Below are 461,373 nucleotides of genomic sequence, written 5' to 3'. Positions count from 1 at the left end.
CACGCGCAACACGCTGGTGACGGTGCTGGAAGCGTTGCTGCGCCTGGCACATCCGATCATCCCATTCATTACCGAGACCATCTGGCAGCGCGTGAAAGTGCTGAAGAACATCGACCACGATACCATCATGCTGCAGCCGTTCCCGCAGTACGACGCGGCGAAGGAAGATGCGGAAGCGAAGGCCGATATCGAGTGGATGAAGCAGGCGATTGTGGCGGTGCGTAATATCCGTGCCGAAATGAACATCGCGCCGAGCAAGCCGCTCGACGTGCTGCTGCGCGACTGCTCGCCGGCGGCGCAGCGTCGTGTCGAAGAGAACCGCAACTTCCTGTCGCGCCTGGCGCGTCTGGAGAGCCTGACCATTCTGCCAGCCGGCGAGAAAGGTCCGGTCTCGGTGACTAAGATTGTTGACGGCGCAGAGCTGCTGATCCCGATGGCGGATCTGGTTAACAAGGAAGCCGAGCTGGAGCGTCTGGCGAAAGAGCTGGTGAAGCTGGATGTCGAGATCGAGAAGATTCAGACCAAACTGGCTAACGAAGGCTTTGTATCGCGCGCACCGGAAGCGGTGGTAGCGAAAGAGCGCGAGCGCGTAGCCGAGCTGGAGCAATCAAAAGCAAAACTGATTGAACAGCAGGGCGTGATTGCGGCATTGTAAGCGCTTCAGTCCTGACGCTTAATCGAAGCCGGGCACTGCCCGGCTTTTTTCTATCGGAAGATTATGATGACCACCGCCACGCCACTTAACCTGCAGGTGCGCCCGATTATCGCCGCCGATAATCCGCGGATTGCCCAGGTGATCCGCGATGTCTCCGCCGAGTTCGGCCTGACGGCGGATAAAGGTTATACCGTGTCCGACCCGCAGCTCGATCGGTTGTTTGAGCTGTACAGTGCGGCGGACAGCGCTTACTGGATCGTGGAGCATGAAGGTCAGGTGGTCGGCGGCGGCGGCGTGGCACCGCTCGCCTGCAGCGCACCGGATATCTGTGAGTTGCAGAAGATGTATTTCCTGCCGTCGGTGCGCGGGCTGGGTTTAGCGCGCGAACTGGCGCTGCGCGCAATGGATTTTGCCCGCCAGCGCGGGTTCCGGCGCTGCTACCTGGAGACCACCGGCAGCCTGACGCGCGCCATTAAACTCTATCAGTCGCTGGGCTTTGAACAGATTGAGGGCGCGATGGGCTGTACCGGCCACGTGGATTGCGAAGTGAGAATGCTGCGGGTGTTGTGAGGGAAAAACCACTCACTTCTCTACCGCAACGCCCTGCGCCAGCTGACCAATTAACGCCCCCAGCGTCTCTACCGCCGCCTCGGCGCGTGCATCCCATGGCCAGGCGGTGTTGAAACGGAAGCAGTGGCTGAAACTCTCGCTGCTGGAAAACAGCTGGCCCGGCGCAATACTGATGCCCTGCTGTAGCGCCAGATGATACAGCTGCGTGGCGTTAATCTGCTCCGGCAAGGTAATCCACAAAAAGTAGCCTCCAGGCGTATCGCTGATGTGCGCTTCGGCGGGCAGCACGCGGCGCAGCGCCTGCTGTGCCAGCTGTTTGCGCTTCGCCAGCGTCTGTCTTAGCTTTTTCAAATGCGTGTCATAACTGCGGGTGCTGAGAAAATCCGCCAGCGCCAGCTGCATCGGCGCGCTGGTCGAGAGCGTACTCATCATCTGAATGCGCTGCACGCGCTGCGCATAGCGCCCCGCCGCGACCCAGCCCACGCGAAATCCCGCCACCAGATTTTTCGAAAAGCTGCCGCAGTGCAGCACGTAACCCTCGCGGTCGAACGCTCTGGCCGGCAACGGCTTATCGTGGCCGTGATACAGGTCGCTGTAGACGTCGTCCTCTATCATCGCCACCTGATAACGCGTCAGCAGTGCCACCAGCTGCTGTTTACGCTCGGCGCTGAGCGTAAAGCCGAGCGGATTCTGCCGGTTGGTCATCAGCCAGCAGGCTTTCACCGGCCAGCGCTGCAGCGCCTGCTCCAGCTCATCCAGATCGATGCCCTGCTCCACATCGCTGGCGATAGCAATCGCGTTCAGCTTAAGTCGTTCGATCGCCTGCAACGCGCCATAGAAGGAGGGGTTCTCAATCACCACCCAGTCGCCCGGTTCGGTCACCGCCTGCAGGCTGAGGTTCAGCGCTTCCATCGCACCGTTGGTAATAACGATGTCATCCGGCGACAGCGTAATACCCTGCTGCGCATAACGCTGGGCGAGGATTTTTCGCAGCGCTTCATTACCGGGCGGCAGATTATTCAGGGCATCGGTGGGTTTAAGATTGTGCGAGACCTTCACCAGCGAGCGCATCAGCTGGCGCTGGGGAAACAGTTCCGGATCGGGGAAAGCAGAACCAAACGGCATGATGGCCGGATCGCGCGTCGCCTGCAGCACATCAAACACGAAGCTGTTGGTATCGGCCTGGTCGGTTTTGGCAATTGCCTGGGTTGGCAAACGCGGACGGCTCTCCGCCGCGCGCGGTGCCACGTAATAGCCCGACTGCGGCTTCGACACAATCCAGCCCTGGCTCTCCAGCACTTCGTAAGCGTGCATCACCGTCATCAGGCTTAACCCGCTCTGCTCCGCCTGCTGGCGCAGCGACGGCAGCTTTTCACCCGGCGGCCAGATGCGTGCTTCGATTTGCGTACGTAGCTGATCTACCAGCTGCTGGTATTTGGCCATGGCTCCATTCCCTGCGACCTGCGTGCGCGCCAGTATAGCCTGCCAGCCATTGCTGCGGCTAAAAATCCGTGTCCTTTTCCCCGCGCGCCGCCATTTTTCCTTCAAGACCGTTCTCGTTGGGAGAATTATCCGATCAACTAATAATCGCCGCCTGTCGTTTGATTTGGACAGTTTCACCAGGACGTTAATTTTTAAGCAGGAATAATCATGAGCACAGCACTCACCAACGCAAAACAACTCTGGACCACCGATCCGCAACGCACCTTTAGCGGCTCCGCCCCATCAGAAGCCGGCGGCATCATGGAAATTGTGATGGACAGTACCGTCTATACCGTCACCATCGCCGCTAACGGCAGCTGGAGCTGGCAGCCGCCGTTTCCGCTGGCTGAAGGCCCGCACAACCTTTCCGTACGTACCATTGACCGCGCAGGCAATATTGGTGCGCCATCGCTGTTTATCGTCAACGTCGACCTTTCCGCACCGGACCAGCCGCTGATTATTGGTGCAGGGGATGATTTCGGCGATAAAACCGGTCTGGTCAGCTCCGGCCAGCAGACCGATGATCGTACGCCAACCCTGAAAGGCGTGGCCGAGCCGGACAGCATCGTTCGCCTGTACAACAAGCAGGACCAGCTGATTGGCAGTGTTAAAGCCAGCAGCAATGGCTACTGGGAAATTACCCCAACGCTGGCTGACGGTGAGCATTCGTTGTATGTGACGGCTACCGATGGGCGTGGCTACGAGAGCGAGGCGTCAAATAAATTTATTCTTAACATTGCCGATGAGTACCGAGCTCCAGATAAAGTTGAAATTATTCAGGCTGTGGATGATGCAGGTAATTCAAAAGGGGAGCTTAAATCTGGCGATGTGACCGACGATACAACTCCAATATTACGCGGTACCGGAATACCCGGCGCGATTATTGAGATTCAGTACCGCACATCTGGTGGGAATTGGAAAGCAGCGGGTAACGCCACAGTTGACGCCAACGGTCAATGGCAGATTGAATCTCCTCAGTTAGAAAGCAATATAACCATATCCTATCAAGCGCGCGAGATTAATAGTATCGAACACGGTGAATGGTCTGAAGTTTTTACGTTAAACATTCAACCTGAAGTACCGGTAATTGTGGGTGCACTTGATGATTTATCCCCCTCTGGCGGTCTGATACAACACGGTGGTTTTACAGATGATTTAACGCCGATATTGAAAGGTACGGGTTCACCGGGACAAATTATTGCTATTGAGTATGGCCAGTTTGGTGATCCATGGATAGCAGGCGGCACAGCGGTTATAGATAAAGATGGTAACTGGTCATGGCAATCGCCAAAACTGAAAGAACAGACTGGCTGGGAGTTTCGCGCCTGTAACGCAAATCAACCTGGCACAACAAAATGGAGTAATACTCTTTCAATTAACGTAACAGCGTCCGGAAAAGAATCACCAGGCTATTTATGGGATTTTAATGATGGAACATTGCAAGGATGGAAGGCTGCGGGGAAATATGGCCAATCAGGAGAGCTGACAGTAAAAAAATGGAGTGGCAACGCAACAAATCAGTTGGGTAGTATGACGAATGGTATCCACAACGAATACAATGGAGAAGTCGCTTACCGTACTATCATTGTGGAAAAAGGGAAAACTTATGAGGTTTCTTTTGATGCCCTTCAACATACATCAGGAGGTAATTACAAATCAAAACTGGGAATGAGCATTGATGGAAAATCGGTCATTCCGGAAACACTTCAAAAAACAAGCTGGACACATTACACAGGCTATTACACGGCAACCGAAACAACAAAAGTCAAGGTGGCTATTACCAATGGTACCGCGAGTACAAATGGTAACGATTTCGCGATAGACAACATCGGCATTAAACCTGTCGAAGAAAAAACAGACAATCACCTTGCCGATATGAAAACCAGTAACGAGGTAATTAGCTTGGGTGATGAACAAAGTAGTTTCGATTTAGCTAACCTGCTGACTGAAAAAGGGTCAGTTAATACCAGTAACATGTCTGACAAAATCGATAACGATTTGCTGGTCGATGTAAAAACTATTCTTCAGCATGGCGAGATGAATTTATTTATAGAAAACGGTAATACCCAGATGAAAGTCAATGGTGATATCGGGGATGTCGTTAAGCTAAAAGATCTAATGCCCGATTCACAAGATAGCGTTAGCTGGATACAACAAAATGGTAACGTCACCCTTGCTGGCATTCATTACAGCGTCTATAACCACGGCGATGCTGAGCTACTGGTGCAGGAAGGGGTGAAAGTCGAGCTCGTGTAAGTTTTTTCTCCTTCTTTTTAGGTGAGTTTGAGGTAAAAGCCGTGGCAGGGATGCTGCGGCTTTTTTTGTTGGGTTGGGTGCGGTCTGGGGTACAAACCGGCCACATGGGTAACACTTTAGACCGGGCACATGGGTAACAGTTATAAACGGCATAGCAGAGGAGACTCACTATGCCCTGGACTGAGACTGTTACCATGCAACGCCTTGAATTCATCCTCGCCTGCCAGGCAGGCGGGGAATCCATGACGCAGCTGTGTCACCGCCACGGCATCAGCCGCAAAACCGGCTACAAGTGGCTCAGCCGCTTTAACCCCGGCGAGCTCTCCTCGCTTGAAAATCTCTCCCGCGCCCGCCATCTCCAGCCCGATAAAATCGCCCCCGACATCGCCGCGCGCCTTGTTCAGTTCCGCCAGCAGCACCCCGACTGGGGGCCAAAAAAAATCCGCCACTGGTTCCTCAGCAACGGCGCTGACTTCATCGTGCCCGCCGCCAGCACCATCGGCGACCTGCTGAAGGCGGCGGGAATGGTGCAGCCGCGGACGCCGCGTAAGCGAACGCCGGGCAACCTGCGCAGTCTCACGACACCCGTGAGGAATAACCACGTCTGGAGCGCTGATTTTAAAGGGCGCTTCCGCCTGAAAGACGGCAGCTGGTGCCGCCCCTTCACGCTCACCGATAACCACAGCCGCTACCTGCTGTCCTGCGAGCCGGGCACGTCGGAGACCACGGTGTTCGTGCGCGGCTGCATGGAAAAGGCCTTCCTGGAAGGCGGGCTGCCCGACGTTATCCGCACCGACAACGGCTCGCCCTTCGTTGCGCCGGGCATCCTCGCGCTGACGCAGCTGAGCGTGTGGCTGATAAAACTGGGGATACAGCCGGAAAGAACCGCACCGGGCTGTCCGGGGCAGAACGCCCGCCACGAGCGGATGCACCGGTCGCTGAAGGTCGCCATGAGCCATCACGACGTCTTTGGCTCGCTGCCAGAGCAGCAGGCGTGGTGCAGCGGATGGCGGAACGAGTTCAATCAGGAAAAGCCGCATGAGGCACACGGGCAGCAGCCGCCCGCAAAAATATGGACGCCTTCAGCGCGGAAATGGAACGGAAAAGTGCCGGAGGTGGGTTATCCGGAGGGGGCGAAGCTGTACAAAGTCGGTGAAAAAGGCGACCTGAGGCTGAACGGGCGGACCTTCCTGAGCGCAGCGTTACGGGGCGAGTACGTGCGGTTCCTGGAAGTGGACGACGGCATTGACGTCATCCTCTTCGACAGGCTCATCCTTGCGTATTATGACCGGGCAGAAAAGCGTATTATCCGGATCGACTGACCACAAAAAGTGTTACCTGTGTGCCCGGTCTGATCTGTTACCCATGTGCCCGGTCGTACCCTGGCCCTCACCCCGGCCCTCTCCCGCTCGCGGGAGAGGGAGAAAAGACACACAGCGCGCACGCGGGAGAGGGAGAAAAGACACACAGCGCGCACGCGGGAGAGGGAGAAAAGACACACAGTGCGCACGCGGGTGAGGGAGAAAAGACACACAGTGCGCACGCGGGAGAGGGAGAAAAGACACACAGTGCGCACGCGGGAGAGGGAGTAAAGACACACAGCGTGCACGCGGGAGAGGATGAAAAGACACATAGCGCGCACGCGGTAAAGGGAGAAAAGACACACAGCGCGCGCGGGAGAGAGGAATAACAGGCGGCAGAAAACAGCCCCTACTCCGCTGTCAGCGCCGCGGGTTTGTCCTTCACAAAATCCGGTAGCTCGCTGATGCGCTCTGGCGGTAGCGGTTTGCCCAGCAGGAAGCCCTGCAGGGTGTCGCAGCCGAGCCCGGTGAGGAAAGCCTGCTGGTCCTGGGTTTCCACGCCTTCGGCCACCACTTTGAGATCCAGCGACTGCGCCAGTGCGACGATGGCGGAAACGATGGTGGCATCTTCCGACTTGGCCTGCAGCTCGTTAACAAAAGCGCGGTCGATTTTCAGCTCGCTGGCCGGTAAGCGCTTGAGATACAGCAGGCTGGAGTAGCCGGTGCCGAAGTCATCAATCGAAGCTTTTACCCCCATGCTGGTCAGTTCGGTGAGGATGCGCACGCTCTCTTCCGGATCGCGCATCGCCGTGGTTTCGGTGACTTCCAGCGTCAGCAGCTCCGCCGGGATCTGGTGCTGTTCCAGCGCCTGCGTCACGGTGTCGACCAGGTTGCACTGCTCAAACTGCAAGGCAGAGAGGTTCACCGCCACCGACCAGTGCGGATGGCCCTGCTGATGCCAGATGTGCAGCTGGCGGCAGGCTTCGTTGATCACCCAGTTGCCGATATTAATGATCATGCCGGTCTTCTCGGCGATAGGTAAAAACTTGTCCGGCGTCAGCAGGCCGCGCGTCGGGTGCTGCCAGCGCAGCAACGCTTCGAAGCCAATGATCGGCCCGCTCGGCGCGCAGTACTTAGGCTGATAGAACAGACGCAGCTCGTTGCTATCCAGCGCCTGCCACAGGTCGTTATTAAGCTGCAGCTGCGACTGCGCCAGCGTGTTCATGGAAGGCTGGAAAAAGTTGTAGCCGTTACGGCCGTTGTTCTTGGTGTGATACATCGCGGCGTCGGCGTTAAACATCAGCTCGCGCTCATCCTTGCCATCACCGGGATAAACGGCGATGCCGATACTCAGCGACACCATCAGCTCGTAGCGTGACACGCTAAAGGGGCGATCCACGGCTTTTACCAGCGCATCCGCCACCGCGGCGGCATCATTAGGATCGCCGATCTCAATCAGCAGCACAAACTCGTCACCGCCCAGCCGCGCCAGCGTGTAGTGCCCTTTCATCTGGTCGGTCATACGTTCGGTTACTGCAATTAGCAGGTTATCGCCGACGTGGTGACCAAAAGCATCGTTGACCGCTTTGAAACCGTCGAGATCCATAAACATCAGCGCAAACTGCGAGCGCTCGCGGTTGGCCTTGTTGATCGCCTGCTCGAGACGATCCTCCAGCAGGATGCGGTTCGGCAGTCGCGTCAGGTTATCGTGCAGCGCCAGCTGTGCCAGCTCGCGGTTGGCCTCTGCCAGCGAGCGCGCGAGGATCGAGGTGCGCGCCTGCATACGCGCGTCGAGCATCGAAACCAGCAGCGTAATGCCGAGAATCGCCAGCGTCACTACTGTGACCAGCATCGCCAGCCAGTCGCTGTTCACGCCGTGATGCGTGGCGTGACTGTGCATCGGGAAGTTCGCCGCCGCCATGCCGGTATAGTGCATGCCGGCAATGGCGCAGCCCATCACCACGGCCGCCCCGACGCGCAGTAGCGTGACGCGGCCATGTCCTTCGCGCAGGTTGAACGCCAGCCACAGCGCGGCACCAGAAGCCACCAGCGCAATCAGCACCGAAACCGCAATCCAGCCCCAGTTCCAGCTGATGCCCGGCTCAAACATCAGCGCCGCCATGCCGGTGTAGTGCATCGCCACCACGCCGGAACCCAGCACCAGCGCGCCGCCCAGCAGCCGTCGCCACGGCAAGTCGCCGGACGAGCACACCAGCCACAGGGCAAAGATGGAGGCGAGAATCGCCACCACCATTGAGGCGGCGGTGAGCAGCGGATCGTAGCTCATCACCATATCCAGGCTCATCGACAGCATGCCGATAAAGTGCATGGCCCAGATGCCCACGCCCATGGCGAAGCCGCCGCCCAGCAGCCAGACCAGCGCCACCCGGCCGGTGGAGGAAGCGACGCGTCCCGCCATATCCAGCGCGGTAAACGAGGCCAGCATCGCTACCAGTATCGAAACGAGAACGGTAAACGCATCGTACGAAGTCACTAACATAGTGATTTCCCATATAAAAAAGCTGTGTTAAGTCAGCTGTGGTGTTGTTGAAATGAAAAAGAAAATGTTGGTTTTATAATTGAAATTATCGGCAGACCGGCTGCCGATATGAGTCACTGAACGATGAAAGCTTCCGATGTGAAGGAGAACAAAAATTGCTGGTCAGGCACCGGTGAGCGGCAGCACGTTATCAGGATACAGCGCCGTCACTGGCGGTGATGCGGTGAATTCGCCGATGCGCTCCGCCGGCGTCGGTTTGCCCAGCAGGTACCCCTGCAGCGTGTCAAAGCCGAGACCGGTCAGCAGGCGCTGCTGCTCTTCGGTCTCCACGCCCTCCGCTACCATGCGCAGGTTAAGGCTTTGCGCCAGCGTCAGCATGGCGGTTACCACGGTTGCATCCTCGCTGTCGGCACGCAGGCTGTTAATAAAGGCACGATCAATTTTCAGCTCGCTGGCCTCAAGATGCTTGAGGTGCAGCAGATTGGCGTAGCCAATGCCGAAGTTGTCGATGGCCACTTTGACGCCAAGCCGCTGCAGTTCGGCGATGCGCTGCTGGCTGAACTGCGGATCGCGCATGGCGATGTTTTCCGTGATTTCCAGCATCAGCGCGCCTTCCGGCAGCTGGTAGCGCTGCAGCGTCTGGCGCAGCGTGTCGATCAGATCGCGCTGATGAAACTGCAGTGCGGACAGGTTAACCGAGACGCTCCAGTCGCGGTTGCCCTCGTCCTGCCACTGCCGCAGCTGGCGGCAGGCTTCGTTGATCACCCAGTTGCCGAGCGCCACAATCTGGCCGGTTTTCTCGGCGCGCGCCAGAAACATATCCGGCATCAGCAAGCCGCGGCGCGGATGCTGCCAGCGCAGTAACGCCTCAAAACCCATCAGAATGGTCCCGCCCGCGCGAAACTTCGGCTGGTAGAACAGGCGCATCTCCTGGCACTCCAGCGCGTTCCATAAATCGTTGGCCAGCGCCAGCTGATGCTGCGCCACCGCGCTCATCACTGGCTCAAACAGGCTCCAGCCGTTACGCCCGCTGTGCTTGGTGTGGTACATGGCCGAGTCAGCGTTAAACATCATCTCCTGCGGGCTGCGGCCATGCTGCGGGAAGATCACGATGCCGATGCTGAGCGAGACGCGCAGCGAGTAACGATCCAGCTCAAACGGTGCATCAATGCTGTGCACCAGCCGCTGTGCCAGCGCTTCAGCCTGGGTCGCCGCGTACTGCGGACACAACATGACAAACTCATCGCCGCCGAGGCGTGCCAGCAAAATGTCCGCATCCAGCTGGGTGCGCAGCCGTTCCGCCACGGCGACCAGCAAACGATCGCCGACGTGATGCCCCCAGGTATCGTTCACCGCTTTGAAGCCGTCGAGATCCATAAACATCAGGGCAAAAGGCTGGTCATACAGCGTCGCCTGTTTGATTTGCGTGCTGAGCTGCTGGTCGAGCATCACGCGATTGGGCAGTGCGGTGAGAGTATCGTGCAGCGCCAGCTGGCGCAGCTCGCTGTTGGCGCGCCGCAGCCGGGCGGCAAGACGCGCCGCGCGCAGCTGGGCATCCAGCATTGAGATCAGCAATGTCAGACCGAGAATGGTGAGCGTGATGATGGTTACCCACACCGCCAGCCCCTCCTGTCCCATGCCGTGGTGCTGCATGCTGCCCGGTGCGCTGAACTGCGCGGCCGCCATGCCGGTGTAGTGCATGCCGGCAATCGCCACCCCCATCGCCAGCGCCGCGCAGGCGCGCATCAGCAGCAGGCTCTCGCCGTGGCGCAGGTGAAACGCCAGCCACAGCGCGGCACCGGATGCGCCGTAGGCAATCAGTACCGACAACGCAACCAGGCGAAGATCCCAGTGAATGGCGGGTTCAATCAGCAGCGCCAGCATGCCGAGATAGTGCATGGCAACCACGCCGCTGCCGAGGATCACCGTGCCGCGCAGCAGCCGGCGGCGCGTCAGATGGCTGCCCTGCAGGCCCTGCGCAAAGGCGAAGATGCTGGTGAGAATTGCCAGCAGCAGCGAGAAGGCGGTGAGCGGAATGTCATAGCGCATGGTCATCGGCATCATCATCGCCAGCATACCAATGAAGTGCATCGCCCAGATGCCAATGCCCATCGCCGTACCGCCGGCCACCAGCCACAGCTTCGCCAGCAGGCCGCGCGACACGGCGACGCGCCCGGCGGTATCCAGCGCCGTAAACGCCGCGATAAACGCCACAATCAGCGAAACGGCAACCAGAACGCTATCCCAGGTAACCAGCAACATGTGCGCTCCTCAACTCAACCCGCGGCGGCGCAGGTGCGGTATCGTCAATTAACAACAGAAAAAGTGAAAACATCAATGTGAGGCAGGTAATGACCACCAGCGATGCGGCAACACAAAAACAGATCCATAAATAACTGGAGGTATTGCACGGCTATTTTTTATTCTCATCGTCTGTCGCGGCCGGGAAAAGTAATGATATCTGATTAATGCATGAACATAGCATTGAACCTGAAGTCGCGGTAGAGGGGGGAATCACTTGCCGTTTGGTTTTTTTAACGGGCCGCCAGCCCTTGTTATGACTGCATTAACGGGGAAAAGGAGAAATTGATTAGCGAAAATTCTCCGGTGCGTTGTACAAGCGGCAAAAGGGTGTTCTATAGTAAATAAAACTGATATAAATCACTAACTCAGCCTTTAAGAATTTTCTTAGGTGGCAGGGCATTAAGTTCGTTTGCCGATCGCGGCGTCTTGTTACTTACGGGTTCGTTTCATTAATGAATCACCAGGCGAAAAAGCACTGACCTTGGATAATCAGTAAGGATTGATTATGAAACTCAAGCTTTTTCTTTTGGCTACCAGCCTGAGCGCCGCACTCGCCCCTGCAACGGTTTTTGCTGCCACCACAACGGGAACCATCAATGCCACATTGACGCTCACCACCGGCTGTCTGGTGAACGGTCAGTCCGCCACCAGCGGGGTTAACTTCGGTACCCTGAACTTCGGTAGCAGCGCTGCAACCTTTGATACCTTAAACGCCACCCTGGTGGGGGCATCCGGGAACGGCATTTTTGTCCGCTGCACCACAGGCCAAACCTTTAATGTGCAGGTCACCAGCAGTAATCCGGCACCGGCCACCATTTACGGTACGGTGAGCGGCCAGCCGCGTTACCTGATCCTCGGCTCCAACAATACGCAGGGCATTGCTTACACGCTGTACAGCGACGCCGCGTTTACCACCGCCATCGCCAACAACACCAATATTGCCGCCAGCGGCACCACCGATCCGACGCTCGGCACCAACTATGCCATTTATGGTCGGGTGGTCGGCGGCGGCTTTAACCCACTGATTCCGGCCGGTACCTACACCGATACTATTAACGTGGCGGTGAACTACTGACGCCAGCGGTGGGGTAAGAAGGATGGTCTGGCTGCTGCGTGCTGGCAGCCTGGCCCTGCTGATAGGGAGCGTCCCGGCCTGGAGTTTGCCGACGGCCACCTTCCAGGTCTCTGCGTCAGTGGTGGCAGGCTGCGTGATCTCCGGTACCAATACCGGCGTGTTTGGCACGCTGAATTTTGGCACCCAGTCGGGCGTGGCGAGCAGCGGCGTCAGCGCCAGCTACGTGCAAAGCACCACCCTCACCCTCGCCTGCACGCCGGGTACCGCCCTCAGCATGAGTATCAATGGCGGCAGCAATTACACCAGCAGCCGCAATCTCAAACACACCAGTAACACCGATACCGTGGCCTACAGCCTGTATACCAACGCAGCGCACACCACGGCGATTCCGGTTAACTCGCCGGTGGCGCTGAGTTACAGCAACGCCAATAACATCGTGCTGCCGATTTATGGCCTGTTAACCCTGCCCGGCCCGACGCGCGCCGGGACCTATACCGATACGTTAACCGTCACCCTGAGCTGGTGACGGCAGCATAAAAAGGATGAAAGATGATGAGCCTGCGCGCCCTGCTTCTGTGGTTTCTTCTGGCCCTGTCGCCCGCCAGCTTCGCTGCCAACTCGCTGATGATCTGGCCGATCGATCCCGCCATCAACCCACAGGAAAAAGCCAGCGAACTGTGGCTGGAGAATCGCGGTAACGCCACCACCATCATGCAGGTGCGCATCTTCAACTGGCAGCAGATTGACGGCCAGGAGCAGTATCAAACGCAGCAGCAGGTGGTCGCCAGCCCGCCGATGGTGCGGCTGGAGCCGGGGCAGAAGCAGCTGGTGCGTCTGATTCGCCAGAGCGCGCCGCCCGCCGGCGTGGAGCAAGCCTATCGCGTGGTGCTGGATGAGATCCCGACGCCGCGCTCGCCGGGCGAGAATCAGGCCGGGCTAACCTTTCAGATGCGCTACTCGGTGCCGCTGTTTGTCTATGGCGATGGCCTGACGCGCGACAGCGCTAAAGCCGATCTCAGCTGGCGTCAGGTCAGCCGCGACGGCAAACGCTGGCTGGAGCTGACCAATCGCGGCAACGGCCACGCGCGCCTGAGCAACGTCACCGTCGGCGGTCGCGCGCTCGGCAACGGCCTGTTTGGCTATGTGCTGGCTAACAGCAGCCACCGCTGGCCGCTGAACAGCCCGGTGAGCGGTGAACTCGCGGCCGAGGTGAATAAAAATCACTGGCGCAGCGCTGCCGCGCGCTGATGAAACTGACGCCGCCTCCCTGCGCGCTGGCGGTGACCAGCGTGCTGTGCTTTTCCCCGCTGAGCAGCGCAGAGACTTTCTCTGAGCTGCCACCGCCGCCTGCCGTCAACCACAGCGCCAGCGGCCAGCAATACATGCTGGAACTGGTGGTGAACCAGCGCGAACGGGGCGAGATTGTGCCGGTAGAGCGGCGTGACGGTGAGTTCTGGCTGCGCAGCGGCGATCTGCAGCGTGCCGGCATTCCGGCGGCGAAGCTGGCTGGCGAACAGGTCGCTCCCGGTCAGTTGGGGGAGGTCAAAGTGGAATACGATGAACGCCGCCAGCGCCTGCTGCTGACGGTACCGCCCGCCTGGCTGCCAGAGCAGACGCTCGGTCAGCCGCAAAATGGCCCACGCTACCCCGGTCAGGCCAGCAACGGTGCGCTGCTCAACTACGACCTCTACGCCACGCGCACCGACAACGCCGGTTCGCGCCTCTCCAGCTGGAACGAGCTACGCCTGTTCGGTCCGGCCGGCCAGTTCTCCAGTAACGGTGTCTATATTCAGCAGATTGCGGGCGATACCAGCGGCCAGCAGCAGGGTTATATTCGCTACGACACCTGGTACAGCAACGAGAACGAGAACGCCGCGCTGAGCTGGCGCGCCGGCGATTTGATTACGGATGCGCTGGGCTGGAGCAACAGCGTGCGCCTTGGCGGCGTGCAGATCGCGCGTGACTTCAGCGTGCGGCCAGATCTGGTCACCTACCCGCTGCCGGCCTTTAGCGGCCAGGCGGCGGTGCCGTCGTCAGTCGATCTGTTTATCAATGGCTATCGCAGCGCGCAGGCCAACGTGCAGCCGGGGCCGTGGTCGCTGACCAATGTGCCGTTCGTGAACGGGGCGGGCGATGCGGTGATCACCACCACCGACGCGGTCGGTCGTCAGGTGACGACGACGCTGCCGTTCTACGTCTCCAGCAGCCTGCTGAAAACCGGCCTGTCTGATTACGCCTTCTCCGCCGGGGCGATTCGCGAGAACTACGGCATCAAAAACTTTGATTACGGCGTGGCGGCGGCCAGCGGTTCCTATCGCTACGGCCTGCGCGACTGGCTGACGCTGGAATCGCACGCCGAAGGCAGCAGTGACGTGGCGATGGGCGGTGCCGGCGCGCTGGTGAAGCTGGGCAGCCTTGGCGTCATCAATGCCGCGCTGGCGCAGAGCCAGCTGGACGGCAGGCCCGGCACCCAGTACAGCTGGGGTTACCAGTACAACAACAGCTGGTTCAGCCTCGGCACCCAGCACACGCTGCGCAGCGCGGATTTCGGCAACCTGGCGCTGGTCGGCAGCCGCGGCGATAGCGCCAACACCAGCTATTCGCTCGCCAGACGCAGCGCGCAGTACACCGCCAGCCTGTCGCTCAGCCAGTACGGCAGCCTCGGTCTGGCGTATCTGGACATCGCCGGCGGCAGCGGCGATCGCACCCGCCTGTGGAATTTATCGTGGAGTAAAAACCTGTGGGGCAACAGCAGCCTGTACATCTCCGCCAGCCGCGACCAGCAACAGGGCGACTGGAGCGGCGCGATTTCGCTGGTGATTCCGTTTGGCGAACAGAGCAGCGCATCGATCAGCGTCGAGCGCGATCAGCAGGGACAAAGCAATCAGCGCCTGTACGTGTCACGCGCCATGCCGAGCGACGGCGGTTTTGCTTACGATGCGTCATGGGCGCATCAGGGCGGCGACAGCGGCGATTATCGTCAGGGCAGCCTGCGCTATCGCAATAACAAGATCGATACTTCCGCTGGCTTTTACGGCGACGATGACAACACCACGCAGTGGGCCGATTTTACCGGCTCGCTGGTGCTGATGGACAACCATGTGTTCGCCGCCAACAACATCAACGATGCCTTTGTGGTGGTGAAAACCCGCTATCCGGACGTGACGGTGCGCTACGAAAACCAGACGATGGGCCGCACCGATGACGCTGGCTATTTGCTGGTGCCGTCCATCAGCAGCTATTACGGCGCGAAGTACGATATCGATACCCTCGATCTGCCGGCTGACATGACCGCGCCCAAAGTGGAGCAGCGTTTCGCGGTGAAGCGCAAAAGTGGCTATCTGCTGAATTTCCCGGTGGAGCGTCTGCGCGCCGCCAGCGTGATCCTGCACGACAGCGACGGCCAGCCGCTGCCGGTCTCCAGCCAGGTGTTGCGCCGCGATCGCGCCACCGAATATGTCGGCTGGGACGGCCTCGTGTGGATGGAAGATCTCAGCGCCAGCAACCCGATGCGCGTGGTGACGCCGGACGGCCGCCAGTGCGAGACCACGCTGGCTATCGCTGAGGGGCAGCCTAAAGCGCTGCAGACTTACGGTCCACTCACCTGCCCGCTGCCGCCTGCCGCGCCCGGTACGGCCGTGAATGCCGCCAACAACTCACAGTCAGGGATCTCGCCATGAGGAAATTTCTGTTCTTGCTGCTGTGGCTGCTGCCGGCCAGCAGCTACGCGCTCTGTTCGCTTTCGGCCCCCAACGCCAGCTTTGGCACGCAAACCACGTTTTACGTTCAGTCGACGGCGGTCAATACTTCCAGTAACACCAACGTTAACTGCGGCACCGGCACGCTCAACCTGCTGGGCAGCGATTACGTCGCCTATGCGTTTACCACTGCCAGCTACCTGAGCGGCACGCGCGCCACCATGAAGGCATCGGCCAGCGGCACCGATAACGTGCCGATTCAGCTGTGCATCGACAGCGCTTGTGCCACCGAACTGCGCCAGGGCGGCAGCTATCGCTGGAACTCTTCCGCGCTGCTGGCGCTCGGCAACAGCCTCAATTTTGTCATTCCACTCTATTTCCGCACCGTGCCTGGCCAGGTGATTGCCGCCGGCAGTTACACCACCACCATCACGCTGACGGTGAGTTATAACGTGTGCGCCGGGCTAAATGTGGCCGGCGTGTGCGTCGGCACCGTGCAGAGCAGCAGCGGGACGGCGATGCCGATCACCGTGAATATGGTGATCACCAACGACTGCACCACGATTACGGCGCCGAACGTCAGCTTCGGCAGTGCGCCGCTGGTCGGCAGTTTTTCTACCGTGCAGCAGACGATTAACGTGGTGTGTTCAAAGGGCAGCACGTATACGGTGGGACTGAGTAATGGCAGCTATTACAGCGGCACCACGCGCCAGATGGCGAGCGGCACCAACCGGCTGGCTTACGATATTTATAAAGGTACTACCACCACTAATCGCTGGGGCCCGAGCGGCAGCGACCGCTGGAGCAGCGCGACCTCGACATCGCTCAACGCGGATACCGTGACGCGCAACTTTACCTATACGGCGCAGATTCTGACTACGCAGAATACGCCCGCAGCGGGCAATTACAGCGATAGCGTGGTGGTGGATGTGGCGTTTTAGCGGGGTGGGACGGGAGCTGGCTGGCACCCTCATCCCCCGCCTTCTCCCGCCAGCGGGAGAAGGGGCCGATCGCGCGGGGGTTGAGGTGAAGTGCAGGTTTGCGAAACCGCACTGAACGGTTCCCTCTCCCGCGTGCGGGAGAGGGTTAGGGTGAGGGCCAGCGCGCAGAGCAGGAGCTGGCTTGCCCCCTCATCCCCCGCCTTCTCCCGCCAGCGGGAGAAGGAGCCGATCGCGCGGATGTTGAGGTGAAGCGCAGGTCTGCAAACCGCACCGAACGGTTCCCTCTCCCGCGTGCGGGAGAGGGTCAGGGTGAGGGCCAGCACGCAGACGGGAACTCGCTGGCCCCCTCATCCCCCGCCTTCTCCCGCTGACGGGAGAAGGAGCCCACCGCGCGGGCGTTGAGGTGAAGTGCAGGTCTGCGAAACCGCACTGAACGGTTCCCTCTCCCGCGTGCGGGAGAGGGTCAGGGTGAGGGCCAGCACGCAGAGCAGGAGCTGGCTGGCACCCTCATCCCCCGCCTTCTCCCGCCAGCGGGAGAAGGGGTTGTTCGAGCGGGGGGTTGGGTGAAGTGCAGGTTTGCGAAACCGCACTGAGCGGTTCCCTCTCCCGCGTGCGGGAGAGGGTTAGGGTGAGGGCCAGCGGGAGAAGGAGCCAACCAAGCGAGTGTTGAGGTGAAGTGCAGGTCTGCAAACCCACACCGAGCGGTTCCCTCTCCCGCATGCGGGAGAGGGTCAGGGTGAGGGCAAGTGGGAAAATGTTAAAGTGAGGGCCAGCGCATACCAACTCTAACTACAGCGACGCGCCCACTACTGTTGCGCTGTGCCGTGCCTGATACTGTTTCACCATGCGGCCGATCAGCAGCGTGCCCACCAGACCGCACACTGCGGCGAACGACAGCCAGACACCCGGCATCGCTTTATCGCCTGTAGCATGAATCAGATAGCTCGAAATCGCCGGCGTAAAACCACCAAACAGCGCGGTCGCCAGGCTGTAGGCCAGCGAAAAGCCCGAAGCACGCACTTCAGCCGGCATGATCTCCGCCAGATACACCACCATCGCGCCGTTATAGCTGGCGTACAGGAACGATAACCACAGCTCCGCTTCCACCAGGTGCGCGAAGGTCGGCGATCCCACCAGCCCGTGCAGCACCGGCCAGGTTGTCAGGATCATCAACACGGTAAAAGTAATCAGCAGCGGTCGCCTTCCGACGCGGTCCGACAGCGCGCCCATCACCGGCAGCCAGAACAGGTTGGAGATGCCGACAAACAGCGTCACGAGGAAGCTCTGTTTGTCACTCATCATCAGCACGGTTTTACCAAAGGTCGGGGTAAACGCGGTGATCATGTAGAACATCACCGTGGTGGTGACCACCATCAGCATGCCAGCCAGCACCAGCGCCCAGTTTTGCCCCACTGAACGCACAATCTGGCCCATCGACGGGTGCGATTTGCGCTGGCTGAACGCTTCGGTCTCTTCCAGCATGCGGCGAATCCAGAACAGGAACGGCACAATCAGACAGCCGACCACAAACGGAATACGCCAGCCCCATTCGGTCACCGCGTCCTTCGCCAGCAGATGATTAAGCCCCAGCCCCAGCAGCGCGGCAAAGATTACCGCTACCTGCTGGCTGCCCGACTGCCAGCTGACGTAAAAGCCTTTACGGCCTTTGGGAGCCACTTCAGACAGATAAACTGAGACGCCGCCCAGCTCCACACCCGCCGAGAAACCCTGCAGCAGGCGACCCAGCAGAATCAGAATCGGTGCCGCCGCGCCCAGCGTGGCGTAGCCTGGTACCAGTGCGATAGTCAGCGTACCGAGCGCCATCAGGCCGAGCGTCAGCAGCAGCCCTTTGCGCCGGCCGTGATGGTCAATGTAGGCCCCCAGTATAATCGCGCCGAGCGGGCGCATCAGGAAGCCGGCACCAAAGGTCATCAGCGTCAGCATCAGCGAGGCAAACGGATCGTCGCCCGGGAAAAAGGTTTTTGCAATGGCGGTGGCGTAGTAGCCAAACACCATAAAATCGTACATCTCAAGAAAGTTACCGCTGGTAACGCTAAAGATGGTTTTGGCACCGCCCTGCGATGACTTTTGTAAAGCGTGACTTGAGCTCATATCGTCCTTCCTGGTTTTTCTCCTGTTTTAGCCTGCCGGCGCGTGAATAGATGTGATCCTGTTCACCATTGCACTTTACAAAAGTACAAACAAAGGTAACAAATAGTTAACACGGCCGGTCCGATCAGCTTATGAGGAAAGTTAATAATTCTGGGCTTTCCAGGTGACAGGTGCAGCACAGACTATCGACTTTACCAGTGACATAAATTCAGCGATATCAAACCTCAACAAGCAATATCATGAGCCATATCCCACTCTTTTTAATGCGCTTTTCATTAGCAGAACTTATTAAGATCAGTCTTAGAAACGAGACGATTCTGGTACATGGCGCTATCCCCTCCCCCGTTATGCTGGGCAGGCAACGGTAATCACGCCGTTGTTGATTTTGGTGGAGAATACTTATGCTAACACCTCTCAGCTTTGACCCCTTTTCCTCCATTAATACCTTGCGAGTGGGCACACCTTATCCGCTGCTGAGCGGCAGCCTGCCGGCGCAGGCCGGTGAAATCATTGAATTCATTATCAACGATCACCGCTACAGCACGCCGATTGCCGCCGACGGCAGCTGGTCATTTCAGCCGCCGTTCTCGCTGAGCGAAGGCAGCCATGACATGGTGGCGTGCATCAGCGACAGCGGTGAGCCGCATCCGTTCTCTGTTGACGTCGCGCTCTCGGTGCCGGACAAACCGGCGATCACCGCGCTGTTTGATGACGTTGGCAGCGAAACCGGCCCGGTCGGGCGCGGTCACACCATTGATGACACCACACCCAAAGTGCAGGGCTATGCGCTGCCGGGCAGCACGGTGCGGCTGTACGATCACGACAGGCTGATTGGCAGCACCGTGGCCAGTAAAAGCGGCGAATGGTCGCTGGAGCCGCTGCTGGGCGCGGGCGGGCATCAGCTAACCGTCACCGCGACCGACGAGTTTGGCCGTGTCAGCGAACCTTCTGACCACTTTGACATCACTGTGGTTGACAGCGGACCGGTGCCACCGACCATCAGCTACGCCATTGACGATGTCGGCACCGTACAGGGCCAGCTCGCCAGCGGTTCCACCACCGACGACTTCTCGCCGCTGATCGTGGGCCGCGCGGAGCCGAACAGCATCGTTTATCTGTTCGCGCAGAACGATCACGGCGGCATCGGCTATAAAGGCAGCGTCAAGACCGATGCCAACGGCGACTGGGTGATTCAGTCGCGCGCGATGATCAGCGGTGACGGCATCTACACCTTCTATGCCTCCTACGAGAACAGCAAAGACGACTACCGCCCGGATTTCAGCCTTAATATGTCGGCGCTGGAAAATCTGCGTCCGGCTATCGACTGCGCGCGTGACGATACCGGCGCCCATACCGGCCAGGTGTACCATCGCGGCACCACCGACGATAAAACGCCGGTGCTGGAAGGTCGTGGTGCGCCGGGCAGCATCGTTGAGATTGAGTACAACCTGAGTAACAGCGGCTGGCACAGCGCGGGCAGCGTGACGGTCGATGCGCAGGGCAACTGGCAGTTCGCCGGCTTCGAACTCACCTATTTTGGCGAATGGGGTTTCCGCTCGCGCGGCGTGGCCGATGGCAAAGCCAGCGCGTGGAGCGATAAGTTCGAGTTGCTGGTGATCCCCGGCGCGCCGCTGGAACCGACCATCGACTACGCCTGGGACAACGCGGGCCCGCTGCAGGGGCCGGTTTATCAGCACGACTCAACCGATGACACCACGCCAACGCTGCACGGCAGCGGCACGCCGGGCCAGGTGATTGAGATCGAATATGGCGTGCAGGGTGAAGGCTTGCGCCACGCCGGCAGCGTGCTGGTCGATGCCGACGGCAAGTGGAGCTTCACCTCGCCGTATCTGCATCAGCCTGGCGTGTGGGAATATCAGGCGCGCGCCTCGACCGGCGAGATGAAGAGCAACTGGAGCAGCAAATTCGTGCTCGACGTCAGCCCGGACGCCGCGTTCGATCAGCAGGCGCAGGATGAAGCCCAGCCGGACGCGCTGACGCTGCACCAACTGCTGAGTGAAGGTGGCACAGGGCTGTTCATTGAGGATGACAGCACCCAGCTGCTGGTGAACGGCAAGCCGGGCGACAGCGTGCAGCTGCAGGATATTCTGCCGGAAGGCGAAGCGGTCGATGGCTGGACGCAGCAGACTGGCACCCTGACCATCGCCGGTACGCAATATCACGTCTGGAGCCACGGCGACGCCGAACTGCTGGTGCAGGACGGCGTACAACTGCAACTGGTGTAACCCCCGATGCCGTGCGCGCAGCACGGCATCACCCTGCCCTCTTTCCCCCGGCTTTTCACCCGTTCGGACTTTTCTCCCTTCGGGACAGGTCTCATACAGCGTTTTACGTCATCTATTACAAAATGCGCACTTTATAACAAGGCGCAGCGGGCTTTGCTGCAATAGACCCAACGTAAAACACAGGAAAAACTCCATGTATCTGTTTGATTTTAAAGAGGTGAAGTACCTCGAGCGCGACACCAACACCCCAACCTTCTCCGGCATCATCAATTCAGAAGTGGGCAAAGGCGGCCAGGTAATGATTACGCTTGGCGACAGGAATTTCTTTGTCGACATCAACCCGCAGGACGGCAGCTGGAAGTGGACGCCACCGGAAGCGCTGGCCAACGGTGAATACAGCCTCTCCTTTATGACCATCGATACCGCCGGTAACCTCAGCACGCCGACGCAGCGCACGCTGATAGTCGACACCACGCCGCCGGCCGCACCGACGCTGCTCAACCTGTACGACGATCAGGGCGCCATCACCGGCAGCTTTGACGCCGGTAAAATGACTGATGACCGCCGCCCGACCCTGACCGGCATCGCCGAAAAGGGCACCGTGGTGTATCTGAAAGAGGGCAACACCGTGATCGGCAGCGCCAAAGCCGATGAGAAAACTGGCCTGTGGACGCTGGAGCCGACGGTGGATCTGGCGGATGGTCGTCACAACCTGACGCTGGTGGCTGCGGAAACCTTCGCCGGTAAGGTGCGTGAGGGCAAAGTATCCGATGAGTTTAACATTACTATCGGAAAAGACGGCGACGTGCCGAGCGATCCGGGCGGCGTGGCCAAAATCATTGAGGCGATCGACAATGCCGGCAGCCTGACCGGCTCACTGAAAAGCGGCGGCATCACCGACGACACTACGCCAGAGCTGCGCGGCAGTGCGCCGGAAGGCAGCGTGGTGCGTATTCAGTACCGTAACGATAAAGGTGAATGGATCGACGGCGGCAATGCGGTGATGAACGGCACCAGCTGGAGCTGGACGCTAAACCCGGCGCTGGGTGCCGGTAACTGGGAGTTCCGCGCCAACGCCGGCAGCGGCTGGACCGACGAATTCAAGCTGGATATCGATCTCGCACCGGCAGCAAAAACGGAAATCACCCACGCTTACGATGACTTTGGCCCGTTCACCGGCACGCTGGGCAACGGCGCGATTACCGATGACCGCACGCCAAACCTGCACGGCCGCGCCGAATCTAACAGCCTGGTATATATCCACTATCGCAACGTGCTGGGCGCATGGGAACTGCTGGACAGTGTGACTGCTGGCGCCGATGGCCGCTGGGAGTATGAGACTGACCGTCTTTCTCCGGGGACATATGAGTTCCAGGCGGGAACGTCTGGCACGCGTGATACGAACGGTAAACCATTTGGGCTGCAGATTGCGGCGCCGGGCAGCGTCGCACCAGAAATCTCTATGGCCTGGGATGATGTGGGCAAAATTACCGGTGAGGTGAAATCGGGCGGACTGACCAATGATACTCAGCCGGAGCTGCGCGGCAGTGCCGAGGCGAATGCGGTTGTGCAGGTTGAGTACTCACGCGACGGCAAAACCTGGCATAGCGGGTCAACGGTTGCGGATGCGAATGGCCGCTGGTCGTTTACGCCAAAAGACGAGCTGGAATATGGTAACTGGGATTTCAGAGCGAAAACCACCAATGGCAACAGCTATAGTGCAGATTATGCGCTGCGAGTTGTTGAACATGAAGTAATAGTTAAATCTTATGATTTTGAATCAATAATTCCAGGAGACATGACTAAAGATTTCATTTATGGCGATCTCAACTTCAAATTCAATAATCAGGAAAAGGTGAAAACCCGCATTGAAGATAATGCTATTTATGGGAAAAGCCTTATCATTGACAATATGAATCTCAATATAGAAACCGTCCAGAAAATAATGTTAGCTGAAAAAATTAACTATTTTGAACTAACTGCCATAGACTGGGAGGGAGCTGATTCATACGTTAGCTTTTATGATGCTAATGGTAGAGAGATTGGCCGCGTATACGCCACTGATACACGTAATGAAGCCCGTGAAGTGCTACGCTTCTTCTCCGGTGAGATTGAAATAAGTTATGTTGAGCTTCATTTAAAAAGCGCAAGAAATGTTTTTGGGATTGACAACATCATAACAAAACGTTACGCGAATGATGATATCACACATGGTAGCCATGGCTTTGAAGCTTTCGATAGCTATGAAGCAGCATATAAATTCCCTCTGGGCAAAGCAGATAAACTCGGCAGTGGTTTGATTTTCAAAACCGTGAAAGGCACTGAAGCAGAGGTTTATGACAATGCCAAGTCAAAATCCTACAAATCATTATATTTTAAAAACAACTCCACCTATGAAATAACTTTTGAACCAACCGATAAAATATCATTTGATTATCACAACGTTTTTTACTCTAACCGTCATAAAATCAAGATTTTTTCTACTTCTGGTGAGTTACTCTTTGAAGAATCACTAAAATCTGTCGGTGTTGACTACAGTAAGTTTGAGTATGTTGCACAAACAGGGAAATCAATTTCACATATTGAATTTATTGTTGGAGATGATTCCGGTGTTGAAAACACTGTAGATGGTGGGTTTACCATCGATCACATCGCATGGGGGGTAAACATCGACTCCGGCCTGGAATCATTCGATCAATATGCCGTTGACTACAAGTTCGACATGACCCGGGTTAACACACTATCTGGTGGCGTTAAATTTTCCGGAAAAGCACATCCAGATTCAGTCTCAAAATTAGATCAAGCCAGAGTTTCTAATGGCAAAGGTGAATATCGTGCATTTTTATTAGGCGATAACTCTACTTACACGTATGACTTTGGCAGCACGGATAAGGTCGAATTTGCGCTGAGCTCGGTACAATCAGCTAACCAGCATGAAATTATTGTTTACTCAACAACCGGTGAAATTCTTTACCGTGAAATGATTACAACCGTAGGTTACCGTACTGACACATCCCCTGACACCTATCAGTTTATCGCACCGCCGGGTAAAAAAATCGGTCATATCGATTTAGTGCTGGGTCAGGAAACCACACCAGACGACAATGATGCTGGTTTTTATATTGATGACATCAAATGGGGCGAATACGTCCATCCGGAAATCAACACCAACGGCGGCAAACTGTACCTGTTTGACGAAAACGATCTCTATGATCCGATCCAGGTTTTCGACGCCGATAATCAGCTCTATCAGCTGCTGGTCGACAGCGAAGATCAAACGGTGATTTTTGCCGACCAGGTGGAGGACGGCAGCAAAACCAGCGTGATCCAGATGGACAACGCCGGCAATAACGCTCTGACGCTCAGCCTGCAGGATGTGCTCAGGCACGGCAGTGAGAACCTGGCGATTGATGATGCCACTAAGCAAATTATCGTCAACGGCAACCAGGGCGACACCGTGCGCCTCGAAGACATCCTGCCAGAGGGCAGTGAGCAGAACGGCTGGGCCGAGCAGGCTGGAACCGTCACCATTGCCGGCACCCAGTACCACGTCTGGAGCAACGGCGACGCTGAGCTGCTGGTGCAGGACGGCGTGAAAACCGAGCTGGTGTAAGGGAGAGCTATCATGAACCAGATTCTTAATGCATCTTACCGCTACACCGACGACCCGCGCCGCGGCTACAGCGGCACCAGTCCGCAGGCGCGCAACGGCTTTGCGGAAATCGTCATCGACGGCAACAAGCCGTACACAGTCAGTGTCGGCCCGGACGGCCGCTGGAGCTGGACGCCGCCCGCCGACTGGACGCCGGGCGAACACATCGTGTCGGTGCGCATGATTGATGCCGCCGGCAACATCGGTGACCCCGCCCAGTTCATCCAGGTGGTCGACTACACGGCGCCGGACGCGCCGCGCCTACTCAATATGTACGATGACCAGGGCGATATCACCGGCAGCTTCGACGCCGGACGCATGACCGACGATCGCCGCCCTACCCTGACCGGCGTCGCCGAAAAGGGCACGGTGGTGTACCTCAAAGAGGGCGATACGGTGATTGGCAGCGCGCAGGCCGACGCCATCACCGGTATCTGGACGCTGGAGCCGGACGCCGACCTGAGCGACGGCACCCATCAGCTGACGCTGGTGGCGGTCGAAACCTTTAACGGCAAGCTGCGCGAGGGCGAACCTTCTGCGCCGTTTGAGCTGCTGATTGGCCGCGACGGGTCTGCCGCCACGGTGATTTCCCACGCGGTGGATGATGCCGGCCCGGTCACCGGTTCGCTGCTGAGCGGCGCGCTCACCGACGACGCCACGCCGCAGCTGCACGGCAGCGCCCCGGCGGGCAGCACGGTTTTCGTGCAGTACCGCAACGCCAGCGGCGAGTGGGTTGACGGCGGCGCGGCGCAGATGGACGGCACCCGCTGGAGCTGGACGCCACCGGCTGAGCTGGACGCCGGCAACTGGGAGTTCCGCGCCGGTCAGGAAGGCAGCTGGAGCGACAGCTTTACGCTCGACATCGCCTTCGCCGGCAGCGACGCGCTGCACGCCACGCTGACCCACGCCACTGACGACTTTGGCCCGGTCACTGGCACGCTGCTGAGCGGCGCGCTTACCGATGACACCACGCCAACCCTGAGCGGGCGCGGCGAAGCCAACAGCACCGTGGTGGTGCGCTACGGTGCCTTCGGCGAGTTCACCCATTCAGCGGTGGTAACGGTGGGCGCGGACAGCAACTGGAGCTTCACGCCGCCGGCGCTGGAGTACGGCGTCTGGTCGTTTGCCGCGCAGGCGCAGGGCGACAGCCAGTGGAGCGATACCTTCGAGCTGGTCCTGATGCCGGGCGGCCAGCACTCGCCAGAAATCCTCAGAGTGTACGATGACGTGGCGCTGTATATCGGCGAAGTCAGCAACGGCGGCATCACTAATGACCGCCAGCCGGAGCTGAGCGGCGTCGCCGAAGCTAACAGCGTGCTCAACGTCTACGACGGCAGCACGCTGATCGGCAGCGTGCAGGTCGGCGCAGACGGCAACTGGCGCTTTATCACGCCAGAGCTCAGCGATGACTCGCACAGCCTCAGCGTCAGCTACGGCGCTTACGGCGCTGGCCTGCCGGCGTACAGCATCGTCGTGGACGCCACGCCACCGGGCGAGGTGGAAATCAACGCGCTCGCCCCGCTCGGCCTGACGCTCAGCGACGTGGTGGAAGCCGGTCAGCAGGGCCTGTTCATTGACGACGGCAAAACCCAGCTGCGCGTCAGCGGCCAGGCCGGCGACAGCGTGCAGCTTAGCGACATCCTGCCGGAAGGCGAAGCGGTCAGCGGCTGGACGCAGCAAACCGGCACCGTGACCATCGCTGGCAACCAGTACCATGTGTTCAGCCACGGCGACGCGGAACTGCTGGTGCAGGACGGCGTAACGGTGAATCTGGTTTAACCGCGGTTCGCCACCGCATAATGACATGGCGGCCTGCTCTGGCCGCCATAATAAAAAAGGTCGTCATGAATGACGACCCTACAGATATGGTGCTGGTATTACGCCGGTGAAACTATTTCTTCACCGTCTCCATGCCCATCAAACCAATCTTCAGATAACCCGCTTCACGCAGCTGATCCATCACCGACATCAGCGTTTCATAATCGACTGATTTGTCCGCCTGGAAGAAGATGGTTGTCTCTTTGTTACCTTCGGTTTGCGCGGTGAGTGCGTTTACCAGCGTATCTTTGGTCACCGCATCGTTACCGATGTAGATCTGTTTATCCGCTTTGATCGACAGATAAACCGGCTTCTCCGGACGCGGCTGCGGCGCGCTGGTGGAAGCAGGCAGATTGACGCGCACATCCACCGTGGCGAGTGGCGCAGCGACCATGAAGATGATCAGCAGCACCAGCATGACGTCGATAAACGGCGTCACGTTGATTTCGTGCATTTCGCCATCGCCGACCGCATCATCGTTTAAACGCATCGCCATAATACTTATCCTACGCGCAGTTTCTGGGCCGCCGCCGGACGGTTAACTTCTTTTGCGGTATCGACGTTGCCGAGGTCCAGATCGCGGCTCTGCAGCAGCAGTACCTGCGCCGCCACGTCGCCCAGTGAGGCTTTGTAGCTGGCAATCATGCGGGCAAAGACGTTATAGATCACCACCGCCGGGATTGCCGCTACCAGGCCAATCGCCGTCGCCAGCAGCGCTTCCGCGATGCCCGGTGCCACCACCGCGAGGTTGGTGGTCTGGGTTTTCGCGATACCAATAAAGCTGTTCATGATGCCCCACACGGTGCCGAACAGACCGATAAACGGGGCGACGGAACCGATGGTGGCGAGGAAACCATTACCGCGACCAGCGTGGCGGCTGAAGCCTGCAACGCGACGCTCAAGGCGGAAGCTGGTGCGCTCTTTAATGCCGTCGAGGTCTTCACTGCCGGCAGAGAGTTCCAGTTCGTTACGCGTGTCGGCGAGCAGCACAGCACTGTGGCTATTGGCTTTGAAGTTTTCGGCCGCGCGATACGCGTCATTCAGTGAGCGCGCTTCGCCCAGCGCCAGCTGTTCACGCTTCAGGCGACGTTTCGCCCCGCTCAGCTCCGCGTATTTGCCAAAGAAAATCGCCCAGGTAACGACCGAGGCCAGCAACAGGCCGATCATCACAATTTTTACCACGATATCGGCATGCTGATACATGCCCCAAACGGAGAGGTCCGTTTGCATCAAGTCACTGGCTACCACGCTGCGTCTCCGACTTCTGTTGCACCGTTCACGATTGAAGCGCGGATCATAGCAAAAAAACCGACCGAAGTGATAGTGGTTCTCATTACTATTTACAAAGCTGTAACCCGCTGAATTGATACGGCGCAATGTTTAGCGCGATAAATCGCGCCGCTACGGTTGGGTGCGGTTTGTGGGATGCAGCAGCAGGCACGGTTGCGCGATGAATTGTGCGGCTACGGTTCGGTGCGATTTGCGGAATTGAGCAACAGGCACGGTTGCGCGATGAATCGCGCCGCTACGGTTCGGTGCGATTTGCGGAATGGAGCAACAGACACAGTTGCGCGATGAATCGCGCCGCTACGATTTGGTGCGATTTGCGGGATGGAGCAACAGGCACGGTTGCGCGATAAATCGCGCCGCTACGGTTAGATGCGGTTTGCGGAATGGTGCAACTGGCATGGACGAACATCCCGCACGGGTTGTAGCGGCGCAATTTATTGCGCTTTGCTTTTCCGCCGCGTAATAAAAGCCACAACCAGCCTCTTTCCATGATTGTGCTGGCGTCACTCTGATATTCGGCAAACGGGCTCAACCCCGCGCCGCGATTCGTGGTAAGTTGGATGCTTTGTGAGACGTGTCAGGAAAGGCAGTGATGGCAACGAAAAAAATTGATACCCGGCTTGTCACCGCGGGACGCAGCAAACGTTACACTCAGGGCTCGGTTAACAGCGTCATTCAGCGCGCATCCTCACTGGTTTTTGACTCCGTCGCGGACAAACAACGCGCCACCGCCGGACGCGCCAGCGGTGAACTGTTTTATGGCCGGCGCGGCACCCTCACCCATTTTTCCTTCCAGGATGCGATGACCGAACTGGAAGGCGGCGCCGGCTGCGTGCTCTATCCGTGCGGTGCGGCCGCGGTCGCCAATGCCATCCTCGCGTTTGTCACCAGCGGCGATCACATTCTGGTCAGCGGCGCGGTGTACGAACCCACCCAGGATTTTTGCACCAAAATTCTCGCGAAGCTTAACGTCACTACCACCTGGTTTGATCACTGCATCGGCAGTGAAATCGGCGAGCTGGTGCAGCCGAACACCCGCGTGGTGTTCCTTGAATCACCGGCTTCCATCACCATGGAAGTGCAGGACATTCCGGCAATTGTCGCGGCGGTGCGCGCCAAAGCACCAGACGCGGTGATCATGATTGATAATACCTGGGCGGCGGGCGTGCTGTTTAACGCGCTGGAGCATGGCATCGACATTTCGATCCAGGCCGGCACCAAATACATCATCGGCCACAGCGATGCGATGATCGGCACTGCGGTGGCCAACGAACGCTGCTGGGCGCAGCTGCGCGAAAACTCCTATCTAATGGGCCAGATGGTGGATGCAGACACCGCGTACATGGCCAGCCGCGGCCTGCGCACGCTGGCTACGCGTCTGCGTCAGCACGAAGAGAGCGGCCTGCGCGTGGCCGAATGGCTGGCGGCACAGCCGGAAGTGGCGCGCGTCAACCATCCGGCGCTGGCGCAGTGCAAAGGCCACGAATTCTGGCGGCGCGACTTCAGCGGCAGCAGCGGGCTGTTCTCATTCATCCTGCATGAAAAACTCACCCCGGCGCAGCTGGCAAATTATCTCGATCGCTTCCACCATTTCAGTATGGCCTACTCGTGGGGCGGCTTTGAATCGCTGATTCTGGCGAACCAGCCGGAAGAGCTGGCGGCAATTCGTCCGGCGGGCGGCGTGGATTTTGACGGCACGCTGGTGCGTCTGCATATCGGGCTCGAGCACGTTGACGATCTGCTGGATGACCTGAAAGCCGGTTTTGCCCGCCTGAAAGCGTAAAAAGATAAACCAAACTTAAACCATCCGGTGCGGCGTAGCGGAGATCAACGATTACGCCGTCCCGGACGGTTAAAATACAAGCCTTGTGACTCGATGGGATAGCTGATGGGTGTTTTACATGAGATTGTCCAGGCGCTGTGGCATCAGGATTTTGCCGCGCTGGCCAATCCGGATGTAGTGTGGATTGTCTACGGCGTGATGTTTCTGACGCTGTTCCTGGAAAACGGTTTGCTGCCTGCCTCGTTCCTGCCCGGCGACAGCCTGCTGCTGCTGGCAGGCGCGATGATCGCCAAAGGCGTGATGGATTTTGTGCCGACCATGGTGATTCTGACCACCGCTGCCAGCCTCGGCTGCTGGCTGAGCTATCTGCAGGGGCGCTGGCTTGGTAATACTAAAATCGTCAAAAGCTGGCTGATGCATTTGCCAGCGCAGTACCATCAGCGCGCCTGGCACCTGTTCAACCGCCACGGCCTGATGGCACTGCTGGTTGGCCGCTTTCTGGCCTTTGTGCGTACGCTGCTGCCCACCATGGCGGGCATTTCGGGTTTGCAGAACGGGCGTTTTCAGTTCTTCAACTGGCTGAGCGGCGCGCTGTGGGTCGGGATTGTGGTGGCGATGGGCTATGGCATCAGCCAGGTGCCGTTTATCAAGCGCCACGAAGATCAGGTGATGGCGATCCTGATGGTGCTGCCTATTGTGCTGCTGTTTCTCGGCCTCGGCGGCAGCATTGTGGTGATCTGGAAAAAGCGTCGCCAGAAAGCCTGAGCCTCTGTAAAGCGCCGCCGCTTCAGGCGGCGTCAAACGGCAGCAGCGCCCCGGTCTGGCGCGCGCGGCTCGCCTCTTCTCCCGGCGTCACGCCAAAGTACCGTTTAAACTCCCGCGAAAACTGTGACGGGCTTTCATAGCCGACGCGCACGGCGGCGGCGCTGGCCTTCAGCCCATCCTGCAGCATCATTAACCGCGCCTGATGCAGCCGGTAACGCTTGAGATATTGCAGCGGCGACGTCTGGGTCACCGCCTTAAAGTTATGGTGAAACGCCGAGACGCTCATGTTGACCTCCGCCGCCAGCATTTCCACGCTCAGGCTTTCGGCAAAGTGATTCTCGATGCGGCGCAGCGCCCGGGCCACCTGGCTGAACTGCGTCTGGCGATTGACCAGCGACAGCAGCGCGCCGCCAATCGGCCCGGTCAGTACGTAATAGATGATTTCACGCACCAGCTGCGGGCCGAGCACGCGGGCGTCACGCGGTTTATCCATCACATCCAGCAGCCGTTCCGCGGCGCACAGCATCTCCTCGCTAAGAAACGCAGAGTGAATGCCGGAGGTTTGCGGCTGAGGCTGAAACTGCTCGTCATCGCCAATGCTTAACAGCAGATCCTGCAAACTGGCCGGATCCACGGTGAGACTCATGCCGGCCAGCGGCTGCTGCGGCGTGGCGTCAGTTTCGCACTCCACCGGCAGCGTGACGGTGAGCATCAGATATTTGGTGGCGTCGTAGCGAAACACCGTGCTGCCGAGGTAGCCGGTTTTGTGTCCCTGAAACAGGATCACGATGCCCGCCGGATACAACATCGGCGTACGAGGCAGCGGTTCCTCTGCGTAGATTAACCGCACGTTTTCCACCGCACACAGCGGCTTTTGTGGCTCGCGCATCAGCGTGATCACGCGCTGCGCCAGCTGGCGGCAAAGGGCATCGTTCGGCATGGCACTCTCTCGGGCAGCAAAAAACGCAGTGTGCCGCATTGCTGCATAAAGCTCCAGATGGCTGGAGAATCAGGCAAGATTTTTGCAGGATTGCACCGGGCGAAAGTGCCGTTCGGTTGCCACAATGATCCTCAGGTCAGGTTTGTTGACTAGACTTAAGCACATCGTTTCTACGGTAAGTCACTGCAACCGATAAGGAGTCACTATGGCAGAGCAACCCCGGATTAAACTGCACGACGGCAACATGATGCCGCAACTCGGCCTTGGCGTCTGGCAGGCCAGCATTGATGAAGCGCGCAACGCGGTGCTGGAAGCACTGAAGGTCGGCTATCGCTCCATCGATACCGCCGCCGCGTATAAAAATGAAGAGGCGATTGGCCAGGCGCTGCAGGAAACCGACGTGGCGCGCGATGAGATCTTTATCACCACCAAACTGTGGAATGATGACCAGCAGAACGTTGAACAGGCGATGGAGACCAGCCTGAAGAAGCTGCAGCTGGAGCAGGTGGACCTGTATCTGATGCACTGGCCGTGTCCGCAGAAAGATCACTACGTCGATGCGTGGAAGAAAATGGTGGAACTGCAGCAGCAGGGCCTGGCGAAAAGCATCGGCGTGTGTAACTTCCATGAAGCGCACCTCAAGCGGCTGATTGATGAAACCGGCGTGTCGCCGGTGGTGAATCAGATTGAACTACATCCGATGCTGCAGCAGCGCACGCTGCATGCGTGGAATGCGCTGCATCAGATTCAGACCGAGTCGTGGAGCCCACTGGCGCAGGGCGGTGAAGGCGTGTTTGATCAGGAGATCATTCGCGAGCTGGCGAAGAAGTACAGTAAGACGCCGGCACAGATTGTAATTCGCTGGCATCTGGACAGCGGCCTGGTGGTGATTCCGAAGTCGGTGACGCCGGCACGCATTCAGGAGAACTTCCAGGTGTTTGATTTCCGGCTGGATAAGTCAGAAGTGAGCGAGATCGCGAAGCTGGATAAAGGCAAGCGACTGGGACCGGATCCGGAAGAGTTTAATGGGTGACGTGGGTTAAGGATGCGATGGGTGAAGGGTGCGGTTTGCCCCCTCACCCCGGCCCTCTCCCGCACGCGGGAGAGGGAGATGTCCGCGCGAATCTGAAGCGGTGTGCCTGTGGGTAATACGGCACAAAACGGTTCCCTCTCCCGCTGGCGGGAGAGGGTTAGGGTGAGGGGAACCACGCACCTCACCCGACCGGATTCACCACCATCTGCCCTGCCGTGCCGCGGTCGGCGAGCTCCAGCGTCTGGCTGTAATAGACAAACGGGAAATGCTCTGACGAACTCTGCGGGAAACTCACCAGCAGTTCGACATCACCGTCCACCCAGACCGTATCTTTCCAGCCGCGATCTTCTCCCATCGACTGCGCGCCGTTGACGCTCTTAATCAGGAACATCACGCCCTGAATATGCAGCGACTGCGGACGGTCGGCGTGAATGATCCAGCGCTCAAAGGTGCCCTGCTGCACCGTAGTATCGATGCGATTCATGTCCCACAGCACACCGTTAATCCCTGGCGTGCCGTCGCCGAGGCGGAATTCACGCGTGCGCACCGCCACGCCATCGAGAATCTGATCCGCCAGCAGGCGCATCGGCAGGTTGTCGGTCACCAGCGGCAGCAGGCCGGTCGGGCGCAGCGTCAGCACCAGCGTATTGGTCAGAATCGATGACGGCTCAAACAGCCCGCGCAGACGATCCATGATGCCTGCCGCCGTGCCTGCGGTGATCGACACTTCATCGCCCTGCGACATATCCACCAGCACTTCGCGGCGTTCGCCCGGTGCGAGCGACAGCGTTTGCACCGCTACCGGCGCGGGCAGGAAGCCCTGATCGCTGGCGATCACCGTAAACGGCCGGTTGTCGCTAAAGCTGAGATCGAAACGGCGCGCATTGGCCGCATTCAGCAGGCGCAAACGCACCCAGCCGCGCGACACTTCGACATACGGGTTTTGCACGCCGTTAACCAGCAGCGTATCGCCAAGGAAACCACCGTCCGACGGTGGGTTATAAACCGGCGTGGCAAAGTTATCGAGGCGCTTGTCCTGAATAATCAGCGGGAAATCATCGACGCCATAATGCTTCGGCAGCGGCAGCGCTTTGCTGATGTCATCTTCGATCAGCCACATGCCTGCCAGGCCGTTATAGACGTGCGGCGCCATGCGACTCGGCGTGTTGGCGTGATACCACAGCGTGGCTGCGCCCTGACGAATCGGCAGCACCGGTGCCCAGTCTACGCCGGCGGACATCATGCGCGGCGCACCGCCCATCAGCGCGCCCGGCACCTGCAAACCGCTGACGGTCATCGCTACCGGTTCATTGAGGCGGTTGCTGTAGATCAGTTTGACATCATCGCCGCTGTAAACGCGCACTGTCGGGCCAAGGTACAGGCCGTTAATGCCCCACACCGGCACTTTGTTGCTGTTGCCGTTGAAGGACCAGTGGCTGCGCTGCAGCGTGAGGAACAGCGGCTGACCGCGGCGTGATTCGATCAGCGGCGGCACCGGCAAAGGCACATCGCCCAATGGCGCGGCGGCGCGGGCGGCGTAAGGCATAACGCTGGAAGCCAGCGCCATACCGGCAGAAAGCTGAATAAACTGACGTCTGCTGCAAGACATAAAACTTCAGACCTTTTGAGCGTGGCGTGAAGACGCCGTGTCCATGTTGTTATTTTTAATCGTGTTGTGAAGCGCCCGACAGGCGCGGCTGTGTGTCCGGGTCAGGTCAGTGCGCATCCGGGACGCGGTGCGCATGAATGCGCACCCTACAAACGGCGAGACCTGCTGCATATCAATGCGCACCCTACAAATGGCGGGATCCGCAACAAATCAATGCACCCGACAGATCGAGCCATGGCGCGCTGCGGGTGAGCCATTTTTTGCCGGCTAGATTTTACCGTTTTTTTCGCGTTCGGCGACTTCAGCGTTCAACTCTTCCAGCTTAGCAGACATTAATTCACGGCAGTGGGTCGCCAGTTTACGTACCGACGTGGTTTCAAACTGCGTGGTATCCACTGGCGGCAGCATTTCTACGATCACTAAGCCATTGTTCCAGCGATTCAGTTTGATTTTGCCGTGGGTGTTAGAGACCACCACCGGGATGATCGGCACGCCCGCCGCCACCGCCGCATGGAACGCGCCGGTCTTGAACGGCAGCAGACCGCGTCCGCGGCTGCGCGTCCCTTCCGGGAACATCCAGAAGGAAATTTTCTTCTTTTTAAACTGCGCCACCAGCTCGCCGATGGTGCCGTGCGCTTTGGCGCGGTTATCGCGGTCAATCAGCAGGTTACCGGTCAGCCAGTAAAGCTGGCCGAAGAACGGGATCCACAGCAGGCTTTTCTTGCCCACCGTGACCGTGGTCGGCTGCACGATATTGGCGGCGGTAATCATGTCGTAGTTGTTCTGATGGTTAGCGATGTAAATCGCGTTGCCGTAGCTTTCGGCATCAGCCGGTTTACGCAGTTCGACTTTGACGCCAAACACCGTCGACAGACGACCAAACATGTGACCAAAGGTCGCCACGTGGCGCGGATTACGCGGTGAAAACAGACACCAGATGCTGCCAAATATACAAACCAGAATCGAATAAATCACAACGATCAACGTGCGTAAAATTAGTAACATAGCTTCCTCAAATGTGGCAGTCCTTCGCCTTTTCAGTCTTACTCTTCGCTATTCGCGTCACTTTTTGGCCGCGCTGGCGCATTCACTTCCACGCTATCGATCCGCTGCAGTCCGCGCGATACGCTACCGCGACGGCCGCGCTCAGCACGCACTTTCTGCAGATCTTCATCACGCATGATCAGCTTACGCTTGCCGACATAGATAGTGATGGAACTGCCCGGCGGCAGAATCAGCAGCCACTGCAGCTTGTCCACGCCCGCGGCTGCGTCCGCGGACGGAATCGAGATAATCTTGTTGCCCTTGCCTTTCGACATCTGCGGCAGATCGGCCACCGGGAACATCAGCATCCGCCCCGCCTGGGTGATGGCCAGCAGCATGTCGTCGCCAGAGTGCACCGCCAGCGGCGTCATCACTTTGGCGTTTTCAGGCAGCGTCAGCAGCGCTTTACCGGCGCGGTTGCGCGACACCAGATCGGCAAAGGTACAGATGAAGCCGTAGCCGGCATCGGAGGCCATCAGCAGCTTCTGATCGTCCGCTTCCATCAGCACCTGCTCAATCACTGCGCCCGGCGGTGGCGTCAGCTTGCCGGTGAGCGGCTCGCCCTGCCCGCGCGCCGACGGCAGCGAGGTCGGATCCAGCGTATAGCTGCGGCCGGTGGAGTCAATAAACGCCACCGGCTGGTTGCTCTTGCCGCGCGCGGCGGCACGGTAGCTGTCGCCGGCTTTGTAGCTTAATCCTGCCGGATCGATATCGTGACCTTTGGCGCTGCGTACCCAGCCCATCTGCGACAGCACAATGGTCACCGGCTCAGCGCTCACCAGTTCGTTCTCGCTCAGCGCTTTCGCTTCTTCACGTTCGTGCAGCGGTGAACGGCGATCGTCGCCGTAGGTCTGGCTATCGGCCAGCAGTTCTTTCTTCAGCAGGTTACTCATTTTGCGATCTGAGGCGAGGATCGCCTGCAGCTGATCGCGCTCTTTTTCCAGCTCGGCCTGTTCACCGCGAATCTTCATCTCTTCCAGTTTGGCGAGATGGCGCAGTTTCAGTTCCAGAATCGCTTCGGCCTGGGTTTCGCTGATGTCAAAGCGCGACATCAGTACCGGCTTCGGCTCATCCTCGCTGCGGATGATGTGAATCACCTCATCAATATTGAGGAACGCCACCAGCAAACCTTCGAGGATATGCAAACGACGCAGCACGCGTTCCAGACGATGATTGAGACGGCGTGTCACGGTATCGCGGCGGTACACCAGCCATTCCGAGAGGATCTCCAGCAGGTTTTTCACCGCCGGACGGTTATCCAGCCCGATCATGTTGAGGTTAACGCGGTAGCTCTTCTCCAGATCGGTGGTGGCAAACAGGTGGTTCATTACCTGATCGAGATCCACCCGGTTGGAGCGCGGCACAATCACCAGCCGCGTCGGGTTTTCGTGATCCGATTCATCGCGCAGATCCTCTACCATCGGCAGCTTTTTATTGCGCATCTGGCTGGCGATCTGCTCCAGCACGCGCGCGCCCGACACCTGGTGCGGCAGCGCGGTGATCACCACTTCGCCGTCCTCTTTTTTCCACACCGCACGCTGGCGGATCGAACCACGGCCGTTCTGGTAGATCTTGCGGATCTCGTCGCGTGGCGTGATGATCTCGGCTTCGGTCGGGAAGTCCGGCCCCTGCACGATCTCCAGCAGCTCATCCAGCGTGGTGTTGGGCTTGTCGATCAGGCGCACCGCGGCTTCGGCCACTTCGCGCAGGTTGTGCGGCGGAATATCGGTCGCCATACCCACGGCGATGCCAGTGGTGCCGTTGAGCAGGATGTTCGGCAGGCGCGCCGGCAGCATTTTCGGCTCCTGCAGCGTGCCGTCGAAGTTCGGGATGTAATCCACCGTGCCCTGCCCCAGTTCGCTGAGCAGCACTTCGGCATATTTCGACAGGCGCGATTCGGTGTAACGCATCGCGGCAAAGGATTTCGGATCGTCCGGCGCACCCCAGTTGCCCTGACCATCCACCAGCGGATAACGGTAGGAGAACGGCTGCGCCATCAGCACCATGGCTTCATAGCAGGCGCTGTCGCCGTGCGGATGGTATTTACCCAGCACGTCACCCACGGTACGCGCCGATTTCTTGAATTTTGCGCTGGCGTTAAGCCCCAGCTCGGACATGGCATAAACAATGCGGCGCTGCACCGGCTTGAGACCGTCACCGATGTACGGCAGCGCACGGTCCATGATCACGTACATGGAGTAGTTCAGGTACGCGTTTTCAGTAAACTTGTGCAGGGCAAGACGCTCTGCGCCATCCTGTGTCATTTCACTCATTAAGCTGGCATCCTCACTTCGTGGCCCGCAACGGCGGGTCATCCGGCGGTCATTTGGCGAGGATAGTACCTTATTCGCGGGATTTAGTCACAGGGAAGCCGTTGAGGACAGAAAGAATCTCCCGGCCTTAAATAACGTGACGCCGGTTGGAAAAATAAAAAGGATTGGGAGCATCATCACACTTATTTAGCGCGTTATTGTGTGAGCAAACTCGCATTTAATTTCCCGTCACCGCGGTGTATTAATGCTGTCCGCCTGACGGGACAACATTTAGTATTGTTGCTGCCGCCATCCTTTCCTAAATTCATACTCCATACGACACACCTTTTTCGCGACGGCTTGCTGGCAATGAAATAAATGCCACAAGGAAAAATCCCATTAGGTTTTACCAAAATAAAGGGTGACCGAATGCAAATACTGACTTCGCGACAACACCGGTTAGTGAAATTGCTGTTGCAACAGGCGGCGCCGCAGCCGATTGGTCAGCTGGCGTTACAGCTCGGTGTCTCCGGAAAGACCATTCAGCGCGACCTGCAGTGGCTGGAGAGCTGGCTCAGCAACTGGGCGCTGACGCTGGAGAAAACCCCTGGCCGCGGTGTGCGGCTGCGGGTTGAGGATATGCAGCAGCGTTTGCAGCTGGAGCAGCAGCTGAACGGCGACGAGGCCGGCGACGCGCTCAGTCATAACAGCCGACGGATAAAAATCGCCTCCCAGCTACTGAGCGATGCGCCGCGTTCCACGTCAATCAGCAAGCTGTCCGAGCGCTACTTTATCAGCCACGCCTCGATTGTGAACGACCTGAAAGTAATCGAAGAGTGGCTGCAGCCGCTGGGATTAACGCTGCAGCGCGGCCCAGGCGGCACGCACATAGAGGGCCATGAGCAGGCGCTGCGCCAGGCGATGGTGTCGCTGATCAACGATGTGATGCAGCAACAGGTCGCCGGTACGCCGCTGCTGCCGCGGCTCGATCCCGGCAGCCAGCAGGCGCTGGTGCACTATTTTGGCGAAGAGGATGTGGCCTTTGTGCAGACGCTGCTGCAACAGATGGAGCAGCAGCTGAGTTATCCGCTGGGCGATGCCTGGTATCTCAATCTGTGCACGCACATCCTGATCATGATGCACCGCATGGCGCAGGGCAACGCGCTGGCGCTGGACATTCTCACCACCGCGCACGATCTGGATCAGTCGATTCTCACCATTGCCCGGCAGATGGTGGTGCGCATTGAGCAGCGCATCGGCTGTGCATTGCCAGCCGATGAAGTCGGTTTTATTTATCAATATATCGTCTCCTCCGGCATTGTGGTGGAAGAGCGTGGCGATCAGGTGACGCTGCATAATCAATTTTCCACTGCCGAGTCGGTTAAAATAACCTGCGAATTAATTGATCGTTTCTCGGCATTTATTCAGCAGGACTTATCTCAGGACCGTTTATTATTTGACGGTTTACTGGTGCATATAAAGCCATTATTAAACCGGCTTAAATATCACATTCATATTCGCAATCCGCTGCTGGATGATATTAAACAGGAAATGAAAGAGATATTTTTTCTGACTCAGCAGGCAATGCAGCTGACCGCGCGCACCTTCGCCCTGTCGCCGGTGGCTGAGGATGAAATTGGTTATCTGTGCGTTCATTTCCAGGCGGCACTGGAGCGGCAGATCGCCCACAAACGCATCCTGGTGGTGTGCTCCAGCGGCGTGGGCACCTCACACCTGCTCAAGAGCCGCATTTTACGCGCCTTTCCGGACTGGGAAATTGCCGGCGTGGTGTCAGCCAGCAATCAGGCGGCGTTTTGTCAGCACCACGCGGTGGATTTGGTGATCACCACCATCCACCTCGATGCCGGTGCCATTCCGGCCGTGTATGTCAGCGCCTTTTTTAATGATGACGATATCCGGCGGGTCACTGACGCCATGATTGGCAGCCAGCTGCCCAACGGCACGCCCTGCGCGTTGGCCGCACACTGATTGAATGAGGAGCAACCATGGACATTTCCCGCATTCTGACGCCGCGCCGCGTTAACCTGGCGCTCAGCGCCACCAGTAAAGAAGAGGCGATCAACGAACTCACCGATCTGCTGGTGAGCGACGGCGCCATCAGCGATCGCGCCGCGTTTATTGCCGATGTCTGGCTGCGTGAAGCGGAAGGCTCGACCGGCTTCGAGAACCATATCGCTATTCCGCACGGCAAATCGTCGGCGGTCAGACAAACCACGCTCGCCATCGGCCGCACCCAGCAGGACATTCCGTGGGAAACGCTGGATGGCAGCCAGGTGCGCTGCATCATCCTGTTCGCCGTGCGGCTGGAAGATCAGAACACCACCCATATTCGCCTGTTGTCGCAGGTGGCCAGCGCGCTGGCCGATGATGAGGTGATAGCCCGACTGCTGGCGGAGAATGACCCCGGCAATATCATCCGGCTGTTTAGTCAGTACGCCGAAACCGACCTCTGTTAACACCCAACACCTTGAGGTGCCACATGAATATCGTCTGTGTAGCGGCCTGCACCGCAGGCATCGCGCATACCTACATTGCGCGCGAAAAACTGATTAAGGGGGCTCACGCGCTGGGCCACACCATCCACGTTGAAACCCAGGGCACCATCGGCACTGAAACGCCGCTGACGCGCGAGCAGATCGACGCCGCTGACGTGGTGATCCTTGCGGTTGACGTCAAGATCAACGGCGAAGAGCGCTTTCAGGGCAAACCCATCGTGCGAGTGAAAACCGAAGTGGTGATCAAGTCACCGGTGAAATTCCTCGAAAAAGTGGCGGATTCACTGGCGCGCGCCTGAGGAGATCGATCATGAGCGATCACAAACGTCAGTACGGCCAGGAGATCAAAGGCCACCTGCTCACCGGCATCTCATGGATGATCCCGCTGATCGTCGCCGCAGGCATCTGCATTGCGCTCGGCCAGGTGATTGGCGGGCCAGACGTCGGCAAGCAGACCGGCAGCATTGCGTGGATGCTGAACCAGATCGGCGGCTGGGGCATGGGGCTGATTGTGCCGCTGATCAGCGCCGCCATCGCCTACTCGATTGCCGATCGTCCCGGCTTTGCGCCCGGCCTGATCGTCGGCTTCATCTGCGGCCAGATCGGCACCGGCTTTATCGGCGGCATTCTGGGCGGTTTCCTCGTCGGCTACACCGTGCTGCTGCTGCGCCGGGTGATCAGGCTGCCGCAGTCGATGCAGGGGCTGATGCCAATCATGGTGCTGCCGCTGCTCAGCACCATCATCGCCGGACTGCTGATGATGACCTTTATCGGCCAGCCGATCGTCTGGCTGCAAAAGACGCTGATTCATCTGCTGGAGTCCATGCAGGGCGGCTCAAAGTTCGTGATGGGCGCCATCCTCGGCGCGATGGCCACCTTCGACTTTGGCGGGCCGATCAATAAGACCATGTCGCTGTTCGCCGACGGCATGCTGGTCGACGGCATTTACGGTCCGGAAGCGGTGAAGTTTGTCGGCTCCATCATTCCGCCGTTCGGCATCACCCTCTCTTATCTGCTGACGCGCCACAAATACACCAAAGCAGAGAAAGAGGCGCTGAAAGCCGCGTTCCCGATGGGCATCTGCATGATTACCGAAGGCGTGATTCCGATTGCGGCACGCGACCTGCTGCGCGTAGTGGCCAGCTGCGTGGTGGCCTCAGCGCTGGCCGGCGGACTGATTATGGTATGGGGCGTGGAAGCGCCAGTGCCGCACGGTGGCATGTTCGTAGTGCCGCTGTTCACCAAACCGTGGCTGTTCTGCCTGGCGCTCGGCATAGGCACCGTGGTGTGCGGCGTGATGCTGTCGGTGATGAAAAAACCGGTCACGCAGCAGGATGAAGAGTTCGATGACGTGGAAGCGCCTGGCGTCCGCGATGAAGAGATCAAATTCACTCTGGAATAAGGAGCCCGCATGTTTGCCATGATGAATGACCTGATTCAGGCCGCCTTCCAGCACAAGTACGCGGTGCTGGCGATCAACTGCTTCAACCTCGAAACCGCCCGCGCGGCGATCCAGGCGGCTGAACAGCAGCGCGCGCCGTTGATCCTCAACGTGTATCAGGGACACAGCGCGCATTTTCCGCCAGCGGTGGCGGCGCCGCTGGTACAGGCGCTGGCGGCTCAGGCCGCGGTGCCGGTGGCGCTGGCGCTTGACCACGGCAAAGCTTTTCCGCTGATTGGTCAGGCGTTTCGTGCCGGCTTTACCGGGCTGATGATTGACGCATCGGCCGAGCCGCTGGCGGACAATATTCGTCAGACCGCAGCGGTAGTGAAGATGGCGCATACCGCTGGCGTGTGCGTTGAAGGCGAGCTGGGGCATATCGCCGATGCGCCCACATATGAACTGGCCGATGCCGCCGTGAAGATGACCCGGGTAGAAGACGTGTTGCCGTTTATTGAGCAGACCGGCATCGATCTGCTGGCGATTTCGGTCGGTACCGCGCACGGGCTTTATCCGCCGGGCGTAAAGCCGAAGATCGACTTCGAGCGACTGCAGCAGCTGCACGCGGTGACGACGCGGCCGCTGGCACTGCACGGCGGCTCGGGCACCCCGGCGGAGGATATACGCCGCGTCAGCGCCTGTGGCGTCGCCAAGATCAACGTCGGCGCTGCGGTGTTCGATGCCGGTAAGCACGCGGTGCAGCAGGCGCTGCGCCAGCACCCGCAGGCTGAGCTGGCTGATGTGCTGGCGCTGATGGAATCCGCCTGTCGCGAAGTGGTTATTGAATATCTGAGCTGGTCAGGGTCGGCAAACCGCTACTGACGGCGCGCCGCCCCGATCGCGGCGCAATTTCCAACTGTTTCTTCTTATCCCTCATCGGGCCGGCGCGTGCGCCGGCTCTGGTAAAACTCACGCTAAGGAAACATAAACATGTTGATTTCAATGAAAGAGATGCTGGCCCCGACCCGTGAACATCGCTTCGCCATCGGCGCATTTAACGTCGCTGACAGCTGCTTTATCCGGGCCGTGGTGGAAGAAGCCGAAGCCACCAACACGCCCGCCATTATTTCTATCCATCCGAGCGAACTGGAATTTGTCACTGATGAATTTTTTGGCTACGTGCGCGAACGCACTCTGAAAAGCCGCGTGCCGTTTACCATTCACCTCGATCACGGCGCTTCAATTGCGCAGGTGCTGCGCGCTATTCAGTGCGGGTTTACCTCGGTAATGATTGACGGCTCGCTGCTGCCGTACGAAGAGAACGTGGCGCTGACCAAAGAGGTGGTGAAGCTGGCGCACGCGGTGGGCGTGTCGGTGGAAGGCGAGCTCGGCACCATCGGCGATACCGGCACCACGGTGGAAGGCGGCGTGAGCAAGGTGATCCACACCGAACCGGCGCAGGCGGAAGATTTTGTGCAGCGCACCGGCGTCGATACGCTGGCGGTGGCGATTGGCACCGCGCACGGTATTTATCCCAAAGATATGAAACCCGAGCTGCAGATGCACATTCTGAAGGATATCTCCCAGCGCGTAGACATTCCGCTGGTGCTGCACGGCGGTTCGGCCAATCCGGACGCGGAGATCGCCGAGGCGGTGACGCTGGGCGTAGGCAAGATCAATATCTCCAGCGACATGAAGTTTGCCTATTTCGCCCGACTGCGCGAGATCCTCGCGCGGGAGAGCTGGTGGGATCCAAATGTGATTTATCCGGACGCCATCGCCGCCGCGAAAGCGGTGATTCGCTACAAGATGAATCTGTTTGGCGGGCTGGGTAAAGCCGGATTGTATCGTTGATTTCAAAACAATAAATAGGGCCGCTACGCAAGTGCAGGATGTCAGTTGCACATGCCGTAGCGGCTTTATTTATCGCGCGTATTCACCCGCCTCACTGCTGCTGATTGCGCAATAAATTGCGCCGCTACGGGACGGTAACGCCTGTCGTAATACCCTTTATCGCTAACGATTACTTCACTATGCCCAGCCACTGTCTGGCGATCTGCGCATATTCACCGGTGGCGGTGCTGAGGTGCAGCCACTGATCGACATACAGCTTCCAGCTCATATCATCACGCGGAATCATGTAAGCCTTCTCGCCATATTGCATCGGCTGTTGCGGATTGATGGCACACAGCGACGGATAGTGCTGCTGCTGGAACAGCGCTTCGGAAGCATCGGTAATCATTACGTCGGCTTTGTTATCCACCAGCTGCTGGAAAATGCCGGTGTTCTCCGCCAGCTGCAGGCTGGCCTGCGGCAGATGACTGTGCACAAACGCTTCGTTGGTGCCACCGGCCGGCTCGATTACCCGCACCTGCGGCTGGTTGATCTGCTCAACCGTCTGGTACTTCGCTTTATCCGCGCAGCGCACCAGCGGAATCTTACCATCGACGCCCAGCGGTTGCGCGAACCAGGCGATCTGCTGCCGTTTAAGCGTCACGGAGACACCGCCCAGCGCGATATCACACTGTTTCGCCACGAAATCCTCGCTCAGGGTTTTCCTCGTGGTTGGTACCCACTCTACTTTTGCGCCGAGGCTGGCGGCCAGCGACTGCGCCATGCTGATGTCCAGCCCTTTATACTGGCCGTCGCTGCGCAAAAAGGTGTAAGGCTTGTAATCGCCGGTGGTGCAGACCTTCAGGGTTTTGCTCTGACGAACGTCATCAAGGTGGGATTGCGCCTGAGCCGCGCCGGCCACCAGCAGTAAGGCACTCAGTATCACTGTTTTCATGGTGTGTTCTTTTTAAGTGGATGTTGGTTTGCGTGCGGATTGTTGCATAAGTGACGGCATTATTGCTTTGAGAGCAAAAGTCTTGTGATCAATCACGCATTTTTTTGCCCCGCGCGCGCGCGTAGAGTGGGCGGCATCTATGAGAAACGGAGCGAATTATCCATGAGCAAGATTTTGATTATCGACGGCGGCAAGACCTTTGCCCATTCCAAAGGCGAGCTGAACCATACCCTGACCGAGGTGGCGGCCAGCCAACTGCGCGATCTGGGCCATGAGGTTCAGGTGACCGTTGCCGATAGCGACTACAACGTGGCAGACGAAGTACAGAAATACCTCGACAGCGACGTGGTGATTTATCAGATGCCGGGCTGGTGGATGGGCGAGCCGTGGACGGTGAAAAAGTACATCGATGAGGTGTTTACTCAGGGCCACGGCGCACTGTACGCCAGCGATGGCCGTTCGCGCAGCGATGCCAGCAAAAAATACGGTTCCGGCGGCCTGATTCAGGGCAAAAAATACATGCTGTCGCTGACCTGGAACGCCCCGCTGGAAGCCTTTACCGATGCCGACCAGTTCTTCGAAGGCGTCGGCGTGGACGGCCTGTACCTGCACTTCCATAAAGCCAATCAGTTCCTCGGCATGGAAAGTCTGCCGACCTTTATCTGTAACGACGTGATTAAACAGCCGGACGTGCCGCGCGATATTGCACGTTATCGGACTCATCTCAGCCAGATCTTTGCTTAACTGTAAGCACAACGGGAAAAAACAGAAGGAAGCGTTATGTTAACTGTGGTTGCAGAAATTTGCGTTAAGCCGGGCCGCCGTCAGCAGGTACTGGAGGCGATTAATAAACTGATCCCTGTCGTGCTGGAAGAAGAGGGTTGCCATCAGTACGATGCGCTGGTCGATCACCAGGCGCAGGTGCCGTGGAAGCAGAACTCACCAGACTCGATCTTTATGCTCGAGCAGTGGGAATCGCTGCGCCATCTGGAGCAGCATCAGCAGATGCCACACATGGATGCGCACCGCGCCACCATCAAAGATGACGTGGTGGACGTGAAAATTCTGGTGCTGGAACCGACCGCCTGATTTTTCCGCTGCAGGTATAAAAAAAGCCCCGGTTTTGCGACCGGGGCTTTTGTTTAGCAGCTAATCAATGATCAGTGCTGTTCGTTATGCAGGTTCTGCACCAGCAGTTCCGCATCACCGTTGCTGTAGACGTTATACTCGGTGCCGCCGACGGTGACGGTACCGGTCGCCTGCTGCCAGGAGCTGGCATCTTCACCGGCTGGCAGGATGTCTTCCAGCGTCAGCGCCTCGCCCTGTTTAGCGTTCACTACCAGCTGCGACTTGCCGTTGTCGATGAACAGGGAGTCCTGACCCTGCGCCATGATGTCGTTAAGCGACATGCTCATCAGCCCTTCTACATCCGTGGCACCCGCAGCGAAGATGGAGTTGATCTCTGGCGGCGGCGGCGGGGTGACGTCGACGTTGGTCTTAACGGTATGGTCGATGACCAGTTCGTTGCCGGCTGCATCGCGAACCGTGACGTTAAAGGCATAATCGCCTTCTGCCAGTTTGTCTGACTCATAGCGCCACACGCCGTTTTCTACCACGGTAGAACCGATCAGCTGGGTACGCGCTTCGTCGCCCCAAATCATCACGATAGTACCGTCTTCTGAGCCCTTACCTCTGAAGATCAGCGTGTCATCGTTGGTGTCCGGCCGCACTGGGATTTCAGTGCCGGTTTTATCCGCGAAGACGCCTTCGAAGTTAGCCTTGTCGCCGCCTTCTACTGGCTCCGGCTTAGTGGTATCAACGTCAAAGTTAATCGCCGCCTCTTTATCGCCTTTCACACCGGACTGGCTCACTGGCTGTACTTCAACTTTATGGTTGCCCTCGCCCAGTTCTGGCAGCTCATAGCTCCACTTGCCATCCTTAACATCAACCACGACAGGTTCCCGATCGTCGATGTAGATGATGACCTGCGACAGATCCGGTGACGTGCCCTTCAGCGTTGGCTGTTTGTCATCGGTGACCGTGCCATTTTCGATCTCACCCTGGATAGGACCGACGTTATCCTCCAGTATGTACGAACCTTCCATTGAGCCTGGTTTTTTGGTGTCGATGATCAGATCGATAGGATCGGATGGCTGCGATTCGTTACCGGCCGGATCGGTGATCTCGATGATAACCTGATAGTTACCGTCATCGATTGGGTTCTCAGGTTTCACTTCCCACTTGCCGTCTTCGCCCACGATACCGGTACCAATCACCACCGGATTACCTTTACCGTCATCAATGATGACTTCCACTTTGTCGCCAGGGGTACCGCCTTCGCCGCCGAAACCTGGACGGTTGTCATCAATTGGCTTACCTGGTTCAACCGGACCGGTGTTGTCACCTTCGTTATCGACAATCGTTGGTGGTTGCGGCTGATCCGGAGGCGTAATATCGATAATCACGTTAATTGGATCTGAGGTCGGTGACTCTTTGCCGGTGGATGGATCTTTAGCGATCAGTTCAATATCGTGTGAACCTTCCGCCAGCTCTGGCAATTCAATTTCCCATTTACCATCTTTAACGACAGTTGAAGCCACCGGCTCTTTTTCGCCGTCAACAATTACATAGATGATGTCGCCGTCGTTGCCTTCACCGCGCAGCACTGGCGTGGTGTCGTTAGTGGAATCGCCTGGCTGCAGAACACGCTCTTCATCACCGTTGTTGGCGACCATCTCATCCACCACCGGTGCCGGCAGGATGTTGCTGTCGATAACCAGTTTGAACGGATCGGTTTTCTCAGAAACGGTGCCGCCTTTGCTGATGGAATCCACAACCAGCGAGTGCTCACCTTCACCCAGCTCAACGTCCAGTTTCCACTCACCGCGATTGTCCGCCTTGGTAGAACCGATCAGTTTGTCGCCGTCCCATACGCGCACAATCACGCCAGCATCTGCTTTACCCGACAGGGTTGGGGTTTTGTCATCGGTGATGTCACCTGACTTCAGCGGACCGGTAACGCGTCCTTCGTCATCCAACACCTCACTCAGTGATGGCGTGCCCGGCACAGAGGTATCCAGCGTCAGCGCGAAGTTGTCAGAACGCGGGCTCTCGGCGCCGAAGCGGTCAGTGTAGCTGGCGCTAAACACGTGGGTGCCGTCGGTGGTCAGTTCCGGCGTGAAGCTCCAGCGGCCATCGGAACCGGCTTTTACGCTGCCAATCACGTTGGAGCGAATATCGTAGATTTTTACCAGACTGTCCGGCTGAGCAACACCGTACAGAGTTGGGGTTTTGTCATTGGTGTAGTTGCCCGGCGTCAGATAGGTATCCGCGCTGCCTTCATTATCAATCACGCGCATAATCTGCGGCGCTTCTGGTGCAGAGGTGTCGATATTGCGGATAAGCTGAGTTGATGGTCCCCAGTTACCCGCACGGTCCAGATAACGAATGCCGGCAACGTGCAAACCCTCTTTCATTTCCGGCGAGTCAAACTGCCATTTGCCGCTGCCATCAGCACGGGTGGTGTAAACGGTTTCATCAATAACGATCTGTACTAATGCATTGGGTTCAGCATTATCAGCACTCAACGAAATAATGTTTTTATTGATGGTTTTAATGGGTTTACCCGGAAACGGAACCGCGTCCATAGTGGTTGATTCTGCTGGCGTTACAGATACCGCTTCGTTAACCGCCTGAGTGACCACACCGTCAGCAATCGTCAGGTTGAAAGCATCAGAGATCGGGCTTTCATGACCAACCGTATCCTTCGCCATCACGGTCAGTTGGTGCTCGCCGTCTGCCAGCTCCGGCGTGATGCTCCATGCGCCCATTTTGTCTGCTACCACTGAGCCGATCTCTTTACCGTTATCGTACAGGGTAACAATGGTGCCAGGCTCTGCCACACCAGCCAGCGCCGGCGTTTTATCGCTGGTGGCTTCACCCGGCGTCAGGTAGTGATCTTCCGCCGCAGCGTCATCAATCACGCGCCAGATTTCCGGTTTTGCCGGAGGCGTCGTATCCATATCAAGAATGAAGATACGCGGTGGGCTCGGGTTAGTCGCTTTATCAATCGATACCAGCTGAATGACATGGGTGCCGTCTAACCAGCTGGTTTTCGGGTCGAATGACCATTTACCGTCCTCGCTGATATCAACCATGTGCACTTCACCATCGATTGTAATCTCCAGCTTGCCGCCGTTGGCACCTGCTACGCTCTTATCAATCCATTTATAAAACTGATCTTTGGTCGAGATAACGGTCGCGTTATCTGCTGCTGTAATATTAGCCATGATGTGTATTCCTTTTACGTTAAATAATGTTTCGGGATTTCCAGCCGAATACAGGTTTAATTTCGCTCTTTATGCCTGAAGACAATACGAGAAACGTCTTAATCGATTAAGTTATATGAACCCTTAATAACTTTATCGAGGCACAGCGCCTCACACCTCATCAATATGAGATGTGAGAATGCGCTGCTAAAATAATTAAATCAGATTACTTGTTTTCAACGCTGATAATAACCCGGCGCTCGCTGGCATAGCATGCTTTCTTCTCCTGCAGGCTGCCTGAACAGTTAGTATCAACCTGAGACTCACCCATGCTCTGCGCGGTGATATTGGCCGCATTCATTCCCTGAGCAATCAGCAGTGCTTTCACCGCCTCAGCGCGACGCTGGCCCAGCGCCATATTGCTGCTGTCGCTGCCAATCGGATCGGTAAAGCCGGTGACGATGATGTGGCGTTGAGCAGCATTTTCCTTTTTCAGCATGCTGGCAAAACTGCTGAGTGCTTCGCGCCCCTGTGCGGAGATGTCGTTGCTGTTGGCGCTGCCGAAACGGAACAGCAGGTCAGATGAAAACGCATAGTTATCATAAGCTTCAGTTGTTCCTTCCTGACAGCGCTGTACCGACGATGCGCGTGACAGCAGATGAGCCTGACGTTTGGTGCTCAGCAATTCCTGCTGCGCCTGCTGCTGGCTGACCACCAGCGGACGACCGCTGTCATCGAGGTTAGCGCGAATGTAGTAGGTTTTACCGGCAGCCAGTTTATCAGTCCACGATTGCGCGCGTTTACCCTGATAATCTGGCGCGTCGTTGACATAACTGCCCAGCGAATGCGTTCCCGGCGCAACACAAAACACCGTATAGCCACCGGCCAGTAACGACGTATGGAATTCACCGTCGACATAAATATTCGCCGGTTTTTCCCCGGTTGATGAAGCCGGACGATAATAAACCACCCGCGCCTGCTCTGCCGATACCGGCGATAAACTACGCCATGCGCCATCAAATGAATTTTGCGCCTGGGTTGAAAAAGTCGTGAATACTGGCGCACACACCAGTGAAGCTAAAAGTAATTTTTTTGCAATTTTCATTTAAGTTTCACAGGTGCAATAAATTGCACCTGTATGCTCCAGATAAATTAGAATTGTTCGATTTCGTTCTGTAAGAACAGCGCATCTGATTGGGAATTATTTTCAGCTATCACACCACTCTGGCTTTCCTGATTATTCCAGTCATTAAACGCATCGTTATTAAGCTGCAGTAATTCCGCATTAATCGGCTGCGGCTGATCGTCGGCCTCATTGAACAGTTCATGATTGTCCAGGGAAAGCAGAGCGGAAATATCAAGACCGGCCAGCTCCAGCGCATTAATCTCCGGCGGCGGCGGTGGAATGGTGTCGACTTCCACTTCATAAATGTCCGTTTTGCCGGTCACTTCGCCATCGCTGGAGAACACGCCGCGCAGTTGATAAACATCATCCGCCAGATCCGGCGTCGTCAGCTCCCATTTGCCGTCAGCCCCAATCGTGGTAGTGAAGCTGTAGCTGTTCTCGAGACCGACAATATAGATGGTTACCAGTTCACCCGGCACGCCTTTACCGGCGACAATGATGCTCGGATCGTTCATCGCGCCGCCGTTTTCGATTGGCGTACGCACGCCGGCGTCGTTATTGTCTTTAAAGATATGCTCAATCATGCCGGAAACCGGAACGTCCGGATCGGGCAGGCCGTCAACAGGCTCAGGATCGACCGGCACTTGCGTGTCGCCTTCAAACCCAATCGTGACCTTTTCAGAGGCCGGCGATTCGTTGCCTGCCGGATCGCGCACCACGATTTCCAGCTCGTGCTCGCCCGGTTGCAGATTGTTTTCTGGCGTGAAGGTCCACTTGCCGTCTTCCACAATCACCGAACCAATTGGCTTGCCGTTGTCGATAATGACCACGATATCGCCATCTTCACCGGTACCTTCCAGCGTCGGACGCAGATCTTTTGTGGTGGAACCGTCTTCCAGCGGATTACCTTCGCTGTCTTTAATCACACCGATGCCCGGATTTTCCGGCGCCACGGTGTCCACATCAACGATGAACGGATCGGATGGCAGTGATTTGTTACCCACCTGATCGACCACCACGATGCTCAGCTCGTGTCGCCCATCCTGCAGCGCCGGAGCCGTAAAGGTCCAGTTACCCTCGGCGTCCACCTTTGCGGTGCCCAGCTTCACGCCATCGTTCCAGATTTCTACCGTCGAGCCCGCTTCAGCTTTACCGGTCAGCGTTGGCGTATTGTCTTTCGTCACGCCGCCTTTTTCGATCAGCACCGGCGGATCCTGCATATCGTCCATCACGCTGCCGATGGTGCCTTTGGCTGGTGCAGTCAGATCGATGATGAATTCCCACGGATCGCTCTCTTCACCCACCACGCCTTCGGCGTTACGCTCGGCGGTAACGATGCTGTGATTGCCAGCCGCCAGCGGTTTTTCCGGCGTAAAGGTCCAGTTACCCTCGTCATCCACCAGCACTTCACCCAGCAGCGTCTCACCATCCCATATTTCAATGGTATTGCCCGGCGTACCGGTGCCGTTGAAGGTGGGCATGGTGTCGTCGGTGCGGCCGCCATTTGCTACCGAACCGGTTACGTCGCCGATATCATCAATCACATCGCTGATCGTGGGCTTGCTGATATCGCCGCCGCCGCTGCCACCGCCGCCTTCACCTTTGCCGCTGTGGCTGCCGTCGTTATTGTCGTAGTGGTGTTTCGCCGCGACATAGCCAAGACCCGCCGCTGCCGCGATAGCCGCCAGGCCACCCAGCGCAATCAGCGCCGGCGACCATTCAAAGCCGCTGGCCAGTGCGTAGCCGGAATTATCATCAACGCTGCCTTCACCCAGCGCCAGCGCGGTGGTTTCGCCGTCGGCCAGCGCGGCCGCTTCGTGGTCGGCATTGCCGTCCGTCGCGACGTAAGCGTGCATTTCGCCGTCTTCCGCTTTACCCACTAAGGTGCCGGATTTAGCGAAGAAATCTTCGATAATCAGATCCGGCTTGCTGGCGTCTGAGCCTTCCAGCATCACCAGCAGGTTTTTCCCTGCGCGTTTAACGGTGATGTTTTCAGGCGCGGTGCCGTCCTGGTTCTGCGTCAGCAGATATTTACCGTTGGTAATTGCCTGAATCTTCACTGCTTTGCCGTCTTTACCGGCGCGCAGCACTTCCGCTTTGGTTATGGTTTTCTTATCGATAACCGCCACACTTACGGGTGAAACGTTCATGATTCTTCCTTCCGTCGATTAATTTTGACTGCGCGTTTGCAGGCAAGCGCCGCAATCTCCCTGGCTCTGCCCACGGGTGGGCTCAAAGTTGCGACATAATCCGGAAAGAGATAAATCCGAGACATAAGAAATGTCCCGTTAGGAAAAAATTCTTAAATGGGCGGCCGAAAGATAGCTAAATCATTAACCGATTGAATTAAAGCGTTTTTATCGATGAGGGCAGAACATAACAGGAAAGGTTATTCAAACAGAACAGGACTATAACAGATGATTTTCCTGAATTTTTTCCCGTAAAAAATCCAGAAAACAGGTGATGCGGGAACTGAGCGACTGGTTGCGATAGTACACCGCGTGAATCGGCAGGCGCAGTTCGCGCGTGTCATTTTCCAGCACCTGCACCAGCCGGCCGCTGGCGCGATCCTCGCGGCTGACAAAATCCGATAGCCGCACAATGCCCTGGCCGGCCAGCGCCAGCTGGCGCAGGGTTTCGCCGCTCGACGCGCACAGCGTGGGTTTGATGCGCAAAAACTCGCCTTCACGCTGCCATACCGGCCAGACATTGTGTGCGTCCAGCTGGCTGAATCCCAGCAGCTGGTGCGTCAGCAGATCTTTCACGCTCTGTGGCGCGCCGGCTTTTTCCAGATAGGCCGGACTGGCCAGCAGGCGAATCGCGCTGCTGCCCAGCACGCGGGCGCGCAGCGTGGAGTCGCGCAGTTCACCAATGCGAATAGCGATATCGGTTTGCTGCTCAAGCAGGTCGATGACAATGTCATCGGTGTTCAGCTCCAGCTGAATTTGTGGATAGCGCGCGCAAAATTCGGCAACCAGCGGCACGATAACATGCAGGGTAAACGGCGTATTGGCGTTGACGCGCAGCCGTCCGGAGGGAATGTCGCGCCGCTGCGCGATATGCTCTTCGGCCTGCTCCACCGACGCGAGGATTTGCCGCGCGTGATCGAGAAAAATCAGCCCCTCTTCGGTCAGCGCCAGGCGACGCGTGGTGCGGTGCAGCAGCGTGGTTTGCAGTTTGCTTTCGAGGCGGCTCAGCGCCCGGCTGATGCCGGAGCTGGTTTGATCCAGCTGTTCCGCTGCGGCGGTAATCGAACCGGTATCCACCACCGCGACCCAGGCGCGTAACTCTTCCAGTGTGATTTTCACTCTTCCTACCTCAGCGCATTGCTACTTCGAGACCGGTCTTAGCCTCGTTCTCACGGCTGCTGAGGTAGATTGCTCCACGTTCAGCAGCGGCAGGATACCACAATGCAGCAAAACGCAGGGATTATCGCTGACCCGGGGCAGCAGGCGGCATATGGGTGCCGCGCACAGCGCGGTTTTCATTAACGGGCATGCGGCGATGGGACAGATCGGGACGGGCAGCGATGGCACGGTTACAGGCATAAAAAAGGGACGCCGCAGCGTCCCGTTTGCATCACACTTCGAGGTCGGCGAGGTCGCCTTTTTCCTGTAGCCAGTTGCGGCGGTCTTCCGAGCGTTTCTTCGCCAGCAGCATGTCCATCATCCGTAACGTCTGCTCGACGTCTTCTTCGTCGACCGTCAGTTGCACCAGACGACGGGTGTTAGGATCGAGCGTGGTTTCGCGCAGCTGCAGCGGGTTCATCTCACCCAGACCTTTAAAGCGCTGCACGTTCGGCTTGCCTTTTTTCCGCTTCAGCTGCTCCAGCACACCCTCTTTTTCGTCTTCATCAAGCGCGTAATACACCTCTTTACCGAGGTCGATGCGGTACAGCGGCGGCATCGCCACATAGACGTGGCCCTGCTGCACCAGCGAGCGGAAGTGCCTCACAAACAGCGCGCACAGCAGCGTGGCAATGTGCAGGCCGTCGGAGTCGGCATCCGCGAGGATACAGATTTTGCCGTAGCGCAGCTGGCTGAGATCTTCACTGTCCGGATCGATACCAATCGCCACCGAAATATCGTGTACTTCCTGCGACGCCAGCACTTCATCCGACGACACTTCCCAGGTGTTGAGGATCTTGCCTTTCAGCGGCATGATCGCCTGATATTCGCGGTCGCGCGCCTGCTTGGCGGAGCCGCCCGCAGAATCCCCTTCCACCAGGAACAGTTCGGTTTTATTCAGATCCTGCGCGGTACAGTCGGCCAGCTTGCCCGGCAGCGCCGGTCCGCTGGTCAGCTTTTTACGCACCACCTTTTTCGCCGCGCGCATACGACGCTGTGCGCTGGAGATCGCCAGCTCGGCCAGCATTTCGGCGGCCTGCACGTTCTGGTTGAGCCACAGGCTGAAGGCATCTTTCACTACCGCCGAGACAAACGCCGCGCACTGGCGTGAGGAGAGACGCTCTTTGGTCTGTCCGGCAAACTGCGGATCCTGCATTTTAACCGACAGCACGTAGGCGCAGCGATCCCAGATATCCTCCGCCGACAGCTTCACGCCGCGCGGCAGAATATTGCGGTATTCACAGAATTCGCGCATCGCGTCGAGCAAGCCCTGACGCAGGCCGTTAACGTGCGTTCCGCCCTGCATGGTTGGGATCAGGTTGACGTAGCTTTCGGTCAGCAGCTCGCCGCCCTCCGGCAGCCACAGCAGCGCCCAGTCGACCGCCTCCACATCGCCGGCAAAGCTGCCGACAAACGGTTTTTCCGGCAGCGTTGGCAGGCCGTTCACCGCTTCGCTCAGGTAATCCGTCAGGCCATCCTGATACAGCCAGGTTTGCTCGGTATCGTTCACCTTGTCTTTAAAGACAATTTCGACACCCGGGCACAGCACCGCTTTGGCTTTCAGCAGATGCTTGAGGCGGGAGACCGAGAAGCGCGGGCTGTCGAAGAAGCTTTCGTCTGGCCAGAAGTGAACGCTGGTGCCGGTGTTACGTTTGCCTACCGTACCAATCACCGCCAGATCCTGCACTTTATCGCCGTTTTCGAAGGCGATCTGGTAAATCTCACCGTTGCGGCGCACCGTGACTTCCACACGCTTCGACAGGGCGTTGACCACCGAAATCCCCACGCCGTGCAGGCCGCCGGAGAACTGGTAGTTTTTGTTGGAGAATTTACCGCCGGCGTGCAGGCGACAGAGAATCAGTTCGACCGCTGGCACGCCCTCTTCCGGGTGGATATCGACGGGCATACCACGGCCATCATCGATCACTTCCAGCGACTGATCGGCGTGCAGGATGACTTCCACGCGTTTGGCGTGACCGGCCAGCGCCTCATCGACGCTGTTATCGATCACTTCCTGGCCCAGATGGTTAGGGCGTGTGGTATCGGTGTACATGCCCGGACGGCGACGTACCGGTTCGAGGCCGGTTAAAACCTCAATGGCGTCAGCATTATAGCTAGATTGGCTCATCGTAACAGTCTGATTAGCAATAGGAAAATGGGCCCATCCCGCAGCATCAGGGAGTATTCAGTCCCAGAAAATCAATCATCTGCGCAAAATGGCGTTCGAATCCGATATAGGCATGATTGCCGCCCTCTTCTACCGTCTGACGGCACGCGCTGTAGTAATCCAGCGCCTGGCGATAGTCGAGCACTTCATCGCCGGTTTGTTGCAGCAGCCAGAGTAGATCGGGCGCTTCCAGAGGGTCAATCTGCATCACTTTCAGATCGTAAATGTGGCGAGACTCTAACACATATTGCTGGCCGGTGTAGGGATTCCGGTTTTCACCCAGATAATCCACCAGCAGTTCAAACGGCCGCACCGCCGGATTCACCACCACCGCCGGCAGCATGAAACACTGCGACAGCCAGGTGGCAAAATAACCACCGAGCGATGACCCCACCAGCCCGAGCGGTTCCCCGGCATACTGCATCACCAACTCTTCCAGCAGCGCAGCAGCCTCAGCGGGAAAAGTCGGCAGCTGCGGCACCAGCACCTCAATGTGCGGATGCTGCGCCTGACACCACTGCTGTAACTGCGTCGCTTTAGCCGACTGCGGTGAGCTGTTGAATCCGTGCAGATAAATCAGCGCCGCCATGGTTTAGTAGCCCTCGGAATCCAGATCCGGACGGAATAGATCGCTCTGCAGACGATTCACTTCGGTGTGCAGCGTGCCATCCGCCTGCAGCGTCAGCCAGCGCCAGCCGGGCGCCACGGTATCAATGGTGAAGTTGGTGCAGTGCGGTTTAAACTGGACGCAGGTCGAAGGCGATGCCAGTACGCGGCGGCCGTGCCAGTCGAGATCCAGCTCCTGATGAATGTGGCCGCACACCAGGTGGCGCGCCAGCGGGAAGTTTTGCAGCACCGCATCCAGCTGATGCGGATTGCGCAGGCTGTGCTGGTCAAGCCAGGTACAGCCGCAGGCCAGCGGATGATGGTGCAGCAGCACCAGCGTGTAGCGATCGGGGAACTGACGCAGCGTGCGGTCCAGCCACTCCAGCTGATAGTCGCTCAGCATGCCGTGCGGCACGCCAAAAACCTGGCTGTCCAGCAGCACCAGCTGCCAGTGCTCGCCGAGCAGCACATGCTTGTCCGCGGCGATGCCGGCCTGTGCCAGCGTATCCACCATCGCTGGCTGAAAATCGTGATTGCCCGGCAGCCAGACGCACGGCTTCGGCAGACGCGCAATGCCCGCAACAAAATGCTGATAAGCTTCGACGGTGTGATCCTGGGCGAGATCGCCAGTGGCGATAATCAGATCGTAATCGCGCTGTTGCGCCGCGATGGCGTCCAGCACCGCATCAAAACTCGACCAGGTATTCACTCCAAGCAGCGATTGATGTTTTCCCGCGAAAAGATGGGTATCCGTAATTTGTAAAATCCTGATATCGGACCCATTTGCCGCAGGAAGAGTTAGCAGGCTATCCAAAGCGTTTCCTTTCTCTCCACGCTATCGTTGCGTTATATACCCGTGCGGATTCAGGGTATCGCTATCAGCACACCGGCACGGCCATCGCGCCGTGCGCCAGGCAGTACCGCAACCAGTCGGCAAGGAACTGGTTAATCTGATGTTTTTCATCGCGCTGATGCAATTTTTTATTAGGATAATCATAGCGCGCTTTGAAGCGATAGATCTGCTGAGTGGAACACACTTCAGCCACCATCGCATCATGGTAGAGCCGCACCGACATGGACGGCAGGCTCCAGTAGCTCACTGCGGGTGCCACCTGGCGGATCTCCACCAGCGTGGTATAGCGCGTCGACTCTTCAATAGTCAGCTGATAACTGGCGCCGTTCACCTGATACATCACCGACGCACCTGCCTCGTCACTGCGCGGCAGCAGGCGGCGCAGCTGAGCGAAATTGGTTTCGCACAGACGCATCATTTCGGGGAAATCAGGGGTATAGCGCTGTTTCATGTTGGCTTCCACTCTTCTCTTAGTTTCTCATGGTGCAACGCCAGCCATTGCAGAGCGATGACAGATGCCGCGTTATCAATAATCCCCTCTTCCACCCAGCGATAAGCCTGTTCGCGGCTTACCACATGCACAAGAATATCCTCATTCTCTTCCTCCAGCCCGTGATTTCCCTCTGCCTGGCTGGCATCCACTTCGCCCACCAGCACCGACAAACGCTCAGAGGTTCCGCCGGGGCTGGCTAAGTAATTCACTATCGGTTTGACGCGGCCAACCTTGAGGCCAGCCTCTTCGACCGCTTCACGACGCACCACATCTTCCGGCGTTTCGCCCGGTTCAATAATGCCGGCCACCATCTCCAGCAGCCAGGGCGTGGCGCTGGAATCATAGGCCGGGATGCGGATCTGTTCGATCAGCACTACTTCGTCGCGCAGGGGATCATAGGGTAGCAGCACGGCAGCGTGTCCGCGCTCAAAAACTTCGCGCACCACTTCACCGCTCATCTCGCCGTTAAAGCGGCGATGGCGGAAGCGGTAGCTGACGATGGAAAAAAAACCATCGTAGCGAGTATCGCGTGCAATAATTTCTACATCGTTTTTTGTGAAAGTCACAGGGGATTTTTTTTCACCCGCCATCATCTGGTTCCTTATGCAGATTGGGATGGAGCGAAGAAAAGCCAACCCTTGTGCTCCGTCCGAGTGGTTCTTTCTGAATTATTTACGTAAATTAGGGGGAGAAGGCACGTTCAGCCAACTTATCTCTGACGCCGCCTCTGTAGAATCGGCGATTATTTTTTGGCTTACCTGCAGCACACTCTCTGTGCATTTGCTGCAACACAAGGAATGCAAATGAAAAAACTGCTCCCACTTTTTATTGGACTGAGCCTGGGCGGTTTCAGCCTTGCCAGCCAGGCAGAAAACCTGTTGCAGGTCTACCAGCAGGCGCGCCTCAGCAACCCGGATCTGCGTGCTTCAGCCGCCGATCGCGACGCTGCTTTTGAGAAAATTAACGAAGCGCGTAGCCCGTTGCTGCCGCAGCTGGGTCTGGGTGCAGATTATACCTATAACAGCGGCTATCGCGACAACAGCGGTCTCCATTCCAACACGACCAGCGCCTCGCTGCAATTAACGCAGACGATTTTCGACATGTCGAAATGGCGTGCGCTGACGCTGCAGGAAAAAACGGCCGGCATTCAGGACGTTACTTATCAGGTAGCGCAGCAGGATCTGATCCTGAACACCGCAACCGCCTATTTCAACGTGCTGAAGGCCATTGATACGCTTTCTTACACTGAAGCGCAGAAACAGTCGATCTACCGCGAGCTGGATCAGACCACCCAGCGTTTTAACGTCGGTCTGGTGGCCATCACCGATGTGCAGAACGCCCGTGCTCAATACGATAGCGTGCTGGCCAACGAAGTAACCGCGCGTAACGACCTGGATAACGCGGTGGAATCGCTGCGTCAGATCACCGGCATGGATTATCTGTCGCTGGCGTCACTGAATATCGATCGTTTCAAAACGGCGCGTCCGGAAGCGGTATCCAATTTGCTGAAACAGGCTGAGAGCCGTAACCTCAACCTGCTGTCTGCTCGTCTGAGCCAGGATCTGGCGCGTGAGCAGATTCGCTCCGCCGAGTCCGGCCACATGCCGACGCTGGATCTGACCGCCTCTACCGGTCTGTCAAACAGCAAATACGGCGGCAGCCGCGCTAATCAGAGCGCCGGTACCACCGACTCGATCACCGGCTCCAACCAGGTTGGCCTGAGCTTCTCACTGCCTCTGTACAGCGGCGGTTCAGTGACCTCGCAGGTGAAACAGGCGCAGTATAACTTCGTCGCCGCCAGCGAGCAGCTTGAAGGCGCGCACCGTAGCGCGATTCAGACCGTCCGTTCTTCGTTCAACAACGTGAACGCTTCGATCAGCAGCATCGACGCTTACAAACAGTCGGTAATCTCGGCGCAGAGCTCATTAGATGCTTCGGAAGCCGGTTATCAGGTGGGTACGCGTACCATCGTTGATGTGTTAGACGCGACCACCACGCTGTTTAACGCTAAACAGCAGCTGTCGAATGCGCGTTACAGCTACCTGATTAACCAGCTGAACATCAAATATGCGCTGGGCACGCTGAACGAGCAGGATCTGCAGCAGCTGAACAGCACGCTGGGCAAAGAAGTGACGACCTCACCAGAAGTGGTCGCGCCGGAAAACAGCCAGCAGGCCGCGCGCGTGGATAACGGCCCGAAAGCGACCTCCGCGTCCGCCGCCGCTCAGGCCCGTCCGGCCGCGGCACGTAACAGCGCCAATCCTTTCGCTAATTAAGCCTTCAAGGGGCCGCTTGCGGCCCCTTTCGCATTCAAACGTATAACAACGTAAAGATCCCCTTGCCACCCGGCTTCCCGCTTCATTTTCCACCACTCATCACCTATCCTAAGCCCCACCTTTGGGCACAGGATGAAGATAATGAAACGGACAAAAAATATTCGTCATGCCGCTTTCCGTAAAAGCTGGCAGGCACGCCATTTAACGCCGGTCGCACTGGCGGTCACCGCCGTGTTTATGCTGGCAGGCTGCGAACAGAGCGATGAAACGGTTTCGATGTACCAGAACGCCGATGATTGTGCGAAAGCCAATCCGGGCCAGAGCGCTCAGTGCACCACCGCTTACAACAACGCGCTGAAAGAGGCTGAGCGCACCGCGCCAAAATACGCCACGCGTGAAGATTGCGTCGCGGAATTCGGCGAAAACCAGTGTCAGCAAACCCCGGCACAGGCGGGCGTCGGTACCACGGCGAACAACGCTGAAGCGCAGCAGAGCGGCAGCTTCTGGATGCCTCTGATGGCCGGCTACATGATGGGTCGTCTGATGGGCGGCGGTGCCGGCTTTGCGCAGCAACCGCTGTTCTCGCCAAAAACCCCTAATAGCCCGGCTAACGGCCAGTTTGTTGATGCTTCCGGTAAGAACTACGGTGCGGCCACCTCCGGCCGGACGGTAAACGTGCCGAAAACCGCGCTGGCGCCAAAACCGGCCACTACGTCCACCATCACCCGTGGCGGCTTTGGTGAGACGGTAGCCAAACAGAACACCATGCAGCGCAGCAGTGCCACCAGCACCGGCAGCCGCTCGCTGGGAGGCTAAGCCCGCGCATGCAACGTATTGCTATCAGCGAACGTCCGAACTGGCGCGAAAAGGCGACCGAGTACGGCTTTCAGTTTCACACCATGTATGGCGAACCCTACTGGTGCGAAGACGCTTATTACCAGTTTACGCTGGCGCAAATTGAACAGCTGGAAGCGGCCACCGCGGAACTGCACCAGATGTGCCTGCAGGCGGTAGAAAAAGTGGTGAACAGCGAAGCGCTGCTCACCCGTTTCTGCATTCCGAAACACACCTGGGATTTTGTGCGCGAATCCTGGCAGCAGCGTCAGCCCTCGCTCTATTCACGCCTCGATCTGGCGTGGGATGGCACAGGCGAGATCAAGCTGCTGGAGAACAACGCCGATACGCCAACCTCGCTGTACGAAGCGGCGTTTTTCCAGTGGATCTGGCTGGAGGATCAGCTCAACGCCGGCAACCTGCCGCAGGGCAGCGATCAATTCAACAGCCTGCAGGAGCAGTTGATTGAGCGCTTCGCCACGCTGCACCAGCAGCACGGTTTTAACTGGCTGCACTTTGCCTGCTGTCGCGATACGGAAGAGGATCGCGCCACGGTACAGTATCTGCAGGATTGCGCCACTGAAGCCGGTCTGCCGAGTGAATTTCTCTACATTGATGAGATCGGGCTGGGCGAAAAAGGTCAGTTTACCGATCAGCACGATCAGGTGATCAGTAACCTGTTCAAGCTCTATCCGTGGGAATTCATGCTGCGCGAGATGTTCTCGACCAAGCTGGCCGATGCCGGCGTGCGCTGGCTGGAGCCGGCGTGGAAAAGCATTCTCTCCAACAAAGCGCTGCTGCCGCTGCTGTGGGAGATGTTCTCCAACCATCCTAACCTGCTGCCCGCCTGGTTTGCCGATGATGCCAGCGCGCCGCAGATGGAAAAATATGTGGTGAAACCGCTGTTTTCCCGCGAAGGTGCCAACATCACCATCGTGGAAAACGGTCAGGAAATCGCGCGCGCCGACGGCCCCTATGGCGAAGAGGGCATGATCGTCCAGCAGTTCTGGCCGCTGCCGAAGTTTGGCGACAGCTACACGCTGATTGGCAGCTGGCTGATTGACGATCAGCCTGCCGGTATCGGTCTGCGTGAAGATCGCGCGCTGATCACCCAGGATCTGTCGCGTTTCTATCCGCACACCTTTATTGAGTAACGCACGTGCCGCCCGGTCTGCGGGCGGCACAGGTGTCAGCCAACCTGCACGGACAGCATACTGATCGAACCCATCTCCATGCCTTCCACCGGGATGCTCACCGCCTCACCTTCAGCTCGCGCTCCGAGAATATACAGCAGCGGCAGATAGTGCTCCGGCGTCGGGTTAGCCAGCTGCGCGCCTTCATGCTGCTGATAATTCACCAGCGGATGCTGCGCCGCTTCGCCTTCGTAGTCCAGATTATCGCGCACAAACTGGTTGAAGCTCTCCGCCCACGGATAAGCGCTTTCCGCACCCTGCCAGCGAATCATGCGCAGGTTATGTACCACGTTGCCGCTGGCCACCAGCATCACGCCTTCGTCACGCAGCGCCGCCAGTTTACGTCCCAGCGCAAAATGCCACGCCGCCGGCTGGGTGCCATCGATGCTGAGCTGAATCAGCGGAATGTCCGCCTGTGGATACATCTTCGCCAGCACGCCCCACGAGCCGTGATCAAAGCCCCACTGCTGATCGGCCTGCACCGCCACCGGCGCCAGCAGATCGATAACGCGCTGTGCCAGCGATGGCGAACCCGGCGCCGGATAGCGCACGTCGAACAGCGCCTGCGGGAAGCCACCAAAATCATGGATGGTGCGCGGATTGCTCATCGCCGTCACCGCCGTGCCGCGCGTGTACCAGTGCGCCGAGATGGCGAGAATAGCGCGCGGACGCGGCAGGGTTTCGCCCAGCTTCTGCCATACGCGGGTATAACGGTTGTCTTCTAATACGTTCATCGGGCTGCCGTGGCCGAGAAACAGAGCGGGCATGCGGGTCATTATTCATCCTCTGGCGTCGGGATCGCGTTAATGACTGTCACGATACGCGCTTTCGCCAAGGGAAAAACGCTGATAAGCGTGATGATGTTTATCAGCAAATTTGAACAAGATTTTGCCGACATAACTTTACGCTAAATAACTCGATATTTTATGGGGTTAACTATATTGTAACTGGTAATCATTATCATTAAGGAGCCCATTATGTCAGTACCTTTGCTGCTAACCATCCTGGCTGGCGGTGCCACTTTCGTCGGCGCGATTTTTGGCGTGCTCGGTCAGAAGCCGTCGAACCGCGTACTGGCCTTTGCGCTCGGCTTTGCCGCCGGCATCATGTTGCTGATTTCCCTGATGGAGATGCTGCCTGCTGCGCTGCATGCGGAAGGCATGTCGCCGGTGCTTGGCTACGGCATGTTCATGCTCGGCTTACTGGGTTATTTCGCCATGGATCGCCTGCTGCCGCACCAGCATCCGCAGGACCTGATGGCGGTCAATCGCCGCCCCACTAACCTGAAACGCACCGCGATCCTGCTGACGCTCGGTATCAGCCTGCATAACTTTCCCGAAGGCATTGCCACCTTTGTCACCGCCAGCAGCGATATGGAACTGGGGCTGGGCATCGCGCTGGCCGTCGCGATCCACAATATTCCGGAAGGGCTGGCGGTGGCCGGACCGATGTACGCCGCCACCGGCTCGAAAGCCAAAGCGCTGTTCTGGGCCTGCCTGTCCGGCATGGCGGAGATTCTTGGCGGCATTATCGCCTTTCTGCTGCTGGGGCCGGCGGTCTCACCGGTGATGATTGCGGCCATCATGGCGGCGGTGGCGGGCATTATGGTGGCGCTGTCCGTGGATGAACTGATGCCGCTGGCGCGCGAAATCGACCCGCATAACAACCCCAGCTACGGCGTACTGTGCGGCATGACGGTGATGGGCCTGAGCCTGACGTTGCTGCAAACCAGCGGGGTAGGCTGACGCGAGATTCGTCTCATTCACCACCACTTCGGCCTTAACTCTCAACGACTTAGGCTTGTTAAGGCGTAGTCGAGACGGGTCTTGTTAACACCCGACTGCGGGCTCATTACACTCCACGCGACTCTTAGAAAGCAGTGGAGTGTTATGTTAATTCAGGGAGCCATTTTATGCCTGGCGATGAATATCTATCATGAAGCGCGCGGCGAACCGGTAAAGGGGCAGATTGCCGTCGGCACTGTCACCATGAACCGGGCTAACTGGGACGTCAAAGAGATCTGTCCGGTGGTGTACGCACCCAAACAGTTCTCCTGGACGTCTCTGCACAAACATCCCCATCGCCATCCGCCGCAGCATGACAAAAGCTGGCAGCGCGCGCAGCGCCTGGCCCAGCGGATTGTCGAGGGTAAGCTGGCGGATGTGACAAAGGGCGCGACCTTCTTTCATGCGCACAGCGCCAGACCCGCGTGGCGCCACGCCTTCCAGCGTACCGTGGTGATAGGCAATCACGTTTTTTACGCCAGCCGTTAATCATAAAAAAAGGCCGGATGCATCACATCCGGCCTTATTTATTTCACGTCGGCTTAGCTGGCCTGACGGGTTTCATGCTGGCGGCGCCAGGCCACCAGGTCTTCAATGGTCACCACCGGCATGGCGTGCTGCTTCGCAAACGCAATCACTTCCGGCGCGTGCGCCATGCTGCCGTCATCATTGGTCAGTTCGCACAGCACACCCGCAGGTTTGAAGCCCGCCAGCGTCACCAGATCGAGCGTCGCTTCGGTGTGGCCGCCGCGCGCCAGCACGCCGCCGTCGCGCGCGCGCAGCGGGAATACGTGGCCGGGACGATTCAGATCGGACGGTTTAGCGTCATCGGCAATCGCCGCGCGGATGGTGGTAATACGGTCGGAGGCCGATACGCCGGTCGTCACGCCGCTGGCCGCTTCAATGGTCACGGTAAAACCGGTGCCGTAAGAGCTGGTGTTGTTCTCTACCATCATCGGCAGCTCCAGCTGCTGGCGGCGCGCTTCGTTAATGCACAGGCAGACAATGCCGCTGCCGTGACGAATGCTCAGCGCCATCTGTTCCACGGTCATGGTTTCGGCGGCGAAGATCATATCGCCTTCATTTTCGCGATTTTCATCGTCCAGCACCATCACGCCGCGCCCGTTGCGCAGCGCATCGATGGCGCGTTCTACACGCTGTTCCGGCGTGCCAAATTCAGAAAGAAGCGTCTGATTCATGGTAAAAAAACCTTATTAATAAAATATGAGTTACCAGAACCAGGGCGAGCTTAGGAGTGCGTAGAAAACACATGGCAATAACGTGACGCGGGCGCAGCCCGGCTGATGCCGTTACCCTCTCCCATCCGGACTTTAACCGTCGGCCCCGGAATTACACCGGATCTGCTGACCTTTCACTGTACAGCGAAAGCGCTCGCGGGCTTTCAGCCGAAGCTGATTTACCGCCGGTGGGGAATTTCGCCCCGCCCTGAGAATAAGCGAAATTACTATAGCGCCAATCACCTGGTCGGGCAATCAACAAAAGTGCAAATGCTTTTGCACTTCATGCGTTGCGGATTTCGGGTTTAACCTTTTCGTTTCTGGCATTACACTTAATGCTTGATGAGTCGGAACACGCGCTGTTATCAGCCACCGTAACCAGGAAACAACCATGATCGACACGAAAAAAATTGAACAACTGGCGCGCCAGGTGCACGAAGCGATGCCAAAAGGTATTCGCGACTTTGGCGACGATGTGGAAAAGAAAATTCGTCAGGTATTGCAGGCGCAGTTAACCCGCATGGATCTGGTTAATCGTGAAGAGTTTGACGTACAGACACAGGTTTTGCTGCGCACGCGTGAAAAACTGGCGGCGCTGGAGCAGCGTCTGGCGAAGCTGGAAAGTGAAAGTCCGGCGGCCCCGGCTCCGGCGGTGATCACGCCAGATCCGGCAGGCAAAATCGATACGCCTCAGTAAGGTTTACGCGGCGGGAGTTCGCTCCCGCCGGCTACGTGTTTACTGATTGCGAATGGTTTTGATGATGTTGGTGGTGGAGATACCGTCTTCAAAGTTGAGCACGCGCACGTCACCGCCGTTGGCCCACACCTCTTTACTGCCCGCGATATCTTCCGGCTTATAATCACCGCCTTTCACCAGCAGATCCGGCAGCACTTCGGCAATCAGCCGCTGTGGCGTATCCTCTTCAAACAGCACCACCCAGTCTACGGCTTCCAGCGCACCCAGCACGATCATGCGGTTTTCCTGCGGGTTCACCGGGCGGGTTTCGCCCTTAAGACGTTTGGTGGAAGCATCGCTGTTGACCGCCACGATCAGGCGATCGCCCAGTTTGCGCGCGTTGGCCAGATAAGAGACATGGCCGGCGTGCAGAATGTCGAACACGCCGTTGGTCATCACCACTTTCTCACCGCGCTGGCGCGCCTGCGCCACCGCCACTTTCAGCTCTGCTTCGGTCATCACGCCAAAGCCGCTGTCCGGCCGCGCGTGAATCGCATTCTCCAGCTCCACGGTACTGACGGTAGAAGTCCCGAGCTTGCCGACCACCACGCCAGCCGCAGCGTTGGCGAGGAAGCAGGCATCTTCCAGACTTTCACCGGCAGCCAGCACTGCGGCCAGCACGCCGATCACCGTATCGCCGGCACCGGTCACGTCATACACTTCCTGCGCCTGAGTGGGCAGATGCAGCGGCGCTTTGCCCGGCTGCAGTAGCGTCATCCCGTTTTCCGAACGCGTCACCAGCAGCGCGGAGAGATCGTAATCGGCAATCAGCTGCATACCGCGGCTGACAATCTCCTCTTCGCTTTTGCACTTGCCCACCACCGCTTCGAACTCGGACAGGTTGGGCGTCAGCAGCGTCGCGCCGCGATAGCGTTCAAAATCGGTACCTTTCGGGTCGATCAGTACCGGCACCTGCGCCGCACGCGCCAGCTGAATCATGGTCTGCACGCTGCTCAGCGCGCCTTTGGCATAATCAGACAGCACCAGCGCGCCCGCCTGTGCCAGCGACTGACGCAGGCGATCGTGAATCGGCTGCGGATCGACCTGCTCAAAGCCCTCTTCAAAGTCGAGGCGAATCAGCTGCTGGTTGCGCGACAGCACGCGCAGTTTGGTGATGGTCGGATGACTATCAAGGGCGACGAAATCGCACTCAACCTTCACCTGCGCCAGCGTTTCGCGCAGCACGCGCGCAGCGTCATCTGCACCGGTCAGGCCGATAAGGCGCGAGTCCGCACCGAGTGCAGCGATATTCATCGCCACGTTGGCCGCGCCGCCCGGACGCTCTTCAATGGTATCCACTTTAACCACCGGCACCGGGGCTTCCGGTGAGATCCGGCTGGTCGGGCCGTACCAGTAGCGGTCTAACATCACATCGCCGACAACCAGCACAGCGGCCTTGCCAAACGCGGGCAGTGTTACTTTCATGCAGAGACTCCAGACTTCAACGTTCAGTCAAAATAATGCGCGGATAATAGCATAGAAGCCGCCAGGCTCACTGCTCCGTGTCATCCGCGTCGCTCGCGGCCAGCCAGCGCTGCCAGCTGGCGTGCACCACGGCGCGTTCGTCAGCGAACGATGCCGGATCGACATGACCCGGCAGTTCCTGCAGCGCCAGATGGTGCAGCGCATCGCGCAGCGTGACGTAAGCGTGCGTCAGCGCCTGCGCTTCTTCATCAGCCATGATGCCGTGGCGCGCCATCAGTTCGAAAATGCGCACGTTATCCGACCAGCGCGTCAGCGCCGGCTGGCTGGCGGCGTAACCTAAGACCAGATACTGCGCAATGAATTCAATATCAGTGATACCGCCCTCATCGGTTTTAATCTCCCAGCGGCCTTTGTGCTTGTTACTGAGGTGCGCACGCATTTTCTCACGCATCTCACGCACTTCGGTTTGCAGCTTCGCGCCTTCACGCGGCAGGCACAGAATACCGCACCGGATCGCATCGAAGCGCTCACACAGCGCCGGTTCGCCATACACGATGCGTGCACGCACCAGCGCCTGATGTTCCCACGTCCAGGCTTCATGGCGCTGATAGTCGTCAAAGGCGGCAAAGGTGCTGACCAGCATGCCGGCCGCGCCAGAGGGGCGCAGGCGCGCATCCACCTCATACAAAATGCCGGACGAGGTGCGGGTACTGAACAGATGCATGACGCGCTGGGCGAGACGCAGGTAAAACTGGCGCCCGTCAATGACGCGTTCACCGTCGGTTTCGGCATCGTCCGGACAGTCGTGCAGAAAAACCAGATCGAGATCCGAACTGTAACCCAGTTCCCAGCCGCCCAGTTTGCCGTAGCCGACCACGGCAAAGCCGCGCTCGCTGTCGCTGGCGAGGTGCGAAGGGCGACCATAGCGTTGCACCATCATCTGCCACGCCTGCTGCACCACCGATTCAATGATCGCTTCCGCCAGCCACGTTAAGTGATCGCTCACTTTCATCACCGGCAGGGTTCCGGCGATGTCGGCGGCGGCGATACGCAGATGCTGTGCCTGCTTGAACTGGCGCAGCGCTTCCAGCTGCTGCTCTTCATCATCGGTGGGAATGCGCAGCAGATACTGGCGCAGTTCGTCACGATAGGCGTCGGTGGCGGTGGGCTGATACAGCGTGGCCGGATCGAGCAGTTCATCCAGCAGCAGCGGATAGCGCGCCAGCTGGCTGGCAATCATCGGCGAAGCGCCACACAGGCGAATCAGATGGCGCAGCGCGCCGTGGTACTCAGTCAGCAACTCCAGATAGGTGCTGCGCGTTAATACGCCAAGCAGCAGCGGCGTCAGGCGTGCCAGCACCACATCGGCGTCGTCACGCGCGCACACTTCGCTTAGCAGGCGCGGCATTAATTGATCAAGCGCCAGCCGGCCGCGCGGGCCGATGGTGCGGCGACTGACATCCTGACGAAAATCATTCAGCGCCCGATACAGCGCATGGCGCTGTTCTGCCTGCAGCTGCGGTACCACCGGCAGCAAATCGCTCTCTTCCAGCGCGTCCTGCCACAGGCTGGCGAACTCCGCCAGCTGCGGCTGATCGTCGACATCCGGTGCATCATCGCCTATCAGCTCGTCGAAAATGTGGCGCACGCCGGCCATGTGCTGTTCCAGCTGTGCCAGCAGCGTCGCCCAGTCCGCCATGCCCATCGCCCAGGCCAGGCGCTGGCGGTCGAGCGGATTTTCCGGCAGCGTCTGCGTCTGTTCATCGTTGATGCTCTGCAGCAGATTCTCCAGCCGGCGTAAAAACAGGTAGGCGGCGCGCAGATGGTCAACCTGCTCCGGCGTTAACAGTGCCAGCTCACCGATGGCCTGCAGCGTGGGCAGCAGCGAACGCAGCTGAAGTGAGCGCTCACGTCCACCACGAATCAGCTGAAACACCTGGACGATGAATTCTGTTTCGCGAATGCCGCCTGCGCCGAGTTTGATGTTGTCCTTCAGGCCGCGCCGCCGTACTTCACGGGCAATCATGCCTTTCATGTTACGCAGCGACTGGATCACGCTGAAATCGATGTAGCGGCGATAGACGAACGGGCGCAGCATCTGCTGCAATTCCTGGCTCCAGTGGCCGCCGTCATCGCCCATCAGCCGCGCTTTCACCATCGCGTAGCGCTCCCAGTCGCGCCCCTGCTCCTGGTAGTAATCCTCCAGCGCGGCGAAGCTCAGCACCAGCGGACCGCTGTCGCCGAACGGGCGCAGGCGCATATCCACGCGATAAACAAAGCCATCGACGGTAGGTTGATCCAGCACCTTGATCAGGCGCTGCCCCATGCGGGTGAAGAACTGGGCGTTGTCGAGCTCGCGCCGGCCGCCGCAGGTGACGCCGTTTTCCGGCCAGGCAAAGATCAGGTCAATATCGGAAGAGAAGTTGAGTTCACCACCGCCCAGCTTGCCCATACCCAGAATCAGCATCGGCTGCGCTTCGCCGGCGGCGTTGCACGGCGTGCCGAAATCGCGACAGCAATCCTGCCACACCCAGTCGCGCGCGGCGGTAATCAGCACTTCCGCCAGCGTGCTGAGCTGCGTCAGGCTCTGCCCGGTGCTGGCCTGCTCCAGCGCCTGCATCCACGCGATGCGCACCAGCATATGGCGGCGGAACAGGCGCAGTTCGCGCATCAGGGAGGCTTCGTTATCTACCGGCTGCAGCGCCGCTGCCAGCCAGGCCGCATAGTGCTGCCACTCTTCGGGCTGCGGCGGTTGCTGCTGCAGCTGTTGCCACCACGCCGGATGCTGCTGCAGGTTGTCCACAATAAAGTCACTAAAGGTCAGCGCGCCAGCCTGCTGCGGCGTGATCGCCGTCAGCGGCAGGCCCAGACGTTCTGCCACGCTGGCGAGCTGCGCCTGCATCAGCGTCGGTAACGGTAACGACATCTTCCCTCCCTGATGATTGATGGTGCCGTAGCCTTAGCGTTTCGCACCGTTATTCAGCCAGAACGGCGGTTGACGGATCGCCAGATTAACCAGCTGAATCAGACCGCGCTCCTGTTTTTCACGAATGGCGTGCTGCAACTCCTGCCAGCCCGCCAGCCACTGGCTGACCTCTTCAGCCGGATACGCCCCTGCCAGCAGGTGCACCGCCAGCAACTGGCGGTTCAGGCGCGTGGCTTTGTCCTGAAATTCATTAAACAGCTGCACGTCGACGAAGGTTTCACGCAGATCCGCGCCGATGCGCCCCAGCATGATGTCGCTGAAGCGTTTAAACGATCCCTGCAGCTTACTTTTGCTCTTCTCGTCCAGCCACGGCTGCCACTGCGACTCCACCAGCCAGTGAGTAAGTGCTAACTGGGCTTCGACCGAGGTCGGTGAGAAGCAGACGGTTTCCGCGCTGGTCTCGCTGTCCGCCAGCAGCTCTTCCAGTCGGGTCAGCTTCTGACGCAGTTCGCTATTGGCCTTGCGTGGCACCAGCGTGCCAAACAGGGAAAACGCCTGACGCAGCGTTTCCAGCGCTTCAATTACCCGTGCCCGGGCGTCTTCATTACCGCGCAGCCAGACCTCTTCGTGGTACTGCCAGTGGCCGAGCGCCGCGCTCATGGCGTGAACCATGCCCTGCTCCACTGTGGCTTTGGCGGCAATTTTCTGCAGCGGCAGCGCGCGCAGCGGTCGCGGCGCGTTGCCCTGCGCCAGCTGATAACCGCGTGCCGCTTTGCTCAGGCTGCCGAGGCGCAGGCCGCCCGTGGCGATCAGCGCACTGGCGAAGGTCAGCATATCGCTGCGGGTTCCACGCTTAAGCTCCAGCTCCACTTCATACAACGGCTCGCTCAGCTCCCCTGCGGCAACGCTGCCGGAATCGAAAGCCACTTCAATTTCGCTGTCGCCAACGCTCACCAGCCAGGTTTCACGCTGGAAATGGGTGCTGAACAGCGGCTGCAAACGCGACTGAAGCGCGACAATATCGGTCCCCTGCGGCCAGATCTCTGCCGGCAGGCGGGCAATGTCCAGCTGCGGCTCGCTGAGGTCGACGTTGTATTCCGGACGCTGATGCAGACCGCCCAGCGTTTTGCCGGCGGTTTTCAGCGTCATTTCATAGCGCTGATCCACGCCGCGAATCCGCAGGCCCATATCCCAGCGGCGCAGCTGGTTGTCATCGGTTTCGTAATAGATGTTGGTCAGCTCACGCGCGGCGTGATGCTGATGTGGCCAGGCGGCAAGCGTCTGCGTCAGTTTTTCGGCGGCTTGCGGGGTGGCAATGAACTTTAATTCGATTTCGATGGTCATAATTTTTTATTCAATACGCTGCTGGCACTTACGAGTTTAATCTGGCGAAGAGTAATGCACCGCAAGCCTGCTGTCTCTGCTTTCTTGTGCTTTTACGACCCTTTTCGCACCGCATTGAGACCAGGATAGTTCTCATTCAGATTTATGCGAAGCGACTCCAGACTGTGCCGGTAAATTTACGCCCATCATGAAAAAACGATATCGAATGAAAAAAATCACACTTGCCGCTCTCTCTTTGCTGGCTTTCAGCGCCATCGCACCGGCCCACGCGGCCGATGAAAAACGTTACATCTCCGACGAATTATCCACCTGGGTACGCAGCGGCCCTGGCGATCAGTATCGCCTGGTTGGCAAGCTGAATGCCGGGGAGGAAGTCACGCTGCTGCAAACCAATAATGACTCGCAGTACGCGCAAATCCGCGATGCAGAAGGCAAAACTAACTGGATTCCGCTGTCGCAGCTCAGCGCCTCTCCCAGCCTGCGCACCCGCGTGCCGCAGCTGGAGCAACAGGTCAAAGAGCTGACCGACAAACTGGCGAACATTGATAACAGCTGGAATCAGCGTACGTCAGAGATGCAGAACAAGGTGGCCAACAGCGACGGCACCATCAACGGCCTGAAAGAAGAGAATCAGAAGCTGCGCAACGAGCTGATTGTGGCGCAGAAGAAGGTCAGCGCCGCTAACGTTCAGCTGGATGACAAACAGCGCACCATCATCATGCAGTGGTTTATGTATGGCGGCGGCGTGCTCGGCGTCGGTCTGCTGCTCGGTCTGCTGCTGCCGCACATGGTGCCGCGCCGCAAGAAAAACGATCGCTGGATGAATTAAAGCCGCCACGCCATTTGTGGTTTGCCTGGAGGGGATCGTAAGATGCCCCTTTTGGCATGCCCGCTTTTTCGCCAAAGTATGCAACAATAACGTAACAAGCGTGCGCAGCACGCAAAAGTGGATTGCCTCTGGAGTGGTTGAGTGAAGACGTTTCTGGTCGGTGGCGCAGTGCGTGATGCCTTACTGCGTTTGCCGGTAAAAGATAGAGATTGGGTGGTGGTGGGCGCAACGCCCGACAGCATGCTGGCGCAGGGCTATCAGCAGGTGGGCCGGGATTTTCCGGTTTTTTTACATCCTGAAAGCCGCGAAGAGTATGCGCTGGCGCGCACCGAACGCAAAAGCGGCAACGGTTATACCGGCTTCGTGACCCAGTTCGCGCCGGACGTGACGCTGGAGCAGGATTTACAGCGTCGCGATCTGACCATCAATGCCATCGCGCAGGCTGCTGACGGCACGCTGATCGACCCTTATCACGGCCAGCAGGATTTGCAGCAGCGCACCCTGCGTCACGTGTCGGCAGCTTTTAATGAAGATCCGCTGCGCGTGCTGCGCGTGGCGCGTTTTGCTGCCCGTTTCGCCCACCTCAATTTCCGCGTGGCACCTGAAACCCAGGCGCTGATGCGCGAGATGGCGCACAGCGGTGAACTGGCGCACCTCACCGCAGAGCGGGTGTGGAAAGAGACGGAAAAAGCGCTGCTGACGCGCAATCCTCAGGTCTATTTCCAGCTGCTGCGCGACTGCGATGCATTGCAGGTGCTGTTCCCGGAAATCGACAACCTGTACGGCATTCCGGCCCCCGTTAAGTGGCATCCGGAGATCGATACCGGCGTCCACGCGCTGATGACGCTGACCATGGCCGCAGCGCTCTCCGACCAGCTTGACGTGCGCTTCGCCACGCTGTTCCACGATGTGGGTAAAGCGCTGACGCCGCCAGAGAAGTGGCCGAGCCATCATGGTCACGGCCCGGCCGGTGTACCGATTGTTGAAGCGCTGTGCCAGCGACTGCGCGTGCCGAATCAGGTGCGCGATCTGGCCCTGGTGGTGACGGAGTTTCACGATGTGGTGCACACCATTGAACGCCAGCCGGCTGACGCGCTGGTAGCGTTGTTTGACCGCATCGACGCCTGGCGCAAGCCCGATCGCGTGGAAAAGATGGCACTGACCAGCGAAGCCGACGCTCGCGGGCGCACGACGCTGGAGAGCATGGCTTATCCGCAGGGCGATTATCTGCGGCGCGCGTTTGCGCTGGCGCAGGCGGTGCCCACTAAAGCGGTGGTGGAGGCCGGTTTCACAGGCGCGGCGGTGCGGGAAGAGCTGACGCGTCGGCGCGTGCTGGCGTTGCAGGAAGGGTTAATCGACGCGCGGCCAGCGTAACCGGCCGCGCCTCACGCATTACATAAAGATGGCGTAAACCGCTGCCGCGACGATAAAGCGGTAGATGGCAAACGACACAAACGAGATACGTTTGATCAGCTCAAGGAACACTTTGATCGCCAGCAGCGCGACAATAAAGGCGGTCACGAAGCCCACGGCAAACATCGGGAAATCCTGCATCGTCAGGAAGCCCATGCTCTTGTAGAGATCGAGTCCGGTAGCACCGATCATCATCGGTACCGCGAGGATGAAGGAAAACTCGGACGCCGCATAGCGGCTGACGCCCATCAGCATACCGCCGGAGATGGTGGCGCCGGAACGCGAGAAGCCCGGCCACAGCGCCAGACACTGGAAGCAGCCAATCATAAATGCCTGGCGATAGGTGATGTCATCAATGCCCACCGCTTTCGGCTGCTTTGGCTTGAGATATTCCGCCGCCAGCAGCAGCACACCGCCCACCACCAGCGCGTACATCACGTTGATCGGGTTAAACAGGGTTTTAATCTGGTCATGCAGCACCAGGCCAATCACCACTGCCGGCACCATACCCAGCAGGATGTGAATCAGCGTCAGTTTTCCGCTGCCGACGCCTTCGTGGCGCTCCTGGCCGAAGTGAATGCCGATCAGGCCAAACAGCCGGCGCCAGAACATCACGACTACGGCGAGGATTGAGCCCAGCTGGATCACCACTTCAAAGGTTTCCGCCTTCTCACCCTCGAACCCCAGCAAATGGCCAACAATAATCATGTGGCCTGTGGATGAGACCGGCAGGAACTCCGTAAGGCCTTCCACAACCCCCAGGATTGCAGCTACCCATAGCTGATGAATGTCTGCCATCAAATTTTACCCTCTATCCGTTTTAAACAGTAAAAAGGCGGTCGCGCACCGCTACCGCCTGAAATTATGCCTGCACCTTGCTGAAGGAAACCTTAAGGATTTCGGTCACTTCCCCTTCATCAGCGCAGCGGCCTCCACTGAGACACACCATAATTTGGTTTGGTTTCATTGTGATGGCAATCACGCAGGATTTATTTAGGAATAGTCCCGCGCTCAATTCTCACGCCCACGCTCGCCGCCTGGGCGACAGCCCCCGGTTTACCTACCTTCACGCGTACTCCGGGCGTTTTGAAACGATTCATCAACAGATCGGCGATTTCTTCCGCCACCCGTTCGACCAACGCAAAACGCTGCCCCTGCAGATGACTGAGGATTGCTTCGGTGACATCGGCGTAGCTCAGACAGTGGTTCACATCGTCGCTCACCGCCGCCTGACGGTTGTCCCACGCCATTTCGACATCGAGCACCAGCTTCTGCTGCATGCCCTGTTCCCAGTCGTAAACGCCAATGGTGGTGAACACGGTGAGTTGTTCTATAAATACGATATCCATGATGTCACTCTCTGTTTTTGGCTTAGCCGGATACCACTTCCGGCGGATTATGCGTATTATCCACGCTTATCGAGAACAAAACGACCCAAAAGGAACGGTACGAAGCTATGAGTGCTATCGCGCTTGGTATGATTATTTTCGCGTATCTTTGCGGCTCGATTTCCAGTGCGATCCTGGTTTGTAAACTCGCTGGTTTACCCGATCCCCGCAGCGCAGGCTCTGGCAATCCAGGCGCCACCAACGTGTTACGTATTGGCGGTAAAGCCGCCGCTGCCGCGGTACTGATTTTCGACGTGGCGAAGGGAATGGTGCCGGTATGGATCGCCTGGTGGCTGCACGTCACGCCGATGTATCTTGGTCTCACGGCCATCGCCGCCTGCCTCGGCCATATCTATCCGGTGTTTTTCCGCTTTCGCGGCGGTAAAGGTGTGGCCACCGCGTTTGGAGCCATCGCGCCGATTGGCTGGGACCTGACCGGCCTGATGACCGGCACCTGGCTGCTGACGGTGCTGCTCAGCGGCTACTCATCGCTGGGCGCGATCGTCAGCGCGTTGATTGCCCCGTTTTACGTATGGTGGTTTAAGCCGCAGTTCACCTTTCCGGTGTCGATGCTGTCATGCCTGATTTTGCTGCGCCATCACGACAATATTCAGCGCCTGTGGCGCGGTCAGGAAAACCGCGTGTGGAAGCGTAAAAAGAAGAAATAAAAAAACCGGCGCGCAGCCGGTTTTTTATTATCAGATGGCCGGTAATTCCGCCAGTGGCCAGCGTGGCCGCACGCTGACACCCAGCTCACCGCGCGTGCCGCCTTTCAGCCGCACCATGCCGGCATAGGCAATCATCGCGCCGTTGTCAGTGCAGAACTCCGGACGGGCATAAAACACCTCGCCGCCGCGCGCGCTCATCATGGTTGCCATGCGTTCGCGCAGCGTGCGGTTGGCGCTCACGCCGCCGGCAATCACCAGGCGTTTGAAGCCGGTCTGCTCCAGCGCACGCTTGCATTTGATCATCAGCGTGTCCACTACCGCATCTTCAAAGGCGCGGGCAATATCGGCACGCGCCTGTTCGTCACCGTCATGTTCGCGAATGGTATTCGCTGCGAAGGTTTTCAGGCCGGAGAAGCTAAAGTCCAGTCCCGGACGATCGGTCATCGGACGCGGGAACTTAAAGCGATCCGGTGTGCCCTGCTGCGCCATGCGCGACAGCATCGGGCCGCCCGGATAATCCAGCCCCAGCAGCTTGGCGGTTTTATCGAACGCTTCCCCGGCGGCATCGTCAATCGATTCACCCAGCAGCGTATATTCACCAATGCCGGTGACGCTGATCAGCTGCGTGTGGCCGCCGGAGACCAGCAGTGCCACGAACGGGAATGCCGGTGGGTTGTCTTCCAGCATCGGCGCCAGCAGATGGCCTTCCATGTGATGCACCGGCACCGCCGGCACGTTCCAGGCGAACGCCAGCGCGCGACCAATGGTGGCGCCAACCAGCAGCGCACCGACCAGGCCGGGACCGGCGGTGTACGCCACGGCGTCAATCTCTCCGGCCTGCAAGCCCGCCTGTTTCAGCGCGGCCTGGATCAGCGGCACGGTTTTCCGCACGTGATCGCGCGAGGCCAGTTCCGGCACCACGCCACCGTAATCGGCATGTAATTTCACCTGGCTATATAATTGATTCGCCAGCAGACCGGACGCATCGTCATAAATCGCGATGCCGGTTTCATCGCAGGACGTTTCAATACCCAGAACTCGCATAGCTTTATCACCCTCTTCTTGCGGCGCGCAGTGTAGCACAGGCCGGCTGACGCCTGCGCCCTTCCGCACGCGAAAAAGTGTTTTTCTGTCGCGCAAAGAGTGCGCTATACTCCACGGCCTGAAAAAACCGGCAGCCGCACAGGCAAACGCTCCTGTTGGTTCTAAATTGTCCATGGTGCTTTACAAGCCAGCCGCGCCTGGAGTAAAATGCTGCACCATTTTGAAAAGTGCTGGCGCCGCAGTCAGCAGCAAAAACCGAATTTTATCGAGGTGAGAGTTACATGCCGGTAATTAAAGTACGTGAAAACGAGCCATTCGACGTAGCACTGCGTCGCTTCAAGCGTTCCTGCGAGAAAGCAGGCGTTCTGGCTGAAGTTCGTCGTCGTGAGTTCTATGAAAAACCAACGACTGAACGTAAGCGCGCTAAAGCGTCTGCTGTTAAGCGTCACGCCAAGAAACTGGCTCGCGAAAACGCACGCCGCACTCGTCTGTACTAATTTCTTTTCGGAAGTTCGCTTCCGCCGCGTGTTAAACGCAGACAGAGTCAAGTAAGAGGCCGTGCTTTCCGAAAGGAAGCGCGGCTTGTTGCCGTTTATGAGCTGAAAAACCGGGGCTTATGGCTGGACGAATTCCACGCGTATTTATCAATGATTTACTTGCCCGCACGGACATCGTGGATCTTATCGATGCCCGCGTTAAGCTGAAAAAGCAGGGTAAGAACTATCACGCGTGCTGTCCTTTCCATAACGAAAAAACCCCCTCTTTCACCGTAAGCGGCGAAAAGCAGTTCTACTACTGCTTTGGTTGTGGTGCCAAAGGCAACGCTATCGACTTCCTGATGAATCACGATCGTCTGGATTTCGTCGAGAGCGTAGAGGAACTTGCCACGCAGCACGGCTTAGAAGTGCCGTACGAAGCGGGCAACGGTCCGAGCCCGATGGAGCGCCACCAGCGCCAGAGCCTGTATCAGCTGCTGGAAGGTTTAGACAGCTTTTATCAGCAGAGCCTGCGTAATCCGCAGGCGAAATCAGCACAACAGTATCTCGCCACACGCGGTCTGAGCCAGCAGGTGATCGATCACTTTGCCATTGGCTATGCGCCAGCCGGCTGGGACAACGTGCTGAAGCGTTTCGGTCAGCAGAAAGAAGATCGTGAATCGCTGATGGAAGCGGGCATGCTGGTCAGCAATGACAGCGGCCGCACCTACGATCGTTTCCGCGATCGCGTGATGTTTCCGATTCGCGACAAGCGCGGACGCGTGATTGGTTTTGGGGGCCGCGTGCTGGGCAACGATACGCCCAAGTACCTGAACTCACCGGAAACACCGATTTTCCATAAAGGCCGCCAGCTGTACGGCCTGTATGAAGCGCAAAAAAATCATCCGCAACCGGCGCGTCTGCTGGTGGTGGAAGGCTATATGGACGTGGTTGCGCTGGCGCAGTTCGGCATTGATTATGCTGTCGCCTCGCTGGGCACCTCGACCACGGCGGAACATATCCAGCTTTTGTTCCGCTCGACCGATAACGTGATCTGCTGCTACGACGGCGACCGCGCCGGTCGTGAAGCTGCATGGCGTGCGCTGGAAACCGCATTGCCTTACATGAATGACGGTCGTCAGCTACGCTTTATGTTTTTGCCCGACGGCGAAGACCCGGATACCCTGGTGCGTAAAGAGGGCAAAACAGCGTTCGAAGCACGGATGGAGCAGGCCATGCCGCTCTCCACGTTTCTGTTCGACAGCCTGATGCCGCAGGTGGATCTGAGTACGCGCGACGGCCGTACCAAGCTGGCGACGCTGGCGCTGCCGCTGATTAGCCAGATTCCGGGCGAAACGCTGCGGATTTATATGCGTCAGACGCTGGGTAATAAACTCGGCATTCTGGACGATAACCAGTTAGACAAGCTGATGCCGAAGCAGGCGGAAAGCGGTACCGCGCCGGTGGCGCCGCCGATGAAACGCACCACCATGCGCGTGCTGATTGCGTTGCTGGTGCAGAATCCGCAATTTGCCGCCATCGTGCCTGCGCTGGACGGGCTGGAGCAGTCTAAATTAGCGGGATTGCCACTGTTTGTGGAGTTAGTCCGCCGTTGTACTGAGAATCCTGGCCTGACCACCGGACAGCTACTAGAGTTATATCGCGGGACAGAATTTAGCCAGCCCCTTGAAACACTGGCCACCTGGAACCACATGATCGTAGATGACGAAGCGGAAGAAGTGTTCCAGGACTCGCTGGCAAGCATCTATGATGCTGCGCTGGAGCAGCGCCTCGAAGCACTCATTGCGCGCGACCGGACGGAAGGCCTGAGCGCCGCCGAACGCCGTGAATTCTGGGCATTAAGCCAGGCATTAGCCAAAAAATAAGATTTTACCGGGTCAGAATGATGAAGGCTGATAACGCCGCCGTTCTTGCCTGATGTTTCTGGTTTATGGACGCTGTAAGCGAAGCCGGAAGCAATGCATACATACCATAGGCGTTAACGTCGCTGTCAGTTTCAAGCTGCCAGCGCGCAGCAACCGGAGCGTACTGGCGTACGTGAGGGATTGCGAGCACTGCCAGCATTGAAAATGGCAAGTAAGTTAGCGCCGGACAGAATATTAAGCGGCTTAAGTGCCGATTTACGATGGGCCAAAGCCCTGGCCGCGTTGAAGGCAGCGGCAAAAATACAACGCCTTCACTGTTATAGTTGGCTCGCTGCCGACCGACACCAATCTAATTAACAGAAGTGTGGATACCGTCTTATGGAGCAAAACCCGCAGTCACAGCTTAAGCTGCTTGTCACCCGTGGTAAGGAGCAGGGCTATCTGACCTATGCTGAGGTCAATGACCATCTGCCGGAAGATATCGTCGACTCCGATCAGATCGAAGACATCATCCAAATGATCAACGATATGGGTATTCAGGTGGTGGAAGAAGCCCCGGATGCCGATGATCTGATGCTGAATGAAAACAGCACCGATACTGACGAAGATGCCGCGGAAGCTGCCGCTCAGGTATTATCCAGCGTTGAATCTGAAATTGGCCGTACCACCGACCCGGTACGCATGTACATGCGTGAAATGGGTACCGTTGAGCTGCTGACGCGCGAAGGCGAAATCGACATCGCCAAGCGTATCGAAGACGGTATCAACCAGGTGCAATGCTCTGTCGCCGAATACCCGGAAGCAATCACCTACCTGCTCGATCAGTACGATCGCGTTGAAGCGGGCGAGTCACGCCTGTCTGACCTGATCACCGGTTTCGTCGATCCGAACGCCGAAGAAGATCTGGCGCCAACCGCGACCCACGTCGGTTCTGAGCTGTCAGAAGAAGACCGCGACGACGACGAAGAGGAAGACGAAGAGAGCGACGACGACAGCTCCGACGACGATAACTCTATCGATCCGGAACTGGCGCGCGAGAAGTTTAACGACCTGCGTACGCAGTACGAAACCACGCGCAACGTGATCAAAGCCAAAGGCCGCAGCCATGCGGACGCCGTGGCCGAGATCAACAATCTCTCTGAAGTGTTTAAACAGTTCCGCCTGGTACCGAAGCAGTTCGACTACCTGGTGAACAACATGCGTGAAATGATGGAGCGCGTGCGCACGCAAGAGCGCCTGATCATGAAGCTGTGTGTTGAACTGTGCAAAATGCCGAAGAAAAACTTCATCACCCTGTTTACCGGTAATGAAACCAGTGAGAGCTGGTTCAAAGCGGCACTGGCCATGAACAAGCCGTGGTCAGAAAAACTGCAGGAAGTGGAAGAAGACGTCATGCGTTCGCTGCAGAAACTGCTGCAGATTGAAGAAGAGACCGGCCTGACCATTGAGCAGGTGAAAGACATCAACCGTCGTATGTCGATCGGCGAAGCCAAAGCGCGTCGTGCGAAGAAAGAGATGGTTGAGGCTAACCTGCGTCTGGTGATCTCCATCGCCAAGAAGTATACCAACCGTGGCCTGCAGTTCCTCGACCTGATTCAGGAAGGCAACATCGGTCTGATGAAAGCGGTGGATAAGTTTGAATATCGCCGTGGCTATAAGTTCTCAACTTACGCCACCTGGTGGATCCGTCAGGCTATCACCCGTTCCATCGCCGACCAGGCGCGTACCATCCGTATTCCGGTGCATATGATTGAGACCATTAACAAACTCAACCGTATTTCGCGCCAGATGCTGCAGGAGATGGGCCGCGAGCCAACGCCGGAAGAGCTGGCTGAGCGCATGCTGATGCCGGAAGATAAAATCCGTAAGGTGCTGAAAATCGCTAAAGAGCCGATCTCCATGGAGACGCCGATTGGTGATGATGAAGATTCGCATCTGGGCGACTTTATCGAAGACACCACGCTGGAGCTGCCGCTGGATTCCGCGACCTCGGAAAGCCTGCGTTCTGCTACCCACGATGTGCTGGCTGGCCTGACCGCGCGTGAAGCCAAAGTCCTGCGTATGCGTTTCGGTATCGATATGAATACCGACCACACGCTGGAAGAGGTGGGCAAACAGTTTGACGTAACGCGTGAGCGTATCCGTCAGATTGAAGCCAAAGCGCTGCGTAAACTGCGCCATCCGAGCCGCTCGGAAGTGCTGCGTAGCTTCCTCGACGATTAATCGTTTTGGTCAGTAAAAACCCCGGCTAGCCGGGGTTTTTTATTGTCTTCAGTATGGCGTCAGCCCTTTCTCCTGCATCACGCTGCGCGCCTTGTCGCTCTGCAGGTATTTCACGAACTTCGCCGCAGCCTGCTGCTGCTGGCTGCTGCGCGTGATCACCGCACCGTACAGCGTATCCTGCTGTGCCGCCGGCGGAATCAGTCCCACGATAGTAATACCTTTCACCGCCTTCAGCTCGCTGTTCTGCTGGAAGCCCAGCTCGGCTTTGCCCTGCGCGACCGCCTCACCCACCGGCGTGGCCGGAATCACGGTGATCTTCGCCGCCGTTTTCGGGCCCAGCTGCAGCTTATCCAGCATCTTGCTCTGAATATATTTGCCGCTGGCGCTGTCAGACACGGCGATGCTTGAGGCGGAGGTCAGTACCTGTTTGAACTTCGCGACGGTACTGATATCCGGCGGCGTGGTGCCCTGCTTCACCGCCATGGCGATGTACGAGTGCGCCAGCACCTGATGGCTGGCGCTATCCACCCATTTGGCCTGCTCCAGCGGCTTGATGGCGTAATCCACCATTACCAGCACATCGGCGCTTTCATGGCGTTTAAGGCGATTAGGAATCGCCTGCGGCGTATCACCCATCGACGGCGCCGCTTCCAGCTCAATGCTGTCACCGCTCTGCTGCTGATAATCCTGCTTCAGGCTTTCAATCACCGGGTACATACCGCCGGAACTGAATACCTTCAGCGTTGCGGCCTGGACGCCCGGTTGCGCCGTCAGCAGCAGTGCCGCCAGAACCATGGTGCGTTGCTTCATCTCCCTGCTCCTTTTTTTGCGTGGAGCATCCGGTGTAGCCAGAAACAAAACGATGAACAACGTTATTACCTGATGAAACAGAGCCAGCTCACGCCTTATTCTGTAACCAATCATGAAGCTGGCGATAAGCGGCGACCATCTCTTCCAGCGAAGCGCGGTTTAATCCGCTGGGATTGGGCAGCACCCATAAATGGGTTTCGCCCAGCAACTGCGGCTGCTCGCCCCATGCCACGTTGCGCTGACGAAACGCCTTCTGAAACGCATCCTTACCCAGCACCGCCAGCGCGCGCGGCTGAAAGCGCAGCACCTTTTCCTGCAGACGCGCGCCGCCGTCACGCAGCTCCGCGCCCGCCAGCTCGCTGGCCTGAATGGTGGGGCGCTCTACCAGCATGGTGATGCCGCAGCCGGTCTCCAGCAGCCGCTGTTCCTGCTCAGGCAGCAGCTGTTCGCGGGTGAATCCGGCCTGATGGATCACCTTCCAGAAGCGGTTGCCGGGATGCGCAAAGTGAAAACCGGTATGCGCCGAAGATTTGCCCGGATTGATGCCGCAAAACAGCACCTGCAAATCGGGTGCGATGATGTCGCGGATGTCGTGATCGCTCATGCTGTCACCAGCCCGGCGCGCAGTTTGACTGCCTGACGCGTCACCTCCAGCATCCGGCGCGCTTCCGCCTCGTCAGTGCAGGCGCGCGCCAGCGCCAGCGAACCGACCATTTCGGCCTGCATGCTGCTGGCGATGCTCTCCGCCTGCGCATGCCCCAGCTGCTGCAGCGCCTGCACCAGCTGGCGCCGCACCGCTTCGCGCTTCGTTGAAAACAGCGCCCGCGCATCCGGCGGTAAATGCGCCACTTCGCTGACCAGCGCCGGTATCGGACAGCCCTCGCCCGGCGCGCTACAGTGCTGGTCCGACAGATAGCGATCGATCCACTGGTTCAGCCGTTCAGCCGGATCCTCAATCGCCAGCACGGCGGCAAAACGCTGCGCCGAGTCGGCAAACATCTCGCTAATCACCGCTTCGACCAGCGCTTCACGCGAGGCAAAGTGCGCATAAAACCCACCGTGCGTCAGGCCAACGCGCTTCATCAGCGCTGCCACGCCAATGCCTTCGGTGCCGCATTCGCGCATCACCACCGCCGCTTCTTCCAGAATGCGCTGCCGCGTACGCGCCTTATGGCTTAGCTTTTCCATCGGTTGTTACCCTGCTCATCGTTAATGGCAATCAGTGTAATTATTACGATCGTCATATTCCAGCTTGACGATGGATATGATGGTCGTCATATTATCAGCACACCAATATGACGACCATCATACAGAGGGCTTTTCCATGTCACACCAACTGGCTTTAATCACCGGCGCTTCCAGCGGTATCGGCGCAACTTACGCTAAACAGCTGGCCGCACGCGGCAACGACCTGATTCTGGTGGCGCGCGATGCTGCACGTCTGAGCGCACTGGCGCAGTCGCTGCACGAAGCGCACGGCGTTGAAGTCAGCGTGCTGGCCGCGGACCTGACGCGCCATGAGGATCTGGCGCGTATTGATAGCGAGCTGCAGAACAATACGCGTATTACCACGCTAATCAACAATGCGGGCATGACGGTGGAAGGCGAGTTTATCGACGCCAGCATCGACCAGACGCAAACCATGCTGGCACTGAACGTGGTGGCGCTGACGCAGCTCTCTCACACGGCTGCGCAGGTTTTCCGCAGCCGCAACGCGGGCACCATCGTGAATGTGGCGTCGGTACTGGCGCTGGTCAACGAACAGGCAAACGGGGCCTACAATGCGACGAAAGCTTTTGTGCTCTCGCTGACGCGGAATATGCAGCGTGAGCTGGCGGGCCACAACGTACGCGTACAGGTGCTGCTGCCGGGCCTGACGCGCACCGAGATCTTTCAGCGCACCGGGCGCTCGGTGGATGACCTGCCGGCAGAGATGGTGATGGAGGTCGACGACTTAGTCGCCGCCGCGCTGCGCGGTCTGGATGACGGCGAAGCGATCACCATCCCTTCGGTAGAAGATATGGGCCTGTGGCACAGCTTTGAGCAGGCGCGCGGCGCCATCCTGCCATTTATCTCGCTGAATAAGCCCGCCACGCGCTATCGCTGAACCTGCGCATCCTGAGACAAGGCAGCAGCAAGCCTTGTCTCAAAAACGCGACAGCAGTGGGCGCTTATTGCCCGCTTCTGCTTGGGCTCGGGGATTTTTTGCTGTGAGATCAAGGACTCAGTGATTGCGGGAATTTTCACCAACCGATTGAGCAACGCTGGATCGCCCCACCGAGATACTTTATAATCCCCGCTCCGCTGGCCCCTTAGCTCAGTGGTTAGAGCAGGCGACTCATAATCGCTTGGTCGCTGGTTCAAGCCCAGCAGGGGCCACCAAATAAAACAAGGAGTTAGATGAGAAATCGTCTGACTCCTTTTTCTTTGGATGCGATTCAGGTGATGTAGTGGGTGACGTAAGTGAATGGCTGGGTGACGCAAGCAGCTTGGGTTTAAATGTCTGTCTGGATGTTTGCCAGAATCCTGATTTCCTGTTTTCGAAAAGCCTTACAGCCGTTCGATTCAATCATCAACACAGCCTTATCTGAACCATCCCAGGATTACAGGTCAAAAACAAGTTATGAGTTTCGACGATTCCATTCAGCAACTGCGCAAAGAACAGCTCGCGCACCAGTCAGATGCAGAACTCTTTATCAGTGTTAAGTCTCTTTTTGAACAGCTTAAACAACTTTACGCAGATCAAAGTCACAATGCCTTGTGTCTTCTGGCATTGAAAAAGTATCGAAGTGCAAAAGTGCAGCCATCACTTCACTGGTTTAGTGATGGACGTTGGAGCGATATTCCGCCAGTTGCCTTTTTTCAGCTTTTAGATAAACACGGCGCACCAAACATAGGTGCCCCTGATTACTATCCGAATGCTGAGGCAGCACTGCGAGCAGTGAGAGATGATGTCATGAATACTAATAAGCTGGCTGATTGTGGTTTTCTTCGTACAGAAATTACTGCTGCGCTTGGGATTACACTTGATACGGCAAGACCAGAAGAGCTGGCAAGTGAACAAGATAGCTCGGACATAAAAGCCGAAAACCTGGTACTTAAAGAAAAAATTGAGGCGCTGGAAAAACGTCTGGCTGCTCCTATAGAGAAAGCCGAAACTTATGCAGCTAAACGGGAAGAGTTTCTCATTGCTGTCATAGCCAGTTTGTACGATAAAAACAGGCTCACCTCTTCAAAAGATCTACTGCCAAAAGCACCAGAGCTTTTGAGGTTGGTCGAAAGTAAGATCCCGCTATTCTGGCCAGCGGAAGGGTGTTTTCCAATGAGTGAAGAGCAATGCCTGAAAAATCTTCGGGAATCGATTAGCCTGCTTGAACGCGACGTGACTGATCTTCATCAGTTGCGGATTGAAAAGAGACAGATGCAAAAAACAAGAAAAATTAAGTCATCTTAATCAGCAGGATAACAAAGGTCACCAAGGTATCTTTCTAAGGTATCCACGACATAAACCCTCTCGGTTTTTAAGATACGTTTCATATTGATTCGCTACCGAGAAATTTAACATGAAACATATCAATTCTTTATCAACGACTGTCAGTCACCTTCCGGGCCCTCAACGTCTGATCCGTATATGTGAGATGCTTGATCTCCTGAATTGCAGCCGAACCACCCTTTACCGCTGGGTAATCAGCGGTGAGTTTCCTGCGCCAAAAAAACGTGCAGGCAGAACTATGGGCTGGACAGTCACACAGTATCAACAGTGGCTCGATAACTGCTGCTAAACCTCTAAGCAAGGCTGGAATTTCCAGCCTTTCTTTTTATCTGCTGATGCAACCATTTGAAACAACAAGCGCATCAAATCGTTATCAATCCGTGATTCTGATACATCCGTAACCCTATGATAAACAGTAAAATTGGCAGTCTGGATTCAGCCCATCAGGAGCCGGTAATTAATAATATTACGCGCAGTACGGTTTATCCGGATATCCGGGCTAAAGGCGAGTTTCTGTATGACGATGTTCTCTGGCCAGTCATGCCTGAAGAGAGTCAGCAGGATGTGAAGATCATGAATTCTCTGTTCAAGGCAGTTGATAGAACTTATGCCAGTTGCTCTCGCTTTCTGGCAATCCGTTATGATTTTCATCTGCCTCAATACACGGCTGACAACCGCGTTATTACCCGCTTTCATCAGCTATTGATTCCTGCTTTAAGGAAGGAGTATCCCAAAAGCTTTGCTCGGGTATTTTGGGTAAGAGAACAGAATCAGGCACCAGCACAGCATTATCATTACCTGTTGATGGTTGATAGCAACTACGTGCGTCATCCTCTTAAAATTAACAAGCTGGTGGAGAGCCGCTGGAAAATAGCAACGGGCGGAACGGTCTGGTTTCCAAAGCATGGTTACTACTTAATTCGAAAGAACAATGCTGAGGCTATGACCGCATTGTTACTGCGGGTGAGTTACTTTGCTAAGCGGCACTCTAAGGAAGGAATTGCTAAAGACATCGCGCGTTCCGGAACCCGGCATTACCCGTATTTGAAAAAAGAAAAACATACTAAAACTGCACGATTACGTACTCAGATTGCCCATTTTGATCGGGCACAAGCGCATTGCCCTCTTCCCGGAAAGCTGGATTCGCTTTTCACTCCCGCAGAGCACTCTGCTGGTAAGCCTACGGCACTAACTTTGTCAGATAGCCAACAATTGGATAAGGCTGCCTCACTGCCAATGAAGGCGCTCAGACGAGCGCTGCAGCGTTTTAGTACACTCAGGGGCCGCCTGCCTGACGGTAATAGCGTCGTGGCTGGTACTAAACTGAGCCCTCACTGGCACCGTCATTTTGAGCGTTATTACCGCTATTACTGGCCATGCAATATCAGCGTTTCACAGTATTGCCGCTGGTATTACCTAAATACGTCCACCGCAAGCCGCTATTTGTGTAACTACCCGGCTAATCTGGTTAATCCATGGTTGTTAGCGTGCTGGCTGTAAATATTTTGAAAGTTGATAAAGATGGAAAACAAAACAAGCAGAAACGCTAAAATTTCGCTGCCTCACTCACTTAATCGTAAGATGAAGACTTATGTAGGCGGCATTGATTGGCTAACCGGTTATGAAATTGTGCCGCTGACTGATGAACAGCGTATGCAAAGAAAGCAGCACCTGCATGCTCTGCCTGCAACGCTGGATGAGTTGTTTGAGCGTTTCCTGCTGCCTGCCATAGAGTGCGACGTGCATTACAAGGATTACAACTTCTGGAGCGAGACATGGCGTACCCAGTGGGCATATCACAAACAAAATTATCGTCGTGAAGCGATTTTGAATGGCGTAACGCAGCAACAATATGCACAAGCGCATAAGCTTCCTAAACGCTTGATGTACAACAATCTGCATAAATGTGGAGGTGCAGCAATCCGTGTGCTGTTTTGGGTTTATCATCGTCGGCAGTTCCACCAGCAGCAGCGGCTTACGGTTCAGGAATACATTTTTGAGCATCAGCTTCCTCAACGCACAGCGTATCGCCAGTTGTCGCGACAGCCAATGAGTAATATCTGGGCTCAGCATTTTGATAACTACTACGGTGATGCATGGTTGAGGCATTGTAACGTCAGAGAGTATGCGGATTTTTACGGTTTGAACGTCACCACTGCCCGCCAGTATCTTTTTAACTTTCCCATTGGGCTTTTTGACCCAATGTTAATTAAGCCTTGGATATGATTTTTCAACACATCGCTGAAGAATATGATCATGAATTCTGATCACTGGATAATGATCAAAACCGTCAAACGGTAAACAACGCAATGATCAAAATTTGAAAACCTATAATCAGTTTTTGTATATAAAACAAGCATGTCTTGACTGGAGTGAGAAAGAGACACACCTTGTGTTTTAACTTAGTGAACCGCTCTGGAAATCAGCGGCAGTTAGCACTACAGGCGCTTGATGATGAAATGCCCGGCTTTGCATGCGACTGTGCGTCTGCATAAGGCAGTAAGCTGCTGGTAGTGGAAAACTCTGAGGCGAAGCTCACAGACCTACTGCCCGTTGATTAAAATTTTATGATGTCAGTGATTTCTTGCAAATTTCCACTATGCGCTCTCAGAAGGTGTACCCTGTTGCAAGTCCGCTTTGTGCCAAAGTCGGACGTTCGGCTTATTGTTTTTAAGATTTTCTCAGTGTGACTTAATTTATGTTTTCTGAATCGCCACGAGTAATCCAGACGACTGCCGAGTCGTAGCGCAGGTTATCGCCAACTCTACGGCTGGCTTATGGGCGCTTTTTATGCCTAATCGGCTAAAGTCGAGGGCAAGAAGCGTGCACTGCTATCGGCTTAGCACGTTAGTTTTGAAAGCAGGACATGCACACCTCAACCAGCAAGACGGTTAAATAAGCTGGTATTTCTGATGCAAGATCTTGCTCTTTGCCCTCATTAGCCTCATTCAGGACGTTGTGCGGTTATTTTATAACCAAGATTTTCAAACGTTGTAATCAGCCGCTGAATAGAGCCGATACTCCATTGGTTGGTAATCAGCACCGTCTCACCAGAGATGAGCTCAATGGGCGCCTCATGAAAACGCTTTCGTCGTGACAGAGTGACGTCTGATTCCAACTTTATAAGACTGCGATGAACATCCTTTCCAAAGATCGATATAACAGAGTTTATATTCTCCGGTTCATTCTCCGCTATCCAGTCGCTTATAAGCTCAAAAGCCAAGTTACGCTTGTTATATGTCGCGCCTCTAAAAACAAATTTAGAATAATCTTTCTCAGATTTTTCATTTGCCTTCATGGCTTCTATTTCTTTGCGCTTTTGTCGGACAAGAAAATCTTTTGCCTCTGGCAACGGGATTATTTGTTCGAAATTCACCAGCAGTTTGTCGAGATGAAGATATGGACTTAGCCTGAAACAGCTGATATTAAGACCATTATTGTTAAGCCACAGGACTGTGTTTGTGACCTCTTTAGAGAAATCAGCTGATATTAAAACAATCCGCACCTGCGTATTAAAATCAGCAATTTCGCTTTCTTCTCTCTCACAGAAATTGAGGATTTCATTCTCTGCATTTTTTTCGACACCTTCTTTATCGAGATATTTTTGATAGCACTCAGCAGCTTCATGAAACGTCATTTGCGAAACCATAGCAGCATACCTTACTGCCTGAAGCTCCATATGGGCGCCCTGCTCATCACGTTTGAGCTCAATGACGACCAGATTGAAATTTTTATCGATGCAGAGCAAATCGATCCTGCGCTGACTGTCCTCCCAGTTATTAAACTCTTCCTGAATGACCATGCAGTCAGGAACGAAATGGCTTATCTTTCTGGCTAAGGCCGACTGGATATCTCTGCGTTCAAGAATGGATTCGCGCGCAAACGTCGTTTTTGAGACTGCCTGAAACTCCTGCTCTTCTAAAGTGAACAACCCCATACATTCTCCATGTAAGACATTTAAAAATTAATGTAATAAGCTCTTTGCCATCTTCAAGGCATCATTTGAAAACGTATCCGGGCAAGGCACGTCACAATCGCTCGTGCCCAATTCAGTTTTGCAACGTCAGTAACATCGCAAAGCAACGTAATCCACGCTGAGCCGGTGCCGCGCTGTTATTCATGCGCCGCCTCTTAAACCCAGCGTAAAATGGGCCGGGTTGCCGTCCCACAGAGCTCAGCGGAGCTCACGCTCAAAGTTATCCAGTAACGTCATCCGCTTTGCCAGATCCGAAAGCAATTCAGATTTAGGGGTTTCCTGCGGGACATGGCAGGAAAAGAAACCCAAAATTCTTCCGTTGGCTTCTTCCTCATACTCTTCCTCACTTCCCTCGGTGTTGAGCATCGCGATCGCTCTTTCACGCATCTGCTCATTTTCAAGATCGCAGGCGTAAGTGATCACTTCAAACCACTCATCCACCGTTCCGTTCAGATACAGAACCACATCTGAAGGTGAGAACCAGTGGGAACATTTAAAGCGCAGTACCGGAAAGCCAGACCAGTTAGTCAGACGGGCTTTGATCTCATAGCCCTTGTCGCTGAAATGTTCAGTAAGGTAACGCTGGCATTCTCCGGACAACGTTTTAATGACGGTTTTCTTGAGCTCTTCTATTTCTGCAATGCGATGGAGATTAGTCAGAACAAACGCTTCGGTTTCAGTTGTAACAGCAGGGTGGCTCACAAGTAACTCCAGATGCAGGACATACTCACGCAGTATGACCAGCCATTTGTTTAATGATGAAGCCATATAGGCTTCCCCGATCCGCGAAGACAATGCACCGGTAAGCTGCCGGTAACTGACCCCAACCCAGCCCTCAGGCGCACAACCGTTGGGTGATAACACCACGCAAAGGGGCGTTTTGCCCTGATACGCTTCCTGTTGAAGGCACGTGAGGTAATCATCAAAGGGATTATTCTGCAGATGCCAGACCTTGTTCTCGATGATCATTACCCAGTCTTCACCCTCAAGCAGGATGTCGATCCGGTTCCCTCTTCCAGTGCTGACTTCACGCTGAGGCGGTGCGGACAGTTGGGCGTTGAACGTGTTTGCTAGCCCCATGCAGCTGAACAGCGCCTCTGCCGCCAGTGGCCCCAGCCCGTGACCACCGTCAGGATCGAGAAAGAAGGCCAGCACATCGCTGACAGGATTTTCATAGTGCCCGCGGGCACCTGAGGAAAAAATATTCGCTTCCGTTTTACGTGGCTGGGGAAGGCTTTTCATCTGATTCAGCAACGCTTCCAGCGCTAAAATGTCCATTTTTTCTCCCGAAGCTTAGTCGTTCACGCGCGTGTATTCCGCATCAATCGCTTCCGCATCCGCACGCCAGCGGGCAAAGAGTGACTGTTGCTCCTGAATCGCCTGCATTGCGCGTTCAAGGCTCGCCATTTCATCCTGCATCAGTGCGAAACCGGTAAAATAATCGCGTGCGAATTCACTTCCTCCCAGCACACTGATTAATCCATCGCGTTGCTGGTTAAAGTTCGAAATCATGGAGTCGATCATTTTTTTGAACTCCGCCTCACGCTTTGCCTGGCTGTAGGTATCCCACAATTCCAGCGCCACGCCGGCGAACACCAGCGCCCCGTTCAGGCCTTTAGCAAATTTAATGGCTCCCCAAGGTTTAAACTTCAGCAATTTTCCCAGCTCTAACCCGGCCATTTTACCAACGGACACCACCCCATCACGAGCGGCAATCACGGTTGCACTGTTAATTAAGTTGCTCTTAACGACATAATTCAGACCCTGCTTGCCCATCGCCGCCATATTGCCGTTGTAGTGATTGATTTCAGCGCTGTAGCCCAGATGCATCTTCTGGATGGCATTGTTTACGGACTGCACGCGGCGGGCGAACTCGTTGTCCAGGCGGGTATCAATGATGATGCCTTGCTCACCGATTTCGCTCTCGAAAAACTCCATATAGGTTTCGAGACTTAGGCCCCGGGCGCGAAGTATCAAATCTTTAAAGTAGTCGAGTACAAAGTTATTGAGACTGATGCGCGCTTCCGCGATATCGCGCTGCATGGTCAGCAGCTCTTTGCTGAGCCGGACATGAATGGATGAGAGATCTTCTACTTCCTGTCGGATACGCACATCATTCGCGATGGCTTCCGGCAGCTTCCGGGTCAGGATATCCCTGATAACACTCTTTTTCGTTTCTTCACTCAGCGCCAGTGCTCCCCCGCTTTTTTCTATCTTGTCGCTCGTCGCGTCCTGCAGTTCACTGATATGAGACAGCGCACGGAATTTTGCCGGGTTATCCAGCCAGTATTCGGTCCCCATATCAAAAGGGTTAGCCGCGACGGCGACAATATTTAGCGCATCATGTTCCAGGGAAGTGAGCGCGATCAGGTCGTCCAAACGCGCACGCACGTTCTGGCGCTTCACCTCTACGTTGGCGGCGTAATCGTCCTCATCCTCCACGTCCGCTACTTCATCGAAGCGGCTGAGAACGAACACCGTACGTTCAAGCAGGTTCAGGGTACGGAAGAGCCATTCAAGGTCGGCCTTATGGCTCTCTTTTATCGGATTGGTGGAGTTCATGACATAGAGGATCAAATGCGCCTCACTGATGTACTTTTTGGTCATGTCCTTGTATTTTTCGACAGCCCGGGTGTCTTCGTTGAACTGTTCTTTGAAGCCAAACAACCCGGGCGTGTCAATCAGGACAAAGTCCGATCCCACGTCGTACACTTTGACTTCGTTGGAAGATTCCTGATGGCTGATATTCATGCTCGCTTTATCGAGACGCCCCATCCAGGCGGCAGCTATTGAGGTTTTCCCTTCGGAGAACCCTCCAATCAGCGCGATTTTTAATTTCCCGTTCGCGGCATTCTCTTTGGCCGCTTCAATTTTATTGATGAGCTGCACATCGACCGGGACGCCGACCTTCTCACCCTGCTCAAGAAAGGCGGTGAGTTCATCCAGAATGTGAACATTGCGGGACTGCTGCGCTTTAAAAACATCCAGCGTTTTTTCCATTACTTCGCTCCAGAAAAATCAATTCCAGTGGATAAAAGGCGTAATCCGGCCGCGGCCTGGATCAGGATCTCATTGATGCCCGAAACCTGTTTCACAGGCTCCTCCAGCATGTCTTTAATCTCAGCGATTTTCTCTTGCAGCTCCGGGAAGGCTTTTTGAATGCCGTCGACAATGGCGTCGTTCATGTGGGCAGCCACGTTGCTGAGATTTTTGTCAGCGGACTGCTTCTGCTGAGACATTTTGTAACTGGAGCTGATCATGCTGCGCAGGGCTTTGTAGGCCGCAAATGCCAGATTCGCCAGCGCCGGGCCGAGGACAAGCCACCCGGCGGGGTTCCAGAAAAGTAGCGCGCCGCCCGCGAGTGTCGCCAGAAGTCCCGTGACGTTGATGCCGTTATCGATATCAATCGTGAGGGGAATATTACTACTGAATCTGTGCGTCTGGAGGCGTGAAAAGGTATTGAGGATCCCGCGAGCGTGCTGCTGAAACTGCGCAACAATGTCACTGATCTCTGACTGAAAGCGCTCAAGTTCGGCTTTAAGTATCCCTGGAAGAGACTTTTCAAGCGAAGCGTGCTCTAGGCTAATCATGGCCTCCAGCTCACTTTTAAAGCGATCGTTACTGATATCACCGTCAATCACTTTATAGATACGCTCGCGCGTATGATTGCGGAAACGACTAACGCTCTCCTCCGCGCGGTCAATCAGACGCTGGCGCAGTGATTTCAGTGCGTGATCAAGCTGCTTGTGTGCGCTGTTTTTGTCCTCATTAAGCTGCCAGACAAGTTTTGCGTAGGTGTCTGACTGCAGCACGCTCACCTGTGCGGCAATGTCATCCAGCACAACGCGGGTTTTCTGTATGTTCGATCGGGCAATTTTTGACTTGCTGTCGGCGACAAGCTGTTGTGTCAGTACGCGCGCAAGCGCTGAAACGCCCGTTTTTTCGAGCAATTCTTCCGGGGTAAAGGCTTTCAGGAACTTATCGCGACTCTTCGCGTTGGGCCCACCGGGGACCAGGTGTTCGGCCAGACTGAGAAAAGCAGGCATGGCGCTGACAACCAGCGTTTGACGATAGTTTTTACCCAACTGCTCGCGCATTTTGTCGTCCAGATCCTGAATACTGTGCGCTTCATCCTCATTAACGAGGGGTCTTCCAAGCGCCATAGCATTCGTTACACGCTTATTGAACAACGTCCAGACTTCAGTCTGCGCATTGAGATGTGACCTGATTTTCTCCAGTGTGCCGGGATTATCCTCATCACCTTTCTGCGGCGCCGTGGCTTTACTGGTGACATAAAAAACGGCGTGCGCTTTCTCGACCGCGCGCTGTATCTGCTCGCGCACCTTGCTCTCCTTACCTTCAATACCGGGTACGTCCAGCAGGGCAAAGCGCTGACCGCACGACTCAAAAGGATAGAGAGTGGCGTCCAAGGTGAAATCGGACATACCCGTGCCGATGATTTCACCGTCCGCCAGTGCGTTCAGTTCGGCAAACTTTTCATCCATCCGCGCGCGCTGCTTCAGCATCGTCTGCCGTTGTGCATCACAGTCCGCTTTCTGCACGGCAAACGATTGTGTTTCCTGATGAATTTCTGCCTCTAATGCCTGCTGCTTCTGTTTCACCTGACGCCACTGCTTTTGCTCTTGAGATAAGATCCAAAGAGCCAGTAGCCGACGTATTGCTGACCAGCGCGTCTTCTGATCCTCAATCAACGTACTCAGCCGCGACAATTCTTTATCGAGTTCAGCTTCGCGATCTGAGTAGCGGCCTCGCACCTCCGCCAGGGCCTGACTTAGAGAGGCTGCTAATGCTTCGTTTTCTTTTAAAGCCCGATCAGCGTTTTCAAGCGCCTCTGGTGAGAGATCGTGTTGCTGCTGAAACTGGCGAAACGCTGCCTGCCGGGTGAGCTTTGTATTCTCTTGGAGCAGGATGCGCAGTGCCTCAATGACCGTTGATTTTCCCGCATTAGTCTCCCCGTAAAAGGCGATGGTAAACGTCTCCCATTCAGCATTAGAACGCAGGCTGTCAATTGCCTCGTTCAGGCGCGTCTGGAAACTCTCAAGTTGAAGGCGGGCATTGCTGTTGGCTTTCTGTAAGGCAGGGTCTTTTACAGGCAGGGTCAGGTTGTCGAGAATTCGTTCTACTTCCTGCGAGATTTTTTTATAGACCTGCGTAGAGGTCTCACTGGCAACAGACATGCAGCATCCTTTTGAATTGATCCATTTGGCGCGGCTGTAATACGCAGCGTGGGCAGTAACCGCTCAGGTAAAACTTCTGACCGCAGCCCTCCGCGTCACCCAGAGCCTAAAGTTGTTGACTGGTTCAGGCGCGCCGATCATATACACAGCACTCATCGTTGAATCGGCAGAATGAGAAATTCCTTTAATGGAAACGAGGCAAAAAAGTCATTTAATCGGGCAAGAGAAATGATCCAATGCGCCCATAAACGTCACGACGGCCAGACAGTATCTCTTTAACTTTCCTACAAGGCTTTTTGATCCAATGTTGGTTAAGCCCTGGATGTGATTTTTTGGTAGGGATTAATGTGAAAATGTGATCACAAAACTGATCACCGAAACAGTGATAAAAACCACCAAATGGTAAACAACGTAATGATCAAGCATTCTTAAAAAATGTATAACCTTTATAAAAACCGGATGCAGATAAGTTACAAGAGGCTTCCTTGCCTCACTGTAAAATTTTACTCTAATCCTTCTCCGTCAATGATAGACAAAACTCTATCTAAATAAGTCTTACCCATCTTGCTTTCGGTCGCTTCACGCAGATATTTAGGTATACGCTCTACAAACTCAGAGCGTGACAGCGGCTGATGCTCAACTAAAGCTTCAATCATAGCAGGGCGTAGCAATTTATTTTCATCTGCAATATAGGGACACTCTATGTCTATCACCTCTCTGGCAAAACGTTCAAGCCGCAATCTAAGCGGCTCGGCACTATCGCTAAAAGCTGATACATCCGTACTGACTTCATGTTCTTCAACAACTAACTGTTCGATAGCCTGCTCTTCAGAATATTCATGTTCAGGAACTGTGGTTTTTAATTGATGTAATTCACGAATAATAGGTTCCAAAACCTCTTCAGGATTACTAAACCAATCTGTGGACCATATACGACGAATCCGCCATCCCAGTCCCTCTAACACATCCTGCCGTAAGCGATCCCTGTCACGAGCGGACTTAGCAGAATGGTAAGTTGCACCATCGCACTCAATCCCCATTAAATAACGTCCCTGCTTACCGGGATCACGAACCGCAATATCAATAAAGAATCCGGCTACCCCGACCTGAGGTTCACAACGGAAGCCAGCACTTTCCAGCGCTGTAATAACGGCTACTTCAAAATCACTATCCGGCGCTTTTCCGGTAATCTGAGAAAGCCCATCCATGTTGCCCTTTTCAGCAAAGTGCAAAAAGCCGCGTAAGGCCTGAACGCCACGCTTAGATGTTTCTGTTACCTGAACATCTTCCGCTCGCATTGAGCTGAAAACATGCATCCTTTTTTTGGAACGAGTGAAAAGAACGTTCAAGCGACGCCAGCCGACATCTGAGTTGATAGGGCCAAAGCGTTGATATACTTTGCCATCGGCCTCACCCGGCCCATAAGTAAACGAAATAAAGATGACATCACGCTCATCGCCCTGAACGTTTTCGAGGTTCTTAACAAAGAGTGCATCGCTTTTCGTTCTTAATCGATCGATAGCCGCCTCAGCTTGAGAGTCTTCACGACACATTTCGTCAATGGCTCGTTCAATTTGTTCACGCTGCTTTGAGTTCATGGCTACGATCCCCAAAGACTCCTCAGGTGAATGAATTACATGTAAAGCCACAGCTTTGGCAATAACTCGAGCTTCTTCAATATTATGCTGATTAATAAAACGGCCGTTTTTAACGAAGCTGAATTTAACGCCATACTCTGGAGCATGAGCGTTAGGTGATGGGAAAACCACTAAATCACTGTTATAAAAATGACGGTTAGAGTAGGCGATCAGGCTCTCGTGCTGAGAACGATAATGCCATCTTAAACGGCGCATTTTGAAAAGCGGCAAAGAGGCATCAAGAATACTGTCAGTCTGACTTACTGCAGCGGTGTCTTCGTCATCATCATCAATGCCTGCACGATCAAAGAAGCTGGTTGGCGGAAGCTGTTTAGGGTCACCAACTACGACAATTTGCTTACCGCGCGCGATAACTCCCAACGCATCCTCAGGCTTAACCTGTGAAGCTTCATCCATCACAACAAGATCAAATTCAATGTCACCCGGTTGAAGGTAATTAGCCGCAGACATTGGCCCCATCATAAAACAGGGCTTCAACTGGAGCAGTGCGCGACCGGCTCGATTAATAAGTTGACGAATCGGAACATGCCTCGTCTTCTTGCCAGTCTCGTTTCTGATAAGAGCCATTTCCGTATAGTCTGCTTTTCTTCCCCCTGATGCACCCTGGGGAACCGGATTGCTCGCAATAACGGCTGCGATACGTTCACGCTGCAGTTTCTGAAGCGCCTTGTCATAGTCACGAAATGTTTTCTGCATGGCGCTCCGGCTATTACCCGATACCCGCAGAAGATGCGGACGTTCAGATGCAACTTCGCGCGCCAGCTGATCGAAAATAGCCATCTGCAAGCCGGTATCAATGTGTTCAATTGCAAGTGTATGGCTCATGATCGCATCACGGATACGCTGTAGCCCGTTACTTTCAATAGCTTTAGATACTCGGGTAAAATTAAGCCAACCATTTAACCATCGAGGTTTAGATATAGCTTCTTTATTACGCTCTATTAATGCGGAGAGACGATCCTGGCATCGTTGCTGCCATTGCATAATATCAAGATGAGTCTCCTGTGCAAAATTAATTTGCCGGTCTGTTTGAATTCCCCACTTGTGCTCAAGGGTGTTTAAATGCTGTTGTAGGCTTCGGTACTCATCGCCGCCGGATAACTTTTTGATTGCATCAGCCAAATCAGAATTGTGGATTTCTTCACGCATTTGTTCTGTAAAAGTAATAGTTTCACTCATCACATTTAGAAGACGCGTGTTATCTTCACTTGCTCCAAAAGCTATTTCATTGGCTATCGAAAAAATATCGCCAGGCAAGGTATCTTCACTTATAGCACTCTGCTTTTCTTGTATTTGATGCAAGATGACGACCTTTTCATTTACTGTCTCCAAAGTAAGTTGCTCAGCTGTAAACCATTGCTGTATTGGAAACAGTGCATCCTTAAGGTTCGCTATAAGAGGTGAAAAAATATTTGTGTCACCGGTCAGTGTTTGAACGTTTTCAGGAAATAAAACGTTTGACGGGATAGTTTTCTCATACTCTTTCAGTTTGGTGAGATGCTGCGAGATTTGAGTATCTACACCTTGATGTTTTAACTGCTGGATACCTTTGAAAATCTGGCTATCCAAAGTGAGTAAAGCGCTGCCTATGGCAACGTTAGCGCCGAAGCCGATCCCCCAGACACTACGCACTTTGCTATACCAGTCTCGAAGCTGCCGCATCTGGCTCGGCTCGGTTTCTAATCCTTGATAAAGCTCACCGAAAATTTGGCTAAAATTACGTGCCTCAAACTCAGCTAGTTCTTGAGCATACTGACGAAGCCTGGGCAGTTCATCATAAAGCGTTTTCCATTTTGTATTAGGTTCGCTGGATAAGCCGATTAGCGTATTTTTGGCTTGTCGCCATGAGCCGCTTAACCAGCTGAACAAGCCAGAGTCGTGCAAGCTGCTTTCAATAGTCTTCAGCTGTTCATCATCAGTTACTTTATTCAGTACAAAGCGTGACTTTAACTGGTCGCGCAAGGTCTGTAACGATGTCAACCGCTGGCTTAACTCTTCGATCAGCGGCTCGATACCATCATCATCGAACCTTTCATGTCTGTATTTAACTAAATCGCCAGGTAGCTCAAATGCAACATAAATAAATGTCGCTATTTGACTAAAACCTTGCGGAGTAACAGGAAATCTTTCGGAAACAGAAGATGGTAAAGATTCAAGTAGTGCGGAAAGATGCTCACGATCTGATTCAAAAGAAGTATGCATTTGCTCTAAACTACGAATCAGACGTACGACATCAGCAAGCGTGGTCACGCTATCCAGACCAAACGTTTTAGCGATATTCGGGAAGTCAGGCGCAGAAGTCCCTTCCTCAAGGAGACGCAATTTTTCAGGCATCAGGTAGTCAGCCATATGACGATAATCAGCCTGAACGACATTGAAATCCATCAGCCAATTTTTTAAATGTTCAACCTTATTGTCATCAAGCCTGGCGTAAGCCTGAAAATCAGCTTCAGCGGGCAGATCCGGAAGTCGACCGGACAACTCAACTAACTGAGTCTGCCAGCTCATTTCGTCATGGTTGGCAGTAACAATCGAATACTGATTTAGAAAATCTGAGAGTGCCTGCTGCCATGAGATTAGCGCTACATTCCATTCATTCAGAACTGAAACAATTCTATCACTGTCGAAAAGCTGGATATCGACGTTATTGATGCCATACCAAGGATGCTCCAATAGTTCAGCCTGCTCACCGACCTGTTGACGAAATTCCACAACGACATCTTTAAACTCTTTGATTTGGTCACGTAGTCTTAACTGCGCCACGCGATTCAATTTCTGCCCGGAAAGGTTTTCTATATGCAGTTGAGTTGGATCGATACCCAGTTCGCGTCGATAGCGTGTCGCCCCGGTCAAAATCTGGTGAACAGTAAGCTCGGTATGCCTCCAGATCTCATTAATTTCCTGAGCGTAACTGTTTAACTGACTCTTTAAATCTTCATAGCGTGAAATCTCTGCGTCAATTTGCGCAGGCGTTTTTTGCAATGACGGATTATGCAGCCTTTTCTGAATATCCTCTAAAACCTTACGCTTATGCGATTTATGACTGTGAAGTTCCAGACAAAAATCACCTAATCCCGCCTTATCGAGCCTGTGTTTTACCACCTCTAGCGCAGCGAGCTTTTCCGCAACAAAGAGAACCTTTTTACCATTTAGCATCGCAGCGGCAATAAGGTTCGTTATTGTTTGTGATTTCCCCGTCCCTGGTGGTCCTTCGATTACCAAATTTTCGCCGTTTACAGCATCAATCAGAGCGCTATGCTGCGAACTATCGGCATCATAAATAAGCGGAAATTTTTCATGAATGTTATCGAGAGTATCTATCGAATACTCCCTGGACAAGCTTCCTGTATTCGAATTATTTCCTGCCTGAGATGTAAAAAGGCGTTTGATCACTTCATGATTCAGTAAGTTTTGACTGCCTTGAGGCCAACGCTCTGGATCAAGATCCAGATACATCAGCATCTTGCTGAAGTTTAATAAGCTCAATGCTCCGTAGCGACGCACTTTCCAGCGCGGCTTATTCTTTTCGATGATTGCCTGTATTTGTTTGAAGTAAGTTTCAGGTAACATCTCGTCATCAAGGCTGGGCAAAGCAATACCAAAATCGCCCTGTAATTTTTCATGCAGCGACAAATTAGGGATAATGTCTTCCCCGGTATAACGTAAGTGGTAACGATAGAGGCCGGCCTGTGGATCGAGCTTACCTTTCTCAAGCGTCACCGGAACAGTAAAGAGTGGAGCAAGTCGAGCCTTATCTGAATCTTCGCTTTCATACCATTCCAGAAAGCCAAGGGACAAATAGAGAATACCGGCCCCCGTCTCTTCAATTGCGACCTGCGCCTTACCATGGATAGAGCGCAACACGGCTTCCAGCTCGGCTGGATAGTAAAGTGTCTGAATTTGGTCATCGGTCAGGGATGCCTGAACTGATGGTTTACGCAACGGCTTGCCCGCTTTCGTATCGCGCTCAAACTCACCGATATCTTTGTAGCCAAGCCGGGTAAGAAGAGCATCCAGATGTTCGCCTGGAAGGCCGGAGTTAGCCTCAGTACTTCTGATGCCTGCTAAAGAGCCCCCGTTTTCTTGCAGATGCTCAAGGATGACATCTCTTGCTTTGATTACCAGCTCATAATCTTCTGATGAGATATTGTTTTGAGCGCTACTCAGCAACTCATAGCTGGTATTGATACCCAATTTTCCAGCCCAGGTTTTCGCATCGGGTAAGGATTTCGTTGCTTTCTCTTCTGCTGAAGAGGCATTTTTCTCCAGATAACCAAAATGCTGTAACTGTGCTTTGGTCGGATCCGGAACAGGAGCGAACTGCATGACCTGTTCTGACCTGAGGGTTTGAAATAGCTGATCTGGCAGCTCATTGATGATACGTAATGAAGAGTGCTTTTGGTTAACCGGAAAATTTAATAGCCGGTTTCGTGAAGTCAAATCCAGCAATTTACGCCGCATATCCTCAAGTGATTTAAGGATATAACCTTGAGATTTGTCATCGATTGAAGAAGAGTGTTCCGCCATATCAAACCCTGTAGATCATAGCAAAAGATTAAAAGAACTCACCAACCTGTCTGTTTTCAATGTCTGTCAGGAATAAAAGCCGTGCCACTTAAAGTCATTATGTCTATCGTGACGAGTTCTGTTTTTTATTACTAAAGATAGTGAATTCAGAGACAGACCTTACCGGGAGACAGGCTTCCTTTTTATCTGGGAAACCCAACCGGTAAGCATCGGGATAGCAAAATCATACTCTGAGCAGTGATGAACACAAGAGGATAATCAATAAGGAAGGTTTAACAAAAAGCACCAAGCTGCATATTTGACTTAGTAAGGTTAAAGATCTCACCGCTCTGATTTTCTTGGCTAAAGGCATTAACGAAGCACGTTATTTGTGCAAAAATCGGTCCATCTTCCTTCACATTTATCTGACTGGAAATGCTATGGCTGGCGTGAACAAAGCTCAACTGACTGAAACCGATATCGTAACTAAATTTATTCTGCCTGCGGTCAAGAAGGCCGGATGGGATGACATGACGCAGATTCGCCAAGAGGTGAAGCTACGTGATGGCAAGGTAGTTGTGCGAGGTAAGCTGGCATCCCGTCAGAAAGTCAAATCAGCAGATATCGTAATCTATCATAAGCCCGGCTTACCGCTGGCAGTCATTGAAGCGAAAGCAAACAAGCATGAAATTGGAAAAGGAATGCAGCAGGGACTGGGTTATGAATCGCCACGGATAATCTAGACACTTTCGAGCCGTTGATAATATTTGTTTTCGTATTCAGTTGGTGGCATCTGATCGCTCGAGCCATGCCGACGCTTACTGTTATAAAACATTTCGATGTAATCAAAAATATCACTGCGGGCTTCTTCCCGTGTTCCGTAGATCTTTTTCTTAATCCGTTCGCGTTTCAGTAGCTGGAAAAAGCTTTCCGCAACCGCGTTGTCGTGACAGTTACCGCGACGACTCATGCTGCCTTCCAGACCGTGTGATTTCAGGAACGATTGCCACTCATGGCTCGTGTATTGACTGCCCTGATCAGAATGAACCAGTACCTGTTTTTGAGGATTACGCCTCCACACCGCCATTAATAATGCGTTCAGGACAATCTCTTTTGTCATGCGGGGTTGCATTGACCAGCCGACAACTTTCCGGGAGAACAGGTCAACCACCACGGCCAGATACAGCCAGCCTTCGTGAGTTCGGATGTAGGTTATGTCCGTCACCCAACGCTCATCTGGTGAGTCCGGATTGAACTGCCGCTGGAGCCTGTTCGGTACCACGATGCTGGCTTCGCCTTTACGTGCCCGTGGGCTACGGTACCCAACCTGAGCTTTTATACCGGCACGCTTCATCAGCCGCCAGACCCGGTTCACTCCGCACTGCTGCCCGCTATCCCGCAGGTCCAGATGGATCTTGCGATAACCATAGACGCAGCCAGACGCAAGCCAGAACTGTTTGATCTGCCCGGTCAGCATCTGGTCTGCCTGGTGACGCTGTGAATGTGGCTGCTGAAGCCAGACATAAAATCCACTCGGATGGACGTCCAGAACCCGACAGAGCAAACGAACAGGCCAGCAACGGCGGTTGTCGCGGATAAAGGCGTACCTCAGTCGGACAGTTTTGCGAAGTACGCCGCGGCTTTTTTTAGTATGTCTCTCTCGTCGGTAACCCGCTTCAGCTCTTTCTGGAGTCGGCGGATCTCGGCCTGAGCATCTGACTGTTCTTTATTAGTGGATGAGTCCGGGCCGTACTTCTTTATCCAGGCGTAAAGACTGTGGGTGGTGATATCGAGACGTGTTGCAACGCTGGAAACAGAATGACCGCGATCAACAACCTGTTTGACTGCTTCGATTTTAAACTCTTCGGGATAACGCTTACCGCTCATGGGCACCTCTCTTTAAGCCATCTTAAATGACTCCGAGGTGTCTGTTAAAGCCGTGGCGATTCATTATGCCGCCTTGTTAGAGGCCCCTTTCGTATTTGCCTCTAATGGTGATGGCTTTGTATTTCACGACAAAACGAACCCCTATCAGCTGGAACGAGAGATTACACTTGAAGAGTTCCCAACGCCTGCTGAGTTATGGGAGAAGTTCTGTCTCTGGAAAGGCTATACCGCCGCACAGCTGCCTGTTATTACGCAGGACTACTATGACGACGGCTCCGGTAAATCGCCGCGTTATTATCAGCTTCAGGCAATCAATAAAACGCTTGAGGCTATCTCAGCAGGCCAGAACCGCATTTTATTAGTGATGGCAACCGGGACCGGCAAAACCTACACCGCCTTCCAGATTATCTGGCGGTTATGGAAAGGCAGGCACAAGAAACGCATCCTGTTCCTTGCCGATCGCAACATTCTTGTTGATCAAACCCGCACCAATGATTTCCAGCCTTTTGGGCAGGCAATGACTAAAATCACTGGCCGCACTGTCGATCCCGCTTACGAAATCCATCTGGCACTGTATCAGGCGATGACAGGAACCGACGAGCATGAAAAAGCGTATAAGCAGGTTGCGCGTGACTTCTTCGACCTGATCATCATTGACGAGTGCCATCGCGGCAGCGCCGCTGAAGACAGTGCCTGGCGCGAGATTTTAGAATATTTTAGTAGTGCGACTCAGGTCGGTTTAACGGCGACGCCGAAAGAAACCCATGAGGTCTCAAATACAGACTATTTCGGTGAGCCGGTTTATACCTATTCCCTTAAACAAGGCATTGAGGATGGCTTCCTGGCGCCTTATAAAGTGGTACGCGTTGATATCAATGTTGACCTGCAAGGATGGCGTCCAGCGAAAGGGGAAGTCGATAAAAATGGTGAGCTGATCAAAGATCGCATCTACAACCAAAAAGATTTTGATCGCAACTTAGTCATTGATGAACGCACTCAGCTGGTGGCGGAAACCATTACGGATTACCTTAAACGCACCAACCCCATGGATAAAACCATCGTCTTCTGCAATGACATCCCTCATGCAGAGCGGATGCGGCGCGCCCTGGTCAATCTCAACGCAGCGCAAATGAAAGAAAATGATAAATACATTATGCGTATTACAGGCGATGAGACCGAGGGAAAAAACCAGCTCGATAACTTCATCAATCCGAAGAAGCCCTACCCGGTTATCACCGTAACATCAGAACTGATGACAACGGGTGTAGATGCCAAAACCTGTAAGCTGGTTGTGCTTGAACAAAATATCCAGTCGATGACCAAATTTAAGCAGATCATCGGACGTGGTACACGTATCGATGAACGGTACAACAAGCTGTGGTTTACCATTCTGGATTTCAGAAAGGCCACCGAGCTGTTTGCAGATGAACGCTTTGATGGCTTGCCGGTGAAAGTCATAACGACGACAAAAGATGAGGTCGCCGATCCAGAGTCAGATTTTGATGAACAGCTGGAAGATGAAGTATCAGATGGAGCGGGTCAAACAGGCCATGCAGAAGAACCATCGTCGGATTATCTCTCTGGCACCTCAACAGAAACCGAACCTGATGGCGAACTGCCCGAAACTGACAAAGAACAACGCAGAAAGTTTTACGTTAAAGGCGTTGCTGTTAACGTGTTATCTAAACGCGTTCAGTATTATGACGCTGACGGTAAGCTGGTTACCGAATCATTTCAGGATTACACCCGTCGTACGCTGATGAAAGAGTATGCATCCTTAAACGATTTTGTTCAGCGCTGGCAAAGTGCTGAACGTAAACAGGCCATTATCGAAGAGCTGGAACAGCAGGGCATTATCTGGGATGTGCTGACGGAAGAGGTGGGCAAAGAGCTGGATCCCTTCGATATGCTTTGCCATGTCGTGTACGGCCAGCCGCCGCTCACCCGCCGTGAACGCGCCGATAACGTGCGTAAGCGTAACTACTTCACCAAATACTCTGAGTCGGCTCAGACCGTCTTGAGCAACCTGCTCGATAAATACGCCGATGCGGGCGTAAAGGAAATCGAAGATATTCAGGTACTGAAGCTGCGACCTTTTGATACCATGGGCCGCCCTTTGGAGATCATCAAAAAGAACTTTGGTGACAAGGAAAGCTACATGAGTGCCGTGAGTGAACTGGAAAACGAAATCTACGAACTACCTCCTCGCTCGGCCTGATTCCCTTTTAATGTCTGTCACCGTAGCGACCGCTCGGTGGCAGACTTTTTTATTACGGAAATTGCAACAAACATGTCTATCAGTTCAGTTATCAAATCCTTACAGGACATTATGCGTAAAGACGCCGGTGTGGACGGCGATGCGCAACGTCTGGGTCAGCTTTCATGGCTGTTGTTTTTAAAAATTTTCGACACTCAGGAAGAAGAGCTGGAAGCCATAATGGATGCAGAAGAATATCGTCTGCCGGTTCCCGCACGTTATCTGTGGCGCAACTGGGCGGCTGATGCAGAAGGCATAACGGGCGACGCGCTGCTTGAGTTCGTCAATGACGATCTCTTCCCTACCCTGAAAAACCTGCCTGCACCTCGCGATAAAAATCCTCGTGGATTTGTGGTGCGGGAAGCTTTCAGCGATGCCTATAACTATATGAAAAACGGCACGCTGCTGCGTCAGGTGATCAACAAACTGAATGAGATCAATTTCGGCGACAGCAACGAACGCCATCTGTTTGGCGATATCTACGAACAGATTCTGCGCGATCTGCAAAGCGCCGGTAACGCTGGTGAGTTTTATACACCACGCGCCGTTACCCGCTTTATGGTTAACCGTATCGACCCCAGACTGGGCGAGCGCGTGATTGACCCTGCCTGCGGCACTGGCGGATTTCTGGCTTGCACGGTTGATCATATCAAAGCCAACTACGTTCACAGCACCGATGATCATCAAACGCTACAGAAGCAGATTCACGGTGTAGAGAAAAAGCAGCTCCCGCACCTGCTTTGTACTACCAATATGCTGCTGCACGGTATTGAAGTTCCGGTACAGATTCGCCATGACAATACGTTAAGCAAACCACTCTCTTCATGGGATGAGCAGTTCGATGTGATTGTTACCAACCCGCCATTTGGCGGCACCGAAGAAGATGGCATCGAGAAAAACTTTCCCTCTGAAACGCAAACGCGTGAAACTGCAGACCTCTTCCTGCAGTTGATTGTTGAAGTGCTGGCGGATAAAGGACGCGCCGCTGTCGTCCTTCCGGATGGCACGCTATTTGGTGAAGGTGTTAAAACCAAAATCAAAAAGCTGCTGACAGAAGAGTGCAACCTGCACACCATCGTACGTCTGCCGAATGGCGTGTTTAATCCCTATACCGGCATCAAAACTAACCTGCTGTTTTTCACCAAAGGCCAGCCGACGCAGGATATCTGGTTCTATGAACATCCCTACCCTGAAGGCGTGAAAAACTACAGCAAAACTCGTCCGATGAAGTTTGAAGAGTTTCAGGCAGAAATTGACTGGTGGGGCAATGAAGCGGACGGCTTTGCCAGCCGTGTTGAAAACGAACACGCCTGGAAAGTCAGCATTGATGAAGTCATTGCACGTAACTTCAACCTTGATATTAAGAATCCGCATCAGGCAGAAGCGATCAGCCATGATCCTGATGAGCTGCTGACGCAGTATCAACAGCAGCAAACCGAAATCAACCAGCTGCGCCACCAGCTACGCAATATCCTCGGTGCCGCGCTTGCGGGCAAGGAGGTCAACTGATGTCTGCTGAGCAACTGATCATCCAACATATCAATACCTGGACTTCTGCCTTACAGACGCGCTCAACGGCTGGACGCGGTAACAACGGCAAGATTGATCTTTATGGCATTAAAAAGCTGCGTGAGTTGATTCTGGAACTGGCTGTGCGCGGGAAACTGGTGACTCAAGACCCAAATGATGAACCTGCGTCTGAGCTGCTAAAACGCATTGCCGCTGAAAAAGCCGACCTGGTAAAGCAGGGGGAAATTAAAAAGCAAAAGCCTTTGCCGGAAATCAGTGAAGATGAGAAGCCGTTTGAATTACCGACAGGTTGGGAATGGGCACAATTTGGTCAAGTTTTAATTAGTCGTGATGCAGATAGAGTTCCTCTATCCGCAGATGAGCGCCTGAAACGCCCTGGAATATTCGATTATTATGGTGCGTCTGGAGTTATTGATAAAATCGATGGGTATATTTTCGACAAGCCTTTGCTATTAGTTGGCGAGGATGGAGCAAATCTAATTAATCGATCCACACCAATTGCCTTCATGGCATATGGTAAATATTGGGTTAACAATCACGCTCATGTTCTTGACGGCCATACAGTAAACCTCCTCAATTATATTTGCCTTTATATCAATGCCATCAATCTTGAGAAATATGTTACTGGTACAGCCCAACCTAAAATGAATCAAGCCAAGATGAACACTATTTTAATTGGGCTACCACCTGAACAAGAGCAAAATAGAATAGTTCAAAAAGTTAACGAGCTAATGTCTCTCTGCGACCATCTTGAACAGCAATCTCTGACCAGTCTGGAAGCACATTCCCAGCTGGTTAAAACGTTGCTGGCAACACTCACCGACAGCAAAAATGCTGAAGAATTAGCCGAAAACTGGGCACGCATCAGCCAGCATTTCGACACTCTGTTTACCACCGAAGCCAGTATCGACGCACTTAAGCAAACCATTCTGCAACTGGCGGTTATGGGCAAACTGGTGCCTCAGGACCCGAATGATGAGCCCGCATCCGAACTGCTTAAACGTATTGAGCAGGAAAAAGCGCAACTGGTGAAAGAAGGTAAAATTAAAAAACAGAAGCCTTTGCCGCCAGTGAGTGACGAAGAAAAGCCTTTTGAGTTGCCTGAAGGGTGGGAGTGGTGTAAGTTACAAAGAATTACATCTAAAATAACGGATGGTGATCATAAAACTCCACCACGAATCAATGAAGGCTATAAACTATTATCAGCTAAAAATGTTCGTGATGGATATATTGATTATGATAATTGCGACTATATTGCCGAAGTGGATTACCTAAAATCAAGAGAGAGATGTCTCCCTGAAATTGGCGATCTTTTAATTGTATCCGTTGGAGGGACAATCGGGCGCAGTGCTTTGATAAAAAACAACGCCGACTTTGCATTAGTTAGAAGCGTAGCAATTATAAAGCCCCTACTCTTTGACTCTAGCTATCTTAAATTCTCAATGGATTCATTTTTATTGCAAAAAGCAATTCACGAAAACAAAAGAGGTGGAGCTCAACCTTGTTTATATCTCTCGGAAATATCAAATTTTATTTTCCCTATGCCACCTAAGAATGAGCAACACAGAATCGTTTCAAAAGTCGAACATCTTTTTTCAATCTGCGATCACCTCAAATCTTGCCTGCAATCCACCCAGCAAACCCAGCTCCACCTGGCGGATGCACTCACTGACGCAGCATTAAGCTAAGGAACAGACGATGCCGGTTCATCACGCTATCTGGCGGGTGGGGGATAAACCTCAGCCGCTGACCATCAGCAAGCTGGCCAGTGAGAGTTTGCTGGAAAGAATGATTTTAAACGATCCAACCATTCTTTCAGACCAGTGGATGATTATCGGGCATCAGGAAAATACGCTCGATAAGGGGCGTATTGATCTGCTGGCGATAGCGCCTGATGCCTCGCTAATCCTGATAGAGCTTAAACGCGACCGCACGCCGCGCGAGGTAGTCGCTCAGGCGCTGGATTACGCTTCATGGGTAGATGATTTAACCGCAGACCGCCTGTCACAAATTTATGAAAAATTTTCTGGCGGCGGTAATCTGGGTGACGCCTTTAAGCAACGTTTCAATACTGAGTTAGAAGAAGAGTCTATTAACCAGTCGCATCAAATCATTATCGTAGCGGCGGAACTGGATCCGTCCACCGAACGCATTGTCGACTACCTGAGCAAAAATGGTATCTCAATTAACGTGCTGTTCTTCAAAGTCTTTCAACACGGGGATGAACAGTTTTTAAGTCGCGCCTGGCTTCTCGATCCCAGCGAGACGCAAACCAACGCTGCTCAAGCCACCGCAGGTACGAGTGCTCAATCAAAAGAACCCTGGAACGGAGAGTTCTATGTCTCGTTCGGTGACTCAACTAGTCGTAACTGGGAAGAGGCGCGCCGTTACGGCTTTATCAGTGCCGGTGGCGGAAGCTGGTACAGCCAGACCTTAAAACAGCTTCAGCCCGGTCAACGCGTCTGGGTTAACATCCCAAAAACAGGTTATGTTGGCGTCGGTATTGTGCAAAGTGCCGTTGAGCCAGCCAGCAGCTTTACAATCAATACTGAGGCTGGCGAAAAACTCGCGATGGACGTGCTTAAGCATGGAAACCTTTATCGTGATAACTCAGGTGATCCCGATAAATCTGAGTATTTTGTTTCAGTGAAATGGCTTGAAACCCGTAGTGAACAAGATGCAGTAAATGAACTTGGATTCTTCGGTAATCAAAATACCGTTTGTAAACCGACAACGCCGAAGTGGCGACACACTGTTGAAAGATTGAAAAATCACTTCAGAAACTGGAATACTAACGAGTAGAATTTTCCGGCATTCAGGCGATTGGATTTTAAAAATGATCATAACAATGCGTAAAATCCTCCACTCCGAATACCCGTTCCGGCGGTCACACGAAGGTGTGGCTGCCCCGACGGTATATTCGGGGATTACCCATGCATACAAGAAATCGAGCGTTTCGTCGCCATCATATGAAAAGGCTCAAAACTAAACGCGGTCGTTATAATAATGCGGCTTACAGCTGGTCTGAAGGCGCGACTATCGTCAATATCGGTAAGGCTTACCATACGCCCTGCCTCTGTTCATGCTGGATGTGTGGACATCAGCGTTTTCATCACGGCATGAACATGCAGGAAGTGAGAGCAAGAGCCAGGTATCAGGATTAAGCAACTAAGCCCACCTTAATGGTGGGCTACCTCCTGACAAACACCATCTGATAAACCAACTTGTAAGCTCATCTCCCACCTACAACAAACCCGATAAACACAATGCGGATCTTACAATTCAAAGTCGAGCCACCAGCGCCAAAATCACCAAACAACAAATTTGCCGCTCCGTTGCTAGCTCAACAGCTATTGAAACGGGTGAAGCTGTGCGGAAAATTGAGCAAAATCATAAGCAGTATCAAGCTAAAGCAAAAGCTATCGGCTTAGCTCGCTAATTCGGCAAAATATCGTCAACAAGCTGTATCATCTGCATATAGCTGTCAGTGATTTCGGCCAGAATAGTCTATAAAACGCTTTATGCTCGCCAAAAAGACTGTAACCCAGCATCTGCCTGAACTGACAACACATCAAAATCTGCTTCATCGATAATGCCCGGTCTATTCCACAATACACTATCCTATGAACCAGGCTGGTAAATGCTCTTCAAAGAATTGAGACTATCTTTGGCCAATTCTCATCCTCTCTGGAATAAGTTCACTACGTTGCTGGTGGCCTGCTCAACATGATTAACCCTGTTTTCCCACTGCTCTAATGCCCTTCTTTTCTCTAAAAGATAATCATAACGGTCATAGTGCTTCGAGCTGACATCCTGTAATGCATGGTTTTGAATACGGTCACGTAACTCTTTCGAGACACCGATTTCGCCCATCAGCGTTTTGCAGGTCCGCCGCAAATCCCTCGCAACAAACATCGGATTGTCAGGAAAATGCTCGCGATAATAGATGATGGCTTGAGCAAAGCTGTCAGTTCGTAGATGCTTACTCGCATCCAACCGCTGCGGGAAGATATACGGGCTATCATTAACGTTCTCGCTCTTTAGCCTTTCCAGAATTTCCATAGCTGAATCCGTTAATGGCACCAAATGGTCGCGCTTGTTCTTTGAGACGTCAGCAACTATCAACAGTGTTTTCTCTTCCCAGTTCACGGCATCCCACCGACTGGAAGCCAGTTCATGCGGGCGCTGCCCACCAGCGTAAACACATAAATTAAGCAGCAAGCTCACCGTGCTGCCAACGCTTGGCGTTTTGGGAAAGTCACCCATCAGCTGGTGCAGCTCATTCAACTTGAGCCAGTTGGTTCCCGCTTTCTCTGCAGCAGACTGCTTAGGGATGACGCTCACCGGGTTCATCTCAAGCCCAAACATCACATTCTGCTGGTGGTTGGCCGGATCGTTGTCCGCTTTGAGCCCATAGTTGAAAGCTGCCATCAGATAAGAACGCACACGGTTTGCTTCAACGCTCGCACCGCGCTGAATGATAGCGGACAGAATCTGTTTGATATGTAGCGGTGTGACTTCGTTAGCTTTGGTATCTTTAGTGATTAAGGAATAAGTTTCCTTTTCCAGACGGTAGAGCACCTGCTGCCATGTCCGCTTTCCATCTTCCCGCATTTTGTTGGTGTAACCCTGAATAAGCTGCTCGATGCTGCCCTTTAACTGTTCGGCACGTTTTTGCTTTTCCAGCGCGATTTCCTGTTCAGCCTTTTCGACCTTAGGGTTCTTCCCTTCCTTCAGCGTACCGGCATAACCTTTCGCAAGCTGACGAGCCTGAGCTAACGACATTTCAGGGTAACGACCCAACTGAATAAAGTGGCGCTTAGCATCCCAGTAGTAGCGATAGTAGAAAACCCGCTGCCCGGATGGCTCAACTTTAACGCCCAGACGCCCTGCTCCGCGCTCACCACTCTTGTCCCAAACCTGATAAGCCGAGTCGCGAGCTTTAAGACCGCGCACCATTGAGTCCGTTAGATTGTCTGCCAAGAGAGAGTCCTTACGAGAATTATATTGCTGTTTTCTGGGTGATGTAGCAGGTGACGTAAGGATGATACTGAAAGCAAATACACGGAACAACATGAAACGAAGATATAACCATAACCAAATGTTTTATATTAATAAAAAAGACAAAAATGGTTAAAGTTGGAAAATGATGAAACAAGCTATTCATATGACTCATAATCGCTTGGTCGCTGGTTCAAACCCAGCAGGGGCCACCAAATTTAGTAATGTAAATCATGCAATTAAGCCACTTCTCTCTTGGTGGCTTTTTTGTTTCAAATTAATGTCCCCTTTTTGTCCCCCCACATTTTTCCTTTAACTTCACAATTGCATTTAAGAACGCCAAACTCAGTGAAACTTAAACACAGCTCTAAAAATCCGCATCCTGTAACCGCATCATTCCCCTGATCGTTGTCGAGCTTTACTGAATTGTTCAATTTTTTGCTTAACTACATCCGAGGAATGTGCATCAAGACGTTCGCCAAATGCCTCATCCGACCTTTTTAGAAGGATGATTTCTTTAGGAATAAATTCACTTCCCCCTTCTGTTTTGTCAGTTAATACTAGATTTTCGCCTTCTAACTTTACGTCAACAACTGCAAATAGATATTTTTTACCCATAATAATTTCATAGACATATCCAACACCCGACTTTCTAAAGGCATGTTTGTACCCTTCCAATAAGAAGTAATCAGTAATTTGTGGCGTTGCTCGAATAAAATTCCTGATAGCTGGAGTTGAAATTATCCCATCGAACTTACCATCATAAACATTCAAATCCATCGTTGTTTGATTATCGTTTTCTAACCATTCATTTGCTGAAATTGAACCTTCATTGTCACTTTCAGTTCGTGATGACCATGAGCCACTCATTGATGGTGTAGATAAATACCACTCCTCAACCAGATTATAGTTTTTCTTAACTAAATCCGAGTCTACTGTCGAAATTGTAAAAATAGCTCCAACAATAGCAGCTGCGATGAAATACCATTTTTTAATTAATTCCATTCCCAAATCCATTTAATATTAGAATTACTGCATCATTTTAAATGAACAAGCCAGGTTTTTAAAACTTTGCCTATGGTAACATGTCAGAATATAACAATATCCTTTAGGTGTTACTACTTTTTTATTTGAACAGAACATCTCACGCTCCTTTATTTATAAAAAAAATTTTAAATATTAATCAAAATGGAACCATGGTGAATAGTTTCTGAATCATTGCATTTCAAATAAACCTTGTGTAATATTTCCAACTCACACTCGTAATCAACGACGCCCTTAACAAAATCCTCCAGGCTTCCAGCTCCGCTTTTGAAAAAATCGGACTTAATCTTATTGCTTACACTTTCATCAATTGAATAACTATTATCATGTGACGCGTATTTAATTGCTAAAAAAATTCCATAATGAGCTATTGAAGTTTTAGGCTGAGATAATAACTCAATAAATCTCGCACTTTCGTTAAACTTATCTAATGAACGTGTATTGATGTTGGCATTGCGAATAAATGGGCAACGAAAGTTTGTTAGAGAAGTAATTACCTGCTTAACAGTAAAGCCCATTTCTAAATAACAGAAACACATTAGCAGCACTAGCAAACGATCACTTACCTGGGTTTCATGCGTTATATTATTATCATCACTAACTTTAATGTATTTATTACCATGTGCAATGTCATCACGAAAGCGCTTAATTAATTTAAAGTCTTCATCTGTGAAACCAATAACATCTTTCAGATCTTCATTCATTTTGGCCATCAAAAACCTATATTTCCCTTGGAATGTCCTCTCGAAAGACCTTCTCAATCCCATAATTCTTTCTTTGATTAAACCAAATACCTCACTATCAATATCACTTAGATTAACTGTAGATTCAAAGCTATCTAAAGTTTCCTTCATTTTAGTTTTTAGCTGATTGAATGTGTTTTCATCCATATATCCTGTTTTGGATGGCGTTGTGTGACTAGCAAACATTTCAAGAACAATTATTCTAGATAAGATCTGATATTCCCAAACGCCCCTATATTCATAAGAAGTTGGAAGTCTATTCCAAATTTCTCTAAATGAATCTTTTTTAAAATAATTTTTAAAAATGCACCCCCAAGAATCATCTCTAACAATATCAATATAACTCTTGAATGCATGGGACTTATCACTCAGAGGTTCTTGGGAATCTAATGCAGTAGGGAAATATAAACTTTTAAACGTTGCACTACTGGAACTCAGATAAGTATTAACGCTTTGTATTGAAATAAACACTCCAACTAATAAAGAAAAGAAGTTTCTAATCTCATGACAAAGTTCATTGGCCTCATTTAGCCCTAACAAACCATCATTTTTCTTCAGAATAATGCTATATTCTGTAATGACGCTGGTTTTCAAAAAACCTTCACTTTCAAAATCAATCCTTCGACTATTTTCAATACTATAGCTGACGCCCTTGAAAATGAATTCTTCACTGAATGAATCTATGCTAATATCGCAAGAGATAATATCCCCATCGTTCTTAAACGGTTGAACTTGCTCAAACCACGTTGATAGCCCTGTAAAAACGATTTCTAAAGTATCAAAATTAAGTTCACCATTTCCAAGAGAGACATAATTACAAAAAATCGTAAGGTCTCTAACGTCTATAGCGTGCAGTGTAAAACTAGCATTTGAATCCCTGTCTCGGCAAATTACATTATCTTGACCTGAGTTAATGTTTTTTAAATTTAAAGATAATTCTTTTGAAAATTCATCGAAACTTAGACGCGGAATACTCCCTTTACCAAAACTTAAAGTTCCAGTAAAATTTTCATCATTAATTGGGACGATGACTTTATATGTATGAAGTTTGAAGAAATTAACTGATTTATATGCCACTTTAATATCTCCTTAATTATAAACTAATTTTATCCCAGGGCGCATACGCAGCCTGCCACGCTTCATTCTTATTCGAAAATGGTTCATCTGCAATGCGCAACCATTCCAGCCTTCCATTCTCAACTTTTTTGAATCTTACATCCCAGAACTCACCGAGTGGCCAAAGCACGTATCTGTTATGTGGCCCCCACGCTTCATTCCAGATCACATCATCTGTAAGTTTTTCACAACGCGCCATAAACAAAAAAAGTGCGCCGTTGATAGAAATTTTCCTCATTTAGTTGGCCTCATACAAACCCATTTACTGTATATAATAACAGTAAAATTGTTTTCATGTTTTTCCAGTTTCCCTTAGTGCTCTGAAATTCCCCAACTCCCTGCCACTGTTGGGTTTTATTGGATAATAGCTTTTACCATCCGAGATCCATAAAAGATCCAACGAGCGACATAACTTTGAAAAAATCCTTTAATTTTATAGCCATGCGCTTTTATTGAGGTCCATCTAAGATCCACAAAAATGAAAAAAATGAAATCCCTTTCAAAGTTTTCAGTTGCGGAACTCCGACAGAAAGCCAGAAGCAGCGCGCTCAGCCGTATCGGTTTGTAGAAAAATAAAACTGAAAAATTTTTATGATGCAAAACCCGCAGGCGGGTGCGATGTAGCGCCGTTTTAGTCGGTGAGACGTTTATTTTGTCGGGCTGTGGCTGCACCAGCGCCACGCTGTGCGGGTGATCCATTTGAGGGTAATACGTCGAATGGTTGCGTCTGTGCGGCGCTCTGAAGGCGTTCTGTGCGGTCTGGTGACAGGCACAAAAAAACCCGCTGAGTTAGCGGGCTAAAAGTGATGGTGATTAACCTATGGCGGGCGAGTATTTCGCGGCCAGCGCCGTGGCCTGCGTGGCACACTGTCCGATTGCGGCACTGTTGGTTGGCTGCTCGGTAGACGGGTGCGTGAGGCCGCTAATAGCACGGCCCGGCTTTGGGCATTCGGCATGCTGATCGGCAATACCGACATGCACGCCGGTAACCTGTCATTCATCAGTCGCCATGGCCGTCCTTATCACCTCGCGCCAGCTTACGACATTCTGCCGATGGGCTTTGCGCCCAGAGCGGGCGGCGCCATCGTGAATACGCTGCGGCCTGCGTCCCTGCCGGAAGTGGTCAGCAGCGATATATGGCGGGAAGCGCTGGCTTTGGCGGAGGAATTTTTGTCGCTGACGAATAGTTGCGATGGCTTCTCCGATCGTTTTGCGCCCTGCCTCGCCGCGTTACAACAGCATCTGGATGAGGCCCGAGCACGCATCGCCCGACTCGGCTAAGCGCGTTTCCTGATTGATAATTCCTTCAAAGCTGCATCCTCGAAACTGGCGGTGATTAACCGCCTCGCACCCGATTTTTGCCCCCGCAACTTTGCAAAAGTAAAACGATCGGTTTACTTTTTAAGGTATGCGTAAAAAACAACATATCCTGAACGCTGCCGAGCGGCTGTTCTACAACAACGGTTTTCATGCCACCAGCACCGATTACATTTGCCGTGAGGCGAAGGTCTCCACGCGTACGCTCTATCAGCACTTTCCGTCGCGCGAGCGGTTAACTGCCGCGGTGATGACCGCGCGCCGGCAGCGCTTTGCCAATTTATTGTCACAGCCAGACGATCCGGCAGCCATCAGCCAGCTGTTTTCAGTGCTGGAACAGTGGATGCGGGCGGAAGGATCGCTCGGCTGCTTTTTTGCCAAAGCGTACGGTGAGTATGCGGAGCAGGATGCTGAGCTGGCGGCGCAGGCGCTGGATTATCGCTACTGGCAGCGCGGCTACATCCGTGCCTGCCTGGCGCACTCGCACAGAAATTCGCCGTCAGCGCTGGCCGATGCCATCTGGATATTGTTTGAAGGAGCGATTATGGCCGGGTTGATTGACGGTCCGCAGGCCGCGGTCACTGCGCGTCTGGCGGCTGAGCAACTGATGGCGAATACGTCATGAAAGCCTCACTCCGCCTGACGCTGAGCGGCTTCATGCTGATCGCCGTGACCTACGGACTGGCGCGTTTTGCCTGGGGAATGATGATGCCGCAGGTGGCACAACAGATCAGCTTCAGCCCGCGCGCATCGGGCATGCTGGCCGCCTGCAGCTATCTGGCTTACTGCCTGGCCACGCCCGGCGCCACGCTGCTGCTGGCGCGCTGGGGCGTGCGCAGCACCGCCATGCTGGCAGCGCTGACGGCCATGCTCGGCTTACTGCTGCTGGCCGCTGCCAGCAGTGCATGGCTGATTGCCGGTGGGCTGTTTATCGCTGGTCTCGGTGCCGGACTGGCTTCCCCGGCGCTCGCCAGTGCCGTGAGCCGGCAAATTGACGCGTCGCGGCAAACCGCCGCTAATACGCTCATCAACGCCGGCACCGGCGCGGGCATTATTGTGTCAGTGCCCATTTTTATGCTGATGCCCGGCGGCTGGCGCGCGGCCTGCTGCTGTTTTGCCGCGCTGGCGCTAATCAGCCTGTTGCTGGCACGCTATTGCCTGCCCGCCGGGCGTGCCGATCCACAGAGATCGCCGGTTGGCTGGCGCGATCGGCTGCACAACCGCGCGCTGCAGCGGGTAATCATCATCGCTTTTCTTAGCGGTGTCGCCAGCGCGGCGTGGTGGTGTTTTGGACCGGATGTGTTACGCCAGCACAGCCACCTGAACGAGGGCCAGGCCAGTATGCTGTGGCTGGTTAGCGGCGCGGCCGGCATTCTCGGCGCGCTGACCGGTCCGCTGGCACGCTGCATCGGTATGCGTCAGGTGTACTGGCTGGCGCAGCTGGCGATGGCCGCACCACTGCTGTTGCTGGCGGCGCTCACCCACTTTAGCTACTGGCTGGTACCGGCGGCGGCGCTGTGCGGCGCGGGATACGTCACGCTGTCGGGTATTCTGCTGGTTGCGGGTGCCGCCGCCACGCCACAGAATGCGGCCTCTGGCGTGGCGGCGGCGTTTCTGACGCTGGCGATTGGGCAAATTGTCGGGGCGATACTCTTTGCGCAGCTCTACAGCAGCAGCGCCGCCACAGCCCTGCTGCTGTTCGCTGCCATCCCGGTTGCGCTGCTATTTCTGGTACCGGCTAACCCGCCACAGCGCGCTGACGCTTAACGTCCGGTGGTGAGCCAGCGGCTGAGGATGCCGGCACTGGAGTAGCCGCGAATGATCGCCGCGTAGCTGTCAAAGCGATTGCTCACTTCGCTTACCTGATTGTTATACAGATCGCTCTCGGCGCTCAGAACATCCAGCAGCGAGCGGCGTCCGAGGTGATACCACTGATCGAAAAAGTCTTTGCGGATGCGGTCAGACTCGACAATCAGACTCTTATACAGCGCGGCGCGATCGGCCATCGAATGTGCATCCTGGCTGGCGGCGCGCACGCGATTCTCCAGATCGCGCCGCTGCTCCTGCACCTGCTGACGACTGGCTTCGGCGCGTTTAATCGCCGCAATCTCCTGCGCGTTGGTTGAACCACCGCGGAACAGGCCCCAGCTAACGTTGATGCCGGTTTGCCACGCCTGCTGACGACCGAGCTGATCCTCACGCGTGCTTTTGGTTACCGTCCAGTTGAGTTTTGGAAGGCCGGAAGCTTTAATCGCCTCCGCTTCTTTAAACCCCGCTCGCGTTTCCGCGCTGGCGCGCAGGATCAGCGGATGATAATCCAGGCTGGCCAGCTGGCGGTTGAGATCGCCAAAATTCATCGCCCAGCGATCGCTGGCTGGCAGCGTCACGCGACTGTTGCCCATCAGGCGGTTCAGCGTGATTTCGACATCACGCGCGCGTGACTCGGCATTCTCCAGATAACTCTGCGCCTGCAGCAGCCGGCCCTTGGCCTGCGTCAGTTCGCTGCGGCGGCCGGTATCTGACTGCACAATGCCGCTCAGCATGGTGGTCAGTTCGGTCATGCGCGCCACGTACTGCTGGCTGATGGCAATGATCCGCTGCTGCTTGTTCCACTCAATCAGCGCGTTGCTGACCTGCATCGCCAGCTCTTCACGCTGCGCCTGCGCTGCCTGCTGCGCCGAGGTCACGCGCTCTTCGCGGCTCTCGATGGTGCGGCTGGTCTGACCGAAATCAATCAGGTTGGTCGCCATCGACACGCCGAGCGCCGGCACGTTGCTCTGACTACCGTCGCTTTTTACCCCGCCACCAAACTCTTTGGTCGCCGAACTGGCGCTGACATCCAGCTGCGGCCAGCGTTGCCCTTTCGCCTCATCCACGCTGGCAGCGGCGGCATCGGTCTGCGCCACGGATGATTTTAGTGCCGGGCTGATGCGCCAGGTGATGCGCGCGGCCGAGAGGAATTTCTGCCGCAGCTCGGATTCAGCCACGGTTTCATCCACCGCGCCGCTCAGGCTGACCGGTGAACGCGCCACGGCGGCATCGGCGGCGGTGATTCTGGTTTCCGCTACCGGCGGGCTGACATAGCTGAACTCGCTCTGTGCTTTTACTTCTGCTTCATTCACCGGCACCGGCGCAGGCTGCTGCGGGTTGAAAGTGCGTACCGATTTCAGCAGCGGATTAGTCTGCTTTGGTTCCGGCTGGCGCTGCTCCTCCGTCAGAAAACCGCCGCCCTGTACCGGCTGTACCGGCGGCGGTGCAATCGGCGCTGCTGGCGCTGGCGCTGGTGCCGGTGAAGGTGCCGGTGCTGGTGCTGGTGCTGGTGCTGGTGCCGGCTGAGCGCGTGGCGCGGCGACCGGTGGCGCAACCGGCGCGGCCTGAGGTTGCGTAAACATCGGTTGCGGTGCCGGCGCGGTTGCAAAGCGCTGGGCCGGCGCAACGGGCACGCGCTGTACCGGCACGCTGCGTACCGGTGCCGCAGCGGGGGCGGCCGGGCGATGTCCGCTCATCTCGGCAAACATCATCAGTTCACTGGTCGAATCGGCCATTACGCTGATGGCCGGGGCCATCATGACCGTAATGCAACCGGCAAGCAAAGAGAGGCGCCGCGCCGCTGCGCGACGGTGCATATTATTATTTTTCATGGTTATTAACGCTCGCGGAAGGCTTCTTTCGCCTTAAGTACCGGCTTCAGCAGGTAATCAAGGATGGTTTTCTCGCCGGTGCGGATTTCCACCGTGGCCACCATGCCGGGAATGATCGGCAGATCTTTATTGCCTGCGTGCAGCGTGCTTTTATCGGTGAGGATCAAAACGCGGTAATAGGTGTCATCCGGGCGGCCGGAAGCGGCTTTCTGATCGTCTTTCAGCGTATCCGGACTGATGTATTCCACATGGCCATCCAGTCCACCGTAGATGGCGAAGTCGTAGGCGGTGATTTTCACTTTGGCCGGCAGCCCCGGACGCAGGAAGGCGACATCAGAAGGACGGATTTTGCCCTCCACCAGCAGTTGCTCTTCCAGCGGCACGATTTCCAGGATGTGCTCACCGGGCTGAATGACGCCGCCGATGGTGTTGACGCGCACGTTTTTCACCGTGCCGCGCACCGGTGCGGTAATGGTGGTGCGCTCGACCACGTCCGCGCGGCCAATCAGGTTTTCGCTTACCTGGCTGAGCTCCAGCTCCAGCCGTGCCAGTTCAGTGTTGGCATCAGACTGGTAACGGTTACGCCGCTCGACAATCTGCGCCTGGATGTCGTTCGCCTGGCGCTGCATGCGCAGCAGTTCAACCTCAGACAGCAATCCTTTCGCCGCCAGCGGCTCCGCCAGGCGAATTTCACGCATCGACAGGGCATAGCTGCGCTGCAGTGAGTTAATGCTGTCGTTCAGCGCGCGCTTGCGTGATTCATAGGCTTTGGTCTCCTGCGCCACCACGGCAGGATCGCTCTGCACCTGCTCGTCAAACGTCAGCGGCTGTGCGTAGGCTTCGGCACGCAGACGCGCAATGCTGCCCTTCAGGCCAATCACCTTGCTCAGCGCCTCGCGATAGCTTGATTGCGCACGCGTCGGATCGATTTTCAGCAGGACATCGCCCCGGTTGACCACCGTGCCTTCACGCACGTTCATTTCGGCGAGAATGCCGCCTTCCAGACTCTGAATCACCTGCTCGCGGCTGCGGGAAATCACTTTTCCGTCGCCTTTGGTGATCTCCTCCACCCGCGCATAGTTTGCCCAGGTGAGACCGATGCCAATCACCGCGATGATGATCCACATCACCAGTTTCGATCCCGGCGTGGTTTGCGACAGCAGGGACGCCTGCACGTCATTCATGAATTCGGCATCCGCAGCGGAGAGATTTTTGCTGCGGCTGCGCCATGGCATTAACTTGATCATACTGCGGCCTCCTCTGCCGCGGCGACGGCGGGCTCTGACGTTGCCGAAGCATCGTTAGCCGGCGCGGGTGCACGCGCCGCCTGCTCTACCGCCTGACGTGGCGGCTGGCGGGTTTTACCTTTACCTTCCAGCGCGGCCAGCACCTGATCTTTCGGGCCATCCGCGACAATTTTTCCTTCCTCAACCACGATGATGCGGTCGACCAGCGCCAGAATTGACGGACGATGCGTCACGACGATCAGCGTGTGGCCTTCGCTGGCACGACGCAGATGGGCGAGGAACTGGCTTTCGGTCATGCTGTCCATGGCGCTGGTCGGTTCATCCATCAGCAGCACTTTGGGCCGCGTCAGCAGGGTTCGCGCCAGCGACACTAACTGACGCTGACCGCCCGACAGCCCTTCACCGCCCTCGCCGACCGACAGGTTGATACCGCTCGGATGGCGCGCCGCCACGTGATCGAGACCGGTCAGATTCAGCACGCGCAGCAGTTCATTCGCGGTGGCATCCGGCCGGCCAATCATCACGTTCTCGCGCAGCGTGCCGTAGAACAGGCGCGCATCCTGGCTGACGAAGCCCACCGCTTTGCGCCAGTCGGCCGGATCGATCTGGTTAACATCGAGTCCGTCAGCGGAGATCTGCCCTTTTACCGGCTGATACAGACGCGCCATCACGCGTAACAGCGTCGATTTACCACTGCCGATGCGGCCAAGAATCGCCACGCGCTCACCGGCCTTGATAGTCAGCGAGATGTCTTTGAGGATTTCCGGATTGGGCTTCATCGGCGGTGCCGGATAAGAGAAGCTGACATTGCTCAGCGAGATCTCGCCGGTCAGCGGCGGATCGGTCAGATAAGTTTTGCTGCTGTCGCGATCGACCGGCATCTCCATCAGCTTATTCAGCGAGGTCAGCGCCGCTTTGGCCTGCTGATAACGCACCGCCAGACCAATCACCTGACCCAGCGGGCCGGTGGCGCGGCTGGCCAGCATCACGGTGGCGATCATCGCACCCATGGTGAAGGTGCCGGCGTTGATCAGATAAACCCCGGCCACCACCAGCATCACGGTCTGAAACTGCTGCAGAAAGGTCACCACGCCGGTTGCCAGCGTCGAATAGCGTTTTGACTTCATTGAGTTAGCCGACTGCAGCGCGCTGAAGTTCTCCCAGCGGCGCTGCATATGCGCCTCACCACCCACGGCTTTCAGCGTTTCCATGCCTTCAACCGACTCAATCAGCACGCCCTGTTTCAGCGACGCATCGCGCAGGTTCTCCTTCATGATACGCGCCAGCGGCCACTGGATCGCGGCGCTGACGATGATGATCAGCGGGATCATCATCAACGGGATAATCGCCAGCGGACCGCTGATAAAGAAGATCACGCCGACAAACATCAGGATAAACGGCAGATCCGAAATCGCCGCCAGCGTCGCCGAGGCAACAAAATCGCGCACCGATTCGTATTCACGGATCTGGTTGGCGAAAGTGCCTGATGAGGCCGGTTTGTGCTCCATCTGGATCGACAACGCCTGACGGAACAGCATGCTGCCCAGCACCAGATCGGCTTTTTTACCCGCCATGTCCAGCAGATGTGCCCGCACAAAGCGGGTAATGGCTTCGAAGATCATGGCGATGGTGACGCCAATCGCCAGCGACCACAGCGTAACAAACGCCTGGTTCGGCACCACGCGATCGTAGACGTTCATGGTGAAGAAGATGCTGGAGAGTGCCAGTACGTTGATCAGCACGGCGGCAATAGCGGCGCTGCGGTAGTAACGACGGTAGCGCCACAGGGTACTGAACAGCCAGTGACCTTTGACCTCCGGCAGCATTTCGCTGGCGCGCTCATCCAGTACCGCCGCCGGTTTCGCCATCACCGCAAAGCCGGCGTAAATCTCGTTGAGCTCCGCCAGGCTCATCTCCACCGCTTTATCACTCACCTCCGGCATAATCAGCTGGAAGCGCAGCTCGCGCTGATTCTCCTCATTGGTGTGAATGCGCCGCGACAGCACAATGCAGCCGCCGCCGTTCTGCCGCAGCAGAATCATCGGCATCAATTGCTCCGGCAGATCCTGCAGGCGGCGTTCGACCATGCCGCCGGTAATGCCAGCGTTCTTCAGGGCGGTCATCGCCTGTGACGGCGACAGCAGCGTCGCTTTTGGCAGGCCGGCGACCAGCGCCTCTTCACTCTTCTCGCGTTTGTAGTGTTTGCAAATCCACGCCACGCTTTTTAACAGCGTGTCATCCACGGTGGTTTCGATACGAGCAACAGAACGCGCATCCTGCTCCACGGCATTCTGCTTCTGGTCCATCATTTCCCGACTCCTGTAAACCTGACAAAAAACGGTGGACGCATCGTCCACCGCAGACTTTTCTTTGAATTGGGAAAATTCTGACAGAAGGCAGCTTTCAGGCCGTCCAAGACTTGTCTCAAACGGTGGAGAATATTTATGAATAAAGTGGGCAAAGCCCGATTGAATGCGGTCTGGCGACCGATCAACTGCAGAATAATCGCGGCGCTGTTGAGCGCTGTCCTGGGCGTGTTATCTTAGCTGCTCGCTTTACTGCAACCGGACAAAGAGCAATGGCAAAACAGCGGGTAGGTATCGTATTTGGCGGCAAGTCGGCCGAACATGAAGTGTCGTTACAGTCGGCCAAAAATATTCTTGAGGCGATCGATAAAAACAAATACGACGTGGTGCTGCTGGGGATCGACAAACAGGGCGAGTGGCATCTCAATGACGCTTCAGGCTTTCTGCTCAACGCCGACAATCCGGCGCTGATTGCCCTGAACCGCTCCGGTGAAAATGTAGCGCTGGTGCCCGGCAGCCGCGCGGAACAGCTGATTACGCGTCAGCAGGCGCAGCCGCTGTCGCAGCTGGATGTCATCTTCCCGATTGTGCACGGCACGCTGGGCGAAGATGGCTCGCTGCAGGGGCTGCTGCGCATGGCCAATCTGCCGTTTGTCGGGTCGGATGTGCTGGGCTCCGCGGTCAGCATGGACAAAGATTTCACCAAACGCCTGCTGCGCGATGCCGGCCTGAAAGTGGCACCGTGGCTGAGCGTCACCCAGACGCAGCGCGCGGCGCTGGATGTGCAGGCGGTGATTGCGCGCTTTGGCCTGCCGCTGTTTATCAAGCCAGCCAATCAGGGATCATCCGTTGGGGTGAGCAAAGTGACGCAGCCGGACGAATTCGACGCGGCGCTGGATCTGGCGTTCCGCTTTGACCGCAAAGTGCTGATTGAACAGGGCATCAGCGGCCGTGAAATTGAATGCGCGGTGCTGGGTAACGAGGCGCCAGAAGCCAGCCCGTGCGGTGAAATTGTGGTGCACGACGCCTTTTACTCGTACGACACCAAATATATCAGCGAGAGCGGCGCGCAGGTGGTGGTACCGGCTGACATCAGTGCGGAAGCCAGCGAGGCCATTCGGGCTGTAGCGATTACCGCGTTTCAGGCGCTGGAGTGCTTTGGCATGGCGCGCGTCGATGTGTTCCTCACCGAAACGGGCGACATTATTGTCAACGAAGTGAATACTTTACCCGGCTTCACCAACATCAGCATGTATCCCAAACTGTGGCAGGCGGCCGGCCTGAGCTATAGCGATCTGATCACCCGCCTGATTGAGCTGGCGCAGCAGCGTCATCAGCAATCCAGCCAGCTGAAAAGCAGCGTGTAACCTGCGATGGCGTGGCTCAGGCCACGTCATGCGCCATGCTGCGCGGCGCGATTGCCGGTGAGGTCTGATTGCGGCCGTTGCGCTTGGCAACGTAAAGGTGTTTATCAGCCGCTGACACCAGCCGGTTGATTACCCCCGGCCATTCACGTTCGTTAACCGCACCGCCGCGCGCCAGGCCGAGGCTGACCGTCACGGTCACGGTGTTGCCCTGAATCCAGAACTTCTCTTTCACCATTGCCTGACGAATCACTTCGGCCAGCTGAAACAGCTGGCTGTGGGTGTAATCAAATACCACCACCACGAACTCTTCGCCGCCAAAGCGGCACACCAGGCCGCGACTGCCGACCACGTGCTGAATACGGCGCGCAATTTCCTCCAGCACGCCATCGCCGGCATCATGGCCGAAATTGTCATTAATGGCTTTGAAGTAGTCGACATCCAGCATAATCACGCCGGCTTCACGCTGCAGGGAAAACGGCTGCTGGCGCAGGTTTTCATACAGGCCGGAGCGCGACAGTAGCTGGGTGAGGAAATCGTAATTGGCGCGCAATGCCAGCCGATGGTTAAGCTGGCGAATGGCGTCCATGCTCACCGCCACCAGCAGCGGGCTGAGCGCCACGGTGGCCACGCCGAGCCGTGCGGAAGTGAGATGGCTGATGGGCAGCAGCGAATCATCGCCCTGAATATTCATCACGCCGTGCGAGACCAGCACGATCTCGGTGATGCCGGTGAACAGAATCACCAGGCTGGTGATCGGAATCGGCAGAACAATGGCACACCAGATCAGCGCCGGCACCGGGAAAGTCAGACTGCCCGCGCCACCAATCAGCGCCCCCACCGTGAGCGACAGCGCCACGGCGAGCAGCGGCAGCAGCCTGGCCGGGTGTACCAGCGTCCGCAGCGGCACGCTGCGCAACGGACGCGTCAGCATCACCGGCAGCAGCATCAGCGAGGTGGAGAACTGCTCGCTGAACCAGTCGGCCCACGCCACCACAAAGCGCGCGTTGAAGTCGATATCCTGCGCCCACGCACCCCAGGTGGCACACGCTGCCGCGCCGAGCAGGCACGCCGGAAAGATGCGCATGGCGTTGAACACCTGGCTGTTTGCGGTTGGCGATTGCAGATGCTTAATCAGCATGCTGACTGACACCAGGATAAACAGGATATTGGCAAAATTAATCGTCACCGCTGGCAGTGCCCAGCCGGAAAAAACCGTATCGTTGAAAATCATGGCGGCAAAACACACCAGATAACTGGAGGTGGTGTGTAAAAACGGGTTGCGCACCATTAAACCGGCGATGAGGGCATTCACCGGCCAGAACAGGGAAAACTCTTCGGGAATACGCAGGTGGCTGCCAATAAAGCAGAAGAACAGCGTAATAAGACACAGCGAAAGAGCATTCTTTTTAACATTATTCTCTTCAAACAGCTTAACGCGCATACGTCTGAACCCTGTAACCTGAAATCGCTGCCATCCCTCGCTGGCATCAGCAATCATTTAACCTGAAAAATCCGTGCGATAATTCGCTAATTAACCCGGTATTCGTCGCCCTGCTCTGCGACTGAGCGGCGCTCACTCTGCCATGAAAGCCAGAGACGAGCTACCTGCCCCGCCGGCAGTAAGTGAAACAGGCAGGCGCTGTGAGCGGCAATTATGCCGTATAAATAAAAAAATCGGATATCCGGGATATCCGATTCTGGCGAAAAAAACTGCATGACTGCGCGCGGGAACGTTATTTCACCGCCACCGGCCACTGGCTCAGCCGGATACCGCGCTCACCGGCGCTATCCCCGAAATCCTGCAGCACCGCTTTCACGTCCGGATCCATATACTCGGCGTTATCGTGATCGACAATCACCACGCTATTTTCCGGGATCTCTGCCAGCAGCCCCTGCAATTTCGGGTTGTGCATAAAGGTCAGGTTTTGCTGAAAGCGCAGCACGTAATGGTCGTCATAGCGGGTAAGCTGCAGCGCGTTGCGATGGCTTTGGTAGATGCTGCACAGAATCTGCGTCGCGATACCGATACCAATCCCGGCCAGCATGCCAAACACAATGATACCGCCGATGGTGGCAAGAAACGGCACGTACTGCTGCGCGCCCATGCGAATCTGTTCGACGAACAGGCGCGGCGTTGCCAGCTTATAGCCGGTATACAGCAGCACCGCCGCCAGGCTGGCGAGCGGAATCGCGTTAAGCAGAGCGCTGAACCACAAGCCACAAATCAGCAGCAGCACGCCGTGCAGCAGAATCGACAGTTTGGTTTGGGCACCCACGCTGACGTTGACCGAACTGCGCACAATCACCGCGGTAATGGGCATCGCACCGAGCAAGCCGGCGGTCAGGTTACCGATGCCCTGCGCGAACATCTCTTTATTCGGTGACGGCGCCGGGTGCTGCGGACGCAGTTTTTTCAGCGCCTCCTGGCTGAGCAGGGTTTCAAGGCTGGCCACCAGCGCCAGCGTAATCGCTACCACCCACACCGACGGATTCTGCCACGCCAGCCAGTCAGGGGTTTCCAGCTCCGCCACCAGCGCCGACATACTGTCAAACGCCGGCAGTACGATACGCGGCAGGCCTTCGCCGAGGCTGGGAAACAGGCGATCGCCCAACACCGTGGCGAGGCAGCCAAACAGCACCGCCACCAGCGGGCCGGGGATCCAGCTCAGCGCTTTAACCGCTTTGATCGCGGGCGTGGTCCACAGCCACAGAATCAGCAGCCCGCTACCGGCCACCAGCATTGCGCTGAGCGAAAACGAAAACTCCCCGCTGACCAGCGACTGCAGACCGGCATCGCTTGCTGCGCCCAGCGCCACCGGAATCTGCTGCATAATCAACAGCAGGCCAATGGCCGCCAGCATCCCTTTGATGACGCTACCTGGCACCAGTGAGATAAAACGACCGGCGCGCAGCAGGCCGAGCATACACTGCAGCACGCCAGCCAGAATCAGCGCGGTGAGAAACGCGGAAAAGCTGCCGAGCGTCTGGATTGACGCCACAACAATAGTCACCAGCCCCGCCGCCGGGCCGCTCACGGCAAAGCGCGAGGGACTGAGCGCGGTAACCAGCAGACCGCCGATCACCCCGGTGAGCAGACCGGCAAAGGGCGGCAGACCGCTGGCCTGCGCGATGCCCAGACACAGTGGCAGCGCCACCAGAAACACCACCAGACCAGCAGGAATATCCTGACGAAGCGTTTGCAGATTCATGATGAGGGTTCCTCTGACGATTGCTGGATTAACTCTTTCAGATGGCCGGACTTCAGGTCATAAACGCAGCCAAATACATCCAGCTGCTGTCCGGCCTGCCAGGCCTGTTGCACCGGCTCGCAGCGCACCAGCTGGCTAAACTGGGCGATGACATTGGCTTCAACCAGCTGGTTAAGCTTACTGCTCTCCTCTTCCTGCGCGGGACTGGCGTGGTAGGCCACCAGCCCGTGCTGCAACGCGCGGCGCAGCGCGGCAATGCGCCGGGCAAGCGCCGAATCCTCCTGCGCTAACGGGCTGGCAGGCAGACCCAGCGCCGCCTGCACGCCGCCGCAACCGTAGTGACCGCACAGCACAATGCGCTCGACGCCGAGATAAAAAATCGCGTACTGCAGTACGCTGAGAAAGTTGTCATCGTCCGGTAGCACCATATTGGCGATGTTGCGGTGCACGAATAGCTCGCCCGGATGCGAGCCGGTCAGCACTTCTGCCGGTACGCGACTGTCGGAACAGCCAATCCACAGGGAGTGGGGTTTCTGCTGATGCAGATATTGTTCAAAGTAATCTGGATTACGCTCGCGGCGCTGGAGTGCCCAACTGCGATTTTTCGCTAATAAGGGTTTAAGGGTCGTCACAATTATCTTCTCTCTGTATCCGCAAATAGCGCTTCCGGGCAAATAAATGCATGGCGCAGCACGGTTTTGGCGTTCTGTGGCAGGTGAATACGGCGCTTTCTCACAGAAATTGGTTATAGACGCTTATGAATTGATTTGCACCATGAATATTTCAGCCCGGCAGAAGAAGCGACCTTATGTAAAATAAGTGTCAGCAAATGTCACGACAAAGTAAGTTAATGCAAGTGACGCAATCAGCAGGAATTTCATTAAAAATAAATATAATCAGTCTATTAATATGATTTTTTAAAACGCATTTCGGATGCACTGACAAATATATACACGTAAAACTTTTGCGCCTTTATGCTGTTATGGTGGATTACGCTTTGCTCGCTGAGAAAAATCCTAATTACTAAATTTATGAATAGTGTTATCAGCTGGTTTTAACGTTATTTGCGATGATATTTCACTGAAGGCGGCGGAGGGATTAAGTAAGAGATCGGGAAAATGATAAGCAGAATAATAATTACAAAGAAACGTAAATATCACTGGCGCTGACCGCCTGTAATAAGCGCCCGCCAGGGCAGGCGCTATTTCGCTTGACGAATTATTTACCGTTCCAGGCTTTCATGCGGGATTCACGCACCTGCAGCTGCTGTTCCGGGGTTAACTTATTGTAGTTTTCAGCCATGCCGCTCTCCCAGTCGCCGTACAGTGGATTGGGCAGCACAATGAACTGGGTGCCAAAACGCTGATGGTTGAGCGTGACAAACTGCTGGCGCTGCGCGTTGCCCTGATGCCAGGTGGCACCGCCGAAGTCATTCAGGTTATCGCCGATATACAGCACCACGTTGTAGCCGGCATTTTTAATTGCGTCGAAACGCGCCTGTTTATTGGAGTTGCCGGTACTGAGACGCACCGTTTTGTCGCTTACACCGCTGAAGCCCAGCTTGTTGAGGTTATCGACTGTGGCCGCGTAGTCTTTCTGATCGCGGTTCGAGACGTAGAACATGGTGCCGCCGTGGCTATTCACGTAGTTGGCAAATTCGACGGCACCGGGCACCGCGGTCGCCTGACGCGCCTGCGTCCACGCTGACCAGGTTTTACCGGAGAACGGCTGGCCGTTTTTTGCCTGCCACGCGCTGTAGGCGCTGTTATCGATCATGGTTTCATCCAGATCAACAATCACCGCTTTGGGTTTGCCGGTGAGCGAAGGAGCGTTATCAAACGCCATGCGTGCCGTGTTGAACGCCTGCCAGCTCAGCGCCTGATACTCGCCAGACTGCTGGAACCAGTTGACTGCCAGCACCGACTGCTGACCAAGTTGCTGCTGAGCCTGCTGTTTTTGCGGTTGGGCACAGCCGGTGAGCGTCAGGGCAATCAGGCCCGCCGCGGCCAGCCAGGAGGTGTTTTTCATCATGTCGTCCTTAAGTGATTATGGTCAGTTTTTGTAAAGCTTTAAAAATGTAGCAGTTAACGTAAGCTGTGGGCAGAGGAAAACCGGGGTCAGGTCACAGGAGACACTTATGGATAATCGCGGGCCGCGCTCGGCGCTGCTGGAGAGTCAACGCTGGCTGGAGTATGCCTTCCAGCCTGCCGGTCAGCCGGCACCGGCCGCTGCGGCGTACGGACAGCAGCGGCACAGCGCAAAAGTGGTGTTGGCCGGACAAAACCGGCCGCCGAAAAGTTGTGAATCCGATGGGGTGATCGGTGACGATCATCGGCCGGTTGCGGTTTACACCGCTGACTGTCTGCCGGTGCTGTTTGCCGATGTGAAAACGCATCAGGTGGCGGCGGTGCATGCCGGCTTGCAGGGTACGCTCGGCGGCGTGCTGAGCAGTGCCCTCGATCAGCTGCTGGCGGGTGGCGCGACGCTGGCATCCCTGCTGGTGGCGATCGGTCCGGCGATCGGCCCGTGCTGCTATGAGCTGGGCGTTGATCGCATCGCACAGATGCAGCAGCGCCCGGATCTGCCGGCGTTAAGCTGGTCACAGCAACAGCCGCATAATCCGCAGGCAATCCGACCTCAGGCACAGGCGCATCATCAGGGAGTATGGTTTGATTTGCCTCAACTGGCGCAGGACCTGCTGTTACAGCGCGGCATCCCGGCGGCGCAGATTGATCGCGTGACGGAGTGTACTTATTGCATGGCGGAGGCGGGATCGAGCTATCGTTATAACACCCATTTTGACAGCGGCTATCAGTCACGTTTCTCGTGGATTCGCCGCCGCGCGTAAGCACGCTTCACCTCCCTATGAAGCGCGGGCCTTAGTGAATGATGGCGTTGAGCGCCAGCACACCGGCGAGGCCGAGGATGGAGATCAGCGTTTCCATTACCGTCCAGGTTTTCAGCGTTTCAACCACGCTCAGGTTGAAATAGCCTTTGAACAGCCAGAAACCCGGATCGTTCACGTGCGAGGCGATCACGCTACCCGAACCAACGGCCAGCACCATCAGCGCCGGATCGGTATGGGTGGCGGCAATGATCGGCGTCACGATGCCGGCGGTGGTGATCGCCGCGACGGTGGCCGATCCCAGCGCGATGCGCAGCATTGCCGCCACCGTCCAGCACATCAGCAGCGGTGACAGCGACGATCCTTTCATCAGATCGGCAATGTAATTACCGACACCGCTATCTACCAGCACCTGCTTAAAGGCGCCGCCGCCGGCAATGATAAAGACGATCATGGCGATGGCGGCAATCGAATCGCCACACATATCCATCACCTGCTCCATTTTGCGCCCGTTGCGCAGACCGAGGGTAAATACCGCAATTACCACGGCGATAAACAGCGCCACCGCCGGGTTGCCGATAAATTCAAAGAACTGGCGCAGCGCATTCTCTTTCGGCATCGTCAGTTCGCAAACTGCCGCAATCGCCATCAGCACCACCGGAATCACCGCGGCAAAGATGCTGATAAAGAAGCCCGGCATCTCCTCTTCGGTGAAGATTTTAGGGTTATACAGCCCTTCCGGCGGCGACTTTTCGAAGCTTTTGAGGAATTTTGAGAAGATCGGGCCGGCAATGATCACCGTCGGGATGGTAATGATTAAGCCGTACAGCAGCGTGGTGCCGAGATTGGCACCAAAGATGGTAGCAATGGCGGTTGGACCGGGATGCGGTGGCAGGAAGCAGTGCGTCACCGACAGCGCTGCCACCATCGGCACGCCGACGTACAGCAGTGGCAGTCCGGCCGCCGCCACGATGGTGAACACCAGCGGCAGCAACAGCACAAAGCCGACTTCGTAAAACATCGCCAGGCCGACGATCAGCCCGGTGACCACCAGCGCCCACTGCAGCCGCTGTTTACCGAACGCGGCAATCAGCGTGGTGGCCACCCGCTGGGCAGCGCCGGTATCGGACACCAGCCGCCCGAGCATAGCACCAAAGCCGAGGATCATCGCCAGGCCGCCGAGCGTGGAACCAATACCTTTCTGAATCGAGGCCATCACATTGAGCGGCGTCATGCCTTCGGCGATACCTACCACCGCCGAGACAAACACCAACGCAATGAAGCCGTTGACCTTGAAGACAATCATCAGAACCAGCAGCAGTATCACACCCAGCACAATTATGGTTATTGGCATTTTTTATTATCCTTAGGAAGACAGAGGGGTGTTTAAGGTTTAGGCGCGCGCCGGCAATTACGCCAGCCGCGCCACGGCATTACACGGCGACGCGCATACCGCCATCAACAAACAACAGGTGGCCATTGACGAAATCAGATGCGCCCGACGCCAGGAACACCGCCGCGCCAATCAGCTCTTCCGGCTTGCCCCAGCGTGCGGCCGGCGTACGTTTGGTCAGCCAGCCGGTGAAGGCCGGATCGTCAGCCAGCGTCTGGGTCATCTCGGTGACGAAATAGCCCGGCGCAATGGCGTTAACCTGAATATTGTGGCGCGCCAGCTCCACACACATGCCGCGCGTCAGCATGGTGACCGCGCCCTTGGAGGCGGCATACGGCGTGATGGTGTCGCGCCCCAGTTCGCTCTGCATCGAGCCGATGTTGATGATTTTTCCGCGCTGACGCTGCACCATTCTTTTCGCCACGGTTTGTGACACCAGAAACACCGCTGTCTGGTTGACGGCAATCACGTCGTTCCAGTCCTGCTCGGGAAACTCGAGAAACGGCCGGCGGCGCTGAATGCCGGCATTGTTCACCAGGATATCAATCGCGCCCCACTGGCTTTCAATCTCCTCCACCGCCTGCTGAACCTGCGCCGACTGCGTGACGTCAAAGGCCTTCGACCGTGCGTGATAACCCAGCTCGCGCAGTTTCGCCGCGCCCTGCTCTGCGCCGCCCTCGGTGGTGGCGTTGATGATCACTTCCGCACCCGCCTCCGCCAGACCGCGCGCCAGCAGAAAACCGATGCCGCGCGCCGAACCGGTGAGCAGCACACGCTTGCCCGTCAGGGAAAATAGCTGACTCATACTGACTCCTTAAAACGTTAACTGGACTTTCGCCGCCCGGGTTTTATCACCGGCAAACTGCAGCGCCGCGTCGATATCCTGTAAGTCATACTCCCCGCTGAACAGCGGCAGCGGATTGACCACGCCGCGTGCCAGCCAGTCAACCGCCGTGTTGAATTCGTGGGTGAAACGGAAAGAACCGACCAGATTGATCTCTTTGGCGATCAGCGTCATCAGCGGGAAATCCGGAATCGTGCCGCCCATGCCAACCTGTACCAGCGTGCCTTTGGCGCATACCACGTCGAGACAGCGCTGCAGCGAAGACGGATGGCCGGAAGCCTCGAAAGCGACATCGAAGAAGCCTTTATCTGCAAGGTAAGGCGTGAAATCACCGTCAGCAGCGTGGATCACGCCGGTCGCGCCCATCTGCTGCGCCAGGCTGAGCGAGCGTTCGCTGATATCGCTGCAAATAATCTCCGCGGCTCCGCGGGCTTTGGCAGCGGCGGCAATCAGACAGCCAATCGGCCCGACGCCGGAAATGAACACGGTTTTGCCGCTCAGATCGCCCGCCTGCTGCGTGGCGTGGATGCACACGGCCAGTGGTTCAGCAAACACCATTACGCTGTCATCGGCCTCCTGCGGAAACGGCACGCACTGCGCGCTATCGACCACTTTGTATTGCGTGAAGCCGCCATCCACGTGCGGCAGATACATGGCGCTGCCGAAAAAGCGCATTGAGGTGCACTGATTTTGCTGCTCGCGCAGACAGTATTTACAGCTGCCGCACGGCTTTGAGGGATTGACCGCCACTTTTTGATTGGGCTGGAGCTGCGGATCGTCGCTCTCCACCACGTAGCCGATCACTTCATGGCCGAGGATCATCGGCATCTTCACTTCGAAGCTGCCGACTTTACCTTCCTGATAGTAGTGCAGATCGGACCCGCAGATGCCGCCGCGCGTGATGCGCACCAGCGTGCCGGTGCCGTCCCACTGCACCTGCTGCTGTGCGACGCTGACCTGTTTTTTGCCGGTAATGACGCAGGATTTCGTTTCAATGTTCATCGTAGCCCCTTCAGTGCTGTAGCAATGGGGGCTATCACAGCCGGATACGGCCGGCGAAACTGTGACGAACATCACTCAAAGCGATGTTACAAAACGGCTGTTACCGGGAACGTGATGCAGAGAGGCGGAAAAGCAGACGGCGGCCATCCCTGACCGCCTTAAAGAAAGATTAGCTGCCCGACATCAGGTCGTGGCTGTATTTGAACAATTCCGAATCCGAGCGCAGGCCGAGCTTTTTCAGCGCCGACTGCTTTTGTCCGCTCACGGTTTTACGGCTGCGCTTAAACTTCACGGCGATTTGCGACACGCTGAGCCCATCGAGAAAACAGCGCACCACTTCTACTTCGCGCGGGCTGAGGGTTTTGACCTTCTCATACATATTGCCTTTGCTGGAGAGATCGAGGTTTTCGTTGATGGCGTCTTCATTCATCACGTAGAGGTTTTCCACCTCGTACGCCACTTCCTGCGACAAAAATAGCCGCCCCTGCGCCACCTGACGAATCGCCTGGACGATCTCCTGCATATTGTGGCTTTTTCCAATAAAGCCCTTAACGCCGGCGCTCAGCACCATTTTGACAATCGCCGGACTCTCCATGGACGATGAGATCAAAATCTTTTGCTGCGGATAGTGATTTCGCAGCTGTTTCACCAGGGCCAGGCCATCCAGTTCCCGCTCGCCCAGCAAAAAGTCCAGCACCAGCACATCCACCGTAGTGCTGCGCAGCTGACTAAACAATTCATTACTTGAAGACCAGGTCCCGACCAGATGAATATCGGGTTCGTGTTTCAGGCATAACTCGAAAACGGTACGAACCATCGGGTGATCATCAAGGACAGCGACACGCACCTGTTTATTATGTGCATATACCATTCTTTTATTCCTTTATTACAGTCTCAATTTTGTCCAGTACTGATAACCACACCAGTGAAAATGACCTGAAAGTATGCGCTGACCGCTGCCGGGAAAATCGCTTGCAACGGTTTAAACCAAACGTCACCAGGTTAACAAAAATTAGAATTTTGCTTACGCGTTTAACTTATTACCGCTAATTAAAAGGTAGTTTTACCAGATGAATGGACAGCAGCGGTTAGCGGCCCCGGAAAAACTGCGAAAATTCTGACGTAACTCTGCGAATGGACCACATAAGAATTGTCTTGAAAGGTCATTTTATGGATAAACCGTTGAAATATTTGAAATCAAAGCAAAAGCAATATCTAAAAAAAACCACGGATGTTAATAATAAGTTAAACATTCGAGAATGGTCGCAAAATATCCTTAATGCGGCATTAGATCAGGCAGGCGGGAAAAATCTCTTTATACTCCTTTTCCCTTATCGGCATTAATGACTTTATTTTCTTCAGGAACGCACGGTGTTTAATCCTGTTAATTTCATCCGTCTGACGGGCGTGGTCCTGTTTATTTTTTTTGCCGGCGCGCTGCAGGCGCAGGTCAAACCATTGCAGCTTTTAGCGCGTTACGATACCGCACAGCCCGCGCTGCAGCTGGCTGAGCCCATCTCTTCTGCCTTTCGAAATAAAGTGATTAAAGTCGCAGTGGCCGGTAAATCACAGCCACCAATATATATGGATACCGATACGCGCCGCTTCGAAGGCCTGAGCGCCGACTACCTGTCGCTGATTCAAAGCATGCTGGAGACCAGTATTGAGCTTTATCACTTCCCGAGTCATAGCGCCGCGCAGCAGGCGGTGCTGAAAGGCGAAATGCATATGCTGGCGATTTACGTCGCCCAGCCATCGTCACAGTCGCAGCCGCTGCTGGCCAGCGCCCCGTGGATGCTGGATTACAGCGTGATGGGATTGAAGACCGACAGCGACCTTTTTCTCAATAACGGCATGCCCGAGCAAATCGCCTGGTCAGGCACGCCGCTGCAGCGCCAGTACCTGGAAGAGACATACGAAAACGCGCAGCTGGTGCGTTTCCCGGGCTACTATGATGCCGTCGCCGCCACCGTTTATGGTCAGACGGCGCGCGTCTGGGGAAATGCGGCGACGCTGACACACCTCAACCGCTATCTGTTTGCCAACGCGCTTACTATTCTGGCCGATGAGCATACGATTCCGCTCAACGTCGGTTTCGGCATCAGTCCGCTGTATCCTGCGCTGGCCGACGCCATCAACCAGGCGCTGCCGCAGATTCCGCTGTCTATCCGCATGCAGATTGCCAAACGCTGGCAGCTCGATCCCCATCATGTACTACAACGCAATCCGCTGGCGCTGACCGCCGACGAAGAGCAGTGGCTGCAAAACAACATACACATCGAGACCACCTTGCCGCTGGCACAGGCACCGCTCAGTAGCCGGACGCCGGCAGAGCAGTTTCGCGGCATGGCGCCGGACGTGCTGGAGCTGATCACCAGCCAGACCGGCCTGAATTTTGTGGCGCACGCCAGTAATGAACACCCCGGCGGACGTCCTCTGCCAAAGCTGTTTCCGCTGGAAATTCTGGAGCCACAGTTCGAAGCACAACCGGCTCTGATTACGCGTCCGTGGCTGGTTTCGCATTGGGTGATCATCCGCAATCAGCAGCCGGGAAACATTATGGCGCGCGACACCTTTCCGTTTGGTTCGGCGCTGATGCTAAAAAATCCGCTAATGAAAAGCTGGCTGCAGGAGCACTATCCGCACCTGTCGGTCAGCGATACCGATCGTCCGCTGGATGCGCTGCGCCAGCTGCTGGCGCGCAAGGTCGATGCGGTGATCGTGCCGAAAATTTTTGCCGACTATCATCTGCGCAACCATTTTGGCAGCGGGCTGATCGTCGAGGGTACGCTGGGCGCCGATCCCGCACGCTTTGTGATGCGCGTAGAGCCAGGCAATGAGACGCTGATCAGCATTCTCGATAAAGCGTTGCTGGCCATCCCGCCGGAAACGCTGTTTAAGCTGATGGCGCAGTGGCGTCAGGCGGAACCGCCGTTTCTCAGTAGCTCGTGGCAGAACTATAAGCAAACGATTCTGCTGATCGTTTCGGTATCGCTGGGATTGATTCTGTTGATCCTGCTGTGGAACCACCATCTGCGCAAAGTGATTCAGCAGCGTATGCAGGCAGAGAATGCGCTAAAAAATCAGCTCAATTTTACCCACACGCTGTTTAATGACTCGCCGGTGGCAATGTACATCCGCGATAAGCAAACGCGGCTGGTGGACTGTAACAATGCCTATCTGCGCTTTTTGCACATCAAACGCGACGAGGTAATCGGTAAACGACTGTCGGACGTGTTCAACACCAATAACGCCAGCATTCATACCATTGAAGATGGTTACCAGCAGACGCTGCTGGATGGTGAAGCGGTAATGCGCGACGTCCAGCTGATGTTTGGCCAGCAGGCCTTCCATCTGTACCACTGGACGCTGCCGTTTCGCGATCGGCTGGGGGAAGTTGCCGGGGTGATCGGCGGCTGGGTCGATGTTACCGAGCGTAACGCGCTGCTGCAGGAGCTGCAGCTGGCCAAGGACACCGCAGACAAAGCCAACCGCTCCAAAAGTGAGTTTCTCGCCAGCATGAGTCATGAGATCCGCACGCCGCTGCACGCCATCATTGGTCTGCTGGAGCTGGAAACCCGCTCGCAGCCGTGTGAGACGCTGTCCGAAAATATTCGCGTCGCCTACAGCTCGGCTCGCGCGCTGCTGTCGCTGATCGGCGATATCCTCGATCTGTCGAAGATCGAATCTGGCCAGTATCAACCCACGCCGGAAACCGTTTACCTGCCGGATGTGATCGATCAGGCGGTGACGCTGTTTCGCAACAAAGCCGAAAGCAAAGGGATCGATCTGCGCGTAGAGATGGACATCGCGGCCTACTGGGTACAGACCGATCCGCTGATGATCAACCAGATCCTGTCTAACCTGTTGAGTAACGCCATTAAATTTACCGATCGCGGCAGCGTAACCGTGGTGCTGATGCAGGGGATTGGCCAGGAAGAGGAAGGTTGTGAGTTCGTCATAGAAGTGAGCGATGACGGCTGCGGCATGACCGAGGAGCAGCAGCAGGCGATTTTTGAGCCATTTGTCCAGGTCGGTGAACGTCAGCAGCAGCAGATTGGCACCGGTCTTGGCCTGAGCATCTGCCGCAATCTGGCAGAGCTGCTGGATGGCGAACTGATTGTGGAGAGTACGCCAGGTGAAGGATCGGTGTTCTCCTTCTACTTCCGCGCGCCGGCCGGCGAACCGCGCGATCAAACCCAACCGCATCTGACACAGCCGCTGGTCACCGACAAGCTGTCAGTGCTGGTGATTGATGATCATGCGCCCAATCGCCTGCTGCTGGGTAAACAGCTGGAGCTGGCGGGCCATCAGGTGGTGGTGAGCGAAAGCGCCGTCGAAGCGCTGAAGCTGTGGCAGCAGGATCCGCTGCGCTTTGACTTGATCATTACCGACTGCAATATGCCCGGCATGAACGGGTTTGAATTTGCCCAGGCGCTGCGCCAGCATGAACGCCACCATCATCTGCCGCCGATCACGCTATACGGCCTGACCGCCTCCGCCGAGCAGCACATCATGCAGCGCTGCCTGCAGGCTGGCATGAACGACTGTCTGTTCAAGCCGCTGAATCTGGATACGTTGCTGGCGCAAATCACCCACTGTCCACGCCGCACGCCAGGCACGCCACACATGCCTGACAGCGAGGCCGCAGCCGTGACCGGGCAACCTGTTGCTGATACCGCCGTCGCCGCGCTGCCGGCCCCTGTGGCGGTTCCGACTTTTGCGCCGCTGCTGATGCAGCTGGCTGAGCGCGATCCTGCCAGCTGCATCACCCTGCTGGAAAGTATTCGCACCAGCCACGATGAATTGCTGGCGGCGCTGCAGCAAACCACTGATGCTCACGCGCTGTCACAGCTTGGCCATAAGCTGAAAGGCGGTGCCAGCATTCTTAACGCCAGCGCGCTGATGGAGCTGGGGCGCAAGCTGGAGAAACACCAGCAGGAAGGACACGATGTCGCGCAACTGATTGCCGCCATCGCGTGCGAAATTAACACCGTCAATGAAACATTAATTATCTTTGAACAATATCGGCTGAAAAATCAGCAGGTTTTATAAAAACATAATCTTATCAAGACATTTCTCGGTTCGCCGGGATAAGCCGCCAGACATAATGTCCGCCAGCGCCATCATATCGGTGTCGTAAAAGGGAGATCTATGTTTAATGCAAAAATTCTCATCGTTGATGAGCATCGCCTTGTTGCGGCTGGGGTGCAGGCTTTATTATTAATGAATGGCTTTAATTGTGTCACTACAGCAAACACAATTAATGATGGTATTGACGATGTTATTCATCAGCACATCGACATCCTGATTTTAGATCCTGATTTCAAAGAGAAAAATGGCATCGCCTTTTTACGCGATATCGTAAAATCTAAAACCTGGATGAAAGTCATTCTGCTCAGTCAGAGCAGTAACAATCACCTGCTTATACAATCGCTTAGTCAGGGCGCTAACGGCTTCGTGTCGAAATACGACCCGATTCAGACGCTGATCGCCGCCATTGGCTGCGTATTTAATAATGTAAATTATCTGCCCGGCGATATTCTTGACCGGCGCCAGCGCTATGTGAATGAACAGGATATGTTGTCGCGCCTGACCGAGCGGGAAACGCTTATTTTACGTCAGCTGGCGCAGGGAAAATCCAATAAAATCATTGCCTGTGAATTAGGATTAAATAACAAAACTATCAGTACTTATAAAACTAAAATTTTTCAAAAGCTCGAATCAAAGAATCTGGTCGATATTATCGAACTGGCACGGCGAAACGGTGCCTGCTGAAGCCAAAATCAAGACCAGTCTTGCGGATTAATTCGACTGAGGCATGGCATCATCACCTCGTCCTCACCCGGGATTGTTATAGAGATTGAGTCATACAGGAATTTATAACCACAGAGCTAATTTATTAGCCCAATCTTCATGCCATTACAGGGCGCGCAGGTTTCTTCCCGTGCCTGGCGAAAGTGGTCCGATACTTTCGTCTGCGACTTGCCGCCCTGCTTTTTTTTGATGTTTCTCACAGGCTGAGCGCCGCAAATTTCCAGCCCGCACTTTTCCCGCTAGAGTTCACTCATCCGACCACTCACTGAGTAAGTGATCATGACTGAGCGTTATCCGCATCTGTTTGCCCCGCTGGATCTGGGCTTTACGCAACTGAAAAACCGTTTCCTGATGGGCTCAATGCACACCGGTCTGGAAGAGCATGCTGATGGCGCTCAGCGCCTCGCTGCCTTCTACGCCGAGCGCGCCCGGGAAGGCGTTGCGCTGATTGTGACCGGCGGCATCGCGCCCAATGCGCAGGGCGTGGTGGCGCAGGGCGGAGCCATGCTGACGAACGAAACCCAGTGCGGCTGGCACCGCCAGATAACTGATGCGGTACATGCTCAGGGGGGCAAAATTGCGCTGCAGATCCTGCACGCCGGGCGCTACAGCTATCAACGCGATCTGGTGGCGCCCTCGGCGCTACAGGCGCCCATCAACCCGTTTACACCGCAGGCACTGAGCGAAGCGCAGATTGAACAAACCATCGCGGATTTCGCGCGCTGCGCCCGGCTGGCGCAGCAGGCCGGTTACGACGGTGTCGAAATCATGGGTTCCGAAGGCTACCTGATTAATCAGTTCCTGGTCGCCCATACCAATCAGCGCGACGACGGCTGGGGCGGTGATCTGGCGCGGCGGCAGCGCTTTGCACTGGAAGTGACGCAGGCGGTGCGCGCCGCCGTCGGTGATGCCTTTATTATTATTTTTCGCCTGTCGATGCTCGATCTGGTGAATAACGGCAGCTCGCTGCAGGAGACGCTGCAGCTTGCCACGGCGCTGGAGCAGCGCGGCGTGACGCTGTTCAACAGCGGCATTGGCTGGCATGAAGCCCGCATTCCCACCATTGCCACCTGCGTGCCGCGTGCCGGTTTCGCCTGGGTCACGCAGCATCTGCGCCAGCACGTCAGCGTACCGGTTATCGCTACCAACCGTATTAATCATCCTCAGGTGGCGGAAGAGATTGTGCGCGACGGTATTGCCGACATGGTGTCGATGGCGCGGCCATTTCTTGCCGATGCCGCGTTTGTCAGCAAAGCGCAGGCGGGCCAGCCCGACGCCATCAATACCTGCATCGCCTGTAATCAGGCCTGTCTCGATCAAATCTTTGCCGGCAAGGTCACTTCCTGCCTGGTCAATCCGCGCGCCTGTCATGAAACGCTGATGCCGGTCATCGCCGCCGCGCAGCCAAAACGCCTGGCGGTGGTAGGTGCCGGTCCGGCCGGTATGGCGTTCGCGCTGCAGGCGGCGCAGCGCGGCCATCACGTCACCCTGTATGAAGCCGATGCGCAGATTGGCGGCCAGTTTAATATCGCCCGCCAGATCCCCGGCAAGGCGGAGTTCAGCGAAACGCTGCGCTATTTCCGCCATCAGCTGGCAGCCGCAGGTGTTGAGCTGTGCCTGAATCATCGCGTCAGCGCCGACGAACTGGAACAGGCGGATGAAGTCATCATCGCGACCGGCATCACACCGCGCCAGCTGGCGATTCCGGGCATCGATCACCCCAGCGTGCTGAGCTATCTCGAGGTGATACGCGACAAAAAACCGGTTGGCCAGCGCGTGGCGATTATCGGTGCCGGCGGCATTGGTTTCGACACCGCGGAGTTTCTGCTGCAGCACGCCGATCGCGAGGAAGACTTCTACCAAAGCTGGGGCATCGATCGCAGCCTGCAGGCGCGCGGCGGTTTAGTACGTCCACAGCCGGCTCCTGCCGACCGCCAGATCTGGCTGCTGCAGCGTAAATCCGGCAAACCGGGCGCCGGACTGGCGAAAACCACCGGCTGGATCCATCGCGCCAGCCTGCAGGCGCACGGCGTGCAGATGTGGGGTGATGTGGAGTATCTGAAGATTGATGATGACGGGCTGCACCTGCGCCATCAGGGGGAAGCGCTGACGCTGGCGGTAGATAACATCGTGATTTGCGCCGGTCAGGAACCGCTGCGTACGCTGGCGCAGGCGCTGGCCGCACGCGGCAAAGCCGTGCGGCTGATCGGCGGTGCCGACGTCGCGCAGGAGCTGGACGCACGGCGCGCCATTGCTCAGGCCACTGAGCTGGCGCTCAGCCTGTGATTAACGCAGCTTGACCGAACGCACCACCACAAATTTGGCGTTAGAGGCCACCAGCTCGCAGTTGCCAAACAGCTTCTTCATTTTCTGATGATAGCCAAGGTGGCGGTTGCCGACGATGCGCAGCTCGCCGCCATACTGCAGGCAGCGTTTGGCGTCACGCAGCATCTGCCACGCCAGGTGGTCGGTCACCGCGTGCTGCTGATGGAACGGCGGATTGCACAGCACCGCATGCAGTCGGTCCGACGGAAAACCGCTCAGCACGTTGTTAACCCGAAACTGGCAGCGCGCCAGATCCTGCGGTCGGTTGAGCTCAACGTTGAGCTGGCTGGAGGCCACCGCCATGTAAGATTCATCGACGAACAGCACCTCGGCCTGCGGATTCTGTTCCAGCGCCTGCAGGCCAATCACGCCGTTACCGCAGCCGAGATCGACGATTTCGCCCTCAATATCGTGCGGCAGGTGTTGCAGAAAGAAGCGCGCGCCAATATCCAGCGCCGCGCGGGCGAACACATTGGCGTGATTGTGGATATGATACGGCGTCTCGTCGAGCGGCCACACGGTGGTCGCCGGCACGTCCGCCAGCGCCGGCGCGCTGAAATGGCTGTAAATCAGACGCGCTTTTTTCCACGCCAGTGAGGTTTTACTCTCACCGAGAATGCGTTCAAACAGCTGCAGCGTGGAATTATGGATGTCTTTGGCTTTACCGGCCGCCAGAATCAGGGTATCCGGCGTGACGACCGTCCGCAGCGCGCGCAGCTGGTGCTCAAGCAGCGCCAGCGCTTTGGGCAGCTTAATCAGTACCGCCGCCGGGGCAGCCGGCAACGGCGCCAGGCTATCAAGAAAGTGTACCGACGCTTCATCCAGACCGTTGAGACGCAGATTCTGCCGGGCGGCCTGCTGGCTGAGCCACGAGTCGCTAACGTGCCAGATTTCCCGATCGTTCAGCCCGCAGGTCAGCGCGCCAAAGCTGTCATTGAATACCAGCACCGGGCCTGCCGGCAGCGCCTGCTGCAGCAAATATTCATCTGCGGCGTCCCACGCCTGTAGCGGGCTCTCTTCGCGCATCGGCGGGAAGCGCTGAAGCGTCAGCGTGCGATCGGTCAGTTCAAGTTGGCTCATGGAATCTCCGGCGTGGTACACTTTGCGCGATTTTCGCCCTGAAAAGGGGGCGCAGTATACTGTCTTTCGTCGGGAATCCCAATGTCATTAATCTATCTGCAGGGTTACCCTGAAAACATCCTCGAACAGGTGCAAGTGCTGATTGATAATCAGCGATTAGCCGCCTTTTTGCAGCAGCGTTATCCCGATACACACGACGTCGTCAGCGACCGGGCGCTCTATGACTACACGCAGGCGCTGAAAAACCGCTATATGCGCAGCGCGCCGCCGGTGAGCAAGGTCATCTGGGATAATAAAATCAAAGTGATGAAGCATGCGCTTGGCCTGCACACCGCCATTTCCCGCGTGCAGGGCGGTAACCTGAAAGCCAAGGCCGAAATTCGCATCTCGACCTTTTTCCGCCTCGCGCCGGAACCCTTTCTGCGCATGATCGTGGTACACGAACTGGCGCACCTGAAAGAGAAAGATCACAGCAAAGCGTTTTATCAGCTGTGCTGCCACATGGAACCGGACTACCACCAGCTGGAGTTCGACGCGCGCCTGTGGATGACCGAACAGGCGCTGCGCGGCAACGCGGCCTAAAGAAACTCCTGCGCTTTCTGGATCAGACTGGTTTTGGTCAATGCGCCAAGGAAGCGACGCTCCTGCGCATTATTCAGCACCGGTAAACGCTCCAGCGTCACGCGTGCAAACGCCTCCCAGCCTTCACGCATGCTCTGGTGCTGGTAAATGCAGGGGAAATTATCATCCATCACGCTGCTGACCGGCGAATCCAGCGTGATCTCCTGTGCCAGCACTTTGCGCGAAATATCATGAATTGATACTACGCCAAGAAACTGACCGGCCTGATTAATGACGTAGACGTAGCGCTCGCGCTTGAGTGAACTCACCGCCAGCGCCTGCCCGACCGATTCCGCCGGCTGCAGCGCCGCGCCGGGGATGATCAGCTGATCAACCCGCATATTATCAAAATCATATTTCGCTTCTGAACGATTAAGGTGATGGCTTACCACCGGATAGGTGCTGGCGGACTGCAGCCGGTAGACCAGCATTGACGCCAGCACCGAGGCGATCATCAGTGGGAACAGCAGGCTGCTGTTGAGCGTCATCTCCAGCACCATCAGCATCGCCATCAGCGGCGCCTGACTGACCGCCGCCAGCACCGCCGCCATGCCCACCGCCGCATACAGCAGCGTATTGCCCACCGGCAGATGCAGCAGCACGCCAGTCTGCGCCAGCGCCACGCCGAGCAGCGCACCAATCAATAATGAGGGTGTGAACAGGCCGCCAACCGCGTTGGAGCCGACCGAGAGCGTGGTCGCCAGCATTTTCAGCACCAGCAGGCCGAGCAAACCGGCCAGCAGATAGTTGCCTTCAATGATTTTCACGATCACTTCATAGCCGTTACCAAGGATATCGGTGGAGATCAGCGCCAGTAAGCCAACCGCAAAGCCGCCCGCGCCCAGCCTGAGCGGCAGCGAGCGCACGCGGCTGAACAACGCTTTGCTGCGTGCAATCAGCTTGATTAACAGCCAGCCCGCCACGCCCGCAGCAAAACCAATCACGACGGTCATCATCAGGCTGGTGACATCCATTTGAAACAGCGTATCGGAAAGCGGATAGAGCGCGCTGCGAAAACCGAGCGACCACATGGTCATCACCGCCACCGCCGAGGCGATAATCAGCGGAATCAGCCGCTGCAGCGCTGAAATACCAAAGGCGATTTCCGCGACAAAAATCGCGGACGCCAGCGGCGCGTGATACACCGACGACAGACCGGCGGCCGCCGCCATCGCAACGATGTCGCTGTTGCGCATATTGAGGGACGCTGGCAGCCAGCGCCCCAGCAGGCTGCCGCTCAGCGCCGACAGCTGCACCATTGGCCCCTCTTTACCAATCGACGCCCCGCTGCCGATACTGGCAATCGACGACAGCGCGCGAAACAGCGAGGTTTTGGTGGGCACCGCATCCAGCCGCGCGTTAATCACTTCAAGGTAATCGGTTTTCACCGTCTCCTGCTGCTCAATCGCCACCGCGTAGCGCAGGAACCAGCCGGCCAGCAGCCCGCCCGCCCCCACCAGTAGCGGCCAGAAGATCCACGGCCAGACGTGCATCGCGACCGTGATTTCGCTGTCGCTGTGAAACAGCAAATGATTAATGAGATCGATGATGCCGCGAAACGCCAGCGTGACCAGCGAGGCCACCAGGCCCACCGGAATGGCGATCAGCAGTGTGGTCCAGTTCAGTGCGTGTTTGCTTCCGCTCACCCGGCGTCCCCGCATGTCGGTTAAAAAAGGGTTTGGCATCATCATATTGGAATGCGGATCGCAGGATCAAATTTCGCCTGCCTGCGCCGCCAGGGAACATGCTACTCTGCCGCTTTCAAAGTGCAGGAGAGCCAGCCGTGATACGTTTTGCCATTGTGGGAACCAACTGGATCACCCGCCAGTTTATCGACGCCGCGCATGAGAGCGGCAAAATGAAACTGAGCGCCGTCTATTCACGCAGCCAGCAGCAGGCCGACGCCTTTGTCGCGGATTATCCCTGTCCGCTGACCTTTACCTCACTGGAGGCGCTGGCGGCAAGTGCGGAAATCGACGCGGTGTATATCGCCAGCCTCAATGCGCTGCACTGTGAGCAGGCGCTGCTGTTCATGTCGCACGGCAAACACGTCATCTGCGAAAAACCGCTGGCCTCTAACCTGCGTGAAGCTGAGGCGATGATTGGCTGTGCGCGTCAGCATCAGGTGGTGCTGTTTGAGGCGTTCAAAACCGCCAGTCTGCCGACGTTCCTGCGCCTGCAACAGGCGCTGCCGCAGCTGGGCACACTGCGCAAAGCGCTGTTCAACTACTGTCAGTACTCGTCACGCTATCAGCGCTATCTCGACGGTGAGAACCCGAATACCTTCAACCCGCGCTGGTCCAACGGTTCGATCATGGACATTGGCTACTACTGTCTCGCCGCTGCCGTTACTCTGTGGGGCGCGCCGCAGCAGGCGAAAGCTGAGGCCTCGCTGCTGGCAAGCGGCGTCGATGCGCACGGCGTGGTAGTGCTGGACTACGGCGATTTCGACGTCACGCTGCTGCACTCGAAAGTCAGTGATTCCCTGATTCCCAGCGAAATCCAGGGCGAAGCCGGCTCGCTGGTGATAGAAAAAATTTCTGAGTGCCAGCAGTTGCGCCTGATTCCGCGCGGCGGCGAGAGCCAGAACCTGACGCAGCCACAGCACATCAATACTATGCTGTATGAAGCAGAGACCTTCGCCCGGCTGGTGGAAACGCGCCAGGTGGAGCACCCTGCGCTGGAGGTTTCACGCATAACCGCCCGGTTGCTGACAGAGATTCGTCGCCAGACCGGCGTGGTGTTTCCGGCGGATCGGAAAGAAGTGTAAATATTGCAAAATATTACAGCTCCCCCATTGAATCTGCTCGCGCTTGCACGTATGTTGGCCGCAGCAAAGGGGAGTAACTTGTAAGCTGACCGATCGTCATTACGATGCGTAGCGCATCCGGTCGTCAGGCAACCCGGAATTGATTCTGTGTTGTAAGTGAGACCTTGCCGGAAGGCGAGGTTTGCTTGCAGCTCTATAAAGCGGCTGACGTCTTCTGACTCAGCCGTTTTTCATTTTCAGGACAGGATACGACTATGCACTCTGTAGGCACACCGTTACTCTGGGGCAGCTTCGCTGTCGTCGTGCTCATCATGCTGGCGATCGATCTCTTCTTACAGGGACGACGCGGCGCACAAACCATGTCATTCAAACAGGCTGCCGTCTGGTCGCTGGTATGGATCTCCGTTTCTCTGCTGTTTGCCGCCGCGTTCTGGTGGTATCTCGACGGCAGCGCCGGGCGCGAAGTGGCAACCGCGCAAACCCTGGCTTTCCTGACGGGTTACGTACTGGAAAAAGCGCTGGCGGTCGATAACGTCTTCGTCTGGCTGATGCTGTTCAGCTACTTCGCCATTCCGTCTAATCTTCAGCGCCGTGTGCTGATTTACGGCGTGCTGGGCGCGATTGTGCTGCGTACCATCATGATCTTTGCCGGCAGCTGGCTGGTCACACAGTTCAGCTGGATCCTCTACATCTTCGGCGCTTTCCTGCTGTTTACCGGCATCAAAATGGCCTTCGCTAAAGAGGGCGATGACGCTGCCGTCGGCGATAAGCCGGTGGTGCGCTGGCTGCGTAAGCATCTGCGCATGACCGATGAACTGCACGGCGAAAAGTTCTTCACCCGCAAAAACGGCGTGCTGTTTGCCACACCGCTGCTGCTGGTGCTGATTATGGTGGAGCTGAGCGATGTTATTTTCGCTGTCGACAGTATTCCGGCTATTTTTGCCGTCACTACCGACCCGTTCATCGTGCTGACCTCTAACCTGTTCGCCATCCTTGGCCTGCGCGCTATGTACTTCCTGCTGGCCAACGTGGCAGAGCGCTTCTCGATGCTGAAGTACGGTCTGGCGATCGTGCTGGTGTTTATCGGTATCAAGATGCTGATCGTCGAGTTCTACCACATTCCGGTGGCGATCTCGCTGACGGTGGTCGGCGTGATTCTCGGCGGTACGCTGCTGATCAATGCCTGGGTAAACCACAGAAACGACCAGAAAGGCATCTCACGATAATCTTCTGCAGGGGCGCTAATCGCCCCTGCTTTGTTTCGCCAGTGCCAACCTTCGCGTTTCATATCTCTGTCACACTTCCCGTCATCAGCAGATCAAAAAACCGATCTGGCGCGCACCGGCAGAATTATCTCTTTTCTCGTCAGCTCTTTTCCTTATACTCCGCCGGGCAAACCGTTTGGCGCGGAGCAACCGCGCACAACACTCATACCGCGATAAAAAGACCGTAATATGCTAAATAATCTTCTTCGACCGCTGGGTGCGCTGTTCTCAGGAAGCCTGGTAAAACAAATCATGATCGGCCTGATTGCCGGCGTGGCGCTGGCGTGGCTTTCACGCGATGCCGCGCTGGCCGTGGGCCTGCTGGGTGAACTGTTCGTGCGCGCGCTGAAAGCCGTGGCACCGCTGCTGGTACTGGTGCTGGTGATCTCCTCGATTGCCAACCATCAGCAGGGGCAAAAAACCAATATTCGCCCGATCATTATGCTGTACCTGCTCAGTACCTTCTTCGCGGCGGTGGTCGCGGTGATTTTCAGCCATCTGTTCCCGCAGACGCTGTCGATGGACGTCGGCGCGACCGAAATTACCCCGCCGTCCGACATCACCGAAGTGCTGCACGGCCTGCTGATGAGCATGGTCGCCAATCCGATTGAAGCGCTGATGAACGCCAACTACATTGGCATTCTGGTGTGGGCGATTGGCCTTGGCCTGGCGTTTCGTCATGCCAGCCCGAGCAGCAAAGCCTTCCTGAATGACGCGTCGAATGCCGCGACCTGGGTGGTGCGCTGTGTGATTCGCTGTGCGCCGCTGGGCATTTTTGGCCTGGTGGCATCGATTCTGGCCTCAACCGGCTTCGGTGCGCTGTGGCAATATGCCCACCTGCTGACGCTGCTGATTGGCTGCATGCTGATTATGGCGCTGGTGGTCAACCCGATGCTGGTGTTTCAGAAAATCCGCCGCAATCCTTATCCGCTGGTGTTTACCTGCCTGCGCGAAAGCGGCGTAACGGCGTTCTTTACCCGCAGCTCGGCCGCGAATATTCCGGTCAACATGGCGCTGGCCAAACGCCTGAATCTGGATGAAGACACTTATTCGGTATCGATTCCGCTGGGCGCGACCATCAGCATGGCGGGCGCGTCAATCACCATTACCGTACTGACGCTGGCCGCGGTGCACACGCTGGGCATTGCCGTGGACGTACCCACCGCTATTCTGCTGAGCCTTGTCGCCTCGCTGTGTGCCTGTGGCGCGTCCGGTGTGGCGGGCGGTTCGCTGCTGCTGATTCCGGTTGCCTGCAACATGTTTGGCATTCCTAACGATCTGGCGATGCAGGTGGTTGCCGTCGGTTTTATCATCGGCGTACTGCAGGATTCCGCCGAAACCGCACTCAACTCCTCAACCGACATTCTGTTTACCGCCGCCGTATGTCAGGCGGAAGCGGAACGTCAGCCGCGTACCGCCGGTTAACCCGCGTCGCGGCACCCACCGGTGCCGCGCTTTAACCGCTGCCGCTTTAAAGCGTTACGCCACTCTTGAAGATCGCCAGCTCGCGGAAATCATTAGCTTCATTGCGCGCCGGCTGGCCGTTCGCAATCGCCACAATAGTCTCAACAAACTCCGCCAGCAGCGCCTCCATGCTGGTGCCCTCCAGCAGCCGTCCGGCATTGAAATCAATCCAGTGCGGCTTTTTCTCCGCCAGCGGCGTGTTGGTGGCGATTTTCACGGTGGGCACAAAGCCGCCATACGGCGTGCCGCGTCCGGTGGTAAACAGCACCATATGGCAGCCGGCTCCGGCCAGCGCGCTGGTGGCGACCGCATCGTTACCGGGCGCGCTGAGCAAATTGAGCCCCGGCGTGCGCAGCCGCTCACCGTATTTCAGCACATCCACCACCTGACTCTGCCCGGCTTTTTGCGTACAGCCCAGCGACTTCTCCTCCAGCGTGGTGATGCCGCCCGCCTTGTTGCCCGGCGATGGATTTTCATAAATCGGCTGCTGATGATCGATAAAGTAGCGCTTGAAATCGTTAATCATCGCCACCGTTTTGTCGAAAATCGCCGCATCACGACAGCGGCTCATCAGGATGCGCTCGGCACCAAACATCTCCGGCACTTCGGTCAGCACCGTGGTGCCGCCGTTGGCGATCATCTGGTCAGAGAAACAGCCGAGCAGCGGATTGGCGGTGATGCCGGAAAAGCCGTCCGAGCCACCGCATTCGAGACCAAACTTCAGCTCGCTCAGTTTGCCCGGCTGGCGGCGGTCGTGACGCATCACGTTGTACAGCGCATGCAACCGCTGCAGGCCGGCTTCCACTTCATCATCCTGCTGCTGACACTCCATAAACTGCACACGTTCGCTGTCAAAGCCGCCCAGCGTGTCGCGAAAGATATCGACCTGATTGTTTTCGCAGCCGAGTCCAATCACCAGCACCGCGCCGGCATTGGGATGACGCACCATATTTTGCAGCATGGTGCGGGTATTTTCATGATCCTGGCCCAGCTGTGAACAGCCGAAGGGATGGCTGAACAGGTGCACGCCGTCGATGCCGGCCGCGTCGTCACTCTCCCGGAGGAAGCGTGACACAATCTGCCGGGCGATGCCGTTCACGCAGCCGACGGTCGGCAAAATCCACAGCTCGTTACGAATGCCAACCTCACCCGTGGCGCGACGATAGATCTGTACCTCACGATCCGCCGCCTGCGGTGGCAGCGTGAGGTGTTCCGGCTGGTATACGTACTCGTCGACATCGCTCAGATTGGTGCGCGCATTGCTGGAGTGAATCAGCTCGCCAACGGCGATCGGCTGAGTGGCATGGGCAATCGGCAACCCATACTTAAGTACCTGCTCGCCACTGTTGAGCGGTTGTAGCGCAAACTTGTGGCCGCGCCCGATATCCTGATGCAGCGTAATCCGCTGTTCTGCGACGATAACCTGGATGCCAGCCGCCAGATCCTGCAGCGCGACGGCGACGTTGTCGCGTGAATGTATTTTGATTGCCTGTTGCATCGCGTTATCTCAGTTGGCTAAGGGCCGTCCGCATGCCGTGGACGAGAATGTTGTGCAGTTGCTGGCTGACCGCCGGGACCAGGCCGGGCCGCTGAGTTAAATCTTCGCCCCAGTGCTGCGCGTCGCTCAGTACGTCGCTCACCAGCTGCTGCGGGGTGAGTTGATCGGTGAGGACCGCCGGCCACAACCGGGCAAAACGCTGCAGCCAGTGCGCGTCATCCTGCAGCGGCCACTGCCGGTCATCCTGCTGGCCGCGATAAAACGCCAGCAGCGCGGCAAAGGCAAAGATGAGGCGCGGCGGCCAGTCGCCACACTGCTGCTGCGCCTGCAACAGCGCCGGCAGCAGGCGCGTACGGAATTTGGTCATGCCGTTGAGCGCAATCGCCAGCAGCACATGGTGAATAAACGGATTGCGAAAGCGGCGCTGCACCGCATCGGCAAAGGCGTGCAGCTCGTCACCCGGCAAATCCAGCGTCGGAATCACCTCTTCGCGCAGCAGGGCGTCGACAAAAGCGGCCAGTTGCGCATCGTTCATTGCCTCGCTCACGCTCGCCAGCCCGGCCTGAAACGCTACCGGCACCAGCGCAGTGTGCGCCCCGTTAAGGATCGCCACTTTCTGCGCCTTGTACGGCGTGATGTCATCCACCCGCCTGACGGCAGGTGCCAGCGCCGTCAGCTGCAGCTCGTGCATCAGCGCATCCGGCCCCTCAAGCACCAACTGGTAGTCGCGCTCCCCGGCCACCAGATAGCGGTCGTCATAGCCCAGTTGGGCTGCAATCTGTGCGCCATCCGGCGGATAGCCGCTGACAATACGATCCACCAGCGTGTTGTAAAAGGCGCAGTGCTGCGTCACCCACTGCGTAAAGGCCGCTGGCAGCTGCCACTGCTGGCAGTAACGCAGCACTAACGCGCGCAGCGTGTCGCCGTTATGGTCGATCAGCTCACACGGCACGATCAGCCAGCCTTTATCGGCGGCACCGGCAAAGTGCTGATAACGCGCCCACAAAAGCTGCGTCAGTTTGCCGGGAAACGACGACGCGGGTTGATCCTCCAGCCGATCCTGTTCGGCATACGCGATGCCGGCCTCGGTGGTGTTGGAGAACACAAAACGCATCTGCGGCGCGCGTGCCAGAGCCAGGAATTCATCGAACTGCTGATAAGGCTGGATTTCACGATTGAGGCTGCGGATCAGCCGGGTTTCGCTGAGCGGTTCCCCGGCGTCATTCAGCCCGCGCAGCAGCGTGGTGTAGAGGCCATCCTGCTGATTGAGCGTCTCCGTCTGCATCCGGTTGCGCGGTCGCACCACCACCACGCCGGCATCAGTGCCCTGATGTTCATTGAGCCAGTCGAGCTGCCAGTCGATAAAGGCACGTAAAAAGTTGCCTTCGCCGAACTGGATCACGCGTTCGCTATAGCGTGCGCCGGGGAAATCGCGGCGGTTGAGTCGCAACATGTCGCTTCCTTGAAGATGAAATCGGTCAGCTAATGCGCAAAAGTTATCATACCAATTTCAGCGACAGGGAGATTTGTTTGCCAACTGCGTCACATTATCCATCATTGCCATACGGCGAAAGCCGGCGTGCCGCTTATTTACATCAACTTAAGCATATGTATATTCTATTAATTAAAGATCAAACCTGAGCAGAAGCGCAGGTTCTTAACTTGCCATATGGTATAACAGCTTCAGCGCTTTGCGACATCGCAGGGTAAGTGGTATAACAACTTACCGTCTTTCACAGAACCGAAAAATCATGGACCTGAACGAATCCCGCCGCCTCTACCAGCAACTCGCCAGCGAACTCAAGCAGCGCATCGAAGCGGGCAATTATGCCGTGGGGGCAAAGTTACCGGCAGAGCGGATGATTGCGGAATCGCACCAGGTGAGCCGCACCGTGGTGCGGGAAGCAATCATCATGCTGGAGGTGGAAGGCTACGTCGAGGTGCGCAAAGGATCGGGCATTCATGTGATCAGCGACCAGCCGCAACCGCGCGACAGCGCCGCCGATCAGCTGGAGTTTGCCAGCTATGGCCCCTTTGAACTGCTGCAGGCGCGCCAGCTGATTGAGAGCAATGTCGCCGAATTTGCCGCCACGCAGATCCGTCCACAGGACATCGTGGCGCTGCTGGCGATTCAGGAAAAAGCCCGGCAGGAAGATCACGCGCGCGATTCGACATGGGATATGGAGTTTCACGTGCGCATTGCCCAGGCCACCCAAAACAGCGCGCTGGCCGCCATCGTAGAGAAAATGTGGCGGCACCGGCTGCATAATCCTTACTGGCTTAAGCTGCACGAGCACATTGACGCGCGCCATATCACCAGCTGGTGCGACGATCACGACCAGATTTTAAAAGCGCTGATGCGCAAAGATCCCGCCGCCAGCAAACTGGCGATGTGGCAGCATCTGGAAAATACTAAACAGATGCTGTTCGACGCCACCGCCGATGATTTCGAATTCAACGTCGACCGTTACATGTTCGCAGAAAATCCGGTGATCCTGCCCTGAAGCCGCAATGGCAGAAAACGCTGCATTTTCAGGCTAAAAAGTCAGTTAATCTGCAATAGTGTCAGCTCGTGTAAAGCTCCTTTTGACCATCTGCGTCAAAAGGTAAAACTCCTGTGCGACCGCGACTTTACACTGTCTGAATCCCGCGATTTTTGTTACAGTTATCGCCCTTTTCTTACCCTTTGCGACAGGGCTATAAAAAGTCGCTGATTTAACAATCAATTCTGGATGGATCCGGAAATCCTGCTCAGGTGGCATACCTAAAATGTATAACTTAACCCGCCTGCGCCTAAGCCCCTCACGGGCACGTTTAACAATGATGTTCAGGAATGATTGATGGATATTTTGCAAGCATTGCTGCATGCCCTGTGGCAGCAGGATTACGAAATGCTCTCCGACCCCACCCTGGTGTGGGCGATTTATGGCGTGTTGTTCATGATTCTGTTTCTCGAAAATGGCCTGCTGCCCGCCGCGTTTCTGCCCGGTGATAGTCTGCTGATTCTGGTCGGCGTGCTGATCGCGAAAGGCACCATGAGCTTTCCGCTGACCCTGCTGGTGCTGACCACCGGCGCCAGCCTCGGCTGCTGGGTCAGTTACATTCAGGGCCGCTGGCTTGGTAATACGCCGACGGTGCAGAAATGGCTCTCCCATCTGCCCGCGCAGTATCATCAGCGCGCCCACAGTCTGTTCCATCGCCACGGCTTGTCTGCGCTGCTGATTGGCCGCTTTATCGCCTTTGTCCGTACCCTGCTGCCGACCATTGCCGGCCTCTCTGGCCTGAGCAATGCCCGCTTCCAGTTCTTTAACTGGATGAGCGGCTTCCTGTGGGTGCTGATTCTTACCGTGCTCGGCTTTGCGCTGGGGAAAACCCCCATTTTCCGCCGCTATGAAGATGAGCTGATGTTCTGCCTGATGCTGCTGCCGCTGGTGCTGCTGGTCATCGGTCTGGTGGGTTCACTGGTAGTGCTGTGGCGTAAACGTCAGGCGGGTCAGAACGGGAAGTCACAGTAATGACAGGGTTGCGTAATTTTCCCAGGCGTTTACTCCCCTGGCTGTGCGCTGGCGTGCTGGCGCTGCTGGCTATCGGCATTGTGCCCAAACTGATGCAGCATGAAACGGTGGTGAAGATCCGCGTGGCACACAGCGGCACCAATCTGCCGGACGGCTTTTATCTCTACCAGCAGCTTTCGGCGCAGGGCGTGCGGATTAAAAGTATTACCTCGGCAGGCGATGCGCTGGTCATTCATTTTGAGAATGAAGAGCAGAGCCTGGCCGCGCAGAAAGTACTGCGCCGCCTGCTGCCACAGGGCTTTGTCGTGGCGGCGGGTCCGCAGGCGTCACAGCAGGTGGTGGACGCTAATCGTCCCACCTATAGCTGATCCCCGCCGTCGGGTTCACCGCCCGGCGGCACCTCAATCCTCGCTATCCCCGCGTGTTTTTTGAATTTTTTCGTCTGCTGTCTATTCTTAAGTAAGCGCGAGCAGACGACAAGCTGGGATGCCCCTCCTGTCCGGTTTGCGACAGGTCGTCAACAATGGAAGGTAAAAACCTGATGAAACAACAACTACTGCTGGGTGCGATTCTTTTCTCTCTCTCGGGTTCACTGCTGGCAGCGGAATCGCTGTGTCAGCAAAAACAGCAGGATATTCAGCGCGAAATTGAGATGGCGAAACAGCACGACAACCAGCGCCGGGTCACCGGACTGGAACGCGCGCTGACTGAAGTCCGCGCCAACTGCACTGACGAGAAACTGAAATCCGCCCACGCTGAACGCATTGAAGCCCAGCAGCATAAAGTGGCTGAGCGCGAGCGCGAACTGCAGCATGATCGCCAGGAAGGCAAAGACCAGGAGAAGATCGGTAAGCGCGAACGGAAGCTGGAAGAGGCACGCCAGGAGCTGAAAAAGCTGCAGGCCGAGCCTTATTAATCGGACTTAAATAAATGATGTAATGGAGAACACCATGGCTAAAGACACCACATCTGAACATCTGCGTGCGGAACTGAAAAACCTTGCCGACACCCTGGAAGAAGTGCTGAGCAGCTCGGCTGATAAGTCGAAAAGCGAGCTGGATAAACTGCGTCACAAAGCACGCGGTGCCATTGAGAGTTCACGCGAGCGGCTGGGCGAATCCGGCGAACGCATCGCGCAGACCACGCGTGAAGCGGCGGAGAAAGCGGACGTCTACGTGCGTGAAAATCCGTGGCACGGCGTGGGTATCGGCGCAGCAGTCGGCGTGCTGATCGGCATCCTGATTTCACGTCGTTGATATGAGCGAGAATCAGAGCCACGGCCCAGGCAAAGGGGTCTTCAATGTAGGTCAGCGCGTGGTGACAACGCTGGTTGGCATGGTCGAGACACGCGTGCGGCTGGCCGTTGCCGAGCTGGAAGAGGAAAAAGCCAATCTGATCCAGATGCTGATCATGATAGGCCTGACCATGCTGTTTACCGCTTTCGGATTGATGAGCCTGATGGTGCTGATTATCTGGGCGGTGGATGCGCAGTACCGGCTGATGGCGATTGCCATCACCACCGGCGTGCTATTCGCGCTGGCGCTGATTTTTGGTTTGTGGACGTTGCGTAAATCCCGGCAGTCCACGCTGTTGCGCCATACGCGCAAAGAGCTGGACACCGATCGCACCTTACTCGAGGAGCATCGCTCATGAGTCAGCGTGAACGTGAAGCACGCATTCATGAATTGCTTAATCAGGTACAGCAGCAACGGCTGGATCTCAGCGCTGCGCGCCGCGACTGGCTGGAAAGCACCGCGCAGTACGATCGCGGCTGGCTGACGTTTCTCAGCCTGCGCCGCTATCTGGCGATTGGCAGCAGCGCGCTCGCCATCTGGTCGATCCGCAGCCCCAACCGCATCATGCGCTGGGCCAAACGCGGACTCGGCCTGTGGAGCACCTGGCGCATGATCAAATCGGCGATGCCGCCACGCTAACTTCCCCACTTTAAACCGGATCGAAAAGGTTCGGTTTTCCTCCTTCAGAATTCCTGAATAACATCGACAGTTTATCTCGCTTACAACTATTGCTGCGCGCGACTATCATCTCCCTCCATCAGCCCGACGAACTGTTTAACGCGGTTTAAAGGGAAAATAACCCCGCAGGCCAACAACCTGCGCCAAAAACCTTGTTGGAGTAAATGATGAAAAAATTCGAAGACTCAGGCCTGCTGCTGGCACGCGTATTAATGACCATCCTGTTTATTACTGCCGGCTGGGGCAAAATCACCGCCTATGCGGGCACCGCACAGTACATGCAGGCGATGGGCGTGCCCGGCTTCCTGCTGCCGCTGGTGATTCTGCTGGAACTGGGCGGCGGCCTGGCGATTCTGTTCGGCTTCCTGACGCGCTTCACCGCGCTGTTCACCGCCGGCTTCACGCTGCTGACCGCGTTCCTGTTCCACAGCAACTTTGCGGAAGGCGTTAACCAGCTGATGTTCATGAAAAACCTGTCCATCGCCGGTGGTTTCCTGGTGCTGGGTCTGGTGGGTCCGGGCGCCTACAGCATTGACCGCCTGATTCGTCAGCGCTTTATGCCAGCAACCGCACGCTAAGCACGCAAGCCGTGCAACAGCACATATACTGAATAGCAGGGGCGGGGATTTTCCTCGCCCCGTTTTTTTTATGGAGGGCTTATGGGACAACTGATTGACGGTGTCTGGCATGACACCTGGTACGATACGAAGTCAACCGGTGGCCGCTTCAAACGCACAGAAGCAGTCTGGCGTAACTGGATCACGGCAGACGGCAGCGCCGGGCCAACCGGGAAAGCCGGCTTTCCCGCCGAGCGCGATCGTTATCATTTATACGTTTCGCTGGCCTGCCCGTGGGCGCATCGCACCCTGCTGATGCGTCAGCTGAAGGGGTTAGAAGAGATGATTTCGGTATCAGTGGTGCACCCGCTGATGCTGGAGAACGGCTGGACCTTCGACGATGATTTCCCCGCCGCGACCGGCGATTCGCTGTATCAGAACGAATTCCTCTATCAGCTCTATCTGCATGCCGATCCGCAGTACAGCGGGCGCGTGACCGTGCCGGTGCTGTGGGATAAAAAGCAGCACACTATCGTCAGTAATGAATCCGCCGATATCATCCGTATGTTCAACAGCGCCTTCGACGCGCAGGGCGCTCGCGCCGGCGATTACTACCCGCCCGAGCTGCGTGACAAGATCGACGAACTCAACGGCTGGATTTATGACACCGTCAATAACGGCGTCTACAAAAGCGGATTTGCCACGTCACAGTCGGCTTATGATGAAGCCGTAACCGCGCTGTTCCATGCGCTGGCACGGCTGGAGCAGATTCTGGGTCAGCATCGCTATCTGACCGGCGATCGCCTCACCGAAGCCGATCTGCGCCTGTGGACCACGCTGGTGCGCTTTGACCCGGTCTACGTGACCCACTTTAAGTGCGATCGTCATCGCATCAGCGATTACCGTAACCTGAACGGCTTCCTGCGCGATATTTATCAGATGCCGGGCATTGCCGATACGGTAAACCTGCCGCACATCCGCCATCACTACTACTGCAGCCACAAGACCATCAATCCGAACGGCGTTATTTCGCTGGGACCGGCTTTTGACTGGGATGAGCCGCACGGCCGCGGTTAACGGCTGGCTTACACATGCCTGCCCTTCTCTCCCACCATTGGGAAAGGAAGGCAGGCAGTATTGCGCTGCCTCAGGCAAATTTGATCAACACCATCCCGGCCAGCAGCAGTGCCACGCCCAGCCAGCCGCGGGTGTTCAGGCGTTGTCCGAACAGGATCCAGCCTGCCGCTACGGTCGCCACCAGACCGAAACCGCCCCATAAAGCGTAGGCCACCGAGAGATCGATCCCCTTCACTGCCTGCGACAGGGCACTGAATGCCGCCAGGACAGCCACCAGCGATATCACGCCATACAGCGGACGGCGGAAGCCGTTGGCGTATTTCAGCGCGATGTTCGCCACAATTTCCAGCACGATGGCCAGTGCCAGCCAGGCCAGATGCACGACGTTAAGCGTGGTCATGACGCAGCTCCTTACGGCTGAATGTCCCTGCTTTGATCAGCGCGATACCCGCGATCAGCGTGATCAAACCCGCCGCCTTCATCACTGACAGCGCCTCGTCAAACAGCATCACGCTGAACAGGGTGATAAACAGAATACCGACGCCTTCCCACATGGCATAAGCCACGCCAAGGGCAATACGTTTAACGGCAAAGGTGAGGAAGATGTATGACAGGGCGATCATCAACAGCATAAAAATATAGCCGGCGCTGCCGCCATTGACGCTGGCCCATTTCATTGACACGGTGCCTGTAATTTCGGCAGCAATCGCTAACGCTAATAAAATCCAGTACAGCATGATTTCTCTCCTGTGAGAAATAAACGCCATCCACGCGCAAACAGCAGCGTGATAGCTGAAAAAGATAAAAAGCTAACAAGGAGAGAAAAAACTACAGCGCGAAGCGCCAGTGCCGATCGCTTAGTGAGCAGGAGAAAACGCAGGTGGGTGAAGAGGTTAATACGTAAAGTGTAACGAAATGGTTATCCATAATTTTACAACTTATCCACGTTGTTGCTTTTCCCGGTGTGGATGAAAAATTGTCCTCAGTAGTTGAACACGCGCCTATTCTGGCACAGGGAAAAGAATGTTTTTGCGGATTTGCGTTTCTTTACGCAGAGAAATGGGAGTTTTGTGCGGTTTTATCTGGCTACGTGCGGTTTTCTGCCCTCACCCTAACCCTCTCCCACGGGGAGAGGGAATAGTTAAGTGTGGTGTTGGAGGCCGAATACTCAACTCATCCCACGCACAATCGGTCCCTTCTCCCGCTTGCGGGAGAAGGTTAGGATGAGGGACAGCACGCACCCTCCCCAAAAACAAAACGCCCGCAGATTTTCACCTGCGGGCGTCTTTATAAAAAGTCGAAACTGACCGATAAGCCGGGTTCTGTCGTGGACAGTCATTCATCTAGGCCAGCAATCGCTCACTGGCTCAAGCAGCCTACCCGGGTTCAGTACGGGCCGTACCATGTGAACCCCTATTTGGCCTTGCTCCGGGTGGAGTTTACCGTGCCACGGACTGTTGCCAGCCGCGCGGTGCGCTCTTACCGCACCCTTTCACCCTTACCTGATCCCATTACTGGGCCATCGGCGGTTTGCTCTCTGTTGCACTGGTCGTAGGCTTGCGCCCCCCAGGCGTTACCTGGCACCCTGCCCTATGGAGCCCGGACTTTCCTCCCCTCTGCCCGTCTCCCCCGAAAGGGACGACGACAAAGCGGCGACTGTCTGGTCAGCTTCGGCGCGGGATAATAGGCGATCCGCCCGCGTTTGTCACGCCTCTTGCTGCTCCAGCGCATACTTGTACAGGGCGTTTTTCTTAACCCCATGAATTTCCGCCGTCAGCGCCGCCGCCTTTTTCAGCGGCAGTTCAGTCTGCAGCAGCGCCAGCGTGCGCAACGCCTCTGCCGGCAGCGTCTCTTCATCCGCTTTATGGCCTTCGACAATCAGCACCATCTCGCCCTTGCGGCGATTCTCATCCGCCTGCACCCACGCCAGCAATTCACCCACCGGCGCACCGTACAATGACTCCCAGGTTTTGGTCAGCTCACGTGCCAGCACCACGTAGCGCTCCGCGCCCCATACGCTGACCATATCCTGTAGCGTATCCAGCACGCGATGGGTCGATTCGTAGAAAATCAGCGTGCGCGGCTCGTCACTCAGCGCACGCAGCGCATCGCAACGCCCTTTGCTTTTGGCCGGCAGAAACCCTTCGTAACAGAAACGATCGGACGGTAATCCCGCCGCGCTCAATGCTGTGATCGCCGCGCAGGCACCGGGCAACGGCACCACGCGCACCCCGGCCTCGCGGCAACGACGCACCAGATGGTAGCCCGGATCGTTGATTAACGGCGTGCCCGCATCGGAAACCAGCGCAATGCTCTGGCCCTCCTGCAGCTTCGCTAACAGCACGTCGGCCTTCTGCTGTTCGTTATGGTCGTGAAGTGCGAACAGTCGCGCATTGATGGCGAAATGTTGTAGCAACAGCCCGGTATGACGTGTATCTTCCGCAGCGACCAGATCGACGCTCGCAAGCACCGTTAGCGCACGCTGCGTGATATCACCCAGGTTACCGATCGGGGTAGGAACGATATAGAGCGTGCTGGCAGAAATCTCTGCCCGATCGAGTTGTTTCATTGTTTCATCCGAATTGCCGATTTAATATTGAGCATCTTGAAAAAAACATCACTGGATACAGTATGCTTCCTTCGAAAGTCGTACGTCATAAAGCAGGACGCCTGGTCCCTGTTTTGCTCGCGGGCCTGATTCTGGCCGCCTGTAGCGGCCAGGGACCGCAGCAAACCTCAAGCGTAAACGTGCAGGGTCCTGCCACGGGCCGCTCTGACTATTATCTGCAGCAGGTGCAGCAAAGCAGCGATGATAGCAAGACCGACTGGCAATTACTTGCCATCCGTGCCCTGCTGAAGGAAGGAAAGTATCCGCAGGCGCAAAATCAGCTCGGTCAGCTGCCACAGCAGCTCTCTGACGTACAACAGCAGGAACTGCTGCTGCTGCGCGCCCAGCTGCAAATTGCCCAGCAGGATTTCAACGGTGCTCAGCAGCTGCTGGGACAGATAAAAGCCGCTGATCTGTCGCAGGATCAGCAGGTGCGCTACTACGCGCTGCAGATTGCCGCTGCGCAAAATCGTCCGTCGCTCGCGCTGCTGCGCGCCTATATTGCTCAGGAACCGCTGCTGAAAGGCGCCGATCACCAGAGCAATATTGACGCCACCTGGCAGGCGCTGACCCAGTTAACCCAGGATCAGCTCAACAGCGTGGTGATCAACGCCGACGAAAATACGCTGCAGGGCTGGCTCGACCTGCTGAATACCTGGCACGCCAACAGTCAGGATGCCCAGATGCTGAAAGCCGCCATTAGCGACTGGCAGACGCGCTATCCGCAAAACCCTGGCGCGAAAACCCTGCCGACCCAGCTCAGCCAGGTGCAGAACTTCACTAAAGCTTCGACCAGCACTATCGCGCTGCTGCTGCCGCTTAATGGTCAGGCGCAGGTGTTCGCCAGTGCCATCCAGAAAGGCTTCAACGATGCGAAAAACGGTGTGCTGACTGCGCCGCCAGCTCCTGCCGCACCGGCCAGCAGCGATGCCAGCGGCTCCACGCAACAGCCCGCCAGCACGGCAACACCAGCCAATGGCGATGCCAACGCGGTGGTCAGTCCGGCGGCCGCGGCCATCACGCCGTCAGACAGCGCACAGCCGCAGCAGCCCGTCGCACAGCCAGCTGTCGCGCAGCCTGCCAGCAGCGCCCAGGTGAAAGTGTATGACACCAGCAGCCAGCCGATTGCTCAGGTGATGCAGCAGGCGCAGCAGGATGGTGCCACCCTGGTGGTTGGTCCGCTGCTGAAAAATAACGTGGAACAGGTCGCCAACAGCCAGACACCGCTGAACGTGCTGGCGCTCAACGAGCCAGAGCAGATCCAGAACCATCCGAATATTTGCTATTTTGCGCTTTCTCCTGAAGACGAAGCGCGCGATGCCGCGCACCATATCTGGGATCAGGGCAAGCGCCAGCCGTTGCTGCTGATGCCGCGCAGCAGCTATGGCGACCGCGTGGGCAAAGCGTTTGCGCAGGAGTGGCAGAAGCTGGGCGGCGCAACCGTGCTGCAGCAGCGTTTCGGCGGCGTGGGCGAGCTGAAACAGGGCATCAACAGCGGTGCCGGTATTGCACTGAGCGGCACGCCGCTGACGGTGCAGCCGGACCAGCCGCAGGGCGTGGCGGTTGCCGGTCTGACGATTCCGGCACCGCAGACCAGCGCTCCGGCACCTGAGAGCGCCAGCAGCAGCGGCAGCGTTGATGCGGTTTACATTATTGCCACTCAGGACGAACTGCAGCTGATCAAGCCGATGATTGCCATGCGCACCAGCAGCCGCAATAACATCGCCCTGTATGCCAGCTCGCGCAGTGCGCAGGCCGGTGCCGGTCCGGACTTCCGGCTGGAGATGGATGGCCTGCAGTTCAGCGATATTCCGCTGCTGTCCGGTGCCAATCCGGGCCTGATGCAGCAGGCGGCGCGTAGCTTTAACAACGACTATTCGCTGGTACGCCTCTATGCGATGGGCATTGATGCCTGGACGCTGGCGAACCAGTTTAACCAGATGCGTCAGGTACCGGGCTTCGCCATTGATGGCAACACCGGCAAGCTGAGCGCCGACACGGATTGCGTGATCAACAGGAAGTTGGCATGGAACCAGTATCGTCAGGGACAAATCGTTCCGGTGCAGTAAACCGCCAGCGCCTCGGCGCTGAGCAGGAGCAGCAGGCGCGTCGCTACCTTGAGCGCGCCGGACTGCAGTGGGAAGCCAGCAATGTGCGCTGCCGCAGCGGGGAAATCGACCTGATTATGCGCGACGCGGATTGCTGGGTGTTTGTTGAAGTGCGCTATCGGCGCGATGCACGTTTTGGCGGCGCGGCTGCCAGCGTGACGCGCCAGAAACAACAAAAGCTGCTGCGTACCGCTGCGCTGTGGTTGCTGGCACGCGGCGGCAGTTTTGATACGGTGAATTGCCGTTTTGACATCATCGCCATCACCGGGCCCGAACTGGTGTGGCTGGCCGATGCCTTTCGTGCGGATGGATAGAACCAGGTGGTCTTGTGCAGGACAGAATTAAAGCGTGTTTTACCGAAAGTATTCAGACGCAAATCGCCGCAGCCGAAGCGCTGCCAGATGCGATTTCCCGCGCCGCGATGACGCTGGTGCAGTCACTGCTGAACGGCAACAAAATCCTCAGCTGCGGTAACGGCGCCTCGGCGGCTAACGCCCAGCATTTTGCCGCCAGCATGATTAACCGTTTTGAGACTGAGCGTCCCAGCCTGCCGGCGCTGGCGCTGAGTGCGGACAATGTGATGCTGACGGCAATCGGTAATGACCGTCTGCACGACGAAATTTATGCCAAGCAGGTTCGTGCGCTTGGACAGGCCGGCGACGTTCTGCTGGCTATCTCCACCCGTGGCAACACCCGCGATATTGTTAAAGCGGTGGAAGCTGCGGTTACCCGCGATATGACTATCGTCGCGCTGACCGGCCATGACGGCGGTGAGCTGGCGGGCCTGCTCGGTCCGCACGATGTGGAAATTCGCATTCCGTCACATCGCAGCGCACGCATTCAGGAGATGCATATGCTGACGCTGAACTGCCTGTGCGATTTGATTGATAACACCTTGTTCCCACACCAGGAATGACTGAAGGAGCTCAAATGAAAGCATTGAACGCTATCGCCATTCTGTTAACCGCCATGCTGCTGCAGGGCTGCGTGGCGGTTGTCGCCGGCGGCGCTGCGGTCGCCACCAAAACCGCCACCGACCCACGTACCGTGGGCACGCAGGTTGATGACGGCACGCTGGAGCTGCGCGTCACTAACGCGCTGGCAAAAGATGAACAGATCAAAAATCAGGCGCGCGTGGTCGTGACCGCGTATCAGGGCAAAGTACTGCTGACCGGTCAGGCACCGTCAGCCGATCTCGCCAGCCGGGCGAAACAGATCACCATGGGCGTTGATGGCGCGACAGAGGTGTATAACGAGATTCGCACCGGGCAGAAAGTGAGCCTCGGCACGTCTTCATCAGATACGTGGATCACCACCAAAATCCGCTCGCAGCTGCTGGGCAGCGATCAGGTGAAATCGTCCAACGTGAAAGTCACCACTGAGAACGGGGAAGTGTTCCTGCTGGGTCTGGTAACGCAGGAAGAAGCCAAGGCAGCAGCGGATATCGCCAGCCGTGTCAGCGGCGTGAAGCATGTCACCACCGCCTTTACCATTCTGAAATAATGCCACAGGCGGCCAACAGGGCCGCCTTTTTTACACCGGAATATCAATCACCAGCGCACGCAGCGGCGTTTCCGCCTGCAGCGTAATCTGCGCCTCTTCACTGACAAACGCCCCATCGCCACAGCGCAGCTGCTCCTGATGCGCACTGCTGGCCCGTACCTCAAGCGCACCGTGAATCGACTGCAAATAGGCGCGCGGTCCGTGCAGCGCCAGGCTGTACTGCTCGCCCGGTGCCAGCGTGACCTGATGTACCCACACCTGCTGGCGCAGCTGCAAACTGCCGTCCGCGCCATCCGGTGACGCAATCAGCACATGGGTTTGCTGCGGCAGCGCGCGTTTTTGCAGCAGCGGATTTTCCCGTTCCGGACAGGCGGCCAGCCACAGCTGCATGCGCGTCAGTGGGCGCTCCTTGCTGATATTGTGTTCGCTGTAATTGACGCCCTGGCGGGCCGACAGCAGCATCGCTTCGCCCTCGCGCGCCACCAGGTGATTGCCTTCGCTGTCGCGGTATTCGGCTTCACCCTGCAGCACCAGGTTGAGCACATCCACCTGCGGATAGGTGCGCGGCTGAAATGCCGCACCGGGTGCCAGCACTTCCTGATTCAGCACGCGCAGCGAGGCGTAGCCCATCAGCTGGGGATCAAAATAGTGGCCAAATGAGAAGCTATAGCGCGCCTGCAACCAACCGAAATCGGCCTGGCCACATGCGGACGCGCAGCGGGTTGTCATCATGCTTTACCTCCGACGCACTGCGGTGAGAATCCACCACAGGCTTTATACGTCAATGGTAAAAGGCTGGACGCCGGATTGTTAGCCAGTTAATCTGCCTGGCATATTCAAATTTACTGACAGAGAGTCGGCATGGCTAAAGAGCGCGCGTTAACCCTGGAAGCTTTACGTGTGATGGATGCTATTGACCGTCGCGGCAGCTTCGCCGCGGCGGCCGACGAGCTGGGACGCGTGCCATCGGCGCTGAGCTACACCATGCAGAAGCTGGAAGAGGAGCTGGATGTGGTGCTGTTTGACCGCTCCGGCCATCGCACCAAATTCACCAACGTCGGGCGAATGCTGCTGGAACGCGGCCGCGTGCTGCTGGAAGCCGCCGATAAACTCACCACCGATGCCGAAGCGCTGGCGCGCGGCTGGGAAACCCATCTGACCATCGTGGCCGAAGCGCTGATCCCGACCGAGCTGCTGTTCCCGCTGGTAGAGAAGCTGGCCGATAAAGCCAATACGCAGATTTCGCTGGTCACTGAAGTGCTGGCGGGCGCGTGGGAACGACTGGAACAGGGGCGCGCCGACATCGTGATCGCGCCGGATTTGCATTTTCGCGCCTCCACCGAAATCAACACGCGCAAGCTGTACAGCATTATGAGCGTGTATGTTGCCAGTCCGGATCATCCGATTCATCAGGAAGCCGAGCCGCTGTCCGAGGTCACGCGCGTTAAGTATCGCGGCATCGCCGTGGCGGACACCGCGCGCGAACGTCCGGTGTTGACGGTGCAGCTGCTGGACAAACAGCAGCGCCTGACGGTAAGCAGCATGGATGATAAACGCCGCGCGCTGCTGGCGGGTCTCGGCGTAGCGACCATGCCCTATCCGATGGTAGAGAAAGATATCGCCGAAGGCCGCCTGCGCGTTGTCAGCGCCGAGTATACCCGTGAGGTGGATATTATTATGGCGTGGCGCCGCGATAGCATGGGTGAAGCCAAAGCCTGGTGCCTGCGTGAGATTCCAAAACTACTGGCGAAACGCGGCTGATTTTGGGTGCTGGCGGCCTTTCGCCCTCACCCCAGCCCTCTCCCGCACGCGGGAGAGGGAGCCGCCCGAACGTGGCTTTAAGAGGGAATCTACTTACACACCGCTGAATCGGTCCCCACCTGCGGGGAAGAATTATTTGAGCAGGATTTGAGAGGGAAGCTGAGGATCCGCGCCTGAACTCACACGCCGCTGGGTCGGTCCCCTCGCCCGCGTGCGGGAGAGGGTTAGGGTGAGGGAAAAACCGCACCCATCCCCATCACAACCGGCTCAGACAATCCATCGCCACCGCTTTAAAGCTGACGAAATCAGCGCAGTCGCGCAGTCTTGTCACCGCCCTTTCGCGCAGGAATGTGACAAACAGATCGTAAATCGCCATCGCCTCTTCGTATTCGCTCTTACTGATCGCCAGCAGAAAAATTACCGAAGCCGTCTCATCGCCCCAGCTCACGCCGTGCGGTGCCAGCACGGTGTAAACCACGGTTTTTTTAGCCAGTAATCCCAGCGAGTGCGGCAGCGCAATCCCTTCGCCCAGCATGGTACTGACAATCGCTTCACGCTCTTCAACCGAAGGATAAAAATCAGCATCGACATAGCCCTCCGCCTCGAGCCGATCGCACAGCAGGCGGAACAGCGCCGACTGGCTCATTGGCCGGTCGAGCACCATGAAATGCTGCGCGTCGAAGTACTTCTCCAGCATGTAAGGCCGGGTGCGATCCACCAGCACCAGCTTGCCGAGCTGTTCCAGCTGAAACTCCGTAGGGAATGGCGACATCATCACTACCGGCTTGTTCTTCTCGCTGAGCCGCGCGGTTGAAATAACAAAATCTTCATCAATGTGCGCACGCACTTCGTAGTCGCGCTGCGACAGCCGCGCCGTCACCACCAGCTGCGGGTATTTGCGCAGCAGCAGCGCCTCGATCATGCGTAGCGTGGAGTTGCCGCTGTCGCAAACCAGCAACACTTGCGGGTGTCGCTGATAGCCGACATCGTAATGTCGCTCCAGCCCGACGCCGATGTGCAGCACCAGAAAGCCAATCTCGTTTTCGCTGATGGTATACGGCGTGTATTTGCCCCAGCTGGTGACGGCCGCCAGCGTCACATCGTAGGCCATCGGATAGTGCTGCTTGATGTTACTCAGCAGCGGATTGGGGATGTGAATCTGATAGCGCACGCGGGTGATCATGGTTTTGATGTGCGTGAGCAGATCGGCGCGCAGCTGCTCATCCTGCTGCAGCCGGTAGTTGTAATGGGTGTTGATGTAATTAAGCAGGTAATCCACCAGCGCATCCGCGTCATCGGCGTTGATGGTGCTGGGGGCCAGCGCCTGAATCTGCCGCGCCGCAATGTTGACGCGCAGCCAGTTCTCTTCCGCCTGCGAGATGCCTTTACCCACCAGCGGACGCATCAGATTAACCAGATCGTGTGCCGCCTCGCGTATCTCCTCGCCGACATCCTCCGCGCCGGGATCACTGAGCGGGAAGCCTTCGCTGATGCGGCGCACCGCCACCGCGCAGTAAATCAGCAGATAGCGCTCGCCTTCATCGCTCAGCCGGATGGCATGCTGCGTGAAACACTGCGCCAGCAGCGGCTGCAGCTGCGCCAGCATGCCGCTGTGCAGCGCCTCGACCGTCAGCAGCGGGCTGTCCGGCGTCTGCTGGTCGATTTGCCACAGCAGATCGGTCAGGCAGGTGCGAATCGCCGCCTCGCTGCCAAACAGTTTCATACCGTAGCGCGGCTTGGTTTCGATGTTGAGATGATAGCGGCCCAGCCACTCGCGCACTTCCGCCATATCACTCTGCAGCGTGGCGCGGCTGACGAACCACTCTTCCGACAGATCTTCCAGCTTGAGCGAATACGCAGCGGTGAGAAAGCGGCTCAGCAAATAGCGCACCCGATCCTGCGAGGTGCGCGGCACCCGCAGCGGTGCCGCACTCTCCTGCTGCAGGCGGCCGAAGCGCACCGCGTCGTCGATTTTTAGCTGATAGCCCGCGCCGCGCGCCAGCACGAACTGAGCGCCGTGCTGTTCCAGCAGCGCATTGAGCGCGGTGATGTCGGTGCGCACCGTGCGCGTTGAAACGGAAAAACGCCGCGCCAGCTCATCCTGTGGCAGCGTTTCGCTTTGCAGCGCCGCGAAGAGTTGAGCTAAACGCTGATTGGGAAATCTCACGGAGCCTCACCTGTTACTCATTTGTTACAGCAGTTTCTTGCACGTTGCCAGAAGCTGACGCACATCGTCAATGCGCGTGTCGCCGCTGGCGCTATCAATAATCGAGCTGTAAACGTGCGGGATGACTTTACTGACCCCGGCCTCCAGAGCAATCCGCACAATCTCTTCGAAATTACTGAGATCGATACCGCCGGTCGGTTCCAGCCAGAAATCATGGCGCGCACAGGCGTCCGCCACCGCGCGATACTCCTCCACCGCGTTCAGGCCGCCCATCGGGAAATACTTCACCGAACTGCCGCCCATATCCTGCAGCATGGCGATCGCCGTGGCGATCGGCACAATGCCGTCCGCCGCCTGCGAACTGCGCGGACCGGTGGAGATTTTCACCTTGCCCGGCGTGCCGGTTGGTGAAACCAGACCGTTCACGATGGTGTGTGGCTGTCCGAGCAGCGCGCGGCTGGTGGCCACGCCGGTAAAGACCTGATTAACGTGCTGCGGCTGCAGTTCCGCCGAGATTTCACTGACCATCGCCGACTGATTCGGGTCGCCCGCACCCAGCCCGACCGACAGCGCATTATCAATCAGCGCCGCGTACTCGCGCATATCGGCAATCGCGGCCTCATTCGAGGCGTAGTTTTTCGACAAAACGCCGACCAGCACATGCCCTTCTGCCGCCTGCCAGATCGCCTGCGCATTCTGCTTTGAACCAGCCAGCACGTTGAGGCACAGACGGCCCTGATAGAAATTGGGGTTATTCATGCGCGTTTTCCTCCGCTGAGCAGCGCCTGGATGCGGCTAGAGATGATGTGCAGCTGTTCCGCGCTGACGCTGCGCACATCCGCTTCGATAATGCCTTCGTTGGCTTTATAGCCGCGGAAATAGATGGCGATGTCGCCGTTTTTCAGCGCCTGCACCAGCTCGCCGGTTGGCCAGCCCGTCACCGCTTCATCAAATTTGATCTCAGCGCGGGCGATATCACGACCGGCGGCATCCCACACCACGCGTGCGCTGACGCCGTTCAGCGTATTGAGGTTATCGATAAAGGGCGTCATCTTCGCCACCATGTCGGCACCGCTGGTTTTGCTCTGCAGCAGGTAGTTTTCAATCGCCTGAGTCAGACCGAGAATGCCCTCTTTGCCGACTTTCATCGCGCGGCCAATGCCGTTGCTCTGGCGTTTCACCCACTCGACGTACTGGCTGCGGCCAATCACCAGGCCGCTGGTTGGCCCTTCAATCGCTTTGGCACCGCTGTAGATCACCAGGTCAGCCCCCATCTGGTAATAGCACTGCAAATCCTCTTCGGCCGCCGCATCGACAATCAGCGGAATGCCGTGTTTGCGCGCGACCACCGCCGCCTGTTCGACGCTGAGATGGCTTTTCTGCACACAGTGATGCGACTTGACGTACAACAGCGCAGCGGTGGTCGGCGTGATCGCCGCCGCCAACTGTTCTGGCGAGCACTCATTGCTGTAGCCGGCTTCAATCAGGCGTCCGCCGCCCAGCGCCACCATGCTGCCCACCGGCGCGCCGTAGTTCACGTTATGGCCTTTCGGCACCACAATGTCGTGCGGCACGCTGAGCGGCGCGGCGTGCAGGTTATCCAGCAGCCAGTCGTTATCTTTGACGATCACCGCCGCTACGCACTGGGCAATACCGGCCGAGGCGCAGGACACCACCACCGCGTTTTCGACTTCCAGCAGGCGCGCGATGTAGGCACCGGTTTTATTGACCAGATCTTTGATCTCAAAGTAGTGATTAAGACCATAGCTGACGGTATCCACCACGTCGGCGGACGGCGTCGACACGCCGAGAATGGTCATACGGCCGGAGGCGTTGATCACCTGTTTCAGGTCATATTTCTCATAAATCGAAGACATGATGCGCTTTCCCTTCCTCAGTCAGATGCCACTGGCCCGCGATCACCACGGCCAGCGGCAGCAAATGTTGCTCACCCGTGACCCGTTCGCCTTCAGCATCGACGAACGGGCGGGCTTCCTCTTTGACGGTAAAAATGGTCAGATCGGCGTCATAACCGGCGGTCAGATGCCCTTTACCGGCCAGACGCAGACCCGCTGCGGCATTAACGGTGACGCAGGCGATCACCTGCGGCAGCGTCATGCCGATGGAGAAAAATTTTGACATCACGTGCGCCAGGCTGTGCACCGGGCCCTTGATGCGGTTGCGACAATAGATATCGGAGCTGATGGTGTCCGGCAGAATGCCCTGGGCAATCGCCTCGCGCGCCACCGCAAAACTGAAGCTGGCGCTGCCGTGGCCGATATCCAGCTTCACGCCGCGCGCGATCGCCTGCTTAACCGCCGCTTTCAGCTCGCCCTGCGGTGACAGAATGCGGTTCGGCTTGCCGTTAAAGCAGTGAGTGATGATGTCGCCGGAAGTGAGCAGCGCGGCGATCTCATCCAGCACCGGCGGGTTGTTACCGATGTGCACCATCAGCGGCAGATTGCCCGCCGCCTGCTGAATGGCTTTGGCGCGCACCAGCGGCTGAATGCCGTTGTCGCCGACCACGCTGCTGCTCATGCGCGCCTTCAGGCCGACGATAAAGTCCGGGCGACGCTGTACCGCCTGCACCACCGCTTCGCCGTCGATCTGCGCCATGTCGGCCAGCTCGTTCTGCGTGACGATGCCGGTGCGCGAGATGTTGATCAGCGCGCGCACTTCGGTCTTCGCGCTGCGCGTCAGCTGATAAAAGTCGTCGATGTGATCGGCACCGGTGCTGCCCGCATCCACCACGGTGGTGACGCCCTGCGCCACGCCAATCGCGTCGGCTTCGTCGTGGTAAATCGGCGATTTGGGATAGCAGTGTACGTGGCTGTCAATCCAGCCGGCGCTGACGTAGTAGCGGCCGCCGAGATCGCGCTCCTGTTGCGATGCGCCGTCCACCTTACCGACCGCCGCGATTTTGCCGGCGCGAATCGCGATATCCACCAGCTGTTCATCACACAGACGCGCGCGGCGCAGAATCAGATCAAACATGCTTACTCCTCATGGTGCGCATGAATGCGCACCCTACAATCAATGCTTTACTCTAACGCTTGCGTAATATCAGGCATTGTAGGGTCGCCATTCATGGCGACCGCACACATCAAAGCGAAACCGGGAAGATAGCGCCGAGCACCATGGCACCGAGAATCGCGCCGCCGGTAATCGGCTTGTTCCACAGGTAAAACAGCAGCGCACCGACCAGCGAACCGAGGCCGATCGGAATCGACGCCGCCATAGCAGACAGAATAATCAGTGGACCAAGGAAGCGACCGGAGGCATTCCCGGCGCCCATCATTACGTCCGCGCCGTAGGTGGAATCGCTCTGGTTGATGGTGAATTTACGCGCGAGGATAATCACGTAGCCAATCGCCACGCCAATCACCAGCCCGGTTGCCAGCGAGGCGGCAAAGTTCGCCACCGGAAACACGATACCGGCTCCAAGCAGCAGCGCTGGCACACCGAGGCCGACGCCGGTCTGAATCGCGCCGCCGATATCCAGAATCCCTACCAGCGAGCCTTCAATAATGCGCGCAAACAGGAAGCTGGCACCAAACGCCGCCACCGCGCCGTATACGCCGGTTTCCATGCCGGAGCGCAGCATCGAAACGAATGCCACTTCGTTAAAAGCACCGATGCCGTACAGGTAGTACATGTGCGTCCCGGCGAATACGCCGGAGGAGAGCAGGCCGACAAACAGCGGGAAAGACCAGTCGGCGTACCAGAACCCTTTGTTTTCGTTCTCGTTCATGCTGAAGGCTCCTTATTTGCCGCTCAGGCTGTTGTGGATCATGTCGAGCCAGCCAGGGATGCCGAGCTGGAAGGATTGCAGCAGTTTCACATCGAAGCCACGGAAGAAGCCGCTCAGCACAAACAGCAGGACAATCGCAGCCATCATCACTTTGGTGACTTTGTTCCAGCCGCTCTCTTCCACGCCTTTACCGATCAGAATGCCCAGCACCAGACCCGGCACGGCGTTACCCATGATCAACTGCGCCAGACCACCAAAAATGGTTGCCCAGAAGCCCGATTTCTTACCGGCATCAATTGCCGCCAGCCAGAAGATCACCGGCATCACCGTGTTCACCAGCAGATTCGCCGCCGGCACCAGCACTTTTACCGCGGTCACCTGCAGCGCAGCCGGTACGGCGGAAGCGGTACTGTTCAGGAAGGCCACCACGATCATGCCGATGATGCCGCAGGCAATCGCCATGCGTTTCGGGTTATGCAGCGTTTCCGCGACGTTGCGGTTCTTTACCATCAGTGCGGCCGCGCCCCAGTTCGGCAGAATGCGGTGATCCACATCCTGCGTGAAGGAGCCCGCGGCAACGGAGGATGCCCAGGCGTTAAAGAAGAAGCCGAGACCAAAGGAGAAGTGCGAAGCCGGATCGCCCTCGCAGGAGTTGAGCTCGCCCAGCGTACGGAAGGCACCCATCCCCTGCGTGACAGGCGCGTGAAACATGCGCGCCGCGCCCGCTCCAACGCCCACGCCGACTAATCCACCTATGATCAACGACTTAAACAAAATGATTAAAAACATATTGTTACCCTTGTTGTCGTTATTCTTACGTTGCTGTGAAGGCCACGCTCTCGGTGTCGATCACAGTGACGCTGACGGTAATTTCCAGCTCCACGCTGTAATTCCGCCGTTCACGCGCGAGGAAGAAGAACAGAAATTTCTCCTTCCGCACGCTCTCCTGCGCGCGCAGCACCCGCACATCGAGCGGTTCAATGCGCAACAGAATTTTCTGGCTGGTGCGCAGCACCTGCTGCTGCACCTTGCTGAGCGCATCGGCGAAGGCTTTTGCTTTGCTGTCGCCTTTGCCCTGCACCGTGACCTGCGTCTCATACTGTTGTTTCATGCTTAGCTGCCGTGTTTTTTATTCCAGGCCTGAACCAGACGCTCACCCAGCTCTTCTTTATCCATGAAGCCAAAACCGAGCACGGTGGCGCCTTCGTTGATGGCGGTTACCCCTTCGTCCACCGAACGCATGCCGTGTTTGGCTTTGTAGCCGTACTTGTTCTGCGCGGTGATGGCACCGGCGCCGCCGCTGCCGCAGAAGGAGATGCCGAAATCAGCGTTTTCCGCCTTCATCACATCGCCCAGTTTCATATCCGCCGCCACGCCCGGCACCACTACTGCCCGGCCGCCGGCTTTTTCCACGCCAGCTGCCACTTTCTGTCCTTTACCCAGACGATCGCCAATTACTACCGTTACCATATTCCGTTCCTCTCTCAATTCATGCTTCGTTCGATTTCGCCACTTCGATATGCACCGACAGCAGCCAGGCTTCTTCGACAGGCAAATTGCCAAACAGATCCACCACCTGCTGCGCCAGCGCCATGGTTTCAGGCGAGATGTCCTCAAACAGTTCGGCTTCGACGTCCGGCAGCGCCTCTCCGGTGAGAGAGCGAGCCGCCATGGCGCGGACATGTGAGGCCAGCATTTGCTGTTGCACCGCATTGGCTGCAATGTGGTGCGCGGCATACAGCGTCGCGATTTGATTCATCACCTTATCCGCCAGCGCCTGGATTGCCTCCGGCGTGCTCGGTTTCAGCGGGACAGCATCACTCCTCACCTTGTTACTCCTGTTTACAGCGGACAATGTCAGATAATTCGCGTTGAGAAGAAATTACGCTGTCCGCCTGATGGTGTGGAGACGCAACATTTCCACCTCAAAGTGGAAATCTCACGGGCGACTGTGCGCCAGATCGCATGATGCACGAACTATGCGAGATCGCTCACGAAATGCGTGAAATGAGGTAAAAAGCGGGATAAAAACGGTGGAATGACGCGAGGCCGCGGCAGGAATAAGGCCAGCCTGCGGGCTGGCCCGGTTTATCAGCGGAATTTCTTATGGTTGGCGTTACGGATATCTTCCAGTTTCTTCGCTTCGGTTTTTGCCTCGTCCAGCTTGTTAGCCTGCGCCAGCTGGTCGACAACGTCGATCTGGGCAATCAGTGAGTCCAGACCGGCGTGGTAATCCTTGATCTGTGCGCTGTCAGCGCCCTGACCTTCCAGTTTTTCCGGCGTGGATTTTTTTGCATCCTGCGCAGCGGCACGCATCTTGCCCAGTGCAGCGTGCATTTCCTGGGCATCAGAGGTTTTCTTAACGACACTTAGCCCGTCTTTAAGGGTATCCATATCCTGCTCCAGGTCAGCCGCGAACAGGCTGGCTGAAGAGAACAGCAACGACAAAGACAACACAGCAATCACATGCTTACGCATAACGTTTTCCTTTAATTATTATCAGGCGAAAAAAAAGCAGCCGCTGTGGGCTGCTTTCATCAAGCGATGTCTTTATTGTCCGGCGATTTTCATCTCCGGCAGCAGCACCGATCCGCATTGTATATTGCTGCGCGTTTCAATGTCGTTACCGACCGTTACCATATTGAGCCACATATCTTTGAGGTTGCCCGCAATTGTGATCTCGCTCACAGGGTATTGAATTTCACCGTTTTCAACCCAGAAGCCAGCCGCACCGCGCGAGTAGTCGCCGGTCATGGCGCTGACGCTGGAACCCATCATCTCGGTAACGATCAAACCGCGTCCCATCTGCTTCACCAGATCGTCAAAGCTGTGGCCCTGACCGGCGATGCGCCAGTTATGAATGCCGCCCGCGTGGCCGGTGCTTTGCAGGCCGAGCTTACGCGCCGAATAGCTGGTCAGCAGCCAGTTCTGCAGCACGCCATCTTTCACGATTTCGCGCGCTTCGGTGCGTACGCCTTCGCTGTCGAACGGCGTCGAGGCCAGCCCTTTCAGCAGGTGCGGCTTCTCTTCAATTGTCAGCCACGACGGCAGAATCTGCTGGCCCAGCGCGTCGAGCAGGAAGGTGGATTTACGGTAAACGCTGCTGCCGCTGATCATGCCCACCAGATGGCCGAACAGGCCGGTGGCCACTTCCGGCGCAAACAGCACCGGCGCTTTCATGGTCGGCAGCTTACGTGGCGAAAGACGTGCCAGCACGCGGCGCGCGCACTCCGCGCCCACCCAGTCGGCGCTTTGCAGATCGCCCATCGCGCGGCCAATGGTATAGGCGTAGTCGCGCTCCATGTCACCGTTGTGCTCGGCAATGACGCAGCTCGACAGCGAATGCCGGCTCGAGCAGTAGCTCTGCAGCATGCCGTGGCTGTTACCAAAGACTTTGATGCCGACGTGGCTGTTAAAGCTGCCACCTTCGGTATTGGTGATGCGCTTATCAGCCTGCAGCGCGGCCTGCTCGGCCTGCGCGGCCAGCTCAATGGCGCGATCGGCGTCGATCTCCCACGGGTGATAGAGATCGAGATCCGGCGCCTCGAACGCCAGCAGATCGCGCTCGGCCGGCGCAGCACAGGGATCGGGCGAGGTGTAGCGCGCGATATCGATCGCCGCCTGCACGGTGCGCTTAATCGCGTCCGGGCTGAGATCGGTCGAGGAAGCACTGCCTTTGCGGTTTTGGTGATAGACGGTGATGCCAAGCGCGCCATCGCTGTTGAATTCGACGTTTTCCACTTCGCCGTAGCGGGTACTGACACCGATTCCGGTGGTTTTGGTGACCGCCACTTCTGCTCCGTCGGTGCTGGCTTGCGCCAGTTCCAGCGCCTGCGCGACAGCCTGTTCCAACACTTTACGTTGTTCTGCAACCTGAGTAGATACGTTCATCGACCTGCCGTCTAATCTTAAGTATGAATTTATTGAGTCTATCAGACTCAGAGAACAATTTCGCAGTCGCCCGATAAACTGGTAGGATTAGCCTCTTTTTTTAGGGAGCCAACAGATGACGAAGCAGCCCGAAGACTGGCTCGACGATGTGCCGGATAATCAGGAAGAAGAAGACGAAGAGATTATCTGGGTCAGTAAAAGTGAAATTAAACGCGACGCCGAGGAGCTGAAACGCCTGGGCGCCGAGTTAGTGGATTTAGGGAAGAACTCCCTGGATAAGATCCCGCTTGATGAACAGCTGCGTGACGCCATTGAACTGGCGCAGCGCATTAAGAAGGAAGGCCGCCGCCGCCAGCTGCAGCTGATTGGTAAAATGCTGCGTCAGCGCGACGAAGAGCCAATCCGCCTGGCGCTGGATAAGCTGAAGAACCGCCACAACCAGCAGGTTGCGCTGTTCCATAAGCTGGAGCAGCTGCGCGATCGGCTGATTGAACAGGGTGATGACGCGGTGGCGGAAGTGCTGAATCTCTATCCGCACGCCGACCGTCAGCAGCTGCGCAGTATGATCCGCAACGCGCAGAAAGAGAAAGCCGCAAATAAGCCGCCAAAAGCCGCCCGTCAGATTTTCCAGTACCTGCGCGAGCTGGCTGAAGCGTAAGTCCGCTGCGGACGGTTGCCCTGCCCTCACCCTAACCCTCTCCCGCAGGCGGGAGAGGGGATATAAAGTATAGTGCCGGGTTAGAAGCAGAGTGCTGAAGCAGCTGAAGCAGAGTGCTGAGGTAGCTGAGGACGAGCTCTGAATGTGACGTCCGCACCTTGCGGCCCCTTCTCCCGCTTGCGGGAGAAGGCTGGGATGAGGGCAGATCGCCTCTCTCCCAGGGCCGGCCTGAACCGGCCACGCATTACTTACCTAACCGCTCCAGCAGTTTCTGATGAATCCCGCCAAAGCCGCCGTTGCTCATCACCAGAATCGAATCACCCGGCTGCGCCGCTTTAGCCACCATCTCCACCAGCGTATCAATGTCCGCGCTCCAGTGTGCCGGCTGAATGCAGGCGTCCGCAACGTCCGCAACCTGCCACGGAATGTGGTGCGGCTGGAACAGGAACACCTCATCGGCACGCCCTAACGAAGGGGCCAGTTCGTTCTTACTCACGCCCATCTTCATGGTATTAGAGCGCGGCTCAAGCACCGCCAGAATGCGTGCGGTGCCGCCGACTTTACTGCGCAGCGCCGCCAGCGTAGCGAGAATCGCCGTTGGGTGATGGGCAAAATCGTCATACACCTTAATCGCGTTCACTTCGCCGCGTAGCTCGAGGCGACGACGCGCGTTAATGAAGCTGTTCAGCGCCTCTCCGGCATCGCACGGCTTCACGCCAACGTGACGTGCGGCGGCAATCGCCATCAGGCCGTTGTGCATATTGTGTTCGCCGACCAGCGCCCAGTTCACTTCCGCCACTTTCTCGCCGTCGAGCCAGGCTTCCCAGCGCGAGGCATCCGGCACCAGCTTCTTAGCCTGCCAGCGGCCGTTATCGCCCACGCTCTCCTGCTCGCTCCAGCAGCCCATCGCCATCACTTGCTTAATGTTGTGATCGTGTTCCGGCAGCAGGATCTTGCCCTGACCCGGCACGATGCGCACCAGATGGTGGAACTGCTTCTGGATCGCCCGCAGATCGTCGAAGATGTCGGCATGATCGAACTCAAGATTGTTGAGGATCAGGGTGCGCGGGCAGTAGTGTACAAACTTGGAACGCTTGTCGAAAAACGCGCAGTCGTACTCATCCGCCTCGATGACGAAGAATGGACTTTTTCCTAATTTTGCCGATACGTCGAAGTTACCCGGCACACCACCAATAATAAAGCCCGGTTCTAGGCCGCAGGCCTCGAGAATCCACGCTGCCATGCCGGCTGTGGTGGTTTTGCCATGGGTACCGGCCACCGCCAGCACCCAGCGATCGCGCAGCACGAAATCGTGCAGCCATTGCGGTCCGGAGAGGTAAGGAATGTTGCGTTCCAGCACCGCTTCCACGCACGGGTTGCCGCGCGTCATGGCGTTGCCGATGATCACCAGATCCGGTGCCGGCTCCAGCTGCGAGGCGTCGTAACCTTCAGTTAATTCAATGCCTTGCTGTTGCAGCAGCGTGCTCATCGGCGGATAGACATTGGCATCTGAACCGGTCACTTCGTGTCCGAGCGAGCGGGCCAGCATCGCCAGTCCGCCCATAAAAGTGCCACAAATCCCAAGGATGTGAATGCGCATAAAAAGATCCATTACTCAAAAGTTCGGCGCACAGTGTAACGCCGAGTCCGGAGGGAAGAAACGGATTAGGACTATGGTTTTTGAAGTTCAATCGGCTAAACTGCGTACGCATACGTTGGTAGCTTGTTACAGCTGCTGCCACTCCATCGTAGATTCAGGGAATGTGTTATGAAAACGTTAGGCGAATTCATCGTCGAGAAGCAACACGACTTTCCTCACGCCACAGGTGAACTGACGGCGCTGATTTCCTCCATCAAGCTGGGCGCAAAAATCATCCACCGCGACATCAACAAAGCGGGTCTGGTGGATATTCTCGGTGCCAGCGGCGTAGAGAACGTGCAGGGTGAGCAGCAGATGAAGCTGGATCTGTTCGCTAACGAAAAGCTGAAAGCGGCACTGAAGGCGCGCGGTGTGGTCGCGGGGATTGCTTCCGAAGAAGAAGATGAGTTTGTCATCTTTGAAGGTTCGGAGAACGGTAAGTATGTAGTATTGATGGACCCGCTGGATGGTTCTTCGAACATCGACGTTAACGTTTCCGTCGGCACCATTTTCTCGATTTATCATCGTATTAGTGAGCCAGGCACGCCAATCACTGAAGCCGATTTCATGCAACCGGGCCACAAGCAGGTTGCCGCAGGTTACGTGGTGTACGGTTCCTCAACCATGATGGTGTACACCACCGGCGTGGGCGTTCATGCCTTCACTTACGATCCGTCGCTCGGCGTGTTCTGCCTGAGCCACGAACGCATGACCTTCCCGGAAAAAGGCTACACCTACTCGATCAACGAAGGGAATTACATCCGCTTCCCGCAGGGCGTTAAAAAGTACCTGAAGTTCTGCCAGGAAGAAGATGTATCAACGAAGCGCCCTTACACCTCGCGCTACATCGGTTCGCTGGTGGCGGATTTCCACCGCAACCTGCTGAAAGGCGGCATTTATCTCTATCCCAGCACCGCCAGCCACCCGAAAGGCAAGCTGCGCCTGCTGTATGAGTGCAACCCGATGGCCTTCCTCGCCGAACAGGCGGGCGGTAAAGCCAGCGACGGTAAAAACCGTATCCTCGATATTCAGCCGGAAACGCTGCACCAGCGCTGTCCGTTCTTCTGCGGTAATGATGCGATGGTCGACGACGTTGAACGCTTTATGCGTGAGTTCCCGGACGAACATCAGGCATAAGTAAGCGGGCATTTAAAATGCCTGTCTGCTGTGTAATGCCCGCCAGTAAATGATTTTCGGTCGCCATTAATGGCGACCCTACAGGTCGATGGCACGGTTTATATTGGGTGCGCATTTATGCGCACCGGCATACAGAGATTAATTGCCACTTAATCGGCATTACGCCAGCGCCCAGGCTTACTTATTTTTTATTCCTGATTCTTGCCTGTCGATTAATTAATTCACCATTCTCCGCATAATAACGACTCGGCCAGATCTCAGCCGGCGAAATACCAATTGCTTCGGCAATAATTAATTCCCCTTTCGGCCACGGACGCGCCAGCGCGTTGGCTAACGTGGTGGAACATAATCCCGCCTGTCGGGATAACGCCGCCATTGAGGTTCCCTTTTTACGCAGCGCCGCAATGATATCGGCCGGATGCCAGTCTGACTTCGCATTATTCACGCAACTCTCCTTAGTTCGCTTATCCATTCCCGTAACGATACTACGTTACTCGTAGTATCTGACAAGCGCTAAATCTACGATTCTCGTAGTCATGAAACCGACCTCCTCGCTGCAAGACACTTTTTGTCGACGCCTGAAACAAGCGCGTCTGGCGAAAGGTTTGTCGCAGAAAGGATTGGGTATTGCCGCAGGGATTGAAGAGTTTTCTGCCAGCGCGCGTATTAATCGCTATGAACTGGGCGTGCATAAACCGGATTTATTAACGCTGCAATTACTGGCGCAGGTGCTGGAAGTGCCGGCAGCCTATTTTCTGGCGGAAGATGATCGGCTGGCCGCAATGATTCTGGCATTTCCAGCCGGTCTGAACAGCGGTGCACCATAAGACGCACCGCGTAAATTACCGCTTTATCTTCTCCCGCGTCGCCATCCATCAGGGCGAACACAGGCAACGTTACCGGTCATCCCTGACCACATCATAACTATGCCGCCTGCACGCGGAACTGTGCCATAGATGCCTGCAACTGCTGCGACTGCGCTTCCAGCGACTGCGTAGCGGCACTGGCCTGCTCCACCAGCGCGGCGTTTTGCTGCGCGGCTTCATCCATCTGCGTCACCGCCTGATTGACCTGCTCAATGCCGCGGCTCTGCTCTTCCGAGGCGATGGAGATCTCTTTCATTAGCGCGGTCACCCGCATCACTTCACTGGAGATCTCATCCATGGTTTCGCCGGCGCGCGTGGCCATGTCGCTGCCCTCTTTGACCCGCGTCTGTGATTCGCTGATCAACTCACGAATCTCTTTGGCGGCGCTGGCGCTGCGCCCGGCCAGGGTGCGCACTTCGTTGGCAACCACGGCAAAACCGCGCCCCTGCTCACCGGCACGCGCCGCTTCCACCGAGGCGTTGAGCGCCAGGATGTTGGTCTGGAACGCAATGCCGTCGATCACGCTGAGAATATCGGCGATCCGATCGGAACTGTGGGTGATCTCACGCATCTTCTCCATCACGTAGCACACCACTTCCGCGCCGCGGTCGGCGGTATCGGACACGCTACTGGCCAGCTGATTGGCCTGCTGCGCGTTACTGGCGTTAAGCCGGACGGTAGCCGTGAGCTGCTCCATGCTGGCGGCAGTCTGCTCCAGCGAGGCCGCCGACTCTTCCGTGCGCTGCGACAGATGCACCGTGCCCGCGGACAGCTCGCGGCTGCCGACGTCAATCTGCAGGCTGGCTTCACGCACCTGGCTGACCGAGTTGCGCAGCGCCAGCTGCATTCCCGTCAGCGCCTGGTTCAGACGGCCGATCTCGTTATTGGCCGCTGCCGGCAGCGGCTGTGACAGATCGCCGGCTGCAATCTGCTCCAGATGCTGGATCGCCCCGTCCAGCGGATGCAGTAGCGCGCGGCGCAGCAGCAGCCAGGCCAGCGCAATCAGCAACAGGGTCAGCGCGACGGCGACGCCAATCATGATCTTCATCTGCAGTTCATTGTGCGCCGCTGCCGCCAGACGTGCGGCAGAGACTTCGTCGGCATACAGACTGAAGTCGTTCACTGCCTTGGAATAGTTAGCCGCCAGCTGCGACAGGTTGCCTTCCAGCACCTGGTAATACTCATCGGTATACTGCTTTTGCAGCGCATCCATCATGGGTGCCATGGCACCTTTCTGATACGCGCTGAACGCGGCCGCGACCGCATCGGCGAGGCTTTTGCCCTGCGCGGTGACGGTACCGGCATCAATAAACGCGGTCAGATGGCGTTGCGAGCTGGCGACATCCGCCTGCGCCTGTTTGGTGACGGTCGCACCCTCGTCCAGCAGGCCGATTTCGATTTTGCGCACCGCCAGCGCGGCGCTGGCGCGGGCACGCATCAGATCGGCGTTGCTCTGATACAGGCTGTTGAGTTCAATGCCCTGAATACGGTTGATGGCGTCAAGTGACTGGTTGCCGGAATTGATGGCGTAGATGCCCATACCGCTCACTGCCAGCAGCAGCAGCGTCATAAAGGCCAGAAGAGAGAGTAAAGCCGTGCGTATAGATAGCTGTGTGATCATGATAATTCCCGTGCGCTTTAAAAAAGGGAGAATCCAGTAGCCCTAAAACGGAGAGATTATCGGCAGTGACCGGGGGAAACTTTATCCTTCATTGATGGTCAACCTGATTACGATCATCTACGCTTCAGATTTCCTGAAGTTCGTAGCGCTAAAAGCAAGGAATGTAACGATGAAAAAATGGCTTCCGCTCGCCTGTCTGTTCGCGTCCAGCGTGGCAATGGCACAGCAAAACCCTATCGATCAGCAGCTCAATCAATGCCTGAATAAAGAGTCCAGCACCGCCGGCATGTCGCAGTGCTACAGCACGGCCAATAAGGCGTGGGACAAAGAGATGAATGCGCAATTTAGTCAGCTGATGAAGAAATTAACCGGTGAGCCCAAAGACAAACTGCGCAATGCGCAGCGCGCCTGGCTGGCCTACCGTGATAGCTGGACCGATGCCAGCCGCAGCTATTTCCTCAGCAGTCAGGGCTCCATGGCGGCGCTGTCAGTGGGCGCGCAGGGCGTCAGTCTGGTGCGCAACCAGGCGCTGATGCTGCAATCAATCAACAAAGGCAGTTGCGCCAATCCCGATGATTGTTGATAAATGGGGGCGTTAAACACGCTTAGCGCTGGCCACGGTCAGCGCGCCCATTATTCACGGAGAAACCATGGCTGCCTACGCCTCGACCCTCATTCTTATCTGCCTCGCCATCCTGAGCTACTTCGTCCACAACAGCGCCGTTACCATTTCGATTCTCATCCTGCTGGTGATTAAGCTCACGCCGCTGGCACAGTTCTTTCCCTACGTCGAAAAGCAGGGCATCCAGATTGGTATCATTATTCTCACCGTGGCCGTCATGGCACCGCTGGCAAGCGGCACGCTGCCGGCCTCGTCGCTGCTGAAATCCTTTGCTAACTGGCAATCCATTGTGGCGATTATCGTTGGCGTGTTTGTTGCCTGGCTCGGCGGTCGCGGCGTCAGTTTAATGAGCGTGCAGCCGTCGGTGATTGGCGGGTTGCTGATTGGCACGGTGATTGGTGTGGCGTTCTTTCGCGGCGTGCCGGTCGGGCCGCTAATCGCCGCAGGGATTGTGTCGCTGTTTGTCACCACGAAGTAGCCTGCTGGACCATTCCGAAACGCCAAAAAGGGGGCATACTTTCAGAGTCAGTTGGCTATAATAGCCGTCACTCAACTTACGACTAATGAAGGAAAGCCAGATGAGTTTGAACCAGGTGCCTGCAGGTAAAGATCTGCCAGAAGATATCTATGTCGTCATCGAGATCCCGGCCAACGCCGATCCGATCAAATATGAAGTGGACAAAGAGTCTGGCGCCCTGTTTGTAGACCGTTTCATGTCTACCGCCATGTTCTATCCGTGCAACTACGGTTACATCAACCACACGCTGTCTCTGGATGGTGACCCGGTTGACGTACTGGTGCCAACCCCGTATCCGCTGCAGCCAGGTTCAGTGATCCGCTGCCGTCCAGTGGGCGTGCTGAAGATGACCGACGAATCAGGTGAAGATGCCAAACTGGTAGCGGTTCCGCACACCAAGCTGAGCAAAGAGTACGATCACATTAAAGATGTGAACGACCTGCCAGAACTGCTGAAAGCGCAGATCACCCACTTCTTCGAGCACTACAAAGATCTGGAAAAAGGCAAATGGGTGAAGGTTGACGGCTGGGACAACGCGGAAGCGGCTAAAGCTGAAATCATCTCCTCTTTCGAGCGCGCACAGAAGAAGTAAGTTTTCTGTCAGCGCTGTCGCATCGCTATGTATGGCGATCGGCAGATAAAAAAACACCGCCCACTGGGCGGTGTTTTTATTTACGCTTCTGCGGCGTCATCGCGCCGTAACCAGTCGCCACTCGCGATGCGGGTGCGACCGGCAATCGAACGCTGATACACGTACAGCCAGGCGCTGCCGTAGGGCGTCTGGATCAGCTGGCGCTTATACTCGCCGTTCTTGCTGCGCAAGGCATCCAGCTCGCCGAGGGTGCTGGCGTCGATGCGATACACTTCGCAGTACACCGTGCCGTCCCCCTCAACCACGCCCGGATAGTGACCGAGATTGTAGAGCGCAAACCCTTCAATCTGATGGTCGCCGAGCCATTGCGCATTGGTCATCCAATGACTATTTCCCTGTTTGCGCCGTAAACTGCCGTAGACAATTATTCGCATTGCTAAAACTCAAACTGATAGAGCAAATCCAGTGCCTGATCGAGACCCGACACGGCTTCCAAATAGAGTTTGGGCATCAGGCGATAACGCAAAGTGAGCGTCGCCAGTGAATCAAATATGCCAACACCGTATTTTACCTGCAGACCCGGCAGCACATAACCACTCACCTGCACCTGCTGGCTGTCGCCGACACCGGTGGTATCAAGCGCAAGGTTACTGACGCCGAAGGTCTCGCCGATTTTACCCATAACCTGACCACTTTGTGCAACCCCCAGTCCAACCAGCGCCGAGGTTAAGGCGTTGCTGTCGCCATCGCTGCTGAGTCCCTGACCGCGTAACAGGTAAGACAGCGCCTCCTGCTGCGACATTGCCGGGTCGGAGAAGACCTCCACCTTCGGCTCGTCGGCCAGTCCGGTGACGCGCAGACCGGCTGTCACATCATCCTCGGTGGCTTCCGGGTTACGAATCGCCTCCAGGTTGACGTACGGCTGATCCGGCGGACCGGCGAACTGCAGCTCGCCTTTACGCACAATCAGATCCTGACCATACGCGTGGAAACGGCCGGAAGGAATATTGATTTGTCCGTTTAAGCCCAGGCCGGTTTTATCCTGCACCAGTTTGAGATCGCCGTTGAGGCGCGCTTTCAGGCCAAAGGCCGAGAGACGCACATCGTTGCCGACGTGGATCACCAGATTGCTGTTGATCGGGATTGCGGCAGTTTTCGGCTGAATCGGCTTGAGGTTCTCATCCAGCATCACCTCATCCGACGACACGCCGGTAGCGCTCTCCGGCACTTCCTGCACCGTGATGCGCGCCCACGGAATATCAACCTTGCCGTCAAGATTGAACGCCGCCGGTGTGGCTTCAAACGCCAGGTCCGGCGAAACGTCCATCCGCACCATCGGCGGAACGGTAACGCGAATACGGCTGCCCTGCGCAGTAACGCGCGCGCGCCAGTTATCCAGCTGGCTCCAGTCCGCGTTGCCACCCAGATTGAGGTTACCCTGCTGCGTCTGGATCAGGCCGTTGAGCGTGGAACTCATGCCGTTAAACACCAGGTTGAGATTGGCCGAGGTGAGATCGACTGGCATAAAGCTGCCGTCCACATCAACATCGCTCAGTCCCAGCTGACCAAAGATCTGCGGCTGCTGCAACGTGCCGCCGAGACGCAGATTGCTGTTGAGGTTGCCTTTGATCTTCTCGCCCTGCATCAGCGCCGGGTTGAGCATCGCCAGCGAAATGTTGCTGATGCCGATGTTGCCTGACAGCTGGCGGCGATTCTCCGGATCGGCGATCTGCACGTTGCCGCTCAGCTGACCGTTATTCACGATGTGAATCAGCCAGTCGAGCTGCGCGCGTCCATTACGCAGCGCCGCATTCAGGTTGAGCGTGTCGAAGGCGATCGGCAGGTTATTCCCCTGCACATCCTGCACCACTTTTACGCCGTTTCCTTTAAGCGATACCGTGCCGGTCGGCAGCGCGCCGTCGGCGGTCCAGTTCACGCGTGCATCACCGCTGAATACGCCGTTCAGCTGGGTGGCATCGGTGAGGAACGGCTTGATCATCGCCAGATCGAAGCGGTTCAGCACCACGTGCGCATGGCCGCTGGCACCGGCCTCGATCGGCTCCGGCACGCACAGCTGCGCGTTGGGGTTTTGCCAGCAGTGCGGCCCGATGGTGGCGCTCTGTTTGCTGTTCAGGTAGTCAATCGTCATCGCGCGCGTCAGGCGCCATTCGCCCACCGGCGTGTCAAAACGCGTATTGTTGAGATTACCCTGCCAGCGCTGCGTCTGGCGGTCAAAGCTGCCGTTGAGCGCCAGCTGGCCGGAGACCGGCTCGCCCTGCACGTTGAGTTTCAGCTGATGCTGCTTCTCGTTACCGTCGGCGTTGAGCGTCAGCAGGCCGATCTTAAGCGCGTCCTGCTGTAGCTGCTCCACGCGCAGCTGCAGTTTACCGGCGACCTGATCGCTGGATTTCACATCGCTCTGCAGCGTGACACGGCGGATCTGCAACTGCTGCCAGCGCAGGCCGCTGGCGGTAAGATCGGCCAGAAGCTGGGGCGCCTGCAGCGTACCGCGCGCTTTGATGGTGCCTTTGGCTACGCCGCCGAGGCCCGGCAGCGCGTTATCCAGATGCGGTGCATCGACACTGGCATCCAGATTTAGCGCGTCGCCCAGTTCGCCCTTCACGTCGAGATGGTTGCGCCCCAGCGCGATGTCAATGCCGGGGATTTTCCACTGATTGTAACTGTTGCCGGTCAGCGAGCCTTCGGCGCTCACCGCGTTCTGTTTCACATTGCCCTTCAGCGCCAGCTGCGGCACGCTAAGCTGCCAGCTACCGCCGTACAGGCTGCCGCGCGTGGTGATTTTACCGTCGAGCTTTGCCGGCCAGTCAGGATACTGTTTAGCGGTATTGATGCCCGCCAGCGTCAGTTCGCTGCGCCAGCTGATGGCTTTGCTCCAGTCCACCAGCGCGCTGAGGTCAATGTTGCCCTGCAGCGCCGCCACGCGCAGTTTATCCAGGCTGAACTGCTGCACGTTGCCTTTACCGTCCAGTGTAATGGTGGCCGGCGGCACCGCTTCGCCCTTCACTGCGGTGCGCAGCGACATCACGTAGTCGGTGGCTTTGCCGCTGAACTGGTAGTCGAGATTATCCGCCTGATACTGCACCGGACCGGTCAGCGGCCAGCGCAGCTGCGGGCTGGTGAGTTTGAGCGACAGCGGCAGACCGGAGACCGCCGGCTGCGCGGCGGCGTCCAGCTGGGCACGCACCGGCCCCGAGAGATTCAGGCCCAGCTTCAGCTCGTCGCGCATTGCCCCGGCGAGGTTCAGTTTGATCTTCTCGCCTTTAATCGGATCGAGATTCAGCGAGCCGTTGAGCACAAAATTGACCGGCCAGTTATCCGCCAGCCGGGCATCGCCGCTGGCGTTGAGCTGTCCCTGCGGCGAGTCGACGTCAAAGGTCTCCAGCTGCACATGCCGGTCGGTAGTTTTGGCCTTCAGCAGCAGACGCGTAATCGCCACATCCGTATCGCCGGTGATGCGCAACTGCTCACCCAACAGCTGCTGCACATTGATATCGAGCGGCAGCTGGAAATCCGGCAGTGCTGGCAGCAGCGGCTCGGCAAACATCGCCTGCAGCGTTTCGCCCAGCGGTTTTTCATCCGGCTGCGGCTGCTGTACTTTAGGCTGCACCACCTGTTCGTCCGCCACTTTCGCCGCCTTCGGCAGCGCGATCAGCAGGCTCTGGATATGGGTGGGATTGAGCGTCAGCGCGCGATCCTGCCACTGCAGGCCACTGGTGAAGTCGAGCAGCGAAATGGCGGTGTCATCGACTTTGACGTTGATGTTATGCAGGCTGACCCGGCTCAGGGTAATCGGGTATGGCGTGCTGAGATTGCTGCTGCCGCTCTCCTCTTCCGGCGGCGGCGCACTGGCGGGCGTCATTTTTTTGCTGTCGACCACCACGCTGACGTCCTGCAGCGCGATATCGTTCACGCACACCGAGGAGTGCAGCAGGCAGTTGAGGTTGAGCGCCAGATGGAAGCGCCCGGCATCCACGCTGACGCCCGGCATCTGATACTTCACGCCGCTCAGCGTCAGATCGCGCCAGCCGCCTTCCACCTTGTTAATCGACAGGCCCGGCACCCAGCGATCGGCACCTTTAAACAACAGATGCAATCCGGGCGTGGTGCCCACCAGAAACGCCACGCTGGCCAACAGCACCAGCAGGAAAATACCGATACCGATCAGGACCTTTTTCCACAGCTTCATAGTTCAGGCCCCAGTCCTACATAAAATTGCAATCCATGCTCCTTGTCGTCACCAATCGGGCGCGCGATATCAAACTTGATCGGCCCTACCGGAGAAGACCAGCGCACGCCGAAGCCTGCACCGGTTTTAACATTACTCTGCTTGATGTCGTTGACCGCTTCACCGGAGTCGACGAATACCGCGCCCCACCATTTGCCGGAGACGTTGTACTGATACTCGAGCGAGCCGGTGGCCAGTTTTGAGGCACCGGTGAGTTTGCCTTCGTCATCGCGCGGCGAGATATCTTTGTATTTATAGCCGCGAATGCTGCGGTCACCGCCGGCGAAGAAGCGCAAATCGGGCGGCACTTTTTCAAAGTCGTTGGTTTCAATCCAGCCAAGGTTACCGCGCGCCACAAAGCGATGCTTCTCGCCCAGCGTGCGGATCCACACGTTCTGCGCCTGCAGGATCAGGAAGTCGACGTCCGAGCCCCAGGTGGTGTCCGACACGTCTACCGAGTAGCGCTGTGAATCGCCCCAGGTCGGCATCAGGCCGCCGCGCGAACGGGTGCGGTTCAGGCTGACGCCCGGATAGAGCAGCATGGTGGTGTTGGTGACGCTGCCCTGAGTAAAGTGGTCGAGACTCCAGCGCAGGTTAACCGCGCGCTGCCAGCCGGAGCTGCTGTCCCAGTTACGCGACATCGCCAGCGTGGTGGTGTCCGATTTGGTGTCGTTGAGATCGGTGCGTTTCAGGCCGCCGGAGAAGGTGTAGTACTGCTCCAGCGGACTTTTCAGCAGCGGCACTTTATAGCTGAGATCGAGCTGCTGCTCCGGCGCGGAGATATAGGCGCTGGAGGTCAGGCTGTGGCCGCTGTCGTTGATCCACGGCTTTTTCCACGTGCCTTTCAGCCGCGGTCCGACGTCCGTCGAGTAACCGACACCGGCTTCGATGGTGTTCTCCACGCGCGGCGACACGGCGGCGCTGAGCGGCAGCACTTTGGTCTGGCGTCCTTTATCGAACTCGGGTGCCACGACGACAGAATTAAACCAGCCGGTGGCGGAGAGGCGACGATTGAGTTCGGCCAAATCGCGTGAGCTGTAGGGATCGCCCTTTTTGAACGGCACCAGATTGCGCAGATAGGCTTCGTTGATTTGCGAGCCTTCAAAGCTGACATCGCCGAAGCGATAGCGCGGGCCGCTGTCGTAGTCGATATCCCAGAACGCTAAGCGCCGTTCTACCGAGACACCAAGCTGGCTCTGCTTAAAGTCACCGTCGAAGTAACCATTACGCAGCGCCAGGCTGGAGAAGCCGTTTTTGAATTTATCGTAGTCGCCGTGATTGAGCTGGCTGCCGACTTTCGGCCGGCCCTGCTTCACCCACGCCTGATAATCAGGATCGTCTTTTGCGGCGCCTTCCACCACAATGGTGCTGCCGCCAATCTTCACCGGCTCACCGGCGGTGACGCGGGCAATCAGCACCGGACGGCCCCCCTGCGGCGGTGCCGGGCGTGATTCAAAGTCGATCTGCGGCTCGTAATAGCCCAGCGCGCGTAGGCCTTCTTTGATCGCGGCAGCCACGCGCGCCTGGAAACGGCCGTCGTTCGACACCTCGTCACTGCCGATAGTGGACAAGCGCGCCCTGACGTTTTTCTGTAACTCCCCGGTCAGGCCTTCCAGCTGCAGTCGCACTTTGGCTGCCTCAACAGCAGGTGCGGCAAGCAGCAGGCTGGCCAAGCAATAAGCATGAAATCGCGGCACGCGTACTCCTGTTAATAATGCCTGCCCCTATTCCGCAGGGGCGTTAACTCTGGTGGAAAGGGTATCACCACACCTTGCATACCCATCAGCATAGCCGCTCTTTTTTGCGAGCGGCTGCGTAAAAACGGCCGCTAAGCCAAATCGACTGCTATTGTCGGTAAATGTGCGGACCGATACAACAACGAAGCCGCGCTTCTGCGCACCGCCAGCCGCCACTCGGATTAATCCGAGCCGGCCAATCACGCCGCTGGCGGCAGCAATAGCGCTGCTGCTATAATCAGCGACCAGCAGGCCTCGCCTGCACGCATTTCTGCCCCGACGTTAACGTGACTTTGTCGAACTGGCGCAGACATTTTTGGCACGGATAGCCCTGTTTGACGGGTAAGTACCGGATGTACGCCTCTTCGCGCTGCCCAGGCCAAAAATGACAAGTGATTAACCCAACGGATCTTTTATGCTTGATAGCCTGCTTGTCATTCTTTTACTGATCGTAATCAGTTCATTTTTTTCTCTGTCGGAGATCTCGCTGGCGGCTGCCCGCAAGATCAAACTGAAACTGCTGGCCGATGAAGGCAACATCAACGCGCAGCGCGTGCTGAAGATGCAGGAACAGCCTGGCATGTTCTTCACCGTGGTACAGATTGGCCTCAACGCCGTGGCGATTCTCGGCGGTATCGTCGGCGATGCGGCGTTTTCGCCCGCCTTCAGCAGCCTGTTCAACCGCTTTATGGAGCCGGAACTGGCGGATCAGCTCAGCTTTATCTGCTCCTTCACCATCGTCACCAGCCTGTTTATTCTGTTTGCCGACCTGACGCCAAAACGCGTCGGCATGATCGCGCCGGAAGCCATCGCGCTGCGCATCATCAATCCGATGCGCTTCTGCCTGCTGGTTTTTCGCCCGCTGGTATGGCTGTTCAATGGCCTGGCCAACGTGTTCTTTCGCATCTTTAAGCTGCCGATGGTGCGTAAAGATGACATCACCTCGGATGACATTTACGCGGTGGTAGAAGCGGGCGCGCTGGCCGGCGTGCTGCGCAAGCAGGAGCACGAGCTGATCGAGAACGTGTTTGAGCTGGAATCACGCACCGTGCCTTCGTCCATGACCTCGCGTGAAAATATCGTGTGGTTCGATCTGCACGAAGACGAAACCAGCCTGAAAACCAAAATCGCGCAACACCCGCATTCGAAGTTTCTGGTGTGCGACGGCGATATCGACCATATCGTTGGTTACGTTGATTCCAAAGAGCTGCTGCTGCGCGTGCTGGGCAACCAAAGCATGACGCTCAACAGCGGCGTGCAGATTCGTTCGGCGCTGATTGTGCCGGATACGCTGACGCTGTCAGAGGCGCTGGAGAGTTTTAAAACCGCCGGCGAAGACTTCGCGGTGATCATGAACGAATATGCGCTGGTGGTCGGGATTATCACGCTTAATGACGTGATGACCACGCTGATGGGCGATCTGGTCGGTCAGGGGCTGGAAGAGCAGATTGTGGCGCGTGACGAGAATTCCTGGCTGGTGGAAGGCGGTACGCCGATTGATGACGTGATGCGCGTGCTGGATATCGACGAGTTCCCGCAGTCCGGCAACTACGAGACCATCGGCGGCTTTATGATGTATATGCTGCGTAAGATCCCCAAACGCACCGATTTCGTCAAATTCTCCGGCTACAAATTTGAGGTGGTGGATATCGACAGCTACCGCATCGACCAGCTGCTGGTGACGCGCATTGATGACCGCCCGCCGGTGCTGAATGTGTCGAAGAGTACGCTGGATGAGTCTGAAGGGCCTGCCGCATAGCAGTGATCGTGCGGTTACAGAAAGATTCAGGGCGCCAGCGGCGCCCTTTCTTTTGCTTAGTTGTACTCGGCTTGCAGCCGCAGCACCTGGCGGTTGATTTCTGACATCACGCTAAGGTGCTGTTTATCCTTGACGCGCGGCAACATGACTTTGCCTTTGTCGAACTCAAACGCGCCAACATCCTTGATGTACAACCTTCCTTTAAATAGCGTCTTTACATATTTCGCAATTTGCAGCGGATTATAGCGCTGGAAGATCTTCATGCTGTTTAACTCCTGAACAGATGTAATACGCTTCGCCGTTGCCAAATTCGGTACGAGCCCTTGAAGCGCAAATGAGGCATAACTATAGAACATGATTCCTTGCCGATGTTCCGAAAAAATGGATTTTTTACTGAATTGACACATCATTACAGAGAACTCTGTCATGACGATCACAAAATCCAGTATAAACCTTCATTGGTTAAGGAATTGTGGCATGGGTTACAAAGCTGCTATCTCATCGCGACAGGCGCATCATCCACGCCTAATATTGCAAAAACATGAATAACTGGTCTGATCACTAAGGAGCATTACCATGCGTTTGGCACATTCCGTGATAGCCCTGGCGCTGCTGCTGCCCAGCCTTGCCTCAGCCCACGCGTTTAAGGTTGGCGAGCGCGTACCGGCAGTCGGCGTTAACGACAAAGGAGAACTGCTGTATCAGCAGGAGAAGTTTCGCTACCAGCCCTGGAACAGCGCCCAGCTGAGTGGCAAAGTGCGGGTCATCCTGCATATTGCCGGACGCTCGTCAGCCAAAGAACAGAACGCCGCGCTGATTGAAGCCATCAAAGCCGCCCAGCTGCCGCACGACCGCTATCAGACCACCACGGTGGTTAATACCGATGATGCCATTCCCGGCACCGGGATGTTTGTGCGCAGCAGCATTGAGAGCAATAAACAGCAGTATCCGTGGTCGCAGTTCATTGTCGACAGCAACGGCAACGCGCGCAAGGCGTGGCAGCTGGAGAAAGGCGGTTCGGCAATTGTGATTCTGGATAAGACCGGCCATGTGCGTTACGCCAAAGACGGTCCGCTGACGCAGGATGAAGTGCAGCAGGCGATGAAACTGATCCATCAGCTGCTGCAGGCGTGATCGCGCCACAGCGGGTGGCGCGCATAGCGTATCAGAACAGCGAGACGCGGAAGCCCGGATTCAGGAACGACTCGCGCGGGGCGTAGTCGAGGGTTTTGCCCTGCCAGTCATGCACGTGTGCGCCAGCGGCAATCGCCACCGCATGGCCGGCACCGGTATCCCAGATATTGGTCGGCCCGAAGCGCGGATAGAGCTGCGCCTTGCCCTCTGCCACCAGGCAGAACTTGAGCGAGGAGCCAATAGCGGTGGTCTGGTGCTCGCCCAGCTGGGTCAGATACTCTTTCAGCTCTTCGTCTTTATCGGCGTGCGAACGGCTCACCACCACCAGCAGCGGTCGCGCTTCACGTACGTGGATCTGCGTGGTGTGGCCGCCCTCTTCTTTCCACGCTTTGCCTTCGGCCGCAGAATACATCACCCCCAGCGCCGGCGCGTACACCACGCCCAGCACCGGTTTGCCGTGCTCAATCAGCGCAATATTGACCGTGAACTCGCCGTTACGCTTAATGAATTCTTTGGTGCCGTCGAGCGGATCGACCAGCCAGTATTGCTGCCAGTGCTGACGCACATCCCAGCCGGGTGGATCCTCTTCCGACAGCACCGGCACGTCAGGCGTCAGCGCCGCTAAGCCCTGCACGATAACCTGATGTGCCGCCAGATCGGCCGCCGTGACCGGTGAATCATCCGATTTACGCGTCACGTCCAGCGGTTGTGCGCCATCGTAGACCTGCATAATGGCATCGCCCGCGCTTCGCGCCAGCTGGCAAATTTTATCTAACATTGTTCACCTCATTTCGGCTGATGCTGCCGCTGAAACCCCGGCAGCCCGTCTCCAGATATTTTAGCAGTTGCGCTGTGACAGCCGCAGCTAAGCGTATTCGCTTTGATTATCAATATCATAGTTCGCTCGTGGCGGCTATGGCGCAATGCTGAATGGCCGGCACTCCGACAGCTTGCGCAGAAAAGAGGCAAAATCCCGAGCCCCATCACAAATTGAAATGATAATTCGTCATGGTTTTACATTATTTTGAGAGGCCCATTAAAGCGAACAAGGAGCAAGCCATGTTCAAAGCGAGCATGTCGTTACTGGCACTGTGCGTTGCAGCCGCCACGGTGCAGGCTGCCACGGTGGATTTACGCATTCTGGAAACCACCGATCTGCACAGCAACATGATGGATTTCGATTACTACAAAGACACGCCGACCGAAAAGTTTGGTCTGGTGCGCACCGCCACGCTCATCCAGCAGGCGCGCGGCGAAGTAGCAAACAGCGTGCTGGTGGATAACGGCGACATTATTCAGGGCAGCCCACTGGGTGATTACATGGCGGCCAAAGGCCTGCAGCCGGGAGAAATCCATCCGGTGTATAAAGCCCTTAATACGCTGGATTACGCGGTGGGCAATCTGGGCAACCACGAATTTAACTACGGCCTGCCCTATCTGCAGCAGGCGATTGCCGGGGCACGTTTTCCCTACATCAACGCCAACGTTATCGATGAAACCAGTGGCAAACCGCTGTTTACCCCCTATTTAATTAAAGAAACCACGGTAAAAGACCGCGACGGCAAGCCGCACACGCTGAAAATCGGCTATATCGGCTTCGTACCACCGCAGATTATGGTGTGGGATCGCAACAATCTGCAGGGCAAAGTGCGCGTTGATGACATCACCGAGACAGCGAAGCGCTATGTGCCGGAAATGCGCGCAAAAGGTGCTGAAATAATCATCGCTATTCCGCACTCCGGTCTGAGCAGTGAGCCGTACCATGCCATGGCGGAAAACTCGGTGTATTACCTCAGTCAGGTGCCAGGTATCAATGCCATCATGTTCGGCCATGCGCACGCGGTGTTTCCCGGCAAAGAGTTTGCGGCGATTAAAGGCGCGGATATCGCTCAGGGCACGCTTAACGGCGTACCGGCGGTGATGCCCGGCATGTGGGGCGATCATCTCGGCGTGGTTGACCTGGTGCTGAAAAATGACGGCGGCAACTGGCAGGTGACCCAGGGTAAAGCCGAGGCACGGCCAGTTTACGATGCGGTAGCGAAAAAATCGCTGGCGGCGGAAGATGCCGATCTGGTGAAAGTGCTGGCCGACGATCATCGCGCTACGCGTGAGTTTGTGGCAAAACCGATCGGCAAGTCGGCGGATGTGATGTACAGCTACCTGTCGCTGGTGCAGGACGATCCCACCGTGCAGATCGTCAATAATGCACAGCGTGCTTACGTCGAACGCTTCATTCAGGGCGATCCCGATCTGGGCCGCTTACCGGTGCTCTCGGCAGCGGCCCCGTTCAAGGCCGGCGGCCGTAAGAACGATCCGGCCAGCTACGTTGAAGTGGAAAAAGGCGATCTTACCTTCCGTAATGCCGCCGATCTCTATCTCTACCCGAATACGCTGGTGGTGATGAAAGTCAGCGGTGCGCAGGTGAAAGAGTGGCTGGAGTGCTCGGCAGCGCAGTTTAATCAGATCGACGTGCATCGTCGTCAGCCGCAGTCGCTGATCAACTGGGATTTCCGCACCTACAATTTTGATGTGATCGACGGCGTGCAGTATCAGATCGATGTGACGCAACCGGCGCGCTACGACGCCGAATGCCAGCTGATTAACCCGGCGGCATCACGCATCCAGGATCTGCGCTGGCAGGGCAAACCGATCGATCCCAAAGCGACCTTCCTCGTTGCCACCAATAATTACCGTGCCTGGGGCGGCAAATTTGCCGGTACCGGCGAGCAGTATGTCGCGTTTGCTTCGCCGGATGAGAACCGCTCGGTGGTGGCCGCCTACATCAGCAGCGAAACCCGCGCCCACGGCGCGGTGCAGCCACAGGCCGATCACAACTGGCGGCTGGCACCGATCGCCAGCGCAACGCCGCTGGATATTCGCTTTGAGACCGCGCCGGGCGCAAAAGCCACGCAGTTTATTGAGAAGTATGCTGATTATCCGATGAAAGCCGTCGGCAGTGATGAAACGGGCTTTGCAATCTGGCAGGTAGATCTACAGAAGCAGGCAGAGAAGAAGTAGTGACCGCGGGCGCCAGATATGGCGCCCGCTGTTTATTACAGGATTTCCAGCAGCTCGACTTCGAAAATCAGGGTGCTGAATGGTGGGATAGAGGCACCCGCGCCGCGCTCGCCGTAAGCGAGATTGTGCGGAATGGCCAACTCCCACTTCGAGCCTACCGGCATCAGGGTCAGCGCTTCAATCCAGCCGGCAATCACGCCGCTGACCGGGAATTCAGCCGGTTCGCCACGGGCAACGGAGCTATCAAACACGGTGCCGTCAATCAGCTTACCGGTGTAGTGCACGCGTACGCGATCCTGACGTGATGGGATCGGACCATCGCCCTGGGTGATGACGCTGAACTGCAGGCCGGATTCGGTGCTGCTCACGCCTTCACGCTGTGCATTCTGCTCGAGGAACTGCAGACCTTCGGCCGCCATGGCTTCGACGCGCTCACGACGTACGCCTTCGGCACGCTCGTGGACTTCACGCAGCGCACGGTGTACCACGTCAACCGGAACTGCCGGTGAGTTCCCTTCCAGCGCGTCGCGCAGGCCCGCAAGCAGCGCTTCTGGCTGCAGACCCTGCAGTCCAGACTCTTGCAGCTGCTGACCAACCTGTAAACCGATACCGTAACTTGCTTGTGATTCGACGCTGTCAAATGAAGGGGTCGTCATCTTGTTTCCTTAATCCCGGAGAAAATAGAACCGGCAGCATAACAGCGCAGGCGGCTGGCGTAAAATCTCGCGCGCCGCGGATGACATTTCCCGGGGAAAGAGAAACAATATGCAGGTCAAATTTTTCAATGCTGGCAGGCACTTCGCGCCCGCTTTGCCCATACTATAGAACAAGAGAGCATCCATGGGCCAAATCGCCCCACGACGTCGCAGGACGCGCGCACCGCGTACCTTATTTTCCCGGTTGCAACGCTGGCTGCCTGACAGGCGCGTCACGACCGCCAGCGAGGAGGAGGAAAGAATGGCTTCTGAAACCCCGTCGCGTATACCCGCTGTGCTGCAGCGCATCTGGCATCTGCTGGATAACGTACGCTGGATGGATCCGCTGCCGCCGCTGCACCGACGCGGTATCGTTATTGCCCTGCTGGTGATGCTGCTGGCGTTTCTCTGGCCTGCCAGCACACCGCAGTATCCGGTGGAACGTCCGGCGGAGAGCAGCGGCAAAGAGGTGCCGATGCAGGCGGAAATCTACGATAACAATGCGCAGCCGCCGCAGAATACGACGCCAAAGAGTGATGCCCAGGGCGAATGGCACAGCTATACCGTGGCCTCGGGCCAGACGCTGGCACAGCTGTTCCGTGACAACAATCTTCCGGTCAATGATGTGTTTGCCATGGCGCGGGTGGAAGGCGATGGGCAGCCGCTGAGCGCACTGCAGAGTGGTCAGCAGGTGAAGATTCGTCAGAACGCGCAGGGCGTGGTGACCGGCTTAACGGTCGAGAGCAGTAACGGCCCGGTGCTGTTTACCCGCCAGCCGGACGGCAGCTTTATCCGCGCGCAGTAAGTAACAGAAACAAAAACGCCGGCACAAGGCCGGCGCTTTCAAACTAAGTAAAAAATTACTCAGCTACTACATTCACAACCAGTTTCGCGAATACTTCGCTGTGAACCTGGAAGTCAACTTCGTGCTCACCGGTGGTGCGCAGAACGCCGTTTGGCAGGCGAACTTCGCTCTTCGCCACTTCAACGCCAGCTGCAGTAACTGCATCAGCGATGTCGCGGGTACCGATGGAACCGAACAGTTTACCTTCGTCGCCTGCTTTAGACGCGAGAGTAACGGTGCCCAGTGCATTGATTTTCTCTGCACGTGCGTTAGCAGCAGCCAGAACGTCAGCCAGTTTGGCTTCCAGTTCAGCGCGACGCGCTTCGAAGAACTCAACGTTTTTCTTTGTAGCAGGAACAGCTTTACCCTGTGGAACCAGGAAGTTACGAGCGTAGCCCGCTTTAACGTTAACCTGATCACCCAGGCTGCCCAGGTTTGCTACTTTATCAAGCAGAATAACTTGCATTACCTTATCCTCTTAAAGTCGTTAATGGACAGTTGCCGATTACTGATGACGATCAGTGTACGGCAGCAGAGACAGGTAACGCGCGCGCTTGATAGCACGAGCCAGCTGACGCTGGTATTTTGCACGAGTACCGGTGATACGGCTTGGAACAATCTTGCCGCTTTCAGTGATGTAGTTTTTCAGCGTTGCGATATCTTTATAATCGATCTCTTGAACGCCTTCCGCGGTGAAACGGCAGAACTTGCGACGACGGAAATAACGTGCCATTTGGCTAGTCTCCAGAATCTATCAATTCAATCTGCTCGGCATGTAACACAAGTTTGCTCTGGCCATTGCGTGCCTGATGGCAGCTAATAAAACCTTCGAGTGTGAGTTGCGTGCCGACCGTTATATGTTGAGTAATCGCCTGATGGGTGCTGCCGCTGATAATCACCGGCATCTGACACCAGGCTTGCCGGTGAAACCCGGCTTCCTCCTGCACAGAACGATGCTCAAGCACGAACTGGCAGTGAGGAATCCCTGACGGACTGACTTTTCGAACTGGCGTCTTGCACACGGTGCCAGACAGGCGCAGCCGATTGGCCGTCATCGTGGATTACTCTTCAGAATCCCCAGCATCTGAGTCTTCTGCCGATTCGTTAGCGAAGTCTTCGCGGCGCTCACGACGCTCGTCTTTCGCTTTAACCATCGGAGAAGCTTCAGTTACCGCGTGCTTAACGCGCATAACCATGCTGCGGATAACGGCGTCGTTGAAGCGGAAGTTAGTTTCCAGCTCGTCGATCACTTCCTGCGGTGCTTCTACGTTCAGCAGAACGTAGTGTGCTTTGTGCAGTTTGTTGATCGGGTAAGCCAGCTGACGGCGACCCCAGTCTTCCAGACGGTGGATCGTGCCCTGTGCACCAGTGATAGCACCAGTGTAACGCTCGATCATGCCCGGAACCTGCTCGCTCTGGTCAGGATGGACCATAAATACGATTTCGTAATGACGCATCGATAGCTCCTTACGGATTATTCAGCCTCCTGTCAGGGTCAGCTGCGGCCCACGGAAGCAAGGAACGTTATAGGTTGCGAATCACCCAAAAGATGAAACACACCTCTGAATGCAGCTGAAAAATTGACGCGTAATCATACTGACCTCGCCGGGGAAACTCAAGCGCACAATTCATCAAATTGTCGCTGTCGTGCCAGGCGGGGACACCTTTTGTGCTAAGGATTGAGATTCAGCAGGTTAGTCAGAGATTGTTCAAAATCCCTGAACGAGGCGTTCAGCACGACGATCTGGCGTCGTACTGGTGAAGAACTAAACTCTCTACAGGCGCAACGGTTTGGCTTAATCAGCGCGCCTGAGAGTGAAATCCCTGGAGTGAGGAGTCGATTATGAAAGCTGTCATTATCGCCACTTTACTGGGTCTCTTCCTGTCTACCCCCGCTCTTGCCAGCTCCGCTGACCAGGCGCTGCAGATGAGAAGTAACAGCAGCAAAGCGGCTTCAGGCTATGTCTACGTTAACCGGCTGGATGCGCCAGGCGGTAACCCGGTCAGCGCGAACACCAGCGCCGCCGACCGCTTGTCGTCACAACTGTAGTCCGGCCTGTTATCCCGGGCTGGCGTGCTTCGCGCCGCCAGCCCGTTCCGTTTACAAATGATGTTTAAAGAAACTGACCAGCGCGGTGAGCGCTGGCGGCGTGATTTTGTGCCCGATCTGCTTTTCCGCCAGAAAGGTGAGCCGGCTGTCGAGCTGCGCCTCGCGCAACGCCTTTTCCAGCCGTACCGTTTCGGCAAACGGTACGACTTCATCCGCTTCACCGTGCCATAACAGCAGCGGACGGTTAGCCAGCTGCGCCAGCTGCTGACAGGGATCGTAGGCCGCCAGCGGGGCCAGCCGCGCCTGTAACGCCGCTTTTTGCTCTGGCGTGTGCGCCACCAGCGGCGGGAACAGCGTCTGACTGAGCTGCATGAAGTAGCCGGAGCCCATCAGACAGGCAACGCTGTGCAGGTGTGGATAGCGCGCCATCGCGCCCAGCGCGGTCATGCCGCCCATTGAGGCGCCGGCAATGGCGAAACGCTCATCCGCCACCCAATCGTTGTCGCGCAGCGCCGCTTCCAGCAGCGGCACTTCATCGATGTTCTGGCGCAAAATCTCCCAGAAGTGCGTCATGCGCGCGTCGGTATCGCCGTTGTAGCGTGCGCCGTGCATCTCTGCATCCGGCATCACCACGCGGAAACCGGCCTGCGCCAGCGCCACGGCAAAGTAGCTGTACACCTCTTTCGACGAGGTAAATCCGTGATAAAACAGGATGGTGGGTAAGCGCGCCAGCCGCTGTCCGGCCGGTGCCGCGTGAATACACTCAATGCCCGCCAGGTTCTCCGTTGCCAACTCAATCATACCGTCTCCGTTGAGAATGATTATCACTGGTCTCAGTGTACGTGCTGCCGGCCAAAACGCGAGCTACATCACATTTATTTCGATTAATTTCTGCCCTAAACATTTGCCGCATTTTGCCGTTGATCCTGTACCCCTCCAGTTATTTATTAAAGGTACTTTATGAAGCGTCTCTCTCTCAGCGCCATGAGTCTCGGAATTAAGCTGTCTGTATTGACGTCTTTCAGTGTGGCAATCGTGCTGTTTGCCCTGACGTTAACGCTCAGCCATAACGCCGCGCGCCAGCTGGAGCAGCTGGCTGTCGACGATATGCAAAACCAGGTGCTCGGCATTAATGAAATGGCCACGATGTTTAACGCGACCTTATCGGAAGAAGTGGCGAACTATACCCGGCTGTTTCAGAGCTTTTTACCTAAGCGATTTAGCCGTGACGACAGCTCACGCATTCAGGTGGGATCGTTCAGCACGCCGACGCTGCGTGCCGGGCTGAAAACCCTCAATCTCGATCAGATCGCCGTGGACGATTTTCTCGATCGTACCGGTGCAGTCTCCACCATTTTTGTGCGCGACGGCGAGGATTACATTCGCATCGCGACCTCACTGAAGAAAGAGGATGGCAGCCGCGCGGTGGGCACCCAGCTTGATCGCAGCAGCGCGGCGTGGCGCAGCGTGAATAAGGGCGAAGTGTATCGCGGCCTGGCGACGCTGTTCGGCCATCGCTATATCACCCAATACCAGCCGGTGCAGGACGACAGCGGCGCAGTCATCGCCATTCTGTTTGTTGGCGTGCAGATTGATAAACAGTACGCGCTGATGCGGGAGAAAGTGCTGGCGCGACGTCTCGGCGACAGCGGCAGCTTCTTCGTGCTGAACGGCACGCCGGGCAGCGCACAGGGCCAGTATCTGTTTGCCCGTCAGTCCGAAGGCAAGCTGCCGGACTGGGATCGCAGCGTACAGCAGCAGATCCTGACGCAGCCGCACGGCCTGCTGGAGATCGCGCATCAGGGCGAAACCCGCCTGCTGGCGTGGCAGCAACTGCCGGGCTGGAACTGGATTATCGCCGGTGAAGTCAGCCGCGCCAGCCTGCTGGCACCGATCACCCACAGCCGCAATCTGTTCATGCTGATTGGCCTGGCGCTGGTGCTCGCCTTTGCCATTGGCTTTGTGCTGTATAGCCGGCGCGCCATTACCCGGCCGCTGCAGCAGGTGATCCATCTGGCCGAGCAGTACGCGGCGGGTAATCTGCAGGCGCACCTCGACTCAGCGCGCCGCGACGAGATCGGCCAGCTGGTGAGCGCGATTAACGGCATTGGCGACGGCCTGGAGAAAGTGGTAGGCCAGGTACGCGCCGCCGCGCGTGAGATCAGCGACGGCACCGACACCATTGCGGCCAGCAGTTCCAGCATCAGCGAGCAGATTGGCCGCCAGGCGAGCAGCGTCGAAGAGACCTCGGCCAGCATGGAGCAGTTTGGCGCAACCGTGGCGCAAACCGCCGCTAACGTGCGTCAGGCGATGGCGCTGGTCGGTGAAGCCGCCAGCACCGTCAGCCAGGGCGGCAGCACCGTGGCGCGCTCGGTAGAGACCATGGCGGAGATTCGCATTGCCTCACAGAGCATCGCCGACATTACCCACGTGATCGAGTCGATTGCCTTCCAGACCAATATTCTGGCGCTCAACGCTGCGGTTGAGGCGGCGCGCGCCGGTGAGCACGGCAAAGGCTTCGCGGTCGTCGCTGCGGAAGTGCGTGCGCTGGCGCAGCGCAGCGCCAATGCGGCGAAGGAGATTGACGGGCTGATTGCCAGTTCGATCGACAAAGTGGCCGCCGGCCATGCGCTCTCGGAACAAACGCGTGACGCCATGAGCCATATTGTCAGCCATATCGAACAGGTGAAAACCCTGATGGGGGAAATCAATATCGCCGCCCAGGAGCAGGCTGCGGGCATTGGTCAGGTCAATCTGGCGATGAACCACATCAGCCATGCGACCCATCAGAGCAGCGACATGATTAACCAGTCCGAACACACGGCGCAGCACCTGAGTCAGAAAGGCCATCATCTGACCCAGCTGGTGAGTATTTTCCGCCTCAACGACTGATGAGCCGGGGCAGATGGCTTACACTTGAGTCATCTGCCTGTTTTCCGGAGCCACCATGCGTACGCTTATTCTGCTGCTGGGCCTGCTGCTGAGCGGCTGTGCCGCACTGCACACCACGCCACAACCCCCGCCAGCGCCCACCACTCAGGCGCAGGAGATCACCCGCGCGCAAAGCTATGGCCTGCCGAAGCTTGGCACCGTCAGCGCCCATTCACGCGGCTCGCCGGATGATGTGCAGCGTGCGATCGCTGCACGCGCCAATCAGAGCGGTGCGGTTTACTATCAGATCCTGATGGTCGATGAGACCACCATGCCTGGCTTCTGGTATGCCACCGCCATTCTGTACGGCGCGCCCTCAGGCGGCAGTAGCACGCTGCAGTAAGCGTGCGTTCAGATCATCACTCAGCGCCTGCGCCGGGCGCGATGAGAGATAACGCGCGCACCAGCTGTCTGCCAGCGGCGGTTCTGCCGCTTTCAGCAGCACCGCGGCACTCGCCAGCCGAATCAGCATGTCGCTAACCTGCCGTGCCTGCTCTTCGCGCAGGTTGCCGAGCTGTAGCCGCAGCTGACGCCAGCAGCGATCGAAGTGGCGATTGCTGCCCTTCACCGCATCAAACTCATCCTGCAGCATGCTAAGCACCTCTGCATGCCGTCCCAGTACACGCAGCACATCCAGGCACATCACGTTACCCGAGCCCTCCCAGATGCTGTTCACCGGCATCTCGCGATACAGGCGCGGCAGTTCACTCTCTTCGCAGTAGCCAATGCCGCCCAGCACCTCCATGGCTTCAGCCACAAATGGCATACCGGCTTTGCAGATCACGAACTTGGCCGCCGGGGTGAACAGGCGTGCATACAGCCGTTCATGCGCGCTGGCCGGCGTTGACCAGGCGCGCGCCAGACGCAGCAGCAGCGCGGTTTGTCCTTCCAGCTGCAGTGCCTGCTGCGCCAGCACCGCGCGCATCAGCGGCTGATCGCTAAGGCTTTTGCCCATCACCTGGCGCTGACCGGCGTGATGCAGCGCTATCGCCAGCGCGCGTCGCATCTGGCCGTGGCTGCCGAGCGCACAGTCAAAGCGCGTCATACCGCCCATTTTCAGGATCAGCCGCACGCCATCGCCCTCCTCACCCAGCAACCAGCCGAAAGCATCCTGAAACTCCACTTCGGCACTGGCATTGGCGCGGTTGCCCAGCTTGTCTTTCAGACGTTCAAGACGAATGGCGTTGCGCGTGCCGTCCGGCAGCAGGCGCGGCAGAAAGAAGCAGCTCAGCCCGGCGGCGGTCTGCGCCAGGATCAGGTGCGCGTCGCTTTGCGGCACCGAGAAGAACCACTTGTGGCCGGTGATGCGCCAGGGTTCGCCCGGCCCGCGCGCGCCAGGCGGTTCGGCGCGTGTGGTGTTGCTCAGCACATCGGTGCCGCCCTGCTTCTCCGTCATGCCCATGCCAATCAGCAGGCCGCGCTTCTGGCTGCCGGGCAGATGATGCGCATCATACCGATCGCTCAGCAGTCGATCGTGCCAGTCGGCGTAGGGAGCGGGCAGATGGGTTTGCAGCAGCGGGATCGCGGCGTGAGTCATGGTTACCGGGCAGAGCGAACCGGCTTCCACCTGCGCATGCAGAATGAAACGCGCCGCGCGTGCCACCATGGCGCTGCCCTGCACGTCAGGCTGCCAGCTCAGGTTATGTAACCGGCTGGCGCACACGCCCTGCATCAGCAGATGCCAGGCAGGATGAAAGCGCACCTCGTCGAGTCGCTCACCGCGCGCGTCGTAACGCAGCAGCTCCGGCGGCTGCGCATTGGCCAGGCGACCTAATTCCAGTGACTCCGCGCTGCCGAGCTGCAGGCCAACGGACGCCAGCCATTCGCGGTCCCAGCCGGCCCCTTCACGCACCACCGCCTCGCACAGCGCGCTGTCGCTGGTGAAGAGATTGCTGTTGCTGAGCGGAGATGGTTGATTGAATACGCTGTGAGTGGTCCAGGCCATGGCACTCTCCTCTCCTGTTGCCCGTACTGATGTGGCTATAAGTATGGAGAGGATGTGCAGTTATGCCTGGTACAGCTGAGGTTTTGCGGCGGCGATCACGCCTGGCGCTGACGCACCGCTTCGAACAGACAAACGCCGGTGGCCACCGAAACGTTGAGGGAAGAGACGCTGCCGGCCATCGGGATGCTGATCAGCTCATCGCAGTGTTCGCGCGTCAGGCGGCGCATGCCCTCTCCTTCCGCACCCATCACCAGCGCCATCGCGCCGGTCATTTTGCTCTGATACAGCGTGTGGTCTGCTTCACCGGCCGTGCCGACGATCCAGACGTTGTACTCCTGCAGCAGACGCATGGTGCGCGCCAGATTGGTGACGCGAATCAGCGGCACGTTTTCCGCCGCCCCGCTGGCGACTTTTTTCGCCGTGGCGTTGAGCGGTGCCGAACGGTCTTTCGGCACGATCACCGCATGCACACCCGCCGCATCGGCGCTGCGCAGGCAGGCACCCAGGTTATGCGGATCGGTGACGCCATCCAGAATCAGCAGGAACGGCTGATCCAGTGAAGCCAGCAAATCCGGCAGATCGCCTTCCTGATAGTTTTTACCCGGCTTAACGCGCGCCACGATACCCTGGTGCACGCCGCCTTCGACCTGGCCGTCGAGCCACTGGCGGTTGGCCAGCTGAATCACAATTCCCTGAGCTTCCAGTGCGGCGATCAGCGGCTGCAGGCGGCGGTCATCGCGGCCTTTAAGGATAAAGACTTCCTGAAAACGCTGGGGATCACGCTCCAGCAGCGCCTGCACGGCGTGAATGCCAAAAATTATTTCACTCATTACTTTGCTCAAGGTTGGATGTATATCGTTGAATACAGAACATTAATCAGGCTGCGCGTTGGGGCGCAGCCTGCGAAACAGGGTTGAGCAAGGTGCGTCAGCGCTGACGCACCTGGCCGCTGGCGGGTGAAGAGGCCATCAGGCTTCGCTGGCCTTCTTCTTCACTGCGCGCTTCGCCTTGGTTGCGGCGGCGATTTTACGGGTTTTTTCGGAGACTTTTTTGCTTTTTTTCTCGCTTTTATTCGCCGCAGGCGGCTGCTTCTCACCGCGGAAAGCGGCGTCCGGCTCAAAGTTGCCCTTGCGACCCGCGTCGCGGCGCCGCTTCGCCGGTGGCTTGCCGCCACGCTTCTCACGCTCGCGCGCGGTTTTCCCTTCACCGCGCGGTACGCGTTTGCTGGAGATCAGCGCGAAATCGATCTTGCGCTCATCCATGTGCACCGCGTCAACGCGCACTTCCACCGCATCACCCAGACGGTAAGTGCGACCGCCGGATTCGCCAATCAGACGCTGGCCCACCGGATCGAAGCGGTAGTAATCATTGTCCAGCGTGGAGACGTGCACCAGGCCATCAATGAACAGATCGTTGAGGCGAACAAAGAAGCCAAAGCCGGTCACGCTGGAGATTACGCCGTTGAATACGTTACCCACCTGATCCTGCATAAAGTCACACTTCAGCCAGTCGGCCACATCGCGCGTCGCTTCATCGGCACGGCGTTCGGTCATCGAACAGTGCTGACCCAGCTGCAGCATCTGCTGCATATCGTAGTGATAACCACCGGTTGGCGTGGTGTTGCCTTTTACCGTGCCCTGCTCTTTGGCCAGCAGATACTTGATAGCACGGTGCAGCAGCAGATCCGGATAGCGACGGATCGGCGAGGTAAAGTGCGCATACGACGCCAGCGCCAGGCCAAAGTGACCGCGGTTTTCCGGATCGTACACCGCCTGCTTCATCGAACGCAGCAGCATGGTTTGCAGCATTTCAGCATCCGGACGGTCGGCAATCTGCGTCAGCAGATCGGCATAATCGATCGGCTGCGGTTTCGACCCACCCGGCAGGCTGAGGCCCAGCTCGCCCAGCACGGTACGGAAGCTGGTGATGCTGTCTTCGCTCGGACGATCGTGATCGCGGAACAGCGCCGGCTCCTGGTGTTTCTCAACGAAACGCGCGGAGGCGATGTTGGCCAGGATCATGCACTCTTCGATCAGCTTGTGCGCATCGTTACGTACGGTGCGCTCCACGCGCTCAATGCGGCGCTCAGCGTTGAAGATGAATTTGGCTTCGTCGGTTTCAAACGAGATGCCACCGCGCTGTTCGCGGGCGGTTTCCAGCACCTCATACATGCGGTGCAGCTCTTCGAGGTGCTTCACCTGCGCCGCATACTGTTCACGCAGCTCCGGGTTGCCCTGCAGAATGCTCCACACTTTGTTGTAGGTCAGACGCGCATGTGAGTTCATCACCGCTTCGTAATGTTTGAAGCCGGTGAGTTTACCGCTGGCCGAGATGGTCATCTCGCACACCATGCACAGGCGATCCACCTGCGGATTGAGTGAGCACAGGCCGTTCGAGAGGATCTCCGGCAGCATCGGTATCACCTGCGACGGGAAGTAGACCGAGGTGCCGCGCTGCTGCGCTTCGTTATCCAGCGCGGTGCCGGGACGCACGTAATAACTGACGTCGGCAATCGCCACCCACAGGCGCCAGCCGCCGCCGCGTTTTTTCTCGCAGTAAACGGCGTCATCGAAGTCACGCGCGTCTTCACCGTCGATGGTCACCAGCGGCAGTTCACGCAGGTCGACGCGGCCTTTTTTCGCCGATTCCGGTACCTGCTCTTTCAGTCTGGAAATCTCTTTCTCAACTTCTTCCGGCCATGAGTGGGGAATTTCATGGGTGCGCAGCGCCATATCCACGGCCAGACCGGTGCCCATGTTGTCGCCGAGAATTTCTGTAATTTTGCCGATAGCTTTGCTGCGGCGCGTCGCGCGCTGCACGATTTCCACCACAACCACCGATCCCATGCGCGCATTCAGCGTCTCTTCCGCCGGGATCAGAATGTCAAAGCTCAGACGGCTGTCGTCCGGTACCACAAAGCCGGTGCCGGCATCGGTGAAGTAGCGGCCAACAATCTGGCTGTTGCGCGGTTCCAGCACGCGGACCACGCGCGCTTCACGCCGCCCTTTGCGGTCGGAGCCGCCCGGCTGGGCGAGGATGACATCACCGTGCAGGCAGAACTTCATCTGCTCCGCCGAGAGGTAGAAGTCATCTTTCTGACCATCAACGCGCAGGAAGCCGTAGCCATCGCGATGGCCAATCACTTTGCCGCGCAGTAAATCCAGACGCTCCGGCAGGGCGTAGCACTGGCGACGGGTGAACACCAGCTGGCCGTCACGCTCCATGGCGCGCAGGCGGCGACGCAGCGCTTCAAGCTGATCTTCGCTGGTGATGTTTAACTCTTCGGCGATCTCTTCGCGGCTCGCCGGCTTTTCACGCTTTTCTAATAGCGCGAGGATAAATTCCCGACTGGGAATAGGATTTTCGTACTTTTCAGCTTCTCTATCCTGAAAGGGATCTTTTGACATTACGGTTCCTCCGATGTCATTTATGTGGAATTACCACCGGCGGTTCGGACAATAAGATGTGGTAAAGCGAATCGTTGTTTTGCACCAGGTCGGCGAGCGTATATTTATCCAGTTCCTGCAGGAATAGCTGGACCGCATTATTCAGCGCGCTACGCAGGCGACAGGCGGGATTTATCGCACACTCTTTACAGTTTACCAGCTGCAAAGGCTCCATTTTTCTCACGACATCGCCAATGACGATTTTTTCCGGGTCCATGCCTAAACGAATTCCGCCGTTTTTACCGCGTGTCGCGGCAACAAAGCCGGCCCGGCTCAGTTGATTGATGATTTTAACCATATGGTTACGCGATACCCCGTAGGTATCGGTGACTTCGGTAATGTTGGTCTGCTGACCTTGCGGCAATGTCGCCATGTAAATCAGGGCGCGCAGACCGAAATCGGTAAAACTTGTTAGCTGCACATGTACCTCAGTGAATCATCGATATTGTTGTTATAACGCCCGTGAGCGCTTCGATTAACATTGATGATAAACCAGTGTGGAAAACCCGGAGCGCTTTTTTCCTGCAACTCCCGAAACCAGCAGGAAAAAATGAAGTGAGCGGAGTCAAAGAGCAGATAAACGAAGGCCGGACAGTGTCCGGCCTGCAAAACGTGATTAAGCGTCGAACGGATCGCGCAGAATCATGGTCTCACTACGGTCAGGACCGGTTGAAATAATATCAATCGGCACGCCAGTCACTTCTTCAACACGTTTGATGTAATCACGTGCTGCCTGCGGCAGCCCTTCCAGTGTTTTAACACCAAAGGTGTTTTCACTCCAGCCCGGCAGAGTTTCATAAATCGGCTCGATGCCTTCCCAGCCTTCTGCCGCCAGCGGCGTGGTGGTCATCTCGCGGCCATCCGGCATACGGTAACCGACGCAGATTTTCACCTCTTTCAGGCCATCCAGCACGTCCAGTTTGGTCATGCAGAAGCCGGACAGGGAGTTGATCTGCACCGCGCGGCGCACAGCTACCGCATCCAGCCAGCCGGTACGACGACGACGGCCGGTGGTGGCACCGAACTCGTTACCTTTCTTACACAGGAACTCGCCGGTTTCATCAAACAGTTCGGTCGGGAATGGACCGGCACCGACGCGGGTCGAGTAAGCTTTGACGATGCCCAGCACGTAATCCACGTAGCGAGGACCGATACCTGAACCGGTCGCCACGCCACCAGCAGTGGTGTTGGACGAAGTCACGTACGGATACGTACCGTGGTCGATATCCAGCAGCGTACCCTGTGCGCCTTCGAACATGATCAGGTCGCCACGCTTACGCGCGCCGTCCAGCAGTTCAGACACGTCAACGACCATGCCGGTCAGGATGTCGGCCACCGCCAGTACATCGCTCAGCACTTTATCGTAGTCTACTGCATCTTCTTTGTAGTAGTTCACCAGCTGGAAGTTGTAGAAATCAACGATCTCTTTCAGCTTCACGGCGAAGGTTTCTTTGTTGAACAGGTCGCTGACGCGCAGACCGCGACGGGCAACTTTATCTTCGTAGGCTGGGCCGATACCACGACCGGTGGTACCGATAGCTTTGGCACCGCGCGCTTTTTCACGCGCCAGGTCCATCGCCACATGGTATTGCAGAATCAGCGGACAAGCTTCAGAGATCAGCAGACGTTCACGTACCGGCACACCGCGCGCTTCCAGACCGTTCATCTCTTTCATCAGGGCTTCAGGCGACAGCACAACACCATTACCAATGATGCTGGTGACGTTTTCACGCAGGATGCCAGAGGGAATTAAGTGGAGGACGGTTTTCTCACCGTTGATGACAAGTGTATGGCCTGCATTGTGGCCACCCTGGTAACGCACAACATATTTCGCGCGTTCAGTCAGAAGGTCTACGATCTTACCTTTACCTTCATCACCCCATTGGGTGCCCAGTACGACGACGTTCTTACCCATTTTCTAAAATCACCGATTGCTTAAAAATGGATTCTACCATCGGATTTTCACTCTTTCAGCACTTTTAGCATACGATTGCGCTGTTTTTTGCCTGAGTTTTGATCACTACAACATGTTGGGGGCAATGCTCTGCAGCAGACACAATTTAGCCGTGCGGCAGCGCGCAGATTATTGCTCAGCCATTCGCGTGCGTGCTCAGCATGGCGTAAATCACCACGCCCGCCACCACCAGCCCGCCGCCAAAACGGTGCAGTATACGGTCCGGTAACTGCGTCATCGCCAGAATCATGCGACGCCACAGACGCGGCAGCAGCATCGGTCCTAATCCCTCCAGCACCAGCACCAAAGCCAGCGCCATCCAGACGGTTGTGTTCATTCTGTTTTCCCAAAAAAAAGGCCGACATCAGTGTCGGCCTCAAGGTTATAACAGTTATTAACGCGAGACGTTAGTTGGCGCCTTCATATAGCGGAAGAAATCGCTATCCGGGCTCAGCACCATCACGTCCTGATTGTCCGCGAAGCTGTTCTCATAGGCACGCAGGCTGCGGATAAAGGCATAGAAATCAGGATCCTGGCTGAAGGCGTCAGCGAACAGCTTGGCCGCTTCACCATCCCCTTCACCACGGCTGATCAGCGCCTGACGCTGCGCTTCTGCCAGCGTACGGGTTACCTGATAATCGGCCTGAGCGCGCAGTTTTTCCGCCTCTTCCTGACCCTGTGAACGCTGACTACGTGCTACCGCTTCACGCTCGGCGCGCATACGGTTGTAGATCGCGTCCGACACTTCGGTCGGCAGGTTGATCTGCTTGATGCGCACGTCGACCACCTGAATACCCAGCGCCGCCATACTGTTCGGGTTTGGCGCCGGCTCATTGCTGTTGGTCTCACGCTCAACGCGGGCTGCCGCGCTGGCAATCGCATCGTCAGCGGCTGGCGTCTGCACTTCGTCGTCATTGCCGGCACTGCCGGTGTTCAGCGCATCGCGCACGTCGGTGGTCAGACGGCCACGCGAGTCGGTGACGATGTCTTTCACATCAAGACGGCCCATTTCTGAACGCAGACGGTCGCTGAACTTACGTTTCAGCAGCACTTCCGCCTGAGAAACGTCGCCACCGCCGGTCGCAAGGTAGTAACGGCTGAAATCGCTGATGCGCCACTTGATGTAAGAGTCCACAATCAGGTCTTTCTTCTCTTTGGTGACGAAACGATCGGCCTGGTTATCCATGGTCTGGATGCGCGCATCCAGCGACTTCACGGTTTCAATAAACGGAATTTTGAAGTGCAGGCCCGGTGCGTACACCTGCGGCTTGTTCTCATCATCACGCAGTACTTTACCAAAGCGCAGCACGATACCGCGCTGGCCTTCCTGCACCACGAACAGTGAGGCGTACAGCACCACCAGAACAACAATAATTACGGCGATGATTGGCTTACGCATCGATTACTCCCTCCCTTCGCGCTGGGTATCGTTACGCAGCGCATTGGCGCGACGCTGATCCATGATGCTGTCCGGACTGTAGGATGAAGTGTCGCCGCGGCCGGCATTGCTGCCCGGTGACGACGGTAACTTCATCAGATTGGCATTGTTCTGACCGCTCTGGCCGCCTGCCTGGCCGCCACGCATCAGCTGATCCAGCGGCAGCACCATCAGGCTGTTGCCACGGTCGTTAACCAGCACTTTGCGGGTATGGCTGAGCACGCGCTCCATGCTTTCAATGTAGAGACGTTCTTTGGTGATCTGCGGTGCGGCTTTGTACTCCGGCAGCAGACGCGCGAACCGCGCCACTTCACCCTGCGCTTCCAGCACAGTCCGCTCTTTGTAGGCTCGCGCCTCTTCAAGAATACGCTGCGCCTGGCCGTTAGCACGCGGCTGCACTTCGTTGGCGTACGCTTCAGCTTCACGCACGTACTGCTCGCGGTTTTCGCGGGCGGCAATCGCATCGTCAAACGCGGCTTTGACCTCTTCCGGTGGACGCGCCGCCTGGAAGTTGACGTCAAGCAGCGTAATACCCATGTTGTAAGGACGAATGGTTTCGTCGATTTCACGCTGGGTATCGCTACGCACGACGGTACGGCCTTCGGTGAGGATACGGTCCATGGTCGAGCGGCCAATCACGCCGCGCAGCGCGCTGTCAGTAGCCTGACGCAGGCTGTCATCGGCACTGGTCACCGCATACAGGTAGCGCTCCGGATCGGTCACGCGGTACTGCACGTTCATCTCCACGCGCACCACGTTCTCGTCCGAAGTCAGCATCACGCCAGACGCCGCCAGCTCACGCACCGCTTCGACGTTGACGGCCCGCACCTGATCGATAAAGGTCGGTTTCCAGTTGAGGCCAGGCTCAACCAGATGGCTGAATTTGCCGAAACGCGTCACGACCCCGCGTTCCGCTTCTTTAATGGTGTAGAAACCACTGGCTGCCCAGATGACCACTGCCGCCACGGCGACAATGCCAACCAGTTTGCCACCGCTGCCGCCGCTGCGCTGGCCGTTATCGCTCTGTTTGCCACCGCCCAGTCCGCCGAGTTTTTTACTCAGCTTACGGAAGATATCATCCAGATCAGGAGGTCCCTGATCGCGACCTCCTTTATTTCCCCCAGAGTTGCCGCCTTGGTTATTGCTGCTTCCCCACGGGTCGCGGTCCTGTCCGTTATTTCCGGGCTGATTCCACGCCATGTCTCTACTCCATTTATTGTATATAAGTTTACCCTGCCACGTGCCGGGCACGTCTTGGGGTAAATGAGTTGGGCAACGGTCAAACAATATAACTGGCGAGCTGCGGTTCCTGCTTGCACAAGCGGCGCCAGTCAACAATCGGCATTCGCACCTGCAAACCTACGCAGCCATCTTCTTCATTCCACTCTTTTTCTATCGCCTGCAGCTGATAGAAGCGGCTGCGCAGGCGGCCCGCTTCCGGCGGCAGACGTAAATCATACTGCGCCACTTCACCGGCTAAGCGCTCGGACAGCGCCTGCCACAGCAGCGGCAAACCGGCACCGCTCTGCGCCGACAGCCACACGCGCGTCGGCCGGTTCTCTTCGTCGCGATCGATACGCGGCTCAAAGCCATCCAGCATATCGATCTTGTTCATCACCAGCAGCACCGGAATCTCATCGGCTTCAATCTCTGCCAGCACTTCGTTTACGGCGTCGATGTTGTCATTGACGCGCAAATCCGCGGCGTCAATCACGTGCAGCAGCAGCGACGCCTGACGGGTTTCCTGCAGGGTGGCTTTAAACGCCGCCACTAAGTCATGCGGCAGGTGACGGATAAAGCCTACCGTATCCGCCAGCACCACTTCGCCGACATCGGCCACGTTGAGGCGGCGCAGCGTCGGGTCCAGCGTGGCGAACAGCTGGTCGGCAGCATACACGTTGGCTGAAGTGATAGCGTTGAACAGGGTGGATTTGCCGGCGTTGGTGTAGCCCACCAGGGAGACGGTCGGCACATCGGCTTTCGCACGCGCCTGACGTCCCTGTTCACGCTGTTTTTCCACGCGTTCAAGGCGGGACAGAATCTGGCTGATGCGGCCGCGCAGTAAGCGACGGTCGGTTTCCAGCTGGGTTTCACCCGGTCCACGCAGGCCGATACCGCCTTTCTGCCGCTCAAGGTGAGTCCATCCGCGCACCAGACGGGTGGCAAGATGGCGTAACTGTGCCAGCTCGACCTGCAATTTCCCTTCATGGGTGCGGGCGCGCTGGGCAAAAATATCGAGAATTAAGCCGGTGCGATCGATTACGCGACATTCGCACAGCCGCTCAAGATTACGTTCCTGAGCAGGGGATAAGGCATGATCGAATAAAACGACCGATGCTCCACTCGCTTTCACCGCATCGGCAATTTCAACTGCCTTTCCTTCACCGACAAAATATTTGGGATGTGGCGCTTTACGGCTGCCGGTAATCACTTGCAGCGCATCGACGCCCGCAGAAGAGACAAGAGTTTCAAACTCCTGCAAATCTTCCAGCTCTTTGTCTTGGGAGAACCAGATGTGTACCAGTACGGCCTGCTCACCGGCATCATAACGGTCAAACAAGCTATAACCTCGCTAAAATAAAATAACCAGGACGGGAAAACGCACTCGCTCCCCAGCCCTGGCTTTACGGCCGTGCAGAATTACTCTGCGTTATCGCCGTCTTGTTGTGGCTGCGACTGAGCGCCCTGGTTGCTTCCGCCATGGTGGTAATTACTGCCACCGCTGCCGCCCGCGTTGTTGCTATGGTGCGAAACCGGACGAGAAGGAACCACTGTAGAGATGGCGTGCTTATACACCATCTGGCTTACCGTGTTTTTCAACAGAATGACGAACTGATCAAAGGATTCAATTTGTCCCTGCAGCTTAATACCATTCACCAAATAGATCGAAACCGGTACACGTTCACGACGCAATGCGTTCAAAAACGGGTCTTGTAATGATTGCCCCTTAGCCATTCTATCTTTTCCTTATATGCTTGTTGTTTGTTACTTTGTGAACCGTGGTTCAGAAAAACTGCGTAAAAATTTGCGCACGATAACGGACCAATTGTACACAATCATCCCTGCTACGCACTAACAACCTGAAGCACCGCATTACGCGCTAATTCTGGCGCGTCACTGTCTAACCAGTGGACGTCGGGCCAGCCACGTAACCAGGTCATCTGGCGTTTAGCGAGCTGCCGGGTGGCGCAAATTCCCCGATAAACCATTTCGTCGTAATCGATTTCGCCAGACAGATAAGACCACATCTGACGGTAACCAACACAGCGAATGGAAGGCATGTCCGTATGCAAATCACCTCGTGCAAACAGTGCCCGAGCCTCCGCTTCAAAACCTGACGCTAACATCTGGTCGTAACGCAACGCGATGCGCTGGTGTAACAGTTCGCGGCTCGCCGGAGCGATAGCAAACTGGTACACATCGTAGGGTAACGCTTCACCGGCCGTTTTTGTCAGTTCCGTTAAAGTTTTACCCGAAATAAAAAAAACTTCCAGTGCTCGCGAAAGTCTCTGCGGATCATTCGGATGAATACGACTACCGGCGACCGGATCGATTTCACACAGCTGGCGGTGCAGGGCTTCCCAGCCTTTTTCCGCCGCCATTTGCTCTATTCGCTGACGCACTTCCGGATCGGCCGAGGGCAGCGGCGACAATCCTTCCAGCAACGCTTTGAAGTAAAGCATGGTTCCACCAACAAGCAGCGGAATCTTACCTTTTTGGGTAATCTCCGCCATTTCTGCCAGCGCATCGCGACGAAACTCAGCAGCGGAATAGCTCTCCGCCGGGTCGCGAATGTCCAGCAAGCGATGGGGTGCCTGCGCCAACTCCTGTGCCGACGGTTTCGCCGTGCCAATATCCATCCCGCGATAGATTAAGGCAGAGTCAACGCTAATAAGTTCCACCGGAAGTTGCTGACGCAGCGCAATGGCTAATGCCGTCTTACCGGAGGCGGTCGGCCCCATCAAAAAAATTGCCTTTGGCCGGCTAGCCTGGTTCAGTTCACTCATGCTTCAACGCGTTTAGCGCGCTCTCAATCTCAAGGGTCTGTAACAGACCTGAAGGCGGCGATTTCAGCAGATGCGGGCAGAGCCGTTCGAGCTCTGCCAGCAGCGTGATCGCCTGCGAGTGATTCCAGTGAGGTTCTGCCGCATCGTCGCGTCGCGCCAGCCACTGGGCCAGTGCGGAAGCAGAAACCTCTTGCTGCCGGGCGAGATAGCCTAACAGGTCTGGAATCAAGATTTGTAAATTTTGTGTTCGTAACGGTAAAGGGACAGCGCGCAGCGTCACATGCTGTCCTTCCCGTTGTAAATCAATGCCCATCTGGCTTAACAGCGCCGACTGGGCGTCAATCACGCTTAACTCTTCGTGAGCGATTTTCAGCCGTACCGGGATCAGCAGCGGCTGCGGTTTGAGCCCCTCATCGCCGGGTTGCAACTGGGCCTGTTTGAGCCAGCGCGCCGCCACGCTTAATGACAGCAGCTGCAACGTCTCCCCGCGCTCCAGCAGCGCATAGCGCTCGCGCACCACGCTGAGCACCCGGCCAAAACTTTGCGTGTGGGCGGCCAGCGGCGCTTCACGCGCGGATGCCGGGCGTGGCGCGGGCGCGGGTTCAGCAGCCGGTGTACGTGGCGTCTCCGCCGCCGGTGTTTTTATCAGCTGCTGATAAACCGCCCCTTCACGCGCGCGATAGCCCGGCTCTTTCGGCTGCCACTGGCCGCCCGTGCCGCCGGATGCCGCGCTGCCACCGCTGCGCGCACCGGTTGCCGGCTGGGCAAAGTGATTCGCCCCGGCGGCCTGGCGGTTCTCTGGCTGCCACTGCGGCGGCGGCTCTTCGGCATGGGCCAGCGGCAATTCGGCGCTGCGACTGGCCTGCAGCACGCTCATCACGCCCTGCCAGATAAAGTCATGCACCAGACGCGACTGATGAAAACGCACCTCATGCTTCGCGGGATGCACGTTGACATCCACCTGGTGCGGGTCAATCTCCAGATACAGCACGTAGGCTGGCTGCTGATCTTCACCGAGCTGGGTTTGATAGGCCTGGCGGATGGCGTGATTAATCAGCTTGTCGCGCATCATGCGACCGTTAACGTAGCAGTGCTGCAGGTCGGTAACCTGACGCGACCCCGCCGGATCGGCCACCCAGCCGCGCAGCGCCAGATCGTCGTGCTGCCAGTCAATGCGCAGCGCGTGCTGCATGAAAGGCGTCCCGCAGATGGCACCCAGACGCCGCTCGCGCTGCGCCTCCTGTGTCACGCCGCGATACTGACGCACCAGCTTGCCGTTGTGCGTCAGCGAAATGGCAACGTCGAAACGCGCCAGCGCAATGCGGCGAATCACCTCATCAATATGGGTGAACTCGGTCTTTTCGGTGCGCATGAATTTTCGGCGGGCAGGCGTGTTGTAGAACAGATCGAGCACTTCCAGCGAGGTTCCCACCGGGTGGGCGGCGGGTTTGACCGTCACCGCCATATCGCGCCCTTCGGCATAGGCCTGCCAGGCTTCCTGCTGATCGGCGGTGCGCGACGTTAGCGTCAGGCGCGACACCGAGCTGATACTCGCCAGCGCTTCGCCGCGAAAGCCGAGGCTGACAATCGCCTCCAGATCATCCAGCGAGGCGATCTTGCTGGTGGCGTGGCGGGCCAGCGCCATCGCCAGTTCATCTCGGGCGATGCCGCAGCCGTTGTCGCGGATGCGGATCAGCTTTGCACCGCCTTTCTCAATATCGACCTCAATGCGCGTCGCTCCGGCATCAAGGCTGTTTTCCACCAGCTCTTTTACGACCGAGGCCGGGCGCTCAACCACTTCGCCAGCGGCAATCTGGTTCGCCAGCTGAGGCGGTAAAATCTGTATTGGCATGGTGGTGATCCTTATCAGGTATGGGCTGCGCGCAGCCCCTCATCAGGATTGTGGAATCTTTAAATTTTGCCCCAGCATTACGTTGCTCGACTTCATGTTATTCGCCTGCATGATGGCTTTCGGGCTGACGCCGTACTTCGCGGCAATCGCCGTCAGCGAATCACCGCGCACCACTTTGTGCCGCGCCGGACGGCTGGCCGCGGTGCTGACGCCGGAACCGGCCGGCACTTTCAGCCGCTGGCCGACCCACACCACATCGCGCTTCAGGTTATTCAGCTCGCGCAGCGTCGCCATGCTGACCCCGTATCGCGCGGCGATGCCGGACAGCGTCTCGCCGCGCGTTACGGTATGGCGCTGGGTAGCACCGGTGTACTGCACGGTGCCGGTCGCCGGGTTGCTGGCGACGCTAACCGCTGGTGCGCGATCCAGCGGCCGGTTTTCCTCCTTTGGGACCGATTGCAGCGGATGCGCGAGGAAATAGTTACGCAGTCCTTTGTAAATCGACTGGGCAATCTTTTCCTGATACGCGCTGCTGCCTAGCAGCCGCTCCTCCCCGGCGTTACTGATAAAGCCGGTTTCAACCAGTAAAGAAGGAATGTCCGGCGAACGCAGCACGCCGAGGCTGGCATGTTCCGGCAGACGCTTGTGCAACGGCGTCACGCCGCGCAGTTGCTGCAGCACTTTTACCGCCACGTCATAGCCGACGCGCTGTGAGTGGCCAAACTGCAGATCCAGCACCGCCTGGCTCAGGTAGGGATCGGCCTGGCTGTTCGCCAGCAGATCGCCCGCGCCACCCAGCAGCTCAGACTGTTTCTCTTTCTGCTCCAGCCAGTTAGCCATTTCGCTGTTGGCGCGACGGTTGGACAGCACCCAAACCGAAGCCCCGGTGGCAGAGTGATTCGGTGCGGCGTCGGCGTGAATCGATACCAGCAGGTTAGCGTTCTCTTTACGCGCCACCTCGGAACGGCCCATCACCGAAATAAAGTAGTCGCCGTTACGCGTCAGCACCGGTTTAAACATTGGGTCCTGATCCATCAGCGCTTTGAGCTTCCGCGCGATGGCGATGGTGACATTCTTTTCATGTAAGCCGTGCTGGCCCGACGCGCCAGGATCCTGACCGCCGTGTCCGGCATCAATCGCCACGATCACCGCATCATTACGGCTGACAGCACCGCCCGGACGCACCGTGGTGTTGCTGCTGGTCACCGCCGTCACCGGATTGGCGTTGAACGGATTACCCTGGCTGGTCGTAGCGCTGTCGCTCTGGCGCGCACGCGTCACCGGTGCCGCCGCGGTGCTGCGTCTGGCCGGCTGGGTGCCGCTGATGGTGAAGACCACGCGGTACTGATTGCCGTCGCGCTGCGTACTGGCGCGCGTTTTTGCCGCCTGAGTCAGCTCAAACACCAGCCGGATGCTCTGCTTATCCTTCGGCTGGCTATTACGAATCCGTTTAACGATGTTTTCGCCGCTAAAGTTGAGCGGCAGCCCCTGAATATTGCCGCTCTGGCGAATATCCAGCACCACCCGGTTCGGGTTGTGCAGCGGAAAGAAGCCATACACCGGCTGGCCGTTGAAGCTCAGGGTCACCGTCGCCTGGCTGTCGCCGTTATCGACTTTGATATCCGATAGTGTCGCGGCCAGCGCCGACGAGGAGAACAGACACAGCAGGGCGAGCATCATCCCGGTAACGCGTGACATCATGCCGGTTCCCTGCCCTGCTGAAACTGCTGCAGCAGCGTGTTGCCGAGCGGCGAATGCGCGCTGATTTCCGCTGCGCGCGCGCTGGCGACGTAGCTTAGCGTCAGTGCCAGATCTGGCTCTGGCAGCACACCTGCGCCCTGCTGCGGCCACTCAACCAGGCACAGCGCGTCGCCGCTGAAGTAGTCACGGATGCCCATAAACTCCAGCTCTTCCGGGTCGGCGAGGCGATAGAGATCGAAATGGTACAGGCTACGGTCGCCCAGCTGATAGGGCTCAACCAGCGTATAGGTTGGACTTTTGACGTTGCCCTGATGGCCAAGCGCCTGCAAAAAGCCGCGGCTGAAGGTGGTTTTACCGGCACCCAGATCGCCATACAGATAGATCACCACCGCGCTGCTGCAAACGCGGGCCAGTTGCGCACCCAGATTCAGGGTTGCCGCCTCATCGGGCAAAGGAATAACACAGGTCTTCATGCTTTATTGTTGGATCATCTCTGGATTAACAAACTGCCACAGCAGTGCGAACAAATCAGTGGCTAACATGCCGCGCGTCCCGCGCTGTCGCGCTACCGCATCCGCCGCGGCACCGTGCGCGACACAGCCCGCACAAGCGGCGTCAAACAGGGTGGCCTGCTGGCCCAGCAGGGCGGCGATAATACCGCTCAGCACATCGCCCATACCGCCGGACGCCATGCCTGCATTGCCGACATCCGCAATCGCCATGTCGCCCGTCGCGCTGGCAATTACCGTACCGGCACCTTTCAGCACCACCACGCCGCCGTAGCGGTTTGCCAGGGTCTGCGCGGCGTGTAAGCGGTCACTCTCAATCTCTGCGGTTTTCACCCCGAGCAGGCGTGCTGCCTCGCCGGGATGCGGCGTAATGATGCGATTCTGACGGTTATCTGCATTGATTGCCAGCAGGTTAAGCGCATCAGCATCCCAAAGCATCGGCTTTTCACTCAGTGCCACCTTTTTCAGTGCCTTCTGAGCCCATTCCCGCTGGCCAAGACCGGGGCCGATGGCGATGACATCCGCCCACGCCAGCGCGTCGTCCAGCCGCGCGTCGCTCAGGGCATCCACCATCAGCTCCGGCCGTGCGCTGAGAATCGGACCAATATTATCTTCATGCGTTAACACCCGCACAAGCCCGGCACCGCTGCGCAGCGCCGCTTCGCCGGTCATGCGGATTGCGCCGGCCGTGCCGCTGTCGCCGCCGACCACCAGCAAACGGCCGTGATCGCCCTTATGCGAGGTGGCTTTGCGCGGCTTCAGCCAGCGCGGTAAATCCGCTGCAGCGTAGCGATGAATCGGCGCCGGCTCGCCAGCGAGAAACGCGTCCAGGCCAAGCGTCGCGCAATGCAGCACGCCGACGTGGTCACGCGCTTTGCCGGTGAGCTGACCGGGCTTCAGCGCAATCATACTTAACGTGCAGTCCGCCACGACCGCCGCCCCTGGCGTGGTGCCGGTCGCGGCCACCAGCCCGGAAGGAATATCGACGGCAAACACCGGCGCGGCGTGCGCGTTGATCTGTTCGATCAGCGACTGATAAGGCGCGGCAGGCGCGCGATTCAGCCCGGTGCCCAGCAGCGCATCAACAATCACGTCGATGTGTTCCGGCCAGGCGGCGTCGGCGGCATGAATCACGCCGCCCGCCGCCAGCCAGCCGTCGCGCGCCTGCTGTGCTTCTTCCGGCAGCGGACGTTCGCTGTCACAGGCCAGCAGCGTCACGCTCAGCCCGGCGGCCTGCGCCAGCCGCGCCACCACGTAGCCATCGCCGCCGTTATTACCGTGGCCGCATAAAATCAGCCAGTGCTGCGCCTGCGGCCACTGCTGGCGAATCCGTTCATAGCTGGCCTGCCCGGCGCGTTGCATCAGTTCATACAGCGTCAGGCCCAGGCTATCGGCGGCGTCGCACTCCAGTTGCGGCATGGCCTGCGCAGGCCAGACAGAGTGTGGTAAACTGCGTGCGTTTGCTTCAATTGCCTGGTCTCTCATGTCATACCCTCTCGATCTTCAACAGCTCGCTCAACAGATTAAACAGTGGGGGCGCGAACTCGGCTTTCAGCAGGTGGGTATTTGCGATACCGACCTGAGCGCCGAAGAGCCGAAACTGCAGCAGTGGCTGGAGAAACAGTATCACGGCGAGATGGACTGGATGGCGCGTCACGGCATGATGCGCGCCCGTCCGCATGAACTGCTGCCCGGCACGCTGCGCGTGATCAGCGTGCGCATGAACTATCTTCCGGCCAAAGCCGCGTTTGCCAGCACGTTAAAAAACCCACAGCTGGGTTATGTCAGCCGCTACGCGCTGGGCCGCGATTACCACAAAGTATTGCGCAATCGACTGAAAAAGCTCGGAGAAAAAATCCAGGCCCACTGCGGCGAACTCAATTTTCGTCCGTTTGTCGACTCCGCGCCAATTCTGGAGCGGCCGATTGCCGTCAAAGCCGGACTCGGCTGGACCGGCAAACATTCGCTGGTGCTGAATCGCGAAGCCGGTTCGTGGTTTTTCCTCGGCGAACTGCTGATTGATCTCCCCCTGCCGGTGGACGAACCGCAGCAAGAGCAGTGCGGCCGCTGCGTCGCCTGCATGACCATCTGCCCGACCGGCGCCATCGTCGAACCTTATGTCGTCGATGCGCGCCGCTGCATCTCCTATCTCACCATTGAACTGGAAGGCGCCATTCCCGAAGCGCTGCGCCCGCTGATCGGCAACCGCATTTACGGCTGTGACGACTGCCAGCTGATCTGCCCGTGGAACCGCTATGGTCAGCTGACCGATGAAGAGGATTTTTCGCCGCGCGCGGTGCTGCACGCGCCGCAGCTGGTCGAACTGTTCGGCTGGGATGAAGCCCGTTTTCTGCGCGTCACGGAAGGCTCTGCCATTCGCCGCATCGGTCATCTGCGCTGGCTGCGTAACGTAGCTGTGGCGCTGGGTAATGCGCCCTGGGCACCCGGGAATCTTACGGCATTAGAACAGCGGCGCGGTGAACATCCGCTGCTGGATGAGCACATTGACTGGGCGATAGCGCAGCAGCGGCAAAAGCGCGCGGCGCAGGCGATAGAGGTGCAATCGGCACAGCAGCAGCGGCTGGTGCGCGCCGTCGAGAAAGGGTTACCGCGTGATGCATGATTGAGCAATCGCGCAGGATATTATGCTTTTCCACATGCTGTGAATAAAATTATTTCCCCGAATAGTGACGTGGATCGTTATTTCGTCTAAAAGGGGCATTCACAGTCTGAAATATCATTTACCCAATAAAAAACATAGAGTTAGATAATTACTGTAAACATTTACGTCGGGTTTTGCGCGCAGGGGCTTGTCCAGAGCTTGTGGATAACTCTGTTCAAAACGGTTTTGCAGATAGGGTAAAACGCCGTCAGCACGTTGCGGGCGCATTGTGGATAACCTGTAAGATTACTGCAACAGGCGCAGACATCTCAGGCACTCACGCGGCGTGCAAAATTTCCAGATAACAAACGGAACCGCACAGGTAAAACGACTGCAGCAGTTGTATGTCTGATTGTGCCCGGGGGCAAATAACTTTAGTGAATATGAAAATCTGGAGCGGGAAACGAGACTCGAACTCGCGACCCCGACCTTGGCAAGGTCGTGCTCTACCAACTGAGCTATTCCCGCATAATCTTCGTATTTTAGTCTGCCACGGCGTTGGCTGCCTTCGCTCACCCAGGTCACTTACTCGTGTAAGCTCCCAGGGATTCGCTCAGTTGCCGCCTTGTTGCAAACTCAAATACTCGATTATGTACCGGCATTCTTAAGTCACAACAACCGCAAAAAGACTAAATCCGTGATTTGGATGGCGTACTGCAACAGAGACTGGAGCGGGAAACGAGACTCGAACTCGCGACCCCGACCTTGGCAAGGTCGTGCTCTACCAACTGAGCTATTCCCGCATAATCGTCGTCTTTCATTGCGCTGCGGCGTTAACGGCCTGGACGCGGCTGAAATCCTTGATTCTGATGCATTACTTTTTACTGCACGTTCTGGAGCGGGAAACGAGACTCGAACTCGCGACCCCGACCTTGGCAAGGTCGTGCTCTACCAACTGAGCTATTCCCGCATCATTGCCTTTCAATCTGCTGCGGCATTGACCGCCTTAGCGCAACTGAACTACCTGATTCAGAACATTTGTTACTTTTACTGCTCCGTACCTGTTGTAAATTCTTCACCGGTACGGGGTGCGCATTATACGAGAAATCCTTCCCGCCGCAAGCGTTGCAAAGCAAAATTTTGCGCTTTGCGCGCGTTTGCTGTTTTAATCGGCAAACTGCTGCTTTCCTGCGCACCCGCGTTGATTTACAGCTGCAGGAAGTGCTCGCGGTAGTAGGCCAGCTCGGCAATGGACTCACGAATGTCGTCCAGCGCCTGATGCGTACCGGCTTTTTTAAAGCCTGGCAGAATCTCTGGCTTCCAGCGGCGCGCCAGCTCTTTCAGCGTGCTGACATCCAGATAGCGGTAGTGGAAATAGGCTTCCAGCTCCGGCATGTACTTAAACAGGAAGCGGCGATCCTGGCCAATGCTGTTGCCGCAAATCGGTGAGGTGTTGGCCGGAACCCACTGCTGCAGAAACGCAATTGTCGCCTGCTCCGCCGCACGATCGTCATGCTGGCTGGCCTTTACGCGCGCAACCAGCCCGCTATTGGTGTGGGTGCGCACGTTCCAGTCATCCATCAGCGCCAGCTGCGCATCGGACTGATGCACCGCCAGCACCGGCCCTTCGGCCAGAATGTTGAGGTTGGCGTCCGTTACAATGGTGGCGATCTCAATAATGCGATCGCGCTCCGGATCCAGTCCGGTCATTTCCAGGTCGATCCAAATCAGATTGTTTTCATTTCCCGCTGTCATGCATTTCCCGCCTGTTGCCAAAGTCGTCATTAGCCTGAATTAAGGTGTATCATAGACGTTTTGCCCAGCGGGGCGAAGCCTGGCGAAAGCGTGAGAGGATGCGTGAGCAAAAATAAATTGTCGAAGGGTCAACAACGTCGCGTCAGCGCCAACCATCAGCGTCGTCTGCAGCAACGGAACGAAAAGCCGGAACCGGACGACAGCCTGTTTGGTGAAGCCTCTGAGGGCGTAGTAATCAGCCGCTTTGGCATGCACGCGGATGTGGAAGACAGCGCCGGCGAGGTGCATCGCTGTAATATTCGCCGCACTATTCGCTCGCTGGTCACCGGTGACCGCGTAGTGTGGCGCGCCGCCGGCGAAAACGGTGGCAAAGGTATTGTTGAAGCCGTGCACCCGCGCCAGACGGTGCTGACGCGCCCGGACTTCTATGACGGCGTGAAACCGATCGCCGCTAACATTGATCAGATCATTATTGTGTCGGCGATCCTGCCAGAGCTGTCGCTGAACATTATCGATCGCTATCTGGTGGCCAGCGAAACGCTCGGCGTGGAACCGCTGCTGGTACTGAATAAAACCGATCTGCTGGATGACGACGCGCGGGCGTTTGTCGATGAGCAGATGGATATCTATCGCCACATTGGCTATCGCGTACTGATGGTGTCGAGCCGCGCCAAAGATGGACTGAAGGATCTGGAAGCGGCGCTCACCGGCCGGGTCAGCATTTTTGCCGGCCAGTCGGGCGTGGGTAAATCCAGCCTGCTGAACAACCTGCTCGGCCTTGACCTGGCAGGCGATGAGATCCTGACTAATGATGTGTCGGACGTGTCCGGCCTCGGCCAGCACACCACCACCGCCTCACGGCTGTATCACTTCCCGCACGGCGGCGATGTCATCGATTCACCTGGCGTGCGCGAGTTCGGTTTGTGGCATCTGGAGCCGGAACAAATTACCCAGGGATTTGTCGAATTCCGTGAATTTCTCGGCGGTTGCAAGTTCCGTGACTGCAAGCACGACAACGACCCTGGCTGCGCCATCCGCGAAGCGGTGGAGAACGGGATCATCGACATTTCACGCTTCGATAACTACCACCGTATTCTGGAGAGCATGGCGCAGGTAAAAACGCGTAAAAACTTTTCCGCCAGCGAAGATTAACGGGTACAACGGCACATTCGCCAACTGACCGGGGCGCTGCTACAATCCGCCCCCTTTTGTGTAAACCAAACGTTATTAAGCCAGGAGGCAACGGTGTTTGATCGTTTTAAACTCGGCCTGAATCACATTCTGCCTAAAAAAGCGCTGACCGAACTCGCCGGTTGGGGCGCCAGCCGCCGCGCTGGCTGGCTGACCAAAGCGGTCATCGACATTTTTGTCTGGTTCTACAAAGTGGATATGGCGGAAGCCAGCAAGCCGCACACCGGCAGCTACCGCACCTTTAATGACTTCTTTGTACGCCCGTTAAAAGAGGGTGCGCGCCCTATCGATCCGGACGCTTCGCTGCTGGCCTTGCCAGCCGATGGCGCCATCAGCCAGCTGGGCCGTATTGCTGGCGATCAGATCTTCCAGGCCAAAGGCCACACCTACTCGCTGCAGGCGCTGCTGGCCGGCAATGACGATCTGGCGGAAAAATTTGTCGACGGTGAGTTCGTTACCACTTACCTTGCGCCGCGCGACTACCACCGCGTGCACATGCCGTGTAACGGCATCCTGCGCGAAATGATCTACGTGCCGGGCGATCTCTACTCGGTTAACCCGCTGACCGCGCGCAACATCCCGAACCTGTTTGCCCGTAACGAACGCGTGATCTGCGTATTTGATACCGATCACGGCCCGATGGTGCAGATCCTCGTGGGCGCCACCATTGTCGGCAGCATCGAAACCGTCTGGGCCGGCACCGTGACGCCGCCGCGCGAAGGGGTGATCAAACGCTGGCGCTACCCATCGGCCGATCATGATGGCGCGGTCGTGCTGCTGAAAGGTCAGGAGATGGGCCGCTTTAAGCTGGGCTCGACGGTGATCAACCTGTTCGCGCCGAACCGCGTTAAGCTGGCTGAAAGCCTTGAAGCCGAAAGCAAAACCCGCCTGGGTCAGCCGCTGGCTATCGCCCTGCCGCAGCCCGGCGACAGCGCTCCGCTCATCGACTAATTCCGGGAAACACCGCCGTGCGCGCCTCTCTTTTTCTGCTGCTGAGCCTGGTGCTCAGCAGCACCGTCTTTGCCGCCACCGTTCCACCCGCCAGCCAGCTGAAACAGGATCTGGAAACGGCGAAATCCGCGAAAAGCTCGCCCAGCCAGGCCGAACAGGTGCAGGCGCTGGAAGCAGCAATTAACTTCCTGTCCGAACGCGACGACTCGCTGGAACGGGCGAAACAGTATCAGCAGGTGATCGATGATTTCCCGCGGCTGGCGCGCGAGCTGCGTCAGCAAATCGCCACGCTGACCGACAGCAGCAAGCCAGTGCGCAGCAACATGAGCAATGCCGAGCTGGATCAGGAGATCCTGCAGGTTAGCAGCCAGCTGCTGGAGGAGAGCCGCCAGGCGCAGCAGGAGCAGGATCGCGCCCGCGAAATCAGCGATTCTCTGTCGCAGCTGCCGCAGCAGCAGACCGATGCGCGGCGCGCCATGACCGAAAGCGAACGGCGCGCACAGGGCGTGGCGGCTGCCGCTACCCCGCTGGCACAGGCGCAGATTTATGCGCGTCAGACCGAGAGCGCTGCCAGTAAAGCGCGGGTTGACGAACTGGAGCTGGCGCAGCTGTCGGCCAATAACCGTCAGGAGCTGTCGCGCATGCGCGCGGAAGTGCATCAGCGCAAAGCGACCCAGCTGGATAACTATCTGCAGGCGCTGCGCAATCAGCTCAACAACCAGCGTCAGCGCGAAGCCGAACTGGCGCTGGAGCGCACCGAACAGCTGGCGGAAAACAGCGGCGATCTGCCGGCCTCCATCAGCGATCAGTTCCGCGTTAACCGCGAGCTCTCCGCCGATCTGAATCAGCAGGCGCAGCGTATGGATCTGGTGGCCTCGCAGCAGCGTCTCGCCACCAATCAGACATTGCAGGTGCGCCAGGCGCTGAGCACGCTGCGCGAGCAGTCACAGTGGCTGGGCGTGTCGAACCTGCTGGGTGAAGCGCTGCGCGCGCAGGTGGCGCGCCTGCCGGAGATGCCGAAATCCCAGCAGATCGACAGTGAAATGGGCCAGCTGCGCGTGCAGCGGCTGCATTATGAAGACCTGCTGGAGCGCCAGCAGGCGCTGCGCAAAGAGAAACAGGCGGACGGCACGCCGTTCACCAGTGAACAGACGCGCATTCTGGATGCCCAGCTGAAAACCCAGCGTGAACTGCTGAACTCACTGATTTCCGGCTGCGACACGCTGATTCTGGAAATTACCAAGCTGAAGGTTTCCAATACGCAGCTGCAGGACGCGCTGAGTGAAGTCAAAGAGGCGACGCACCGCTATCTGTTCTGGACCGCCGACGTCAGCCCGGTTGGCCTGAAATATCCGCTGGACGTGGCCACCGATCTGACGCGCCTGCTGTCGCTGGACACGCTGGGCCAGCTGGGCAAAGCGCTGGCGATGATGTTCACTAACCGCGAAACGGTGCTGCCAATTATTGGCGCCATTCTGCTGGTGGGCTTTAGCATCAGCACGCGTCGTCACTACAACGCCTTTATGGCGCGCGCGGCCAGCCGCGTGGGGAAAGTGACGCAGGACCGCTTCAGCCTGACGCTGCGCACCGTCTTCTGGTCGATTCTGGTCGCGGTGCCGCTGCCGGTGCTGTGGGCCGCGCTCGGGTTTGGCCTGCAGCACGCCTGGCCTTACCCGTTTGCCGTAGCGATTGGCGATGGCATCACTGCCACCCTGCCGCTGCTGTGGGCGTTCATGATCAGCGCGGCGTTTGCTCGTCCTGACGGCCTGTTTGTCGTGCACTTCCGCTGGCCGCAGGCGCGGGTCGCGCGCGCCATGCGTTATTACTCGCTGACGGTCGGCCTGATCGTACCGCTGATTATGCTGCTGATTGCTTTCGCCAATCTCGACGATCCGCAGTTCTCCGCCACGCTGGGGCGCCTGTGCTTTATTCTGATCTGCGGGGCGCTGAGCATTGTCACCGTCAGCCTGAAACGCGCCGGTATCCCGCTCTATTTAGATAAAGAGGGCGACGGCGACAACTTCGTTAACCGGATTCTGTGGAACCTGATGATCGCCATTCCGCTGGTGGCGGCGCTGGCCTCCTGCATTGGCTATCTGGCCACCGCGCAGGCGCTGCTGGCGCGTCTGGAAACCTCGGTCGGCATCTGGTTCTTCCTGCTGGTGATTTACCACATCATTCGCCGCTGGATGCTGATTCAGCGCCGCCGCATCGCCTTTGACCGCGCGCGTCAGCGTCGTGCCGATATGCTGGCCAACCGCGCGCGCAGCGAAGAGGAAAAAGAGCAGCAGTCTGCCGTCAGCACCGATACCGTGGAAGTCGAAGAGCCGATTATCGATCTGGATGCGATCAGCGCGCAGTCGCTGCGGCTGGTCCGCTCGATTCTGACGCTGATTGCGCTGGTGTCGGTGATTGTGCTGTGGTCTGAGATTCACTCCGCGTTCAGCTTCCTCGACAACATTCCGCTGTGGGATGCCAGCACCACGGTGCAGGGCGTCGAGAGCGTACAGCCCATTACGCTGGGTGCCGTGCTGATCGCCATCCTGATCTTTATCATTACCACCCAGCTGGTGCGCAATATGCCGGCGCTGCTGGAGCTGGCGCTGCTGCAACACCTCAGCCTGTCGCCCGGTACCGGTTACGCCATTACCACCCTGACCAAATACGCGCTGATGCTGGTCGGCGGTCTGATTGGCTTTTCGATTATTGGCGTGGAGTGGTCAAAACTGCAGTGGCTGGTAGCGGCGCTGGGTCTGGGACTGGGCTTTGGGATGCAGGAGATCTTTGCCAACTTTATCTCCGGCCTGATCATCCTGTTTGAGAAACCGATCCGTATCGGCGATACCGTGACAATTCGCGATTTGACCGGCAGCATCACCCGCATCAATACGCGCGCCACCACCATTACCGACTGGGACCGCAAAGAGATTATTGTGCCGAACAAGGCCTTTATCACCGAGCAGTTCGTCAACTGGTCGCTGTCGGATTCGGTGACGCGCGTGGTGCTGACCATTCCGGCACCGGCCCACGTTAACAGCGAAGAGGTGACGACCATCCTGAAGCAGGCGGCAGATCGCTGCACCTACGTACTGGATATGCCGGCGCCGGATGTGTTTCTGGTGGACCTGCAGCAGGGCATTCAGCTGTTTGAGCTGCGCGTGCACGCGGCGGAGATGGGCCATCGTATGCCGCTGCGTCATGAGCTGCATCAGCTGATTCTGCGCGGCTTTGAAGAGCATGGCATTGAGATGCCGTTCCCGCCGTTCCAGGTTCGCATGGAAACGCTGGGGCGCAAAACGCCGGCCAGCAACGGTTCGACTGCCAGCCGGACTTTCAAATCTGGTGGCCTGTAAAACAAAACGCCCGGCATGCGCCGGGCGTTTTTTCTTTACGCGCGAGTTACTTCACAAACTCTTCGCCCTGCGCGATATCTTTTTTCAGCGTCTCCAGCATGCCGTTAAGCGCCTGCTGTTCGAAATCACTGAGCGGCCCGAGCGGACGGCGTTCGGCGATACCGTTTTTGCCCAGCAGCAGCGGCTGCGAGAAGAAGCGCGCGTACTCGCCGTCGCCTTCCACATAGGCGCATTCAACGACATTGGCTTCGCCCTGCAGTGCACGAATCAGCGACAGACCAAAGCGCGCAGCCGCCTGGCCCATCGACAGCGTCGCCGAGCCGCCACCGGCTTTGGCTTCCACCACTTCGGTACCGGCATTCTGAATACGTTTCGTCAGGTCGGCGATCTCCTGCTCGCTGAAGCTGACGCCTTTAACCTGCGACAGCAGCGGCAGAATGGTCACGCCTGAATGCCCGCCGACCACCGGCACTTCAATCTCCGTAGGCTGTTTGCCCTTCAGGGCAGCGACAAAGGTGTTGGCGCGAATCACATCCAGCGTTGAGACGCCAAACAGCCGGTTTTTATCGTACACCCCGGCTTTTTTCAGCACTTCGGCGGCAATCGCCACCGTGGTATTTACCGGGTTGGTGATGACGCCAATCAGCGCTTTTGGCGCAGTGGTCGCCACCTGTTCAATCAGGTTACGCACAATGCCGGCGTTGACGTTAAACAGATCGGCGCGGTCCATGCCAGGTTTGCGTGCCACACCGGCCGAGATCAGCACCACATCGGCGCCGTGCAGAGCCGGCGTCGCATCTTCGCCACTGAACCCTTCGACTTTCACGGCGGTAGGAATGTGGCTGAGATCAACCGCGACGCCTGGCGTCACCGGGGCAATGTCATACAGTGAGAGGGCTGAACCTGCGGGTAATTGGGTCTTGAGCAGCAGAGCGAGTGCCTGGCCAATACCACCAGCTGCACCGAGAACGGCAACTTTCATCCTGAACTCCTTATTAAGGTGGGGCAGAGATATGCCGGAAATCCATCAGGTTACGAGTTTAATCAACTTCTCAGGCGATAGCGACACACCTGTCGCGCAATAACATTACGCCGCAATCGGCTCCCGAGACATCTCCACTTCAGAAGTCGCCTGAATGATCCAGTCGCAGCCAGAAGACTATGGACGGCAATGATCATCGTTTTGTTGTTACCACTTCAATAATATAACAACTTTGCAACCTTCGCTTTGCGCGCCAGCGCGCGATTTTGGTGCAGGATAAAACTCTGTTATCATGCCCGCCCCACACGCGCATGCCGTGAATTCACGCATCCGCTTATTGCATAAAAATTCATCTAAATGCATAATAATTTATCTGCGACGGGCCTGTTGCCTGCTGCAACCCTCTTTTATTGGTAGCTTATGCGAAACCCATCTAAACAAGACGATCTGATAAAGGCGTTCAAAGCCTTACTGAAAGAAGAAAAGTTCAGCTCTCAGGGCGAAATTGTCCAGGCGCTGCAGGAAGACGGCTTCGGCAACATCAACCAGTCAAAAGTTTCTCGTATGCTGACCAAGTTTGGCGCGGTGCGCACGCGTAACGCCAAAATGGAGATGGTGTACTGCCTGCCTGCCGAACTGGGCGTGCCCACCACCACCAGCCCGCTGAAGAATCTGGTGCTGGATATCGACTATAACGATGCGCTGGTAGTGATTCATACCAGCCCGGGCGCGGCCCAGCTGATCGCCCGCCTGCTCGACTCCCTCGGCAAAGCCGAAGGCATTCTCGGCACCATCGCCGGTGACGACACTATCTTTATTACGCCAGCGCGTGCCTTTACGGTGAAACAGCTGCATGACGCCGTGCTGGTGTTATTCGAACAGGAACTATAAAACCCTGTCTGTTACCGGCGGTTCACCTGCCGGTAACCTTGCCTGCCCGCCCGCGTTCCTCCCGCTGTTTTACCGCCAACACCTTACAAAATAACCGCTTAGCCATATTCCGCCGGGTTCTCAATGCGCGAAGGTATTGGTACGACCTTTTCGCCTGCTTAACCCTTTGCGCTATTTTACGCTGTTTTACAATTAGTGCTTAGCGGTTATCTCTTGCTTTTAGCGCACAGCCAGCTTGATCAACCACATTGTTTCGCACAAAAAGATAATTTGATGCAGATCATTGTTTTTGCATGGAAATACACCCTCCTGGTTAAGATCCAGGCGGTTTTAATAACTTTGCGTTATAAAAATGTGCCATAAGGATAAAGAATTACAACCAATCATTATTAGCGGGATATTAATTTCATGGGTGATTAGATCTATACTTCTTTTCGTGATGCAAATCACACGAAATCAAAAAGAGAAAAACAGAAGACGAGGAAAAATACCATGAACGTTAAAACTACTATCGCCACCCTGAGTGTTCTATCTGCCCTGTCATTTGGTGCTTTCGCCGCAGATTCTATCAATGCCGAACAGGCAGCGAACCTGCAGCCGGTCGGCACCATCAGCGTCAGCGGCATTGGCGGCTCACCGATGGATATCCATCAGCAGCTGAACGCCAAAGCTGAAGCGCAAGGTGCTAAAGCCTATCGCGTTGTTGAGGCTTATAACGACAACAGCTACCACGCAACCGCGGAACTTTATAAATAAGTTTGCCGGAACAAGATGCAGTGTGAACGGCGACCCATTTGAGAGGCGTTTGCCTCTCAGGTTGCCCACCCCATTTCAGGAGAGTGAATCATGAAAACCAAATTATCTATTGCTGTACTGAGTCTGGCTTCCGTTCTGTCTTTTGGCGCCAGTGCTGCCACCCTGGTAACCAACACCCAGGCTGAAAATCTGCAGCCGCTGAATCAGACCATTAGCGTGAGCGGCGTCGACGGCGACCAGACCAATATCCGTCAGGAACTGTCCCAGAAAGCCGATGCTCAGGGTGCCAGCCATTACCGCATCATTGAGAACAATCAGGACAACACCTTCCACGTGACGGCTGAACTGTACAAATAAACTTTAACTATCGATCCGGCGTTATGCAGTCGCCGGGAGAAGATCGACGACCCGCTTACCCTCTTAGTGCCGCAGGTTGTTGATTCTAATGAGGAGACGAATTATGAAAATCAAAACAACCATCGCAACCGCTACGCTGCTTTCTCTGTTCGCTTTTGGCGCTTCAGCTGCCCAACTGGTAACGGATGAATCCGCGCAGAATCTGCAATCTACCGGCCAGACTATTACCGTTAGCGGAACAGGCGGCTCACCTATGGATTACCGCGCTCAGCTTTCTCAGAAAGCCGATGAGCAGGGTGCCAGCGCGTATAAAGTGATTGAAGCGCGCACCGGTGACAGCTATCACCTGACTGCAGAGCTGTACAAATAATTCCTCGTCAATTCTGACGAACCCTTTGGCCCCGCCTGCCGGGGCCCTTTTTGGTTGTGCTACTGAACATTAAAGCGGAGCTGGCCTTCCAGCTCCTCTTCTGCCTCATCGAATAGCAATATCAGCGCACCATAGCGGCGTTTCTGCCCTTTCCCCAGATTGATGAACGCAATTTCCAGCGGCAGCGGGATCTGCTCGCCGATGATCATTTCCCACAGATCGTCCAGATCGTGAATGGTGCGATCCGCCAGTGCGAAACGTTCGCAAAACTGACGGTAGAAATGAGCCTGATCGACGATTTCATTGAAGTCGAAACGCTCGGTTCTCATGGTGACATCCTCTCGCTACGCCAGACCGCCGAGGTGCAGCGCTTTGACTTCCAGATACTCTTCCATGCCCAGCACCGATCCTTCGCGTCCCAGTCCGGACTCTTTCACGCCGCCAAACGGCGCCAGCTCGGTCGAGACCGCGCACTCGTTGATCCCAATCATGCCGGCTTCCAGCGCCGCCGAAACGCGGAACACGCGCTGCAGATTCTGCGTATAGAAGTAAGCCGCCAGACCGTATTCGGTGTTGTTGGCGCGCGCGATCACCTCAGCTTCATCGTCAAAGCGGAAGCAGGCGGCCACCGGACCGAAGGTCTCTTCCTGCGCCAGCTGCATCTCTTCATGCGCATCGGCAATCACCGTCGGCTGCCAGAAGTTGCCGCCCAGCGGATGGCGCTCGCCGCCCACCAGCAGTTTCCCGCCTTTGCTCAGCGCATCTTTGACATGCTCCGCCACTTTCTCCACCGCAGACGGCTCAATCAGCGGCCCGACCACCACGCCCGGCTCCACGCCGTTGCCCACTTTCAGTTTGCCCACCGCCTCAGCCAGCTGATGCACAAAGCGGTCGTATATTGCGTTGTGGATATAGAAGCGGTTAACGCTGACGCACACCTGGCCGGCGTTGCGGAATTTATTGGCGATAGCCCCCTGCACCGCCGCGTCGATATTGGCATCGTCAAATACGATATAGGGCGCGTTGCCGCCCAGCTCCATCGAGACTTTCTTCATGGTTTCGGCCGCGTTCCGCATCAGCGTTTTCCCCACTGCGGTGGAACCGGTAAAAGAGATTTTACGCACCGCGCGGGAAGCCATAATGGCGTCGCTGATGGCGTGCGTGTCGCCGGCTACCGCGTTCAGCACGCCGTCCGGCACGCCCGCTTTTTGTGCCAGCGCCACCAGCGCAAAGGCGCTGAGCGGGGTGTTATTGGCCGGCTTGATGATGCCGGTGCAGCCGGCCGCCAGCGCCGGGCCGAGTTTGCGCGTCAGCATCGCCATCGGGAAATTCCACGGCGTGATGGCAGCGACGACGCCAATCGGCTCGCGCGTCGCCAGAATGCGTGAACCGGCTTTGGCCGGCGGGATAATTTCGCCGTTGGCGCGCTTCGCCTGCTCGGCAAACCATTGAATAAAGCTGGCGGCGTACTCTACTTCACCCTCGGCTTCCTGCAGCGGTTTGCCCTGCTCGGCGGTCATCAGCTGGCCCAGCCAGCTTTTGTGTTCAATGATCAGCTGGTACCAGCGATAAAGGATTTCGCTGCGCTGTTTGGCGGTTTTGTCGCGCCACGCCGGAAAGGCGCGCTGCGCGGCGGCAATCGCCTGTTCGGTTTCAGCCTTGCCGGCTTTCGCCACCTGCGCCAGTACCTCGCCGGTGGCCGGATTGGTGACATCAAAGGTGCTGCTGGCGGTGTGCCACTGGCCGTCAGAGAAGTAGCCAGTGTTGAACAGTTCGTGTTGTTGCAGGGAAGTGGACATCGTTATTCTCCTGTCAGTAAGCATCCTGTCAGGAAAGTATAGATGGCAATAATCGGGCAATGAGGGTCAGCGTGGCATCAGGCCAGCCGCTGCGCCAGGCAGCGGCCAGTTTCAGATTTGGATGAGGGTGTTCTGGTACTTATCCAGCATCATCGACAGCCGTTTCACCGGTTCCGTCACACTGGCCGGGGCGGCATAGTGCTGCAGCTTCTGCTGATAAACGTCCAGCTCCTGCAGCAGGCGCTCAAAGTAGTAGCGCCGTTTATCATCACTGCTGGCCGCAATAATGCGGTCGGCGGTGGCGCGCAGCTGGCGGTGATACGCCGACAGGTCGGCATTGACCGGCACCTCCGCGTTGCGCAGGCGCTGATGACCAATAATCAGCGTGAGCGCAATCCGGTATTTGTCGATATCGCCCGGGAACAGGTTAAGCAGCAGGAACAGCTGCTGATAAAGCGCCGGTAAATGGTTTTCCCGCCGGCGCGCCTGATTGGTGGTCAGCGCGGCCACCGCAGCATATATAAAGCGATTCAGCAGCTTGCGTCCGGTGCGGGCTTTGGATTTGTCACGAATCAGCAAAATCACCATCATCGCCACAAAGCTGCCAATCCACTGGCCGAGCGCGTTGTCGAGAAACACGTTGAACTCAAACTTCATCGGGTTATCCAGCACCAGCACGTTGATGGTGCCGATCAGCGCGCCCAGCGTACCAATCTGCCGCCGCTGTACAAAGATGCCGCCGATAAAGCCGAGTGCGCCAATCGCGATACACAACAGCAAGGCACTCTGCTGGGTGCCCGGCAATACCCAGATGAAGTAGAGCATGCCCAGCGGCACCGCAAAGGCCATGCCGTAGAAGAAGTCTTTCGCCATCATCAGCGGATTCGGCATACGCATCGCCAGCGCGGTAATCACCGCCAGCATCACCATGCAGCCGCTGCCGGAAGTCCAGCCGGTATACAGCCAGAACAGCGAACCGAGCGCGGTGGCGACAAAGGTGCGCACGCCATTGATCATCGCATGATGCGTCTCCGCTGAACGCGCCTGGATCACCACCTCACGCTGCAGAATGCTCTCCTCCAGCGTGGTGATACGGCTGTTACTTTTGACGCCATTGATCAGCAGCAGATATTCAGTTGCTGCGCCGACCCAGCTGGCCAGGGTAAACGGCACGCTTTTACTGCTGACGCCAATAACGCGGCGCATCAGCTTCATGCGCTTATGTACGTCACTGACGCTGGTTACCTCTTTTTCAATCAGCAGGCGATACTGCGGCGGGATGTAATCCGGGCGCGAATTCTGAATCAGGAAGGTCTCAGCGGCCTGAGTAATCAGCGTCAGCGATAACGTGTTGAGCATTTGCAACCGGCGGCTGGTGTTGCTCCAGCGCGACGACTCCATCAGCAGCTGGCTACGCATGCCGTTGAGCGCGGTCGTGCGGCGCACCAGCGCGCTCCAGGCTTTGTCGACTTCCTCTTTATCCTCGTGCGCCACGCACAGCTGCAGCAGGCGGTAGTGCGCCACCAGCAGCGCATCCACTTCCGCATCAATCACTTTCTTGATCGAGCGCGGAGAAAACAGCATGTCGGCGAGAATGGCGCAAAGGATACCGAGCACAATTTCACTGCAGCGCTCCACGGCGAACTGTGGCGCCAGCGTCAGGCCGCCGCTGGCATCCGCGGTCACCACGATGATCAGCGCAGTGTAGCCGGCGAGGCCCAGCGCGTAGGAGTTTTCGACTTTAATCAGCGATGAGAGCCAGACGCACATGCCGGCCCACAGGCAGCACAGCAGCAGCATCACCACCGGCGCGCGCACCGTCGCAATCATGATGGTGAGTGCCGCGATACAGCCGATAAAGGTGCCGATAATACGCAGAACGCCACGGTAGCGCAGCGCGCCAGAGTAAGGATCGCCGCCCGCGGCAAAGGCGGTGCCGCCAGCCACGATGCCGGCGGTCATCACCGCCCAGCGCGGCGTTTCCAGATTGAAGTGAAAGCCAATCATCAGCGCCGCCACCAGCGCGAAGGTCAGCTTTACCGGGAAACGCAAAAACTCAATCATATCGCCCCCGCTTAACCAAACTCACGCAGGCGGTTGAACAGCTGCGCCATCGGCGACACTTTGGTCTGGCGGTCTTTGTCACCGGTGATCACCACGGTGGCGGTAGTCCCCGCCGGGAAGCGGTTGCCGGGTTGATCGTCAAGGCGAATACGCACCGGTACGCGCTGCGCCAGACGCACCCACTCAAGGTTGGAGTCCACGGTAGCCATGCCTTTGCTGTCGACGCTGCTGCTGCTGTTGGTCACGCCAGCCGCGATGCTGTCAACCGTGCCGCGCAGCACCGTGTTGCTGCCCAGCGGAGTAATTTCCGCGCGGAAGCCGGGACGCACGCCATCCAGCTTGGTCTCTTCCATGTAGGCCAGCACGTAGAACGAGTGCTGCTGCACCAGCGCCACGGCCACCGAGCCGCGCGTGATGAATTCACCCTGATAGACGTTGAGGTTGGTGACCCAGCCGTCGGACGGCGCTTTGATGGTGGTGCGATCGAGGTCGATCACCGCCAGATCGCGCGTCGCCACCGCTTTGGCCAGCTGATGTTCGCTGGTCTGCAGGTCGCTGTTCGACTGCTCAATGGCTTCACGCGACATCGCGCTGGTACCGAGCTGGTTACGGCGCGCCGCTTCACGGCGTTTTTCGCTGACCAGCGCCTGGTAATATTCGACATCCGCCTGCGCCTCATCCAGCGCTTTCTGGTAGCGCGGACGGTCAACGATAAACAGCGTATCGCCTTTTTTCACCAGCTGGTTGTCGTGTACCGGGACGTCAGTGATCAGTCCGGTCACGTCCGGGGAGATCGCCACCACATCGGCGGAGAATTTGGCGTCACGCGTCCACGGCGACTCGGTGTAGAACACCCAGGCGCGGAAGATGATAATAACAGCGATGATAACCAGCAGGAGCGTAATGGCGTAACGCGCGATTTTTCTTATTAGCGCTTTCACTTAAAACCTCAGACGAATAGACGGGATACAAGGTAAAACACACAGCAATACAGCGCTGTGTTAAAAAGTGCCGGGTGCCACACCAGATCGTAAATCCCGCTGGGCGTCAGCACGCGTTTCACCAGCCAGAACAGCGCCAGCGAAACCAGTAGTTCAATGAAGATGGGCGGAAAAGACAGCCCGAATACGACAAATACCGGAAGCACACTCATTTCGGTTCCTTAGTTCGACCTTGCCGGATTGCACCGATACCTGCCCTCATGCCCTCTGGCACGTCGGGTTGATGATAGTGGGATGACGGATAATCTGATGACAACATTCAGGCCGCGTTGAGCTAATCATAGCGTATCATCGGGTAAACACTGCCGTGTTCAGGTGCGGTGAAGAGACCCAGCGTGCGTATAGTAACGCGCTTGACTATACGTTTTCTACATATTGTGAGCTAAATCACTTTTTAGCCAGAGTAAACAATGGAACGACTCAAAGGCATGTCCATTTTCGCCAAAGTGGTTGAATTGGGCTCATTTACCGCCGCCGCACGCCAGCTGCAGCTCAGCGTCTCGTCAATCAGCCAGATTGTTGCCAGACTGGAAGATGAGCTGCAGGTGAAACTGCTTAACCGCAGCACCCGCAGTCTGGGCCTGACCGAAGCCGGTAAGATTTATTATCAGGGTTGCCGCCGCATGCTGGCAGAGGCCTCGCAGGTGCACGAACAGCTGTACGCCTTCAACAACACGCCGATCGGGATTTTACGCATCGGCTGCTCAACCACCATGGCGCAAAATGTCCTCTCCGCCATGACCAGCGAGATGCTGCACGAATACCCGGGACTGAGCGTCAACCTGATGACCGGCATACCGGCGCCGGACCTGATTGCTAACGGGCTGGATGTGGTGATACGCGTCGGTGAGCTGCAGGATTCCAACCTGTTCTCGCGCCGGCTGGGCGCCATGCCGATGGTGGTATGCGCGGCGAAAAGCTACCTGGCCCAGCACGGCACGCCGGAAAAGCCGGCTGAAATCGACAACTTTTCCTGGCTGGAGTACAGCGTGCGCCCGGATAACACCTTCGAGCTGGTGGCGCCGGAAGGCCAGGTAACGCGCCTGACGCCGCAGGGCCGTTTTGTCACCAATGATTCTCAGACGCTGATTCGCTGGCTGAAAGCGGGCTGCGGTATCGCCTATGTGCCGCTGATGTGGGTGATTGATGAGATCAACGCCGGTGAGATCGATATTTTGTTTCCGCAGTATCACTCGGAGCCGCGCCCGGTGTATGCCGTTTATACCGAGAAGGATAAGCTGCCGCTCAAGGTGCAGGTGTGTATCAATTATCTGACCGAGTATTTCAGGCAGGTGGCGAGGCAGTATCAGCAGCACCGCAAAAGTTAGCCAGGGTGGCGCGCGGGTATTGCCGGCCTTGAGGACGCAGACGGGGAAGTGCAGTTCAGTTATACATGCCAGGTCACCACGAAGGGTGACCCTGCAGGGAGAGTGGCGCGGTTTTGACAGGGTGCGCACTGATGCGCACCAGCATGAACCTTAAGCCGTTCCGCCCACGGTAATTTTATCCAGCTTCAGCGTGGGCTGACCTACGCCGACCGGCACGCTCTGGCCCTCTTTACCGCACACGCCGACGCCCTTATCCAGCGCCAGATCGTTACCGACCATGGAAATCTGCTGCATCGCCTCAATGCCGGAGCCGATCAGCGTCGCGCCTTTCACCGGTTTGGTGACTTTGCCGTTCTCGATCAGATAAGCCTCGGAGGTCGAGAACACAAACTTGCCGGAGGTGATATCGACCTGGCCGCCGCCAAAGTTAGGGGCATACAGACCATACTCCACACTCTCAATGATCTCCTGCGGCGTCGATTTGCCCGCCAGCATATAGGTGTTGGTCATGCGCGGCATCGGCAGGTGCGCATAGGATTCACGACGACCGTTACCAGTAGGCGGCACGCCCATCAGACGCGCATTGAGCTTGTCCTGCATATAGCCTTTCAGCACGCCGTTCTCGATCAGCACGTTGTACTGTCCCGGCACGCCTTCATCATCCACCGCCAGCGAACCACGCAGCCCCTGCAGGGTACCGTCGTCAACCACGGTGCAGAGTTCGGACGCCACCAGCTGGCCCATCTTACCGCTGAAGACGGAAGTCTCGCGGCGGTTGAAATCCCCTTCCAGACCGTGGCCCACCGCTTCGTGCAGCAACACGCCTGGCCAGCCCGCACCCAGCACAACCGGCAGCGTACCGGCTGGCGCCGCGACGGCAGACAGGTTAACCAGCGCCATGCGCACCGCTTCGCGCGCCCAGACATCAGCCCGTACATCACCGCTCTCATCGGCGAGGAAAAATTCGTAGCCGGTACGCGCACCGCCGCCGCTGGCGCCGCGCTCGCGTTTACCCAGATCTTCCACCTGAACGCTAATGGACAGGCGCACCAGCGGGCGAATATCCGCCGCCAGCGTACCGTCGGTGGCGGCGACCAGCACCTGCTCGTAGACGCCGCTCAGGCTGGCATTCACTTCCTGCACGCGCGGATCGGCGGCGCGTGCCACTTTATCAACCCGGTGCAGCAGCGCGATTTTGTCTTCGCGCGTCAGGCTGTCCAGCGGATTGACCGGGGCGTACAGCGAACGGTTAAGCACCGCGGAGAGCGCGTGCGCTTTACCGTTGCCCTGCTCGCGCACGATACTGCGCGCCGCTTCGGACGACTGGCGCAGGGCGTTGAGGCTGATTTGATCGGCATAGGCAAAACCGGTTTTCTCGCCGCTTACCGCGCGGACGCCCACGCCCTGATCGATATGATAAGAGCCATCTTTAATGATTTTGTCTTCCAGCACCCAGGATTCATGGAAGCTGGACTGAAAATAGAGATCGGCATAGTCCAGACGACGTTCTGAAAGCTGCCCTAACAGGGAAAAAAGGTCCTGCTGATTAATGCTGTTCGCAGCTAGTAACTGCTCACTTACCAGATTCAGAGTCATCGTTTCTCACTCATTATGTGCTCGGATAGTCATAGCCTGCGGCAATTCCCCGACGGCGTCAAATTCACTTCTTATCGGCTTCGCGCGGTTTGCGCAGCACTTCATTGATTTCCGGCTTATCCAGCGGTCCGCTGATGTGATAGCGCAGCAGCGAAATCTTATTCCACAACGGAGCCAGCACCTTGCTGGCGGCAAAAACCGCCGCGCCGACCACCGGGTTAATCACAAACGCGGTGGCCACGCCAACCGAGGCACCGATCTCCGGTGCCACCACCGCTTCCATGTCGATTTGCCGCTGCACCAGATCTATTTTGCCCTGCATGGCGATATCCGCTTCGAGGCCATCCACCAGCAGGTTATCGGTGCGCATCACGCCGTTTTCAATCCACGCCGTGCCGTTGATCGAATCAAACCAGAAACCTTCATTAAAGGTATCGCTAAAATCGAAGCGCAGCTTACGCAGCAGGGCATCGAAGCTCACCAGCCGCAACAACTGTCCGGCACGACCGGTGTTCACATCCGCAATCTGCCCTTTGCCGAAATGGGTTTTCAGCGTGCCGCTCAGCGTCTTTTCTGAAGGCTGCCACGGTGCGGAGCGCCAGTGCAGGTCATAATCAATTTTGAACGGCGCATCGCGCAGCGGCGTGTTCATGCCAAACCAGTTGGTGGCATCATTGATATTTTTGCCGCTCAGGCTGCCTTTTAGCGAGGTGCGCTGCTCGCCCGCTTTGTTCACCCATTCACCCGCGACATTGAGCTTCGAGCTGCCGGTGTCGACGCTGCCGTTAGTGAGTGCTAACGTCTCTCCCTGCGGCTGGAGCCTGGCCTGGATGTGGCCGAACTTCTGGCCGCGCAGCCAGCACTCAGCGCAGTTGAGCTGCAGCGCTGGCCAGCTGCGGAAATCAATGCCGCTGTCCCCGCTGAACGGCGAGGAGGCCTTGCCCGCTTCACCGTCACTCCATTGCGGATTGTAATAAAGATAGCTCAGGTCGATTTGCCACGGCGCGTGTTGTGCGGTTCGCAGGCTGCCGCGCGCTTCGCGGCTCTCCAGCTGCAGCTGCGTACTGCCGCCCGCGCCCTGGGTCACCGTGGCATTAACATCGTGCCACTGCTGGCCGCCGAGCGTCAGGGCCGGAGTGCGCAACGTCACATCGCCCGGCAGCAGTGCGCCGCCGAGGTCCGTCTCGCCCTGCGCATTGCGTGAACCCGTCGTGCCGGTCATCAGCCCCAGCCAGGCTTCGCCGTCCAGCGCCGGCAGATTAAGCACCATCCCGCGCCGATCCGGTAGCGCCGGCGTGCTTTTGGCATCATTCAGCCAGATACCGCGATCGACGCGCAGCTGCGGCTCCAGCAGCCAGCGGCTGTTAAAGCGATGGTGCTCACGTACGCTACCGCTGAGGTTAAAACTGTGCAAATCGCCGCTGGCATTAATGGCGATGGGCAGTGCCTCACCGGCTTCTTTATCCAGCGGTGGAGGTAAGTGACTGCTCACTGTCTTGCCGTCACCGTTAATATCAACCTTGTAGCGCGCCCCACCCTGATGCGGCAGCGTGATGTCGACATTGCCCTGCCACGCCAGACTGCCGCCCAGCTTACTGCTTATACTGGCGGGCAGCATGGCCAGTTTTGCCGGCTGCCAGTCGCCCAGCAGTTTGACGTTAACGCCAAAATCATCGGGATTTTCCGTGGTGCTGAAACGCACGCCGGTGGGCTGACCGAACCAGTTGGCCTGCAGCTCTTCACTCTCCAGGTTTCCGTTGTTGTAGCGGAAACGTCCGGTCAGGTTTTTCAGCGTGGTGTTAAGCGGCTTAATGTGCAGGCTGTTGTTATTCAGCACCACGTTGCCGCTGGCGTGCACCAGTTCCCCGTCCAGCGGAATATCCAGGTTGAGCGAACCACGCACGTTGCCGCCAATCTGCAGCTGCTCCAGCGCCGCACCCAGCGTGGATTTGAGCGGCGTGCGGGCGAAATAGTCGGCGATATCTTTACCTTCGCCGCTCAAATCACCGTCAATGATCAGCTTCTCTTTCAGGTAATCCGGAATTACCGCACTGACGTTGCGCGCGTCCACCGCGCCCAGTCGGGTTTGCGCCGCCTTCATCCACAGACCGTCGTTGATAAAATCGAGGTCGATATCGAGGTTTTGCAGCGCCGGCCAGCCTGGCTGGAACTGGAAGGTAGCATTACGCACCGGCACGGCCACTTCAAACATGCCGTCGTGGTGCTTAAACGGGAACAGACGGGGATCGCCGGCAAACAGCAGCGTGGCATTCTCCACCTGGCCGCCTTTGACCGCTTCGCTGAGATACTGCGTCAGGTCGTGGCCCATCAGCGGCTCAGGGAAGTAGCGCCAGGCATCACCGGCGTCGGTGACGCGAATCCCGGCAAGAATGTCGAGGCGCGGCGCTTTACCGACATTTTGCTGATAGCGGAAATCGCCGCGCGCCCATAGCGAACGTGCCTGCACGTCCAGCTGCTGGCCATCCAGCGTCAGGCCGTTGCCATCGCGCAGCCAGTTAATCCTGCCGGTGACCTGCTGAATCTGTAACGGCGCCTGGAACATATCGCCGTACGGCACTTCCGCCTGGCCCATCTGCACATCCAGCTGTCCGTGGTTCAGACTGCCGCTGGCGCTGCCGCTCAGATTGCTGATGCCCGGCAAAAGCTGCCAGTGCTGCCACGCCAGATCGCGCCAGCGCGCCTGCAAACGCGTCTGCTCCGGCTGCGCCAGCGGAATATCCAGCGCCAGCGCGTCGATATAGCCGCGCGGCTGCAGCGCCCGCCAGTTGTCCAGCAGCGTAGGCGAGAGCGGCGCAAACAGCGGCACCAGCGGTGCCAGACGCTGCAGATCGAGCCGGGTGGCGCGCACCCGCACTTCCGCTGCACTGTTCGCGCCGATCATCTGTTTATCTTCCGGCTTCCACAGCAGGGCGATATGGCCGGCATCCCAGGCCACGCCGTCAGTCATCAGCCGGGTTTGCGGCACCGTCAGGCTCCAGCCATTCTGGTAGCGCGCCAGATGCGCGGTCAGGCCATCCACCTGCAGCTGATGATCACCCTGCTCGCCGCGCCAGCGTGCGCCGCCTTTGCTCAGCAGCAGATCGCCCGCGTACACCTCGCCGTCGCGCAGGTTGACCCACGCGGCCAGGCTGAAACGCGCGCTTTGCAGGCTGGTATTATCACGCAGCCAGCGGCCAATCCACGGGCGCACGTCCACATCATCGGCCTGCATCCAGATGCGGCCGTCGTTGAGTAAGCCGTTGGTATCGTTAAGATCGAGTCGTACCTGCACCACGCCGTGCTGGCCGGTGAAGCTGGACAGGCTCACTTCGCCTTCGGCGCGATGGCGGTTGTCCTCGTTCAGCCAGGTAAGGCGGGGAATCGCCAGTTCGGCATGCTGGCCGGAAGGCGTGAGAAAACGGATGCTGCTGTCGCGCAGATCGAAATGGTCAAACTGGCGTAAGAACAGATCGTTGATTTGGGCCGGTTTGAAACTGTTTTTTTGCTCGTCGCTGGTGAGCAACGGACGGTTGGTTGCCAGCCGCAGCTGCCAGAAGGTGAGATCGCGAAACTGCCAGCGCCAGTGCAGCAGCGACTGCCACACATTGAGCGCCAGCGTAACGCGGCCAATCTGCAGCTCGCCATCTTTATCCATGTCGATACGCAGATCGCGCACCTGCAGGGTCGGGCCAAAATTCTCCCATTTTCCCTGAATTTCACTGGCATCGATGGTGACGCCGCTGACGCGCGAAAGGGTGTGCAGCACCTCGCCGCGATAGCTGTTGAGATGCGGCATCACAAGGCGCAGCCCGCTGACCAGCAGCGCCACAATGACGATGATTGCGGCGAGCAGCAGTAACAAAATCCCCGGCAACCGCCTCACACACCTCTCCTTGCTTTCCGTTGGGTTACGGCGTTCAACCTCACGACTTACATCATGACAACGTCAAACTGCTCCTGCGTGTAGAGCGGTTCAACCTGTACTTTGACCTGCTTGCCGACAAAAATTTCCACTTCGGCCAGCGCGTGCGACTCATCGCTTTTCAGCGCTTCACCCACTGCGGGTGACACGTACACCAGGAAGCTGTCGGAGTCGTAAGCGTGATGGACGCGGACGATTTCACGCATGATTTCATAGCACACGGTCTCCACCGTCTTCAGCGAACCGCGTCCCTGGCACACCGGGCAATCGGCACACAGCACATGCTCAATGCTTTCGCGCGTGCGTTTGCGCGTCATCTCGACCAGCCCCAGCGCGGAGAAGCCGTTGATGCTGGTTTTGACGCGATCTTTGCTCAGCGCGCTCTCCAGCGAGTGCAGCACGCGCCGGCGATGATCGTCATTATTCATGTCGATAAAGTCGATGATGATAATGCCGCCGAGATTACGCAGCCGCAGCTGGCGCGCAATCGCCTGCGTGGCTTCGATATTAGTATTAAAAATGGTTTCGTCGAGGTTGCGGTGGCCGACAAACGCACCGGTGTTAATGTCCACCGTGGTCATGGCTTCGGTCTGGTCGATAATCAGGTAACCGCCAGATTTCAGTTCCACCTTGCGCTCCAGCGAACGCTGAATCTCGTTCTCCACATCATAGAGATCGAAAATCGGCTGCTTGCCGTTGTACAGCTCCAGCTTGCTGGCCATCTCCGGAATATATTCGCTGGTAAATTCCACCAGCAGATCGCAGGTCAGGCGCGAATCGACACGAATGCGATCCAGCGCTGCGCCGGCGAAATCGCGCAGCACGCGCTGCGCCAGCGCCAGCTCGCCGTACAGCAGGCAGCGCGTCTGGTTGCGCTTCTTACGCTCGCTGACTTTGGTCCACAGGCGCTTTAAAAATGCCGCGTCCTGCGCCAGCTCTTCTGCGCCAATGCCTTCTGCGGCGGTACGAATAATAAAGCCGCCGAGATCGTCACAGTAAGCGGCAACCACCGCTTTCAGCCGCTCACGTTCGGCTTCGCTTTCAATGCGCTGTGAGACGCCCACGTGTGAAGCCCCCGGCATAAAGACCAGGTAGCGCGACGGCAGCGTGATATCGGTGGTGAGACGGGCGCCTTTGGTGCCGAGCGGATCTTTCACCACCTGCACCATTAAATCCTGTCCCTGACGCACCAGCTCGGCGATATCGCGCACGATAAAGTTCTTCTTCTCATCACCCGCCACGCATTCGGTGTGCGGCATGATGTCCGAGGCGTGCAGAAAGGCCGCTTTGTCCATCCCAATATCGACAAATGCCGCCTGCATGCCCGGCAGTACCCGGCTGACGCGCCCTTTGTAGATATTGCCGACAATACCGCGCCGCGCTTCGCGCTCAATATGGATTTCCTGCAGAATGCCGCCGTCAATATAGGCAACACGGGTTTCAGAAGGTGTCACATTTACCAGCAGTTCAGCCGTCATCTTGTCCCCTTAACGCACGCAGCGACTGAAAATGGCTCAGCAGTTCGCTGGTTTCCACCAGCGGCAATCCCACTACGGCGTGATAACTTCCATTGATGCGGCGCACAAAGTTGCCGCCCAGGCCCTGAATACCGTACGCGCCGGCTTTATCCATCGGCTCGCCGCTGGCGATATAGTGCGAAATTTCCTCTGCCGTGATAGTGCGGAATGTCACGTCTGTGGTGACCAGGCAATCCAGCTCGCCCTGCGCATCGGCCAGCGCCACGGCCGTTATGACCTGATGGGTTTGCCCGGCCAGTTTACCCAGCATCTGCGCGGCATGCGCCGCATCACGCGGTTTCTCCAGCACTTCGCCATTCAGCACCACGATGGTGTCAGCGCCCAGCACCGGCAGATCCTGCGGTGCTATCCGCACGCCGGCCCGCGCCTTATCGCTGGCCAGACGCCGCACATAAGACTCCGCCGCTTCGCCCGGCTGACGCTGCTCTTCAACATCGGTAATCAGGCGCTCAAACTGCAGGCCAAGCTGCGTTAACAGCTCGCGCCGACGCGGTGAACCGGAAGCCAGGTAGAGGGTTATCATTGTATTCCTTATTGCACAGCAAACTGACGGCGAATCTTTCTCATCAGTAAGAATAGCCAGGGCCACAGGATACCGTCGACCACGCTACTCCAGAAGATTTCCGGGCGGAAGGAGACGTTGATGACCAGAAATTCTGCCCAGAAAACAATCACATCAACCGCCAGCGACAGCACCATAACCATTAATGCCTGCTGCCACAACGCCAGATTACGGAATAGCTGAAATTTAAAGGCCACCAGATAGGCGATAATGCTGAACGCCAGCGCACGCACGCCCAGCGTTGAGCCGGCGACCAGATCCATAATGGCGCCGAGGAAAAAGCCGGTGCCCACATTGACCCGGTGCGGCAGCGCCAGCACCCAGTAGATCAGGATCAGCAACAGCCACGATGGCCGGAACATGTAAATCTGATCCGGCCACGGCATGATTTGCAGGATAAGCGCAACAAGGAAGGACAGCCAGATCACCCAACGCCCCTGGCTGCGATATCGACTCAAGGCTGGCCTCCGCGCGAGTTCGCCGGATTACCCTGCGAACGGCTGCTGGCGGCGGGCTGCGGCGGCCCCATCTGCTGATTTTGCTGCATCATGGCGGGTGCCGGCGGCCCCATTTCGCCCGCGGGCGGCAGTACCTGCGGCATCATCTGCATCAGGCGTTCGTTGGCCACGCGATGCACTTCGTCCGGTGCCATCGGCATGTCGCCGTTCTTATCCGCACCCCACAGCAGCAGCAGGTAGCGCAGACGCTGCAGACCGGCGGTCGGACGCGCCTGAATCACGGTATAGGCACGCTGCGTATCCACTTTCACTGACGACACCACGCCGACCGGATAGCCTTCCGGGAAGCGTCCGCCCAGGCCTGACGTCACCAGCACATCACCGACGCGAATATCCGTATTGCCCGGCAGATGCTCCAGCTGCAGATCTTCGCTGCAGCCGTTACCGGCGGCGATGACGCGAATATCGTTACGCAGCACCTGAATCGGCAGGGCGTGCGAGGCATCGCAGATCAGCAGCACGCGGCTGGTCATCTGCCCTACCGCCACCACCTGGCCGACCACGCCTTTATCGCTGATCACCGGCTGGCCTTCATATACGCCGTTGACGCTGCCTTTATCGATGATCACCTGATCGGTGTAAGGATCGGTGCCGGTGGAGATCACCTGGGTCACCATTTTGTGCTCATCCTGACGCAGCGGCGAGCCGAGCAGCTCGCGCAGACGCGCGTTTTCCTGCTTGTATTGCCCCAGCATCAGCAGGTCACTGTTTTTCAGGAAGAGCTCACGGCGCAGCGCTTTGTTTTCCAGCTCCAGCTGCTGGCGCGAGGCCAGCGTTTCGGAAACGCCGTCAAGAAGCTGTCGTGGCCCGTTGGCCAGGAAGTAAAATGGACTGACCGACGTGTCCAGGTAGTTGCGGATCTGGGAGAACGTGCTGATCCGGCTATCGGCGACAATAATCGCGATAGCCACAATCACGGCCAGAAACAGGCGCAACTGCAGGGAAGGTCCCCTGCTAAAAATCGGCTTCATAAATTCTGCGAATTCCTCGACATCAGGGAAGAAGCGTGAGTGTCAGCACTCACGCCTCCAGGGCTGGACGCTATACGCCGTCGTGCGCAGCGTCGCCAGTTACCCCGCATCCTGCAAACCGCAGTGACGATGTTGTGCCGCTGCTGCCCGGTGCCTGCTGCTGAGGCTGCCGTGCGGCATGCGATGGCCATCGTCCTGCCGTTGTGCTGATTTTGGGTATCGTCGCTATTCCCTGCGCAATTTGACCACGGTCTCAGCCGGAGAGGAATTACTCCTCGCTGAACAAATCGCCGCCATGCATGTCGATCATTTCCAGTGCTTTACCGCCGCCGCGCGCTACGCAGGTCAGCGGATCTTCTGCGACCACCACCGGAATACCGGTCTCTTCCATCAGCAGACGATCCAGGTTACGCAGCAGCGCGCCGCCACCGGTCAGCACCATACCGCGCTCGGAGATGTCAGACGCCAGCTCCGGCGGGCACTGCTCCAGCGCGACCATCACGGCACTGACGATACCGGTCAGTGGCTCCTGCAGCGCTTCAAGGATTTCATTGGAGTTCAGCGTAAAGCCACGCGGCACGCCCTCAGCCAGGTTACGGCCGCGCACTTCGATCTCGCGCACTTCGTCACCCGGATAAGCAGAACCGATCTCATGCTTGATACGCTCAGCGGTGGCTTCACCAATCAGCGAGCCGTAATTACGGCGCACGTAATTAATGATAGCTTCATCGAAGCGATCGCCACCAATACGCACAGAAGAAGAGTAAACCACGCCGTTCAGGGAGATAACCGCGACTTCGGTCGTACCGCCACCGATATCCACCACCATCGAGCCGGTCGCTTCTGACACTGGCAGACCCGCGCCGATTGCCGCGGCCATGGGTTCTTCAATCAGGAACACTTCACGGGCACCGGCGCCCTGCGCCGATTCGCGGATGGCACGACGCTCAACCTGGGTCGCACCAACCGGCACGCACACCAGCACGCGTGGGCTGGGGCGCATAAAGCTGTTGCTGTGCACTTGCTTGATGAAGTGCTGGAGCATTTTTTCAGTCACGAAGAAGTCGGCGATAACGCCATCTTTCATCGGACGGATAGCTGCGATGTTACCCGGCGTACGGCCAAGCATCTGCTTTGCATCATGACCAACAGCCGCTACGCTCTTTGGGGAGCCGGCGCGATCCTGACGAATGGCAACCACAGAAGGCTCGTTCAGCACGATGCCTTGTCCTTTTACGTAAATCAGGGTATTCGCGGTACCCAGGTCAATGGACAAGTCATTGGAAAACATGCCACGAAATTTTTTAAACATACTAAGGGATAATCCTGCAAGCTGGGGGCGGAAAATAAAATCCGCCTACTTTACCAACCACGCGAAGCCGCTACAAGGCGCAAAAACGTTCTGCTTCGGTGAAAAACCAGGCTGAATAATTTTTCGCGGCGGTGCTGCCGTCCGACACCGGCGTTAAACGGCGCTAAGCTGCCGCTCTAAACGCAAATTCACCCGCCGGTCGCGGGTGAATTCCGACATAAAATCTAACATTTCCCGCCGCCGATCGCGCCGGCTGCGCACGGCATAAAGGCGAAAAATAGCCGCCTGCTGCCGTATCTGTGGCTGACGCGCTAAATCCGGTAACGTTGCGAGTGTTTCTTCACGTTACTGTTCACCGGCAGCGAAGGAGCAAAAAAGTCGCCCTGGCCGCCCGCGACGCCCAGCCCGGCCAGCGTTTGCCACTCCGCGCGCGTGCGTACACCGGCGGCAAAGACTTTGGTGGGCGTGGATTTACACACTTCCAGCAAACTTTGCACGAACAGCTGATTTTCTGTACGGCGCTCAATGTTGCGAATCAGACCCGGATCGAGCTTGATCAGCTCAATCGGGAACTGCTTGATGTAAGCGCTACTCACCACCGTTAATCCGGCCTGATCTACCGCAATCCGACAGCCAAACGCGGTCAGCATACGGAAAACCGGCACTAAACGATTGATGTGTTGACAAACATCCGCCTCAGCAAGTTCAAATAAAAATCGTTTTCTTTGCGATTTACTGCACTGCAGCAGCAATTTTTGCAGCCAGCGCTGGAACGGCCGTTGCAGCAGCGAATCGATATTCACCGGCAGCGCCAGCGTTTCATCCGGCCAGACCTCCGACAGCGCCGCAATACGCATGACCAGCTGACGATCCCAGCTGTCGGCCATGCCAAGCTGCAGCACCAGCGGCATGAACTCTGCCGACACCACCTCTTTATCGCCGTCGAACACGCGCGCCAGCATTTCACGGTGATGCACTTTGCCGTCCAGCAGCACCGCCGGTTTCTGGTACAGACGCGGGCCGCCGCGGTTTACGGTGTTTTCCAGCAGGGTGCGCCAGCGCACGCTGCCGCGCCCCATCTCCAGCGTATTGCCCTCGCCTACCGACCAGTTGTTGCCGCCCTGCAGCGCCGCCCGGCGCGTGGCCAGTTCGACATTCTCCATCACCTGCGACACCGACTCGCCGCTGCGCCAGGCGCTGATGCCAATGTGGATTAGGTCATCACGATCCACCATGCGCATCGGCGGCAGTGAATCCACCGCGTTGATCAGCTGGTCGGCAATGCTGTTGGCCTCTTTCAAAGTGCGGTGCGGCAGCAGTACGGCAAAGTCGCTGCGGAAATAGCGCGCCAGCAGCGCCCCCGGATAGCGCAGCACGAAGGTGGAGAGCATGTTCACCAGGTCGAACAGGTATTCATCGACCAGCGTCGGTCCGAGGGTTTCATGTAGCGTGTCGAGGTCCGGCAGCCGCACCATCATCACCACACCGTGCGTACCAACGTCTTCCTGGTCTTCCAGCAACGTGGCCAGCTGGTTATCGAAAAACAGGCGATTATTCAGGCCGGTACGCGAATCCTGCGCGGCAAAGGTGCGGATTAAGGTGTCGATACGCAGACGCTGCTCGCCGGCTTCCTGTAAATCCCCCAGCAGCAGATCGATAGCGCGGCTGGCTTTCGGCGGCCATTCGGCGATGGTATCGCTGCGTGGCGCGCGCTCGCCGGCCAGAATGCGCTCCGCGCGCGCCTCCAGCCGCTCCATATGCTGCCAGCGGCGGTTAAGCCAGCGGTGCGTCATCACCAGCAGTGCCGACATGATCGCCACCACCGTCAGCAGGATAATCAGCGTGTAGGCACCGGTGAACGAGCGGAACCAGGTTTTGGCGGGATCGAGCACCACCACGCGCAGCGCCATGCCCGGCGCGTGCACCAGCGGCACATCCAGTTGAATGAAACGGTTGGGCTCGTCTTCCAGCATCGGATTTTCATGACGCGCGAGGCGGAACAGCACGGTATCATCGTGATGCAGTTCCAGCTGTTCGGCATTGATGACGGGCATCAGGCGCGTCAGCCACTGCGTCAGTTCCTGCGGTGACTGGCTGGCCAGCGCTTTATCGACTTCCGTCGCCAGCGTCTGCACACGGTTCTCTACGCGCTGCTGCGACAGCCAGATAAAACTAAAAGCGCAGCCTACCAGCATCAGTAACATCGCCAGTAAGCTTAATAAGGTAATAAACGCAGAAAACTTGGTTGTTAATCGCATCCCTGTGCCTGTATCACTGCGGTTTATGAACGCCAGCCCACGGTTCGCGCCAGCCGCGCTGGTGCAAACCTGAGCAAATTATCACAATTACCGATCCAAATCAGCGCCCGCCCGGCGCCGGTTTCGCCATCCTGCGGCGCGAGTATAACGTCAAAGTGTGAAGCGCTGGCTTCCGGGGCGGCTTTTTCGTCCTATTCTCAACAGAACGCACCGGCCAGGAAATTTCACATTTAGCCAGCGAAAGTGGCGCGCCGGGCAGCGTTTGATCATGCTAGCTGCAGTTAATCGATTTGCCGGAGAACGCCATGAAGCGCACGCACATCCTTACCGAAGCCGATGTTACGCCGGAAAGCATTTTTAATCTGCGCCGCCGCCAGGTGCTGAAAGCGCTGGGGCTTGGCGCTGCCGCGGCCAGTCTGCCCGGCGGCGCACAGGCCGATGTGCTGAGCTGGTTTAAGGGCAATGACAGGCCGCCGGCGCCTGCCGGACGCGATCTGCAGTTCAGTAAACCGGCCCAGTGGCAGGCGGACCTGCCGCTGACACCGTTTGATAAAGTCGCTGGCTACAACAACTTCTACGAATTTGGTCTCGACAAAGCCGATCCTGCCGCCAATGCCGGCACGCTGAAAACTGACCCGTGGCAATTGCGCATTGAGGGCGAAGTGGCGAAGCCGATGACGCTGGATATGGACGACATCTTCAAACGCTTCGCCATGGAGCAGCGTATCTATCGCATGCGCTGCGTTGAAGCCTGGTCGATGGTGATTCCCTGGGTAGGCTTTGAACTCAACAAGCTGCTGAAGCTGGCTGAACCCACCAGCAATGCCCGCTATGTCGCCTTCCAGACGCTATACGCGCCCGATCAGATGCCGGGACAAAAGGACCGCTTTATCGGCGGCGGGCTGGATTATCCCTATGTTGAAGGCTTGCGGCTGGACGAAGCGATGCATCCGCTGACGCTGCTCAGCACCGGCGTTTACGGCAAAGCGCTGCCGCCGCAAAACGGCGCGCCGATTCGCCTGACGGTGCCGTGGAAATATGGCTTTAAAGGGATTAAGTCGATCGTCAAAATTACCCTGACGCACGATCGTCCGCCTACCACCTGGAGCCAGATCGCCGCTAATGAGTATGGCTTCTACGCTAACGTGAATCCGCACGTCAACCACCCGCGCTGGTCGCAGGCGACTGAGCGCTTTATCGGTGCGGGCGGCATTCTCAAGGTGGAACGCCAGCCGACGCTGCTGTTCAACGGTTATGCTAAAGAGGTGGCCTCGCTGTATCGCGGTCTCGATTTACGGGAGAACTACTGAGTGCGCCTGACATTACGCCACGTTACGCTGCTGAAAGTGGTGCTGCATCTGGCGGCGTTTCTGCCGCTGGTGTACCTGTTTCTGGCGGCAAATCAGGGCTGGCTGAGCGCCGATCCGGCGAAAGATATCCAGCATTTTACCGGCCGCATGGCGCTGAAGCTGCTGCTGGCGACGCTGCTGGTGAGCCCGCTGACGCGTTATCTGAAGCAGCCGCTGCTGATTCGTACCCGCCGGCTGCTCGGCCTGTGGTGCTTTGCCTGGGCCTGTCTGCATCTCACCAGCTACTATCTGCTGGAACTGGGTTACGATCATCTGCGATTACTCGGCAGTGAGATTGTCTCGCGCCCCTATTTGTTACTGGGCATGATCAGCTGGATTATTCTGTTTGCTCTCGCCATCACCTCTTTTCAGCGCGCCCAACGCAAACTGGGACGCCGCTGGCAAACGCTACACAACGGCATCTATCTGGTCGCGATCCTCGCGCCTGTCCACTATCTTTGGTCAGTGAAAGTGCTGTCACCGCAGCCGTGGATTTATGCGCTACTGGCGCTGGCGCTGTTAGGCTGGCGTTACAATAAGTTGCGTAAACTTCTGCGCCGATAATTCCCGCAAGGTTGTTTTCCTGCTGCGAGATCTGTTAAAAGGTGTGGCCTTCGGGCCTCGCCGGATCAACTTCGCAGATAAGACCAGTATTTTGCTGCGAATTGCCTCGAAACGGATATAATGCCCGGCTTTATTGCAAGCGAAGTCTTCTTTTTCACTCTGAAGAGTGACAAATGAAGGATGTCGCGGTATTTTACGCGATGCCTCACTGATTGCAGGAGATAGCCGCAAGATGGCGCATAAATTTCACATACTGCTGTTAAACGGACCCAACCTGAACCTGTTGGGAACGCGCGAGCCTGACAAGTATGGTCACACGACGCTGGCGCAGATTGTCAGCGATCTGACGCAACAGGCCGACCAGCACCATGTGAAATTGAGTCATTTGCAATCGAATGCGGAATACCAGCTGATTGATCGTATTCACGAAGCCCGCGGCAACGTCGATTACATCATCATCAACCCGGCTGCGTTTACGCACACCAGCGTTGCCCTGCGCGATGCGCTGTTGGCGGTTAGCATTCCTTTTATTGAGGTGCATCTCTCTAATGTGCATGCACGCGAACCGTTCCGACATCACTCCTATCTTTCCGATGTATCTGCCGGCGTCATCTGCGGACTGGGCGCCGACGGCTACTCGTGGGCTTTACAAACGGCCGTAAAACGCCTGTCACATTCCAATTAAACAGAGTACGGAACCACACTCATGGATATTCGTAAAATTAAGAAACTGATCGAACTGGTTGAAGAGTCCGGCATCGCTGAGCTGGAAATCTCTGAAGGCGAAGAGTCGGTTCGCATCAGCCGTTCACCTGCCAATGTCGGTTACCCAATGATGCAGCAGGCTTATGCTGTTCCGACTCCACAGCCTGCGCTGGCTGCTGCGGTTGCACCTGCTGCTGCGCCTGTCGCTGCAGAAGCGGCTAAACCTGAAGTCAGCGGCCACATCGTGCGTTCGCCGATGGTCGGTACCTTCTATCGCACCCCAAGCCCGGACGCCAAAGCGTTTGTGGAAGTGGGTCAGAAAGTGAACGCTGGCGACACCCTGTGCATCGTTGAAGCGATGAAAATGATGAACCAGATCGAAGCCGATAAATCCGGCGTTGTGAAGGCGATCCTGGTGGAAAGCGGCCAGCCGGTTGAATTCGACGAGCCGCTGGTCGTCATCGAATAACGAGGCGAAGCATGCTGGATAAAATTGTCATTGCTAACCGTGGTGAGATTGCGCTGCGCATTCTGCGTGCCTGTAAAGAACTGGGCATCAAGACTGTGGCGGTACACTCCACGGCAGACCGCGACCTGAAGCACGTGCTGCTGGCGGACGAAACCGTCTGCATCGGCCCGGCGCAGTCGGTCAAAAGTTATCTTAATATCCCGGCGCTGATCTCCGCCGCCGAAATCACCGGCGCGGTTGCGATCCACCCGGGCTACGGCTTCCTCTCTGAGAACGCCGATTTCGCCGAGCAGGTTGAGCGCTCTGGCTTTATCTTCATCGGTCCGAAAGCCGACACCATTCGCCTGATGGGCGACAAAGTGTCAGCGATCAACGCGATGAAAAAAGCCGGCGTACCGACCGTACCAGGCTCCGACGGTTCGCTGACCGACGACATGGAGAAAAACCGTGCCATCGCCAAGCGCATCGGCTACCCGGTGATCATCAAAGCCTCTGGCGGCGGCGGCGGTCGCGGTATGCGCGTTGTGCGCAGCGACAAGGATCTTGAGCAGTCCATCAACATGACGAAAGCGGAAGCCAAAGCGGCTTTCAACAACGACATGGTGTACATGGAGAAATTCCTCGAGAATCCACGCCACATCGAGATTCAGGTTCTGGCCGACGGTCAGGGCAACGCCATCTATCTGGCCGAACGTGACTGCTCCATGCAGCGCCGCCACCAGAAAGTGGTCGAAGAAGCGCCAGCACCGGGCATCACGCCAGAACTGCGTCGCTACATCGGCGAGCGCTGCTCTAACGCCTGCGTGGAGATCGGCTATCGCGGTGCCGGTACGTTCGAGTTCCTGTATGAAAACGGTGAGTTCTACTTCATCGAGATGAACACCCGTATTCAGGTGGAACATCCGGTCACCGAGATGATCACCGGCGTCGACCTGATCAAAGAGCAGCTGCGTATTGCTGCCGGTCAGCCGCTGTCAATCAAACAGGAAGATGTGGTGGTGCGCGGTCATGCGGTCGAGTGCCGTATCAACGCCGAAGACCCGAACACCTTCCTGCCGAGCCCGGGCAAGATCACCCGTTTCCACGCGCCAGGCGGTTTTGGCGTGCGCTGGGAATCGCACATCTATGCCGGCTACAGCGTGCCGCCGTATTACGACTCAATGATTGGTAAGCTGATCACCTACGGCGAAAACCGTGACGTGGCTATCGCGCGCATGAAAAATGCGCTGGCGGAACTGATCATCGACGGCATCAAGACTAACGTCGATCTGCAGATGCGCATCATGACCGACGAAAACTTCCAGCAGGGTGGTACTAACATCCACTATCTGGAGAAAAAACTCGGCCTGCACGAGAAGTAAGCGCAGCGCAGAGCAATGCAGAGGCCGGTTAAACCGGCCTTTTTCATTTTTGTTGCCTTTGAGGTTGCATGATGGATGGGCGTTTTTTGCAAGCTAACAAAGAGGCGCGCTGGTCGCTGTACCTGACGCTGGCGTACCTCGCCGTCTGGGGCGTGTCCGCATGGCTCGGCGGCACACAAAGCGGTTTCACCGGTTTACCGCGCTGGTTTGAGTTCTCCTGCGTGTTCGCGCCCGTGCTATTCATTGGCCTGTGCTGGCTGATGGTGCGCGTGGTGTTCCGCGATATGTCTCTGGAGGACCACGATGGAAACTGAAATCATTCTGCCACTGCTGGCCTATCTGGTGCTGATTGCCGGGCTGTCGGTGTTTGCCATGCGCAAACAGCGCCACGGCAACTTCCTGAGTGAGTATTTCCTCGGCAGTCGCTCGATGGGCGGTTTTGTGCTGGCGATGACCATCACCACCACTTACATCAGCGCCAGCTCATTTATTGGCGGGCCGGGCGCGGCGTATAAATACGGCCTGGGCTGGGTACTGCTGGCGATGATCCAGGTGCCGGCGGTCTGGCTGTCGCTCGGCGTGCTGGGCAAAAAATTCGCGATTCTGGCACGACGCTACAACGCGGTGACGCTCAATGACATGCTGTATGGCCGCTACCGCAGCCCGCTGCTCATCTGGCTGGCCAGTATCAGCCTGCTGGTGGCGTTTATTGGTGCCATGACGGTACAGTTCATCGGCGGCGCGCGCCTGCTGGAGACGGCCGCCGGTATTCCTTATGACACCGGGCTGCTGATTTTTGGCGGCACCATCGCACTGTATACCGCGTTTGGCGGCTTTCGCGCCAGCGTGCTCAACGATGCCATGCAAGGGCTGGTGATGCTGATTGGCACCTTCCTGCTACTGTTTGCCGTCATCCATCAGGCAGGTGGACTGGCAACGGCGGTCACCAAACTGCGCAGCATTGATCCGCAGCTGGTGTCACCGGAAGGCGTCGGCAACGTCATCAATCCGACCTTCCTCAGCTCGTTTGCCGTGCTGGTGTGCTTTGGCGTGATTGGGCTGCCGCATACCGCCGTGCGCTGTATTTCCTACAAAGACAGCAAAGCGCTACACCGCGGTATCATCCTTGGCACCATCGTGGTGGTGATCCTGATGCTCGGCATGCATCTGGCCGGCGCACTCGGCCGCGCGGTACTGCCGAATCTGGCAATTCCGGATCGCGTGATCCCGACGCTGATGATCACCGTGCTGCCACCGATGGCGGCTGGCGTGTTCCTCGCGGCGCCAATGGCGGCGATCATGTCGACGATTAATGCGCAGCTGCTGCAATCGTCCGCTACGCTGATCAAAGATCTTTACCTGCGTATCGCGCCGCAGCACAGCGAGAACGAGGCGCGTCTGCGGCTGCTCTCCGGCACCATCACCTTTGTGCTCGGTCTGCTGCTGCTGCTGGCGGCCTGGAATCCGCCAGATATGATTATCTGGCTCAACCTGCTGGCGTTCGGTGGCCTTGAAGCGGTCTTTCTGTGGCCGCTGGTGCTGGGACTGTACTGGGAGCGCGCCAATGCGGCGGGCGCCATCAGTGGCATGGTGGTGGGGGCCGGATGCTATACGCTGCTTGCCAGCCTGAAAATCGAACTGTGGGGCTTTCACCCTATCGTGCCATCGTTGACATTAAGCCTGCTGGCCTTCCTGGTGGGTAATCTGTTCGGCAGCGCGCCTGATGCTCGCGATGCTGCCCTGGAATAAAAGAGAAACGCTATGCCATGGATTCAAATCAAAATTAACAGCACCGGCGAGCACGCCGAAACCCTCAGTGATGCGCTGATGGACGCCGGTGCGGTGTCGGTCACCTTTCAGGACACGCACGACAACCCGGTGTATGAGCCGCTGCCCGGTGAAACCCGCCTGTGGGGCGATACCGATGTGACTGGCCTGTTCGACGCGGAAACCGCCATGGACGACGTAGTGGCCGAACTGAGCCAGCATCCGCTGCTGGGATCGGGTTTCCGCCATAAGATCGAACAAATCGAGGATAAAGACTGGGAGCGCGAATGGATGGATAACTTCCATCCGATGCGCTTCGGTGAACGCCTGTGGATCTGCCCCAGCTGGCGCGACGTGCCGGATCCGGATGCGGTTAACGTGATGCTTGATCCCGGTCTGGCCTTTGGTACCGGCACCCATCCCACCACGTCGCTGTGTCTGAGCTGGCTGGATGGTCTCGATCTGCAGGGCAAAACGGTGATCGATTTCGGCTGTGGCTCCGGCATTCTGGCCATCGCCGCGCTGAAACTCGGCGCAGCTCAGGCGATCGGCATTGATATCGATCCGCAGGCGATCCAGGCCAGCCGCGATAACGCGGAGCGCAACGGCGTGGCCGACCGCCTGTCGCTGTATCTGCCGCACCAGCAGCCGGAAAACCTGCAGGCGGATGTGGTGGTCGCCAATATCCTCGCCGGTCCGCTGCGTGAACTGGCGCCGCTGATTGGCGTGCTGCCGAAAGCCGGCGGCCATCTCGGTCTGTCCGGCGTGCTGGCCAGCCAGGCGGAAAGCGTGTGTGAAGCCTATGCGGAGCGCTTTGCGCTGGACGCCGTGGCGGAAAAAGAGGAGTGGTGTCGCATCACTGGCGTGCGCCGCTAACCGACGAATGGGCCAGCAACTGCTGGCCCGATTTCCCCCGCCTGAGACCTGTCTCAAATCCCCGCCAGCCCCGTTTTCCTGCCGTTTCTTTACATTGAAATCAGTAGACTGCTGCACCAGGCGATAGCGCTATCCCTGTTAACCGTGCCGTGCGCGGCACATAACATTGATATATCGCTTAGTGAATAAATGATGATGAAAAGCAAACACACACTGATCGCTCTGCTGCTGGCAGCAGCGCCTTTTGCTCACGTTCAGGCTGCCGCCTGGGATTACGCACAGCCACAGCAGTGGGGCGACCTGTCCCCTGATTTTCACGTCTGCAAGCAGGGCGTGAATCAGTCACCGATTGATATTCGCCAGGCGCTGCATGCCAGTCTGCCGGCGCTGACGCTGGAACTGCAGGCGCGCCAGGCCGCCATTGTTAATAACGGCCACACCGTGCAGATCAACCTGCAGCAGGGCGATACGCTGACGCTGGACGGCGAGACCTTCACGCTGAAGCAGTTTCACTTCCACACCCCGAGCGAAAACCTGATCGACGGCAAACGCTATCCGCTTGAGGGCCACTTTGTATTCAGTGACGAGCAACAGCAGCTGGCGGTAATCGGGGTAATGTTCGAAGCCGGTGCGGCAAATCCGGTGCTGACGACGCTGCTGGATACGCTGCCGGCGCAGGTCAATCAGCCGGCTACGCTGCAGCAGGATGTCGATATTACGCCACTGCTACCCGCCGATCGCCGTTACTACCGCTTCAGCGGTTCACTCACCACGCCACCGTGCAGTGAAGGCGTGCGCTGGCTGGTGATGAAGCAACCGGTAACGGCTTCCGCACAGCAGCTGCAGGCGTTTAGCGCGGTGCTGGGTGAACACGGTAACAGCCGCCCGGTGCAGCCGCTCAATGGCCGGCTGGTGGTTGAGTAACGAAATACTCACTAAACGTAAATAAACCGTTCACTTTTCAATCAAATCACCGCCATTTCTCTTGCCGATTCGCGGAAGTGGCGGTTTTTATGTTGTGATTCAGCGCATATTTTTGGAAAAACTTTTGCTCACAATTTCAGCGTATTTTTGTAATACACTGAATTTAAACAAGTAATGATCAATACCCCGCTGCTAAGCCCCATTTCCCTGATCTTAAACGGCGAATTGTTCAAAGTTTGGCCTTTCATCTTCCGGAAAAAATGCGTAATATACGCCGCCTTGCGAACAGTTAGGGTCACTTCTTTTTCATGCGCATTGGACATCACCAGCTACGTAATCGACTCATCGCTGCGCCTATGGCCGGAGTTTCCGACAAGCCATTTCGCACCCTGTGTTATGACAACGGCGCCGGTATGACTGTCTCCGAGATGCTGTCATCGAACCCGGAAGTCTGGGCCAGTGACAAATCGCGTTTGCGTATGGTGCATAGTGACGAGCCCGGTATTCGCGCCGTGCAAATTGCGGGTTGCGATCCCGATGAGATGGCCGCCGCCGCGCGCATTAATGTTGCGTCCGGTGCACAGGTTATCGACATCAACATGGGCTGCCCGGCTAAAAAAGTGAATCGTAAGATGGCAGGTTCAGCGCTGCTGCAGCATCCGCAGCTGGTGGAGTCAATCCTCCGTGCGGTGGTGAACGCAGTCGATGTACCGGTTACGCTGAAGATTCGCACCGGCTGGGACAAAGAAAATCGTAATTGTGTAGAGATTGCCCAATTGGCTGAACGCTGTGGTATTCAGGCCCTGACCATTCATGGCCGCACGCGCGCCTGTTTGTTTGAAGGGCAAGCTGAATACGACAGCATTCGGACAGTTAAGCAGAGCGTCGCTATTCCGATTATCGCGAATGGTGACATTACTGACCCGCACAAAGCCAGGGCAGTGCTCGACTACACCGGAGCCGATGCTCTGATGGTGGGACGCGCTGCTCAGGGAAGACCGTGGATCTTCCGGGAAATCCAGCATTATCTGGACACAGGGGAGCTGCTGGCACCGAAGCCGCTGGCTGAAGTGAAGCATATGCTGATTGGACACATACGGGAGCTGCACGACTTTTACGGTCAGCGCAAGGGATACCGTATTGCCCGAAAACACGTTTCCTGGTATTTGCAGGAAAGTGCCCCTGACGACCAGTTTCGGCGCACATTCAACGCCATAGAGGATGCCAGCGAACAGCTGGAGGCGTTGGAGGCATACTTCGAAAATCTTGCGTAAACGAAATAAAGAGCTGAAAGAACTATGTTCGAACAACGCGTAAATTCTGACGTACTGACCGTTTCTACCGTTAACTCACAGGATCAGGTGACGCAAAAGCCTCTGCGTGATTCGGTTAAACAGGCACTGAAGAACTATTTTGCTCAACTGAACGGTCAGGATGTAAGTGACCTGTATGAGCTGGTACTGGCTGAAGTCGAGCAGCCTCTGTTGGACATGGTGATGCAGTATACCCGTGGCAACCAGACCCGCGCTGCCCTGATGATGGGCATCAACCGCGGTACGCTGCGTAAGAAGCTGAAAAAATACGGCATGAACTAAGCGTTCTGGTTCCTTGCTGCGATAACGCCAGCCTTTGGGCTGGCGTTTTTGTTGCTGCTATTTGTGCGTTAACACCGCGTGAAACGATTATCGTCAAAATGGTAACGATAGTTGCAATCGCCGGCGTGATAGCTCATCTCTCTCAGGGCCGCTGCCCTGCCCTGTTTTTGCGCAGAAAAAAACCTCCCGCTCGCCCCTCAGCCCGCTTTGTTTGTGATCCTGAACCGCTTCAGCGGTAATTCCACTTTGCCGTACACCTGTTCATGAGCGTTAGCTCACACTGCTTCCATATAGTGAAACTTTTTGCACTATTTGTGATCGTGGCGACTCGTCATGCTGCCTTTTGGTGCGCGATAGTAGCGACAACTTTCCGGATACGTCCGTTTATTAAAAGATCTTTCCAGTGAATTCAGGATTCTGCAAACCTGGCATCAGCTTTGCAGTGTCGTGGATGGCTAAACGCCACAGAAAGAAATAAGCGCACAGTAAAGTGCGCGCAAACATAACAACACACGATCTCGCCACACAGGATGCTTTATGAAAAAGATGATGCTTTCCACCCTGATTGCTGCCGCCTCGCTGTTCGCCATGACCCAGCAGGCGCACGCAGGCACCACGCTGGACGCCATTAAGAAGAAAGGGTTTATACAGTGCGGTATCAGCGATGGTCTGCCAGGGTTCTCCTACGCTGACGCCAGCGGCAAATTCACCGGTATCGATGTTGACGTGTGCCGCGCCGCTGCCGCTGCGGTCTTCGGCGATGCCAGCAAAGTAAAATACACCCCGCTGACCGCCAAAGAGCGCTTCACTGCGCTGCAGTCAGGCGAGGTGGATATCCTGTCGCGTAACACCACCTGGACCTCATCACGTGATGGCGGCATGGGCTTCCTGTTCGCCGGCGTAAACTATTATGACGGCATCGGCTTCCTGACCCATAAGAAAGCCGGTCTGAAAAGCGCCAAAGAGCTGGATGGTGCCACCGTGTGTATCCAGGCCGGTACCGATACCGAGCTGAACGTGGCCGACTACTTTAAAGCTAACAAAATGCAGTATACGCCGGTCACCTTCGACCGCTCTGATGAGTCCGCTAAAGCGCTGGATAGCGGCCGCTGCGATACCCTCTCTTCTGACCAGTCACAGCTGTATGCGCTGCGCATCAAGCTGGGCAAGCCGGATGACTTTATCGTACTGCCAGAAGTGATTTCGAAAGAGCCGCTGGGCCCGGTCGTGCGTCGCGGTGATGATGACTGGTTCACCATCGTGAAATGGTCGCTGTTCGCCATGCTGAATGCGGAAGAGATGGGCATCAGCTCGAAGAACGTTGATGAGATGGCGGCGAAGCCAACCACGCCAGATATGGCACACCTGCTGGGCGCAGAGGGTGATTTCGGTAAAGACCTGAAGCTCGACAACAAGTGGGCGTACAACATCATCAAGCAGGTTGGCAACTATCAGGAAGTGTTCGATCGTAACGTTGGTAAAGACAGCGCGCTGAAAATTGCACGCGGCCAGAATGCGCTCTGGAACCAGGGCGGCATCCAGTACGCTCCACCAGTGCGTTAATTGTCTCCTGCCAGTCGGGCACCGCATCCTGCGGTGCCCACGCGTATTCTTCACTGAGGTTTTAACATGTCGCAACGCCCAACCGTGAAAAGGGATTTTTCGTTCGGTAATCCTACGGTTCGCGCCTGGCTTTACCAGATTGTCGCGATTGTGGCGGTGTTTGCTGTGGTGGGTTATCTGATCCACAACACGGTGATCAACCTTGCCAATCGCGGTATCACCTCCGGCTTTGGCTTTCTTGAGCGCAATGCCGGTTTCGGCATCGTCCAGCATCTGATCGATTACAGCGAAGGCGATACCTACGCGCGCGTGTTTATGGTCGGGTTAACCAACACCCTGCTGGTCTCCGCGCTCTGTATTGTCTTCGCCTCCATCCTCGGCTTCGCCATCGGTCTGGCGCGCCTGTCGGATAACTGGCTGCTGCGCAAGCTGTCGACCATTTATATCGAGACGTTCCGTAATATCCCGCCGCTGCTGCAAATCTTCTTCTGGTACTTTGCCGTGCTGCGCAATCTGCCGGGCCCGCGTCAGGCGCTGAACGCGTTCGATCTGGCTTTTGTCAGCAACCGCGGTTTGTATATACCGTGGCCGGAGTATGCACCCGGCACCTGGCCATTCCTGATCGCGCTGGCGATTGCCATCGCCGCCAGCGCCGCGCTGTTCCGCTTTAACCGCAAGCATCAGCTGAAAACCGGTCAGCTGCGCCGCACCTGGCCCGCTGCGGCCGGTTTAATTGTGCTGCTGCCGCTGATCGCCCATACGCTGTTTGGTGCCGCCACGCACTGGGATGTGCCCGAGCTGCGCGGTTTCAACTTCCGCGGTGGCTTTGCCATGATTCCGGAACTGGCAGCGCTGACGCTGGCACTGTCGATCTACACCTCTTCCTTTATTGCTGAGGTGATTCGCGCCGGGATTCAGTCAGTACCGCATGGTCAGAGCGAAGCGGCACGTTCGCTCGGGCTGCCCAACCCGGTTACGCTGCGTCAGGTGATCATTCCGCAGGCGATGCGCGTGATTATCCCGCCGCTCACCAGCCAGTACCTTAACATCGTAAAAAACTCCTCGCTGGCGGCCGCGATCGGCTATCCGGATATGGTGTCGCTGTTTGCCGGCACCGTACTGAATCAGACCGGCCAGGCAATTGAAACCATTGCCATCACCATGGCGGTTTATCTGATTATCAGTCTGCTCATTTCGCTGCTGATGAACCTCTATAACCGCAAAATTGCGCTGGTTGAGCGTTAAGAGAACGGAACCATTATGTCTGTGACCACACACGAAACGCCGCCGGTGTCGGGCAATCCACTGGGTAAAGCCTGGCTCTGGGCGCGTAAAAACCTGTTCTCCAGCTGGCTGAATACGCTGCTCACGTTACTCAGCCTGTGGATTATCTGGAGCGTTATCCCGCCGGCGCTGAACTGGTTGATCTTCCAGGCTAACTGGATTGGCGAAACCCGTGCGGACTGTACGAAAGCGGGCGCCTGCTGGGTCTTTATCCACGCACGCTTTGGCCAGTTCATGTACGGGCTCTATCCGCATGAGCTGCGCTGGCGCATCAATCTGGCGCTGGTGATTGGCCTGCTGTCGATTGTGCCGATGTTTATCAAATCCATGCCGCGCCGCGGCCGCTATATCGCCTGCTGGGCGGTGATCTATCCGGTCGTCGTCTGGCTGCTGCTGTATGGCGGCTATTTCGGGCTGGACCGCGTGGAAACGCGCCAGTGGGGCGGCCTGACGCTGACGCTGATTATCGCATCTGTCGGCATTGCCGGGGCGCTGCCGCTCGGCATTCTGCTGGCGCTGGGTCGTCGCTCTAAAATGCCGGTGGTGCGTACCCTGTCGGTGATTTTCATTGAGTTCTGGCGTGGCGTACCGCTGATTACCGTGCTGTTCATGTCTTCAGTGATGCTGCCGCTGTTTATGGCGGAGGGCACCACCATCGATAAACTGGTGCGAGCACTGGTTGGCGTGATCCTGTTCCAGTCGGCGTATGTCGCGGAAGTGGTGCGCGGCGGGCTGCAGGCATTGCCGAAAGGCCAGTACGAAGCAGCCGAGTCGCTGGCGCTTAGCTACTGGAAAACCCAGGCGCTGGTGATTTTACCGCAGGCGCTCAAGCTGACCATTCCTGGTCTGGTGAATACCATCATCGCGCTGTTTAAAGATACCAGCCTGGTGATCATCATCGGCCTGTTCGATCTGTTCAGTAGCGTGCAGCAGGCAACCGTCGACCCTACGTGGCTGGGTATGTCGACCGAGGGCTATGTTTTCGCTGCACTGGTCTACTGGATTTTCTGTTTTAGCATGTCGCGCTATAGCCAGTATCTGGAAAAGCGCTTTCACACCGGGCGTAAATCGCACTGAGGTTTTACATGACACAAACTATGACAACGGCGGCCAACGCCATGATGATTACGCTCGAAAACGTGAATAAATGGTACGGGCAATTCCACGTACTGAAAGATATCAACCTGCAGGTGAAACCGCGCGAGCGTATCGTATTGTGCGGCCCTTCCGGTTCCGGTAAATCCACTACCATTCGCTGCATCAACCATCTGGAAGAGCATCAGCAGGGACGGATTGTCGTGGATGGTATTCACCTGAATGATGACGTACGCAATATTGAACGCGTGCGCACTGAAGTCGGCATGGTATTTCAGCACTTCAATCTTTTCCCGCATCTGACCGTCCTGCAGAACTGCACGCTGGCACCAATATGGGTACGCAAGATGCCAAAGAAAGAGGCCGAAGAGCTGGCGATGCACTATCTGCAGCGCGTGCGCATTGCTGAGCATGCCCATAAGTTTCCCGGGCAGCTCTCTGGCGGGCAGCAGCAGCGTGTGGCCATCGCCCGTTCGCTGTGTATGAAGCCGAAGATTATGTTATTCGATGAGCCCACCTCCGCGCTCGATCCTGAGATGGTTAAAGAGGTGCTGGATACCATGATCGGTCTGGCGGAAGACGGGATGACGATGCTGTGTGTGACGCATGAGATGGGCTTTGCGCGTACGGTTGCCGATCGGGTGATCTTCATGGATCGCGGTGAAATCGTGGAGATGGCGCCGCCGGAAGAGTTCTTTGCGAATCCGAAATCCGAGCGGACCCGGGCGTTTCTGTCGCAGGTTATCCACTAAGCGAACCCGATTAGCCGCATCATTCAGCCCTTGCCAGCCTGGCAGGGGCTTTTTTTATGCCTGTGGATTTTATTGAGCGTTTTTATTGAGATAAAGGTCATCGCGGAAAACAAAAAAGCCCTGAACAAATGTTCAGGGCTTTCGTGTTTGATGCCTGGCAGTTCCCTACTCTCGCATGGGGAGACCCCACACTACCATCGGCGCTACGGCGTTTCACTTCTGAGTTCGGCATGGGGTCAGGTGGGACCACCGCGCTGTTGCCGCCAGGCAAATTCTTTTAAACCGAACTCATGCCATAACTGGTGCTGATACCCAGAGTCGAACTGGGGACCTCACCCTTACCAAGGGTGCGCTCTACCAACTGAGCCATATCAGCACACTAAATTTGATGCCTGGCAGTTCCCTACTCTCGCATGGGGAGGCCCCACACTACCATCGGCGCTACGGCGTTTCACTTCTGAGTTCGGCATGGGGTCAGGTGGGACCACCGCGCTGTTGCCGCCAGGCAAATTCTGGTGCACGAAACGAATCTTTTTCACTGATGCCGCGTTGGCCGCCCTCGCAAAGTCAGTCACATACTTCTGTATGCTCCTTCCTTTCCTTCGGCCTGCCGCCTCGCCTCAGCGCAAAATCTTTCGTTTCCGCTAATTTTTCCGTCACAAGCTGAAAATTCTCCGGTCTCTCAGACCAAAACGCCTCTGGCGTTGTAAGGTTAAGCCTCACGGGTCATTAGTACCGGTTAGCTCAACGCATCGCTGCGCTTACACACCCGGCCTATCAACGTCGTCGTCTTCAACGTCCCTTCAGGACCCTCAAGGGGTCAGGGAGAACTCATCTCGGGGCAAGTTTCGTGCTTAGATGCTTTCAGCACTTATCTCTTCCGCACTTAGCTACCGGGCAGTGCCATTGGCATGACAACCCGAACACCAGCGGTGCGTTCACTCCGGTCCTCTCGTACTAGGAGCAACCCCCCTCAATTCTCCAGCGCCCACGGCAGATAGGGACCGAACTGTCTCACGACGTTCTAAACCCAGCTCGCGTACCACTTTAAACGGCGAACAGCCGTACCCTTGGGACCTACTTCAGCCCCAGGATGTGATGAGCCGACATCGAGGTGCCAAACACCGCCGTCGATATGAACTCTTGGGCGGTATCAGCCTGTTATCCCCGGAGTACCTTTTATCCGTTGAGCGATGGCCCTTCCATTCAGAACCACCGGATCACTATGACCTGCTTTCGCACCTGCTCGAGCCGTCACTCTCGCAGTCAAGCTGGCTTATGCCATTGCACTAACCTCCTGATGTCCGACCAGGATTAGCCAACCTTCGTGCTCCTCCGTTACGCTTTGGGAGGAGACCGCCCCAGTCAAACTACCCACCAGACACTGTCCGCAGCCCGGATTACGGGCCTACGTTAGAACATCAAACATTAAAGGGTGGTATTTCAAGGTTGGCTCCACGCAGACTGGCGTCCACGCTTCAAAGCCTCCCACCTATCCTACACATCAAGGCTCAATGTTCAGTGTCAAGCTATAGTAAAGGTTCACGGGGTCTTTCCGTCTTGCCGCGGGTACACTGCATCTTCACAGCGATTTCAATTTCACTGAGTCTCGGGTGGAGACAGCCTGGCCATCATTACGCCATTCGTGCAGGTCGGAACTTACCCGACAAGGAATTTCGCTACCTTAGGACCGTTATAGTTACGGCCGCCGTTTACCGGGGCTTCGATCAAGAGCTTCTCCTTGCGGATAACCCCATCAATTAACCTTCCGGCACCGGGCAGGCGTCACACCGTATACGTCCACTTTCGTGTTTGCACAGTGCTGTGTTTTTAATAAACAGTTGCAGCCAGCTGGTATCTTCGACTGGCCTCGGCTCCGGGAGCAAGTCCCTTCACCTACGCGCCAGCGTGCCTTCTCCCGAAGTTACGGCACCATTTTGCCTAGTTCCTTCACCCGAGTTCTCTCAAGCGCCTTGGTATTCTCTACCTGACCACCTGTGTCGGTTTGGGGTACGATTTCGTGTTACCTGGAGCTTAGAGGCTTTTCCTGGAAGCAGGGCATCAGTTACTTCACCGCCGTGGCGGCTCGTCGTCACGCCTCAGTGTTAAAGAAGACCGGATTTGCCTGGTCTTCACACCTGCACGCTTAAACCGGGACAACCGTCGCCCGGATAACCTAGCCTTCTCCGTCCCCCCTTCGCAGTAACACCAAGTACAGGAATATTAACCTGTTTCCCATCGACTACGCTTTTCAGCCTCGCCTTAGGGGTCGACTCACCCTGCCCCGATTAACGTTGGACAGGAACCCTTGGTCTTCCGGCGAGCGGGCTTTTCACCCGCTTTATCGTTACTTATGTCAGCATTCGCACTTCTGATACCTCCAGCATGCCTCACAGCACACCTTCAGCGGCTTACAGAACGCTCCCCTACCCAACAACACATAGTGTCGCTGCCGCAGCTTCGGTGCATGGTTTAGCCCCGTTACATCTTCCGCGCAGGCCGACTCGACCAGTGAGCTATTACGCTTTCTTTAAATGATGGCTGCTTCTAAGCCAACATCCTGGCTGTCTGTGCCTTCCCACATCGTTTCCCACTTAACCATGACTTTGGGACCTTAGCTGGCGGTCTGGGTTGTTTCCCTCTTCACGACGGACGTTAGCACCCGCCGTGTGTCTCCCGTGATAACATTCTCCGGTATTCGCAGTTTGCATCGGGTTGGTAAGCCGGGATGGCCCCCTAGCCGAAACAGTGCTCTACCCCCGGAGATGAGTTCACGAGGCGCTACCTAAATAGCTTTCGGGGAGAACCAGCTATCTCCCGGTTTGATTGGCCTTTCACCCCCAGCCACAAGTCATCCGCTAATTTTTCAACATTAGTCGGTTCGGTCCTCCAGTTAGTGTTACCCAACCTTCAACCTGCCCATGGCTAGATCACCGGGTTTCGGGTCTATACCCTGCAACTTAACGCCCAATTAAGACTCGGTTTCCCTTCGGCTCCCCTATGCGGTTAACCTTGCTACAGAATATAAGTCGCTGACCCATTATACAAAAGGTACGCAGTCACACCCGAAGGTGCTCCCACTGCTTGTACGTACACGGTTTCAGGTTCTGTTTCACTCCCCTCGCCGGGGTTCTTTTCGCCTTTCCCTCACGGTACTGGTTCACTATCGGTCAGTCAGGAGTATTTAGCCTTGGAGGATGGTCCCCCCATGTTCAGACAGGATACCACGTGTCCCGCCCTACTCGTCGGACTCACAACTCATGCATCTTCGTGTACGGGGCTGTCACCCGGTATCGCGCGACTTTCCAGACGCTTCCACTGATGCACAAGCTGATTCAGGTCCTGGGCTGCTCCCCGTTCGCTCGCCGCTACTGGGGGAATCTCGGTTGATTTCTTTTCCTCGGGGTACTTAGATGTTTCAGTTCCCCCGGTTCGCCTCGTTAACCTATGTATTCAGTTAACGATAATGCACAAGTGCATTGGGTTTCCCCATTCGGACATCGACGGCTGTAGCGGTTCATATCACCTTACCGTCGCTTTTCGCAGATTAGCACGTCCTTCATCGCCTCTGACTGCCAGGGCATCCACCGTGTACGCTTAGTCGCTTAACCTCACAACCCACAGGCGTTTTGCAACGCTGCGGACTGCAAGCATTTGAGAGACCCGAACGCATCGTAAATTTCATTCTTATTACGGAGAATGAATACGACGCGTCGTTTCAAATTTTCAGCTTGTTCCGGATTGTTAAAGAGCAAATACTTCGCAGCACACCGTCGCCGGTATACTCTGAAGTAAGTTTCAGTACTGTAATGGTGGAGCTAAGCGGGATCGAACCGCTGACCTCCTGCGTGCAAGGCAGGCGCTCTCCCAGCTGAGCTATAGCCCCATACAGTCACTGCAGAGACCATCTACATCCACTCACCAGGAGTCACGTTTCTCACACGGGAAATGTGATTTCGTCTCAGGCAAGGCATGTTTTCGCGAAGCATAGTGAACTATGCGAGCCGGAAACATAACGCGGCATGAGAAGAAATCTGGTAGGCCTGAGTGGACTTGAACCACCGACCTCACCCTTATCAGGGGTGCGCTCTAACCACCTGAGCTACAAGCCTGTAGAGGTTTTTTCTGCTCGTTACTTTTCTATCAGACAATCTGTGTGAGCACTTCGCGGGAAGGTATCTTCAGGTAAGGAGGTGATCCAACCGCAGGTTCCCCTACGGTTACCTTGTTACGACTTCACCCCAGTCATGAATCACAAAGTGGTAAGCGCCCTCCCGAAGGTTAAGCTACCTACTTCTTTTGCAACCCACTCCCATGGTGTGACGGGCGGTGTGTACAAGGCCCGGGAACGTATTCACCGTAGCATTCTGATCTACGATTACTAGCGATTCCGACTTCATGGAGTCGAGTTGCAGACTCCAATCCGGACTACGACGCACTTTATGAGGTCCGCTTGCTCTCGCGAGGTCGCTTCTCTTTGTATGCGCCATTGTAGCACGTGTGTAGCCCTGGCCGTAAGGGCCATGATGACTTGACGTCATCCCCACCTTCCTCCGGTTTATCACCGGCAGTCTCCTTTGAGTTCCCGACCGAATCGCTGGCAACAAAGGATAAGGGTTGCGCTCGTTGCGGGACTTAACCCAACATTTCACAACACGAGCTGACGACAGCCATGCAGCACCTGTCTCAGAGTTCCCGAAGGCACCAAAGCATCTCTGCTAAGTTCTCTGGATGTCAAGGCCAGGTAAGGTTCTTCGCGTTGCATCGAATTAAACCACATGCTCCACCGCTTGTGCGGGCCCCCGTCAATTCATTTGAGTTTTAACCTTGCGGCCGTACTCCCCAGGCGGTCGACTTAACGCGTTAGCTCCGGAAGCCACGCCTCAAGGGCACAACCTCCAAGTCGACATCGTTTACGGCGTGGACTACCAGGGTATCTAATCCTGTTTGCTCCCCACGCTTTCGCACCTGAGCGTCAGTCTTCGTCCAGGGGGCCGCCTTCGCCACCGGTATTCCTCCAGATCTCTACGCATTTCACCGCTACACCTGGAATTCTACCCCCCTCTACGAGACTCAAGCCTGCCAGTTTCAAATGCAGTTCCCAGGTTAAGCCCGGGGATTTCACATCTGACTTAACAGACCGCCTGCGTGCGCTTTACGCCCAGTAATTCCGATTAACGCTTGCACCCTCCGTATTACCGCGGCTGCTGGCACGGAGTTAGCCGGTGCTTCTTCTGCGGGTAACGTCAATCGGCGAGGTTATTAACCTCACCGCCTTCCTCCCCGCTGAAAGTACTTTACAACCCGAAGGCCTTCTTCATACACGCGGCATGGCTGCATCAGGCTTGCGCCCATTGTGCAATATTCCCCACTGCTGCCTCCCGTAGGAGTCTGGACCGTGTCTCAGTTCCAGTGTGGCTGGTCATCCTCTCAGACCAGCTAGGGATCGTCGCCTAGGTGAGCCATTACCCCACCTACTAGCTAATCCCATCTGGGCACATCCGATGGTGTGAGGCCCGAAGGTCCCCCACTTTGGTCTTGCGACGTTATGCGGTATTAGCTACCGTTTCCAGTAGTTATCCCCCTCCATCGGGCAGTTTCCCAGACATTACTCACCCGTCCGCCACTCGCCACCCAAAGAGCAAGCTCTTCTGTGCTGCCGTTCGACTTGCATGTGTTAGGCCTGCCGCCAGCGTTCAATCTGAGCCATGATCAAACTCTTCAATTTAAGTTTGATTTGCTGCAACGAGTGCAGCGATGCTCTGTGAATTAAACTTCGTAATGAATTACGTGTTCACTCAGCAAAGACTTGATATTTTTAACGTCCGTAGACGCTGATATCAATCCTGCGAGTGCCCACACAGATTGTCTGATAAATTGTTAAAGAGCGGTGCGACGCGGCGTTCGGCCTGCTGTCGCGAGGTGGCGTATATTACGCTTTCCTCCTTCAGAGTCAAACACTTTTTTCAGCGTTTTTCTCCGGCGGGGTGAATCACTTCACGCCCTGCTGAGCCGCCTGCGTTGCCGCTTTGCCGTCTCAGTGGTGGCGCATTATAGGGATCCGGATTTTTTGCACAACCCCTTTTTTCGATCTTTTTTATCGACTGGCGAGTTTTCACTCTTTTCGCTGCGATCGCGAGCGATCCGCGCAAAAATCAGCTTGTTTACCCGCACCGGAAGCCGCAGGCTAGCGGGAAACATCAGAAAAGGAGAAATAGAATGTCTGTAGCCCTGCGTCCTTATAAGCAACATATTCCCCACACCGGCGAACGTGTGATGGTGGATAGCAGCAGCGTGGTCGTTGGCGAAGTCGAGCTGGCTGATGATGTCAGCATCTGGCCACTGGTAGCAATCCGCGGTGACGTGAATAAAGTGGTGATTGGTAAACGCAGCAATATCCAGGATGGCAGCGTGCTGCACGTTACGCATAAATCCAGCAGTAATCCCGATGGCTTTCCATTGATCATCGGTGAAGACGTGACGGTGGGCCATAAAGCAATGCTGCACGGCTGCACCATTGGCAACCGCGTGCTGGTGGGTATGGGCTCGATCCTGCTGGATGGCGCGATCGTCGAAGATGAGGTGATGATTGGCGCCGGCAGCCTGGTGCCACCCGGTAAACGCCTGCAAAGCGGCTATCTCTATTTAGGCAGCCCGGTGAAGCAGATCCGGCCACTAACCGAAGCGGAAATAGCCGGACTGCTTTACTCCGCTAACAATTATGTCGGCTGGAAAGATGAATATCTGACTCAGGGCAGCCACAGCCAGCCCTGATCGTCGGCCTGCTCCGCCCGGAGCAGCTGCTCGGCCTCTTCCTCCAGATCCCAGCGATGCGCGCTAAACAGCGCCATCGCCTCTCCGGCACCAAAACGTTGCTGCAGCGCCGGCAGCGATATTGCGCAGGTCAGTCCCATACCATTCACTAAGACCGGGAACAGCACCGCCTGCCTGACTGCGTCCCAGCTTTCCCGATCGGGAAACTGGATAGCCTGATTCATGCCTGCATCGCCTGTTTAAGTTGATCGATGACCGGCGCGATCTCCGGCATAACGCCATGCCACAGCTGAAACGCATGCGCCGCCTGACCCACCAGCATGCCGAGTCCATCCGCCAGCTGCTGTGTGCCGTGCTGCTGGCACCACGCCAGAAATGGCGTCAGCCCCTGCTGATAAAACATGTCGTAACAGCGCACCTGCGCATCAATCAGCGTAACCGGCAGCGGCGGCACGTCGCCCGCTACGCCGCTGGAGGTGGCATTGATGATCAGATCAAAACGATCGCCGGCCAGTTGATCAAAACTCATCGCCTGGATCGCCCCACTGTGCTGGAAAAGCTCAGCCAGCTGTTGCGCGCGTTCTGCCGTGCGGTTAACCACCACCAGCGCGCAGCCCGTCGAGAGCAGCGGCAGGATCACCCCACGCGCCGCGCCGCCCGCACCCACCAGCAGAATTCGATCGCCCGGCCGGATTAGCTGCAGCCGTTGCAGATCGCTCAGCAGGCCGATGCCGTCCGTGTTATCACCCAGAATCGAACCATCGGCTCTCTTCTTTAAGGTATTTACCGCGCCGGATAATGCCGCGCGTTCGCTGAGCTCATCCGCGAATTCCCATGCCTGCTGTTTAAACGGCAGCGTAACATTGGCGCCTTTGCCACCGGCCGCAAAAAACGCCTCTATCGCCTGCGGGAACCCTTCCAGCGGTGCGCAGATGCGTCCGTAAGGATGTTCAATACCGGTCTGCTCAGCAAAAGCGGCGTGAATAAACGGAGATTTGCTGTGGGCGATGGGATGACCAAAAACGGCAAACTTTTCCATAATCAGCCCTGACGAATGAGTTCACCGCTAATAGCATCGCGGATTTCAGAAGGATTCAGGCGACCGCCGGTGGCCGCCTGCAACACCGGGAACTGCGAGCCAAACTGCTCTGCCACTTCGGCGGCGCTGCGGCACGGCGGCTGACCGGTTAAATTCGCGCTGGTTGAGACCAGCGGCTTGCCAAATCCGCGACACAGCGCCTGGACCTGCGGATGATCGCTGACGCGAATCGCCAGCGAATCAAAGCGGCCGGTTAACCAGCGCGGCGTATGCGGCGAAGCAGGCACCACATAGGTGACCGGACCCGGCCAGCTGGCAAACATACGTTCGCGCTGCAGCACGGTGAGTTCGCGATCGGCAATATAAGGCTCAAGCTGCGTATAATCAGCGGCGATCAGAATCAGACCCTTTTCTACCGGGCGCTGTTTCAGTGCCAGCAGGGCCATCACCGCGCTTTCGCTGTCCGGATCGCAGCCAAGGCCGAATACGGCTTCGGTAGGGTAAGCAATCACTTGCTGTTGCTGAAGTTGTTCGATGCAGAAGTCGAGGCTTCCGGGTGCATGCTGGCTCTGGTTCATGATCACTCTTCATCCTGGGCGATGGGCTTACCGCAGCGTTTGCTGGCGCAGAAGCGCTTCATGCCCTGTGCGGTTTTCTTTTCTATTAATAACGGGAACTGGCAATGGGGGCAGACACCTTCCAGCGGCGTGGCGTTGATCGCGAACTGGCAGTCGGGATAACGGTCGCAGGCATGGAAGGTTTTGCCATAGCGTGAACGGCGCTGCACCAGCTTGCCGCTGGCGCACTGCGGGCAGGCAATTGCGGTTTCGTCCGGCTTATCGATGGTTTCCGTGTAATCACACTCCGGATAGTGGCTACAGCCGACAAACATGCCGAATCGCCCCTGGCGCAGCACTTTGTCCGCACCACACTGCGGGCAGGCATGGCCTTCCAGCACTTTGACAATATGGCCATCACCCTGGCTTTTCAGCGGGCGAATATAGTCGCAGGTTGGATAATTCACACAGCCGAGAAAAGGCCCGTGTTTGCCGGCACGTATCACTAATTCTGCCCCGCAGGCGGGGCAGGGATCGTGTTTACGCACGGTAAATAGTGCTGGTTTACTCATATTACCGAATGCATTAATCGCAAATTAATGCAGCATACCTTCATTGACGTCGAATAACAGTTCTTCCATCTGCTGATAGGCATTTTCACACCCGGGGATGTTAAACAGCACCATCAGCACCACCCATTTGAGATCTTCCAGATCGAATTCCAGCGTATCAAGCGCCATAACCCGTTCGATGACCATTTCGCGCGTTTCCATATTCAGCACCTGGATTTGCTCCAGGAACAGAATAAAACCACGACACTCGGCATCTAAACGCTGGCTCTCTTCTTCCGTGTAGATTCGCATGGAGAGCGGATCGTTAGCCAGCAACACTGGCGCGACCAGACCATCCTGATAATCCGCTAACCGCTCAAGCCAATTCAACGCATTGTAGATATCTTCGCGATGAAAACCGGCATCGGTTAAGTCATCGGTCAATTTATCCTGGTCAACGCGCATTTCAGCCTCGTTGTGGATATACGTCTCAAACAAGTACATAAGTACGTCGAACATGGCATGCCCTCCTCAATCGGACATAGCCGCCGGGTACAGCTGCGATCCATCCTGCTAACTCCAGCTCCAGCAATTGCGCTGCGATAACTGGCACAGGTTGGCCGGCACGTTCAGCGACGACGTCAACAGGTGTAACCTCATCACCTACGTTAGCCAACACGCTGGGAAATGGCAATGGCACATCATCACTGAGTTGTGAATATATTGTTTCTGAGATGCTGGCCGGCAACCATTGCAGGGCAGAATGCAAATCCTCAAGGATATTGTTGGGATGCGCCACCAGCAGCGCACCCTGCTGAATCAGCCAGTGCGTGCCTTCACAGCCAGGATTACCCAGCGCGCCAGGCAGCGCATACACGTTACGGTTTTGTTCCAGCGCATACCGCGCCGTCACCAGCGAGCCACTCTTCAGTGACGCTTCAACCACCAGCACGCCATGACTCAGGCCACTGATAATACGATTACGCCGCGGGAAATTTACCGCATGGGGCGCCATCGACAGCGGCAGTTCTGAAACCAGCGCGCCGCCGCTGGCGATGATCTCTTGTGCCAGCGGCTGATGGCTTTTCGGATAGAGATGATTCAGCCCGCTGCCCAGCACGGCCAGAGTTTTGCCCTGCACTTCCAGCGCGGCACGATGCGCCACGCCATCAATACCGCGCGCCAGCCCGCTGGTGATGGTCAAACCGCTTAGCGCCAGCTGCTGGGTAAACCAGCTGCCCCATTCTCTGCCATACGGCGAACAGTGACGACTGCCGACCACCGCCAGTTGCGGTGTCGCGAGTGCAGAGAGGTCACCCGCTATATAAAGGGCAGCCGGATAGCGGCTGATTTCCCGCAGCCGGGCGGGATAATGTGCGTCGCTGCAGGCGATCAGATGATGTTGCGCCTGTTGCAGCCAGCGCTGCGTTGTTTCCAGCTGCCGTGGACAGAGGGCGAGAAACTGTTGCCGCTGCGTGTCGTCCAGACCGTGCTGCTGCAGCCACGCGTCGTCAACGTGGCTGGCGGCCAGAAGCGCCATGATGAACTGACGGGCGCGCTCACCGCTTAAACCCCAGACGTAAGTCAGCCTGATAATCCTTTCACTGCGTTCCATGCTGCGCTCCCTGTCAGCCGTGCTCTGATGCGGCACAATGCTGTCAATCAGGCCCCAAAAAGTCTACAATATGAGGCAGTAATCTTTTCTTTAACGCATACAGATCTGGATATTTATGTCAGTTTTGCAGGTATTACATTTCCCTGACGATCGCCTTCGCAAAATTGCTGCACCCGTTGCGGCTGTGAATGCTGACGTTCAGCGTATTGTCGACGATATGTTTGAGACCATGTACGCCGAAGAAGGCATTGGTCTGGCGGCGACGCAGGTGGATATTCACCAGCGCATCATCGTGATTGATGTTTCTGAAAGCCGCGAAGAGCGCCTGGTGCTGATTAACCCGGAGCTGCTGGAAAAAAGCGGCGAAACCGGTATCGAAGAGGGTTGCCTGTCGATCCCGGAACAGCGGGCGTTTGTGCCGCGTGCCGAGCGGGTCAAAGTGCGCGCGCTGAATCGCGACGGTAACAGCTTCGAGCTGGAAACCGACGGTCTGCTGGCGATCTGCATCCAGCATGAGATCGACCATCTCGACGGTAAACTGTTTATTGATTATCTGTCGCCGCTGAAGCGTCAGCGTATTAAACAGAAACTGGAAAAACTGGCCCGCCAGAATGCGCGCGCATCCTGAGAGCGAACAGAAGGTTGAACTGTGTCTGCACCGTTAAAAATCATCTTTGCCGGTACTCCTGACTTCGCAGCGCGTCATCTCGACGCGCTGCTTGCTTCTGAGCATCAGGTGGTTGGCGTCTTTACTCAGCCCGACCGCCCTGCCGGACGTGGCAACAAACTCACGCCGGGCCCGGTAAAAGTGCTGGCTCAGGCGCATGATATTCCCGTGTTTCAGCCAAAGTCCCTGAAGCCGGAAGAGAATCAGCAGCTGGTTGCCGGACTGCAGGCCGATGTGATGGTGGTCGTCGCTTATGGTCTGATCCTGCCTCAGGCGGTGCTGACGATGCCGCGCCTTGGCTGCATCAACGTACACGGCTCGCTGCTGCCGCGCTGGCGTGGTGCGGCGCCGATTCAGCGCTCACTGTGGGCCGGCGATAACGAAACCGGTGTGACCATCATGCAGATGGACGTGGGTCTGGATACCGGCGATATGCTGCACAAAATAACCTGCCCGATTAATGCCGACGATACCAGCGCATCGCTGTACGACAAGCTGGCGCAGCTGGGCCCGCAGGGGATGCTGACCACGCTCAGCCTGCTGGCCGCCGGCAGCGCGCAGCCCGAAGTGCAGGATGAGACCCTGGTAACTTACGCGGAAAAGCTCAGCAAAGAAGAGGCTCGTCTTGACTGGTCGCTCTCTGCTGTTCAGCTGGAACGGTGCATTCGCGCCTTTAATCCGTGGCCGGTGAGTTATTTCCTCATCGACGATCAGCCGGTCAAAGTCTGGCAGGCCAGCGTATTACCGCACCGCAGCGCCCAGCCGGGAGAAATTCTGCAGGCGGACAAACACGGCATCCAGATTGCTACCGCTGACGGCGTGCTGAATCTGCTCTCACTGCAGCCTGCCGGCAAAAAAGCCATGGCGGCGCAGGATCTGCTCAATTCGCGTCGTGAATGGTTTACACCCGGCACCGTTCTGGCCTGATTCTCCAGCCCGGTCTCCGCCGGGCTTTTTGTTTGATGAATGAATATGAAAAAAGCGACCAACCTGCGCAGCCTTGCCGCGCAACTGATTGAACGCGTGGTGGATAAAGGGGAATCGCTGAGCGCGATTCTGCCCGCTGCGCAAAAAACGCTGGCAAACAACGATGGCGCGCTGCTGCAGGAGTTGTGTTTTGGCGTGACGCGCACGCTGCCGCAGCTGGAAGCGTTGATTAATAAGCTGATGGCGCGGCCGTTAACCGGCAAACAGCGCGTGCTGCACTATCTGATCATGGTAGGCCTGTATCAGCTGCTGTATACCCGCGTTCCGCCGCACGCCGCGCTGGCCGAAACCGTGGCCGGGGCTGAAGCACTGAAGCGGGCAAATCTGAAAGGCTTGCTTAACGGCGTGCTGCGTCAGTTCCAGCGTCAGCAGGACGCACTGCTGGCAGAGGTCAATCAGGGCCCGCAGCGCTACTGGCATCCGGGCTGGCTACTGAAACGGCTGCAAACCGCGTGGCCAGAGCAGTGGCAGCGGATTGTAGAAGCAAACAATCAGCGACCGCCAATGTGGCTGCGCGTGAATCGTCAGCATCACAGCCGTGACGCCTGGCTGGCGTTATTAACCCAGCAGAATCAAAATGCGTTTGGTGCTGACGCGCCGGATGCGCTGCGTCTTGAAGCTCCGGCTCCGGTCAGTCAGCTGCCAGGCTTTGAGCAGGGCTGGGTGACGGTGCAGGATCTCTCTGCTCAGCGTTGTGCCCTGCTGCTGGCGCCGGAAAACGGCGAAACCATTCTCGACCTGTGCGCTGCGCCCGGCGGCAAAACCACCCATATTCTCGAAATTGCGCCGCAGGCACGCGTGATGGCGGTGGATATCGATGCGCAGCGCCTGTCGCGCGTGACGGAAAACCTGCAGCGTCTGGGGATGCAGGCTGACGTGCGTCAGGGCGATGGCCGCACGCCAGCGGCCTGGTGCGACGAGCAGCAATTCGACCGCATCCTGCTGGATGCGCCCTGCTCGGCCACCGGCGTTATTCGACGCCATCCGGATATCAAATGGCTACGCCGCGATCGCGATATCGACGAACTCGCCGCGCTACAGCGTGAGATTCTGGCGGCCATCTGGCCACGCCTGAAATCGGGCGGTACGCTGCTTTATGCCACCTGCTCAGTGCTGCCGCAGGAGAACCAGCAGCAGATCGAGGCTTTCCTCGCGACGCATGACGATGCGGTGCCGCAGGCACTGCCACAGGGGCAACTTAACGGCTGGCAGGTTTTCCCTGCCATCGATGGCGGCGACGGTTTCTTCTACGCTAAGCTGATGAAAAAATAGTGCAGCGCACAGTGACAAGAGCAACGTATCCATGAAAATTATTATCCTCGGCGCCGGCCAGGTGGGCGGCACGCTCGCTGAAAACCTGGTGGGCGAAAACAATGACATCACCGTGGTTGATAGCGATCCCTCACGCTTACGCGTGCTGCAGGATAAGTTTGACCTGCGCGTGGTGCAGGGCCATGGTTCGCACCCGCGCGTGTTGCGTGAAGCCGGCGCCGAAGATGCGGATATGCTGGTGGCGGTCACCAGTTCTGACGAAACCAACATGATTGCCTGTCAGATTGCTTACTCGCTGTTTAACACGCCAAACCGCATTGCCCGTATCCGCGCCGCCGATTATCTGCGCGATGCGGAAAAGCTGTTCGTGCCGGAAGCGGTACCCATCGACCATTTGATCTCGCCTGAACAGCTGGTGATCGACAATATCTATCGGCTGATTCAGTACCCTGGCGCGTTGCAGGTGGTGAATTTTGCCGAGGGCAAAGTCAGCCTGGCAGTGGTCAAAGCCTATTACGGCGGACCGCTGGTGGGCAATCCGCTGTCGATCCTGCGTGAACATATGCCGCATATCGATACCCGCGTAGCCGCGATTTTCCGTCAGGATCGTCCGATCCGCCCGCAGGGATCGACGATCGTCGAAGCTGGCGATGAAGTGTTTTTTATTGCCGCCAGTCAGCATATTCGTGCGGTGATGAGCGAGATGCAGCGGCTCGAAAAGCCCTATAAACGCATTATGCTGGTCGGCGGCGGTAATATCGGCTTTGGCCTGGCGCAGCGGCTGGAGAAGCAGTACAGCGTTAAGCTGATTGAACGTAATCAGCAGCGCGCAGCTGAACTGGCTGAACATCTGCAGGATACCATCGTGTTCTATGGCGATGCCTCGGATCAGGAACTACTGGCAGAAGAGCATGTCGATCAGGTCGATCTGTTTATCGCCGTCACTAACGACGATGAAGCCAATATCATGTCAGCGATGCTGGCCAAAAAGATGGGCGCGAAAAAGGTGATGGTGCTGATCCAGCGTCGCGCCTATGTCGATCTGGTGCAGGGCAGCGTGATCGATATTGCGATCTCACCGCAGCAGGCCACGATTTCTGCGCTGCTTGGCCACGTGCGCAAAGCCGATATTGTCGGCGTCTCTTCACTGCGCCGCGGTATTGCGGAAGCCATCGAGGCCATTGCCCACGGTGATGAAACCACTTCGCGCGTGGTAGGCCGCCTGATTGAAGATATTAAACTGCCGCCGGGCACCATTATCGGCGCGGTGGTGCGTGGTGATGACGTGATCATCGCCAATGATAATGTGCGTATTGAGCAAGGCGACCACGTGATCATGTTCCTCACCGACAAAAAGTTTGTGCCGGACGTTGAACGTCTGTTCCAGCCGAGCCCGTTCTTCCTGTAACGCGTTGTGATTGGGCTGCAGTGAGAGTGGTGTTTAATCCATTGTTATAATGGCAATTACACGAAGGTTTGTTAGACTTTAGCCATTGGCCAAGGCAAGGAGATAACAATGAGTTTATTCAAAGAGTTTCGTGATTTTGCGATGCGCGGTAACGTGGTGGACCTGGCGGTCGGTGTGATCATCGGTGCTGCGTTCGGTAAGATCGTATCGTCACTGGTTGCGAACATCATTATGCCACCGCTCGGTTTATTGATTGGCGGCGTCGACTTTAAGCAGTTTAAATGGGTACTCAAGCCAGCAGAAGGCGATATCCCAGCGGTGGTGATGGAGTACGGTAACTTTATTCAGACGGTATTTGACTTCATCATCGTAGCGTTTGCTATCTTCATTGCCATCAAAGTAATGAATAAACTGTATAAAAAGAAAGAAGTGGAAAAACCAGCGCCTAAACCGACCAATGAAGAAGTGCTGCTGACCGAGATTCGCGACCTGCTTAAGCAACAAAATAATAAAGTGTGATAAATAAAAGCCGCCAGTTTCAGGCGGCTTTTTTGTCACTAAAGCAGAAGGCCAGAGGTAAACACTGTTGCTTACCGCTGGCCTCCTGATTCGCTCCCTTCGCGTGTTTATCTTTACGCCGGTAGCTGCCTTTCCCCTTCTGATTGCGCTCAACACGCTGGCGATACAGCGGATCGTGTAACAGAGCTTCCAGGGCGTTATCGTTAATTTTGCCTTTTCGATGCTGATAGTGACTCATATCGTCCTCCGGTTAGTGATGGCGCAACTATAGTTCCTGCGCGCCAGAATTCAATCCTTGCTACAACAAATTTCAGGATGCGGATCTTCACCGGTTTCCAGTGCCTCGAGGATCGAACAGCAGGCGCTACTGTGCCGGTCGCCACAGCAGGTTTCCGCCAGCCGTTGCAGTGAGCGCTGCATGGTTTGCAGTTCGCCAATCATACCGTTCACCTCATCCAGCCGTTTCGCCACGATCGCTTTTGACTCTTCACAGGTATGATGCTCTGGATCGATGCGGATCGACAGCAGGTCGCGGATCGATTCCAGGCTGAAACCAAGCTGCCGGCCGTAACGGATAAAACGCAGGCGCTGCAGATCGTTATCGCTGTACAGGCGGAAGCCGCCCTCGGTGCGTACCTCATGATCCATCATCTGCTGCTTTTCATAAAAGCGGATGGTGTCCGGCGTCACGTCCGCCAGTTTTGCCAGCTGGCCAATGCGATACATACTATTTCTCCTGCTGTAGCCACTGACCGATCGCCGGGCGGTATTCGCCACGCAGAAAATCGGTGCTCATGCCAGCCTGCTGCAGCTTCATCTCCAGCAGTGTCAGGCGTTTGGCCAGTTCGTGCGCCTCGCTGTCGTCAGGATCAAGTTCACGAAGCAGATCGCTCAGTGCCAGCGCGTCGCGGCGCATCTCCAGTTCCGGTGGGAGATAACCGGCGTTTTTCAGCAGTCGCCAGGCACTGCGCAATTCCGCCGGCACACCACTGTCATCGTCCAGCGTGAGCGGCGCACCCTCACCAGGCAGATTGCTCAGCTCACCCTTTTCCTGAGCGGCGCGGATGTGTTGCTCAGCCAGCTGATCGATAAGCCACATAGAAACCTCCTGCAGGCATGTCTGCCAACAGCATAGCGAATGGAGGGGAAATAGGAAGAAATGACAGGCAATAAAAAACCCGCCGAAGCGGGTTTTTTACGTTACTGCAAATTACTCTGCAGCAGCTTCTGCTTGAGCTTCTGGACGATCAACCAGCTCGATGTATGCCATCGGAGCGTTGTCACCAGCACGGAAGCCACACTTCAGAATGCGAGTGTAACCACCGGCACGGCTCGCGAAACGCGGGCCCAGCTCGTTAAACAGTTTTGCCACGATCTCGTTATCACGAGTACGGGCGAATGCCAGACGACGATTAGCTACGCTGTCGGTCTTGGCAAGAGTAATCAGCGGCTCAACTACGCGACGCAGCTCTTTGGCTTTCGGCAGAGTCGTCTTAATGATCTCATGACGAACCAGAGAACCAGCCATGTTGCGGAACATAGCCTGACGATGGCTGCTGTTGCGGTTCAGTTGACGACCACTCTTACGATGGCGCATGACCTTATCCTTCTCAGTGAAACCTTAACCTGCGATCCGGTTATTCATCAGCAATGCTTGCCGGTGGCCAGTTTTCCAGGCGCATGCCCAGAGACAGACCACGTGATGCGAGCACGTCTTTAATCTCGGTAAGAGATTTTTTACCCAGGTTAGGCGTTTTAAGCAGCTCAACCTCGGTACGCTGTACCAGATCACCGATGTAGTGGATAGCTTCTGCCTTGAGGCAGTTAGCAGAGCGGACAGTCAATTCCAGATCGTCAACAGGGCGCAGCAGGATCGGATCGAATTCTGGTTTCTCTTCTTTGACTTCCGGCTGACGTACATCACGTAAGTCAACGAAAGCTTCCAGTTGTTCTGCCAGGATGGTTGCCGCACGACGAATCGCCTCTTCAGGATCGATTGTGCCGTTGGTTTCCATTTCGATGACCAGCTTGTCCAGGTCGGTGCGCTGTTCTACACGCGCTGCTTCAACATTGTAGGCGATACGGTCTACAGGGCTGTAGCAAGCGTCAACCAACAGACGGCCGATTGGGCGCTCATCTTCTTCCGAATGAATTCGGGCAGAAGCCGGCACATAACCACGACCACGCTGAACTTTGATACGCATGCTAATAGACGCGTTTTCATCGGTCAGATGGCAGATCACATGCTGCGGCTTGACGATTTCGACATCACCGTCGTGGGTAATGTCGGCTGCAGTCACAGGGCCAATGCCAGATTTATTCAGAGTGAGGATGACTTCATCTTTACCCTGAACTCTTACCGCCAGCCCTTTCAGATTGAGCAGGATTTCCAGGATATCTTCCTGTACGCCCTCTTTGGTGGAGTACTCGTGCAGCACGCCATCAATCTCAACCTCGGTCACCGCGCAACCCGGCATGGAAGAAAGCAGAATACGGCGCAGTGCGTTACCAAGAGTATGGCCAAAGCCACGCTCTAACGGCTCAAGGGTCACCTTGGCGTGCGTCGAACTCACTTGCTCGATATCTACCAGGCGCGGTTTTAGAAACTCTGTCACAGAACCCTGCATTGTGTCCTCTCTTTGGTACTAAGCTTTACTTAGAGTAAAGCTCGACGATCAGGTGTTCGTTAATGTCCGCAGACAGATCGGTACGCTCAGGAATACGCTTGAACACACCTTCCATCTTAGTCGCATCAACTTCCAGCCAGGTTGGCTTTTCACGCTGCTCAGCCAGCTCCAGAGCGGCCTTCACGCGAGATTGCTTTTTGGCTTTCTCACGGATGCTTACGACATCATTCGGAGATACCTGATAAGAAGCGATGTTAACAACGCGACCGTTTACCATTACAGATTTGTGGCTAACCAGCTGACGTGCTTCTGCACGAGTGGCACCAAAGCCCATACGGTAAACTACGTTATCCAGACGACCTTCCAGCAGAGCTAACAGGTTTTCACCGGTGTTGCCTTTCAGACGCGCTGCTTCTTTATAGTAGTTACGGAACTGACGCTCCAGCACGCCGTAGATACGACGAACTTTTTGCTTTTCACGTAACTGGCCGCCGTAATCAGACAGACGCGGTTTACGCGCACCATGCTGACCAGGGGCTTGTTCAATTTTGCACTTGGAATCAATCGCGCGAACGCCAGACTTAAGGAATAAGTCAGTGCCCTCACGACGGCTCAGCTTGAGCTTAGGACCCAAATATCTTGCCATTTTCTTTCTCCAACTAACCTAAAAAACGGAACGTTAAACGCGACGTTTTTTCGGCGGACGACAACCGTTGTGAGGGATCGGAGTCACATCAGTAATATTAGTGATGCGGAAACCAGCGGCGTTCAGAGCACGAATAGTAGATTCGCGGCCTGGACCCGGACCCTTAACCATAACTTCCAGGTTCTTAATACCGTAATCTTTCACGGCTTCTGCACAGCGCTCTGCAGCGACCTGAGCAGCAAACGGAGTAGATTTACGTGAACCGCGGAAACCGGAACCACCGGCGGTTGCCCAACCCAGTGCGTTACCCTGACGATCAGTAATAGTAACGATGGTGTTGTTAAAAGACGCATGGACATGAGCCACGCCATCTGAGACTTGTTTTCTTACACGCTTACGTGCACGAACTGGTGCCTTTGCCATTATTTACTCACCCCGATTATTTCTTGATCGGTTTACGCGGACCCTTACGGGTACGTGCGTTGGTCTTAGTACGCTGACCGCGCACCGGCAGACCACGACGATGGCGTAAACCACGGTAGCAACCAAGGTCCATCAGACGCTTGATGCTCAGGGTGATTTCACGGCGCAGATCACCTTCAACAACGAATTTACCAACTGCTTCACGCAGCTGATCAATTTGTTCTTCAGACAGCTCACTGATCTTAACATTTTCAGCGATGCCCGTTTCAGCACAGATGGCTTTAGAACGGGTTTTGCCGATACCGAAGATCGAAGTTAATGCGATAACGGTATGTTTTTGATCAGGAATGTTAATGCCTGCTATACGGGCCACTATGCACTCCTATAATTAAATAAATGCGTACCATGCTGAAAAGCCCGTTTTCAGGATACTCAAATGGAAACGCATCGACATACAAAAGATTGGCTGGCTAATCTAGCCAGCTCAACCCGACTTTGCAAGAAAAATATGTGACTTAATCAGCCCTGGCGCTGTTTATGCTTAGGCTCGGAGCTGCAGATCACACGTACGACACCGTCGCGACGAATGATTTTGCAGTTACGACATAATTTCTTGACGGAAGCACGAACTTTCATTTTTACTCTCCGTAACTTCTCAAGCTACTGAATTAACGGCCATAGCCTTTCAGGTTAGCTTTCTTCAATGCAGACTCGTACTGACTGGACATCATCAGAGTTTGCACTTGAGCCATAAAGTCCATGATGACAACCACTACAATCAGCAGCGAGGTGCCGCCAAAGTAGAAGGGAACCTTCATGGCATCACGCATGAACTCCGGGATCAGGCAGATAAAAGTAATATACAGTGCGCCGATTAAGGTCAGACGTGTCATTACTTTATCGATGTACTTCGCCGTTTGCTCTCCCGGACGAATTCCCGGTACGAATGCACCAGACTTCTTCAGGTTATCTGCTGTTTCACGCGGGTTGAAAACCAACGCCGTGTAGAAGAAACAGAAGAAGATGATTGCAGTCGCATAGAGTAGCACATAAAGCGGCTGTCCTGGCTGCAAATACAGCGAAATTGTTGTCAGCCAGTTCCAACCGGTACCGCCCCCGAACCAGGATGCTATCGTCGCCGGGAACAGGATAATGCTGGAAGCAAAGATGGCTGGGATTACGCCCGCCATGTTCACTTTCAACGGTAAATGTGTGCTCTGTGCAGCATATACACGACGACCTTGCTGACGTTTAGCGTAGTTGACCACAATGCGGCGCTGGCCACGCTCAACGAAAATAACAAAGAACGTCACTGCAAATACAAGAACTGCAACCAACAGCAACAGAAGGAAGTGCAGGTCGCCTTGCCGCGCTTGCTCGATGGTATGGCCAATGGCCGGCGGTAAACCCGCAACAATACCCGCGAAGATAATGATTGAAATACCGTTACCGATACCTCGTTCAGTAATCTGTTCGCCCAGCCACATCAGGAACATAGTTCCGGTAACCAGACTTACAACAGCGGTAAAGTAGAAAGCAAAGCCTGGATTTAATACCAGGCCCTGCATTCCAGGCATATTCGGCAGACCGGTAGCAATACCGATCGACTGGAATATAGCCAGAACCAGTGTGCCGTAGCGAGTGTACTGGCTGATCTTACGACGACCAGCTTCACCCTCTTTCTTAATCTCGGCCAACGCGGGATGAACCACCGTCAGCAGCTGGATAATAATAGAGGCCGAAATATACGGCATAATACCCAGCGCGAAGATTGAGGCACGACTGAGAGCACCACCAGAGAACATGTTAAACATTTCAATGATGGTGCCACGCTGTTGCTCAAGCAGTTTGGCAAGTACAGTGGCATCGATACCGGGGATTGGAATAAAAGAGCCAATACGGAAGACAATCAGTGCACCGATTACAAACAACAGTCTGCGCTTCAGTTCACCAAAGCCACCTTTGGCACTTTGAAAATCTAATCCCGGTTGCTTTGCCATCTGCTACTTATTCCTCGATTTTACCGCCAGCAGCTTCGATTGCAGCACGAGCACCTTTGGTGACACGCAGACCACGAATCGTAACAGGTGCAGATACTTCACCAGACAGGATCACTTTCGCGAACTCAATCTGTACACCGATGATGTTAGCTGCTTTCAGCGTGTTCAGGTCGACGATACCGCCTTCCACTTTCGCCAGATCAGACAGACGCACTTCTGCAGTCACGAATGATTTGCGCGAGGTGAAGCCGAACTTCGGCAGACGACGGTACAGAGGCATCTGACCACCCTCGAAACCACGACGTACGCCACCGCCAGAACGAGACTTCTGACCTTTGTGACCACGACCGCCGGTTTTACCGAGGCCAGAACCGATACCACGGCCCAGACGCTTGGAAGCGTGTTTAGACCCTTCGGCCGGAGACAGAGTGTTTAAACGCATCTCTTACTCCTCCACTTTCAGCATGTAAGAAATCGCGTTGATCATACCGCGTACAGCTGGCGTGTCTTCACGCTCAACGGTGTGACCAATACGACGCAGACCCAGACCAACCAGAGTGGCTTTGTGCTTAGGCAGGCGGCCGATTGAGCTACGGGTTTGTGTAATTTTGATTGTCTTAGCCATCGTGATTACCCCAGAATTTCTTCAACGGATTTACCACGCTTGGCAGCAACCATATCCGGAGACTTCATATTGCCCAGGCCGTCGATAGTTGCACGAACCACGTTGATCGGGTTAGTGGAACCATAGGCTTTAGCCAGAACGTTATGAACTCCAGCGACTTCCAGAACGGCGCGCATTGCACCGCCGGCGATGATACCGGTACCTTCAGAAGCCGGCTGCATGAACACACGAGAACCCGTGTGCGCACCTTTAACCGGGTGCTGCAGGGTGCCGTGAGTCAGCGCGACATTAACCATATTGCGACGAGCTTTTTCCATCGCTTTCTGGATCGCTGCTGGAACTTCACGCGCTTTACCGTAACCAAAACCAACGCGGCCGTTACCATCACCCACTACAGTCAGAGCGGTGAAGGAGAAAATACGACCACCTTTCACAGTTTTAGAGACACGGTTTACCGCGATCAGTTTTTCCTGCAGGTCGCCAGCTTGTTTCTCGATGTGTGCCATCTTAGACCTCTACCTTAGAACTGAAGGCCAGCTTCACGAGCAGCATCTGCAAGTGCCTGGACGCGACCATGATATTGGAAACCGGAACGGTCGAAAGAAACATCTTTGATGCCTTTTTCGATAGCGCGCTCAGCCAGAGCTTTACCTACAGCTGCAGCGGCGTCTTTGTTACCGGTATACTTCAGTTGTTCAGCGATAGCTTTTTCTACAGTAGAAGCAGCAACCAGAACTTCGGAACCGTTCGGGGCGATTACCTGTGCGTAAATGTGACGCGGGGTACGATGTACCACCAGGCGAGTAGCACCCAGCTCTTTGAGCTTGCGACGTGCACGGGTCGCACGACGGATACGAGCAGATTTCTTATCCATAGTGTTACCTTACTTCTTCTTAGCCTCTTTGGTACGCACGACTTCGTCGGCGTAACGAACACCCTTGCCTTTGTAAGGCTCAGGACGACGGTAGGCGCGCAGATCAGCTGCAACCTGACCAATCAGCTGTTTATCAGCGCCTTTCAGCACGATCTCAGTCTGAGTTGGACATTCAGCAGTGATGCCGGCCGGCAGTGCATGGTCAACCGGGTGAGAGAAGCCCAGGGCCAGACTCACAGAGTTGCCTTTAACAGCTGCACGATAACCAACACCAACCAGTTGCAGCTTCTTGGTGAAGCCTTCGGTAACACCGATAACCATGCCGTTCAGCAGCGCACGGGCAGTACCTGCCTGTGCCCAACCATCCGCATAACCTTCGCGTGGAGCGAAAGTCAGGGCGTTGTCTGCATGCTTAACTTCTACAGCACTGTTGATAGTACGAGTCAGCTCGCCGTTTTTGCCTTTGATCGAAACTTCCTGACCGTTGAGTTTTACCTCTACGCCGGCAGGAACAACGACAGGTGCTTTTGCAACACGAGACATTTTATCCTCCGATTACGCTACGTAGCAGATAATTTCGCCACCAAGACCAGCCTGGCGCGCTGCACGATCAGTCATGACACCTTTAGAGGTAGAAATTACAGCAATGCCCAGACCGGCCATAACTTTTGGCAGCTCATCTTTTTTCTTATAGATGCGCAGACCTGGACGGCTAACACGCTGAATGCTTTCTACAACAGCTTTACCCTGGAAGTACTTAAGAGTCAGTTCCAGTTCCGGCTTGATGTCGCCTTCGATTTTAAAATCTTGAATATAGCCTTCTTCCTTCAGCACGTTGGCAATTGCCACTTTCAGCTTGGAGGAAGGCATAGAGACCGCAACTTTGTTCGCGGCCTGACCGTTACGGATACGGGTCAGCATATCCGCGATCGGATCTTGCATGCTCATCTGTGTTACTCCCGTGATTCAAATGGTGACAATTACCAGCTAGCCTTTTTCAGACCCGGGATTTCACCGCGCATTGCGGCTTCACGGACCTTGATACGGCTCAACCCAAACTTCCGCAGGAAACCGTGCGGACGACCTGTCTGACGGCAGCGGTTACGCTGACGTGAAGGGCTGGAATCACGCGGCAGACTCTGCAGCTTGAGAACGGCGTTCCAACGGTCTTCGTCGGATGCGTTCACATCAGAAATGATCGCTTTCAGTTCAGCGCGTTTTGCGAAGAACTTGTCTGCTAATTTCACACGCTTAACTTCGCGTGCTTTCATAGATTGCTTAGCCATTAAGTAACCCTACCTTACTTGCGGAACGGGAAGTCAAAGGCAGCCAGCAGAGCACGGCCTTCATCATCAGATTTCGCAGTAGTGGTAATGGTGATATCCAAACCACGAACGCGATCGACTTTGTCGTAGTCGATTTCTGGGAAGATGATCTGCTCACGAACGCCCATGCTGTAGTTACCACGACCGTCGAAAGACTTCGCGGACAGACCACGGAAGTCACGGATACGCGGTACAGCAATAGTGATCAGACGCTCAAAGAACTCCCACATGCGCTCGCCACGCAGAGTTACTTTACAGCCGATCGGATAGCCCTGACGGATTTTGAAGCCTGCAACTGATTTGCGTGCTTTGGTGATCAGCGGTTTTTGACCGGAGATTGCTGCCAGGTCAGCTGCTGCGTTATCCAGCAGTTTCTTGTCAGCGATCGCTTCACCAACACCCATGTTCAGGGTGATCTTCTCGACCCGAGGGACTTGCATGACAGAATTGTAGCCAAACTCTGTCATGAGTTTCTGGACTACTTCGTCTTTGTAGTAATCATGCAGTTTCGCCATCGTACTACTCCAAATTACTTGATAGTTTCGCTGTTAGACTTGAAGAAACGGACTTTTTTACCGTCTTCGAATCTAAAGCCTACACGGTCAGCCTTGCCGGTTGCCGCATTGAAGATTGCAACGTTAGAAACCTGAATAGCAGCTTCTTTTTCAACGATGCCGCCTGGTTGGTTCAGAGCCGGAACCGGCTTCTGGTGTTTCTTAACCAGGTTGATACCTTCAACGATGACCTTACCAGAAGTCAGGACATTCTTTACTTTACCGCGTTTACCTTTGTCTTTACCGGTAAGCACGATAACTTCGTCGTTACGACGGATTTTCGCTGCCATTGTTCGCTCCTTAGAGTACTTCTGGTGCCAGAGAGATAATTTTCATGAACTTTTCAGTACGAAGTTCACGAGTTACCGGCCCAAAAATACGCGTTCCGATAGGCTGCTCGCTGTTATTGTTCAGAATAACGCATGCATTACCATCGAAGCGAATGACAGAACCGTCCGGGCGACGAACACCCTTCCTGGTGCGCACCACTACCGCTTTCAGGACATCACCTTTTTTCACCTTGCCACGCGGAATTGCTTCCTTGATGGTCACTTTGATGATATCGCCGACGCCTGCGTAGCGACGGTGCGAGCCACCCAGAACCTTGATACACATTACGCGACGTGCACCGGAGTTGTCGGCGACGTTCAGCATAGTCTGTTCTTGGATCATTTTAGTGCTCCGCTAATGTCAACTACTACTTCGGGACCCAAACCTCAGGTCGTTAAAAAGCCCCATAATTGAGGGCGCGGCATTATAACACCGGTTCTCGCAGATGGGTAGAAAAAATGAACGGCTCCATAGAGCCGTTCATTTTGTTTTTAGAGGAAGCGGATTCTATTACAGAATCGCTTTCTCTACAACGCGAACCAGAGTCCAGGACTTAGTCTTGGACAGTGGACGGGTTTCGCGGATTTCAACCACGTCACCAATACCACACTCGTTGTTCTCGTCATGGATGTGCAGCTTAGTCGTACGCTTAATGAATTTACCGTAGATCGGGTGCTTCACGAAACGCTCGATAGCAACAACAGCAGATTTCTGCATTTTGTCACTAACAACACGACCCTGCAGAGTACGGATTTTATCGGTCATTACGCCGCCTTCTCAGTCAGTAAAGTCTTAACGCGTGCAACATCACGGCGAACTTGCTTCAGCAGATGGGTCTGCTGCAGCTGGCCAGATGCTGCCTGCATGCGCAGGTTAAACTGCTCGCGCAGGAGGTTAAGCAGCTCAGTGTTCAGCTCTTCAACGCTTTTTTCACGCAGCTCAGTTGCTTTCATTACATCACCGTCTTAGTTACAAAGGTGGTTTTGATAGGCAGTTTTGCTGCTGCCAGCTTGAATGCTTCACGGGCCAGCTCTTCCGGTACACCGTCCATTTCATACAGGACTTTACCAGGCTGGATCAGGGCAACCCAATACTCCACGTTACCCTTACCTTTACCCATACGCACTTCCAGCGGCTTCTCGGTGATTGGTTTGTCCGGGAATACACGGATCCAAATCTTACCTTGACGCTTAACTGCACGGGTCATAGCACGACGTGCTGCTTCGATCTGACGAGCAGTCAGACGACCACGGCCAACAGCTTTCAGACCGAAAGTACCGAAGCTAACATCCGTACCCTGCGCCAGACCGCGGTTACGGCCTTTGTGCACTTTACGGAATTTCGTACGCTTTGGTTGTAACATCAGCGACTCTCCTTACTTACGGCCTTTACGCTGCTGCTTTTTAGGTTGAGCAGCCGGTTCCGGTTGTTCAACAGCAGCCATACCACCCAGGATCTCACCTTTGAAGATCCATACCTTAACGCCGATTACACCATAAGTGGTGTGCGCTTCAGAGGTGTTGTAGTCAATGTCAGCACGCAGAGTGTGCAGCGGTACACGACCTTCACGGTACCATTCGGTACGTGCGATCTCAGCACCGCCCAGACGGCCGCTAACTTCAACTTTGATACCTTTAGCGCCCAGACGCATTGCGTTCTGTACAGCACGCTTCATCGCACGACGGAACATCACACGACGCTCCAGCTGTGAAGTGATGCTGTCAGCAACCAGTTTTGCGTCCAGTTCCGGTTTACGGACTTCGGCGATATTGATCTGTGCAGGAACGCCAGCGATGTTCGCTACGACCGTGCGCAGTTTTTCAACGTCTTCACCTTTTTTACCGATAACGATACCCGGGCGAGCGGTGTGAATGGTCACACGGATGCTCTTAGCCGGACGCTCGATAACGATGCGAGATACAGACGCTTTTGCCAGTTCTTTGTTCAGGAACTGACGTACTTTAAAGTCGCTGTCCAGGTTGTCAGCGAATTCTTTGGTGTTCGCAAACCAGGTAGAGTTCCATGGTTTTACAATACCCAGGCGAATACCATTAGGATGTACTTTCTGACCCATTGCTAGTCTCCAGAGTCTCAGCGATCGGACACAACCACAGTAATGTGGCTGGTGCGCTTCAGGATGCGATCTGCACGACCTTTAGCACGCGGCATAATGCGCTTCATGCTAGGGCCTTCATCTACGAAAATTTTCGCAACTTTCAGATCGTCGATATCAGCGCCATCGTTGTGTTCGGCGTTAGCAATGGCAGATTCCAGGACTTTCTTAACCAGTACAGCCGCTTTCTTGTTGGTGTAAGTCAGAATATCCAGAGCCTGCGACACTTTCTTACCGCGAATCAGGTCAGCAACAAGGCGAACCTTCTGAGCAGAAGAACGAGCATGGCGATGTTGAGCAATAGTTTCCATCTCTTCCTCCTACTTATTTCTTCTTGGCTTTCTTATCAGCAGCGTGGCCGCGATAAGTACGTGTCGGTGCAAATTCACCCAGCTTGTGGCCGACCATTTCGTCGGAAACAAAGACAGGAACGTGCTGACGACCATTATGGACAGCGATGGTCAAACCGATCATGTTAGGGAAGATCGTTGAACGACGGGACCAAGTGCGCAGGGGCTTCTTGTCACCGCTTTCCACCGCTTTCTCTACCTTCTTCAGCAAGTGCAGGTCAATAAAAGGACCTTTCTTGAGAGAACGTGGCATGGCTTATCCTCTAAAATTATTTGCTACGGCGACGTACGATAAATTTATCAGTACGCTTGTTGCTACGGGTCTTCTTACCTTTGGTCTGAACGCCCCACGGAGTTACCGGGTGCTTACCAAAGTTACGACCTTCACCACCACCGTGCGGGTGATCGACTGGGTTCATCGCAGTACCGCGAACGGTAGGACGAACACCACGCCAACGGGTTGCACCGGCTTTACCCAGAACGCGCAGCATGTGCTCAGCGTTACCGACTTCGCCCAGGGTTGCGCGGCAGTCAGCTTCGACTTTACGCATTTCGCCTGAACGCAGACGCAGGGTAACGTAGGAACCTTCACGCGCAACGATCTGCACGTAAGCACCAGCAGAACGGGCAATCTGACCGCCTTTACCTGGTTTCATTTCTACGTTGTGCACGGTTGAACCAACCGGGATGTTACGCATCGGCAGGGTGTTACCTGCTTTGATCGCAGCATCAACGCCAGACTGAATCTGGTCGCCAGCTTTCAGGCCTTTAGGGGCCAGGATGTAACGGCGCTCGCCATCTTTGTACAGAACCAGTGCGATGTTCGCAGAACGGTTCGGATCGTACTCAAGACGCTCAACAACTGCCGGGATACCATCTTTGTTGCGTTTGAAGTCAACAATACGGTAAGCCTGCTTGTGACCACCACCGATATGACGGGTAGTGATACGACCATTGTTGTTACGACCACCGGATTTGCTGTTTTTTTCAACCAGCGCGGCAAAAGGCTTGCCTTTGTGCAGCTCAGGGTTCACCACTTTAACAACGTGACGACGACCCGGAGATGTCGGTTTACATTTAACAACTGCCATTGTCTTTCTCCTCCGACTTACTCAGCGCCGCCGACGAAGTCCAGGTTCTGGCCTTCTTTCAGGGTGACGTAAGCTTTTTTCCAGTCGCTACGACGACCGATACGCTGTCCGTGACGCTTAACTTTACCCTTAACAACCAGGGTGTTTACGTCTTTCACTTCTACTTCGAACAGTTTCTCAACAGCAGCAACGATCTCTGCTTTGGTCGCGTCTTTGGCAACTTTGAGAACGATGGTATTGGTTTTTTCCATCGCGGTTGATGCTTTTTCAGATACGTGCGGCGCGCGCAGTACTTTCAGCAGACGTTCTTCACGGATCATGCCAGCATCTCCTCAACTTGCTTAACTGCTTCTGCAGTCATAACGACTTTGTCGAAGGCGATCAGGCTAACTGGGTCGATACCCGCTGCATCACGCACGTCAACCTTGTACAGGTTACGCGCAGCCAGGAACAGATTCTCATCCAGTTCACCGGTGATGATCAGCACGTCTTCCAGCGCCATGTCTTTCAGTTTCTGTACCAGCAGCTTAGTTTTAGGCGCTTCAACAGAGAACGACTCGACAACGATCAGACGGTCCTGACGTACCAGCTCGGACAGGATGCTTTTCAGCGCGCCGCGGTACATCTTTTTGTTAACTTTTTGACTGTGGTCCTGTGGACGCGCAGCGAAGGTCACGCCACCTGAACGCCAGATCGGGCTCTTGATAGAACCTGAACGCGCACGGCCGGTGCCTTTCTGACGCCATGGCTTTTTGCCTGAACCAGTTACTTCAGCACGAGTTTTCTGCGCGCGAGTACCCTGACGAGCACCTGCAGCGTAAGCAACAACAACCTGGTGAACCAGCGCTTCGTTGAAATCACGACCGAAGGTAGTTTCGGAAACAGTCAGCGCGCTCTGCGCGTCTTTCAGTACTAATTCCATTGCTATCCCCTTACGCCTTCACAGCTGGTTTAACAATCAGGTCGCTGCCGGTTGCACCCGGGACAGCACCTTTGACCAGCAGCAGGTTGCGCTCAGCGTCAACACGTACTACTTCCAGGCTCTGAACGGTTACGCGCTCATTACCCAGCTGACCAGCCATTTTCTTGCCTTTGAACACTTTGCCCGGAGTCTGGTTCTGACCGATAGAACCCGGAACGCGGTGAGACAAGGAGTTACCGTGTGTAGCGTCCTGGGTACGGAAGTTCCAGCGCTTAACGGTACCTGCGAAACCTTTACCTTTAGAGGTACCGGTAACGTCTACTTTTTTAACGTCAGCGAAAATTTCAACACTGATGCTCTGGCCAACAGAGTATTCTTCACCTTCGGTGCGGAATTCCCACAGACCACGGCCAGCTTCAACGCCAGCTTTAGCAAAATGACCTGCTTCCGGCTTACCAACACGGTTTGCTTTTTTCGCACCGGTGGTAACCTGGATCGCCTGGTAACCATCGTTTTCCAGACCTTTGACCTGGGTAACGCGGTTTGCTTCAACTTCGATTACGGTTACTGGGATTGAAACGCCTTCTTCAGTGAAGATGCGCGTCATGCCCACTTTTTTACCGACTAAACCAATCATTGTATCAACCTCTCAATCGCTCGATGACCTGATTAACCCAGGCTGATCTGCACGTCAACACCGGCAGCCAGATCCAGACGCATCAGAGCATCAACGGTTTTTTCAGTTGGCTCAACGATGTCTACCAGACGCTTGTGAGTGCGGATTTCGTACTGATCACGCGCATCTTTGTTAACGTGCGGAGAGATCAGAACGGTGAAGCGCTCTTTGCGAGTCGGCAGCGGGATCGGACCACGTACCTGCGCACCAGTGCGCTTGGCAGTCTCGACGATTTCCGCGGTTGATTGATCGATCAGGCGATGATCAAACGCTTTAAGACGGATACGGATTCTTTGGTTCGACATGAGACCAAGGCTCCAAACATTTTATAAACGAAAAAAATTACTACCCGCACCCATTACGATTGATGGGGGAGTGTAATCGTTCAGCATATAACTCCCCAATCGGGAGTATTGTCAGGCGATACACTAATCGCTATCGCCTGCGATTCTGCTCGAATCGCGCCACACCAATATCGGCAGGCCCGCGCATTATACGCAAATCTGTTCAGGAAGCAACCCATGCTGCGTTTTTAACCGCAAAAGCGCGCGCCAGTAAAAAAGCCCGCACGGGGCGGGCTGCAATCAACAGTTGGAACGGCACGGCAAACGCTACTTATCGCCCTCTTCTTTCAGCTGGGCCTGCAGATAGTTTTGCAGACCCAATTTCTGAATCAGGTCGAGCTCGGTTTCCAGCCAGTCGATATGGTGCTCTTCATCCGCCAGAATCTCGATCATCATGTCGCGGCTGACGTAATCATGAACTTTATCGGCGTACGCAATCGCTTCGCGTAAGTCTTTCGCCCCTTCCAGTTCGAGCGTCAGATCCGATTGCAGCATTTCCGGTACGTCTTCACCAATGCGCAGCCGGCCGAGATCCTGCAGATTAGGAATGCCTTCGAGAAACAAAATGCGTTCGATGTACTTGTCCGCATGTTTCATTTCATCAATGGATTCATGGTATTCGACATCGTTGAGGCGTATCAGGCCCCAGTTTTTGAACATGCGCGCATGTAGAAAGTACTGATTGATTGCAACCAGTTCATTTCCCAGCAATTTATTGAGGTGAGTAATGATTTTGCCGTCGCCCTTCATTGTGCTTCCTCCGCTTGCAGATAAATAGAGCGTAGATGCGGATAAAAAGAAGTCAAAAAAACGCGACAGTTTTTGGGGTTATTCAGGCGAAGCGGATGTGCAGTTATGCTATCTCTTTGTAAAGCGGCACGTTTTGCATTTCATCATCCATAATCTCGCGCGCCACGCGAATACACTTGCCGCACTGCTTGCCGATAGGCACCAGCTGGCGCAGTTGCTGAATCGATTTGGGTTGATAACGGCGGACAACTTCACGCAGGGTTCGGTCGCTTACGGCATTACACAGACAGACGTACATTTACAGCCCACTCCAGTACAATTTCTGATCAAAGTGTAAATGAGAATGGTTTTTATTTCAACGTAGCTTTTGTGTGGGATTAGGCGTGCCGGTCAATGCAAAGCAAAAAAAAGAGCACCGAAGTGCTCTTTTTCATGCTGCGGTGGCAACCGGAGCTGCCACCGTTATTAACGCAATTAAGCGAGAACTTCAGCAACAACGCCCGCGCCGACGGTACGGCCGCCTTCGCGGATTGCGAAACGCAGACCCTGGTCCATCGCGATTGGGTGGATCAGCTCAACGGTCATTTTGATGTTGTCGCCTGGCATTACCATCTCAACGCCTTCTGGCAGTTCGATGTTGCCGGTCACATCAGTAGTACGGAAGTAGAACTGTGGACGGTAGCCTTTGAAGAACGGAGTATGACGGCCGCCTTCGTCTTTAGACAGTACGTACACTTCTGATACGAACTTGGTGTGTGGCTTGATGGTGCCTGGCTTAGCCAGAACCTGACCACGCTGGATCTCTTCACGCTTGATACCGCGCAGCAGAACACCACAGTTCTCGCCTGCCTGACCCTGGTCCAGCAGTTTGCGGAACATTTCAACACCGGTACAGGTAGACTTAGCAGTCGCTTTGATACCAACGATTTCTACTTCGTCGCCCACTTTCACGATGCCGCGCTCAACACGACCGGTAACAACGGTACCACGGCCAGAGATTGAGAATACGTCTTCGATTGGCAGCAGGAACGGCAGATCGATAGCACGTACTGGATCTGGAATGTAAGTATCCAAGTGACCAGCCAGCTCAACGACTTTCGCTTCCCACTCAGCGTCGCCTTCCAGCGCTTTCAGCGCAGAACCGCGTACGATTGGGGTATCGTCGCCTGGGAAGTCGTACTGAGACAGCAGATCGCGAACTTCCATCTCAACCAGTTCCAGCAGCTCTTCGTCATCAACCATGTCGCACTTGTTCAGGAACACGATGATGTAAGGAACGCCAACCTGACGGCCCAGCAGGATGTGCTCACGGGTCTGAGGCATTGGGCCATCAGTCGCAGCAACAACCAGGATCGCGCCGTCCATCTGCGCAGCACCGGTGATCATGTTTTTCACATAGTCGGCGTGGCCTGGGCAGTCAACGTGTGCGTAGTGACGGGTCGGGGTTTCATATTCAACGTGAGAGGTGTTGATGGTGATACCACGAGCCTTCTCTTCTGGCGCGTTATCGATCTGATCGAATGCACGAGCCTGGCCGCCGTAGGTTTTAGCCAGAACGGTGGTGATGGCTGCAGTCAGGGTGGTTTTACCGTGGTCAACGTGACCGATGGTGCCCACGTTTACGTGCAGTTTGTTACGTTGAAATTGCTCTTTCGCCATGGCGATAATCCTTACGTTATGCCTTCATCAATGATGAAGGCATCAGTTCACAATTTTTAAACCGTAGCCTTATTTGCTACGAGCTTCAATAACGGCCTGAGCGACGTTGTTCGGCGCATCATCGTACTTCAGGAACTCCATGGAGTAAGAAGCACGGCCTTTGGTCAGAGAACGCAACTGAGTCGCGTATCCGAACATTTCAGACAGCGGAACTTCAGCGTGAATCTGAACGCCAGTCGCGTTAGATTCCTGACCTTTCAGCATACCACGACGGCGGCTCAGGTCACCGATAACGTCACCGGTGTTCTCTTCTGGGGTTTCTACTTCAACCTTCATGATTGGCTCAAGCAGAACCGGCTGTGCTTTCTTAAAGCCATCTTTGAAGGCGATAGAAGCGGCCAGTTTAAACGCCAGCTCAGAGGAGTCAACGTCATGGTAAGAACCGAAGTGCAGGCGCACGCCCAGATCAACTACCGGGTAACCGGCCAGTGGACCAGACTTCAGCTGCTCCTGGATACCTTTATCAACCGCAGGGATGTATTCACCAGGAATCACACCACCTTTGATATCGTTGACAAATTCGTAGCCTTTCGGATTCGAACCCGGCTCCAGTGGGTACATGTCGATAACAACATGACCGTACTGACCACGACCACCAGACTGCTTGGCGTGTTTACCTTCGATATCGGTAACTTTAGAGCGAATCGCTTCGCGGTAAGCAACCTGAGGTTTACCGACGTTCGCTTCAACGTTGAATTCACGCTTCATGCGGTCAACGATGATGTCGAGGTGCAGCTCACCCATACCAGCGATGATGGTCTGGTTAGACTCTTCGTCAGTCCATACGCGGAATGACGGGTCTTCTTTCGCCAGACGACCCAGAGCCAGACCCATTTTTTCCTGGTCAGCTTTGGTTTTCGGCTCAACGGCGATGGAAATTACCGGCTCAGGGAATTCCATACGCTCCAGAATGATCGGGTTAGAGGGATCACACAGAGTATCACCGGTGATCACGTCTTTCAGACCGATTGCTGCAGCGATGTCGCCTGCGCGAACTTCGCTGATCTCTTCACGTTTGTTGGCGTGCATCTGAACGATACGACCGAAACGCTCACGTGCAGATTTCACGGAGTTCAGTACGGTATCGCCCGAGTTAACCACACCCGAGTAAACGCGGAAGAAGGTCAGGTTACCTACGAACGGGTCGTTGGCAATTTTGAACGCCAGCGCAGAGAACGGCTCGTCGTCAGTTGCGTGACGCTCAGCCGGGGTATCTTTACCGTCGTCCAGGATACCGTTGATCGCCGGAACGTCAGTTGGTGCTGGCAGATATTCAACGACTGCATCCAGCATCGCCTGAACACCTTTGTTCTTAAATGCAGAACCACAGGTCACGAGGATGATCTCGTTGTTCAGTACGCGCTTACGCAGAGCAGATTTGATCTCTTCTTCAGACAGTTCTTCACCGCTAAAGAATTTCTCCATCAGCTCTTCAGAAGCTTCAGCAGCTGCTTCAATCAGCTTGCCACGCCACTCTTCAGCCAGTTCCTGCAACTCAGCACGGATATCTTCGTAAACGAAGGTAGTACCCTGATCGGCGTCGTTCCAGTTGATCTCTTTCATCTTGATCAGGTCAACAACACCGGTGAAGTTCTCTTCTGCGCCGATAGCCAGCTGCAGTGGAACCGGAGTTGCGCCCAGACGTGATTCGATCTGACCAACAACTTTCAGGAAGTTCGCACCCATACGGTCCATTTTGTTAACGAACGCGATACGTGGAACTTTATATTTGTTTGCCTGACGCCATACGGTTTCAGACTGCGGCTGCACGCCACCTACTGCACAGTAAACCATTACTGCGCCGTCGAGCACACGCATAGAACGTTCTACTTCGATGGTGAAGTCAACGTGACCCGGGGTGTCGATGATGTTGATGCGGTGCGGCTCAAACTGCTTCGCCATACCTGACCAGAACGCAGTGGTCGCTGCAGAGGTGATGGTAATACCACGCTCCTGCTCCTGCGCCATCCAGTCCATGGTTGCAGCGCCATCGTGCACTTCACCGATTTTGTGGTTAACACCGGTGTAGAACAGGATACGCTCGGTGGTAGTGGTTTTACCGGCGTCAATGTGTGCGCTGATACCGATGTTACGGTAGCGCGCAATGGGTGTTGTACGAGCCATTTGATTCCTCTGATTCTCGGACGTTCAATGTAAGTCGACCCCAGCGGGTTGGCTGAATGAGCGCCCGCTGGTTTAACAACAACTACGTGGCGATTACCAGCGGTAGTGTGCGAACGCCTTGTTGGCTTCAGCCATACGGTGAACGTCTTCACGTTTCTTCACTGCAGTACCTTTGTTTTCTGCAGCGTCAGAAAGTTCGTTCGCCAGGCGGAGAGCCATCGATTTATCACCGCGTTTACGAGCAGCTTCTACGATCCAACGCATTGCCAGGGCATTACGACGAACCGGACGGACTTCAACTGGAACCTGGTAGGTTGAACCACCAACGCGACGTGACTTAACTTCGACAGTCGGACGTACGTTTTCGAGTGCAACTTCGAAAGCTTCCAGACCATCTTTACCAGCACGTTGAGCCAGGGTATCAAGTGCGGTATAGACGATTGATTCAGCAGTAGATTTTTTACCATCTACCATCAGGATATTTACAAATTTAGCCAGCAGCTCTGATCCGAACTTAGGATCCGGCAGAATTTTACGCTGACCAATGACGCGACGACGTGGCATGGAAATACTCCGTTGTTAATTCAGGATTGTCCAAAACTCTACGAGTTTATTTTGACATTAAAGTTAAAACGTTTGGCCTTACTTAACGGAGAACCATTAAGCCTTTGGCTTCTTCACGCCGTACTTGGAGCGAGCCTGCTTACGGTCTTTAACACCTGAGCAGTCCAGCGCGCCACGAACGGTGTGGTAACGCACACCTGGCAGGTCTTTTACACGACCGCCACGGATCAGGATCACGGAGTGCTCCTGCAGGTTATGACCTTCACCGCCGATGTAGGAGGTGACTTCAAAACCGTTAGTCAAACGCACACGGCAGACTTTACGCAGTGCGGAGTTTGGTTTTTTCGGGGTAGTGGTGTAAACACGAGTACAAACACCACGTTTTTGCGGGCAAGCTTCCAGCGCCGGCACGTTGCTTTTAGCAACCTGACGAACGCGTGGTTTGCGAACCAGCTGGTTAACTGTTGCCATTAAATAGCTCCTGGATTTAGCTTTTGCTTCGTAAACACGTAATAAATCGCCTCGTATTACTACGAGGAGGCAGAATTTTAGGGCTGTGCCCATAGGGTGTCAAGAAATAACCAGGTTTTACCCTTCACCAGGCCACTTGTTGTGGATGCTTCGTCGTCAGCGTAACGAAACCAGTATAGTTCAGACGCGACACATTGGTCGAAATTTGCGCAGTCAGCCCGCGCGCCATCACGTCTTCTTCTAATACCCACAGCGTGGCGGGCGACGCCAGCAGCTGCTGCAGCTTCTCACTGCCTGCCAGCGCGGCCGTCACACCATCCTGTAACAGCAGCACGTCATCGCCCTCCTGTAACAGCAGCAGCAGGCTATCGAAATCGCATTGCCAGGGAGAGTGCAGCAGGGTGTAGAGCATGGTCAGTTCTCAGAAACGGAGGATACGGTCATAAGTTGCCAGCGTCTGGCGCAGCGCGGCAGGTTCCAGCAGCTGCGCATCCAGCACGCGCGCTGCCGTGAGGCTCAGGCCACGTGCCAGCAGTGACGCCTGACAGATATAGCAGCGATCGATGTCGTATAGCGCCAGCACGCCAAAGGTCGCAATATAGTCACGCGCCAGAATCTGCGCCGGCTGCTGATCGCGGTTGAGCTGCAGCACGCCGTCGCCAATAAAGAACAGGCCGATATCCTCGCTCAGCGCGCCAGTCGCCAGCACGGCATCCAGCCCTTCCCGGCCAGCACTGCTGCCGTGCGGAGCCTGCGTAAACAGAAACGCCACGCGGTTCATCAGAACTGCACCAGGCGATCGCAGCTCAGCGCGGCTTCCGCCAGCGCGCCCAAGCCGCTAAGGGTAAATCCGGGCTGCAGATTGCTGCCCGCCAGCTGCAGGCGCGCCGCCTCCTGCGCATCGGTCACGCCGCGCCGCAACGCGGCTGCCACACAGATATTCAGCGCCGCGCCACTGTCGTCGCGCAACTGCTGCCAGGCGCGCACCATGTCCACTTCATCGCTGGCCGGCGCGCTGAGCTGGTTAGCATTCAGCACGCCTTCGCGGTAAAAGAACACGCTTTCCAGCTGATGTCCCTGTGCCAGCAGCGCACGGGCAAACAGCAGCGCGCTACTGGCGTGCTGTGTGCCGTAAGCCGGCCCGGTCACCAGCAGCGTGTAGCGCATTAGCGATCCTGCCCCTGCAGATCGCCACTCTTAAACTGGCGGATATACAGATACACGGTGTGCTTAGAAATATTGAGGCGATCGGCCACCTGGTTAATGGCGTCCTTAATATCGAAAATGCCCTTCTCGTACAGATTGAGGACGATCTGGCGATTCTTGGCGTTATTCGACACGTTGCGATCGGCGCTCACCTCTTCAATAGTGAACTCCAGCGTCTGGGTGACCAGATCCTCTACCGAGCTGGCAAAGTTGACGTTGGAATCCACCTGCTGCGTCTCCGGCGGCATGAAAGTCGACATAATCTGCGAAAACGGTACGTCCAGGTTCATATTGATGCACAGCAGGCCAATCACCCGCTGCTGCCGGTTACGAATCGCAATGGTTACCGACTTCATCAGCACGCCACTTTTGGCTCGCGTGAAGTAGGCGCGCGACACATTGCTCTCCGCGCCGTGCATATCATGCAGCATGCGCAGCGCCAGATCGGTAATCGGGGAACCCACTTTGCGGCCGGTATGTTCGCCGTTGGCGATACGCACGGCGGAGCATTTAAGATCTTCCAGAGAGTGCAGCACGATTTCGCAGTGCGAGCCAATCAGCATCGCCAGACCGTCGACCACCGCTTCGTAGGATTTAAGAATATCGTAGTCTGCTTGTTCGAACGGACGCTGCTCCAGTAAATCGAAGTCAGTCAGTTCGCCGGGATTGAATGGATTAGACATCGAAGACATTACCCTAAATGGCTGGAGCCTGTCTCGACAGCATTGGGGCAGACTCATCTTATGATCATTGTGCAGGCGCTAGTCTGGCAAATGTCGCCGTTTTTAGCCAGAGCTTTACTCATCGCGCCGCAAATTCAGGATGAGCGAAAACAAAACCGCCGCCCGAAGGCGGCGGTGCAAGTCAGCTTACTGCGCTTTCTTGTCAGCGGCGGCCGGAGCCTGCGCTTTCTCATCGGCTTTCGGCGCCGGCTTGATGTCGAGCAGCTCAACATCGAACACCAGCGTGGAGTTGGCCGGAATACCCGGCACGCCGTTTTTGCCGTAAGCCAGGTTCGGTGGGATCACCAGCTTGATCTTACCGCCTTTCTTCACGTGCTTCAGACCTTCGGTCCAGCCCGGGATTACGCCGTCCAGACGGAACGACAGCGGCTCGCCGCGCGTGTAAGAGTTGTCGAACTCAGTGCCGTCAATCAGCGTACCTTTGTAGTTAACCACCACGGTATCGCTGTCTTTCGGGGTTTCACCGCTGCCCTCTTTCTCTACCTGATACAGCAGGCCAGATTCGGTTTTCTTCACGCCCTTCTCTTTGGCGAACTTGTCCGCGTAAGCGGTGCCTTTGTCGGCATTCTCTTTCGCGTCTTTTTCCATCTTCGCCTGAGCGGCCCCTTTCACGCGGCCTTCAAACGCCTGCAGCGTCTGCTCAATCTCTTCGTCAGACAGCTTGCTCTTGCCGCCAAACGCATCCTGAACACCGGCAATCAGCTGGTCTTTGTCCAGTTTGATACCCAGTTTCTCCTGCTCCTTCAGAGAGTTGTCCATGTAGCGACCCAGGGAGGCGCCCAGCGCATAGGCTGACTGCTGGTCTTCGTTTTTGAAGGCAGCATTTTTCGGCGCCTGTGGCGCAGCCTGCGCTGCGTCAGCCGGTGCCGCAGTGGTTTCTGCTGCCATTGCCAGCGGTGCATTCAGCGCGACGGCCATGGTGGTAGCTAACAATGTGACTTTAAACAGTGATTTCATCCTTTCTCCAAAACCGAAGCTTCAAAACCTCGGGAATCATTGCGGACAGTGGCCCACACTATAACTTTACGTGGCAGTGGCGAACACTCCCACAGTGTAATTACCCGGTCAACCTCCGACCTTTTTTGCTTCAGGAAGTTTCATCAGAGATATAGGCGCAACGCGGGAATTCAATGCATACGCCAGACCGAAGGTGAAATATCAGGTGATTCTGACACGAAAGACCGTAGAATCACGCCCGACAAGATCAACGCGCAGCACCGTGACAGGAGGAGTGATGATGCAACAACCAGAATGGGATCAACGCCTTGAGACGCTGGAGAGCAAGCTGGCTTTCCAGGAACATACCATTGAGCAGCTCAATCAGACGGTGGTTCAGCACGAGCTGGAAATGAGTAAACTGCGTGAGCAGGTGCGTCTGCTGGTGGATAAAGTGAAGGCCGCCGCCCCGTCCATGGTCGCTTCGCAAGCGGAAGAGACCCCGCCGCCGCACTATTAATATCGCGTGCTTTGCTGCCCAATAAAAAGGCCACCCGCAGGTGGCCTTTTTACGCTTAGTGGTTGCAGCCGCAACCACCGTGGCCGCCGCAGCCGCCGTGACCGTGCTCATGATCGTGACCATGGTCGTGGTCATGATCGTGATGATGGCCGTCAGCGCCATGAACGTGGCCGTGAGCGATCTCTTCTTCCGTGGCTTCACGGATAGCAACCACTTCCACATTGAAGTTCAGGTTCTGACCCGCCAGCATGTGGTTACCATCAACCACCACGTGCTCATCTTCCACTTCGGTGATCTCGACCGGCACCGGGCCCTGGTCGGTTTCTGCCAGGAAGCGCATGCCAACCTGCAGCTCGTCAACGCCCATGAACACGTCTTTCGGTACACGCTGCACCAGGTTGTCATCGTACTGGCCGTACGCGTCGTTTGCCGGGATATGCACGTCAAACTTGTCGCCGACCGCGTGATTTTCCAGCGCTTTTTCCAGACCAGAAATCAGGGAACCATGACCGTGCAGATAATCCAACGGCGCACTCACCGGTGACTCGTCAACCAACACACCGTCTTCGGTACGAACCTGATACGCCAGGCTCACCACCAGGTCTTTTGCTACTTTCATGATATCTCCTAACCGTTGAGAACAAAGAATCCCGTCTCATTGGTCTATTCTCGCGTGCAATAACCAACCAGAAAGGTTCAGTACTGAGGATGCCAACAGTGCTGTTGGACCATACTGCTCAGCGTTAATGGCGCCGATTGTAGCGGAATTCAATACCGCTGTAAGGCTAAGCTTAAAAAAAGCTGCGCCATCGCGCTACTCCGGATGAAAAATGCCAATCACTTGCTCAGTGCTGCGAACCTGATCGCGCGCCTGCTTGTCCGCCTCACGCATCTGGTGGCCGCACTTCACGCACTCCACCACATCGACATTGTTTTCACGCCACATCGCCAGCGTGTCTTTCTCCTGACAGTGCGGACAAACCGCACCGGCAATAAAACGTTTACGCATAGTGTTTCCTGCCCGTCATCAGAACGGATACGTTAAGTGTAGCCTTACTCATCATCCCAGCCGTCAAACTGCCGTTTTTCATGCTGCATTTCACGCTGGAAAATGTCCTCCAGCTCGCGTCGCGCCTCACGCACGCGTGAAACCTGCACGCTGTCGTCGTGGCTCGGCACCAGTTCACGCAGCATGCGCATATCCAGCCGGCGGAAGTGCTGCTGCGCGCGCTGCGCCTGATGCGGATGCATACCCAGCGATATCAGCGCTTTGCGGCCTAACTCCAGCGCACTGGAGAAGGTTTCACGCGAGAACAGTGTGACGCCCGCCTGCAGCAGCTCATGCGCCTCGACACGACCGCGCGCCCGCGCCAGAATCTCCAGCTGCGGGAAGTGCTGCTGGCACAAGTGCACGATGGTCATCGAATCTTCCGGATCGTTACAGGTGATGACGATCGACTGCGCATTCTCCGCCCCGGCGGCACGCAGCAGCTCGAGCTCGGTGGCATCGCCATAGTAAACCTTGTAGCCATATTTGCGCATCAGGCTGACCGCCGAGATATCGCGCTCCAGCACGGTGATGCGCTTGTTGTTGGCCATCAGCAAACGCCCGACCACCTGACCAAAACGGCCAAAGCCCACCACAATCACCTGGGGCTGATCGTCCTCGACAAACGGCTTTTCGCCGTCCTCTTCCGGTTCATTGAAGCGGCGCGCCAGAATCTTATCCACGCCCTGCATCAGCAGCGGCGTGGTCATCATCGACAGCGTCACCGTGACCAGCAGCAGCGGCAGCTGATCGCCGCTGAACAGTTTTGCCGACGACGCCGCCGAAAACAGCACGAAGGCGAATTCACCGCCCTGACTCAGCACGCCGGCAAACTGCAGACGCTCCGAACTGCGCAGACCATAAATGCGCGCCAGCACATAGAGCACCAGCGTTTTCACCGCCACCAGCAGCACCACGCCAATCAGAATTTCGAGGATGTGGGTATAAAGCACGCCGAGGTTGAGCGCCATGCCCACCGAAATAAAGAACAGCCCGAGCAGCAGCCCTTTAAACGGTTCAATGGCCACTTCCAGTTCGTGGCGATACTCACTCTCTGCCAGCAGAATACCGGCGATAAACGTCCCCAGCGCCATCGACAGGCCCAGCGCATCCATAAACAGCGCCGAACCGAGCACCAGCAGCAGCGAGGCGGCGGTAAACACTTCCCGCACGCCGGACGCGGCGATGAAACGGAAAATCGGCCGCAGCAGATAGCGTCCGCCCACCAGCATACCGGCGAATGCCAGCACCTTCATGCCCACCTTAAGCCAGTCGACATGGCCACTGTCGCTGCCAGCCAGCAGCGGCACCAGCGCCAGCGCCGGAATCACCGCCAGGTCCTGGAACAGCAGCACCGAGAAGCCCAGCTGGCCCGCTTCGCTGCGGTTCATGCCTTTGTCGCGCATCAGTTGCAGCGCCATGGCGGTCGAGGACATCGCCAGGCCGATACCGCCAATCACCGCGGCCTGCCAGCTGAAGTCGGTCAGCCACAGCAGCACGCCGAGAATCGCTGCCGATACCAGCACCTGCGCGGCACCGACGCCAAAAATAGAGCGCCGCAGCGCCCACAGCTTGGCCGGGTTCAGCTCCAGCCCGATGATGAACATCAGGAACACCACGCCAAGCTCCGAGAAGTGCAGAATCTCGTCCACATCGCTGATGAAGCCCAGCCCCCACGGGCCGATGGCGATACCGGCCAGCAGGTAGCCCAGCACCGCACCAATGCCGAGCCGGGCGGCAATCGGCACCACCAGCACCGCCGCCACCAGATAAATCACGCCGGCGGTGAGTAACGTTTCGCCTTGCATCACACTCCTCCGTTCGGCAGCGGTGACGCCAGCCAGTCGCCATAGGCGCGCGCAAAATTGCGCAGCACCTCGGGTGTCTGACGACGCGCCCAGTAAATCACCATCGGCGTCAGCCAGTGCATGCGACACATCTGCGCCGTCAGCTCAAACGGTCGCATAATGTCGCTCATCGGGTAGCGATTGAGGCCGCTGTGGTGATACGCCGTCTCCGGCTCACCGGTGGTCACCACGCTGCGCCAGTATTTGCCTTCCAGCGCATTACCGTCCTGGCCGCTGGCAAAGCCGCGCGACAGTACGCGATCCAGCCACTCTTTCAGCAGTGCCGGACAGCTATAGGTATAAAGTGGATGCTGAAACACCACGATTTGATGGTCGCGCAGCAGTTGCTGCTCGTAATGAATATCAATAAAGAAATCCGGATAGTGGGCGTATAAATCGTGCACCGTGACGTGGTCCAGTTCCATAGCCGACTGCAGCAAAACCCGATTGGCAATCGAATCCTGTGATTCCGGATGGGCGTAAAGCAGCAATATTTTGGGCGGCTGCGACATCGTTCCCCTCCAAAGCGTCGTCACCGCGGCGGAATTCCGCTACCATGCTCGACGCAACAAACATTATCGAATTATGTTGCCGATAAATTAACATATTCTGACGATACGGCGCTTATGATTGTCTTTTCCGCATTACAAATCCGTCGCGGCACTAATGTGCTGCTGGATAACGCAACGGCCACCATTAACCCGGGGCAAAAAGTCGGCCTGGTGGGTAAAAACGGCTGCGGTAAATCCACGCTGCTGTCCCTGCTGAAGGGTGAAATCAGCAGCGATGCCGGCAACGTCACCTTTCCCGGCAACTGGGCGCTGGCGTGGGTGAATCAGGAAACCCCGGCGCTGAGTAAAGCCGCGCTGGAATATGTTATCGACGGCGACCGCGAATATCGTCAACTCGAATCCGAATTAGCGGCAGCCAATGCGCGCGACGATGGCAACGCCATTGCGCTGCTGCACGGCAAGCTGGATGCTATTCAGGCGTGGAGCATACACGCACGCGCCGCCAGTCTGCTGCACGGATTGGGCTTCAGCCAGGAACAATTAATGCGGCCGGTGAGCGATTTCTCCGGCGGCTGGCGTATGCGTCTCAACCTTGCTCAGGCGCTGGTATGCCGTTCCGACCTGCTGCTGCTCGATGAACCGACCAACCACCTCGATCTCGACGCGGTGATCTGGCTGGAGCGCTGGCTGAAGAGTTATACCGGCACGCTGATCCTGATCTCGCACGACCGCGACTTCCTCGACCCGGTGGTGGACAAAATCATCCATATCGAACAGCAGACAATGTTCGAATACACCGGCAACTACAGCTCGTTCGAGCGTCAGCGCGTAGCCAAACTGGCGCAGCAGCAGGCGCTGTACCAGAGCCAGCAGGAAAAAGTAACGCACCTGCAAAAGTACATCGATCGCTTCCGCGCGCAGGCCACTAAAGCCAAACAGGCGCAGAGCCGCATCAAGATGCTGGAGCGCATGGAGCTGATTGCCCCGGCGCACGTCGATAACCCGTTCAGCTTCAGCTTCCGCGCGCCAGAGAGTCTGCCTAACCCAATCCTGAAAATGGAGCAGGTTTCGGCGGGGTACGGTGAGCGGGTGATTCTGGATGCCATCAAACTCAACCTGGTGCCGGGTTCGCGCATCGGCCTGCTGGGGCGCAACGGCGCCGGTAAATCCACGCTGATCAAACTGCTGGCGGGCGAGCTGGAGCCGCTGGCGGGCAAGGTGGGTCTGGCGAAAGGGATCAAGCTGGGTTACTTCGCGCAGCATCAGCTTGAGTATCTGCGCGCCGATGAGTCGCCGCTGCAGCATCTGGCGCGCATCGCCCCGAAAACGCTGGAGCAGCAGCTGCGTGACTACCTGGGCGGCTTTGGTTTTCAGGGCGACAAAGTCAGCGAAGCCACCGAGCGTTTCTCCGGCGGCGAGAAAGCGCGGCTGGTGCTGGCGCTGATCGTCTGGCAGCGGCCAAATCTGCTGCTGCTCGACGAACCGACCAACCACCTCGATTTGGATATGCGCCAGGCGCTGACCGAAGCGCTGATCGACTTTGAAGGCGCACTGGTGGTGGTGTCGCACGATCGTCATCTTCTGCGTTCAACCACCGACGATCTTTACCTGGTGCACGACCGCAAAGTGGATGTGTTCGAGGGCGATCTGGACGATTATCAGCAGTGGCTGAGCGACCTGCAGAAGCAGGAAACGCAGCAGGATGCCGCGCCGAAGCAGGACAACGCCAACAGCGCGCAGTCCCGCAAAGATCAGAAGCGCCGCGACGCCGAGCTGCGCGCGCAGACGCAGCCGCTGCGCAAAGAGATCGAAAAGCTGGAGAAGCAGATGGCCAAATGGCAGACGCAGCTCAGCGAAGCCGAAGCACAGCTGGCCGACAGCGCCATTTACGAGCAAAACCGTAAGGCCGATTTAACCGCCGCCCTGCAGCGCCAGGCGGAGAGCAAATCGGCGCTGGAAGAGGTCGAAATGGCGTGGCTGGAGGCGCAGGAGCAGCTGGAGCAGATGCTCGCAGGGTAAAGGTGCGCGATGAGGTCATAGAGGGTGCGCGATGATGCCCTCACTCTGACCCTCTCCCATAGGGAGAGGGAATAAACCTTACTCCCGCGCTGGAACAGCCTCCTCCCACAGGAGAGGGAACAAACCTTAATCCGCCTTACCTGCTACGCACGGTCGGCCCCCTCTCCCGCTGGCGGGAGAGGGTTGGGGTGAGGGCAATCAACGCTCCGAAATCACACCGGCACATCCCCTAACACCGTCGCGCGATGCATCACGCGCCGCGCCGGATAATAATCCGCGTTGGCATAATGCTGCGTCACGCGGTTATCCCAGATTGCCACGTCATTCGGCTGCCAGCGCCAGCGCACCTGAAACTCCGGCTTGGTGGCGTGCGCAAACAGATAGCCCAGCAGCGCCTCGCTCTCCTTCTCGCTTACGCCGAGCAGCCTGGTGGTAAAACCTTCATTAACAAACAGCGCCTTGCGTCCGCTCACCGGATGGGTGCGGATCACCGGATGCTGCACCGGCGGATGCTTCGCCACGGCCTGCTGCCAGCGCTGATGCTCCTCTTCCGTCTTACGGTACTTATACTCCTGGAACGATTTCTTAAAGTCGTGCTCCGCCTGCAGGCCACTCAGCAGCTGTTTGAACGGCTCTGACAGCGCCTCGTAAGCGGCAATCCCGCTGGTCCACAGCGTATCGCCACCGCTCTCCGGCAGCAGCTTTGAGGCCAGAATGGCGATCGCCGGCGGCGTCTGAATAAAGGTGACGTCGGTATGCCAGTTATCGTTGTCCGGCGGATTATCCTGATGCGTATCCAGCACGATAATCTCTTCCACGCCTTCGGCATGCGGATAAACCGGATGAATGTGCAGATCGCCGAAGCGGATCGCCAGCGCGCGCTGCTGCTCCGGCGTAATACGCTGATCGCGCAGAAACAGCACCTGATGACGCAGCAGACCGTGGTAAAGCTGCTCAAACTGCGCGTCACTCAGCGGACGGCTGAGATCGACATCGCTGACCTGCGCCCCGATATACGGACCCAGCGCGGTAAAATTCACTCGTTCGTTCATTGCTGTTCTCCATTCCAGGGCGTCAGTCGGCGCTGTAGCGCACGTAAACCCAGTTCTAAACTAAAGGCAATCAGGGCGATCACCGCGATGCCCGCCAGCACCACATCGGTGGCGAGAAACTCCCCAGCCGACTGCACCATAAAGCCCAGTCCGCGCGTCGCGGCAATCAGTTCGGCCGCCACCAGCGTGGACCAGCCCACGCCCAGGCCGATGCGCAGACCGGTGAGAATCTCCGGCAACGCTCCGGGCAGAATGACAAAACGCAGCAGCTGCCCGCGCGTCGCCCCCAGCGCCTGAGCGGCACGGATCCGCACCTGCTGCGTATTCTTCACGCCGGCCAGGGTGGATAAAGTCACCGGCGCGAAAATTGCCAGATAAATCAGTAAAATCTTTGAGGTTTCGCCAATGCCAAACCAAATCACCATCAGCGGCAAGTAGGCCAGCGGCGGTACCGGTCGATAGAGTTCAATCAGCGGATCGAGCAGCCCGCGTACCGCCGGGCTAAGCCCCATGGCAATGCCCACCGGAATGCCGATCAGTGCGGCAAAGAACAGCGCCACCAGCATGCGCGTCAGGCTGGCACCAAGATGCTGCCATAGCGTGGCATCCATAAAACCCTGCGGACCAGCAATAACCAGCAGCTTATGCAGCACCTGCTGCGGCGGCGGCAGAAACAAGGGCGCAATCAGCCCCAGCGCGGTCACCCCCCACCACAGCAGCAGCAGCACGGCCACGCTCAGCAGGCTCAGCGACAGCTGGCGGGAAAACGGCCAGCGCAGGCGACGAACGCGGGACGTCCGGCGCTTGTCATCAATAACGGCACTCATACAAACGCCTCCCGCTGCGCGAACACCTGGTTCAGGACATACTCACGTCGTTCGATAAATGCCGGATCGGATTTGATGCTGCGGCACGGCTCGCCCGCGGCGAAGCGCTGGCCAAAGTCGAGCTTCAGGCGTTCCACCACGCGACCCGGACCCGGCGACAGCAGCACCAGTTCGCTGGCGAGAAAGACGGCTTCTTCGATGTCATGGGTGATCAGCAGAATCTGCTTGCCGGTATCGCGCCATAACGTCAGCAGCAGCGTCTGCATCTGCTCGCGCGTGAAGGCATCCAGCGCACCGAACGGCTCATCTAACAGCAGCAGCTGCGGATCAGCGGCCAGCGCACGGGCAATCCCCACGCGCTGACGCTGCCCCCCAGAGAGCTGCCAGATAAAACGCTTTTCTGCGCCCTCGAGCCCGACCTTACGGATCAGACGGCGGGCGATCGCGTGCCGTTCAGCTTTTGCCATGCCCGCCAGCTGCAGGCCGAACGCCACGTTATCGATGACGTTACGCCACGGCAGTAGCCCTTCGTTCTGAAAGACCACGCCGCGCTCTGCGCCCGGTCCGCGTACCGGCTTGCCATCCAGCGTGATACTGCCGGACTCCAGCGGCAGAAAGCCGGCGATCAAGTTCAGCAGCGTGGTTTTGCCACAGCCGGACGGCCCCAGCACCACCAGCAATTCGCGGCTGGCCAGCTGCAGATTGATATCCTGCAGCGCCGGTTGCCCGGCGTAACGTGCGTTGAGATGGGTGATGCTGAGCATAAGGCCTCCGTTATTTGGCTAAGGGGGCAACAAAGCGCGTGGTGACAAAGCTGCTGTAGTCGCTGGCGGCATCCGGCACTTTGCCCTGCTCTTTCAGAAACTGTGCGGTATCGACAATCGCCTTGTTGACCGGTTTGCCCAGCTGTTCCACCTGCTGCTGCGCCGTCAGGTAGGTATTGCCTTTCACCAGCCCGGGGACGTCACTTTCCGGCACGCCGCTCAGGCGCGACAGCTTGCTGAGATTATCCGGCTGCTGCAGCCACTGTTCCGGGTTGGCGATATAAGCCTGCTGCGCGGCAATCGCGCTGCGGGCGAAAGCGGTGACCACTTCAGGATGCTGCCGGGCAAAATCCTTGCGCACCACCCAGACGTCGAGCGTCGGTGAGCCCCACTGCCCGACCTGCGACGAGTCGGTCAGCACCTTGCCGTCTTTCTCCAGTTCATTGACGGCGGGTGCCCAGACGTAAGCGCCGTCGATATCACCGCGCTGCCAGGCAGCAATGATCGCCGGCGGCTGCAGATTAACCAGTTGCACCTGGGTCGGTTTGATGCCCCAGTGTTTCAGCGCGGCCAGCAGGCTGTAATGGGTGGTAGAGATGAAGGGAACGGCAATGCGTTTGCCGATCAAATCTTTGGGTGAGCTGATGCCTTTTTTCACCACCAGCGCTTCAGAATTGCCCAGCTGTGAAGCCAGCAGGAAAGCTTCAATCGGCAGCTGCTGCGTGGCGGCCACCGCCAGCGGGCTGGAACCGATGTTGCCAATTTGCACATCGCCCGAGGCTAACGCACGCAGGACGCTGGCGCCGCTGTCGAATTTGCGCCAGTCAACCGTGGCACCGCTCTCTTTAGCAAAGGTGTTGTCCGCCTGCGCCACTTTGGCCGGTTCCGCCGACGTCTGATAAGCCACGGTCACATTGACCGCCTGCGCCTGAAAGGTCATCAGCGCTAACGCGGCTGCTACCGCGCTTATTGTTTTGGTTACTGCCATCATCATGCACCCCAATGTTGAGTCGTGACGGCAGTGTCGCCAGCAGCAATGATTTCATAAAGGAATTAAAAATTATCCCTAATAAAAATCGGTTCTTAGATCAACATCGGGTAACGCTATGCAAAAAGTGCAAATACAAAACCGCTGGTGCGCAAGAAATATGTCAGGCGCTCACATGCCGACTGTGGTATTGATCTCGTCTTGATTTTTTCCCCCTTTTACAGCGGTACTGGCCTCCATGTCGATTGAGAAAGTTGCGCGCCTCGCGGGCGTGTCGAAAGCCACGGTTTCACGGGTGTTAAACCAGCATCCTGGCGTCCGGCCAGATACGCGTAAACGGGTGCTGGCCGCAATTAATGTGTGCGAATACCAGCCCAACCTGCTGGCGCGCCAGCTGCGTACCGCGCAAAGCAACATGTTGCTGGTGCTGATTTCCGATATCACCAATCCGTTCTGTTCACGGGTGGTGCAGGGCATCGAGGCGGAGGCCGAAGCGCACGGCTATCACATCCTGTTATGTAATTCCGCCTCACAGCTGCGGCGCGAAACCGCCTATCTGGCGCTGCTGGCCGGCAAAGTGGTAGATGGGGTGATCACCATGGACGCCGCGGCCTGTCTGCAGGGACTGAAAGAGTTGATTGGTGATGCGCCGTGGGTGCAGTGTGCGGAGTACGATCCCTCGGTGAACGCCTCCAGCGTCACCATTGATAACCGTCAGGCGGCCTATGACACGGTGCATTATCTGGCCGGCAAAGGGCGTCAGCGCATTGCGCTGGTCAACTGCGATATGCGCTATCTCTATTCGCACCAGCGCGAAAGCGGCTATCGCGACGCCATCACGCAACTGGGGCTAGACTGGCACGGCGTCGCTTACGCCAGCGACATCTCCTGCGAAGCGGGCAGCGCGGCGCTGCGCGAACTGCTAACGCAGCCAGAGCGGCCGGATGCGGTGTTTGCGGTATCAGACGTGCTGGCGGTTGGCGTGATTCACGCTGCTCTGGAGGCCGGACTGCGCGTGCCAGAGGATCTGGCGGTGGTCGGCTTTGACGGCATTCCGTTCACCAGCAGCATCAACCCGCCGCTGACCACCATTGCCCAGCCGATGAACCAGATGGGTGCCCGCAGCGTGCAGCTGCTGCTGGCACGCATCCGCCAGCGTCAGGCGGCAGTGGTGCATGAAGTACTGCCGTGGACGCGCATTGAGCGCGCCTCCAGCTGACTCAGTGCCAGATCAACAGCACGCAGGCTGCGGTTAGCGCACCCATGGCGAGATTGAAGATTTTCCACGCGCGCGGACTGCGCAGCAGCCGGCCAATCAGCGAGCCGAAACCCATCCAGATCACGCCGGAAACCACGTTCACCAGCGCCATGCCGAGGCTGATCGCCACTACGGAATGCAGATAGGCGCTGCCGGCAAGGCTAAAGCTGGCGACCGCACCCAGCGCCATCAGCCACGCTTTCGGGTTGATCAGTTGCAGTAACCCGCCCTGCCAGAAAGGCATCTGCTTCACGCTGGCATCGTCGGTCTCCAGCGTTTCGTATTCGGCGGTGGCAATTTTCCACGCCAGCCACAGCAGGTAGAGGCTACCGGCCACTTTTAGTACCAGATGCAGTGAGGGATAGAGCAGAATCAGGCTGCCGATGCCAAACGCCATCATCAGCAACATCACCTGCATGCCAATCATGATACCAATCAGCAGTGGAAAGGTGCGCAGGAAGCCAAAATTAGCACCTGAGGCGGTAAGTAACATATTATTGGGCCCTGGCGTGATGGCCGCGACCCAGAGAAAGCCCAGCATTGATAAAAAAAGACTCAGTTCCATGTATATTCGGGTGCTCCTCACCCAGAAAAGCGAACAACCCATCGAAGCTATCAGCGAGTTATGCATCAGACAAGTACTATCCCAGGCTATTTTGATCGCCCGAGCGGCGAGCGCTTTACCCCGCTGCGCGGCTTCGGCAATGCGCATCTGCAAACGCTGCTGCCGCGCCTGCTGCGCCGGCGCGTCACGCTGCGCCCGCACTGGCAGCGCCTCGATCTGCCGGACGGCGACTTCGTCGATCTGGCGTGGAGCGAAGATCCGGCACAGGCACGTCACAAGCCGCGCATGGTGCTGTTCCACGGGCTGGAAGGCAGTTTCCGCAGCCCGTATGCCCATGGGCTGATGCAGGCGTGTCAGGCGCGCGGCTGGCTGGCGGTGATCATGCACTTCCGCGGCTGCAGCGGCGAGCCGAACCGTCTGCAGCGCATCTATCACTCCGGTGAAACTGAAGATGCGACCTATTTTCTGCACTGGCTGCAGCGCGAATGGGGCACGGTGCCGACTGCCGCGGTCGGCGTTTCGCTTGGCGGCAATATGCTGGCCTGTCTGCTGGGGCTGCAGGGCACGTCGGCCCCGCTGGATGCCGCGGTCGCCATTTCCGCGCCGCTGGCGCTGGAGCCGTGCAGCCAGAAGCTGGACGTGGGCTTTTCACGCTTTTATCAGCACTACCTGCTGACCCAGCTGAAGAAAAACGCCACGCGCAAACTGCGCGCCTGGCCGGGCACGCTGCCGGTCGATCTGACGCAGCTGCGCGCCTTCCGCCGGCTGCGTGAGTTTGATGATGCGATTACCGCCCGCGCCCACGGTTTTATTGATGCGCGCGACTATTATCAGCGCGCCAGCGCCATGCCATTGCTGACCGGCGTGCGCAAGCCGCTGCTGATCATCCATGCTAAAGACGATCCCTTCATGACCGATGCGGTGATCCCGCAGCCGCAGCAGTTGTCTGCCACAATTGAGTATCAGCTGACGCAGCAAGGTGGTCACGTCGGCTTCGTGGGCGGCAGCCTGCTGCGACCCAAAATGTGGCTGGAGCAGCGCGTGCCGGACTGGCTCTCAACTTATCTGGATATGTAATTGTGATTATTCCCTGGCAAGAACTCGACCCGACAACGCTGGAAAACCTGATAGAAAGTTTTGTGCTGCGTGAAGGCACCGATTATGGCGAGCAGGAGCGCAGCCTGACGCAGAAAGTGGCCGACGTGCGCCGCCAGCTGCAGCAGGGCGAGGTGGTACTGGTATGGTCAGAACTGCACGAGTCGGTCAATATTATGCCGCGGCGTGAATTTCGCGGCTGATGCGCCGCGCAGGAATTCGTGGTAACAATGCTCATCGCCGGACTTCACAGGGAGCGCTGTTATGTCAGCCAGGCATCCAGTCATAGCCGTTACCGGTTCCAGCGGCGCCGGAACCACCACCACCAGTCTCGCCTTCCGTAAAATTTTCCAGCAGTTGAATCTGCATGCAGCGGAAGTGGAAGGCGACAGTTTCCATCGCTACACCCGTCCGGAAATGGACATGGCGATTCGTAAGGCGCGCGATCTCGGGCGTCACATCAGCTATTTTGGCCCGGAAGCCAACGACTTCGGCCTGCTGGAGCAGACTTTCCGCGACTACGGCCAGAGCGGACTCGGCCAGTCGCGCAAATATCTGCACACCTACGATGAAGCGGTGCCGTGGAATCAGGTGCCGGGCACCTTTACGCCATGGCAGCCGCTGCCGGAAAACACCGATGTGCTGTTCTATGAAGGCCTGCACGGCGGCGTGGTGACGCAGCAGCATAACGTGGCGGAACATGTCGATCTGCTGGTTGGCGTGGTACCGATTGTTAATCTGGAGTGGATTCAGAAACTGGTGCGCGACACCAGCGAGCGCGGCCATTCGCGCGAAGCGGTGATGGATTCGGTGGTGCGTTCGATGGAAGACTACATCAACTACATCACGCCGCAGTTTTCCCGCACGCACCTCAACTTCCAGCGCGTGCCGACCGTGGATACCTCGAACCCGTTTGCCGCGCGTGAAATCCCGTCGCTGGATGAGAGCTTTGTGGTGATCCATTTTCGCGGCCTGGAGGGCATCGCTTTTCCTTATTTACTGGCGATGATCCAGGGCTCGTTTATTTCCCACATGAATACGCTGGTGGTGCCGGGCGGCAAGATGGGACTGGCGATGGAGTTGATCATGACGCCGCTGGTGCAGCGGTTGATTGAAGGAAAACGCATTGAATAGCGCAGGCTAACGCGCCAGTTTCGCCGGGAGGAGCTGAGATCGGGAGCGCAGGGCCGCGCTCCCGGCTGGATTATAGCTCCACCACTTCGTAGCTGTGCGTTATCTCGACGCCCTTGCCCAGCATGATCGCCACCGAGCAGTACTTCTCCGCGGACAGATCCACCGCGCGCGCTACCGCTTTATCGCTCAGCGCTTTGCCGCTGACAATAAAATGCAGATTGATATGCGTAAAAATGCGTGGCGCTTCTTCGCGGCGTTCCGAGGTCAGTTTGACTTCACAATCGGCGACATCGTTGCGCCCCTTTTGCAGAATCGACACCACGTCAATCGCGCTGCAGCCGCCCGCAGCCATCAATACCATCTCCATCGGGCTGGGCGCTTTATCACCGGAATTGCCGTCCATTAATACCTGATGACCGGATGAGGATTCTCCGAGAAAGGTCAGCCCTTCCACCCATTTCACTCGTGCCTGCATTATTCTTTCTCCTGAAGCGGCGGTTTTGCCGCCAGAGTACGCTTTCACCTGACAAACAGCAATGCAGACGCATCCCCCACCTGCTGAAGCGAGACAACAGGAGACAGGTTGCAAAAGCTATGCTACAAACAGTGCTGAAAATATTTTCGTCACGAAAGACGAAAGCGGGACGAATCAAAAGCATCGCTTACGAATCCACCCCCGAATAACTGTCCCTCACGGGAAACGCTGGACGATTTCACCGCCTGACAGGGAAAACTGCCCCCTGTATTTTGGGCACGATTACAACAGAGGATAATAGCGAATGGTTCTCGGCAAACCGCAAACAGACCCTACACTCGAATGGTTCCTGTCCCATTGCCATATTCACAAATATCCATCCAAAAGCACCCTCATCCATCAGGGTGAGAAAGCGGAAACGCTGTACTACATCGTGAAAGGTTCCGTCGCGGTACTGATTAAAGATGAAGAAGGCAAAGAGATGATTCTCTCCTACCTCAATCAGGGGGATTTCATCGGTGAGCTCGGCCTGTTTGAAGAGGGCCAGGAGCGTAGCGCCTGGGTACGTGCGAAAACCGCCTGCGAAGTGGCTGAAATTTCCTACAAAAAATTCCGTCAGCTGATTCAGGTCAATCCGGATATTTTAATGCGCCTGTCGGCGCAGATGGCGCGTCGCCTGCAGGTTACATCTGAAAAAGTCGGCAACCTTGCCTTCCTCGATGTGACCGGCCGTATCGCGCAAACGCTGCTCAACCTGGCGAAACAGCCTGATGCCATGACCCACCCGGACGGTATGCAGATTAAAATCACCCGTCAGGAGATTGGTCAGATCGTGGGCTGCTCACGCGAAACCGTGGGTCGTATCCTGAAAATGCTGGAAGATCAGAACCTGATCTCCGCACACGGCAAAACCATCGTCGTTTACGGCACCCGCTGATTTCTTCTCACCCACGGCGTGATGGCAACATCGCGCCGTTTCTGTTTACGATGAGCTGATGTGGCGTCGAATCATCTATCATCCGGAAGTTAACTATGCGCTGCGGCAAACGCTGGTGCTGTGCCTGCCTGTGGCGCTCGGCTGGCTGTTTGGCGATCTGCAAAAAGGGCTGCTGTTCTCCCTGGTGCCGGCCTGCTGCAACATCGCCGGTCTGGATACGCCACACAAGCGGTTCTTCAAACGGCTGATTGTCGGCGGCGCACTGTTCGCCAGCGGCAGTTTTCTGATTCAGTACCTCACAGCTTACGCTGTGCCGCTGCCGCTGATTCTGCTGGTGTTACCGCTGCTGGTGGGCGTGACCGGTGAAATCAGCCCGCTGCATGGTCGTTTGCTGCCCGGCACGCTGATCGCCGCCATCTTTACCTTAAGCCTCGTCGGCCGTATGCCGATGTGGGTCCCGCCGCTGCTGTATATCGGCGGGACGCTGTGGTACGGGCTGTTTAACTGGTTCTGGTTCTGGCTGTGGAAAGAGCAGCCGATGCGCGAGACCCTCAGCCTGCTGTACCGCGAGCTGGCCGATTACTGCGACGCCAAATACACCCTGCTGACGCAGCTGACCGATCCGGAAAAAGCGCTGCCGCCGCTACTGGCGCGTCAGCAGAAAGCGGTCGATCTGATCACCACCTGTTATCAGCAGATGCATATGCTGTCCGCCAGCCGTGATAACAGCCACAAACGCCTGACGCGCGCCTTTCAGGTTGCGCTCGATCTGCAGGAGCATATCTCGGTCAGCCTGCATCAGCCGGAAGAGGTGCAAAAGCTGGTGGAGCAGAGCCACGCCGAGGCGGTGATCCGCTGGAACGCGAAAATCATTTCGGCACGGCTGCGCGTGCTGGCCGATGCCATTCTCTATCACCAGCTGCCGGAACGCTTCCACATGGAGAAGCCGCTCGGCGCGCTGGAGAAAATTGCCCGGCAGCACCCGGATAATCCGGTCGGTAATTTCTGCCTCTACCATTTCAGCCGCATCGCGCGCGTGCTGCGCACGCAGAAGCCGCTATACACCCGCGACCTGATGGCCGATCGCCAGCGTCGCCTGCCGCTGTTGCCGGCGCTGCGCAGCTACCTGTCGCTGAAATCTGCCGCGCTGCGGACGGCGGCGCGCTTCGCGGTGATGCTGATGTTCGGCAGCGCGCTGGCGCTGTTCTTCAATATTCCCAAGCCCTACTGGATTCTGATGACCATCATGTTTGTCAGCCAGAACGGCTACAGCGCCACGCGCGTGCGCATTCAGCACCGGGCGCTCGGCACCTTCGCCGGCTTGCTGATCGCCGCAGCGTCGCTGCGCTTTGCTGTTCCGGAGTCGATTGCCCTGCTGACCATGCTGGTCATCACGCTCGCCAGCTATCTGATCACGCGTAAATATTATGGCTGGTCGATGATTGGCTTTACCGTAACGGCGGTGTATTCGCTGCAGCTGCTGTCACTGAATGGCGCGCAGTTCCTGCTGCCACGCATGATGGATACGCTGATGGGCTGTCTGATTGCCTTCGCCGGTATGATCTGGCTATGGCCGCAATGGCAGAGCGGGCTGCTGCGCAATAACGCGCACGATGCGCTGGAGGCTTATCAGGAGGCGCTGCGCCTGCTGCTCGGTCCGGAGCAGGCGCCGGAGAAGCTGGCGTATCAGCGCGTCAAGGTTAACCAGGCGCACAACGCGCTGTTTAACTCGCTCAACCAGGCGTCCACCGAGCCGGGCTTTAACTTCCAGTATCTGAAAGATATGCGCCTGTGGGTGACTCACAGCCAGTTTATCGTCGAGCACATCAACGCCATGACCATTCTGGCGCGCGAGCACACCATGCTGACGCCAAAGCTGGCGGAGCGCTATTTGCAGTCCTGTGAAATCGCGCTGCAGCGCTGTCAGCAGCGGCTGGCTTACGACGGGCCGGGCAACGACAGCAATATTCTGGAAGCGCCGGAGAATCTGAATGAGGGGCCGGTGACGATTGTCGAACAGCATGTGAAGCGCATTCTGCAGCACCTCAATGTGATGCACACCATTTCTTCACTGGCGTGGAGCCAGCGCCCGCATCACGGCCGCTGGCTCAGCGTGCTGAAGCCGAAAGGTTAGTTCAGGACTTTCGCGATCGCCCGGGCGAAGCGCGCCATGCCTTCTGCGATATCGGTTGGCTCAATCACCAGCGACGGCACAAAGCGAATCACATCGCTGCCGGCGGTCAGTACCATCAGACCTTCAGCGGCGGAAGCGTTGAGGATATCGCGCGCTTTGCTGGCGTGCTGCGCGTTGAGTACGGCACCCAGCAGCAGCCCTTTGCCCCGAATTTCACTGAAGATATCGAACTGCTGATTGATCTTCTGCAGCGCCGAGACAAACTGCTCACGACGCGCGTCGACACCATTCAGTACCTCGGGCGTATTGATGATATCCAGCGCGGTTTCGGCAATCGCACAGGCCAGCGGGTTGCCGCCGTAGGTGGTGCCGTGCACGCCCGGCGCCATCACCGAGGCGATTTCATGGGTGGTCAGCATCGCGCTCACCGGGAAACCGCCGCCCAGCGCTTTAGCGGTGGTGATGATATCTGGCTTGATACCATAGTGTTCGTAAGCAAACAGCTTACCGCTGCGGCCCATGCCGCTCTGCACTTCATCCAGCACCAGCAGCGCGTTGTGCTGATCGCACAGCGCACGCAATCCCTGCATGAATTCCGGCGTTGCCGGCATCACGCCGCCTTCCCCCTGAATCGGCTCCACCACAATCGCGCAGGTGTGGTCGTCAATCACCGCTTTCACCGCGGCCAGATCGTTAAACGGCACATGGACGATATCCGCCGGCTTCGGACCAAAGCCATCGGAGTATTTCGGCTGACCGCCCACCGAGACGGTGAACAGCGTGCGGCCGTGGAAGGCGTTGTGGAAAGCGATAATTTTGCTTTTGAACGGGCTGTGCTTTTTGCAGGCGTAGTAGCGCGCCAGTTTGAACGCCGCTTCGTTCGCTTCGGCACCGGAGTTACCGAAGAATACCCGCTCGGCGAAGGTCGCCGCGATCAGTTTACTGGCGAGGCGCAGTGCCGGCTCATTGGTGAACACGTTACTGGTGTGCCACAGGGTTTCGCCCTGACTTTTCAGCGTTTCCACCAGCGCCGGATGACAATGGCCAAGCGCGGTGACCGCGATACCACCGGAGAAGTCGATATACTCTTTGCCCTGTTGATCCCACACGCGGCTGCCTTTGCCTTTGACCGGCACAAACTGCGCAGGTGCATAAACAGGCAAAATAACGTTATCGAACGTTTCCCGGCTTACCGCTAGATTTTCCGCTGCCATTGATGACCTCATCGGGTTATTTGTTGAGCTGATGTGAAATTATAATCACAAAATATGCATAAAAAATCATGCAATGGCAAACGGAAGTTACATATTGAGGAAATTCGCCAGCAGCTGATGCCCCTGCTCGCTGAGAATGCTCTCCGGATGGAACTGCACGCCCTCCAGTGGCAGCGTACGATGGCGGAAGCCCATGATCTCATCGGCAACGCCATCGCGCAGACTCCAGGCGGTGACTTCAAACTCTGGTGGCAGCGTGTCGCGCGCCACAATCAGCGAGTGATAGCGCGTGACGGTCAGCGGATTATTCAGGTTGCGGAACACGCCCTGGCCGGTGTGCTGCACCGCAGAGGTTTTGCCATGCATCACCTGGCGCGCGCGCACCACCTGCGCACCGTAGGCCTGGGCGATGGCCTGATGGCCCAGGCATACCCCGAGAACCGGCAACCGTCCGGCAAAGTGGCGAATGGCTTCGAGCGAAATGCCGGACTGATCCGGCGTACAGGGGCCCGGCGAGATCACCAGATGACTCAGCGGCAGCGCTGTCATCTCTTCCAGCGTCATCGCATCGTTGCGCACCACGCGCACCTGCGCGCCCAGTTCACAGAAGTACTGGTAGAGATTCCAGGTAAAGGAGTCGTAGTTATCAATTAGCAGCAGCATAATGCCCTCAGGCCAGTAAAACCGCCGCTATTCTACGCATTTTAACGCGCCGGGCTCACCACTTTCGCAAACTGCGCATTGAGCGCCGCGAGATCGCCGCCAACGCCAGCGACGATGGCCTTGTGCCAGCTTTCAGGCTCCAGCGTATCCCAGTTCAGCAGATAGCCCGCGTGCAGCGCCAGCTGTTCGAAAAAGATGCGCTGTGCCCGCCCGTTACCGGCACGGAACGGATGCAGAACATAGATTTCACAGTAGTAATGCGCGATGCGTGCCACGAAGGTCTGCGGGTCGAGGTCGCACAGGCCCTCTTCCTCCTCCAGTGCGCTCATCAGCGCATTGCCCTCGTTCTCGATATACTCGCAGTGGCAATAGGGCGTGTCGTCGCGCCAGATGTCGATGGTACGCAGTTCGCCGGCCCAGCTGTAGATATCCTGAAACAGCGTGCGGTGAATGTGGCGCAGGTGCGGCAGGCCAGGCGTGGCCGGTCCGAGCGCCAGCGTGGCCAGCCGCGCCGCGCTGAATGCCAGCTCGGCTTTACGCAGCTGCGCCACGTCGTGAATTTCCAGCAGGTTTTTCAGCACGTCATCGTTGTGCCACAAATAGGGATCGCGCACCGCCAGGCTGTTATCCGCCATATTGCCTCCTCAGCGATGCCAGACGATCGTCCGCCTGGGCGCTCTCGACGGCTGGTTCATTCAGCGTATAACCGGCCAGTTTGCAGCTGGCCTGATAATTGGCCGCACGGGTTTGCTGCCACAACGTGATTTTCTGTTTTTCGGTGAGTTTGCTGCTCATAGCGCCTCCGGCAAGCAGGATGTGCCCTAAGTATAAGAGCAAATTTCAGCTTTGCCGGAGCGCGGCAGACGGCGCCACCCAGGGGTGGCGCGCAGAGGGATTACGGCAGGACTTTCGCGGAAGTGATAACAATCGGTTTTGACGGCACATTCTGGTATGGCCCGACATCTTTGGTCGGCACCTGGGCGATCTTGTCGATCACATCCATGCCTTTCACTACTTTACCAAACACCGCATAGCCGAAGTCGCGCTGGCCATGGTCAAGAAAAGCGTTGTCCGCCACGTTCAGGAAGAACTGGCTGGTGGCACTGTCTTTCTCAGCGGTACGCGCCATGGAAATGGTGCCACGCAGGTTGCGCAGGCCGTTATCCGCTTCGTTTTTGATCGGCGCGTTGGTCTGCTTCTGCTGCATATCCGCCGTGAAGCCGCCGCCCTGAATCATGAAACCCGGGATCACACGATGGAAAATGGTGTTGTTGTAGAAGCCGTTATTCACGTAATCCACAAAGTTTTTTACTGAAACCGGGGCTTTCTGATTATCCAGTTCAAGTTCGATATTGCCCGCAGAGGTGGTGAGCAGCACGTGCGTATCCCCTTTCGCCGCCAGAGCCGAAGCAGATACAGAAGAGAGCGCTAACAGGGCAACCGCCGCTGTCAAAGTACGTTTAAGCATGAAAGATTCCTTACCTTGGAGAGCAAGCTCAAAAACGAGATTGATTGTAAAGAGCATGTAATACAAGAGCCAGCGTTTTACCTATATTTACGCTGATGTTGCTATCGTCATACTTTTCCCGTCGCGCAATCATTTGCGTGACGAAAATCACACTATTAATGAAATATTTCTCGCACGTTTCACTGCTTGTTTATTACGATCACAGATCCATTTACAATTCATGACACTTTTTGCCACGTCGGCGCATCACAGGTTCAGAACATGACAAACCGTAATCGCATTGGCCTTACCTGGATCAGCTTTTTCTCCTATGCGCTCACCGGCGCACTGGTGATCGTTACCGGTATGGTGCTGGATAATATTGCCCGGTATTTCCAGCTGCCCATCTCCGAGATGAGCAACACCTTCACTTTCCTTAACGCCGGTATTCTGGCGGCGGTGTTCCTGAACGCCTGGCTGATGGTGATTGTGCCACTCAAGCGCCAGCTGATCTTTGGCTTTGTGCTGATGATCCTCGCCGTGGCCGGGCTGATGACCAGCCATAACCTCACGGTGTTCTCGCTGTGCATGTTCGTGCTCGGCGTGGTCAGCGGTATCACCATGTCGATCGGCACCTTCCTGATTACCCATCTGTACGATGGTCGCCAGCGCGGTTCCCGTCTGCTGTTTACCGACTCGTTCTTTAGCATGGCAGGCACCATCTTCCCGATTATCGCGGGCATTCTGCTGGCGCGCGCGCTGCCGTGGTACTGGGTTTACGCCTGCATTGGCGTGATCTACGTGGCGATCTTTATCCTGACGCTGATGGTCGAGTTCCCGGTGCTGAAGAGCGAAGCCGCGGTGCAGGGCGGTGAAAAAGAGAAGTGGGGCATCGGCGTGCTGTTCCTGTCTATCGCGGCACTGTGCTACATCCTCGGCCAGCTCGGCTTCATCTCCTGGGTACCGGAATACGCCACCAAATCAATGGGCATGGATATCGCCGCCGCCGGTCAGCTGGTCGGTAACTTCTGGACCGCCTATATGGTCGGCATGTGGGCGTTCAGCTTCCTGCTGCGCTTCTTCGACCTGCAACGCATTCTGGTGGTGCTGGCGCTGCTGGCCACCGGCCTGATGTTCTGGTTCGTGAAAACCACCGATGCCAGCATGCTGCACTGGATCATTATGTCGCTTGGCTTCTTCTCCAGCGCCATTTATACCACCATCATCACGCTGGGCTCGCTGCAGACCAAAGCGTCATCGCCGAAGCTGGTGAACTTTATCCTCACCTGCGGCACCGTCGGCACCATGCTGACCTTCGTGGTCACCGGCCCGATCGTGGCCAAAGGCGGTGCCCACGCGGCGCTGTCCACCGCGAACGCGCTGTACGCGGTGGTGTTTGTGATGTGTGTGCTGCTCGGCTTTGTCACTAAACATCGCCAGCACGCTCACCAGACTGCCTGATCCCCGAGCGGCGCGAAGCCTCGCGCCGCTATTCCTCTTCCCGCTCCCTTAACGCCGGAACGTCACCGCTTCGCTAGCACCGAGATAAATTTCACTGCTTGCCGGCTGTGTGGCCGCCACCAGCACGCCCTTACGCAGCGAATAGCGCACCGGCACCTGACGGCGCAGCGCATCGAACCCGTTATCGGCAGGCAAAATAATCAGGCTGGCCGCGTTGCCCACCTGCACGCCATAATCCACCAGCTGCATGGTTTTGGCACTGTTGTGCGTGATGAGTTGCAGACCGCTGTCGATCTGCTCATAGCCCATCAGCTGACAGACGTGCAGCCCCATGTGCAGCACCTGCAGCATGCTGGCGGTGCCGAGCGGATACCAGGGATCGAACACATCATCATGGCCGAAGCAGACGTTGATACCCGCCTCCAGCAGCTCTTTCACCCGCGTCACGCCGCGCCGTTTCGGGTAGCTGTCAAAGCGTCCCTGCAGATGAATATTCACCAGCGGATTGGCGACAAAGTTAATCTGCGACAGCTTCAGCAGGCGGAACAGCCGTGAGGTATAGGCGTTATTGTACGAATGCATCGCCGTGGTGTGGCTGGCGGTAACGCGCGCGCCCATGCCTTCACGGTGCGCCAGCGCCGCCACGGTCTCGACAAAGCGCGACTGCTCATCATCAATCTCGTCACAGTGCACGTCCACCAGCCGGTCATAGCGCTGCGCCAGCGCAAACGCCTTGTGCAGCGATTCGACGCCATATTCGCGGGTAAATTCATAATGCGGGATCGCGCCCACCACATCGGCACCGAGGCGCAGCGCCTCTTCCAGCAGCGCTTCGCCGTTGGGATAAGAGAGAATGCCCTCCTGCGGAAAAGCCACGATCTGGATATCGATCCACGGCGCCATCTCCGCTTTCACCTCCAGCATCGCGGTTAAGGCGGTCAGCGTGGGATCGGACACATCCACGTGGGTACGCACGTGCTGAATGCCGTTGGCAATTTGCCACTTCAGCGTCTGCCGCGCGCGCTGCATCACATCCTCATGGCTGAGCAGTGCCTTGCGTTCAGCCCAGCGCTCAATGCCTTCAAACAGCGTGCCGGACTGATTCCACGCCGGTTCGCCAGCGGTTTGCGTGGTGTCGAGATGAATATGCGGCTCGATAAACGGCGCGCTCGCCAGGCCACCGGCGGCATCCAGCGCATCCGGCTGGGCGGCCGCGTGCGGCGGCTGCGGAATAATGGCGCTGATGTTGCCGTGGCGAATTTCGATCTGCCATAAACCCGGTTGGCCTGCCAGGCGCAGGTTGTTTATCCACTTAAACGCTTGCTGGGTCATATCCTTCTCCGCTGAAAACGCAACATCTTAAGCTAGCACGAAAAACGGCCGCGCCGCTGGCAACTTTTCTGCCGCCATTGGGTAATTTTCAACCAAATAAAAGACTTAGATAAAAACGCGTAAAATCAGAAACATACCTCTAAATGGGTATATAAAGCCGCAGTTGATGTACGTCAATAAGCGCCAGAAACAGCGCGCTAAGGTAGGCGCAGATCCCGCAAATTTTGAGGCAAGCATGAGCAAGCACAGTGTCGTTATTATTGGCAACGGCATGGTTGGCCACCGCTTTATCGAAGAACTGATCGACAAAGCCGCCCCTGAGCAGTTCGCGATAACCGTTTTCTGTGAAGAGCCCCGCGTCGCCTATGACCGCGTCCATCTCTCCGCCTATTTTTCCCACCACACCGCCGAAGAACTCTCACTGGTGCGCGAAGGCTACTACGAAAAGCATCAGGTCAATCTGCTGCTCGGCGAGCGCGCCATTACCCTCAACCGTGAGGAAAAGCTGATTCACTCCAACACCGGTCGTGCGGTGCATTACGACACGCTGATCCTGGCCACCGGTTCTTATCCGTGGATCCCGCCGATCGCCGGCGCGGAGGGCAGCGACTGCTTTGTCTATCGCACCATCGAAGATCTCAACGCCATTGAAGCCTGCGCGCGCCGCAGCAAACGCGGTGCGGTGATTGGCGGCGGTCTGCTCGGACTGGAAGCGGCGGGCGCGCTGAAAAATCTCGGCATTGAAACGCACGTGATTGAGTTTGCGCCGGTGCTGATGGCGGAACAGCTGGATACACAGGGCGGCGCACAGCTGCGGCGTAAGATCGAACAGATGGGCGTGCAGGTCCATACCGGCAAAAATACCCGGCAGATTGTGCATCACGCTAAAGGCGGTAAAACGCTGGAGTTCGCCGATGGCAGCGCGCTCGACGTCGACTTCATCGTGTTCTCCACCGGCATTCGTCCGCAGGATAAGCTGGCGCAACAGTGCGGCCTGGCGCTCGGCCAGCGCGGTGGCGTTGCCATCAACGATCGCTGCCAGACCAGCGATGCGGCGATCTACGCGATTGGGGAATGTGCCGCCTGGCAGGATCGGATTTACGGTCTGGTGGCGCCAGGCTACAAAATGGCGCAGGTCGCCAGTGATGCGCTGGTCGGGCGTGACAGCGTCTTTACCGGTGCCGATATGAGCGCCAAACTCAAGCTGCTGGGCGTGGACGTCGGCGGCATTGGCGATGCGCACGGCCGCACGCCGGGCGCGCGCAGTTACATCTGGCTCGATGAACAGCAGCACGTGTATAAGCGCCTGATCGTCAGCGAAGACAACAAAACTCTGCTCGGCGCGGTGCTGGTGGGCGACACCAGCGACTACGGCAATCTGCTGCAGCTGGCACTCAATCACATCCCCTTACCGGAAAACCCGGCGCTGCTGATTCTGCCGGCGGGCAGCGGCGAAAAACCGGCGCTGGGCGTCGATTCGCTGCCGGACAGCGCGCAAATCTGCTCCTGCTTTGACGTCAGCAAAGGCGATATCGTTAACGCGGTGCAGGCGGGCTGCCACACCGTGGCGGCGCTGAAAGCCGAAACCCGCGCTGGTACCGGCTGCGGCGGCTGTATCCCGTTGATTACGCAGGTGCTAAACGCTGAGCTGAGCCGTCAGGGCATCGAAGTCAATCATCACCTGTGCGAGCATTTCGCCTATTCGCGCCAGGAGCTGTATCACCTGATCCGCGTGGAGGAGATCAAGTCGTTTGACGCGCTGCTGGCGAAGTATGGCCAGGGTTACGGCTGTGAAGTGTGTAAACCGACCGTCGGATCGCTGCTGGCCTCCTGCTGGAACGAATACATCCTCAAGCCGCAGCACACGCCGCTGCAGGACAGCAACGATCTCTATCTCGGCAATATCCAGAAAGATGGTACCTACTCGGTGATTCCGCGCACCGCCGGCGGTGAAATCACGCCGCAGGGGCTGATGACGCTGGGCGAAGTGGCGCGGCAGTACAACCTTTACACCAAAATCACCGGCTCACAGCGCATCGGCCTGTTTGGGGCGCAGCGCGACGACCTGCCGGCCATCTGGTCACAGCTGATTGCCGCCGGCTTTGAAACCGGACAGGCTTACGCCAAAGCGCTGCGCATGGCGAAAACCTGCGTCGGCAGCAGCTGGTGCCGCTATGGCGTTGGCGACAGCCTCGGCTTCGGCATTGAGCTGGAAAACCGCTACAAAGGCATCCGCACGCCGCACAAGATGAAGTTTGGCGTCTCTGGCTGTACCCGTGAATGCGCCGAAGCGCAGGGCAAAGATGTCGGCGTCATCGCCACCGAAAAAGGCTGGAACCTGTACGTGTGCGGCAACGGCGGCATGAAACCGCGCCACGCCGATCTGCTGGCGGCTGACCTCGACCGCGACACGCTGCTGCAGTATCTCGACCGCTTCATGATGTTTTACATCCGCACCGGCGACCGGCTGCAGCGCACTTCGCTGTGGCTGGAGAGCATGGACGGCGGCATCGACTATCTGCGCAGCGTGATTATCGACGACCGGCTCGGCCTTAACGCGCAGCTGGAGCAGGAGCTGACGCGTCTGCGCGCTGACGTCCGCTGTGAATGGACCGCCACGGTTAACGACCCGCAGCAGCAGGCGCACTTCGCCACGTTTATTAACAGCCCGCAGCGCGACCCGCTGGTGCAGCACGTCAGTGAACGCGAGCAGCATCGCCCGGCGCGTCCGGCGGAGCGCATCGCTATCACCCTGATCGAGGAGGCTGACGCATGAGCCAGTGGTATACCGTGTGTGAACTCACACAAATCCTGCCCGCTACCGGCGTGTGCGCGCTGGTTAACGGCCAGCAGATCGCCATCTTTCGCCCGCGCGACGATGCGCAGCTGTACGCTCTGAGCAACATCGACCCGTTTGCTGAAGCCAGCGTGTTATCGCGCGGCCTGATCGCCGAACACCAGCACACGCTGTGGGTCGCCAGCCCACTGAAAAAACAGCGTTTTCGCCTGAGCGATGGCGTTTGTCTGGAAGATGAAAGCCGCTCGGTGGCGAGCTATGCGGTGCGCGTCAGCAACGGCCAGGTCGAAGTCTGCGCCTGACAGAATTCCTTCACTTTATGAGACGTCACTATGTTTTCTGACACCCTGAACACCTGCGCCGCCAATGCGGCGCGCATTGTACACACCGCGCAGCACAGCCCGCTGGCCTTCTGGATTGGATCGGCGATGGCCGGCGCTTACGTTGGCCTGGCGATCATCCTGATCTTCACCCTCGGCAACCTGGCGGACCCGGCGTATCGTCCACTGCTGATGGGCGCCACCTTCGGTATCGCTCTGACGCTGGTGATCATCGCCGGTTCCGAGCTGTTTACCGGCCACACCATGTTCCTCACCGTGGGCGTTAAAGCCGGCACCATCAGCCACGGTCAGATGTGGTGTGTGCTGCCGCAAACCTGGCTGGGTAACCTGATCGGCTCGGTGTTTGTCGCCCTGCTCTACTACTACGCCGCTGGTGCGCTGCTGCCGAACGCCGGTTCGCTGATCCACAGCGTGGCGCTGGCAAAAACCACGCAGACGGCGATGGCGCTGTTCTTTAAAGGCGCGCTGTGCAACTGGCTGGTGTGTCTGGCGATCTGGATGGCGGTGCGCAGCGAAGGGGCCGCGAAGTTCATCGCTATCTGGTGGTGCCTGCTGGCGTTTATCGCCTCCGGTTACGAGCACTCCATCGCCAACATGACGGTATTTGCGCTGTCGTGGTTTGGTCAGCACAGCGCCGACCTGACGCTGAGCGGCATCGGCCACAACCTGCTGTGGGTAACGCTCGGCAATATGTTCTCCGGCATGGTGCTGATGGGCCTCGGCTACTGGTATGCCACGCCGCAGGCGCAGCGCCCGCAGACGCAAGCCCAGGCTTCGCCGCTGAAATCGGTATAATCCCTTCCACAGCCCGCACCGTGCGGGCTTTTTTTCAGGATTCGCTATGGATTACTTTCCGCTGTTTTGTCGGCTGCAAGGCAAGCGTTGTTTACTGGTTGGCGCAGGCGATGTGGCTGAGCGCAAAGCGCGTTTGCTGCTGGAGGCCGGCGCAGAGCTGTACGTCGGCGCGCGGGATTTTTCCCCGGCGTTTCAGCTGTGGGCTCAACAGGGAAAAGTGACGTTACTGCACGGCGCCTTTACCGATGACTGGCTGGATGCATGCTGGCTGGCGATTGCGGCCACCAGCGATAATGCCGTCAATCAGCAGGTGGCTGACGCCGCCGAACAGCGCCACCTCTTCTGTAACCTGGTGGATGCGCCGCAGCAGGCCAGCGCCATTATGCCGTCGATCGTCGACCGCTCGCCGCTGATGATCGCCGTCTCTTCCGGTGGCCGCGCGCCGGTGCTGGCGCGTCTGCTGCGCGAGAAGCTGGAGGCGATGCTGCCCCAGCATCTCGGCGAACTGGCTGCGCTGGCGGGCTCACTGCGCGAGCGCGTGAAGCAGCATTTTAGCGCCATGGCGCCACGCCGCGCCTTCTGGGAGCGCTTCTTTACCAGCGATCGGCTGGCCCAAACGCTGGCCAACGGCGATCGGGCACGCGCTGCCGCACAGGTCGATGCCTTGTTTGCGGCGCCGCTGACGCAGCAGGGCGAAGTGGTGCTGGTCGGCGCCGGGCCGGGCGATGCCGGTCTGCTGACGCTGAAAGGGTTGCAGGCTATCCAGCAGGCTGATGTGGTGGTGTATGACCGGCTGGTGTCGGAGCCGATTCTTAACCTGGTGCGGCGCGATGCCGAGCGCCTCTTCGTGGGTAAGCAGGCGGGCCATCACTGCGTGCCGCAGGAACAGATCAACCAGCTGCTGCTGGAGCAGGCGCAGCGCGGCAAGCGTGTGGTGCGCCTCAAAGGCGGCGATCCCTTTATTTTTGGCCGCGGCGGCGAAGAGCTGGAGGTGCTGGCGCAGCATAACATCCCGTTCAGCGTGGTGCCGGGCATCACCGCCGCCTCCGGCTGTGCCGCCTACAGCGGTATTCCCCTCACCCACCGCGACCATGCCCAGAGCGTGCGCTTCGTCACCGGCCATCTGCAGCAGCACGGCGAAATGGAGTGGGGCAAATTGGCGGCGGAACAGCAGACGCTGGTGTTTTATATGGGCCTCAGCCAGGCGGCCGACATTCAGCAGCAGCTGTTACGGCACGGGATGGACGCAGCGATGCCGGTGGCTATCGTGCAGCACGGCACCACGCCGCAGCAGCGCGTCGCCTGCGCCACGCTGCAGGAGCTGGCGACGCTGGCACAGCAGTTTGCCAGTCCGGCGCTGATCATTGTGGGCCGCGTGGTCAGCCTGCGCACGCAGCTGCGCTGGTTCTGATGCGGTAAAATACTGTACAGCGCTGCGCTTTGCCGCCAGACTGAGCAGCCAAATCAATCACAAGGAGTTTCCATGCGCATTATTTCTCTGGCCGCGGCGCTGCTGATGCCGCTGAGCGTGGCGGTGAGTGCCGCCCCGGTGACGTGGTCAACGGTCACGGGCGAATGGCAGGTGGTTGCCGTGACGCCGAAAAAGGAGAACGGCCAGATTTACATCAAAAACGATCCGCAGTTTATGGGCGCGCGCGTGGCGTTTAAACCCAATGCGATTAGCTGGACGCGCGGTACTGCCGAACGCGGCATCAATCCGGCGACCGACAATTGCCAGGGCAAACCGCGCCTGAGTGCCGCCAGCGGGGCCGGACAGGATCGTGATTTCAGCTTTCGCTATGGCTTCAACGTGCACTGTGGCAATCAGGCGTGGGGACCGGCACCGGGCGCGGTACTGAGCGTGCTGGCCGACGGCAATGCGCGGCTATTCTGGGATGGCGCAGAGCTGACGCTGCATCGGGTGAAGTAAAGCCTGCGGGGCGCGTTGTGCTGCGCCCCGGCAAACCGGCTTATGGCTGCGCCACGAAGCCTACGGCGTCATACACTTTCTTCAGCGTTTCCTGGGCATGCGCACGGGCTTTCGATGCGCCATCGCGCATCACTTGGTTGAGGAACGCTTCGTCATTGCGGAAACGATGATAACGCTCCTGCAGCTCAGTCAGCATCTCAGACACAGCATCTGCCACCGCGCCTTTCAGGTGACCATACATTTTGCCTTCAAACTCCTGCTCCAGCTGCGCAATCGACTTACCGGTCACGCCTGACAGGATATCCAGCAGGTTAGACACGCCCGCTTTCTCTTTGATGTCGTAACGCACCACCGGCGGCTCTTCCGAGTCGGTCACTGCACGCTTAATCTTCTTCACCACCGATTTGGTGTCTTCCAGCAGACCAATCACGTTGTTGCGGTTGTCATCGGATTTCGACATCTTCTTCGTCGGCTCCAGCAGTGACATCACGCGCGCGCCGGACTTCGGAATAAACGGCTCAGGAATTTTAAACACGTCGCCGTACAGCGCATTGAAGCGCGCGGCGATATCGCGGCTCAGCTCAAGGTGCTGCTTCTGATCTTCGCCGACCGGTACCTGGTTAGTCTGATACAGCAGAATATCGGCCGCCATCAGCACTGGATAATCGAACAGACCGGCGTTGATGTTCTCTTCGTAACGTGCCGATTTGTCCTTGAACTGCGTCATGCGGCTCAGCTCGCCGAAGTAGGCGTAGCAGTTCAGCACCCAGCTCAGCTGCGCGTGCTCCGGTACGTGCGACTGCACGAAGATGGTGCTTTTTTCCGGATCGATACCGCAGGCAAGGTACAGCGCCAGCGTATCCAGCGTGGCTTTGCGCAGCGCGGCCGGGTCCTGACGAACGGTGATGGCGTGCAGATCGACGATGCAGTAAATGCAGTGGAAATCATCCTGCATCTGCACCCACTGACGCAGCGCACCCATGTAGTTGCCAATGGTCAGTTCACCGGAAGGCTGGGCGCCGCTGAAAACGATGGGTTTGCTCATGTTATGTCCTGATAATCACAGCCCGAGAACGGGCAAAAGTTCGCTAAAAGTATCGAGATTTAAATCGGGCTGGCTGGTGGCAATCGGCTCACCGTAGTTGTAGCCGAAGGTCATCGCAACGTTTGGCACGCCCGCCGCCTGGGCAGCGAGAATATCATTGCGCGAATCACCGACAAACAGCAATTGTCCTGGAAGCACGCCGAAACGGCCGAGAACGAGGAAAATCGCCGCCGGATGTGGTTTTTTCACCACCACATCGTCGCCGCCGATGATCAGAGAAAAGTAGCCGGCAATGCCGAGCGACTGCAGCAGCGGAGCAACAAACGGTGTGGGTTTGTTGGTGACGATGGCCAGCGGCAGACCGCTGGCATGCAGCGCAGCCAGCGTCTCCTGCACCTGTGGAAACAGCGTACTGCCGGCTTCCACCGTTGCGGCGTAATGTTTGTCGAACAGCGCACGCGCGTCGCGCTGCTCGTCAGCCTGCGGCTCACGGCCCAGCGCCCAGCTGAGCGCCCGCGCCATCATGATGTCCGCACCGTTGCCAATCCAGGTTGAGACGCGCTCAACGCCTGCGGGCGGCAGCTGCAAATCGGCCAGCGCCAGATCGATCGCCTGTGCCAGGCCTGGCGCGCTGTGCACCAGCGTGCCATCGAGATCGAACGCCAGCGCGCGGATATCAGTGAAATGAGCCATTAACTTTCTCCAGTTCGCTGCGCATCTCATCGATCACCTTCTTGTAATCCGGATGACCGAAGATCGCCGAGCCGGCAACAAACATATCAGCCCCGGCCGCCGCGATCTGACCGATGTTATCGATCTTCACGCCGCCATCCACTTCCAGACGGATTTGGTAACCGCTCTGGTCAATGCGACGACGCGCTTCGCGCAGTTTATCCAGCGTGCCCGGAATAAAGGACTGGCCGCCGAAGCCGGGGTTCACTGACATCAGCAGAATGATGTCGAGCTTGTCCATCACGTAATCGAGATAGCTGAGCGGCGTTGCCGGATTGAACACCAGACCGGCTTTACAGCCGTGCTCTTTGATTAGCTGCAGCGTACGGTCAACGTGCTCGCTGGCTTCGGGATGGAAAGTAATGAAGCTGGCACCCGCTTTGGCGAATTCCGGGATCAGCGCATCGACCGGTTTGACCATCAGATGCACATCGATGGGCGCGGTTATGCCGTAATCGCGCAGCGCTTTCAGCACCATTGGCCCCATGGTCAGATTGGGAACATAGTGGTTATCCATCACATCGAAATGCACCACGTCGCCACCCGCTTCCAGCGCTTTAGCGGTATCTTCGCCCAGGCGGGCAAAATCAGCGGCAAGGATTGATGGGGCCAGTAAAAATTGTTTCATCCGAATCTCCCAATTTTGTGCGCCAGCCGGAGCTGGCGTGATGCGTTGGTCGCGGACGAAACAGGCTAGCGGAAAAGCGCCAGCAGTTCGTCAACCTGAGTGCGACCACTTATGCTTCGGCTGATGGAACGCCGGGCTTTAACTACGTGTAAATCCGCATGCTGATACCACTCGCGCGTCAGCAGGGTATCGTGGTTTGAAATCAGTACCGGGATGCGGCTCTCCTGCGCCAGCTTACTGGCCAGTTCCGCCAGATGCTGCTGCTCGCGCAGACTAAAGCTATTGGTGTGGTAAGCGGTAAAATTAGCCGTCGCCGACAGCGGCGCGTACGGCGGATCGCAATAAACCACTGAGCCTGCAGGGGCGTTGCCCAGAGTAACATCGTACGATTCACAGACAAAGGTGGCTTTTTGCGCGCGCTCGGCGAACCATAACAGTTCGGCTTCCGGGAAGTACGGCTTACGATAGCGACCAAAGGGCACATTAAATTCACCGCGCAGGTTGTAACGGCACAGGCCGTTGTAACCGTGGCGGTTGAGATAAAGAAACAGCACGGCGCGCTGATAGGTATCCGTGCTGGCGTTGAACGCCGTACGCTGGGCGTAATAGGTTTCCGCCGTATTGCCGCTGGCGCTGAACAGCTGGCGCGCGTCTTCAATAAACGAGGCGGTGCGCGTTTTAACGATATTGTAGAGATTGATCAGATCACCGTTGATGTCCGCCAGGTGATAACGGTCATAATCGGTGTTGAGGAATACGGAACCGGCGCCGACAAAAGGTTCGATTAAACAATCACCTTGTGGCAGATGACGACGGATATCGTCAAGCAGCGGGTATTTCCCTCCGGCCCATTTCAGGAAAGCGCGATTTTTCTTCATGCTGTCGTGGCTATTACATCTTAATTATTGGCTGTGGCGAAACCGACAGCAGATCTGCGCTTAGAACGGGGCCGCAGCAGCGCGGCCCCACATCACTTACTGGCTCTCTTTCTTCACCTGGCTGAGCGGTTTAACCCACGGGTTCGCCGCACGCACTTCCGCCGGCAGTGAAGCTACTGCACGTTTGGCTTCGGCCGGTGTGGCATAAGCGCCGCTCACCAGCACGTACCACGGCTGGCCGTTACGCGTGGTTTTATACACGTGATAACCGCTCAGATTCTGTTTCTTCGCCCAGGCGTTCAGGCTCGCTTCTTTCGACGCACCGCTCAGCTGCAGCGTGTAGTTGCCGCCCGATGGCAGCGACTTGCTGGCACCGCCACTGCTGGCCGGTGCGCTGTTGTGCGCGGTGGTGGTGTGCGTTTTGTTCTCTTTCACTGCGGCCGGTTTGCTGGCAGCCGGGGTTTTGTGGCTGCTACTGCTGGCACCGAGGCTGCGCGGTGGCGTCTCAGCGCGTACCGCCGGCGGCGTGACCGCTTTGCCGGCGCTGCCGCTGACCGTTGCCGGTGCGGTAGGCAGCGAACTGTTGCCCTGTGCGCCCTGCGCCGCGGCATCAACGGAACCCTGCTGATTATTCAGCGCGGTATTGAGATCGCCCGGCAGCGTTACGCGCTGCTGGTTGGCCGGTGTGTCAACCGGTGCTGCCTGAGTCGGCGTGGAGGAGACAGACGGCATGGAGATTGACTGGCCGTCACTGCCGGCGGGTGCGGCATTACCGGCGGTATTCTGCGGCGCACTGCCCTCAGCCGACGGCGTGGCATTCTGCTGGCCGCTCATAGTGGTCGAACCTGACAGGTCGATATTCTTTTCACTGCCGCCGCCAGCCGGTGCCGCGCTACCGGTGCTGGCCGGTTTCTTCTCGTCCGGGCCGGTCAGCGCGGAGCCAATGCCCAGCACCAGAATCAGCAGCACCAGAATGCCGATGCCCATCATCATATGCTGACGGGAAACCGGTACTTTCGCTTTCGGCGCAGAAGACGATTTGCGAGGCCGCGTGGGACGGCGGTCACTGGCGTCAGGTTTTAACTCGTCTTCCGGTTTGAACTCATCCATTTAGCCTCCTCCGTAAAACGGCACGCTTCCCACGTGCCGCATCACTGCTCACTGTTCCCCCGCCGGACAGCAGCCCGACGTAGTCCGGGGATAATCAAGATACTTTGCAATCGTTAATCGCAGCCAGCACCATATCATGCGCCACGCCGCCACGCACTTCGGAGCGGCCAATAGCGAGAGGCAGCACCAGACGCAGCTCGCCGCCGAGCACTTTTTTATCGCGCATCATGTGCGGCAGATAGGCTTCTGCTGTCATGCTGGCCGGGCCGTTAACCGGCAGGCCAGCACGCTGCAGCAGCGCAATAATGCGGTCAGTATCGGCAGCGCTGAACTGACCCAGACGCTCAGCAGTGCGCGCCGCCATTACCATGCCCGCCGCAACCGCTTCACCGTGCAACCAGTTGCCGTAACCCATATGCGCTTCGATCGCATGACCAAAAGTATGACCGAGATTGAGCAGCGCACGCAGGCCGGTTTCACGCTCGTCGGCCGCCACCACGTCGGCTTTCAGCTCGCAGCAGCGGCGAATGCAGTAAGCCATGGCAGTGTTATCCAGCGCCAGCAGCGCATCAAGATTCTGCTCCAGCCACTGGAAAAATTCACCGTCGAGAATGATGCCGTATTTGATCACTTCCGCCAGACCGGAGGCCAGCTCGCGCGGCGGCAGCGTAGTGAGGCAGTCGGTATCCACGATCACCGAAGCCGGCTGGTAGAAAGCACCGATCATGTTTTTACCGAGGGGATGGTTCACCGCAGTCTTGCCCCCGACCGAGGAGTCAACCTGCGACAGCAAGGTGGTCGGCACCTGAATAAAGCGTACGCCGCGCTGGTAGCTGGCGGCCGCAAAACCGGTCAGATCGCCAATCACGCCACCGCCCAGTGCAATCAGCGTGGTGTCACGGCCGTGCGGCTTCTGCAGTAGCGCGGTGAAAACCTCGTCCATCACCGCCAGCGTTTTGTACTGCTCACCGTCGGGCAGAATCACCTGATCCACTTTCACCCCGGCGTTGCTCAGCAGCGTCGCGAGTTTGTCCAGATAGATCGGTGCCAGCGTCTGATTCGTCACCAGCATGGCATTGTCGCCGGCTTTCAGCGGCCAAAAAGAAGCCGGATCGTTAAACAGTCCGGCAGCGATGGTGATGGGGTAACTGCGATCCCCCAGTGAGACAGTGATCTTCTCCATGATGACCGATACCTATTGCTGAGCCCTCAGGGTGCTGGATTAATTTTTTTCCAGCATGTTGATGATCTGATTGGCGACAACTTTTGCACTTTGATCGTCAGTGCGAATGGTGACGTCAGCGATCTCTTCATAAAGCGGATTACGTTCGCCAGCCAGCGCTTCCAGTACTTCGCGCGGCGGTTCGTCAACCTGCAGCAACGGACGCTTTTTATCACGCTGAGTGCGGGCAAGTTGCTTTTCGATGGTGGTTTCGAGGTAGACGACCACACCGCGGGCGGAGAGACGATTACGGGTTTCACGGGATTTGACGGAGCCGCCACCGGTCGCCAGGACAATGCCCTGTTTCTCGGTCAGCTCGTTGATGATTTTCTCTTCACGATCGCGAAAACCGGCTTCGCCTTCCACATCAAATACCCAGCCTACATCCGCTCCGGTACGTCGCTCAATTTCCTGATCGGAATCGAAAAATTCCATATTGAGTTGCTGAGCTAACTGACGACCAATAGTGCTTTTGCCGGCACCCATCGGCCCAACCAGAAAGATATTGCGTTTCTCTGCCATTTTGTCGGTATTACTAAGAATTCGTTGATGATACCCCGCGTTCAGCACATTGCTGGCGGGACAGGAACTGAGACCTCATGAGCGTTAGCAAGAGTCAGACGGAAAATTATCTCAACACTCATGGCCGTTTGGCAACCGAATAAATTGCCCCCGGCGACCTTCAAACAGGACCGGTCTGTGGTTCGCGAGACGGTAACGCTCTTCCTTTTTTGCCATCCTTGTGCGCGCTACAGGTGCGCTGGCTGGGCCTGTCGCTCCCGACAGCTTACCTGCGTAAACTGTGGAATAGGTGCCGTTGCTGAAGTCCTGTACCACCCAAAATTCGGGCATATTTCTTTCGATGTCAGTATCGCTTGTCACTGACACCCGCCGGAAGGTTATCCTGCCGCGTTCCGTTACACCGTTTTAAAATCGCTAAACCTTGTATGCTAATTCCTGCCCTGCGTCAACGCAGTTGGTCATATGGAGCGAATTTTCCGCTTTATCCGGCGGTAAGCGCTGCTTCCCTGACCAGTCGCGGCGTGATGAAGATCACCAGCTCACGTTTTTTGCGCTCGTCGGTCTGCTGACGAAACAGACTGCCGAACAGCGGCACCTCGCCCAGCCACGGCACGCGCTTTTCGCCCTGGGTGCGCTGCTGCTGGAAAATACCGCCCAGCGCCAGCGTTTCACCGTCGCGCAGCGTCACCTGAGTGGCGATTTCCTGCTTATCGATGCTCAGCACCTGACTTTCCCCCATCGTCAGGCTGCGACCCGGCATGTTCTGGCTCAGCCGCAGCGTGAGCTGAATACGCCCGTTGCCCAATACTACTGGCGTCACCTCCATGCCCAGCACCGCCTCTTTGAACTCAATCGCCGTCGCACCGCTGTTACCGGATTTCACCTCATAGGGGATTTCGGTGCCCTGCTTGATGGTGGCGGTCTGCTGGTGTGAGGTAAACAGTCGCGGGCTGGCGATGATTTCGATCTGGTTCTCCTGCTCCAGCGCACTCAGCTCCAGATTAAGCAGTTCGCCGTTCATCGGTCCGAGCGTGACGCCGGCGCGTATCGCCGGATTGCTCACCGCCAGCGGCACCAGCAGCTGCGGATTGCGCAGCGCCCCGGTGACGACATCGCCGGGTGCGGTGCTCCAGCTGACGCCGAGCTCGCGCAGATGCTCTTCATTGATGGTGACAATGTGCGCTGACAGCTCAACCTGCTCCAGCGGCAGATCCAGCGCCTGCAGCCAGCGCTCGGTATCGCGCAGCGCCTGCGCGCTGTCCCGCAGCAACAGGCTGTTGGTACGGCTATCCACCGTCACGCTGCCGCGCGGCGTCATCAGCGAGCGTTCCGCCTGCAGGCTGCGGTAGACATCGCTGGCGCTGGCGTAGTGCAGCGTGACGGTGCGCTGCTCAAGCGGCGCCTGCAACTGCTTCTCTTCACGCTCCGCTTGTGCCTGCTGTGCCTGTCGCTGCTGCCAGCTCTCCGGATAGACCAGCAGCACACCCTCCTCCTGGATCACCGTGAGTTTCGCCAGCCGCGTGACCAGCGCCAGTGCGCGCTCCCAACCGACGTTATCGAGTCGCAGCGACAGCCGCCCCTCCACGCCCGGCGCGATCAGCAGGTTGGTTTGCTGATAGTCAGCCAGCGCCTGCAAAATGCGCTCGACCGGCGCATCATCAAATACCAGGCTCAGGGGCTGATCAGCGGCGTGCAGCGGATTGCTCAGCGCCAGCCACAGCAGCAGAGTCATCCTTTTCATAAAATCCTCCTTTTATTACCCATGTGATGTGCTGCGGCGGACAGCTTTGCGTGGCGCTCAGTACCAGCGTATGTGCACTGAGCTGGGTTACCTGCCACGGTGCCACCGGAAAAGCAGCCGGTGCGCTCAGCCGCTGACGTTTGCCCTGCGGTGAAACCAGCCAGGCCACAAAGTGCGGCGCGCGACCAATGATGCCCTGTAAGCGCCAGCCGTGCGGCACAGCAGCAGGCGCCTGACACTGGCTGGCAGCCAGCGGCTGGAACGGATCGCGCGCCAGCGCCCAGCTGCTGCACAGCAGTAACACCAGTGCGCTACTCCGCATCGTCACTCTCCAGCCAGAACTCGCTGTGTAACACGCCCTGCTCCGCTTGCAGCTGAAAACGCTGTGGCACCGCTAACGCCGTCGCAGCCAGCCCGCTGAACAGCGGCAGAAACTGCGGCCAGCTCAGGCGCAGCGCCAGCTGCTGTGGCTGACTGTCCGGATGCCAGGCCTTGAGCTGATTGCCGCGCGCTGCCACCAGCTGCTCTAACGATACGGATGCTACCGTTGCCGCTGGCTGCAGCGTTGCGATCTCCGCCTGAAGCTGTCCGATGGCCGGTCGCGCGTCCAGCTGCTGCTGACGTTGCTGGTGCTGCTGCGCCAGTTGTGACAGCTGCTGTTGTAGCGTGCTGAATTGCTGCTGTTGCGGACGCAGCAGCAGTAGCCACGCCAGCCCGAGTAACAGCAGCGCCAGCAGTTGCAGGCTGGCTATTCGCCACGTCAGTGCCAGCTGCAGCCAGCGCTGGATGAGTTCATTCATCGGTCGCCTCCTGCAGCCGGGCGCGCAGCGCGAAGCGGTAATCTCCCTGCGCCTGACGCTGTACGCTGCCCTGCTTCACCGCCGCAAACAGCGGCTGCGTCTGCAGTTGCTGGCGGAACGCGCTGACATCAGCCAGGCTTTGCGCCAGACCGTCCAGCACCAGTTGCCCCTGTCGCCGCTCCACGCGACTCAGCCACAGCGTCTCCGGCATCAGCGTGGGCAGTTGCTGCCAGAACTGCTGCCAGCGTTGATGCTGCTGCAGCCGCTGTTGCTGCGCCTGCTGCCTGTGTAACAGATCATCCCGCTGCGCCATCAGCGTTTGCTGTTGCGCCAGCCGCTGCTGTATCTGCTGGAGCTGCATGGTCATATCGGCCTGCTGCCGGGCTGTATGCTGGAGCCGCTGTTCAGCGCGCCACCACAGCAGCAGCGTGAGTAACAGCGTTACCAGCAGCACGACAACCAGCAACGCCACACTGTGCTGGCGGCGTAGCAGCAACTGCTGTGCCCGCCACGGGAGCAAATTGACCGCCAGCATCAGTAATCCTCCGGACGCAGTGCCAGGCCAAGCGCAATCGCCAGCGCGCCCGCCTCTGCCGGTAGCGGCGGTTGCAGATAGTGCAGCAGCGCCAGCGGCTTGCAGCGCTGCACTTCCGCCTCCGGCAACGCCTGCGGTGAGGTGCAGAACACCGCTTGTGCCTGGGGAAAGGTGTCACGCAGATGGGCGAGCGTCAGGGGTTCGGTCGCTGCGCCGCAGGCGCTATTTTCGCCGGCCAGCGTCCACAGCCAGTGGTCGCTGAGCGGATGGATCAGCAACTGATGCGGGCGCAGCGGAACGCGCATGGCGATCTGCGTCAGTGCCAGACTGCTCAGCTCAAACACGTCGGGGCGCAGTCCGGCCTGCTGCAGCGGCGCCAGCCACTGGGCGATGACGTCGCGGCGCGCGGCGGTGACGTGCAGCTGGCTGGCACTGCCGCCCAGCCGGTAATCCAGCGACAGCGAGGCGGCTTCGACCGGGAACAGGCGTGATGCGGACGCGTTAACGTAGCGGCTGAGCGCCGGCTCGCGCAGTGAGGTTTGCGGCAACGGCAGCGTACGCTGCAGCACCAGCTGCGGCGGCAGGCCAACGCGCAGTGAGTAGCGCCTGGGTAAATGACGTTGCCAGCGCACCAACATCTCCTGTAACACTGGCGAGGTTTGCAACACGCCGTTGCGTAACGTATCGTGCGGCAGCGGCTGCTGCCACCAGTGTCGCAGCTGCCATCCGTGACGGCGTCGTTCAATGCCAAGGGCGCAGAGTTGCCCGTTCTGGATGTCCAGTCCAATTTGCCAGCGCTGAAAAGCCATGCGCGCGATCTCCTTATCGTTACAGGAAAAAGGATGATTACCCGCATTGCATGAAGAATGACGGGTATATCAAAGCGTCAGGCTTGCCTTTATACTACCGCGCGATTGTTTATAAACTGCCCAAACGCCAACAGATGGGAATTCTCAGGTGAAGTTCGTAAAGTATTTATTGATCCTTGCAGTGTGTTGCATTTTGCTGGGAGCCGGCACGGTTTATGGTTTGTACAAATACATAGAGCCGCAGCTGCCTGATGTGAACACATTGAAAGATGTGCGCCTGCAAACCCCGATGCAGGTTTACAGCGCGGATGGCGAGCTGATCGCCCAGTACGGTGAAAAGCGCCGTATCCCGCTCACCCTGCAACAGATGCCGCCTGAGCTAATCAAAGCGTTTATCGCCACCGAAGACAGCCGCTTTTATGAGCATCACGGCGTCGATCCGGTGGGGATTTTCCGCGCCGCCAGCATCGCGCTGGTCTCCGGCCACGCCTCGCAGGGCGCCAGTACCATTACGCAGCAGCTGGCGCGTAACTTCTTCCTCAGCCCTGAACGCACGCTGATGCGTAAAATCAAGGAAGCCTTCCTGGCGATTCGCATCGAGCAGTTGCTGAGTAAGGATGAAATCCTTGAGCTGTATCTGAATAAAATCTATCTCGGCTATCGCGCTTACGGCGTCGGTGCGGCGGCGCAGGTGTACTTCGGTAAACCGGTCGATCAGCTGTCGCTGAGTGAGATGGCGATGATCGCCGGCCTGCCGAAAGCGCCGTCGACCTTTAACCCGCTCTATTCACACGCCCGTGCGCTGGCGCGCCGTAATGTGGTGCTGGCTCGCATGCTGGATCAGAACTACATCACGCAGCAGCAGTATAACGACGCGCGCAACACGCCGCTGACCGCCAGCTATCACGGCCCGGAAATTGCCTTCTCTGCACCGTATCTCACCGAGTTAGTGCGTCAGGAGATGGTGAAACGCTACGGCGACAGCGCCTATGACGATGGCTACAAGGTGTATACCACCGTGACCCGCCATCTGCAGGAAGCCGCACAGCAGGCGGTGCGTAACAACGTGATGGCGTACGATATGCGTCACGGCTATCGCGGTCCGACCAACGTGCTGTGGAAAGTGGGTGAAGCCAGCTGGGATCACACCCGCATCGTCAATACGCTGAAAAATCTGCCGGTCTACGGTCCGCTGAATGCCGCCGTGGTCACCAGCGCCAGCGCCGACGAAGCCACCGCCATGCTGAAAGATGGCAGCAGCGTTTCGCTGACTTTAGCCGGCGTGCGCTGGGCGCGTCCGTATAAATCCGACACCCTGCAGGGCCCGACGCCGCGCAGCGTCACTCAGGTGCTGCAGGCTGGCCAGCAGATTTGGGTACGTAAAGTCGGTGACGCGTGGTGGCTGGGACAGGTGCCGCTGGTGAACTCGGCGCTGGTGTCGCTCAATCCGGAAGATGGTGCGGTACGCGCGCTGGTCGGTGGTTTTGACTTCAACCAGAGTATGTTCAACCGCGCCACCCAGGCGCTGCGTCAGGTCGGCTCGAACATCAAGCCGTTCCTGTATACCGCCGCCATGGACCGCGGCCTGACGCTGGCCTCCATCCTCAACGACGTGCCGATTTCACGCTGGGATGCCGGTGCCGGCGCAGACTGGCGACCAAAGAACTCGCCGCCGACCTATGCGGGTCCGATTCGTTTACGCCAGGGGCTGGGTGAGTCGAAAAACGTGGTGATGGTGCGCGCGATGCGTGCTATGGGCGTTGATTACGCCGCTGAGTATCTGCAGCGCTTTGGCTTCCCGGCGCAGAACATTATCCATACCGAGTCGCTGGCACTGGGCGCCGCATCCTTCACGCCAATGCAGGTGGCGCGCGGCTATGCGGTGATGGCCAACGGCGGCTTCCTGGTCGATCCTTACTTCATCGCGAAGATTGAGAACGAACAGGGCGGCGTGATTTTCCAGGCGCAGCCGAAGATCGCCTGCCCGCAGTGCAATCTGCCGGTGATCTATGGCGACACCAAAAAGTCGGTGGCGCTGAATGAAGAGAGCGTGGAAAACGTTGCCACCTCGAATCAGCAGCAGAATCAGACCGTGCCGCAGCCCGAGCTGGAGCAGGTACCGGCGCAGCCGCAGCCGGCCGGCGATCAGCAGTATGCGCCGCACGTAATCAACACGCCGCTGGCGTTCCTGATTAAGAGCGCGCTGAACTCCAACATCTTCGGTGAACCGGGCTGGATGGGAACCGGCTGGCGTGCCGGTCGCGATCTGAAGCGCAACGATATCGGCGGCAAAACCGGTACCACCAACAGTTCCAAAGACGCCTGGTTCTCCGGTTATGGTCCGGGCGTGGTGACGTCGGTGTGGATTGGCTTCGATGATTCGCGCGCGCTGGGACGCACCACGGTATCGGGTGCGATTCCGGATCAGATCTCCGGCTACGAAGGCGGCGCGAAGAGTGCGCAGCCGGCATGGGATGATTACATGAAAGTGGCGCTGGATGGTGTGCCGGTGCAGCCGCTGACACCGCCGGACGGCGTGGTGACGGTGACCATTGACCGCAGCACCGGCAAGCTGGCCAACGGTGGCGGCAACACCCGTCAGGAGTACTTCATTAACGGCACCCAGCCGACCGAGTATTCGGTGCATGATGTGGGCACCACCATCATGGACAACGGTGAAAGCCACGAACTGTTTTGATCAAAAAAGCCGGGGGAAATCCCCGGCTTTTTGTTTTTACCCCGTGCGACTTTCCGCGCCTTTTATTGCGCCGCCAGGTGTCCTCAATAACTCAACCGCCCCTGCTTCACCAGCCACTCACGCACCATGAACAGCGCGCTGACGTTACGCGCCTCGCGAAAATCCGGCTCTTCCAGCAGCGCCAGCAGATTGCTGAGCGGCCAGCGGCGTACAATCAGCGGCTCCGGCTCATCCCCTTCCAGCTTCTCTTCGTACAACCCTTCAGCTACCACGATATTCATCTTGCTGGAGAAATAGGACGGCGCCATGGTGAGTTTGCCCAGCGCTTCCAGCTGATGCGCGCCAAAGCCCACTTCTTCTTTCAGCTCACGGTTGGCGGCTTCAAAAGCGCTTTCACCAGGATCGATTAAACCTTTCGGGAAGCCCAGCTCATAGGTTTCCAGTCCGACGGCGTACTCCTGGATCAGGATCACGTCATCGCCAATGATCGGCACAATCATCACCGCTTCACGATCGGAGGGCTTCATGCGCTCATAGACGCGACGCGCACCGTTGCTGAAGGCGAGATCAACCGCTTCGATGGTAAACAGGCGGGAGCGGGCCACCGCTTCCACGTTGAGGATGTCAGGTTTTTTCAGGGGAGTGGTCATATCAGCCTCAAACTTAGCACAGCCTTGTGAAACGCGATGACGTCAGCATACCGAAGCCCGCGGCATTGTGCGACACGCAGCGCGGGTCAATCATGGTGACATACATTTGCCCGCTGCCGCTAACAACTTCTTGTTATCTGCACAGTAAGATTTTCACAATAAGTCAACGGGGTAGCAGCAAATTCGGATAATACCGATGTTTAATTGAGGGGCTTGTGAGTACCATCCCGTTAAGGAATAATCTAACAAATTTATAATACAATGATTTTGCGCGGTATTTTGTTTCATTTGCCTCTTGTCAGAATGACTTCTGCTCGCCAAAATTGACTCGTATTGCAGGTTTTACCGGGAGCACATCGTAAACGTGACGGCAGTTTTTTGGCTGGATTGAGCAAAGCATGAGCACTCTTATCGTCATTCTGGCTGTCATGCTGGCCTGTTCGTTAGTGGCCGGAATCGGCTACTGGTACGCTATGCGGCATCGTCCGCCGTTGGCGAAACCACTGCCGTTTATCAGTCCGCCCTGCCGTAAACTCACCGATGAAGAACGCGCTGCCGTTGAGAAGTATATTGCGTCGCTGGGTAAAGCGCGTCAGCACAGCAGCGGGCGATCGACCCGATCGTCACGGGAACCCGAAGCGCTGGCGCTGACCGCACAGAGCAATAATGTTTATCCCGTTACCCGCTCCATCACCCGTTACGGCCTCTCCACTGACGATCCCCACAAATGGCGCTACTACCTGGATGAAGTCGAGGTGCATCTGCCGCCGCTGTGGGAGCAGTACATCGCTGAAGAAAACTACGTCGAGCTGATCCGCACCCAGACCCTGCCGTTGGTGATCTCGCTCAACGGCCACTCGCTGGTGAACTATGCGGTGGAACAACCGGCGCTGCCGCCGCTGGTGCGGCCAATGTCGACCAACGCTTCGATTCGTAAAGAGGAGAGCGAAAACGTCGAGCTGCTGCAGGTGCGCAAAGAGTCGCCGGAAGAGTATCAGCTGTCGCGCGCCGACGGCACGCGTGAAGCGAGCGCCATTTGCTGCGCCTTCCTGCTGTTTTTCCTCAGCCTGGTGCTGCCCGGCAGCCTGATGCTGTGGATTGCGCTGCCCGCCGGCGCGATCGTCGCTGTCAGCCTGTGGTTTATGTACCGATTCCCAGGTGAAAAAGGGCTGCGCGATGTGCACTGTCTGCGCGGCGCACCGAAGCGCTGGGGCCTGTTTGGCGAATCCAATCAGGAGCAGAGCAACATCTCGCTCGGCATCATCGACTTAATCTATCCGGCACACTGGCAGCCTTATGTGGCGCACGACCTGGGCCAGGTGACGGATGTGGATATCTACCTGAATCGTCAGGTGGTACGCCAGGGGCGCTTCCTGTCGCTGCAGGATGAAGTCCGCAACTTCCCGGTACAGCGCTGGCGTAAAAACCTGGTGCTGGCGTGCGGTTCGCTGCTGGTGCTGGTGATGCTGGTGAGCTGGATTCCGCTCAGCATGCCGATCAAACTCAGCCTCGCCTGGTTAAAAGGGACTGAGAGCGTGGAAGTGAACAGCGTCGATAAACTCACTGCCCTGCCGCTGCACATTGGCGATAGCCTGAAAGTGAGCGGCACCGGCATGTGCTCGGTTCCGGGCAATTACCAGAGCAACCGCAGCTACGCGTACATGCCGTTCGACTGCTCGGCGATTTACTGGAACAACGCTGCGCCGCTGCCGCTGCCGCAGTCCGACATCATCGATAAGGCCGCCGCGCTGCTGGAGACCACCACGCAGCAGCTGCATCCGGAAACCAACACCGACCCGAAACTTAACCCGCAGCTGGCATCGGCGATTCAGAAATCAGGCATGATCCTGCTGGATGATTTCTCCGACCTGGTGCTGAAAACCCAGCAGCTGTGCAGCCAGCAGCAGGACTGCGTGCGCCTGAAAAATGCGCTGGTCAACCTCGGTAATGCCAAAGACTGGGATACGCTGATTCACCGTGCGGATTCCGGCAAGCTCAACGGCATGAACGTGCTGCTGCGCCCGGTTAGCGCCGAAGCGCTGGAGAATCTGGTGAACACTGCCACCTCGACCTTCTTCTCGCGGGAGACGCGTCGCGCGGCGGAAACCCTTAACAGCCCGCCGCCGGGCGGATTCCTGATCATTAGCGATGAAGGCCGGCAGATGGTGAACCAGCCGCAGCCGTCGGTGGCGCTGTTCGATCTCGACGCCCCTTCACAGTGGCACGAACTGCAGCGCCTGTCCGGCATGCTGCTGCACACACCGTTTGCCGCCAGCGGTATCATTACCAGCATTACCACCGATGCCAACGGCACGCGCCATATCGCCCTGCACAACGAGCCCGACGCCATGGCGCAGTGGCGCTATCTGGGCACCGCGCTGCTGATGCTGGTGCTGATTGTCAGCGCCGTCAGCAACGGCCTGCTGGCGCTGCGCCGCATCCACCGCAACCGCCTGCGTATGGCGCAGATTCAGCAGTATTACGACAAGTGCTTTAACCACAACCTCAGCACTATGCAGAGCGTGCGCTCGCTGTTCTGACCCTCCGCCTTCTGTGCTACCCTGTCGCCCTGTTTTTCAGGGCGGAAAACAAAATGCCGATTACGCTTAAGGGATTGGCGATGGATCGGCAGCCCGCAACGGCACCTCGCCCTTGATTTATCACGTTGTACCCATACCTTTGGGTATCCGGCACCGGCCCGATCCATCTTTTCGGCGTCATGCGACCGTGTGCGACCGATCGCCACACGGCGCGACGCAGCGTAACAGCAGGAGCCGCAATGAAAGAGAAAACCAGTGAAGGCGTCCGCCTTGATAAATGGCTGTGGGCCGCGCGCTTCTATAAAACCCGCGCGCTGGCTCGCGACATGATTGAAGGCGGCAAAGTGCATTACAACGGCCAGCGCAGCAAACCGGGCAAAGTGGTCGAACTGCAGGCCGAGCTGACGCTGCGTCAGGGCAACGATGAGCGCACGGTGATCATCACCGCCATCGGCGACCAGCGGCGTCCGGCCAGCGAAGCGCAGCAGATGTACGCGGAGACGGCCGCCAGCATCGAAAAGCGCGAAAAGAACGCGCTGGCGCGCAAAATGAATGCCCTGACCATGCCGCATCCCGATCGCCGCCCGGATAAAAAAGAGCGCCGCGATCTGCTGAAATTTAAATTGTCGGGCGATGAATAACTCGCGCCCCCACGAGAGAAACCTTATGTCTGTTCAAGATCAACTGCATCGTTACCTGTTTGAAAATGTCGCCGTGCGCGGCGAGCTGGTCAACGCATCTCAAACCTGGCGCGACATCGTGCAGAACCACGACTATGCCGAGCCGGTCAAAACGCTGCTGGGCGAACTGCTGGTTGCCACCAGCCTGCTCACCGCTACGCTGAAATTTGACGGCGACATCACCGTGCAGCTGCAGGGCGATGGCCCGCTGAGCATGGCGGTGATCAACGGGAATAACCGCCAGGAGCTGCGCGGCGTGGCGCGGCTGAAAGAGGATGCGGAGATCGCCGCCGGCAGCAGCCTGAAGCAGATGGTGGGTAACGGCTATCTGGTGATCACCATTTCGCCTGAGAAAGGCGAGCGCTATCAGGGCGTGGTCGGCCTGGAAGCCGATACGCTGGCGGGCTGTCTGGAAGATTACTTCATGCGTTCCGAGCAGCTGCCAACCCGCCTGTTCATTCGCACCAGCGAGAAAGGCGCAGCCGGTATTCTGCTGCAGGTGCTGCCCGCGCAGGAGCCCAACCTGGATGACTTCAACCATCTGGCCACGTTAACCGAAACCGTGAAGAGCGAAGAGCTGATTGAGCTGCCCGCTACTGACGTACTGTGGCGTCTCTATCATCAGGAAGAAGCCACGGTTTACGACCCGGCGCCGGTCAGCTTTAAATGCACCTGCTCGCGCGAACGCTGCGGTGAAGTGCTGAAAACGCTGCCGCCAGAGGAAGTGGATGAGATTCTGGTCGAAGACGGCAAAATTGATATGCACTGCGACTACTGCGGCACGCACTATGTGTACGACGCCGTGGATATTGCTGCTATTCGTAACGCTCCCTCCGGCAATAGCGATCAACTGCATTAATCAGCAAACGGGCGGTGACGCCGCCCGTATTTTCCGCCGGCGTAGCGCTATGATTTTTCACGGAAATTAACTAATTTACGCTAACTTTAGTTTCATAAGTGGCAGATTTCTCTACTTGTCACGTTCCAGCTCGCATTTTTAACTCTCTTCACTTTTCCACCTCGCTCAGACGTGTACACTGCGCGCGATCTGCCCTGTGCGGCTATGCGCAGCAGGACGCAGAAACCCTCATAAAAAATGCCATGAAGTACCGATTTAAGGAGCAGTCACATGCGCGTTAACGGCCTGACATCGCAAGACCTCGAAACGCTCGGAATTAGCGGCACCACCGAGGTGGTGTACAACCCTGATTACGCCACGTTATTTCAGGAAGAAACCCGCCCGGAGCTGGAAGGTTACGCGCGCGGCACCCTGACGCAGAGCGGTGCCATTGCCGTGGATACCGGCATCTTCACCGGACGTTCGCCGAAAGATAAATACATCGTGCGGGATGACACCACGCGTGACACGCTGTGGTGGAACGATGTTGGCAACGGCAAGAACGACAACCAGCCGCTGTCACAGGAAACCTGGCAGGCGCTGAAAGATCGCTGCACGCAACAGCTTTCCGGCAAGCGCCTGTTTGTGATTGACGCCTTCTGCGGCGCCAACCCGGACACCCGCCTCAGCGTGCGTTTCGTGATGGAAGTGGCGTGGCAGGCGCATTTCGTCAAAAACATGTTTATCCGTCCGACTGAAGCCGAACTGGCTGAGTTTACGCCGGATTTCGTGGTGATGAACGCAGCGCAGTGCACCAATCCGGACTGGCAGGTGCAGGGGCTGCATTCAGAGAATTTTGTCGCCTTTAACCTGACCGAACGCATGCAGCTGATCGGCGGTACCTGGTACGGCGGCGAGATGAAAAAAGGCCTGTTCGCCATCATGAACTATCTGTTGCCGCTGAAGGGTATCGCCTCGATGCACTGCTCGGCCAACGTCGGCAAAGCGGGCGACGTGGCGGTGTTCTTTGGCCTGTCCGGTACCGGTAAAACCACCCTCTCTACCGATCCGGATCGTCAGCTGATCGGCGACGATGAGCACGGCTGGGACGACGACGGCGTCTTTAACTTCGAAGGCGGCTGCTACGCCAAAACCATCAATCTGTCAGAGCAGGCCGAGCCGGAGATTTACCGCGCGATTCGCCGCGATGCGCTGCTGGAGAACGTGGTGGTGCGCGCCGACGGCACGGTCGATTACGCCGACGCCAGCAAGACGGAAAACACCCGCGTGTCTTACCCGATCGAGCACATCGAAAACATCGTGCAGCCGGTATCGAAAGCCGGCCACGCGAAGAAGGTCATCTTCCTGACCGCCGATGCCTTTGGCGTACTGCCACCGGTTTCTCGTCTGACGCCGGAGCAAACCCAGTACCACTTCCTGTCCGGCTTTACCGCCAAGCTGGCCGGCACCGAGCGCGGTGTGACGCAGCCCACCCCAACCTTCTCCGCCTGTTTTGGCGCGGCGTTCCTGACGCTGCATCCAACGCAGTACTCGGATGTGCTGGTGAAACGTATGCAGGCGTCCGGCGCGCAGGCCTATCTGGTGAATACCGGCTGGAACGGCAGCGGCAAGCGCATTTCGCTGAAAGACACGCGCGCTATCATCAACGCGATTCTGGCCGGTGAGCTGGATGAAGCGGAGACCGTGACGCTGCCGGTGTTCAATCTGCAGGTGCCCACCACGCTGGCACAGGTGGACGATGCCATTCTCGATCCGCGCCGCAGCTGGCCTGACGCCGCCGCCTGGCAGCAGGCTGCCGAAGCGCTGGCGCAGCGCTTTATCACCAATTTCGAGAAGTACACCGATAACGATGCCGGTAAGGCGCTGGTGCAGGCCGGCCCGCAGCTGTGAAGTAGCCCAGCTGCCACAACGGCGGCTTAGCGATGGCACATTTCGTCGCGGCGCGATTTATCGCGCATGCCTGCAGCGGTAATATCGCTGATGGATGCGCAATAGATTGCGCCGCTACGGTTGGTGCGGAAATTTAACTAACGTTACTGCTTACTGCCGTCGTGGCGCTGTTTTCCGGAATCGGTAACCACGCGCGGATACGTAATCCGCCGCGTTCACTGTCGCCAATCTCCAGCGATCCGTCATGCGCATCGATAATACGCTGCACAATCGCCAGGCCCAGACCGGTGCCGCTGGTGCTGCGCGCGCTGTCGCCGCGTACAAACGGCTGGAACAGATGCTGTAACTGATCCGGCTTAATGCCCGGACCATCATCCTCCACCTGGAACCACGCGCGATTCAATTCCTGACCGCTGCTGACTTTGATCCAGCCGTTCCCGTAGCGCGCCGCGTTAACCACCAGATTCGCCACCGCGCGTTTAATCGACAGCGGGTTAATATCCAGCATCAGCTCCGCGTCCATCACCGCATTCTCAATCTCGCGCTCGTAGCCGCTCTCCGCCGCCACCACTTCGCCCAGCACGCTATTCAGATCGGCGCGCTCGGTTTGCATCTCCTGCCCGGTGCGCAGGTAATCGATGAACTGCTCGATGATGGCGTTACACTCTTCGATGTCTTTGTTGATCGACTCAGCCAGGTAGCCATCTTCCTCGCCCATCATCTCGGTGGCGAGACGGATGCGCGTCAGCGGCGTGCGTAAATCATGGCTGACGCCGGCCATCAGCAGCGTACGGTCATCGGCCAGCTGCTTCACGCCCGCCGCCATCTGGTTGAAAGCACGCGTCACCGAACGCACTTCCGAAGCACCGTATTCGCGCAGCGGTGGCGGAATAATGCCTTTCCCCACCTGCAACGCAGCGTGTTCAAGATCGACTAAGGGTCGGTTTTGTATACGGATAAACAGCCAGGCGCCGCCAATCGCCAGCAGCATAATCGCCAGGGTATAGCGGAACAGCGGCGAGAAGTCGCCCTGATGGATTTCGGTCAGCGGTACGCGCACCCAGATATCCGGCGACAGCCAGGTTTTCAGCCAGACCACCGGCGAGTTTTTGTTAACCTCAACCCGCACGTCGGTCGGCCCGCCCAGCTGCTGAGCCATCTGTTCACTGAGGAATTCATAATGCTGCGCCCAGCGCAGTCCGCTCTCTTCCGCCGCCGCGTTGGTGTACAACGAGATGCCCAGCTCACGATAAATTTCGCGCCGGAAGGCCGGCGGCACTTCCAGCTGCGTACCATCCTCCAGCTGCAGCCGATCGGTCATCAGCATACGCACTTCGTAGGCGAGGACTTTGTTGAACTGCTGCAGGCTGGGAAGAATGGCGAAATTGAGCACCACCAGGTAGGTCGTTACCAGGCTGACGAACAGCAAGGTAACGATCAACAACAGGGTGCGGGCAAACGAACTGCGGGGTGAGAAGCGCAATCGCCTCATGCTTTACTGCCGTCCGGAACGAACACGTAGCCAAGGCCCCAGACGGTCTGGATGTAGCGCGGATGCGCCGGATCTTCTTCGACCATGCGGCGCAGACGAGAGATCTGCACGTCGATAGAACGCTCCATCGCACTGTACTCACGCCCGCGCGCCAGGTTCATCAGCTTATCGCGCGACAGCGGCTCACGCGGATGGCTCACCAGCGCTTTCAGCACGGCAAACTCTCCGCTGGTCAGCGGCATCGGCTCATCTTCACGGAACATTTCACGCGTGCCGAGGTTCAGTTTGAACTTACCGAAGGCGATGACGGCTTCTTCCTGCGACGGCGCGCCCGGCAGCTCATTGGCCTGACGACGCAGCACAGCACGAATTCGCGCCAGCAGCTCACGCGGGTTGAACGGTTTTGGAATGTAGTCATCGGCGCCGATTTCCAGCCCCACGATACGATCGACCTCTTCACCTTTCGCGGTGACCATAATGATCGGCATCGGGTTACTCTGGCTACGCAGACGACGGCAAATTGACAGGCCATCTTCGCCCGGCAGCATTAAATCCAGCACCATTAAATGGAATGATTCGCGGGTCAGCAGACGATCCATCTGCTCGGCGTTGGCGACGCTGCGCACCTGAAAGCCCTGTTCGGTGAGATAGCGTTCGAGCAGTGCGCGCAGACGCATATCATCATCGACGACCAGAATTTTGTAGTTCTCTTGCATGTTCAACTCCCAAAGGCGCCATTGCCTGAGCCGATATTGTGTAAAAAAGATGCCCGTCTGTGACAGTCATTAATGGTTTATATTCTAGCCGAAATTGTTACAAAGCATATTAAACAGCAGCTTATCTTTAATTTTAACCGCGAACTGCGGCTCCGCTCGCGCTTTTCTGACTGATTTTGACGCCGTTTAGCGCTTGTCTGAAAATCAGCGGCGTTTTCTGTCGGTGAGTGGTCCAGCCGGGCCGTCCCGCTTCCGCCGTCAGGCGGGGCGCGCCATTTGGCTTAAGTTTCGCCTGCAGGATAAGCCAGCGGCCGCGCTCAGCAGCATAAAATATCGCGTTTTCGCCGCTGACTGCGTATCCGCGCTCGGAACAGTGCCAGTGCGCGCGCAAAATAAGGCCAGTGTTAAATAAAGTGATTTAAATCAGTCAGTAAACTCCCCTTTCCTCTGCGCAAATGATCTCCGACACTGCATCGGTACCTGCTTACTGAGTTCATGTGGAGAAGAAAGATGAAAAAAACCGTTGTTCTGCTGAGCGCTCTGGTACTCACCAGCCTCACACAGGTTCAGGCCGCTACGCCAGCGGGCGAAGCCGCCGGCGCACAGGCGTCGACCACGGCCAAAGGTAATTCCGATGCTATCGGCATCGGTGCGGTGGGTGCCCTGCTCGGCGTCGCGCTGGCTACCATGGGCGGCGGCGATCACGGCGGCAGCAGCACCTCAACGACCACAGCGACCACGCCGGGCAAATAACGCTTATCTGGCGCGGCAAGGCTGCGGCGCTTCCCCCTCTTATACTGCCAGCCCTTTCGCCAGCGGAGAATAAGTTGCGCCCCGGCTTGTTTCACCAGGCCATTACTCTCCGCCTCTTTTTTCCTCACTTTCCGTGACGTACTCAATGCGGTTCACAAACCACACCTTCTGTCCTTCCGGCGTGTTCACCGTCACCTCGTCATCCACCTCTTTTTTGATCAGCGCGCGCGCCATCGGCGAGTCGATGGAGATGTAATCTTTCACCGTATCGCCATAGATCTCGTCCGGTCCGACGATGCGAAAACGCTTCACGTCGCCCTGCTCATTCTCCACTTCCACCCAGGCACCGAAGAACACTTTGCCCTCCTGCTGCGGCGCATAATCAACAATTTTCAGCTCGGCGAGGCATTTACGCAGATAGCGCACGCGGCGATCGATCTGGCGCAGCAGGCGCTTGTTATAGGTGTAATCGGCGTTTTCAGAGCGATCCCCCAGGCTGGCAGCCCAGGAGACAATGCGGGTGATTTCCGGCCGCTTCTCATTCCACAGATGGTCGTGCTCAGCACGCAGCTTGTTATAGCCTTCGCGGGTAATCAGTTGGGTTTTCATCGCTTCACTCGTGGTTACAGCCCTGTTCACTGCACAGAGGCTATCACAAAGCCTTACCTGCCCGGACAGGCACCCAGCGTCTTTTTCATCAGGCGCACATAATCGGCGACCAGGCCGGGCGTCCAGGTCATGATTTCTGCCCGTTCGCGCAGCACGCAGGCGCCCCAGAATGCCGGCTGCAGCAGCAGCGCAAACACCTGCTGCAGCCGCTGGCCGTAATAGCCTTCAAACGCCACGTCCAGCGCATCCACCACGGTGGTCGAACAGTTTTTTGCCGTCAGATTATACAGGCTGTCACCACGGTTGGCCTGCCAGTAGCTGGCGAGCGCCTGCCCGTTGTAGTGCTGAAAACTGTAGGTTAAATCCGGGCTGCGCCAGTCGGCAATCTCTGCCGCCAGCGAGGGGAGAAAACGGCCGGGGCGATCATTAATCTGTCCGGCCAGCAGCAGACGCGGCAGCTCATGCGGCTGCGGATCGATCTCCTGCTGCGGATAAAGGCTGATGTAGCCGCGCTCGCCAAAGCTCAGTGCCGCGTGGCCGGTACAAAAGTGCCCTTCACCGTTAATCACGCCGATGTAACGGTCAATCACATAGCGCTTCGGCTGTTGACTGGCTTCAGACTGCGCCTGCCAGACGTGAACACAGAGAGGAAATGCTGCGGCGACTGGCGGAAAGCGGGCCTGCTGCCACGGCCGGAGCCGCGCGATATGACGATGGCCGCGACAAAACCACGGCAGCAGCGTAACGGACTGACCCGCCGGCAGGCGCTGCCACTGGCGCCAGACGCGCCACACCGTCAGGCTGAACGAGAGCAGCAACAGCACCAGCCAGCTGCCCAGCAACAGGCAGGTATGCAGATTGTCATTGAAAAACAGCACCACGCTCAGCACCATCTCGCCGCAGCCCAGCATAAAATGCCGCACCCAGCGCTGGCGCTGAATCAGCGCCGCGCTCAGGCAGCGAAACAGGCCGTTAAACAACAGGCAGATTTCCATCACCGTCAGCAGCAGTTTCTTCAGTTGCCTCTCGTCACCGTGCCACAGCGCGCCGGCCAGCAGCGTGCCGACAAAAATCAGGGAAAACAGCAGATTGAGCCAGCGCTGCAGCGACACCTCGCCGCTCAGCAGGTTAAACAGTAGCGACAGCGACAGTAAGAGCGCCAGCACCTGTAGCGACAGATTGATATGCCCATCGACCAGCACGTCCGCCACGATCATGCCGGCCAGCAGCACGCCGCACAGCGCCAGGCCATAAATCAGCAGACGATAACGCACCAGCAGCTCGCGTCCAGCCAGCAGCAGCAGTAATTTGATCATTGCTTCACCCTCCTTCCGTGGTTTGCCGCGGATTATAGGGCAGAGACGGGGCGAGCCTGGCTGCAACCCGCACGCCATTGCGCTGGGGTTTAACACATAGGTGGCTAAGTTTCTCTGAGTTGCGCGCTGCATTCAGAAAAAGACGGATTCACCGGTCAGCGGCTGGCAATTTGCGGCCTCAGTCCGTATAACTGTCCCCTATTTCTAACCCTGTGTAAGCAAGACCGTTACTGATGATGAAAGATTCGCTGAGCCAGATTATCGCAGGTGAGCTGAAGGCACGCGCCGACCAGGTTGACGCCGCCATTCGCTTGCTGGATGAAGGGAACACCGTGCCGTTTATCGCACGTTACCGTAAGGAAGTGACCGGCGGGCTGGATGATACCCAGCTGCGTACGCTGGAGAGCCGTCTCGGCTATCTGCGTGAGCTGGAGGAACGCCGCCAGTCGATTCTGAAATCCATTGAAGACCAGGGCAAACTGACACCGGAATTAGCCACTGCCATCAACGGCACGCTGAACAAAACCGAGCTGGAAGATCTCTATCTGCCTTATAAGCAGAAGCGCCGCACGCGCGGGCAGATCGCTATCGAAGCCGGGCTGGAACCGCTGGCTGAGATGCTGTGGAACGATGCGTCTCAGGACCCCGAGCAGCTGGCAGCGCGTTATGTCGACGCGGACAAAGGCGTTGCCGATGTGCGTGCCGCGCTGGATGGCGCACGCTATATCCTGATGGAGCGCTTCGCCGAAGACGCCACGCTGCTGGCGAAAGTACGTGAATACCTGTGGAAGAACGCCCATCTGGTTGCGCGCGTGGTGGAAGGCAAAGAGGAAGAAGGCGCTAAATTCCGCGACTACTTCGATCATCACGAAGCGCTGAGCAGCGTGCCGTCGCACCGCGCGCTGGCCATGTTCCGTGGCCGTAACGAAGGCGTTTTACAGCTGTCGCTCAACGCCGATCCGCAGTTTGATGAAGCGCCGCGCGAAAGCTACGGTGAAACGCTGATCGCCGACCACCTTGGCCTGCGCCTGAACAACGCACCGGCCGACAGCTGGCGCAAAGCCGTGGTCAGCTGGACCTGGCGCATCAAGGTCCTGCTGCACCTCGAAACCGAACTGATGGGCACCATCCGCGAACGGGCGGAAGACGAAGCGATCAACGTGTTTGCCCGTAATCTGCACGATCTGCTGATGGCGGCTCCCGCCGGCATGCGCGCCACCATGGGCCTCGATCCGGGCCTGCGCACCGGGGTCAAAGTGGCGGTGGTCGATGCCACCGGCAAGCTGGTCGCGACCGATACCATCTATCCGCATACCGGCCAGGCGGCCAAAGCCGCAACCTCGGTGGCGGCACTGTGCGCGAAACATCAGGTTGAACTGGTGGCGATCGGCAACGGCACCGCTTCACGTGAAACCGAGCGTTTCTTCCTCGACGTACAGAAGCAGTTCCCGCAAATCAAAGCGCAAAAAGTGATTGTCAGTGAGGCCGGAGCATCGGTCTATTCCGCTTCCGAACTGGCGGCGCAGGAGTTCCCCGATCTCGACGTTTCGCTGCGCGGTGCGGTGTCTATCGCCCGTCGTCTGCAGGATCCGCTGGCAGAGCTGGTCAAAATTGACCCGAAATCGATTGGCGTTGGCCAGTATCAGCACGATGTCAGCCAGAGCCAGCTGGCGAAAAAACTCGATGCGGTGGTGGAAGATTGTGTGAACGCCGTGGGCGTCGATCTGAATACCGCTTCGGTGGCGCTGCTGACGCGCGTCGCCGGTCTGACGCGCATGATGGCGCAGAACATTGTCAGCTGGCGTGACGAAAACGGCCGTTTCCAGAACCGCCAGCAGCTGCTGAAGGTGAGCCGCCTTGGGCCGAAAGCCTTTGAACAGTGCGCCGGCTTCCTGCGCATCAACCACGGCGATAATCCGCTGGATGCCTCAACGGTGCATCCGGAAGCCTATCCGCTGGTGGAGCGCATTCTCGCCGCCACGGAACAGGCGCTGAATGAACTGATGGGCAATCCGGGTAGCCTGCGCGACCTGAATGCGCGCGACTTCACCGATGAGCGTTTCGGGCTGCCGACCGTCACCGATATCATCAAAGAGCTGGAGAAACCGGGCCGTGATCCGCGTCCGGAGTTCAAAACCGCGCAGTTTGCCGAAGGCGTGGAGACGCTCAACGACCTGCTGCCGGGCATGGTGCTGGAAGGTGCAGTGACCAACGTGACCAACTTCGGCGCGTTCGTCGATATCGGCGTGCATCAGGACGGCCTGGTGCATATCTCTTCGCTGTCGGACAAATTCGTAGACGATCCGCATCAGGTGGTGAAAGCCGGCGATATCGTCAAAGTGAAGGTGATGGAAGTCGATCTGCAGCGTAAGCGTATCGCGCTGACCATGCGTCTGGATGAGCAGCCGGGTGAAAGCAACGCGCGCAGCGGCGGCAACCGTGGCGCAGGCAAAGAGGCCGCGCGGCCGGCGGCCGGTGCCAAAGGCCGCGACAAACCTGCCAGCGCCAGCGTCGGTAACAGTGCGATGGGCGATGCGCTGGCGGCCGCCTTTGGGAAGAAACGCTAAGCGGCGCGCGAGTACAGGAGGTTGATAAATTGTCCTGGCGGACTACGCTGAAAAAACCGTGTGAAAAAATGACCTTCCGCGTAACCCGGCGATCCGATGGACATTATCAACTTCCTGCTCGATGAGATTTATGAAGGTAGCTTCCCCGTCGCGGCGCGCGAGCGCCTGCTTTCGCACATCCGCGCGGCGCGCGACACGGTAAAGCTGCCGCGTAAAGCGCACTGGGATGAAAAAGACGTGGTGCTGATCAGTTACGCCGACCAGTTCCGCGAACCCGAGCAGCCCACGCTCGCCAGCTTTACGCGCTTTTATCAGCAGCATCTGCAGTCCACTTTCAGCCTGGTGCATCTGCTGCCATTTTTCCCCTACTCGTCCGACGATGGCTTCTCGGTTATCGATTACCACAAAGTGAACCCGATTTGCGGTGACTGGCAGCACATCACGGCGCTGCACAGCGAAACCCGGCTGATGTTCGATTTCGTCTGTAACCACATGTCGGCGCACAGCGCGTGGTTTCGCCACTTTCTGGCGCAGGATGCCGGCTGGGACGACTTCTTTATCAGCATGCCGCCCGCCACCGATCTCAGTGCCGTGACGCGCCCGCGCACCTCACCGCTGCTGACGCCGTTTACCCTCGCTAACGGCGACACGCGCTTTATCTGGACCACCTTCAGCGCCGACCAAATCGATCTCAACTTCGCCAATCCGCAGGTGCTGATCCGCATGGTGGGCGTGCTGCTGGATTATCTCAACAAAGGCGCGGATTACGTGCGGCTGGACGCGGTGGGCTACATGTGGAAAACGCCGGGCACACGCTGTATCCATCTGACCAAAACCCATCAGCTGGTAAAGCTGTTTCGCGCCATCGCCAACCAAGTCGCGCCAGGTACGGTGATCGTGACCGAAACCAACGTGCCGCATCAGGATAACATCAGCTATTTCGGCAACGGCCACGACGAAGCGCAGATGGTTTACCAGTTTTCGCTGCCACCGCTGGTGCTGCACGCCATTCACTCCGGCTCGGCGCGCGCGCTGCGCCAGTGGGCCAGCACGCTTGAGCCCGGTGATGGCGGCACCACCTTCTTCAATTTTCTCGCCTCGCACGACGGCATTGGCCTCAATCCGGCACGCGGCATTTTGTCGGAAGTCGAGATTGTGGCGCTGGTGCGTGAACTGGCGCTGGAGGGCGCGCTGGTCTCTTATAAAAACAACCCGGACGGCAGCACCAGCCCGTATGAAATCAACGTAACGTATCTGGATGCGCTCAATCACCAGACCGACGATGACGACACGCGCCTGCGTCGCTTCCTGCTGGCGCACGCGATTCTGCTGGCCTTTCCCGGCGTGCCCGCCATCTATATTCAAAGTATTCTCGGCTCGCGCAATGACAACGAGGGCGTGCGCGCTGCCGGGCACAACCGCGCCATCAACCGTGAGAAGTACAGCCTGCGCGATATCGAACAGCAAATCAGCGGCGGCAACCCGCTGCGTCAGCAGGTGTTTGAGCGGCTTAGCGCGCTGATTCAGCTGCGCACCCGGCAGCCGGCGTTCCATCCGGACAATCCAATGACGCTGCTGGAGAGCGACAACGCGGTGCTGCTGCTGCGCCGTCACGCCGCGGACAGCGACGAAGGGTTACTGTGCGTGTTCAATCTCAGCAGCCGCGAGATCAGCACCACGCTGCCGCAGGCGCGCCCTTTTCAGGATGTGATCAGCGGGCAGCGCGTGGATGGCAGCCAGCCGCTGGTGCTGGCCGCCTGGCAGTTTATGTGGCTGCGTGGATGAACTGCTGCACCTGCTGGCAGAACGCCTCCGGGTGCGAAATAAACGGCGCGTGCGCGGCCTTCGCGATGACAACCGACTGCGAATGCGGCCAGCGCGCATCCAGCTGCGGCGCAATGCGGCGCGGCACCAGGCCATCCAGCGCGCCATAGATACGCAGGAACGGCAGCGTCAGCCCATCCAGTGCGCTGCGCAAATCATCGTGGCGCAGAATGTTCAATCCCCCTTCCAGTACCGCTACCGACGGCATCGGCTGCGACAGCACTACCTCTTTCAGCTGACGCGCATCCTGACGCGCATTTTCCGTCCCCATGGTTTGCAGCGCGAGAAAACGCTCCACCGTGCGCTGGAAATCGCTGCTCAATTGCTGCTGGAACGTCGCCAGCGTCTCAGGCTGGATGCCCGGCCATTCATCCCGGGCGGTAAAGCACGGCGACGACGCCACGCTAATCAATGCCGCCACGCGATCGGGCTGGCTCAGCGCCAGCTGGCTGGCCACTAAGCCGCCCAGCGACCAGCCGAGCAGCACGGCGCGCGCTGGCAACTGCGGTAATAGCTGCTGCGCCATCTGCGCCAGGCTCAGCGGCCCAAATCCCTGGCTGCGGCCAAATCCCGGCAGGTCCACCAGGTGCAGACGAAAATGCGGGCTGAGTCGCGGAACAATGTGTTGCCACACTTCGGCGTTCAGTCCCCAGCCGTGCAGCAGCACAAGATCGCGATCGCCTGTGCCTGTGGTGTGCCAGTAAAGCGAACTCATCGGTTACACTCCCGAAAAGTGAAAAGGAGGTCGCTATGCTAGCAATCCCGGCCCTGTGTTGGCTATGCCGTCTGCCGCTGCGTATCGCCCGGCACGGCCTGTGCAGCGTATGTCTGCGCCAGCTACCGGCGCTGCCGGCGCTCTGTCCCTGCTGCGGACTGCCGGCCAGCGGCGATCAAGCGTGCGGACGCTGCCTGCGCCGGCCGCCGCCGTGGCAGGCGCTCACTTGCGTGAGTGATTATGTGCCGCCGCTGAGCGAATGGGTGCAGCGGCTCAAATTCTCGCGCGCAACCGCACTCAGGGTGATGCTGGCACGGCTGCTTTTGTTAAAATTATTAACAAAGCGCCGCCAGCAGCCGCTGCCGCGTATCGATCTGGTGCTGAGCGTGCCGCTGCATCGCCGCCGCGCCTGGCAGCGCGGGTATAATCAGGCTGCGCTGCTGGCTAAACCGCTGGCGCGCTGGCTCGGTTGTGAGTACCGCGAAGGTCTGCGCCGGGTGCGGCACGGTGCGGTGCAGCATGCGCTCAGCGCCCGCGCCCGGAAAAGCAATCTGCGTGGCGCGTTTCGCCTTGAAATGGCGGTGCGCGGACGCCACATCCTGCTTATCGATGATGTGGTCACCACCGGCAGCACGGTGGGGGAAATCAGCCGCTTATTACTGGCGCAGGGCGCGGCCAGCGTACACATAGGATGCCTGTGCCGTACCTTGTAGAGCGTCGGCGTTGGGCGTATTATAACCAGGTATTTTAGTCAACTATTGAGCAATCGCCATGATCCGTATTACTGATACTGCGCAAGAGCACTTCGCAAAACTGCTGTCAAAACAGGAAGATGGCACCCAGATTCGCGTATTCGTTATTAACCCGGGTACGCCAACCGCCGAGTGCGGCGTCTCCTACTGCCCGCCGGATGCGGTCGAAGCCACCGATACCGAACTGAAGTTCGACAAGCTGTCTGCGTATGTCGATGAGCTAAGCGCGCCGTACCTCGAAGATGCGGAGATCGACTTCGTGACCGATAACCTCGGCTCACAGCTCACGCTGAAAGCGCCGAACGCCAAGATGCGTAAAGTGTCGGACGATGCACCGATGGTTGAGCGCGTGGAGTATCTGCTGCAGGCGCAGATCAACCCGCAGCTGGCCAGCCACGGCGGGCGCGTCTCGCTGATGGAGATCACCGACGAGGGCTACGCCATTCTGCAGTTCGGCGGTGGCTGTAACGGTTGCTCGATGATTGACGTGACGCTGAAAGACGGCATCGAGAAAGAGCTGCTGGCCGCCTTCCCGGAACTGAAAGGCGTGCGCGATCTCACCGAGCATCAGCGTGGCGAGCACTCCTACTACTGATAGAAGATGCGGCAGCCACCCCGGCTGCCGCGTGTTTTACGGCTTCTTACGCCCTTCATTGACGATTGCCAGCAGCTGCTGCACTTTCCGGTAACTAAACAACTTCTCCAATGGTACGCGCAGTTTGCGCCGCCAGTTGGGGTATTCGGCTACCGTGCCCGGCACGTTGACCGGCGTCTCCATTCCCAGCCAGTCCTCCGGCTGCAGCCCCAGCAGGGCGCTGTCGGTAAACGCCAGAAAGCGGTGCACGCCCTGATTCAGCGCAGGCGTCAGACGCTGGCCGGCGCGGTTTTTGCTGCGCGCATCAATGGCTTGCGCCTCGCTCATCGCCTTCAGCAGCGCTTTTCTCTGCCCATCGCGTTCGGCGATGGCCGCCTTCAGCATGCTGCGTTTAGTAAACAGCCCCAGCTGCTCGCGCAACTGCAGATCGGCGGCATGCCAGAATCCGCTCAGCGTCGGCAAATCATGGGTACTGGCGCTGGCAATCGACTGGCGCGGATAGGCTGCCGGTGGCCGGAACTGCCCGTCCTCCCCGCACTCGAACATCAGCACCTTCCACGAAAAAATGCCGCGGTCGCGCAGCAGGCTGACGATTTCCTGCGGCACGGTGCCGAGATCTTCACCGATCACCATGCAGCGCTGACGCTGACTCTCCAGCGCAAGGATCGCCAGCAGGTCGTGCACCGGATAGGCGACATACGCGCCTTTATCGGCACTTTCGCCATAGGGAATCCACCACAAACGCAGTAGCGCCATAACGTGATCGATGCGCAGCGCCCCGCAATCGCGCATATTGGCGCGCAGCAGATCGATAAACGGCTGATAGCCCCGCGCGCGCAGTACATGTGGATCGAGCGGCGGCAGCGCCCAGTTCTGCCCGAGCGGGCCAAGCGGATCCGGCGGTGCGCCCACCGACGCGCCCAGCTTATACAGCTGCGGATCCTGCCAGGTTTCCGCGCTGTGCTGTGCCACGCCAACCGCCAAATCGCGATATAACCCGACCGCCATCCCCAGCTGCTGGCTACGCTGCCAGCAGGCGGCGAACTGCTGCTGCGCCAGCCACTGCAGCCAGCTCCAGAACAGAATGTCGTCCTCATGCTGCGCGCACCATTGCTGCACCTCCGGCTGCTGCGCCTGCTGCCAGCCTGACGGCCACTTTTCCCAGCCCCACTCATCGGGATGCTGCTGGCTGCGCGCTGCCACGATGGCGTCAAATGCCGCCTGATAGCGCAGCGCATCGCCGCCTTCCGCAAGAAATTGCTGAAACGCCGGCTGCTGTGTCAGCTGCGGCTGCGCGTGCTGCCAGGCAAAACGCAGCGCAGTCAGCTTGAGCGTCGTCACCGCGCGGTAATCGACAAACGCTGCGCTGCGCGCCTGTTGCAGCGCTTTGCGCGTTGGCGCGCTGTGCCACCAGCGCTGGGCGGCGTCACTTTGGGTGAATTCGTCGATTTGATTGATGTCGATGTACAGCACGTTGAGCCAGCGGCGCGAGCTCGGGCTGTACGGGCTGATGTGATCCGGCTGCGCCGGATAGAGCGCATGCAGCGGGTTGAGACCGATGAAATCGCCGCCGTGAGCGGCGACCTGCTCCAGCATCTGCATCAGATCGCCAAAGTCGCCGATGCCCCAGTTACGCGCCGAGCGCAGCGTATAGAGCTGCACCAGCGCGCCCCAGCGCTTCTCCCCCTGCGCCAGCGCTGGCGGCAGATAACAGCGCGCCGGTGCGATGATAATGCGCGTCTGCCACTGCTGGCGTGAAGTGCTCAGCGTGAGCTGATGGTAGCCCTCGGGCAGTTCTGCCGGCAGCGCCAGGCTTTCTCCCGCGCTCAGCGTGCCGTCATAGTGCTGCCCCTGCTCGCTCACCAGTTGCCAGCGGTAGTCGTCGCTGCCCTGCGGCGTCAGTTCAGGCTGCCCGGGCGGCGTGAACACCAGCACCGGCGGCAGCGGTGGCGCGTTGCCCGTCGGAGCGTCCATCAGCGCCAGCAGCGCGCGTTTGGTGTCGTCGCTGATGGTCTGTGACTCACCTTTATTGTTGATAAAACTCAGTGCGATACCGGCATCCCGTGCAGCCTGATCCAGTTTCTTCATGGCCATGTTGTCTCCTTCGTTGCCGTGCGCACATTACGCATGCAGCGTCATTTTCCGGCGGCTCAGCGCGCCGCCTGCCAGATACGCTGTTGATAATCGCGAATCGAACGATCGGCACTGAAGCGGCCGGTATGCGCCGTGTTGAGAATCGCCGCTTTGGTCCACGCTTCCGGATCGCGCCACAGCGCTTCGACACGCTGCTGCGCCGCGATGTAGGCGGCGAAATCGGCCAGCACCAGCCACGGATCGCCCTGTTTGCTCAGGCTCTCCAGCAGCGGCGCAAATGCCTGCCGGTCGCCGTCGCTGAATTTGCCCTTCTCCAGCTCCTTCAGTAAACCGTCGAGATAGCGATCGTGCTTACGCAGCTTCTTCGGACTGTAACCGTCGGCCTTCAGTGCTTTTACCTCATCCACCGTGTTGCCGAAGATAAAGATATTTTTCTCACCGACCGCCTCGGCAATCTCCACGTTAGCCCCGTCCAGCGTGCCAATCGTCAGCGCGCCGTTGAGCGCCAGCTTCATGTTGCCGGTACCGGAGGCTTCGTAACCGGCCGTGGAGATCTGCTCCGAGAGATCGGCCGCCGGAATCATCAGCTCGGCGGCGGTAATCCGGTAATCCGGCACAAACACCACCTTCAGGCGATCGCCCACCAGCGGGTCGTTGTTGATCACCTCCGCGACTTTATTGATGGCACAGATGATGTTTTTTGCCAGCAAATAGCCGGGCGCCGCCTTAGCGCCAAACAAAAATACGCGCGGCACGAAGTCGGGATTGTCCGGGTTATCGCGCAGCTGGCGATAGCAGTGCAGGATGTGCAGCAGACTGAGATGCTGGCGTTTGTATTCATGCAGGCGCTTGATCTGCACATCAAACAGCGCGTCAGGATTGATATCAATGCCGGTCACGCGTTTGATGTACACCGTCAGCCGCAGTTTGTTTTGCTGCTTAATGGTGCGGAACTGCTGGCGAAAACTTTTCTTCTTCGCCAGCGGCGCCAGCCATTCCAGCGCGTCGAGATCGTTGGCCCACTCCACCTGCAGGCTGTCGTCAATCAGCGCGGACAGCAGGGGGTTGCACTGCTTCAGCCAGCGCCGCGGCGTAATGCCGTTGGTGACGTTATGAAACTTGTGCGGCCACAGCTGGTGATATTCCGGGAACAGATCGTTAACCACCAGCTGCGAGTGCAGCGCTGCCACACCGTTGACGGCGAAACAGCTCACCACGCACAAATTGGCCATGCGCACTTCGCCGTCGCTCACCACCGCCAGCTTGTGCCAGAGGGCACTGTCGTTCGGCCAGCGCTGTTTAACCTGCTGCTTCAGCTGGCGATTGATCTGTTTGATGATCTGCAGATGGCGCGGCAGCAGTTCGCGCAGCAGGCTCGCCGGCCAGCGCTCCAGCGCCTCCGGCATCAGCGTATGGTTGGTATACGCAAAGGTGCGGCTGGTAATGTGCCAGGCGTCGTCCCAGCTCAGGCCATACTCATCCAGCAGCAGGCGCAGCAGCTCCGGAATAGCGATAGTGGGATGGGTATCGTTGAGCTGAATCACTTCGAAATCCGGCAGCGTATGCAGCGCACGGCCCGCCAGCTGGTGACGACGCAGTATGTCGCTCACCGCGCAGGCGCACTGGAAATACTGCTGCATCAGCCGCAGACGTTTACCTGGCGCATGGTTGTCATTGGGATAGAGCACTTTGGTCAGCTTGTCGGCTTCAATGCCCGGCTGCTCCGCCTGCAGGAATTTCCCGGCGTTAAACAGCGTCAGGTCAAACGGCTGCGCGCTGGTGGCTTGCCACAGGCGCAGCGGCAGCATGATGCCGTTGCGATAGCCGATTACCGGCAGATCCCAGGCCTGGCCGATCAGCTGCTGTGCCGGACGCCATTCGACGCTGCCGTCGTCGCGCTTTTTGACCTTACCGCCCAGCCCCACCGGCACATCCAGCGCGGCGTTATGGCGGAACCACGGATAGCGATCGCGCTGCCAGTCATCCGGCGCTTCGTGCTGCTGTCCGGCCACAAACGACTGACGAAACAGGCCGTACTGATAGTTGAGGCCGTGCCCCATCGCCGGCTGGCCGACCGTCGCCATCGCATCCATGTAGCAGGCCGCGAGCCGTCCCAGACCGCCATTGCCCAGCGCCGGATCGACCTCCTCCTCCAGCAGTTCATTCAGCTCAACCTCGTGCTCTGCCAGCGCGGCAGCCACCTCGTTATACCAGCCGAGATTGAGCAGGTTGTTACCGGTCAACCGGCCGGGCAGAAACTCCATCGAGAGATAATTAACGTGGCGCTGAGCGCTTTTCGGCGGCACGGGCGGCTGTGCGGCGAGCAGTTCCATCAGCGCCCGGCTGAGCGCCTGCCACCACTGATGCGGCGTCATCTGCCGGGCGGAAGTCAGTCCGAGCTGCTGCCACTGGCGGGTCAGCGCGGCGTCAAAGCGGGTTTTATTGAATTTTAGCGGCGACATAGTGCATCCCTTTGCATCCGAAACGGTAAACACGGGCAAGCGCAAATCTGAAAGAGTAAGTTAAGCCGGGGACGCTGAAAAAAGCGACAGGGAAATGAAGATGCAGTGAAAAAAGGCGTGCCGCTGCGGCCTGGTCGCCATCAATGGCGACCCTACAATACGGCACAATGCGCTAAGGGTGCGGTTTGGTAACGATGGCCTGCTGCATCACAAGGTGCGCATTGATGCGCACCTGGGAAATCAGCACAGCTCCAGATGGACTTCGTGCTGTTCAATCACCTTCAGTATGCTTAACGGCGGGGTTTGATCGGTATACAGGTAATCAATCAGGCTCATGTTGCCAAGGTTAACCATGGCGTTACGGCCAAACTTCGAGTGATCCACCACCAGCATCACGCAGCGCGAGTTCTCGATAATGGCGCGCTTGGTGCGCACTTCGTGATAGTCGAACTCCAGCAGCGAACCGTCCATATCAATACCGCTGATGCCGAGAATGCCGTAATCGAGCCGGAACTGAGAGATAAAATCGAGCGTGGCTTCCCCCATGATACCGCCGTCGCGCGTGCGCACTTCACCGCCAGCGATGATCACGCGGAAATCCGGCTTGCCCATCAGCAAAATCGCCACGTTGAGGTTGTTGGTGACGATACGCAGATTGTTGTGGTTGAGCAGCGCATGCGCCACCGCTTCCGGCGTGGTGCCGATATCAATAAACAGCGTTGCGCCGTCCGGGATCTGGCTCGCCACGCGCTCGGCGATGCGTGCCTTTTCCGCCGACCACATCATTTTGCGATCCTGCCACGCGGTGTTTTCCGAGCTGGAAGGCAGCGCTGCGCCGCCGTGATGACGCTGAATTTTGTTTTGATCGGCCAGATCGTTCAGATCGCGCCGGATAGTCTGCGGGCTGACCTCAAAGTGATCCACCAGCTCTTCCGTACTGACATACCCCTGACGCCGGACCAGATCGATAATGGCGTCATGACGTTGCGTCTGCTTCACATCTCTCTCCTCGGCTCAAGGCCGTGTTCTTTTTATCCTGCTGCTAGCGACGTGCGCGTTTGCGCGTATCAACGAACGCCATTGCCAGCCCCACCAGCAAACCGGTGACGTGCGCAGCGTTCGCGATCGACAGGCCAAAGGCGCCGTACCAGCCAATCACCAGCCATACAATAGCGAAGCCAATCAGGCCGCGCTCGAGATAAATGCCACTTTCGGGATCGCGCTCGCCGCGCAGCCAGCAGTAGCCCATCAGCGCATAGACCACGCCGGACAGCCCGCCAAACAGCACACCGCTGAATTTCGCCTGCATCCAGCCGCTCAGCAGTGCTGAAATCAGCATGATAACGAACAGCTTGCCGCTGCCGAGGCGCTTCTCTACCGCACCGCCGAGATACCACCACCACATCAGGTTGAACAGAATGTGCAACAGCGAGAAGTGCAGCAGCGCGTGGCTGAACCAGCGCCACACCTGAAAATACTGGGAGGAATCCGCCGGCCAGGCCAGCCAGCTGAGTACCACATCGTCGCCGACAATCTGCATCAGGATAAACACCGCCACGCAGGCGATCATGATGGTCAGCGTGAGCGGGCCCGCGCGTTCGCGAATGTTTGCCCAGATATTGCCACGCTCATAACGCAGACCGCTGTCGGTGGTACCGCTGTGCCAGCTCGCCGCCTGATAGCGTGGATGGTTGGGATCGCGCACGAACTGCGCGAGTTCGTTTTCGACCATCTCCAGCTTGCTGTCGTCATCCAGCACAATGACACAGTGACTTTCGCGCTCAATGCGCAGCGTGACGCCGCGCGTCGCCATGTAATCGACAAACGCCTGTGCCATGCGCGGCTGGTTAAACTGGGTAATGCGCATCATGCGGTGCTCTCCTTCCTTTTGTCGGTCGATCAGAGGCTGCCGGTCGCCACCTGCGTCGGAAACGCGGCGCGCCAGGCATCAAAACCGCCGTCGATGCTGTAGACGTCGCTAAAGCCCTGGCTTAACAGGAACTGCGCCGCGCCTTTACTGCTGTTGCCGTGATAGCACATCACCAGCACCGGCTGGTCGTGCCGGGCGCCGGCAATGAACGTCGCCAGGTTGTCATTGGTCAGATGTTGCGCACCGGTGGCATGGCCCATGGCGAAGCTTTGCGGATCGCGGATGTCTACCAGTTGCGCTCCCTGTGCCAGATGCTCGTTAGCCTGCAGGACGTTAATACACTCGAAGGTTTCCATGGGTCTCTCATTACCTCGTCATCATTTGGCGTTAGTTTACCCTGATAAGCCGCCGCTATAACCTGACAAATCCTGTGGATATGTGATTTTTTTCCTGCCGAAATGTTAGCTATATCACGCAAGAATGTTTTTATTGAGTTAAGCGCTGGCGTCAATGTTGGTTTCCGATTATTATTACGCTCGAAAACGAACATTTTAGAACTATTCCGAACATCGGAGGAGATGACGTGGAAACCAAAGACCTGATCGTGATCGGCGGCGGCATCAACGGTGCCGGCATTGCAGTGGATGCTGCAGGACGCGGCCTGTCAGTGCTGATGCTGGAGGCGCGGGATTTGGCCTGTGCAACCTCCTCTGCCAGTTCCAAGCTGATTCACGGTGGCCTGCGCTATCTGGAACATTACGAATTCCGTCTGGTGGGCGAAGCGCTGGCCGAACGTGAAGTGCTGCTGAAAATGGCGCCGCACATCGCCTTCCCGATGCGTTTCCGTCTGCCACACCGCCCGCATCTGCGTCCGGCGTGGATGATCCGCATGGGCCTGTTTATGTACGATCGCCTCGGTAAGCGCACTACGCTGCCAGGCAGTAAAGGTCTGCGTTTTGGCGCGGAATCGGCCCTGAAGCCTGAAATTACGCGCGGTTTCGAATATTCCGACTGCTGGGTGGACGATGCGCGCATGGTGGTGCTTAACGCGCAGGAAGTGGTGAAACAGGGCGGCGAAGTGCGCACCCGCACCCGCGTAACCCGCGCCTGGCGTGAAGCCGGCCTGTGGATGGTGGAAGCGGAAGACGTCGATACCGGCAAAACCTACACCTGGCGCGCCAAAGGGCTGGTTAACGCCGCCGGCCCCTGGGTGAAGCAGTTCTTTGACGATGGCCTGAAGCTGAAATCGCCGTACGGTATTCGCCTGATCAAAGGCAGCCATATTGTGGTGCCGCGCGTGCACACCGAAAAGCAGGCTTACATTCTGCAGAACGAAGATAACCGCATCGTGTTTGTGATTCCGTGGATGGATGAGTTTTCAATCATCGGTACCACCGACGTCGAATACAAAGGCGATCCGAAAAATGTCAAAATCGATGACAATGAAATCAGCTACCTGCTGAAGGTGTATAACGCGCACTTTAAAAAGCAGCTGACCAGTGACGATATCGTCTGGACCTACTCCGGCGTGCGTCCGCTGTGCGATGATGAATCCGATTCACCGCAGGCGATCACCCGTGATTACACGCTGGACGTGCACGACGACAATGGCCAGGCACCGCTGCTGTCCGTGTTCGGCGGCAAGCTGACCACCTATCGCAAGCTGGCGGAGCATGCGCTGGAGAAACTGGCGAAATACTACCCCGATGCCGGTCCGGCGTGGACCAAAAACGCCGTGCTGCCAGGCGGTGATTTCTCCGGTACGCGTGAAGATTACGCTGCCAGCCTGCGCCGTCGCTATCCGTTCATCAGCGAAGGCATGGCGCGTCACTTCGCCCGCACCTACGGCAGCCGTACTGAAGTGCTGCTGGAAGGCGCGAAGAGCCGTGAGGATCTGGGTGAAAACTTTGGCCACGAATTCTATGAAGCCGAACTGCGTTACCTGGTGAAACACGAGTGGGTGCGCGAGCTGGACGATGCCATCTGGCGCCGTACCAAACAGGGTATGTGGCTGAGCGAAGCCGAACAGGCGCGCATCCGCGACTGGCTGGCAGAAAACGGCCAGAAACCGGCGCTGTCGCTGGCTTCGTAATCGCCTTAAGCATTGTCCTCAACCCCGCCACCGCGCGGGGTTTTTGTTTTTTCTCTTTTTGTGTCGGCGAGAGGTTATTCACACAAGGCACTGCACCAGATCAATTCTCACCGCTCCACTTACTGACTAAATAATCCGCGACCGGATTAACGGACTCGTCAGTGACAGGGAGTATCACGCATGGCTTTAGCCACTTTTCCGCTCAATATCTTCACCACACAGCGCATGTTTAATGACTATGGCGCTGACGATATGCGCTACGGCGATATCTGTGAACGCCGGATGAAAAACGAATTCGGCCTCACCCACATTTCCAATGTGGTCGACCCGTGGAGCATGACGCGGCTGCATCCCTTCCATAATCCCCAGTCGCGCTTTGCTGGTGCTTATGCGAAACCTGGCGAAAAGCTTTCACCGCTGGAGTGCGCCAGGCTGCTGTTTGCTGAGATGCAAACCACGTCATTACCTTTCGCGCTTGTTGGCCCGCAACGTTTCCTGATAAATAAGATGCTGGAGCATTTTATGCGCTCCAGCGGCCTGCCGTTTCGGGATTTGTCGCTGGATATGGCATATCGGGACAAAATTATGAACGACAGAAGCATAAACAGTACACACAAAGCCATAATTGATACGCTCAATGTTAATATTGATTATGGTATCAAAGGCCTGCCATTGAAAAATATAGGTGATATTAATTCTGCCATTAATAACTCGATCCTGCCAAAGTTCGATTCATTAATTATGGATAAAATAAATGGTTTAGGCATTACTGTTCATGATGTTTATGCTACCAAAATTGACATATTGAGTCTTGACGTTAATGGTGCGCGCTGGAGGGCAAAAATGCGCTTCAGCGGACAGGATCATTTCGGTCTGGATACGCATGATATTCACAAGCATAAATTCAGACAATTTCAGTTTTTTAAGATATGGTTCACCTTACAACGTTATGATAAATTTGGCTTTCGTCCTTTTCTGACGAACATGGATGCTGTGATAGATATTGAAGGCGGCCGTTAATGAACAGGAAGACATGGGCAGGATTAATTCTGCTTGTTGCATTAGCCAGTGGCATATACTGCTACCTGAACTTCAGGGAAGTTAACGTTATTGACGTTCACCAGGATTACTATTCTGCATCAATTATCGTCGATCACCTGCCTTACTCTGACGATAAAAAAATAAGGTGGTGGTTGATTCACCAGCCGCAAATAACGTCAAAATACAATATTAAAGCCTTTAATGATAATGGCCCCATTACCTATTATTTTTATGCACTAGGTGAGGGATATCAGTCATTGGAAAAAAAGGACCGCATTTGCTTTAAGCAAATGCAACCCCCTGCTAATTGTCTGGATAAAAATTTACTGATGAAAATTCAGCGGAAGCAGGATGATGGCGTGATATTCTCACTGGATTCAGGAGATTACACAGTGAATAAAGACAATGAAATGAGTCGATTGCAGAAGAGCAATTGATACATAGCGCGATAAATCGCGCCGCTACAGTGTGTGCGGTCGATAATGACGAAAGTCACTGTCGAATTTACCGTAGCGGCGCAATTCATTGCGCTAACTGACCGTCAATCTTACAGCCCGGCATTGTCACGAATATATTTACGGGCTTTCACTGCATATTCGAATGGGTTAGCGATGGCCGGATCCTGTTCCGCTTCGACGACCATCCAGCCTTTATAGCCGTAATCATCGAGGATTTTGAATACCGGTTTGAAATCGATCACGCCATCGCCTGGTACGGTGAAGGTGCCTTTCTTCACTCCGTCGAGGAACGACAGCGAGTTTGCGCGCACCTCTGCCACCACGCTGTCACGCACATCCTTCAGATGCACGTGGAAAATACGCGGCAGATGTTGGGTCAGCACATCCAGCATCACCTGCTGTGATCCTTCGGAGTAGTAAATGTGGCCGGTGTCGTACAGCAGACCGACGTTATCGTTGGTCATTGCCATAAAACGGTCGATCTCGGCTGGCGTCTGAATGCCGGTGCCCATGTGATGATGCAGCGTTACGCGCATCCCTTTCTGCGCCGCAATCGCCGCCAGTTCGTTGTAACCTTCTGCCGTCAGGCGCCACTCTTCGTCAGTGAAAACCGGCTTCTGCTCCAGCACCGGCAGCGACGTGCCCTGAATGCTTTTGCTCTGTTCCGAGCAGCCAATCACGCGCGCGCCCATGGCATGCAGGAAGTTCATGTGGTTGATGAACTGATCGATGGTTTTCGCTTTGTCACCGTTGGCAAAAAAGGTACTAAACCAGGCGTTACAAATCTGCATACCGCGGATATCCAGCATCGGCTTCAGCACCGCCGGATCGCGCGGATACTTGCTGCCCACTTCGCTACCGGTGAAACCCGCCAGCGCCATCTCGCTGACCGTTTGCTGGAAAGTATTTTCGCTGCCGAGTTCCGGCATGTCGTCGTTGGTCCAGCCAATCGGCGCAATCGCCAGTTTGACGTTCTCTTGGTTCATTTTCAGCTCCCTGACACAGAGAGGCAGCGGTAATCCGCTGCCGTGGATAGGTTTAGCGCACGCGCCTGATTATTTCTGGTAAAACGCCGGACGCGGCGGCATGGCAACGGGCTCAATCGCGCCGCTGGTTTGCGCCTTCAGGCAGGCATCGGCAGCCACCGAGGCGGCAAAGCCATCCCAGGCAGAAGGCCCGCTCAGCTGGCCCGCTTTCACATCATTGATAAACGCCTGCAGCTCAACGTCGTAGGCGTCGATAAAGCGATCTTTCCAGTCGGTCAGCAGCGCGTTGCCAAGGCGGGCATCTTTGCGCATCTGAATCGCCGATGGCTCCGGCAGTCTGGCGATGCCCTCTTCGCCCACCACTTCACACTGAATGTCATAGCCGTACGCGCAGTTCACAAAGATCTCCACATCGATGCGGATGCCCTTCTGCGTTTCAAACAGTACGATCTGCGGATCTTTCAGCTTCGCGTGTGACTTTGAGGTCGTGCGCGGGAACACCACCTGCACGCTTTTGTAATCATCCTCGGTCAGCCAGCGCAGGACATCCAGCTCGTGAATCAGGGTGTTGGTGATGGCCATATCGGTGGTGTAATTCTCGCCGACGCTCTGATTACGGTGCGCGCAGTGCAGCATCAGCGGCTCGCCGATGTCACCGTCGGTGATCACCTTTTTCAGCGCGCGATAGCCGGCATCATACGGGCGCATAAAGCCCACCTGCACCAGACGCTTGCCGTGCGCAATCTCGGCGTCGACAATGCGACGGCAGCCCTCTGCGCTCAGCGCCAGCGGCTTCTCGCAGAACACCGGTTTCCCGGCGGCAATCGCGGCCAGCGTGAACTCTTCATGCGTCGGGTCCCACGAGGTCACCAGCACGGCATCCACTTCCGGCGAGTTAATTACCTGATGACCATCCTGATACACTTCGGCCTGAATATTCAGCCGCTGCAGCGCCGCGCGCGCACCTTCCACATTGATGTCTGAAACCGCCACCACTTTTGCGCCCTGCAGCACGTTGTTGCAGCGACGAATATGTTCCTGACCAATTGCGCCGGTACCGATTACACCGAGTTTGAGCGTCATAATTACACCTGTAGAGTCGGATAAGTAGGGTAAAACGGGCCGGGCAGCGCCGGCCTGAAAAGGGTTAGTACTTACGCGCCTGTTGAATATGCTGATTGAGCTTGTCGGCCACCTGCTGCGTCCGCTCTGAGGTGGAGGCCTGCGCCACGCCGACGTGCCACCAGCTGAAGTATTTGTGCACCATGGTTTTTGGCAGCACTTTGATGTCAATCAGGGTCGAAACCGTCTGCTGCTGCGCATCTTCCAGCGCCGCTTTCAGCTGCTCCAGCGTGGTGACACGGTAGGTTTTACAGCCGTAGCCGGCGGCTATCGCCGCGAAATCAACCGGCACGAAGCCACCATCCAGCTTGCCGCCCTGCGGATTACGGAAGCGGAACTCGGTGTTGAAACTGTCCATGCCGTGTTCCATCTGCAGGTTGTTGATGCAGCCATTGGTCATGTTATCCAGCAGGATGACGTTGATTTTCGCCCCCTCCTGAATCGAGGTGACCAGCTCGGAGTGCAGCATCATGAACGAGCCGTCACCCACCATGGCGTAGACTTCGCGCTGCGGCTGAGCCAGCTTCACGCCCAGCGCGGCATTCACTTCGTAACCCATGCACGAGTAGCCGTACTCAACGTGATACGCGTTGTAGTCTTTGGTGCGCCATACGCGCTGCAGGTCACCCGGCAGACTGCCGGCGGCGGCGACAATCACCGCATCCTTTGGCAGTTGTTCGTTTAAGGTGCCCAGCACGCTGCTCTGCGTCAGCACCGACTTTGTCAAACGCTCAAACTCGGCGAACAGCGCGGTGCGATCGATGTGGTCAGCGATTTCCGGAATAAAGTCGTCGGTGTTGAAAGTGGCGGCGTACACGCGCTGCGTCTCTTTCAGCAGCTTGCTCTGCGCCTGTTCAATCTGACCACCCCAGTGATTCTCAAAGCCGTTCAGTCCGGCTTCCAGCGCGGTTAACCCTTCGCGTGCATCCGCCAGCAGCTGCACGCCATCCAGCTTGTAGCTGTCGAAGTTGTTGACGTTAATGTTGAGGTAGCTGATTTCCGGATGCTGGAAAATCCATTTTGAAGCCGTGGTGAAATCGGTATAGCGCGTACCAATACCGATCACCAGATCGGCCTCTTTGGCCAGCAGGTTCGCCGCCAGACAGCCGGTTTCACCCACGCCGCCCACGTTCAGCGGATGGTCGGAAACGATGGTGCCTTTGCCGGCCTGCGTTTCGGCAAACGGAATATTGAAACGCTCGGCAAAGCTCAGCAGCGCCTGACCGGCATCGGAGTATTTCACGCCGCCACCCACTACAATCAGCGGCTTGTGCTTACGCGCAATCAATGCCAGCGCCGCGTCCAGCTGGGCCGCCGTCGGCAGACGCCGGTCAAGCAAATGCACGCGTTTCTGGAAGAAGTATTCCGGGAAATCCCAGGCTTCGCCCTGCACATCCTGCGGCAGCGCCAGCGTTACCGCCCCGGTTTCCGCCGGATCGGTCAGTACGCGCAGCGCATTGATACAGGCGGTCATCAGCTGCTCCGGACGGCTCACGCGGTCCCAGTATTTACTCACTGCGCGGAAGGCATCGTTGGTGCTGATGCTGAGATCGTGACTCTGCTCGATCTGCTGCAGCACCGGGTCCGGCTGGCGCGTGGCGAACACATCGCCCGGCAGCAGCAGCAGTGGAATCCGGTTGGCTGTTGCCGTGGCTGCCGCGGTAATCATGTTGGCGGCACCCGGTCCGACGGAAGAGGTACAGGCAATGATTTGACGGCGCAGCGACTGCCGGGCAAAACCGATGGCAGCGTGCGCCATACCCTGCTCGTTACGGCCCTGATACACCTGTAAATCGCCGCTGTCCTGCTCCAGCGCCTGGCCGAGGCCGAGCACATTGCCGTGGCCGAAAATAGCAAAGATGCCGTGCACGAATTTGGTTTCAACGCCGTCAACGTTCAGGTACTGGTTATCCAGAAATTTCACCAGCGCCTGTGCGGTAGTCAGTCTGATAGTGCCCATATGCTTCTTCCTTTACATGTGGTACCCGCTCAGGGGGTACGACGCGGTTCGGGTCGGCGGTGAAAACGCGCCCGACGCTAAGTGAAACGTGTGGCGATTATAAACAAATGTTTTTTCCATTAAACCTGATTACAGAAGAAACATTTCATTTTGCGATGAAGATCAAATTCGGCGCTGAAACGCGGGCGGTGACGGGACGGGATGACAGCAAAGTGAAACAGCCTGCTGTGCCTCAGCCATCATAACGAAATTTCATTTCACGTCAGCAGCTTCCTCTCATCCATCATCATTTCCTGCGAGCTGGCTCACAAGCCAGAGCACCCGCGAAACGGGCAAGCCGTAAAGGGCGGGAAAGGCAGCGGCACCAGAGTTTTACCTGGCTCACAAAATCGCGATGGATGTTTCATTTCATATTGTGTTTGGAATTTTTATTCCTCATACTGCCCACATAGCCAGTCAGGCACCCCGAGACCCCGGAAGCATTGCGCTTGATAGTGGGCGGCAGCGCCCGCCGTGTCTGCTTATCACAGAAGGAAACCATCAGTATGAGTACACAACAGAAGCGGCTTGATGTGATTTGTATTGGACGCATCGCCGTCGATCTTTACGGCCAGCAAATTGGCTCGCGCCTGGAAGATATGACCAGCTTTAACAAATACCTCGGCGGCTCTTCCGGCAACGTAGCCTATGGCACCGCGATTCAGGGGCTGAAGTCGGCGATGCTGGCGCGCGTCGGTGACGAACACAATGGCCGCTTCCTGCGTGAAGAACTGCAGCGCGTGGGCTGCAATACTGACGGGCTGATTACCGATAAGCAGCGCCTGACCGGGCTGGTGATTCTCGGCATCAAAGACGAAGAGACCTTTCCGCTGATTTTCTATCGCGACAACTGTGCTGATATGGGGCTGGTTCCCGAGGACATTCGCGAAGAGTTCATTACCTCGTCCCGCGCCGTGGCGGTAACCGGCACCCACCTGTCGCATCCGGACACGCGGGCGGCGGTGCTGAAAGCGCTGGATATTGCCCGGCGCAACGGTCTGCGCACCGCGCTGGATATCGATTATCGCCCGGTGCTATGGGGTCTGACCTCACTGGGTGACGGTGAAACACGTTTCATTGAATCCGGCCAGGTGACGCAGCAGCTGCAGGAAGTGGTGCACTATTTCGATCTGATCGTCGGAACGGAAGAAGAATTCCATATCGCCGGTGGCAGTACCGATACGCTGACCGCGCTGAAAAATGTGCGTAAGGCCAGCAGCGCCACGCTGGTCTGCAAACGCGGGCCGCTGGGTTGTGTGGTGTTTGAGGGCGAAATTCCTGACAGCTGGGAACAGACGCGCCTGCACAGCGGCGTGCGCGTTGAGGTGCTCAACGTGCTGGGCGCCGGCGATGCGTTTATGTCGGGCCTGCTGCGCGGCTGGCTCAACGATGAGAGCTGGGAACAGGCGTGCCGCTACGCCAACGCCTGTGGCGCGCTGGTGGTATCCCGTCACGGCTGTGCACCGGCGATGCCAACGAAAGAGGAGCTGGACGATTTCCTCAGCCGCGATAACGCGGTGAAACGCCCGGATCTGGACGCGCGCCTCAATCATCTGCATCGCGTTACCACGCGTAAGCAGCAGTGGCCGGAGCTGAATGTGTTCGCCTTTGACCACCGTAAACAGCTGGCCGATATGGCGCGCGAAGCGGGCGTCAGCGAGGAGCGCATTCCGCAGCTGAAACTGCTGCTGCTGCAGGCGGCACAGGAGGCGGCTAACGAAGCCGGTCTCAATGAGAAGAGTGGCATCCTGGCGGATACCACATACGGCCAGAAAGCGCTCAACGCCATCACCGGCAAGCACTGGTGGATTGGGCGGCCCATCGAGCTGCCGAGCTCACGGCCACTGCGTCTTGAGCACGGCAATATTGGCTCTCAGCTGGTGGACTGGCCGGCCGAACACGTCGTCAAGTGCCTGGTGTTTTATCATCCCCATGACAGTGCTGAACTGCGTAAAGAGCAGGACGAGCTGGTTCTTGACGTGTGGCGCAGCTGTAACAAAAGCGGGCACGAGCTGCTGCTGGAAGTGATTCTGCCGGAAAGCAACCCGGACCGTAACGAGTCCTACTATCACGACATGCTAAGCCACTTCTATAGCCTGGGCGTGCAGCCGGACTGGTGGAAGCTACCACCGCTGACGGCGGAGAGCTGGCAGGCGATCGGCGAGCTGATTGAGCAGCAGGATCCGCACTGTCGCGGCATTCTGTTACTCGGCCTTGATGCACCGGAAGAGAAGCTGAAAGCCGGCTTCGCCGCCGCCGCGCAGGCCACGTGGGTGAAAGGTTTTGCCGTGGGTCGCACCATTTTTGGCCAGCCGTCACGCCAGTGGCTGAACGGTGAGTTGGATGATAAAGCGCTGATTGAGACCGTGAAAGGCAATTATCTGCGCCTGATTGGCTACTGGCGCGCCGCGCGCGGCTGACGCATTTGAAGAGGATGTACTGAGAAGCGGCCTGACGGGCCGCTTTTTAGTGTGTTGCGCGCGGATGCCCTCACCCCCGCCCTCTCCCACCGGGAGAGGGAGCCGTTCAGGCAGGTCGTTAAGCATTGTGCCAGGCCTGTCAGACCGCTCCGGACTGTCCCCTCTCTCACTGAATGAAGAAGCAAAACCTTGCGACCTGCCTGATAAACCGCTCCGGACTGTCCCCTCTCCCGCGTGCGGGAGAGGGTTAGGGTGAGGGCAAGCCCTCAACCCCTGAGTTTTGTGAGGCAATTCATAAACCGATGAAATAGCCTTCACGATAGCGTCAAACAAATGAAATTTTCCATCCATCTGGTACTATAGCGCTCATTATCCAGCCATATTTCCTTTTCTGACGGGCCGAAGTAATGACCAATAACCCAACGCAATTGACCTTGTTACAGGACGATATCCGTCGTCGCTACGAGACGCTGAGTAAACGCCTGAAGCAGGTGGCTCGTTATATCCTTGATAACAGCAACAGCATCGCGTTTGATACCGTCGCCTCTATCGCCCAGCAGGCGGATGTTCCGCCCTCCACGCTGATCCGCTTCGCCAACGCGTTCGGCTTTAGCGGCTTCAACGAAATGAAACAGGTCTTTCGTCAGCACCTGATGGAAGAGACCGTGAACTATACCGAACGGGCGCGCCTGTTCCGCCAGACGGCCACCGACGACAGCGCCAGCTCACCGGAGAGCCCGGTGGAGATCCTCAACGTCTTTACCATGGTCAACAGCCAGGCGCTGCAGCAGCTGGCGATGCAGGTGAATCCCGACCAGCTGAACAAAGCGGTGAAAATGCTCAACGAGGCGGAGAACATCTACATCATCGGTCTGCGCCGCTCGTTCAGCGTGGCCTCGTATCTGGTGTATGCGCTGCGCCATCTGGAGCGTCGCGCTTTTCTGATTGATGGCCTGGGCGGCATGTTCACTGAACAGCTCAGCATGGTGAATCCGAAAGACGTGGTCATCGCTATCAGCTACTCGCCGTATGCGCGCGAAGCGGTGGAACTGGTGGAGCTGGGCGCTAAACGTGGCGCGCATCAGATCGCCATCACCGACAGCCAGGTCAGCCCGCTGGCAGCGTTCAGCGATGTCTGTTTTGTGGTGCGCGAAGCGCAGGTGGATGGCTTCCGCTCGCAGGTGGCCTCGCTGTGCCTGGCGCAAACCCTGGCGGTGTCGCTGGCGCTGAATAACAGCAGCAGCGAATAAACCCCGGGTACCGAATGGAACAAAGGCAGCCATCTGGCTGCCTTTTTTATCTGTGCGCATCAGTGAATGCGTGTGCCGTTTAACCTGGTGCGCATCAATGCGCACCCTACGGCTGTGCACGTTTATATGCTTGCGTGTGCCGTTTAACCTGGTGCGCATTTCCGGCGACCGCGCGGAGACCCGATTAACGGCGCGGATATTGCTCGCTGTTCACCCAGGCGTGATCCTTCTCCCAGGTAAATTTCCACAGCCGTACCGGCCCGGCCATCACGTTCAGATAATAGTTATCGTAACCGGCCAGAGTCGCCACCGGATGATACCCGCGCGGTACCGTCACCACATCGCGGTTATACGGGGCCATACACTCGTCGAGCGAACGGTCGTCGGTGTAGACGCGCTGCATGGCGAAACCGGGCTCGGGGTCGAAACGGTGATAATAGGTCTCTTCCAGATAGGTTTCGTCCGGGCTGTCCTTCTCATCGTGTTTGTGGCTGGGGTACGAACTGGTCGCGCCTTCGTCGGTATACACCTCGACCACCAGCAGGCTGTCGGCCGGTTGATTATCCGGCAGAATGTTATGCACCAGGCGCTGGTTGCGCCCTTTGCCACGGTGCTCCACGCCAACATCCTGCGGTGCAATCAGCCGCGCCGGCAGATTGCCACTGCCCGGCGCACTGCACACCGCCAGCTCCAGATCGCTGTCGGCAGTGACTTCAACCTCATCATGATGCGGCACGTAAACCGAGTAAGGCGGCGTGCGCTCAAACGGCGACAGGCGCTTACCGATGCCAGGGAATTCTGCATCGCGGGTTTTCACCGACGCCAGACCGGCCACCAGCACCAGGCACAGCTCTCTCTCGCCGCTTCTTAACCGCAGCGTCTGGCCCTTTTTCAGCAAATAAGCATCAAAGCCCACATATTCCCAGCCGGCGCTCTCGGGCGTCACGTGCTGGATACGCCCGTGGCTGTCCGGCTGCTGCACTTTTGAAATTAGTGACATCCTGTTTCTCCAGTTGCGCGACATTAACCCAGCGTTGGCATGCTGAATTCAGAAACGGTCTGCTGACCGCTCGGCCAGCGCACGGTTGCCGTTTTCATGCGGGTGTAGAAACGCACCCCGTCCGGACCGTGCACGTTGAGCGCACCAAACACCGAACGCTTCCAGCCGCCAAAGCTGTGGAACGCCATCGGCACCGGCACCGGCACATTGACACCCACCATGCCCGCTTCCACGTTGTGCACAAATTCACGGGCGGTGTGGCCGTTGCTGGTGAAGATGGCGCTGCCATTACCAAATTCGTGGCTATTTACCAGCTGCAGCGCGCTGTCGAAGTCGCTGGCGCGCATGATGCTCAGCACCGGTCCGAAAATCTCTTCGCGCCAAATCACCATCTCCGGCGTGACGTTATCGAACAGCGTACCGCCAACGTAGTAGCCCTCTTCATGGCCCGAGACTTTCACGCCGCGTCCGTCAACCACCAGCGTCGCGCCTTCCTGCTCACCTTTGTCGATGTAGCCCAGCACTTTCTTCTGGTGCGCAGCGGATACCACCGGCCCCATTTCATTCTCTTCGACACCCTGCTGCATGCCCGGACCTACGCGCAGCGCTTTGATCAGCGGCGTCAGGCGCGAAATCAGTTTGTCGGCTGTATCGTCGCCAACCGCCACCACCACCGGCAGCGCCATGCAGCGTTCCCCGGCAGAACCGAAAGCACCGCCCATGATGGCGTTCACGGTGGCATCCAGATCGGCATCCGGCATCACAATGGCGTGGTTTTTCGCGGCGCCGAAGGCCTGCACGCGTTTGCCATGCGCGCTGGCGGTTTTGTAGATGTGCTCGGCCACGCCGGACGAGCCGACGAAGCTGACCGCCGCGATGCGCGGATCTTTATACAGCTGCTCGGCGTCTTCGTTTGAGGAGTGCACCACGTTGAACACGCCATCCGGCAGCCCCGCTTCTTTCAGCAGTTCAGCCATGCGTACCGAGGCAGAAGGATCGAGCGCCGGCGGCTTCAGCACAAAGGTATTACCGCACGCCAGCGCGATGGGGAACATCCACAGCGGCACCATCGCCGGGAAGTTGAACGGCGTAATGCCCGCAACCACACCCACCGGCTGCATAAGCGAATAGCTGTCAACGCCGGAACCGACGTTCGGTGAGTTTTCCCCTTTGATCAGGTGCGGAATGCCGCAGGCAAATTCGATCACTTCGATGCCGCGCGTCAGCTCACCCAGCGCATCGGACCAGACTTTACCGTGCTCAGAAACAATCAGCGCCGCCAGTTCATCGCGATGTTTTTCCATCAGCGCTTTGAAGTTGAACATGACGCGGGCACGACGCAGCGGCGCCGTTTTTGACCATTCCGGAAACGCCGCATGGGCGACCTCAATGGCCTGCGCCACTTCTGCCGCCGTGCTTTGCGTCAGTTCGCGGATCACTTTGCCGGTCGCCGGATCGTAGACCGGAATGGTTTCGTTGCTGGCGCTGTGCGTGATTTTGCCGCCGATAAAGTTTCCTACGATAGTCATGTCGTTGCCTCTTTGATGTGTAAGGTCCCTGCAGGCCGCGGGTCAGTCTGGGTCGCGCCCGATCAGGCAATACGGAAAGCGTGCTATGAAGCTATTACAGTGAAATAAATTTTTCAAATAGTTCTTTTTGGAAAATTTACTTTTAGCGGCCTGGATCGCATTTTTCCGCCAGCGTTAGCGGACTGGCGTAAAGTGCGGGCCTGATGACAATGCCGATACTGCCTGCGCCCGTAATCAGCAGCAGGGATATCGGCTGGACGATCAATCAGCGAGAGGGTCAGCGCCGGAGCGTGGCTGGATGAAACGAAATATGAAATTTTTGCGAGGCAGATCCAATATCCGTTATTTCATAATTCAATTAAAACGGAATAAATGTTTTCTTTGCAGCATCTGCAGACAATGCGATGTGAAACGAACCCTTATCTGTGTCTTAGCGACACGCTTTTGTTAGTGTTGGCCTCGGTCGGAGGCCTTTTTTTCACCTGTTTCCCACCCCATGCGTGATTACCCGGTGCGCATCAATGCGCGCTCTGTCATGCTGTAGGGGCGCCATTTATGGCGACCTGGACGCAGCATCCTCGGCTGGCATCCCAGCCTGACGCTTGATCATCCGCAGGGTGCAAAGCAGCGCAAATCCCACCAGCAGCGCAGTCAGCAGATAAACCAGCTGTACGCCGGCGAAGCTCATGATAAAGCCCGCGATCGGACCGGTGATGCCGAGCGACAGATCCATAAACGCGGTGTAGGTGGCCAGCGCGCTGCCCTGGTTCTGCTGCGGCACCACTTTGACTGCGACCACGCCAATCGCCGGGAACACCAGCGAGAAACCGGCGCCAGTGAGAAAAGCGCCGAACTTCGCCATCCACGGATCGAACGCGCCCGCCACCAGCAGCAGGCCAATCGCCTCGACGGCAAAACACAGGCTGGCGACGCGCAGTCCGCCGAGCTTATTAATGGCGTTGGGAAACAGCAGGCGCATGCCAACGAACGCAGCGCTGAACAGCGTCAGCGCGAAGGCGGCACCGTCCCAGCCCCGCTCCTGATAAAACAGGGTGATAAAGGTGGCGATCACGCCAAAGCCCGCCGAGCCCATCGCCAGCAGCAGGCCAAAACCGTACACCTTACCGAGCACTGCGCGGAACGGCAGCGGTTTGGCCTTGCTGCCTTTCACCGGCGCACGGGGCAGCGCCAGCACTATCGCCAGCACGCTGATGGCGATAATCACGCTGGAGAGCAGCAGCAGGCCGCCGCTGCGAAAGATCATCACCCCAAGCGGTGCGCCAATCGCCATTGCGCCATAGGTGACAATGCCGTTCCAGGAGATCACCCGACCAATATGCAGCGAGCCGACTTTCGCCACGCCCCACAGCGAGGTGCCGGTGCCGCAGAAACTCTGCCCGACGCCCAGCAGCACGCGCCCGAGGCATAGCAGCGCGAGGCTGAGCACCTCCTGCTCCTCTATCAGCGCCGACAGCAAAATACACAGCCCGCTCACCAGGCTGCCAAACAGCCCAAGCACCACCACTTTTTTGGGTCCCCAGCTGTCGGCATAGCGACCGGCATGCGGACGGCTCAGCAGCGTGGCGACATATTGCAGGCTGATCACCACGCCGGCCCAGAAAGCGCTGTAGCCCAGGCCGTCATGGACAAAGCCCGGCAGCACCGCCAGCGGCAGGCCAATGGTGAGATAGGTGGCGAAGTTGAACTTCACGATGGAGAGAATCTGTAAATTCAGACGAAAACGGCTGTATTCGGCCGCGGCGGGCTGGTCAGGCATGAGTGATTGCGCTCGTGTTTGACGGAATTTTTATAGCTGAAGCTTTACTATACGCCTTTTCTCGCCGTGCGCACCGTCGATTCGCGGCGGGCTGATGGCGGTATCTCCGGCGGTGCTTATCGGGTTCGCTTCGCTTACTCCTAAACAAACAATTACTTACTGGCGTTCAACTACACTTTCCACAGCGAACCACCATTCAGGAGAGGGAATGAACGAAAAGCCACAGGAGAAAATTGGCCAGAACATCCTGGTCAAGCTGGCGATGTTAGTGATTATTCTGGCGGGCATTCGTGCCGCGTCAGATATTCTGGTGCCCTTCTTACTCGCCAGCTTCCTGGCGATTGTGCTTAATCCGCTGGTGACCCTGCTGATGCGCCGAGGTCTGCGGCGCGGCGTGGCGATCTCGCTGGTTATCACGGTGATCTTCATTGTGATGCTGCTGCTGGTCGGGGTGCTGGCCAGTTCGGTAAGCGAGTTCAGCGATACCTATCCGCAAATCCGCAGCCTGCTGGAACAGAAGCTGACGGTGCTGCAGCATTTCGCCGCACAGTTTCATATCAATATCTCCACCAGCGCACTGGCGGCACGGCTCGATCCCAATGTGATTATGAACATGGCCACCACGCTGCTGGCGCAGTTCTCGGGTGCCATGACCAATGTGGTGCTGTTGATTCTGACCGTGGTGTTCATGCTGTTTGAGGTGCACCATCTGCCGTACAAATTGCGCAATGCGATGATGAATCCGCAGATCCGCATCGCCGGATTGCACAAGGCGCTGAAGGGCGTCACGCACTATCTGGCACTGAAAACGCTGGTCAGCCTGATTACCGGGCTGGCGGTGTGGCTGGTGCTGATGCTGCTGGACGTCAAATTTGCGCTGTTCTGGGGCGTTGTCGCCTTTATCCTCAATTTTATCCCCAATATCGGCCCGATTATCGCCGGTGTGCCGCCGTTTATTCAGGCGCTGGTGCTGAATGATGTGTATGACGCCGTGCTGGTGGCGGCGCTGTTCAGTGCCATTCACATGGTGTTTGGCAATATGCTGGAACCGCGCCTGATGGGACGCGGGCTGGGACTGTCAACGCTGGTGGTGTTTCTGTCGCTGATTTTCTGGGGCTGGCTGCTCGGTCCGGTCGGGATGCTGCTGTCGGTGCCGCTGACCAGCGTCACCAAAATCCTGATGGAAACCACGCCGGGCGGCAGCCGGCTGGCGATAATGCTGGGTAATGGCCGCCCCAAACCGCGCCTGCGCGTCAAAGCTAACCGGCCCGCGCCGCGCCCGTAACGTCTGACCACGCCACGATGTCAGACGATCCGTATTTGCCGATCGTCTGGCAGCTTCCCTGCGCAGTGACGCTACCGCCGTATGGCGTCAGCGCGCATCGCCATGCCTGATGATTCTGGCGCAACATTCTTACTCATCCCGTGCCACAGGCTTTTTCCTGCCGGGAAATGCCAGTAACGGCAAAACATTGTCAATAAACGCAAAGCGCGAACCATAATTGACTTGTATCAGATTGGTGGAAAATCAAAACGCTAACATGCACGGCCGCGGGAAAGTGTTATGCTGCTGACGCCGTGACGCGCTCCCTGAATGCTGCTTAAACCGACCGAGGAAAGTCTGGTGCCTCTGCAAAAACGACAACGCGATTTTGGCTGGCTGTTGATTGTCTGTGCCGGGTTATTACCGCTGGTGCTGGGCATATTTTGCACAGCCATTGAGGCGCGCCATACGGTCAGCCAGCAGCAAATTGCCACCGCTAATGCCCTGCTGACGCAGGCAGAAAAGATGAGCGACAGCGCCTGGGACATGGTGACCCGCCTGCGTCAGTACCAGAATCGTCGCTGCGCCGATATTGATGAAGATTTGCAGCGCGCCGGCACCCTTAACGCCTACTTCCGCTCGATTGGTACCCTGCAGGGCAGCGAAATCACCTGCTCGTCGGCTTACGGGCTGCAGCACGACACGCTGGCCGGGATGATGATGCAGTCGCCGCCGGTGACCGGCAAAGCCTGGTGGAGCCTGTCGATTCGCGGCACCTCCGGCGTACCGGATCGCCCGGCGGTGATTTTCGTGCGTCACCTGCCGGACAGCAGCGGTTTCTGGGCGGTGATTGATGGCCAGTATCTGATGGATTTCATGCGCGCCATCGGCGAGTCGAACCGTTATCAGATGAGCCTGCGCTTCAACGGCGGCAGCCCCATCGCCAGCGGTCCGGACGACCAGCCAGAGCTGCTGTACCTCAGCAGCGCCAACTATCAGGCGGAGTCCAGCCGCTATCCAATCAGCGTCAGCGTGACGGTACCCGCCGCCGAGCTGATCAAAGCCTGGCGTCAGGCGCTGCTTATTTTCCTGCCAATGGCCGCCATCTTTTCGATTTTGCTGATGGTGCTGACCGCCAACTGGCTGCGCCGCCGCCTCTCATGGGCGGATGAAATTCGCCGGGCGATACGCAACCGTGAGTTCACGGTGCACTATCAGCCGGTGTACAGCACCGGGATTCAGCGCTGCACCGGTGCGGAAGCGCTGATGCGCTGGCAGCGGCCCAACGGCGAAATGATCCGCCCGGACATCTTCATCAGCCATGCCGAAGCGGAAGGCATGATCGTGCCGCTGACCCAGCATTTGCTGGCGATGATGGCGGAAGATATCCAGAGCTGGCAGGTTGAACCGGGCTTCCATATTGGCTTTAACCTCGCGGCTGAGCATCTGCAACACCCTGATTTTGTACAGGACATGATGCGTTTTGCCCGCAACATCCGTGACAAACAGATGCTGATCACGCTGGAGCTTACCGAGCGCAGCCTGATCGAGGACGGCGACGCAGTGTCGCGCAAGCTGCGCTATCTGCAGTCGCACGGCATGAAGGTGGCGATTGACGACTTCGGCACCGGCCACTGTGCGCTCTCCTATCTGATGACCTTCCCGCTCGATTACCTGAAGATTGACCGCGGCTTTATCAACGCCATTGAAGGACTGGAGATCGAAACTCCGGTGCTGGATGCCATCATCAATCTGTGCCACAAGCTGCAGCTCGAGGTACTGGGTGAAGGGGTAGAAACCGCGTTGCAATTTCAGTATCTGCAGCAGCGTGGCGTGGTGTTTATTCAGGGCTATTATTACGCCCGTCCGATGGACAATAACCAGCTTCGCGCCTGGCTTAATCAGCAGGGGCGCCAACCGCTTCCCGTTGAGGACCACCATGAGCCTGAACTGCATCATTCTTGATGATTATCAAAATGTTGCCCTGTCGCTGGCCGACTGGGCATCGCTGCAACCGCAGGTACAAACTACCGCGCTGCACCGCCACTACGCCGACGAAGATGAACTGGTCGCTCACATCGCGCACGCCGACATTCTGGTGGTGATGCGCGAACGCACCCCGCTCAGCGCCCGGCTGATAGGCCGCCTGCCCAATCTGAAGCTGATTGTCACCTCCGGTATGCGCAATGCCTCAATCGATCTGCACGCCTGTGCCGAACGGCTGATTGCGGTGTGCGGCACCGCCAGTAGCAGCGCGGCGCCGCTGGAGCTGAGCTGGGGGCTGCTGCTCGGTCTGGCACGCCATATTCCGGCGGAGAGCCAGGCGCTGCGCAGTAACGGTGCGTGGCAGCATACGCTGGGCATGGCGCTGCACGGCAAAACCCTCGGCCTGCTTGGGCTGGGCAAGATTGGCGGTGAGATGGCTAACGTGGCGCGCGCCTTTGGCATGCGCGTGTGCGCCTGGAGCCAGAACCTGAGCGAAGCACGCGCAGCGGCGTGCGGCGCAGAGAAGACGGCTTCACTGCCGGCGCTGCTCAGGGCGAGCGATGTGGTATCGATTCATCTGGTGCTGAGTGAGCGCACCCGTCATCTGCTGGACGGCGCGGCGCTGGCGCACATGAAGCCGGGCTCGCTGCTGATTAACACCTCGCGCGCCGGGATTGTCGATCAGCAGGCGATGATCAGCGCGCTGCAGTCTGGCCAGCTGGCGGGCGCCGGGCTGGATGTCTTTGAACAGGAGCCGCTCCCGGCCGATCATCCGCTGCGTCAGCTGCCGAACGTGCTGGCGACGCCGCATCTGGGCTATGTCGCCGATACCAATTACCGCACCTACTTCAGCGAGGCGGTGGAAGATATTGCTGGCTGGCTGCACGGCGCGCCGCTGCGCTCGCTGCTTTAAGCCCCCGGCGCGTGGACAGCACCAGGGTTAGCTGTGGCAGTACAGGCGCGGCAGCCCGGCATAATTAATCATCTGGTCGCCATTGGGCAGCTGGTACATCTGGTAATAATCGTTATTGCCCTCGCGCGCTGGCGAAAACACGATCTGCGCCGCCAGCGCGGGCGGTACGGTGTCGTCTGCCAGGATACGTACGTTGCGCGTGGTGCTGAGCATGAAATCACCCTGGCGGCGCCAGGTGGTATCGGATACGCGATGCAGGCGATAGTGGCGATCGCGTACCGTGACGGTGCCGGTCAGCGTTGAGCTGCCGCTGCCGTCCGCCTTAAAGCGCGTGCGAATGGTGGCATCAATCGCGCCAGCCGGCGCGCCTTCATGATCAATACGATACGGTACTTCACACCACTCCGGCACCGGTTCTGCCGGCCGCAGCAGCAGCGCCAGCGCCCACGGCAGCACAAAGGCCAGCACCACCGCCGTGGTGATTATCGCTTTACGCATCGGGTATCTCCTGCGCGGACACCATCCATGAAATACATTCGTTGTCCTTCTGCGCGATCGGTTTGGCGCACAGGAAGGTGCTGGAAAAGAGTCGGGTGCGCACCGGGTTGATGTACACCATCGGCGGCGCTGAGCCATCCGGCAGGCGCGGCTGCCACTGCCGATAGCGGCGCAGCGCGTCCTGCACCACCCACGAATCGGCTTTCAGGTGGCTGGGGATAAACACCTGGCTGTTCTGGATGCGCAGCAGCGGCCGGAAATCCAGCGCATCGTGCTGCACCGGCGCGAACATCTGGCGTGCCAGCAGCGCCAGCGCGACATTCACCAGCAGCAGCGCAACGATCACCCAGCGCAGCACAGGCCGCTTTTTCTTTACGCTGGCCGACGCGGGCGCAGGTTGCGGACTGACCACCGCTGCCGCTGGCGCAGCCACCGGCTCATCGCTCAGCGGCGCCACATCGACCTGATCGGCCAGCACGCAGCCAATCAGCGGCACCTGATGCACCAGCGGTCCCGGCGCGTGTGCCAGCTGCGCCTGCTGATTGATGGCGGCAATGGTGGCCGTCAGGCGCTCGGCGAACGGTGTGTCGCTGGGGACGCGCTGAAACAGCGCATGCAGGGTCTGGTTGCGCACCAGTTTGCCATCCGCATCAATCACGCGCCGCAGAATAGCGGTTTGCAGCGGCGTCAGTGCCACGCGGTGCGCGGGCGACTGCACCGGGAAGAGGACCTGCTGGTCAACGTCAAAACAGAGACTTTTTGCAAATAAAACAAAGCGTGCCATGCGTCGCCCGATCTCCGGCAGAGAAACTGGCGCAAGTATAGATATTTTCGCTCGCCCGCGCATCTACGCTGCGGCCTGCGTCGCGATTCAGACAATTTTTTTTGCCGCGATTGCGGACCAAAACGGCCATAGTTTTAGCCAAAAAATAGCCAGTTATTGGCGGAAACATGACAAATATCACATTTAAACGGTATACTCTGTCGCGGGATGCAATAATTACCTGAGTAATAATTGCTTTGGCAGGCCAGGGAAAAAACCACTTTCACGGCTATGCTTTAATTTTCTCAACGCCGCGGACTGAACGCTCCACCGAGTCCGCAGCGTTGAGGACTTTTTGAATTCCAATACAGGGTAACCTCATGAAATTACGTAGGAAGCGTGTAAAACCTATTGGGCTGGATGACGTCACGATTATCGATGACGCTCGTTTACGTAAGGCCATTACCGCCGCGTCACTCGGTAACGCGATGGAATGGTTCGATTTCGGTGTTTATGGCTTTGTGGCCTACGCGCTGGGTAAAGTGTTCTTCCCGGACGCCTCGCCTGGCGTGCAGATGATTGCCGCACTCGGGACCTTCTCGGTACCGTTCCTGATCCGTCCGCTGGGCGGCCTGTTCTTCGGCATGCTGGGCGATAAATACGGTCGCCAGAAAATCCTGTCGATCACCATTGTCATCATGTCGATCAGTACCTTCTGTATCGGCCTGATTCCTTCTTACGCCTCGATTGGCATCTGGGCACCGATACTGCTGCTGCTGGCGAAAATGGCGCAGGGCTTCTCGGTAGGCGGGGAATATACCGGTGCGTCAATCTTCGTCGCCGAATATTCGCCGGACCGTAAGCGCGGCTTCATGGGAAGCTGGCTGGACTTCGGTTCGATTGCCGGCTTCGTACTGGGCGCGGGCGTGGTGGTGCTGATCTCAACGGTGATTGGCGAGCAGAAATTCCTCGACTGGGGCTGGCGTATTCCGTTCTTCCTCGCGCTGCCGCTGGGCATTATCGGCCTGTATCTGCGTCACGCACTGGAAGAGACGCCAGCGTTCCAGCAGCATGTTGAGAAGCTGGAGCAAGGCGACCGCGAAGGTCTGCGCGACGGCCCAAAAGTGTCGTTTAAAGAGATTGCCAGCAAACACTGGAAAAGCCTGCTGGCCTGTATCGGTCTGGTGCTTGCCACCAACGTGACCTATTACATGCTGCTGACCTACATGCCGAGCTATCTGTCGCATAACCTGCACTACTCGGAAGATCACGGCGTGCTGATTATCATCGCCATCATGATGGGGATGCTGTTTGTGCAACCGGTGATGGGCATGCTGAGCGACCGCTTCGGCCGTCGTCCGTTCGTGATCGTCGGCAGTATCGCCCTGTTCTTCTGTGCGATTCCGGCCTTTATGCTGATCAACAGTAACGTACTGGGGCTGATTTTTGCCGGTCTGCTGCTGCTGGCGGTGATCCTCAACGCCTTCACCGGCGTGATGGCCTCGTCGCTGCCGGCGATGTTCCCGACGCACATTCGTTATAGTGCGCTGGCCAGCGCCTTCAACATCTCGATTCTGATTGCCGGCCTGACGCCAACCGTGACCGCCTGGGCGGTGGAAGCCAGCAACAATCTGTATATGCCGGCTTACTACCTGATGGTGGTGGCGGTGGTCGGTCTGGTGACCGGTCTGTACATGAAAGAGACCGCCAACAAACCGCTGCGCGGCGCGACACCGGCGGCATCGGACCTCGAAGAAGCGCGTGAGATCCTGCAGGAGCATCACGACAATATCGAGCAGAAGATTGAAGATATTGATGAAGAGATCGCCCGCCTTGAGGCGAAGCGGAAAAACCTGGTGCAGCAGCACCCGGACATCAACGAGTAATCTGCCCTTTCACTCCCGCCACCCGGCGGGAGTTTTGTTTTTGCGGTGGCCGGGTGCGTGAGAATGTGTGTGCTGCGGTGATGCTTCCAGGTGCGCATGAATGTGCACCCTACGGGTGTGTTGCGGGTTGGGATTCTGCTGATTCCCGGTGCGCATGAATGCGCACCCTACGGGTGTGTTGCGAGTTGGGATTCTGCTGATTCCCGGTGCGCATGAAGGTACAAACCGGCCACATGGGTAACACTTTAGACCGGGCACATGGGTAACAGTTATAAACGGCATAGCAGAGGAGACTCACTATGCCCTGGACTGAGACTGTTACCATGCAACGCCTTGAATTCATCCTCGCCTGCCAGGCAGGCGGGGAATCCATGACGCAGCTGTGTCACCGCCACGGCATCAGCCGCAAAACCGGCTACAAGTGGCTCAGCCGCTTTAACCCCGGCGAGCTCTCCTCGCTTGAAAATCTCTCCCGCGCCCGCCATCTCCAGCCCGATAAAATCGCCCCCGACATCGCCGCGCGCCTTGTTCAGTTCCGCCAGCAGCACCCCGACTGGGGGCCAAAAAAAATCCGCCACTGGTTCCTCAGCAACGGCGCTGACTTCATCGTGCCCGCCGCCAGCACCATCGGCGACCTGCTGAAGGCGGCGGGAATGGTGCAGCCGCGGACGCCGCGTAAGCGAACGCCGGGCAACCTGCGCAGTCTCACGACACCCGTGAGGAATAACCACGTCTGGAGCGCTGATTTTAAAGGGCGCTTCCGCCTGAAAGACGGCAGCTGGTGCCGCCCCTTCACGCTCACCGATAACCACAGCCGCTACCTGCTGTCCTGCGAGCCGGGCACGTCGGAGACCACGGTGTTCGTGCGCGGCTGCATGGAAAAGGCCTTCCTGGAAGGCGGGCTGCCCGACGTTATCCGCACCGACAACGGCTCGCCCTTCGTTGCGCCGGGCATCCTCGCGCTGACGCAGCTGAGCGTGTGGCTGATAAAACTGGGGATACAGCCGGAAAGAACCGCACCGGGCTGTCCGGGGCAGAACGCCCGCCACGAGCGGATGCACCGGTCGCTGAAGGTCGCCATGAGCCATCACGACGTCTTTGGCTCGCTGCCAGAGCAGCAGGCGTGGTGCAGCGGATGGCGGAACGAGTTCAATCAGGAAAAGCCGCATGAGGCACACGGGCAGCAGCCGCCCGCAAAAATATGGACGCCTTCACCGCGGAAATGGAACGGAAAAGTGCCGGAGGTGGGTTATCCGGAGGGGGCGAAGCTGTACAAAGTCGGTGAAAAAGGCGACCTGAGGCTGAACGGGCGGACCTTCCTGAGCGCAGCGTTACGGGGCGAGTACGTGCGGTTCCTGGAAGTGGACGACGGCATTGACGTCATCCTCTTCGACAGGCTCATCCTTGCGTATTATGACCGGGCAGAAAAGCGTATTATCCGGATCGACTGACCACAAAAAGTGTTACCTGTGTGCCCGGTCTGATCTGTTACCCATGTGCCCGGTCGTACCTGAATGCGCACCCTACGGGTATGTTGCGGGTTGGGATTCTGCTGATTCCCGGTGTGCATCAATGCGTGCCCTGCGGGTGATGATTCTGCGGTGGCCGGGTGCGCTGTAGGGTCGGCATTCATGCCGACCGGCAACAACGCCCGGCCCGCACCGCACACAATCCTTCATGCTACCCGACGAAAAGGGGTAAACTGTCGCCACTTTTTTCACCAGCATAAGTTAACCGAGCATGTCTGATTTCAATCTCATTCAGCGCCCAAGAAGACTGCGCAAAAGCGCGTCGATGCGCGAACTGTTCCAGGAATCCCACCTCAGCCTGAACGATCTGGCCCTGCCGATCTTCGTTGAAGAAGGCGTGGATGATTACGTGCCAATCAACGCCATGCCGGGTGTGATGCGCATTCCGGAAAAACGTCTGGCGTACGAAATCGAACGCATCGCCAAAGCCGGTATCCGTTCGGTCATGACCTTCGGTATCTCGCACCACACCGATGCCACCGGCAGCGATGCGTGGAACGAAAACGGCCTCGTGGCGCGCATGTCGCGCATCTGCAAAGACACGGTGCCGGAAATGATTGTCATGTCCGATACCTGCTTCTGTGAATACACCAGTCACGGCCACTGCGGCGTACTGTGCGATCACGGCGTCGACAACGACCAGACTCTGATTAACCTCGGCAAACAGGCGGTGGTTGCTGCGCAGGCCGGTGCCGACTTCATCGCGCCGTCAGCAGCAATGGATGGCCAGGTGAAAGCGATTCGCCAGGCGCTGGACGCGGCCGGCTTCACCGATACCGCTATCATGTCCTACTCCACCAAATTCGCCTCGTCGTTCTACGGCCCGTTCCGTGAAGCGGCGGGCACCGCGCTGAAAGGCGACCGCAAAACCTATCAGATGAACCCGATGAACCGCCGTGAAGCGATTCGCGAGTCGCTGATTGATGAAGCGGAAGGTGCAGATTCGCTGATGGTTAAACCGGCAGGCGCTTACCTCGATATCCTGCGTGATATCCGCGAGCGCACCACGCTGCCGCTGGCGGCTTACCAGGTGAGCGGTGAGTACGCGATGATCAAATTTGCCGCCCAGGCGGGCGCCATCGATGAACGCAACGTGGTGCTGGAGAGCTTAGGTGCCATTAAGCGTGCCGGTGCAGATCTCATTTTCAGCTATTTCGCCCTTGATCTTGCCGAGCAAAAAGTGCTCTGATCCTCTCGTTACGCTGAACAATCGCGCATTGCCGCGGTTGTTTAGTGCTCTCTGCCCCTGCGCGGGCACGACATCCGGTTTGCTGTAACACATCCATCATTAACAAGAGTTACGCGATGAAAGCACCTGCACTGCCTGCGGACGAATCACAGCGTCTGGCCCAGTTACGTGCGCTCAACATTCTGCACACACCCACAGAAGAGCGTTTTGACCGTTTAACCCGCCTCGCCCGACGTCTGTTTGACGTTCCGGTCGCGATGGTCAGTCTGCTGGAGAATGACTATCAATGGTTTAAATCCAGCGACGGTTTTGATCGGCCAACCACCGCGCGTAACATCTCTTTTTGCGGTCATACCATCCTGCAGGATGAGGTGATGGTGGTCGAGGACGCACTGGCCGACACGCGCTTCAGCGATAATCCACTGGTTACCGATGCAGACAATCCGGTGCGTTTCTACGCGGGCTATCCGCTGCGCACGCCCTCCGGCGCCAAAGTCGGTACGCTGTGTATCATCGATAATCATGCGCGCCAGTTCAACGCGGAGGATCTGCACGCGCTGCGCGATCTGGCGGCCATGGCCGAAGCCGAGCTGGTGGCGTTTCAGACCGCGACGTCCGATGAGCTGACGCAAATCACCAACCGGCGCGGCTTTATGACGCTGGGACAGATGGCGCTGAATGAGTGCCAGCTGAGACAGCTGCCCGCCAGCCTGACGTTTCTCGATCTCGACGGTTTTAAGGCCATCAATGACCGGCATGGCCACCGCGAGGGCGATCGCGCGCTGATGGACTTTGCCGATGCCATGAAGGTGAGTTTTCGCCATGCCGATATCTTTGCCCGGCTCGGCGGCGATGAGTTTGTGGTGCTGCTGAACGGCATTCGTCAGGACGAGGCGGAAGCGACGCTGGCGCGCTTCGCCCACTATCTGCATAAACAGATGCAGGATCTGGAGCGGCGTTACACGCTGCAGTTTTCGTCGGGCATCGTGGAATTTGATCCGCAGCAGCCGCAATCGCTGGAGCAACTGCTGGAAAGCAGCGACGCACGTATGTACGCCGCCAAGTATCAGAAAAGGCAGCCGCGCAGATAGCCGCTCCTTAATGCGCCAGGTCGTCAATCAGCGTCTGATTAAACTTCGCTGGCGCTTCCATCTGCGGCGCGTGCCCCATGCCGGGGAACTCAATCAGCCGCGCGCCAGGAATCAGCTGTGCCACCTGTTTGCCCAGCACGTTGTAATGGCCGAGCTGCGCTTTCACCGCCGGTGAAGCGATATCGCTGCCAATCGCCGTGGTATCGGCCGTGCCGATCATCAGCGTGGTCGGCACCTTCAGGTCTTTAAACTCGTAATAGACCGGCTGGGTGAAAATCATGTCGTAGATCAGCGCCGAATTCCACGCCACTTTCTCATGCCCCGGTCCTTTATTCAGCCCGGCCAGCATCTGCACCCATTTGTCATATTCCGGCTTCCACTGGCCGCTGTAATAGGTGTGCTGCTCATATTTCTTAATGCCCGCCGCATCAAGCTTCAGCTCGCGCTGATACCACTGATCCACTGAGCGCCATGGCGCGCCCTTCGCCTTCCAGTCCTCAAGGCCAATCGGATTGACCAGCACCAGCTTCTGCGTCTGCTGCGGATACATCAGTGCGTAACGCGTCGCCAGCATACCGCCGGTCGAGTGGCCAACGATCACCGCTTTCTCAATGCCGAGCTGCGCTAACAGCTGATGGGTGTTTTGCGCCAGCTGCTGGAAGCTGTACTGATAGCGGGCGGGTTTGGTGGAGGTGCAGAAACCAATCTGATCCGGTGCGATCACGCGATAGCCCTGCTGGCTCAGCGCGTTGATGGTGTCTTCCCAGGTGGCAGCGCAGAAGTTTTTACCGTGCATCAGCACCACTGTCTGACCATTAGCCTGCTGCGCTGGCTTCACGTCCATATAGCCCATGCTAAGCGACTGCTGCTGGGAGGAGAAGGTAAAATGCTGCAGCGGATGCGGATAGTGAAACCCCTCCAGCTGCTCGCCATACACGGCCTCTGCGGCCTGCGCGCTGAGCGTGCCGCACAGCATCGCTGACGCCAGCGCTACGCTCAGTAACGGTTTTAATCGAAAACGAAACGTCATGTGACCTCTTTTGTACAGGGAAAAACCCTCAGTCTGGCACGAAAACCGCCGGTGGATATTGATGCGCCGTGCCGCCGCCCGTCACACCTTTAACTGTTAAGCCGCGCAAAGCGATAATCCATTTGCGTTAATAATAACGGCCGTAATTACGGCAACTATTCAACATCATCACAACATGTCGGCGATTAATTTCACGATAAACAAGACCAGTCTTGATGACAATTAATAAAAAAGCCATTTCCTGATAAAACTTTACGTTACGACAGTGCTTAAAAACTTTAATTTAATTACACTGTGTCGAGTTATTGGAGGACCATAATGATGCAGCAAAAATACAACCAAGGGGTGATTGATTCGGTGACCGAATGGATTATGGCCAACCTGGATCAACGTTTGAGCATTGATGATATTGCACTGAAATCTGGCTATTCCAAATGGTATTTACAGAAACTGTTTGCCCGTTACCATAACGAAACGCTGGCGCGTTATATTCGCAAAAAGAAACTGATTTGTTGTGTGAACGAGCTGAAATTCAGCCGCACGCCGATTATCAGTCTGGCGGTTAAATACCATTTCGAAAGTCAGCAATCCTTTACCCGCTCGTTTAAACAGGTGATGGGCTGCACGCCGCTATTCTGCCGTAAACGCCAGCTGAGCGATGCTGCCGAAGCCCTGTTGCGCAGCAGTGACGATCCCTGCGCGCTGTGTCGCAAGGTCGGGTTTAATCGCAGCGAGCAGGAAAAACCGGTTGTTAATCCGGTCAGCGAAAATAATGGGAAGTTTCCAGCGCGTATTAGCTGCGCGGTACGTTAATCACGTCTGATATTTCGGGAAAATATTTATAACCGCACAGGTTTAAGCGGCGCGATTTATTACGCTGATGTTCAGGTGCACCGTGTCCACTCAGGCATCGCGCAATAAATTGCGCCGCTACGGTACGTGCGAAATATCATCTCGGTGCCTGTCGACCGCACAGATTGTAGCGGCGCGACTTATCGCGCTGATGCTGAGTTGCGCCGTGTCCATTCAGGCATCGCGCAATAAATTGCGCCGCTACGGTACGTGCGAAACGTCATTTCGGTGCTTATCAACCGCACAGATTGTAGCGGCGCGATTCATCGCGCTGATGTTCCGCCGCACCGTGCCTGTCCGGCCGGTGAAATCCTTTTATTTCTCAGCGCACCGGCTGGCCCGGCAGCAGCTTATCTGACATCAACTGGCGGCAGACAAACGCATCCTGCCGCGCCTGCTGCTGCTGTTGCGGCGACAAATCCTGCCATACCGTTTGCAGATGCTCCGCCAGCCCGGACTGGAAATGAATCTTCTGCAGCGCATAATCCGAATTACCGCCTTCAATAATCTGCTGCATCGCCTGTGCGCTGTTATCGCGCCCGTCATGGGTCAGCGTACAAAAGGTCGCGATGTAGTAAGCCTTGTCCTCATCGCTGTAATGCGGCATCAGCCACCAGATCAGCGCACTGATAATCAGCAGCAGCGGCAGCAGGAATTTGATTTTTAACATGGATTTATTGGCCAGCTGAAAAAGAAAACGCCGCAATCTTAACAGATTCACCGCGCCATGCCGCACGCCATTTTCAGGCTTTTCTCCGGCAGATTGAGACGAGGCTTAACGGGGAATGCACCGATGTGCTTATAAAGTAGCCCGCTCAATTTTCCTCGTCATTCAGGGAATGAACATCATGAAAAAAAGCCAGCTGGCGCTGCTGATTAGTACCTTGTGCCTTAGCGGTTCACCCTATGCCGGGATTATGCGTCATGACATTGACGTGCAGGAATACCGCGATTTTGCCGAAAACCGGGGCAAATATGCTATCGGTGCCACCGATATTCCCCTCTATCGCAAAGACGGCAGCTTTGAAGGCTATGTACTGGACGTGCCGATGCCGGACTTTAGCATGGTCAGCGACGAGGGTTTCAGCTCATTTATCGCGCCATCTTTTGTCACAGGTGCCAAACATGTTCGATATGTTCTGTCGCTGAATTTAGGCAAAAAAGCCAAATTTTCGCCGACTTACCGTGGCATTAACTACAATAATGATCCCACGCGAGACTTTCATTTACCGCGGGTTAATAAGGTGGTCGTCGAAAGCGCGCCTTCGCCTTACATCGGCGGTGAAGAATTATTAGCGAATCGCAGTCGCTATACCGTATTTGCCCGCCTGGGTGCGGGTTATCAGCAAATCGACGATCCAGAAAGCGGTAAATTGATACCTATCGATGGCGCCTACGTCTATAACACCGGTGGAACCTTTAAACCCGGCGCCATTACGAATTTTTATAAGGACTACATTAAGTGGAGAATTTTTTCACCTGATCACCCCTCATTTTCCCTGTTAAGTATTGGTACCCGTGGAGGTGATAGCGGTAGCCCGGTGTTTGCCTGGGACAGTGTAGAAAAACGCTGGGTACAGTTCGCTGTCCATTCTGGTGGCTATGGGGGGACTACCTACAATTATTCCTTTGCCAGTGAATTAATTAATGGAAAGCATGTGCAGGAGATACTGGATTCCGTCAGGGATGCTGATGTTGAAGACAGCGGCGGCACTACCCTCGAATGGCGCGGTGATAGCATTATACAGGATGGCAAAACCTGGCAATGGCACGGGCTTGATCAGGCGCAGGCTGAAACCGCACCCGCCAAAGCCAGCAATGATCAGCTCAATGCCACCAAAGATCTGCGCTTTAACGGCGACGGTGGCATCATCGAGCTGGCGCAGTCGGTCAACCTCGGCGCGGGCTTGCTGCGTTTCTCGAACGACTACACCCTGCGCGCCGCAGGCGACGGCAACTTCAGCTGGGTCGGCGGCGGCGTTGAGGTCGACAAAGACAAAACTGTGCTGTGGCAGGTTAACGGCCTGCAGGACGATGCGTTGCACAAAATCGGCGCCGGTACGCTGCACGTTAACGCCAGCGGTATTAATCCCGGCGCGCTTAACGTCGGCGACGGCACGGTCATCCTTGACCAGCAGGCAGACGCGCAGGGACGCAAACAGGCGTTCTCCACCGTCACCCTGTTCAGCGGCCGCCCGACCGTGGTGCTCAACAGCGCCGATCAGTTAAGCACTGACAACATCCGCTTCGGCTATCGCGGCGGTACGCTGGACATTAACGGCCACGATTTGACCTCCGACGATATCCTGCACAACGACAGCGGCGCGCGCATTGTTAATCGCAGCCAGACGCTGGCGCATCTCGATCTCACCGGCGATAACCGCCTGTTCCTCGGCGAGCTGGGCGAAGCGGATTCACGCGATAACCTCAACGTGACCACCCATCAGCGCTGGCAGCTGGCCGGCGGCGCGCAGCTTAATCAGCTGGCGGTGGCCGACGGTGTACTGACGCTGAGCGGCGAACAGGTGGAGCATGCCGGGAAGGTGTTCTTTGCCAATGACTGGCAGGACAAAACGTATCACATCAACCAGCTGCAGGTGGCGCAGGACGCCGCGCTAACCGTCGCTGAGCACGCTCACGTTACCGGCGATATCACGCTGGCCGACAAGGCCACGCTTAACGTGCTGGGCCGATCCACGCTGGCCGGCGACATCAACCTGAGCGGCACCGCTTCCAGCCTGATTGCCGATATCGCGCAGTACGTCAGCACGCTGGGCGAGCTGGCTTCCACCATCAGCGCCAATATCAGTGGCCAGGGCCGCGTGATTAAAAGCGGTGACGGCCGGCTGACGCTGAGCGGTGACGTCAGTAACCAGCAGGGCATTGAAGTGCAGCAGGGCGAGCTGGAAGTGAGCGGCCGGCTGCACACGCCGCTGAACATGGCCACCGGCACGCTGCTCTCCGGCGGCGGCGTCATCAATCATGCCAGCCTCGCCGATAACGTCACGCTGGCACCGGGCTGGAACAATGCGCCGGACAGCTGGTCAGCCATGCGCCTTGGCGATCTGCACCACGGGCGCGACACGGCGCTGGTGCTGAACTCCGCGTTCCGCAATAACGCCAGCGATCGCCTGCTGATCGATGGCGATCTGCAACAGCCGGACGATGCGCCGCTGTGGCTGACGGTAAAACCGCAGGCCAGCTGGATCGATAGCGATCGCAACCACAACGGCGCAGCGGATAACAATGAAGGTGTGTCGCTGGTGCAGGTCGGTGGCCAGGCGCACGCCGACAGCGTCCAGCTGGCCGGCAGCTATGTGGCGCGCGGCGCCTGGGCTTACGGTCTGTACGCCTTTGCACCGGGCCGCGCCAGTGGCGATGAGCGTCTGATGGCGGGCGAAGGGGATCAGTTCTGGGATTACCGCCTGCAAAACATTCTGCTGGCGGAAGGGGATAACCGCGAACCTTACCTGCCGGAGCCGGAGCCTGAACCGCAGCCCGAGCCTGAACCGCAACCCGAGCCTGAACCGCAGCCGGAACCGGAAAATCCGCAGGTGCCGCAGCCAGAGCCAAAACCGGAGCCAGGTAAGGTGCGCGCGGCGGTGATTCCGCAGGTGCCGGCCTACATCTCGCTGCCTGCCGCCTTCCACAGCGTGACGCATAACCTGCAAGCGCTGTTCAGCAGCAGCGCACAGCAGGCGAGCGCAGAGGGCCGTCCGGATCTGTTTGTGTCCGGCTACACCGGCGACGACCGCTATCACAGCGCGGGCGGCTTTATGGATTACGGCTACGATTTTCACAGCCGCTATCAGGGCTGGATGATTGGCAGCCGCTTCCCGCTGCAGTCCGCGCTGGCGCTGAGTGTCGGCGTCAATAAAGGCAATCTGAGCATCACACCGGAAGCGCGAGACGGCAATAGTCACGCCCGCATTGATACGCTGGGCGCCAGTGCGCTACTGAGCTGGCAGCCCGATCAGGGCCTACAGCTGGCCGTGCCAGCTGGCGTGATGCAGTACCGCGGCAGCGTCAGCACTGACCTGCGCGGTAACGTGACGCAGCTGAAAGCGCGCGGCGTGAACCTCGGGCTCGACAGCGGCTGGCGCTGGCAGTCCGGCGCGCATGCGCTAACGCCGGTGGCCGGTGTGAATGCGCAGTGGCTCGATATCAATGATTTCACCGACAGCGACGGCGCACAGGTGAGCTACGATAATCCGCTGCAATGGCAGCTCTCCGGCGGCGTAAAATACGACTTCCGCCTCAACGAGAAGCTGAAGCTGGGCGCGGAAACGCGCTACGTGCAGCGCATCAGCCAGCGCGATCGGGTGGCGATTGGTGACGGCCAGCAGGCGGCGCACTTCGCCACCGGACGCGGCGGCAATAGCCTGCAGTACAGCGGTTACGCCGGCTGGCAGGTACTGGACAATCTGGAGCTCAACACCCAGCTTCAGGGCCAGCAGCGCCTGACGCAGGAAGGCATCAGCGACTGGAATCTGCAGGCCGGTGTGAAAATCAGTTTTTAATCGCGGCTCTCATCACGCATCAGCCCGGGACATGTCTTACCGGGCTTTTTTATGCTTTTCTGAAAAAAAACCAGACAAAACTTAATTGCCACGTTAGTCGGTCGCTTTAGGTTTGCGATTCTCGCTATTTTCATCCATGGAAGAGAATATGAAACTTACCCCGCTGACGCTGGTGATCAGTACGTTCTGTTATAGCCTTCCTGCATTCGCTGATGAGCGCTACCCTGCATTTTCACCCTTACAAAATAATAACGTTAACGCTGCGAATATTCCGCATCCACCGGAATCCTTTCATGGTCCATCAACCCAGGAAATCCCTGAGCTGCCGCTGCTTGCGCAGGCCAGCCGCCAGACCGGCGAAGGGATTAAACAGCTTGGGAAAATGATCGCCCGCGGCTCGTGGTTTGATGAGATCAATCCGGCAACCGCGGGCCTGGTGCGATCCAGCGTGCTGGCCGGCAATAACAGCCATCATTTGTGGTATTACCGATTACAAAACGTGGTTGTGACCGGTGAGCCAGACAATGGTATTCCTCAGTTAATTGATACACCGGAAGGCGTGACGCCAGCACCCGGTCGTGGCGAAGTTGTCATATTGCCGCCGCCACCGCCGCCTGAGCCGGAACCGCCACAATTAGCACCCGCGCCACAAATCCCGACCTATCTCGCCCTGCCCAACATGCTGTATGCCCTCAACGACGCCATGCAAACCCGCTTCCACTTCGCTGCCCGGCAGATGAGCCTGGATGATCATCACAACCTGTTTGTCTATGGCTATAGCGGTGGCGAGCGCTATCGCAGTGCGCAGGGCGATAGCGATGCCACCAGCCGCTATCAGGGCTGGATGCTGGGCGCGCGCTGGACGCCGGAAGCGGAACAGAGCCCGCTGGCCTTCAGTGCGGGCGTGCATAAAGGCGTGATGACTATGCTGTCGGATACGCCGGCGGGGCGCAGCCAGCTGCGTATGCAAACCCAGGGCATTAATGCGCTGATTGGCATTCAGCCGCCTGAGGGCTGGCAGCTGGAGATACCGCTGGGGCTGACGCATTATCGCGGCACTTTACGCCATGAAACCCAGGGGGAAGTGGCGCGGATCAGCGCCGTTAGCGGCAATATCGGTGCAGAAGCGGGCTGGCGCTGGCAGCAGGATGCGCATAGCCTGATGCCGCTGGCCGCAGCCGGTGTGCAGTGGTTGCATATTGCGGATTTTACCGAGCAACAGGATGCGCAGGTAGACTATCAGCTGGCGCCGCAGTTCAGCCTGGCTGGCGGTGTTAAGTATGATTATCAGCCGCTGTCGTCAGTGAAGCTGGGGCTGGAGGCGCGTTATGTCTGGCACAGCGGCAGGCAGAATACGCTGGATGCCGGCGATATGCGCGGATTGCCGATTGAGCGCGCCCGCCACAGCGCCCAGCTGGGCGGTTACGTCAGCTGGCAGCTGCATGAAAACGTCGAGATCGGCACGCAGTTGCAGGTGCAGCAGCGGCTGGATCGCCCCGGCGTGAGCGACTGGAATGTGCTGAGCGGCGTGAAAGTGGCGTTTTAAACCAGTAGAAGGACGCAGATTGTTGTAGCGGCACGATTTATCGCGCAATTTCAATTACCGCACCGCGGCGGAATGCGCAATAAATTACGCCGCTACCATCCGTGCGGTTATCTGCGGCATCACATGGAAGGGATATCTGCACGATACGTCGCGCCATCATGATTTATTGCGGATGAGATATCTGCATTATCCCGCCGCACAAACCGTAGCGGCGCGATTCATCGCGCATTTCAATTACCGCACCGCGGCGGAATGCGCAATAAATTGCGCCGCTACCATCCGTGCGGTTATCTGCGGCATCACATGGAAGGGATATCTGCACGATACGTCGCGCCATCTGCGGATGCGATTTCTGCATTATCCAGTCGCACAAACCGTAGCGGCGCGATTCATCGCGCATTTCAATTACCGCACTACTCCATCACGACGCCTGCAAATAATGCATTACCGACTGGTTCAGCGTGTCCAGTTTCTCTTCCAGCAGGAGAAGCCCTTCGCGGATGACCTCCTGATCTTCAGCGCTTTGGCAGGCGCGCTCGATCTGCCCGCACAGATCATCGATCTCGACAGCGTAAATGATCTGCGCCGATCCGCCCAGCCGGTGCAGCGATGAAGCCAGCGCCGGCCAGTCCTGCGCATCAAAATGGCGCCAGCACTGCTGCATATCGTTGCGGCTCTCCTCGCCAACCTTCGCCAGCATCTTCGCCACCATCGCATCGTCGTGATACACCATGGCGCGCAGCGATTCGAGCGACAGCAGCGAATCCAGCGCCGGCACTTCGGCGGCTGGCTCGTTGCTGCTCAGCAGCTCGGCCAGCTTGTCAATTTTCAGCGGCTTAAACAGGCAGGCGTTCATGCCCGCTTCAAGGCAGCGCACGCGCACGTCCGACTGCGCATTCGCCGTCAGGCCAAAAATTTTCACCGCGTTGCCGCTGCGGCGCAGGGTCTGCGTCAGTTCGATGCCGCTCATGCCCGGCATATTGCAGTCGGTAATGATCAGATCAAACGACTGGTGCGCCAGCAGCGCCAGCGCCTCTTCGCCGCTGCTGGCTTCGCTGATCTGCTGGCCCAGCTCGCTGAGCTGGCTTCGCAGCAGCAGGCGGTTGGCCGGATGGTCGTCGACCACCAGAATATTCAGCTGCGGCAGCGCACGGCTGCGCGCCACGCGGGTTTTCTCCAGCAGCTTGCGCGCCCGGCGTGCCGGCATCATCACATTAAGCTGAATCAGCGTGCCACGTCCCGGCTGGCTATTGAGGTTCATGGTGCCCTGCATCTTCTCCAGCAGCTGGGCGCTAATCACCAGACCAAGACCGGTGCCGGTCTGCTTGCGCCCCTCTTCGGTCTGGGCAAACGGCTGAAACAGTTTGGCCTGGTCGGCAGCGCTGATGCCCACGCCGCTGTCTTCGATCTCAATTTCCAGCTCCAGCGAACCGTCTTCCCACTCATGGCCGATCACCCGCACTTCAACACCGCCTTCGTGGGTAAACTTGATGGCGTTATTGATGTAATTGGCGATCACCTGGCGGAAGCGCGCGGCATCGATAAACACTTCCAGCCCCGGCGGCGTGTCGCTGTGGTAGTGCAGCGTCAGATTTTTGCCGCTGGCCATGCCGTCAAACAACCGCACCACCGGCAGCACCAGTTGCTCGGTGCTGACCCACTCCGGCATCAGCTCCAGCTGGCCGCTCTCAATCTTGGCCATGTCGAGGATATCGCCAATCAGCCCCAGTAGCGTGTTGGCCGACTCGTAGGCGATTTGAATGGCTTCGTTGTCGCGCTGTTTGCGCCCTTCCAGCTCCAGCAGGCCGATGATGGCGCTGATCGGCGTGCGGATCTCATGGCTCATGGTGGCGAGGAACGAACTCTTGGCGCGGTTGGCCTCATCCGCCACCTTTTTCTCCGCCTGCAGCGCCAGCATCAGCAGTTCGTAGGCGGTGACATCCTGCCAGCCGCAGATCAGCCCGGTAATATTGCCCTGCGCATCACGCTGCTCCTGCGCCCAGTGGTGCACCATGCGCGCTTCGCTGCCGTTTTCGATCTCAATTTCCAGATCCTGCGCGGTATCGCCCCACAAGCTGTTGTGCGCCAGCGCCACCAGTTCCGGGTCGTTGACCGCTTCCGGACTCATCAGCGGATAGAGTTTGCTGATAAGCGGCGACAGCGGATGGCGCTGATCGTAAAGCGAAAAGCTCAGGCGCTGCGCGTCGACGCCGGCAAAAAAGCGCTGAAACGCGCCGTTAGCACTGACCACGTTCCAGTTGCGATCCAGCACATAGACCGGCGTTGGCAGGCCATTCAGCAGCGCATCGCGAAAACGTAGTTCAGCCTGCAGGTCAGCTTCTGCGCGACGGCGATGCTTCACCTCTTTGCCGCGATAGTAAACCCACGCCAGACAGGCGATCAGCAGCAGCGCGGTCAGCAGAGAGATGGCGTAAAACTGCGCGCGGTACAGCGGCCAGGTGGTGCGCGTAGTCTGCGGTGTGCCCTGCCAGCGGCTGGCAATCAGCGAGATTTCGCTCGGCTGAATGTCGGCCAGCGCCTTATCAATAATGCTCAGCAACTCCGGCTGATCGCGGCTGACGGCAAAGCTCAGCTCCACCGGCGGCAGCGCCAGGCGCGACACGATCTTCAGCGGCTGCTGCGCGTAGCGCGCCAGTAACGTGTTCACGCTCAGCTGATTATCGATCAGCCCGGCAACCTTGCCCTCCTGCAATAGCTGCAGCGCCAGGCTGGCGTTATCCACTTCAGACAGCTGCAGCGTGGGGAAGCGATCCAGCAGCGCCTGACGCGCCGGATTGCCTTTGACGATACTGAGCTTCATGCCGGGATAGAGCGCCTGCGGCGCATCGGGCTGGTCTGGCACCAGCAGCACCAGCGACACCTTCAGGTAAGGCCGGGTAAAGCGCACTGCCTCCTGATGGCCGCCATCCTGCGCCACCGCCGCCAGCATCGCTACCTGATGCTGCTCCAGCTGCTGTACGCCGTCACGCCACGAATACGCCGGCACCGGGCTGAAAAACAGTCCGGTGCGCAGCTGGATCAGATGCAGCAGATCGGCGCTAATGCCCTGAAATTCACCCTGCTCGTCCAGCAGCGCCAGCGGTGCAGAGAACGGATTGAACGCCACTTTCACCTGCGCATGCTGCTGCAGCCACTGCTGCTCGCGCGGCGTCAGGCTGAGCGGATCCTGCAAACGCCAGACGTCCGGCCGCTGCGTCCACTGCCGAGAAATCAGCCGCTGCTGTTCGCCGGGAATGGCGGCGATGGCGGCATTCAGCGCTTTCAACAGCGGCTGATTATCGGCTTTCACCACCAGACGGCTGCCGTACAGCGCGTCTTCCGGCAAAATCGCTGCCAGCGCCAGCTGATTGACATAACTGCGCTCAATCAGAAACGCTGCCGCCAGCAGGCTGCCGAGCGCGTAATCCGCTTCGCCACTGGCCACCGCCGCCAGCGCCGCCTGGCTGGAGGGATAACGCACTATACTGGCCTGCGGAAAACGCTGTTTGATTTGAGCATCGGTAAGAGAGCCTTCGCGCATGGCGAGGCGCAGCGGCGCATCGTAGGGCACCGGCTGTGAGGCCTGCTTCTCCGCGGCGATCACCACCGGACGATTGATGAGAAAACTGTCTGTCGCCCTGAAGGCCGCCGCATCGTGCAGTTCGCGCCCCGGCGAGCTAAACAAGGCGTCCGCCGCGCCGCTTTTCACCGCTGCCTGCGCCGCCGCCTGGCTGGGATAACGCACCATCACCGCCTGCACGCCAAGATTACGCGCCAGCAGTTGCAGATAATCGGCGTAGATCCCTTCCACGCTGTTGCCGCTGCCCGCTGCCTCCTGAAAGATCAGATAAGGCGGCAGCTCCGGTGCCCACACCGCGATGCGCAGCTCATGTTTAATGCGCAGCCAGCGCCACTCGTCACCGCTCAACTCAATATGCATCGGTGCCAGCTTTTCACGGCTGAACAACTGAAATATTTCGGGCTGCGGCTGGGCGGCCAGTAGCGGGCTCAACAGCAGCAGAAGCAGAGTGACCAGGCGCAGCATCGCTACTCCATATGATTACGATTGGCGAAGGCAAAGAGATCGCGCAGGCTTTTGCAGTGCAATTTCTCCAGCAAACGGCCTTTGTAAGTTGAAACGGTTTTATTGCTGAGATTCATGCGGTTAGCAATGCGCATGTTATCCAGCCCCTTCAACAGATAAGTGAACACCTGAAATTCCTGCGGTGACAGCGATTCCAGCAGCCGGATATCGGGATGAGTGCTGCTCTGTTCCGGTGGTGCATTAATACCGGCTAACGGAAAGTAGCCATAACCATTTTGTGCCGCCCGAATTGCGGTGATGATTTCCGGCAAATTGTCTTTTTTACTGATAAAACCATTTGCGCCACAGCGAATACTCTGTATTGCATAGAAACTCTGATTCTTACCTGAGACGATAATAATAATACCCGGAAAACTCCTGGCGCGCAGAGTTTTTACGACTTCAATACCATTTATCGAGTGAATATCAATATCCATTACGACGATTTCCGGGTAATGCTGATCAACCAGCTCGAGTGCTTCGCGACCATCATCAGTTTCGGCAATTAAGGTATGCCCTTCTTTTTCAAGTAAAAAAGTTACAGCCATACGCGCCATGGGATGATCGTCGACGACGATAAAGTTCGCCATGATTCATTTCCTGTCAGTAGCCAAATATAAACTTCCTCTATCCAACTATTAGACTAATAAATTCAACAAATAATCAATAATAATCAAATAACAAAACGTAGGCCATGTCCTACACGACACCGATGAACAATCCCATATCTTTGTAAGAACATTAATCGTATGATCTTCATGTCGCAATTAATCACCCTGTAAACAATTTCACAAACCGTCATAAAATAAGAGCACAAAAATGGGAATGGATATTCTGTTCAACACTGGTGACGATAATAAACCCAAAAAAATCATTATTGCGCTAAGCTGCAATTTTGCGCAGACCGGTTTACAAGAGCTTTGCCGTTCACTCCCGGGATGTGAAGTGCAAACGATACTGGGTGCGCCAGAAGCGATATCAGATGAGCTCATGTTTAGTTATGCCGATTTAGTGATTACCGACCTGCCTCGTGATGCGGCAGGTCTGGCAGAGTTACTTCTCATTCCTGAATGGTTCAAAGGCAATACGTTGATTTTATTGGATGAAGAGACTACAGCGATGCGTCGCACGCTTCTGGACGCAGACTTCAGTGATGTAGTAATGAAAAAAGAAAATTTAACGACACTACGTCAGGTAATACATAATCTGTTGCAAGCTAAACCTGAATCGGTTGAAGAACAGTTAATCGGGAAAAACGCCCTCATACGTGAAAAACGCGTCATTTGCGCTTTATTACGCGGAGTGAAACCGTCTTTGATTGCCCGAGAGATGGGACTGCACCCACGTGAAATCAGTCGTAGCAAAATTAATTGCCTGGCAAGAAGCGGTTTTTCATCGCTTAATGCCATGCTGGCGTGCGCATCAAGGACATCACAATGATGTCACTTTCAGTTAATAAAATTTTCTTGCGTTAACAGCGCTCGATTTTTAACACGGAGAGAATAATCCGATAACAACAAAATGCTAACTTTAACAGCGCGACACAATTTTGTTGAAGCAGTATCCTTCAGGCTTTAATTTCCCCTGCCATGGCCGTGTCCAAAACAAATTAGACGTTAAATACCACCTATCCATACATCGCCTGTCTGGTCGAACAGGAAAAATTTCCCGGCTGCAGGGCTGATCACCAGCCTTAGCTTACACCTTTGCGGCTGCAGCTCCCCCAGCGCCAGCGTGCGCGCGTCATTGAAATCCGTCACCAGCGCCGGAAAATGCGCCATGCCGTTAATCTGCGCCCGGTACTCGCGCATCATGCCGCGTCGCAGGTGCTGCACATCGTTAGTGAGCCAGCGCGGCAGGCTGTTCGCCAGCTGATGCGCTGCCACCGGCCCGCCGGTGTAAGCCAGCAAACGCACGCGCGCCTGGCGCGGTGGCTGAATAAAGTGGTGAATGAACCAATCCATGTATGCGTCTTTCATCCCTGCGCTTCCCCTGTGCTGACCGGCTGGCCTCAGGCTATTTTAAGGACTGGCAGGTTTAAGGTTAATGAGACCAGGCCTACGCGCCGGTCAGTGCAGTCTGACAAATGGGGGAGATTCTTAGTCGTTTGGGTTTGGGTTTGCCCTCACCCCGGCCCTCTCCCGCAAGCGGGAGAGGGAGCGGTCCGCTGCGGGCGGGGAATGCAGTACGTAACATTTGTTAACCGGGAAGGCGCAGCGAGTGGAAATGTGAAAGGCATGCACCGGCCAGTTCCCTCTCCCGCTTGCGGGTGTACAGTCCGGGGACATCGTGAACACTTGTTCGGGGACATGGTAGACACTTACAACTTAGGCATAAGAACCCGTTTATGGAGTCGCTTATGCCCTGGGATGCGAGAGATACCATGTCATTACGTACTGAGTTTGTTCTGTTCGCCTCGCAAGACGGGGCGAACATCCGCGAGCTGTGCCGCCGCTACGGCATATCTCCCGCCACCGGCTACAAGTGGCTTCGCCGCTGGGATGAGGAAGGACCGTCCGGCCTTCAGGACCGCTCCCGCGCGCCCCGTCACTCACCCAGCCGCTCATCTGACGATATCACTGAGCTGCTGCGTCTGGCGCATGAGCTTCATCAGCACTGGGGGGCCCGCAAGATTAAGCGCTGGCTTGAAGACCGCGGGCACGGCATGCCGGCCTTCAGCACCGTCCACAACCTGATGGCCCGCCACGGCCTGCTGCCGGGCGCAGCGCCGGGCGTCCCGGCCACCGGCCGGTTTGAGCATGCGGCCCCGAACCGGCTCTGGCAGATGGATTTTAAGGGCCACTTTCCCTTTGGCGGCGGCCGCTGCCACCCGCTCACCCTGCTGGACGACCACTCCCGGTTCTCGCTGTGCCTGGTGCACTGCGCTGACGAACGGCGTGAGACGGTACAGGAGCAGCTGGTCAGCGTCTTTGAGCGCTACGGCCTGCCGGACCGGATGACGATGGACAACGGCTCGCCGTGGGGCGACACCACCGGCACCTGGACGGCAGTGGAGCTGTGGCTGATGCGCCACGGCATCCGGGTGGGGCACTCGCGGCCGTATCATCCGCAGACGCAGGGCAAGCTGGAGCGCTTTCACCGCAGCCTGAAGGCGGAAGTGCTGCAGGGGAAGTGGTTCGCGGACAGCGGTGAGCTGCAGCGCGCCTTCGACCACTGGCGGACGGTCTACAATCTCGAGCGCCCGCATGAGGCGCTGGAGATGGCGGTGCCGGCGTCGCGCTATCAGCCCTCATCGCGGCAGTACAGCGGGCGCGTAGCGCCACCGGAATACGACGAGGGCGTGATGGTCAGGAAGGTGGATATCAGCGGGAAGCTGAGCGTAAAAGGACTCAGCCTGAAGGCGGGAAAGGCGTTCAGGGGAGAGCGTGTGGGGCTGAAGGAGACGGGGGAAGACGGTTATTACGAGGTGTGGTGGTACAGCACAAAAGTGGGGGTGATCGACCTGAAGAAAAAGTCGATCACCATGGGTAAAGGATGTTAAAAAGTGTTCACTATGTCCCCGAACACCTGTCTGCCATGTCCCCGGACTGTACAGCGGGAGAGGGTTAGGGTGAGGGAAAAACCACTCGACTATTAAAAAATTAAACCGCCTGCGCGCACGCCCACGCCGAGCTCCACGCCCACTGGAAATTGTAGCCACCGAGCCAGCCCGTCACGTCCACCACTTCGCCGATGAAATAGAGCCCTGGCACGTCGCGCGCTTCCATGGTCTTTGACGACAGCTGCGTGGTATCCACGCCGCCCCGCGTCACTTCGGCGGTGCGATAGCCTTCGGTGCCGTTTGGCTGCACGCGCCACTGGTGCAGCGTGGTGACCAGCTCGCTCTGCTGCTTGCTGTTGAGCTGCTTCAGCGTCACGTCCGGAATCTGCTGCAGCTCCTGCAGCACTTCCACCAGCCGCTTTGGCAGAATCTTCGCCAGGCTATTTTTCAGGCTGAGGTTGGGATGCGCCGCGCGCTGCACGTCGATAAAATCGTCCAGCGCGGTCTCCGGCGACAGATTGACGGTGACAAACTCGCCCGGCTGCCAGTAGCTGGAGATCTGCAGCACCGCCGGACCGGACAGGCCGCGGTGGGTAAACAGCATCGCCTCTTTAAACAGCGTGCCGTCCTGAGCGGTGATGGTGGTCGGCAGCGCCACGCCGGAAAGCGTGTTCAGCTGCTCCAGCAGCGGCTTATGCAGCGTAAATGGCACCAGCGCGGCGCGCGTCGGATGAACGCGCAGGCCAAACTGTTCCGCCACCTTATAACCGAAAGGCGTTGCTCCCAGTCCCGGCATCGACAGACCACCGCTGGCGATCACCAGCTTGTCCGCGCGAACCGCCGAGCCATTCAGCTGCAGCGTATAACCGTCGTCGTCGCGCGCCACGTTCAGCACTTCGCTGCGCAGCCGCAGCGTCACCTGGCCGGCTTCACACTCCTTCAGCAGCAGATCAACAATCTGCTGCGCCGAATCATCGCAGAACAGCTGGCCAAGAGTTTTCTCGTGCCAGGCGATGCCGTGACGATTAACCAGATCGATGAAATCCCACTGGGTGTAGCGCGCCAGCGCCGATTTGCAGAAGTGCGGATTATGCGACAGATACGCCGCCGGTTCGGTGTAGAGATTGGTGAAGTTGCAGCGGCCGCCGCCGGACATCAGGATTTTGCGCCCCGCTTTCTTGCCGTTATCCAGCAGCAGCACGCGACGGCCTAATTGCCCGGCCTGCGCCGCGCAGAACATGCCGGCCGCGCCTGCACCAATGATGATAACGTCAAACTTTTCCACTGCCTTAACCCACCTGATTGAAAGGCGCTGATTGTAGAGATCTGCGGCTTTTCGCGCCAGCGACAAAAAATTGCCGTAAATGTGTCATATTGTAACTTGCTCATTTTGCGGTCTTTTTGCCTTTAATTACCTGCCGGATGACAAATTTAAGACAAAAAAGAGCTATATTTTTCTTTCCCATAGCGCACGTTGTCGCAGATAATGCGCCGCGTTCATGTCCTCCAAAATGGCGTAACGTTTATGCTACATCTGTTTGCTGGTCTTGACCTAAGCACCGGCCTGTTATTGGTTCTTGCTCTGCTGTTTGTGTTGTTTTACGAAGCAATCAACGGCTTTCACGACACTGCCAACGCGGTCGCTACAGTCATTTACACCCGTGCGATGCGGGCGCAACTGGCGGTTGTGATGGCCGGTGTGTTCAACTTCTTAGGTGTGCTGCTCGGCGGTTTGAGCGTGGCTTATGCCATCGTGCATATGCTGCCAACCGATTTGCTGTTGAATGTCGGTTCGGCGCATGGGCTCGCCATGGTGTTCTCCATGCTGCTGGCGGCGATTATCTGGAACCTCGGTACCTGGTATCTCGGCTTACCGGCGTCCAGTTCGCACACGCTGATCGGCGCCATCATCGGTATTGGTCTCACCAATGCGCTGATGACCGGCACGTCGGTGGTGGATGCGCTGAACCTGCCGAAAGTCATCAATATTTTCCTCTCCCTGATTCTGTCGCCGATTGTTGGTCTGATCATTGCGGGTGGCCTGATTTTCCTGCTGCGTCGCTACTGGAGCAGCACCAAGAAACGGGCTCGCATCCACATGACGCCTGCTGACCGCGAGAAGATCGACGGCAAGAAAAAGCCGCCGTTCTGGACGCGTATCGCGCTGATTGTCTCCGCCATTGGCGTGAGCTACTCGCACGGTGCCAACGACGGTCAGAAAGGCATCGGCCTGATCATGCTGGTTCTGATTGGCGTCGCGCCGGCGGGCTTTGTGGTGAATATGAATGCCTCCGGTTATGACATCACCCGTACGCGCGACGCGGTGAACCATCTGGAGCAGTATTACCAGCAGCACGGCCAGTCGCTGACGCACATCGTGCAGATGGCGCCACCGGCGGTGCCGACGCCGGAAGAGTCGCTCGGCGGCCCGCAGGAGTTCCATTGTGACAGCTCCCGTGCGCTTGATGCGATTAACCGTGCGCAGGGTCTGCTGGGTAATCTGCAGAGCTACAGCGATCTCACGCCTGACCAGCGCGGTCAGATGCGCCGTCTGCTGCTGTGCATCTCCGACACCGCGGACAAAGCCGCTAAGCTGCCGGAGACCAGCGCCGACGATAAGCGCTTCCTCAATAAGTTGAAAGGCGATCTGCTCGGCACCATCGAGTATGCGCCGGTATGGATTATCGTGGCGGTCGCGCTGGCGCTCGGCATCGGTACCATGATTGGCTGGCGCCGCGTGGCGACCACCATCGGCGAGAAGATTGGTAAAAAAGGCATGACGTATGCGCAGGGCATGTCGGCCCAGGTAACGGCGGCGGTGTCGATTGGTATCGCCAGCTACACCGGGATGCCGGTTTCGACCACGCACATTCTGTCATCGTCGGTTGCCGGTACCATGCTGGTAGATGGCGGCGGTCTGCAAAGCCGCACCATCAAAAATATCGCGATGGCCTGGGTATTCACCCTGCCGGTGTGTATTTTGCTGTCTGGCTCGCTGTACTGGATTGCGCTGAAGCTGATTTAACGCTTCAGCGTTGCAGGGTTCTGTCTTGGTGCGTTGCGAATACAACACAGCGCGCCGCGACAGAACCCGCTCCCCTTCTCAGTGCCAAATCGCTAAGGCGATCAGGCTCACCACCACCAGAAAACACAGCCCGCTGGTCAGAACAAACTGACCGCGCACCCGCTCGCAGCGACGAATAAATTCATCGTCGTGATGATCGCGATAGCGTTTCTCCCAGATATAGCGTACCAGCCGCACCTGCTTGCTCGGCTGACCGTGGGACGTAAAGAAACCGGCACCATCAACATACTGATACAGCAACGGATCGCACCCGCGCAGCACCGCCAGCAGTGAGCGCAACGATGAGAAGTAACGCGCCATATTCACCAGACAAACCACACACAGAGCCCAAAAAAGCGCGATAGTGCTGATCATGTTCCCCTCCCGGCTGGAGCCGCAATGACGTTACGTGCAGCGGGGAAAAGCTGCAGACGCCCCACGGGAAATAAGCCAGCCACAGATGAATCGAATTGCATTGTTGTTATGCGGACCTGAGCGCGCTACCCGGACGGGAGTGGCCCTCATTTTCAGTGTAGGAGATCTGTTTAAATTTTTTCCAGCGATGATTTTCGTTCAGCGCGAGCGAAAAAAGCGATAAGCCATGATCTGACTCACAGCCGGGCTTCGGTTTGCAGCATTTGCTACCTACTCTGGCTATACTCGGGATATAACAATTATTCGCCTGCGTGGCTGACATTGTGGTTGGTGGCGCTTCATCGCCGTTACGCGCAAAGGATTACGCCAGCCGAACGGCACAAATTCGGGTTGCCCCAGAATCTTGAGAAAGGAGTTTTATCATGGCTTATAAACACATCCTGATTGCAGTAGACCTTTCCCCGGAAAGCCAGTTACTGGTTGATAAAGCGGTATCACTGGCCCGTCCTTATGATGCAAAAATCTCGCTGATTCACGTTGATGTGAACTATTCAGATCTCTACACCGGGCTGATTGACGTCAACCTCGGCGACATGCAGAAGCGTATTTCGGAAGAGACACACACCGCGCTGCGAGAGCTCTCCACCAACGCCGGTTATCCGATTAGCGAAACCCTGAGCGGCAGTGGCGATCTCGGCCAGGTGCTGGTGGACGCGATTAAAAAATACGATGTCGATTTGGTGGTGTGCGGCCATCATCAGGATTTCTGGAGCAAGCTGATGTCGTCGGCGCGCCAGCTGATCAATACCGTGCATATCGATATGCTGATTGTGCCGCTGCGCGACGAGGAAGAGGAATAACCAGTAAAAAAGCCCCTCGGACCGAGGGGCAAAAGACTGCAATAACAGAACAACTACAACATGGCTTAGGGAAATTCCTGACGCTTACGGCTGTTGGTTCAGCGCCACCCGTACGACGACCCGGCGATTCGGCGCGTTACAGGCAATCTGTGCGGCGCGCGATCCTTCACAATACTCCACCACCGGTTCACTGCTGCCCGCGCTGCTGGCGCGGATCACCGTGGCTGGCAGGCCGCCGTCAATCAGCATCTGGCGTACCGTCGCAGCGCGCTGCTGACCGAGCTGGCGGTTGGCGCTGGCGTTACCAATCGGGTCGGTGTGACCAATCACTTCAAGGCTCTTCAGCTCGGCGCGATCGCGCTGCAGCTCGGCAATCAGTGCGCCAACCGCGCGGCGGCCAGCGGCGGAGATATCGCCAATGGACGATTTGCCAAAGTTAAACAGCACGTCACCGGCCAGCACGTAGTCTTTGTAGCTACGCGGCGCGAGGTTGTCACACTTCACCACCGCTGACGCACGTGACAGCGCGTGGATCTGCTGCTGCGCCCCGTTGAGTTCCCGCTCCGCCTGCTGGCGACTGACCACCTGCGGCTGGCCAGTGGTGACGTTGCCGAGGCGCACAAAGTAGGTGGTGCCGCCGGCAAAGTTGTCGCGCCACGCCTGGGCGCGCTTACCGCTGTAGCGCGGCGCGTCTTTCATGTAGTTATCCAGCGAGTGGCTGCCCGGTTTGAGGCAGAAGACGCTGAAACCGCCCGGCAGCAGCGCGGTCTGGAATTCGCCATCGACATACACGTGCGCCGCATCGTTGCCGGTTTGCGCGAGGGTGCGGTAGTACACCACCTGGGTCTGCGATGCCGGCACGCCGCTCACCGACTGATACAGTTCGCCGAACGGTTTCGCCGCCAGTGCAGTATGACTAAAAGTGGCGGAACCGGCCAGCAGTGCGGCCAGCAGGGTAAGGCTGAAAGTTTTCATAACTCCTCCACGGGTGCCCAACAGGGCACCCGATTAGTATTGATGGTTAACAGGTTAAAAAAGCCACGGCTGATTAATGATTATCCAGTTCGACTTTTACCCCCTGCTGCACCAGCAATTCCCCTTCCACTCCGCTGTGACGATATACTTCATAAATTTCTCCGCCCTGCGTGATTGTTCCTGCAATCTTAGTCCAATCTCCTAAATCGGTGCCATCCTTAAACAAATCAGAGAGTTTCACTTCATTATTTATCGGATCTTTTACATGAAAATAATTTTGAGAAAGTGAAAAATCATTTTTACTTACCTCATCAATTAAGATGTCATCCAAGTATATTTCATTGATTTTTATTGATTGATCATCAACTATAAAATCATCTTGCTCGATATCCACAAATCCATTACTTCCCAGTAAGGAGTTGTTCTCACGCCCCCATACTAAATCATCTATAAAAAGACCATAATCTGCTGCTGCACCAGTCCCAGGAACCTCACCTCCAACAGTCACCTCCATATAAGCAATAATTTTATCAGCTGAAGCAGTAAAACTTTTGTACTGCTTATTAGGACTAGCATTACTTATATCTTGTTTTCCTAATGAATTACCATATTCATCATAAAATGTAATCGATGTTCCAGGGGCATGAACCTGACCTATTGTGTAACTTACCTTCTGTGTTCCTCCAAAATCAATCCGTGTTTTTGAATAGCCGTTTAACAATAATGCTGCGCCATACTGACCATAATATAATGCACCATCAGGATAAAATCCCGTTTTAAAATGGTCAGTACCTGAAACCCCTGAGGTACGCCCAACATCAATGAATGTTAATGTAAGTCCTGATGACGTTTTATATGTCCCGCCATTTGAGAAGGTGCGTGCAGGGACATTATCCCAGTTATCAGAACCAGACGTAATATCAGGACTAATTGATACTGACCAACCAGCAGAGCTAGCTGAGTTACCTGCTTTATCTGCGGCTTGTACGGTAAATAAATGATTACCATTGTTCAGGGCTATAGAGGGCGTGAAACTCCACTCACCATTAATACCAGCTGTAATCGAGCCAATTATCTTTGAACCATCATAAATCGTTACCACACTGCCTGCTTCCGCCTTGCCCGACAGGGTCGGCGTGGTATCGTCGGTTTTGCCGCCGTTAGCCACATTACCGGTTTTGCTGCCGGCGTTGTCATACACCGTATCGATGGTCGGGGTGCTGATGACCGTATCAACGGTGATATCCCAGGTCACAGCCTCACCGCTGCTGTTGCCAGCGCTATCACTGGCTTTGGCGCTGATGTGATGCAGGCCATCCGCCAAATCAATGCCCGGTACAAAGCTCCAGTTACCGCTGCCATTGGCGCGGGCGCTGCCCATGGCGATGCCATCAATGTAAACCGTCACCAGACTGTTAGCCTCGGCGGTGCCGTTGAGGGTCGGGCGCTTGTCGTCAGTGAAGCCATTTTTGTCGATGTTGCCCTTAATGCTGCCGACATCATCTTCAATGGTGACAATGACCGGTGCGTTTGGTGCCACGGTGTCTACGGTAATGTTCCACGCCGCGGTCTGGCCGCTGGTGTTGCCCGCGGTATCGGTGGCGGTGGCGGTGATGCGGTGCAGGCCGTCCGCCAGATCGCTGCCCGGGGTAAAGCTCCAGTTACCGCTGCCATCGGTGCGTACCGTACCGGCAGGCGTGCCGTCGATATATACGGTAACGATACTGTTGACCTCGGCGGTGCCGCTGATAGTCGGCCGCTTGTCATCGGTAATACCGTTATTAAGCACATCACCGGTGATGCTGCCGGCGTCATCGTAGACGCGGACAATCGCTGGCAGGTTTGGCGCCACGGTATCAACGGTTATCGCCCACGGCTGGGTTGGATAGCTGGTGTTACCGGCCGCGTCAGTGGCGGTGACGGTAAACTCATAGCGTCCGTCAGCCAGATCGCTGCCCGGCGTAAAGCTCCAGTTGCCGCTGGTATCAGCTTTCACCGAGCCTACTGCATCTTCACCAATGTAAATGGTCACCAGGCTGTCACGCTCGGCGGTGCCATTAAGCGTTGGCCGCTTATCATCAGTCACGCCGTCGCGCTTAATCTCACCGGTCACGCTGCCGACGTTATCCATAATGCTGGTGAGCACTACCGGATTCGGCGCCTGGGTATCGACAATCACCGGCCAGACGTCAGACGGTGCCGAACTGTTGCCCACCGGATCGGTCATCACCACGGTGAAGTTGTGCGTACCATCGTTAAGCGGCGTAGTCGGGGTAAAGCTCCAGCGCCCGTCGTTGCCAACGGTGACCTCACCAATTGGCGTACCATTATCGATGATGGTGACCTTATCACCTGGCGTACCGCGGCCGGACAGGGTTGGCGTGGTGTCATCGGTATAGCCGCCTTTGTCAATTGGCCCCTGAACCGTGCCGACGTCGTCGCTGACGGAATCAATCACGCCCTTATTCGGCGCGGTGATGTCAATCAGCAGATCGAACTGACTGGTTGGCTCACTTTCGCCGTGTGCTTCAGTGGTCGCCGTCACGGTCAGGGCATGCGAACCTTCGCTGAGCGCTGTGCCTGGCGTGAAGTTCCACTGGCCTTGCGCGTTAGCGCTTACCTGACCAATCAGCTTGCCGTTGTCATAAATTTTGACCAGCGCGTTCGGCGTCGCGGTGCCGTACAGCGTTGGCGTGGTGTCATCGGTGGCCTGGCCGGAACTCAGATCGCCTTTGACACTGCCGGCGTTGTCTTCCACGCGGGTCAGCGCTACCACCACCGCAGAAGTATCGACGGTAAAGTCAATCGCCCCGCCAATCGGGCCCTGGTTACCGGCGAGATCGACCGGCTGCGCGGTGAAGCTGTGCTTGCCATCCGTCAGCGGCGTGCCCGGGGTAAACGTCCAGTTACCGCTGTCATCGGCGACCGCTCTGCCCAGCTCTTTGCCGTTGTCGCGCACAATTACCGTAGCGCCCGGCTCAGTTTTACCGCTAAAGGTCGGCGTGGCATCGTCGGTGGTCTCGCCGCTGCGAATCGGCCCCTGTACCTGGCCGACATCATCCGTCAGTACCGGATTGATGATGTTGCCTGGCGCCGTGGTATCCACTTCAATCGGATAGACGCCGGTTTCCGGGCTGACGTTGCCGGCAGCATTGGTGGAAGTCGCGCTGATGTTATGCACGCCGTCACGCAGATCGCTGGCTGGCGTATAGCTCCAGTTACCGTTGGCGTCTGCCGTTACCGTGCCCAGCTTAATGCCGTCTGCATAAAGCGTAACGAGGCTGTTCGGCTGTGCGGTACCGTTAATGGTTGGTCGTGCATCGTCGGTGACGCTTCCCTTCTGCACCAGGCCCTGAATGTCTCCTACGTTATCCATTACGCTGGTAATCGCCGGCGCATTCGGCACACCGCCGCTGATCAGGCCAAACTCAAACTTGTCTGACGACTCGCTTACGTTACCAGCGGCATCTACCGCTTCCGCTGTCAGCGCATGGGCACCGTTGGCCAGCGGTAACGGTGGCTCGAAGCTCCAGTTGCCTTTGCCGTCAGTGCGGGTTGAGCCTATCAGCACGCCATTGTCATAAATATTCACCAGACTATCGGCTTCAGCGGTACCGCGTACCGTCGGTGTCGCATCATCAGTGGTGTCGCCTGCAGCGATTGGTCCACGGCGATCGCCCTGATCGTCATACACTTCAGTGATCGCTGGCTTGTTCGGCGCCTGCGTATCAACAGTCACAATGTACGGATCGGACGGCTTACTGCTGTTGCCCGCCGGGTCGGTGATCACGGTTTCAAATTTGTGCTCACCGTCGTTGAGCGGAGTTTCCGGCGTGAAGGTCCACTTGCCATTTTCGCCAATTACCGCGCTGCCGATGGTTTCACCATTATCGATAATGGTTACCACGTCGCCCGGCTTACCGCCGCCAGTCAGCGTTGGGGTGGTATCGTCAGTCGCGCCGCCGTTGTCCACGGTGCCCTGCTCTGTACCCACATCGTCACGGACATCCTCAATGCCCGCGTTGTTCGGTGCCGTAACATCAATAGTGATATCGAAGGCGGCTGTGGCCTCACTCTCGCCGTGTGCTGGCGTGGTGGCGGTCGCCGTCAGGCTGTGCGGCCCTTCGCTCAGCGCAACGCCAGGCGTAAAGCTCCAGCTGCCGTCTTTGGCTGCCACCGTGCTGCCAATCAGCTGACCGTTATCGTAAATTTTCACCAGCGCGTTGCCGGTAGCGGTGCCTTTCAGGGTCGGCGTGGTGTCATCCGTCGCCTGACCGGACGTGAGATTACCGGTAATGCTGCCCGCATCGTCATACACCTGAGTGATAGCAATCACCACTTTGGAGGTGTCTACGGTGAAGTCAATGGCGTCAGTTTCCGGCCCTTTGTTACCGGCCTTATCCACCGGCTGAACGGTAAAGCTGTGGTCGCCATCCGCCAGCGGCTGATCCGGCGTGAAGCTCCAGTTACCGTCTTTATCGGCTACCGCGCGCCCCAGCTCTTTACCGTTATCGCGCACGATTACCGTCGCGTCCGGCTCGGTTTTACCTTTAAAGGTTGGCGTCGCGTCATCGGTGATGTCGCCGCTGTTAATCGGACCCTGCACCAGGCCAACGTCGTCAATCAGCTGATTACCTTTGCTGGCTTCTGGCGCGGAGGTATCGATATCAATTGGATACGCCCCGGTTTCCGGACTGATATTACCGGCCGCGTTAGTGGCGGTAGCAGTGATGTTGCGCACACCATCCGCCAAATCGCTGTCCGGCGTAAATGACCAGTTCCCGGCGTCATCGGCCTGGGTGCTGCCCACAGCTTTGCCATCAACCAGCAGCGTAACGATGCTGCCCGGCTGGGCGGTACCGTTGATGGTCGGACGCGCGTCGTCGGTCAGACCGCCTTTCTGGATTGCACCCTGGATGTCACCTACGTTGTCCATCACGCCAGTGATAGCCGGTGCCGTTGGCTTACCGCCGGCTGCCAGCGAGAAGTCAAACTTCTCTGATGGCTCGCTAGCGTTGCCCGCCGCGTCGATCGCTTCCACGGTCAGCGAGTGTGCGCCGTTAACCAGCGGTTTGCCCGGTTCGAAGCGCCAGTTGCCCTGCCCGTCAGCGCGCACGCTACCGATCAGTTCACCGTTGTCATAAATTTTCACCAGGCTGTTGGCTTCCGCAGTGCCCTTCACGGTAGGAATGCTGTCATCGGTGGTATCACCGGATTTCAGCGCACCGGTGCGATCGCCCTGGTCATCAAACACTTCGGTAATCGCTGGCTTGTTCGGCGCCTGCGTATCAACAGTCACAATGTACGGATCGGACGGCTGGCTGCTGTTGCCGGCCGGATCGGTGATCACGGTTTCAAATTTGTGCTCGCCGTCGTTGAGCGGCGTTTCCGGCGTGAAGGTCCACTTGCCGTTCTCGCCAATTACCGCGCTGCCGATGGTTTCACCGTTATCGATAATGGTCACCACATCGCCCGGCACGCCTTCGCCTACCAGCGTAGGCGTGGTGTCGTCAGTAATGCCACCGTTGTCGACCGGGCCCTGCACCGTGCCCACGTCATCCTGTACGCTATCAATACCGCCCACGACTGGCGGGGTCAGATCGATGGTGAGGTCAAAAGGTGACGACTCGGCGCTGGTTCCGGCGGCGTTTGTCGCCGTAGCCGTAAAGTGATGTTCACCTTCCGCCAGCGCAACATCTGGCGTAAAGCTCCACTCGCCTTTGTAGTTGGCTTTTGCGGAACCGATGAGCGTGCCGTTGTTATAGATATGAATCAGTGCGTCTGGCGTCGCCGAACCGTTGAGGGTTGGCGTGGTGTCATCGCTGACCGCACCGCTGGTCAGGTTGCCCGTGACAGAACCCGCATCGTCATAGACGCTATTGATGGTCACCAGCACCGCAGAGGTATCGACAATGAAGTCAACTGGCTGGCTTTCCGTACCTTTATTACCGGCTTTATCAACTGGCTGCGCAGTGAAGCTGTGATCGCCATCCGCCAGCGGCTGGTCCGGCGTAAAGCGCCAGTTGCCGTCTTTACCGGCGACCGCGCTGCCAATCGGCTGGCCGTTGTCGCGGATAATAATGGTCGCACCCGGCTCGGTCACACCGCTGAAGGTTGGTTGCGCGTCATCCGTAGTATCGCCGCTATTAATCGGCCCCTGAATGTCGCCAACGTCATCCGTCAGCTGATTGTCGCTGCTGGCATCTGGCGCGGTGGTGTCAATCACAATCGGATAGAGGCCAGTTGACGGACTGATATTACCGGCCGCGTTGGTCGCGGTGGCACTCAGATTGCGCAGGCCTTCGGCCAGGTCACTATCCGGCGTGAATGACCATTTGCCTGCGGCATCGGTCAGGACGGTCCCCAGCACTTTACCATCGGCATACACGGTGACTACGCTGTCCGGCTGCGCGGTACCGTTAATGCCAGGACGGACATCATCGGTCACGCCGCCTTTTTCGATTGCGCCCTGCACATCTCCGACGTTGTCCACTACGCCAGTGATCGCCGGTGCGGTCGGCGCGCCGCCGGCCTCCAGCATGAAGTCAAAGTTGTCGGACGGTTCGCTAACGTTACCGGCCGCATCGACCGCTTCCACAGTGAGTGAATGCGCGCCGTTCAGCAGCGGTCGGGTTGGCGTGAATTCCCATTGGCCTTCAGCATTCGTGACAGCTGAACCCACCAGCTGGCCATTGTCATACAGATTGACCAGACTACCCGGCTCCGCTTCGCCGCGCACGGTCGGCTGGGCGTCATCCGTCACCTCACCCGGATTGAGTGCACCCTGCTTATCACCTTGATTATCATATACTTCTTTAATTACAGGTTTTTCTGGCGCCTGCGTATCCACGATAATGGTGTAATCGTCAGACGGTGAGGATTCATTACCTGCCGGATCTGTCACGATGATGCCGATATTGTGTTCGCCGTCTTCCAGCGGCTCTTCCGGGGTAAATTCCCACTTGCCATCGTCACCGATCACGGTGCTGCCGATTGGATTACCGTTGTCGATGATAGTTACTACGTCACCCGGTGTGCCGCCACCGCCGATGGTCGGCTGCGTGTCGTCGGTTGATTCTCCGTTTTCGATCGGCCCGGTTTCGTTACCGACATCGTCAATGATATCGCCGATTTCCGGTTTCGCGGGTGGGGTGGTATCCACGATGACAGTGTAAGGATCGGACGGTTCGCTGGTGTTACCCGCCGGATCGGTGATTATGGTTTCAAACTCGTGTTCACCGTCGTTGAGGGGCGTTTCTGGCGTGAATTCCCACTTGCCGTCATCACCGATGACGGTACTACCGATGGTTTCGCCGTTATCAATAATGGTCACCACGTCACCCGGCGTGCCGCCACCAACCAGCGTTGGCGTGCTGTCATCAGTCACCTCGCCGCTTTCAACGGGTCCCTGAACGCTACCTACGTCATCCTGCACCTCGTCAATGCCGTCGTTGCCTGGGTCAGTGATATCAATGATCAGATCAAACGGTGCGGTCGGTGCGCTGACGCCATTGGCTTCGGTCGTCGCCGTGGCAGTAAAGCTGTGTTCGCCTTCATTCAGCGGCTCCGCTGGTGTAAATGACCATTCGCCCTTGTAATTTGCCAGCGCGGAGCCAATCAGCTCACCGTTGTCATAAATATGGATCAGCGCGCCTGGCGTCGCTGAACCATTGATGGTCGGCGTAGCATCGTTAGTCACGCCACCTTTTTGCACGTAGCCAGCTTCGCCTGCGTCGTCATAGACGTTGATAATCGTCACTTCAACACCAGAGGTATCGACGATGAAGTCGACTGGCGCGCTTTCTTCACCTTTGTTACCGGCGTTATCTACCGGTTGTACGGTAAAGCTGTGATCGCCTTCGGCTAGCGGTTGTTCCGGGGTGAATGTCCAGTTACCGTCTTTGTCCGCGACAACGCGGCCAATTTCTTCACCGTTATCACGGATAATTACCACAGCGCCCGGCTCAGTTTTACCGTCAAAGGTTGGCGTGGCGTCATCAGTGGTATCGCCACTGTTAATCGGGCCCTGAATCGCGCCGACATCATCAGTCAGGGTGTTGTCGCCGCTATTTTCTGGCGGGGTAGTGTCAATGATGATCGGATACACGCCGGTCTGCGGACTAATGTTGCCCGCCGCATCGGTAGCAGTAGCGGACAGCTGATGTTCACCTTCAGCCAGGTCCACTTCCGGTGTAAAGCGCCAGCGGCCGTTTTCATCAGCGGTGGTGGTGCCCAGCAGCACATCACCGTCATAAACGGAAACGGTATAGCCTGGCTGCGCCGTGCCATGCACGGTTGGGCGGGTGTCATCGGTGACACCGTTTTTCGCGACGTTGCCCTGAATATCACCCACATCGTCCAGCACACCAATAATCGCCGGCGCGCTTGGCACACCACCGGTGATCAGGGTGAAATCAAAGCTGTCAGACGTTTCGCTGACGTTACCCGCCGCGTCAGTTGCTTCTGCCGTGAGAGAGTGTCCGCCATTGCTGAGCGGTTTGTTCGGAGTAAATTCCCAGTTGCCTGCGGCGTCTGCACGCGCGGAGCCAATCAGCACGCCATTGTCATACAGGTTAACAATGCTGCCAGCTTCAGCCTCGCCTTTTATGGTCGGGAGCGCATCATCGGTCGTATCGCCCGGCTGCAGTTCACCCTGCTGTTCACCCTGATTGTCGATAACCGCAACAATGCGCGGCTTATCCGGTGCCTGGGTATCGACAATAATGGTGTAATCATCTGAAGGTGCAGACTCGTTGCCGACCGGATCGGTGATGATGATACCGATGTTGTGCTCACCATCTTCCAAGGGTTGTTCCGGCGTAAACTCCCACTTGCCGTCATCACCCACGACAGTGCTGCCAATCGGCTTGCCGTCATCAATAATGGTTACCACGTCGCCAGGCGTGCCGCCGCCGCCGATGGTAGGAGTCCTGTCGTCGGTGCTGCCGCCGTTGTCTACCGGTCCGACAATGCTACCCACGTTGTCAGTGACTTCACCAATGCCCGGATTTACCGGTGCCTGCGTATCAATAGTGATGATGTGAGGAGCAGAGGGCAGGCCGATATTACCGGCACGGTCGGCAGCTACCACGGTGAATGCGTGCTCACCATCAGCCAGTGCCGTTGCAGGGGTGAAGGTCCAGTTGCCGTTGGCATCAGTCAGTGCTTCACCGATTTTTTCACCGTTGTCGTAGATCGATACGGTACTGTACGGTTCCGCTTTGCCGGAAAGGGTCGGCGTATTGTCATCGGTGGCCTCGCCGTTGGCAATCAACCCGGTGAGCGAACCGTGATCGTCGAATACGCTGTCCAGCGTCGCCTGTGCTGGCGCTTTGAGATCGATAATTAGCTCAAACGGTTCGGAAGGCTGGCTGGTGTTACCCTTACCGTCGCGTTCAATCACCGTAAAGCTATGGTCGCCTTCAGCCAGCGCCGTGCCTGGCGTAAATGTCCAGTTACCGTCCTGATCGACAATGGCTTCACCAATTTTTGTGCCGTTATCCCAGATCTCAACAGTATTACCAGGATTGGTGCCGGTGCCGCTCAGAGTTGGCGTCGCGTCATCGGTATAGTCGCCGCTGGCCAGCGGTCCCTGAATGGCGCCCACGTTATCCGTCACCGCATCAATGGTTGCGCCTCGCGTGAATACCGGATCAGGCAGATTCCCGCCTTCACCCTCACCTGACTTACCGTGATCTTTTTTGTGATTGTGATAAATGATGCCTGCCGCTGCACCAATAGCGCTGAGTAAACCCAGGCCTAACAACATCGGATTAATCAGACCATTTTCGGCAATCAGCAGATTATCCAGCCCCGGGACGGAATCTGACCCGAGTACCAGCGCTGAATAATCGCCATCAGCAAGCGCTGCAGCTTCGTGATCATCACGCGCATCAGAGGCGATGTATTCATGGAAAGCGTTATCTTCTGCTTTACCAACCAGCTGGCCAGGGTAAACAAAAAAATCCTCAATGATGAGGTCGGGTTTATCCAGATCGCCATCCTCCAGGATAACCCAGAGACTTTTGCCTACGCGCTTGACGGTGATGTTTTCAGGTGCAACACCCTTCTCACCTTCAGCAAGGATATATTTCCCATTGGCAATGGCTTTGATTTTTACTGGTTTTCCATTTTTACCGTTGCGAAGCACCTGCGCTTCGACAACCGTTTTTTTGTCTACAACGGCGACATTAACGGGGATGGCGTTCATAATTTATTTAGTCCATGTATTTTAATAGTCACGCTAAACAACCAGGTTAGCGTTGAGAAATTTCCCGGATGAGAGAGCACAATGAAAGCCCCATCCTTAACGCGGAAATAATATCAACAAGGACCGCACTTTCTTATTGAGACATGTCGCAAAACAAATCCAGATAAAAAATACAGATAATTAATTTTATCAATGACTTAAATAAATATTAAGATTAATCTCTTAGGGGAAAAATCTTATATAGCCGGATGTTTATCAGTAATTTCACCCTTAAAAACAAAAAACATAAAAATAGCAACACTGATATCAAAAAAAAAATAACGGAAATATACTTGATGGGTTAGCATAAGTCTGGAAGGAGTGAATTTCCGGGCGGAAGACAGTAAAGATATGAGTTTTAACCAGTTAACTTATGGCTATGCACAATCCACGTTATGCATCGTCATGATATGAAATTATATGGCTTGCAGCGACGCGATGATTCACGCCGCTAAGCCCATAGTGACTGCTTACGACAACGGCGGATAAATATCGAAACGGTGGCTTTTGGTCACCACCGCCGATTGGGTGGCGACGCCGGCCAGCGGCGGTGCGTAATCCGGGCGCTTCACCACGATGCGCTTCTTCGCCAGACGGCGCGCCGGTTCGAGCAGCGCATCGGCATCCTCGTCCGGCCCCACCAGCGACTGAAACACCCGCATCTCCTTCTTCACCAGCGCGCTTTTCTGCCGGTGCGGATACATCGGATCGAGATACACCACGTCCGGTGCCGGCGTGATATCACTCAGCGCCTGCTGGCTGACCACATGCAGCAGCGTCAGCCGCTCGCGCAGCCAGCCGCCGATCTCCGCATCTTCATAACCACGCCGCAAACCATCTTCCAGCAGCGCCGCGACCACCGGATGACGCTCCAGCATACGCACGCGACAGCCCAGCGCGGCCAGCACAAAGGCATCGCGCCCCAATCCTGCCGTCGCATCCACCACGTCGGGCAGATAATCCCCTTTGATGCCCACCGCTTTCGCCACCGCTTCGCCGCGTCCGCCGCCAAATTTGCGCCGGTGCGCCATCGCGCCGGAAACGAAATCGACAAAGATGCCGCCAAGCTTTGGCTCATCGACTTTACGCAGCTCCAGATGCTGAGCTGTCAGCACCAGCGCCAGCGTGGCGCTGTCGTCCTGCTCCAGCCCCCAGCGCTGCGCCAAATGTAATAAGGCGCCGTCTCCGGCGCCTGTTTCATCCACTAAACCGATCTTCACAAGCAGGTTTATCCCTGAATTCCGTAGTGTTCCAGCATCGCATCCAGCTGCGGTTCACGGCCGCGGAAGCGCTTGAACAGCTCCATCGGCTCTTCGGAACCGCCGCGCGTCAGGATGTTGTCGAGGAACGACTGACCGGTCTGACGGTTGAAGATGCCCTCTTCTTCGAAGCGCGAATACGCATCGGCAGCCAGCACATCGGCCCACAGATAGCTGTAGTAACCCGCCGCGTAGCCACCGGCAAACACGTGGCTGAAGGCGTGCGGGAAGCGGCCCCACTCCGGACTCGGCACTACGGCAACCTGTTTTTTCACTTCACGCAGGGTTTCGAGGATTTGCGCGCCCTGCGCCGGATCAAATTCGGTATGCAGACGGAAATCGAACAGGCCGAACTCCAGCTGACGCAGAATGAACAGCGCCGCCTGATAGTTCTTCGCCGCCAGCATTTTATCCAGCAGCGCTTTCGGCAGCGGCTCACCGGTTTCGTAATGGCCGGAGATGAACGCCAGCGCTTCCGGCTCCCAGCACCAGTTTTCCATAAACTGGCTCGGCAGCTCGACCGCATCCCAAGGCACGCCGTTGATGCCGGATACGCCCGGCGCTTCGATGCGCGTCAGCATGTGGTGCAGGCCGTGGCCGAACTCGTGGAACAGTGTGGTCACTTCATCGTGAGTGAACAGCGCCGGTTTGCCCTGTACCGGGCGATTGAAGTTACAGGTCAGGTACGCCACCGGCTTCTGCAGACTGCCATCGGCTTTGCGCATCTGCCCGACGCAGTCATCCATCCACGCGCCGCCGCGCTTGTGCTCGCGCGCGTAAAGGTCGAGGTAGAAGCTGCCACGCAGCTCGCCGCTCTCGTCGTACAGGTCGAAGAAACGCACGTCCGGATGATAAACATCCACGTCGGTACGCTCTTTGGCGGTGATGCCATAAATGCGCTTCACCACTTCAAACAGGCCGTTTACCGCGCGTGATTCCGGGAAGTACGGACGCAGCTGTTCGTCGCTGATGGTGTACAGATGCTGTTTCTGCTTCTCGCCGTAATAGGTGAGATCCCACGGATTCATGTCATCCACGCCAAACTCTTTTTTGGCGAAGGCACGCAGCTGCGCCAGCTCTTTTTCACCCTGCGGGCGCGCGCGTTTGGCGAGGTCGTTCAGGAAGTCGATCACCTGAGACGGGCTTTCCGCCATTTTGGTTGCCAGCGATTTGTCGGCGAACGAGTCAAAGCCCAGCAGCTCGGCCAGTTCGTGGCGCAGCGCCAGCTCTTCCGCCATGATTGGGCCGTTGTCCCATTTACCGGGGTTCGGGCCCTGATCGGAGGCACGGGTGGAATAGGCGCGATACATCTCTTCACGCAGCGCGGCGTTGTCACAATAGGTCATCACCGGCAGATAGCTCGGGATATCCAGCGTCAGCAGCCAGCCTTCCTGCTGTTTGGCTTCCGCCTGCGCTTTGGCCGCGGCCAGTGCGCTCTCCGGCATGCCCGCCAGTTCAGCTTCGTCGGTGATCAGTTTGCTCCAGCCCATGGTGGCGTCCAGCACGTTGTTGCTGTAAGCCGATCCCAGCTCGGAGAGGCGCGCGGCGATCTCGCCATAGCGTTTCTGTTTCTGTTTATCGAGGCCGATACCGGACAGCTCAAAGTCGCGCAGGCTGTTATCCACCGCTTTCTTCTGCGCGGTATCCAGCTGTGCGTAGCTCTCGCCCTCACGCAGGTTGCGATACGCCTGATACAGGCCTTCGTGCTGGCCCACCCAGGTGCTGTATTCGGACAGCAGCGGCAGCGTCTGCTCGTAGGCTTCGCGCAGTTCCGGGCTGTTTTTTACCGAGTTGAGATGGCTGACCGGCGAGAAGATGCGGCCCAGGCGATCGTCTACTTCCGCCAGCGGCTGGACTAAATTTTCCCAGGTGTAAGGCGCGCCCTGCGCCACTACGCGCTCCACCGCCGCGCGACAGTCGTTCAGCGCTTGAGTTACAGCGGGAACCACGTGCTCAGGTTTGATGGCGGAAAAAGGCGGTAGCGTAAAAGGCGTGAGTAACGGATTGGTCATAAGCGCAGTCCTTTCATCATGGAGTGGGGCCGCGCGCAGGGGCGCGGCGCAATTTTACTAACATGCGGCCAGACGAGGGGAAAATCAATGCCACCCGCAAGGGCAGAGAGAAAAACGCGCGATGAATCGCGCCGCTACAATAAGTGCACGTATCAGTAGCGGCGCGATCTAGCGCGCAATGTTGAAAAAAAAAGCCCGCCAGACGGCGGGCCAGAGGTTATTTGATGGTCAGCTGATAATGGATCACATCATACGGCGCGACCCACGGTGGCAGCGGCTCGCGCTCGTAAATATCTTTCGCCAGCGCCCAGCCTTCCACTGCGCCGCCTTTACCGGTCAGCGACATGCCTTCCTGCAACAGCGGCGGCAGGCTGTCGTTGAACGGCACCTGATCGTGCGAAAAATCGTTGATTACCTTGCCGCTCAGAGTGGTGACGCGGACGCTGACCGCCGCCTGCTGGTCCGGCAGCAGTTTGCCTTTCACGCTTTTCACCGCAAACCACTGCATGCCGAGATCTTTCTTCAGCGCTTTACGCTTCGCCACTTTCTTGTCCAGCTGCGCGTAACCTTTTTCAATCAGTGCGTTCAGTCCTTTGCCAATGGAAGCCTGCATGGTGGCGTAACGGCGCGCCATCTCTTCGCCATCAAGCAGCGAATCACCGCTTTGCAGCTGGGTGGTTAAGCCGGCAATCAGCTGATCCATACTGATGCTGAGGCCGATGTCTTTGACCATCTGCAACTGCACCACCGCATTGCTGGCGATGAACTGACCCAGCGTGTAGCCATCGCGTTCGGCATCGCTTTTCGGGGCAGAAAGTTTTGGCGCGGCGACCGGTTGCTGCTTCGCCGCCTCCAGTTCCCGCGTCAGCTGCGCCAGGTTGTGTGCCTGCTGCTGTTTGTCACTGTCCAGCGCGGCGAGTTGTTTTTCACGCTCGGCCTGCTGCGTCTGCAGGGCGGTGAGCTTCTTCTCGCTTTCCGTCTGCTGTGACTGTAACGCTTTCAGCTGTTTGTCGCTTGCAGTCTGCTGCGCGGCCAGTTTTTGGGCGCTCTCAGCCTGTTGTGCGCTGAGCTGCTGTTTGCTTTCAGCCTGTAATGCCGTCAGCTTTTTGTCGCTTTCCGCCTGCTGGGCGCTGAGCTGCTTTTTACTCTCAGCCTGCAGCGCCGCCAGCGCCTTCTCGTTTTCTGCCTGTAAGGCCGCCAGCTTTTTGTCGCTTGCCGCCTGCTGGGCGCTGAGCTGCTTTTTGCTCTCTGCCTGCAGCGCCGCCAGCGCCTTGTCATTTTCCGCTTTCAGCGCTTTCAGTGTGTCGGCGCTTTGGCTCGCTGCCGCGCGCGCTTCGCTGAGCTGTTTGGTCAGCTGGGCGCTGCCGGCGCTTTGCTGCTGCTGTGCCTCTTTCAGCGCCTGCTGCAGCGTGGCGATGTTTTTCTCCTGCTGCTGCTTCTCCGCGCTGAGCGCTGCCAGTTTTTTGTCGTTCCCGGCCTGCTGGGCGCTGAGCTGCTTTTTGCTCTCTGCCTGCAGCGCCGCCAGCGTTTTCTCGTTTTCCGCTTTCAGCGCCTTCAGCGCGTCGGCGCTCTGGGTGGCCGCCGCGCGCGCGTCGCTGAGCTGTTTCGTCAGCTGGGCGCTGCCGGCGCTTTGCTGCTGTGCCTCTTTCAGCGCCTGCTGCAGCGTGGCGATGTTTTTCTCCTGCTGCTGCTTCTCCGCGCTGAGCGCTGCCAGCTTTTTGTCGCTGGCGGCCAGCTGCGCCTTTAACGCATCGTCCGCTTTCACCGCAGGTGCCGCAGACAGCTTTTCCAGCTCCGCCACGCGGGTGCGCAGACGCGTCAGTTCCGCACTGTGATCGGGCGCTGTTGCGGCTTTTTTCTCTGCCTTGCTGACGGTTTTCGCCGCCGGTTTAGCGGCCGGTTTTGCAGGTGGCTGTGGTTTTGCTGCCGGTGCCGGCGGCAGGGTGCGCGCTGCTTCGCTGAACGCGCGCAGCATGTCATCATCAGCCGCTGACGCGGCCTGTCCGGGTAGCAGTAAGGCCGCGCTAATCAGCACCGCCAGCAGATGACGCTGTGTCATCAAAACCTCCAGTCGCGGCTCCTTGCCGCTAAGAAAACAAAAGGCCTCATCTCAATATGTTAATTGAGATGAAGCCATCCACCGCGCGAGGTTGTCGCGCTGTTAAAAAAGGGGTCGGCTTACGCCGTTATTGTTAACCGGCCTGGCGAATTATCAGCTGTGACAGACGGGTTTTAATGCGGAAGCACAGTTCACGGATCTGGAACTGATAGCGCGGCATGACTAAATCGTTAATATCCGCGCCGATCGAATCTTTAATCTGCAGATATTTGTTGGTCTGCGCGCCAATTTTCTGGAATTCCGCCTGGTAGCTGTCGTAAGACGCCTGGCTGTAGAGGCGCATCGCATCCAGCTCTTTACGGCACTGCTGAATATTGCTGGCGCGATCGTCAGCGAACGAGGCAGCGGCCGGCTGGGCTGGCGCTTCGGTTACAAACGGCTGGCCGTCAGGCCGTGCAGCAGATTCAGCCATCGGCTGAGCTTCGGCGGCGGGCGGCGTTACCAGGCTATGAACAGGCTGTTGTTTCGCGCAGCCGGCCAGTGCCAGCAGGCTTGCCACCGCGATACCAGTCATTTTTTTCATTATTGTCACCAGGAGTTATTAAGGATGCTTGAAGCAAAAAATTATACGGCCATGGCCGAAAAGTTTCCTTGCCAGAGACGCATTCCTGGCATTTCGCTCGCGACCGCTTCGTTTTCGGCTACTAACTTACTTAATCTGCGGTAAAATTTCGAGAGTCGAATTATCCCTGAGTGAAATTAGTTCTCTACCAGACCGGTCGCATTCCGCTAAAGCGACCCGGGCGCTGAAAACTTAAGCGGATGGTAAAACGTCAGCAATTTTTATGCGGCGCGGCTATAATCGCGCCACACACGATCTATTCGACTTCATTGATCCAACCGCGGACCCCTCTTTTTTATGCTGAGTTATCGCCACAGTTTTCATGCCGGCAACCACGCCGACGTGCTGAAACACACCGTTGAAAGCCTGATCCTCACCGCCCTGATGGAGAAGGAGAAACCTTTCCTCTATCTGGACACCCACGCCGGTGCCGGACGTTACCAGCTGAGCGGTGAGCACGCCGAACGTACCGGCGAATATCTGGAAGGCATTGCGCGTATCTGGCAGCAGCCGGACGCACCGGCGCTGCTGAAGCCCTATCTGGCGGCGATTCGCAACCTCAACCCAACCGGCACGCTGCGCTATTACCCTGGCTCGCCGCTGATCGCCCGCCATCTGCTGCGCGACGAGGATAAGCTGCAGCTCACTGAACTGCATCCGACCGATTACCCGCTGCTGCGCAGTGAGTTCAGTAAAGATGCGCGCGCCCGCGTTGAACGCGCGGATGGCTATCAGCAGCTGAAGGCCAAACTGCCGCCACCGACCCGTCGCGGCCTGATCCTTATCGACCCGCCGTACGAAATGAAAAGCGATTATCAGGATGTGGTGAAAGGCATTCAGGAAGGTCACAAACGTTTCGCCACCGGCGTCTATGCACTGTGGTATCCGGTGGTGTTGCGCCAGCAGATCAAGCACATGCTGAAGGATCTGGAAGCCACCGGCATCCGCAATATTCTGCAGATCGAGCTGGCAGTACGTCCGGACAGCGATCAGCGCGGCATGACCGCGTCCGGGATGATTGTCATCAACCCGCCGTGGAAGCTGAAAGCGCAGATGGAAGAGCTGCTGCCGTGGCTGCACCAGAAACTGGTGCCCGCTGGCACCGGTCACTACAGCGTGACGCAAATCGTGCCGGAATAAGCGCTACACCTCAAATATCGCAAAATCATGCGCCAGTTCGGTGGCCGGAAACACCGACTGGCACTCTGCCAGTAGCCTTTCCCGATCCTGCGACAAATAGCGCGAGCTAAAGTGCGTAGCGATCATGCGTTTTGCGCCAGCGCGCTGTGACACGCTGGCCGCCTGCACCGTAGTGGAGTGGCCGCGCCCGTTGGCTTTTTCCGCCATCGCCGCTTCCAGCGTGGTTTCATGCACCATCACATCGGCGTTCGCCGCCAGCTGCAACGCCACCTCGGTGGGGCCGGTATCGCCGAAGATCGCCAGCACTTTGCCTTTGGTGGCCGGACCAAGATAGTCGGCGCCGTTGATCTCGCGGCCATCTTCCAGCGTGATGCGTTTGCCCTGTTTCAGATCCTGATACCACGGGCCGCGCGGCACGCCTTCCGCCTTCAGGCGCGGTGCGTCAAGGAAGCCCGGCTTATCATGCTGTTCGATGCGGTAGCCGTAGCACTCAACCACGTGGTTCAGCGCGTAAGCCGTGACGCGAAACTCACCGTTATCCAGCACCGCGCCGGCTTCGATCTCGACAATCTCCAGCGGATAGCCGGTATAAGAGCCACTCAGGCTGAGCGCAGTCTCGACAAACTGGCGCAATCCTTTCGGACCGTACAGCGTCATCGGCTCGGTCAGGCCCGCCATCGAACGGCTGGTGAGCAGACCCGGCAGGCCAAAGATGTGATCGCCATGCAAATGGGTAATAAAGATTTTTTCCAGCTTGCCGGGCTTAAGCGCCGATCGCATAAACTGATGCTGCGTCGCTTCGCCACAGTCGAACAGCCAGGTCTCGCCGCGTTTCGACAGCGTTAGCGCAATGGCCGTGACGTTGCGCTGCAGGCTGGGCGCGCCCGCGCCGGTACCAAGAAATGTCAGGTGCATGATAAGTTCCTTTGAGCCAACCCCTTGCCGGCATTCAACCCTATTACATACATAGGTGCAAACTTTGCGCCGGTAACTGAAGCGGCGTTACACTCTATGCCAGTTTTCCTCCAACAGATGGATACAACGGATGACCAGACATTTTGATTACCTCGCCATTGGCGGCGGCAGCGGCGGTATCGCCTCCATTAACCGTGCGGCGATGTATGGCCAGAAGTGCGCGCTGATCGAAGCGAAAGAGCTGGGCGGCACCTGCGTCAACGTCGGCTGTGTACCGAAGAAAGTGATGTGGCATGCGGCGCAAATCGCCGAAGCAATTCACCTGTACGGTCCGGATTACGGCTTTGATACCACCGTTAATCGCTTTGACTGGTCAACGCTGGTGAAAAACCGCAGCGCCTATATCGACCGTATCCACACCTCGTACGACAACGTGCTGGGTAAAAACCAGGTGGAAGTGATCAAAGGGTTCGCGCGCTTTGTCGATGCCCACACGGTGGAAGTGAACGGCGAGACCATTACTGCCGACCATATCCTGATCGCCACCGGTGGTCGTCCCAGCCATCCGCAGGTGCCGGGCGCAGAGTACGGCATCGATTCCGACGGCTTCTTTGAGCTGGAGGCGCTGCCAAAACGCGTTGCGGTGGTAGGCGCAGGCTACATTGCGGTAGAGCTGGCCGGCGTGGTGAATGCGCTGGGCGCAGAAACTCACCTGTTTGTGCGCCAGCATGCGCCGCTGCGCAGCTTTGACCCGCTGATTGTTGAGACGCTGGTAGAAGTGATGCAGGCGGAAGGTCCGACGCTGCACACCGAATCGATCCCGAAAGCGGTGATCAGGAACGCTGACGGCAGCCTGACGCTGCAGCTGGAAAACGGTCAGCAGCAGACGGTGGATTGCCTGGTATGGGCGATTGGCCGCGAGCCCGCGACCGATAACCTCAACCTGGCGGTGACCGGTGTGGCGCTGAATGACAAAGGCTACATTCAGGTCGACAAATTCCAGAACACCAACGTCAAAGGCATCTATGCGGTGGGTGATAACACCGGTGCGGTCGAGCTGACGCCGGTGGCCGTGGCGGCAGGCCGTCGCCTGTCCGAACGCCTGTTTAATAACAAGCCGGACGAGCATCTCGACTACAGCAACGTTCCCACCGTGGTGTTCAGCCATCCACCGATTGGCACCGTCGGTCTGACCGAGCCGCAGGCGCGTGAGCAGTATGGCGACGATCAGGTAAAAGTGTACAAATCGTCGTTCACCGCCATGTATACCGCCGTGACCCAGCACCGCCAGCCGTGCCGCATGAAGCTGGTATGCGTGGGTCCGGAGGAGAAGATTGTGGGTATTCACGGTATCGGCAACGGCATGGATGAGATGCTGCAGGGCTTTGCGGTGGCGCTGAAAATGGGTGCCACCAAAAAAGACTTCGACAACACCGTGGCGATTCACCCGACGGCGGCGGAAGAGTTCGTCACCATGCGCTAACACCGCCTCCGCGCCATCATCGCAGCCCCCGCCTGGGGGCTTTTTTGTTTGCTGACTACTCAACAGCGCGCATACCCGCTATGATTTTTGCTTTGCTGGCCCGGCGGCCAGCGTTTTGCGGTAACGGGACGACGTCAGCACGTGAATATCATCAGCATAATTATGGAGTCGGGCAAAGCTGCGGTCGACGTCGCGCTTTACACTCTGATTCCCATCATGGTGGTGATGCTATTCATCATGAAATACCTCGAAGTGAAAGGCGTGCTGGATTTTGTCGTGCGCCACGCCACGCCGTTACTGAAGCCGCTGGGGATTACCGGCCTGGCGCTGTTCGCACTCATCCAGTTAAATTTTGTCAGCTTTGCCGCACCGCTCGCCGCGCTGGCGATCATGGAGAAGCGCGGCACGTCAGACCGCCACATGGCAGCCACGCTGGCGATGCTGTTTGCGATGGGCCAGGCCAACGCCTTTTATCCGCTGATTCCTGACGGGCTCAACTGGAGCGCCGCGCTGCTGTTCTCCATCAGCGGCGGCGTGCTGGCGGCCGCCTCAACCTATCACTTTTTTGCCCGTAAACTTTCCGACATCGCGCTGCGCGATGAAGATCAGGGCGTGGAGAACAGCGACGCGAAGCCGGGGCTGATCGCCATCATCAACACCTCGGGTGCCGACGCCATTCGCCTTGCACTCGGTTCGCTGCCGATGCTGATCCTTTCCTTGTCGGTAGTGGGCATCCTGAAGAGTGCCGGCGCCATTGAGCTGCTGACGCAGCTGCTGGCACCGCTGTTACACAAACTGCATATCGCCGAGGTGTATGTGCTGCCTGCGCTGACCAAATGCCTGGCTGGCGGCACCGCCTATTACGGCGTGGTTGCCGGTCTGGTCGAACAGGGGCAGTACAGTGCGCACAACATCAACGCCTCGGCAGGCCTGCTGATTCAGACCTTCGACCTGCCCGGCATCGGCATTTTCCTCGGTCTCTCCAGCCGTTTTCCGCGCCTGTTCCGCTTCGCCGTGCCAGGCATTTTGCTCGGCATTGCGCTGCGCGCCACGGCGCACAGCCTGCTGTTCTGATGCCCAACGCTTAATATTGACGTGATTCAGGCCGCTTTGAAAGCGGCCATCCCGACTCACGTAGCGAAAAATGACAATATTACATCCAGAGCAGCTCAGGCTTATTGAAGGTAACAAATTTCTCGGTAAAGAACCGACACTCATCAATAGCCAGATTAATTTTCATGGTAAGAACAATATTCTGGTATGTGAGGAGGGCGTAGTCCTGCAGGATTCCGTAGTGGATTTTCGGGCGGATAATTCAATCATTTATTTGAGCCAAAGTGCGATACCCTATATCGTTAAAATAATTGCATTCTCAAATTCGGTCTGCTTCATTGGCAGACATAATTACTTCAATGAAAAGTTAACGCTGATTCTCTCAGAAGAAAAAAATATCATCATTGGCAATCATTGTTGTCTCTCCTTTGGTATCTGGATGCGAACCGCCGATCCTCATCTACTATATAATATTGCGGATAATCAGCGCATCAATCATTCCCGTAGCATTTATATCGGCGATCACGTGTGGATCGGACAAAACGCGATGATTTTAAAAGGTTCATCGATCCACTCCGGCAGCGTAATTGGTGCCATGAGTCTGGTGGCGGGGAAAACGATACACTCCAATAGCTGCTGGGGCGGGAACCCAGTGAGAATGCTTAAAGAGAATATTGCCTGGTCCGGAGAAAGCGTTCATCACTGGACAGAAGCGACAACGCGTGCCTGGAACATGTGCGATACCGAACCAATGCAGTTTAACCATGACGACCATGCATTAAATATTGCGGTGCTTGAACAGGGGTTTAAAGATGCCCGCAATGTTGTTGATAAATGCCAATATCTGTTGAAGCATATCGTTAAAAACGAAAATAAAAATCGTTTTTATGGTTAAGGTAAATAAAAGGGCCAAAGATGTCAGCCAGTCCGTGTTAACCAGCCGCAGACCGCCATTAATAACGGTCTGCGCAACCAGGTGACACGACAAAGTTACGCATCCGCGCCAAACGCCAGCGCTTTCTGCGCGCGCAGTTCTGCCAGCCGGGCTTTGAGCGCGGCTTCGATGTGCTGATAGGCCGTGCTGCCCAGCGCCAGCCGCAGCGGCATCGTTTCCTGATCCAGCGTCGCCAGCGTGGCCGCCACGCATTTTCCGGCATCACCCAATATAGTAAAGTCACCCGCTTCAATCGCCCGACGCAACTGACCGGATGCGTTGTCACGATAGGCGTCGAGCGGCGCGGCGATATCCAGCCCGCTGGCGAAGTTGGTGACGGTCGGGCCCGGCTCCACCAGCAGCAGCTCGATGCCAAAGCTGGCGACTTCCTGGCGCACCGCTTCGACAAAACCTTCAATGCCCCATTTGCTGGCGTGATACAGGCTGAAATTGGGATACGCCACCTGGCCGCCCTCGGACGAGATCTGCGCAATGCGGCCACCGCCCTGCTGGCGCAAATGCGGGATGACGGCGCGAATCAGCTGGATCGATCCGGTGAGATTGGTGGCGATCTGGCGTGCAATCTGCGCGTCGCTGAGCTCTTCCGCCGCGCCAAACAGACCGTAAGCGGCGTTGCTTACCACCACATCAATACGCCCGACACGGGCAAAGGCGCTGGCGATGGCCGGTGCGATACTGGCCGTTTCGGCCAGATCCAGCCGCATCACCAGCAGCCGATCGCCATATTGCTGCTGCAAATCGGCTAGCGCCTGCTCGCGGCGCACCGTTGCCACCACGCGATCGCCGCGCTCAAGTAAACGTTCACTCATCAGTCGGCCCAGTCCGCTGCTGGCACCGGTAATTAACCAGGTTTTCATTTTGCGCTCCTCATGTTGAAAACCTGATGATAGATCGCTTTACTGGTGGTCATAATCTCCCCAATTGCACATGACCTGGTGAGGAAATACCACCAATGAAACGCCCTTCCTGGCACGAACTGCAGGCGATCAAAACGCTGGGCGAGCAGCGCAGCTTCCGGCGCGCTGCCGAGCTGCTTGGCCTGAAGCGCTCTTCGCTCAGCCACCTGGTGAAAACGCTGGAGCACAACCTCGGCGTGCAGCTGTTTCAGCGCACCACACGCAGCGTGTCGCTGACTGACGCCGGTGAGCAGCTATTACAGCGCCTCGCGCCGCTGCTCAATCAGATGGATGAGGTGCTGCACGACGTCAGCCTGAGCCGCCAGCAGCAGTACGGTACGCTGCGCATCAGCGCCAGCGATGAGGTGATTGGCCTGCTGCTGGATCAGGTGGTGCCCGAGTTCAGCGCGCGCTATCCCGGTATTCAGCTTGATTTCGCCGCCCAGGGCGCGCTGGTGGATATTACCGCCGCCGGGTTTGATGCCGGCATCCGGCTGATTGAGGATGTGCCGCAGGATATGGTGGCTATTGCGCTCGGCGGCCCGCTGACCTTCGTTACCGTGGCCTCGCCCGACTATCTGGCGGTGCACGCGCCGGTGCGTCAGCCGCAGGATTTACTGCAGCAGCAGTGTATTCGTCATCGCCTGCCCGGGGGCAAACGCTATCGCTGGGAGTATCAGAGTGCGGAAGAAAGTCTGGATATTGACGTGCCGGGTACGCTGACGTTAGACAATAACGCGCTGATGGCGCGCGCGGCCATCAACGGTTCAGGGATTGCGTTCGTGCCTTCGCTGTACGTTAGCGAGGCACTGCAGCAGGGGAAATTAGTGGAGCTGCTGGCCGACTGGCGCATTCAGTCGGCGGGAATCGCGCTGTGGTTCCCGCCGAACCGGCATCAGTCGATGGCGCTGCGGCTATTTATCGACGCATTGAAAACCCGCCTGCCGCACTACCGCTAAATTAGCCCTGACGCTGCGGCGCTTTGTGCACCATGGTGTAGGCGTAGTCGACGCCCATGCCGTAGGCACCGCTGTGCTCACGCACCAGATCCATCACTGCATCGTAGGTCTCTTTGCGTGACCAGTCGCGCTGGTACTCCAGCAGCACCTGCTGCCAGGTCACCGGCACCGCACCCGCCTGCACCATGCGCTGCACGGAACGTTCGTGCGCATCAACACTGGTGCCGCCGGAGGTATCGGTCACCACATACACTTCGTAACCGGCTTTCAGCGCCATCAGGGCCGGGAAAGTCAGGCACACTTCGGTCCACAGCGCCGAGATGATCAGTTTTTTGCGGCCGGTTTTCTCTACCGCCTCGACAAATTTCGCATCTTCCCAGGAGTTCATGGAGGTGCGCTCAATCGGCTTCGATTCCGGGTGTACCGCCAGCAGTTCCGGCCAGATGTAGCCGCTGAAGCTTTCCGTTTCTACCGAGGTGTAAATCACCGGCACGTCGAAAATTTTCCCCGCTTTCGCCAGGGCGACGGTGTTATTTTTGAGCTGCTGGCGGTCAATATTGGCGACACCAAACGCCATCTGTGGCTGGTGGTCGATGAAGATCAGGGTTGAGTTCTGTGGGTCAAGCAGGTCGAGTTTAGACATGATATTTTCCTCTAAAGTGGTTTTAAATTTGTGTGTTGTGCTGCTGGAATAAACTTTAGAGAAAGCGCGGACAAAGAGATAACGCAAAGAATTTTACAACTTGTTCAAAGCGTTTTTAGAAGCTTGATTTAAATAGATTAATTAGCCAAAGCGCAGCGTTTTTGCTGGTAAAACAGCGGCTCACCGGCGTTGATTCTGCGCCTGCGACGGGCGTAATCTGTGGCGACAAAATCATAAAAAACACCATCGCAAAATGATCGTACGTCCTCATCAACACTGGTTTCTCCGGTTGTTTGACTGGCACGGCTCAGTGCTGTCTCGCATTGCGTTCCGCCTGTCGCTTAACCTGCTGATGTCAGTGATCGCCATTCTGGGTTATCCCTGGTATTCCACGCTCGGCATTCACCTGACCACCGCACCGTTCAGCCTGATAGGCGTGTCGATCGCCATCTTTCTTGGCTTTCGCAATAACGCCAGCTACGCGCGCTTTATCGAGGCGCGCACGCTGTGGGGCAATATGCACATCACTCAGCGCTCGCTGCTGCGCCAGGTGAAAACGCTGCGCGGACTGCGTGCGGAACAGGTGCAGGAGTTTATCGGGCTGCAGCTGGCGTTTAGCTGGAGCCTGAAACACCGGCTGCGTAAAACCGATGCCCAGGCCGATCTGCAGCGGCTGCTGCCGCCCGCGTGGCACGCCGCGGTGCTCGGCCATCCGATGCCGACCTCTCAAATCATGTTATGCATGGGCGAATGGCTGGCGCAGCGGCGTGATGAGGGATTAGTGACGGATATCGTCTGGCAGAGTATTGATGACAACCTCAACCATCTGTCGGCGTATCTGGGTGGCTGCGACCGGCTGGCCAGCACACCGATTCCCTTCGCCTACAGCCTGATTCTGCACCGCACGGTGTATCTGTTCTGCACCCTGCTACCGTTCGCGCTGGTGGCGGATTTGCACCTGATGACGCCGCTGGTGTCGGTGTTTATTTCGTATACCTTTTTGTCGCTGGAGTCGCTGGCGGAGGAGCTGGAAGATCCGTTCGGCACCGCGCCCAATCATCTGCCGCTGGATGCGCTGTGCGTGAATATCGAACGCAATCTGAAAGCGATGAACAACGATTTCCCGCTGCCGGCAGCGAGCCAGCCGGACCGGTATTTTAATCTGACGTGAACCAGGTGCGCATGAATGCGCACCCTACAAAACAGCACACCACGCTGCTGTAGGGGCGCCATTCATGGCGACCAAAAAACGGTGACCAGGCGAGCATCCAGGTGCGCATGAATGCGCACCCTACAAAACAGCGCGTCACGCTGCTGCAGGGGCGCCATTCATGGCGACCCAAACAACGGTGACCTGGCGAGCATCCAGGTGCGCATGAATGCGTACCCTACAAAATAGCGCATCATACTGCTGCAGGGACGCCATTCATGGCGACCAAAAAAACGGTGACCTGGCGAGCATCCAGGTGCGCATGAATGCGCACCCTACAAAACAGCGCGCCACACTGCTGTAGGGGCGCCATTCATGGCGACCGCAGCCCATCACACCTTATCCCAGCTTATCCAGCCAGCGGACATACGCCTGGTCCCACAGCGCGGCGGGGGTGCCGGCTTTACCGAGGCCAAAGCCATGGCCACCGCTGCTCAGTTCGATCAGCTCAACCGGCACGCGCATCCGGCGGCAGGCGTCGCGCATCAGCTCGGTGTTATGAGGGTTGGAGGTATGATCGTCCTCCGCCTGCGCCAGAAAGGTTGGCGGATAGGCGCGGGTGACGTAATTTTGCACTGACCAGTTGGCTTCCTGGGTCGGCGTGGCGTCATTGCCCACGATCATCTGGTGAGTACGGGTGTGCTGATACGGCGCTTCAAGGGTGATAACCGGGTAAATCAGCCCGACGCTGTCTGCGGTTGGCCGGATGTCATCCAGCGAATCCTGCGGTGAATAGGTGACGAAGTCAGGCCGCGCTGCCGCCATGCCGAGCAGATGGCCGCCGGCCGAAAAGCCCAGCAGGTGCACCTTGTTTTCCATCGCGCGCACCATGCGAATCGCGCGCTGCGCATCCTGCAGCGGCGCCAGTCTGCCGGCCTGCCACTTTTCACCCGGCAGTCGGTAGCTCAGCACGTAGGCAGTATACCCGTTGGCATTAAGCCAGCGCGCGACCGGCCAGGCTTCGCGCCCCATGCCGATAAAACGGTAGCCGCCACCAGCCGCAACGATCACCGCTTCGCCGTTGGGATTCTCCGGACGAAAGCGCTGAATAGCGGGAGAAACGATATTGGTCCATGAACCGTTAGCGCTGACTTTCAGTAAGCCAGACGGACCGCCGCCGCCCGGTGGGTCGTCCGGCCAGAGCGGAATAATGTCATCCCGGGCAAACAGTTTGCCCGCCGTCATGGAGAGTACGGTTGCTCCGCTAGCCAACAGAAAACGACGCCGTGTAATCATCTTGCCCAGTAGCCGGTATGGAAAATGCGCCAGCCCGGAGGCGGCGTCTCATTATGTGATGCAGGTCCTGTTTCAATCTGGCGATAATGTACGCATTTCGTACAAAAAAGCCATAAAAAAACGCGCCAGAAAAGGCGCGTATTCACGAAGAGAAGGGGAAAAGTTAATCCTGCTGCTGGAATTGAGTCATCACCGTCTGCTCACACTGCTGCTGATCGTGACGCAGCTTCGCCCGCTCTTCTTCACCCAGCTCCAGCCATCCGTTGACCACTTCCTGCGCGGTTTCCTCGTTGAAGGAAGGCTTGTTCATGGCCGACGGTGACTGGCTGGCCGCCAGCTGTGACTTCATTTTCTCGGTGTAGCTCTGCATGTCACCGGTTTTCTGCTCCCCGCTAACAATGTGGCACAGCTGGCTGGCGTAAATGTTCTCCTGCGCGTCGGCATCCGTATCATCCGCCAGCGCGCTGGCAGACAGCGACAGCCCTACCAGGGCGATAAGCAATGCTTTCATAATAAGCTCCCGTTATTTCCAGAAAATCACGTTTCATCTTGCTGCGTGCGTGCCGCCTGCCGGGCAGCACGCCAGTTCAGTAGCGGCGTCACCGTGATGCCATGCAGCACAATGCTGCACACCACCAGCGTCAGCGCCATGTCCATCATCTGTTCCGCCTGCGGGCCCTGCAGGCCGTGCACCCAGGCATAAGCAATATAATTGATACTGCCGATGCCGCGAATCCCCAGCCAGCCAATCAGCATCCGCCGCATAAACGGCATTTCGCAGCGCCAGGTGGTCAGCCATACCGCCAGCGGCCGCACCACCACAAACAGCAGCAGCGCCAGACCAATGCCGGTGAGATTCCAGTGATGCGCCAGCGTGATGCCCAGCACCACCATCATCGCTGCCGCCAGCAGGCGTTCGATAGTATCACCAAACGACAGCGCATCGCCGACCACCAGGCCGACCGATTTTACCGGGCTGCCGCCCTGCTGCTTCAGACGCTGGTTAGGATTGACCAGCACCTCTGCCGGCAGGTAGCGCTTCTCTTCCGGCAGGTCTTCCAGCGGAAAGCGTTTAGTCACGCGCAGCTCGGCGCGGCGTAAGCCGACGCCTGCCGCAAAGGTGGCAAGAAAGCCAGACGCATCCACCGACTGCGCCGCCGCGTAGCTCAGGGCAATCAGTGCCAGCGCGAGAAAATCATTGGGCGCCACGTCGTGATGCGCGCTGCGCAGATGGGTCGCCAGCTGGCCGATCAGCCGTCCGAGCAGGTAACCAATCGCCAGCCCGCCGCCAATCGCCCACACCACATCGCGCGCCGCCCAGCCGCCCAGCAGCTCCAGACTGAAGGCGCCCGGATGCATCAGCAGCAGCGCCAGCATCAGCAGCGGCAGCGCCGAACCGTCGTTCATGCCGGCCTCGCTGGAGAGCGCCACGCGCAGCGCATCGTCATCGCGCGCATCGTTAACGGAGATCAGGCTGGCAAGCACCGGGTCGGTCGGGGCAACAATGGCACCAAACGCCAGCGACAGCGGCCAGCCAAAACCGGTAATCCAGTGAATCAGGCAGGCCATGCCGCCGACGGTCAGCAGCATCGCCGGGAATGCCAGCCGCAGCCCGACGCGCCACGCGTGCGCGCTCATCGGCAGACGCAGCTTGAGCCCGGTGATAAACAGCGAGGCGGCCATGGTGATTTCGGTGATATGGGCGGCGAGCTCGGCGTGGCCGATAATGTCGATTTGCAGCAGATTAAGCATCCACGGGCCGCACAGAATGCCCGCGAACAGGTAGAGACCAAACGACGTCACCGGCCCCCGGTGAATCCAGCCGGAAGCCAGTGACATCAAAAGTAGCAGACCGCCAGTGAGGGCGGTCCAGGCCAGGAAGTTCATAACGCTCCGTTTTTAAATAACATTCTCCTTTAAGCCTGGCACAGGATCGTGAATTAGTTTTGCAGATGGCGACTGGCGAGACGAATCAGCAGCGCAAGCACAGCGGCAGCCGTCGCAAGGCTGACCACGCCATTCCAGCCGAAATGGGCCAGCGCCAGGCTGCCGAGCGCCGCGCCGGTCGCCATACCGATAAACACCACGGTGAACATCAGCGCATTGAGGCGGCTGCGCGCTTCCGGCGCCAGGCTGTAGACCAGCGTCTGATGCGCCACCAGCGTGGCCTGCACGCCAAGGTCAAAGCCGATGGTGCTGAGGATAATCAGGCCAAGCTGCGCCGGCACCGGCAGCACCGGCAGCAGGAACATCAGGGCAAACGACACCATCACCAGCGTGGCGCCATACTGGGTGACACGCGCCGGGCCGATGCGGTCGGCAAAACTGCCCGCCAGCGGCGCGGCCAGCGCCCCGGCGGCACCGGCCAGACCGAAGGCCCCTGCCACGGCGCTGTCGAGATGGAAGCGATCGCTCAGCATCAGCGCCAGGGTAGACCAGAAGGCGCTAAAACTTACCGACAGCAGGCCCTGCGCCAGCGCCGCACGGCGCAGCGTCTGGTGATGTTGCCACAGATGCGCCAGCGACAGCAGCAGACGCGGATAGCTCACCGTGGTGCCCGGCGTAAAGCGTGGCAGCGCGCGCCATAGCGCCAGGCTGCTAAGCAGCACCGCCGCCGCCGCCATCATGTACATGGTGCGCCAGCCCAGATACTCCGCCACCACGCCGCTCACCACGCGCGACAGCAGAATGCCGACCAGCAGCCCGGTCATCACCGTGCCGACGGTTTTGCCGCGGCTGCGCTCCGGAGCCAGCGCCGCCGACGCCGGCACAATGTCCTGCGCCACGGTAGCGGTTAAGCCGGTGACGAAGCTGGCGATCAGCAACGCATTGATGCCGCCGGAAAAGCCGCACAGCAGCAGCGCGGCGACCAGCAGCAAGCCTTTAACCAGAATGATGGTGCGACGATCGTGGCGGTCACCGAGCGGGGCCAGCAGCAGAATCCCCAGCGCGTAACCGGCCTGGGTGAGCATCGGCACCATACCGACGCTGCCGATGCCCACATTGAACTGTTTACTGATGATATCCAGCATCGGCTGGCTGTAGTAAATCGATGCCACGCTGAGACCGGCACCGGCCGCCAGCGTAAACACCAGCGGCACCGGCAGCGTTTCAGCAGGCATGGCAGAAGATTGAGACATGGCAGACATAGTGGTTTTCCCCCGTGATGATGCGCTTATTAAAGCGCGTTGCGGCCATACGCGGTAGACTGCTACGACACAGAACTGTTATGCAGGCTACGTATGAGCACACTCACCAGCGTTGACCGCATCGAACTGATGCAGACGTTTATCCGCATTGTTGAAAGCGGCTCGCTGTCGGCGGCCGCGGCGCAGCTCGGCACCACCCAACCCACCGTGAGTCGCCGTCTGCAGGCGCTGGAGCAGCGGCTCGGCCTGAAACTGATTTTACGCACCACCCATGCGCTGAAACTCACCGACGACGGGGAACGCTGCTATGCCCAGGCGCGGCAGCTGGTGGCGACCTGGCACGCGCTGGAAGATGAGTTAACCGGCGCGAATGACGACCCGATCGGCACGCTGCGCGTGCGTGCGCCGCATGCATTTGGTCAGGATCAGTTGATTGCGCCGCTGATGGATTATCTGCAGCGCTATCCGCGCCTGGCAGTGGAGTGGATGCTCAACGACCGCACGCCGGACTTTGTCAGTGAAAACGTTGACTGCGCCATTCAGGTCGGCGCGCCCACCGATCCGTCGGTGGTGGCGGTGCTGCTGGCGGAAGTGCCGCGCTTTGTCGTTGCGGCACCGGCGCTGCTGGCGGCTCATGCGCCGGTGAAAGAGGTTACCCAGCTGACGCAGCTGCCGTGGCTGGCGCTGACCAGTTTTTATCGTAATGAAATTGCGCTGCAGCGTCTCAGCGACGGCCAGCCGATCAACCTGGCGATTGCCCCGCGCCTCGCCAGCGATAGCCTGTACGCGGTGCGCAAAGCCGCGCTGGCGGGCATGGGCGCCGCGATTGTGTCGTCATGGGTGGTGCAGGAGGATTTAGCCAGCGGCGCGCTGGTGCAGCTGGTGCCCGACTGGCAGGCACCGCCGCTGCCGGTGTGGCTGACCTACCCGTGGGCCAGTTATTATCCGGCCCGCCTGCAGCATTTTTTCGCGATGATCAGGGACGTGATGCCGCAGCTGACCGGCACGCAGCCGGTGCGGTAAGAGGCCAGGTCGCCATGAATGGCGACCCTACGGGGCACTGCGGTTTTTACAGGGTGCGCATTGATGCGCACCTGGTGCAATCGGTCAGATCGTGCGTAAAGGTCACGATTTCTTTTCAACCTTCGACATATTATCCAGCCAGCCCATCACAAAGGCCGACAGCACGAAGGTCAGGTGGATGATCACGTACCACATCAGCTTTTCGTTGGCGACGTTGCGCGCATCCATAAAAATACGCAGCAGGTGAATCGATGAGATCGCCACAATCGAAGCTGCCACTTTGTTTTTCAGCGAGCCGGAATCCATCTTGCCGAGCCAGCTCAGCTTCTCTTTGCTTTCATCGATATCCAGCTTGGAGACAAAGTTCTCATAGCCGGACAGCATCACCATGACCAGCAGGCCACCGACCAGCGTCATATCCACCAGCGACAGCAGCAGCAGAATCAGATCGTTTTCCGCGATGCTGAGAATGTTGGGCAGCAGGTGAAAAATTTCCTGAAAAAATTTAACCGTCAGCGCCAGCAGCCCCAGCGAAAGTCCAATGTAAACCGGTGCCAGCAGCCAGCGCGATGCATACATCAGGTTTTCGGTAAAACGTTCCATAAGTTCCCATTTATCAACAGACAAGCCATCGAGTATAACCGAACTTATGTGAAGTTATTTCAGTGCTTCTTCAGAAATTTCAGGCGCGGCCGGCAGCGGCAGCGACAGGCGAAACACCGCCCCGCCCTGCGGCCGGTTTTCCGCCCAGATGCGTCCGCGATGCGACTCAATAATGGTTTTGCTGATGGCCAGCCCCAGCCCGACGCCCGGCACGGCCGACTCCTTGTCGCCGCGGGCAAACTTGTCAAAAATGCGCGTCAGATTCTCCGGCGCAATGCCCGGTCCGTTATCCCATACGGCAATCTCCAGCCGGGTTTTATCGCGCCAGGCACGAATGCCGTGCTGCGCGGCATTGCCGGCATACTTCAGGCTGTTTTCGATCAGGTTAGTAAACACCCGCTCCAGCATCGCGCTGTCGCCTTTGATCAGCACCAGCTCCGGCGGCAAATCCAGCGTGAAGTCGTGCCCTTTCAGCGACGGTCCCATGCTGCTTAGCGCGCCGCCAATCACCTCATCCAGCGCCACCCACTCTTCGCGCAGATTCAGCCCGCCGGACTGAATGCGCGCCATATCCAGCATGTTACTCACCAGCCGGATGGTGCTCAGCGTCTGTTCGCGGATCTGATTGGCCTGGCCGACGTATTTCGACTGCTCGCTGGCGAGGTCCAGCATCAGCATCTCGGCCTGGCCAAACAGCACCGTCAGCGGCGTGCGCAGGTCGTGCGACAGCGCCGACAGCAGCGCATTACGCAGCTGTTCACGCTCGGCGGCCAGCCGTGACGCGGCTTCGCTGTGTGACAGCGCCATGCGTTCCAGCGCGTTGGCAATCAGCACCGTAAAGGTCTCCACCAGCCGCTGCTGTTCGGGAATCATCAGCTGGCGCAGGTTGTCCGGCTCAACCACCAGCAGGCCGCGGCAGTGCGCCCCGCTTTTCAGCGGCAGAATCTGGTACGGCACCGCCGGTAACGTATCGGTGCCGGCTCCAGCCGGTTGCCCTTTGCTGTAGCTCCATTTGGCGATGCCGAGGTCGGGCGGCGTCCCGATGGTGCTTTCACCCGCCGACTGCAGCTCACCCTGTTCGTCGGGCAGCAGCAGCTGGCTGCGCGCCTGCAGCGTCACCTCAATGACGCGCTGGCTGGTAGCAGCGATATCCTGCGGCGTCAGCGCGCTGCCGAGCGATTTCGCCATCTCATACAGATGACGCGCGCGCTGTTCACGGTAGCGCGCCACCCGCGCCTGATAGCGCACGCCGGCGGTGAGATTGCCGACAATCACCCCGACCGCCAGCATCACCGCAAAGGTCACCAGATATTGCAGATCCGATACCGCCACCGTGCCGGTAGGAGCCACAAACACCAGGTCGAAGGCCAGAATATTGATTACCGTGGCGAACACCGACGGCCAGCGGCCAAAGCGCAGCGCCACCAGCACCACCGCCAGCAGATAGATCATCACCGCGTTGGCGGTATCAAACTCCACCAGCCACCAGCGGCCAATCAGCGTCACCAGCACGCAGAGCGCGATCGCCATCAGACACCCGCGCAGGTGCAGCCGCCATTTCTCGCCGCTGGCACGCTGGCCGCTCAGGGCCGCTGGCACATCGCGCACCGGCTCATCGAGCGCCACTACCAGCAGGTCAAGCTCCGGCCCCAGCTCGCCGAGACGCTGGGCAAAGCTGTCGCGTCGCCAGCGCCGCTGCGGCTGCCGGCCGGTAACAATTTTGCCGAGATTGTGCTCGCGCGCATAGCGCAGCACCGCGCGCGCCTCGTCCGGATCGGACAGCGTGGCGGTCTCCGCGCCCAGCTCCTGCGCCAGCTGCAGCGTGCGCAGAATGGCGCGCCTCTGCGCTTCCGGCAGTCGGTTGAGGCGCGGCGTTTCCACATACACCGCATGCCACTCGCTGCCGAGCCGGGCAGCGAGACGGGCGGCGGTGCGTACCAGCTTTTCACTGCCGGTGTCGTCACCGATGCACAGCAGAATCGCGTCGCGCGTGTGCCACACTTTGTCGCGCCCCTGCTGATCGCGCCAGGCGCGCATCTGATCGTCTACCCGGTCGGCCGTGCGGCGCAGCGCCAGTTCACGCAGCGCGAACAGGTTGCCTTTGCGGAAGAAATTTTCGATGGCGCGCTCGGCGCGGTCGCCGACGTACACTTTGCCCTCTTTCAGCCGCTGACGCAGATCGTCCGGCGGCAGATCCACCAGCACCACTTCATCGGCGCTGTCGAAAAAGGGATCAGGTACGGTTTCGCGCACCTGAATGCCGGTGACGCCGCCCACCACGTCATTCAGGCTCTCCAGATGCTGCACGTTGACGGTGGTAATCACGTCGATACCGGCATCCAGCAGTTCTTCAATGTCCTGCCAGCGCTTGGGATGGCGCGAGCCCTGTACGTTGGTGTGCGCCAGTTCATCCATCAGGATCACCGCCGGATGGCGCGCCAGCGCGGCGTCGAGGTCGAATTCCGCATGGCGCGACCGACCAGTGGCGCGCCGCGCCAGCACCGCCAGTCCCTGCAGCAGCGCGGCGGTCTCTTCACGGCCGTGGGTTTCGACCACGCCAGCCAGCACGTCCAGCCCCTGCGCACGCAGGCGCTGCGCCTCCTGCAGCATGGCGTAGGTTTTCCCTACGCCCGCACAGGCGCCGAAGTAGATTTTCAGTTTACCGCGATGGCTGTCGCTGTGATTGAGCAGCAGGGCATCGGGATCGGGGCGCGGTAATTCGTCGTGTATGTCGTTCAAATATTGAGTTCCGTACGAACAATGAAACGGTCGCCATAAATGGCGTTACGCTGTGGTGCGTGCATCGAAACGGTCGCCATAAATGGCGTTACGCTGTGGTGCATGCATCGAAACGGTCGCCATGAATGGCGTTACGCTGTGGTGCGTATATCGAAACGGTCGCCATAAATGGCGACCCTACGTTGTAGGGTGCGCATTCATGCGCACCGAATTCACCTCATCCCTGCAAATCATCCAGCGCCATATTCAGCCGCAGCACGTTCACCGTTTCTTCGCCGATAAACGGCAGCAGCGGGCGCTCGGTGTTGCGCGCAATCAGCGCCTCGACGTCTTTCAGCGTCATGTTGCGCGCTGCCGCGACGCGCGGTGCCTGCCACAGCGCGGCTTCAGGGGAGATGTCCGGATCCAGGCCGCTGCCTGAAGCGGTTACCAGCTCCACCGGCACCGCTGCCGGCGCCTGCGGATTAGCAGCGCGCAGCGCAGCCACCCGCTCCGCCACCGCTTTATCCAGCGCCGGATTACTGGCGGCAAGGTTGCTGCCGCCTGACGCCTGCGCGTTGTACGGCACGTCGCTGGTGGCCGATGGACGGCCCCAGAAGTGGCCCGGCTGGCTGAACGCCTGACCGATCTGCTCTGAGCCGCGCACCGCGCCGTCGCGCTCAATCAGCGAACCGTTGGCCTGCGACGGAAACCACCACTGCGCCAGGCCGGTGGTCAGCAGCGGATAAACCGCACCGGTCAGCAGGGTAAGCAGCACTAACAATACTATAGCCGGACGTAACTGACTCATTTCTCTTCTCCTTACACCAGGCCCGACAGCGTCAGCAGCAGGTCGATCGCTTTAATGCCAATAAACGGCACCACTAAACCGCCTACGCCATAAATCCACAGATTGCGCCGCAACAGCGCTGCCGCGCTCATAGGCCGATAGCTCACGCCTTTCAGCGCTAGCGGAATCAAAAACACAATCACCAGTGCGTTGAAGATCACCGCCGACAGAATCGCCGAGGCCGGTGAATGCAGCGCCATCACGTTCAGCATATTGAGCTGCGGATAGGTCACGGCAAACGCCGCCGGGATGATGGCGAAGTATTTCGCCACATCGTTGGCGATACTGAAGGTGGTAAGCGAACCGCGCGTCATCAGCATCTGTTTGCCGATGTGCACCACTTCCAGCAGTTTGGTCGGGTTGGAGTCAAGATCGACCATGTTGCCAGCCTCTTTCGCCGCCTGGGTACCGGAGTTCATCGCCACCGCCACGTCAGCCTGCGCCAGCGCGGGCGCATCGTTGGTGCCATCGCCGGTCATCGCCACCAGGCGCCCTTCCGCCTGATACTGGCGAATCAGCGCCAGCTTGGCTTCCGGCGTCGCTTCCGACAGGAAGTCATCGACACCGGCTTCCGCCGCAATCGCCGCGGCGGTTAACGGGTTATCACCGGTGATCATCACCGTTTTGATGCCCATCTTGCGCAGCTCGGCGAAACGCTCCTTGATGCCGCCTTTAACGATGTCCTTTAACGCCACCACGCCCAGCACCTGCGCGCCTTCAGCCACCACCAGCGGCGTACCGCCGGCGCGCGCCACCTCTTCCACCCGGGCGTTAACCTCAGCCGGGAAGCTGCCGTGACTGGCTTCGATATGACGGCGTACCGCGTCGACCGCGCCTTTACGGATCAGGCGATCCTGTACGTTGACGCCGCTCATGCGCGTCTGCGCGGAGAACGGGATAAAGCTGGCGCCCATGCTGCTGAGATCGCGTTCGCGCAGGTTAAATTTCTGCTTCGCCAGCACCACAATGCTGCGCCCTTCCGGCGTCTCATCGGCCAGCGATGCCAGCTGCGCCGCATCGGCCAGCTGCTGCTCGCTGACGCCCGGCGCGGGCAGGAACTGCGTCGCCTGGCGGTTGCCGAGCGTGATGGTGCCGGTTTTGTCCAGCATCAGCACATCCACGTCACCGGCGGCCTCCACGGCGCGCCCGCTGGTGGCAATCACGTTGGCTCCCAGCATGCGGCTCATGCCCGCCACGCCAATCGCCGACAGCAGTCCGCCGATGGTGGTGGGAATCAGGCACACCAGCAGCGCCACCAGCACCGTCACGCTAACCGGCGTGCCGCCCCAGGCGGAAAACGGCCACAGCGTAGCGGTCGCCAGCAGGAACACAATGGTCAGCGACACCAGCAGGATGGTCAGGGCGATTTCGTTGGGCGTTTTGCGGCGTTTGGCGCCTTCCACCATGGCGATCATGCGGTCGAGAAAGGTTTCGCCCGGATTGACGCTGCACTGAATCACCAGCCAGTCCGACAGGATGCGCGTCCCGCCGGTTACCGAGGCAAAATCCCCGCCGGATTCACGAATCACCGGTGCCGATTCGCCGGTAATGGCGCTCTCATCCACCGATGCGCCGCCCTCCAGCACTTCACCGTCGCACGGAATGATGTCACCGGCTTCCACCAGCACCACATCGCCTTTGCGCAGCGTATCGGCCGCCACCGGCCGCCACTGCGCACCGTGAAACGGTTCCGCCAGTTTCTTCGCATCGCTGTGCTTGTTCACCCCTTTCAGGCTGTTGGCCTGCGCCTTGCTGCGCCCTTCCGCCAGCGCTTCGGCGAAGTTAGCGAACAGCACGGTAAACCACAGCCAGATGGCGACCGCCGCGGTAAAGCCGGCGCTGCCGTTCAGCTGCCCCGCCGCCATACCGATGGCCAGCAGCGAGGTGAGCACGCTGCCGATCCACACCAGAAACATCACCGGGTTGCGAAACTGTACGCGCGGATCGAGTTTTTTCACCGCATCCAGCATCGCGGTGCGCGTCAGCGCCGCATCAAACAGCGCCAGTTGTTGACGACTCATGATTCCGTTATCCCTGAATAAGTTGCAGATGTTCCGCCACCGGGCCAAGCGCCAGCGCGGGAACGAAGGTCAGCGCACCCACCAGCAGCACGGTGCCCACCAGCAGTGCGATAAACAGCGGGCCGTGAGTCGGCAGCGTGCCGTTGCCCACCGGCTGAATTTTCTTCGCCGCCAGCGAACCGGCAATGGCCAGCACCGGAACGATGATGCCGAAGCGGCCGACCAGCATGCAGAAGCCCAGCAGCAGGTTCCAGAACGGGGTGTTGGCGCTGAGACCGGCGAAGGCGCTGCCGTTGTTGTTGGCCGCCGACGATACCGCATACAGCACCTCACTGAAGCCGTGAATGCCGGGGTTGGCCATACCGGCGCGTCCGGCTTCGGTCATCATCGCCAGCGCAGTACCCAGCAGCACCAGCGTCGGCGTCACCAGAATCGCCAGCGCGGTCATTTTCATCTCCCACACGTCGATCTTTTTGCCCATGTACTCCGGCGTACGGCCAATCATCAGACCGGCGATAAACACCCCGAGCAGCACGAACAGCAGCATGCCGTACAAGCCGGCACCGACGCCGCCAAACACCACTTCGCCCAGCTGCATCAGCCACATCGGCACCATGCCGCCCAGCGCAGTGAAGGAGTCATGCATGGCGTTTACCGCGCCGCACGACGCCGCAGTGGTGATCACCGCAAACAGGCTGGAGTTGAGAATGCCGAAGCGTGTCTCCTTGCCTTCCATGTTGATCGCGCTATCGGCACCCAGGGTCAGAAAGTGCGGATTGCCGCGCAGCTCAGCCCACATCACCGCGACCACCGCCAGCACAAACATGATGCTCATGGCCCACAGCAACATATGGCCCTGACGGCGATCGCCCAGCTGCTGACCAAAGGCAAAACACAGCGCGGTCGGGATCAGGAAGATGCTCAGCATCTGCACAAAGTTGGTCAGTGCCGTCGGGTTTTCAAACGGATGCGCCGAGTTGGCGTTGAAGAAACCGCCGCCGTTGGTGCCGAGCATTTTGATCGCTTCCTGCGAAGCCACCGGCCCGAGCGGCAGCGTTTGCTGCGCGCCTTCCAGCGTGGTGAAGGCATGATAGGGTTCAAAGTTCTGAATGCTGCCCTGGCTGACAAAAAACAGCGCCATCAGCAGGCTAATCGGCAGCAGCACGTAGACGGTGATGCGCGTCAGGTCGCGCCACGCGTTGCCGAGCGTTTCCAGCGAACGGTTGGCAAAACCGCGCATCAGCGCAAACGCCACCGCAATACCGGTTGCCGCCGAAAGGAAGTTTTGCACCGTTAAGCCCGCCATCTGGCTGAAGTAACTCAGCGTGCTCTCGCCCGCGTACGCCTGCCAGTTGGTGTTGGTGACAAAACTGATCGCCGTATTGAGCGCCAGATCCCAGCTCAGGCCAGGCAGATGCTGAGGATTGAGCGGCAGCGCGCCCTGCCCCATCAGCATCGCCAGCAGCAGCACAAAGCCGAGCGCGTTAAACAGCAGGATGGCCAGCAGATAGTGCGGCCAGCGCATCGCCGCGCCGTCAACGCCGGCCAGACGCCACAGCACGCGTTCGCTGCGCGCCAGCAGGGGTTTATCCGCCACCATCAGCGCCAGCAAGCGGCCCAGCGGCTGCGCCAGCGCCATCAGCACCAGCAGATAGCACGCAATCAGTAAAAACGCATTCGCCGCCATCAGAATGCCTCCGCATTAAGCAGGGCATAAATCAGGTAGCCCAGTAATAAAAATACCAGCACGATGCCGGCTATCACGCCCACACTCACAGCAACCTCCAGAGGATTTGGTAGTGCAGCAAGCATGCGCGGCGCGGCATAAAGAAGGGGTAAAAAGGCGCAGAGCGGGCGTAAAGAAAGTATAAAAACGCGGGCAGATCAGGCGCTTTCCAGCGCCCAGATGCGATTCAGGTCAACGTTGTGCCACAAGCCGCTGTCCTCAGCGCCGGTGATGGTATCGGTGCAGAAGCTGTCGCCGAGGTCCAGCGCTTCCGGTTTGACCTCGCGCTGCGAATGCAGCGACCAGAACACATGCACTTTGGGCTTCAGCAGCGATTTTTCTCCGGCCTGCACCACCAGCGCCACGCGCCCGGAGGCCAGCCGTACCAGCGAGCCCACCGGATAAATACCGATGGTGCGCACAAACGCGTGCAGCAGCGCACTGTCAAAGTGGCCGCGCCAGCTCAGCATATTGTGCATCGCCTCCGCCGGCGTCCAGCCTTTGCGATACGGGCGATCGGAGGTCACCGCGTCGTAGACGTCACACACCGCCGCCATGCGTGCGTAGAGCGAGATCTCTTCGCCCTGCAGCCGATGCGGATAGCCGCTGCCATCGAATTTTTCATGGTGATGCAGCGCAATATCCAGCAAATCTTCATCCGCATGGGCTTCCATCAGCATTTGCGCACCGACGATTGGATGCTGGCGCATAATCGTAAACTCTTCGTCGGTGAGCTTATCCGGCTTGTTGAGGATGGTCAGCGGCACCGCGGCTTTACCGACGTCATGCAGCAATCCGCCCATGCCCACGCGACGCAACTGCTGCTCATCCAGCCCCATTTTCTTGCCCAGCGAAATCATCAGACCGCACACCGCCATAGAGTGCAGGTAAGTGTAATCGTCATGATTTTTCAGCCGCGCCACGCTGAGCAGTGCGGTCGGCTCGCGGGTAATCGATCCGGCAATTTCATCGACCAGCTCAAGGGTAAAGGCAAGATCGAGGCCCTGCCCCATGCGCGCCTCGTTGAACATCGCCAGCACCTGCGGCTTGCCCTGATTGAAGATGCACTGCGCCTGATCCATCTCGCGGAAAAACGGCGTCTGCGGAATGTCTTTTTTCGGCTGCGGCGTGGCAGGCGCGCGCACCGACCGCTCGGGATCGATCCATACCTGCTGGATCCCCTCGTTACGGATCAGGGCGATCTGACGCTTATCGGTGATCAGCATCTGGTTGCGAATGCGTTTGTCCTTGATCCACCAGACCTCAAGCTTGTGGATAAACATGCCTGGCCGCAGCTCGTCAACGGTAATCAGCTTTATCACGATATCGCTCCTTAATATCAGTGGATGGTAAGGAGTGATATCGGCAGCTGAGCAAAAAATCTTCAGGGCGGCGTGACTGGTCGGGACAGGTTCAGGCAACCTGCGTGCCGCGCTGGGCTAAAAAGGCACTCAGCGTCATGACACGGCTTAACTCCTCCTGCGTTCTGGCGTCATTTTCCACTTCCCACTGATCGAGATGACGCTGCAGGTTAAGCCAGAATTCAATCGAGGTGGCGAAAACCCGTGCCAGCCGGTAGGCCATCTCAGTGCTGAGTTTACGGTTGTTATTCACCAGCGCGCTGACGGTGTTGCGATGCACATTCAGCATCTCCGCCAGATCATTCACTTTGAGGTTGAGCGGTTCGAGAAATTCATACTGCAGGACGTCCCCCACGCTGGTGGGTTTGCGCATTGCTTGTTTCATAAGGTGCTCTCTTTGGTACGGGTAGCGGGCCAGAAGGGATCGTTAGCGCTATTTTTTGTAGCGGTGCGGATCCAGATACAGATCCCAGGCTTCGCCTTTTGCCCACTGGAAAATTAGCCGATACTGCGCGTTAACCCGAATCGAATAATAACCCAGCAGCGGCGGCTTTAACGCTTCAAAACGGTTACCCGGCGGCGAACGCAAATCCTGATGCGAAGTGGCGGCATGAATGATATCCAGCTTACGCGCCAGCGCTGATTCAATCGCACGCGGAATCTGCGCATGCGGTGTCCCATGGGTATAAAATTGTGCCAGCCAGGCCTGACGAAACGCCCTGATTGAACCCATCCTGCTTCCCTGCCTGTCTTACGAACCAGCAGGTAAAATAGTGCACTCATGCACAGTGCTCAAGTGCACTTTTTAACATCATAGTTTATTTCCGATCGGGATTCCAGATCGGCAACCTCAGACCGATCGCCTACGCGTTCAATCGGGCCCATCACCAGCAGGAACAGCAGTGCCGCGACGACACAGTGCGCGCCGACGAACACCAGGCCAATGCTGTAGCTGCCGGTCAGGCCAACGATCACGCCAAACAACAGCGGCGTGATAAAGCCCGCCATGTTGCCGATGCCGTTGAAGATCGCGCCGGCGAGGCCAACAGCTTCTTTGGGCGCCGTATCGCTGACCACGGTCCAGGTGCCCGCGCCCGCCGCCACGCCTTTGCCGAAGAAGGCAAACGACATGATGGCGATAATGCCGGCGTTGGAAGGGATCACCGCAGCCAGAATCAGCGAGGCGGCCATCAGCATGCCAACGATGTACGGCGTTTTGCGCGCCCACGACAGGCTCCAGCCGCGCGCCAGCAGCTTATCTGAGATATAGCCACCGCTGATGCCGCCCAGAAAGCCAAACAGCGCCGGTGCAATGGTGGCGAAACCGGCATCCAGAATGTTCATGCCGCGCGCCTGCACCAGATAGATCGGGAACCAGGTAATGAAGAAGTAGCTAAGCGCGATGGTGCAATACTGGCCGAGGTAGGCGCACCACAGCATGCGGTTGGTGAGCAATGTTTTGAACATCGCTTTGCTGACCGGTGGCCGCGCCCGCAGCGTTTGCGCGGCGTCGATATCCACCAGCGCGCCGCCCTGTTCAATGTAATGTAACTCGCTGGCGGAAACGTGCGGATGCTGACGCGGGCTGCGCATATAGCCCGCCCAGACAAACACCGCCAGCACGCCGATGCCGCCGAGCACAAAGAATGGCCATTCCCAGCCATAACGCGACACCAGCCAGCCGGAGAGCGGTGAGAATATCGCCACGGCAAAGTATTGTGCTGAGGCAAACAGCGACGATGCGCGTCCGCGCTCTGCGCCCGGGAACCACATGATGACTGCGCGGGCGTTAGCGGGAAAGCTCGGTGCCTCAATCAGGCCCAGCGCGAAGCGCAGCGCAAACATCAGCGTCAGCGCCATGGTCATGCCACTGGAAAACTCACCGACAAATCCCATCAGCAGGGTCGAAACCGACCACAGCGCCAGCGTCACGCCGTAAACCTTTTTGGTGCCGAAGCGATCGAGAATCAATCCGCCGGGGATCTGGCCGATGACATACGCCCAGCTGAAAGCCGAAAGGATCAGGCCGAGCTGGATCGCCGACAGGCCAAACTCCTGTTTGATCGCTGAGCCGGAGATCGACAGGATCGAGCGATCGGCATAAGCGACCACTGACAGGAACAGAATCAGGCAAAGGATCCAGATACGCACATGGCTGTTCTGGCTGCGGTTTTTGCGTTGCAACATAGGCTGAATTCCTTGATGGAGGAGCATCCTGCCCCGAAGCGATGATGGTCAGGAATACCGCGCAGATTTCCCTGTTCAGCAACTATAGGAAGCCAGTGTTGCTCTGGTCATTGTGCGAATGAAGGAATCCGCGCGGCGAAACGGCGCGGGTTTTGGTCGCTGACACAAAGCCGGGTGCGGTAGCGCACAAAATCTTCAATCCGTGCTGGCTTTCGCCGCGGAATGTGCGCCAGCGCTGAGAAAAGAGTTTGCGCGATCACTATGAGCAGGCAAAGCATCCATGCGCGTCGGGCAAATTGTGCGCTACACAGCAAATTACCACGCAGCAGATTGCCAGCTCTGCTGCCGGCTCGTAGGCTGAAAATGATTTCATTGAGCCATTTTTAACACCAATGAAAAATTTATTCTAATAAACAGCTTACTCTGGAGTCTGCGATGAAAACCCTCAAGGCGATACTGTTACTTGGCCTGCTGACCAGTTCTGCTTCCGCGCTGGCGGAGAAGATCGGCGTGTCGATGGCCTATTTTGACCAGAACTTCCTTACCATTATTCGTCATGCCATCGATAAAGAAGCCAAAGCGCGCGGACTGGATGCCCAGTTTGAAGATGCGCGCGGCGACGTCGGCCGCCAGACCGACCAGGTGCAAAGTTTTATCAGCGCCGGCGTGGATGCCATCATCGTCGATCCGGTGGATTCTGCCAGCACACCACAGCTGACCAGACTGGCGCAGCAGGCGAAAATTCCGCTGGTGTACGTCAACCGCACGCCAGGCGATAAAACCCTGCCGCCCGGCGTGGTGTTTGTTGGTTCGGACGAACGCGAATCCGGCACGCTGCAAATGGAGGCGCTGGCTAAACTGGCGAATTATAAAGGTAACGTGGCGATCATGATCGGCAACCTGACCGATGCCGGCGCGCTGCAGCGCACCAAAGATGTCGAGCAGGTGGTGGCGAAATACCCGGGCATGAAAGTGGTACAGAAGCAGCCAGCAAATTATGCGCGCAACGAAGGCATGGACCTGATGCTCAACTGGATTGGCAACGGTGAAGCGATCGATATCGTCGCGGCCAATAACGATGAGATGGCGATTGGCGCGGCAATGGCGCTGGCAAAGAGCAATAAAAAGATTCTGGTGGGCGGCATCGACGCCACGCCGGACGGCCTGAAGGCTCTGGCGCAGGATAAGATGCAGGTGACGGTGTTTCAGGACGCCATCGGTCAGGGCAAAACCTCGGTAGACGTGGCGCAGAAGCTGATTAAAGGCGAGAAAGTGGCTTCACACGTGTGGATCCCGTTCGAGCTGGTGACCAAAGAGAATATGCAAAAGTACGTCGAGCGCAGCCAGTAGCAGACGGACACTGCGGGGGCGCGATTGTGGCGAGCTGAGTTGCCTGGTGCGCATCAATGCGCACCCTACAGATAGTCTGTGAAATTGTAGGGGCGCCATTTATAGCGACCTGGGTTGCCTGGTGCGCATGAATGCGCACCCTACAGGTAGTCTGTGAAATTGCAGGGGCGCCATTTATAGCGACCTGGCTCCTGGTGCGCATGAATGCGCACCCTACAGATATTCTGCGAACACTGTAGGGGCGTCATTTATGGCGACCTGGATTGCCTGGTGCGCATGAATGCGCACCCTACAGATATTCTGTGAACACTGTAGGGGCGCCATTTATGGCGACCTGGTTACAGGGCGCCCTGGTGCAGGCCGACGCAACCATCACTCGCGCAGTATCGCCATGACGATGATGTCGTGGTACTCGCCCTCGCGCAGGCAGGCTTTGCGCTTCACGCCTTCCTGCTCAAAGCCCAGGCGCTGATACAGACGCAGCGCGCGCTGGTTGTCGTGAAACACTTCCAGCTCAACGCGAATCACGCCCAGCCAGTTAAAGGCATAGTCGATACCGGTGCGGATCAGCCGCTCGCCGATGCCACGACCGCTAAACGCCGGATCGACGCCAATACCAAAACTGATGCTGTGACGCGTACGCGGGCGCTGTTCGGTAAACAGCGTCAGTTCGCCCACCATCTGCCCGTCGATTTCCGCCACAAAACCGATATAGCCTTCGCTGTCCATACGCTCGAATTTTTTCTGCCAGGTGGCGACGCTGGGAAACGGCAGCTGCGTGGTCCAGCGATACACCTCGGGATGACTGTATAAACGTTGATAGGCGGCGGCATCGCCCGGTTCGCGTCCGCGAATCTGCAAATCCATGTCGATAATCCCTGTTCAGTTGCACTAAGCTGTTAACTCTCACCGATCGGAAAGAGTGGCCTTATGTTGTATCGTCGTTTTGAACGTTTTATCAATATTTTTCAGGATGCCCCCACCGATTCCCCACCCGCCAGCGTGTGGCCGTTTTACCTCTATTATCTGCGTCAGGTGT

General features: G+C 57.2%; 407 protein-coding genes, 8 tRNA genes, 4 rRNA genes, 1 other RNA gene, 2 pseudogenes and 1 riboswitch (2 of these 423 cut by a window edge). Of the genes and pseudogenes, 168 read left to right on the top strand and 254 right to left on the bottom strand.

The window, feature by feature from the left end:
* On the top strand, nt 1–655 hold the 3' end of the coding sequence (locus E7738_RS16995) for a valine--tRNA ligase (RefSeq protein WP_058757216.1). Its footprint begins 2,201 nt before the window's first position; 655 of the gene's 2,856 nt are visible here — the last part of the coding sequence; its start codon lies beyond the left edge, outside the window; it ends in the stop codon at nt 653–655.
* Nucleotides 656–718: 63 nt separating this feature from the next.
* Complete coding sequence (locus tag E7738_RS16990) at nt 719–1,225, top strand: GNAT family N-acetyltransferase (RefSeq protein WP_394515859.1); 507 nt, start codon at nt 719–721, stop codon at nt 1,223–1,225.
* Nucleotides 1,226–1,237: 12 nt separating this feature from the next.
* Here the strand turns inward: E7738_RS16990 and E7738_RS16985 are convergent, their stop codons facing one another.
* The gene (locus E7738_RS16985; RefSeq protein ID WP_058757217.1) at nt 1,238–2,668 is read right to left on the bottom strand and encodes an aminotransferase-like domain-containing protein; all 1,431 of its coding nucleotides are present in this window, start codon (nt 2,666–2,668) and stop codon (nt 1,238–1,240) included.
* 207 nt (nt 2,669–2,875) lie between these two features.
* Here E7738_RS16985 and E7738_RS16980 point away from each other — a divergent pair, with 207 nt between their 5' ends.
* Together E7738_RS16980 and E7738_RS16975 are read left to right on the top strand one after the other, a co-directional pair.
* Nucleotides 2,876–4,963: an Ig-like domain-containing protein gene (locus E7738_RS16980; RefSeq protein WP_394515858.1), complete on the top strand. Its 2,088-nt coding sequence runs from the start codon at nt 2,876–2,878 to the stop codon at nt 4,961–4,963.
* Between the two features lie 194 nt (nt 4,964–5,157).
* Complete coding sequence (locus tag E7738_RS16975) at nt 5,158–6,285, top strand: DDE-type integrase/transposase/recombinase (protein ID WP_394515596.1); 1,128 nt, start codon at nt 5,158–5,160, stop codon at nt 6,283–6,285.
* Between the two features lie 388 nt (nt 6,286–6,673).
* Here the strand turns inward: E7738_RS16975 and E7738_RS16970 are convergent, their stop codons facing one another.
* Nucleotides 6,674–8,764, bottom strand: a complete 2,091-nt coding sequence (locus E7738_RS16970) for a putative bifunctional diguanylate cyclase/phosphodiesterase (RefSeq protein WP_031280125.1) — start codon at nt 8,762–8,764, stop codon at nt 6,674–6,676.
* Nucleotides 8,765–8,926: 162 nt separating this feature from the next.
* Complete coding sequence (locus tag E7738_RS16965) at nt 8,927–11,026, bottom strand: putative bifunctional diguanylate cyclase/phosphodiesterase (protein WP_058757219.1); 2,100 nt, start codon at nt 11,024–11,026, stop codon at nt 8,927–8,929.
* 547 nt (nt 11,027–11,573) lie between these two features.
* Here E7738_RS16965 and E7738_RS16960 point away from each other — a divergent pair.
* Genes E7738_RS16960 through E7738_RS16940 form a run of 5 tightly spaced genes read left to right on the top strand, consistent with a single transcriptional unit; the run spans nt 11,574 to nt 16,782 of the window.
* Nucleotides 11,574–12,143 (top strand): spore coat protein U domain-containing protein, encoded by a 570-nt coding sequence (locus E7738_RS16960; protein ID WP_021509578.1) that lies wholly within the window; start codon nt 11,574–11,576, stop codon nt 12,141–12,143.
* Between the two features lie 22 nt (nt 12,144–12,165).
* Nucleotides 12,166–12,669 (top strand): Csu type fimbrial protein, encoded by a 504-nt coding sequence (locus tag E7738_RS16955; RefSeq protein ID WP_394515857.1) that lies wholly within the window; start codon nt 12,166–12,168, stop codon nt 12,667–12,669.
* 23 nt (nt 12,670–12,692) lie between these two features.
* A complete protein-coding gene (locus E7738_RS16950; RefSeq protein ID WP_370586629.1) occupies nt 12,693–13,391 on the top strand; it encodes a fimbrial biogenesis chaperone in 699 nt (232 codons plus the stop codon).
* Nucleotides 13,391–15,823, top strand: coding sequence for a fimbria/pilus outer membrane usher protein (locus E7738_RS16945; RefSeq protein ID WP_394515856.1), 2,433 nt, complete (start codon nt 13,391–13,393; stop codon nt 15,821–15,823). Before E7738_RS16950 ends, E7738_RS16945 begins: the two co-directional genes overlap by 1 nt.
* A complete protein-coding gene (locus E7738_RS16940; protein ID WP_058781925.1) occupies nt 15,820–16,782 on the top strand; it encodes a Csu type fimbrial protein in 963 nt (320 codons plus the stop codon). Before E7738_RS16945 ends, E7738_RS16940 begins: the two co-directional genes overlap by 4 nt.
* A gap of 789 nt (nt 16,783–17,571) precedes the next feature.
* Here the strand turns inward: E7738_RS16940 and E7738_RS16935 are convergent.
* Nucleotides 17,572–18,894: an MFS transporter gene (locus E7738_RS16935; RefSeq protein ID WP_021509584.1), complete on the bottom strand. Its 1,323-nt coding sequence runs from the start codon at nt 18,892–18,894 to the stop codon at nt 17,572–17,574.
* 401 nt (nt 18,895–19,295) lie between these two features.
* Between E7738_RS16935 and E7738_RS16930 the strand changes: the two genes are divergently transcribed.
* The 3 genes from E7738_RS16930 to E7738_RS16920 all read left to right on the top strand — a co-directional run bounded on the left by E7738_RS16930 (nt 19,296) and on the right by E7738_RS16920 (nt 26,571).
* Nucleotides 19,296–21,140 carry an Ig-like domain-containing protein gene (locus E7738_RS16930; protein ID WP_241798733.1) on the top strand — a complete coding sequence of 615 codons (1,845 nt, stop codon included), beginning with the start codon at nt 19,296–19,298 and terminating at the stop codon, nt 21,138–21,140.
* 193 nt (nt 21,141–21,333) lie between these two features.
* Nucleotides 21,334–24,753 (top strand): Ig-like domain-containing protein, encoded by a 3,420-nt coding sequence (locus E7738_RS16925; protein ID WP_394515855.1) that lies wholly within the window; start codon nt 21,334–21,336, stop codon nt 24,751–24,753.
* A gap of 12 nt (nt 24,754–24,765) precedes the next feature.
* Nucleotides 24,766–26,571: an Ig-like domain-containing protein gene (locus tag E7738_RS16920; protein ID WP_241798735.1), complete on the top strand. Its 1,806-nt coding sequence runs from the start codon at nt 24,766–24,768 to the stop codon at nt 26,569–26,571.
* A 112-nt stretch (nt 26,572–26,683) separates the two neighbouring features.
* Here the strand turns inward: E7738_RS16920 and exbD are convergent, their stop codons facing one another.
* Both exbD and exbB read right to left on the bottom strand, forming a co-directional pair.
* The gene (gene exbD / locus E7738_RS16915; RefSeq protein WP_058771383.1) at nt 26,684–27,106 is read right to left on the bottom strand and encodes a TonB system transport protein ExbD; all 423 of its coding nucleotides are present in this window, start codon (nt 27,104–27,106) and stop codon (nt 26,684–26,686) included.
* 5 nt (nt 27,107–27,111) lie between these two features.
* Complete coding sequence (exbB, locus tag E7738_RS16910) at nt 27,112–27,840, bottom strand: tol-pal system-associated acyl-CoA thioesterase (RefSeq protein ID WP_031280126.1); 729 nt, start codon at nt 27,838–27,840, stop codon at nt 27,112–27,114.
* A 652-nt stretch (nt 27,841–28,492) separates the two neighbouring features.
* Here exbB and metC point away from each other — a divergent pair.
* Both metC and E7738_RS16900 read left to right on the top strand, forming a co-directional pair.
* Nucleotides 28,493–29,683: a cystathionine beta-lyase gene (metC, locus tag E7738_RS16905; RefSeq protein ID WP_021509590.1), complete on the top strand. Its 1,191-nt coding sequence runs from the start codon at nt 28,493–28,495 to the stop codon at nt 29,681–29,683.
* A 105-nt stretch (nt 29,684–29,788) separates the two neighbouring features.
* On the top strand, nt 29,789–30,448 hold the full coding sequence (locus E7738_RS16900; protein ID WP_021509591.1) for a DedA family protein: 660 nt from the start codon (nt 29,789–29,791) through the stop codon (nt 30,446–30,448).
* 22 nt (nt 30,449–30,470) lie between these two features.
* Here E7738_RS16900 and E7738_RS16895 read toward each other — a convergent pair whose 3' ends face one another.
* Nucleotides 30,471–31,388: an AraC family transcriptional regulator gene (locus E7738_RS16895; protein WP_021509592.1), complete on the bottom strand. Its 918-nt coding sequence runs from the start codon at nt 31,386–31,388 to the stop codon at nt 30,471–30,473.
* A gap of 205 nt (nt 31,389–31,593) precedes the next feature.
* Between E7738_RS16895 and dkgA the strand changes: the two genes are divergently transcribed.
* Entirely contained in the window at nt 31,594–32,421 is an 828-nt protein-coding gene (gene dkgA, locus E7738_RS16890; protein WP_021509593.1) for a 2,5-didehydrogluconate reductase DkgA, read from the top strand.
* A 181-nt stretch (nt 32,422–32,602) separates the two neighbouring features.
* Here the strand turns inward: dkgA and ftsP are convergent, their stop codons facing one another.
* The 3 genes from ftsP to parC all read right to left on the bottom strand — a co-directional run bounded on the left by ftsP (nt 32,603) and on the right by parC (nt 37,347).
* A complete protein-coding gene (gene ftsP / locus E7738_RS16885; RefSeq protein ID WP_394515854.1) occupies nt 32,603–34,030 on the bottom strand; it encodes a cell division protein FtsP in 1,428 nt (475 codons plus the stop codon).
* 267 nt (nt 34,031–34,297) lie between these two features.
* Nucleotides 34,298–35,035, bottom strand: a complete 738-nt coding sequence (locus tag E7738_RS16880) for a 1-acylglycerol-3-phosphate O-acyltransferase (RefSeq protein ID WP_021509595.1) — start codon at nt 35,033–35,035, stop codon at nt 34,298–34,300.
* Between the two features lie 38 nt (nt 35,036–35,073).
* Nucleotides 35,074–37,347 (bottom strand): DNA topoisomerase IV subunit A, encoded by a 2,274-nt coding sequence (gene parC / locus E7738_RS16875; RefSeq protein ID WP_021509596.1) that lies wholly within the window; start codon nt 37,345–37,347, stop codon nt 35,074–35,076.
* 408 nt (nt 37,348–37,755) lie between these two features.
* Here parC and E7738_RS16870 point away from each other — a divergent pair, with 408 nt between their 5' ends.
* The 6 genes from E7738_RS16870 to E7738_RS16845 all read left to right on the top strand — a co-directional run bounded on the left by E7738_RS16870 (nt 37,756) and on the right by E7738_RS16845 (nt 43,077).
* Nucleotides 37,756–39,315 (top strand): BglG family transcription antiterminator, encoded by a 1,560-nt coding sequence (locus E7738_RS16870; protein ID WP_127834603.1) that lies wholly within the window; start codon nt 37,756–37,758, stop codon nt 39,313–39,315.
* Nucleotides 39,316–39,332: 17 nt separating this feature from the next.
* Nucleotides 39,333–39,803: a PTS sugar transporter subunit IIA gene (locus E7738_RS16865; RefSeq protein ID WP_058771379.1), complete on the top strand. Its 471-nt coding sequence runs from the start codon at nt 39,333–39,335 to the stop codon at nt 39,801–39,803.
* A gap of 23 nt (nt 39,804–39,826) precedes the next feature.
* Complete coding sequence (locus E7738_RS16860) at nt 39,827–40,141, top strand: PTS fructose transporter subunit IIB (RefSeq protein ID WP_021313325.1); 315 nt, start codon at nt 39,827–39,829, stop codon at nt 40,139–40,141.
* An 11-nt stretch (nt 40,142–40,152) separates the two neighbouring features.
* Nucleotides 40,153–41,244, top strand: a complete 1,092-nt coding sequence (locus tag E7738_RS16855) for a PTS fructose transporter subunit IIC (RefSeq protein WP_058759786.1) — start codon at nt 40,153–40,155, stop codon at nt 41,242–41,244.
* A 9-nt stretch (nt 41,245–41,253) separates the two neighbouring features.
* Nucleotides 41,254–42,105, top strand: a complete 852-nt coding sequence (locus tag E7738_RS16850) for a class II fructose-bisphosphate aldolase (protein WP_058776532.1) — start codon at nt 41,254–41,256, stop codon at nt 42,103–42,105.
* 108 nt (nt 42,106–42,213) lie between these two features.
* Nucleotides 42,214–43,077 (top strand): ketose-bisphosphate aldolase, encoded by an 864-nt coding sequence (locus E7738_RS16845; RefSeq protein WP_394515853.1) that lies wholly within the window; start codon nt 42,214–42,216, stop codon nt 43,075–43,077.
* Between the two features lie 169 nt (nt 43,078–43,246).
* Here the strand turns inward: E7738_RS16845 and E7738_RS16840 are convergent, their stop codons facing one another.
* Nucleotides 43,247–44,011 carry a transporter substrate-binding domain-containing protein gene (locus E7738_RS16840; RefSeq protein ID WP_394515852.1) on the bottom strand — a complete coding sequence of 255 codons (765 nt, stop codon included), beginning with the start codon at nt 44,009–44,011 and terminating at the stop codon, nt 43,247–43,249.
* A gap of 162 nt (nt 44,012–44,173) precedes the next feature.
* Here E7738_RS16840 and E7738_RS16835 point away from each other — a divergent pair, with 162 nt between their 5' ends.
* The gene (locus E7738_RS16835) at nt 44,174–44,755 is read left to right on the top strand and encodes an NAD(P)H-dependent oxidoreductase (RefSeq protein ID WP_394515851.1); all 582 of its coding nucleotides are present in this window, start codon (nt 44,174–44,176) and stop codon (nt 44,753–44,755) included.
* Nucleotides 44,756–44,791: 36 nt separating this feature from the next.
* Nucleotides 44,792–45,100 carry a putative quinol monooxygenase gene (locus tag E7738_RS16830; protein WP_021509602.1) on the top strand — a complete coding sequence of 103 codons (309 nt, stop codon included), beginning with the start codon at nt 44,792–44,794 and terminating at the stop codon, nt 45,098–45,100.
* Nucleotides 45,101–45,171: 71 nt separating this feature from the next.
* Here E7738_RS16830 and E7738_RS16825 read toward each other — a convergent pair whose 3' ends face one another.
* From E7738_RS16825 to nudF, 9 genes are all read right to left on the bottom strand, one after another.
* Nucleotides 45,172–48,300: an Ig-like domain-containing protein gene (locus E7738_RS16825; protein ID WP_282954825.1), complete on the bottom strand. Its 3,129-nt coding sequence runs from the start codon at nt 48,298–48,300 to the stop codon at nt 45,172–45,174.
* A 205-nt stretch (nt 48,301–48,505) separates the two neighbouring features.
* Nucleotides 48,506–49,249 carry an OmpA family protein gene (locus E7738_RS16820; protein ID WP_394515850.1) on the bottom strand — a complete coding sequence of 248 codons (744 nt, stop codon included), beginning with the start codon at nt 49,247–49,249 and terminating at the stop codon, nt 48,506–48,508.
* Nucleotides 49,250–49,431: 182 nt separating this feature from the next.
* On the bottom strand, nt 49,432–51,555 hold the full coding sequence (locus E7738_RS16815) for an Ig-like domain-containing protein (protein WP_104188260.1): 2,124 nt from the start codon (nt 51,553–51,555) through the stop codon (nt 49,432–49,434).
* A gap of 258 nt (nt 51,556–51,813) precedes the next feature.
* Nucleotides 51,814–52,713 (bottom strand): LysR substrate-binding domain-containing protein, encoded by a 900-nt coding sequence (locus E7738_RS16810; RefSeq protein WP_059009799.1) that lies wholly within the window; start codon nt 52,711–52,713, stop codon nt 51,814–51,816.
* Between the two features lie 271 nt (nt 52,714–52,984).
* Nucleotides 52,985–54,880, bottom strand: a complete 1,896-nt coding sequence (gene parE / locus E7738_RS16805; protein ID WP_021509608.1) for a DNA topoisomerase IV subunit B — start codon at nt 54,878–54,880, stop codon at nt 52,985–52,987.
* Between the two features lie 46 nt (nt 54,881–54,926).
* A complete protein-coding gene (gene yqiA / locus E7738_RS16800; RefSeq protein ID WP_058771368.1) occupies nt 54,927–55,508 on the bottom strand; it encodes an esterase YqiA in 582 nt (193 codons plus the stop codon).
* 3 nt (nt 55,509–55,511) lie between these two features.
* Nucleotides 55,512–56,339 (bottom strand): 3',5'-cyclic-AMP phosphodiesterase, encoded by an 828-nt coding sequence (cpdA, locus tag E7738_RS16795; protein ID WP_150360394.1) that lies wholly within the window; start codon nt 56,337–56,339, stop codon nt 55,512–55,514.
* A gap of 64 nt (nt 56,340–56,403) precedes the next feature.
* Nucleotides 56,404–56,829 (bottom strand): DUF1249 family protein, encoded by a 426-nt coding sequence (locus tag E7738_RS16790; RefSeq protein ID WP_021509611.1) that lies wholly within the window; start codon nt 56,827–56,829, stop codon nt 56,404–56,406.
* Nucleotides 56,826–57,461, bottom strand: coding sequence for an ADP-ribose diphosphatase (nudF, locus tag E7738_RS16785; RefSeq protein WP_058776538.1), 636 nt, complete (start codon nt 57,459–57,461; stop codon nt 56,826–56,828). The genes E7738_RS16790 and nudF overlap by 4 nt, the downstream gene beginning before the upstream one ends.
* A gap of 213 nt (nt 57,462–57,674) precedes the next feature.
* Here nudF and tolC point away from each other — a divergent pair, with 213 nt between their 5' ends.
* The 3 genes from tolC (at nt 57,675) to E7738_RS16770 (ending at nt 61,135) form a co-directional block, all read left to right on the top strand.
* Complete coding sequence (gene tolC / locus E7738_RS16780) at nt 57,675–59,147, top strand: outer membrane channel protein TolC (protein ID WP_021509613.1); 1,473 nt, start codon at nt 57,675–57,677, stop codon at nt 59,145–59,147.
* 141 nt (nt 59,148–59,288) lie between these two features.
* On the top strand, nt 59,289–59,963 hold the full coding sequence (locus E7738_RS16775; protein ID WP_021509614.1) for a DUF1190 family protein: 675 nt from the start codon (nt 59,289–59,291) through the stop codon (nt 59,961–59,963).
* Between the two features lie 8 nt (nt 59,964–59,971).
* Nucleotides 59,972–61,135: a glutathionylspermidine synthase family protein gene (locus E7738_RS16770; RefSeq protein ID WP_394515849.1), complete on the top strand. Its 1,164-nt coding sequence runs from the start codon at nt 59,972–59,974 to the stop codon at nt 61,133–61,135.
* Between the two features lie 35 nt (nt 61,136–61,170).
* Here the strand turns inward: E7738_RS16770 and ygiD are convergent, their stop codons facing one another.
* A complete protein-coding gene (gene ygiD / locus E7738_RS16765) occupies nt 61,171–61,950 on the bottom strand; it encodes a 4,5-DOPA-extradiol-dioxygenase (protein WP_394515848.1) in 780 nt (259 codons plus the stop codon).
* Nucleotides 61,951–62,151: 201 nt separating this feature from the next.
* Here ygiD and zupT point away from each other — a divergent pair, with 201 nt between their 5' ends.
* Together zupT and E7738_RS16755 are read left to right on the top strand one after the other, a co-directional pair.
* Nucleotides 62,152–62,919 carry a zinc transporter ZupT gene (gene zupT, locus E7738_RS16760; RefSeq protein ID WP_021509618.1) on the top strand — a complete coding sequence of 256 codons (768 nt, stop codon included), beginning with the start codon at nt 62,152–62,154 and terminating at the stop codon, nt 62,917–62,919.
* A 144-nt stretch (nt 62,920–63,063) separates the two neighbouring features.
* Nucleotides 63,064–63,447, top strand: coding sequence for a cell wall hydrolase (locus E7738_RS16755; RefSeq protein WP_021509619.1), 384 nt, complete (start codon nt 63,064–63,066; stop codon nt 63,445–63,447).
* Between the two features lie 53 nt (nt 63,448–63,500).
* Here the strand turns inward: E7738_RS16755 and ribB are convergent, their stop codons facing one another.
* Nucleotides 63,501–64,157, bottom strand: a complete 657-nt coding sequence (gene ribB, locus E7738_RS16750; RefSeq protein ID WP_241798745.1) for a 3,4-dihydroxy-2-butanone-4-phosphate synthase — start codon at nt 64,155–64,157, stop codon at nt 63,501–63,503.
* 109 nt (nt 64,158–64,266) lie between these two features.
* Nucleotides 64,267–64,416: riboswitch (FMN riboswitch) on the bottom strand.
* 171 nt (nt 64,417–64,587) lie between these two features.
* Between ribB and E7738_RS16745 the strand changes: the two genes are divergently transcribed.
* The gene (locus E7738_RS16745) at nt 64,588–64,893 is read left to right on the top strand and encodes a ubiquinone biosynthesis accessory factor UbiK (RefSeq protein ID WP_010618705.1); all 306 of its coding nucleotides are present in this window, start codon (nt 64,588–64,590) and stop codon (nt 64,891–64,893) included.
* Nucleotides 64,894–64,932: 39 nt separating this feature from the next.
* Here E7738_RS16745 and hldE read toward each other — a convergent pair whose 3' ends face one another.
* The 3 genes from hldE to E7738_RS16730 all read right to left on the bottom strand — a co-directional run bounded on the left by hldE (nt 64,933) and on the right by E7738_RS16730 (nt 70,627).
* Nucleotides 64,933–66,357, bottom strand: coding sequence for a bifunctional D-glycero-beta-D-manno-heptose-7-phosphate kinase/D-glycero-beta-D-manno-heptose 1-phosphate adenylyltransferase HldE (gene hldE / locus E7738_RS16740; protein WP_021509620.1), 1,425 nt, complete (start codon nt 66,355–66,357; stop codon nt 64,933–64,935).
* A gap of 67 nt (nt 66,358–66,424) precedes the next feature.
* Nucleotides 66,425–69,283, bottom strand: a complete 2,859-nt coding sequence (glnE, locus tag E7738_RS16735; RefSeq protein WP_394515847.1) for a bifunctional [glutamate--ammonia ligase]-adenylyl-L-tyrosine phosphorylase/[glutamate--ammonia-ligase] adenylyltransferase — start codon at nt 69,281–69,283, stop codon at nt 66,425–66,427.
* A gap of 33 nt (nt 69,284–69,316) precedes the next feature.
* Complete coding sequence (locus E7738_RS16730; RefSeq protein ID WP_394515846.1) at nt 69,317–70,627, bottom strand: CYTH domain-containing protein; 1,311 nt, start codon at nt 70,625–70,627, stop codon at nt 69,317–69,319.
* 205 nt (nt 70,628–70,832) lie between these two features.
* On the opposite strand from E7738_RS16730, the gene E7738_RS16725 reads away from it, so the two are divergent.
* Together E7738_RS16725 and E7738_RS16720 are read left to right on the top strand one after the other, a co-directional pair.
* Nucleotides 70,833–71,456, top strand: coding sequence for a TIGR04211 family SH3 domain-containing protein (locus E7738_RS16725; RefSeq protein ID WP_010618709.1), 624 nt, complete (start codon nt 70,833–70,835; stop codon nt 71,454–71,456).
* Between the two features lie 141 nt (nt 71,457–71,597).
* On the top strand, nt 71,598–72,830 hold the full coding sequence (locus tag E7738_RS16720) for a multifunctional CCA addition/repair protein (protein WP_021509623.1): 1,233 nt from the start codon (nt 71,598–71,600) through the stop codon (nt 72,828–72,830).
* An 18-nt stretch (nt 72,831–72,848) separates the two neighbouring features.
* On the opposite strand, the gene bacA is transcribed toward E7738_RS16720, so the two are convergent.
* Together bacA and folB are read right to left on the bottom strand one after the other, a co-directional pair.
* On the bottom strand, nt 72,849–73,667 hold the full coding sequence (gene bacA / locus E7738_RS16715; protein ID WP_031280132.1) for an undecaprenyl-diphosphate phosphatase: 819 nt from the start codon (nt 73,665–73,667) through the stop codon (nt 72,849–72,851).
* A 191-nt stretch (nt 73,668–73,858) separates the two neighbouring features.
* Nucleotides 73,859–74,218, bottom strand: a complete 360-nt coding sequence (gene folB, locus E7738_RS16710; protein ID WP_021509625.1) for a bifunctional dihydroneopterin aldolase/7,8-dihydroneopterin epimerase — start codon at nt 74,216–74,218, stop codon at nt 73,859–73,861.
* A 107-nt stretch (nt 74,219–74,325) separates the two neighbouring features.
* Between folB and plsY the strand changes: the two genes are divergently transcribed.
* The gene (gene plsY, locus E7738_RS16705) at nt 74,326–74,925 is read left to right on the top strand and encodes a glycerol-3-phosphate 1-O-acyltransferase PlsY (protein WP_021509626.1); all 600 of its coding nucleotides are present in this window, start codon (nt 74,326–74,328) and stop codon (nt 74,923–74,925) included.
* Between the two features lie 30 nt (nt 74,926–74,955).
* Here the strand turns inward: plsY and tsaD are convergent, their stop codons facing one another.
* Complete coding sequence (tsaD, locus tag E7738_RS16700; protein WP_031280133.1) at nt 74,956–75,969, bottom strand: tRNA (adenosine(37)-N6)-threonylcarbamoyltransferase complex transferase subunit TsaD; 1,014 nt, start codon at nt 75,967–75,969, stop codon at nt 74,956–74,958.
* A gap of 281 nt (nt 75,970–76,250) precedes the next feature.
* Here tsaD and rpsU point away from each other — a divergent pair, with 281 nt between their 5' ends.
* The 3 genes from rpsU to rpoD all read left to right on the top strand — a co-directional run bounded on the left by rpsU (nt 76,251) and on the right by rpoD (nt 80,554).
* Nucleotides 76,251–76,466 (top strand): 30S ribosomal protein S21, encoded by a 216-nt coding sequence (gene rpsU, locus E7738_RS16695; RefSeq protein ID WP_001144069.1) that lies wholly within the window; start codon nt 76,251–76,253, stop codon nt 76,464–76,466.
* 119 nt (nt 76,467–76,585) lie between these two features.
* A complete protein-coding gene (dnaG, locus tag E7738_RS16690) occupies nt 76,586–78,331 on the top strand; it encodes a DNA primase (protein WP_241798749.1) in 1,746 nt (581 codons plus the stop codon).
* Between the two features lie 378 nt (nt 78,332–78,709).
* Complete coding sequence (gene rpoD / locus E7738_RS16685; RefSeq protein WP_058759769.1) at nt 78,710–80,554, top strand: RNA polymerase sigma factor RpoD; 1,845 nt, start codon at nt 78,710–78,712, stop codon at nt 80,552–80,554.
* A gap of 48 nt (nt 80,555–80,602) precedes the next feature.
* Here rpoD and E7738_RS16680 read toward each other — a convergent pair whose 3' ends face one another.
* The 3 genes from E7738_RS16680 to E7738_RS16670 form a co-directional block, all read right to left on the bottom strand.
* Nucleotides 80,603–81,364 carry a substrate-binding domain-containing protein gene (locus E7738_RS16680; RefSeq protein WP_394515845.1) on the bottom strand — a complete coding sequence of 254 codons (762 nt, stop codon included), beginning with the start codon at nt 81,362–81,364 and terminating at the stop codon, nt 80,603–80,605.
* An 88-nt stretch (nt 81,365–81,452) separates the two neighbouring features.
* Nucleotides 81,453–81,968 carry a G/U mismatch-specific DNA glycosylase gene (mug, locus tag E7738_RS16675; RefSeq protein WP_372771781.1) on the bottom strand — a complete coding sequence of 172 codons (516 nt, stop codon included), beginning with the start codon at nt 81,966–81,968 and terminating at the stop codon, nt 81,453–81,455.
* Nucleotides 81,965–82,552, bottom strand: coding sequence for a TetR/AcrR family transcriptional regulator (locus tag E7738_RS16670; RefSeq protein ID WP_394515843.1), 588 nt, complete (start codon nt 82,550–82,552; stop codon nt 81,965–81,967). Before E7738_RS16670 ends, mug begins: the two co-directional genes overlap by 4 nt.
* 136 nt (nt 82,553–82,688) lie before the next feature.
* On the opposite strand from E7738_RS16670, the gene E7738_RS16665 reads away from it, so the two are divergent.
* From E7738_RS16665 to E7738_RS16640, 6 genes are all read left to right on the top strand, one after another.
* Nucleotides 82,689–83,471: an SDR family NAD(P)-dependent oxidoreductase gene (locus tag E7738_RS16665; RefSeq protein WP_394515842.1), complete on the top strand. Its 783-nt coding sequence runs from the start codon at nt 82,689–82,691 to the stop codon at nt 83,469–83,471.
* A 199-nt stretch (nt 83,472–83,670) separates the two neighbouring features.
* Nucleotides 83,671–83,746: transfer RNA gene (locus E7738_RS16660), tRNA-Ile, on the top strand.
* A 241-nt stretch (nt 83,747–83,987) separates the two neighbouring features.
* Entirely contained in the window at nt 83,988–84,818 is an 831-nt protein-coding gene (locus E7738_RS16655; protein WP_394515841.1) for a hypothetical protein, read from the top strand.
* 109 nt (nt 84,819–84,927) lie between these two features.
* On the top strand, nt 84,928–85,146 hold the full coding sequence (locus E7738_RS16650; RefSeq protein ID WP_071994876.1) for a helix-turn-helix transcriptional regulator: 219 nt from the start codon (nt 84,928–84,930) through the stop codon (nt 85,144–85,146).
* Nucleotides 85,147–85,262: 116 nt separating this feature from the next.
* A complete protein-coding gene (locus tag E7738_RS16645; protein WP_394515840.1) occupies nt 85,263–86,357 on the top strand; it encodes a YagK/YfjJ domain-containing protein in 1,095 nt (364 codons plus the stop codon).
* 21 nt (nt 86,358–86,378) lie between these two features.
* Entirely contained in the window at nt 86,379–87,083 is a 705-nt protein-coding gene (locus tag E7738_RS16640) for a hypothetical protein (RefSeq protein ID WP_394515839.1), read from the top strand.
* A gap of 718 nt (nt 87,084–87,801) precedes the next feature.
* On the opposite strand, the gene E7738_RS16635 is transcribed toward E7738_RS16640, so the two are convergent.
* The 5 genes from E7738_RS16635 to hhe form a co-directional block, all read right to left on the bottom strand.
* Nucleotides 87,802–88,794 carry a hypothetical protein gene (locus tag E7738_RS16635; RefSeq protein ID WP_394515838.1) on the bottom strand — a complete coding sequence of 331 codons (993 nt, stop codon included), beginning with the start codon at nt 88,792–88,794 and terminating at the stop codon, nt 87,802–87,804.
* Nucleotides 88,795–89,031: 237 nt separating this feature from the next.
* Nucleotides 89,032–90,111 (bottom strand): PD-(D/E)XK nuclease family protein, encoded by a 1,080-nt coding sequence (locus tag E7738_RS16630; protein WP_394515837.1) that lies wholly within the window; start codon nt 90,109–90,111, stop codon nt 89,032–89,034.
* 15 nt (nt 90,112–90,126) lie between these two features.
* Complete coding sequence (locus E7738_RS16625) at nt 90,127–91,833, bottom strand: LeoA/HP0731 family dynamin-like GTPase (RefSeq protein WP_394515836.1); 1,707 nt, start codon at nt 91,831–91,833, stop codon at nt 90,127–90,129.
* Nucleotides 91,833–94,031 (bottom strand): dynamin family protein, encoded by a 2,199-nt coding sequence (locus tag E7738_RS16620; RefSeq protein WP_394515835.1) that lies wholly within the window; start codon nt 94,029–94,031, stop codon nt 91,833–91,835. Before E7738_RS16620 ends, E7738_RS16625 begins: the two co-directional genes overlap by 1 nt.
* A gap of 503 nt (nt 94,032–94,534) precedes the next feature.
* Entirely contained in the window at nt 94,535–100,216 is a 5,682-nt protein-coding gene (hhe, locus tag E7738_RS16615) for a DUF4011 domain-containing anti-phage protein Hhe (RefSeq protein WP_394515834.1), read from the bottom strand.
* A 419-nt stretch (nt 100,217–100,635) separates the two neighbouring features.
* On the opposite strand from hhe, the pseudogene E7738_RS16610 reads away from it, so the two are divergent.
* Nucleotides 100,636–100,917 (top strand): annotated as a pseudogene (locus E7738_RS16610) (type I restriction endonuclease subunit R); the annotation flags it as partial.
* 17 nt (nt 100,918–100,934) lie between these two features.
* Here the strand turns inward: E7738_RS16610 and E7738_RS16605 are convergent.
* A protein-coding gene (locus E7738_RS16605; protein ID WP_117111563.1) for an IS3 family transposase occupies nt 100,935–102,082 on the bottom strand; the annotation gives its coding sequence in 2 pieces (ribosomal slippage) (nt 100,935–101,845 and nt 101,845–102,082; 1,149 coding nt in all).
* A 58-nt stretch (nt 102,083–102,140) separates the two neighbouring features.
* Between E7738_RS16605 and hsdR the strand changes: the two are divergent.
* From hsdR to E7738_RS16585, 4 genes and pseudogenes are all read left to right on the top strand, one after another.
* A pseudogene (gene hsdR, locus E7738_RS16600) lies at nt 102,141–104,300 on the top strand (EcoAI/FtnUII family type I restriction enzme subunit R); the annotation flags it as partial.
* Between the two features lie 72 nt (nt 104,301–104,372).
* Nucleotides 104,373–105,848 (top strand): N-6 DNA methylase, encoded by a 1,476-nt coding sequence (locus tag E7738_RS16595; protein WP_394515833.1) that lies wholly within the window; start codon nt 104,373–104,375, stop codon nt 105,846–105,848.
* On the top strand, nt 105,848–107,557 hold the full coding sequence (locus E7738_RS16590; protein ID WP_394515832.1) for a restriction endonuclease subunit S: 1,710 nt from the start codon (nt 105,848–105,850) through the stop codon (nt 107,555–107,557). Before E7738_RS16595 ends, E7738_RS16590 begins: the two co-directional genes overlap by 1 nt.
* A 10-nt stretch (nt 107,558–107,567) precedes the next feature.
* Complete coding sequence (locus tag E7738_RS16585; protein ID WP_394515831.1) at nt 107,568–108,671, top strand: nuclease; 1,104 nt, start codon at nt 107,568–107,570, stop codon at nt 108,669–108,671.
* Between the two features lie 876 nt (nt 108,672–109,547).
* Here the strand turns inward: E7738_RS16585 and E7738_RS16580 are convergent.
* Nucleotides 109,548–110,852: a tyrosine-type recombinase/integrase gene (locus tag E7738_RS16580; protein ID WP_394515830.1), complete on the bottom strand. Its 1,305-nt coding sequence runs from the start codon at nt 110,850–110,852 to the stop codon at nt 109,548–109,550.
* A gap of 148 nt (nt 110,853–111,000) precedes the next feature.
* Here E7738_RS16580 and E7738_RS16575 point away from each other — a divergent pair.
* Nucleotides 111,001–111,085: transfer RNA gene (locus E7738_RS16575), tRNA-Met, on the top strand.
* A gap of 178 nt (nt 111,086–111,263) precedes the next feature.
* Here the strand turns inward: E7738_RS16575 and E7738_RS16570 are convergent.
* From E7738_RS16570 to E7738_RS16555, 4 genes are all read right to left on the bottom strand, one after another.
* Nucleotides 111,264–111,875, bottom strand: a complete 612-nt coding sequence (locus E7738_RS16570) for a hypothetical protein (RefSeq protein WP_394515828.1) — start codon at nt 111,873–111,875, stop codon at nt 111,264–111,266.
* Between the two features lie 167 nt (nt 111,876–112,042).
* Nucleotides 112,043–113,734 (bottom strand): hypothetical protein, encoded by a 1,692-nt coding sequence (locus E7738_RS16565; RefSeq protein ID WP_394515827.1) that lies wholly within the window; start codon nt 113,732–113,734, stop codon nt 112,043–112,045.
* 16 nt (nt 113,735–113,750) lie between these two features.
* Nucleotides 113,751–114,011 carry a hypothetical protein gene (locus tag E7738_RS16560; RefSeq protein WP_394515826.1) on the bottom strand — a complete coding sequence of 87 codons (261 nt, stop codon included), beginning with the start codon at nt 114,009–114,011 and terminating at the stop codon, nt 113,751–113,753.
* 116 nt (nt 114,012–114,127) lie between these two features.
* A complete protein-coding gene (locus E7738_RS16555) occupies nt 114,128–114,472 on the bottom strand; it encodes a hypothetical protein (protein ID WP_394515825.1) in 345 nt (114 codons plus the stop codon).
* Nucleotides 114,473–114,727: 255 nt separating this feature from the next.
* Between E7738_RS16555 and E7738_RS16550 the strand changes: the two genes are divergently transcribed.
* The 3 genes from E7738_RS16550 (at nt 114,728) to E7738_RS16540 (ending at nt 116,857) form a co-directional block, all read left to right on the top strand.
* Nucleotides 114,728–115,054 carry a HipA domain-containing protein gene (locus tag E7738_RS16550; protein WP_104093843.1) on the top strand — a complete coding sequence of 109 codons (327 nt, stop codon included), beginning with the start codon at nt 114,728–114,730 and terminating at the stop codon, nt 115,052–115,054.
* Nucleotides 115,055–115,181: 127 nt separating this feature from the next.
* Complete coding sequence (locus E7738_RS16545) at nt 115,182–115,715, top strand: TetR/AcrR family transcriptional regulator (RefSeq protein ID WP_394515824.1); 534 nt, start codon at nt 115,182–115,184, stop codon at nt 115,713–115,715.
* Nucleotides 115,712–116,857, top strand: a complete 1,146-nt coding sequence (locus E7738_RS16540; RefSeq protein ID WP_394515823.1) for an MFS transporter — start codon at nt 115,712–115,714, stop codon at nt 116,855–116,857. The genes E7738_RS16545 and E7738_RS16540 overlap by 4 nt, the downstream gene beginning before the upstream one ends.
* Here the strand turns inward: E7738_RS16540 and E7738_RS16535 are convergent.
* Genes E7738_RS16535 through E7738_RS16525 form a run of 3 tightly spaced genes read right to left on the bottom strand, consistent with a single transcriptional unit; the run spans nt 116,854 to nt 122,287 of the window.
* Nucleotides 116,854–118,731, bottom strand: coding sequence for a TolC family protein (locus E7738_RS16535; protein ID WP_394515822.1), 1,878 nt, complete (start codon nt 118,729–118,731; stop codon nt 116,854–116,856). The genes E7738_RS16540 and E7738_RS16535 overlap by 4 nt on opposite strands.
* Nucleotides 118,732–118,736: 5 nt before the next feature.
* Nucleotides 118,737–119,978 carry an HlyD family type I secretion periplasmic adaptor subunit gene (locus E7738_RS16530; RefSeq protein ID WP_021509681.1) on the bottom strand — a complete coding sequence of 414 codons (1,242 nt, stop codon included), beginning with the start codon at nt 119,976–119,978 and terminating at the stop codon, nt 118,737–118,739.
* A complete protein-coding gene (locus E7738_RS16525) occupies nt 119,975–122,287 on the bottom strand; it encodes a type I secretion system permease/ATPase (RefSeq protein WP_394515821.1) in 2,313 nt (770 codons plus the stop codon). The genes E7738_RS16530 and E7738_RS16525 overlap by 4 nt, the downstream gene beginning before the upstream one ends.
* Nucleotides 122,288–122,556: 269 nt before the next feature.
* On the opposite strand from E7738_RS16525, the gene ddlA reads away from it, so the two are divergent.
* Nucleotides 122,557–123,651: a D-alanine--D-alanine ligase gene (ddlA, locus tag E7738_RS16520; protein ID WP_021509683.1), complete on the top strand. Its 1,095-nt coding sequence runs from the start codon at nt 122,557–122,559 to the stop codon at nt 123,649–123,651.
* A gap of 16 nt (nt 123,652–123,667) precedes the next feature.
* On the opposite strand, the gene E7738_RS16515 is transcribed toward ddlA, so the two are convergent.
* The 4 genes from E7738_RS16515 to E7738_RS16500 form a co-directional block, all read right to left on the bottom strand.
* Entirely contained in the window at nt 123,668–125,092 is a 1,425-nt protein-coding gene (locus tag E7738_RS16515; RefSeq protein ID WP_058776404.1) for a GGDEF domain-containing protein, read from the bottom strand.
* 292 nt (nt 125,093–125,384) lie between these two features.
* Nucleotides 125,385–126,854 (bottom strand): SulP family inorganic anion transporter, encoded by a 1,470-nt coding sequence (locus E7738_RS16510; protein WP_136545726.1) that lies wholly within the window; start codon nt 126,852–126,854, stop codon nt 125,385–125,387.
* 2 nt (nt 126,855–126,856) lie between these two features.
* On the bottom strand, nt 126,857–127,498 hold the full coding sequence (locus tag E7738_RS16505; RefSeq protein ID WP_394516350.1) for a carbonic anhydrase: 642 nt from the start codon (nt 127,496–127,498) through the stop codon (nt 126,857–126,859).
* Between the two features lie 580 nt (nt 127,499–128,078).
* Nucleotides 128,079–128,888, bottom strand: coding sequence for a 5'-nucleotidase, lipoprotein e(P4) family (locus tag E7738_RS16500; protein WP_058771313.1), 810 nt, complete (start codon nt 128,886–128,888; stop codon nt 128,079–128,081).
* A 109-nt stretch (nt 128,889–128,997) separates the two neighbouring features.
* Here E7738_RS16500 and E7738_RS16495 point away from each other — a divergent pair, with 109 nt between their 5' ends.
* Entirely contained in the window at nt 128,998–129,708 is a 711-nt protein-coding gene (locus E7738_RS16495) for a polyphenol oxidase family protein (RefSeq protein ID WP_394515820.1), read from the top strand.
* 31 nt (nt 129,709–129,739) lie between these two features.
* On the opposite strand, the gene E7738_RS16490 is transcribed toward E7738_RS16495, so the two are convergent.
* The 4 genes from E7738_RS16490 to E7738_RS16475 form a co-directional block, all read right to left on the bottom strand.
* Entirely contained in the window at nt 129,740–131,059 is a 1,320-nt protein-coding gene (locus E7738_RS16490) for a gluconate:H+ symporter (RefSeq protein WP_058771315.1), read from the bottom strand.
* A gap of 79 nt (nt 131,060–131,138) precedes the next feature.
* A complete protein-coding gene (gene idnO / locus E7738_RS16485; protein WP_058776401.1) occupies nt 131,139–131,903 on the bottom strand; it encodes a gluconate 5-dehydrogenase in 765 nt (254 codons plus the stop codon).
* Nucleotides 131,904–131,912: 9 nt separating this feature from the next.
* Nucleotides 131,913–132,944 (bottom strand): L-idonate 5-dehydrogenase, encoded by a 1,032-nt coding sequence (idnD, locus tag E7738_RS16480; RefSeq protein ID WP_104188231.1) that lies wholly within the window; start codon nt 132,942–132,944, stop codon nt 131,913–131,915.
* Nucleotides 132,945–133,113: 169 nt separating this feature from the next.
* Nucleotides 133,114–133,815, bottom strand: coding sequence for a response regulator transcription factor (locus E7738_RS16475; protein WP_058759838.1), 702 nt, complete (start codon nt 133,813–133,815; stop codon nt 133,114–133,116).
* 500 nt (nt 133,816–134,315) lie between these two features.
* Here E7738_RS16475 and E7738_RS16470 point away from each other — a divergent pair, with 500 nt between their 5' ends.
* The 3 genes from E7738_RS16470 (at nt 134,316) to E7738_RS16460 (ending at nt 141,047) form a co-directional block, all read left to right on the top strand.
* Entirely contained in the window at nt 134,316–137,999 is a 3,684-nt protein-coding gene (locus E7738_RS16470; RefSeq protein WP_394515819.1) for an ATP-binding protein, read from the top strand.
* A 99-nt stretch (nt 138,000–138,098) separates the two neighbouring features.
* Complete coding sequence (locus E7738_RS16465; protein ID WP_021509694.1) at nt 138,099–138,722, top strand: response regulator transcription factor; 624 nt, start codon at nt 138,099–138,101, stop codon at nt 138,720–138,722.
* 318 nt (nt 138,723–139,040) lie between these two features.
* Nucleotides 139,041–141,047 carry an oxidoreductase gene (locus E7738_RS16460; RefSeq protein WP_394515818.1) on the top strand — a complete coding sequence of 669 codons (2,007 nt, stop codon included), beginning with the start codon at nt 139,041–139,043 and terminating at the stop codon, nt 141,045–141,047.
* Here E7738_RS16460 and rlmG read toward each other — a convergent pair whose 3' ends face one another.
* Nucleotides 141,048–142,166, bottom strand: a complete 1,119-nt coding sequence (gene rlmG, locus E7738_RS16455) for a 23S rRNA (guanine(1835)-N(2))-methyltransferase RlmG (RefSeq protein ID WP_394515817.1) — start codon at nt 142,164–142,166, stop codon at nt 141,048–141,050.
* Between the two features lie 81 nt (nt 142,167–142,247).
* On the opposite strand from rlmG, the gene E7738_RS16450 reads away from it, so the two are divergent.
* Nucleotides 142,248–142,748 (top strand): M48 family metallopeptidase, encoded by a 501-nt coding sequence (locus tag E7738_RS16450; protein ID WP_021509697.1) that lies wholly within the window; start codon nt 142,248–142,250, stop codon nt 142,746–142,748.
* On the opposite strand, the gene E7738_RS16445 is transcribed toward E7738_RS16450, so the two are convergent.
* A complete protein-coding gene (locus E7738_RS16445) occupies nt 142,745–144,433 on the bottom strand; it encodes a chloride channel protein (RefSeq protein WP_058781153.1) in 1,689 nt (562 codons plus the stop codon). The two genes, E7738_RS16450 and E7738_RS16445, sit on opposite strands and share 4 nt — an antisense overlap.
* A 137-nt stretch (nt 144,434–144,570) precedes the next feature.
* Here E7738_RS16445 and E7738_RS16440 point away from each other — a divergent pair, with 137 nt between their 5' ends.
* The 3 genes from E7738_RS16440 (at nt 144,571) to sstT (ending at nt 148,247) form a co-directional block, all read left to right on the top strand.
* Nucleotides 144,571–145,557, top strand: coding sequence for a Gfo/Idh/MocA family protein (locus E7738_RS16440; RefSeq protein WP_394515816.1), 987 nt, complete (start codon nt 144,571–144,573; stop codon nt 145,555–145,557).
* 254 nt (nt 145,558–145,811) lie between these two features.
* Nucleotides 145,812–146,783 carry a TerC family protein gene (locus E7738_RS16435; protein WP_021509700.1) on the top strand — a complete coding sequence of 324 codons (972 nt, stop codon included), beginning with the start codon at nt 145,812–145,814 and terminating at the stop codon, nt 146,781–146,783.
* A 228-nt stretch (nt 146,784–147,011) separates the two neighbouring features.
* Entirely contained in the window at nt 147,012–148,247 is a 1,236-nt protein-coding gene (sstT, locus tag E7738_RS16430) for a serine/threonine transporter SstT (RefSeq protein WP_394515815.1), read from the top strand.
* A 46-nt stretch (nt 148,248–148,293) separates the two neighbouring features.
* Here the strand turns inward: sstT and E7738_RS16425 are convergent, their stop codons facing one another.
* Complete coding sequence (locus tag E7738_RS16425; RefSeq protein WP_104188219.1) at nt 148,294–149,784, bottom strand: UxaA family hydrolase; 1,491 nt, start codon at nt 149,782–149,784, stop codon at nt 148,294–148,296.
* A 4-nt stretch (nt 149,785–149,788) separates the two neighbouring features.
* Nucleotides 149,789–151,237: a tagaturonate reductase gene (locus tag E7738_RS16420; protein WP_104188217.1), complete on the bottom strand. Its 1,449-nt coding sequence runs from the start codon at nt 151,235–151,237 to the stop codon at nt 149,789–149,791.
* Between the two features lie 298 nt (nt 151,238–151,535).
* On the opposite strand from E7738_RS16420, the gene exuR reads away from it, so the two are divergent.
* From exuR to E7738_RS16375, 9 genes are all read left to right on the top strand, one after another.
* Nucleotides 151,536–152,288 (top strand): transcriptional regulator ExuR, encoded by a 753-nt coding sequence (gene exuR / locus E7738_RS16415; protein ID WP_394515814.1) that lies wholly within the window; start codon nt 151,536–151,538, stop codon nt 152,286–152,288.
* A gap of 336 nt (nt 152,289–152,624) precedes the next feature.
* The gene (locus E7738_RS16410) at nt 152,625–153,299 is read left to right on the top strand and encodes a DedA family protein (protein WP_021509705.1); all 675 of its coding nucleotides are present in this window, start codon (nt 152,625–152,627) and stop codon (nt 153,297–153,299) included.
* Nucleotides 153,299–153,667, top strand: a complete 369-nt coding sequence (gene mzrA / locus E7738_RS16405; protein ID WP_031280145.1) for an EnvZ/OmpR regulon moderator MzrA — start codon at nt 153,299–153,301, stop codon at nt 153,665–153,667. Before E7738_RS16410 ends, mzrA begins: the two co-directional genes overlap by 1 nt.
* Nucleotides 153,668–153,840: 173 nt before the next feature.
* Nucleotides 153,841–154,215: a DUF1090 domain-containing protein gene (locus E7738_RS16400; RefSeq protein WP_150360374.1), complete on the top strand. Its 375-nt coding sequence runs from the start codon at nt 153,841–153,843 to the stop codon at nt 154,213–154,215.
* 34 nt (nt 154,216–154,249) lie between these two features.
* Complete coding sequence (locus tag E7738_RS16395; RefSeq protein ID WP_021509708.1) at nt 154,250–154,555, top strand: DUF883 family protein; 306 nt, start codon at nt 154,250–154,252, stop codon at nt 154,553–154,555.
* 1 nt (nt 154,556) lies between these two features.
* Complete coding sequence (locus E7738_RS16390) at nt 154,557–154,952, top strand: phage holin family protein (RefSeq protein ID WP_021312955.1); 396 nt, start codon at nt 154,557–154,559, stop codon at nt 154,950–154,952.
* A complete protein-coding gene (locus E7738_RS16385; protein WP_010618800.1) occupies nt 154,949–155,233 on the top strand; it encodes a YqjK-like family protein in 285 nt (94 codons plus the stop codon). The genes E7738_RS16390 and E7738_RS16385 overlap by 4 nt, the downstream gene beginning before the upstream one ends.
* Nucleotides 155,234–155,439: 206 nt before the next feature.
* Nucleotides 155,440–155,850 carry a DoxX family protein gene (locus E7738_RS16380; RefSeq protein ID WP_010618799.1) on the top strand — a complete coding sequence of 137 codons (411 nt, stop codon included), beginning with the start codon at nt 155,440–155,442 and terminating at the stop codon, nt 155,848–155,850.
* Nucleotides 155,851–155,931: 81 nt separating this feature from the next.
* A complete protein-coding gene (locus tag E7738_RS16375) occupies nt 155,932–156,906 on the top strand; it encodes a glutathione S-transferase family protein (RefSeq protein WP_394515813.1) in 975 nt (324 codons plus the stop codon).
* A 70-nt stretch (nt 156,907–156,976) separates the two neighbouring features.
* On the opposite strand, the gene mdtI is transcribed toward E7738_RS16375, so the two are convergent.
* The 4 genes from mdtI to rsmI all read right to left on the bottom strand — a co-directional run bounded on the left by mdtI (nt 156,977) and on the right by rsmI (nt 159,475).
* The gene (gene mdtI / locus E7738_RS16370; RefSeq protein ID WP_150360372.1) at nt 156,977–157,306 is read right to left on the bottom strand and encodes a multidrug/spermidine efflux SMR transporter subunit MdtI; all 330 of its coding nucleotides are present in this window, start codon (nt 157,304–157,306) and stop codon (nt 156,977–156,979) included.
* The gene (gene mdtJ / locus E7738_RS16365; protein ID WP_058759849.1) at nt 157,293–157,643 is read right to left on the bottom strand and encodes a multidrug/spermidine efflux SMR transporter subunit MdtJ; all 351 of its coding nucleotides are present in this window, start codon (nt 157,641–157,643) and stop codon (nt 157,293–157,295) included. Before mdtJ ends, mdtI begins: the two co-directional genes overlap by 14 nt.
* 558 nt (nt 157,644–158,201) lie before the next feature.
* An RNA gene (gene rnpB, locus E7738_RS16360) (RNase P RNA component class A) lies at nt 158,202–158,578 on the bottom strand.
* A gap of 33 nt (nt 158,579–158,611) precedes the next feature.
* On the bottom strand, nt 158,612–159,475 hold the full coding sequence (rsmI, locus tag E7738_RS16355) for a 16S rRNA (cytidine(1402)-2'-O)-methyltransferase (protein ID WP_394515812.1): 864 nt from the start codon (nt 159,473–159,475) through the stop codon (nt 158,612–158,614).
* A 62-nt stretch (nt 159,476–159,537) separates the two neighbouring features.
* Here rsmI and E7738_RS16350 point away from each other — a divergent pair, with 62 nt between their 5' ends.
* The 4 genes from E7738_RS16350 to dolP are packed head-to-tail and all read left to right on the top strand — an operon-like array spanning nt 159,538 to nt 163,125.
* Nucleotides 159,538–161,583: a penicillin-binding protein activator gene (locus E7738_RS16350; RefSeq protein ID WP_338670701.1), complete on the top strand. Its 2,046-nt coding sequence runs from the start codon at nt 159,538–159,540 to the stop codon at nt 161,581–161,583.
* Nucleotides 161,541–161,936, top strand: a complete 396-nt coding sequence (locus tag E7738_RS16345; RefSeq protein ID WP_394515811.1) for a YraN family protein — start codon at nt 161,541–161,543, stop codon at nt 161,934–161,936. The genes E7738_RS16350 and E7738_RS16345 overlap by 43 nt, the downstream gene beginning before the upstream one ends.
* A gap of 14 nt (nt 161,937–161,950) precedes the next feature.
* Nucleotides 161,951–162,538: a DnaA initiator-associating protein DiaA gene (diaA, locus tag E7738_RS16340; RefSeq protein WP_021509716.1), complete on the top strand. Its 588-nt coding sequence runs from the start codon at nt 161,951–161,953 to the stop codon at nt 162,536–162,538.
* A gap of 14 nt (nt 162,539–162,552) precedes the next feature.
* On the top strand, nt 162,553–163,125 hold the full coding sequence (dolP, locus tag E7738_RS16335) for a division/outer membrane stress-associated lipid-binding lipoprotein (protein ID WP_394515810.1): 573 nt from the start codon (nt 162,553–162,555) through the stop codon (nt 163,123–163,125).
* Between the two features lie 30 nt (nt 163,126–163,155).
* On the opposite strand, the gene E7738_RS16330 is transcribed toward dolP, so the two are convergent.
* Nucleotides 163,156–163,857 carry a pirin family protein gene (locus E7738_RS16330; RefSeq protein WP_125309915.1) on the bottom strand — a complete coding sequence of 234 codons (702 nt, stop codon included), beginning with the start codon at nt 163,855–163,857 and terminating at the stop codon, nt 163,156–163,158.
* 129 nt (nt 163,858–163,986) lie between these two features.
* Between E7738_RS16330 and E7738_RS16325 the strand changes: the two genes are divergently transcribed.
* A complete protein-coding gene (locus E7738_RS16325; RefSeq protein WP_394515809.1) occupies nt 163,987–164,886 on the top strand; it encodes a LysR family transcriptional regulator in 900 nt (299 codons plus the stop codon).
* A gap of 256 nt (nt 164,887–165,142) precedes the next feature.
* Here the strand turns inward: E7738_RS16325 and E7738_RS16320 are convergent, their stop codons facing one another.
* The 11 genes from E7738_RS16320 to pmbA all read right to left on the bottom strand — a co-directional run bounded on the left by E7738_RS16320 (nt 165,143) and on the right by pmbA (nt 174,695).
* Nucleotides 165,143–167,053, bottom strand: a complete 1,911-nt coding sequence (locus E7738_RS16320) for a BglG family transcription antiterminator (protein ID WP_021509720.1) — start codon at nt 167,051–167,053, stop codon at nt 165,143–165,145.
* A gap of 24 nt (nt 167,054–167,077) precedes the next feature.
* Complete coding sequence (locus tag E7738_RS16315) at nt 167,078–167,812, bottom strand: 2-dehydro-3-deoxy-phosphogluconate aldolase (protein WP_394515808.1); 735 nt, start codon at nt 167,810–167,812, stop codon at nt 167,078–167,080.
* Nucleotides 167,809–168,930: a DgaE family pyridoxal phosphate-dependent ammonia lyase gene (locus E7738_RS16310; RefSeq protein WP_394515807.1), complete on the bottom strand. Its 1,122-nt coding sequence runs from the start codon at nt 168,928–168,930 to the stop codon at nt 167,809–167,811. The genes E7738_RS16315 and E7738_RS16310 overlap by 4 nt, the downstream gene beginning before the upstream one ends.
* The gene (locus E7738_RS16305; RefSeq protein WP_394515806.1) at nt 168,914–170,047 is read right to left on the bottom strand and encodes an amidohydrolase/deacetylase family metallohydrolase; all 1,134 of its coding nucleotides are present in this window, start codon (nt 170,045–170,047) and stop codon (nt 168,914–168,916) included. Before E7738_RS16305 ends, E7738_RS16310 begins: the two co-directional genes overlap by 17 nt.
* Before the next feature lie 109 nt (nt 170,048–170,156).
* On the bottom strand, nt 170,157–170,804 hold the full coding sequence (locus E7738_RS16300) for a DUF4310 family protein (protein ID WP_021509724.1): 648 nt from the start codon (nt 170,802–170,804) through the stop codon (nt 170,157–170,159).
* A 12-nt stretch (nt 170,805–170,816) separates the two neighbouring features.
* Nucleotides 170,817–171,593: a DUF4311 domain-containing protein gene (locus E7738_RS16295; protein ID WP_021509725.1), complete on the bottom strand. Its 777-nt coding sequence runs from the start codon at nt 171,591–171,593 to the stop codon at nt 170,817–170,819.
* Between the two features lie 25 nt (nt 171,594–171,618).
* A complete protein-coding gene (locus tag E7738_RS16290) occupies nt 171,619–171,915 on the bottom strand; it encodes a DUF4312 family protein (RefSeq protein ID WP_215787122.1) in 297 nt (98 codons plus the stop codon).
* 2 nt (nt 171,916–171,917) lie between these two features.
* Nucleotides 171,918–172,274, bottom strand: a complete 357-nt coding sequence (locus E7738_RS16285) for an SFCGS family glycine-rich protein (RefSeq protein WP_021509727.1) — start codon at nt 172,272–172,274, stop codon at nt 171,918–171,920.
* A 19-nt stretch (nt 172,275–172,293) separates the two neighbouring features.
* Nucleotides 172,294–172,632, bottom strand: a complete 339-nt coding sequence (locus E7738_RS16280) for a glycine dehydrogenase (protein ID WP_262257008.1) — start codon at nt 172,630–172,632, stop codon at nt 172,294–172,296.
* A gap of 263 nt (nt 172,633–172,895) precedes the next feature.
* Nucleotides 172,896–173,282: a cytochrome b562 gene (cybC, locus tag E7738_RS16275; protein ID WP_104093859.1), complete on the bottom strand. Its 387-nt coding sequence runs from the start codon at nt 173,280–173,282 to the stop codon at nt 172,896–172,898.
* A 72-nt stretch (nt 173,283–173,354) separates the two neighbouring features.
* Nucleotides 173,355–174,695 (bottom strand): metalloprotease PmbA, encoded by a 1,341-nt coding sequence (gene pmbA, locus E7738_RS16270; RefSeq protein ID WP_058775743.1) that lies wholly within the window; start codon nt 174,693–174,695, stop codon nt 173,355–173,357.
* 115 nt (nt 174,696–174,810) lie between these two features.
* On the opposite strand from pmbA, the gene yjgA reads away from it, so the two are divergent.
* Entirely contained in the window at nt 174,811–175,353 is a 543-nt protein-coding gene (gene yjgA, locus E7738_RS16265) for a ribosome biogenesis factor YjgA (protein WP_010617112.1), read from the top strand.
* A gap of 244 nt (nt 175,354–175,597) precedes the next feature.
* Here the strand turns inward: yjgA and mpl are convergent, their stop codons facing one another.
* The gene (mpl, locus tag E7738_RS16260; protein ID WP_058759858.1) at nt 175,598–176,953 is read right to left on the bottom strand and encodes a UDP-N-acetylmuramate:L-alanyl-gamma-D-glutamyl-meso-diaminopimelate ligase; all 1,356 of its coding nucleotides are present in this window, start codon (nt 176,951–176,953) and stop codon (nt 175,598–175,600) included.
* A 168-nt stretch (nt 176,954–177,121) separates the two neighbouring features.
* On the opposite strand from mpl, the gene fbp reads away from it, so the two are divergent.
* A complete protein-coding gene (fbp, locus tag E7738_RS16255) occupies nt 177,122–178,129 on the top strand; it encodes a class 1 fructose-bisphosphatase (RefSeq protein WP_021509731.1) in 1,008 nt (335 codons plus the stop codon).
* A 181-nt stretch (nt 178,130–178,310) separates the two neighbouring features.
* Here fbp and E7738_RS16250 read toward each other — a convergent pair whose 3' ends face one another.
* Entirely contained in the window at nt 178,311–178,574 is a 264-nt protein-coding gene (locus tag E7738_RS16250; protein ID WP_021509732.1) for a helix-turn-helix domain-containing protein, read from the bottom strand.
* Nucleotides 178,575–178,665: 91 nt separating this feature from the next.
* Between E7738_RS16250 and E7738_RS16245 the strand changes: the two genes are divergently transcribed.
* Nucleotides 178,666–178,956, top strand: coding sequence for a helix-turn-helix domain-containing protein (locus E7738_RS16245; RefSeq protein WP_021509733.1), 291 nt, complete (start codon nt 178,666–178,668; stop codon nt 178,954–178,956).
* A gap of 97 nt (nt 178,957–179,053) precedes the next feature.
* Here the strand turns inward: E7738_RS16245 and E7738_RS16240 are convergent, their stop codons facing one another.
* Nucleotides 179,054–180,613: a methyl-accepting chemotaxis protein gene (locus tag E7738_RS16240; RefSeq protein ID WP_262257961.1), complete on the bottom strand. Its 1,560-nt coding sequence runs from the start codon at nt 180,611–180,613 to the stop codon at nt 179,054–179,056.
* Nucleotides 180,614–180,785: 172 nt separating this feature from the next.
* Between E7738_RS16240 and E7738_RS16235 the strand changes: the two genes are divergently transcribed.
* The 3 genes from E7738_RS16235 to ppa all read left to right on the top strand — a co-directional run bounded on the left by E7738_RS16235 (nt 180,786) and on the right by ppa (nt 182,347).
* Complete coding sequence (locus E7738_RS16235) at nt 180,786–181,199, top strand: lysozyme inhibitor LprI family protein (protein ID WP_394515805.1); 414 nt, start codon at nt 180,786–180,788, stop codon at nt 181,197–181,199.
* Nucleotides 181,200–181,266: 67 nt separating this feature from the next.
* Nucleotides 181,267–181,716, top strand: coding sequence for a DUF441 domain-containing protein (locus E7738_RS16230; protein ID WP_021509736.1), 450 nt, complete (start codon nt 181,267–181,269; stop codon nt 181,714–181,716).
* A 100-nt stretch (nt 181,717–181,816) separates the two neighbouring features.
* A complete protein-coding gene (ppa, locus tag E7738_RS16225; protein ID WP_021509737.1) occupies nt 181,817–182,347 on the top strand; it encodes an inorganic diphosphatase in 531 nt (176 codons plus the stop codon).
* 80 nt (nt 182,348–182,427) lie between these two features.
* Here ppa and E7738_RS16220 read toward each other — a convergent pair whose 3' ends face one another.
* The 3 genes from E7738_RS16220 to E7738_RS16210 are packed head-to-tail and all read right to left on the bottom strand — an operon-like array spanning nt 182,428 to nt 188,290.
* Nucleotides 182,428–182,781: a gamma-glutamylcyclotransferase family protein gene (locus tag E7738_RS16220; RefSeq protein WP_031280151.1), complete on the bottom strand. Its 354-nt coding sequence runs from the start codon at nt 182,779–182,781 to the stop codon at nt 182,428–182,430.
* A 2-nt stretch (nt 182,782–182,783) separates the two neighbouring features.
* Nucleotides 182,784–186,554 (bottom strand): autotransporter assembly complex protein TamB, encoded by a 3,771-nt coding sequence (locus E7738_RS16215; protein WP_394515804.1) that lies wholly within the window; start codon nt 186,552–186,554, stop codon nt 182,784–182,786.
* A complete protein-coding gene (locus E7738_RS16210; RefSeq protein ID WP_031280152.1) occupies nt 186,551–188,290 on the bottom strand; it encodes an autotransporter assembly complex protein TamA in 1,740 nt (579 codons plus the stop codon). The genes E7738_RS16215 and E7738_RS16210 overlap by 4 nt, the downstream gene beginning before the upstream one ends.
* 454 nt (nt 188,291–188,744) lie before the next feature.
* Here E7738_RS16210 and E7738_RS16205 point away from each other — a divergent pair, with 454 nt between their 5' ends.
* A complete protein-coding gene (locus tag E7738_RS16205; protein ID WP_021509741.1) occupies nt 188,745–190,088 on the top strand; it encodes a hemolysin family protein in 1,344 nt (447 codons plus the stop codon).
* Nucleotides 190,089–190,144: 56 nt separating this feature from the next.
* On the opposite strand, the gene E7738_RS16200 is transcribed toward E7738_RS16205, so the two are convergent.
* Nucleotides 190,145–190,351, bottom strand: a complete 207-nt coding sequence (locus tag E7738_RS16200; RefSeq protein ID WP_031280153.1) for a DUF1107 domain-containing protein — start codon at nt 190,349–190,351, stop codon at nt 190,145–190,147.
* Between the two features lie 313 nt (nt 190,352–190,664).
* Between E7738_RS16200 and E7738_RS16195 the strand changes: the two genes are divergently transcribed.
* Nucleotides 190,665–191,222, top strand: a complete 558-nt coding sequence (locus tag E7738_RS16195) for a YtfJ family protein (RefSeq protein ID WP_058759862.1) — start codon at nt 190,665–190,667, stop codon at nt 191,220–191,222.
* 31 nt (nt 191,223–191,253) lie between these two features.
* Here the strand turns inward: E7738_RS16195 and cysQ are convergent, their stop codons facing one another.
* Nucleotides 191,254–192,000, bottom strand: coding sequence for a 3'(2'),5'-bisphosphate nucleotidase CysQ (gene cysQ / locus E7738_RS16190; RefSeq protein ID WP_021509744.1), 747 nt, complete (start codon nt 191,998–192,000; stop codon nt 191,254–191,256).
* A 281-nt stretch (nt 192,001–192,281) separates the two neighbouring features.
* On the opposite strand from cysQ, the gene E7738_RS16185 reads away from it, so the two are divergent.
* Nucleotides 192,282–194,240, top strand: a complete 1,959-nt coding sequence (locus tag E7738_RS16185) for a bifunctional 2',3'-cyclic-nucleotide 2'-phosphodiesterase/3'-nucleotidase (RefSeq protein WP_238561435.1) — start codon at nt 192,282–192,284, stop codon at nt 194,238–194,240.
* Nucleotides 194,241–194,275: 35 nt separating this feature from the next.
* Here E7738_RS16185 and fklB read toward each other — a convergent pair whose 3' ends face one another.
* Nucleotides 194,276–194,896 (bottom strand): FKBP-type peptidyl-prolyl cis-trans isomerase, encoded by a 621-nt coding sequence (gene fklB, locus E7738_RS16180; RefSeq protein ID WP_394515803.1) that lies wholly within the window; start codon nt 194,894–194,896, stop codon nt 194,276–194,278.
* 184 nt (nt 194,897–195,080) lie between these two features.
* Between fklB and E7738_RS16175 the strand changes: the two genes are divergently transcribed.
* A complete protein-coding gene (locus E7738_RS16175) occupies nt 195,081–195,740 on the top strand; it encodes an OapA family protein (protein ID WP_150360361.1) in 660 nt (219 codons plus the stop codon).
* 55 nt (nt 195,741–195,795) lie between these two features.
* On the opposite strand, the gene rplI is transcribed toward E7738_RS16175, so the two are convergent.
* From rplI to rpsF, 4 genes are read right to left on the bottom strand one after another with little or no spacing between them, the layout of a single operon-like run.
* Complete coding sequence (rplI, locus tag E7738_RS16170; protein WP_021509748.1) at nt 195,796–196,245, bottom strand: 50S ribosomal protein L9; 450 nt, start codon at nt 196,243–196,245, stop codon at nt 195,796–195,798.
* Nucleotides 196,246–196,284: 39 nt separating this feature from the next.
* Nucleotides 196,285–196,512, bottom strand: coding sequence for a 30S ribosomal protein S18 (gene rpsR, locus E7738_RS16165; protein ID WP_000135199.1), 228 nt, complete (start codon nt 196,510–196,512; stop codon nt 196,285–196,287).
* Nucleotides 196,513–196,516: 4 nt separating this feature from the next.
* Entirely contained in the window at nt 196,517–196,834 is a 318-nt protein-coding gene (gene priB / locus E7738_RS16160) for a primosomal replication protein N (RefSeq protein ID WP_394515802.1), read from the bottom strand.
* A 6-nt stretch (nt 196,835–196,840) separates the two neighbouring features.
* On the bottom strand, nt 196,841–197,236 hold the full coding sequence (gene rpsF, locus E7738_RS16155; RefSeq protein ID WP_021509750.1) for a 30S ribosomal protein S6: 396 nt from the start codon (nt 197,234–197,236) through the stop codon (nt 196,841–196,843).
* A gap of 386 nt (nt 197,237–197,622) precedes the next feature.
* On the opposite strand from rpsF, the gene E7738_RS16150 reads away from it, so the two are divergent.
* Nucleotides 197,623–197,829, top strand: coding sequence for a hypothetical protein (locus E7738_RS16150; RefSeq protein WP_021509751.1), 207 nt, complete (start codon nt 197,623–197,625; stop codon nt 197,827–197,829).
* A gap of 51 nt (nt 197,830–197,880) precedes the next feature.
* Here E7738_RS16150 and yjfP read toward each other — a convergent pair whose 3' ends face one another.
* On the bottom strand, nt 197,881–198,630 hold the full coding sequence (gene yjfP, locus E7738_RS16145) for an esterase (RefSeq protein WP_021509752.1): 750 nt from the start codon (nt 198,628–198,630) through the stop codon (nt 197,881–197,883).
* A 159-nt stretch (nt 198,631–198,789) separates the two neighbouring features.
* Here yjfP and E7738_RS16140 point away from each other — a divergent pair, with 159 nt between their 5' ends.
* Entirely contained in the window at nt 198,790–200,721 is a 1,932-nt protein-coding gene (locus tag E7738_RS16140; RefSeq protein WP_058759865.1) for a methyl-accepting chemotaxis protein, read from the top strand.
* A gap of 55 nt (nt 200,722–200,776) precedes the next feature.
* A complete protein-coding gene (bsmA, locus tag E7738_RS16135; protein WP_021509754.1) occupies nt 200,777–201,103 on the top strand; it encodes a biofilm peroxide resistance protein BsmA in 327 nt (108 codons plus the stop codon).
* Here bsmA and E7738_RS16130 read toward each other — a convergent pair.
* The 15 genes from E7738_RS16130 to nnr all read right to left on the bottom strand — a co-directional run bounded on the left by E7738_RS16130 (nt 201,077) and on the right by nnr (nt 219,097).
* A complete protein-coding gene (locus E7738_RS16130; RefSeq protein ID WP_394515801.1) occupies nt 201,077–202,705 on the bottom strand; it encodes an isovaleryl-CoA dehydrogenase in 1,629 nt (542 codons plus the stop codon). The two genes, bsmA and E7738_RS16130, sit on opposite strands and share 27 nt — an antisense overlap.
* Before the next feature lie 95 nt (nt 202,706–202,800).
* Complete coding sequence (gene rlmB, locus E7738_RS16125; RefSeq protein ID WP_021509756.1) at nt 202,801–203,535, bottom strand: 23S rRNA (guanosine(2251)-2'-O)-methyltransferase RlmB; 735 nt, start codon at nt 203,533–203,535, stop codon at nt 202,801–202,803.
* A gap of 138 nt (nt 203,536–203,673) precedes the next feature.
* Nucleotides 203,674–206,112 (bottom strand): ribonuclease R, encoded by a 2,439-nt coding sequence (rnr, locus tag E7738_RS16120; RefSeq protein ID WP_058771339.1) that lies wholly within the window; start codon nt 206,110–206,112, stop codon nt 203,674–203,676.
* A gap of 16 nt (nt 206,113–206,128) precedes the next feature.
* Nucleotides 206,129–206,572, bottom strand: a complete 444-nt coding sequence (gene nsrR / locus E7738_RS16115; RefSeq protein ID WP_394515800.1) for a nitric oxide-sensing transcriptional repressor NsrR — start codon at nt 206,570–206,572, stop codon at nt 206,129–206,131.
* 195 nt (nt 206,573–206,767) lie between these two features.
* The gene (locus E7738_RS16110; RefSeq protein WP_104188201.1) at nt 206,768–208,066 is read right to left on the bottom strand and encodes an adenylosuccinate synthase; all 1,299 of its coding nucleotides are present in this window, start codon (nt 208,064–208,066) and stop codon (nt 206,768–206,770) included.
* Nucleotides 208,067–208,241: 175 nt separating this feature from the next.
* Nucleotides 208,242–208,442, bottom strand: coding sequence for a DUF2065 domain-containing protein (locus tag E7738_RS16105; protein WP_031280157.1), 201 nt, complete (start codon nt 208,440–208,442; stop codon nt 208,242–208,244).
* Between the two features lie 57 nt (nt 208,443–208,499).
* Nucleotides 208,500–209,504, bottom strand: a complete 1,005-nt coding sequence (gene hflC / locus E7738_RS16100; protein WP_021509761.1) for a protease modulator HflC — start codon at nt 209,502–209,504, stop codon at nt 208,500–208,502.
* A gap of 3 nt (nt 209,505–209,507) precedes the next feature.
* Nucleotides 209,508–210,743, bottom strand: coding sequence for an FtsH protease activity modulator HflK (gene hflK, locus E7738_RS16095; RefSeq protein WP_021509762.1), 1,236 nt, complete (start codon nt 210,741–210,743; stop codon nt 209,508–209,510).
* Between the two features lie 79 nt (nt 210,744–210,822).
* Nucleotides 210,823–212,103 (bottom strand): ribosome rescue GTPase HflX, encoded by a 1,281-nt coding sequence (gene hflX, locus E7738_RS16090; RefSeq protein WP_021509763.1) that lies wholly within the window; start codon nt 212,101–212,103, stop codon nt 210,823–210,825.
* Nucleotides 212,104–212,183: 80 nt separating this feature from the next.
* On the bottom strand, nt 212,184–212,498 hold the full coding sequence (gene hfq / locus E7738_RS16085) for an RNA chaperone Hfq (RefSeq protein ID WP_010618006.1): 315 nt from the start codon (nt 212,496–212,498) through the stop codon (nt 212,184–212,186).
* A gap of 110 nt (nt 212,499–212,608) precedes the next feature.
* Nucleotides 212,609–213,550 carry a tRNA (adenosine(37)-N6)-dimethylallyltransferase MiaA gene (gene miaA, locus E7738_RS16080; RefSeq protein ID WP_031280158.1) on the bottom strand — a complete coding sequence of 314 codons (942 nt, stop codon included), beginning with the start codon at nt 213,548–213,550 and terminating at the stop codon, nt 212,609–212,611.
* Nucleotides 213,543–215,402 carry a DNA mismatch repair endonuclease MutL gene (mutL, locus tag E7738_RS16075; RefSeq protein WP_394515799.1) on the bottom strand — a complete coding sequence of 620 codons (1,860 nt, stop codon included), beginning with the start codon at nt 215,400–215,402 and terminating at the stop codon, nt 213,543–213,545. Before mutL ends, miaA begins: the two co-directional genes overlap by 8 nt.
* Nucleotides 215,403–215,444: 42 nt before the next feature.
* On the bottom strand, nt 215,445–217,103 hold the full coding sequence (gene amiB / locus E7738_RS16070; RefSeq protein WP_159377421.1) for an N-acetylmuramoyl-L-alanine amidase AmiB: 1,659 nt from the start codon (nt 217,101–217,103) through the stop codon (nt 215,445–215,447).
* On the bottom strand, nt 217,100–217,576 hold the full coding sequence (tsaE, locus tag E7738_RS16065; protein ID WP_058771343.1) for a tRNA (adenosine(37)-N6)-threonylcarbamoyltransferase complex ATPase subunit type 1 TsaE: 477 nt from the start codon (nt 217,574–217,576) through the stop codon (nt 217,100–217,102). The genes amiB and tsaE overlap by 4 nt, the downstream gene beginning before the upstream one ends.
* Nucleotides 217,577–217,579: 3 nt before the next feature.
* Nucleotides 217,580–219,097, bottom strand: a complete 1,518-nt coding sequence (gene nnr / locus E7738_RS16060) for a bifunctional ADP-dependent NAD(P)H-hydrate dehydratase/NAD(P)H-hydrate epimerase (RefSeq protein ID WP_072217103.1) — start codon at nt 219,095–219,097, stop codon at nt 217,580–217,582.
* Here nnr and queG point away from each other — a divergent pair.
* Nucleotides 219,096–220,235, top strand: coding sequence for a tRNA epoxyqueuosine(34) reductase QueG (queG, locus tag E7738_RS16055; RefSeq protein WP_031279821.1), 1,140 nt, complete (start codon nt 219,096–219,098; stop codon nt 220,233–220,235). The two genes, nnr and queG, sit on opposite strands and share 2 nt — an antisense overlap.
* Before the next feature lie 431 nt (nt 220,236–220,666).
* Here the strand turns inward: queG and E7738_RS16050 are convergent.
* The 4 genes from E7738_RS16050 to orn form a co-directional block, all read right to left on the bottom strand.
* Nucleotides 220,667–220,742 (bottom strand) — tRNA-Gly (locus E7738_RS16050).
* Nucleotides 220,743–220,941: 199 nt separating this feature from the next.
* Nucleotides 220,942–221,017, bottom strand: a tRNA-Gly gene (locus tag E7738_RS16045).
* 91 nt (nt 221,018–221,108) lie between these two features.
* Nucleotides 221,109–221,184, bottom strand: a tRNA-Gly gene (locus E7738_RS16040).
* A 236-nt stretch (nt 221,185–221,420) separates the two neighbouring features.
* On the bottom strand, nt 221,421–221,969 hold the full coding sequence (gene orn / locus E7738_RS16035; protein ID WP_021508132.1) for an oligoribonuclease: 549 nt from the start codon (nt 221,967–221,969) through the stop codon (nt 221,421–221,423).
* A gap of 102 nt (nt 221,970–222,071) precedes the next feature.
* Between orn and rsgA the strand changes: the two genes are divergently transcribed.
* From rsgA to mscM, 3 genes are all read left to right on the top strand, one after another.
* On the top strand, nt 222,072–223,121 hold the full coding sequence (gene rsgA, locus E7738_RS16030) for a small ribosomal subunit biogenesis GTPase RsgA (protein ID WP_031279822.1): 1,050 nt from the start codon (nt 222,072–222,074) through the stop codon (nt 223,119–223,121).
* Between the two features lie 93 nt (nt 223,122–223,214).
* Nucleotides 223,215–224,111 (top strand): archaetidylserine decarboxylase, encoded by an 897-nt coding sequence (gene asd / locus E7738_RS16025; RefSeq protein ID WP_021508134.1) that lies wholly within the window; start codon nt 223,215–223,217, stop codon nt 224,109–224,111.
* Nucleotides 224,112–224,128: 17 nt separating this feature from the next.
* Nucleotides 224,129–227,464: a miniconductance mechanosensitive channel MscM gene (gene mscM / locus E7738_RS16020; RefSeq protein ID WP_394515798.1), complete on the top strand. Its 3,336-nt coding sequence runs from the start codon at nt 224,129–224,131 to the stop codon at nt 227,462–227,464.
* A 46-nt stretch (nt 227,465–227,510) separates the two neighbouring features.
* Here the strand turns inward: mscM and mdh are convergent, their stop codons facing one another.
* Nucleotides 227,511–228,446: a malate dehydrogenase gene (gene mdh / locus E7738_RS16015; protein WP_021508136.1), complete on the bottom strand. Its 936-nt coding sequence runs from the start codon at nt 228,444–228,446 to the stop codon at nt 227,511–227,513.
* A 420-nt stretch (nt 228,447–228,866) separates the two neighbouring features.
* Between mdh and argR the strand changes: the two genes are divergently transcribed.
* From argR to yhcN (E7738_RS15995), 4 genes are all read left to right on the top strand, one after another.
* Nucleotides 228,867–229,337 carry a transcriptional regulator ArgR gene (gene argR / locus E7738_RS16010; RefSeq protein ID WP_058771465.1) on the top strand — a complete coding sequence of 157 codons (471 nt, stop codon included), beginning with the start codon at nt 228,867–228,869 and terminating at the stop codon, nt 229,335–229,337.
* 492 nt (nt 229,338–229,829) lie between these two features.
* On the top strand, nt 229,830–230,093 hold the full coding sequence (yhcN, locus tag E7738_RS16005) for a peroxide/acid stress response protein YhcN (protein ID WP_021508138.1): 264 nt from the start codon (nt 229,830–229,832) through the stop codon (nt 230,091–230,093).
* A 90-nt stretch (nt 230,094–230,183) separates the two neighbouring features.
* Entirely contained in the window at nt 230,184–230,450 is a 267-nt protein-coding gene (locus E7738_RS16000) for a YdgH/BhsA/McbA-like domain containing protein (protein WP_021508139.1), read from the top strand.
* A gap of 103 nt (nt 230,451–230,553) precedes the next feature.
* Nucleotides 230,554–230,820: a peroxide/acid stress response protein YhcN gene (gene yhcN / locus E7738_RS15995; protein ID WP_021508140.1), complete on the top strand. Its 267-nt coding sequence runs from the start codon at nt 230,554–230,556 to the stop codon at nt 230,818–230,820.
* Nucleotides 230,821–230,879: 59 nt separating this feature from the next.
* On the opposite strand, the gene E7738_RS15990 is transcribed toward yhcN (E7738_RS15995), so the two are convergent.
* From E7738_RS15990 to aaeX, 5 genes are all read right to left on the bottom strand, one after another.
* The gene (locus tag E7738_RS15990) at nt 230,880–231,149 is read right to left on the bottom strand and encodes a barstar family protein (RefSeq protein WP_021508141.1); all 270 of its coding nucleotides are present in this window, start codon (nt 231,147–231,149) and stop codon (nt 230,880–230,882) included.
* 15 nt (nt 231,150–231,164) lie between these two features.
* On the bottom strand, nt 231,165–232,619 hold the full coding sequence (locus tag E7738_RS15985) for an NAD-dependent succinate-semialdehyde dehydrogenase (protein WP_394515797.1): 1,455 nt from the start codon (nt 232,617–232,619) through the stop codon (nt 231,165–231,167).
* Nucleotides 232,620–232,730: 111 nt separating this feature from the next.
* Entirely contained in the window at nt 232,731–234,683 is a 1,953-nt protein-coding gene (aaeB, locus tag E7738_RS15980) for a p-hydroxybenzoic acid efflux pump subunit AaeB (RefSeq protein ID WP_394515796.1), read from the bottom strand.
* Nucleotides 234,684–234,694: 11 nt separating this feature from the next.
* Complete coding sequence (aaeA, locus tag E7738_RS15975; RefSeq protein WP_125310645.1) at nt 234,695–235,624, bottom strand: p-hydroxybenzoic acid efflux pump subunit AaeA; 930 nt, start codon at nt 235,622–235,624, stop codon at nt 234,695–234,697.
* 8 nt (nt 235,625–235,632) lie between these two features.
* Nucleotides 235,633–235,836: a p-hydroxybenzoic acid efflux pump operon protein AaeX gene (gene aaeX, locus E7738_RS15970; protein WP_021508145.1), complete on the bottom strand. Its 204-nt coding sequence runs from the start codon at nt 235,834–235,836 to the stop codon at nt 235,633–235,635.
* Between the two features lie 258 nt (nt 235,837–236,094).
* Between aaeX and aaeR the strand changes: the two genes are divergently transcribed.
* On the top strand, nt 236,095–237,012 hold the full coding sequence (gene aaeR / locus E7738_RS15965) for an HTH-type transcriptional activator AaeR (RefSeq protein WP_031279824.1): 918 nt from the start codon (nt 236,095–236,097) through the stop codon (nt 237,010–237,012).
* A gap of 150 nt (nt 237,013–237,162) precedes the next feature.
* On the opposite strand, the gene tldD is transcribed toward aaeR, so the two are convergent.
* The 8 genes from tldD to csrD form a co-directional block, all read right to left on the bottom strand.
* Nucleotides 237,163–238,608, bottom strand: coding sequence for a metalloprotease TldD (tldD, locus tag E7738_RS15960; protein ID WP_215481618.1), 1,446 nt, complete (start codon nt 238,606–238,608; stop codon nt 237,163–237,165).
* A gap of 64 nt (nt 238,609–238,672) precedes the next feature.
* Complete coding sequence (gene yhdP / locus E7738_RS15955) at nt 238,673–242,491, bottom strand: AsmA2 domain-containing protein YhdP (RefSeq protein WP_394515795.1); 3,819 nt, start codon at nt 242,489–242,491, stop codon at nt 238,673–238,675.
* Between the two features lie 47 nt (nt 242,492–242,538).
* Nucleotides 242,539–244,008, bottom strand: a complete 1,470-nt coding sequence (rng, locus tag E7738_RS15950) for a ribonuclease G (protein WP_021508149.1) — start codon at nt 244,006–244,008, stop codon at nt 242,539–242,541.
* Entirely contained in the window at nt 243,998–244,591 is a 594-nt protein-coding gene (locus E7738_RS15945; RefSeq protein ID WP_394515794.1) for a Maf family protein, read from the bottom strand. The genes rng and E7738_RS15945 overlap by 11 nt, the downstream gene beginning before the upstream one ends.
* An 8-nt stretch (nt 244,592–244,599) precedes the next feature.
* Nucleotides 244,600–245,088: a rod shape-determining protein MreD gene (gene mreD / locus E7738_RS15940; RefSeq protein WP_031279826.1), complete on the bottom strand. Its 489-nt coding sequence runs from the start codon at nt 245,086–245,088 to the stop codon at nt 244,600–244,602.
* Nucleotides 245,085–246,119: a rod shape-determining protein MreC gene (gene mreC, locus E7738_RS15935; RefSeq protein WP_021508152.1), complete on the bottom strand. Its 1,035-nt coding sequence runs from the start codon at nt 246,117–246,119 to the stop codon at nt 245,085–245,087. The genes mreD and mreC overlap by 4 nt, the downstream gene beginning before the upstream one ends.
* A 268-nt stretch (nt 246,120–246,387) precedes the next feature.
* A complete protein-coding gene (gene mreB, locus E7738_RS15930; protein ID WP_003855260.1) occupies nt 246,388–247,431 on the bottom strand; it encodes a rod shape-determining protein MreB in 1,044 nt (347 codons plus the stop codon).
* Between the two features lie 311 nt (nt 247,432–247,742).
* On the bottom strand, nt 247,743–249,689 hold the full coding sequence (csrD, locus tag E7738_RS15925) for an RNase E specificity factor CsrD (RefSeq protein ID WP_058759881.1): 1,947 nt from the start codon (nt 249,687–249,689) through the stop codon (nt 247,743–247,745).
* Between the two features lie 305 nt (nt 249,690–249,994).
* Here csrD and msrP point away from each other — a divergent pair, with 305 nt between their 5' ends.
* The 15 genes from msrP to E7738_RS15850 all read left to right on the top strand — a co-directional run bounded on the left by msrP (nt 249,995) and on the right by E7738_RS15850 (nt 263,993).
* The gene (gene msrP, locus E7738_RS15920) at nt 249,995–250,999 is read left to right on the top strand and encodes a protein-methionine-sulfoxide reductase catalytic subunit MsrP (protein WP_021508154.1); all 1,005 of its coding nucleotides are present in this window, start codon (nt 249,995–249,997) and stop codon (nt 250,997–250,999) included.
* On the top strand, nt 251,000–251,602 hold the full coding sequence (gene msrQ / locus E7738_RS15915) for a protein-methionine-sulfoxide reductase heme-binding subunit MsrQ (protein ID WP_021508155.1): 603 nt from the start codon (nt 251,000–251,002) through the stop codon (nt 251,600–251,602). It begins immediately after the preceding gene.
* Nucleotides 251,603–251,834: 232 nt separating this feature from the next.
* Entirely contained in the window at nt 251,835–252,287 is a 453-nt protein-coding gene (gene aroQ / locus E7738_RS15910) for a type II 3-dehydroquinate dehydratase (RefSeq protein ID WP_021508156.1), read from the top strand.
* Between the two features lie 21 nt (nt 252,288–252,308).
* On the top strand, nt 252,309–252,776 hold the full coding sequence (gene accB, locus E7738_RS15905; RefSeq protein WP_021508157.1) for an acetyl-CoA carboxylase biotin carboxyl carrier protein: 468 nt from the start codon (nt 252,309–252,311) through the stop codon (nt 252,774–252,776).
* An 11-nt stretch (nt 252,777–252,787) separates the two neighbouring features.
* On the top strand, nt 252,788–254,137 hold the full coding sequence (gene accC, locus E7738_RS15900) for an acetyl-CoA carboxylase biotin carboxylase subunit (protein WP_021508158.1): 1,350 nt from the start codon (nt 252,788–252,790) through the stop codon (nt 254,135–254,137).
* A gap of 71 nt (nt 254,138–254,208) precedes the next feature.
* Nucleotides 254,209–254,451, top strand: coding sequence for a YhdT family protein (locus tag E7738_RS15895; protein WP_021508159.1), 243 nt, complete (start codon nt 254,209–254,211; stop codon nt 254,449–254,451).
* Complete coding sequence (gene panF, locus E7738_RS15890; RefSeq protein ID WP_021508160.1) at nt 254,441–255,886, top strand: sodium/pantothenate symporter; 1,446 nt, start codon at nt 254,441–254,443, stop codon at nt 255,884–255,886. Before E7738_RS15895 ends, panF begins: the two co-directional genes overlap by 11 nt.
* 12 nt (nt 255,887–255,898) lie before the next feature.
* Nucleotides 255,899–256,780 carry a 50S ribosomal protein L11 methyltransferase gene (gene prmA / locus E7738_RS15885; RefSeq protein WP_021508161.1) on the top strand — a complete coding sequence of 294 codons (882 nt, stop codon included), beginning with the start codon at nt 255,899–255,901 and terminating at the stop codon, nt 256,778–256,780.
* 195 nt (nt 256,781–256,975) lie between these two features.
* Nucleotides 256,976–257,704 (top strand): carbonic anhydrase, encoded by a 729-nt coding sequence (locus E7738_RS15880; protein WP_031279827.1) that lies wholly within the window; start codon nt 256,976–256,978, stop codon nt 257,702–257,704.
* Nucleotides 257,705–258,012: 308 nt separating this feature from the next.
* Nucleotides 258,013–258,978, top strand: coding sequence for a tRNA dihydrouridine synthase DusB (dusB, locus tag E7738_RS15875; RefSeq protein ID WP_040679767.1), 966 nt, complete (start codon nt 258,013–258,015; stop codon nt 258,976–258,978).
* Between the two features lie 24 nt (nt 258,979–259,002).
* Nucleotides 259,003–259,299 (top strand): DNA-binding transcriptional regulator Fis, encoded by a 297-nt coding sequence (gene fis, locus E7738_RS15870; protein WP_003855228.1) that lies wholly within the window; start codon nt 259,003–259,005, stop codon nt 259,297–259,299.
* A gap of 537 nt (nt 259,300–259,836) precedes the next feature.
* On the top strand, nt 259,837–260,862 hold the full coding sequence (locus tag E7738_RS15865) for an amino acid ABC transporter substrate-binding protein (protein WP_021508164.1): 1,026 nt from the start codon (nt 259,837–259,839) through the stop codon (nt 260,860–260,862).
* Nucleotides 260,863–260,928: 66 nt separating this feature from the next.
* Nucleotides 260,929–262,107, top strand: coding sequence for an amino acid ABC transporter permease (locus tag E7738_RS15860; protein WP_021508165.1), 1,179 nt, complete (start codon nt 260,929–260,931; stop codon nt 262,105–262,107).
* A gap of 15 nt (nt 262,108–262,122) precedes the next feature.
* Entirely contained in the window at nt 262,123–263,223 is a 1,101-nt protein-coding gene (locus E7738_RS15855) for an amino acid ABC transporter permease (protein ID WP_021508166.1), read from the top strand.
* 8 nt (nt 263,224–263,231) lie between these two features.
* Nucleotides 263,232–263,993, top strand: a complete 762-nt coding sequence (locus E7738_RS15850) for an amino acid ABC transporter ATP-binding protein (protein ID WP_031279829.1) — start codon at nt 263,232–263,234, stop codon at nt 263,991–263,993.
* 152 nt (nt 263,994–264,145) lie between these two features.
* On the opposite strand, the gene rrf (E7738_RS15845) is transcribed toward E7738_RS15850, so the two are convergent.
* From rrf (E7738_RS15845) to E7738_RS15815, 7 genes are all read right to left on the bottom strand, one after another.
* Nucleotides 264,146–264,261: ribosomal RNA gene (gene rrf, locus E7738_RS15845) — 5S ribosomal RNA — on the bottom strand.
* A gap of 32 nt (nt 264,262–264,293) precedes the next feature.
* Nucleotides 264,294–264,369 (bottom strand) — tRNA-Thr (locus E7738_RS15840).
* 14 nt (nt 264,370–264,383) lie between these two features.
* Nucleotides 264,384–264,499: ribosomal RNA gene (rrf, locus tag E7738_RS15835) — 5S ribosomal RNA — on the bottom strand.
* 202 nt (nt 264,500–264,701) lie between these two features.
* Nucleotides 264,702–267,604, bottom strand: a 23S ribosomal RNA gene (locus E7738_RS15830).
* Nucleotides 267,605–267,803: 199 nt separating this feature from the next.
* Nucleotides 267,804–267,879 (bottom strand) — tRNA-Ala (locus tag E7738_RS15825).
* 149 nt (nt 267,880–268,028) lie between these two features.
* Nucleotides 268,029–268,105, bottom strand: a tRNA-Ile gene (locus tag E7738_RS15820).
* A 74-nt stretch (nt 268,106–268,179) separates the two neighbouring features.
* Nucleotides 268,180–269,721: ribosomal RNA gene (locus E7738_RS15815) — 16S ribosomal RNA — on the bottom strand.
* Together the 16S, 23S and 5S rRNA genes with 3 tRNA genes alongside form the textbook arrangement of a ribosomal RNA operon.
* Before the next feature lie 491 nt (nt 269,722–270,212).
* Between E7738_RS15815 and E7738_RS15810 the strand changes: the two genes are divergently transcribed.
* Entirely contained in the window at nt 270,213–270,767 is a 555-nt protein-coding gene (locus E7738_RS15810) for a gamma carbonic anhydrase family protein (protein ID WP_058776575.1), read from the top strand.
* Here the strand turns inward: E7738_RS15810 and E7738_RS15805 are convergent.
* Genes E7738_RS15805 through dprA form a run of 6 tightly spaced genes read right to left on the bottom strand, consistent with a single transcriptional unit; the run spans nt 270,743 to nt 274,529 of the window.
* The gene (locus E7738_RS15805) at nt 270,743–270,991 is read right to left on the bottom strand and encodes a DUF1488 family protein (protein ID WP_058759902.1); all 249 of its coding nucleotides are present in this window, start codon (nt 270,989–270,991) and stop codon (nt 270,743–270,745) included. The two genes, E7738_RS15810 and E7738_RS15805, sit on opposite strands and share 25 nt — an antisense overlap.
* Entirely contained in the window at nt 270,988–271,806 is an 819-nt protein-coding gene (gene aroE / locus E7738_RS15800; RefSeq protein WP_058776574.1) for a shikimate dehydrogenase, read from the bottom strand. Before aroE ends, E7738_RS15805 begins: the two co-directional genes overlap by 4 nt.
* 2 nt (nt 271,807–271,808) lie before the next feature.
* Complete coding sequence (tsaC, locus tag E7738_RS15795) at nt 271,809–272,384, bottom strand: L-threonylcarbamoyladenylate synthase type 1 TsaC (RefSeq protein ID WP_058776573.1); 576 nt, start codon at nt 272,382–272,384, stop codon at nt 271,809–271,811.
* 2 nt (nt 272,385–272,386) lie between these two features.
* A complete protein-coding gene (locus E7738_RS15790) occupies nt 272,387–272,935 on the bottom strand; it encodes a DNA topoisomerase family protein (RefSeq protein WP_031279837.1) in 549 nt (182 codons plus the stop codon).
* Nucleotides 272,936–272,959: 24 nt separating this feature from the next.
* Nucleotides 272,960–273,433, bottom strand: coding sequence for a DUF494 family protein Smg (smg, locus tag E7738_RS15785; RefSeq protein WP_031279836.1), 474 nt, complete (start codon nt 273,431–273,433; stop codon nt 272,960–272,962).
* The gene (gene dprA / locus E7738_RS15780) at nt 273,405–274,529 is read right to left on the bottom strand and encodes a DNA-protecting protein DprA (protein WP_215480623.1); all 1,125 of its coding nucleotides are present in this window, start codon (nt 274,527–274,529) and stop codon (nt 273,405–273,407) included. Before dprA ends, smg begins: the two co-directional genes overlap by 29 nt.
* A gap of 115 nt (nt 274,530–274,644) precedes the next feature.
* Between dprA and def the strand changes: the two genes are divergently transcribed.
* The 5 genes from def to mscL all read left to right on the top strand — a co-directional run bounded on the left by def (nt 274,645) and on the right by mscL (nt 279,382).
* Nucleotides 274,645–275,157, top strand: a complete 513-nt coding sequence (gene def / locus E7738_RS15775) for a peptide deformylase (protein WP_058776571.1) — start codon at nt 274,645–274,647, stop codon at nt 275,155–275,157.
* 21 nt (nt 275,158–275,178) lie between these two features.
* Nucleotides 275,179–276,123 carry a methionyl-tRNA formyltransferase gene (gene fmt / locus E7738_RS15770; protein WP_058759898.1) on the top strand — a complete coding sequence of 315 codons (945 nt, stop codon included), beginning with the start codon at nt 275,179–275,181 and terminating at the stop codon, nt 276,121–276,123.
* Nucleotides 276,124–276,168: 45 nt separating this feature from the next.
* Nucleotides 276,169–277,455: a 16S rRNA (cytosine(967)-C(5))-methyltransferase RsmB gene (gene rsmB / locus E7738_RS15765; RefSeq protein WP_058776570.1), complete on the top strand. Its 1,287-nt coding sequence runs from the start codon at nt 276,169–276,171 to the stop codon at nt 277,453–277,455.
* Nucleotides 277,456–277,486: 31 nt separating this feature from the next.
* Nucleotides 277,487–278,863, top strand: coding sequence for a Trk system potassium transporter TrkA (trkA, locus tag E7738_RS15760; RefSeq protein ID WP_021508228.1), 1,377 nt, complete (start codon nt 277,487–277,489; stop codon nt 278,861–278,863).
* 108 nt (nt 278,864–278,971) lie between these two features.
* Nucleotides 278,972–279,382 (top strand): large-conductance mechanosensitive channel protein MscL, encoded by a 411-nt coding sequence (gene mscL / locus E7738_RS15755; protein ID WP_021508227.1) that lies wholly within the window; start codon nt 278,972–278,974, stop codon nt 279,380–279,382.
* Nucleotides 279,383–279,401: 19 nt separating this feature from the next.
* Here the strand turns inward: mscL and E7738_RS15750 are convergent, their stop codons facing one another.
* From E7738_RS15750 to fkpA, 42 genes are all read right to left on the bottom strand, one after another.
* Nucleotides 279,402–279,620, bottom strand: a complete 219-nt coding sequence (locus tag E7738_RS15750) for an alternative ribosome-rescue factor A (RefSeq protein ID WP_021508226.1) — start codon at nt 279,618–279,620, stop codon at nt 279,402–279,404.
* A gap of 50 nt (nt 279,621–279,670) precedes the next feature.
* Nucleotides 279,671–280,108 carry a Zn(2+)-responsive transcriptional regulator gene (zntR, locus tag E7738_RS15745; RefSeq protein ID WP_058770984.1) on the bottom strand — a complete coding sequence of 146 codons (438 nt, stop codon included), beginning with the start codon at nt 280,106–280,108 and terminating at the stop codon, nt 279,671–279,673.
* Nucleotide 280,109: 1 nt separating this feature from the next.
* Complete coding sequence (locus E7738_RS15740; protein ID WP_241799005.1) at nt 280,110–280,481, bottom strand: DnaJ family domain-containing protein; 372 nt, start codon at nt 280,479–280,481, stop codon at nt 280,110–280,112.
* Between the two features lie 111 nt (nt 280,482–280,592).
* On the bottom strand, nt 280,593–280,979 hold the full coding sequence (gene rplQ, locus E7738_RS15735; protein ID WP_003850180.1) for a 50S ribosomal protein L17: 387 nt from the start codon (nt 280,977–280,979) through the stop codon (nt 280,593–280,595).
* A gap of 40 nt (nt 280,980–281,019) precedes the next feature.
* On the bottom strand, nt 281,020–282,009 hold the full coding sequence (locus E7738_RS15730; RefSeq protein ID WP_007891688.1) for a DNA-directed RNA polymerase subunit alpha: 990 nt from the start codon (nt 282,007–282,009) through the stop codon (nt 281,020–281,022).
* Nucleotides 282,010–282,034: 25 nt separating this feature from the next.
* Entirely contained in the window at nt 282,035–282,655 is a 621-nt protein-coding gene (gene rpsD / locus E7738_RS15725) for a 30S ribosomal protein S4 (RefSeq protein WP_010618555.1), read from the bottom strand.
* A 33-nt stretch (nt 282,656–282,688) separates the two neighbouring features.
* The gene (rpsK, locus tag E7738_RS15720; RefSeq protein WP_004160563.1) at nt 282,689–283,078 is read right to left on the bottom strand and encodes a 30S ribosomal protein S11; all 390 of its coding nucleotides are present in this window, start codon (nt 283,076–283,078) and stop codon (nt 282,689–282,691) included.
* Nucleotides 283,079–283,094: 16 nt separating this feature from the next.
* Nucleotides 283,095–283,451 carry a 30S ribosomal protein S13 gene (gene rpsM, locus E7738_RS15715; RefSeq protein ID WP_021508223.1) on the bottom strand — a complete coding sequence of 119 codons (357 nt, stop codon included), beginning with the start codon at nt 283,449–283,451 and terminating at the stop codon, nt 283,095–283,097.
* 146 nt (nt 283,452–283,597) lie between these two features.
* Nucleotides 283,598–283,714, bottom strand: coding sequence for a 50S ribosomal protein L36 (rpmJ, locus tag E7738_RS15710; RefSeq protein WP_071813610.1), 117 nt, complete (start codon nt 283,712–283,714; stop codon nt 283,598–283,600).
* Nucleotides 283,715–283,746: 32 nt separating this feature from the next.
* A complete protein-coding gene (gene secY / locus E7738_RS15705; protein ID WP_021508222.1) occupies nt 283,747–285,078 on the bottom strand; it encodes a preprotein translocase subunit SecY in 1,332 nt (443 codons plus the stop codon).
* A gap of 7 nt (nt 285,079–285,085) precedes the next feature.
* Entirely contained in the window at nt 285,086–285,520 is a 435-nt protein-coding gene (rplO, locus tag E7738_RS15700) for a 50S ribosomal protein L15 (RefSeq protein ID WP_021508221.1), read from the bottom strand.
* A 3-nt stretch (nt 285,521–285,523) separates the two neighbouring features.
* Nucleotides 285,524–285,703 carry a 50S ribosomal protein L30 gene (gene rpmD, locus E7738_RS15695; protein WP_013510758.1) on the bottom strand — a complete coding sequence of 60 codons (180 nt, stop codon included), beginning with the start codon at nt 285,701–285,703 and terminating at the stop codon, nt 285,524–285,526.
* A 5-nt stretch (nt 285,704–285,708) separates the two neighbouring features.
* On the bottom strand, nt 285,709–286,209 hold the full coding sequence (gene rpsE / locus E7738_RS15690; RefSeq protein ID WP_010618560.1) for a 30S ribosomal protein S5: 501 nt from the start codon (nt 286,207–286,209) through the stop codon (nt 285,709–285,711).
* A 14-nt stretch (nt 286,210–286,223) separates the two neighbouring features.
* Nucleotides 286,224–286,577 (bottom strand): 50S ribosomal protein L18, encoded by a 354-nt coding sequence (gene rplR, locus E7738_RS15685; protein ID WP_013510760.1) that lies wholly within the window; start codon nt 286,575–286,577, stop codon nt 286,224–286,226.
* A gap of 9 nt (nt 286,578–286,586) precedes the next feature.
* Nucleotides 286,587–287,120, bottom strand: a complete 534-nt coding sequence (rplF, locus tag E7738_RS15680) for a 50S ribosomal protein L6 (protein ID WP_007891676.1) — start codon at nt 287,118–287,120, stop codon at nt 286,587–286,589.
* A gap of 12 nt (nt 287,121–287,132) precedes the next feature.
* A complete protein-coding gene (gene rpsH / locus E7738_RS15675) occupies nt 287,133–287,525 on the bottom strand; it encodes a 30S ribosomal protein S8 (protein WP_021508220.1) in 393 nt (130 codons plus the stop codon).
* Between the two features lie 32 nt (nt 287,526–287,557).
* The gene (gene rpsN, locus E7738_RS15670) at nt 287,558–287,863 is read right to left on the bottom strand and encodes a 30S ribosomal protein S14 (RefSeq protein WP_010618564.1); all 306 of its coding nucleotides are present in this window, start codon (nt 287,861–287,863) and stop codon (nt 287,558–287,560) included.
* 14 nt (nt 287,864–287,877) lie between these two features.
* Nucleotides 287,878–288,417: a 50S ribosomal protein L5 gene (gene rplE, locus E7738_RS15665; RefSeq protein WP_013510763.1), complete on the bottom strand. Its 540-nt coding sequence runs from the start codon at nt 288,415–288,417 to the stop codon at nt 287,878–287,880.
* A gap of 14 nt (nt 288,418–288,431) precedes the next feature.
* Nucleotides 288,432–288,746, bottom strand: coding sequence for a 50S ribosomal protein L24 (gene rplX / locus E7738_RS15660; RefSeq protein ID WP_021508218.1), 315 nt, complete (start codon nt 288,744–288,746; stop codon nt 288,432–288,434).
* 10 nt (nt 288,747–288,756) lie between these two features.
* Nucleotides 288,757–289,128, bottom strand: coding sequence for a 50S ribosomal protein L14 (rplN, locus tag E7738_RS15655; protein WP_006120590.1), 372 nt, complete (start codon nt 289,126–289,128; stop codon nt 288,757–288,759).
* Nucleotides 289,129–289,296: 168 nt separating this feature from the next.
* Nucleotides 289,297–289,551, bottom strand: a complete 255-nt coding sequence (rpsQ, locus tag E7738_RS15650; protein ID WP_010618568.1) for a 30S ribosomal protein S17 — start codon at nt 289,549–289,551, stop codon at nt 289,297–289,299.
* A complete protein-coding gene (gene rpmC, locus E7738_RS15645) occupies nt 289,551–289,739 on the bottom strand; it encodes a 50S ribosomal protein L29 (protein ID WP_021508217.1) in 189 nt (62 codons plus the stop codon). The genes rpsQ and rpmC overlap by 1 nt, the downstream gene beginning before the upstream one ends.
* The gene (gene rplP, locus E7738_RS15640; protein ID WP_002438716.1) at nt 289,739–290,149 is read right to left on the bottom strand and encodes a 50S ribosomal protein L16; all 411 of its coding nucleotides are present in this window, start codon (nt 290,147–290,149) and stop codon (nt 289,739–289,741) included. The genes rpmC and rplP overlap by 1 nt, the downstream gene beginning before the upstream one ends.
* A gap of 12 nt (nt 290,150–290,161) precedes the next feature.
* Nucleotides 290,162–290,860: a 30S ribosomal protein S3 gene (gene rpsC, locus E7738_RS15635; protein ID WP_021508216.1), complete on the bottom strand. Its 699-nt coding sequence runs from the start codon at nt 290,858–290,860 to the stop codon at nt 290,162–290,164.
* Between the two features lie 17 nt (nt 290,861–290,877).
* Entirely contained in the window at nt 290,878–291,210 is a 333-nt protein-coding gene (rplV, locus tag E7738_RS15630; protein WP_007891659.1) for a 50S ribosomal protein L22, read from the bottom strand.
* Nucleotides 291,211–291,223: 13 nt separating this feature from the next.
* On the bottom strand, nt 291,224–291,502 hold the full coding sequence (rpsS, locus tag E7738_RS15625) for a 30S ribosomal protein S19 (RefSeq protein WP_001138115.1): 279 nt from the start codon (nt 291,500–291,502) through the stop codon (nt 291,224–291,226).
* Nucleotides 291,503–291,518: 16 nt separating this feature from the next.
* Nucleotides 291,519–292,340 carry a 50S ribosomal protein L2 gene (gene rplB, locus E7738_RS15620; RefSeq protein WP_010618573.1) on the bottom strand — a complete coding sequence of 274 codons (822 nt, stop codon included), beginning with the start codon at nt 292,338–292,340 and terminating at the stop codon, nt 291,519–291,521.
* Between the two features lie 17 nt (nt 292,341–292,357).
* Nucleotides 292,358–292,660, bottom strand: a complete 303-nt coding sequence (rplW, locus tag E7738_RS15615; RefSeq protein ID WP_010618574.1) for a 50S ribosomal protein L23 — start codon at nt 292,658–292,660, stop codon at nt 292,358–292,360.
* On the bottom strand, nt 292,657–293,262 hold the full coding sequence (gene rplD / locus E7738_RS15610; RefSeq protein ID WP_021508215.1) for a 50S ribosomal protein L4: 606 nt from the start codon (nt 293,260–293,262) through the stop codon (nt 292,657–292,659). Before rplD ends, rplW begins: the two co-directional genes overlap by 4 nt.
* A 10-nt stretch (nt 293,263–293,272) precedes the next feature.
* Nucleotides 293,273–293,899, bottom strand: a complete 627-nt coding sequence (gene rplC / locus E7738_RS15605; protein ID WP_021508214.1) for a 50S ribosomal protein L3 — start codon at nt 293,897–293,899, stop codon at nt 293,273–293,275.
* Nucleotides 293,900–293,931: 32 nt separating this feature from the next.
* Nucleotides 293,932–294,243 carry a 30S ribosomal protein S10 gene (gene rpsJ, locus E7738_RS15600; protein ID WP_006120582.1) on the bottom strand — a complete coding sequence of 104 codons (312 nt, stop codon included), beginning with the start codon at nt 294,241–294,243 and terminating at the stop codon, nt 293,932–293,934.
* 306 nt (nt 294,244–294,549) lie between these two features.
* Nucleotides 294,550–295,032: a bacterioferritin gene (bfr, locus tag E7738_RS15595; protein WP_021508213.1), complete on the bottom strand. Its 483-nt coding sequence runs from the start codon at nt 295,030–295,032 to the stop codon at nt 294,550–294,552.
* 103 nt (nt 295,033–295,135) lie between these two features.
* Nucleotides 295,136–295,330: a bacterioferritin-associated ferredoxin gene (gene bfd / locus E7738_RS15590; protein WP_021508212.1), complete on the bottom strand. Its 195-nt coding sequence runs from the start codon at nt 295,328–295,330 to the stop codon at nt 295,136–295,138.
* 176 nt (nt 295,331–295,506) lie between these two features.
* Nucleotides 295,507–296,691, bottom strand: a complete 1,185-nt coding sequence (gene tuf, locus E7738_RS15585) for an elongation factor Tu (RefSeq protein ID WP_058770981.1) — start codon at nt 296,689–296,691, stop codon at nt 295,507–295,509.
* Between the two features lie 69 nt (nt 296,692–296,760).
* Complete coding sequence (gene fusA / locus E7738_RS15580; protein ID WP_021507461.1) at nt 296,761–298,875, bottom strand: elongation factor G; 2,115 nt, start codon at nt 298,873–298,875, stop codon at nt 296,761–296,763.
* 93 nt (nt 298,876–298,968) lie between these two features.
* A complete protein-coding gene (gene rpsG, locus E7738_RS15575; protein ID WP_007886246.1) occupies nt 298,969–299,439 on the bottom strand; it encodes a 30S ribosomal protein S7 in 471 nt (156 codons plus the stop codon).
* 96 nt (nt 299,440–299,535) lie between these two features.
* On the bottom strand, nt 299,536–299,910 hold the full coding sequence (rpsL, locus tag E7738_RS15570) for a 30S ribosomal protein S12 (RefSeq protein WP_010616440.1): 375 nt from the start codon (nt 299,908–299,910) through the stop codon (nt 299,536–299,538).
* Nucleotides 299,911–300,034: 124 nt separating this feature from the next.
* Nucleotides 300,035–300,322 carry a sulfurtransferase complex subunit TusB gene (gene tusB, locus E7738_RS15565; RefSeq protein WP_058759912.1) on the bottom strand — a complete coding sequence of 96 codons (288 nt, stop codon included), beginning with the start codon at nt 300,320–300,322 and terminating at the stop codon, nt 300,035–300,037.
* Nucleotides 300,323–300,331: 9 nt separating this feature from the next.
* Nucleotides 300,332–300,691, bottom strand: coding sequence for a sulfurtransferase complex subunit TusC (tusC, locus tag E7738_RS15560; protein ID WP_058770980.1), 360 nt, complete (start codon nt 300,689–300,691; stop codon nt 300,332–300,334).
* Nucleotides 300,691–301,077, bottom strand: coding sequence for a sulfurtransferase complex subunit TusD (gene tusD, locus E7738_RS15555; RefSeq protein ID WP_021507458.1), 387 nt, complete (start codon nt 301,075–301,077; stop codon nt 300,691–300,693). The genes tusC and tusD overlap by 1 nt, the downstream gene beginning before the upstream one ends.
* A complete protein-coding gene (locus E7738_RS15550; protein WP_021507457.1) occupies nt 301,077–301,799 on the bottom strand; it encodes a helix-turn-helix transcriptional regulator in 723 nt (240 codons plus the stop codon). Before E7738_RS15550 ends, tusD begins: the two co-directional genes overlap by 1 nt.
* Nucleotides 301,800–301,985: 186 nt before the next feature.
* Entirely contained in the window at nt 301,986–302,816 is an 831-nt protein-coding gene (gene fkpA / locus E7738_RS15545; protein ID WP_021507456.1) for an FKBP-type peptidyl-prolyl cis-trans isomerase, read from the bottom strand.
* A 280-nt stretch (nt 302,817–303,096) separates the two neighbouring features.
* Between fkpA and E7738_RS15540 the strand changes: the two genes are divergently transcribed.
* Entirely contained in the window at nt 303,097–303,315 is a 219-nt protein-coding gene (locus E7738_RS15540) for a SlyX family protein (protein ID WP_394516349.1), read from the top strand.
* A 55-nt stretch (nt 303,316–303,370) separates the two neighbouring features.
* Here E7738_RS15540 and slyD read toward each other — a convergent pair whose 3' ends face one another.
* The 4 genes from slyD to kefG form a co-directional block, all read right to left on the bottom strand.
* Nucleotides 303,371–303,934 carry a peptidylprolyl isomerase gene (slyD, locus tag E7738_RS15535; protein WP_021507454.1) on the bottom strand — a complete coding sequence of 188 codons (564 nt, stop codon included), beginning with the start codon at nt 303,932–303,934 and terminating at the stop codon, nt 303,371–303,373.
* A gap of 195 nt (nt 303,935–304,129) precedes the next feature.
* The gene (locus tag E7738_RS15530) at nt 304,130–304,324 is read right to left on the bottom strand and encodes a YheV family putative zinc ribbon protein (protein ID WP_021507453.1); all 195 of its coding nucleotides are present in this window, start codon (nt 304,322–304,324) and stop codon (nt 304,130–304,132) included.
* 44 nt (nt 304,325–304,368) lie between these two features.
* On the bottom strand, nt 304,369–306,171 hold the full coding sequence (kefB, locus tag E7738_RS15525) for a glutathione-regulated potassium-efflux system protein KefB (protein ID WP_021507452.1): 1,803 nt from the start codon (nt 306,169–306,171) through the stop codon (nt 304,369–304,371).
* Nucleotides 306,171–306,722 carry a glutathione-regulated potassium-efflux system ancillary protein KefG gene (gene kefG, locus E7738_RS15520; protein ID WP_021507451.1) on the bottom strand — a complete coding sequence of 184 codons (552 nt, stop codon included), beginning with the start codon at nt 306,720–306,722 and terminating at the stop codon, nt 306,171–306,173. The genes kefB and kefG overlap by 1 nt, the downstream gene beginning before the upstream one ends.
* Nucleotides 306,723–306,836: 114 nt before the next feature.
* Here kefG and E7738_RS15515 point away from each other — a divergent pair, with 114 nt between their 5' ends.
* Nucleotides 306,837–308,741 (top strand): ABC transporter ATP-binding protein, encoded by a 1,905-nt coding sequence (locus E7738_RS15515; protein ID WP_021507450.1) that lies wholly within the window; start codon nt 306,837–306,839, stop codon nt 308,739–308,741.
* 212 nt (nt 308,742–308,953) lie between these two features.
* On the opposite strand, the gene tauD is transcribed toward E7738_RS15515, so the two are convergent.
* From tauD to tauA, 4 genes are read right to left on the bottom strand one after another with little or no spacing between them, the layout of a single operon-like run.
* On the bottom strand, nt 308,954–309,793 hold the full coding sequence (gene tauD / locus E7738_RS15510) for a taurine dioxygenase (RefSeq protein ID WP_021507449.1): 840 nt from the start codon (nt 309,791–309,793) through the stop codon (nt 308,954–308,956).
* Nucleotides 309,790–310,620, bottom strand: coding sequence for a taurine ABC transporter permease TauC (gene tauC, locus E7738_RS15505; protein ID WP_021507448.1), 831 nt, complete (start codon nt 310,618–310,620; stop codon nt 309,790–309,792). Before tauC ends, tauD begins: the two co-directional genes overlap by 4 nt.
* Nucleotides 310,617–311,384, bottom strand: coding sequence for a taurine ABC transporter ATP-binding subunit (tauB, locus tag E7738_RS15500; RefSeq protein ID WP_021507447.1), 768 nt, complete (start codon nt 311,382–311,384; stop codon nt 310,617–310,619). Before tauB ends, tauC begins: the two co-directional genes overlap by 4 nt.
* Nucleotides 311,385–311,394: 10 nt before the next feature.
* Complete coding sequence (gene tauA / locus E7738_RS15495; RefSeq protein WP_040679688.1) at nt 311,395–312,375, bottom strand: taurine ABC transporter substrate-binding protein; 981 nt, start codon at nt 312,373–312,375, stop codon at nt 311,395–311,397.
* A 235-nt stretch (nt 312,376–312,610) separates the two neighbouring features.
* On the opposite strand from tauA, the gene E7738_RS15490 reads away from it, so the two are divergent.
* Nucleotides 312,611–313,591 carry a LacI family DNA-binding transcriptional regulator gene (locus E7738_RS15490; RefSeq protein WP_021507445.1) on the top strand — a complete coding sequence of 327 codons (981 nt, stop codon included), beginning with the start codon at nt 312,611–312,613 and terminating at the stop codon, nt 313,589–313,591.
* Between the two features lies 1 nt (nt 313,592).
* Here E7738_RS15490 and E7738_RS15485 read toward each other — a convergent pair whose 3' ends face one another.
* A complete protein-coding gene (locus E7738_RS15485) occupies nt 313,593–314,195 on the bottom strand; it encodes a LysE family translocator (protein ID WP_394515793.1) in 603 nt (200 codons plus the stop codon).
* 60 nt (nt 314,196–314,255) lie between these two features.
* On the opposite strand from E7738_RS15485, the gene E7738_RS15480 reads away from it, so the two are divergent.
* The 3 genes from E7738_RS15480 to E7738_RS15470 all read left to right on the top strand — a co-directional run bounded on the left by E7738_RS15480 (nt 314,256) and on the right by E7738_RS15470 (nt 316,424).
* Nucleotides 314,256–315,272: a hydrolase gene (locus E7738_RS15480; RefSeq protein ID WP_058759291.1), complete on the top strand. Its 1,017-nt coding sequence runs from the start codon at nt 314,256–314,258 to the stop codon at nt 315,270–315,272.
* 2 nt (nt 315,273–315,274) lie between these two features.
* Nucleotides 315,275–315,493, top strand: coding sequence for a YheU family protein (locus E7738_RS15475; protein ID WP_325970647.1), 219 nt, complete (start codon nt 315,275–315,277; stop codon nt 315,491–315,493).
* 61 nt (nt 315,494–315,554) lie between these two features.
* On the top strand, nt 315,555–316,424 hold the full coding sequence (locus E7738_RS15470; RefSeq protein ID WP_127834657.1) for a phosphoribulokinase: 870 nt from the start codon (nt 315,555–315,557) through the stop codon (nt 316,422–316,424).
* A 70-nt stretch (nt 316,425–316,494) separates the two neighbouring features.
* Here the strand turns inward: E7738_RS15470 and E7738_RS15465 are convergent, their stop codons facing one another.
* A complete protein-coding gene (locus E7738_RS15465; RefSeq protein ID WP_021507440.1) occupies nt 316,495–316,899 on the bottom strand; it encodes an OsmC family protein in 405 nt (134 codons plus the stop codon).
* A gap of 304 nt (nt 316,900–317,203) precedes the next feature.
* Here E7738_RS15465 and crp point away from each other — a divergent pair, with 304 nt between their 5' ends.
* Together crp and E7738_RS15455 are read left to right on the top strand one after the other, a co-directional pair.
* Nucleotides 317,204–317,836 (top strand): cAMP-activated global transcriptional regulator CRP, encoded by a 633-nt coding sequence (crp, locus tag E7738_RS15460; RefSeq protein ID WP_000242755.1) that lies wholly within the window; start codon nt 317,204–317,206, stop codon nt 317,834–317,836.
* A gap of 58 nt (nt 317,837–317,894) precedes the next feature.
* A complete protein-coding gene (locus E7738_RS15455) occupies nt 317,895–319,970 on the top strand; it encodes a YccS/YhfK family putative transporter (RefSeq protein ID WP_021507439.1) in 2,076 nt (691 codons plus the stop codon).
* Here the strand turns inward: E7738_RS15455 and E7738_RS15450 are convergent.
* The 5 genes from E7738_RS15450 to ppiA form a co-directional block, all read right to left on the bottom strand.
* A complete protein-coding gene (locus E7738_RS15450; RefSeq protein WP_058759292.1) occupies nt 319,967–321,184 on the bottom strand; it encodes a bifunctional acetylornithine/succinyldiaminopimelate transaminase in 1,218 nt (405 codons plus the stop codon). The genes E7738_RS15455 and E7738_RS15450 overlap by 4 nt on opposite strands.
* A gap of 87 nt (nt 321,185–321,271) precedes the next feature.
* On the bottom strand, nt 321,272–321,847 hold the full coding sequence (locus tag E7738_RS15445) for an aminodeoxychorismate synthase component II (protein WP_058770975.1): 576 nt from the start codon (nt 321,845–321,847) through the stop codon (nt 321,272–321,274).
* 41 nt (nt 321,848–321,888) lie between these two features.
* Nucleotides 321,889–322,482, bottom strand: a complete 594-nt coding sequence (locus E7738_RS15440; protein WP_394515792.1) for a putative adenosine monophosphate-protein transferase Fic — start codon at nt 322,480–322,482, stop codon at nt 321,889–321,891.
* Nucleotides 322,472–322,642, bottom strand: a complete 171-nt coding sequence (locus E7738_RS15435; RefSeq protein WP_021507436.1) for a YhfG family protein — start codon at nt 322,640–322,642, stop codon at nt 322,472–322,474. Before E7738_RS15435 ends, E7738_RS15440 begins: the two co-directional genes overlap by 11 nt.
* Before the next feature lie 100 nt (nt 322,643–322,742).
* Complete coding sequence (ppiA, locus tag E7738_RS15430) at nt 322,743–323,315, bottom strand: peptidylprolyl isomerase A (RefSeq protein WP_021507435.1); 573 nt, start codon at nt 323,313–323,315, stop codon at nt 322,743–322,745.
* Between the two features lie 261 nt (nt 323,316–323,576).
* Here ppiA and tsgA point away from each other — a divergent pair, with 261 nt between their 5' ends.
* Nucleotides 323,577–324,755 carry an MFS transporter TsgA gene (gene tsgA, locus E7738_RS15425; protein ID WP_127834660.1) on the top strand — a complete coding sequence of 393 codons (1,179 nt, stop codon included), beginning with the start codon at nt 323,577–323,579 and terminating at the stop codon, nt 324,753–324,755.
* A 48-nt stretch (nt 324,756–324,803) separates the two neighbouring features.
* Here the strand turns inward: tsgA and E7738_RS15420 are convergent, their stop codons facing one another.
* Nucleotides 324,804–326,087, bottom strand: coding sequence for a cytosine deaminase (locus E7738_RS15420; protein ID WP_166711857.1), 1,284 nt, complete (start codon nt 326,085–326,087; stop codon nt 324,804–324,806).
* Nucleotides 326,088–326,322: 235 nt separating this feature from the next.
* Here E7738_RS15420 and nirB point away from each other — a divergent pair, with 235 nt between their 5' ends.
* The 5 genes from nirB (at nt 326,323) to E7738_RS15395 (ending at nt 331,950) form a co-directional block, all read left to right on the top strand.
* Nucleotides 326,323–328,863, top strand: coding sequence for a nitrite reductase large subunit NirB (gene nirB / locus E7738_RS15415; RefSeq protein WP_278707729.1), 2,541 nt, complete (start codon nt 326,323–326,325; stop codon nt 328,861–328,863).
* Nucleotides 328,860–329,186, top strand: coding sequence for a nitrite reductase small subunit NirD (gene nirD, locus E7738_RS15410; protein WP_021507431.1), 327 nt, complete (start codon nt 328,860–328,862; stop codon nt 329,184–329,186). Before nirB ends, nirD begins: the two co-directional genes overlap by 4 nt.
* Nucleotides 329,187–329,216: 30 nt before the next feature.
* Nucleotides 329,217–330,020: a nitrite transporter NirC gene (nirC, locus tag E7738_RS15405; protein WP_394515791.1), complete on the top strand. Its 804-nt coding sequence runs from the start codon at nt 329,217–329,219 to the stop codon at nt 330,018–330,020.
* A gap of 46 nt (nt 330,021–330,066) precedes the next feature.
* On the top strand, nt 330,067–331,431 hold the full coding sequence (gene cysG, locus E7738_RS15400; protein WP_394515790.1) for a siroheme synthase CysG: 1,365 nt from the start codon (nt 330,067–330,069) through the stop codon (nt 331,429–331,431).
* A 72-nt stretch (nt 331,432–331,503) separates the two neighbouring features.
* Nucleotides 331,504–331,950, top strand: coding sequence for a hypothetical protein (locus tag E7738_RS15395; RefSeq protein ID WP_058759299.1), 447 nt, complete (start codon nt 331,504–331,506; stop codon nt 331,948–331,950).
* Between the two features lie 40 nt (nt 331,951–331,990).
* On the opposite strand, the gene trpS is transcribed toward E7738_RS15395, so the two are convergent.
* From trpS to pilM, 12 genes are all read right to left on the bottom strand, one after another.
* Entirely contained in the window at nt 331,991–332,995 is a 1,005-nt protein-coding gene (trpS, locus tag E7738_RS15390) for a tryptophan--tRNA ligase (RefSeq protein ID WP_394515789.1), read from the bottom strand.
* Between the two features lie 15 nt (nt 332,996–333,010).
* Nucleotides 333,011–333,688: a phosphoglycolate phosphatase gene (locus E7738_RS15385; RefSeq protein ID WP_394515788.1), complete on the bottom strand. Its 678-nt coding sequence runs from the start codon at nt 333,686–333,688 to the stop codon at nt 333,011–333,013.
* Complete coding sequence (gene rpe / locus E7738_RS15380) at nt 333,672–334,355, bottom strand: ribulose-phosphate 3-epimerase (protein WP_021507425.1); 684 nt, start codon at nt 334,353–334,355, stop codon at nt 333,672–333,674. The genes E7738_RS15385 and rpe overlap by 17 nt, the downstream gene beginning before the upstream one ends.
* 65 nt (nt 334,356–334,420) lie before the next feature.
* Nucleotides 334,421–335,233, bottom strand: a complete 813-nt coding sequence (gene dam, locus E7738_RS15375; RefSeq protein WP_021507424.1) for an adenine-specific DNA-methyltransferase — start codon at nt 335,231–335,233, stop codon at nt 334,421–334,423.
* Between the two features lie 96 nt (nt 335,234–335,329).
* Entirely contained in the window at nt 335,330–336,343 is a 1,014-nt protein-coding gene (locus E7738_RS15370; protein WP_394515787.1) for an SPOR domain-containing protein, read from the bottom strand.
* A 94-nt stretch (nt 336,344–336,437) separates the two neighbouring features.
* Complete coding sequence (gene aroB / locus E7738_RS15365; protein WP_021507422.1) at nt 336,438–337,526, bottom strand: 3-dehydroquinate synthase; 1,089 nt, start codon at nt 337,524–337,526, stop codon at nt 336,438–336,440.
* Between the two features lie 39 nt (nt 337,527–337,565).
* Nucleotides 337,566–338,087, bottom strand: a complete 522-nt coding sequence (aroK, locus tag E7738_RS15360; protein ID WP_010617392.1) for a shikimate kinase AroK — start codon at nt 338,085–338,087, stop codon at nt 337,566–337,568.
* Between the two features lie 481 nt (nt 338,088–338,568).
* Nucleotides 338,569–339,828, bottom strand: a complete 1,260-nt coding sequence (gene hofQ, locus E7738_RS15355) for a DNA uptake porin HofQ (RefSeq protein ID WP_394515785.1) — start codon at nt 339,826–339,828, stop codon at nt 338,569–338,571.
* On the bottom strand, nt 339,770–340,150 hold the full coding sequence (locus E7738_RS15350) for a HofP DNA utilization family protein (protein WP_394515784.1): 381 nt from the start codon (nt 340,148–340,150) through the stop codon (nt 339,770–339,772). Before E7738_RS15350 ends, hofQ begins: the two co-directional genes overlap by 59 nt.
* Nucleotides 340,140–340,628, bottom strand: a complete 489-nt coding sequence (locus E7738_RS15345; RefSeq protein ID WP_394515783.1) for a HofO family protein — start codon at nt 340,626–340,628, stop codon at nt 340,140–340,142. Before E7738_RS15345 ends, E7738_RS15350 begins: the two co-directional genes overlap by 11 nt.
* Nucleotides 340,621–341,163 carry a PilN domain-containing protein gene (locus E7738_RS15340; protein WP_394515782.1) on the bottom strand — a complete coding sequence of 181 codons (543 nt, stop codon included), beginning with the start codon at nt 341,161–341,163 and terminating at the stop codon, nt 340,621–340,623. Before E7738_RS15340 ends, E7738_RS15345 begins: the two co-directional genes overlap by 8 nt.
* Nucleotides 341,163–341,972, bottom strand: a complete 810-nt coding sequence (gene pilM, locus E7738_RS15335) for a type IV pilus biogenesis protein PilM (RefSeq protein WP_278707716.1) — start codon at nt 341,970–341,972, stop codon at nt 341,163–341,165. The genes E7738_RS15340 and pilM overlap by 1 nt, the downstream gene beginning before the upstream one ends.
* A 148-nt stretch (nt 341,973–342,120) precedes the next feature.
* Between pilM and mrcA the strand changes: the two genes are divergently transcribed.
* Nucleotides 342,121–344,670 (top strand): peptidoglycan glycosyltransferase/peptidoglycan DD-transpeptidase MrcA, encoded by a 2,550-nt coding sequence (mrcA, locus tag E7738_RS15330; RefSeq protein WP_031279687.1) that lies wholly within the window; start codon nt 342,121–342,123, stop codon nt 344,668–344,670.
* A gap of 83 nt (nt 344,671–344,753) precedes the next feature.
* On the opposite strand, the gene nudE is transcribed toward mrcA, so the two are convergent.
* The gene (gene nudE, locus E7738_RS15325) at nt 344,754–345,320 is read right to left on the bottom strand and encodes an ADP compounds hydrolase NudE (RefSeq protein ID WP_021507415.1); all 567 of its coding nucleotides are present in this window, start codon (nt 345,318–345,320) and stop codon (nt 344,754–344,756) included.
* 398 nt (nt 345,321–345,718) lie between these two features.
* Here nudE and E7738_RS15320 point away from each other — a divergent pair, with 398 nt between their 5' ends.
* The 4 genes from E7738_RS15320 (at nt 345,719) to pckA (ending at nt 351,289) form a co-directional block, all read left to right on the top strand.
* A complete protein-coding gene (locus E7738_RS15320; RefSeq protein ID WP_394515781.1) occupies nt 345,719–347,860 on the top strand; it encodes an intracellular growth attenuator family protein in 2,142 nt (713 codons plus the stop codon).
* 239 nt (nt 347,861–348,099) lie between these two features.
* Complete coding sequence (hslR, locus tag E7738_RS15315) at nt 348,100–348,501, top strand: ribosome-associated heat shock protein Hsp15 (RefSeq protein WP_021507413.1); 402 nt, start codon at nt 348,100–348,102, stop codon at nt 348,499–348,501.
* A 25-nt stretch (nt 348,502–348,526) separates the two neighbouring features.
* The gene (gene hslO, locus E7738_RS15310; protein WP_021507412.1) at nt 348,527–349,399 is read left to right on the top strand and encodes an Hsp33 family molecular chaperone HslO; all 873 of its coding nucleotides are present in this window, start codon (nt 348,527–348,529) and stop codon (nt 349,397–349,399) included.
* A gap of 270 nt (nt 349,400–349,669) precedes the next feature.
* On the top strand, nt 349,670–351,289 hold the full coding sequence (pckA, locus tag E7738_RS15305; RefSeq protein WP_394515780.1) for a phosphoenolpyruvate carboxykinase (ATP): 1,620 nt from the start codon (nt 349,670–349,672) through the stop codon (nt 351,287–351,289).
* A 133-nt stretch (nt 351,290–351,422) separates the two neighbouring features.
* Here pckA and envZ read toward each other — a convergent pair whose 3' ends face one another.
* Nucleotides 351,423–352,781, bottom strand: coding sequence for a two-component system sensor histidine kinase EnvZ (gene envZ / locus E7738_RS15300; RefSeq protein WP_031279686.1), 1,359 nt, complete (start codon nt 352,779–352,781; stop codon nt 351,423–351,425).
* Nucleotides 352,778–353,497, bottom strand: a complete 720-nt coding sequence (ompR, locus tag E7738_RS15295; RefSeq protein WP_001157751.1) for an osmolarity response regulator transcription factor OmpR — start codon at nt 353,495–353,497, stop codon at nt 352,778–352,780. The genes envZ and ompR overlap by 4 nt, the downstream gene beginning before the upstream one ends.
* 510 nt (nt 353,498–354,007) lie before the next feature.
* Between ompR and yjbE the strand changes: the two genes are divergently transcribed.
* Complete coding sequence (yjbE, locus tag E7738_RS15290) at nt 354,008–354,250, top strand: exopolysaccharide production protein YjbE (RefSeq protein WP_021507409.1); 243 nt, start codon at nt 354,008–354,010, stop codon at nt 354,248–354,250.
* Nucleotides 354,251–354,352: 102 nt separating this feature from the next.
* Here yjbE and greB read toward each other — a convergent pair whose 3' ends face one another.
* A complete protein-coding gene (gene greB / locus E7738_RS15285; protein ID WP_058780186.1) occupies nt 354,353–354,859 on the bottom strand; it encodes a transcription elongation factor GreB in 507 nt (168 codons plus the stop codon).
* Between the two features lie 53 nt (nt 354,860–354,912).
* Nucleotides 354,913–356,175: a hypothetical protein gene (locus E7738_RS15280; protein WP_394515779.1), complete on the bottom strand. Its 1,263-nt coding sequence runs from the start codon at nt 356,173–356,175 to the stop codon at nt 354,913–354,915.
* Nucleotides 356,176–356,411: 236 nt separating this feature from the next.
* On the opposite strand from E7738_RS15280, the gene E7738_RS15275 reads away from it, so the two are divergent.
* Nucleotides 356,412–358,742, top strand: a complete 2,331-nt coding sequence (locus tag E7738_RS15275; protein WP_394516348.1) for a Tex family protein — start codon at nt 356,412–356,414, stop codon at nt 358,740–358,742.
* A gap of 96 nt (nt 358,743–358,838) precedes the next feature.
* Entirely contained in the window at nt 358,839–360,527 is a 1,689-nt protein-coding gene (locus tag E7738_RS15270) for an alpha-amylase family glycosyl hydrolase (RefSeq protein ID WP_336700983.1), read from the top strand.
* On the opposite strand, the gene bioH is transcribed toward E7738_RS15270, so the two are convergent.
* The gene (bioH, locus tag E7738_RS15265) at nt 360,508–361,281 is read right to left on the bottom strand and encodes a pimeloyl-ACP methyl ester esterase BioH (protein WP_021507404.1); all 774 of its coding nucleotides are present in this window, start codon (nt 361,279–361,281) and stop codon (nt 360,508–360,510) included. The genes E7738_RS15270 and bioH overlap by 20 nt on opposite strands.
* 35 nt (nt 361,282–361,316) lie before the next feature.
* Here bioH and gntX point away from each other — a divergent pair, with 35 nt between their 5' ends.
* Both gntX and nfuA read left to right on the top strand, forming a co-directional pair.
* Nucleotides 361,317–361,994 carry a DNA utilization protein GntX gene (gene gntX / locus E7738_RS15260; protein ID WP_058759316.1) on the top strand — a complete coding sequence of 226 codons (678 nt, stop codon included), beginning with the start codon at nt 361,317–361,319 and terminating at the stop codon, nt 361,992–361,994.
* 58 nt (nt 361,995–362,052) lie between these two features.
* Nucleotides 362,053–362,628 (top strand): Fe-S biogenesis protein NfuA, encoded by a 576-nt coding sequence (gene nfuA, locus E7738_RS15255; protein ID WP_021507402.1) that lies wholly within the window; start codon nt 362,053–362,055, stop codon nt 362,626–362,628.
* 36 nt (nt 362,629–362,664) lie between these two features.
* Here nfuA and malQ read toward each other — a convergent pair whose 3' ends face one another.
* The 5 genes from malQ to glpE all read right to left on the bottom strand — a co-directional run bounded on the left by malQ (nt 362,665) and on the right by glpE (nt 369,410).
* Nucleotides 362,665–364,722, bottom strand: coding sequence for a 4-alpha-glucanotransferase (gene malQ / locus E7738_RS15250; RefSeq protein ID WP_394515778.1), 2,058 nt, complete (start codon nt 364,720–364,722; stop codon nt 362,665–362,667).
* 56 nt (nt 364,723–364,778) lie between these two features.
* Complete coding sequence (gene malP / locus E7738_RS15245) at nt 364,779–367,184, bottom strand: maltodextrin phosphorylase (RefSeq protein ID WP_021507400.1); 2,406 nt, start codon at nt 367,182–367,184, stop codon at nt 364,779–364,781.
* Between the two features lie 240 nt (nt 367,185–367,424).
* Nucleotides 367,425–368,183 carry a DeoR/GlpR family transcriptional regulator gene (locus tag E7738_RS15240; RefSeq protein WP_021507399.1) on the bottom strand — a complete coding sequence of 253 codons (759 nt, stop codon included), beginning with the start codon at nt 368,181–368,183 and terminating at the stop codon, nt 367,425–367,427.
* A gap of 43 nt (nt 368,184–368,226) precedes the next feature.
* Entirely contained in the window at nt 368,227–369,051 is an 825-nt protein-coding gene (gene glpG, locus E7738_RS15235; protein ID WP_088517946.1) for a rhomboid family intramembrane serine protease GlpG, read from the bottom strand.
* 32 nt (nt 369,052–369,083) lie between these two features.
* On the bottom strand, nt 369,084–369,410 hold the full coding sequence (glpE, locus tag E7738_RS15230; RefSeq protein ID WP_021313438.1) for a thiosulfate sulfurtransferase GlpE: 327 nt from the start codon (nt 369,408–369,410) through the stop codon (nt 369,084–369,086).
* Between the two features lie 227 nt (nt 369,411–369,637).
* Here glpE and glpD point away from each other — a divergent pair, with 227 nt between their 5' ends.
* From glpD to E7738_RS15215, 3 genes are all read left to right on the top strand, one after another.
* Entirely contained in the window at nt 369,638–371,146 is a 1,509-nt protein-coding gene (gene glpD, locus E7738_RS15225; RefSeq protein WP_058759321.1) for a glycerol-3-phosphate dehydrogenase, read from the top strand.
* A 180-nt stretch (nt 371,147–371,326) separates the two neighbouring features.
* Entirely contained in the window at nt 371,327–372,166 is an 840-nt protein-coding gene (locus tag E7738_RS15220; RefSeq protein ID WP_058770957.1) for a DUF3289 family protein, read from the top strand.
* On the top strand, nt 372,166–372,624 hold the full coding sequence (locus E7738_RS15215) for a DUF943 family protein (RefSeq protein WP_394515777.1): 459 nt from the start codon (nt 372,166–372,168) through the stop codon (nt 372,622–372,624). The genes E7738_RS15220 and E7738_RS15215 overlap by 1 nt, the downstream gene beginning before the upstream one ends.
* 110 nt (nt 372,625–372,734) lie before the next feature.
* Here the strand turns inward: E7738_RS15215 and iolE are convergent, their stop codons facing one another.
* From iolE to iolD, 3 genes are all read right to left on the bottom strand, one after another.
* Nucleotides 372,735–373,631 (bottom strand): myo-inosose-2 dehydratase, encoded by an 897-nt coding sequence (iolE, locus tag E7738_RS15210; protein ID WP_058770955.1) that lies wholly within the window; start codon nt 373,629–373,631, stop codon nt 372,735–372,737.
* Nucleotides 373,632–373,700: 69 nt separating this feature from the next.
* On the bottom strand, nt 373,701–374,714 hold the full coding sequence (locus E7738_RS15205; protein ID WP_021507394.1) for a Gfo/Idh/MocA family oxidoreductase: 1,014 nt from the start codon (nt 374,712–374,714) through the stop codon (nt 373,701–373,703).
* A 64-nt stretch (nt 374,715–374,778) separates the two neighbouring features.
* On the bottom strand, nt 374,779–376,713 hold the full coding sequence (gene iolD / locus E7738_RS15200; RefSeq protein ID WP_021507393.1) for a 3D-(3,5/4)-trihydroxycyclohexane-1,2-dione acylhydrolase (decyclizing): 1,935 nt from the start codon (nt 376,711–376,713) through the stop codon (nt 374,779–374,781).
* 545 nt (nt 376,714–377,258) lie between these two features.
* Between iolD and iolC the strand changes: the two genes are divergently transcribed.
* Together iolC and E7738_RS15190 are read left to right on the top strand one after the other, a co-directional pair.
* Entirely contained in the window at nt 377,259–379,172 is a 1,914-nt protein-coding gene (gene iolC, locus E7738_RS15195; protein ID WP_211724966.1) for a bifunctional 5-dehydro-2-deoxygluconokinase/5-dehydro-2-deoxyphosphogluconate aldolase, read from the top strand.
* Between the two features lie 407 nt (nt 379,173–379,579).
* Complete coding sequence (locus E7738_RS15190; protein ID WP_031279682.1) at nt 379,580–380,422, top strand: MurR/RpiR family transcriptional regulator; 843 nt, start codon at nt 379,580–379,582, stop codon at nt 380,420–380,422.
* 184 nt (nt 380,423–380,606) lie between these two features.
* Here the strand turns inward: E7738_RS15190 and iolB are convergent, their stop codons facing one another.
* From iolB to E7738_RS15175, 3 genes are all read right to left on the bottom strand, one after another.
* On the bottom strand, nt 380,607–381,422 hold the full coding sequence (gene iolB / locus E7738_RS15185; RefSeq protein ID WP_394515776.1) for a 5-deoxy-glucuronate isomerase: 816 nt from the start codon (nt 381,420–381,422) through the stop codon (nt 380,607–380,609).
* Nucleotides 381,423–381,445: 23 nt separating this feature from the next.
* A complete protein-coding gene (locus E7738_RS15180; protein ID WP_394515775.1) occupies nt 381,446–382,951 on the bottom strand; it encodes a CoA-acylating methylmalonate-semialdehyde dehydrogenase in 1,506 nt (501 codons plus the stop codon).
* A 553-nt stretch (nt 382,952–383,504) separates the two neighbouring features.
* The gene (locus E7738_RS15175; protein WP_394515774.1) at nt 383,505–384,728 is read right to left on the bottom strand and encodes an MFS transporter; all 1,224 of its coding nucleotides are present in this window, start codon (nt 384,726–384,728) and stop codon (nt 383,505–383,507) included.
* A gap of 208 nt (nt 384,729–384,936) precedes the next feature.
* On the opposite strand from E7738_RS15175, the gene E7738_RS15170 reads away from it, so the two are divergent.
* From E7738_RS15170 to E7738_RS15160, 3 genes are all read left to right on the top strand, one after another.
* The gene (locus E7738_RS15170; protein ID WP_058759330.1) at nt 384,937–386,013 is read left to right on the top strand and encodes an AI-2E family transporter; all 1,077 of its coding nucleotides are present in this window, start codon (nt 384,937–384,939) and stop codon (nt 386,011–386,013) included.
* 339 nt (nt 386,014–386,352) lie between these two features.
* Entirely contained in the window at nt 386,353–387,957 is a 1,605-nt protein-coding gene (locus tag E7738_RS15165) for an EAL domain-containing protein (protein WP_058770992.1), read from the top strand.
* Nucleotides 387,932–388,891, top strand: coding sequence for a D-2-hydroxyacid dehydrogenase family protein (locus tag E7738_RS15160; protein WP_394515773.1), 960 nt, complete (start codon nt 387,932–387,934; stop codon nt 388,889–388,891). The genes E7738_RS15165 and E7738_RS15160 overlap by 26 nt, the downstream gene beginning before the upstream one ends.
* Before the next feature lie 27 nt (nt 388,892–388,918).
* Here the strand turns inward: E7738_RS15160 and E7738_RS15155 are convergent, their stop codons facing one another.
* Nucleotides 388,919–389,389, bottom strand: coding sequence for a hypothetical protein (locus tag E7738_RS15155; RefSeq protein WP_021508122.1), 471 nt, complete (start codon nt 389,387–389,389; stop codon nt 388,919–388,921).
* Complete coding sequence (locus tag E7738_RS15150) at nt 389,382–390,173, bottom strand: hypothetical protein (RefSeq protein ID WP_394515772.1); 792 nt, start codon at nt 390,171–390,173, stop codon at nt 389,382–389,384. Before E7738_RS15150 ends, E7738_RS15155 begins: the two co-directional genes overlap by 8 nt.
* Before the next feature lie 359 nt (nt 390,174–390,532).
* Here E7738_RS15150 and proP point away from each other — a divergent pair, with 359 nt between their 5' ends.
* The 4 genes from proP (at nt 390,533) to E7738_RS15130 (ending at nt 395,847) form a co-directional block, all read left to right on the top strand.
* Nucleotides 390,533–392,038, top strand: coding sequence for a glycine betaine/L-proline transporter ProP (gene proP / locus E7738_RS15145; RefSeq protein WP_021508120.1), 1,506 nt, complete (start codon nt 390,533–390,535; stop codon nt 392,036–392,038).
* Between the two features lie 323 nt (nt 392,039–392,361).
* Complete coding sequence (locus tag E7738_RS15140) at nt 392,362–393,489, top strand: DDE-type integrase/transposase/recombinase (protein WP_196368259.1); 1,128 nt, start codon at nt 392,362–392,364, stop codon at nt 393,487–393,489.
* Between the two features lie 289 nt (nt 393,490–393,778).
* Nucleotides 393,779–394,756, top strand: a complete 978-nt coding sequence (gene hemB / locus E7738_RS15135; protein ID WP_031279816.1) for a porphobilinogen synthase — start codon at nt 393,779–393,781, stop codon at nt 394,754–394,756.
* Between the two features lie 116 nt (nt 394,757–394,872).
* Nucleotides 394,873–395,847 (top strand): GGDEF domain-containing protein, encoded by a 975-nt coding sequence (locus tag E7738_RS15130; protein ID WP_088516893.1) that lies wholly within the window; start codon nt 394,873–394,875, stop codon nt 395,845–395,847.
* A 7-nt stretch (nt 395,848–395,854) separates the two neighbouring features.
* Here E7738_RS15130 and E7738_RS15125 read toward each other — a convergent pair whose 3' ends face one another.
* Nucleotides 395,855–396,823: an alpha/beta fold hydrolase gene (locus tag E7738_RS15125; protein ID WP_394516347.1), complete on the bottom strand. Its 969-nt coding sequence runs from the start codon at nt 396,821–396,823 to the stop codon at nt 395,855–395,857.
* A 372-nt stretch (nt 396,824–397,195) separates the two neighbouring features.
* On the opposite strand from E7738_RS15125, the gene E7738_RS15120 reads away from it, so the two are divergent.
* Nucleotides 397,196–397,690, top strand: coding sequence for a helix-turn-helix domain-containing protein (locus E7738_RS15120; RefSeq protein ID WP_031279815.1), 495 nt, complete (start codon nt 397,196–397,198; stop codon nt 397,688–397,690).
* 361 nt (nt 397,691–398,051) lie between these two features.
* Here the strand turns inward: E7738_RS15120 and E7738_RS15115 are convergent, their stop codons facing one another.
* A complete protein-coding gene (locus E7738_RS15115) occupies nt 398,052–398,399 on the bottom strand; it encodes a hypothetical protein (RefSeq protein WP_031279814.1) in 348 nt (115 codons plus the stop codon).
* Between the two features lie 178 nt (nt 398,400–398,577).
* Between E7738_RS15115 and E7738_RS15110 the strand changes: the two genes are divergently transcribed.
* Together E7738_RS15110 and E7738_RS15105 are read left to right on the top strand one after the other, a co-directional pair.
* Entirely contained in the window at nt 398,578–402,249 is a 3,672-nt protein-coding gene (locus E7738_RS15110) for a S6 family peptidase (protein WP_394515771.1), read from the top strand.
* A gap of 148 nt (nt 402,250–402,397) precedes the next feature.
* Entirely contained in the window at nt 402,398–403,795 is a 1,398-nt protein-coding gene (locus tag E7738_RS15105) for an autotransporter domain-containing protein (RefSeq protein WP_394515770.1), read from the top strand.
* A 163-nt stretch (nt 403,796–403,958) separates the two neighbouring features.
* Here the strand turns inward: E7738_RS15105 and E7738_RS15100 are convergent, their stop codons facing one another.
* Genes E7738_RS15100 through E7738_RS15090 form a run of 3 tightly spaced genes read right to left on the bottom strand, consistent with a single transcriptional unit; the run spans nt 403,959 to nt 408,469 of the window.
* A complete protein-coding gene (locus E7738_RS15100; protein WP_058780205.1) occupies nt 403,959–404,195 on the bottom strand; it encodes a hypothetical protein in 237 nt (78 codons plus the stop codon).
* 21 nt (nt 404,196–404,216) lie between these two features.
* Nucleotides 404,217–407,840, bottom strand: a complete 3,624-nt coding sequence (locus tag E7738_RS15095) for a response regulator (RefSeq protein WP_394515769.1) — start codon at nt 407,838–407,840, stop codon at nt 404,217–404,219.
* A gap of 2 nt (nt 407,841–407,842) precedes the next feature.
* Complete coding sequence (locus tag E7738_RS15090) at nt 407,843–408,469, bottom strand: response regulator (protein WP_166711893.1); 627 nt, start codon at nt 408,467–408,469, stop codon at nt 407,843–407,845.
* A gap of 229 nt (nt 408,470–408,698) precedes the next feature.
* Between E7738_RS15090 and E7738_RS15085 the strand changes: the two genes are divergently transcribed.
* On the top strand, nt 408,699–409,319 hold the full coding sequence (locus tag E7738_RS15085) for a hypothetical protein (RefSeq protein ID WP_394515768.1): 621 nt from the start codon (nt 408,699–408,701) through the stop codon (nt 409,317–409,319).
* Nucleotides 409,320–409,495: 176 nt separating this feature from the next.
* Here the strand turns inward: E7738_RS15085 and E7738_RS15080 are convergent, their stop codons facing one another.
* Nucleotides 409,496–409,843, bottom strand: a complete 348-nt coding sequence (locus E7738_RS15080) for a hypothetical protein (protein ID WP_394515767.1) — start codon at nt 409,841–409,843, stop codon at nt 409,496–409,498.
* A 383-nt stretch (nt 409,844–410,226) separates the two neighbouring features.
* On the opposite strand from E7738_RS15080, the gene E7738_RS15075 reads away from it, so the two are divergent.
* Nucleotides 410,227–411,381 carry an IS481 family transposase gene (locus tag E7738_RS15075; RefSeq protein ID WP_394515766.1) on the top strand — a complete coding sequence of 385 codons (1,155 nt, stop codon included), beginning with the start codon at nt 410,227–410,229 and terminating at the stop codon, nt 411,379–411,381.
* Nucleotides 411,382–411,481: 100 nt separating this feature from the next.
* On the opposite strand, the gene E7738_RS15070 is transcribed toward E7738_RS15075, so the two are convergent.
* The gene (locus E7738_RS15070; protein WP_394515765.1) at nt 411,482–412,666 is read right to left on the bottom strand and encodes a BaiN/RdsA family NAD(P)/FAD-dependent oxidoreductase; all 1,185 of its coding nucleotides are present in this window, start codon (nt 412,664–412,666) and stop codon (nt 411,482–411,484) included.
* A 240-nt stretch (nt 412,667–412,906) separates the two neighbouring features.
* On the opposite strand from E7738_RS15070, the gene pitA reads away from it, so the two are divergent.
* Nucleotides 412,907–414,406, top strand: coding sequence for an inorganic phosphate transporter PitA (gene pitA, locus E7738_RS15065; RefSeq protein WP_021508108.1), 1,500 nt, complete (start codon nt 412,907–412,909; stop codon nt 414,404–414,406).
* Between the two features lie 78 nt (nt 414,407–414,484).
* Here pitA and uspB read toward each other — a convergent pair whose 3' ends face one another.
* Nucleotides 414,485–414,820, bottom strand: coding sequence for a universal stress protein UspB (gene uspB / locus E7738_RS15060; protein WP_010618665.1), 336 nt, complete (start codon nt 414,818–414,820; stop codon nt 414,485–414,487).
* A gap of 422 nt (nt 414,821–415,242) precedes the next feature.
* Here uspB and uspA point away from each other — a divergent pair, with 422 nt between their 5' ends.
* On the top strand, nt 415,243–415,680 hold the full coding sequence (gene uspA / locus E7738_RS15055; RefSeq protein WP_021508107.1) for a universal stress protein UspA: 438 nt from the start codon (nt 415,243–415,245) through the stop codon (nt 415,678–415,680).
* A gap of 84 nt (nt 415,681–415,764) precedes the next feature.
* Here the strand turns inward: uspA and E7738_RS15050 are convergent, their stop codons facing one another.
* From E7738_RS15050 to E7738_RS15025, 6 genes are all read right to left on the bottom strand, one after another.
* On the bottom strand, nt 415,765–416,655 hold the full coding sequence (locus E7738_RS15050) for an OmpA family protein (protein WP_394515764.1): 891 nt from the start codon (nt 416,653–416,655) through the stop codon (nt 415,765–415,767).
* A gap of 73 nt (nt 416,656–416,728) precedes the next feature.
* Nucleotides 416,729–426,865, bottom strand: a complete 10,137-nt coding sequence (locus E7738_RS15045) for an Ig-like domain-containing protein (protein WP_394515763.1) — start codon at nt 426,863–426,865, stop codon at nt 416,729–416,731.
* A gap of 509 nt (nt 426,866–427,374) precedes the next feature.
* Nucleotides 427,375–428,124, bottom strand: coding sequence for a 16S rRNA (guanine(1516)-N(2))-methyltransferase RsmJ (gene rsmJ / locus E7738_RS15040; protein ID WP_021508104.1), 750 nt, complete (start codon nt 428,122–428,124; stop codon nt 427,375–427,377).
* A gap of 8 nt (nt 428,125–428,132) precedes the next feature.
* On the bottom strand, nt 428,133–430,175 hold the full coding sequence (gene prlC / locus E7738_RS15035; RefSeq protein ID WP_394515762.1) for an oligopeptidase A: 2,043 nt from the start codon (nt 430,173–430,175) through the stop codon (nt 428,133–428,135).
* Between the two features lie 217 nt (nt 430,176–430,392).
* A complete protein-coding gene (locus E7738_RS15030; protein ID WP_394515761.1) occupies nt 430,393–432,234 on the bottom strand; it encodes a hypothetical protein in 1,842 nt (613 codons plus the stop codon).
* Between the two features lie 133 nt (nt 432,235–432,367).
* Complete coding sequence (locus E7738_RS15025) at nt 432,368–432,817, bottom strand: flagellar basal body L-ring protein FlgH (protein ID WP_206543653.1); 450 nt, start codon at nt 432,815–432,817, stop codon at nt 432,368–432,370.
* 336 nt (nt 432,818–433,153) lie between these two features.
* Between E7738_RS15025 and E7738_RS15020 the strand changes: the two genes are divergently transcribed.
* Nucleotides 433,154–433,996, top strand: a complete 843-nt coding sequence (locus E7738_RS15020) for a 23S rRNA (adenine(2030)-N(6))-methyltransferase RlmJ (protein ID WP_021508100.1) — start codon at nt 433,154–433,156, stop codon at nt 433,994–433,996.
* 3 nt (nt 433,997–433,999) lie between these two features.
* Here E7738_RS15020 and rnz read toward each other — a convergent pair whose 3' ends face one another.
* Nucleotides 434,000–434,911, bottom strand: a complete 912-nt coding sequence (gene rnz / locus E7738_RS15015) for a ribonuclease Z (RefSeq protein WP_394515760.1) — start codon at nt 434,909–434,911, stop codon at nt 434,000–434,002.
* Nucleotides 434,912–435,041: 130 nt separating this feature from the next.
* Between rnz and gorA the strand changes: the two genes are divergently transcribed.
* The 3 genes from gorA to E7738_RS15000 all read left to right on the top strand — a co-directional run bounded on the left by gorA (nt 435,042) and on the right by E7738_RS15000 (nt 438,342).
* On the top strand, nt 435,042–436,394 hold the full coding sequence (gorA, locus tag E7738_RS15010; RefSeq protein ID WP_058770933.1) for a glutathione-disulfide reductase: 1,353 nt from the start codon (nt 435,042–435,044) through the stop codon (nt 436,392–436,394).
* Nucleotides 436,395–436,535: 141 nt separating this feature from the next.
* Nucleotides 436,536–437,468 (top strand): nucleoside recognition family protein, encoded by a 933-nt coding sequence (locus E7738_RS15005; protein WP_215480675.1) that lies wholly within the window; start codon nt 436,536–436,538, stop codon nt 437,466–437,468.
* Between the two features lie 70 nt (nt 437,469–437,538).
* The gene (locus E7738_RS15000; protein WP_394515759.1) at nt 437,539–438,342 is read left to right on the top strand and encodes an acyltransferase; all 804 of its coding nucleotides are present in this window, start codon (nt 437,539–437,541) and stop codon (nt 438,340–438,342) included.
* A 95-nt stretch (nt 438,343–438,437) separates the two neighbouring features.
* On the opposite strand, the gene E7738_RS14995 is transcribed toward E7738_RS15000, so the two are convergent.
* Nucleotides 438,438–439,259 carry an SDR family oxidoreductase gene (locus E7738_RS14995; RefSeq protein ID WP_394515758.1) on the bottom strand — a complete coding sequence of 274 codons (822 nt, stop codon included), beginning with the start codon at nt 439,257–439,259 and terminating at the stop codon, nt 438,438–438,440.
* 95 nt (nt 439,260–439,354) lie between these two features.
* Between E7738_RS14995 and E7738_RS14990 the strand changes: the two genes are divergently transcribed.
* On the top strand, nt 439,355–440,257 hold the full coding sequence (locus E7738_RS14990; protein WP_394515757.1) for a LysR substrate-binding domain-containing protein: 903 nt from the start codon (nt 439,355–439,357) through the stop codon (nt 440,255–440,257).
* A 1-nt stretch (nt 440,258) separates the two neighbouring features.
* On the opposite strand, the gene E7738_RS14985 is transcribed toward E7738_RS14990, so the two are convergent.
* On the bottom strand, nt 440,259–440,900 hold the full coding sequence (locus E7738_RS14985; RefSeq protein ID WP_021508093.1) for a hydrolase: 642 nt from the start codon (nt 440,898–440,900) through the stop codon (nt 440,259–440,261).
* 253 nt (nt 440,901–441,153) lie between these two features.
* On the opposite strand from E7738_RS14985, the gene E7738_RS14980 reads away from it, so the two are divergent.
* The gene (locus E7738_RS14980) at nt 441,154–442,071 is read left to right on the top strand and encodes a bestrophin family protein (protein ID WP_031279808.1); all 918 of its coding nucleotides are present in this window, start codon (nt 441,154–441,156) and stop codon (nt 442,069–442,071) included.
* Nucleotides 442,072–442,449: 378 nt separating this feature from the next.
* On the opposite strand, the gene E7738_RS14975 is transcribed toward E7738_RS14980, so the two are convergent.
* The 4 genes from E7738_RS14975 to E7738_RS14960 all read right to left on the bottom strand — a co-directional run bounded on the left by E7738_RS14975 (nt 442,450) and on the right by E7738_RS14960 (nt 446,495).
* Nucleotides 442,450–443,346 (bottom strand): alpha/beta hydrolase, encoded by an 897-nt coding sequence (locus E7738_RS14975; RefSeq protein ID WP_058759350.1) that lies wholly within the window; start codon nt 443,344–443,346, stop codon nt 442,450–442,452.
* A 163-nt stretch (nt 443,347–443,509) separates the two neighbouring features.
* Nucleotides 443,510–443,857: a hypothetical protein gene (locus E7738_RS14970; protein WP_021507870.1), complete on the bottom strand. Its 348-nt coding sequence runs from the start codon at nt 443,855–443,857 to the stop codon at nt 443,510–443,512.
* A 26-nt stretch (nt 443,858–443,883) separates the two neighbouring features.
* Nucleotides 443,884–445,233 carry a cation:proton antiporter gene (locus E7738_RS14965; RefSeq protein WP_159378010.1) on the bottom strand — a complete coding sequence of 450 codons (1,350 nt, stop codon included), beginning with the start codon at nt 445,231–445,233 and terminating at the stop codon, nt 443,884–443,886.
* A gap of 53 nt (nt 445,234–445,286) precedes the next feature.
* Complete coding sequence (locus tag E7738_RS14960) at nt 445,287–446,495, bottom strand: MFS transporter (protein WP_394515756.1); 1,209 nt, start codon at nt 446,493–446,495, stop codon at nt 445,287–445,289.
* 93 nt (nt 446,496–446,588) lie between these two features.
* Here E7738_RS14960 and E7738_RS14955 point away from each other — a divergent pair, with 93 nt between their 5' ends.
* On the top strand, nt 446,589–447,518 hold the full coding sequence (locus tag E7738_RS14955; protein ID WP_021507873.1) for a LysR family transcriptional regulator: 930 nt from the start codon (nt 446,589–446,591) through the stop codon (nt 447,516–447,518).
* Between the two features lie 102 nt (nt 447,519–447,620).
* Here the strand turns inward: E7738_RS14955 and E7738_RS14950 are convergent, their stop codons facing one another.
* The 10 genes from E7738_RS14950 to E7738_RS14905 all read right to left on the bottom strand — a co-directional run bounded on the left by E7738_RS14950 (nt 447,621) and on the right by E7738_RS14905 (nt 458,984).
* Entirely contained in the window at nt 447,621–448,121 is a 501-nt protein-coding gene (locus tag E7738_RS14950; protein ID WP_021507874.1) for a TIGR00645 family protein, read from the bottom strand.
* A gap of 54 nt (nt 448,122–448,175) precedes the next feature.
* Nucleotides 448,176–450,851, bottom strand: a complete 2,676-nt coding sequence (gene kdpD, locus E7738_RS14945; RefSeq protein WP_211725836.1) for a two-component system sensor histidine kinase KdpD — start codon at nt 450,849–450,851, stop codon at nt 448,176–448,178.
* A gap of 226 nt (nt 450,852–451,077) precedes the next feature.
* Complete coding sequence (kdpC, locus tag E7738_RS14940; protein WP_021507876.1) at nt 451,078–451,650, bottom strand: potassium-transporting ATPase subunit KdpC; 573 nt, start codon at nt 451,648–451,650, stop codon at nt 451,078–451,080.
* Nucleotides 451,651–451,661: 11 nt separating this feature from the next.
* Nucleotides 451,662–453,710: a potassium-transporting ATPase subunit KdpB gene (gene kdpB, locus E7738_RS14935; protein ID WP_021507877.1), complete on the bottom strand. Its 2,049-nt coding sequence runs from the start codon at nt 453,708–453,710 to the stop codon at nt 451,662–451,664.
* Between the two features lie 7 nt (nt 453,711–453,717).
* Entirely contained in the window at nt 453,718–455,397 is a 1,680-nt protein-coding gene (gene kdpA / locus E7738_RS14930; protein WP_394515755.1) for a potassium-transporting ATPase subunit KdpA, read from the bottom strand.
* A complete protein-coding gene (kdpF, locus tag E7738_RS14925) occupies nt 455,397–455,486 on the bottom strand; it encodes a K(+)-transporting ATPase subunit F (protein ID WP_021507879.1) in 90 nt (29 codons plus the stop codon). The genes kdpA and kdpF overlap by 1 nt, the downstream gene beginning before the upstream one ends.
* Nucleotides 455,487–455,594: 108 nt before the next feature.
* The gene (locus E7738_RS14920) at nt 455,595–456,758 is read right to left on the bottom strand and encodes an HD-GYP domain-containing protein (protein WP_021507880.1); all 1,164 of its coding nucleotides are present in this window, start codon (nt 456,756–456,758) and stop codon (nt 455,595–455,597) included.
* Nucleotides 456,759–456,849: 91 nt separating this feature from the next.
* Nucleotides 456,850–457,182: a HigA family addiction module antitoxin gene (locus E7738_RS14915; RefSeq protein ID WP_058775157.1), complete on the bottom strand. Its 333-nt coding sequence runs from the start codon at nt 457,180–457,182 to the stop codon at nt 456,850–456,852.
* Nucleotides 457,183–457,230: 48 nt separating this feature from the next.
* A complete protein-coding gene (locus E7738_RS14910; protein WP_059013049.1) occupies nt 457,231–457,530 on the bottom strand; it encodes a type II toxin-antitoxin system RelE/ParE family toxin in 300 nt (99 codons plus the stop codon).
* A gap of 59 nt (nt 457,531–457,589) precedes the next feature.
* Nucleotides 457,590–458,984, bottom strand: coding sequence for an MFS transporter (locus E7738_RS14905; RefSeq protein WP_058775155.1), 1,395 nt, complete (start codon nt 458,982–458,984; stop codon nt 457,590–457,592).
* Nucleotides 458,985–459,419: 435 nt separating this feature from the next.
* On the opposite strand from E7738_RS14905, the gene E7738_RS14900 reads away from it, so the two are divergent.
* Nucleotides 459,420–460,334 (top strand): sugar ABC transporter substrate-binding protein, encoded by a 915-nt coding sequence (locus E7738_RS14900; RefSeq protein ID WP_021507882.1) that lies wholly within the window; start codon nt 459,420–459,422, stop codon nt 460,332–460,334.
* 372 nt (nt 460,335–460,706) lie between these two features.
* On the opposite strand, the gene E7738_RS14895 is transcribed toward E7738_RS14900, so the two are convergent.
* Nucleotides 460,707–461,201 carry a GNAT family N-acetyltransferase gene (locus E7738_RS14895; RefSeq protein ID WP_021507883.1) on the bottom strand — a complete coding sequence of 165 codons (495 nt, stop codon included), beginning with the start codon at nt 461,199–461,201 and terminating at the stop codon, nt 460,707–460,709.
* Nucleotides 461,202–461,264: 63 nt separating this feature from the next.
* Here E7738_RS14895 and E7738_RS14890 point away from each other — a divergent pair, with 63 nt between their 5' ends.
* Nucleotides 461,265–461,373 carry the beginning of an ABC transporter ATP-binding protein gene (locus tag E7738_RS14890; RefSeq protein ID WP_141496773.1) on the top strand. The gene runs 1,724 nt beyond the window's last position, so 109 of the gene's 1,833 nt are visible here — the first part of the coding sequence; its start codon is at nt 461,265–461,267; its stop codon lies beyond the right edge, outside the window.

This window comes from Pantoea sp. SGAir0430 (assembly GCF_043549295.1).
This window is presented reverse-complemented; position numbering and strand designations above follow the sequence as displayed.

Coding starts and splice junctions, on each gene's coding strand:
- E7738_RS16845 (WP_394515853.1), top strand. CDS start 42,214: ATGTTGATTTCAATGAAAGAGATGCTGGCCCCGACCCGTGAACATCGC.
- E7738_RS15450 (WP_058759292.1), bottom strand. CDS start 321,184: ATGGCAGCGGAAAATCTAGCGGTAAGCCGGGAAACGTTCGATAACGTT.
- E7738_RS16205 (WP_021509741.1), top strand. CDS start 188,745: ATGCTTGATAGCCTGCTTGTCATTCTTTTACTGATCGTAATCAGTTCA.
- E7738_RS14915 (WP_058775157.1), bottom strand. CDS start 457,182: ATGAAACAAGCAATGCGCAAACCCACCAGCGTGGGGGACGTCCTGCAG.
- E7738_RS16390 (WP_021312955.1), top strand. CDS start 154,557: ATGAGCGAGAATCAGAGCCACGGCCCAGGCAAAGGGGTCTTCAATGTA.
- E7738_RS15345 (WP_394515783.1), bottom strand. CDS start 340,628: ATGAATGAACTCATCCAGCGCTGGCTGCAGCTGGCACTGACGTGGCGA.
- rplD (WP_021508215.1), bottom strand. CDS start 293,262: ATGGAATTAGTACTGAAAGACGCGCAGAGCGCGCTGACTGTTTCCGAA.
- E7738_RS15160 (WP_394515773.1), top strand. CDS start 387,932: ATGAGCCTGAACTGCATCATTCTTGATGATTATCAAAATGTTGCCCTG.
- E7738_RS16495 (WP_394515820.1), top strand. CDS start 128,998: ATGGATAATCGCGGGCCGCGCTCGGCGCTGCTGGAGAGTCAACGCTGG.
- E7738_RS16560 (WP_394515826.1), bottom strand. CDS start 114,011: ATGAGGAAAATTTCTATCAACGGCGCACTTTTTTTGTTTATGGCGCGT.
- E7738_RS15860 (WP_021508165.1), top strand. CDS start 260,929: ATGTCGCAACGCCCAACCGTGAAAAGGGATTTTTCGTTCGGTAATCCT.
- kdpC (WP_021507876.1), bottom strand. CDS start 451,650: ATGAGTCAGTTACGTCCGGCTATAGTATTGTTAGTGCTGCTTACCCTG.
- sstT (WP_394515815.1), top strand. CDS start 147,012: ATGCTAAATAATCTTCTTCGACCGCTGGGTGCGCTGTTCTCAGGAAGC.
- greB (WP_058780186.1), bottom strand. CDS start 354,859: ATGAAAACCCAACTGATTACCCGCGAAGGCTATAACAAGCTGCGTGCT.
- iolB (WP_394515776.1), bottom strand. CDS start 381,422: ATGTCACTAATTTCAAAAGTGCAGCAGCCGGACAGCCACGGGCGTATC.
- yqiA (WP_058771368.1), bottom strand. CDS start 55,508: ATGGCGGCGCTGATTTATCTGCACGGATTCAACAGCTCACCGCAGTCG.
- E7738_RS16200 (WP_031280153.1), bottom strand. CDS start 190,351: ATGAAGATCTTCCAGCGCTATAATCCGCTGCAAATTGCGAAATATGTA.
- E7738_RS16140 (WP_058759865.1), top strand. CDS start 198,790: ATGAAGCGTCTCTCTCTCAGCGCCATGAGTCTCGGAATTAAGCTGTCT.
- rplP (WP_002438716.1), bottom strand. CDS start 290,149: ATGTTACAACCAAAGCGTACGAAATTCCGTAAAGTGCACAAAGGCCGT.
- E7738_RS15155 (WP_021508122.1), bottom strand. CDS start 389,389: ATGCGTAAAGCGATAATCACCACGGCGGTGGTGCTGGCCTTTGTGCTG.
- E7738_RS15340 (WP_394515782.1), bottom strand. CDS start 341,163: ATGCTGGCGGTCAATTTGCTCCCGTGGCGGGCACAGCAGTTGCTGCTA.
- E7738_RS16555 (WP_394515825.1), bottom strand. CDS start 114,472: ATGGATCACCCGCACAGCGTGGCGCTGGTGCAGCCACAGCCCGACAAA.
- E7738_RS16840 (WP_394515852.1), bottom strand. CDS start 44,011: ATGAAAACAGTGATACTGAGTGCCTTACTGCTGGTGGCCGGCGCGGCT.
- E7738_RS15790 (WP_031279837.1), bottom strand. CDS start 272,935: ATGAGTAAACCAGCACTATTTACCGTGCGTAAACACGATCCCTGCCCC.
- rplX (WP_021508218.1), bottom strand. CDS start 288,746: ATGGCAGCGAAAATCCGTCGTAACGACGAAGTTATCGTGCTTACCGGT.
- E7738_RS15320 (WP_394515781.1), top strand. CDS start 345,719: ATGAGCACTCTTATCGTCATTCTGGCTGTCATGCTGGCCTGTTCGTTA.
- E7738_RS16835 (WP_394515851.1), top strand. CDS start 44,174: ATGAGCAAGATTTTGATTATCGACGGCGGCAAGACCTTTGCCCATTCC.
- E7738_RS16325 (WP_394515809.1), top strand. CDS start 163,987: ATGGCTAAAGAGCGCGCGTTAACCCTGGAAGCTTTACGTGTGATGGAT.
- E7738_RS16935 (WP_021509584.1), bottom strand. CDS start 18,894: ATGAGCTCAAGTCACGCTTTACAAAAGTCATCGCAGGGCGGTGCCAAA.
- bacA (WP_031280132.1), bottom strand. CDS start 73,667: ATGGCAGACATTCATCAGCTATGGGTAGCTGCAATCCTGGGGGTTGTG.
- E7738_RS15215 (WP_394515777.1), top strand. CDS start 372,166: ATGAACAGGAAGACATGGGCAGGATTAATTCTGCTTGTTGCATTAGCC.
- metC (WP_021509590.1), top strand. CDS start 28,493: ATGGCAACGAAAAAAATTGATACCCGGCTTGTCACCGCGGGACGCAGC.
- E7738_RS15730 (WP_007891688.1), bottom strand. CDS start 282,009: ATGCAGGGTTCTGTGACAGAGTTTCTAAAACCGCGCCTGGTAGATATC.
- rnz (WP_394515760.1), bottom strand. CDS start 434,911: ATGCACCTGACATTTCTTGGTACCGGCGCGGGCGCGCCCAGCCTGCAG.
- E7738_RS15350 (WP_394515784.1), bottom strand. CDS start 340,150: ATGCGGAGTAGCGCACTGGTGTTACTGCTGTGCAGCAGCTGGGCGCTG.
- plsY (WP_021509626.1), top strand. CDS start 74,326: ATGAGTGCTATCGCGCTTGGTATGATTATTTTCGCGTATCTTTGCGGC.
- E7738_RS16725 (WP_010618709.1), top strand. CDS start 70,833: ATGAAAAAAATCACACTTGCCGCTCTCTCTTTGCTGGCTTTCAGCGCC.
- zntR (WP_058770984.1), bottom strand. CDS start 280,108: ATGTATCGCATTGGCCAGCTGGCAAAACTGGCGGACGTGACGCCGGAC.
- bsmA (WP_021509754.1), top strand. CDS start 200,777: ATGCGTACGCTTATTCTGCTGCTGGGCCTGCTGCTGAGCGGCTGTGCC.
- E7738_RS16330 (WP_125309915.1), bottom strand. CDS start 163,857: ATGATGACAACCCGCTGCGCGTCCGCATGTGGCCAGGCCGATTTCGGT.
- mdh (WP_021508136.1), bottom strand. CDS start 228,446: ATGAAAGTTGCCGTTCTCGGTGCAGCTGGTGGTATTGGCCAGGCACTC.
- E7738_RS15220 (WP_058770957.1), top strand. CDS start 371,327: ATGGCTTTAGCCACTTTTCCGCTCAATATCTTCACCACACAGCGCATG.
- rpsS (WP_001138115.1), bottom strand. CDS start 291,502: ATGCCACGTTCTCTCAAGAAAGGTCCTTTTATTGACCTGCACTTGCTG.
- secY (WP_021508222.1), bottom strand. CDS start 285,078: ATGGCAAAGCAACCGGGATTAGATTTTCAAAGTGCCAAAGGTGGCTTT.
- tsgA (WP_127834660.1), top strand. CDS start 323,577: ATGACAAACCGTAATCGCATTGGCCTTACCTGGATCAGCTTTTTCTCC.
- E7738_RS16185 (WP_238561435.1), top strand. CDS start 192,282: ATGTTCAAAGCGAGCATGTCGTTACTGGCACTGTGCGTTGCAGCCGCC.
- E7738_RS16195 (WP_058759862.1), top strand. CDS start 190,665: ATGCGTTTGGCACATTCCGTGATAGCCCTGGCGCTGCTGCTGCCCAGC.
- panF (WP_021508160.1), top strand. CDS start 254,441: ATGGAAACTGAAATCATTCTGCCACTGCTGGCCTATCTGGTGCTGATT.
- E7738_RS16290 (WP_215787122.1), bottom strand. CDS start 171,915: ATGAAACAACAGTATGAGACGCAGGTCACGGTGCAGGGCAAAGGCGAC.
- rsmB (WP_058776570.1), top strand. CDS start 276,169: ATGAAAAAAGCGACCAACCTGCGCAGCCTTGCCGCGCAACTGATTGAA.
- E7738_RS16540 (WP_394515823.1), top strand. CDS start 115,712: ATGAAAGCCTCACTCCGCCTGACGCTGAGCGGCTTCATGCTGATCGCC.
- nnr (WP_072217103.1), bottom strand. CDS start 219,097: ATGAGAGACCAGGCAATTGAAGCAAACGCACGCAGTTTACCACACTCT.
- E7738_RS15175 (WP_394515774.1), bottom strand. CDS start 384,728: ATGCCTGACCAGCCCGCCGCGGCCGAATACAGCCGTTTTCGTCTGAAT.
- nudE (WP_021507415.1), bottom strand. CDS start 345,320: ATGACCACTCCCCTGAAAAAACCTGACATCCTCAACGTGGAAGCGGTG.
- E7738_RS16930 (WP_241798733.1), top strand. CDS start 19,296: ATGCTAACACCTCTCAGCTTTGACCCCTTTTCCTCCATTAATACCTTG.
- rpsG (WP_007886246.1), bottom strand. CDS start 299,439: ATGCCACGTCGTCGCGTCATTGGTCAGCGTAAAATTCTGCCGGATCCT.
- E7738_RS15270 (WP_336700983.1), top strand. CDS start 358,839: ATGGACATTATCAACTTCCTGCTCGATGAGATTTATGAAGGTAGCTTC.
- E7738_RS15125 (WP_394516347.1), bottom strand. CDS start 396,823: ATGCTGTGCGGCACGCTCAGCGCGCAGGCCGCAGAGGCCGTGTATGGC.
- E7738_RS16645 (WP_394515840.1), top strand. CDS start 85,263: ATGATAAACAGTAAAATTGGCAGTCTGGATTCAGCCCATCAGGAGCCG.
- E7738_RS15455 (WP_021507439.1), top strand. CDS start 317,895: ATGTGGCGTCGAATCATCTATCATCCGGAAGTTAACTATGCGCTGCGG.
- E7738_RS16380 (WP_010618799.1), top strand. CDS start 155,440: ATGAAAAAATTCGAAGACTCAGGCCTGCTGCTGGCACGCGTATTAATG.
- E7738_RS16945 (WP_394515856.1), top strand. CDS start 13,391: ATGAAACTGACGCCGCCTCCCTGCGCGCTGGCGGTGACCAGCGTGCTG.
- glpG (WP_088517946.1), bottom strand. CDS start 369,051: ATGCGCATTACCCAGTTTAACCAGCCGCGCATGGCACAGGCGTTTGTC.
- malQ (WP_394515778.1), bottom strand. CDS start 364,722: ATGGCCATGAAGAAACTGGATCAGGCTGCACGGGATGCCGGTATCGCA.
- yjgA (WP_010617112.1), top strand. CDS start 174,811: ATGACGAAGCAGCCCGAAGACTGGCTCGACGATGTGCCGGATAATCAG.
- E7738_RS16985 (WP_058757217.1), bottom strand. CDS start 2,668: ATGGCCAAATACCAGCAGCTGGTAGATCAGCTACGTACGCAAATCGAA.
- E7738_RS15530 (WP_021507453.1), bottom strand. CDS start 304,324: ATGCGTAAACGTTTTATTGCCGGTGCGGTTTGTCCGCACTGTCAGGAG.
- E7738_RS16585 (WP_394515831.1), top strand. CDS start 107,568: ATGCCGGTTCATCACGCTATCTGGCGGGTGGGGGATAAACCTCAGCCG.
- rpsH (WP_021508220.1), bottom strand. CDS start 287,525: ATGAGCATGCAAGATCCGATCGCGGATATGCTGACCCGTATCCGTAAC.
- E7738_RS16105 (WP_031280157.1), bottom strand. CDS start 208,442: ATGAACACAACCGTCTGGATGGCGCTGGCTTTGGTGCTGGTGCTGGAG.
- dolP (WP_394515810.1), top strand. CDS start 162,553: ATGAAAGCATTGAACGCTATCGCCATTCTGTTAACCGCCATGCTGCTG.
- E7738_RS16420 (WP_104188217.1), bottom strand. CDS start 151,237: ATGTTGCGACTCAACCGCCGCGATTTCCCCGGCGCACGCTATAGCGAA.
- E7738_RS16900 (WP_021509591.1), top strand. CDS start 29,789: ATGGGTGTTTTACATGAGATTGTCCAGGCGCTGTGGCATCAGGATTTT.
- E7738_RS16150 (WP_021509751.1), top strand. CDS start 197,623: ATGAAAGCTGTCATTATCGCCACTTTACTGGGTCTCTTCCTGTCTACC.
- rpsR (WP_000135199.1), bottom strand. CDS start 196,512: ATGGCACGTTATTTCCGTCGTCGCAAGTTCTGCCGTTTCACCGCGGAA.
- E7738_RS16350 (WP_338670701.1), top strand. CDS start 159,538: ATGCTTCCTTCGAAAGTCGTACGTCATAAAGCAGGACGCCTGGTCCCT.
- dprA (WP_215480623.1), bottom strand. CDS start 274,529: ATGGAACGCAGTGAAAGGATTATCAGGCTGACTTACGTCTGGGGTTTA.
- ftsP (WP_394515854.1), bottom strand. CDS start 34,030: ATGTCTTGCAGCAGACGTCAGTTTATTCAGCTTTCTGCCGGTATGGCG.
- tauA (WP_040679688.1), bottom strand. CDS start 312,375: ATGATGGCAGTAACCAAAACAATAAGCGCGGTAGCAGCCGCGTTAGCG.
- miaA (WP_031280158.1), bottom strand. CDS start 213,550: ATGAGTGAACTGAACCAGGCTAGCCGGCCAAAGGCAATTTTTTTGATG.
- E7738_RS16880 (WP_021509595.1), bottom strand. CDS start 35,035: ATGTTACTAATTTTACGCACGTTGATCGTTGTGATTTATTCGATTCTG.
- E7738_RS15115 (WP_031279814.1), bottom strand. CDS start 398,399: ATGTTAAAAATCAAATTCCTGCTGCCGCTGCTGCTGATTATCAGTGCG.
- yjfP (WP_021509752.1), bottom strand. CDS start 198,630: ATGATTGAGTTGGCAACGGAGAACCTGGCGGGCATTGAGTGTATTCAC.
- E7738_RS16830 (WP_021509602.1), top strand. CDS start 44,792: ATGTTAACTGTGGTTGCAGAAATTTGCGTTAAGCCGGGCCGCCGTCAG.
- rlmB (WP_021509756.1), bottom strand. CDS start 203,535: ATGAGTGAAATAATTTTTGGCATTCACGCCGTGCAGGCGCTGCTGGAG.
- rplN (WP_006120590.1), bottom strand. CDS start 289,128: ATGATCCAAGAACAGACTATGCTGAACGTCGCCGACAACTCCGGTGCA.
- proP (WP_021508120.1), top strand. CDS start 390,533: ATGAAATTACGTAGGAAGCGTGTAAAACCTATTGGGCTGGATGACGTC.
- E7738_RS16860 (WP_021313325.1), top strand. CDS start 39,827: ATGAATATCGTCTGTGTAGCGGCCTGCACCGCAGGCATCGCGCATACC.
- E7738_RS15075 (WP_394515766.1), top strand. CDS start 410,227: ATGGAGTCGCTTATGCCCTGGGATGCGAGAGATACCATGTCATTACGT.
- fusA (WP_021507461.1), bottom strand. CDS start 298,875: ATGGCTCGTACAACACCCATTGCGCGCTACCGTAACATCGGTATCAGC.
- envZ (WP_031279686.1), bottom strand. CDS start 352,781: ATGAGGCGATTGCGCTTCTCACCCCGCAGTTCGTTTGCCCGCACCCTG.
- E7738_RS14900 (WP_021507882.1), top strand. CDS start 459,420: ATGAAAACCCTCAAGGCGATACTGTTACTTGGCCTGCTGACCAGTTCT.
- rpsJ (WP_006120582.1), bottom strand. CDS start 294,243: ATGTCGAACCAAAGAATCCGTATCCGTCTTAAAGCGTTTGATCATCGC.
- E7738_RS15150 (WP_394515772.1), bottom strand. CDS start 390,173: ATGGCACGCTTTGTTTTATTTGCAAAAAGTCTCTGTTTTGACGTTGAC.
- E7738_RS16235 (WP_394515805.1), top strand. CDS start 180,786: ATGAAAAAATGGCTTCCGCTCGCCTGTCTGTTCGCGTCCAGCGTGGCA.
- crp (WP_000242755.1), top strand. CDS start 317,204: ATGGTTCTCGGCAAACCGCAAACAGACCCTACACTCGAATGGTTCCTG.
- ppiA (WP_021507435.1), bottom strand. CDS start 323,315: ATGCTTAAACGTACTTTGACAGCGGCGGTTGCCCTGTTAGCGCTCTCT.
- parC (WP_021509596.1), bottom strand. CDS start 37,347: ATGAGTGAAATGACACAGGATGGCGCAGAGCGTCTTGCCCTGCACAAG.
- rpsU (WP_001144069.1), top strand. CDS start 76,251: ATGCCGGTAATTAAAGTACGTGAAAACGAGCCATTCGACGTAGCACTG.
- E7738_RS16315 (WP_394515808.1), bottom strand. CDS start 167,812: ATGAATAACCCCAATTTCTATCAGGGCCGTCTGTGCCTCAACGTGCTG.
- kefB (WP_021507452.1), bottom strand. CDS start 306,171: ATGCAAGGCGAAACGTTACTCACCGCCGGCGTGATTTATCTGGTGGCG.
- nirB (WP_278707729.1), top strand. CDS start 326,323: ATGAGCAAGCACAGTGTCGTTATTATTGGCAACGGCATGGTTGGCCAC.
- E7738_RS15130 (WP_088516893.1), top strand. CDS start 394,873: ATGAAAGCACCTGCACTGCCTGCGGACGAATCACAGCGTCTGGCCCAG.
- E7738_RS16425 (WP_104188219.1), bottom strand. CDS start 149,784: ATGCAACAGGCAATCAAAATACATTCACGCGACAACGTCGCCGTCGCG.
- dkgA (WP_021509593.1), top strand. CDS start 31,594: ATGGCAGAGCAACCCCGGATTAAACTGCACGACGGCAACATGATGCCG.
- E7738_RS15435 (WP_021507436.1), bottom strand. CDS start 322,642: ATGAGCAGCAAACTCACCGAAAAACAGAAAATCACGTTGTGGCAGCAA.
- E7738_RS16975 (WP_394515596.1), top strand. CDS start 5,158: ATGCAACGCCTTGAATTCATCCTCGCCTGCCAGGCAGGCGGGGAATCC.
- E7738_RS15985 (WP_394515797.1), bottom strand. CDS start 232,619: ATGTCCACTTCCCTGCAACAACACGAACTGTTCAACACTGGCTACTTC.
- E7738_RS16500 (WP_058771313.1), bottom strand. CDS start 128,888: ATGAAAAACACCTCCTGGCTGGCCGCGGCGGGCCTGATTGCCCTGACG.
- fbp (WP_021509731.1), top strand. CDS start 177,122: ATGAAAACGTTAGGCGAATTCATCGTCGAGAAGCAACACGACTTTCCT.
- rlmG (WP_394515817.1), bottom strand. CDS start 142,166: ATGAGCCAACTTGAACTGACCGATCGCACGCTGACGCTTCAGCGCTTC.
- prmA (WP_021508161.1), top strand. CDS start 255,899: ATGCCATGGATTCAAATCAAAATTAACAGCACCGGCGAGCACGCCGAA.
- E7738_RS15740 (WP_241799005.1), bottom strand. CDS start 280,481: ATGTGGCTTATCGATCAGCTGGCTGAGCAACACATCCGCGCCGCTCAG.
- E7738_RS14975 (WP_058759350.1), bottom strand. CDS start 443,346: ATGATTACACGGCGTCGTTTTCTGTTGGCTAGCGGAGCAACCGTACTC.
- malP (WP_021507400.1), bottom strand. CDS start 367,184: ATGTCGCCGCTAAAATTCAATAAAACCCGCTTTGACGCCGCGCTGACC.
- pckA (WP_394515780.1), top strand. CDS start 349,670: ATGCGCGTTAACGGCCTGACATCGCAAGACCTCGAAACGCTCGGAATT.
- hslO (WP_021507412.1), top strand. CDS start 348,527: ATGTCTGTTCAAGATCAACTGCATCGTTACCTGTTTGAAAATGTCGCC.
- zupT (WP_021509618.1), top strand. CDS start 62,152: ATGTCAGTACCTTTGCTGCTAACCATCCTGGCTGGCGGTGCCACTTTC.
- E7738_RS16535 (WP_394515822.1), bottom strand. CDS start 118,731: ATGAAAAATAATAATATGCACCGTCGCGCAGCGGCGCGGCGCCTCTCT.
- E7738_RS16960 (WP_021509578.1), top strand. CDS start 11,574: ATGAAACTCAAGCTTTTTCTTTTGGCTACCAGCCTGAGCGCCGCACTC.
- E7738_RS16310 (WP_394515807.1), bottom strand. CDS start 168,930: ATGTCTTCGATTTATGAGAAATATGACCTGAAACAGGTGATCAACGCC.
- kdpB (WP_021507877.1), bottom strand. CDS start 453,710: ATGAGTCGTCAACAACTGGCGCTGTTTGATGCGGCGCTGACGCGCACC.
- tauB (WP_021507447.1), bottom strand. CDS start 311,384: ATGCTCAGCATCACCCATCTCAACGCACGTTACGCCGGGCAACCGGCG.
- orn (WP_021508132.1), bottom strand. CDS start 221,969: ATGACAGCGGGAAATGAAAACAATCTGATTTGGATCGACCTGGAAATG.
- E7738_RS15280 (WP_394515779.1), bottom strand. CDS start 356,175: ATGATCAAATTACTGCTGCTGCTGGCTGGACGCGAGCTGCTGGTGCGT.
- rsmI (WP_394515812.1), bottom strand. CDS start 159,475: ATGAAACAACTCGATCGGGCAGAGATTTCTGCCAGCACGCTCTATATC.
- E7738_RS16215 (WP_394515804.1), bottom strand. CDS start 186,554: ATGAAGCTGTGGAAAAAGGTCCTGATCGGTATCGGTATTTTCCTGCTG.
- E7738_RS16175 (WP_150360361.1), top strand. CDS start 195,081: ATGGGCCAAATCGCCCCACGACGTCGCAGGACGCGCGCACCGCGTACC.
- tauD (WP_021507449.1), bottom strand. CDS start 309,793: ATGAACGAACGAGTGAATTTTACCGCGCTGGGTCCGTATATCGGGGCG.
- E7738_RS15850 (WP_031279829.1), top strand. CDS start 263,232: ATGACACAAACTATGACAACGGCGGCCAACGCCATGATGATTACGCTC.
- E7738_RS16895 (WP_021509592.1), bottom strand. CDS start 31,388: ATGCCGAACGATGCCCTTTGCCGCCAGCTGGCGCAGCGCGTGATCACG.
- E7738_RS16220 (WP_031280151.1), bottom strand. CDS start 182,781: ATGCGAATAATTGTCTACGGCAGTTTACGGCGCAAACAGGGAAATAGT.
- tuf (WP_058770981.1), bottom strand. CDS start 296,691: ATGGCGAAAGAGCAATTTCAACGTAACAAACTGCACGTAAACGTGGGC.
- E7738_RS15895 (WP_021508159.1), top strand. CDS start 254,209: ATGGATGGGCGTTTTTTGCAAGCTAACAAAGAGGCGCGCTGGTCGCTG.
- rpsC (WP_021508216.1), bottom strand. CDS start 290,860: ATGGGTCAGAAAGTACATCCTAATGGTATTCGCCTGGGTATTGTAAAA.
- tusC (WP_058770980.1), bottom strand. CDS start 300,691: ATGAACCGCGTGGCGTTTCTGTTTACGCAGGCTCCGCACGGCAGCAGT.
- E7738_RS16490 (WP_058771315.1), bottom strand. CDS start 131,059: ATGCCAATAACCATAATTGTGCTGGGTGTGATACTGCTGCTGGTTCTG.
- ppa (WP_021509737.1), top strand. CDS start 181,817: ATGAGTTTGAACCAGGTGCCTGCAGGTAAAGATCTGCCAGAAGATATC.
- E7738_RS15205 (WP_021507394.1), bottom strand. CDS start 374,714: ATGACGCTCAAACTCGGTGTAATCGGTACCGGCGCAATTGGTCAGGAA.
- trkA (WP_021508228.1), top strand. CDS start 277,487: ATGAAAATTATTATCCTCGGCGCCGGCCAGGTGGGCGGCACGCTCGCT.
- mreB (WP_003855260.1), bottom strand. CDS start 247,431: ATGTTTAAAAAATTTCGTGGCATGTTTTCCAATGACTTGTCCATTGAC.
- E7738_RS16825 (WP_282954825.1), bottom strand. CDS start 48,300: ATGGCTAATATTACAGCAGCAGATAACGCGACCGTTATCTCGACCAAA.
- dnaG (WP_241798749.1), top strand. CDS start 76,586: ATGGCTGGACGAATTCCACGCGTATTTATCAATGATTTACTTGCCCGC.
- E7738_RS15420 (WP_166711857.1), bottom strand. CDS start 326,087: ATGACCCAGCAAGCGTTTAAGTGGATAAACAACCTGCGCCTGGCAGGC.
- E7738_RS16525 (WP_394515821.1), bottom strand. CDS start 122,287: ATGATGGACCAGAAGCAGAATGCCGTGGAGCAGGATGCGCGTTCTGTT.
- E7738_RS14965 (WP_159378010.1), bottom strand. CDS start 445,233: ATGAACTTCCTGGCCTGGACCGCCCTCACTGGCGGTCTGCTACTTTTG.
- E7738_RS16790 (WP_021509611.1), bottom strand. CDS start 56,829: ATGAAACAGCGCTATACCCCTGATTTCCCCGAAATGATGCGTCTGTGC.
- yjbE (WP_021507409.1), top strand. CDS start 354,008: ATGAAAAAAACCGTTGTTCTGCTGAGCGCTCTGGTACTCACCAGCCTC.
- E7738_RS16625 (WP_394515836.1), bottom strand. CDS start 91,833: ATGGAAAAAACGCTGGATGTTTTTAAAGCGCAGCAGTCCCGCAATGTT.
- E7738_RS15880 (WP_031279827.1), top strand. CDS start 256,976: ATGAAAAGCAAACACACACTGATCGCTCTGCTGCTGGCAGCAGCGCCT.
- dam (WP_021507424.1), bottom strand. CDS start 335,233: ATGAAGAAAAATCGCGCTTTCCTGAAATGGGCCGGAGGGAAATACCCG.
- E7738_RS16980 (WP_394515858.1), top strand. CDS start 2,876: ATGAGCACAGCACTCACCAACGCAAAACAACTCTGGACCACCGATCCG.
- E7738_RS16670 (WP_394515843.1), bottom strand. CDS start 82,552: ATGGAAAAGCTAAGCCATAAGGCGCGTACGCGGCAGCGCATTCTGGAA.
- exuR (WP_394515814.1), top strand. CDS start 151,536: ATGGACCTGAACGAATCCCGCCGCCTCTACCAGCAACTCGCCAGCGAA.
- rplQ (WP_003850180.1), bottom strand. CDS start 280,979: ATGCGCCATCGTAAGAGTGGTCGTCAACTGAACCGCAACAGCAGCCAT.
- exbD (WP_058771383.1), bottom strand. CDS start 27,106: ATGGCGATGCGTTTAAACGATGATGCGGTCGGCGATGGCGAAATGCAC.
- rplF (WP_007891676.1), bottom strand. CDS start 287,120: ATGTCTCGTGTTGCAAAAGCACCTGTCGTTGTTCCTGCCGGCGTAGAG.
- fklB (WP_394515803.1), bottom strand. CDS start 194,896: ATGACGACCCCTTCATTTGACAGCGTCGAATCACAAGCAAGTTACGGT.
- mscL (WP_021508227.1), top strand. CDS start 278,972: ATGAGTTTATTCAAAGAGTTTCGTGATTTTGCGATGCGCGGTAACGTG.
- pitA (WP_021508108.1), top strand. CDS start 412,907: ATGCTACATCTGTTTGCTGGTCTTGACCTAAGCACCGGCCTGTTATTG.
- E7738_RS16515 (WP_058776404.1), bottom strand. CDS start 125,092: ATGCGCGTTAAGCTGTTTGAAGAGAATAATGTTAAAAAGAATGCTCTT.
- aroK (WP_010617392.1), bottom strand. CDS start 338,087: ATGGCAGAGAAACGCAATATCTTTCTGGTTGGGCCGATGGGTGCCGGC.
- rplW (WP_010618574.1), bottom strand. CDS start 292,660: ATGATCCGTGAAGAACGTCTGCTGAAAGTACTGCGCGCGCCGCACGTA.
- kefG (WP_021507451.1), bottom strand. CDS start 306,722: ATGTCGCAGCCGCCCAAAATATTGCTGCTTTACGCCCATCCGGAATCA.
- E7738_RS16635 (WP_394515838.1), bottom strand. CDS start 88,794: ATGGGGTTGTTCACTTTAGAAGAGCAGGAGTTTCAGGCAGTCTCAAAA.
- tolC (WP_021509613.1), top strand. CDS start 57,675: ATGAAAAAACTGCTCCCACTTTTTATTGGACTGAGCCTGGGCGGTTTC.
- E7738_RS16730 (WP_394515846.1), bottom strand. CDS start 70,627: ATGACCATCGAAATCGAATTAAAGTTCATTGCCACCCCGCAAGCCGCC.
- rplB (WP_010618573.1), bottom strand. CDS start 292,340: ATGGCAGTTGTTAAATGTAAACCGACATCTCCGGGTCGTCGTCACGTT.
- tldD (WP_215481618.1), bottom strand. CDS start 238,608: ATGACTCTGAATCTGGTAAGTGAGCAGTTACTAGCTGCGAACAGCATT.
- E7738_RS15110 (WP_394515771.1), top strand. CDS start 398,578: ATGAAAAAAAGCCAGCTGGCGCTGCTGATTAGTACCTTGTGCCTTAGC.
- aaeX (WP_021508145.1), bottom strand. CDS start 235,836: ATGAGTGTGCTTCCGGTATTTGTCGTATTCGGGCTGTCTTTTCCGCCC.
- E7738_RS15540 (WP_394516349.1), top strand. CDS start 303,097: ATGCAACAACCAGAATGGGATCAACGCCTTGAGACGCTGGAGAGCAAG.
- rplI (WP_021509748.1), bottom strand. CDS start 196,245: ATGCAAGTTATTCTGCTTGATAAAGTAGCAAACCTGGGCAGCCTGGGT.
- E7738_RS15100 (WP_058780205.1), bottom strand. CDS start 404,195: ATGCGCGATGAATCGCGCCGCTACGGTTTGTGCGACTGGATAATGCAG.
- rplE (WP_013510763.1), bottom strand. CDS start 288,417: ATGGCGAAACTGCATGATTACTACAAAGACGAAGTAGTCCAGAAACTC.
- E7738_RS16230 (WP_021509736.1), top strand. CDS start 181,267: ATGGCTGCCTACGCCTCGACCCTCATTCTTATCTGCCTCGCCATCCTG.
- E7738_RS16990 (WP_394515859.1), top strand. CDS start 719: ATGATGACCACCGCCACGCCACTTAACCTGCAGGTGCGCCCGATTATC.
- yhcN (WP_021508140.1), top strand. CDS start 230,554: ATGAAAATCAAAACAACCATCGCAACCGCTACGCTGCTTTCTCTGTTC.
- E7738_RS16285 (WP_021509727.1), bottom strand. CDS start 172,274: ATGGTAACGGTAGTAATTGGCGATCGTCTGGGTAAAGGACAGAAAGTG.
- E7738_RS16770 (WP_394515849.1), top strand. CDS start 59,972: ATGCAACGTATTGCTATCAGCGAACGTCCGAACTGGCGCGAAAAGGCG.
- rplO (WP_021508221.1), bottom strand. CDS start 285,520: ATGCGTTTAAACACTCTGTCTCCGGCCGAAGGGTCTAAACACGCTTCC.
- hofQ (WP_394515785.1), bottom strand. CDS start 339,828: ATGAAAAGGATGACTCTGCTGCTGTGGCTGGCGCTGAGCAATCCGCTG.
- E7738_RS16460 (WP_394515818.1), top strand. CDS start 139,041: ATGACTGAGCGTTATCCGCATCTGTTTGCCCCGCTGGATCTGGGCTTT.
- argR (WP_058771465.1), top strand. CDS start 228,867: ATGCGAAACCCATCTAAACAAGACGATCTGATAAAGGCGTTCAAAGCC.
- rpsE (WP_010618560.1), bottom strand. CDS start 286,209: ATGGCACACATCGAGAAACAAGCTGGCGACCTGCAGGAAAAACTGATC.
- tusB (WP_058759912.1), bottom strand. CDS start 300,322: ATGCTCTACACCCTGCTGCACTCTCCCTGGCAATGCGATTTCGATAGC.
- E7738_RS15370 (WP_394515787.1), bottom strand. CDS start 336,343: ATGGATGAGTTCAAACCGGAAGACGAGTTAAAACCTGACGCCAGTGAC.
- E7738_RS15095 (WP_394515769.1), bottom strand. CDS start 407,840: ATGCTGCGCCTGGTCACTCTGCTTCTGCTGCTGTTGAGCCCGCTACTG.
- nudF (WP_058776538.1), bottom strand. CDS start 57,461: ATGGCGGGTGAAAAAAAATCCCCTGTGACTTTCACAAAAAACGATGTA.
- E7738_RS16450 (WP_021509697.1), top strand. CDS start 142,248: ATGTCATTAATCTATCTGCAGGGTTACCCTGAAAACATCCTCGAACAG.
- ribB (WP_241798745.1), bottom strand. CDS start 64,157: ATGAATCAGACGCTTCTTTCTGAATTTGGCACGCCGGAACAGCGTGTA.
- nirD (WP_021507431.1), top strand. CDS start 328,860: ATGAGCCAGTGGTATACCGTGTGTGAACTCACACAAATCCTGCCCGCT.
- mreC (WP_021508152.1), bottom strand. CDS start 246,119: ATGAAGCCGATTTTTAGCAGGGGACCTTCCCTGCAGTTGCGCCTGTTT.
- E7738_RS15190 (WP_031279682.1), top strand. CDS start 379,580: ATGACCAATAACCCAACGCAATTGACCTTGTTACAGGACGATATCCGT.
- E7738_RS16295 (WP_021509725.1), bottom strand. CDS start 171,593: ATGTTTTTAATCATTTTGTTTAAGTCGTTGATCATAGGTGGATTAGTC.
- ddlA (WP_021509683.1), top strand. CDS start 122,557: ATGGCAAAACAGCGGGTAGGTATCGTATTTGGCGGCAAGTCGGCCGAA.
- E7738_RS15170 (WP_058759330.1), top strand. CDS start 384,937: ATGAACGAAAAGCCACAGGAGAAAATTGGCCAGAACATCCTGGTCAAG.
- E7738_RS16300 (WP_021509724.1), bottom strand. CDS start 170,804: ATGAACGAGAACGAAAACAAAGGGTTCTGGTACGCCGACTGGTCTTTC.
- E7738_RS16755 (WP_021509619.1), top strand. CDS start 63,064: ATGTTAATTCAGGGAGCCATTTTATGCCTGGCGATGAATATCTATCAT.
- E7738_RS16775 (WP_021509614.1), top strand. CDS start 59,289: ATGAAACGGACAAAAAATATTCGTCATGCCGCTTTCCGTAAAAGCTGG.
- E7738_RS15465 (WP_021507440.1), bottom strand. CDS start 316,899: ATGCAGGCACGAGTGAAATGGGTGGAAGGGCTGACCTTTCTCGGAGAA.
- E7738_RS16305 (WP_394515806.1), bottom strand. CDS start 170,047: ATGTTTGATCTGATTCTGCGCCGCGCGCGTCTGTGTGATGAACAGCTG.
- rplV (WP_007891659.1), bottom strand. CDS start 291,210: ATGGAAACTATTGCTCAACATCGCCATGCTCGTTCTTCTGCTCAGAAG.
- aroE (WP_058776574.1), bottom strand. CDS start 271,806: ATGGAAAAGTTTGCCGTTTTTGGTCATCCCATCGCCCACAGCAAATCT.
- E7738_RS16465 (WP_021509694.1), top strand. CDS start 138,099: ATGTTTAATGCAAAAATTCTCATCGTTGATGAGCATCGCCTTGTTGCG.
- rpsK (WP_004160563.1), bottom strand. CDS start 283,078: ATGGCAAAGGCACCAGTTCGTGCACGTAAGCGTGTAAGAAAACAAGTC.
- cybC (WP_104093859.1), bottom strand. CDS start 173,282: ATGCGTAAGCATGTGATTGCTGTGTTGTCTTTGTCGTTGCTGTTCTCT.
- E7738_RS16870 (WP_127834603.1), top strand. CDS start 37,756: ATGCAAATACTGACTTCGCGACAACACCGGTTAGTGAAATTGCTGTTG.
- fkpA (WP_021507456.1), bottom strand. CDS start 302,816: ATGAAATCACTGTTTAAAGTCACATTGTTAGCTACCACCATGGCCGTC.
- prlC (WP_394515762.1), bottom strand. CDS start 430,175: ATGACCAATCCGTTACTCACGCCTTTTACGCTACCGCCTTTTTCCGCC.
- ompR (WP_001157751.1), bottom strand. CDS start 353,497: ATGCAAGAGAACTACAAAATTCTGGTCGTCGATGATGATATGCGTCTG.
- queG (WP_031279821.1), top strand. CDS start 219,096: ATGTCATACCCTCTCGATCTTCAACAGCTCGCTCAACAGATTAAACAG.
- E7738_RS16630 (WP_394515837.1), bottom strand. CDS start 90,111: ATGGACATTTTAGCGCTGGAAGCGTTGCTGAATCAGATGAAAAGCCTT.
- E7738_RS16745 (WP_010618705.1), top strand. CDS start 64,588: ATGATCGACACGAAAAAAATTGAACAACTGGCGCGCCAGGTGCACGAA.
- rpsD (WP_010618555.1), bottom strand. CDS start 282,655: ATGGCAAGATATTTGGGTCCTAAGCTCAAGCTGAGCCGTCGTGAGGGC.
- E7738_RS16245 (WP_021509733.1), top strand. CDS start 178,666: ATGAAACCGACCTCCTCGCTGCAAGACACTTTTTGTCGACGCCTGAAA.
- rpsL (WP_010616440.1), bottom strand. CDS start 299,910: ATGGCAACAGTTAACCAGCTGGTTCGCAAACCACGCGTTCGTCAGGTT.
- accB (WP_021508157.1), top strand. CDS start 252,309: ATGGATATTCGTAAAATTAAGAAACTGATCGAACTGGTTGAAGAGTCC.
- rpmJ (WP_071813610.1), bottom strand. CDS start 283,714: ATGAAAGTTCGTGCTTCCGTCAAGAAATTATGTCGTAACTGCAAAATC.
- iolE (WP_058770955.1), bottom strand. CDS start 373,631: ATGAACCAAGAGAACGTCAAACTGGCGATTGCGCCGATTGGCTGGACC.
- fis (WP_003855228.1), top strand. CDS start 259,003: ATGTTCGAACAACGCGTAAATTCTGACGTACTGACCGTTTCTACCGTT.
- E7738_RS15180 (WP_394515775.1), bottom strand. CDS start 382,951: ATGACTATCGTAGGAAACTTTATCGGCGGCAAAATCACGCACAGCGCC.
- E7738_RS15385 (WP_394515788.1), bottom strand. CDS start 333,688: ATGGCTCATTTCACTGATATCCGCGCGCTGGCGTTCGATCTCGATGGC.
- E7738_RS16375 (WP_394515813.1), top strand. CDS start 155,932: ATGGGACAACTGATTGACGGTGTCTGGCATGACACCTGGTACGATACG.
- E7738_RS16550 (WP_104093843.1), top strand. CDS start 114,728: ATGCTGATCGGCAATACCGACATGCACGCCGGTAACCTGTCATTCATC.
- E7738_RS15805 (WP_058759902.1), bottom strand. CDS start 270,991: ATGAATCAGGCTATCCAGTTTCCCGATCGGGAAAGCTGGGACGCAGTC.
- rplR (WP_013510760.1), bottom strand. CDS start 286,577: ATGGATAAGAAATCTGCTCGTATCCGTCGTGCGACCCGTGCACGTCGC.
- E7738_RS15865 (WP_021508164.1), top strand. CDS start 259,837: ATGAAAAAGATGATGCTTTCCACCCTGATTGCTGCCGCCTCGCTGTTC.
- slyD (WP_021507454.1), bottom strand. CDS start 303,934: ATGAAAGTAGCAAAAGACCTGGTGGTGAGCCTGGCGTATCAGGTTCGT.
- E7738_RS16545 (WP_394515824.1), top strand. CDS start 115,182: ATGCGTAAAAAACAACATATCCTGAACGCTGCCGAGCGGCTGTTCTAC.
- E7738_RS16665 (WP_394515842.1), top strand. CDS start 82,689: ATGTCACACCAACTGGCTTTAATCACCGGCGCTTCCAGCGGTATCGGC.
- yhcN (WP_021508138.1), top strand. CDS start 229,830: ATGAACGTTAAAACTACTATCGCCACCCTGAGTGTTCTATCTGCCCTG.
- E7738_RS16865 (WP_058771379.1), top strand. CDS start 39,333: ATGGACATTTCCCGCATTCTGACGCCGCGCCGCGTTAACCTGGCGCTC.
- E7738_RS14985 (WP_021508093.1), bottom strand. CDS start 440,900: ATGTCTAAACTCGACCTGCTTGACCCACAGAACTCAACCCTGATCTTC.
- pilM (WP_278707716.1), bottom strand. CDS start 341,972: ATGGCTTTTCAGCGCTGGCAAATTGGACTGGACATCCAGAACGGGCAA.
- E7738_RS15050 (WP_394515764.1), bottom strand. CDS start 416,655: ATGAAAACTTTCAGCCTTACCCTGCTGGCCGCACTGCTGGCCGGTTCC.
- exbB (WP_031280126.1), bottom strand. CDS start 27,840: ATGCAAACGGACCTCTCCGTTTGGGGCATGTATCAGCATGCCGATATC.
- E7738_RS16680 (WP_394515845.1), bottom strand. CDS start 81,364: ATGAAGCAACGCACCATGGTTCTGGCGGCACTGCTGCTGACGGCGCAA.
- uspA (WP_021508107.1), top strand. CDS start 415,243: ATGGCTTATAAACACATCCTGATTGCAGTAGACCTTTCCCCGGAAAGC.
- glnE (WP_394515847.1), bottom strand. CDS start 69,283: ATGTCGTTACCGTTACCGACGCTGATGCAGGCGCAGCTCGCCAGCGTG.
- rpe (WP_021507425.1), bottom strand. CDS start 334,355: ATGAAACAATTTTTACTGGCCCCATCAATCCTTGCCGCTGATTTTGCC.
- rpsF (WP_021509750.1), bottom strand. CDS start 197,236: ATGCGTCATTACGAAATCGTATTTATGGTCCATCCTGACCAGAGCGAG.
- E7738_RS16920 (WP_241798735.1), top strand. CDS start 24,766: ATGAACCAGATTCTTAATGCATCTTACCGCTACACCGACGACCCGCGC.
- E7738_RS16815 (WP_104188260.1), bottom strand. CDS start 51,555: ATGAACGTTTCACCCGTAAGTGTGGCGGTTATCGATAAGAAAACCATA.
- E7738_RS15750 (WP_021508226.1), bottom strand. CDS start 279,620: ATGAGTCACTATCAGCATCGAAAAGGCAAAATTAACGATAACGCCCTG.
- E7738_RS15080 (WP_394515767.1), bottom strand. CDS start 409,843: ATGGATTGGTTCATTCACCACTTTATTCAGCCACCGCGCCAGGCGCGC.
- E7738_RS14955 (WP_021507873.1), top strand. CDS start 446,589: ATGAGCACACTCACCAGCGTTGACCGCATCGAACTGATGCAGACGTTT.
- E7738_RS15000 (WP_394515759.1), top strand. CDS start 437,539: ATGACAATATTACATCCAGAGCAGCTCAGGCTTATTGAAGGTAACAAA.
- E7738_RS16620 (WP_394515835.1), bottom strand. CDS start 94,031: ATGTCTGTTGCCAGTGAGACCTCTACGCAGGTCTATAAAAAAATCTCG.
- E7738_RS15515 (WP_021507450.1), top strand. CDS start 306,837: ATGATTGTCTTTTCCGCATTACAAATCCGTCGCGGCACTAATGTGCTG.
- idnD (WP_104188231.1), bottom strand. CDS start 132,944: ATGAACATTGAAACGAAATCCTGCGTCATTACCGGCAAAAAACAGGTC.
- rpmD (WP_013510758.1), bottom strand. CDS start 285,703: ATGGCTAAGACAATCAAAATTACACAAACCCGTAGCTCAATCGGCCGC.
- mdtJ (WP_058759849.1), bottom strand. CDS start 157,643: ATGCTGTACTGGATTTTATTAGCGTTAGCGATTGCTGCCGAAATTACA.
- E7738_RS16410 (WP_021509705.1), top strand. CDS start 152,625: ATGGATATTTTGCAAGCATTGCTGCATGCCCTGTGGCAGCAGGATTAC.
- accC (WP_021508158.1), top strand. CDS start 252,788: ATGCTGGATAAAATTGTCATTGCTAACCGTGGTGAGATTGCGCTGCGC.
- glpE (WP_021313438.1), bottom strand. CDS start 369,410: ATGGAAACCTTCGAGTGTATTAACGTCCTGCAGGCTAACGAGCATCTG.
- mzrA (WP_031280145.1), top strand. CDS start 153,299: ATGACAGGGTTGCGTAATTTTCCCAGGCGTTTACTCCCCTGGCTGTGC.
- E7738_RS15945 (WP_394515794.1), bottom strand. CDS start 244,591: ATGATAACCCTCTACCTGGCTTCCGGTTCACCGCGTCGGCGCGAGCTG.
- pmbA (WP_058775743.1), bottom strand. CDS start 174,695: ATGAACGTATCTACTCAGGTTGCAGAACAACGTAAAGTGTTGGAACAG.
- tusD (WP_021507458.1), bottom strand. CDS start 301,077: ATGCGCTACACGCTGCTGGTGACCGGGCCGGCTTACGGCACACAGCAC.
- E7738_RS15990 (WP_021508141.1), bottom strand. CDS start 231,149: ATGAGAACCGAGCGTTTCGACTTCAATGAAATCGTCGATCAGGCTCAT.
- E7738_RS15470 (WP_127834657.1), top strand. CDS start 315,555: ATGTCAGCCAGGCATCCAGTCATAGCCGTTACCGGTTCCAGCGGCGCC.
- E7738_RS14995 (WP_394515758.1), bottom strand. CDS start 439,259: ATGAAAACCTGGTTAATTACCGGTGCCAGCAGCGGACTGGGCCGACTG.
- E7738_RS15045 (WP_394515763.1), bottom strand. CDS start 426,865: ATGAACGCCATCCCCGTTAATGTCGCCGTTGTAGACAAAAAAACGGTT.
- nirC (WP_394515791.1), top strand. CDS start 329,217: ATGTTTTCTGACACCCTGAACACCTGCGCCGCCAATGCGGCGCGCATT.
- rpoD (WP_058759769.1), top strand. CDS start 78,710: ATGGAGCAAAACCCGCAGTCACAGCTTAAGCTGCTTGTCACCCGTGGT.
- mpl (WP_058759858.1), bottom strand. CDS start 176,953: ATGCGCATTCACATCCTTGGGATTTGTGGCACTTTTATGGGCGGACTG.
- E7738_RS14950 (WP_021507874.1), bottom strand. CDS start 448,121: ATGGAACGTTTTACCGAAAACCTGATGTATGCATCGCGCTGGCTGCTG.
- E7738_RS16950 (WP_370586629.1), top strand. CDS start 12,693: ATGATGAGCCTGCGCGCCCTGCTTCTGTGGTTTCTTCTGGCCCTGTCG.
- E7738_RS14960 (WP_394515756.1), bottom strand. CDS start 446,495: ATGTCTGCCATGTCTCAATCTTCTGCCATGCCTGCTGAAACGCTGCCG.
- rpsN (WP_010618564.1), bottom strand. CDS start 287,863: ATGGCTAAGCAATCTATGAAAGCACGCGAAGTTAAGCGTGTGAAATTA.
- E7738_RS16970 (WP_031280125.1), bottom strand. CDS start 8,764: ATGTTAGTGACTTCGTACGATGCGTTTACCGTTCTCGTTTCGATACTG.
- rng (WP_021508149.1), bottom strand. CDS start 244,008: ATGACGGCTGAACTGCTGGTAAATGTGACACCTTCTGAAACCCGTGTT.
- rplC (WP_021508214.1), bottom strand. CDS start 293,899: ATGATTGGTTTAGTCGGTAAAAAAGTGGGCATGACGCGCATCTTCACT.
- idnO (WP_058776401.1), bottom strand. CDS start 131,903: ATGAGTCAGCTATTTTCCCTGACGGGCAAGCGTGTGCTGCTCACCGGT.
- rnr (WP_058771339.1), bottom strand. CDS start 206,112: ATGTCAAAAGATCCCTTTCAGGATAGAGAAGCTGAAAAGTACGAAAAT.
- hflC (WP_021509761.1), bottom strand. CDS start 209,504: ATGCGTAAGCCAATCATCGCCGTAATTATTGTTGTTCTGGTGGTGCTG.
- E7738_RS16955 (WP_394515857.1), top strand. CDS start 12,166: ATGGTCTGGCTGCTGCGTGCTGGCAGCCTGGCCCTGCTGATAGGGAGC.
- trpS (WP_394515789.1), bottom strand. CDS start 332,995: ATGAGCAAACCCATCGTTTTCAGCGGCGCCCAGCCTTCCGGTGAACTG.
- mutL (WP_394515799.1), bottom strand. CDS start 215,402: ATGCCAATACAGATTTTACCGCCTCAGCTGGCGAACCAGATTGCCGCT.
- hslR (WP_021507413.1), top strand. CDS start 348,100: ATGAAAGAGAAAACCAGTGAAGGCGTCCGCCTTGATAAATGGCTGTGG.
- dusB (WP_040679767.1), top strand. CDS start 258,013: ATGCGCATTGGACATCACCAGCTACGTAATCGACTCATCGCTGCGCCT.
- rpsQ (WP_010618568.1), bottom strand. CDS start 289,551: ATGACCGATAAAATCCGTACTCTGCAGGGTCGTGTTGTTAGTGACAAA.
- uspB (WP_010618665.1), bottom strand. CDS start 414,820: ATGATCAGCACTATCGCGCTTTTTTGGGCTCTGTGTGTGGTTTGTCTG.
- E7738_RS15090 (WP_166711893.1), bottom strand. CDS start 408,469: ATGGCGAACTTTATCGTCGTCGACGATCATCCCATGGCGCGTATGGCT.
- folB (WP_021509625.1), bottom strand. CDS start 74,218: ATGGATATCGTATTTATAGAACAACTCACCGTGTTCACCACCATTGGC.
- E7738_RS15440 (WP_394515792.1), bottom strand. CDS start 322,482: ATGGCGGATAACAGCCTGGCGGTGCGCGATCCCTATTTGTGGCACAAC.
- aaeB (WP_394515796.1), bottom strand. CDS start 234,683: ATGATTGAGTTTTTGCGTTTCCCGGTAAAGCTGACCTTCGCGCTGGTG.
- tsaE (WP_058771343.1), bottom strand. CDS start 217,576: ATGAAGACCTGTGTTATTCCTTTGCCCGATGAGGCGGCAACCCTGAAT.
- E7738_RS14990 (WP_394515757.1), top strand. CDS start 439,355: ATGAAACGCCCTTCCTGGCACGAACTGCAGGCGATCAAAACGCTGGGC.
- priB (WP_394515802.1), bottom strand. CDS start 196,834: ATGACGGCCAATCGGCTGCGCCTGTCTGGCACCGTGTGCAAGACGCCA.
- E7738_RS15120 (WP_031279815.1), top strand. CDS start 397,196: ATGATGCAGCAAAAATACAACCAAGGGGTGATTGATTCGGTGACCGAA.
- E7738_RS15030 (WP_394515761.1), bottom strand. CDS start 432,234: ATGACACAGCGTCATCTGCTGGCGGTGCTGATTAGCGCGGCCTTACTG.
- iolC (WP_211724966.1), top strand. CDS start 377,259: ATGAGTACACAACAGAAGCGGCTTGATGTGATTTGTATTGGACGCATC.
- E7738_RS16000 (WP_021508139.1), top strand. CDS start 230,184: ATGAAAACCAAATTATCTATTGCTGTACTGAGTCTGGCTTCCGTTCTG.
- hldE (WP_021509620.1), bottom strand. CDS start 66,357: ATGAAAGTAACACTGCCCGCGTTTGGCAAGGCCGCTGTGCTGGTTGTC.
- E7738_RS15485 (WP_394515793.1), bottom strand. CDS start 314,195: ATGGAACTGAGTCTTTTTTTATCAATGCTGGGCTTTCTCTGGGTCGCG.
- E7738_RS16385 (WP_010618800.1), top strand. CDS start 154,949: ATGAGTCAGCGTGAACGTGAAGCACGCATTCATGAATTGCTTAATCAG.
- cysQ (WP_021509744.1), bottom strand. CDS start 192,000: ATGTTAGATAAAATTTGCCAGCTGGCGCGAAGCGCGGGCGATGCCATT.
- E7738_RS16850 (WP_058776532.1), top strand. CDS start 41,254: ATGTTTGCCATGATGAATGACCTGATTCAGGCCGCCTTCCAGCACAAG.
- E7738_RS15020 (WP_021508100.1), top strand. CDS start 433,154: ATGCTGAGTTATCGCCACAGTTTTCATGCCGGCAACCACGCCGACGTG.
- hflK (WP_021509762.1), bottom strand. CDS start 210,743: ATGGCGTGGAATCAGCCCGGAAATAACGGACAGGACCGCGACCCGTGG.
- E7738_RS16650 (WP_071994876.1), top strand. CDS start 84,928: ATGAAACATATCAATTCTTTATCAACGACTGTCAGTCACCTTCCGGGC.
- bioH (WP_021507404.1), bottom strand. CDS start 361,281: ATGAGTTCGCTTTACTGGCACACCACAGGCACAGGCGATCGCGATCTT.
- tsaC (WP_058776573.1), bottom strand. CDS start 272,384: ATGAACCAGAGCCAGCATGCACCCGGAAGCCTCGACTTCTGCATCGAA.
- ygiD (WP_394515848.1), bottom strand. CDS start 61,950: ATGACCCGCATGCCCGCTCTGTTTCTCGGCCACGGCAGCCCGATGAAC.
- mug (WP_372771781.1), bottom strand. CDS start 81,968: ATGAGCGATCACGACATCCGCGACATCATCGCACCCGATTTGCAGGTG.
- E7738_RS15105 (WP_394515770.1), top strand. CDS start 402,398: ATGAAACTTACCCCGCTGACGCTGGTGATCAGTACGTTCTGTTATAGC.
- E7738_RS14905 (WP_058775155.1), bottom strand. CDS start 458,984: ATGTTGCAACGCAAAAACCGCAGCCAGAACAGCCATGTGCGTATCTGG.
- E7738_RS16655 (WP_394515841.1), top strand. CDS start 83,988: ATGAGTTTCGACGATTCCATTCAGCAACTGCGCAAAGAACAGCTCGCG.
- hhe (WP_394515834.1), bottom strand. CDS start 100,216: ATGGCGGAACACTCTTCTTCAATCGATGACAAATCTCAAGGTTATATC.
- E7738_RS14970 (WP_021507870.1), bottom strand. CDS start 443,857: ATGAAAGCATTGCTTATCGCCCTGGTAGGGCTGTCGCTGTCTGCCAGC.
- mdtI (WP_150360372.1), bottom strand. CDS start 157,306: ATGACCACGCTTAACGTCGTGCATCTGGCCTGGCTGGCACTGGCCATC.
- E7738_RS15480 (WP_058759291.1), top strand. CDS start 314,256: ATGCATCAGACAAGTACTATCCCAGGCTATTTTGATCGCCCGAGCGGC.
- E7738_RS15275 (WP_394516348.1), top strand. CDS start 356,412: ATGAAAGATTCGCTGAGCCAGATTATCGCAGGTGAGCTGAAGGCACGC.
- E7738_RS16570 (WP_394515828.1), bottom strand. CDS start 111,875: ATGGAATTAATTAAAAAATGGTATTTCATCGCAGCTGCTATTGTTGGA.
- nfuA (WP_021507402.1), top strand. CDS start 362,053: ATGATCCGTATTACTGATACTGCGCAAGAGCACTTCGCAAAACTGCTG.
- E7738_RS14980 (WP_031279808.1), top strand. CDS start 441,154: ATGATCGTACGTCCTCATCAACACTGGTTTCTCCGGTTGTTTGACTGG.
- E7738_RS16475 (WP_058759838.1), bottom strand. CDS start 133,815: ATGGTATATGCACATAATAAACAGGTGCGTGTCGCTGTCCTTGATGAT.
- aroQ (WP_021508156.1), top strand. CDS start 251,835: ATGGCGCATAAATTTCACATACTGCTGTTAAACGGACCCAACCTGAAC.
- hemB (WP_031279816.1), top strand. CDS start 393,779: ATGTCTGATTTCAATCTCATTCAGCGCCCAAGAAGACTGCGCAAAAGC.
- aaeR (WP_031279824.1), top strand. CDS start 236,095: ATGGAACGACTCAAAGGCATGTCCATTTTCGCCAAAGTGGTTGAATTG.
- bfd (WP_021508212.1), bottom strand. CDS start 295,330: ATGTACGTCTGTCTGTGTAATGCCGTAAGCGACCGAACCCTGCGTGAA.
- smg (WP_031279836.1), bottom strand. CDS start 273,433: ATGTTCGACGTACTTATGTACTTGTTTGAGACGTATATCCACAACGAG.
- csrD (WP_058759881.1), bottom strand. CDS start 249,689: ATGCGATTAACAACCAAGTTTTCTGCGTTTATTACCTTATTAAGCTTA.
- E7738_RS16435 (WP_021509700.1), top strand. CDS start 145,812: ATGCACTCTGTAGGCACACCGTTACTCTGGGGCAGCTTCGCTGTCGTC.
- E7738_RS15550 (WP_021507457.1), bottom strand. CDS start 301,799: ATGTCTAATCCATTCAATCCCGGCGAACTGACTGACTTCGATTTACTG.
- E7738_RS16855 (WP_058759786.1), top strand. CDS start 40,153: ATGAGCGATCACAAACGTCAGTACGGCCAGGAGATCAAAGGCCACCTG.
- rpmC (WP_021508217.1), bottom strand. CDS start 289,739: ATGAAAGCAACTGAGCTGCGTGAAAAAAGCGTTGAAGAGCTGAACACT.
- E7738_RS15140 (WP_196368259.1), top strand. CDS start 392,362: ATGCAACGCCTTGAATTCATCCTCGCCTGCCAGGCAGGCGGGGAATCC.
- E7738_RS16640 (WP_394515839.1), top strand. CDS start 86,379: ATGGAAAACAAAACAAGCAGAAACGCTAAAATTTCGCTGCCTCACTCA.
- gntX (WP_058759316.1), top strand. CDS start 361,317: ATGCTAGCAATCCCGGCCCTGTGTTGGCTATGCCGTCTGCCGCTGCGT.
- E7738_RS16130 (WP_394515801.1), bottom strand. CDS start 202,705: ATGGCCTGGACCACTCACAGCGTATTCAATCAACCATCTCCGCTCAGC.
- cysG (WP_394515790.1), top strand. CDS start 330,067: ATGGATTACTTTCCGCTGTTTTGTCGGCTGCAAGGCAAGCGTTGTTTA.
- E7738_RS15085 (WP_394515768.1), top strand. CDS start 408,699: ATGGGAATGGATATTCTGTTCAACACTGGTGACGATAATAAACCCAAA.
- E7738_RS16110 (WP_104188201.1), bottom strand. CDS start 208,066: ATGGGTAAGAACGTCGTCGTACTGGGCACCCAATGGGGTGATGAAGGT.
- E7738_RS16590 (WP_394515832.1), top strand. CDS start 105,848: ATGTCTGCTGAGCAACTGATCATCCAACATATCAATACCTGGACTTCT.
- iolD (WP_021507393.1), bottom strand. CDS start 376,713: ATGGGCACTATCAGACTGACTACCGCACAGGCGCTGGTGAAATTTCTG.
- aroB (WP_021507422.1), bottom strand. CDS start 337,526: ATGGAGAAGATCACTGTCTCACTGGGGGATCGCAGTTACCCCATCACC.
- E7738_RS15025 (WP_206543653.1), bottom strand. CDS start 432,817: ATGAAAAAAATGACTGGTATCGCGGTGGCAAGCCTGCTGGCACTGGCC.
- def (WP_058776571.1), top strand. CDS start 274,645: ATGTCAGTTTTGCAGGTATTACATTTCCCTGACGATCGCCTTCGCAAA.
- E7738_RS16595 (WP_394515833.1), top strand. CDS start 104,373: ATGTCTATCAGTTCAGTTATCAAATCCTTACAGGACATTATGCGTAAA.
- E7738_RS15810 (WP_058776575.1), top strand. CDS start 270,213: ATGTCTGTAGCCCTGCGTCCTTATAAGCAACATATTCCCCACACCGGC.
- E7738_RS14895 (WP_021507883.1), bottom strand. CDS start 461,201: ATGGATTTGCAGATTCGCGGACGCGAACCGGGCGATGCCGCCGCCTAT.
- amiB (WP_159377421.1), bottom strand. CDS start 217,103: ATGATGTCACGCGTTACCGGGATGATGCTCGCCCTGCTGTGTCTGTTC.
- E7738_RS15395 (WP_058759299.1), top strand. CDS start 331,504: ATGCGCATTATTTCTCTGGCCGCGGCGCTGCTGATGCCGCTGAGCGTG.
- E7738_RS16395 (WP_021509708.1), top strand. CDS start 154,250: ATGGCTAAAGACACCACATCTGAACATCTGCGTGCGGAACTGAAAAAC.
- bfr (WP_021508213.1), bottom strand. CDS start 295,032: ATGAAGGGCGACGGCAAAATCATTACTCACCTCAATAAATTGCTGGGA.
- hfq (WP_010618006.1), bottom strand. CDS start 212,498: ATGGCTAAGGGGCAATCATTACAAGACCCGTTTTTGAACGCATTGCGT.
- E7738_RS16345 (WP_394515811.1), top strand. CDS start 161,541: ATGGAACCAGTATCGTCAGGGACAAATCGTTCCGGTGCAGTAAACCGC.
- kdpA (WP_394515755.1), bottom strand. CDS start 455,397: ATGGCGGCGAATGCGTTTTTACTGATTGCGTGCTATCTGCTGGTGCTG.
- E7738_RS14910 (WP_059013049.1), bottom strand. CDS start 457,530: ATGGGTTCAATCAGGGCGTTTCGTCAGGCCTGGCTGGCACAATTTTAT.
- E7738_RS15490 (WP_021507445.1), top strand. CDS start 312,611: ATGTCGATTGAGAAAGTTGCGCGCCTCGCGGGCGTGTCGAAAGCCACG.
- E7738_RS15445 (WP_058770975.1), bottom strand. CDS start 321,847: ATGCTGCTGCTAATTGATAACTACGACTCCTTTACCTGGAATCTCTAC.
- gorA (WP_058770933.1), top strand. CDS start 435,042: ATGACCAGACATTTTGATTACCTCGCCATTGGCGGCGGCAGCGGCGGT.
- tauC (WP_021507448.1), bottom strand. CDS start 310,620: ATGAGTGCCGTTATTGATGACAAGCGCCGGACGTCCCGCGTTCGTCGC.
- E7738_RS16400 (WP_150360374.1), top strand. CDS start 153,841: ATGAAACAACAACTACTGCTGGGTGCGATTCTTTTCTCTCTCTCGGGT.
- E7738_RS16925 (WP_394515855.1), top strand. CDS start 21,334: ATGTATCTGTTTGATTTTAAAGAGGTGAAGTACCTCGAGCGCGACACC.
- msrP (WP_021508154.1), top strand. CDS start 249,995: ATGAAGCGCACGCACATCCTTACCGAAGCCGATGTTACGCCGGAAAGC.
- parE (WP_021509608.1), bottom strand. CDS start 54,880: ATGAGCCAATCTAGCTATAATGCTGACGCCATTGAGGTTTTAACCGGC.
- E7738_RS15855 (WP_021508166.1), top strand. CDS start 262,123: ATGTCTGTGACCACACACGAAACGCCGCCGGTGTCGGGCAATCCACTG.
- tsaD (WP_031280133.1), bottom strand. CDS start 75,969: ATGCGAGTTCTGGGTATTGAAACGTCCTGCGATGAAACCGGCATCGCG.
- E7738_RS16965 (WP_058757219.1), bottom strand. CDS start 11,026: ATGTTGCTGGTTACCTGGGATAGCGTTCTGGTTGCCGTTTCGCTGATT.
- E7738_RS16940 (WP_058781925.1), top strand. CDS start 15,820: ATGAGGAAATTTCTGTTCTTGCTGCTGTGGCTGCTGCCGGCCAGCAGC.
- E7738_RS16530 (WP_021509681.1), bottom strand. CDS start 119,978: ATGATCAAGTTAATGCCATGGCGCAGCCGCAGCAAAAATCTCTCCGCT.